This is a genomic window from Devosia oryzisoli, assembly GCF_014837245.1.
Lineage (GTDB): Bacteria > Pseudomonadota > Alphaproteobacteria > Rhizobiales > Devosiaceae > Devosia > Devosia oryzisoli.
Genome location: NZ_JACYFU010000001.1, coordinates 908,655 through 1,344,284, shown reverse-complemented (window position 1 = coordinate 1,344,284; position 435,630 = coordinate 908,655). Strand labels below are relative to the sequence as shown.

Genomic DNA, 435,630 nt, shown 5'->3' with positions numbered 1-435,630 from the left:
CTCTACGATACGCGCGTCGATCATGAGAACGGTTCAACTGTTGTGATCGCAGCCAGGCCCGAAATGCTGCACGACGTCCGAGGCGACGACTTCTGCACGGTCATGCAAAGCGTGGACGCCGAAGCGTTCAAAGGCAAGCGGATGCGGCTCGCTGGCGAGTTGCGCACGGAGGATGCTGGCACTGGCGCGACCATCTGGTTCCGGGTCGATGGTGCCAAGGGAACGCTCCTGTTCGACAATCTCGAACTGCGGCGACCCGATGGGCCATTGGTCGGAACGCAGGGTTGGAACGAGCGATCAGTTGTTTTTGACATTCCCGAGGAAGCCTTGAGCCTCCACTATGGCTTCTTCCTCAAAGGGACCGGCAAATGCTGGTCTCGCAAGTTCAGCCTAAACAAAGTCGATGGCAGCGTTCCAACCAGCAGCGGCAAGGGACTTGTTCTTCCTCGCCCGACAAACCTTGATTTCGGACAAGGAGCTGCGAACTAGCAGCCCAAGCGGCGGAACCAAATCCGCCGCTTCACTCACATGCCCGCTTGTGGGGCTAGTGTGTAACGTCTGCTTCGGCGGGACGGTCGCCAGAAGCCGACAGTCAGGAACCCACCCCCATTTGGACACTGCCTCGGCCTGAGCGGACCGTCAGCTTTTGGGAAGTCTGAAAGGCTGGCTGGAAGTCTGAAATGGGGCGCATTGCGCCGGCTCCTCATTGGCACCGTTGTTAGGTCCTGCGATCAACTGGGCCAGCCATCTTCTGCAGCGTTGGGCGGTGTTGTTGAAAATTACTTTGATACAAGCCCGCGCTCTGCGCCGGCCATTCGTTTCATTTCAGGTGTTTTTCGACGCACCGATCTTATCGAAAGTAAGTTCAGCGCCGAGATAAGCGTGGCGTGCACATCCCTGCCGGAACGGTCATGTCGTTGAACTCCGGCGTGGCGGCAGCATCTTTCACGACGGACCGCTTCGGCCCTTGCGGTGGCGTGAATGCGTACATGGCTCAGTAACCCTACGTTCGACAAATCCTTATGCTTTCGACGTCTGAGGTGGTCCCGGATTCCGAGACAGGGGCATAAGGTGGATCTTCCGACGAAAGGGACGATCCAGCATGAAGACACGCAGACGGTTTACGGCCGAGTTCAAGGCCAAGGTGGCGCTTGAGGCGATCCGCGGCGAGCGGACGATTTCTGAACTGGCGACGAAGCACCAGCTTCACCCCAACCAGATCACGCAGTGGAAACGGCAGGCAATCGAGAACCTGGCCAAGGCTTTCGAAGAGAAGGCAACGGATGCACAGGTCGGCCGGGAGGCGGAGGTGACGAAGCTGCACGCCAAGATCGGGCAGCTCGTCGTCGAGCGAGATTTTTTGGCCAAAGCCTTCGATCGCTGAGCCTGGATCGGAGGAGAATGATGATTGATCCCGATCACAACCGGCTCTCGATCCGCCGCCAATGCGAACTAGTCTCGATCTCGCGGGCCTCGTTCTATCGGCAACCGGCGGGAGAGACGCCCGAGAACCTCGAACTGATGCGCCTCATCGATGAGGCCTTCATGGAAATGCCCTGGTATGGGTCTCGGCAGATGGCGCGGCACCTGTGCCGTCAGGGCTGGTGTGTGGGCCGCAAGCGGGTCCGGCGGCTGATGCGCAAAATAGGCCTTTCGCCGATCTACCAGGCACCGAAGACCAGGGAGCCGCATCCCCAGCATCGCATCTATCCCTACCTCCTGCGGCATCTGGCGATCGAGCGGCCTGATCAGGTCTGGTGTGCCGACGTGACCTACATTCCGATGCGGCGCGGCTTCCTCTACCTCGTCGCCATCATGGACTGGTTCAGCCGCAGGGTTCTGGCCTGGCGGCTGTCGAACACGATGGATGTCGACTTCTGCGTCGCTGCTCTGGAAGAGGCAATCGCCCGGCACGGCAAGCCCGACATCTTCAACACTGATCAGGGCTCGCAGTTCACCAGCTTCGCCTTCACCGCGACATTGAAGGATGCCGGCATCCGCATCTCCATGGACGGTCGCGGACGCTGGATGGACAACGTCTTCATCGAGCGGCTATGGCGCAGTCTCAAATACGAGTGCGTCTTCCTCAACGCCTTCGAGACAGGCAGCGAGGCCCGGCTGGGCATCGGCTCCTGGATCGACTACTACAACGAGCGACGCCCCCATTCGACCTTCCGCGGCAGGACACCCGACGAGGTCTATGCTGCGGCGGAAATGACGGAGCAATTGGCGGCGTAGAAACCAACCTGATCCACCTTAGCCAAACCGCCGAACTGTCTCACCAGGCGGGACCACCTCAGTCAAGTCTTGCCTTCAGGTCCGTGCAACTGACGGCGTTCAGTAATTTTTCTACCAAGACCTATTGCTATGGCGCGCTTGCACCAGCGCAGTTACCATGTCTCCCGTTTTATAGTATTCTGAGTTTAGGTTGTTACCCATGCAAGAACAACTAAGTTTCTCGGCTTCATTGCGCGCAATGCAAGATGCTTGGAAGGCGTGCGGTGCAGTCGAACTCCCGGAGAATGCGACTTCTCTTTCCAGTGAGCGAGCCCAGCTAGATGAACTTCTATCTTCCACACTCGAATGTGTCGGAAGTGGTTTCACCGTCAAGAACCTTCGGCAGCTGATATCAAGTGTCGTACTTGAGGCGGCCCTTTCTGGCCAAGACGAGGTTGATTTGGCCAAGCTCTTGGGCGTAGTCGTGAGGCATCTTTCGGTTGATACTGAGATCCTGCCACCCGGCGGCGCTGGCTGGATTCGTGGTCTGGCAATCGCGACTCGACTGCAGGAACTATGGCCCCATGAAACCCGAAACGACCGACTTAGAAATGTTGAATTGGCTTTGAAACGCCTGGTGAGTAAGGGGCACGCCTTCAACCTCGCTGTGGGCAAGATAGACAGGACCTCCCCCGGTTTTCAAACCGCCACCGCTGAAATAATGCGCTTGTTTAACAAGCTCGGGCAATTTGATATTTTCCAATTCATCGAACAGGTTGCAAGAAGTCAACAAGGCTATGAGTTTGACCAAGTTCTGTTTGGTCGAAACCCAAGCAATGAGCCTAGGGACGCTGGTATTCCCTTCGGGTTCCTATGGCAGTTGGCTGCACGGACTGCGGTACTGCCTTCGGGCTCCAAAAATCCCGAACGAGACCGTAAGGATGCTTTTGAGCTTTCCCGAGACCTGATTGCCTTGATCGACATCGAAACCTATGGCCAATTCTGGGCCATAGCTGCGCAGGCCGCGCCAACCGATGCGTGGCTGGCCGATGCAGTGTTGCATGACCATCTCTTCTCCCTTCAGCAATGGTCTCCCTACCTAACGCCGATTATACTGCGGAGTTTCTTCGGAACCGCCCGTGATGAAGCCCTGCGCAGTGCCTATGGTTGGGGTGTCGAGGACGTTGCAATCGCTGCCGAGTTGCTGGTGGCAGGCCAAACAACGAGTCCTAGGATCATTTCCGCAGCACTTTTTGAGCGCCGGCTCCCACCTAAGACTGTTACGAATCTTCTTCGCGATCTGACACATGAATTGCCGGCGCCTAATGCCGACTATACCGACCCATTCTCCGCCGGGCGTCACGACCTGATGTTCAGGCCATTTGTCTCGAGTCTACTACCTGGCAAATACACGGTCCCATCAATGGCCACTGTGGGCCCGGCTATCTATGAGGTGGTTGCTGCCGCTGCGCGCAATACCTTTTCCAAAGATGAAATGGCTAAGCTTTCAGGCGAGGGCCTGGAAAACGCCACCCGCGCTGTTTTAGAGTTTCGCGGCATAGTGCCGACCATCGTCGCAGCGAAGTACCTCGTTCATGGCCAAGCCGGCGAATGCGATTTGGTACTGGAAGATGACGAAACCATCATTTTTATTGAGTGCAAAGCCAAAGCTATGCCACGGGGCGCCATGGCAGGAGCGGCCATGGATGCCGTCTTTGCCTATATTGAGGGAATAGCGTCATCTCAATCTCAGGCGCTGCAGCATCAAAGTCTCCTTGAGGCGCATGGCCGGATCACCTTCGAAAATGGCAAAGTGCTGGAACATCTGAGGCGCAAAATTGTCCGCCTGTCGACCACACTTTTCGACTTCGGCACGCTCCAAGATCGGTTTGTGTTCAGTCAGTTGAGCGCAACGCTGGCGAATAGCAAGTTGAGCGTCATTGGTGCGCCCAACAAGTCGGCGCAGAAGCGCGTCAACAATTCTAACGCAATATTGCAGCAGGTTGGCCAGCATCTTTCGCGGGACACAGGGTTGGGTGGAGATGTCAACGACTGGATCTGGGTGCGCTCGCTTTCGACAGCTTCCCTGTCTCTGGGGCAACTAGCAACGATATTGATCGACCACTCAACTGTTTCCTCTTTAGCGGACGTGATCCGAAAACCCGCAACCTTCGCAACCGGTAGCGTACTCAAAGAGTACCATTATCTGCGTATGCAGAGACTCGTCTAAGCGAGTGGGAAAGCTAACTACATTGAGCCATGGGCAATGAGTGCGCCCACAAGCGGGAGGGCTTGGAGTTGCGGACGACCTTGGCAGTCGACAAAGGCGACTCTTTTGAGCTGAGTATTCAATATCAGTTCGAAACCTCCGCTCCGGGGTCAGCCGATCTCGACTTTCTTCGCCGTGTAATTCATCTTGTTGGAATTGCTTCTCCGTCAATTTGTTCCCCCCAGAAAGCACCGTCCATGGAGAGAGATTTGAGCCAAAGGGGAGCATTCACCTTTATCGACCTTTTCGCGGGCATTGGTGGGCTCCGTTTGGGCTTCGAGGCAATCGGGGGCCGTTGTGTTTTCACCAGTGAGTGGAACAAGTTCTCCCGGGAGACCTACCGCGCGAATTTTGAAGATGATCATCCAATAGATGGTGACATCACCAAAATATCTGCGACAGACATCCCTGCTCATGACGTCCTGTTGGCAGGTTTTCCATGCCAGCCATTCAGTATAGCCGGGGTTTCAAAGAAGAATTCCCTGGGGCGCTCTCATGGCTTCCTTGATGAAACTCAGGGTACATTGTTCTTTGATGTGGTAAGAATCCTTAGTCATCACCGACCGAAGGCATTTTTACTCGAAAATGTGAAAAACCTTTTGTCGCACGACAAGGGGAACACGATGCGCGTCATTCTCCACGCTTTGGACGAGCTGGGGTATGCGGTTGACCATCGGGTGATAGATGCCCGCGCTTGGGTGCCGCAACATCGAGAACGGATATTCATCGCCGGTTTCCGTCGCGATCTGCCTACCAGCTTCACTTTGAACGACATTCGTATCCCGGATGCATCCCCTCGGTTGTCGTCAATTCTTCACCCGGAAGATGGCAGCGAGAGGCCGGAGCCACCCTTTACCGAAGGCGCCAAGGGCAAGGTGTCATCACGCTACACCCTTACGCCAAGACTGTGGGAATACCTCCAGAACTATGCCGCGAAGCACAAGGCTGCCGGTAATGGGTTTGGTTTCGGGCTTTTTGGCCCCGACGGCGTGGCAAGGACTTTGTCAGCCCGATATTACAAGGACGGATCGGAAATCCTCATTGCTCAACCTGGCGGCATTCCGAGACGGCTGACACCAAGGGAATGCGCTAGGCTGATGGGTTTTGACAGGCTTGGCTCAAATCGACCTTGGACGATCCCTGTCTCGGACACCCAAGCCTACCGGCAATTCGGCAACGCCGTCGCCGCGCCTGTGGCAATCTCGATCGCTGAAGCCATGGCCCCATGGATTACCAATAAGGTCTCGCTTTTGGCCGGGGCGCACAGGGTTGCCTGAGAGGCAGGCCTTCAGCCGGTCAGAGATGATGTCTAGGATCGGTCCGAAGGACACGAAGCCTGAACTTGTGGTTCGACGCGGACTTCACGCGGCCGGCATCCGCTTCAGACTTCACCGCGGTGACCTGCCAGGACGGCCGGATCTCGTTCTGCCGAAATATCGGGCCGTGATATTTGTGCACGGATGTTTCTGGCATCGCCATGATGGATGCGCAAATTTCAGGCTTCCGAAGACCAACACGGAGTTCTGGCACCACAAGATCGACCGGAACGTGGAACGGGATCGCGAAGCGATCGTGGAGCTCAGAAAGCTAGGCTGGCGCGTACTTATCGTCTGGGAATGTGAGACGAGAAAATCACCTCCGACAAACCTGATTGATAAGATCATGGGCTGGATTGCTGGAACAACGGAAGAGGAAGAAATTCCTCGACCGTTGGTATAGTCATTCGAATTTTTTTAAACGACTCGTATATCGAGGTCATAGGGGGCGCCAATGACAAAGCTGATCACTGACCAAGACATGATCAACGACCCGAATGCAGCAAGGCTGATCTACGGATTACGGGACACGGGCTATAACGTTCGTACGGCCGCCGCGGATATTATAGACAATTCAATTGCTGCCGGCGCAAACACCGTAAACATCACTATCGAACTGCTTCATGATGGACGGAAACTCGTGCACTTTGGCGACGATGGACACGGCATGAATGCAACCGAGGTCCGTAACGCTATGCGTTACGGTGCGGATCGGAGAAGGGACGCTAAGAGCCTAGGGAAATTTGGCCTCGGCCTGAAGACCGCTTCAAGTTCTGTCTGCAAGCGTTACAGCGTGTTGTCCAGGAAGGCAGCCGATGAGCCAATTTCAAAATTGACTTGGGACTTGGATCACGTTGAGCGCCAGAATGCGTGGGAGATGCTGGCGGAGCCGGTCTCGCGGGACCAGAACGAACTTTTCGACGAGCTTTGTGGTGTATCAGGGACGTTGGTCGTCTGGGAAAACTGTGACCGCCTGCTGTCAAAAGAATACACGCCAGGAGCAAAGGAACAAGCTGCCGTCAAACGCTTGGCGGAGGCACTGAGCAAGCACATCGCGCTTGTCTTCCATCGTTTTCTTGATGCCAACGACGGCCGGGAGAGGACTGTCGTAATCAACGTCAATGGTTCTCCCGTCAAACCTTGGAACCCTTTCTATCCCGAGAAGTCTGAGCAGGTGCTCGCTCCGAACAAGCAAACAGTCTTGGTAGAGCTATTCGATGGGACTGAGGAGGAAGCGCAGATGAAAGCGTGGATACTGCCTCACCGTCGTGACATGACAAAGGAAGAAGAGGCGGAATACGCGCGCATCTCAAACAGAGCGCAAGGATTTTACGTGTATCGCGAAGGGCGGCTAATTCAGGACGGAGGTTGGATGGAGGTGTTTGGCGCCCCGGAGCCACATACGTCGCTTCTTCGTATCGAGTTCGACTTCGGCCATGAGTTGGACGAGGCGTTTCGGATCGACGTAAAAAAATCACGTATCCTGTTCCATCCGGATCTGGAGGACGGCCTGAGAAAACTGCTTCAGCCGGTCTATCGCGAAGCGGGACAGCGCTATCGCCGCCAGAGCCGTGAACAGGCAAATAAGGATGGAACGGTCGACCACAGCAGCGCGAACAAAAATATCGCGGCAACCAGCAATACGGCAAAGCCACACGTGACCGGCGCCGATGTGAACTCGCAGACAGCTGAAATCAACAATAATCGCGGCCAAAAAATCCGCATCAAGGCGCCTGTCCAAAACTACGTTAGTGCGGACAGCATCCACGTGGAGGCTGTGACCAGCATAACGAACGGCCACCTCTGGGAATTCGCATACCGCAGTACGGGCAGTGCCGAGCATGTGCCTGGTGTTCTACTGAACAAGCACCACGACTTCTATCAGAAGATATATCAGCGGGCAGCTGCCAACGGCTATGCCGTGGAGGGTATGGACCTGCTTCTCTATGCCTTTGCAATGGCCGAGCAGAACAATACAGACCCTGAACTCGAGCCGGTCTTCGAGGACATACGTGAGGAGATCTCGGCCAACCTCCGCAAACTCCTGCGCAATGTTCCGGATCCAGAGCCTGCCGAGTTGGCCGACGAAGAAGACTTGTGAGGTCGGCGTGATAGCAGCTTGGCAGGATATCGTTCGAAAGGAGATTGAGGCAGGTACCGGTGCTCTGATCGGCATGTCCGTGGATCAGCGAGGCATGCGCACAGCCCTGCGAATCTGGTTTGCAGACCTGGATGAGCGTCGTGGTCCGTTTGTGGAACTGAAGCCGCACGGACTCAAGGGCTATCGTGCAACTCTTGGTTTTGGCACCTTTGCGGGGGAGATCGTACGCCAGATACAGCGCGCCGGTGAAGAGGACGTGCAGCTTGCTCAGGCTCTGGTGGATTCACTTGCTCCAGACGTTGAGCTCGACCTGTTTGGTCAGGAGCGCGGCCAATGGCGAGTGCACTCGGGCAGCTTCCGGCTCACGGCGACCTTGAGAAAGACCACTGAGTCTTCTGATGAGGCGGTTGCTCGCGTCAGCCGAGATGTGGTGGTTCCCTTGATGGCTGCCATGGCCGAGCTCATCGGCTACGACCTCGTTGAGGAGGACGAGGGAGCCTCTAGCTCAGAAGAAGGCGCAATTCTGCTTGCAACCGTTCGGCGCAGGGAGAGAAATCCTCGCAACCGCCTCTTGTGCATCCGTTTGCACGGGGAGCGGTGCCTCTGCTGCGGCATGGAGCCCCGGAAGTTATACGGAGACGCTGGCGATATTCTGGAAGTGCACCATCTGGAAGCGTTGTCGCTGTTGGCCGTGCCACGGCCATATGACCCGGGCAAGGATCTTGCCCCGCTCTGTCCGAACTGTCATCGCGCAGTACATACCCGGAGACCCGTTCCTCTCGATCTCGACGACGTGCGGACTTTCATGGAAGCTGCCCAAAATGAGCATGGACCGCTGTGACGGACTTGGGCCAACTTCCTCGCGATTTTGCTGCTTTGATTAGGGACCCACCAGATGGCATGGAGGTCTCGGAACGGGTGCTTGACCCCATTCTTGTATTGTCCAGATCCCAGAACCGGATAGTCGCTCAATTGGCCGGGCGTAGAGTCGTCCGGGGCGAGGCGCATCAACTGATTGCCCCGTCCCTAATGCATTCGTGGGTTGCGGACGGCACGATCATTCGTCCTCTGCCTCGAGATGTCGTGGATCTGGTCGCGGGCCTGCTCAGGGGTTTGGATCCAGAGGATCTGTCTTACTCTGCTGCAATAAGTCTTGTTCGCGAGGCTCCCGATGATTTGCCGGTCGAAGCTTCTCCAGAGTTGCTGCATGCCGGTCGTGTGGCCGCAGACCAACTTCCGCCCAACATTGCCGTCGACGGGCTACAGGCGGACCTTTTTCCATATCAGGCGCGCGGTGTGCAGTGGATGTGGGAAACCTTAAATCGTACGGGAGGGCTAATCCTTGCAGACGAGATGGGACTTGGGAAGACGCTCCAGATCATAGCTTTGCTGATGATGGAGCCGCCCATAAAGGACGCACCTGCATTGATCGTTTGTCCTACTAGCCTGATCGCAAACTGGGTGCGCGAGATTCAACGTTTTGCTCCGTCCCTGAGCATCATGGTTCACCGGGGTAGCCACAGAGCAGGAATTTACCGAGACCTCCAAGTCGCGCAAGTCATTATCACCACCTACGACACGATGGTGAACGACATCGGCCTGATATCTTCTCTCGAATGGTCATGGGTGATTTGCGACGAAGCGCAAGCCATCAAGAACCCCCATTCAAATCGCCGAATGGCTGTTGCGACGATTCCGCGCCGCAAGACCATCCCCATGACCGGCACGCCGGTGGAGAACAGCCTCCTTGACCTTTGGTCACTGGTTGATTTTGCGATTCCTGGAATGCTCGGCGATAGGACAGTGTTCGAAGTCGAATTCCCTGACACCGTGGAGGCCGCGCAGTCGCTGGGTCGACTGACAGATCCAATCATTCTCAAGAGACGCGTCATGGATGTGGCAGCGGATCTGCCTGAGCGTATTGATATAGACGTCCCACTTGAGCTCGAAGACGGCCTCGCCCAGCAGTATGACGCCGTTCGGGAGTCGACGCTGGCAAAATACCCTGTTGCAGGTGCGCTTGTAGCCACTCTTCAGTTACAGCTGTTTTGTGCTCACCCTTGGCTCAGAGCTCCGAAAGTAGACGGTGGGGCTTGGGATGATGCCGCCTTGGTAGATCAGGAAGGAATTCCGCTGATCACTCCCAAGCTCGAACGGCTCACCCAGCTTCTGCGCGAAGCATTCATGAACCAACGAAAAGTTCTTGTATTTTCGCTGTTCAATCGGGTCGGCGATTTGGTGAAAAAGGCGAGCGATGGGCTCGCTGGAACTTGGTGGGGGGCCATCAACGGTTCAACTCCATCCTTGGATAGGCAGCCGATCGTGGATGATTTCTCCACCCACGATGGTCCAGCGTGTTTAATTTTGAACCCGAAAGCGGCCGGGGCCGGTCTCAATATCACCGCTGCGACGGTGGTTATACACTTCACGCCAGTGTGGAACCCCGCAGTAGAGGCGCAAGCCAGCGCACGAGCGCACCGCCGTGGTCAGACCGAGCCTGTCTCGGTTTACCGTCTGTTCTATAAGGATACTGTGGAGGAGGTCATGATAGACCGGTCCGCTTGGAAATCGGACTTGGCCAACGAGACCGTGCCAGTTTCATCCCGCGATGAAGATGACTTGCGCCGTGCCCTCCAAATTTCGCCTACGAGGCCAACAAAGTGAAGAGATTTATCAAATCCTTGAGCGCCAACGATGTGGGTAGTACCGGAGCCCATATGGCAGGCATTCTGGTTCCCAAGTCAGATGGCGAGCTTCTGGCGTTTCTTCCGCAACTGGATCCTAAGCAGCTGAATCCTTCGGCCTGGATAGATTGCGTAGCCCCTGATGGTACGGAATTGAGGTTACGATTTGTCTACTACAACAACCGTCATCACACTCCCGGCGGTACGCGGAATGAGTACCGCATTACTCATCTGACAGGATTCCTTCGCGATGCCGGCGCTAAGGAAGGCGAACTGTTTGAAATCTCCCGAGAAGAAGGATCGTCTACGTACCAAATTCGGGTAATCAACGATCACCTTGAAAACGCGATCTCCGTCGATACGGAGGGTCCAGTACGCATCAAACTGACCTCAGGTTGGGCAAGGATGCACTAATCTCCACGATCAGTGGCTTCTTGACCCCGAGATACGAATCCGTGGTGTCTCGTGGTCATCAACATACCCCTCGGCCCGCGCACGATCGAGAATTGTTATGGCGAGAACACATTGACGTTCTGAAGGGAGCCGACGACCGAGTTGACTGCACGCCTTTAGGATTCCATCATCCTTCATCGAGAAGGTGCGATTGGGTGCTGTCCAAAGACGGAGGCGTCCCCAGAAATCGGCGCCCAGCTCAATGACCTTTGTTTGCGCTTCGATCCCTGAAATCATGGACTCTTCGCGCTTTCCCTCGCGTTGTGCAGCCCTTGCTTCCTCCAGATCGATCAACTGATCGATCAAAGCGGTCCCATAAGTGACCTCGGACCGCATCAGGCTGCCCCAGCAGGCCTGCTTCTTCGCCCACTCCGTGATGTTCCGGATTCCGCTCTCGGGCGTGACAATGACCTTAGTCGCTCTCTCACAGGCAATCAGAAGGCATTGAAGCATGCCTTCTGGCACATTCTGATTTGACCAAACCGTGTCAAGGTTGAGAACTTTATCCATCTTTTCAGCGTCATGGACCAACTTGGAGATTCCATATGCCACTATGTTCGCTCTATAGCCGCCAGGATACCAGTCCTGCCTAGGGACGGCCTTCTCCAAGCTCCGAAATATGATCAGCTTTGCTATTAGCCGCTTGTACCACGTCTCGTCATAGCGCGTTTCGGTCGTTGACCAGGAAGAGCCAATTTCTGCAGCAAACGCAGCAAAATTTTTCTGCGCGCCTTTGCTGACTATGTCCGGCCGCTGCCGAAAAGAGAACTCGACTTTTGCAAGATCGGTCTTGAGAAAGAGCTGCGATTTTGGTTGTTCCGTATCAAAGCGGCGCCTGTCCGATCCACCGCGCTTTGAACGTTCCACCAAGTACTGGCCTCGAGCTCGCTCATAGAACCATATGGTCTGTCGATTGGCTCCCGAAGATGGGGGCGCAAGGACGCGACGTGAGTATCCCTCTATCCGTAGATGAAAGGGATGATTGGAGAAAAAATCCGCTGCACTGACCTTGTTCTGGCTGTTGGCGAACTTGGATATGTTGGGCACCACCTCCTCGGAACGCTCTGGCCGTACAACAGTCAACTTGATCTGGACATTGACCCGATCCAAGGTGTCCGGATTTGATCGGAGAGCGGCATGCAGGGATGCAGTTGTTTGGCCGCCGTTGACGATCTGAAGGTTGCGGGCCGAGAGGATTTCCAGCCGCTCTCCGTCTTGTCGGGTCTCCAAGCTGTCGGCGGTAGCTGAGAGTCCATTGTTGTAACTGAAGAACATCCCCGGATCGTCGCGGATTGTGTCCCGAATACCGGCGTTGACGGACCGCCTGCTCGCTTGAATAAAGGACCGTACGTTAGACTCGAGGAGCCTGGCGCCCCACATTTCGTAGATTTGAGCCAGCTGTTTGCCGTTGATGACCGCCAAGTATGATGGGAACTCGGCGTCATTTGTTGATGCCGCCAACGCTGGCAGGCACGAACCAAAGTCCTGCTCAAAATTTACGACGATCTTTTCTTTGGAGCCTGTGGTCTCTACTCGATGGAAACGTGCCAAGTCCCAAATGTTGTAGGTGACAGGAATTTCGCCAATCTTTCCGGCGAGTTTTGCATCCGTTCGGGCACTGTAGATCCCGTTCGTGATGAGGATCAACTTGACCTTCGTTACCGATGGCCATCCCTCTGAAATCATCGTCGCAGTACCGAACTCTGGTGTTCCAAGGCTCAGGGTATCCCGGAAGTCCCGCCTTCTCGATGCAACGACGTAGTTTACCAAATGCCCAAAGATCTTTTTTACGTCCGCGGCATTGAGGGTCATAGGTTCGTGGTCGTTGTACAACTCGCACGCGATAACGCTCAGGATCCCTTCGGCTTCCTTTGGGTCACCGCCATGGCCGTCCAGCCTAAGGGTTTTACCCGCTGAGTTCCCTCTCCAACCACATCGATCTGCTGTTTCGAGCTCACCTTCTGTTTCCAGAGTCGCGCATAGACGTTCAAAGGCGACATCTTCCAATGGCAGATTCGATAGCCTGCTTTCTTCGCGCAGTTCAGCAAGCAGATCGCCATTGTATTCGGTCAGCTGGTCCATTGTTCCTGTGCTCGACGAATTTCACTCAGATGCCAGTTGAGAGCTTGTCCATTGGAATGACATGGTCGGCCCCGTCTGTCCTCGGTCTGCGTGGGATCTCCTCCGATCCATAAACATCAATCCAACTTCAAATGTCATAAAGATTGGATAATTTCTTACGATCTCACAGTGAGTACTGGCCAAGTCGTCTGCCTCTTCCTTCCTCTTAATGCCGCTTGGCTTGGTCCGGCCCGCAAATGCTGGACAAGAAAGGGAGGTGGCTCCGCTAGCGCTGTGGCGCACATTTAGAGGATGGGGCCCGGAGGCCGACTTGACCCCGGATTTGTTCGCTTGCGCCTACGGCGCTTGCCCCAGCTTCGATGAAGCTGGGGTGGGGGAGTGTGGGGCGGACCACTCCGGCGTCAACCTCTGGCTTGGGTCTTCTTTCTTTTGCCAAGTGGCTGCCGGAACGGCATCTCTGAAGGGATCTCCGATCCCTTCCGTCGCGGACAAGGCCGGCTTGCCGGCCGCTTCGGGGCGTTTACCCCGAAACCCCTTCGGTTGAGCGGAGTAAACATCACGATCTGCTTCTGGCTCTCGGATGAGCCAGAAGCAGAACACTTGCTGTGGGAAGGTTGGAGTGAAAACTTAGAGCAGGCGCTGATGCGGTGCCAAGCCATTGGGGGCTTTGGCCAGAAGCCAGAAGGAAAGCCAAGGATGCAGGGCCGAGATCATGTGCCGGTGGTACGCATGGAACGGATGCAGCTTGCCGGGCGAGGCCTTGAGCCTCGTCATCTTGGTGCGCAGCTCGGGAGCGAGCACTGCAGCAACTACCGGCACAGCATTGGCGGCATGTTCGATGAGCGGGATCCAGTGCTTGCCGGGGCGGGCGGCGAAGATCGCCGCAGCACAGGCGGCAACGACCTTGCCGGCAACTGCCTTCTCCCCCCCGGTGGCATTGTTCAGCCGTTCGACCGCCTGCAGCCAGCGCAGCACCAGCGGCAGCTCGTCCTGGAGGGACTGCCGCAGATCGCGCGCACCGACCAGCTTGGCAAGGGCGCTCCATTCCGCTGCCACGAGGTTGAGATCAGCCCCCGAGGCAACGGTGCTGGCGATCGTTTCCGTTAGCCCGGGCGCCTTGGCCTGAAGCTTTTCAGCCAGTGCTGCCGCATAGGCCCGCTGCCCCTCGGCATGACGCTGTCCTTCCGGCATCAGGATGACGTCAGGTTCAACCATGCGGCTGCGCCAGCGATTGTAGATCGCGAACGGATGCTGGATGCAGGGTTCCAGCGAGAGCTCCCGCAGATGGAGGACGCTGGTTTCCTCCGAGCGCTCGTAACTAGCCGCATCGACAGCAAGAATCCTTCCACCAGCCGCAAGATAAAGGTCGCGAAAACTCTGGTTGTTCAGCGAAGCCAGCTCATGGGCGCTGGTCACCCATACCAGGGTGATCCCGGCCGTCCGGTATGCAGCGTTGCGCTCGGTGATGGTCGTCAACGTCAGACGAGCGAGCTGCAGCTCCAAGGCGATCGGCTGACCCTTATAGATGGTGAAGATGTCCGGCCTGCGGTGCCCGTCACCGATCCGGATGAAGTGCTTGTCAACGACCGGTTCGGAGAAGTCTGTATCGCAGCGGATGCTATCGGCAAGGCAAGTCTTGAGGCGGCGATGCGCTTCACCTTCCTGGTTGCCACCAAACTGGCCGGCGCCCGTGTCACGCATGACGTCAGGCGTGCGCCAGCAGCACTCCGCAGGCGTGCCCCCATAGTGCTTGAAGTAAGCACCACGACCATCGCCGGTCGAGGCCGTATGGCTGACGGCAAGATAGACAGGGCTGTTGCAGTTCTCACAACGGAACAGGATGTTGCCCTCGCCGCGCCCATACGCAATGGCCCGCCGCGCGGTGGTGAGGTCAACTGCGGTGAGGCCATCCAGCACGGCCTCGACGGGCATGATCACCGGCTCGGCGCCGCGAAGGTCAATGACCTTCTTGATGGCACGACGGGTCTTGCGATTGCCTGCGATGGCAGTAGGGGAGTCAATGCCCTGTACAACGGCACTGCCGTTTTGGACAATCGCGGGAAGCGTGGTGGTCGTCTGTTGGGTAGTCATGGATGAAAGTCCTTCGATTTTTTTGATTTTTGGGAAAAATGGCGGTTAGTGGAGACGCGGGCGGCGCAGAGTTGCCTCTGCGGCGTCGAGCGCCTTGTGGAGCTTGCGCAGGCTCTTGATCTGGCCCTTTGCGCATGCGCGGGTCAGTGCAGCGATGAGCTCGGGCTCAAGATGACGCTTGCGGACCTCGGCTTCAGCCACTGCGGCCAGGTCCTTGGGCGTCAAAGCTGGGATCTGGACGACCCTGCAGCGGTCCCGAACAGTCCTGGGCACTTTGTCGATGTCATTGGCCAGCAGGATCCAGTTGAGGAAGCGCAGGTCGAGATCGATCTGCAGGAAGTGCTCCCGTACTCGTCCCGCCGTCGAAGACTCGAGAAACGGCAGCAGGGACTCGGTCGGGTTTTCCCGTGCGCCGCGGCTCATGTCGGCAAGCTTGTCGACCTCGTCGAACGCCGCGATGGGATTGCCGACCCCGTGCTGATTTAGCCCCTGAAAGATCGCACTGGGCCGGGACGACCTGAAGACGGAGTCACCGCCCGTGAGATCCACCGTGGTCATCATGGTGGAGCCATCGAGATAGATCAGCGGCAGCCCAGTAGCTTTAGCCAACGACCGGACAAGGGATGTCTTGCCTAGCCCTGGAGGCGAGACGACCAGCAAAGGCCGGAAGTGGAAGTAGTTGGCGCCATGCGCCAACGCCAGGTGCGCGCTGTCGCGCAGAGCCTGCAGAGCTGGAGCAAAGGCTGGTGCACGGGCAAAGAGCGCACTGATAACTTCATCGATGGCGTGCTCGGTTGCCGGTCCCATCAGCTTCACCGGCGTTTCGGCCTCAAGCTTGAGCTGAGCCCTCTGCGGATGCTCGGCATCGCGACCACTGCTATTGCGGATATCGTCCTTGGTCATCGGCTCGGTGAGCCGCAGATAGGTCACTGGCCCGATAGATAGAGTCACTGTCCTAGGCTTGCCCATTTCGACAGCATCAATAGCGCGATCCTGCCGGTCCACGTCTTCGATGCTTAGGCCATCGGGGTGATGCCAAACCCAAGGGTTGATCACCTCGTCATCACCATGGTCTGATATGGAAGAGGGGTGCAGGACCTCCTGCCCAAAATCCTCGAGGTCTTGGCCGATGTCGAGAGGGTCGGTGTGATCGTCGCCGTGCGGACGCGGCTTGAACATCGAGCGGGGCTTCGCTGCGTCGGCGGTACCGCCACCAGCTGCGTCCTCACGGTCGCTCTTAGAGCTAGAGCGCGGCATTTTTTCGTTTTTTGCAATTTTTGTCATGTTTGACCATCATCAGGACGCGCCAGGCCGTGGCGTCCAAAGACGCAGAAGCATGGATCGTGGGAACCTGGATGCGCAGCAGCACTGCCTCAGGCGATCGGCCGGAGATCAAACAGCATCGCTGCGCAGTGGAATGGTGCGGCTAAGTGCGCGCCGATACCGGCCAAACGCTGTGCATCGCACAAGCGCCCAGCCACCCAGTCGACCAGAGGTCGCAATGATCGGGAAGAGAAGGGTTGCTGCGAATCTTGTCGCAGCCGTAGATACGGTCAGCCATGTGGCTTCTCCTGTTGAGGCAGGTTGATGGTCACTTGGTCAGGCCGTCGGAGTTGGTGCAAACAACTCTGGCGGCCGCCCTATCGGTGCCATGAGCCCAAGTGGACTCGGCACTTACCCTGACATTGGTTTCGGGAATGTCACGCGCGATTTCGAGCCATGGTTAACTGCATGAACCTGCGGCCATCTCAAATTGCTTCTTTCACGCCATTGTGCCGGTGGTCCTTTTCTAAGCAGTGGCGGGGGGCGGATGGACGATCCCGATATAGTTGAAGCGGCCGTTGTCGAAGAACTGTCCAAGGGTCAGAGCCCAACTGACAAGCAGGGAGCGGGGACTAAGTGGTTTGGTCAACGGGGCGTGCGCTGTCAATGCCGCGATGCTAGCTTCCAAAACGCCGCAGTGGTTCGAAAATGTGGCGCAAACCCTTGCGGAGATGGTAGGTAGGAAGCGTAAACTCGGAGTGGCCAAACTCACTTAGTGGTCGCGTCAGTTGGTCAAGATCGGCCAACGTCAAATTAGTTTACGCGCTTAACGCTTCGAAGGAATTCGAATTGACTGATGACGAAGCGTTGAAGGTCCTGTTGGCACTTGGTGATCCGGCACGGTTCGAAATTCTTCGAAAGGTCGTTGAGGCATCTGGATTGTCCTTATCCGACTTGAGGTCCGGCAAAGCTGCATCCACGACCTCGCACCACATCAAGTTGCTGGTTGACGCTGGTGTCCTCCAACCTACCAGAGACGGAAAGCACATTAGATATAATGTTCGTCAAGCTACACTTGCGAGCTTAGCTGAATGGGCCAGCGCGCAGGCTGAGCTGGCGACGCTCAACCAAATTACGGAATATCTGCTCGCCAATCCCGGTTAACGCCTGGTGCTGCGCGAACGTCAACTTGGGGGCCGTTTGTAGCCTGTCGGCTTTCGGGCCGACCTAGTGGATTAACTGCCATTCGCTGGCCCTCGCGTTGTCACTCATGAGTGTCAAATGAAAGCCACTACGGGTCTACTGCGGCGCCCATACTGGCAAAGCCACGAGCCAACGCAGCTGTTCAATCAGCCTCTTCCAACTATTTCCAGACCAGCCGTCGGTAGAGGGTCGAGCGGTCGATGCCGAGAGCGCGCGCAGCGGCGGAAAGATTGCCGTTGTTCTGGTCCACCGCGCGACGCATTGCGGCTTCGGTGAGACTGCCCAAATCGTTCTGGAACAGCAGAGGTGCCGCGGTGACCTGTTCGGTGAACTGGGATAGATCGGCCAAAGTGATGGGCTGTTCTGGTTCACACAGCGCTGATAGGGCGCGCAGCGTCCCGGTCAGTTCGCGGAAATTGCCTGGCCATGGCTGGGCGGCGAGGCGGGCAAGCACCGGGGCGGGCAGCGGCGGATGGCCCGTCGCGAGCTGGGACCAGAGGCTCGAGACGACAGTGGCGCGATCGGGGAAATCACACAGGGCCGGCAGGCGAATGGTGAACTGGGCGATGCGGTAGTAGAGATCGGCGCGGAAGGTGCCTGCCTCGACCATGGCCTTGAGATCGCGATTGGTGGCGCAAACGGGCACGAAATCAGCCTTCTGCGCGGTGCCGCCGCCCAGTGGCACGACTTCCTTGTCCTGCAAGACGCGCAGGAGGCGCGACTGCAGCAAGAGCGGCATGTCGCCGATTTCATCGAGGAAGAGAATGCCGCCCTCGGCTTGTTGCACCAGGCCAATGGCGCCCTGCTTGCGGGCGCCGGTGAAGGCGCCGGGCTGGTAGCCGAAGAGTTCGGATTCGATCAGGCTCTCGGGCAGTGCAGCACAGTTGATGGCGACAAAGGGCTTGCCGGCGCGCTGGGTGAGGCCATGCAGGTAGCGGGCGAAGACTTCCTTGCCGGCACCGGTTTCCCCAGCGATGAGCAGGGGAATTTCGGCATTGACCAGGCGGATGGCCTTGGCGAGATCGGCGCGGGTTTCGGGAGTGAGAAAAGGCGCTGGCTCGCCCGACTTGGCGACGCGCGGCAGGGTGCCGGTGACGCGCAGCGGCGACTTGCGCGGCTCGGACACGGCGGCAAAGAAGCGCTCGCCATTGCGGGCGCGCAGTTCGCCGCGCTGTGTGGCGAGCGCCGCGGTTTCAAAGATTTCCTCGGCGGTGGACTGGCGCAGCGCCTTGCGGTCGAGCCCGACGAGATGGAGCGCGCGACGATTGCCGGCGATCAAACGCCCGCCATCAAAGACCAGAATGCCTTCGCGGGCGGTGCCCAGGAGATCAGCGGTACGGTGGAAGCGCACCACGGTCATGTCATCGAAGCCGCGGGCGAAGAAGCGATGTTCGATCTGCTCGACGGCGAGGCGCACCAGGCCCATGGCATGGGTGTGCTCAGCCGAGGCATGGCCGGAGAGATCGAGCACGCCAGCGAGCTTCCCGAAAGGGTCGAAAATGGGCGATGCGGCGCAATGCAGGATACCATGTGGTTCGAAGAAGTGTTCTCCCCCATGCACCTCGATGGCGCGACGTTCGGCGAGAGCCGTGCCGATGGCATTGGTGCCAGTGGCAGTTTCGGACCAGGTGACGCCGGGGCGGAGCGCCACTTCGGCGGCGCGGCCGGCGAATTCGGGGCTTCCCGTGGTATCGAGCACGAGGCCCTTGGCATCGGTGAGGATGACGACACTGTCGGTAAGCCGCGCTTCGGTGCGCAGCGACACCAGTTCAGAGCGCGAGAGGAGGCGTAAGGTCTCGTTCTGCTCATGCAAGGCGCGAAGCTCGGGTGCGGTGACCGGTTCGGCATGAATGACCGCCGAGGCATCGAGGCCCTGTTGTGCGCAGCGCTGCCAGGACCGCAATATGGGCGCAGGCACCAGGCCCTCAGGTAGATCGTGCCCAGAAAAGAAACGCTCGCGCGCGGCTACCAAGGCAGCATCGGACGCCTGTTGCATGGCTCTCTCCCTACCAGTTGTGGCAGTTTGCAACAGGTGTTGCATCGGCCATCGCGTCTGGTTGTGGCAAAGTGTTGCATCCGAATTCGCACCGCGTCCACCCCTGCTTGGTGCCACAAGAATTCCCTAACAGCTTCAACAGGTTGATATCATCTGGCACGCCGGTTGCAATGACGGTGGCATCCAAGAACAAGGGAGGATGCCATGAATAAACCTGAATTCGTCGGCCAGCGGACCAAGTCTCCATACAAGGCGAAATACGGCAATTATATCGGCGGGCAGTGGGTGGACGCGCTCGACGGCGAGACCTTCGAGAACACCTCGCCAGTCACTGGGCAGGTGATTTGCGAAGTCGCGCGCTCCAAGGCGGCGGATGTCGAGCGGGCGCTGGATGCGGCCCATAAGGCCGCGCCGGGCTGGGGCCAAACCTCGGTGGCGCAGCGCGCGGTGATGCTCAACAAGATTGCCGATCGCATGGAAGAACATCTCGACGAGATCGCGCTGGCCGAGACCTGGGACAATGGCAAGCCAATTCGTGAGACGACTGCTGCCGATATTCCGCTGGCGATCGACCACTTCCGCTATTTCGCCGGTGCCATCCGCGCCCAGGAGGGCGGCATTTCCGAACTTGACCATGACACGGTGGCTTATCATTTCCACGAGCCCCTCGGCGTCGTGGGGCAGATCATTCCGTGGAACTTCCCTATCCTGATGGCGGTCTGGAAACTGGCGCCCGCGCTAGCGGCAGGCAATGCCGTGGTGCTCAAGCCTGCCGAGCAGACGCCGGCATCAATCCTCTTTCTCATGGAATTGATCGAAGACATCCTGCCGCCCGGCGTGGTCAATATCGTCAACGGCTTTGGCCTTGAAGCCGGCAAGCCGCTGGCCAGCTCGAACCGCATCGCCAAGATCGCCTTTACCGGCGAGACCACGACGGGCCGGCTGATCATGCAATATGCCAGCCAGAACCTGATCCCGGTGACGCTGGAACTGGGTGGCAAATCGCCGAACATCTTCTTTGCCGACGTATTGGCCGAAGACGATGATTTCTTCGACAAGGCGCTCGAGGGCTTTGCCATGTTCGCGCTCAATCAGGGCGAGGTGTGTACCTGCCCGAGCCGCGCCCTGATCCAGGAAAGCGTCTATGACCGCTTCATGGAACGGGCGATCAAGCGAGTGGAAGCCATCACGCAGGGTTCTCCCTTCGAGATGAGCACGATGATCGGGGCCCAGGCCTCGTCCGAGCAACTCGAGAAAATTCTCTCCTATCTCGATATCGGCCGGCAGGAAGGCGCCACGGTGCTGACTGGCGGCGAGCGCAACAATCTGGGTGGCGAGTTGGCGGGTGGTTACTACGTCAAGCCGACGGTGTTTGCTGGCAACAACAAGATGCGCATTTTCCAGGAGGAAATCTTTGGCCCGGTGGTCTCGGTGACGACCTTCAAGACCGATGCCGAAGCCCTCGAGATCGCCAATGACACGCTTTATGGCCTGGGCGCCGGCGTGTGGACGCGTGATGCCAACCGGGCCTATCGCTTCGGCCGAGGCATCCAGGCGGGGCGCGTATGGACCAATTGCTATCACGCCTATCCTGCCCATGCCGCCTTTGGTGGTTACAAGCAGAGCGGCATCGGACGCGAAAACCACCGCATGATGCTTGACCACTACCAGCAGACCAAGAACATGCTGGTGAGCTACTCGCCCAAGAAGCTGGGCTTCTTCTAAGCCGCTCCTCCCTGAGCGGGCGCCCGGGGAGAGCTCCGGGCGCGCCAGAAATCATTCCGGCGGGAAGAGCCCTAACCCCACTCTCTCCCTGGCCACCTCCCGCTGGAATGACCGTCGAGCAAGGAACCCGCCATGACTGATCTCGTTCCGCGCGTCGTCGCCACCGACGCCGCCTTAAGTCTCATCGCCACCATCACGGCCCGCCATGGGCCGGTTATGTTTCATCAGTCCGGCGGGTGTTGTGATGGCTCGTCGCCGATGTGCTATCCTGAAGGCGAATTCATCGTCGGCGACCATGACGTCAAGATGGGTGATATCGGCAGCGCTCCCTTCTACATGTCACCCAGCCAGTTCGAATATTGGCAGCATACCCAGTTGATCATCGATGCGATTCCAGGTCGTGGCGGCATGTTCAGTCTCGATAATGGCACCGAGCGGCGGTTTCTCACGCGCTCCCGCTTGTTCACCGATGACGAGTACGCACGCCTTGGGCCAATAGCACGGCGAGGAACGCCAACACTCTTTTCCTGAAGCCTTGTCTCTTCTGCGGAGTGACTGATGCTGAAGTTTGGTCCATTGCGATTTTTTGATTTTGCATTCTCACATCAGGTGACGATCCAGGTCATGTCCGTTTTCTCGTTGATGCAATAATCCGTTGAATGACCGAAATGGGGCGCATTTCTGCTGCTGCCTTTTAAGACCCTCGATTCATTCATTATGACAGTCGCGCGCTCTGATGACGCAAGGCCGCTGACTTTAGTTAAGTTATCGATCTAATGCCTGTCCTCACTTAAAATCAGGACCTGACTGGAAGAAGTTATTACCATCTTTCCATTGCCGCCGCAGCCGTGTCAGACCGATCTCTTGATATGGATAGAGACGTCTCCGTGTAGCATTCGAACAAATCGACGAACGCCGTTCTTTAAGCGTTTCTCCTGCAAATAGGCGTTGACCAGCAGGCCAATAGCTGGCACGTTTTTAAAACGTTTGCAGAAGTTGGGGCGACGGTGGGTAACGACGGTGCATTGACGCTCAAGAAGCTGGCCGAAGAGCTCGGGATCTCTGTCGCAACTGTGTCCCGTGCGCTTGCAGGTCATGAGCAGATCGCCAAGAAAACGCGAGCCAAGGTTGCCGAAGCGGCCCAGAAGCTGGGTTATGTCCCCAATGCAGCGGCCCGCCAACTCGTGTCCGGCCGCAGCGGCTTCGTTAGCTTCATACTGCCCATTCGTGATACGCAGCTGGTCGATTCATATCTTGGCGAATTTATCACCGGGCTTGGTGAGGGCTTGGTGGATCATGGCGTTGATCTGCTTCTCGCTACAGCCCAGCAGGGCCAGTCCGAACTCTCCGTGCTCAAGCATGTGGTCGAATCGGGCCGAGCCGACGGCGTCGTCGTGCCGCGCCTCGAGATCGCCGACCAACGCGTCGCCTATCTGCTGGAACGCCGCTTTCCCTTCGTCACGCATGGACGGCTGCTAGACGGACAGGCAGACTATTCCTGGCTAGACGCCGATGGTGAACTCGCCTTCGGCGAAGCCTTCGAGCTTCTCTATAGGCTGGGGCACCGGCACTTTGCCCTGTTGACTGTCTCGGAACTACTGACATTCCGCTTTCGTCGCGAGAGAGGCTTGGCCCAGGCCGTGGCGCGGCGCGGCGACCCGGATGTGCGCCTCGATATCGTGAGCGCGCCGCGTTTTGACCGTCAGGCGCGGTCCAGGGCCATCGGCGGCATGCTAAATGCCGAGGCGCGTCCCACGGCCATCATCGCGCTGTTCGACGAACTGGCTATTTCTGTGATGGAGGAAGCCGAGGGCCTCGGGCTCACGGTTCCAACCGACCTGTCCGTGGTCGGCTACGACAATATCGTGGCCGCCGACTATACAAGGCCGGGGCTCACCACGTTCGATGCGCAGGTGCGATCGAGCGCTGCCAAGATTGCGCATATGCTTATGCGACAGATGTCGGGCGAGGCGCGGGCGGCCCAGACCGATCTCATCCAGCCCGAATTGAAACTACGCGGGAGCCATGGCCCGGCGCCGGGCGCCTGATGCCGCAACGACAGGCGGTTCCGAACCGGCGGCGGTTTCGCGCTCGCCCGGTTCGGTGGACCGCATAGGGAGAAACTATGCCGCAGATCAACTATGTCGATCATTCCGGTACCTGCACGCCGATCATGGTGCCGCTCGGGGACAGCGTCATGGAGGGCGCCGTGGCCAATGGCGTGGAAGGCATCGTTGCCGAATGCGGCGGCTCGGCCATGTGCGCGACCTGCCATGTCTATGTCGATCCTACCTTCAGCGCCCTGCTGCCCGAGATGGGGGAGGTCGAAGACACCATGCTTGATCTTGCAGCGTCCGAGCGGCACGACAACAGTCGCCTGAGCTGCCAGATCAGAGTGACCGAGGCGCTTGATGGCCTTGTCGTGCGCATGCCGGAAAGCCAGATCTGATGGGCACCCCTGTCACCGTCATCGTGGGCGCCAGCCATGCCGGGGTGCAGGTCGCTGCTTCGCTGCGCGATCTCGACTACCCCGGCGAGGTGGTGCTGATAGGCGACGAGACGCACCTGCCTTACCATCGGCCCCCGCTCTCCAAGTCGCTGCTGCATCCGCACGATGCCGAAGGCCAGGTGCTGCGACCGGCGAGCTTTTACGCGCAGAAGCGCATTGGCCTGCGCCTTTCGAGCGGTGTCGACGCGATCGAGCCGGGTGAGCGCCGAGTGCGTCTGCGTGATGGCGAAACAATCGGCTTCGACACACTAGTCCTTGCAACCGGTGCGCGGGCGCGCCGCATTCCGATCGCAGGGGCGGACCGGCCCAATGTGCTGACGCTGCGTGCCCTTGGCGATGCCGTCGCGCTTTCGCAACGCTTGGCCCAGGCGCGTGATGTGGTGGTGCTGGGCGCTGGAATGATTGGGCTTGAATTTGCGGCCGTCGCCGCCGCTGGTGGACGGAACACAACCGTGATCGATACCACCGAACGGCCATTGCTGCGCGCGGTCTCGGTGGAAATGGCAAGCTATCTTAAGGATTTGCACGAGGCGCATGGCGTGCGCTTTCTGTTCGATAACGGCATTGCCCGCATCGAGGGCAAGGGTCGAGCCGAGCGCGTCGTCACCCTTGACGGGCAGGAGATCCAAGCCGATCTGGTGCTGATTGCCGCCGGCGTCCTCCCCAATGTCGAACTGGCGGCAGAGGCAGGACTTGCCGTCGACAACGGCATCGTTGTCGATGCGAACCTGCAGACCAGTGCGCCCGGTATTTACGCGGTAGGCGATTGCGCCGCCTTCGTCGCGGCGGACGGGCGCCGGCTGCGCATCGAATCCGTGCAGAATGCAACCGATCAGGCGCGTTGCGTCGCGGCAGCGATTGTCGGCCGTCCCGAGCCCTATGCCAAGGCGCCCTGGTTCTGGAGCGATCAATATACGGCCAAGCTGCAGATCGCGGGACTTTGGACGGGTTACGATCGGGCGATCCGGCGCGACACTGCCGATGGGAGCGGCTTTGCGCTGTACCTTTTCGCCGGCGATCGGCTGGTCTGCGTCGAGGCGATCAACGCCACGGCCGATCACGTGGCGGCGCGCAAAATTCTCGGCGAGGGGATCGCGCTGACGCCGATGGACGTGCAGACGCCCGGCTTTGATCCCAAAGCCCATATGCGGCAGCGAGCCGCCTGAAATGGAGGAGAGCGCGATGATCAGTGCCCTGCGACCGATCGATTGCGACATGCATCCCGTCGTGCCTAACATTCGGGCACTCGTCCCATACCTGCCGGCCAACTGGGCCGCCTCGGTGGACGACCGGGGTATCGAAGGCTTCGACTCCATCTCCTACCCACCCAATGCGCCCCTCTCGGCACGGCCGGACTGGCGGCCGGGCGGCAAGGGCCTGCCCGTATCGCTCGATGACTATCGGCGTCATGTTCTGGATCGCTTGGACGTGCAATGGGCGATCGGCAATTGTCTTTACGGCGCGCATCTGGCCTTCAGCGAGGATCTGGGGGTGGCGCTGGCCAGCGCGGTCAACGACTGGATGGTCGATACCTGGCTCGATCCCGAACCGCGCATGCGCGCCTCGATCGTGGTGGCGCCGCAAAATCCGCAACGGGCCGCCGAGGAGATCGACCGGTGCGCCCCCGACCGGCGCTTCGTACAGGTTCTGCTGCCCGCCATGGTCGAGGCGCCGCTCGGACAGCGCCGTTACTGGCCCATCTACGAAGCGGCGCAAAAGCATGGCCTACCGGTGGGCATCCATGCCGGCAGCAGCTATCGCCATGCAGTGACGCCCGTCGGCTGGCCCACTTACTTCGTCGAAGACTATGCCAGCCAGGCCCTTGCCTTTCAGGGGCAGTTGGGCAGTCTGATCAGCGAAGGCGTGTTCAACAAGTTTCCGGCTCTCACGGTCGTGCTGCTCGAATCGGGCGTTACCTGGCTGACGCCATTCCTCTGGCGCCTCACCAAATTCTGGCGCGGTACCCGCAGCGAGGTGCCCTGGGTCACAAAGCCACCCATCGACATCGCGCGCGAGCATATCCGGCTTTCGGCACAGCCCTTCGACGCACCGGACGATGCAGCAACGGTCGCCCGCATTCTCGAACACCTGCCGGGCAAGGACATGCTGCTGTTCGCCAGCGACTATCCGCACCACCAGTTCGACGGCGACGCCGTGTTGCCGCAAGGGCTGGACCAAGAAACCATTCGCCGCATGGCTCAGGATAATCCGCGTGCCACCTATCGCCGGCTTGAGGAGGCGCTCTGATGTCCCAGACTGTGCAAGGCACGAGCAATTCAGGCGTTGTGGACTGCGACATTCATCCCGCCATCAAGTCCTTCGAGGATCTGCGCCCCTATATGAGCCGGCATTGGTGGGACTATTACACTACCTATGGGCTGCGCTCGCGCCAGGCCTTCGTCAAGGGCACGCCCTATCCCAAGATCGCTCCCAGCGCCATGCGCCGCGATGCCTGGCCGGAAACAGGCCTGCCGGGCAGCGATCTGGACATGATGCGCCGCCAGCACCTCGATGCCCACAATATCCAACTGGGCGTGCTCAATCCGCTCAATCCATCGGGTGGCGATCTCAACGTCGATTTCAGCGCAGCCCTCTGCTCGGCCACCAATGACTGGCTTGTCGACACCTGGACCAGCCGCGAAAGCCGGCTCAAGGCGTCGATCATGGTGCCCTACGAGGACGGTCAGGCCTCTGCCGCCGAAATTCACAAGCGCGCCGCCAACAAGGACTTCGTGCAGGTGCTGCTACTCAGTCGCACTACCGAGCCGCTGGGCAAGCGCCGTTACTGGCCCATTTTCGAAGCGGCCTCCGAGCATGGCCTGCCGGTGGCAAGCCATGTCTTTGGCTATAGCGGGCATCCGGCGACCAGTGGAGGCCATCCATCATTCTATCTCGAGGAGGGCGCTGCCCACCCCGCCGGCATCCAGGCTTCCATTGCCAGCTTGATCTTCGAGGGGGTTTTCGAGCGCTTTCCCAATTTCCGGTTTCTTGTCATCGAAGCAGGTTTTGCCTGGCTTCCAGCCCTGGGCTGGCGGCTGGACAAGCTGTGGCACCGCATGCGCGGCGAGGTGCCCCATGTCACACGGCCACCCTCGCAAACCATCAAGGAGCGCATCTGGATCACCACGCAGCCGATGGAAGAAGCGCCGCGCCCACACCAGGTGGTCGAAGTCATGGACCAGATCGGCTGGGACCGGCTGATGTTTGCCAGCGACTATCCGCATTGGGATTTCGACGATCCCAAATTCGGGCTGCCACCATCCCTGGCTGCAGAGCAGCGCGACAAGGTGCGCTTCGGCAATGCCCTGACGCTCTACGGGCGCTCGTGATGGCTTTCGAGATCGTCGCGCAGGTCAGCGATATTCCGGTGGGGCAGCGCAAGCTGGTCGAGGTTCGCGGCAGGGAAGTGGTCATCTTCAACCACGGGGGGCAATTTTTTGCCCTGCTCAACCGCTGCCCGCACCAGGGCGGCCGACTGTGCGACGGCAAGTTGACCGTCGCGGTCACGTCCAGCGAGCCGGGCCACTACGACTATCACGCCGACAGGCAGGTCATCCGCTGTCCCTGGCATGCCTGGGAATTCGATATCCGGACCGGCAAATCCTGGTGCGAGCCGGATCGCGTCAAGGTGCGCAGCTACCGCACCGAAGTGCTGGCTGGCACGCAACTGGTGCGCGGCGAATACACGGCCCAGACCTTTCCAGTCAAAACTGAGAACGACTACATCCTCGTGGACGCCTGACCTGCGGTCGGTTCGCCCCCCAATGCCTCAAGCCACACCGATGAAAGCGCTCGCGCCATGCTTGCCCAAATGTCTTCCGCTTCGCTCGAGAATGCCTTTGCCGTGCTGCGGGAGAACGACAGGGGTACCTATACCGTGCCCACCAAGGGGCTCTATCCGTTTCAATGGAATTGGGACTCGTGCCTGACCGCGCTGGGGCTGGCCGCGATCAGCCAGGATCGTGCCTGGACCGAGATCGAAACGCTTTTCGAGCACCAATGGCCCGATGGCATGGTGCCGCAGATCGTCTTTCACGTGCCGTCCGACACCTATTTTCCGGGGCCCGACATCTGGCAGACCAATCGTCCGACGCCAACATCGGGCATTACCCAGCCAGCGGTTGCAGGCTTTGCGGTGCGGCGCCTGTTTGATCGTGCGCAGGATCGCCACACTGATCGCGCCATGGCAGAGACGCGATCGCGCGCACTGTTGCACAAGATCGATGCCTGGCACGCGTGGTTCTACCGCAACCGCGATCCACACGGGGAAGGCCTTGTCGCGATCCTTCATCCCTGGGAGGCGGGACGGGACAATTCGGTCGATTGGGATGAGGCGCTGGCGCAAGTTCCCACGAGCGGCATAACGCCGTACAGGCGGCGCGACACCGACCACGCCAATCCCGCCCATCGCCCCACCGATGCGCAATACGATGCGTTTGTCTGGCTCGTGGAGCACTTCCGGCGGCTGGGCTGGGACAACAGTCTGCTGCATGATGCGTCCCCGTTTCGCGTGGTCGATCCGGCGTTCAACGCCATTCTCATCCGCTCCTGCGCCGATCTGGCGGCGGTGGCGGAGGCGCTTGGAGAAAAAACGCTTGCGCAGCGCAACCGGGCGTGGGCGCAGCGGTCCCTTGACGCCCTCGATGCGCTTTGGCATGTGTCCAGCCAGCGCTACCAGGGGTTTAACCGCGCCACCGGCGAACGGATCGATAGCCGCTCCATCGGGGGGCTCCTGCCAATTCTGGCCGCCATCCCGCCTGCGCGTGCCGCCGCCATTGCCGGACAGATCGCGGCAATGGGTGAACAGATGCACTTCCTCGTGCCGTCGCACGATCCGGGAGCGCCCGGATACGAGGCGCAGCGCTACTGGCGCGGGCCGATCTGGCTGATCACAAATTTTCTCATCGAAAACGGCCTGCGGCAGGCGGGACAGACCGAAGTCGCCGACCGCATTGTCCGCTCGAGCCTTGACCTGATCGAGAAATCCGGCTTCGCCGAATATTACGAGCCGCAAACCGGGGCGGCGCTGGGCGGGGGAAGATTCACCTGGACGGCTGCGATGGTGATCGAATTCCTCACCCGGCGCTAAAACCCGGTTCGATGCGGCAGCGTCCGGGCTGGCTCGGGCAATGGGCAGTTGCGGATGTCGGCCAGAAGCTCGATCATGCCCGACACTTCCCGCTCGGCGATCAAATGCCCCCTTTCGGCGCTGGCCCTCTTCGCATTGCCGACGGTGCCGGCCGGGTTGAGGTCACTCGCGATCCAGGCATAAGCGTGCTGGCCGGTGGGACGCAGATGGGTAAAACGCGCTTCGTCCCGCGCTGCGACGGATGGAAAGTCGGCAAGCCGGTCGAGCACCACGAGATCGGGGCGGAAGGCCAGCATCATCGAGGTTTCGAAATCGCCGCCATGGATACCATGGCGCCTTTCGCTATCGGGCAAAAGGCCATCGGGCGGCGCGAACTTGCTCCAGCCTGACTTGATCACCAGCATATCGGCCTGAACGCGAAGCTCGCGCGCCACGATACCGATGATCTCTTCGTTGCCGCCATGCGAATTGACGATCAGGAGCTTGCGGATGCCGGTGCGGGCAACCGAAAGGCCGATCTCGATCCAGGCGTCGATCAGGGTATGGGCGGTGTGCGTCAGCGTACCGGTGGCCCAGATATGTTCGTTGGATTTGCCAACCTGCATGATCGGCAGAACGCGCAGGTCAAGGTCTGCGGCGATGCGATCGCGTAGCAGGTCCAGGCAGCCTTGGTTGAGGATCGTATCCGTGCCGAGCGGGAGGTGTGGTCCATGCTGCTCGGTCGCCGCGACGGGCATCAGCGCAATCGTTTGCATCGGGTCGATACCTGCAAATGTATTGGCGCTGAATTCGGACCACCAGAAGGGCCGTGACATCATGTTCATTCCTGTGCCGGTCCAGCAGCCACGACTTCTATTTCCACGACGGATTCAGGACGCGAAAAGCCCGAAACCACAAGGAGCGTCGATGCTGGAAAGGGTGCGACGAAGAGTTGATTGCGCACGTCCATATAGCCAGCCAGATGTTCACGGCCGGTCACGAAAGCATTGATGCGGACGATATTTGCGAGGCTCATACCGGCTTCGGCCAGGATCGCCTCGATATTGGCAAAACAAAGCCTGGTCTGGGCGGCACAATCGGCTGGCACCTGACCTTGAGCATCAATGCCCAACTGCCCCGAGCAGAAGACGAGTCGCTGATCGGGCGGCACAAGGGCACCGTGGCTATAGGCGGAAAAGGGCGGCGCAATACGCGCCGGAGACAGGGTCTCCACGCTATGTCCCTCCATAGGTATTGCCATCCTAGACAGATTTAAAACGGTTGCAACAATGAAATTTGTGGTTTTGCGACAAAAGGACCGGGCTTAACGGGTTTTCAAGACGCTCGAACCCAAACACTCTTGGTCCCGCCGCGGTCTTGATGATCACGTTTCGGCTGAGGGGCCGGGCGCGGCAGGAGGAATGCTATGAAGAACGCAACAATTCTGGCCGCTTCGGCTGTCCTTTTTGCCGCTGGGCTAGCTGGTGCCGCGCAGGCGCAAGACAAGGTTACCTTCGGCACCAACTGGGTGGCGCAGGCCGAGCATGGCGGTTTCTATCAGGCCGTGGCCGATGGCACCTATGCCAAGTATGGGCTCGACGTCACCATCCGCCAAGGCGGCCCCCAGGCGCCCAACGGACAACTGCTGACAGCCGGCCAGATCGAGTTTTACATGGGCGGCATGTCGACCATCGACGCGGCGCGTCAGGGGCTGCCGAACGTTACGGTGGCGGCCATGTTCCAGAAGTCGCCGCAGGTGCTGCTCGCCCATCCCGATGCCGGCTTCACCGACCTTGCCAGCCTGTCCGGTGCAAGCAAGATCATCATGGGCAAGGACAGCCTGTTCGCCGGCTACTGGCCCTGGATGAAGGCCAATTTCGAGGGCTTCTCGGACGATCTTTACGAGGCCTATACCTATAATGCCGCCCCGTTCATTGCCGACGACAAGTCCGTGCAGCAGGGGTATCTGACGGCCGAGCCCTACGAGATCGAAAAGCAGACGGGCTGGGCGCCGCAGATCTTCTTGATCGCCGACTATGGCTACAAGCCCTATTCGACGACCATCGAGACGCGCCAGGACCTGATCGATCAGAACCCCGATATGGTCCAGCGCTTCGTCGATGCCAGCATCATCGGCTGGTACAATTATATCTATGGGGACAACAAGGCGGCCAACGACATGATCAAGGCCGACAACCCCGAAATGACGGATGACCAAATCACCTATGCGATCGACAAGATGAAAGAATACGGCATTCTGGTATCGGGCGATGCGGAAAGCGGTGGGATCGGCTGCATGACCGAGGCGCGCTGGACCGAGTTTTACGACAGCATGATCGAGGCAGGCGTCTACGAAGCCGGCATACAGCTCGACAAGGCCTTTACGACCCAGTTTGTCTGCAAGTCGGTCGGCAAGGATCTCGCCAGCCAGTGACGGCAATTCCGGCCACGCCCTTTAATAGGCGTGGCTGCTCCGACCGGGAATAGAGCTTGGATCAGATCGTGCAGAACGCTTCGCCATCGCAGCATAACCCAGCGTCCCGGCCCAAAAATGGGCATGAGGTTGTCGTCATGCGTGACGTCAACAAGGTCTTTTCCAACGGGACGCTGGCCCTCAAGGGCATGTCGCTCGATGTCCATGCCGGAGAGTTCATTTCGCTCCTTGGCCCCTCCGGCTGCGGCAAATCGACGGCTTTGCGCATCATTGCCGGTCTGGGGGCGCCCAGTTCGGGCACGGTTGCCTGGCCCAGTTCGCGCATCAACAGCAAGGGCCTGCCGGAAGGCGATGTCGGCTTCGTCTTCCAGGAGCCCACGCTCATGCCTTGGTCGACGGTGTTCGGCAATGTCCATCTGCCGCTCAAGCTGGCGGGCGTCTCCAAGGCCGATGCGGCCGACCGGGTGATGGAACAGTTGCGCGGTGTCGGCCTCGCCGATTTTGCCCATGCTTATCCGCGCGAGCTTTCGGGCGGCATGAAGATGCGTGTTTCGATCGCCCGAGCGCTGGTGACACAGCCCAAACTCTTGCTGATGGACGAGCCATTTGCCGCGCTGGACGAAATCACGCGCCAAAAGCTCAACGACGATGTGCTGGCGCTTTGGCATCGGACCCGCGTGACCGTCATTTTCGTCACCCATTCGGTTTTCGAATCCGCTTATCTGTCGAGCCGCATCGTGGTCATGCGCGCCCGGCCTGGACAGGTTTACACCGACCTGCCCATCAGCCAGCCCGAACAGCGCGACGGCACTTATCGCGTTTCCGAATTCTACCGCGCCAATTGTCAGACCGTTTCGGACGCCCTGCAAAGCGCCATCCAGTCGGCGGAGATCTGAAATGGCCGAAATCAGCACTGCTCTACGCGACGACCGCGGGACGGACGCAGCCACCATCATCCGGCCGCTCGGAACATCGCAGCGCGAAAAGGCCTTGCGTATTCTCGTGCCGCTGGCGGCGCTACTGGCGTTCATTTCGATATGGCAGATCCTCGTCGTGTGGCAGGGGATACCCAAATATATCCTGCCCGGACCGATCGATGCTGTCGTGGCTCTGGTCACCGATTCATCGACGCTGTGGCCTGCCCTCTGGGTCACGCTGCGCATCACATTCATGGCGCTCGGCGTGGCCCTGGTCGGCGGTGTGCTGCTTGCCATCATAATCGTGCAGTCCCGCTGGCTGGAACTGGCACTGTTTCCCTTCACCGTCATCCTGCAGGTGACGCCGATCATCGCGGTGGCGCCGCTGATCCTTATTTACGCGCCCGACACGCAATCGGCGCTGATGATCTGTGCCTTTCTCGTGGCTTTCTTCCCGATCCTCTCCAACATGGTGCAGGGTCTCAAAAGCGTCGATCACAATCTTCTCAATCTGTTCGAGCTCTACGGCGCCAAGGGCTGGCAGACTCTGCTGTTCCTCAAGATCCCCGCCTCGATGCCTTATTTCATGGCCGGGCTGCGCATTGCCGGCGGATTGTCGCTGATTGCGGCCGTGGTGGCCGAATTTGCCGCAGGATCGGCCGGGCAGGGCTCGGGCCTGGCTTTCCGGCTGCTCGAAAGCCAGTATCGGCTCAATCTTCCCCGCATGTTCGCCGCGCTCATCATGCTCTGTGGCACGGGTATCGCCATTTACGCCCTGACCTCTTTTCTCTCCTGGCTGACGCTGCACCGCTGGCACGAATCCGCCATCCGGCGCGAGAACTAGCCATGCCGCAGGCGATCAGGCCCTGGGCCGGAACGAGTGTGGTGCTGCATGATTGCAGCCTGCCGCGCGCCGCGCGCGGCCACGTTTCGGGCGAAGTGGACCGCGTCGACATCACCATCGCCAACGGCATCGTGGCGGCAATAACCTCGACGCAGTCCCCTGGCCCTGGCGCAGTCGATTGCGATGGCGGGCTCGTGCTGCCCGCGTTGGTGGATGTCCATACCCATCTCGACAAGGCGCAGATTGCCACGCGCACCGCAAATCCCGATGGCAGCTTTGCCGGCGCGCTGGGGGCGGTGGCGGCCGATCGTGCCGCGCACTGGACGGCAGCCGATCTCCGCCGGCGCATGGATTTTGCCCTGCGTAGCGCGTATGCCCATGGCACCGCTGCCATTCGCACCCATCTCGACAGCGACCCGGCCCAGCGCGACATCAGTTGGACAACATTCGAGGCGGTTCGTCAGGACTGGCTCGGCCGACTGCAGGTGCAGGCCGTCGCGTTAATCGGACCGGACCAGATGTGCGATGCCGCTTTCGTGCGGGACACGGCACGCTGGGCTGCGCGCTTCGGGGGCGTGCTGGGTGGCGCAATGGGCCGGCATGACGGCGCGAAAGCGGCTATGGCCAATATGGTCGAAGCGGCTGCCGAATTCGACCTCGCGCTCGACCTGCATCTCGATGAAACGCTCGACCCGGCCGCCGGCACGCTGCGCGCCCTTGCCGAGGTGGTGCTCGAGCGTGGGCATCAAGGCGTGGTACAGGCGGGGCATTGCTGTTCGCTCGCAGCCCAGGACAGCGCCGAGGCCCATGGTACCATCGACGTAGTGGTCGCCGCCGGGATTTCCATCGTGACCCTGCCAATGTGCAACCTCTATCTGCAGGACCGGCAGGCGGCGCAGCAGCCGCGGACCCCACGTCTGCGGGGCGTCACGCTGGTCAAGGAATTGAAGGCTGCCGGTGCCCGCGTTTCGGCCGCCTCCGACAATACGCGCGATCCCTTCTTTGCCTACGGCGATATGGACATGCTCGAGGTTTTTCGCGAACTGACGCGCATTTGCCAGATCGATCATCCGGCACAAGACGCGTGGGACTGGTTGCGCAGCATCTCCGCCCAACCGGCGGCTGTTGCCGGTTTTGCCCATACTGGCCTGGTCGAGGTCGGGCTCCCTGCCGATGTCATCGTGTTGCGTGCGCGAAGCTGGGGCGAATTGCAGGCCCGGTCACCCTACGAACGCACCGTGGTGCGCGGTGGCGCCGCCATCGAGGCGTCCCTGCCCGACTACCGCGAACTTGACGATCTGGCTGGAGTACTGCGATGAGCATCGCCCAATTTCGTGCGGCCCTTGGCGAGATTGCCGTCGAGGATCGAGCCGCTTTGGTGCAGCAGCGCAGCCGTGACCATTACTGGTACTCGCCCATTCTCAAGCAGAAGCTCGACCATGTCTGCGCTGACCTCGTGGTGTCGCCGCGTTCCATCGCGGAGGTCAAGACCGTGTTGGCAGCTGCCTATCGACATGGCATCGCCATAACGGCGCGTGGCGCGGGAACTGGCAATTACGGTCAGGCCATGCCGCTGGCGGGCGGCGTCATCCTCAACCTCATGCAGATGAATGCGGTGCTCGACATCAAACCGGACCGGGTGCGGGCGCAGGCCGGGGCGGTGATGGAAGAGATCGATCATCAGACGCGGGCGGCCGTAGGTGGCGAATTGCGCTTTCACCCGTCCACCAATCGTTCGGCCAGCATCGGCGGTTTCATTGCCGGCGGGTCTGCCGGGGTAGGGTCGATCCGCTGGGCAGGCCTGCGTGCCTTTGGCAATATACTGGGCCTCAAGGTCATCACCTGCGAGGAAACGCCGCGCGAACTCGACCTCGTGGGCAAGGACATCCTCAAGGTGGCGCATGCCTATGGCACCAACGGCATCATCGTCGAAGTCGAGATGCCGCTGACCCAGAGCCACCAGTGGATCGATGTCATGGTCGGCTTTCCCGACTGCATCGCCGCCTGTCGCTTCGCCGAGGCCGTCGGCCTGCAGGATGGCCTGCTGGTCAAGGAAGTGGGCATCTGTGCCGCGCCCATTGCGCAGGATTATTTTAATCGTCACAAGGCTTATGTGAGGCCTGGCCAGTCCATCGTCATCCTCATGGTCGCCCCGGTTGCCATCGAGGCCATGGCCGTGTTCATCGAGCACCATGCAGGCGAGCTGCTGTTGCGCGGCGACCAGCTCGACGCTGACGAAAAAAAGCGCCTGCCCCCGATCTACGAGCTGGGCTGGAACCATACAACGCTGCGCGCCATCAAAGTCGACCCCAGCATAACCTATCTGCAGACCCGTTATCCCAGCGTCGAGCATGTGCGCACCATCATCGACATTTTCGGCGATGAGTTGCCTATGCATATCGAAGTGGCCCGCCAGGACGGGCGCGTCGCGTTCGCGGGCCTGCCCCTTGTGCGCTACACGAGCGAAGAAAGGCTCGAGGAAATCATCGCCATTCACGAAGCCAACGGCTGCGCTGTGTTCAATCCGCACCGCTATACGCTTGAAGAAGGTGGCATGAAGCGCACCGACGAGGTGCAATTGCAGTTCAAGCGCCAGGCCGATCCGTCCGGCCGGCTCAATCCGGGCAAGATGATCGCCTGGGACGATCCCAACTTTGATCTGACATCGGGACGAGCCTGGCTGTTCAGCGGTCTGGCACCCGTGGAGCCGTGATGCGCTTTCACGTCGTCCATGCCCATCCGGTCGAAACCAGTTTTAACCGCGCCTTGTTCGAGGCGGTTCTTGATCAGGCGCGAAAGGGTGGGCACGAGGTTGATGCGCTCGATCTTTATGCCGAGGAGTTCGACCCGAGGCTCAGCCGGCTGGAGCGCCTCAACTACCACGACACCACGCTCAATCGCACCGATGCGGTCGATGTCTACGCAGAGCGCTTGTTGCGAGCGGAGGTGCTGATCTTTGTCCATCCGATCTGGAATTACGGTTTCCCGGCGATGCTCAAAGGCTATTTCGATCGCATCTTTCTGCCCGGCGTGTCTTTCGTCATGGACGGAAGTGGCGACCGTGGCATTCCGCGCGCCAATTTCACCCATATCAAGCACGTCATGTTCGTCACCACCTATGGTGGCAATCGATGGCGGACCTGGCTGATGGGCGATCCGCCGCGGCGAGTGGTGAAACGCTGGGGCTGGGCAACGTTTCGAACACCTAAGCCGCCGGACTATGTTGCGCTTTACGACATGAACAATGGCACACCCGAGAGCAGGGCCGCATTCGTGCAACTGGTCCGACAGAAAGTTTCTGCCATCCAGTGACACAGCGCATTCCGTTCGCACTGCCGCATAAGATTAGGGCACTACTGAAAGTGATTTAGCAACGAAGTGAAAGGGTTGCCTATCGATTCGATGTCCAGTGCTGGAAGCGACTGTTTCTTGCATTATGTACCGCGAGGGCGTTTGCTCTATTCAACTAAATGTAATGACTGCTTCTCGGCGATTCAACTCGCCGCCCAAACGACAGGTATGGGGCGCATCGGCGACGTCTAGCCAAAATCACGAGACACCTTGATTGAATTGATGGTCAGAAAGAGCACGGGCAAGGGCTTCGCAATCATCAGCTCAGAAGCCTCGCTTAGTACAGCTACGCACGCTTCCAACGCACAATCACAAGCAGGTCCGGCGCTTCTAAATTCAGCTGCTATATTCAGCGATCGCAATTCCTGAACGATATACCGTTTCTAATTCCATGTCCGGCGTGAGCACAATGAAGTCCGCGGGTAACCCTTCGGCAAGTCTGTGCGGGTCTTCGTGGCCAAGGGCACGTAAAGGCAAAGATGTAGCGCGAGCGACGGCGTCCTCAATCGCTCCCAGACCTATATCGACCCAATTTCTGACCGCGGAAAACATGGTCAGGTCAGCGCCGGCCAGCGTACCGTCAGCCAATCGCAGGGCTCCTTGACGTCGTTCGATGATGTCGTCGCCCAAGAGGAACGACGTCCAGTCCGTGCCGGCCTGCGCCATGGAGTCCGAGACCAAAAAGATGGCGCCCGGACCACGCTTGGCGGCAACAGCGGCCCGCATCGTGGCGCGGTGCACGTGAATCGTATCCGCGATAATGCCGGCCGATACGCCCGGCGCGTCGAGAACGGCCCCGACAAGGCCAGGCTCACGGTTGCCCATCTGACTCATGGCATTGAACAGATGCGTCGCCATGCTCGCGCCAGCGCGAAAGGCTGCCATGGCTTGCTCGTATGTGGCGTCGGAATGTCCCAGGCTGACGACGATGCCGGCGCGCGTCAGGCGAGCGATCGTTTCCGGCGGCACGGTTTCGGCGGCGAGGGTCACGACAATATGGTCCAGTTCCGACCGCGCTCGTTCAAGCCGCACGATATCGGCTTCCTGCATGGGGCGGATGAGACGGGAGTCATGGGCGCCGCGCCTCGAAAGGGATAAATGCGGTCCTTCGAGGTGCAATCCTAAAAAGCCGGCGAGTCCAAGCCTTGTGGCGCGCGCGCCAAGGGACAGGACATGGTCGGTGGCGGCCGGCGTGGTCGTGATCAGGGTCGGAAGGACGTGCAAAGTGCCCAGACGAGCGTGCGTGTCGACAATAGTCTTCAGTCCGACATCGGTCGTATCACCGTCCAGCAGAATGCCGCCGCCACCGTTGCACTGCAGGTCGACAAGGCCCGGGAGGATCGTGCAATCACCCAAATCGAGCGTGGGTGCAACGACGGGGCCGCTGCTGAGGCCGCTGACCCTGCCGTTCGAAACCACAAGGGTTGCCTGTTCGTGCCAGGTCCGCCCATCGAACAGACGGGCGGACCGGAAGCGACAGATGTCGTCAGCCTTCATTGGCCATGGTTTTCTTGAACTGAGCCAGATGCTTGGACTGGGCGTCGATCATCTTCTCGCGGTACTGGCCATAGATGATATCGGTGTCGTGCAAGGTGACTCCCGGAATGGTTGGTGAGGCGAAGACGGGCAGTTCGATGCCCTTTTCGGCAAGCTTTTGCGCCGTGCGCGAGACCAGCTCATGCATCATGATCATGGCCAGAACGGTCGAAGAACCCGAAACCGGCCGGCTCCAGCCGTCGATCGACACGATCGCATCTTCGACAGGCGCGCCGGTATCGATGACGATATCAGCCGCATGCGGCAGGCGCTTGCCCGAGCTATGGGTTGCCGGCTTGCTGGCATTGGACTTGGCGGTGATGGCGATGACGGTCAGGCCCCGCTCCTTGGCATAGAGCGCGGTGTCGATGCCTGAGGAATTACTACCAGAGTGACCGAAGATGACGATTGTGTCGCCCGGGTTGAGCGGCTGGTGGTCGAGGAATTTCTCGGCATATTTCTCGGTGCGTTCGAGCCAGAGCAGTTCGCGTACGCCGCCGGCACCTAGGATGTTGTGCCACATGACACGTGGGTCGGTCAGCGGATTGAAGCCGAGATACGACCCATAGCGCGGATAGGTTTCCTGCACCGGCAGCACCGAGTGTCCCGAGCCGTAAAGATGCACGAGTCCGCCTTTGGCGAGCGTTTCGCTCATGGCCTTTGAGGCGGTTTCGAAGGCGGCTTCGTTCTCGGCGCCCGCCTTTTCGGCAATGGCGGCGAGCTTGCTGATAAACATCGTGGACATGGGTCTGGCCTTTCAGAACTAGACGTAAAGGGTTGAACGGATTTCATAGCGGTCGGCGCGCATGGTCGAGACCGCAAATTCAAAGGGGCCACGCGCGTCGAAAGTGATGCGCTCGACCTCGAAGGCCGGCGTGCCGGAGGGAAGTTGCAGGTCCTCAGCATCACCGGGGGCGACCGCACCGACGCGATAGACCTCTTTGGCCCTGACCGGAGCGATGCCGGCATTGTCCTTGAGCCAGCGATAAAGCGAGCTGATTTCCGAGGCCGCCTCAAAAAGGCCTGGGGCGCGCGACGCGGGCAGATGCGTTGTCTGGATGCCGATCGGCTCTCCATTGCCCAGGCGCAGGCGGCGCAGCTGCACCACCATCTCGCCCTCCGCCATTTCCAGCGCCTCGGCGATCTCGCCCGTTGCGGCAATGGTGTGAGCCGCGAGGAGCCGCGTGCCCGGCGACAGCGCCAGGCTCTGCATCTCGTCGGTGAAGCTGGTTAGCCCGCGTACCCCCGCCACCATCGTGGCCGAACGCACGAAGGTGCCGCGCCCATGCTCGCGCCGCAGCATGCCGGCCTCTTCGAGGTTGCGCAGCGCATGCCTCAGGGTAATGCGCGAAATGCCCAGCATGTCGCAGAGGCGGTCCTCGTTGGGGATTTGCAGCCCCGCCGCCCATTCGCCTTGGTCGATGAGGTCACGCAGAGCCATTTCGGCCTGGTGCCAGAGCGGCTCCGGCCTGCGGCGATCCGGCCGCACCAGTCCCGCGGGTTCGTCGCTCATGCTGTCCTCCTCCAGTTTGCCCCAAGCGCCCCGGCATAGGCCGCGCCCACCAGCCCCGCCCGCGCGCCATGCGTGGCGGGCACCAGCTGCACGCCGCGCAGGTGGGGCGGCACGCGTCGATCAACCTCCTGCCGCAGTATCGGCAAGAGGACGTCGAACGCCTCGGCCACCCCGCCAGCAATGATGATTGCGGCGGGATCAAGCAACGCGAGGGCGGAGCCAACGGCCGTGCCGAGTGCCGCCATCGGGTGGCGCAGCGACCCAAGCGCGTTTGCGTTGCCGTCCCGTGCGGCGGCGATCAGCGCCTTGCCGCCGTCAAGACCAAGGGCACGGCCAAGGCAGTCGAGCGCGCGCCCCGCCGCCTGCCGTTCCAGCCAGCCGCTAGTGTCTTCCCCGGCATCGGCCATGTCTGCCGTCGCCCAGCCGAAGGAACAGGCGCCACCGTTGTGTCCGGCAACAATAATGCCCGATGCCAGCACGGCCGAACCAATGCCGGTGCCGATGGCCAGCAGCACCGCATCCTCGCAACCTTTTGCAGCGCCGGCCCGCACTTCGGCGAGGAGACTTAATTGAGCATCATTGCCAAGACCAATATCGACGCCGGCAAACGCCTGGGCGAGATCAAGGCCGTCGAGGAAGGGCAGGTTCGGCACCCAGCGGCAAATGCTTCCGTGCGCAAGGCCCGGAATGCCCACCCCTAGCCGTCTCGCCCCATGCGCCGCCAGAAGGCCCGAGACCAGCTCGACAAAGCCGGCCCGGTCGACCGGCGCCGTCACGTCCTCGAGCAACTGCACACGGGCGGGATCGGCGGCATCGGCTAGCCCGATGCGGCATCGGGTACCCCCCAGGTCGATGGCGAGGATGGCGCTCATCCCTTGACCCCCGTGGCGACGATGGAGTCGACGAAGAACCGCTGCAGAAATACGAAAAGCACGACCGGCGGCAGCACCGCCAGCGTCGCCCCGGCCATGACGAGGCCCGTATTCATCGCCCCGCGATTGTAACTCAGCAGCCGGCTCAGCGAGATCACGATGGGATACTGGTCGGTATTGCCCTGCAGCACGGTCAGCGGCCATAGATAGCTGTTCCAGTGGTAGACGAAGGCAAAGAGCGTCAGTGCCGCGATGGCCGGCAAAACGGTCGGCGCCACGATCTTGAACAGGATGGTGATTTCAGACGCACCATCCACCCGGGCGGCGTCGATCAGGTCGTCCGGCACACCCTTGATGTATTGGCGCATCAGGAAGATGCCGAAAGCGTTGGCAAGATTCGGCACCACGACGCCCAGAAGGCTGGCATTGAGCCCGAGATACCCCGTCATCCGGTAGAGCGGGATTAGCGTCACGATGGGCGGCAGGAACATGGTGGCGATCAGCGCCGCGAACAGCCAGTCGCGCCCCTTGAAACGATACTTGGCGAAGGCGTAGCCGGCCATGAGGCTGGTGACGACGATGGCCGTTGTGGTGATCAGTGCGATGAAGGCTGAGTTCAAAAAACTGCGTCCAAGGCTCACCACGTCCGCCACCTGCATGTAGGCATCGAGATTGGGCGATCCGGGCAGCCACACGGGCGGCACCTGCATGCTTTCCTCGGGTGTCTTGAGACTCGAAAGCACCATCCATGCGAGCGGAAAGGCCGCGATGACGGCGATGACGATGATGAGGAGCGTCAGTGCCCCTTCCTGCCAGCCGCGGGCCCGGCGCCGATAGGGCCGCTCCACGATCATCGCTCGTCCCCCCGGTCGCGCAGCACGGCGAACAGCAGCACGATGACAACGATCAGCGACAGCATCAGCGTGACCGCCATGGCCGAGCCGAGCCCGCCCTGCGCTCGTTCGATGCCGACGCGGCGGATATGATAGGTCAACACGTTAGTGGAATTGACCGGCCCGCCCTGAGTGATCAGCGCCACCGGCTCGAACACCTGCACCGCATTGATGACCGCGACCACTGCCGAGAATAAGAGCGTGTTGCGCAGCAGCGGCAAGGTGATCTTCCAGAACTGCAGCCAGGGCGAGGCGCCATCGACGCGTGCGGCTTCGTAGAGCGTTGTCGGGATCTGCGTCAGCCCGGCCACAGCCAGCACGGTGAAATAGCCCACCTGCTGCCAGACATTGAGGATTACAATGGAAACGAGCGCCGTATTGGGCGAAGAGAGCCAGGTCTGTGGCGGAATGCCGACCCAGCCCAGCATCTGATTGATCGGCCCTTCGGTCGGCGAATAGAGCTTGGACCACACCAGCGCCACAGCGATCGTCGGCACCATATAGGTAGAAAACAGGACCGTGCGCAGCACGATGCCACCCGGCGCGAAGGTCTGGTGCACCAGAAGCCCCAGTAGCACCGAAAGTGGCACGATCAGCGCCACCGACAGGACAGTGTAGAGCGCGGTATTGAAGAAGGCTGCACGGAAATCGCGGCCGATGGATGTGGGACCGAGCAGATCGGCGAAATTGGCGAGCCCGATGAAGCGAGCGGTCTCGAACCCGGTTTGCGTCGACCACTGCGTGAATGAGAGGCCAATGGTCAGCACCATCGGCACTAGCACGAAAAGGGCGATGAGCCCGGTGGCAGGCGCGAGCATGCCTATGGTCGAGCGACGATGGCGGCCAATCATGCGGGGGCTCTGCTTGGGGAAAGACAACGGGCGGGGCAGAGTGCCCCACCCGCCGCGGGAGACGCGGGATTTATTGCGCGTTGCGCGCGAGGATTTCGGTCGCGTCGGCCTGGGCATTGGCCTGAGCCTGCTCGGCCGTAAGTTGGCCGAACTGCATTGCCTCGAGCGTCTGCTGCAGCGACTCGGAAAATTCCTGCCCGCCCAGCACCACCGGGAAGGGCTTAGCGTCGCCGAGCGTCTCGGTATAGCCGAGCAGGAACGGATCGCTGGCAAGACGATCGCCGAATGCGGCGACGTCCGAGGTGCGCGACGGCAGGATACCCATCGACATCAGGATATCGCCCATGGCCGAGGCACCATTCTCGCCGGAGTCCGGTCCATTGAGCCAGGACAGGAACTTCCAGGCAGCGTCCTGTTCCTCGGCGCTGGCCTGCGCATTGACCACGGTCATCCACGAATAGGAAATCGAGCGGGCGGTATCTCCCGAAGGCCCAACTGGGATCGGCGCGGTGGCAACGTCCGCGAAGGCATCGCCCATGCCCGCCTTAAGCGCGGATTCCCACCAGTTGGCCATGATGATCATGCCGGTCTTGCCGGAGACGAAATTGTCGAGGAACGGGCCGGTCGTATTGGCATCGGCAGTGGCCATGGCCGGATCGGAATAGCCTGAGGCGACCAGCTTCTCGTAAAGCTCGAACGTCTGTTTGGCTGCTTCGCTGTCCAGCACCGGCTTGCCATCGACAATAAGGTCGCCACCATTGGAGACTAAGAGCGAGGCGAAGGGGTGCAGCACACCCGCGGCCCAGGAATTGATCAGTCCGAAACCCTGCTCGCCCTTGGACTTGTCGGTCAGCTTTTCGGCGGCAGCGAGAAACTCGTCCCAGGTCTTGGGCGGCGCGGCGATGCCAGCTTCCTCGAACAGGCGCTTGTTGTAGTTGAGCGCATAGACGTCGATCTCGTTGGGAATGCCATAGAGTGCGCCATCCACCGAAGCTGCGCTGACGACGCCAGCCGGCCAGTTTGCCGTGGTGTCGGCGGCGACATCATCTGCTGCCGCGCTGACCAGCTTGTCGCGCACGAGATCCGGTAGCCAGGCATCGTAGATGCCGGCGATCGTCGCACCGCCAGCGCCACCACCCGAGGTGCGCAGGGTGGTCAGCAGGTCCCCGAAGGGCACGGCGCGCACGGTGACGGTGTCGCCCGGATTGGCGGCCTCATACTTTTCGATGGCCGCATCGAGCAGCTTCACCGTGTCTGGACCCCAATGGGTCAGAAAAGAAATCTCAGCCGCTTGAGCCATCGACACGCTGGACATCATCAACGTGGCAACCGTGGCAAGGCGCCAACCGTAACCTAGTTTCACGACCATTCTCCCATCCTTATACCGCGGCTTCTCCACTTCGCGGACGCAGACAGACTGTTATGACGTTATAACGACTGTCAAGCGCAATTTCTACAGGTTGTCTGTCGACTTGGGAAAGGAAGGAACTGGATGGCGATCTTTTTGGACCGCGTAGCTGAGACCGGAGTGCCGCGTCAGGGGTGCAAGCCGATCAAGTGAACTAATCGAAGCGCAAAAAAGACGACTGCGTTTAGCGTCGGTTTTCGAGATGTGGCACTACGGCCCCAATCTCTGAAATGGGGCGCATCGCCGTCGGCAGCATTGCAACTATTCTGAACCAACCCCATGCCAGAAGGCGTGCACGGCAACCTCGGTTGTATAGAAGTTTTCAGGTTTGAACCTGCATCTCTGAGCTACTGCGGCAACCTCAGGATCGTTCTCAAATCTCTTGAGTAGCGCACGCAATTTTAGTTCCCTCTCATCGATAGCAGCGGCGACTGCCAAGCCAGCGTGTCGGGTCAAGATGGCAAGGTCATTGACTGCTTCAGCTACGAAGCCTGCTCGACTGCTTATATAGCTGAACGAACGCCCCTCCGGGTGCCAGCGAAGGACGGTTCGCTCGTCGTTCCAGCGATGAGCGTGACTACCTTTCGGAACGCCATAGTGCGCAACGACTGTATTGCGGAGATCTGCAATCGCAGCGTGCTTGTGCTTCAATTCCTCAGAGAACGACCTCGTCACATCAACGGGCGGGCGACCATCATGATCTGAGATAGTGGCACGGGCATACATAGCAACAGCATGAGTCATCAGCGCTGCGGCAAACCGGAACCGCGCGCTCTCGTATTTGTCGACTTCATGCAGGGTATCGATGGCTCGTTTGGCTTCCAGTAGATCAGCGTGTACCGAGAATGCGGAATGGTATCGATCAATGGCATCCGTCAAATCTTTGAATCGACGAGATTCCCTGAATGCTGAAGCCATTGCTCTCAGATCGTACGCCCACTTCTCCAATTAATTCGCTCCAGCCCGTCATTGAAGTCGGCACTTGCACCAGGTGCCTGCATTGGCAAGGTGCGCGACCAGAGCGTCACTATTGGCGCTGAACAAAAATATCCATGTCCGCTTTTGGGAATTCGTTCAAGCAAGTCGAATGGCCGCAATGGGGCGCCTTTCTGCCTGGCAGCTGTCGATCCCAATACTGCCGTTTCGGGCTGACAGCGCCGATCCCGAAAGCAGCCGCTAAGGCCTTTGCAATTGCGTGTTCCTCATGAGCGGCGTCCCAGACTTCGCGAGCAGTATCTATATTCGTCGCCGCGATGGCCAACCCGACGAGGACATCGGGCCAACCATAATTCCAGAGATTGGCGGTAACCAGCCCCGCGCCGATGATGGCGACGGCGTCAATGCCGGCTGAAAGGAAGGCCGCACAGGTCAGGCTACCGCTGTGATGACGAAAGCGGGCCAGGAGAAGAGCGCAACTGAGGTTGAATGCCAGTGCCCCAAGCCAGGTCAGCGACAGCGCAATGGGCTCCGGCGGCACCGGAGTGGTGAACTTCCCGCAGAGCGACCAAAGCAGCGCCAGCGCGGGCGAGAGCAGGACGCCTGCCAGCAGCAAGCCGATTCTGGCCCGCGCCGCAGCCTCGCATCCACCATCATGCTCGCTTGTCCAACTTCAAGTTGCTCAAGGGCGTAAATAATAGGGTATCCCCTACGTTATGACACACACGTCCAAGCATAAAGATAAGCTCCTGGCGAGGGTTCGACGCCTGAAGGGACAGATCGAAGCTGTAGAGCGGTCGCTCGAGGCAGGAGCCCCCTGTGGCGAGGTTCTCAACCTCGTTGCCTCGATCCGTGGCGCTGTGACCGGCCTGACCGGCGAGTTGATCGAACATCACATCCGCGAACACGTCTCCAATCCCGACACCGATCCGGACCGTGACCGCGCTCAAGGCGCCGCGGAACTTATGGATGTCGTGAGGACCTATCTGAAATGACCCCAGACACACGCCTCTCGAACCCCCATGACCATGTCTTTCTGGGGGACAATCATGCCCGCAACGAGCGGCGCACTTGGCTCGTGATCGCGATCACCGCGACCATGATGGTGGTGAAGATAGCAGCAGGGTTGATGTCCGGGTCAATGGCTCTGGTCGCGGATGGGGCACATGTCCACTCATGCCGCGGCGATGCTTATCGCGGCGCTGGCTTACATGTTCGCCAGCAAGAACGCCCGCAACCCCCGGTTTTCGTTCGGCACCGGAAAGCTGGGCGACCTGGCGGCCTTTGGCAGTGCCGTGGTGCTCGCCCTAATCGCGCTGCTGATCGGCTGGGAGAGCATGCTGCGCTTGTACAGTCCGGTGGCGATCAACTTCCAGCAGGCCATCTCCGTGGCCGTGATCGGTCTTGGGGTGAACCTGCTCTGCGCCTGGCTGCTGCGCGACGACCATTCGCATCACCATCACGGCCATGACCATCATCATGATCATGGACACGTTCATGATCATCACGATCATCACGGTCATGAGCATCATGATCATAGCCACGATCATCCTGAGCATCTGCCCGCGACCGACAACAATCTGCGCGCCGCCTACCTCCAGTGCTCGCAGATGCCCAGACCTCTGTGCTGGCCATTGCGGCTCTGGTCCTGGGAAGTCTCTATGGCTGGAACTGGCTGGACCCCGCATGGGGATCGTCGGTGGGCTTGTCACTGCCCGTTGGTCTTGGGGCCTGATCCGCGACGCTGGCGCCGTGCTGCTCGACTACCTGCCGCAACACGAAGACCTTCCCAGCGAGATCCGGGAGGTCATCGAAGGTAACGGCGGCGAGATCACCGACCTGCATGTTTGGCAGCTTGGACCTGGCCATCACGGCGCCATCATCGCCTTGCGTTCGTCGACCTCCGAAACAGTCGACTTCTACAAAGAGAAGCTGGCGGCCATCCATGAGCTGTCACACGTGACCATCGAGGTGCAGCCGGCCTAGAGATGCGTTCTGACAGCCGGTGCGTCTGTAGCAGCCGAAGATTCAGGCGCCACCGCTAAACAAATCGTCGAAACCTTCTGCGGGCACCAGCTCGAAACTCCTGTCGGCGTTACGCAATCCGTGCCGATCTCAGCCTGAGCGAATTTCCGATAACGCTTACGGACGAAAGCGCCATCGCGGCAGCAGCGATGGCCGGTGACAGGGTCAGTCCGAAGTACGGGTAAAGCACGCCTGCCGCCACGGGTATGCCCGCCGCGTTATAGACGAACGCCAGGAACAGGTTCTGACGGATGTTTCCCATTGTGGCGCGGGACAGCCGCCGCGCACGGGCGATGCCGACAAGGTCTCCATTGAGCAGCGTGACGCCGGCACTTTCCATGGCAACGTCGGTGCCGGTGCCCATCGCAATACCGACATCTGCGGCAGCAAGCGCCGGAGCATCGTTTACACCGTCGCCTGCCATGGCAACGATCTTGCCCTCTGATCTCAGTCGCTTGACGACGTCGCTCTTTCGTTCCGGAAGAACGTCTGCTTCGACATCGGTTATGTTCAGCTGTCTTGCGACCGCCGTGGCGGTGACAAGGTTATCGCCCGTCATCATGACCACTCGAATGTTTTCCTGGCGCAGATCGGCAAGAGCATGTGCGGTCGTTGAGCGGATCGGGTCCGCAATACCAAGGACGCCGGCCATGACGCCATCAACGGCGATGAGCACAACAGTCGCGCCTTGTGCACGAATCTCGTCGCCCCGTGCTCTCCACCCGATTGCATCGACACCTTCGGCTTCCAGATAATTGGAACTTCCGATGAGCACACGCTTGCCTGAAACCAGACCCGTCAGGCCCTTGCCCACCGGAGAATCAACGTCCGCCGGTTGCACCAGCGAAAGCCCACGCTCTTCGGCCGCCGAAACGATGGCAACACCCAGCGGATGTTCGCTGGCCCGCTCAAGGCTGGCAGCCACAGAGAGCAAGGCATTCTCATCGAAACCCGAGGCTGGCAGGACATGCGTCACCTTTGGCTTGCCTTCAGTAAGCGTACCGGTCTTGTCGACAACAATGGTGTCGACTCTTTCGAGGCGCTCCAATGCCTCGGCATTCTTTACGAGTAGGCCAAGCTGAGCGCCCTTGCCCACACCGACCATTATCGACATCGGGGTGGCCAGACCGAGCGCACAGGGACACGCAATGATCAGTACCGACACAGCGGCAATGAGAGCGGGGGCAAATCGGGGCTCCGGCCCCAGGAGCATCCAGACTGTGAAGGCCAAGGCCGCGATCAGGATAACCAGGGGAACGAACCAGCTTGAAACCTGGTCCGCAAGCCGCTGAATGGGTGCGCGAGAACGCTGGGCGGCCGCCACCATCGCGACGATGCGGGACAGCATTGTGTCTTTCCCGACGCCAGTGGCCTCCATTACAAGGCCGCCCGACTGGTTGACCGTGCCGGCAACCAGCTGTGCGTCAACGGTCTTCGTGACAGGCATGGATTCGCCCGTGACCATCGACTCGTCCACTGCGCTCCTGCCTTCGAGCACCTTGCCGTCCACTGGCACTTTTTCGCCTGGCCGCACCCGCAGACGGTCGCCGACCATGATGCTCTCGATGTCGACCTCTTCATCGCTCCCGTCCTCTCGAATGCGGCGGGCAGTTTTGGGGGCGAGGCCAAGCAGGGCTTTGATGGCGCCCGAGGTCTGCTCTCGAGCGCGAAGTTCAAGGACCTGGCCAAGAAGAGCAAGCGTTGTGATGACGGCGGCAGCCTCGAAATAGACGGCTACTCCGCCATCCATCTGGGTCATGGTCTTGGGAAATAACCATGGAAACAGCGTGGCGACGAGTGAATAGACCCAGGCAACCCCGATCCCCATGGCGATCAGGGTGAACATATTGAGGCTGCGGTTGATGACCGATGCCCAGCCGCGTTGGAAGAACGGCCATCCGGCCCAAAGGACGACCGGCGTCGCGAGTGCCAGCTGAATCCAGGTTATCGAACGACCGGGAAACAGCATGTGGAGGTCAACCAAATGGGCCGTCATCTCCAGCACGAAGACGGGAATGGTCAGCGCTGTCGCGATCCAGAAGCGCCGCCTCATATCCTGCAGTTCCGGGCTTGGACCAGTGTCCTCGGTGGGAAGTTCCGGTTCGAGTGCCATGCCGCAGATGGGGCAAGAGCCGGGACCATCCCGGCGGATCTGCGGATGCATCGGGCAGGTCCAGACGGTACCTGCCGGTGCCTCTTTCACGACGTTCTTCGACGCGTGCGGCTCCGTCTTGGCATACCGCACTGGATCCGCTGTGAATTTCGAGCGGCATGCGTCCGAGCAAAAATAGTAGGTGGACCCCTCATAGGTCGCTTTGTGCTTGGCTGTCGCGATGTCCACGGCCATGCCGCAAACAGGATCTTTCGCCGTGTCGCCTTGAACTGCAGCGGCGTCACCGCCACCGTTGTGGGTCCCGTGGTGATGGGAATGGCCATGCTCTTGCATGTTCGTACCGGACACTGCGGCCTCCTGTTTCTGAGAGGCTGCACCCTGCCACCGTAGGAAGGTCAAGAGGCGCGATAGCGCATTCTGACCCAGAGCTACGCCTTCGAAGGGCGCAGTCACCCCGTCGCAGAAGCCCCGCGACGGGGAAACGGACTTGGTGATCTTCTACCCGTATACGACCTCGGTCATCATGCCGGTCATCATATGGTAGAGGTTGTGGCAGTGGAACAGCCATCGGCCGGGATTGTCGGCGTCGAAGCTGACACTGACGCTGCCCATGGCCGGAACCACAACGGTATCTCGCATGGCGCCATTGAGGCGGCGCCCATTGAGAACCGTCACCTGGAAATGATGGCCGTGCAAATGCATGGGATGGGCCATCATGGAGTGGTTCATGATCTCGAGAGTGACGCGCTCACCCTCCGCAATCTTGAGCGGTGTTCGGTTTGGCCAGGGAGCATTGTCGAGGTTCCAAGCATAAGGGTCCATGCTGCCCATGGCCATGGTCTGCACGGTCCGGTCGGTCGGTTTTGACGGGAGCGGCGATGCGGCCGATAGCTGCTCCTCCAGCGAAAGGTCGACCGGCGCTTCCTGCTGCTCCGCTTTGGAAGAGAATTTGGGCACGTCAGCGCCGTTTGCCGCAAGGATTACGCCGGTCCGGTCCTGCAGCCCTTCGACCTGTGCGAATACCGGCACAACCGCCTTGCCCTTCATCTCAACAAGCAGGTCAAGCCGCTGGGCAGGGGCAAGCGGGAAGCGGTGCCCCCTTATGGGCTCGACGGCGTTGCCGTCTACCGCAAGCACGGTGGCTTCAACATCTTCGAGGTTGATCCAGAAGGATGTTGACGCTGCAGCATTGATCAGGCGCAACCGGACCTTCGCATTCGCTTCGGTGCGGATGATCTCCGGATCATCCAGCGTTCGGTCATTGGCCAGAAATGCGTCGTAGCGGACGTCGTTGAGATCCATGGACATCATGCTGTGGTCCATGCCGCCCATCATCATGCCACCGCCCATGGACATGCCTCCGGCAGGTTGCTGGTGCATGTCATGGCCGGCACTTTGGCCCCCGGTCAGCTCAGACAGTATTTCCTCAGGGCTCCGGAAGGCGAAATCATGCAGCAGCACCGTCACGTCCTGAACGTCTGCCGCCTCGTCCTCCGCGGTGTAGACAACCAGAGGTGCCGTCAGCAGAGCCTGCTTCTGCAGCGCATGATGCGAATGCATCCAATGGGTGCCTGCTCGGGGTGAGAAATCATACGACCGTCGCTCGCCGGGCGTCAGCGGGGAGACATATCCTGTGTCAGACACGCCATCCTGGGCGGGGTCTGGTGTCTGTCCGTGCCAGTGAACAATGGTCTCCTCGCCTATCTGGTTCTCCAGATCGACAAGGAACCGTTCGCCAGCGCGCAGGGCCAGGCCATGCCGGCCGTCATCGCCGCGGAGACGAAAAGCATCGCCCGGCCGGCCGAGCACGTCGATGACGCGACGTTCGGCGACGAGGCGCCGGGGAGTTGGTTGCTGGGACAGGGCGACCCGCGGCAGCGCTACGTTGCCGGCAAGGGCGAGGGAGGCGCCGAGGAAGGCGCGACGAGAGAGCTGGATGCTCATGATAATGCTCCGAAATCTGAAAAGGGCTTCGGCCTGAGTTGGCCGGAAGAATCTCAGATTTGGATCGGCGGCCGAAACAGCCGCGGCTGCCATGACCACAGCAAGCTGGCCTGTATTAATGGTTCGGCAAGATGGTGACGGCTCGTCGTCTGGTTTTCGACTGAGGACGGCGGCAAGGCGGTACAAGGCGAACAGGCATGGTGGCAGCAGTCATCGACAACCTGCGTTTGGGAGCTGTCGACCATCTTGTGAATTGCCCCGTCGCCGTGGGCCGTCGCTTCCATCGGGGCAGAACACGGGGCGGCCATGCTTGGTGGCGCAGCAGACGCCATGGAGCCGAGCAGTGTCAGCGCCAGGAACATTGCGAGAAAAGCTCGAGCGATGAGGTTTGTGCTCGTTAGCAGCCGAACCATGCGGTCATATAGTCTCGTTTGTGTGACAAAAGCTGGGCGTCACACGCGTGTCTGCCCGATGAACCGCATGAAAACGTCACGACGGTCGCCATCAAAGGCCAGAACCTCATATGTCTCATAGGAACTTTCGTCCGCCCCCTCCATTCCGGGCGAACCAAGCGGCATGCCGGGTACCACCAGACCAGTGATCTTCGGGCGATCCTTTAGCAGCGCCGTGATCGCCTCTGCGGGCACGTGACCTTCGATGACATAGCCATCGACCGTAGCCGTGTGACAGGAGCGCAGATCAGCCGGGACAGACAGGGCATCCTTGACCTTGTCCATCTCCTCGATGTCCTCGACGTCAACGGAAAATCCGGTCTGTTCCAGATGGAGGGCCCAGCCAGTACAGCAGCCGCACCACGGATCCTTCTTGACCGCTATCATCGGTGCCGTCTCCTGGGCGAAGGGGCCACCGATCAGAGCGGTGCCGGCCAAGGTCAAGGACCCTATGAGTAGGGTACGTCGGGAAATCAACATCGAAGTTCTCCGATTCAGTGGCGCGCAGAGCTCTATCTTGAACTGACATCAGGAGCGACCAACGACAATGCGTCGCTTCGCCCCTGCTTGATTGCCAGCTTGCTCAGGCAGCGATGGTGCTCGAGTACCCGGCCGAATTGATGGCATCGGCGATCTCCTGAGCGGAACGAGTGGTTTCCACCTGCACCTTGCGCGCGGAAATGTCTATCGACACGCCCGCCGCGGGATCCGCGCTCTTTACAGCCTTCTCGATAGTCGAGGCGCAGTGGCCGCAGGTCATATCAGCGACGGTGAAGTTGTACATGGCGTGTCCTTTCTGGTTGAGACACCAGGGAAGATGGTCCTTCCTACGGTGGGAGGGTCAAGAGCCCTGCGTAGAGTTTTTTCATCCAGCGGAGTCTTTGGCGAAAACCGCTTGACCTTACCAACGTTGGAAGCTTCAAACGGAATGGCAGTCGGAATGAAAGGGCTGCAAAATGTCTCCGGACGCTACCATCTCCAAATCCAGTTTCGAGCTCCCCATTGAAGGCATGACCTGTGCCTCCTGCGTGCTGCGGGTGGAAAAGGCGATCGCCGCTGTCCCCGGTACGATCAAGGCCAATGTCAACCTGGCGACCGAGCGGGCGAGTGTCGAAACAGATGGATCGGTGCAACCGAGCGCCATCATCGCCGCCGTAAACTCGGCCGGTTATGAAACCAGCGTCGAAAGTTTCGCACTCGAAATTGAGGGCATGACCTGCGCTTCGTGCGTCGGACGGATCGAGCGGGCTCTGTCCGCCGTACCCGGCGTCATCAGTGCCAGTGTCAATCTCGCCACCGAAAAGGCCACCATCAGTGCAACTGCTGGTCTGGTCACGCGGGCTGTGCTTGAAGCGACGGTCAAGGAGGCCGGCTATGAGGTCCGTCAGGTCGCGTCCGAAGCCGGTGCCGAGCCGGTTCCCGCCGCCGACCGCAAGGCGGTCGAGGCGCGCAAGCTCAGCTGGGCCTTCGGCCTCTCGGCCCTGTTGACTGCCCCGCTTTTCGTCATGGAAATGGGGTCGCACTTCATTCCGGCGGTGCACATGTTCATCATGAACACCATCGGCATGCAGACCAATCACTATCTGCAATTCATCCTGGCCACCGTCGTCCTGTTTGGGCCCGGCCTGCGTTTCTTCCAGAAGGGTATTCCGGCCTTGCTGCGCGGCGCCCCGGACATGAACTCGCTCGTCGTCCTCGGCACGTCGGCCGCCTGGGGCTTCTCCGTCGTCTCCACCTTCTTCGGCGGCCTGCTCCCTGCCGGCACCGCCAATGTCTATTATGAAGCGGCAGCGGTCATCGTGACGCTGATCCTTCTCGGGCGTCTCCTTGAGGCGCGCGCCAAGGGCCGCACCAGCCAGGCTATCCAGCGCCTTGTTGGTCTCCAGGCAAAGACCGCGCGCGTTGTGCGCGATGGGGCGGTGATTGAATTGCCGCTCGAGGCTGTTCGAGCCGGCGACCGCATCCAAATCCGTCCCGGTGACAAGGTCCCCGTCGATGGTATTGTGCGGTCTGGTGAATCCTATGTGGACGAATCCATGATCACCGGCGAGCCTGTTCCCGTCCGCAAGGGCGAGGGTGACGAAGTCGTCGGCGGCACGATCAACAAGACCGGCTCCTTTGAGTTCGAAGCCACCAAGGTCGGCGCGAACACGCTTCTGGCCCAGATCATCCGCATGGTCCAGGCCGCGCAGGGTTCGAAGTTGCCCATCCAGGCCTTGGTCGATCGCGTCACCGGGGTCTTCGTTCCGGTTGTCATCGGGATCGCTTTGGTCACCTTTGCAGTCTGGTTCGTCTTTGGTCCTTCGCCGCAGCTCACCTTTGCTCTGGTCAATGCCGTTGCCGTGCTGATCATCGCCTGCCCGTGTGCCATGGGCCTGGCAACACCGACTTCGATCATGGTCGGCACCGGCCGCGCCGCCGAACTGGGTATCCTGTTCCGCAAGGGCGAGGCTCTGCAGACCCTGCGTGATGTCAATGTTGTTGCTCTCGACAAGACCGGCACCCTGACCAAGGGCCGGCCTGAACTCACCGACCTGATCGTGACCGAGGGCTTTGATCGCACCGAAGTTCTGCGCCAGGTGGCGAGCCTTGAAACCCTTTCGGAGCACCCGATCGCCGAAGCGATTGTTGCCGCTGCTGTAAAGGGCGGGCTGACTCTGGCAGCGCCCCAGGGGTTTGAAGCTACGCCTGGCTACGGGATTTCCGGCATTGTAGACGGTCACAATGTTCTTGTTGGTGCCGATCGCGCACTAGCCAAGGCCGGTATTGCGGTCGACCACTTTGCCGGCAATGCCCGCCAGTTGGGTGATGAAGGCAAGAGCCCGCTCTATGCCGCCATTGACGGAACGCTGGCTGCCATCATCGCCGTCGCCGACCCGATCAAGCCAACCAGCCGCAGTGCCATTGCGGCCCTTCATGAGCAGGGCCTGAAAGTGGCGATGATTACCGGCGACAATGCTCGCACGGCCAACGCCATCGCCCGCCAGCTCGGCATTGACGAAGTGGTTGCCGAGGTGCTGCCCGAAGGCAAGGTCGACGCCATCAAGCGTCTGCGTGCCGATGGTCGCAAGCTGGCTTTTGTTGGCGACGGCATCAACGACGCGCCGGCGCTGGCCGAGGCCGATGTCGGCCTGGCCGTTGGCACCGGCACCGACATTGCCATCGAGAGTGCGGACGTCGTCCTGATGTCGGGTGATCTGCGCGGTGTCTCCATCGCTCTGTCGATCAGCCGGGCAACGATCCGCAACATCAAGCAGAACCTGTTCTGGGCCTTCGCATACAATGCTACACTGGTGCCGGTTGCTGCCGGAATCGCCTATCCCTTCACGGGGATGCTGCTCTCGCCGGCCCTTGCCGCTGGCGCCATGGCTCTGTCGAGCGTCTTCGTGCTCGCCAATGCCCTCCGCCTGCGCTCCTTTGGAGCGCAGGTTGGCGCAAGCGACAGCCGCACGTCGGCACCGCTTGAGCTGGAGTATGCAAAATGAACATCGGACACGCTGCAAAGGCCACCGGCATCTCGACCAAGATGATCCGCTACTACGAGACCATCGGTCTCATTACACCGGCACATCGCTCGGATGCAGGCTATCGCGTCTATACCGACCACGATATTCACGCCCTGCGCTTCATCAACCGGGCCAGGGATCTTGGTTTCTCAGTGGAGCAGATGCGCGATCTCCTGGCGCTCTGGCGTGATCGCAGCCGCGCCAGCGCCGACGTGAAGTCCATTGCCCTTGAACATGTCGCCAGACTCAATGAAAAAGCGCTGGCACTCCAGGCGATGAGCAGGACACTGGAACATCTGGCAGAGAATTGCCACGGCGATGACAGGCCAGATTGTCCAATTATTGAAGAGTTCTCAGTTTCTCCGGCGCCAAAAATTCTCACCAAGAGAAAGCCTAGATTTGGCGTTGCGGGAGAAATTGATCCGCATACCCATTGACGATTTAGGGCGGTGAATATTCACCGCCCTTTCTATTTGAAAATTTTGTCATTTGGGGCCTTGACTCTCCCAGCGTTGGAAGCCGGACACCGGGGTTAATCGCAATCGGCGAGAAACCTTTTTCTGGGGAACTCCAATGCAAAAGTTCACACCGGATCCGAAGAGATGGGCCGCTCTGGCATTGCTGTGTGCCGCCCAATTCATCGTCATCCTCGATACCTCCATCATCGGCGTGGCACTGCCCGCCATCCAGGCCGATCTCGGCTTTTCCGCCAGCGGTCTGAGCTGGATTTTCAACGCCTATGTCATCGCCTTTGGCGGCCTGTTGCTGCTCGGCGGACGGTTGAGCGACCTGTTCGGCGCCCGCCGTATCTTTACCACCGGCTTTGTCATCCTGACCGCCGCCTCCCTGCTGGCCGGCCTCGCCACCAGCCAGGAAATCCTGCTTGCCGGTCGCGCGCTGCAGGGCATCGGTGCGGCCTTGATTGCACCATCGGCCCTTACTATCGTCATGCGCCTCTTCGGCCACAATGGAGCCGAACTCGGCAAGGCCTTCGGCTTCTGGGGCGCTGCTGCAGCAGCCGGCGGTTCGGCCGGTGTCTTCCTTGGCGGCGTGATCACCGAGTGGATGGCCTGGGAGTGGACCTTCCTCATCAACGTGCCGCTCGGCCTGATTGTGCTGGCCGCCATCCCGGCTGTTCTGCGCAAGTCCGAACGGGCACGCGGCAAGGTTGACTGGTTCGGCGCGATCACAGTCACCGGCGCGTTGGTTTCACTGGTCTATGCCATTGTCACCATCGAGACGGCCGGCCTTGGCTCGCCGCTGATCCTGTCGCTGCTCGGCATTTCCCTGGCGCTCTTCGTGATCTTCCTGATCGCCCAGCGCGTCCGCCGCGAACCGCTGCTGCCCCTGGGCATCTTCAAGGCGCCCAACCTGGCCGCCGGCAATCTGGTCATGGCCCTCCTGGGCGCGGCCTGGATTCCGCTGTGGTTCTTCCTCAACCTCTATCTCCAGCAGATCCTTGGCCTTTCCGCGCTCGCCAGCGGCCTTGCGCTCCTGCCGATGACCGTTCTGATCATGATCGTCATGGTGGGCTTCTCCGGCAAGCTGATTGGCCGGTTCGGTCCTAAGACCAATCTCATCCTCGGCCTGTTGCTGATGGGGGCATCCCTCATCCTCTTCGCCAACCTGCCGCTGGATGGGTCCTTCGTGATCAACGTCCTGCCGGCTTCCCTGCTGGCGGCCCTGGGCATGGCCCTGGCGTATATCCCGGCAACCATGTCGGGCATGGCAGGCGCCAAGCCCGAGGAAACCGGTCTGGCTTCCGGCCTTATCAACACCACCTACCAGATTGGCTCGGCCATTGGTCTTGCCGTCATGGTGGTGATCTCCACCGCCGGCTTCGGCCATGGCAGCGCTGGCCCGGCAGAAATGCTTCAGGGCTTCCAGGCGGCGTTCCAGGGCGCAGGTGTCGTCGCAGCCGTCGCTGCTCTGGCAACACTCCTCCTCATTCGCGGCGGCGCCGTCCAGCGGGAGGTCCCGGTGGGCTAGACCCTGAGGTGGCGGGCTTGGCCCGCCACCTCCAGATCCGTGTACGAGTGCCTCTCCGTCTCGATTGCGTGCTGCCGCGCCGCGACGGAGTTTTTGCCTGCTCAATGCGGAGCAAGATACCGATCAGTCCGCGTCTTTACTGCTGAGGCACCGAGGCAGCGTCGCCGGTTTGGGGTCCGTTGACGAGTTTCTCGGCTTCCGACCTCATGTCGTCGGTGATCTCGGTAGCGGCCGCAGGCAGTGGCTGTTGACCCCGCTCTCCATTTTGCTCGATGTCTGCGATCAACATTTTCATCTGGAGGATTTCCTTCACCTGCGCCTTGATGATGTTGTCGGCAAGTTTGCGCACCCGCGGGTCGCTGATGCTCGCCTTGCGTGCATTGTTGATGGCAATGGAGTGGTGCGGGATCATCGACTGCATGAACCGCACGTCATCGATCAGGCTTTGATTTCGATTGACGAAGAGAAGCGTGAGCCCCGCTACGGCAGCAATTGCGACGACTGCGACCTTCACCGCCGTCCCCTTGTACATCGACCACATGAAGCCAAGCATGATCACCGTCATCACGCAGCCCATTACCAGAGAGGCGACCAGGCGGTTTACGCTGAACAGGGCGTGGTCGAAGCTGTAGACCAATTGATACATCAGCGGGATCATCACGATCACCGACAAAGCGATCATCCCGGCAATTCGTCCCCAACCCATACCGGTGGAATGCTGTTTATGGTCCTGTGCGGTCATGACTGCTCCTTCCGTTGCTGCAAAACAGAATTCGACGGGTGTCTGGGGATTCCGAAGCGACTTGGCGCTCTCGCGACGCTTTGCACTATCTGGCTAACTGGTGGGGCAGTGGTGCATAGGGGTATCGATGGCATGCCAATGGTTCCCGCGCTCGGCCGACCGGCCTCAGGCATAGTCGGTCCTTGCGCCGGCGCAACGAAGCCTCCCTGAGCCGCGACTATGGTGTCCGATATCGAAGAAAAGGACATCACATGTGGATTGGCGCTCGGCTGTTACCTGCCTTAGCTGTTGTTTCGGTGATGATGGTGTCGGGAGCCGCGATTGCGGCCGGCACCCACGAACATCCTCAAGAAAATGGCACGGCTGCTGCGCCGCTCGATGTCGTTCGAAGCGCCAGCGATCTGCCCGCGACGCAGCGCCGCGCACCTCGGACTATCTCGGTCGCACTTGAAACCGTGGAGGTGACCGGGGCCCTGGAGGATGGTGCCACGTACCACTACTGGACCTTCAACAAGAAGGTGCCCGGACCGTTCGTCCGAGCTCGTGTCGGGGACACGATCGAAGTCAGCCTCCACAATGCGCCTGACAGCTCCGAACCGCACAGTGTCGACTTTCACGCCGCGACTGGCCCCGGCGGCGGAGGGGTGGCAACGCACGCTGAAGCTGGCGAAACCCGCGTGTTCTCCTTCAAGGCACTCAAGGCAGGCCTCTATGTTTACCATTGTGCGGTGCCGTCGGTGGCACAGCATATTTCCAACGGCATGTATGGCCTGATCCTGATTGAGCCCGAAGGAGGGCTGCCGCCGGTCGATAGGGAATTTTATGTGATGCAGGGGGAGCTCTATACCGCCGAAGCCCACGGCGCTCGGGGGAATCTCAAGAGCAGTGCGGAGAAACTCGCCGCGGAACAGCCTGAGTACTACGTCTTCAATGGTGCCGTGGAGGCTCTCACTGGCGAGAACGCACTCCGGGCGGCAGCAGGGGAAACTGTGCGCATCTATTTTGGTGTGGGCGGCCCGAATAAGGATTCCAGCTTCCACGTGATCGGCGAAACGTTTGACCGTGCCTACCCGCTCGGATCCCTGGTCACGCAGCCAATGCTCGACGTTGCCACGGTGTCGGTTCCACCCGGCAGCGCTACCGTGGTGGATCTTATTCTAGACGTACCGGGAGAGTTCAAACTGGTAGACCATGCGCTGTCGCGCGCCGAACGGGGTCTTCTAGGTACACTGGTCGTCACGGGGGATGAGCAACCCGACATCTTCAATGCGCCGGTCCCCGGACCCACTGAGGGTGGTCCGGATCACATCCATGGCTAGCTCACCGCGGTCACGGCCTCTCTGAGGCCCCAATCATCGGCACAGAGGGTATTCGGCAGCCACCTGTGCGTCGCGTCCTCACGGCCGTGATTGACCGGCGGGATCATGTGAATAGGAACTGGCGGCAGGAGGATCGTGTCGCGGTTCGAACGTAGTACAGATCGCTGAATAAGACGAAGTCGGACATGCCGCCAGTCCTCCCCTGGCGACCGTTGAACTAAGCAACAGCCGTGCCCAAAAGGCGACATTTGCGGGAAGTGTCCTATGACCTACGCTAGATCATAGTGCGGTGCAGCGACGAGTCGCTGGACGAGACTGGAGATACTGATGCTACCATGGGTAAAGCTCGATGAGACAACCATGCCGGGTGGTGGCGTAATGACGCTCATGCAATGCGGCAGCGAATTCTCCATCATGTCCGGCGTTATCACTTTAATGAACAACCGGCAGAACCATTCAGAAGAGCAATTGGCCAGGCTATTAGCCGACCGCGTCGGCGCTCGCCCAAAAGCCCGAATTTTGATCGGCGGCCTTGGCATGGGTTTTACCTTGCGTGCTGCCCTCCAGTGCTTTGCCGCCGACAGCGAAATCGTGGTGTCCGAGTTGGTTCCCGAGGTAGTCGCCTGGGCGCGTGGTCCGCTTGCCGTTCTGCATGGCACCAGCCTCAACGATCCTCGTGTTCGCATTCACCTGGGTGACGTCGCTACCGCCATCGGTGGCGGAAAGCCATTTGATGCTATCCTGCTTGATGTAGACAATGGGCCCGACGGCCTGTTTCGTCCCGCCAATGACCGGCTGTACAATGCCGCTGGCCTTGCTGCCGCCAAATCCGCACTGACGACGGGCGGACCACCTGGCCGTCTGGTCGTCTTACCCCGATGCCAGATTCGCCAAGCGCTTGAGGCAAACCGGAATGGCGCTCGAGGAAGTAACCGTTCGCGCCCGCAGCAACGGCAAGGGCGACCGTCACACCATCTGGATTGCCGTGAGGACCAACGGGAAAAGTGTCGGGCCGGTGTAATCTGGAGAGGGAAGTAAAGCGACAGAAGTGGGGAAGGTTACCGTCGAAGCTCGTTCGCCCAGCAAATGACAGTTTCTCAGAGCAGCCGTCCGAAACCTGTCTGTCCGTAATCCACCCCAAAAACGACAGCGGTCGGCCGCGGCCGGAATGGCAGCTAACAGGAAACCGAAAGCGCGACCGGCATGACCGTTTTGGGGCGCTCAGCTGCCTCGGGCGCCCGGAAGCTCTATGTGTTAGTGGGCAGCCATAGGCGTCGTTGCTAACGGTCTCCTTGTCGTTTTCCATCTAATGCAATCAGCGAAAAGGCGAGAGTTCCAACAGAGCGCCGAACGCGTCCTCTTCGAAATGCTCCGTCTGGAGGCTATTGGCGGTCGACACACCGGGATGCGGCCTGTCCGGCGTGCGTACAGTGCGTGCCGCTTCAACCTCGACGATCGCCATGCCACCCTTGCGGCCTTGCTGCCGAGAACCGTATCGTTTTTGCGTCGCGGTGCTTGCATGGCCGAGTACCATTGCAATGGCATCTTTCGCGTCGCTCCAGAAATGCTTCAGTTGAGAGGCCAGAAAGTGCCTTGCGACATAGGCGCAAATGGGCGGCAAACCAGCCTTCTTTGACGCTGTGGCCATATTGGCGTGAAGCGTGCGTGGCTCACGCTTGACATGAAGGACACCGCCTTTGCGCGAAGCTATCCTCCAGAGCCGGCCTGCAAGGGGGGACAGCCCGACGTCATATGTCAGCTTGCGCCAGGGTTGGCCATTGGTCTCGTTGGTTTTGGCGCCATTGATGAAGATGCTCAGGTGCCGATCATCGACGACACTTACGGTAACGCCCATGGCCAGCTCCTCTGGGCGACATCCTGACAGAAGCGACACCAACACTGCAGGAAGCGCGGCCGTGATCGTGTTGTCGGCGAGACGCTGCTGCCAATCCTCAGGGAGTTTCCCGATGTTGCCGCGTTTGGATCGCCCCTTCCGGGTGAAAGCGTCCTTGGGCGGCTTCTTATCGCGTAGCATGTCGATAACCATGCGCACGCCGACCACCTCAGTCAGCTCGTCAGTAGATGCCTGCTTCAGCCCTGCGGTCATCTTCCGATGCGCACTGTGGAACTTCTGAATGATCAGCTTCCACAATGCGTGGATGGCAGCCGATCGCGTCAACACAAATTGGCCTGGGGCAGTGCACCCCACGTAGTCGACATACTCGGTAATCCTGAGTCCTGACTGGTTGATCGATTTCCAGATCCTCCCGTAGCGCTCCAGGGTGTTCGCTTTTTTAGGCTTGGCCAGATGATCTTTTGCCTCGCTCAGAATGCGCTTCAGGTCGTATGCCACCGTGACTCTCCACTACGTCTCCCCTGAGGTTAAGCGGAGTGCGTGAAAATCGGAAAAGGCGAGCCTGGAGAGTGAGAGATGGCCTCGTTGGATAAAGATGCTCTTGAGCGCTTTGACCGGCCATGGCCACCCTTCGCTGGCTTGCGCCAGCAGGGCGGCAGGGTCTGGCGACCCATGGCCAGTCAAAGCGACGGATGTTCCTTCCGGCCCCCCTTTGCCCCATAATATGGGACAGGGGGGCAAGCTCTCTTCGGTCGCCGGAAGGATCATCCGTGGCAGCAGATCAAAGGTGATCTCCTGCCTTGCCTGCTGGTCAAAACCGACGCCCCCTCGATCCATGCTGGATCAGGGGCGCAAGCTCGCTTTGCTCGTCGATTTCGACCAACAGGCCCTATTTCCGGAACCGCCGGAGCGCCTCCGGAAATAGGAAAAGAGCATCTTACCCGACTGGCTCAAGGCCATCTTACCCGACTGGGTCGAGGAAATCTTTCTGGATTGGATACGACCGTCTCGGACACATTTTGACCATCTTATCTTGGGGTAAACCGATCTTATCGTGGCAAAACCGATCTTATCGCTGCCAAACCGACCGGACGCGGATCTTGGGCGTGACCATCCAGCTCAGAGCACCTCATGCTTGTATGCCGCCGAGGTCGTCTGCCTCTCCCTTCCTCGAAATGACGCTGGGCCCGATCTGGTCCGCTAGTGCTGGACCAGAGAGTTGATGTGGCTCCGCTAGCGCTGTCGCGCACATTTAGAGGATGGGGCCCGGAGGCCGACTTGACCCCGGATTTGTCCGCTTGCGCCTACGGCGCTTGCCCCAGCTTCGATGAAGCTGGGGTGGGGGAGTGTGGGGCGGACCTCTCCGGCGTCAACCTCTGGCTCGGGTCTTCTTTCTTTTGCCAAGTGGCTGCCGGAACGGCATCTCTGAAGGGATCTCCGATCCCTTCCGTCGCGGACAAGGCCGGCTTGCCGGCCGCTTCGGGGCGTTTACCCCGAAACCCCTTCGGTTGAGCGGAGTAAACGTCACGATCTGCTTCTGGCTCTCGGATGAGCCAGAAGCAGAACACTTGCTGTGTGGGGATTAGAGCAGAAGCCTAAAGCAGGCGCTGAAACGGCGCCGTGCCGGCAGGTGCCTTCGCCAGGATACGAACGGCATACTCGTCCCACCAGGCGAACTCCTTCCGTTCGCGATGGCTGTTTGGGCCGTTACAAGCTATGCCGCAGCGCGTGCCTTCTTCCTGAATACAGCTGACTTGCGGGCCGGGATCACTTGCTTGGTCTGTACCGCAATCGCCGCAGCTTCGCTCAGGTCGGGCAGGAACTCCAGGGCTGCCAGCTTCACCGCGAGCAATGCTGGCTCTTTATATATGCGGTCTGTAGTCCCCACATTCTCATGTCCGACTATGTCCCGGGTGGTTTTGTCCTTGATCGTTTCGATGCGGTCGAGCGCCGTACAAATGTAGTGACGGAAGCTGTGAAAAGTCTTGGCTGCGTCCTTTTCAACGTGAGATGCGCCCAAGCTCAGCTTCACCGCCTTGGAAAAGTTGTAGTGGAGTTTGTCGCCCCAGGATGACTTGGTGCCCTCGGTCGGCTTGAGCTCGGGGAATAGGTTCGTCTCTCCAGCTTTCTGGAGCTTTCGGACATAACGGTCAAAACCCAGCCGGAGAAGTGCTGGATGAAGGGGCACGGTCCGGGTCGACGCGAGCGTTTTCAGCCCACGGTTGCCATTCTCTGCCACGATGAAATGCGGAACCTCAGCATCAAGGACGACCTCGGCCACTTGCATCCCTGCAATTTCTTCCCGGCGCATGCCGGAATAGGCGCTGATCAGCGGGCACCAATAGAGACCGTCCCACACAATAACATCGCCGGGCACATGCCGACGGGCAAGGGAATGACAGCCGGTCCAAATCGGATGGCCGAACAGCTTCGCGATATTCTCAGCTGTGTAACCGGGCCGCTGTTCATGGCCACGCACCATCCGTGCCAAGCGGAACTCTCCGATCAGGAGCTTTGGCAGGCCTTCCACACCCGCCAGCTGAGCTTGGCGCATCAGCTTTGTCAGGTAACTGAGGTTGCGGTTTATCGTTTGTGCGCTGAGCCCGACTTCCCGCCTGTCAAGGAAGGCCGCTTTCGCCATCATCGCCTCCGCCGTCAATCCTTCATAGACCGGCGCCTTGTGGTTTTTTGGGATGAGCTTGAGACAATCGACGTAACGCTTGATGTCGCTCTGTTTGAGGTCCTGGAAATACTCCTTGCCTGTTGCCCAGACGAACATGTTCACGACCTGTAGCTTCTGGTCGAGTGTTCCAGATGCAAGCCGCCCGTCTTGGCGTTCTTGGGCCACGGTTTCCTCGGTAAAGGTCACTATGTGAGTCTTGGCCGGTGCTTCAGCTTCAGCTGCTGCCTGGGGCTCTGTTTGCCTGTCCTGGTTCTTTGGTGCTGAGGATGGCGGGTCAGCAAGCTTGGCGATCGCCTGTTCAAGCCGTGCGGCCAAATCTTCCAAGTCTGTGAGGGTGATGTCAGCTTGAGAATATTTCTTTGCAACCGAAGCGCTGGCGGCCGCGCACGCCCGCAACGTCAGCCACCTGGCGTGGGCAACATCACCCGGAGCCATTTCCGCGTCTGGAAACAGCAGCATGAGGTCGGTTTTGATCCGCCTTGACCTGCTGTCTGACCAGTGATCCTCCCGATACGTTTTGATGGATTGGCGGGCCAATCGTAGAACTTCGTCGGCATCTGGATCATCCGTGATGAACGAGGGTTCAACTTCACCATCACGACCACGAAGTGCCAGTGTATTGAAGGCGAGGGCAGCGGCTTTGCTGGCGTTGATCTGTGATTTCCAGTCGCCCCCGCCGTCAAGTCCGACAGCATGGACAAGATCCAGCTTGGCCCGATGTTCGGCAAATTTATGCCGGATGAAGTCCTCTGACTGTTCTGGTGTCATTCCGCCCTCACGCATCACTGCAAACGCACGATCGCTTTCGATCGCAAGCAGGGAGCATAGGCGACGGGCAACCCGCTCGTCTTTCGTGCCGAGGCTAAATTCCACGGACATTTTGGCGGGACTTGGCAGGCGCCTGCGGAAGTAAAAAATGGCGCCGCGACGGATGCAGAACGGCAGGCGGGTACCCATGCTGACCTCGTTTGGAGTCGGCGTGTGTGGGACCATGTGTGGCAGTTTGTGTGAAACTTTCACACACCACACAAATTACCAAGCGAATTCAGTAGCTTACGGAGATTTTGGCTGGGGAACCTGGATTCGAACCAAGATCGACGGAGTCAGAGTCCGCTGTTCTACCATTGAACTATTCCCCAGCAGGGCCTGCTGGCCGGCCGGGCGGTGGAGCGCGGGGCTCGCTTCGTTCGGCGCGGGGTTTCCTTAGACAAAGCCGGGGCCGATTGCAAGCGCTGCGCGCGCGGGGCAGTGGAGATCGTTTTCATTGCGCTCCTGCGCCCCTTGCTCTACCTTGGTTTTCAACACGCAACGAAGATGCGTTCGGGCGCGGCCGGCTCTGGCCCTGCGACCGCGCATGAAGGAGACAGATGTGACCGACTCGATTCGGTCCGCTGCTGTATCGGCCGCAAGCGCCGATGCAGGGCTCCATGTCCCGTCCGGATCCGTCCGGGGGCAGGGGGCGGGCGCGACCGTGCCCGGCCCGGAGCCGCGGACACACAAGACGGCGCCTCCGCGGCGCCACCGCGGGCCGCTTTATGCCGCGCTCGATCTCGGCACCAACAATTGCCGGCTTCTGATCGCCCGCCCGCACGATCACGGCTTTCGCGTCCTCGATGGTTTTACCCGCATCGTCCGCCTGGGCGAGGGGGTCTCGGTCACCGGCCGCCTCTCCGATGCCGCCATGGAGCGCACCATGGAGGCGCTCCGCCAATGTCGCAACAAGCTGCGCGACCATCAGCCCGACCGGATGCGCCTGATCGCTACCGAAGCCTGCCGCGCGGCCGAAAACGGCGTCGCCTTCCTGGAGCGCGTGCGCGAGGAAATCGGCATCGATCTCGAAATCGTCGACCGGCGCACCGAGGCGGAGCTTGCCGTCACCGGCTGCGCCGACCTCATCGAGGAGACGGCCCAGGGGGCGCTGATGTTCGATATCGGTGGCGGCTCGTCCGAACTCGCCTGGCTCGATTTCCGCGGCGGTCGGCCGCGCATCCAGGGCCGCATGTCCGCCTCCATCCGCTCCTGGCAATCGCTGCCGGTGGGCGTGGTGTCGATTGCCGAAAAGTTCGGCGGCGTCGATGTCACCCCCGACGTGTTCGAGGCCATGGTGAATTACGTCGCGGAACATCTGCGTCAGTTTCGCGGGCGCGAAAAGCTGCGCCAGATGATCGGAACCCATCCGGTGCACCTGATCGGCACTTCGGGCACCGTGACGACGCTGGCGGGCCTGCATCTGGGGCTCGAGCGCTACGAGCGGCAGAAGGTCGATGGCCTGTGGATGCGGCGCGAGCAGGTGGACGACACCATGCGGGTGCTGCTCGGCATGTCCTTCGAGCGCCGCGTCGCCCATCCCTGCATCGGCAAGGATCGCGCCGATCTGGTGCTGCCCGGCTGCGCCATCTTCGAGGCGATCCGCCGTGAATGGCCCACCGAACGCGTGCGCGTCGCCGATCGCGGCCTGCGCGAGGGCATTCTGATTTCACTGATGGATGCGGACCGCGTGCATAAGCGCGGCCGCTTCGGACGGAGGCGCCCCAATGGCCAATAACAAGGCACTCGGCACCGGCGGGCGCAAGTCCGACAGGGACCTCAAGATCCGCGTCAAGACCGCCAAGGGGCGCAAGGTCGCCTCGACCAAATGGCTGGAGCGGCAGCTCAACGACCCATACGTGGCGCGCGCCCGTGCCGAGGGCTACCGCTCCCGCGCCGCCTTCAAGATCAAGGAGATCGACGAAAAGCATAAGCTCTTCAGGAAGGGCATGCGCGTCGTCGATCTGGGCGCGGCGCCTGGCGGTTGGTCGCAGGTGGCGGCCAAGGCCGTCGGCTCGACGGTGGACCACCCCCTGATCGTGGGCATCGACTATCTCGAGATGGACCCCATCCCCGGCGTCATCCTGCTCCGCAAGGATTTTACGGACGACGACGCCCCGGCGGCCCTTGTCGAGGCCATGGGCGGCCACAAGGCCGATGTGGTGATGAGCGACATGGCCTGGCCCACCACCGGCCACCGCGCCACTGATCACCTGCGCATCGTGCACCTGATCGAGATCGCCGCCGATTTCGCCATCGAGGTGCTCAAGCCCGGTGGCTCGTTCGTCGCCAAGGTGTTCCAGGGCGGCACCGAGCACGAGCTCCTGCACATGCTCAAGCGCCACTTCAACACCACCTTCCACGCCAAGCCCCCCTCCAGCCGCTCCGACTCGGCCGAGGCCTACCTCATCGCCAAGGGGTTCAAAGGCTCGCGGCCGGCCGAAGGCGAAATCACGCCGGAGGCGTAATTCCAGGCGTCGAGGCCATGAGAGCTACGCTCGAATGGCACACGCGGGGAGGCCGCAGGCGAAATTAGGCCGGAGGCGTAATTCCAGGCGTCGAGGCCACGAGCGCTACGCTCGAGTGGCGGGTGCGGGGAGGCCGCTGCCTGACGCACGACGCCCCAACAGCCCTCATCCTGAGCGCCGTCGAAGGACGAGGGCGTGGCACGGTCTAAGCTTCGCAACCCCGCCCTCAGTGCGCCGCCTGCAGCTGGTGCCCGGCATTGCGCGGCAGGCGGATGAACATCGCCGTCGAGATCAGGCACACGGCTGCCAGCACGATGAAGGCAATGTGGAAATCGCCCAGCGTCAACTCGCCGCCGCGCAGCGCCGTGCTGGCTTCCAGCATCCCGCCCCCGAGGGCGACGCCGAGCGCGATGGAGAGCTGGTTGGACACCTGTGCCATCACATTGGCCTGGCCCGCATCCTTGTCCTCGATATCGGCGAAGACGAACGCCTGGCTGCCGGTCCAGAAGGTCGATTGCCAGAACCCGACGAACACCAGGATGCCGATGATGAGCGCGATCGGCGTCGTCGGCGTATAAAGCCCCATGGCCAGCAGGCCCGCGGCCGAGACGGCCGTGGATAGCGTCAGCGAGGTGCGGAAGCCCATGACGCGGAAGATGCTGGTGGCGGCGAACTTGGCGATGATGGCCCCGACGGCGCTCGCAAAGGTGATCATCCCCGATTCGAACGGCGTATAGCCAAAGCTCAGCTGCAGCATCAGTGGAAAGAGGAACGGCGTCGCCCCTTGGCCCAACCGGAAGAAGGTGCCCGCCACCACGGCGCTGCGGAAGAACGGAAGGCGCAACAGCCGCAGGTCGAACAGCGGCTCGTCCGTCCTCAGAGCATGCCGCGCATAGGCCGCCACCAATGCAAGGCCGAGCAGGGTCGCCAGCACCCCCACGATGGGCGGCAGCGCCGGCAGGCTGATCACCGAGGTGCCGAAGGCAATGAGCGCAAAGGCCGGCCCGGCCAGGGCAAAACCCTTGAAATCGATGGCGCGGGGTGCCACCCGGGTCATCTCGGGCAGGAACCTGCTGACGAGGACGACCCCGATTACCCCGATGGGCACGTTGATGAGGAAAATCCAGTGCCAGGAGAAATAGGTGGTCAGGAACCCGCCGAACGGGGGCCCGACAATGGGCCCGATCAGCCCCGGCACGGTCAGCCAGGCCATGGCGTTGACGAGGTCGTGCCGGGGCGTCGAGCGCACCAGCACCAGGCGGGCGACGGGCGTCATCAGTGCGCCGCCCATGCCCTGAACGAACCGCGCGACCACGAAGGCCAGCAGCGAATCCGAAAAGGCGCAGGCGATCGAGCCGATCACGAACACCACCATGGCGATCCGGAAGACATTGCGCGAGCCGAACCGGTCGGCCATCCAGCTCGAAATGGGAATGAAGATCGCCAGCGCTACGAGATAGGCCGTCAGCGCCAGCTTGAGGGAGATCGGGTCGGTGCCGATATCGGCCGCGATGGCGGCCAATGAGGTGGCGATCACGGTGGAGTCCATGTTTTCCATGAACAGCGCGGTCGCCAGGATCAGCGGGACGGTCCGGGACAAATCTTCCTCCAATGGGCGCGACGAGCGCGCCTAGTCTGCATGCCGGCCCTGATGGCCGGAAACGTTGCTGCCCGCGTCGGGCGGCAGTCGCAAATACACAAGACCCGCCAACGAGCTGATGCCGCCGACGACGAAAAAGGCGATCTGGAAATTGAGCAGCGTCAGGTGGCCACCGCTGAGCGGACTGGTGAGCTCGAGGATGGCGCCGGCCACCGCAACCCCCGTGGCGACGGAAACCTGCTGCGCCACCGCCACGATCGCCGTGGCCTGGCTGGCCTCCTCGTCCGAGATGTCCGCATAGCCCAGCGCATTCGAGCCGGTGAAGAACACCGAGCGCAGCACGCCCCCGATCAGGAGCACGCTCATGATCAGCGGCACCGAGGTTTCGGCGGTGAACAACCCCTGCGCCCCGATCAGCAGCCCCCCCAAGATCGAAGCAAAGCCCAGGGCGCGCGGGAAGCCGAAGCGCGCATAGAGGCGCTGCGCCAGGAACTTGCTGAGGATCGCGCCAATTGCCGAAACAAAGGTGATGGCGCCCGACTGGAACGGCGAGAGCCCGAACCCGAGTTGGAGCATGAGCGGCAGGAGGAACGGCACCGCGCCGATGCCGATGCGGAACAGCGACCCGCCGGTAATCGAGGAGCGGAAATAGCGATGCCGCAGCAGTTTCGGGTCGAGCAGGGGGTACTTCGTGCGCTTGGCGTGCAGCATATAGAAGACGCCGGCCGTGACCCCGATTGCCAGCGTCATGTACCCGTAGAGGATCGGCAGGGCCGGCAGGCTGATCACCGAAAGGCCGAACACGCAGCCAGACACCGCAATGGCGGCGATAAAGAAGCCGACGAGGTCGACCGGTCTTGGCGTCCGCTCATCCGGCACGTTGAGGAAAATGCCGGCCAGGATGATGCCCGCGATCCCGATCGGAATGTTGATCCAGAAGATCCAGTGCCAGGTGAGATAGGTCGTGAAGAACCCGCCGATCAGCGGCCCCGTGACCGGCGCGATCAGCGCCGGCACGGTCAGCCACGCCATGGCATTGACCAGCTCGTTGCGCGGCGTCGAGCGCACCAGCAAGAGGCGCCCGACCGGCGTCATCATCGACGAGCCGACGCCCTGGAAAAAGCGCGACAGCACAAAGGTCTCGAGCGAAAAGGAGAACGAGCAGGCGAGCGAGCCGAGCATGAACACGAAGATCGCCAGCCGGAAGATGTTCTTGGCCCCGAACCGGTCCGCCATCCAGCCGCTGATGGGAATGAAGATGGCGAGCGCCACGAAATAGGCCGTCAGCGCCAGCTTGAGCGCGATCGGCTCGCTGCCGATATCGGCGGCGATCGCGGGCAGGGACGTGGCGATGACAGTCGAGTCCATCTGTTCCATGAACAGGGCGACCGCCAGGATGAGCGGAGTAACGCGGATCAAGTTGAAGAACCGGAGAGTCGTCTGAAAAGGCGGCTGGGAGACCGGCGGCCACTATGGCCTGCCTGCTGTCTCCCGACTACCCCAAAAAGCCGCTCTTGTATGGAAGTTTGATCGCCTGCTGCGGGTCCGCCATGCGCCCGCGCCCCTAGGCAAAGCCACAAGCCGATGCTATTGACCCTCGCCAACCCGATCCGGCTTCACCCGCCAGATCGTATTCCATTTCATCTCTGGTTTTACCGGAAGGCAGGAAGGGTCTGGCCTTGGCGAAGATTATTACCACCATCACTGGCGATGCCGCGCTCACCTTCGATGACGTGCTACTGCAGCCGGCGCGCTCCGACATCCTGCCTACCGAAACCGACATTTCCACCTATGTCACCAAGGACATAGCGCTCAATCTTCCCATCCTGTCCTCGGCCATGGACACGGTCACCGAGGCCAACATGGCCATCGCCATGGCGCAGGCTGGGGGCCTCGGCGTCATCCACAAGAACTTCACCGCCGCCGAACAGGCCGAGCAGGTCCGCCAGGTCAAGAGCTTCGAAAGCGGCATGGTGGTCAATCCCATCACCATCGGCCCCGATGCCACCCTGGCCGATGCGCTGGGGCTCATGCAGCAGAGCCGCATCTCGGGCATCCCGGTCGTGGAAAACGGCGGCACCGGCGGCCGCGCCACCGGCAAGCTTGTCGGCATCCTCACCAACCGCGACGTTCGCTTCGCCTCCAATCCCAATCAGCGCATCGCCGAGCTGATGACGCATGACAACCTCATCACGGTGCGCGAAGGCGTCTCCAAGGACGAAGCCAAGGTCCTCCTCCATCGCCACCGCATCGAAAAACTGCTGGTGGTCGACGAAAACTACCACTGCATCGGTCTCATCACCGTCAAGGATATCGAGAAGGCCCAGCTCCACCCCAACGCCGTCAAGGACGAGCAGGGGCGCCTGCGCGTCGCCGCCGCCTCGACCGTGGGTGACAATGGCTTCGAGCGCTCGCTGCAGCTGATCGACGCGGGCGTCGATCTCCTCGTCATCGATACCGCGCACGGCCATTCGGTCCGGGTTGCCGAGGCGGTAGAGCGCGTCAAGCGCGAGAGCAATTCCACCCGCATCGTGGCCGGCAATGTCGCCACCGCGGAGGCCACCAAGGCCCTCATCGATGCAGGCGCCGATGCGATCAAGGTCGGCATCGGGCCGGGCTCGATCTGCACCACCCGCGTCGTCGCCGGCGTCGGCGTGCCGCAGCTCGCCGCCGTCATGGCCTGCGCCGAGGAAGGGGCCAAGGCGGGCGTGCCGGTCATCGCCGATGGTGGAATCAAGTTCTCAGGCGACATGGCCAAGGCCTTGGCGGGCGGCGCTTCCTGCGTCATGGTCGGTTCGCTTCTGGCGGGTACCGACGAGGCTCCCGGTGAAGTCTATCTCTACCAGGGCCGCTCCTATAAATCCTATCGCGGCATGGGCTCGGTCGGGGCCATGGGCGCCGGCTCGGCCGATCGCTACTTCCAGCAGGACGTGCGCGACCAGATGAAGCTGGTGCCCGAGGGCATCGAGGGCCAGGTGCCTTACAAGGGTTCGGTCGGCGCCGTGCTGCACCAGCTCGCCGGCGGCCTCCGCGCCTCCATGGGCTACACCGGCGCCCACACGCTCAGGGACTTCCGCGAGAATTCGGTGTTCGTGAAGATTTCCGGCGCCGCACTCAACGAAAGCCACGTCCACGACGTCACCATCACCCGCGAAGCCCCCAACTACCGCAGCGGCCGCTAAGACTGACCCCGCTAGGGGCGGTCTCCAGTAGCGCCCGCCGCCGCCGTCCTCCCTCCCCCTGGCGGGGAGGGACCGAGGGTGGGGGGAGCCTCACGCACCCAGCCAGGGCTCGCGCCCCTATTCCGCTCCCCCCTCGGGGAGAGGTGGCGCGGCAACGCCGAGTCGGTGAGGGGGGTGCCACAGCCATCTCTCCACCGGCCCAATTTCTTCTCCCTCTCGGGGAGAAGGTGGCCCGAAGGGCCGGATGAGGGGGGCTCTGCACATACGGCACGTCCAATGGACCACCCGGTCAAGCCGGGTGGTGACGCTGTGCGTGATCGAGCACCCCAACCATCCGTGACAGCCTCGCAGCCCTCCCCAACCGTCATTGCCCGGTTTATCCGGGCAATCCACCCGTCCCCAAAATCCCCCTCACCGATCTCCGCTGCGCTCCGGCCACCTCTCCCCGAGGGAGAGGAATAAGAGGCGCATCCCACCCCGCAACACCCACCGGCCCAATTCTTCTCCCTCTCGGGGAGAAGGTGGCCCGAAGGGCCGGATGAGGGGGTGCTGCCGCGCCTGCCAGCGCCCCAGCACATGCCAAATCTCTCCCCCTTCTCCCCGCCCCAAAACCCCCTGCCATACTGCCCCCATCAGCCGGGCGTGATGGAGTTGCAACGATCAACTGCCCGGCGACTGTCGGGAGGGCTCTGCATCGTTCCGGAGCCTGGGCCGGGGTTAGAGGATCAAAAGGGCCAGCGCCGATCCTTTGGAGAACCTTGCGTCAGAAAACCCGGCGCCCGGAGGCGGTTCTCGTCTCACACATTTACCAAACTCAGAGGCGGGCGCCGCCTCCGGGCACCGTCACTCTCGAACCGGAGGCCGAGACGCCATCCGGCGATTCTGCACGCGCACAAAGACCGATTCCGCTACAAGGCCTTACGCGCACCATCCGACTCTCTTGAGGAACGCGAATGCCCCTGACCGACAAGCTGCTCCTTCTCGCCCTCATGGCGCAGGTGCTCCTCACCATCGTCATCCTCCTCTGGATGGGTCGCGAGCGTGTCCCCCGGGTCATGCGCGGCGAGATCGATGTCGAAGCCATCGCCGTCGAGCGCACCGCGTACCCGCTCCGCGCGCGGCTCCTCTCCAATAGCTTCGACAACCAGTTCCAGCTGCCGGTGCTGTTCTATGTCGCGTGCCTTCTGGCGCTGCAGACGGTCACGGTCGGCTGGCTCGAAATCGTCCTCGCCTGGGCCTTCGTCCTGCTGCGCATCGTCCACGCCGGCATCCACGTCACCACCAATCAGGTGTTCCACCGCTTTGCCGCCTACACTGCCGGCCTTGCGGTGCTTTGCCTGTTCTGGCTATGGCTGGCCTTCCGCATTCTTCTCGCTCCGGGTACCTGAACCATGCGCCTCCCAGGCCGCCTTGCCGCCGCTATCGAAATTCTGGCCGATGTCGAGCAGCGCCGGCGGCCCGTCTCGGAAGCCCTCAAGGCCTGGGGGCTCAACAACCGCTTTGCCGGGGCAGGGGACCGCGCGGCCATCGGCAATCTCGTCTACGACGCGTTGCGGCACCGTGCCTCCTTCGCCCACCTCATGGGCACCGACGATCCGCGCGCCCTCGTGCTGGCCGTTGCGGTGCGGGAGTGGGGCGAGACGCCCGCAGCGCTCAACGACGCGTTTGCGGGTGACAGCCACGCACCCGCCCCGGTGACGGATGCCGAGGCGGCCGCCCTGGCAGGCCCGCTTGAGGGCGCTCCGGCGCACGTGGCAGCCGATGTGCCCAAATGGTTGGCGCCCTCGCTCGAGCGGGCCTTTGGCGCGACCTGGGTCGAGGAACTGGCGGCCATGACCGGCCGGCCCTCGCTCGATCTTCGGACCAATCTCCTCAAATCGACGCCGGAGCGGGTCATGAAGTCGCTGGCGCGCTTCTCGCCCACGCCCACCACCATCGCGCCCTGGGGCATCACCATGCCCGCCGGTCTGCGCGACGCGCGCACGCCCAACGTCACCACGGACGAAGGCTACCAGAAGGGCTGGTTCGAGGTGCAGGATCAGGGCAGCCAGATCGTCTCGGCCCTGGCCGGTGCGCAGCCGGGCGAGCAGGTGCTCGACCTCTGCGCCGGTGCCGGCGGCAAGACGCTGGCTCTGGCCGCGGCCATGGGCAATACCGGCCAGATTTTTGCCTACGACGCCGATCGGGCCCGTCTCGCCCCCATCTACGACCGGCTGAAGCGCAACGGCGTGCGCAACGCGCAGGTGCGCGCACCCGGCGACGGCGCCCTGCACGATCTTGCCGGTCGCATGGACCGCGTCGTCATCGACGCGCCTTGCACTGGCACCGGCACCTGGCGCCGGCGCCCCGACACCAAGTGGAAGCTCACCCCCGAACTGCTCGCCCAGCGCCAGGCGGAGCAGGCGGCGCTTCTGGCGGAGGGGCTGAGCTATCTCGGGCCGCGTGGCACGCTGGTCTACATCACCTGTTCGATCCTGCCCGAGGAAAACGACGACCAGATCGCCGCCTTCCTTGCCGCTCACCCCGACGTGAAGAGCCGGCCGATCGATGCCGCCTGGCATCATGCCTTCGGCGTCGATCTCCCCGATGGCCTGCGCACGCCGGGCGGCGGCATCTGCCTCACGCCCCTGCGCACCGGCACCGACGGCTTCTATTGCCATCTCCTGGGCCGTAATCCGGGGTGAACTAGCCGCGCTGGCCCTGCGTTCAAGAGTCAATCGTTTCAGGAAAGGACATCGGCATGGCCTCCGTCACCGCAGAACGACATTCTCCCGGCCACTGGATCGCGCTCGCCGTCTTCCTTGTGCTGGTCATCGGCGTCGGCGGCCTCATCGGCACGCAGTCGACGCCCGACGGCTGGTACCAGGCGCTGACCAAGCCGCCCCTGAACCCGCCCAACTGGGTGTTCGGGCCGGTCTGGTTCACGCTCTACGTGCTGATCGCCATCGCCGGCTGGCGCATCTGGACCATCGACCCAAAATCCACCGCGATGAAGCTCTGGGGCGCCCAGATGCTTTTCAACTGGGCCTGGTCGCCGACCTGGTTCACGGCGCACCAGCCTTGGCTGGCCTTTGCCATCCTGGTCGCCATGTGGCTCAGCATTGTCGGCTTTATCCTCGCCTCGCGCCGGCATGACAGGATCGCCCCGTGGCTCTTCGTGCCTTACCTCGCGTGGGTCACCTTCGCCGGCTATCTCAATCTTTCGATAGCGCTGCTGAACTGACCGGCCAGGCCGTCGCCGCCGAACGGTGCGCCGCACATTCATTGCCGCCCTGCGTCCGCGACGCTTGCGAAAACGGCACACTCTGGGTAAAGCCCGCCCATGCAGCACCCAGACATCGCCTCCGATACCATCCTGATCGTCGATTTCGGCTCGCAGGTCACGCAATTGATAGCGCGGCGCATCCGCGAAACGGGCGTCTATTGCGAGATCCATCCGTTCCAGGCGGCGGCGGAAGCCATGCGGACGCTGCAACCCAAAGGCGTCGTCCTCTCCGGCGGCCCCGCCTCGACGCTCGATGACAACGCCCCCACCATCGACCCGGCCGTCCTCGATGCCGGCGTGCCGATCCTGGGCATCTGCTACGGCCAGCAGGCGCTCTGCATGGCGCTGGGCGGCAAGGTCGAAGCCGGACATCACCGCGAGTTCGGCCGCGCCGACGTAACCGTCCGAAAAGCCTCCGCTCTTTCGGAAGGCGTCTGGGACGTGGGCACCGACCACCAGGTGTGGATGAGCCACGGCGATCGCGTGACGCAACTGCCGGAAGGTTTCGAGGTCGTCGGCACCTCCCCCAATGCGCCCTTCGCCATGATCGCCAACGAGCAGCGCCGCATCTGGGCCGTGCAGTTCCACCCCGAAGTGGTCCACACCCCCGATGGCGCCAAGCTCTACGCCAATTTCGTGCACCGCATCTGCGGGCTCGAGGCGAGCTGGACTATGGCAGCCTACCGCCAGAAGATGGTCGAGAAAATCCGCGAGCAGGTCGGCGACGGCAATGTCATCTGCGGCCTTTCCGGAGGCGTGGATTCCTCGGTCGCGGCGGTCCTGATCCACGAGGCCATCGGCGACCAGCTGACCTGCATCTATGTCGATCATGGCCTGATGCGCCTCAACGAGAGCGAACAGGTCGTCACCATGTTCCGCGACCAGTTCAACATTCCGCTGGTCCACGTGGATGCCTCCAAGACCTTCATCGGCGAACTCGAAGGACAATCCGACCCGGAAACCAAGCGCAAGATCATCGGGCGCCTGTTCATCGAAACGTTCGAGGAAGAAGCCAAAAAACTCGGCGGTGCCGACTTCCTCGCACAGGGCACGCTCTATCCGGACGTGATCGAATCCGTCTCCTTCACCGGTGGCCCCTCCGTCACCATCAAGTCGCACCACAATGTGGGCGGCTTGCCCGAGCGGATGAACATGCAACTGGTCGAGCCGCTGCGCGAGCTCTTCAAGGACGAGGTCCGCGCCCTTGGCCGCGAGCTCGGCATCCCCGAGAGCTTTATTGGCCGCCATCCCTTCCCAGGCCCGGGCCTCGCCATTCGTTGCCCCGGCGGCATCACGCCCGAAAAACTCGACATCCTGCGTCAGGCCGACGCCATCTATCTCGACGAAATCCGCAAGTCGGGCCAGTACGACAAGATCTGGCAGGCCTTCGCCGTTCTGCTTCCGGTCCAGACTGTGGGCGTCATGGGCGATGGCCGCACCTACGAATTTGTCTGCGCCCTGCGCGCCGTGACTTCCGTCGATGGCATGACGGCGGATTTCTACCAGTTCGATATGAATTTCCTCGGCCGCACCGCCACGCGTATCATCAACGAAGTGCGCGGCATCAACCGCGTCGTCTACGACGTCACGAGCAAGCCTCCCGGCACCATCGAGTGGGAGTAAGGGAGCAGCCTCCCGCGCGGGGCTCGTGTTTGCATTCCATGGGGCGCGTGGTACACACGCCCGAAATTGAACGATCAGGCTGGCCATGTCGCAAGACAACATCTTCCGCGAAGTTGACGAGGAACTGCGCTCCGATCGGATGCGCTCCCTATGGCGCCGTTTTGCGCCACTGGTCATCGGTGCGGCCATTGCCATCGTGCTTCTCGTTGCCGTGAACGAAGGGTGGTCGTGGTATTCCAACAGCCAGTCCGCCGCCTCGTCCGACAAGCTCTACGCCGCCCTCGACTCTGCCGAGGGTGGTGATCTGACCGCTGCACAGCAGCAGCTCGATCAACTGCAGGCAGAGGGCAGCGGCGGCTATCCTGTGCTGGCCCAGTTCCGCGAGGCTGCGCTGCTGAAGAACTCCGGCGACACGGCGGGCGCCGTTGCTGCCTATGACGCACTCGCCAACGACCAGTCCAATCCCCGCCTGCGCGAACTGGCGTTGCTGCTGGCCGCGAACATCCTCGTCGATACCGGTTCGCTGCAGGATGTCGAGGCCCGCGTCGCCACCCTCGCAACCGACGACAACCCGATGCGGCGCACGGCCCGCGAACTGCTCGGACTGGCCCAGTTGAAGGCGGGCGACGTCGCGGCGGCCCAGGCGAGCTTCGAGGCCATCCTCAACGACCCGCTCGCCCAGGCACCGACGCAGAACCGCATCTCCTATTACCTCGCCGCCATGGCCAGCCGTGGCGACATCGCTCCCGAGACTGCTGCTGCGCAAACGCCTGCCGAGAGTGCCGCCGACACGGTGGACCAGATCGTCCAGGACGACGAGGCGGCCCCCGCCGCGCAGTAGCGGCCACAAACCTCGAGGAAGCGGCCATGACCGTCACCGTTGCCATTGTCGGTCGGCCCAATGTCGGCAAGTCCACGCTGTTCAATCGCCTTGTGGGGCGCAAGATCGCGCTGGTCGATGACACCCCTGGCGTCACGCGCGATCGTCGCGAGGCCGAAGGGCGTATTGCCGACCTGCGCTTCAAGATCCTCGACACCGCTGGCTACGAAGACGTCAAGGACGGTAGCCTCGAAGACCGGATGCGTCAGCAGACGGAACTGGCCATCCGCGAAGCCGATGTCATCCTGTTCATGATCGACGCCCGGGCCGGCGTCGTGCCGCTCGACGAGCGCTTCGCCCAGGTGCTGCGCAAGGCCGGCAAGCAGGTGCATCTGGTCGGCAACAAGGCGGAGAGCGGATCGGCCGAGGCCGGGCTCGTGGAAGCCTACCGCCTTGGCTTTGGCGAACCGATTCCGCTGTCTGCAGAACATGGCCTGGGCCTCTCGGAGCTTTACTCCATCGTTTCGGCGGCCATCGACAAGGCCGAACTCGCCAAGGCGGAAGACGGTGTCGAGAACAGCGACCTCGACCTCCTGCCCGAGGTGGATGTCGATATAACCCCCGACATGCTCGAAGGGGAGGGCGACGAGGCGACGCTGCGCTGGAACCCCAAGCGATATCTCAACGTCGCCATTGTCGGCCGCCCGAACGCAGGCAAGTCCACCCTCGTCAATCGTATGGTGGGCGAGGACCGCGTGCTTGTCGGGCCGGAAGCCGGCATCACGCGTGACAGCATTCTCGTGCCCTGGGAGTGGGAAGGGCGCACGATCAATCTGGTCGATACCGCTGGTATCCGCCGCCGCTCCCGCGTCCACGAAAAACTGGAAAAATTGGCCGTGGGCGACAGCTTGCGCTCGATCCAGTACGCCGAAGTCGTCGTGCTCCTGCTCGATGCGACGATCCCGTTCGAAAAGCAGGATCTGGCGCTGGCTGACCTGGTCGAGCGCGAAGGCCGCGCCATGGTCATCGCGCTCAACAAGTGGGATCTGATCGAGGACAAGAACGCGACCCTGTCCGAATTGCGGGAGGCCTGCGAGCGGCTGCTGCCCCAGGTGCGCGGCATTCCGCTGGTCACGCTCTCGGGCCTCACGGGGCGCAATATCGACCGGCTGATGGAGGCCATTTTCGCTGTCGAGCGCAGCTGGAATGCGCACGTGTCGACTTCTCGCCTCAACCGCTGGCTGGCGGGGATGATCGAGGGCCATCCGCCTCCGGCCGTTTCGGGACGGCGGCTCAAGCTGCGCTACATGACGCAGGCCAAGACCAGGCCACCGAGCTTCATCGTCTTCGCCTCGCGGCCTGATGCCTTGCCGACCTCCTATCAGCGCTACCTCGTCAATGGCCTGCGTGAGGCGTTCGACATGCCGGGTACGCCGATCCGCCTTTGGGTGCGTGGCGGCAAAAATCCATATGCCGACAAGAAATAACCGGCGCGGCAGTTCGCTGCCGCTCTATTCACGCCTCAATGCCATGCCCTATACTGGCGCGGCTTGAACACCCGCCACAGGTTGCGGCGTGCAAATCACCGACCTTAGTGCTCACAGAAATTCTCATCGTCGTCGTTCTGATTCTGGTGAACGGCGCCCTGGCAATGTCCGAACTCGCCGTCGTGTCCGCGCGCCCAACGCGCCTCAGGGTCCTGGCGGAGCAAGGTGACAGTGGCGCTGCGACAGCGCTCAAACTGGCCGAAGAGCCCGGCAAGTTTCTTTCTTCCGTCCAGATCGGCATCACGCTTGTCGGAATCCTCTCCGGCGCCTTCTCCGGCGCCACATTGGGCCTTCGGCTGACCGAGTGGATGAAGTCGGTCGGCGTCCTCCCCAACGTGGCCGACGTGGCCGGTGTGGGCATCGTCGTGGTCCTGATCACCTATGCGTCCCTGATTCTGGGCGAATTGGTGCCCAAGCAGGTGGCGCTCCGCAATCCCGAGGGTGTCGCTTCGCGCGTTGCGAGGCCCATGGCTCTCCTCGCCCTCGTCGGCACGCCCATCGTGTGGCTCCTCGATGTCTCCGGCAAACTCGTTCTGCATCTGCTCGGCCAGTCAGGAGAGACCGAGGACGCCGTCACCGAGGAAGAGGTGCGGACGATCATTGCAGAGGCGACCACGGCCGGTGTGCTCGAAACCGAAGAACACTCCATGATCTCCGGCGTCATGCGTCTGGCGGATCGGTCTGCGCGCGGCCTGATGACGCCTCGGCCCGACGTGGTGGTCATTGATGTCGAAGACGAGTACCAGGAAAATCTTCAGGTCATCCTCTCGGCTCACCACTCGCGCATCCTCGTGCAGGAGGGCGACGCGGATTCCATCCTCGGAGTCCTCATGGTGTCCGAACTGCTGCCGTCCCTTGCCAAGGGCGAACAGGCCGACTTGCGCAAACTCGTCCGGTCGGTCCCGGTCGTCATGGAGCACGCCGCTGCCCTTGACGTGATCGAAGCCATTCGCGGCGCGCCCGTGAAAATGGCGCTGGTGGTCGACGAGTATGGCCACTTCGAAGGCATCGTCACCTTTGGCGACGTGCTTGAGGTGATCACCGGCATCTACAATGAGGAGCCAGGCGACGAACCGGGAGTGGTGGAACGCGATGACGGCTCTTGGCTGGTCGCCGGTTGGCTGCCGGTTGACGACTTCAGCGACCGCTTCAAGGTCAGCGTGCCGAAGGATGCCCGCTACGAGACGCTGGCGGGCTACGTCCTCTCCTGCCTCAACCATTTGCCGGCCGTGGGAGAGTCGTTCGAGGCGGACGGGTGGCGTTTCGAGGTGGTCGACCTCGACGGTCACCGCATCGACAAGGTGCTCCTGCAGCGCATCGGCGACGCCGCCTAGGGCGTCATCCCGAACCAGGCCGTCGAGCCGATCGTCATCTTCGGCTCGAACCCGCCCTGTCTCCAGAACGCGATGCCGCCGGCATTGCTGGCGCTGGCGCCGAGATGGATGCCCGTCACCCCGGCCGCGCGGGCTTCTTCGACCCACCGGGAAAGGAGCCGCGACCCGATCTTCTGGCCGCGCGCTTCCGGCAGCAGGTTCATGTGAATATGCGCGGGAAAGGCCGCAACAAGCTCGGGCGGCGTCACGTGCGGTTCCAGGATGGCTTTTATGCGATGCTGATCGGCATCGGTCATGCCCTCTGCGTTTCGATACCGCTCCCGCAGCTGCGGCCACCACTCGTCTTCCAGCCGCCGGTTGAACGCCACGGTGTCGTATGTGCCGACGAGATATCCGACCACCCTGTCGTCCACTACCGCAACAAGGGAATGTTCCGGCTCGAGGACGGCATAGGGGGCCGAATAGAGATGGCCGATAAGCTGTGGGTCGTTGTGCAGGGCGCTCGCGTCCTTCCCCGCATCGCCCGTCACGAGGCAGATGTGGTAGAGGGCGGAAAGATCGGACGGGGCAACAGGACGCAATTCGGCCATGCTCAAAGGTCCTCGAACCGGCCCGTCGCCATGTCGAAGAGGCGCCCGTTTTCGCTGAGCGAGGGCTCGAGCAGGTCGACGATGCGCGGCGCGATCTCCTGCGGCGTGGGCAGGGTCTCCGGGTTCTCTCCCGGCATCGCCTTGGCGCGCATGGCCGTGCGCACGGCCCCCGGGTAGAAGACATTCACCCGCAGCGATGACTGGTTGGCTTCGCCTGCGTACGACTTGGCCAGGGCATCGAGCGCCGCCTTGCTGGCGGCATAGAGGCCCCAAAATGGGCGCGCCGATCGCGCGGCCGAGGAGGACATGAAGACGGCGCGGCCAGCATCGGACTTGCGCAGCAGCAGGTCGAGCGACCGCACCAGGCGGTAATTGGCCGTGAGATTGGTGGCAATGACCTTGTCGAATTCATCGGGCTTGATGTGGCTGACGGGGCTCAGCACACCGAGCTGGCCGGCATTGGCAACGAAGCCATCGAGCTTGCCCCAGCGCTCGAAGATCGCCGCCCCGAGCCGGTCGATCGCGTCACCGTCGCGCAGGTCAAGAGGCACCAAGGTGGCCGAACCGCCCTCGGCCTGCACCGCGTCGTCCAGCTCTTCCAGGCCACCCACGGTGCGGGCGACGGCGACGACGTGGGCGCCACGCCGTGCCGCTTCCATGGCTGTCGCGTAGCCAAGGCCGCGGGATGCCCCGGTGATGAGAACAACGCGATCGGCAAGGGTCTTGGTATTTGTCATCAGCCGGCAACCTTGAGCATCGACATCGGCTTCGGATCACTCGGCGTCCGGCCCTGCAGGTCCGTCAGCTGAGTGGGATAGTCGCCGGTAAAATAGTGGTCCGTGAACTGCGGGCGCTGGGGATCGCGCTTTTCTCCGCCGACGGCCTCGTAAAGACCGTCGATCGAAAGAAACTCCAGCGAGTCCGCGCCGATATAGCGGCACATGGCGTCCAGGTCCTGATACTGATTGGCCAGGAGCTTATCCGGATCAGGCGTATCGATGCCGTAATAGTCCGAATGGAAGATCATCGGACTGGCCACGCGGATGTGCACTTCGGTGGCGCCGGCTTCCCGGATCATCTGCACGATCTTCACCGACGTGGTGCCGCGCACCACCGAATCATCGACAAGCACTACGCGCTTGCCCGCGATCTCGGCGCGATTGGCCGAATGCTTGAGCTTGACGCCAAACGCGCGGATCTGCTGGGTGGGCTCGATGAAAGTCCGGCCCACATAGTGATTGCGGATGATCCCCAACTCGAAGGGGATGCCGCTCTGCTGGGCGTAACCGATCGCCGCTGGCGTACCGCCATCTGGCACCGGAACCACCACGTCAGCGACGACGGGGGCCTCCTTGGCCAGGTTGATCCCCATCTTCTTGCGCGCCGCATAGACGCTGCGGCCCGAGACCACGGAGTCCGGGCGGGCGAAGTAGACATATTCGAACAGGCACGGCCGCTCGGGCTGCGGATGCGCCGGCTTGCGCGCATCGATGCTGATCGAGCCGTCCGGCTGGACCTCGCAGATGATTACCTCGCCATTCTCGACGTCGCGCACGTACTTCGCGCCGATCATGTCGAGGGCGCAGGTCTCCGAGCAGAAAATCGGCTTGCCGTCGAGTTCGCCCATGACCAGCGGCCGGATCCCGACAGGGTCGCGGGCGGCGATCAGCTTGGTGCGGGTCATCGCCAGCATGGCGTAGCCGCCCTCCATCTGGCGGATCGCATCGATGAAGCGGTCGGCTGTGGACGAATGGCGCGACCGGGCGATGAGGTGGAGGACGACTTCCGTGTCCGAGGTTGATTGGCAGATGGCGCCCGTGGCGATGATCTGGCGCCGCAGGGTCAGCCCGTTGGTGAAATTGCCGTTGTGGGCGATGGCGATGCCACCCGCTTCCAGCTCTGCAAAAAGCGGCTGCACATTGCGCAGGGCGACTTCGCCGGTGGTCGAATACCGCGTGTGGCCAATGGAGATGTGACCTGGGAGCTTTGCCAGCAAGGCAGGGTCCGTGTAGTGGTCGCCAACGAGCCCCATCCGCTTTTCCTGATGGAACTGGCGGCCATCGAAGCTGACGATGCCCGCGGCTTCCTGCCCGCGATGCTGCAAGGCATGTAGGCCCAGTGCGGTCAGGGTGGCGGCATCCGTGTGACCCAGAATGCCAAACACGCCGCACTCTTCATGCAGCGTGTCGCCGTTGAGGTCGAGGTCTTCGTGGATGGGATTGATCACGGGGCTCTCCCTACACGTGTGATGCGTGCCGCTATACGGTGCGGCCCCCGTGGGGGCCGGATTGCTTGCCGGAGGCAATAGCGCATTGGCGGGGCAATCGCCAATGACAAGTCCGAGCAGCCAGACTGCCGCAGATGGGCACCTGCAGCGTCACTGCGCCGGCGTGCTTTCCGGAACTGGATCGGTTGGGTCGACAGTTCCCTCAGCGCCGCCATCGGCGCCTTCAAGCGGGGTGTCGGGGGCCTGTGGATCATCGGTCAGGCTGGCGCCGCCGCCGTGCAGGATGTCGGTCACCTGCTGCTCGAGCCCTTCGGGGAGCATAGAAATCAGCGTGTTGCCCATGTTCTGCAGATAAGGCAGGGACTGCGAGTTGCGCGCCCAGTCGGGCAGGTTGCTGCCCATCAGCCAGACGCCGAAGATGGTGATGACCACGGCAATCAGGATGCCGCGCAGCACGCCGAAGAGGAAGCCGAGCGTCCGGTCGATCGGCCCGATACGGCTGTCGACCACGAAATCGGCAATGCGCATCGTGAGCAGGTGAAGGATGATGAGCGCCACGATGAAGGTGACGACAACGGTCGCAATATTGGCGACCACCTCTTCGGCAATGTACTGCTGCGCAATCTCGGGGTGATAGAGATACATGTAGACGGCGATGGCGGCCGAGCCTGCCCACGTCGCCAGCGACAGCACCTCACGGGTGAGGCCCCGGGCTGTGGCGAGGATGGCCGAGATCAGCACCAGTACGCCCACACCAACATCAAACGCAGTCAGCATATGTCTTGTCCAGTTATCCTGCCGCCCCGGCCTGTTGCGCGACCATTAGCGGCTTTGCCGCGCCCTGCCAAGGCCAAGCGATCCTCCGCCGGCCGATCTCCCCGGAAACTGTTCGTTTACCAGACATCTTCTTCCCGGACAGGCATCTTGCCCTGCGCCGCTATCCGGCTGACCATCTCGGCGAGCTGACCATATTCGGTCACCTCGAGGCCCGTCGTCCTGTCCGCTGCGCTGAGACGCCCAGTGGCCACGGACTTGAAGCCGAGCTTCTGCGCCTCGCGCAGGCGCAGTGCGCCATGCACGACGGGACGTACCCCGCCAGCGAGCGAAATTTCGCCGAAGAACACGGCATCAGGGGGCAGTGCTGCACCGGTCAGGGAGGAAATCAGCGCCGCCGCCACGGCAAGATCGGCCGCCGGCTCGCTGATCTTGAGACCGCCCGCGACGTTGAGGTAGATGTCGTTGGCGCCGATCCGCACGCCGCAGCGCGTCTCCAGCACGGCCAGTACCATCGACAGGCGCGAATTGTCCCAGCCCACCACGGCGCGGCGCGGCGTTCCGAGCGGGGAGGGGGCAACGAGCGCCTGGATTTCGATCAGCAGGGGGCGGGTGCCTTCCATGCCGGCGAACACGGCAGAGCCGGCGGCGTCCTGGTCGCGCTGATCGAGGAAAAGCGCTGAGGGATTGGCCACCTGCTCCAACCCCCGTTCCGTCATCGCGAAGACGCCGATTTCGTCGGTGGCCCCATAGCGGTTCTTGACCCCCCGCAGAATGCGGAAGGTATGGCTGGAGTCGCCTTCGAAATAGAGCACCGCATCGACCATGTGCTCGACCACGCGCGGACCCGCGATCTGGCCGTCCTTGGTGACGTGGCCGACCAGCACCACGGCAGCGCCGCTTTTCTTGGCAACGCGCGTCAACGCCTGTGCGGAAGTCCTTACCTGGGTGACCGTGCCGGGGGCGCTGTCGACCCGGTCGGTCCACAGCGTCTGGATGGAGTCGATGATCACAAGGTCTGGGGGAGGGCCGTTTTCCAGCGTTGCGAGGATGATTTCGACATTGGTTTCAGCGGCAAGCATGACGTCGGCCTCGCCCAGTCCCAGGCGCTGCGCGCGCAGGCGGACCTGGGCGACGGCCTCTTCACCCGAGACGTAGATGACGCGCTTGCCGCGGCCGGCGAGTGCTGCGGCGGACTGCAGCAGCAGGGTCGACTTTCCTATCCCCGGATCGCCGCCGACGAGAAGCGTCGATCCCTTGACGAACCCGCCACCGGTGACGCGATCGAGCTCTGCAATCCCGGTGATGACGCGCGCCGCGCTCTCCGTCTCCCCCGAGAGTGGGACGAGATTGGTCGGCTTGCCATTGGATTTGGCACTCTTGGGGCCAGCACCCACACCGGAGTCGACGATCTCCTCCACCATGGTGTTCCATTCCCCGCAGGCATCGCACCGTCCTTGCCACCGGCTGGAGACGGCGCCGCATGACTGGCAGACGAATGTGGATCGGGACTTGGCCATTCAGCAGGGAGCTTTCGGTGGTGCAGAAGCTAGTCTGGCGGCACATCGCTCCGCCAATTTCCGCGTGGTGTTCCAGTTGCGCGCCGTATTGGTGCCGCAGTGCTTGTCGATCTGCCGGATGAGCCTGCCGGACTGGCTGACATCCTGCGTGAAGTCGACGATCAGATGGTTGCTCCACACATGGAAACGCTCGGGGCCGCTATACTCGGCCAACCAGTTGAAATCCGGTTGCTGCGCCGCTACGAAAAACACCGCGGTCTGCGATGGACGGGCGGCCGCGGCGTCTGCCATTGGGGCGGCGGCAACCAGTTCCTGCACCTCTTCGACAGTGCGGACAACGGGCACGACATTCTCTCCAAGCCCAAAGCTGCCGAGGACGCCGGCCATGGTCTCGCGAGCCGCCGCTGCGCCGCCTGTGAAGCCGGCGATCATATTGCCGGTATTGCCCAACGTTTCCGCCTCCAGGAAACCCGAACTCAGTGCCTTTTCCCGCCATTGCGCCATGCGCATCAGCCGGTGCGTCGCCGGCCCGATGGCGCGAAGCAGGATGACATAGGTGGGCAGCAGTTCTGACAAGCGGTTGCCCCATAGGAGACGCAACTGGTTACCTACCAAGGGAGCTCAGTCGTATCAAGAACAAAAGGAGAACTAACGGCGGGTGCGCGACACTCAGCTTGGCAGCTTGCCGTCGCCCACATAGTTGCGATTGTAGCGGCCCTTGAGGCTGGTCAGCAGTTCATAGCCGATCGTATCGCCAGCGTCGGCCTGATCATCGAGTAGGACATTGGGGCCGAGCACTTCGGCGCCTTCGCCGGGCGAGGGCAGGTTGTCGCCAAGGTCTGTGACGTCCACGATCGTCAGATCCATGGAGATGCGCCCGACGATCGGACACAACTGGCCGCGGATCATCACCTTGCCGCCGGGACGGCGATTGGTCGAAGACAATGAGCGCAGGAAACCGTCGGCATAGCCGTAGCCGAGGATGGCCAGCCTGCTGTTTCGCGACAGCACATAGGCGGCACCGTAGCCCACGCTTTCGCCCGTGCGCGCTTCGGTGACCTGCAGCACGGGGACATGCAGCGTGGCGACGGGAGCCATGGGGTTCTTGCGGCCACTGACCGCCCGCCCGCCATAAAGCGCAATGCCCGGCCGCACCATTTGGAAGTGATAGTCCCGGCCGGTCATCAAACCCGCGGAATTGGCCAGGGAGGCCGGAACGCCAGGGAACTGCGCGACGATGGAGCCGAACAGGGCGAACTGCGTGCGGTTCTTTTCGTGGCTTGGCTGATCGGCGCAGGCCAGATGGCTCATGACCATCTGCGGCGCATAGCCGAGCGGTTCGATCCGCTCCTTGACCCGCACCGCCTCGTTGAGCCGGAAGCCGAGCCGGTTCATGCCGGTGTCGAAATGGAAGGCGCTCGGGTAGGCCTCATTGCGCTCCACGCACTTGGCCAGCCACTCCTCCAGCATCGCCAATGACGAGATGACCGGCATGAGGTTTTGCCGCACGTAGAGGTTCGCCGCGCCGGGATAGAGGCCATCCAGCACGAAGATATGGGCGTCTGGCACGGCGGCGCGCACAGCCATGCCCTCGTCCGGTGTTGCGGTGAAGAAGAACCGGGCGCCTGCCGCGTGCAGGGCCTTGCTGGCCATGTCGATGCCGGTGCCATAGGCATCAGCCTTGACGACGGCAGCGGTCAAGGCGCCGGCGCTGACCTTGTCGAGCGCGCGCCAGTTGCGGGCCAGGGCCCCCAGATCGATGCTCAGTTGGCCGCCCAGGCCAGAATTCAGCGCCATGCCTATTCCATGCGTTCAGGCAGGTAATCTGCCCGAGCAAGGTTACCAAAGCGGGTAAATTGCGCCTCGAAGCTCAACTGCACGGTTCCGGTGGGGCCGTGGCGCTGCTTGGCGATGATGACTTCCGCCTTGCCGTGCACCTTTTCCATTTCCCCCTGCCAGGTGAGGTGCTCGGGCGTGCCCTCCTTGGGCTCCTTGTTCTTGAGATAGTATTCTTCGCGATAGACGAACAGAACCACGTCCGCGTCCTGCTCGATAGAACCCGATTCGCGCAGGTCCGCCAGTTGTGGATGCTTGTCGTCGCGCGACTCCACCTGTCGCGACAGCTGGGAGAGCGCGATGATCGGCACTTCGAGCTCCTTCGCCAACGCCTTGAGGGTCGTGGTGATCTCCGTCAGTTCCTGCACGCGGTTCTGGCTCGATGCCTTGGTCGAGCCGGAGAGCAGCTGCAGGTAGTCGACGATCAGGAGATCGAGCCCCTTTTGCCGCTTCAGGCGGCGGGCGCGCGCCGCCAGCTGCGCCACGCTGATGCCGCCGGTATCGTCGATATAGAGCGGCGCCCGGCTCATCATGTTGGAGACGTCCACCAGCTTGGAAAATTGGCTGTCGTGAATGCGCCCGCGCCGGATATCGGAAGAGGAAATCTCCGACTGCTCCGCCAGGATACGGGTGGCCAGCTGTTCGGAGCTCATTTCCAGGCTGAAGAACCCCACCACGCCGCCATCGACCGTCTTGTTGTGCCCATCCGGCGTCACCTCGCCGCGCCAGGCCTTGGCGACGTTGAAGGCGATGTTGGTGACGAGCGAGGTCTTGCCCATGGCCGGGCGTCCGGCAAGAACGATGAGGTCGGAGCGCTGCAATCCGCCCATCTGCCGGTCGAGGTCATGCAGCGCCGTGGCAATGCCCGAAAGACCGCCATCGCGCTGAAAGGCTTCGCCGGCCATCTGGATGGACGCGGTCAGCGCCGCACCGAAGGACTGGAACCCCCCGTCGTAGCGCCCCTTTTCGGCAAGCTGGAACAGCTCGCCCTCGACCTTTTCGATCTGCCGGACCGGCGTCATCTCGACGTCGGCATCATAGGCGGTCGACACCATCTCCTCGCCGACGAGGATCAGGTTGCGCCTGATGGCCAGGTCGTAGATCGCCTGCCCGTAGTCGGAAGCGTTGATGACGGTGGTGGCCTCGGCCGCCAGGCGCGCGAGGTACTGCGCCATGGTGACGTCCGGCAGCAGCTGCTCGGGCAGGTGGGTCTTGATGGTCGTGGGATCGGCCGATTTGCCGGCGCGGATGATCTTGCCGGTGATCTCGTAGATGTCGCGGTGGATCGGCTCGTAGAAGTGCTCGGGCTCGAGGAAGTCCGCGACGCGATAGAACGCCTCGTTGTTGATCAGGATGGCGCCCAGCAGTGCCTGTTCGGCCTCCACATTGTGCGGGGCGAGGCGAAACGACTTGTCTTCGGCGGGGTGCAGGCGGGCGATCTCGGCCATGGCTCTCTCGGAGGTGTTAACCTTTCTTAACCACGCCAGTCTGGCGTGAGTCCCAGACGATTCCGCTCAGGGTTAATACCGTGAAAGGCTGCCCTGTGAACTGTGGGGACAGCGGGGAATGCGCCGCGGAGAACTTGTTTATCCACGTGGGCCTTATCGGCCTGATTCTGCGCGAAAGTTTTAAGAAAAGCAAAAGGCCGGGCATTGCCCGGCCTTTCGACAAATTTGCAGGAGGATGACTACTCTTCGAAGCGGTCGTCGTCAGCAGCGTCGGCCTGGCCAGCGGCGAAGTCGCCGCCTTCATCAGCCTCGAAGGTGTGGACGGTGACGTCCTCACCCGAGGCCTGGCGCTCGGCTTCATCTTCCGAACGGGCAACGTTGACGGTAATGGAGACTTCCACTTCCGGATGCAGCGCGAGGGCCACGGTGTGGACGCCGACCGACTTGATCGGGTCGGCCAGGTCAACCTGGTTGCGCTGCACGGTGAAACCGGCCTTGGCCAAGGCTTCCACGATGTCGCGGGCAGCAACCGAGCCGTAGAGCTGGCCGGTCTCGCCGGCCTGGCGGATGATGATCACCGAGGTACCGTTGAGGCCTTCGGCGACACCCGCCGCAGCCTGGCGGCGCTCTTCGTTGCGCTGTTCGATGTGAGCACGCTCGCCCTCGAACCGCTTGCGGTTGGCTTGGGTCGCGCGCAGCGCCTTGCCCTGCGGCAGCAGGTAGTTGCGGGCGAAGCCGTCCTTGACGTTGACTTCGTCACCGATGGTACCGGTGCGGCCAATGCGCTCGAGCAGAATGACTTTCATTTATCTTGTCCTTTGGCTGTCCCGCCTCAAGGCGGTTAGGAGCCGCAAACCATTCGCGACCCCAGCAGTGATGATTAAAGAGCGCTGTGCTCCCACCATCGTCACCATCCGGCTTGTCCGGGTGGTCCAGGCCTCCGCGGGATGGATTGCCCGGACACGCCGGGCAATGACGGAGACTGCGGAAGCTTATTGCACCGCGTAGGGCATCAGGCCGATGAAGCGGGCGCGCTTGATGGCACGGGCCAGTTCGCGCTGCTTCTTGGCCGAAACGGCAGTGATGCGGCTCGGCACGATCTTGCCGCGCTCGGAGACGTAGCGCGACAGCAGGCGCACGTCCTTGTAGTCGATCTTGGGAGCGTTGGCGCCCGAGAACGGGCAGGTCTTGCGCCGGCGCTGGAACGGACGGCGGGCCTGGGAAGTGGTAAGGTCTTTGATAGCCATGGCTGTTCTGTCCTTGAGATCTTAGAAGCGGCGGGGACGACGGTCGCCCGAGGGGCCGCCACGATCGCCACGACCATCGCGGTCGTCACGGTCACGCTTCTGCATCATGGCCGAGGGGCCTTCTTCGAGTTCGTCCACGCGCACGGTCATGAAGCGCAGGATGTCTTCATTGATGCGCATCTGGCGCTCCATCTCGGCAACGGCCGGAGCCGGAGCTTCGATGTTGAGCAGCGTATAGTGCGCCTTGCGGTTCTTGCGGATGCGGTAGGAGAGACCCTTGAGGCCCCAGTATTCGTTCTTGGTGACCTTGCCGCCGCCCTGGGACAGCACTTCGGTCAGCTGCGCGGTCAGGTCTTCGACCTGCTGCTGGGAAACATCCTGGCGCGCCAGGAAGATGTGTTCGTAAAGGGCCATTGATGCGCCTTCCTTTCGGGTTGTTCGGGCAATGCCTGGCGCGGAGCCTCCTTGAAGCCGGAAAGGCGTCAAAGCAGTCTTGCAAAGAGCGGGAACACGGGAGGCCGGGTCCGCCGGACCCTGCTTGTGCGAAGCACAAACCCTCCGTTCAGCCCCCGGCCAAACGAATTGCTGGCGGTCACATAGGGCAAGAAGGCCTCTTTGGCAAGCCGAACGGGCCGCAGGGCGGGCGATACCTCACGCCGCCTTGCGCACTTTCAGTTGGGCTCGTCGCCGACTGCCAGGATGTTCCCCTCGGAATCCTTGAACCAGGCGCTGTGGAACCGGCCCAGGCTGGCGACGCCATCGACGGTCTTGAGGCCGGGCATGTCGTACTCCTCGAAGACGACCCCGCGTTCTCGAAGGTCCTTCACTTCCGCGGTGACATCATCAGTGGAGAAGGCCAGCAGCGTGTTGGGGGCCTTCCCGGCGTTGGGCGCAGGATAGAGAAGAAAGCTTGTTCCGGCGCCAACTCGGTAGACGCAGCCGAAACTGTCTTCGAGATGAGGCACGAGGCCGAGCTTATCCTTGTACCACGATTTTGCGCGATTCATGTCTGCAGCCGGGATGGTTGCATAGGCACGATGTTCCGTGAGCATCTTTCCCTCCTATAGAGAGCAAGCGGTGATTGTACGCCTCGTGGTGGGGCAAGTTAAGCGCCATGCCGAGCTAAGCCGATGTGACTGGAAATGGTGCAGGCTGCTTGACACCAAAGGGTCACTCCGGGCATGCGGCAACGCAACTTGCGCGTTCTCCGGGCTTGCCCGAAGGTCGCGGTCAAAACCGTGCCGTGTTTTGCGGCCACAGGAAGTCACATCTGGTGGCTCTATCGGAGGTCCTTCATGGCTCGCTATGCATTCACATTTCCCGGCCAGGGTAGCCAGGCCGTCGGCATGGGCCGCGACCTGGCCGATGCTTTCCCCGAGGCGCGCGCCGTGTTCGAGGAGGTGGATGATGCGCTGGGCCAGAAGCTCTCCGCCATCATGTTCGACGGGCCGGAGGACGAACTCCGCCTGACGGAGAACGCGCAGCCCGCCCTGATGGCCGTCAGCCTCGCCGTAGTGCGCGTTCTAGCGAGCCAGGGCGTGTCTCTGGCCGACCACGCAAGGTATGTTGCCGGTCACTCGCTGGGCGAATACTCGGCGCTCTGTGCTGCCGGCACCTTCTCCCTTGCCGATACGGCCCGCCTGCTGCGCACCCGCGGCCAGGCGATGCAGAAGGCTGTTCCGGTGGGCCATGGCGCGATGGCGGCTTTGATCGGGCTCGATCTCGATGCAGCGCGTGAAGTTGCCGAGGAAGCAGGGCAGGGCGAGGTCTGCTCGGTCGCCAATGACAACGCACCCGGCCAGGTCGTCATCTCCGGCGCGCACGCGGCCATTGAGCGGGCCCTTGATATCGCCAAGAGCAAGGGCGCCAAGCGCGCGCTACCTTTGCCTGTCAGCGCCCCGTTCCACTGTTCGCTGATGCAGCCTGCCGCGGAAGCCATGGAAGTGGCGCTGGGGGAGGTGGCGATGAAGTCCCCGGTGGTTCCGCTCGTCTCCAATGTCCTCGCCGCCCCAATTTCGGACGCAGCCGAAATTCGCAGGCGCCTGGTGGAGCAGGTGACGGGCGTTGTGCGCTGGACTGAAAGCATCACCTGGCTGGTTCAGGAAGGCGGCGTGGACACGCTGGTTGAACTGGGCTCCGGAAAGGTGCTGACCGGCCTTGCAAAACGTATCGCGCCGGATGCCAGGGCAAATGCCGTTGGCACCCCGGCGGACATTGATGCGTTGATTGCGCAGATCCAAGCCTGATCCTTCACTCGCCAACGTGAATCAATCTGCCCGCTGGAGGCTCCAAATGTTTGACCTTGCTGGAAAACGCGCTCTTGTGACGGGTGCGAGCGGCGGCATCGGCCGCGAAATCGCCAAGGCCCTGGCTGCCGCGGGCGCCACGGTTGCGCTCTCGGGCACCCGCGTCGGCGCGCTCGAAGACACGGCAGCTGCCATTGGCAAGGACTGCCCGATCCTGCCCGCCAATCTGTCCAAGCTCGACGAGGTCGACAAACTCGTTCCATCCGCCGAGGCGGCGATGGGCGGTCTCGACATTCTCGTCAACAATGCCGGCATGACGCGTGATAATATCTTCATGCGCATGAAGGACGAGGAGTGGGACGACGTCATCGCCGTCAACCTGACGGCCGCGTTCCACCTCAATCGCGCCGTGCTGCGCGGAATGATGAAGCAGCGCTGGGGGCGCATCATCGGCATTTCGTCGGTCGTCGGCGTCATGGGTAACCCGGGCCAGGGCAACTATGCCGCCTCCAAGGCCGGGCTCATCGGCATGAACAAGGCGCTGGCGCACGAAGTGGCCAGTCGTAACATCACCGTCAACTCCATTGCCCCGGGCTTCGTCGCCTCGGCCATGACTGAGGAACTCAACGACAAGCAGCGGGAGACCATCCTGGGGACGGTGCCGATGGGCCGCCTCGGCACGGCTGAGGAAGTGGCCGCCTGCGCCGTTTTCCTCGCCAGCGACGCTGCCGCCTACATCACTGGGCATACGCTCAACGTCAACGGCGGCATGGCGATGATCTGAGGCCGCAAAGCCTTGGAAAGTCTGGACAGGGTTGCTGGCTATGACCGAAGAAACATGGTACGTGCCGCCCCGGTCACTCTTGCCGGTCTGCCTTGCAGGCGCCCCACGGGCCGCTTACATTGCCGCGGTGCAAGCCAACACGGCGCTTGATGATTTGGCTGTGCGCCAATAAGAAGCGAAACGAAACCTCGATTTCTAAAAGGGAAGTCTAATATGAGCGATGTCGCTGATCGGGTCCGCAAGATCGTTGTGGAACACCTCAATGTGGATGCGGACAAGGTTACCGAGAAGGCCAGCTTCATCGACGATCTGGGTGCGGATTCGCTCGATCAGGTCGAACTGGTGATGGCATTCGAGGAAGAATTCTCCGTCGAGATTCCCGATGACGCTGCCGAGTCGATCCAGACCTTCGGAGACGCCGTCGCCTTCCTGACCAAGGCCACCAGCTAAACGTCGCGCGGCTGCCGAACATGGAATTGCGCCGAGTCGTCGTCACCGGATTGGGTCTTGTCACGCCTTTGGGCTGCGGAGTGGAGGCCACCTGGGCCAATATTCTGGCAGGAAAGAGCGGTGCCAAGCGCATCGACGACTTCGAGGTCGATGATATTGCCTGCCAGATCGCCCACCGCATTCCGCTCGGGGACTATGCCGATGGCAAGTACAACCCCGACGAGTGGATGGAGGTGAAGGAGCAGCGCAAGGTCGATCCTTTCATCGTCTACGCCATGGCGGCGGCCACGCAGGCCATCCAGGATGCCGGCGTTGAGCCAAAGACCCAGGAAGAGCAGGAACGCACCGGCGTCCTGATCGGCTCGGGCATCGGCGGCATCGGCGGCATCTACGATGCGTCCGTTACGCTTCATGAAAAGGGGCCGCGCCGTATCAGCCCCTTCTTCATTCCCGGCCGCCTTATCAACCTTGCCGGCGGCCAGGTTTCGATTCGCTTCGGCCTCAAGGGCCCTAACCATTCCGTCGTGACCGCCTGTTCCACAGGCGCGCATGCAATCGGGGACGCTGCCCGTCTCATTGCTCTGGGCGATGCCGATGTCATGGTCGCCGGCGGCACGGAAAGCTGCGTCAATCGCTTGTCGCTGGCTGGCTTCTCGGCCTCGCGGGCCCTGTCCACCGGTTTCAACGACAACCCCACTGCTGCCTCGCGGCCCTATGACAAGGACCGCGACGGCTTCGTGATGGGCGAGGGCGCCGGTATCGTGGTCCTCGAGGATTACGAGCGAGCCAAGGCCCGCGGCGCCAAGATTTATGGCGAGGTGATCGGCTATGGCCTCTCGGGCGATGCGTATCACATCACGGCACCGTCTCCCGATGGCGACGGCGGCTTCCGCGCCATGAGTGCGGCGATCAAGCGCGCCGGCATCTCGCCCGCCGACATCGACTACATCAACGCGCACGGCACCTCGACCCCGCTGGGCGACGAGATCGAACTCGGTGCGGTCACCCGCGTCTTGGGCGATGCGGCAAACGGAGCGGTCATGAGCTCCACCAAGTCCGCCGTGGGCCATCTTCTGGGCGCTGCCGGCTCGGTGGAAGCGATTTTCTGCCTGCTGGCCATGCGGGACAGCATGATCCCGCCGACCCTGAACCTCGACAATCCCTCGGTGGAAACGCAGATCAATCTCGTGCCGCACAAGGCAATCGAGCGTGAGGTCAACGTTGCGCTCTCCAACAGCTTCGGCTTTGGCGGCACCAACGCCACGCTGGTGATGCGCAAGGTCAACTGAACTATTACGATTTAGCTTGGGGCACATTGCGTTTGCGCGCGATGTGCCCCTTGTTTTTGCTGTCGCTTCGCCACAGTTTGGCGCAACTACGATGACACAAGGCCGGGAATCGATGATTTCCAGCCCTTTGCGAGTGACTTCAGTATGGCCGACCGCAGGAAACGCCGCCGCCGTTCTGGCAACGGGTTCATCGACATTCTCAACGGCCTGCTGACCTTGCTGGTCATCGGTCTTGTCGTGGTGGCCGGCGGTTTCTTCTATGTGGCCTCGCAGTACTACGGCGATGGGCCGACCACCGAGGATAAGGTGTTCCGCGTCGAGCAGGGCAATTCCCTTCGCTCTGCTGCCGAGCGGCTCGAAGAGCAGGGGTTCATCAAGAGCGCCCTCATTTTCAGCCAGTTCGGTGGCCGCGTTGAAGACAACACCGTGGTCAAGGCCGGCGATTTCACCATCCCGGCGGGCGCCAGCATGGCGGACATCCTTCGGGAACTGACGACGGGCACGCCCATCCGCTATGCCGTCACCATCCCAGAAGGCTGGACGGTGGCGCAGGCGGTGCAGCGGATCGAGGCGGATGAAAGGCTGACCGGCACCATCGAGGAGCAGCCGCAGGAGGGCTCCATCCTCCCCGGCAGCTACGATTATGTCCCGGGCGACACCCGTCAGTCGGTGCTCGACAAGATGCAGCAGGCCATGACGGAGGCGCTGGCAGAAGTGTGGGAGGGACGCGAGGAGGGCTTGCCACTGGAATCGCCAGCGCAACTCCTCATCCTTGCCTCGATCGTCGAAAAGGAAACCGGCGTTCCTGAAGAACGTCCGCAAGTCGCCGCTGTCTTTGTCAATCGCCTGCGCGAGGGCATGCGGCTGCAGTCCGACCCGACGATCATCTACGGCATCACCGAGGGCAAGAGCACGCTCGACCGCGGCCTGCGCCGCTCCGAGATCGAGGCCAAGACGCCGTACAACACCTATCAGATCGACGGGCTGCCCCCGACCCCCATCGCCAATCCGGGGATCGAGGCGCTGCAGGCCGTGGCGCATCCCGACAGCCACGACTACCTCTACTTCGTGGCCAAGGGCGCCACGCCGAAGGAAGGCCACGTGTTCGCGACCAATTATGCGGACCACCAGAAGAACGTCGCCGAATATCGGCGTATCGCCGCTGAGGCCGCGGCGGAGGCCGGTGCGGAAGCCGAGGCCGCCCGGCAAGCGCTTGAGGCGCAGGAGGCGGGGCAGGAGCCCGCGAGCGTCAACTAGCCGGTGAGAGTTGGATCGCTATCACCTTGACCTCGGCGTGGTGATGCGATCAATACCGCCACGGCTCTTCACACGGGACAGGTTTGCACGATGGACTTTCAACGCCGCGGCGTGATGCTGGTGATCGCCTCCCCGTCAGGCGCTGGCAAGTCCTCCATCTCCCGATCGCTGTTCGGCGCAGACCCCAACATCAAGCTCTCGGTGTCGGTAACCACGCGCGCGCGGCGCACCGACGAGGTGCACGGCAAGCACTACTACTTCATCGACGTGCCGGCTTTTGAAAAGATGCGCCACGACGGCGAATTGCTCGAGTCTGCCGAGGTGCATGGCAATTTCTACGGCACCCCCCGGGCGCATGTGGAAGAGCAACTCGCAGCCGGCAACGACATCCTCTTCGACATCGACTATCAGGGCACTCTGCAGCTCTACGAGAAGGCCCGTGCTGATATGGTGACGGTGTTCATCCTGCCGCCCTCCATCAAGGAGTTGCGCGCCCGACTGGAGCGACGGGCCCAGGACAGCGTTGGGACCATCGACAAGCGGCTGCGCAACGCCCGCATCGAGATGGATCACTATGGCGAGTACGACTACGTCATCGTCAATCGCGACCTCGAGGAGTCGGTTGCCCGCGTCCGGGCCATACTCGCGGCCGCCCGTCTCAAGCGCGAACGCCAGCTCAATTTGCCGAGCTTTGTCAGAGACTTGCAGAGCCAGATCGATTCACTTTGAGATGGTGTTGAACCACCACGCGAAAGAACCGGCATGACGGACGAGAGCGCGGTCTCCGCGCCGATCCGGCGCGGAACGCCGCAATTCCTCCGGGCCAATATCGCGTTCTTCCTCGCCGCCTTTTCGGTCTTTGCCTCGCTTTATTCCGTGCAGCCCCTGCTGCCGATGTTTGCGCAATATTGGGTGCGCGACGCCGGCACAGCCTCGCTGGCCCTGTCCGTCACCACCGCGACAATGGCCCTGGCCCTCATTCCCGCCAGTCTCCTGGCAGACCGGCTCGGGCGCTGGCATCTCATCGTCGGCGCTCTGCTGGTGACGGCAGCGCTGGGCTCGCTGCTGCCGGTCGTGCAAGTTTGGTGGCAGTTGCTGGTGGTGCGGACGTTGATGGGGTTCGCCCTCGCGGGCATCCCCGCCGTCACCATGGTCTATCTCTCCGAGGAAATGGACGCTGAAGCCCTCGGTTTTTCCATGGGCCTCTATATCGGGGGCACGGCCATCGGCGGTATGGCGGGGCGGGTCATCTCCGGTATTCTTTCGGATCTGTTGGGATGGCGATTGGGCACCGGCATTCTGGCCGCCATGATCGTATTGGCCGCGCTGGCCGTGGCGGTCCTCCTTCCCAAGCCGCGCATCCCCACCCGCGACACCATCCGGCTGCGCGAACTCTGGCAGCGTTGCCGCGCCAGTTTCTCCGACGCGGCGCTGCCGTGGCTCTTTGCCAGTGCATTCCTGCTAATGGGGGGCTTCGTAACCCTCTACAACTATGCGGGCTTCCGTCTCGCCCTGCCACCGTTCGCCCTCAGCCATTCGGCCATCGCGGCGATCTTCCTCGTCTATATCCTGGGCAGCGTCAGTTCGACCTGGGCCGGTGGCCTCTCGCAGCGCCTTGGCCGCCGCAAGGTCTTCTGGGCGTTGGTGGCCGTCCAGGGGCTCGGTGTGGCGATCACCGCCATCCCGTCGACGATCGTCATCATTATCGGTCTTGCCATCGCGACCATGGGCTTCTTTGCCGCGCACGGCATCGCCAGTGCCTGGGTCACTCGTCGTGCGCGGATCGGCAAGGCGCAGGCTTCGGCGCTTTACCTCGTCGCCTACTACCTCGGCGCCTCCATCCTGGGAACGCTTGGTGGGTACGCCTGGACGGCGTGGGGCTGGCCCGGCGTGCTGCTGGTCAGCGGCGGGGCCGCGCTGCTCGCTTTGCTGGTGGCGGTCCGGCTCGCCTTCATCCCGCCACTGGACGCGATCTAGCTCGGTCCGCTCGTTGCCCGCAGAGCGGGCAGGGCACGGGCCATGGCGAGGAAGGCCTCGATCGGCAGGTCCTCCGCTCGCTCGTCGCCCTTGAGACCGGCCGCAGCAAGCAGCCCCTCCACGGGGACGCCAAGAGATTTCAGCGACTGGCGCACCATCTTGCGGCGCTGTCCGAACGCCGCTTTCGTCACCTGCTCGACGAGCCGGACCGGCAGGCCGGCCTCCACGGGTTTGGGGACGATGTTGACGACGGCCGAAGTCACGTTGGGGGGCGGCACGAATGCCTGTCGGCCGACATTGAAGGCGATCCGCGCGTCGCTGCGCCATCCGGCCAGCACACCGAGACGTCCGTAAGCGTCGTCTCCCGGGCGGGCGACGATCCGCTCGGCGACCTCCCTTTGAAACATCAGCGTGAAGCTCTCGAACGCCGGCGGCCAGGGCTCGAGCGTCAGCCACCCAGTCAGCAACTGCGTCCCGATATTATAGGGCAAATTGGCCACGATGCGGGTGGGGCCGTCGACCAGAGAAGGATAATCCACGTCCATGGCATCGCCGCTGACCACAGTGAGCCGCCCCGGATAGGCCGCGGAAATCTCGGCCAGTGCGGGCAGGGCGCGAGCGTCACGCTCGATGGCGATCACCTCCCGCGCACCCTCCGCGAGGAGCGCGCGCGTCAGCCCGCCGGGGCCAGGCCCGACCTCGATGACGCGCACGCCCTCGAGCGATCCGCCCACGCGCGCTATTCGCGCCGTCAGGTTGAGGTCGAACAGGAAGTTCTGCCCCAACTCCTTCTTGGCCCGGAGGCCATGGGTGGCGATGACCTCGCGCAGTGGCGGCAGGTTGTCGATCTGGCTCATGCGAAGCTTTCGGTCATGCGGTCTGCCATGCGGATCGCCGCGGCGAAACTGGCCGAGGAGGCTTTGCCCGTTCCAGCAAGATCAAAGGCCGTGCCGTGGTCGGGGGACGTGCGCACGATGGGTAGGCCCAGAGTGATATTGACGCCCTCGTCGAACGCCACCGTCTTGATGGGGATCAGGGCCTGGTCGTGATACATGGCGAGCACAGCGTCATAGCGCGACCAGTGCGCGGGGAAAAACACCGTGTCCGCGGGGTGGGGCCCGGACGCATCGATGCCTTCCGCCTGGGCATCGGCAATGGCCGGCGCAATGATCTCCAGATCTTCCCGTCCGATCGAGCCGCCCTCACCAGCATGGGGGTTGAGACCGGTAACCGCCACGCGCGGGTGTTCGATACCGAAGCGCTGCCGCAGGTCATGGGCCATCACCCGAAGCGTGACGAGGATCAGCTTGCGGTTGATCAACCCCGGTACGGCCGAAAGGGGCACGTGGATGGTCAGCGGCACCGTCCGGAGCGCGTCGTGCGCCAGCATCATCACCGGCAGGGGAACCTTGCCGTCCCGGGCGCACAATTCCGCCAAGAATTCGGTGTGTCCGGGGTGGGAGAAGCCGGCGTGATAGAGCGCGCCCTTGTGGATCGGCGCCGTCACTACTGCGCGACAGTGTCCTGAAAGAGTGGCGTCGACCGCCTGCGTAATTGAGTTGATGACACTGCGCGCCGAAAGGGGGCTGATCTCGCCGGGATGGTCGGGGACCAGTCCTGTGACGTCGATCACGGGCATCGCTTCACGGAATATCGAGATAGCCGTCGCTGCGCTTGCCGCTGCAATCGGCGTGGCGAGCCCGAGCCTTGCTGCCCGCTTCTCGAGAAACGCGAGGTTCCCGAAAACGACAAAGGGCGGCAGCCCAAGCTCCGCCCGCCGGGCGTAGAGGTCAAGAATGATGTCGGGTCCGACGCCGGCCGGTTCGCCCATGGTAATGGCCAATGGCGCGCTCATCGGTCCCCCGGAAAAAGCTTGGGCGGCCGCAGCCGCCCAGAAATTTAGTTGTAGATGACCTTGGCCTCGGCCCGAAGCTTCTTGAGGTACTCGTCCGCCTGCTGCTTCATCGCGTCGCCACCGGCTTCCGCTTCGAGGTCGTTCTTGAGGAACGTCAGGTCCTGCGCCTGTTCCTTCTGGCACACGGCCAGCATCGAGACGCCATTGTCCACCACGCGCGGCTTGGTAATGCCACCGATATTCAGTCCCGCCAGTTCCTTGGCAATGGCCTCTGGCATCTGCGTGGCGTGCCGGCGGCCCACATCAACCACCGCAACATCCTGGTAGGCGAGGGAGAGATCGACGGCGCTGTCACAGCCGGCAAAGCTCGAGCGATAGCGGTTGGCTTGGCCGGAGCGGCCGCCCGAACCAATGAAGATCACTTCCTTGAGGATGTAGTCGAACTTCTGGAAGTCGGCGATCTGGCTGGCCGCCTTCTGGTCGAGCTCCAGATCCGAAATCTGAACCTGCGGCACCACGGCCTGCTGCGTCACACCGTTCCAGGCGATGGCCGCGCGCAGGCGATCCTGCAGCGTTTCGCTGCTCACGCCGCCTTGGCGCAACATGTCCGTGAGCCGGTCCTGGCTGACCTTTAGGTTGCGCGCGATCTGCAGATAGGCCTGGTCCACTTCCGCATTGCTGACATCGATGCCCAGCCGCTTGGCTTCCTGCATCTGCACAGCCTCGGTGACCAACTGTTCCAGTGCGCCCTTGCGGCCGCCATTGTTGCCCTCCATGCGGAACAGGCGCAGCCGCTGGTCGACCTGCACGTCCGTGATCGGCTGCCCGTTGACCGTCACGATCGTGGCAGCGAAAGCCGGAACGATCGAGGTGATGGCGAGGGCAAGGCTGAGGAGTAGGGCGCGGCCGACGCGCCGAAGTGGTGCAGGGGTCATTCTGGTGTCCGCGAAGGTTCCCAAGAGACGCCTTCAATGAGGCGTCGTCGATGCGATGTCAAATGATGGATGAATACGGCCAAAATCCGGACATATCCAGCCGCCAGAGCCTCAGATGGCCCCGTCTTCCTTGTAGAGAAGAACCGTCGTTCCGATGACGATGGCCACGATGGCCGGTCCCAGTGCCGCAAAGACCGGATGGATCACCCCGGTCGATCCTGCCCGATCCGCCATCTCGGTGATCATGAAGACGAGAAAGCCCAGGATCATGCCGTAGAGGACGGCGGCGCCCAGTTGCGAACTGCGCCGGTAGCCGGACGTAAAGGCAAAGGCGATGAACAGCGAACCGGTGAGCACCAGGGGTAGCGCCAGAAGCTTGGCCAGCCGCATCAGCGCCGCTGAGCGCACCAGCGGATCGGCAACCCCCCGGGACAGCATCTGCCCGAGCTCGAAGAACGTCATGTCATCCGGCGAAGCCAGTTTGAGGCTGATTTCGGAGGCCGTGGAGGTCGTGGGCAGCCTGTAGTCGGTCAACCTCTGCGGCGGCCGGTTCGGCGAGAGGGCGGTGGCAGTCGGAAACACCCAGGCGCCATCTTCGAGCCGCGCCTCGGGAGCCACCAGCCGCGGCACCTCGCGATTGCGGTAGTCGAATACGGTAACGTCATCGAGCTTCTCACCGCCCAGCGACATGCCCCGCGCCATCAGCACATACTGGGCCTGGTCGCCGGCCTGCTCGAGCCAGATTTCCCCCGGTGGCGTCAGCAGCGTGGCCTGGCCCGGCGGTACCGGCGCCAACTGGCGGTTGATTTGCGTGCTGATCGTTTCCGCCCCGAGGGCAATGACGAAGCTGCTGGCGATGACGGCGATCGTGGGGGCGCGAATGGCGCGCCAGATGGAAATGCCGCTGGCCTTGATGATGGTGAGTTCGTGCCTCGCCTTGAGATCGGCAAAGCCCAGGATCGCCCCCATCAGCACGGTCACCGGGAGCGTCTTGATGGTCCATCGGACGGCGCTCATGGCGACCATCACCAGCGCCATGAACAGGCCCTGTTCCTCGGCCACATGGTTGAACCGCCAAGTGTCGAGCGATTCAACCAGCGCAATCAACCCATAGACGATGAACACCGTGGCGCCGATGCGCGAGGCGAGGCGCCCAAGCACGACGCGGTCGATGCGGTTCATGCCGGCACCCCCTTGAGCGGCCGGCGGGGCCAGCTCCGCCCCGCGAGCACGCCAACCCCGATGGCCATCAGCAGGAAGGCGCCCGTGCCCGAGCCGAAGGGGCTGTAGGCGCTAACGCCGCGCTCGGCGAACGCCACCAGCATGACGATGGCCTCGAGCGGCAAGCGGATGCGCGCGCGCCGGCCGCTTGGGAATGCCCCTATGGCGAGCGCCAGTGCAACGATGCCGAGGACACGCAGCCCCTCCGCCGTCCGGTCCAGCAGGCGATTGACCGTAGCGCTATTCCAGATGCCGGTGCGCCAGGCATCGCTGATCAGCGCGATGCTGTCGCGCCCTGCGAGCCCATCGTCCGCGATAGCGGGCTGCGAAATGTTCTCCACGTTGAGATCGTAGCTGGTGAAGCGGATCTCGGAAAAGCGGCCATTGCCCTCCGTGTACTGAAGCACGCCGTTACGGAGCTGCAGGATATAGCCCTGCCCATCGCTCGACACCTTGGCCGTCTCGGCAATGTAGGTGCGCCGCGTTTGCGGATCGCGCCGGTCGTCGGCGAAGAAATCCCGAATCTCACCGCCGCCGGCACGTCCCCCGATCAACAGGACAACGCCGGGCGTGACCTGCGTGAAGCGGTTCGGCTTCAAGGCCGAGCTGACCAGATCGGCGGCGATCGCGGCCGTGAGAATGTTGAGCTGGCGGTTGGCGCGCGGCTCGATGACGTGGGCAAACAGCAGCACCACACAAACGGCAATGGCGCAGACCACGCCCGCTGCCTTCCAGAGCGCGCTCAACCCGCCGCTGATATGGACGATGTGGAGTTCGTGGCTGTTCTGCAGGGCGGCGAGCGCCCGCACCACACCGATGCCGACGCAGATATAGAAGAACGACAGGCCCAGCGGTGGAAGGGCGTAGAGGGCCTGGATGCCCAGGGTCAAGATGCTTTGGCCCTTGACCGAAACGATCTCGAACGAGCGCAGGCAGTTGACCAGCCAGAGCAGCACGCACACCACGCCGAACAGGATCAGCGCATCGATGGCGAACTGGCGCGCCAGATAGATCGTCAGCTTCTTCATGCCGTCAGAGACTGCTCCGCAAAGTTGCGCGCACCATGGGGCCATTCGCCGTGTGCTGCAATCTTGGCCGCACCTCGCCACGCCAATTAGTTGTGGTCCATGGCAGCCGCCCGCTGGCGCGTGGAAGGGGGTGAGACTAATGTGCCGCCATGGCTGAAGTGCTGTTCTATCATCTCGAAACGCGCCCGCTTGAGGCTGTTGTTCCGCAGCTCCTTGAAAAAACGCTCGAGCGCGGCTGGCGCGCCGTCATCGAGACCGGCTCGCGCGAACGAGCCGAGGCGCTCGACGGACATCTGTGGACCTACCGGGACGACAGCTTCCTGCCCCATGGACTGGCCGGCGATGACACCGACGGGCTGCAGCCCATCCTCATCACCACAGGGTCCGACAATGGCAACGGCGCGCAGGTGAGATTCTTCGTGGATGGCGCAGTGCCCGCCGATAGCGAGGGCTATCAGCGCATCGTGTTCCTGTTCTCAGGTCATGACCCCGAGGCGCTGCAAAAGGCCAGGGAGGCATGGAAGACGCTGCGAGCCGACAATGACGTCACCTACTGGCAGCAATCGCCGGACGGCCGCTGGTCCAAGCGCGGATGACGCCCGACCTTTCCAGTCCAAGCCGCCACGTCTGGTACGAAGACCTGTTCGCTATCCTTATCGGGACCAGCATTGTCGGCCTCGGGATCGCGCTTTACGCCAAGGCGATGCTGATCACCGGCAGCACCGCCGGACTGGCCCTGCTGCTGCAATACGGCACGGGAATTCCCTTTGGCTGGCTGTTCTTTGGCATCAACCTGCCGTTCTACGCGCTCGCCATCCTGCGCATGGGCTGGCGATTTGCCCTCAAGACTGCGGCCAGCGTCGCGCTGGTTTCGTGGCTGTCGGGGCAGGTGCCGCACTGGCTCGTTATCGAACACGTCCACCCGCTCTACGCGGCTCTGCTCGGCGGCACGCTGATGGGGCTGGGCATCCTCACCCTCTTCCGCCACAAGTCGAGCATCGGCGGCGTCAACATCCTTGCCCTCTTCCTGCAGGACAATTTCGGCATCAGGGCAGGGTACTTCCAACTCACGGTGGATGCCGCCATCCTGGTCGCTGCGCTCTTCATGCTGCCGCTCGACAAGGTGCTCTATTCGATCCTTGGCGCACTGGTGCTCAACATGATCATCGCCCTTAATCACCGGCCCGGGCGCTATGTCGGCTTCAGCTAGCGGCCTTGGGAGGACGACAGCTCATCGGCGTATAGAGCGATGAAGTCATCCATCAGTTCGTAGCAGAAGATGATTTCCAATTGGTCCGGATCATAGAACGCATTGGCCTCGTCGCAGCGCTGCGCGTTGAACCGTACGGGTTTGCGGACCGCGTAGCGGGTTCGCAGTTCCTCGGCGACCTCCTCGAACACGCCGCTGGCGCGAAAGGCCTCGGCGGCACTCTTCAGCTCCCGCCCGGGAGGCTGGTAGCTGATGGTGACGTTGGTCTTGCCGGCGCCCTTGGCGAGCGGCTTCAGCGTGTGGCGGAAACTCCGGTCGAGCAGCGTATAGTCCCAGGCGCAACTATCCTGCCGGTCGTGGGAGATGGCATATTGGTTGGCAATCGGCCGGAAGGCACGTTCGTCGCTGCCCACCATCAGGCAGACGATCTGGAAGGCCCGCTGCCGGTCGAGCGTATGCGCGGCCGCCAGATCCTCGTCATCGGGGGTGCTGTTGTAGGCGACGCCGGACAGGATCCAGCCATGCGCAGCGTCGGTGAGCGTCGTTTCCGAGCCTCCTGTCTTGCGCGACAGCAGCGTCCAGGTGGCCATGTTATCGGCCGCATCCTCCTCGCGCCCGAGCACGGGGACGTCCAGCTGGTGGACCAGTAGATGCATCAACTCGTGGTAAAGGACAAAGAGGCTGTTATTGGCGGCGAACCGCACAATTTCCGCGCGCTGCGTTGCGCTGAAGCCAGACAGGTCGCGCGCCTGCGCAGCCGGAGTGGACGCCAGAGCGAAAAGAGCCAGGCAGGCAAGCAGGCGTCGCATGTCGATCGTGCCCCAGTTTGCCCCGAGAGAAGACGAGCGCCTGCCCGCTGTCAATGCCTGCCGGAAGGGGTCCAGCCGGGGTCGGCCATCTCGAAGCCGGAGAAGCTGAAGCCGGGCGCGACCGTGCATCCCACCAGGGCCCAGTCTCCCAGAGGGCGCGCCGATTGCCAGGCTTTTGCCGGGACCACGATCTGCGGCCTTTGGCCCAGGTCGAGCCCGGAGCCGAGCACGCGCGCATCCACCGTCAGCCCGTCGGAGATGCACAGCTCCAAGGGCGAGCCTGCATACCAGTGCCAGACTTCCACGGCATCGATCCGATGCCAGGCGGACCGGTCATTCGCTTCGAGCAGGTAATAGATCGCGGTCGAGCGCGCGCGGCCCTTGACCTCTTCTTCATCCCGGAAAGTCTCGGCGAACCATCCCCCTTCGGGGTGGCGCTCGAGGCCCAGCGTGAAAATGACATCCCTGGCGCTCAGAGTGTTCATGCACGCTCCGCGTCTTCAAGCTCGGCGCTGAGCGCGAGCCATTGCTCTTCGGTCTGTTCGAGATCGGCGCTGAACCGCGCCTTGTCCTTGCCCAACGCAATAAGGCGATCGGGAGCGCCGTTATAGACTTTCGGATCGGCCAGCTGGACCTCGATCTTCTCGATTTCCACCTGCAAACGCCCCATCTTAGTTTCCGCATCCTTAATGGAAGCCTTGAGCGGCGCCAACTCCGCGCGCCGCGCCGCCGCCTCCTGCTTGGAGAGCTTGCGATCGTTCTTTCCGGCGCCCGACGTCTTCGGTTCCTTGCTGGAGGTGATGCTGCGCTGGTAGCTGTCGAGATCCTCGTCCAGCTCGCGGATGGTTCCGCCCTCGGCGATCCAGAGGGTGTCACAGGTGGCTTCGATCAGGTGGCGGTCGTGGCTGATGATCAGCACGGCGCCCTCATACTCGTTCAGCGCATGCACCAGGGCATCGCGGCTGTCGATGTCGAGATGGTTCGTTGGCTCGTCGAGGATCATGAGCCCCGGGCCGCCAAAGGTGATCAACCCCATCAAAAGACGCGCCCGTTCGCCACCGGAGAGGTTCTTGGCCTTGGTGTCCATGCGGCTGGTGGTCAGTCCCATCTGGTTGAGGCGGGACCGACGCTTGGCCTCGTTTTCCGTGGGCATCAACTCGGTCACGTGCTCGAGCGGCGTCTGCTCGGGCTTGAGCTTGTCCATCTGGTGCTGGGCGAAGTGGGCGATCTCGAGCTTCTTGCCGATCCGCATGGAGCCGGAGAGGGCAGGGATGTCCCCGGCGAGCAGCTTGGCAAAGGTCGACTTGCCATTGCCGTTGACGCCGACCAGGGCAATGCGGGCGTCCGGGTCCATCCGGGCGGTGATGTTGCGCAGGATGACCTTGTCGCCATAGCCCGTCGAGACGCCGTCCAGCGTGATCATCGGCGTGGGCAGTTCCACCTTCGGTTGCTGGAAGCGGAACGGCGCAGCGAATTCGTCGAACATCGCTTCGGGCGGCCGCAGCTTTTCGATCATCTTCACGCGGGCCTGCGCCTGTTTGGCCTTGGTGGCCTTGGCCTTGAAGCGGTCGACGAATTTCTGCAGATGCGCAATCTGGTCGAGCGTCTTCTCGCGGCTCTTGTTGTTGAGCTCCATCTGCATGCGGCGGGTATTTTCGAAGGTGTCGTAATTGCCCTTGTAGAAGGTCAGTTTACGGTGCTCGAGGTGCACGATGGCGTTCACCGCTTTGTTGAGCAGGTCACGGTCGTGGCTGATCATGAAGACGGTGTAGGGGTAGGTGGCCAGGTACTTCTCCAGCCACAGCGTGCCTTCGAGGTCGAGGTAGTTCGTCGGTTCGTCGAGCAGCAGCAGGTCGGGCTGGCTGAACAGCACGGCCGCCAGGGCCACGCGCATGCGCCAGCCGCCCGAAAGTTCGCGGGTCGGTCCGTTCTGCCGGTCCTGCTCGAACCCGAGGCCCTTGAGGATGGATGAGGCCCGCGCCTCTGCGGTGTGCGCGTCGATATCGGCAAGGCGCGTATAGATGTCCCCGATCCGGTGCGGGTCGGTCGCGGTCTCCGCTTCCGCCATCAAGGCGGTGCGTTCCTTGTCGGCGGAAAGCACGACCTCGAGCACCGTTTCGTCGCCCGCCGGCGCCTCCTGCGCCACGCCGCTGATGCGGGCGCGCTTGTTGACATCAATGGTGCCGCCATCGGCGCCGAGGTGACCCTGGATCAGGTGAAACAGCGTGGTCTTGCCCGTCCCGTTCTTGCCCACGAAGCCCACCTTGGCGCCGTCCGGGATGACAACGGAGGCGTCCTCGAACAGTTCGCGGCCTTCGATGCGGTAGGTGAGGTTGGATACGGTCAGCATGGCTTTCAAGACTATTGGGAGGAGCAGCAGCCCACCGGAGAACGGATCGGCTCGGGCGTTGGTGCTGCGACAATTTGTTTGCTGCTGGATAGAGTTAAGATTGGGTTGTGACAACCGCCATATCCGCGCACTTGCCATGCTCTTGCCGGAAATCGGGGCTCCAATCGCCTCTGAACGCGATTCGTGGTGCCACGGTCGGGGACCGAAATGACCTCCAGCAAGACCATCATCAGCCTTCTGGCTGCCCTGACCGTTTCTGCACCGGCTTTGTCCCAGGACGCTGGCGTGACCCTGGATGACCTGGACGCCGAGTGGTCCAGCGACACCCAGATCAGGATCGAATTCGACTACCAGGGCGGCGCCTGCGAAGAGACGGGCGAGGCCGAGGCGGGCGATGTCGTGGACGGTGTGCTGTCGGTCAGCGTGCCCACCCTGGCCACGTCCGATGTCTGCACCATGCAGGTGGTTGAAAACGAAGTGGAGGTCGCCGTCGCGGCCGATCGCTCCGTGACCGCCGTGGAGGTCTTGCTGCTCAAGCCCGACGGTTCGGTTGCGGGCACCGGCAAGGCCTCTGTTGAGCAGGACTGACGCGCGGCGGGGCCTCTGGCCCGGCCGTCTTGCGCCGGTCGCACTCTCCCGCTACAAGGCGCCACCTTCCCTTAGAACCCAAGCAGGAACCAACCGCCATGGCGATTGAACGCACCTTCTCCATCATCAAGCCCGACGCCGTCCGCCGTAACCTGATTGGCAAGATCATTGCCAAGTTCGAAGAGAACGGCCTGCGCCCCGTGGCGATGAAGAAGATCCACATGACCCGCGAACAGGCCGAAGGCTTCTACGCGGTCCACAAGGAGCGTCCGTTCTTTGGCGAACTGGTCGAGCAGATGATCGCTTCACCGGTCGTAGTCCAGGTGCTCGAAGGCGAAGGCGCCATCCTCAAGAACCGCGAGATCATGGGCGCCACCAATCCGGCCAACGCCGCCGAAGGCACCATTCGCAAGGAGTTCGCGCTGTCCGTGGGCGAGAACTCGGTGCACGGCTCGGACGCTCCCGAGACTGCTGCCCAGGAGATCAAGTACTTCTTCTCCGACGACGAAATCGTCGGCTAAGGCCTGACGCCTCGACCTTCGAGAGGGCCGCCCGAGCCGGGCGGCCTTTTTGCTTGCTGCAATCCCGTGCTATTCTGGATCACAGCGCACATTAACGACCGCCGAAACCCGGCTGATCCGGGACCCAAGCAGCAGCGAACTGGATTGCCCGGACGAGTGGGGCGACGACGATCTCTCTGGCCTTGCGGTGCGGCCTGCATCGCCCGAAAGAAACACCATGTCCCTGCCCGAAACCATCCTTCCCTCAATTGCCCGCGCCCTCGAGGCCAAGGGGTACGACAGCCTGACGCCCGTGCAGTCTGCAATCATCGAGGATGAGACCGCCGGCCGAGACCTGCTGGTTTCAGCGCAGACCGGATCGGGCAAGACCGTGGCGTTCGGCATGGCCATAGCCCCGACCCTGCTCGGAGACGCAGAGACGTTGCCGCCGCCCGGCGCTCCGCTGGCCCTCGCCATCGCGCCGACACGCGAACTGGCCCTGCAGGTGCAGCGCGAACTCGAATGGCTCTACCGCGAGACCGGCGCGCGCACCGCTTCCTGCGTCGGGGGCATGGATCCGCGCAGCGAGCGCAAGGCGCTCGACCGGGGGTGTCACATCGTGGTCGGCACGCCGGGGCGTCTGCGCGATCACATCACCCGCGGTGCGCTGGACATGTCCGCGCTGCGCGCCGTGGTTCTCGACGAGGCCGACGAGATGCTCGACCTCGGCTTCAAGGAGGACCTCGAATTCATCCTGGCCGCCGCACCCGAGGATCGTCGCACCCTGCTGTTCTCGGCCACGGTGCCCAAAGCCATTGCGCAACTGGCCAAGACCTACCAGCGCGATGCCCTGCGCATCGCCGCGACCAGCGCCGGCGAGCAGCACGCCGACATCGACTACAAGCTGATGGTCGTTCCTGCGAACGACAAGGAAAATGCCGTCATCAACACGTTGCTCTGGTACGACAACGTCAACACCATCATTTTCGCGCACACCCGCGAGTCCGTGAAGCACCTGTCGGCGCGGCTGCACAATCGCGGCTTTGGCGTGGTGACGATCTCCGGCGAGTTGAGCCAGGCCGAGCGCACCAACGCGCTGCAGGCCATGCGCGACGGGCGGGCCAGCATCTGCGTCGCCACCGACGTGGCTGCCCGTGGCATCGACCTGCCCAACCTCGATCTCGTCATCCACGCCGACATGCCGAGCAATCCCGACACGCTGCTGCACCGCTCCGGCCGGACCGGCCGGGCGGGGCGCAAGGGCACCTGCGTCATCATTGCGGCGAGCCATCGCCGGGGCGTTGCGCAGCGCATCCTGCGCAGTGCCAACCTGCAAGTCGAGATGATGACACCGCCGACGGCGGCCGAAATCGAGGAGAAGGCGAAGGAAGCGATGCTGTCGGCCGAAGCGCTGAGCATCCCGGTCTCCGAAGAGGAGGCGGATCTGGTGGCGCGCCTCCTGGAGCGGCATTCCCCCGAGGCGATCGCCGCCGCCTATCTGCGCCAGCAATTGGCGACCCGTCCGGCGCCTGAAGACATCACCGTCATGGCCGCGGAGCCGGAGCGCAAGCGCACCCGCGAGGATTTTTCCAACGGCAGTTGGTTCAAGATTTCTGTGGGACGCAAGCAGCGGGCCGAGCCGCGCTGGCTGCTGCCGCTGATCTGCAAGGCTGGTGGATTGACCAAGGGCGATGTCGGCTCGATCCGGCTTTTCCAGAACGAGAGCATCTTCGAAGTCACGGCCGACAAGGCTGCGAACTTCCTGGCCACGGTGCAGCGCAACGGGACCGGCGAACGCAACGTGCGCATCGAGGCGGCGATCCCACCCGGCGTGGAACGTCCGAGGCCAGCGGGCAAGACCCGGCCCGCTACCAGCTACGATCCGCTTCCGAGCGAGCCGGCGCCGGCCGCGGCCAAGCCGAAAAAGCCGCGCAAGGCAGAGGCCGATGACGCGCCTCCTGCGCCGCAAAAGAAGAAGGCCCCGGTCGAGGCCAAGGGACCCAAGAAGGACAAGGGCAAGCCCAACTGGTCCAAGCCGCGCGAGATTGGCGATCAGCCGGTCAAGCGCAAGAAGGCGCCCAAGGCAGAATAATCACCCGCCGCTGCTGCCAGGGCCGCGTCAGGCCGGTTCGGAATCCTTCGTTGCCGCCTTGACCGCCTCGGCCAGCGCCGCCACTTCCCCGGCGCGGCTATCCGTAGCCGTGCCGACATGGTCCAGCCACTGGCTGAAGCGCAGCAGCAGTGGCACGAAGTTGGCCACGTCTTCCTTGGGCCACTGGCTGAGGAAGTCGCCCATGATCAGGAACTTATAGGCCCTTACGGCCTCGACAACCGCCTTGCCGCCCGCCGTTAGCTCGATAATGGTCCGCCGCGCGTCGGCCTGGCTCACCGCCCGGCGCGCATAGCCCTTCTCGACCATTTCGCTGACCATGCGGCTGGCGCGCGACGGGTCGATGCTGAGCCGATCCGCGACCGTTCCCACCATCGTCTCCCCATCCCCGCCATCCGGCTCTCCAAGGGGTCCCGCGATGGCGAACAGCACATCGAGTTGCGGCAGGTCGAGGGGAATGTCGAGCGTCGCCAGTGCGGCCTGACCAAGCTCGCGACGGCTGGCGCGCCGCCGCCAGTTGAGGAACAGGCCGTCGATCGTGGAGACCGCATCAAGCGTTGCCGGTTCCAGCCCAGCCTCGCTCAGCAGGGATTTCACATCGATCGTCTCTGGCTTGGACACCGATCCAACTCCGATTACTCATTGCACAATCGTGTGCGGTTGACATATAAATGCGCGTCACAGATATATGCAGCAAGAACACATAGCACAAGAGGCGCATTTACGTCGACCGCCTCGAGACCAAAGGATCGCCCAATGCCCCCTTCCGATCAACCGGCTTCTGCGCCGCAGGAGCCGTCGGTGGCGCTGATCATCGGCGCCGTCGCCGCCACGCTTCTGCTCGCCTCGCTCGGACAAACCATCGTATCGACCGCTCTGCCCACCATCGTGGGGCAACTTGGCGGGCTCGATCATCTCACCTGGGTGGTGATCGCTTACCTTCTGAGCTCGACCGTTGTCGCACCCATCTACGGGAAACTCGGTGATCTGTTCGGCCGCAAGGTCGTCCTGCAGTCGGCAATCGTCATCTTCCTCGTTGGCGCGCTGCTCTCTGCACTGGCCTCGACCATGACCTTCCTCGTCGTCGCCCGCGCCATCCAGGGGCTCGGCGGTGGCGGCCTGATGGTCGTTGCCATGACAGTCGTGGCCGACATCATTCCCCCGCGTCAGCGCGGCAAGATCCAGGGCATTTTTGCCGCCGTCTTCGGCGTTGCGACCGTGGTGGGGCCGCTTCTGGGCGGGTTCATCGTCGAGAATCTCTCCTGGCAGTGGATCTTTCTCATCAACATCCCCGTGGGCCTTCTGGCGCTGGGCGTAATTGCTGTCGCGCTGAAGCCGCGAGAGGAGCGGGTCAAGCGCAAGGTCGATTATGCCGGCTTCGTGCTGCTGAGCGGCGCCTTGACGACCTTCGTCCTCGCGACCTCGCTCGGGGGCACCACCTATCCCTGGATGTCCATCCAGATCGTCGGCCTGCTGGTCGCCGCTGCCGTCTTCCTCGCCGCGTTTATCTGGACAGAGGCCCGCGCGGCCGAACCGGTGCTGCCGCTCCAGCTCTTCCGCAACAACACATTCCTGGTCACCAATTCGATTGGCTTTCTCGTCGGCATGGCCATGTTCGGGTCCATCACCTTCCTGCCGATGTACCTGCAACTGGCCAAGGGTGTCTCGCCCACCGACTCCGCTCTGCAGCTCTTGCCGATGATGGTTGGGCTGATCGGCGGCTCGATGGTCTCCGGCTTCATCATGACGCGCACCGGGCGCTACCGTATCCTGCCGCGGGCTTCGACCTTCGTCCTCACCATCGGCATGCTGCTCCTCGCCACGATGAGCCTCGACACGCCGTCCTGGCAGATCGCTGGCTTCATGCTTTTGGTCGGCATCGGCATCGGTCCGGTCAACAGTGTCAGCGTGACCGCGACTCAGAACGCCGTGCCGCGCGCCCTTGTCGGTGTCGCCACTGCCGGCACCACCCTGTTCCGCCAGATCGGCGGCTCCATCGGCGTCTCCGTCTTTGGGGCCATCTTCAGCAGTGGCCTGGCGGCGCGCATGGGCGATCTGCTGCCCGGTTCGGAAGGAACGGCGAGTTTCGACGCCAGCGCCGTCGCCGCCATGCCGCCGGCCCTGCGCGAGCAGGTCCTCGAGGCCTTCGCGGGCGCTCTTCATCCGGTCTTCTTCGTTGCGGCCGCCGTCGCCGCACTGGCGTTCGGGTTGACCTTCTTGCTTGAGGAGCGGCCCCTGTCGAACACCCTGCGCGAAGACCCGCCAGAAGCTGAGCTCGATGCTGCCGAACAGGGAGCGGCCTCAATCAGCGGGGTTCCCGCCACCGCGACTCGCTGATCGAAAAACCGTCGCCGGGGTGTTGCACTTTGGCGACGGGCTCCGCTTACGGGGCCTCCAGCCTGTAATTTCAACGCACTACATCGCCAGGCGGAATCAGAATGCAAGGAACTGAAGGGCCTTATCCTCCCCGCTGGCGCCCTCTGGCGCACCGCCTCGCCACTTATGGCAAAAATGTGAGTGGCCAAATCACTCAGGCTACGTAACAGTTTAGCCCATTGCTTCGCCGACGCGTCACCGGCCGACCACGGGAGAATACAGCGTGCCCTTGCGATGGCAGGAAGTGGCTTTGCCGCTCCTCATGATTTCGATCCTTCTCGTCCTCAAGCACATCCCCGCCACGATGCATCTGCCGCTGTCGCGGACGGCAGGGGTGATCGCCTTCGGCTACGCCGCGTTCCTGGCGCTCCGCCTGGTCCAGCCGGAAGAGGCGGTGATGGACGGGGGCTGGTCGCAGTTGCGTCCGTCGATGGTCGAATATTTCGCCTGCTACGGCGCCGCTGCCCTCGCCATGATCCTGCTGTTCGCGGTGATCTTCATGAGCGGCACGGCGACCTTTGCCCAGGTTGTTGCCACCTACATTGCGGTCATCCTCCTGGCAGGCGGCGCGGCTGGTATCGGGCTCTCGGGCCTCTTTACCAGGGTCCGCTGGGACCGTTCGCGCGTCGAGCATCACGACGCCTTCGGGCGCCAGACCGTGCTCGATTGGCATGAGGTGCAATCGGTGCGACCCAACTGGCGCGGCGTCACCATTGCCGGCGCCACGGGCCGGATCACCTTCTCGCAGTTCCACGGCGGCGCGGCCGAACTGGCGAGGCTTGCCACCCAGCGCGCGCAGCGCAACGCCACCCAGGCCAGCAAGGCGCTTGCCCCCTGGTCCGCATAAGCGGGGCGAATAAGACGCATCAGAACTCTGCGATTGCAGCCGGGCCGGGGCCCGGCTAGCTTCCCGGCATGAATGCACCTCTGCCCATCAAGACCGTCCGTTCGGTCTGCCCGCACGATTGCCCATCCGCCTGCGCTCTCGACGTCGACATCCTCGCCGATGGTTCGGTTGGCCGCGTCCGGGGCGCCAAGGACGATCCTTATACGGCGGGCGTTATCTGCGAAAAAGTCGCGCGGTACGCCGAGCGCATCCACCACCCGGAGCGCCTGCTTTATCCGCAGCGCCGGGTGGGCCCCAAGGGCAGCGGCCAGTGGCAGCGGATTTCCTGGGACGAGGCGCTGGATGAAATCGCCCGCCGCTTCCTCGCTATCGAACAGGAACACGGGCCTGAAGCGATCTGGCCCTATTTCTATGCCGGCACCATGGGACATGTGCATCGCGACGGCATCGAGCGCCTGCGTGCCGCCAGGGGCTATTCGCACCAGTACGAAACCATCTGTACCGGCCTTTCCTGGCCCGGCTACATTGCCGGCACGGGTCTGTTGGGCGGCGTCAATGCCGAGCAGATGGCCGAGGCCGACTGCGTCGTAATCTGGGGCACGAACGCCGTCCATACCCAGGTCAACGTCATGACCCACGCCATGCGCGCGCGCAGGCAGCGCGGCGCAAAGATCGTCGTCATCGATGTCTACCGCACCGCCACCATGGAACAGGCCGACCTTGCCCTGATGCTGCGGCCGGGCACCGACGGCGCGCTTGCCGTCGCGGTCATGCACGTCCTCCTGCGCGACGGCTTGGCGGACCGCGCCTACATGGCGCAATTCACCGACTTCTCGCCTGAATTCGAAGCGCACCTGGCCACCCGCACCCCCCAATGGGCCGCCGAGATCACCGGTATCAGCGTCGGCGAAATCGAGGCTTTCGCCCATCTCGTCGGCACAACGCCGCGCAGCTTCTTCCGCCTCGGCTATGGCTTCAGCCGCCAGCGCAATGGCTCCACCAACATGCATGCTGCCCTCTGCATCCCGGCCATGACCGGCGCCTGGCAGCATCGCGGCGGCGGCGTCCTCCATTCCAATTCCGGCACCTGGCGGCTGGACAAGTCCAGGCTCACGGGCGTGCACCTGCAAAAGGGCGCTCCGCGCATGCTCGACATGTGCGAAATCGGCCCGATCCTCACCGGCGACGCCAAGGCGCTGCAGGGGGGCGGGCCGGTGCATGCCATGATCGTGCAGAACACCAATCCGGCCTCCGTCGCCCCCGATCAGGCCAGGGTCCGGGAAGGCTTCCTGCGCGATGATCTGTTCCTCGTGGTGCACGAGCAGTTCATGACCGAAACGGCTGAACTGGCGGACATTGTCCTGCCGGCCACCATGTTCCTCGAGCACAACGACTACTACACGCGTGGCGGCCATACGCGCATCCTTTATGGGCCGGCAGTGGTCGATGCGCCCGGCGAGGCGCGCTCCAACCACGACGTCATCAACGCCATCGCGCTGCGTCTGGGGTCAGACGATCCAACCTTCCGGACGCGGGACCGCGATGTCGTCGCCGAGACGTTCGCCCGTTCCGGCCTGCCGCCACTCGAGAGTGTCGAGCAGTCCGGCTTCGTCGACCGCGAACGGCCCGATGCGGAGGCGCGCTTTGCCGGCGGCTTTGCCTGGCCCGGCCGCCGCTTTCGCTTTGCCCCCGACTGGCAGGATGTGAGCGACCGCTACGGCTATCGCTGGACGTGCGATCCGGCTCTCATGCCGCGTTTTGCCGATCACTGGGACATCTGTGAAAAGCCAGACGCAGTCCACCCCTTCAAGCTGGCCACCAGTCCCGCCCGGGGCTTTCTCAACTCAACCTTCAACCAGACGCCCGGCAGTCTCAGGCGCGAAGGCGGCCCCACGCTCTTCATGCACCCCGACGATGCCGCGCGCTGTGCTCTCGCCGATGGCGAGGCCGTGACTGTCGGTAATGGTCGCGGCAGCGTCGAATTGACCCTGCGCGTGCGCGAAGGCTTGCCCACGGGCGTTCTCGTGGCCGAGGGGCTTCACCGCAACAAGGCCCATCGCGGGGGCAGGGGCGTCAACATGCTGACCAGCGCCGAACCCGCTCCCCCGTTCGGCGGCGCGCCGTTCCACGACGCCGCCGTGTGGGTGCGGCCTTCGGAAGGCTAGGCTGCGCTACTGCATGTATGCGCCATAGAAGAAATACGCCGTCATGCCGATGCCGTAGACGATGACGCCCATGCGGATCCACTGCGTGGGGATGTATCGCGCCAGCCGCGCCGCCGCGTAGCCGCCGATGGTCACGCCCACGAGGGCAATCGAGCCGTGGTACCAGTCGATGGCGCCGTTGAGCGCAAATCGCACCACCGCGACAAGCGCCACGATGGTCGAGACGTAGAGTTTGAGCCCGTTCATGGCGTGGATGTCTGTCATGCCCGCCATGGCGAGGAAGGCGAGCAGCAGAATGCCCAGGCCCGCGTTGAAGAATCCGCCATAGACGCATACCGCCGCGAGCAGGCCCAGAAGGAGCACGGTGCCCAGCGCCTTCATGCCCCGGCCGCCGCCACCCCTCGAGCGCACCCAGATGTTGAGCTGGTTGCCGAAGATGAAGAGCGCCACGGCGAACGTCATCAGCCACGGCACCACGAGGGCAAAGAGCTCGTTCGAAACCACCAGCAGCAGTTCCGCACCCACATAGCCGAACACGGCCGAAACCAGCCCATAGAGGACAAGCCGGTCCGTATAGCCCTGCATCGATTTCCAGTAGCCGACAGCGCCGCTCGCATAGCCGGGAAGGGCGGCATAGGTATTGGAGGCATTGGCAATGACCGGCGGCACACCCGCGAACAACAGCGCGGGAAAGACGATAAACGAACCGCCCCCCGCCAGCGAGTTGAGCGCGCCGCCCAGAAGGCCGGCCACAAACAGCAGAATCTCGGTCATTGCTTCCCCCAAATCAGCTGCCTGCATACGCTTTCGCGCGCCGATCGCCCAACGTTTTTGGCTGATCGCCCCATCACGATGGGTGATGCGGCTTGACTTGGAGCACAAGCCGGATCATGAAGCGCGCGGCTGCTGGCGCCGGCCGTCCGCGGGAGTGTTCCCTTGGTGAAGCCCAGCTCTTTGAAAATGATCCTTCGGTTGTCTCCGAGGCGCATCATGGCAATGCGGACCCCATGGACAGTCGCCTCCTTTCGGAGAGCACCGACATGACTTTTTCTCTCGATACCGTATCCGCCCAGACTCTCAAGAGCGAGGCCAGGGCCCTGCGCGAACAGCGTGCCCGCGAGGGTAGGCTGCTCACCCACGGCGCCGCCCTCGAAGAGGTCGCCCGCAGCCACGGCTACCGCGACTGGAACACCGCCCGCGCCGAACTGCCCGACCGTTTCGCCGTGCCGTTCCAGGTCGGCATGCGCGTCAAGGGCCTCTATCTGGAGCAACCGTTCCGCGGCGTCCTGCTGGGCGTGCAACTGGCGGTCGACATGCGGCACTTCACGGTCGTCGTGCAGTTCGACCAGCCGGTCAATGTCACGCCCGATTTCATGTTCGCGGCCACCCGCCAGCGGGTCACGGCCACGGTCGACATGCGCGGCATCTCGCCCGCGCTACGTGGAAATGGCCAGCCCCAGATGCGTCTGCTGCGCGAATGATCTACCCCGGACGCGTCTACCAAGGCGCGTCCCCCACCTTTCGCCGGAGCGCCGGCGAGCAGCCTCCCAGACCCCCCGGCCGGTGCCTTCCACAACAATCCGCCCAAAAACCCCTTGCCATCGCGGAACGCCACCGCTAGACCCAACCCGCCGGAGAGGTGGCCGAGTGGTCGAAGGCACACCCCTGCTAAGGGTGCAGATCGGGAACGGTCTCGAGGGTTCGAATCCCTTCCTCTCCGCCACTTTCCCTTCCAAGCTGCCCGGTTTATTGGGTATTCCATCGTCTCTGGCGAAGCCGTGTGCTCCTTGGCTTGGCGACGCCACTTGGGCTCAGCAAGCAGCCGTGCCGCCTGAAGTCAGTTCGAGCAGTTCTCCGGGCTGATCGATGCTGAGGCCGCTCTGGGCAAAGTCGCGATAGGCGCTATTGTCGGTCCCAACCCATTGGAGGACTTACAGTGACTGTTCTGGACGAGGCCGCCGAGGCGCATCATGGTCAAGCCACTATCACCGCTATCAGGGCGATGCGGCTGGACTCTGGCTTCTGCCTGATCCGCATCGACACTGATTGCGGGATTTCCGGCTATGGCGAGTGTGGCGACCTGGACGGCGACCATGCCCGCGCGGTCATCGAGAGTCACGCCGCCGGCGGCGGGCGTCTGCCGCACCTGAAGCTCATCGGCAAGGACCCGCTGGCGGTGCGCGTCCATCACCACAACATGTTCACGATCTTCCCGCAGCGGCGACGGGAGATGCAGGTGCTGTCGGGCATCGACATGGCGCTCTGGGATCTTGCCGGCAAGCTCCTTGGCCAGCCGGTCTGCCAGCTGCTCGGGGGTAAGTTCCGCGACGACATCGCTCTCTACTCGCACTGCCCGCAGGGTGATTTCACCGATGCTGCCGCATGGCGAGACCGCGCTGACGAACTCAAGGAAGATTCGCACGGCTTCACCGCCTTCAAAGTCGACATTCATTCCTGCCTCGGCCTGCACATGCAGCAATACGTGCCGAGCCTCTCCCCCGGCGACGTCCGCAAGGTACGGCGCTCCTACGAACTGGCGCGCGAGCATCTGGGCGAAGAGATCGACATCATCGTCCACTGCCACAACGAACGATACGCCCTCGGCCATCGCTGTGGGCGAAGCAGTCGAACCGATCAAGCCGCTCTATTTCGAGGATCCGCTCCAGCCCGCGTTCAGCGAGAATTGGCTGGCGCTGCGGCGGCAGACCAGCCTGCCGATCATGACGGGAGAAAACATCGAACTGGTCGAGCAGGCGGTGCCGTTCCTCTCGTCGCAGGCTGTCGATTGCCTGCAGCCCGACATCGTCTGTTCGGGCGGCATCACCGGCACCCGCGCCATTGCCGATGCTTCGGCGCTTTACCGGACACCGATCACGCTGCACAACGTCAGTGGGCTCCTGCTGAACCTGGCCAGCCAGCAACTGGCAGCGTCGATCTTCAACTGCCCGCGCATCGAGTGCACGCGCGGCGCGACGAGCCTTGCCTGGTCGGCTGAGAACCCGCTCAAGATCAGCGATGGCCGCATGAAGATCAACGACGCTCCCGGCCTCGGCTTCGTTCCCGACCCCGACTGGCTCAAGGGCCACCGATACTCTGAAGAGCCCTACTGGGACTGAGAGAGGAGGCTGATCGGACCGAGCGCCTCCTCCACATCGCGCATATGCCGCGCGACGGCGGGATGTAACCCCGGTCGAGCTTTACCGACAGGGCGCTTGGCTGCCGCCTTGACCCCTATCAGGGACCGGGGGCGAAATTCTACGATCTCGAGCTGCGCCGCGCCACCAGGCGCGGGGTAACCACGAAATGCTCCGCCTGCTTGCGCCCCTTGATCCGTTCAACAAGAAGCCGTGCTGCCTGGAGACCGAGCAATTCACCGGACTGATCGATGCTCGAGAGGCCGTTCTGCGCAAAATCGCAGTAGACAGTGTTGTCGTATCCGACAATGCCAAGGTCCTCGGGGATCTTGATACCCATCTCGGTCGCGACGCTGATGACCTCCAGAGCGATGAAATCAGTCCAACAGAAGATCGCATCTGGCGGGTTGGATCCGCCGAGCATGCGCCTGGCAGCCAGTTGCACTTCCCGAAGAGTCTGCGGGGCCTGAACGACGTTGATGTTCTTGCTCAGTCCGACCTCGATCATCGCGCGGCGATAGCCCAGTTCGCGCTGTGACAGGATGGTCGAGGTGCCGCTGATCAAGCTCAGCATGGCGATGCTCTTGTAGCCGTTTGCGGCCAGGTGCTTCACCGCCAGCATGGCGCCCTGCTGGTCGTTGTTGTTCACGGTGTCGAAGCTGTGCGCCTCCGGGTCATGGTGACCGATTGTGACCAGTGGCTTGGCGGCAGCGATTTTTTCATGGTTGTTCCGATCTTCGGTCGACCCGATCAGGATGATGCCGTCCATCTGCCGGTCCATCATGGATTCCACGATTGCCATTTCGTTTGTCACCGAGGATTCGCTGATCCCGATCAGCGGCCGGTACTGGGTGCGTTCAAGAGCGTTGTTCACGCCCACCATGATGTCTGCGAAGAAGGGATTGCGCAGGTCGGGGAGGACTAGCCCGAGCGTATAGGTTTGCCCCCGCATTCCTCGTGCGGCGGCAAGGGGCCGATAGCCGAGGCGCGCCATCGAGGCGCGGACCTTGCTGCGCAAGGCATCCGAAACGCCATAGGCGTCGCGCAACACCTTGGAGACCGCGGCGACGGAGACACCCGCATCATCGGCCACTTCGCGAATGGTCACGCGACCCGTCTTCTTCTCGGCAGCCTTTTCCGTCATTGCATGTCCGCCCTGTAGTCCCTTGTGTGGTCTGTGAAATCTGCAACGGCGGTAGCCTTATCCCACGATTGCCAGCGTAGCCCGAGATTGGGGATTGCCAAACCGGAAAAGTTGTAGAACGATACACGTAGAACAGTCTACAAGATCGCCTCGGGCGACGAGCAGGGAGACCTTCTTTGAACGACGCCGCGGCTTTGAGCGCTTCGCAGATCAACACGACCCCGGCCCGGCTGAACTGGACCGCGAGCATGATCCGCCCGCAGTGCGACCAAGGCGTGGGAACTCAGGCGAGCTTTGTCCGCAAAACGTTCACCCTGACGGCTCCGAGTGGCCAAGAAGTGCTGCATATCAGCGCGCTCGGGCTGTACCGCGCCTTCATCAACGGCCAGCGCGTCGGCAGCGACCTGCTCACGCCCGGCTGGACGGTCTACGATCAACGCCTGAGCTATCAGAGCTACCCGGTGGGCGATCTGCTGCGAGCCGGCGAAAACCAGATCGACATCTGGCTCGCCGACGGCTGGATGCGTTCCCAGCTCATGTGGGGCGGGGCGCCGATCTTCAACGCCTGGGGCAAGGACATCGCCGCCATTGCCGAACTGCGGGCGGCGCCCGGGCTCGACCAAACCCTGCTGGTAACCGACGCGAGTTGGCAGAGCGGCCTTTTGCCCATTCTCAAGTCCGGCATCTATTTCGGTGAAATCTTCGACGCCCGTGTCAGCCCCGCTGTTTCGGCCGGCGCCGAGGTGCTTCCCTTCGACACTGCCATTCTGGTGCCGCACGAGACCACCCCGGTCCGAGAACTCGAGCCACTACCGGCGGTCAAGAGCTGGCGCGATGCGGAAGGCCGCACCGTCTATGACTTCGGGCAGAATGTCGGCGGAAACGTCGCACTCACCGTCCGTGGCGCTGCCGGAGCGAAAATAAGCGTCGAGCACGGCGAAGTGTTGGACCAGGATGGCCAGTTTTACAACGGGAACTACCGCACGGCCGCGGCCCGTATCGAGTACACCTTGGCCGGGAACGGCGAGGAGCACTACCGACCCTACTTCACCTTCCAGGGCTATCGCTATGTGCGCGTCAGCATTGAGGGCCAGGCCGAGATTCTCGACATGGTCTCTGTGCCGATAAGCTCGGTCACCGAGCTCAAGTCCGGCTTCAGTTCGGGCAATCCGCTGGTTGACCGGCTTTTCCTCAATACGGTCTGGTCGCAGCGCGCCAACTTCATCGAGGTCCCCACCGACTGCCCGCAGCGTGACGAGCGGTTGGGCTGGACAGGCGACGCCCAGGTTTTCGCCGGCACCGCCGCCTATCTTGGCGACGTGCAAGGTTTCTTTCGCAAGTGGATCCGCGACGTGATGGCGGATCAGCGCGAGGATGGTGCGGTGCCGCACGTGGTGCCTGACCCCACCCGGCTCAATCCAGACGATTATCCGGGGTTCTTCGGGTCAACGGGCTGGGGCGACGCCATCGCCGTGGTGCCGTGGCAGGTCTATCTCCATTACGCCGACAAGGATCTCCTGACCGAGGCGCTGCCGGCGATGGTCAAATGGGTGGATTTCGTCTGGTCCATCAGCGACGGCCCGATCGTCAAGCCACCTCGTGCCTGGGGTGCCCGCGGCTTCACGTTCGGCGACTGGCTGCAGCCGAGCGGTCCGAGTGCCAAACCTCTGCCGACCATCGGCGACGATGCCGCCGCCACCATGTACCTGTTCATCACCTCGACCCTGGTGGCGAGAATCGCCCGCATTGTCGGCGACGCGACCACGGCGGAGCGGCTGGAGCGGCTGGCCGCGGACGTGAAATCGGCCTTTGCCCGCGAATTCATCACGCCTTCGGGGCGCCTGGCCTATGACGACCAGACCTCTTATGCGCTCGCTTTCCTCCACGACCTGATCCCGCAGACACAGCGCGAGGCAGCGAAGACCTACTTCAAGAATGCCATTCTGCGCACGGATGGCCGCATCGGCACCGGCTTCATCGGCACCCCGGCACTGCTGCCCGCCCTCGTCAAGATCGGCGAGCCGAGCGTTGCCGCCCAGGTGTTTCTACAAGAGCAGGTACCCGGTTGGCTCTATCAGGTGAAGATGGGGGCCACCACCATCTGGGAGCGCTGGGACGCCATCCAACCCGATGGCTCGATCTACAATCCGCAGATGAACAGCTACAACCATTACGCCTATGGCGCGGTGTGCCAGTGGCTGCTCGAAGGCGTTGCGGGATTCCGTCCTGACCCGGAGGCCCCCGGTTTCGAACGCATCATCTTCGAGCCGGCGATTATTCCCCAGCTCTCGCCCGTCAAGGCGCATCACGACAGCCCGCGCGGGACCATTCGGGCCGCGTGGACCATCGAAGGGCAGGCAGTCCGCTACGAGATTGAAGTGCCGCAAGGCACGAACGGCGTCCTGCGCCTCAGCCCGCTCTACCGCGACGCCACCCTCGACGGCTCGGCCATCGCCGCCGGCGACGCCGATCTGCGCCCAGGACGGCATCTGATCACCTTCAACTATTCCCCATCGGCAGGGCTCGACCTGCCAAAGGTGGACATCAACGCACGCACGCCCTGAGGGCGGCCAACAGCATTGCCTGCACCCAGGCGGGCAAGATTGGGAGGAACCATGAAGCTCACGAAACGCACTCTGCTGACCGGACTTGCCGCTGGTCTGCTGTCGGCGACCGGTCTTGCCGGAACCGCCTACGCCCAGACCACCCTTACGGTGCTCGTCGACAATAGCGCCGACACGGTGAAATTCTCCGAGGCGCTGATCGCCGCCTTCGAGGCCAAGCACCCCGACATCAACCTCGAGCTCGAAACGCGTCCCGGCGGTGCGGAAGGGGATAACATCACCAAGACGCGTCTCGCCACGCAGTCGATGAACGACATCTTCCTCTACAACTCAGGCTCTCTCCTGCAGGCGCTCAATCCGGAGCGCACCATCACGCCGCTAACGGGCGAGCCGGTGCTCGATCGGGTGGCGGATTCGTTCGAGCAGGCGGTGACCTTCAATGGCCAGGTCTATGGCGTGCCGGTGCAGCCCGCCATGGGCGGCGGCATCCTCTATAACCGCAAGATCTACGAGGAACTCGGCCTCTCCATCCCCAAGACGTGGGAAGAGTTCATGGCCAACAACGAGAAGATAAAGGCGGCCGGCAAGGTCGCGGTGATCCAGACCTATCGCGACACTTGGACCAGCCAGCTCTTCGTCCTCGCCGACTTCTTCAACGTGCAGGCCCAAGTGCCCGATTTCGCTGAGCAGTATACGGCGGGTAAGGCCAAGTTCGCCACCACGCCGGCAGCGCTGCGTGGCTTCGAGCACCTTGCAGAAGTCAATGCTGCCGGCTACCTGAATGAAGACTATGGCGCTGCCACGTATGACGATGGGCTGCACATGTTGACTTCGGGCGAGGGTGCTCACTACCCGATGCTGACCTTCGCCATCGCCGCGATCACCGCCACCTACCCGGACGCGATCGACGACATCGGCTTCTTCGCCCAGCCGGGCGATAGTGCGGACAGCAACGGCCTCACCACCTGGATGCCGGCGGCCTGGTACATCTCGGCCTCCAGCCCCTACCAGGAAGAAGCCAAGATGTTCCTTGATTTTGCGGCTTCGGTGGAAGGCTGCGACGTGATCACCGAGGCAGTGGGTGCCGCCGGTCCCTACCTGATCGATGGCTGCGGCTTGCCCGAAGACGTGCCGCCGGCGGTCTCGGACATGCTTCCTTACTTCCAGGAAGGCGGGCAGAGCGCGCCGGCCCTCGAGTTCCTCTCGCCCGTCAAGGGTCCGGCCCTCGAACAGATCACCGTGGAGGTTGGCTCGGGCACGCGGTCGCCCGCCGACGGGGCCGCGCTTTATGACGAGGACGTCCGCAAGCAGGCGCAGCAGCTTGGCCTCCCGGGCTGGTAAGCACCTGCAACTGCGCGGCCCGGGGAAGTTCGCTCCCTGGGCCGCCACTTTCGGCGATGGGGCAACGGGATGACAGCATTGACCGTGACAGAGTCCGCCACCCGTAAAGGCCATCCTGCAGGTGCTCGCCGGCGCTCGCCCTACCCGGCCTGGTTCTTCCTGCCGGCGGCCATCATCTACGGAGTGCTGTTCCTCGCCCCGACCTTCGCCTCGCTCTATTTCAGCCTGACGCGCTGGACCCTGTTCAACTCCGTGTTCATCGGCCTGGAAAACTTCGTCCAGTTCTTCCGCGAGCCGTTCCTGGTGCAGGGCCTGGTCAACACCGTGATCTACGCGGTGATCACCTCGGGCCTCAAGGTCATGCTCGGCATGCTGCTGGCGCTGCTGCTCACCAGCAATATCATCGCTCGCGGTTATCTGCGCTCGGTCGTGTTCTTTCCAGTGCTCGTCTCAACGGTCGGCGTCGGCATCACCTTCACCGTGCTGATGCACCCGACCCAGGGCATGATCAACGAAGGACTGGCGCTGCTCGGCATCGACGGCCCCGGCTGGCTGACCGACCCGCGCCTTGCGCTGATCTCGGTGGCGCTCGTGGACGTGTGGAAGGGTGTGGGCCTCGCCACGGTCATTTATATTGCCGGGCTCGTCGCCATCCCGAAAGACTACTACGAGGCCGCCCGCATCGACGGCGCCACGCGCTGGCAGAACTTCTGGTACGTCACCCTGCCGCTGAGCCGGCCGGCTACGGCCACGGTCATCATCCTGAGCTTCATCGGCGGCCTGAGGACCTTTGACCTGATCTGGGCCATGACCCGCGGCGGTCCCGGCTTTGCATCCGATACCGTCGCCTCGGTGATCTACAAGCAGTACCAGGCCGGTTTCTATGGCCTGTCGACTGCCGGCAATGTTGTCCTGTTCGTGCTGATCGCCGTTCTGGTGGTGCCGCTCACCATGTTCCTCAACCGCAAGCAGGGTCACGAATGAGCAAGGCCGGCCCAATAGTCGGCGGCATCGCCGCCATCGTCATCTCGGCACTCGTGTTCCTGGTGCCGTTCGCGTTCATCATCCTGACCGCCTTCAAGGACCGCGCCCAGGCCGCCGCGCTCGATTTCACCTGGCCCGCAAGTTTCAATCTGTGGACCAACCTGGTGGAAGTGGTCACCACCCGGAACTGGATGCTGGTCACGGCCTTCATCAACTCGACCATCCTGACCGTCTCCAGCGTCACGCTGCTGGTGGTGTTCGCCGCGATGGTCGGGTTCATCCTGGCGCGCCGCAAGTCGCGCTGGAACCCGCTGGTCGAGTTCCTGATTCTGGCGGGGTTGATGATCCCGCCGGCGGTGGTTCCTACGATCTGGCTGATGCAGGGTCTCGGGCTGTTCGGCAAGCTCCACGGACTTGTCCTGATCGAGGTGGCCTACAACCTGCCGTTCTCGATCATTCTCTACCGTGCCTTCATCGCCACCATTCCGCGGGAACTGGACGAGGCAGCGATCATCGACGGAGCGCGGCCACTCGATGTCTTCTTCCGGGTGATCCTGCCGCTGCTCTGGCCGGTGACGGTGACCAATATCGTGGTGCAGTCCGTCGGCATCTTCAACGACTTCACCAACCCGCTCTATTATCTGCCGGGCAACCAGAACGCGACCGTTCAGCTGACGCTCTACAATTTCCAGTCGCAGTTCAACACGTCCTATAACCTGCTCTTCACCAACATCCTGCTGATCACCATCCCGCCATTGATCGTCTTCCTGTTCTTCAACCGGCAGATCGTGGCGGGCATGACTGCGGGCGCCGTTAAGGGATAACCACATGGCTGGCCTTGATCTGAAAGATCTGCGCAAGAACTACGGCACCGTCGAAGTCATCAAGGGTGTCGACCTCTCCATCGACCATGGCGAGTTCGTCGTGTTTGTCGGGCCGTCGGGGTGTGGCAAGTCCACGCTGCTGCGCATGATCGCCGGCCTGGAGGAAATCACGGGCGGCGAGTTGTGGATCGGTGACAGGCTCTGCAACACCGTCGAACCGCGCGACCGCGGCATCGCCATGGTGTTCCAGAACTACGCGCTCTATCCGCACATGACCGTCTACGACAATGTCGGGTTTGGGCTGAAGCTGGCGAAAACACCGAAGGCCGAGCGCGACCGCAGAATTCGCGAGGCGGCCCGCATCCTGCAGATGGAGCACCTGCTGCAGCGCAAGCCCAGCCAGTTGTCTGGTGGCCAGCGCCAGCGCGTCGCTATTGGCCGCGCCATCGTGCGGCAACCGGAAGTCTTCCTGTTCGACGAACCCTTGAGCAATCTCGACGCAGCGCTGCGCGTCGAAACGCGCATGGAAATTGCCAAGCTGCACCAGGATCTCGGTACGACCATGGTCTACGTCACGCACGACCAGGTGGAAGCCATGACGCTGGCGGACAAGATCGTCGTGCTCGATCGTGGGGTGGTGCAGCAGGTGGGCTCACCGATCGAGCTCTACCAGCGGCCCGCTAACCTTTTTGTTGCGGGCTTTATCGGTTCGCCCAAGATGAATTTGCTTCCGGCAACCGTTGATGCAGTGGAAGGGGATATCGTGCGGGTCTCCAGCAGGGATCTTGCCGCGACAGCCATCAGGGCGCGGAGCGATGGTCTCAAAAAGGGTGACAGCATCACTCTGGGCGTGCGTCCGCATGCTCTCGTGCCAAACCAGAATGGCAATGTTGTGGGGCAGGTGGCCTTGGTGGAACGGCTCGGTAACGAAACCAATGTGAGCGTTCGGCTTCCCGGTGGTACGCCGTTGATGGTTGTGCTGGATGGCGATCGCGCGCTTCGATTGGGCGAGAGCATAATTCTGGGTTTCGATCCCGCCCAGGCCCTGTTGTTCGATCAGTCAGGGGTTGCGCGCGAACCTCTGTGATCGGGACGCCGGCAAGCGGCGGCGTCCCGAGCCCAGAACTCGGGCCCCGGCCGCCATTCGAAGACCCCGCCCATCGGTTGAGGATGACCGAAAGGGGGCGTCCCCCAAGCGAGCGGCGCTCGATGGGCCCTAGTGGACCCGCTGGTCCAGTCGATCAACTGGTCGACAAGGTATTTGCCGATCGCTCCCTGATTATGTGCGCACCGCCTTTGCCAAGGGGCAGGGGCGCATCCAGATCCTGCTCAAGCACATGCTGCCCAATGCGCTGCTGCCGCTGGTCACCGTGGCCGGCATCAATCTTGGCATGTTGCTGGGCGGCACGGTCGTCACCGAGACAGTGTTCAGTTGGCCCGGCGTCGGTCGCCTGATCGTGCAGTCGGTCAGCCAGCGGGACTTCCCGGTGATCATTGCCGGCGTGTTCCTGATCTCGCTCGTCTTCGTCGTCATTAACCTGATCGTGGACATCCTCTACGGCTTCCTCGATCCACGCGTGAGGCTTGCATGATGGGCAAGATTTCCATTTCGCAGGGGGTCGCCATCAGGCTGCTCGCCATCGTCGCGGTACTGGTTGTCATCATTCCGATGCTGCCGGCTACGATCCTTATAACCAGAACCTGGGCGGCTCGCTGATTCCGCCCGGTGGCACCTCCTTCGATGGCCGTTTTTATCTGCTCGGCACCGATACACTGGGCCGCGACAGGCTTTCGCGCCTGGCTCTCGCCGGGCAGGTTTGTACCTTGATCGGCCTAGGCGCGGTGACGGTCAGCCTCGTCGTCGGCGTGACGCTGGGCCTGATCGCGGGCTATTTCCGCGGCCCTGTTGAAGTCTTCATCATGGGCCTTGCCGATCTGCAGCTCTCCATTCCGCGCGTTCTGCTGCTGATTGCCGTCACGGCCATTATCGGACCCAGCGTGGTCAATCTCGCCATCATCCTTGGTCTGACGAGCTGGGTGGCCTATGGCCGCGTGGCCCGTGGCATGACGCTGAGCCTGCGCGAGCGCGAATTCATTCTTTCCGCGCGCACACAGGGCGCTTCGGCGACGTGGAATATCCGCCAGCACCTGCTGCCCAACGTGTTGCCGCAGATGCTGATCGTCGGCTCCTATGAATTTGGCATGATCATCGTGCTCGAAGCCTCGCTGAGCTATTTGCGCAAAGTGCTGCTGGCGGGCGATCAACTCTTGAAGGGATGGGGTCCGCAAGTGCCGGTTCAGGCAGAGCGGCCGCAAGACGACACCCTGGGCGCCTTCTTTCAGTTTCTCGACCACCTCGACACGTTGCCGGATGACCTTGTGATCTTTCCCGGCCACGGCGATCCGATCCACAATTTCATGCAACAGGTCGCCAGCATCCGCAACGGCCATCGCCGGCGCCTCGAGCGCCTGCTGGACAGGATGAGCGGCGCCTTGACCGGTGCCGAGCTGGCGCCCCTGGTTTTCCCCAATCCGTCCAGCCGCCTCGCGGCCCGGTTGCCCTACTTGATGGCAGCCATGACCAACTATCTCGTCGCGCGATCACAGCTACGAGCGTGCAAGGATGCGGGCACTGTCAAATTCTGGAGAGAATGACATGACGCAAGGCGAACGAGGCAGCGGATCGCACGAGATCGTTGTTCTGGATGGTTTCCACGTTCGTCCCGCATGGTGTGCTACCATGCGGCAAGACCGTTAGCGACAAGCGTCGACGACAAGGCTTTCACCCAGTGACGACGGCCTTCCTCAAGGCGATTGCGCGCGTCACGGCGATGTCCAGGCATGGCAAACCTCACGTCACGCTTCTGTGGGCGTAATGGCCGTCTGTCCTCTAGTCACCGCAGTCTACGCCACCGCTCCGCTCGCTGGACGATCAGGCCGAAGCAACGAGAGGACTGGTCACGCGACATCTGCGTGACCGCCTTCTTTAGGACGGGCAACCGGACCCCCAGGATGTTCCCGTGACCCGCTCGGTACTGCCGGCAGTGCCAGCTCGCTGACTAGTCTGGCCCAATGCCGGAGATCCGTAGAGGCCTGGCCTCAGCCCGGAAGTTTCGGTCAAGGCCTGGCCGAAATGAGCGCGGTTGACCGCGCCCGCACCCGCATCTACGGCAATCGCGCCACGCTGGAAAAAGCCCGCAGTGCCGTCGGTGTCACGCTTGATCTCGAAGGGCTCGGTGCCGACCTGCCGATCGAAGGCGGCCCGCTCCCCGGGGGCCGGCATCAATTCCCGCTGGGCGAAAAGGGCCTCTTCGGCAGTGAGGACGACGAGCAGGTCGTCCGAGATGGCCCGCGGGCGGCGGTCGTCCGTCAGAGGAACGCCGTGATGGTCCGGGCGGCCATGTAGAGGGCAACGACGATGATCAGCCCGGCAAAGGCAATGTTCAGCTGGCCCTTCTTGCTGGCCATCAGGCCCGCCACGCGGGCGCCCACCAGCCCGCCGATCACCCCGCCACCGACGAACACGCCGGCCAGGGGCCAGTCGACCAGGCCCGAGAAGGCATAGCTGAGGGCCGTGGTGAGGCCGAATGCGGTGACCGCCACCAGCGAGGAGCCGATCGCGTTGAGGATCGGCATGCCGGTCGACGCCACCAGGCCCGGGACGATCAGGAAGCCGCCGCCGATGCCGAAAAAGCCGGAGAAGGCGCCGGTCAGCCCGCCATAGGCCAGAACCTTTGGCGCTTTTTCCCGGTTGCAGGTGGCGCCGGCCACGCCGGGATTGCCCCGCCCGCGGAACATCAGCACCCCCACGACAAGCATGAGGAGGGCAAAAAGGAACAGGAGTTTCTCCCCGTCCATGGCTTTGCCCAGGGTAGAGCCCACGAAGGCCCCCGCGATGCCGGCGACTGTGTACATCAGGGCGCAGCGCCAAATGACGTTGCCCCTGCGGGCATGGGTCACAAGGTTGGCGGCAGCGTTGGCTGCCACCGCGAAGGCGCTTGTTCCGATGGCCACATGAGCCACAGGAACCCCCACCACATACACCATGAGCGGTACGGCAAGGATGGAGCCGCCGCCGCCGAACAGCCCGAGGGTAAAGCCCACGAGGCTGCCGGAAAGCGCGCCGAGCAGATATTGCAGGGGTTCGAGAAGCATATTCGGCTTTCGTTCAGAGGGTAGCGGAATAGAGGCTGCCGGCGCGGCCGCCGGAGCGGCAATAGCCCAGGATGGGGCCATCGATCTCAGCCTTGGCCTGCTCGAAGCGGATCAACTGGCCTTCGGTGAGCTGTCCCGACACGGGGATATGGAAGGCCTTGAGCCCGACCTTCTCTGCGGCTTGTGCGATTTCGTCAAAGGACGGCTGACCGGGATCCTCGTTGTCGGGGCGGGCGCAGACGATGCCCTTATAGCCGGCCTCGGCAATGGCCTTCATGTCCTCTGGCTGGATTTGCGGGCTCTGGGCGAACCGGTCGTCGATCTTCTTGATGTTCATCTTTGTTACTCCTTGTTGGTGCTGAGCCCATTGATGGGCACTTTGAGATAGGTTTTTCCATCGTCCTCTGCGGGCGGAAGCCGCCCCGCCCGCATGTTCACCTGCAGGCTGGGAATGATCAGCTTGGGCATGGACAGGGTCCTGTCCCGCTCTTCGCGCATCTTGACGAAGGCGTCCTCGGACGTGCCATGGCCGACATGGATGTTGTGGTCCCGCTCTTCGGCGACTGTGGTTTCCCACTGGATGTCCCGTCCGTTCGGGCCATAGTCGTGGCACATGAACAGCCGCATCTCGCCGGGCAGCGTCAGTACCCGCTGGATCGACCGATAGAGGGTGCGCGCATCGCCGCCAGGAAAGTCGGCACGGGCGGACCCGCCATCGGGCATGAACAGGGTGTCGCCGACAAAGGCGGCATTGCCGATGACATGCACCATGTCTGCGGGGGTGTGCCCCGGCGTGAACAGGGTGTAGGCCGTCATGGTGCCGATCCGATAGCTGTCGCCGTCCTTGAAGAGCCGGTCGAACTGCGATCCGTCGCGCTGGAATTCAGTACCTTCGTTGAAGATCTTGCCGAACGTGTTCTGCACGACGCAGATCTGGTCGCCGATACCCAGCTTGCCGCCCAGCTTCGACTGGATATAGGGCGCAGCCGAAAGGTGGTCGGCGTGGACATGGGTCTCGATCAGCCATTCCAGCGTCCAGCCGTGGGTCTGAATGTGCTCGATGATCTTGTCGGCACCCTCATAGGCGATGGTGCCGGAGGCGTAGTCGAAGTCCATGACCGAATCGATCACGGCACATGCGTTGGAATGGGGGTCCTTGGCGATGTAGCTGATGGTATTGGTCGGCTCGTCGAAGAACGCGACCACCTCGGGCTTCACGGCCAAATCGGGTATGAATGGAAGAGCTTGGGCAGGCATTTTACATTCCTTTCCAGGTCTAGGGTCAGGCCAGGGCTGCACGGCGGGCGGATAGAGCCTTGATCCCGCGCGCGAGCCAGATCCCACCGATCATCGCGGCAACGAAGATGAACGGAGCCGGCTCGCCTGATCCCAGAGCCGGGATTGCACCGCCGGGGCAGAAGCCAGCTATGCCCCAGCCGATGCCGAACAGGGCCGAGCCGGCAACGAGCGGCACGTCCACCTCGCGCTTGGTCGGCAGGTGGAATTTGCGATCCAGGGCCGGTGCAGGCCGGCGCAGCACCAGCCGGTAGCCCACGAAGGTCACGATCAGGGCGGAGCCCATCACCAGCAGGAGGCTGGGGTCCCAGGTGCCGAAGATGTCGAAGAAGTTGAGGACTTTGGCCGGATTGGCCATGCCGGAGATGGCGATGCCGGCGCCGAAGACAAGACCGATAGCTGCGGCGGATATCGTGCGGAGGAGCATCAGAACCCCCCCAGGATGTGACGGACAGTGAAAACGGTCAGGGCCGTCGTCGCCATGAAGGTGAGGGTGGCAACGATGGACCGGGTCGAGAGTCGCGCCAGCCCGCAGACGCCGTGGCCTGAGGTGCAGCCACCGCCGTATGACACGCCAACGCCCACAAGCAGGCCGCCCAGAATGATGGCCCAGGAGGGAAGCTCTGCCTGCAGCGGCAAGGGAGTACCCGTCAGCAGCAGGATCACAACTGGAGCAGCGATGGCCCCCACCAGGAAAGCGAGACGCCACCCCCAGTCGCCTTTGGGCACAATGACGCCTTCGAGAATGCCAGTCATCCCGGCGATCCGGCCGTGCAGGGCCATGAGGGCAACGGCCGCGAGGCCAATGAGCGTGCCGCCGATGACGGCTTCAGTGGGTGTGAAAACGGTTTCCATGGTCCTATTTGTGGCTGGGCGTTACGGGCGGGACTGACCCCGGTCAAAAACGTCATTGACCCATATATTCGAATATTCTAATATGTCAACCATGCGAGCCGACGACATTTCTCCAATGCACATTACCGATCTTGAGCCGCGTGCCGAAGAGGCCGCTCAATTGCTCACCGCAATGGCCAATCCCAAGCGCCTGCTCATCCTCTGCAATCTGCTCGAGCAGGAGCGCAGCGTCAGCGAACTCACGCGGATCGTCGACCTCGAGCAGTCGCCTCTCTCGCAGCATCTTTCCAAGCTGCGGGCGCTGGGACTGGTCAAGACGCGCAGGGACGGGCAGACCATTTTCTACCGTCTGGCGTCTGATGCGGTAACGCGTTTGCTGGGCACGCTGTACGACATCTATTGCCGGCCGGGTAACGCTGCGGGCGCGTCGGCCTAGCAGCCCTGTGAAGCCGCTTGCCGGGCGTCACGCCGGCTCCAGTTCCCCCAGGATCGTCGGCACCAGTTCGGCAACGGTCGGGTGAATGTGCATGGTCTGCCGCAGGGCCGTGGCCGTTGTTCCGGCCTGGATGGCGTCGAGCAGGACATGCACCACCTCATCCCCGCCGACGCCGAAGATCGTGGCGCCCAGGATGGCATCGGTATTGGCATCCACAACCACTTTCATGAAGCCGGTCGTCTCGCCCTTTTCCGTGGCCCGCGACACGCGCGTCATCGGGCGCTTGCCCACCAGCACGGCGTGCCCCGCCGCCTGGGCGTCCGCCACGCTCATGCCCGCGCGGCCCATGGGCGGGTCGGTGTAGAGTGCATAGGCAGTCTGCCTGTCCTTGGTCGAGCGCGATGCGCCACCCAGCAGATTATCGGCCACGATTTCGTAGTCGTTGTAGCTGGTGTGGGTAAAGGCCCCACGGCCGTTGCATTCGCCCAGCGCCCAGACGCCTTCCACATCCGTCTCGAGCCGCGGATTGGTGACGATGTAGCCGTGCTTGTCCGTCGAGATGCCGGTCGCCTCAAGCCCAAGATCGTCCGTATTCGGCACCCGTCCCACCGCCACCAGCAGGTGTGTGCCGGCGATCATTTCGCCGCTCTTCAGCGTCACGCCCACGCCCTCATCGGTCTTGGCGACAGAGGCCGCCTCGGTGCCCAGCCGGAACACCACGCCCTCGCCGGCCAGAAGCTCCGTCACCACCTCCGAAGCGTCCTCGTCCTCGCGCTTGAGCAGGCGGTCCCCATGCTCGATCACGGTCACCGCGCTGCCGAAGCGGCGAAACATCTGCGCGAACTCCAGCGCAATGTAGCCGCCGCCCAGGATGATGAGATGATCGGGCGCCTGATCGAGCTCCAGGATGGAACTGTTGGTCAGGGGCGTGATCTGATCGAGACCGGGCAGGTCCGGGATGCGGGCGCGCCCGCCGACATTGATGAAGATTTTTGGCGCCGTCAGCCGCCGCTCGCCCACCGCGATCTCGTGGTCGGAGACGAACCGCGCATGGCCGAACAAGAGATCGACGCCATCGGTCCCTTCGAGCCAGGATTTGAGGCCATCGCGCGATGCCTCGACGATGTGATCCTTGCGCACGCGAACGCGCCGCATGTCGACCGAGACCAGGCCATCCACCGACACGCCATAATCGTCCGCCCTACGCGCCATGTGCGCCACATGGGCACTGGCCACCATCGCCTTGGTGGGCGTACAGCCGGTGTTCACGCAGGTGCCGCCAAGCAGATGGCGTTCGATCAGCACCACCTTCTGCCCGGCCCCTGCGAGGCGTGCGGCAAGCGCGGGACCCGCCTGGCCCCCGCCGATGATGATGGCGTCGAAGGTCTCGATCATGCGGCTCAACTCCCCGGTCTTGGTGCTTCCCCTGAACGAACGTCAGCGCGGCCATGGCGTTGCCTTCCGTGGCACGGGAGAGGGTCAAGCACAGCGCGCGGCGACGCAACACGGGAAGGTGCCTCACCGTCTATCGGCGGCACCCTCGCAGTTTGGGGCTGCGCTGAGCGTCGCCTCTTCGCCCGGTTCCTGGCCAAGGTCCATGCAGACCTCGTCCGTGCACAGGCGCCACCCGCCGCCGGTTGCCCCGGAAGCCGCGAGCCGCACCGAGGGGAGGGGCGGAAGATGGGGGGAGTAGGTCCAGCCGCCATCCACCCAGCGGGCATCCGGGGGCAGGTCGATGCCCGCCCCGGACCCTTCCACTGTCGCCGAAACCAGCTGCAGCGCGCGCTCCTCGACCTGCCAGTGCTCCTCCCAGCGTGTGTGCTCCACCGAATGGGTCCAACTCAGGCTGAAGGAGGAGACGGCAAGGGCGGTGACGCCGGCGGCGCTGGCGATGCAGAGCATCAGCCCGCCACCGCCGCCGTCTGCCGCCGGTTGCGCCACCAGTGCTGGCCGATGAAGAGGATCGCGAGCAGGTAGCCCACCTCATCGGTCCATGGCAGCGCCAGCACTAGCAGGATGCCGATGGCGAACGCCGCTATCCGCTCGACCACGGCGGCGCGAGCGAAGAGGAAGCCGACCACGGCCACGCCCCACAGTCCGATCGCCAGCACCGTCTTGAAGACGATATAGACGACCTCCACCGGATACCCGAACTGGGCGGCCATGGCGCCGCCATCCTGCAGCATCAGCGAGGGCGTGTAGACCGCCATGAACGGAACGATGAAGCCTGCCGCGGCGAGCTTGGTGGCCTGCAGCGAGATCTTCAGGCCGGACGTCTTGGCCATGGGCGCCGCGGCAAAGCAGGCCAGGGCCACCGGTGGCGTCAGGTCGGCCATGATGCCGAAGTAGAACACGAACATGTGGCTCACCAGCAGCGGCACGCCCAGTTCCAGCAGCGCGGGCCCGGCGAGCGACGAGGTGATGATGTAGTTGGGGATGGTCGGAATGCCCATGCCGAGCACGAGGCAGGTGATCATCGTCAGGACCAGCGAGAGGAACAGGTTGTTCTCTCCGATGGCGATCACGGCGCCGATGAAGGTGGAGGCAATCCCGGTGAGCGTGAGCGTGCCGATGACGATCCCGACGATTGCGCAGGCGATGCCGACCGGCAGCGCGTTGCGGGCGCCCTCGGCGAGCGAATCCCGCACGATGCCAAGCGTTTCCCGCCCCCCGCGAACGAAGATGCAGGCCACCACCAGCGCGGCGATGACCATAACGAGGAGGTTGACGCCGAACTGCAGGAAGGCGGCCGATGCCAGCCCAAGGGCAATCCAGAAGACGAACCGGAAGATGCGTGGTCCGATGGCTGCCGAGAGCGGCATGCCCAGGATCAGCACCACAACCAGCGCCAGCCCCATGGTGCCCGCAAAGATCGGCGTGTAGCCGGCAAACAGCAGATACACCAGCGCGGCCAGGGGCAGCACGAGTGGCCAGTGTTCGCGTACGGCGGCCCAGGGGTTGGGCAGTTCGTCCTTGCTGAGCCCGCTCAGCCCGGCCTTGCCGGCCTCCAGGTGCACCACCCAGAAGCACGTGCCGAAATAGAGGATGGCGGGAATGATGGCCGCGACGACGATGGCGCTATAGGGCACGTCCAGCGTCTCGGCCATGATGAAGGCCACGGCGCCCATGATGGGCGGCATGATCTGGCCGCCCATGGAGGACGTGGCCTCGACGCCGCCGGCGAAAGCCGCCCGGAAGCCGAAGCGCTTCATCAGGGGGATCGTGAACTGGCCGCTCGCGACCACGTTGGCGACACCCGACCCCGAAATGGTCCCCATCAGGGCGGAGGAAAGCGTGCAGACCTGCGCCGGTCCCCCGCGCCAGCCGCCGACCAGCCCGAGGGCAAAGTCGTTGAAGAGCGCCAGCATTCCGGCGCGCTCGAGAAATGCGGCGAAGACGACAAAGATGAAGATATAGGCGGCCGAGACATAGATCGGCGTCCCGTAGATGCCCTCGGTGCCAAAGCCGAAATGCTCGATGATCTGCGCCAGGTCATAGCCGCGATGGCCGAACGTTCCGGGCAGGTACTGACCGAATAGGCAATAGAGCAGGAACAGCCCCGAGATGATCGCCAGGGGCAATCCCATGAGGCGCCGGGCTGCCTCGAAGACCAGAACGATGACCGCACCGCCGACCACCAGGTCCATGGGCGTGAGAAAGCTGGAGCGGCGCAGGATGTCGGCATAGAACACCCAGTTATAGACGCCTGTGAGAAAGCCGATGATGCCCAGCGCCCAGAAGAAAAAGCGACCGGTCAACGTCTTGGCGACGAGGTTGCCGACCAGCCCGTAGCCCAGCAGCAGCAGGAAGCCCACATGCATGGCGCGGACGACCTGGCTCGGCAAAGTCCCATAGGCCGCCGTCCACAGCTGGAACAGCGCGAAGGCGATTGCGATGCAAAAGGCCACGCGACCCATGAGGCCGGTGCCAAAGCCCGGAGGCAGTCCTTCTACCGCTTCTTCGGCAGTTTGCGGCGCCATGGCCGCCGTCGTTGCTGACGTCATCGAGTTTCCTCCCAGAACTCTTGGAATAGCCCGGAGGGAGACCCTCCGGGCATCGGTCGGGCCTTAGAGCAGCCCGGCTTCCTTGTAGTAGCGCTCGGCGCCCGGATGCAGCGGGATCGTCAGCCCTTCGGTGGCCTTGGCCGGGTCGATCGCGCCGGCAGCGGAGTGGGCCGACTTCAGGCGGTCGAGGTTCTCGAACAGCAGCTTGGTCATCTGGTAGGCGGTCTCGTCGCTGACGCCCGCGCGGGTAACCAGGATGTTGCCGATCGCTGCGGTCGGCACGTCCTCGTCCTGCCCGTCATAGGTGCCCGCGGGGATCACGGCCGGCACATAGGGCGCACCGATCTTGTTCACCACATCGGCCGGAATGGCCACGAGGTTGATGTCCATGGTGGCCGACAGGTCCTTGATGAAGGCCACGCCCAGGCCGGACGACTGCAGCGTCGAGTCGAGCTGCCGGTTCTTCATCAACTCGGCCGATTCCGCATAGGGCAGGTACTCGAGCTTGCCGAGGTCGTCATAGCTCATGTCCGAGGCCGCGAAGATGGCCCGCGCATTGAGCTCCGTGCCCGACGCCGGAGCGCCGACCGACATGGACTTGCCCTTGAGGTCGGCGAAGGACTCGATGCCGGATTCCCCGCTGGCAACCACCTGCACGTAGTTGGGGTAGATGGCGGCGATGGCGCGCAGTTCTGTCAGCGGGGCCGGGAAACCGGCTTCCTCTACGCCTTCCCAGCCGGCCTTCACGGAATCGCCAAGGGCAAAGGCCAGTTCACCCTTTTCCTGCTGCAGCAGGTTCAGGTTTTCGACGGACGCCTTGGTGGCCTGGACCTGGGTGCGGGCGCCCTCGATGTTCTCGGCATAGATTTCCGAGAGGGCTACACCGAGCGGGTAGTAGACGCCCGAGGTGCCGCCGGTGAGGATGTTGATGTACTCCTGCGATTGTGCCGGAGCGGCACTGGCGATCAGAGCCACCCCCATCAATAGGCCGGCGATGGGACGTGTGGGAACAAACGACATGCTTTTTCCTCCCTGTGCATGTTGATCCGGAACGCGACCGAGATCGCGCACAACACCTAAGTTGCAAGCGCCATGCCACGAGCGAGATATAGCATTATCAAGGGCTTAGAGCTTCGGGCGGAATCAGTTCCGGCGGATGAGCGCCAAAGCCGCTGGACCTGTGGCGGAAATCCGCCCGCTATTGGGCGTGATCGCGCAACCCGTAGCGGACGATCTTCTCGTTGAGGGTCCGGCGCGCGATGCCGAGCTTTTCGGCCGCCTCGGCGGATACCCCGTTGGCGTCCCGCAGGGCGTCCAGGATCAATCCGGCCTCGAACCGCGCCACCAGTTCGGGCAGGGTGCTGCTGCCGTCCGGGGCGGTTGGCGCGGCCGATCCAGCCCCCAGCCCCAGAACCCGCCGCTCCGCTGCCGCTTTGAGCTCCCGCACATTGCCCGGCCAATTCTGCTCGCGATACTGCGCCAGTTCCACCGCATCGAGATGGGGGTGCGGCAGGCCGAAGCGGTGCGCCGCGGCCAAGGCGAAGCGGGTGAACAGCATTTCGATGTCCTCCTTGCGCGCGCGGAGGGGCGGGATTTGCAGGTCGACGGTCGCGAGCCGAAAATAGAGGTCGGACCGGAAGCGCCCGGCGGCGGCTTCCTCCCGCAGGTCCACCTTGCTGGCCGCGATGAACCGCACGTCGATCGGCCGCACGACGTTGGTCCCCAGCGGCTCCACCGTTCGCTCCTGGATCGCCCGAAGCACCTTGGCCTGCAGCGCCAACGGCATGGATTCGATCTCGTCGAGAAAAACGGTGCCGCCTCGCCCGTGCTCGAGCCGCCCGATCCGTTCGCCCGCCGCCCCGGTGAAGGCACCCTTGGCGTGCCCGAACAATTCGCTCTCGAACACCGTTTCGGGAATGGCAGCGCAGTTGATGGCCACGAAATGTCCCTGCGATCGGGCCCCGAAATCGTGCAGCGCCCGCGCCACGACTTCCTTGCCGGTTCCCGTTTCGCCGGTGATCAGCACGTCCACGTCGATGTCGGCCAGGTGCAACACCGAGCGCCGCAGCTGCGCGATCGCCAGGGACTGCCCGACCAGCCGGTCCTCCATGGTGGCGGCGCCATCGCCGCGCCGGAGCCGCTTCAGTTCCTGCAGCGCCCGCCGCTGGGCCACCGCCCGGTCGAGCACTGCCACGAGATGGTCCGCATCATAGGGCTTCTGCAGGAAATCATGCGCGCCCTGCCGCATCGCATCGACGGCCAGCGCAACATCGCCATGCCCCGTCAACAGGACCACCGGCAGGTCCGCGTCCACTTGCCGAAAGTGCCGCAGCACCTCGAGCCCCGAAACGACCGGCATGCGCACATCGGTGACGATACAATCGACTTCTGCCGGATCGACGGCGTCCAGCGCCCGGCATGGGTCGGTGAAGGTCGCGATGGTGAACCCGGAAACGCCCAGCCAATCCTCGGCGGCCTGGCACAATTCCGGCTCGTCGTCGACAAAGACGATGACGCCGCGCGTCATGCCGGCACCGCCACGGCCGGTGTGGCCCGGGTCTCGAAGACACCCAGGCTCACCTGTGCCACCGTGCCCCCGCCGGCCCTCGGCGAAAACTCCAGCGTGCCGCCGAATTCCTCAAGCAGCATCCGCGTAATGGAGAGTCCAAGGCCAAGGCTCTCGCCGGAATTTTTCGTGGTGAAGAACGGCTCGAACAGCCGCTCCCGCACCGCCTCCGACATGCCCGTGCCGCTATCGGCAATCTCGATCTGCAAGTGATCGTCCTTGTTCCTCGCCGTGACCACGATCGCCCCATCCGCCATGCCGGTTGTGGCCTCGACCGCATTGAGCAGCAGATTGATGAACACCTGTTCGAGCCGGACAGCGTTTCCCTTGGCCCGGGCCAGGGCAGGGGAGACATCGATCGTCAAGGCTATGCCCCGGTCCCGCGCCTGTGGCGTCACGATTTCGACGGCAGCCTCCAGCACCGCCGCAACATTGACCGCCTCGGCCGGCCCCGGCTCCCGGCGGCCCGAGAAGTTGCGCAGGTGCTTGACCGTGCGCTGCATGCGCTTGAGCAGGTTCCGGGCCGAAGCCAGCGTCCGGCGCACCTCCGCCTTTGCGTCTCTCTCCGCATGGAGGTCGGCGGCAGCCAGCGTGTTGTCCAGCGCTGAAAGCGGCTGGCTCACCTCGTGCACGATGGCCGCGGACATGCGGCCCAGCGCCGCCAGCTTGGCCGCATGGACGAGGCTCTCTTGCGTATCGCGCAATTCGGCCTCCGCCCGGCGTCGTTCCTCCACCTCATGCGCCAGCGCCCGCGTCCGCTCCGCCACGCGCTGCTCCAGCACCGCGTTCTGCTCGAGCCGCATCCGGGTGATCTGCCGCCTTTGCCGATAAAGGGCAAAAAGGGCAAAAAGCATCAGCGTCAGCAACGCCGCCACCCCGCCGGTCAGCGAGGCGACGCGCTCCACCGGTTCGAGCGGAATGGCCGAGAGCAACTGCCAGCCCTCGGGATCGAGGAGACGGCTGTCGAGCAGATAAACCTGCCCCTCATATGCCAACCGCGTCCCATCGGCGATTCTTGTGGGCAAACCCAGCGGAAGCGCCGCAGCCAGGTCGATGCCGTCATACCGGCGTTCCTGCCCGAGCCTGTCGAGCGTCTCTGCGCCGAGCGGACGCAGCGGCCGGTACATCCAGCGCGGATCCCCCGCAAGGAAGATGATGCCGTCGCTGTCGGCAAGCCCGCTGAGTTCTCCAGCCTCGGCCCAGGTTGAGGCCAGGGGAGACATGTCGACCTTGGCCACCGCCACGCCGATCGTGCGCCCACTGGCGACAATCCGGCTCGAGAGGAAATAGCCCGGTTTCCCCGTGGTGACGCCCACGGCATAGAACCGACCGCTCCCATCCTCCATCGCCTGTTGAAAATAGGGCCGGAAGCCATAGGAATGGCCCACGAAACTTCCCGGCTCGTTCCAGTTGCTCGCCGCCAGCGTCAGCCCGTCCGTGTTGAGGACGTAGAGTTCGTCCGCGCCCGACATGCCGCGCACGGCCTGCAGATAGGTGTTGGCATGCAACGCCGTTTCGCCCGCAGCCTCCTCTTCGAGCAGCCGCACGATGCGCTCGTCCTTGCCGATCACGCCGGGAAGATAGCGAAACCGCTCGATCTCGCTTTCGACCGAGCGCTGGCTGATCGTCAGCCGATCCTGCACCTGCCGCTCGGCCTCGGCCATCAGCCGCAAGGTCGACGCGTGCCAGGTGGCCGCCGCCACGGCGAACACCGTGAGCACTGCCGCCAGCGCGAGCACCACATGGTGCCGTCTGACCTTTGCCATGTCCGTTCCTCCACCAGCCTCTTTCGGGCTGTCGTAAAAACTCTGTCGCACTCGCTGCCGCGATGCAATCGCAACCATCGTCTGGCGTGGCCACAGAGGACGTGTCGGCTAAGACGGTCCGAGGCTTCCTTATGTCGTGGGATGAGCGCGAGCCAAGGCTGGAATTGCCTGCCGGGGGCACCAATATTCAGTGCGAACGAGCCCGGAGCCACTCATGAGCAATATCGTCTGCACCGCCTGCGGGGCCACCAACCGCATTCCTGAAGGCCGCGATGCGCTGTCCGGCAAGTGCGGAAAGTGCGGTGCCGCGCTCTTCCCCGTAACCGTGCCCGACGTCACGACACCGGTTTTCGACAAGCAGGTTGCGCGCTCCAGCATCCCCGTCGTGGTCGACGTCTGGGCGCCCTGGTGTGGCCCGTGCCGTGTCATGGGTCCCGAATTCGCCAAGACCGCTCAGTCGATGCAGCCGGACCTTCGCTTCCTCAAGCTCAACTCCGACGAGCAGCAGCAGGTCGCGTCCCGGCTTGGCATTCGCGGCATCCCCACAATGCTTTTGTTCAAGGATGGCAAGGAGGTGGGGCGGGTCTCCGGCGCAATGCCGGCGCCCCAGATACAGTCGTGGATCGAAGACCAGCTGCGGCGCTGATCGTCGGCTAGAGGCGACGCGCCACCTCTTCGAGCTGCGTGGTGCAAAGCCCCCAGCCTTCGTGGAAGCCCATCTTCTCGTGCGCCTGCTTGTCCTCTTCCGTCCAGTGGCGGGCAAGGGCGGTGTATCGTGTGCGCCCGTTCTCCGGCACGAAGGTCAGGATGCAGGTGAAGAAGGGCTTTTCCGATGGCGCCCAGTCACCGACATAGGCGTCGGTGAACACCAGCTTGCGGTTGGGGATCACGTCCAGGTACTGACCCCGATTGGGGTATTCGGTGCCGGTTTCATCCGCCATGACGACTGTGCAGGCGCCCCCGGGCCGCACGTCCAGCGTGGCGCGCGGCGTTGACCAGGGTTTCGGAGCGAACCACTGGACCAGCAAGTCCGGGATGGTCCAGCAGCGGTAGAGCGCTTCGGGTGAAGCATCGATCAGGCGGGTGAGAACGAGGTCGCGGGCTGTCTCGGAAGGTATGGCGGCGTCTGGCATGTTCGGGCTCCCTGAATGTGCAGTCACCAGGACGACGAAAGCCCCGAGGCCGCTTCGACATCCCCGGTGCGGTTTTTCTCCCTCAGGCCGCCGACGGCTTCAAAGATCTCAGTGCCGGCCGCAGGTGCCCGTCATGCGCCTCGAGCGCCCGCCGCGCCTCGTTCGGCGCCAGCCCGCTCACGGCAATAAGAACCGCCAGCTTCACCGAACCACCGCTCTGCTCGAGAGCCTCTCCGGCCACTGCCGCGTCGACGCCGGCTATCGCGCACACCATGCCGCGGGCCCGTTCGCGCAGCTTGTCATTGTCGGCAACGACATTGATCATATAGCCATCATGCACATGACCCAGGCGGATCGCCATCAGCGTCGACATTGTATTGAGGGCAATCTTCTGAGCCGTTCCGGCACCCATTCGCGTCGATCCGGCGATAACCTCCGCCGGCGTCCGCAGGTGGACCGCAACGTCCACCATCCCGAAGAGCCGGGCACCGGCATTGTTCGCGATGCCGATCGTTCTGGCGCCGTGGCCGCGCGCGGCCTCGGCCGCCGCCAGCGGAAAGGGCGTCTGCCCACTGGCCGTCACGGCGATAAGGCAATCCCGCTGAGACGGGACCAAAGCCTCTATCGCGGCCTTGGCCGCCCCGCCATCGTCCTCGGGGCCGCCCCGCATGTCGCTCAGGGCCGCCATGCCGCCCGCCAGCACGACTTCGATCTGCGATCGGTCGATACCATAGGTGCCCGGCAATTCGAGCGCGTCGGCCAGCGCCATCAGTCCCGAACTTCCGGCCGCCGCGTAGATCAGCCTGCCGCCTTGGCGAACGGTTTGGGCCATCAAGTCCGCCGCAGCTGCGATCGCAGCACCGGCCTCACCCACGCAACCGGCGGCCTCGGCCTGGCCAGCAGCCAGAAGGGCGACGATGTCACTATCGCTCCTCAGGTCGAGCGCATGGGCCTGCGAATGAGCCGATTCTGTTTGCTGTGCCGGCATGGCCTCGTCCAAGGTCGCGTCTGCAATGCCAAAGCCATACCACTTCTCGTTTTTCGATCAACCCGCGCAGCGGCGCCGGAGGGCCAGAGGCGCCGATCGGTCAAAAAGCGCAAGTGGTACGCTTGCCGGTAGTGCAATGGTATCTTATTGGTATTAAAGAGGCACGGGATTGATATGGAAGGAAAGGCTGTGACGGACTTCGGGGGCAACATCTTTGCCGGTGGTCCGGTTATCCTTCCACCGGGCGGACCGCTCTATCTGCAGCTCAAGCGGTGGATCGTCGAATCCATCAGTCGCGGCCTCATAAACCCAGGCGACGCGCTGCCTTCCGAGCGCGACCTGGCGTTGCGCGCAGAGGTTTCCCGGGTAACGGTTCGTAAGGCCGTGCAGCAATTGGTGCAGGACGGTGTCCTCGTGCAACGGCACGGCTCCGGCACCTTCGTTGCCCCGCCCGCCCAGCGCGTCGAACAATCGCTGTCGCAACTGACCTCCTTCACCGAGGACATGGCCCGCCGCGGCATGGCCGTGCGGGCTGAGTGGCTTGAGCGGGGGCTCTACATCCCATCGCCGGAGGAAACCGTGGTTCTGGGGCTGGGATCGGGAGAAAAGGTCGCCCGCATCAATCGCTTGCGCCTGACGGGCGACACGCCGCTGGCGATCGAGCGCGCCAGTCTGGCTGCGACAATTCTCCCCGATCCTCTCGCCATCAAGGATTCGCTCTATAAACACCTGGACAAGACCGGGAACCGGCCGGTGCGCGCCATCCAGCGTATTCGCGCCGCCAATCTGGGTGAAGAGGACGCGCTTCGCCTGCAGGTCCCGGTCGGCTCGGCCGGTCTCAGCATCGAGCGCACATCCTACCTCGCCTCCGGGCGGGTGATCGAATACACGCGCTCCATCTACCGGGGCGATACCTATGACTTTGTCGCCGAACTTCGGCTCGGCGACGGATCAACCAAAGGAGCTGCCTGATGACCCAGACCACGCACATGCGCCGCGAGGTGGAGGAAATCCCGCAGGTCGTGGCCGGTTTCCTCGACGCCTCGGCTCCCGTGCTCGACGCTGCGGCCGCGCGCCTGCGCGAGATTGATCCGGCCGTTATCGTCACCGTTGCACGCGGCTCGTCCGATCACGCATCGACGTACCTCAAATACGCCATCGAGCTGACGCTGGGCGTACCCGTGGCCTCCGTGGGCCCCTCCATCGCTTCGATCTACAACAAGCAGCTCAAGCTCCGCTCGGCCGCCGCGATCGCCATTTCGCAGTCCGGCAAGAGCCCCGATATCGTGGGCATGGCCCAGTCGGCCAGACGCAGCGGCGCAACGACGATTGCCATCACCAACACCGCAGGGTCCCCGCTCGCCGAAGCCTCCGATTTCACCATCGATCTGCACGCCGGGGTCGAGCAGAGCGTGGCGGCGACCAAGACCTTCGTCACCTCCGTGGTGGCCGGCCTGGCGCTCCTGGCGCGCTGGAGCCAGGATGCCGCCTTGCAGCGTGCCATCGGCGAACTCCCCGAGTCCCTCTCCAGGGCCGTCGCCTGCGACTGGTCCGAGATGATCGGGGCCTTGGACGGCCAGGATGCCCTCTACGTCCTCGGCCGTGGCCCGGGCTATGCCATCGCCAACGAAGCCGCGCTGAAGTTCAAGGAAACCTGCGGCATCCAGGGCGAGTCCTATAGCGCCGCCGAAGTGATGCACGGCCCCGTGTCCATCGTGACAGCCGGCTACCCGGTCCTCGGCCTGGCGGCGCGCGACGCAGCCGAGGGTTCGGTGGCTGATATGGCCCACAAGCTCGCGGGGCAGGGCGCCCGAGCCTTCCTCACGAGCGATCGGCCCGGGCCTGCGACCCGATTGCCGTTTGCGGCCACGGGGCATCCGCTCACCGACCCGCTGGCGCTGATTGTGTCCTTCTATCGTTTCGTCGAGGCGCTGGCGCTGCATCGCGGCCTCAATCCGGATGCGCCGCCCATGCTCAAGAAGGTCACCGAAACCGTATGAGCGACCTCAAGGCGATCGAGGGCGCCCGCATCTTCGACGGCCACCGATGGTACGACGAGGCCGCGCTCCTCGTCGAACTCGGCTATGTCAGCGGGGTTGTGAGCGTCGATGACGTGCCTGCCAATGCCGAACGCATCGCGGCCAAGGGTGCCATGCTGGTGCCGGGCTTCATCGATCTGCAGGTCAATGGCGGCGGTGGCGTCCTTTTCAACAACGACCCGTCGCTGCAGTCCATCCAGACGATCTGCGCCGCCCATACCCAGTTTGGCACCACTGCCCTCCTGCCGACCCTGATCACCGATACGGCCGCGGTGAATGAAGCCGCCATAGAAGCCGGCCGCGCTGCGACCGAGACGCGCGTCCCGGGCTTCCTCGGTCTTCACCTCGAAGGCCCCCACCTGGCGCTTTCCCGTAAGGGAACCCACGACCCGGGGCTCATCAGGCCGATGGACGACACTGACCTGTCCCGCATCGTCGGCGCCGCCAGCCTGCTCCCGAATCTGCTGTGCACCGTGGCCGCCGAAACCGTCACCCCGCAGCAGGTTGCGGCCCTTGCCGGCGCCGGCGCGATCGTGAGCCTCGGACACTCCGACGCAAGCTACGACCTGGCTGAAGCGGCCTTCGATGCCGGCGCCACGATGGTCACGCATCTCTTCAACGCCATGAGCCAGATGGGCAATCGCGAGCCGGGTCTCGTGGGCGCAGTGCTCGACCGGGGGGAGATCTTCGCCGGCCTTATTGCCGACGGCATTCATGTTCATCCGGCCAGCATCGGCGTCGCCCTACGCGCCAAGCGCCCGCCCGGCCGCATATTCCTTGTCACCGACGCCATGTCGCAAACCGGCACGGACCTCCGGACCCTGACGCTCAACGGCCGCACCATCACCCGGGCCGACGGCGCCCTGCGCCTCGCCGACGGCACACTGGCCGGAGCCGATCTCGACATGATCGACGCCGTCAACTTCGTCGCTGACCGGATCGGTCTGCCCTTCGAGGAAGCCCTGCGTATGGCTTCCCTCTACCCGGCCATGGCGATGAAGATAGACGACGTCTACGGCCACCTCGCATCAGGGGCTATGGCCAATTTCGTCCTCCTCGATGACCAGCGCCGGGTCTGCTCCACCTGGATCGGCGGCGAAAAGGTCTGGTCCGCCTGATCAGCCGCGGCCGATATAGGGCATCGTCGTGGCCATCACGGTCATGAACTGCACATTGGCGCTGAGCGGCAGCCCGGCCATGTAGAGAATCGCGTCCACCACATGGCGCACGTCGAAGGTTGGCTCCGGCATCATCGTGCCATTGGCCTGCAGGGAGCCGCTGTTCATCGCGCCGGTCATGTCGGTCGCCGCATTGCCGATATCGATCTGCCCGCAGGCAATGTTGAACGGGCGGCCGTCGAGCGAAATCGCCTTGGTGAGCCCGGTGATGGCGTGCTTGGACGTTGTGTAGCTGGCAGCGTGCGGCCGGGGCACGTAGGCCGAGATCGACCCGTTGTTGATGATGCGCCCACCCTGGGGCGACTGGTCCCGCATCAGTCGGAACGCTTCGCGCGCTACGTAGAAGGCACCATTGAGGTTGGTGTCCATCATGACGCGCCAGGTGTCGACGCTGATGTCCCCGAACGGCGTGGCCGGCGCAAAGCGGCCGGCATTGTTGAAGACCAGATCCAGCCGCCCCGTTTCGCTTCGCAACTGCCGAAAGAGCGCGGCGACGGCATCAGTATCGGTCACATCGCACACGACGCCATGAAGGTCATGCTCCCGCGTCATCGACTCGACAAGTTCGGCTCGGCGCCCGCAGACGACGACCGACCAGCCGGCCTGCCGCAACCCGATGGCCGACGCTTTCCCGATGCCCGAAGTGCCCCCGGTCACCAGCGCCACTTTCCGCTCGCTCATCCCATTCTCCACATTTCTGCCCCAGGCTCGACAGGACTTGGACACCGTGTGTCGCCCCGTCCCGCGAGCATACACCGCCGCAAAACGCCCGCGAATCCGGCCGTTTTAACGGCTCGGTCACAAGTCTTAACAGAGCGTTTCCAAATCTGTGCTGAATCTGCAACATCCAATCCGCAACCAGATTGTGGCAGCCCCAAAACCCCCACTGCGTGATTGCACCCGCGACTTCGATGCGTAGAGTGGGTCTTGCGAATCCATGCATGGGATCGTTTGTCGGTCGCAGCGCGACGGCAACACACTGCACCACGAATAGTGTGGTCGCGTTTCGACAAACCGCTGGGTAACCGGCACAAGAAATGACTGACTTTGGAGGTCAATTAATGAAACTCAAGAGCCTTATCCTCGGTTCTGTTGCCGCCGCTGGTCTCTCGACCGCTGGCTACGCTGCCGACCTGGGCGTCCTCACCTCGCTGGACGTCTGCGACGCTCTCGGCCTTTCCGGCCTGACCATCTCGTCCGACACCAACTGCCTGCAGATCTCGGGCGAAGTGAAGTACGAATTCAAGTGGGGCGACTATCGTGGCACCACGGCCGCCGGTGAGAATACCGCATATGTCGGTCAGGTGCCGGTTCGTGGCGTCAACGCCAACGTTGACACCATCCGTTCGAGCGATGACTTCCCGATCGTTGGTGATTCGGAACTCGACTACGAAAGCAAGGTTGAGGCCTGGCTGAAGTTTGTCGGCACTGCCGACAGCGATTTCGGTCCTGCCAAGGCAACCCTTAAGCTGAAGTCGATTGATCAGCGTCGCTACACGAACGAAGGTGATACTGCTGCTGGCGGTGCTGTCTCTCTTGTTGATGACCAGTACTTCGACATCGACGAAGCCTACGTCTCCATCGGCGATTCGACCGTGATCATGGCTGGTAAGAAGAGCTCGATCGCCAACTTCGGCGACAGCCAGCCCTTCAATTACCTGACGACCTTTGGTTACGACAAGGTTGATACTGGCGTTCTGTTCCAGAACGACGAAGATGAAGATTTCACCGGCAAGCACTCGATCCAGATCACCTCTGACCTCGGCAACGGTGTGAACGTATCGGCTGGCCTTGAGAATTTGGCTGGCACGGGCGGGACCACCGGTGCCGCTGGTGCCGGTACTCTGGTTGGCGTTGTTTCCTACACGGGTGAAAGCCTGACGGCTCACATCACTGGCCTTGCCATCGGCGTTCTGGACGGTGAAGTGGATGCCTGGGGCGTTCACGCTGGTGCAACCGGCACGTTTGACATGTTCAAGATCCGCGCTGCTGTCGGCTATGCTGATTGGGCTGCCGGTAACTACCGCGGCGTTGGCGAGAGCAATGAACTTCACGCTCTCATCAGCGGCGAAGCTGCGTTCGACATGTTCAAGGTTGCTTTGACGGGTGAATATACCCGCAACGAAGATGAGGCCACCGGCTTCGTCGACGATGGCTACGGTGTCGGCGGCTCCATTGGAGTCAACGTCACTGAAGGTGTCGAGATCAACCTTGGTGCGCGCTACTTCTCGGCCAACTTCGATACCCTCGCGGCTCCGCTCGATGACCAGAGCATGACGCAGGTTGCGGCCCGCATCATCGCTTCGCTCACTGAGACCATCAAGGTCACCGGCGAAGTCGGTGCTTACTTCAACGACGGCGACTATCCGGTCACCGACGGCCTGTACTACGGCGCTGCCGAACTGGCTTGGGCTCCGGGTGGCAACTTCACCTCTTCCGTCAAGGGCGAGCTGAACAGCGAAGGCGCATACCGCATGACCTTCAAGGCCGCCAAGGCCTTCCAGTAAGCCTCGGCTTACCTTCGATCTCGGAAAGGCCCGGCTCTGCCGGGCCTTTCTGTTTCTGGAGCTCGGCGATCTGCAGGCGCCGAGTTGGCAGATGCCTTTGTGGGCGTCGGGGTGCATCAACCGCGAGGCGTCGCCAGCCAGGGCCCGGCCATGGTGCCGGTCCGCATCTTCCGGTGACTCTGCAAATCATCTACGGTCGCGCCAGAAGCGGGCAGCAATCAGGATTCGCAATGACCAGGGACATCCTCAACTGGATGGTGCCATCAGTTCTCGTATTGATGGGAAGTGCGACCGCGGTCGGAGCACCTCCCGTCGTTTCCGAACCCGCGCCGGAACAAGGCGCGACACCGGTTTGGCAGGCGCATAGGGCTTTCCCGGCCCCGGCCGCACCTGATTCCCCGTATCAACAGCCGCTGGCAAGGCCTTCCACTGACTCGGTTTTCGTCGCGCAAGCGCAATCCTCCATTGTCACCCTCCCGGCGCCACGGGTCATGGATTACTGGGTCAGCGCCACCCGCCAGCCGAGCGGCGTGATCGTCTTTGATGGCTATGCTCCCGACGAGAAAACCCGCGACGCGCTCGATGCCCGCGACGCCGTGGACGTGAACTGGCTGAAACTCGGTTCAGGCGCTCCGGCCGAATATGCCGATGGCGTCGATTTCGGTCTGCGCCTGCTGTCGCGCCTGTCGGAGGGACGGTTCACCCTGCGCGGCAACGTGCTGACGCTGTCCGGTGTCGCCGCCGATGCCAAGGCATATGAGGAGCTTCAGAAAAGTATCGCCGACGGTGCTCCAGCCCGCCTCGTCGTGGCCATGGCTGACATAAAGGCACCGGCCGCGGCCGCTTATGAGTTCGTCGCCAGCAAGAGCAGCGACGGCAATGTTGTCTTCAGCGGCGCGCTCCCCGGTCCAACGCTGGAGCGGGACCTGCTGGCCGCTGCTGGAGCGGACACTGTGTCCACCATCGCCTATGCGTCCGGCGAGCCGACAAATTTCGGCCAGTCGGCCGAGCAGGCCGTGGGCATGCTGTCTCACCTCGCAGCGGGTGAAGTGGCTTTCCGGAACGGCGCCTGGACGATTTCAGGAGCCCCGGCTTCCGAGGAAGACAAGCGGGCGCTAGAGACCGAGTTCGGCGTACGAGGTCTCGCCCAGGCCGGTTGGCAACTGGCTCTCCAGCCGGTGGAAAGCCCGGTGGTAGCGGCGCCGGCACCCTATACCTTCGCCGCCACGCGTGCCGAAGACGGAATCATAACCTTCACCGGTAACGTTCCGGCGGCGGCCACCCAGCGTTTCCTCGAGACGCGGGGCGGGTCAGGCGCTGTGGACGAGACCACCGTCGTGCTCGATGCGCCGCCCGAATTTGCCCGGCACCTGCTCGAAGCGATGGACCTTCTGACGCTGATCGACACAGGAACCGTGAGCTTCGATGGCCAGAACTGGTCGGCTTCAGGGCAGGGGGGCGAGGCCTATTCCGAAGCTGCCGTCGCCGAGGCGCTGGGCGGTAACGCCGCCGATTGGTCGGTTTCCCTCGCCGCACCGGCCGTTGCCCGGCCACCCGCGCAGCTCCCCGTCAGCGCCCCGGATGCTGTCGTCGCTGAAGACCCGCCGGCTCCGCCTGAAGCGGCTCCGGTCGACAGCGACGCAGGCCAGGAGGAGGCTTCCCCGCCCGCAGGTGGTCCTGCAAAAGGCGCAGCAACTCCCGCGCCATCCGCTCCTCCCGCCGCTGAGCCGCCAAGCCCCTCAGACATCGCCAGCTGTCAGGCGGAGCTCAAGGCCCTCTCGGACCACAACGCCATCCTGTTCCAGTCCGGGGCCGCAGTCATCACCACCAGCGCACAATCGGAGCTCGACGCATTTGCGGCCGTGCTGCAGCGCTGTCCGGACACGGACATCTACGTCGAAGGCCATACCGACTCCGACGGCGATGCCCGCGCAAACCTGGCCCTTTCCGTTTCGCGCGCAGAGGCTGTGGTCAATGCTCTTGCCGAGCGCGGCGTGGCGTCCTCCCGGCTCTACGCCGTCGGTTATGGTGAGTCACAACCTGTTGCTGACAATACGACGGCAGCCGGCAAGGCGAAAAACCGGCGGATTGTCATCTCGGTGGCTGACCCGAAGGGCGAATGACGGCCTGTAGAGCAGGCTCAGGCAGCGCGGGCACGCCACCCGCCGTCCAGGCCGTCGGCAAATGCGAGGATGGCGTCGACCTCTTCGCGCTCGTCGAACAGGGCGGGACTGCCTTGTCCGGCTAGCGTGAGGGCCCGCGCATCGGGCCGGCGGCGCACCATGTCCTCAAAAGTCTCCCGCCGGAGTTGATCGCTCAGTTGTGTGCGCAGCAGCATCAGCGGCGCGCATGTCAGCGCGTCGAACAGAGGCCATTGAGCCACCAGAATGTCGTCGAAGTTGAAGCTGTCCAGCGCCTTGATCAGCCGCGCGTCGAACAGCGGCCGCGCGTGCCCCCGCTTGTCTATCCAGTGCGTCCGCAGTGCGAGGCGGTCGAGGCTGGCTTCATCATGCCCCGGATAATCGCCCGCCAGCATGCGGCGCTGGCTGGCCTGGATGGCCTTGGCACCCTTCAGCCCCTCCAGATGAGCCAGATTGTTTCGTAGCCGTACGATGCCGCGCGAGTCCGTCAAGGGGCCCGCATCGACCAGGATCGTGCCGGCGATGAGCAAGGGGTGTCGCGCTGCCAGCGCCATGGCGACCTGTCCACCATGCGATTGCCCCAGCAACACCATGCGGCCGATGCTCAAGGCGGCCAATACGTCCGCCACATCGCGGGCGTCCTGGACCGAGCTGTAGTCCTCTGCTCGGGGGCGATCATCCGCCCGGCCGCGCCCGGGAAGGTCGATCAGCACGAGTGGTCGAGGGGCTGGATCAGAATTGACCGCGGTCAGCAGCGCTGCAAAATCGCTCATGTTGCGGTGATACCCGGCAAGGCACACCAGCGGCAGTTTTTCGCCAGTGAGCGGGCCGGACACGTGCACTGCGGCCCGCGTTCTCCCGTCGCCGAGGGTTATAAGTCGAACCGGCAAGCCCGCAAATGCGGGATGATCGGGCGGAACGGAGCGCGAGCGGCGAAAAAGCGACATAGGGCGCATTATCCGGTGTTCCCGCTCCCGGGCAAGTGGTCATCGCACCGGTTCACTGCGCTTGTGACGACACGCAGTTAACCTTATGGTGCGCGTCGCCCGAGCCGCGTGTGTTCGGCAACAAACAACAACGACCGGCCACGACGGCCCAACGAGGAATATCGACGAAATGCTGCGAGGTTCGATTACGGCGCTCATGACTCCCATGCGAGATGGGTCAGTCGATGAGAAAGCCTTCGCCAGCTTTGTCGATTGGCAGATTGCGGAAGGCACGCACGGGCTCGTTCCCGTGGGCACGACCGGGGAAAGCCCCACGGTCAGCCACGAGGAGCACCGCCGTGTCGTCGAGATCTGCGTCGAGGTCGCCAACAAGCGCGTCCCCGTAATCGCTGGAGCGGGCTCCAACTCAACCGCCGAGGCGGTCGCCTTGGCCCGATTTGCGGAAGAGACCGGGGCCGACGCGGTGCTCTCGGTGGTGCCCTATTACAACCGTCCCAATCAGGAAGGGTTGTTCCAGCATTTTTCGGCCATCGCCGGGTCCATCGGCATTCCGGTGATCCTCTACTCTGTCCCGGGCAGAACGGTCGTCGATCTCACCATCGACACGATTGCACGGCTGCACGAGGCCCACTCCAACATCATCGGGGTGAAGGATGCGACGGCCGATATGGGCCGCGCCAGCCTGCAGCGCGCCAAGCTCGGTCCCGATTTCATTCTGCTCTCGGGCGAAGATATGACGGCGCTGGGCTTCAATGCGCATGGCGGCCACGGCTGCATTTCGGTCACGTCGAACGTTGCGCCTCGCCTCTGTGCGCAGATGCAGGATTTCTGCACGGCCGGCGACTACAGGAGCGCGCTCGAAATTCAGGACAAGCTCGTGCATCTGCACCGCAACCTGTTCCTTGAGCCCAACCCGACCGGCGTCAAATATGCGGGCAGCCGCCTAGGCCTGTGCCAGAACGAATTGCGACTGCCGCTGGTGCCGGTTTCCAAACCCACTCAGGACGCGCTGGACTTTGCATTGCAGCACGCAGGCCTTATCTAATTCGCATGGCCAGTAAGAACGACAAATCGAAGGCAGGGTGGATCAGCCATGGTCTGGTGGCGGAAAACCGCCGCGCGCGCTTCGACTACGAGATAACCGACACTCTGGAAGCCGGCATCGTGCTCTCGGGCACCGAGGTGAAGTCGCTGCGCCAGGGCAAGGCGCAGATCACTGAATCCTACGCCTCGCCCGAGCGCGGCGAATTGTGGCTCATCAACGCCCACATTCCCGAATATCTGCAGGGCAACCGCTTCAACCACGACGAAAAACGCCCGCGCAAGCTGCTGGTGAGCAAGAAGCAACTCGCCAAGCTCGATGCCGAGGTGTCTCGCGCCGGTAACACGATCGTGCCGCTCAAGCTTTTCTTCAATGACCAGGGCCGGGCCAAGCTTCTGGTCGGACTGGGCAAGGGCAAGAAGAACTACGACAAGCGGGCCACCAGCCGCGAGCGCGACTGGAACCGCGACAAGGCGCGCATCATGAAGGAAGGCGGCCGAGGGTAGGCCGTTCGCTCTGGTCCCCGGAGTTGAACGGCTCAGGTCTCGACAGGCGGGCGCTGGGCCGGCGGGCGCCCCACTGTCTTGGCCAGTTCCGCCACGTCCAGGAAGAAGTCGGCCTGGCGCCGCAGATCATCGGAAATCATTGGCGTCGTGGTGGTGAGGGTCGAAACGACGGTGACGCGCTTGCCCTTGCGCTGCAGCGCGGCGACGAGGGCGGTAAAATCGCCGTCACCGGAAAACAACACCATGTGGTCGTAGAACGGCGCCTGCTCCAGCGCGTCCACGGTCAGCTCGATGTCCATATTGCCTTTGACTTTCCGTCGCCCCATGGCGTCGGTGAATTCCTTCGCTGGCTTGGTGACAACCGTGTAGCCATTGTAGTCCAGCCAGTCGATCAGCGGACGGATCGAGGAGTACTCCTGGTCTTCGACCAGGGCCGTATAGTAGTTGGCACGAAGGAGGTACGCTTTGGCGCTGAACTCGCTGAGCAACTTCCGGTAGTCAATGTCTATCCCGATCGCCCGCGACGTCGCGTAGAGGTTTGCGCCGTCGATGAACAGGGCGATTTTTTCGCGAGGGTCTATGGGCACGGGACGAGGTCTCCAGAAGGGCATTTCCGCGCCCGGGGCGGCCATGGGCAGGGCTGAGCAGTTAAGTTCTGCTGCCGACTTTAAGTGTTTCCCTGATGTCATATTTTCGGCGGCGCGGCAAGCAGCGTCTCGATTGCGTGTCTTTACCTTGTCAAGGGGCGGGTGATCGTGTATGGCCACGGTTCATTCCCCTGATTTGTGGAGACGTTCGTGGCCCGCGTCACCGTTGAAGACTGTATTGAGAAGGTCGAAAATCGTTTCGATCTCGTCCTCATGGCCGCTCATCGCGCGCGCATGATTTCCTCTGGCGCGCAGATCACTGTGGACCGCGACAACGACAAGAATCCTGTCGTGGCCTTGCGAGAAATCGGTGATGGCACGATCTCTCCTGAAGATCTGCATGAGGACCTCATCCACTCGCTGCAGAAATACGTCGAAGTCGACGAGCCCGAAACCAGCGCGGCGCCGATGATCGAGAGCGCCGGAGACGATGACTCCATCAACTTCGACACGATCAGCGAAGATGAGCTGCTCCGCGGCATCGAGAGCCTTGCTCCCCCGGAGCGCCGCGACGACTGAGGCCCCGGAACAGGCTTGAAAATCAGGAGCGTCCGATATCCATCGGGCGCTCTTTTCATTTCTCCAGCAGCCGCTTAAGGTCGGTGCTGCGAGCGGGCGACGATTTTCATGATGCGTCAGTATGAGCTTGTCGAACGCGTTCAGGCGTACAACCCGAACGCCGACGAGCAGTTGTTGAACAAGGCTTACGTGTACGCCATGCAGAAGCATGGCTCGCAAAAGCGCGCCTCCGGCGACCCGTATTTCAACCACCCGCTCGAAGTCGCTGCGATCCTGACTGAGTTGAAGCTCGACGATGCCTCGGTAGCGGTGGGCTTGTTGCACGACACCGTGGAAGATACGGACGCCACGCGCGCCGAGATCGACCAGCTTTTTGGCTCCGAGATTGCGGCCATCGTCGACGGCCTCACCAAGATAGACAGGCTCAACCTCGTTTCGCGCGAGGAGGCGCAGGCGGAAAACCTGCGCAAGCTTCTGTTGGCCATCAGCCAGGACGTTCGCGTGCTGCTGGTCAAGCTCGCCGACCGGCTGCACAACATGCGCACGCTGCAATACGTGCCGGCCGACAAGCAGAAGCGCATTGCCCAGGAGACGATGGACATCTATGCGCCCCTGGCCGGTCGCATGGGTATGCAGGACATGCGAAACGAGCTCGAGGACTTGAGCTTTCGCATCCTCCAGCCTGACCACTACAGGGCCATCACCGCGCGTCTGGAACAGATGCAGGCGGACTACCATGGGACCATCGATACCATCACCGCGGAGCTGACGGAGCGCCTGGCGGCGAACGGCATCACCGCCCGCGTCAAGGCCCGTGTAAAGTCGCCCTATTCGATCTTCGCCAAGATCGAGCGCAAGTCCATCGCCCTTGAGCAGTTGTCGGACATGATCGGCTTCCGGGTCGTCGTGGGATCGGTGGAGGAATGCTACCGGACGGTCGGCTTGATCCACACCACCTGGAAGGTCGTGCCAGGGCGCTTCAAGGACTACATATCGGTCCCCAAGCACAACGACTACCAGTCCATCCACACCACGATCGTGGGTCCCAGCCGGCAGCGCGTCGAGTTGCAGATCCGGACCGAGGCCATGGATCGGATTGCCGAGTTCGGTATCGCTGCCCACGCCCTCTACAAGGACGGTGCCTCGGCAACGTTGGGCCGGCTCGAGAATGAATCGCAGGCCTACGGCTCGCTCCGCCAGACCATAAGTCATCTGACCTCAGGCATTTCCAGCGAAGACTTCCTGGAATACACCAAGCTCGAGCTGTTTCAGGATCAGGTCTTCTGCTTCACACCGCGTGGCCGGCTGATTGCCCTGCCGCGCGGTGCGACCCCGATCGATTTTGCCTACGCGCTTCACACCGATATCGGCGACACCTGCGTCGGCGCCAAGATCAACGGCCTTATCCTGCCGCTCGTCACCCAGCTCCGCTCGGGGGACGAGGTGGAGATTCTGCGCGACCAGAATCACCGTCCGCCCTCCAATTGGATTGGCATCGCCGCAACGGGCAAGGCCCGCGCTGCAATCCGCCGCGCGGTGCGCCAGGCCGCCAGCCAGCGTGCCTTCGCGATGGGTGAGCACGTGCTCAATATGATGCTCGAGCGCGAAGGCGTCATGCTGAGTGACAGCGAAGCCCTGGCCCTTGCCGAGGCGCTCGAGCAGGCCAGCCGACGGGACCTTCTGGTTGCCGTAGGCGAAGGCAAGATCGGCTCGGAAGCTCTGGGCAACGCATTGGCGGAGATAAAGGGCATCCGCCGCAATCGCCGCAGGATCGACCTGCCGGTCGCCGACACCGCCGATGGCTGGTTTGCCTTGCGCGCCACCGACGACTTCCGCTTCCGCGTGCCGGGCGGACAGCGTTCAGGCCCGCGCGCAAAGGAGGCCCTGGCACAGCTCGATTTCCACACGCCGGTCAACTTCAGTAACGAAGGGGTGGTGCCGGGGGATCGCCTGGTCGGCATACTGGAGCCCGAGCGGCCGCTGACGATCTATCCGATCCACTCCGACGCCCTGATCTCCATGCATGATAGTGACCTGGCCTGGGTCGACGTGCGCTGGAACCTCAAGACGGCGGAGGACAGGCTGTATCCAGCTGTCATTTCGATGGAATCGGTCAATCGTCCCGGATCGCTGGCCCAGATTTCCTCTGCCATTGCCGCCTGCGACGCCAACATCAACAATCTCGTGATGCGGATGATTTCGCCCGACTTCCACCAGATGATCTTCGAGATCGAGGTCCGCGATCTTGCGCAGCTGAACGATGTTCTGGCAACGCTCAAACGCAGTCCCGGCCTTTCCGCCGTCCAGCGCGCCGGCCTGCGCGAGGCGAGCATGATTTCGACGCTGGAATGGGACGGCAAGATCGACAGGAGGCTCGGCGATGAACAGGAATGAGGCGCTGGACGTCCACCAGTGCCCGGCAGCCGCGGCAGCCAGGGCGTGAAATGATCATTGGCCTAGGCTCCGATCTCATCCAGATCCACCGCGTACAAGAGGTGCTGGACCGCTATGGTGACCGGTTCACCAGTCGTTGCTTTACGGAGATCGAACAGAAGAAGTCTGATCGGCGGGCGCAGCGGGCCGCGTCCTACGCCAAGCGCTTCGCCGCCAAGGAGGCGTGTTCGAAGGCTTTGGGAACCGGCATCAGTTGGGGTGTCTACTGGCGTGACATGGGGGTGGTGAACCTGCCCTCCGGCAAGCCGACCATGACCTTGACCAATGGTGCGGCCAAAGCGCTCTCTCGCCTTGTGCCGGAAGGCCACGAGGCCCACATCCACCTGACCATTACCGACGACGCCGGGCTTGCGCAGGCTTTCGTGATCATCGAGGCGCTGCCCGTTGACCGGAGGGGGACAAAAGCCTAACGCTTCGGCACCTTTTTCCGGGGAAGAATATGAGTCAACCCGCCGACAAGTCCGTCAAGAAGTCCGCTGCCAGCGAGTGGTGGGATACCTTGGTGGTTATTGTGGAAGCACTGCTGATCGCGATCGTGATCCGGTTCTTCATCTATCAGCCGTTTTCCATACCCACGGCGTCCATGCAGCAGACACTGCTGATCGGCGACTATTTCGTCGCCAACAAGTTCGTCTGGGGCTACGGCAAGTACTCCTTCTCCCTTGGCCGGTACGGCGATTTCGCGCTGCTCGATTTCGCGCTGCCCATTTCCAACCGCATCATGGGGCGCGACCCCAATCGCGGGGACATCGCCGTTTTCCGTCCGGTGCCGCAGACCACCGAATACATCAAGCGCATCGTTGGCCTCCCGGGCGACCGCATCCAGATGAAGGAAGGGCGGCTCTATATCAACGGCACCATGATCGAGCGCGAAGCCCTCGGAACCGCACAGGACACGGACAGCACCGGAGATACGCGGCAAGTCACCGTCTATCGCGAAACCTTCCCCGAAGGGTCCACCCATCTCATTCAGGAAATCAGTGACAGCATGCCACTCGATAATACACCTGAATATGTCGTGCCGGCCGGCCATTATTTCATGATGGGCGACAACCGCGACCGCTCGGCCGATAGCCGCGTGTTGAGCCAGGTGGGATATGTCCCCTCGGTCAATCTCATCGCCAAGGCGGAAGCGCGCTTCTTCTCCATCCGCGACAACATTCCGCCCTGGCAACTCTGGCAGTGGCCGGCCAATGTTCGCTGGGACCGCATGTTCCAATCGGTCTACAACAACGCGCCCTACGACACGACGCCGATCCAGTGACGCGCCGCGGCAAGTCCTACGACGATCTTCAGCAGCGCCTGGGATATCGCTTTGGCGACCTGGGCCTCCTGGAGCGCGCGTTGACGCATTCCAGCGCCGTGTCGCCCAGCCGGCGCATCGAGCATTCCTATCAGCGGCTCGAATTTCTGGGCGATCGCGTGCTCGGACTCGTGGTCGCCGACATGCTCTATCAGCGCTTTCCGCAATCGAACGAAGGCGAACTGAGCCGCACGCTGAACTCGCTGGTGCGCAAGGAAACCTGCGCCGACATTGCCCGCCAGTTGAGCCTGGGTCGAGACCTCAATCTGGGCGACAGTGAAGCCCGCTCGGGAGGCGCCGAGAAGGACGCCATCCTCGGCGACGTGACTGAGGCGATCATCGGCGCCATTTATCTCGATGGCGGGGCCAAAGTGGCGCACGAATTTGTCGAGCGGCTGTTCTCGGAGTTTCTCTCCGATGGGCAAACCAAGCGCGCCGATGCCAAGACCACCTTGCAGGAATGGGCGCAGGCCCGCGGGCTTGAGCCTCCGTCCTACGTACAGGTGGAGCGGACGGGGCCTGACCATGCTCCGGAATTCACGATCGCCATTGACCTTAAGGGCTTCGAGCGCGTTTCTGCCGTTGGGACCTCAAAGAAGCTGGCGGAGCACAAGGCCGCTGAACTCTTTCTCATCCAGCAAAAGGTCTGGAAGGAGCGCAAGTGAACGATCCTGCTGAACTCGCCCAAACAGCGTGCGGCTTCATCGCCTTGGTCGGTGCGCCCAACGCCGGAAAATCGACGCTCCTCAATTCCCTTGTCGGCACCAAGGTGTCGATCGTCACCCACAAGGCGCAGACCACGCGCAGCCAGGTGCGCGGCGTGCTGACCCTCGATCAGACCCAGTTGGTCTTCGTCGACACGCCGGGCGTTTTTGCGCCCAAGCGCCGTCTCGAGCGCGCCATGGTCGACAATGCGTGGGGTGGGGCAGGGGACGCGGACATCGTCGCGTTCATTGTCGACGCGGAAAAGGGCCTCAAGCCCGAGATCGAGCTGCTCGTCGAAGGCCTTCGGAACATCCGCCAGCCCAAGGTCCTGATCCTCAACAAGATCGATCGCGTCAAGCGCGAGACCCTTCTGGCCCTCTCGCAGGACCTTAATGAGCGCCTGCGGTTCGAATCCACCTTCATGCTGTCCGCCCTCAAGGGCGACGGCGTTTCCGACTTCATAGATTGGTGCGTCAGGCACGTCCCGCCCGGCCCCTGGCATTTTCCGGAAGACCACCTCACGGATCTCACCATGGCGATCACCGCCGCCGAGGTCACGCGCGAAAAGCTGTTCCTGCGCGTGCACGAGGAAATCCCCTACAACGCCACGGTCGAGACCGAGAGCTTCAAGATCCAGAAGGACGGCTCCTACAAGATCGATCAGGTGGTCTACGTCACGCGCGACAGCCATAAGAAGATCGTCCTTGGTGCCGGCGGACAGACCATCAAGGCGATCGGCGCGGAAGCCCGCAAGGAACTGATGGAGATGTACGAGGTGCCCATTCACCTGTTCCTCTTCGTCAAGGTGCGCGAGAAGTGGGCCGACGACCCGGAGCGCTACCGCGAGATGGGCCTGGAATTCCCGCACGGCAAAGGATGAGTCGTGGCTGCGTGGCTTGACGCTGCAAAGACCTGGGCCCGAGCGATCAAACGGGACGTCCTTGCGGTGTGGGTGGCGGCGAGAGACGCTCGCACGCCTTGGGGCGCCAGAATCGTGGCGCTTTGTGTGGCCGCCTATGCCCTTTCCCCCATCGACCTTATTCCCGATTTCATTCCCGTCCTGGGCTACCTGGACGATCTGCTGATCGTCCCGCTTGGTATTCTGGCTGTCGTCAAGCTCGTCCCGCCCACATTGATCGCCGAGTTCCGGACGCATGCAGCCACGATTGCGGAAAAACCGCAGAGCCGCGCCGGTCTTGCCGCTGTCATAGCAGTATGGCTAGGTCTCACAGCCCTGCTGGCCGCCTGGCTCTGGACGTTCATCTAGCCATGGAATGGACCGGCGAGGCGCTCCTGATCGGCGTTCGCCGCCACGGCGAAACCAGCCTCATCGCCGAGGCCATGGTTGTCGGCCGCGGTCGGTATCTGGGGCTTGTCCGGGGTGGCCGCTCCAGCAAGCTCGCCCCCACGCTGCAGGCTGGCAACACGGTGCAGCTCACCTGGCGCGCGCGGCTCGAAGACCATCTGGGCGTCTTCACCGTGGAACCTCTTCGCGCCCGCGCCGCCGAGCTTATTGCCGACCGGACCCGCCTCTATCTCGCGCAGACGGTGTGCGAGCACTTGCGGCTGCTGCCCGAGCGTGATCCGCACGACCGTCTCCTCGGCATGGCGCTCGATCTCATCGACCACCCCCCCGATGGTGCTGCCTTGGTCCGTTTCGAGTTGGCCCTGCTCGACGAGTTGGGCTTCGGCCTTGACCTCACGAGCTGCGCTGCAACCGGTACGACGACCGACCTCACCTATGTCTCGCCCAAGTCCGGCCGCGCCGTATCCCGTGCCGCTGGCGAGCCTTACAAGGAGCGTCTGTTGCGGCTCCCCAGCTTCCTGAGCGCCCGCGGCAACGCCTCCCCTGGAGACCTGCGCGACGCCTTCCGGCTTACCGGCTATTTCCTCGACGCCCACATCTGGTCCCCCCGCCGGCTGGATCCACCACCGACACGGGACGCTTTGGTCGAGCAACTGGTGCACGTCTAGCCATCGACCGGTTACCTCGTCCTCCCGTCTGGCGAAACCGGGGCAAAACCCGCGGAAGTCCTGCACTTTTGTGCCCAACTGGGTTAGTTTGCTCCCGATTCGTTCTCATCTCTAATCAGAGCTGCCAATGTCCGATGCCGATACCCTTCCGCCTGCCGACGACCAGCGCGTCGTCGACCTCAAGCAGGCGCTGGAGGAGCGGTACCTCAGCTACGCCCTCTCGACGATCACCCAGCGCGCACTGCCCGATGCCCGGGATGGCCTCAAGCCCGTCCATCGCCGTATCCTCCACGCCATGCGCCTGCTGCGGCTCGACCCGAACCAGGGGTACAAGAAGTCCGCGCGCATCGTCGGCGATGTGATCGGTAAGTTCCACCCGCACGGCGACCAGTCGATTTACGACGCGCTAGTGCGCCTGGCGCAGGATTTCGCGCTGCGCTATCCGCTGGTGGACGGCCAGGGCAATTTCGGCAACATCGACGGCGATAGTCCAGCCGCCATGCGCTACACTGAATCGCGCATGACCGATGTGGCAACGCGGCTGCTCGAAGGCATCACCGAGGATGCCATCGACTTCAAGCCGACCTATGACGGCGAAGACGAAGAGCCCGTGGTGCTCCCCTCGAACTTCCCCAACCTGCTTGCCAACGGCTCAACCGGCATCGCCGTGGGCATGGCAACGTCGGTCCCCCCGCACAACCTGGTCGAACTCTGCAACGCGGCGCTCAAGCTCATCCACCACCCTGACGCGACCACGAACGACCTGGTCCATGCCGATCCGTCGGCGCCGCCCAGCATGGACGATCTCGTCCGGGGCCCGGATTTCCCGACTGGTGGGCAGATGGTCGAAAGCCGAGCGTCCATCGTCAATTCTTACGAGACCGGACGCGGCGCGTTCCGCGTGCGCGCCATTTGGCACAAGGAAGACAAGGGCAGGGGCGTCTACCAGATCGTCGTGACGCAGATCCCCTATGGCGTCCAGAAAGCCCGGCTGGTCGAGAAGATAGCCGAGCTGCTGCTGGCCAAGAAGCTCCCGCTCCTCAAGGATGTGCGCGACGAGAGCGCCGACGACATACGCCTCGTGCTCGAACCGCGCGCCGGAACGGTCGATGCGGTCATCCTAATGGAGCAGCTTTTCAAGCTCACCGAACTTGAAGTGCGCTTCCCGCTGAACCTCAACGTTCTGGACCGCGGCACGACACCCCGCGTCATGAGCCTTGCTGATGCGCTCCGCGCCTGGCTCGATCACCGCAAGGTGGTGCTGGTGCGGCGCTCGCAGCACCGGCTGGAGCAGATCGCCAATCGTCTCGAGGTGCTGGAAGGCTACATTGTCGCCTACCTCAACCTCGACGAGGTGATCCGTATCATTCGTGAAGAGGATGATGCGAAGGCCAGCCTGATCGCGACCTTCAACCTGACCGACAATCAAGCCGAAGCCATCCTCAACATGCGCCTGCGTTCCTTGCGCAAGCTCGAGGAAATGGAACTGCGCCAGGAACACAAGGCGCTGACGGAAGAAAAGGGTAAGCTGGAGGCCCTGCTTGCGTCGGACAAGCGGCAATGGGGCGAGATTTCCAAGCAGGTCGAGGCCCTGAAGAAGGCCTATCCGCTGTTCGATGCCGACGGCAACACGCCGCACGCCCTAGGCGCTCGCCGCACCATCCTGGGTGCTGCGCCCAATGCCGACGCCGCGGAGATCACCGAAGCCTTCATCGAGCGCGAGCCGATCACCGTGATCCTGTCCGAGAAAGGCTGGATCCGCGCGCCCAAGGGGCACAACGCGCCCGTCGACGACAAAGCGTTCAAGACCGGCGACCGCCTAAAGATCAGCCTGAACTGCGAGACGACGGACAAGCTTCTGATGCTGACCACCGGTGGCAAGGTCTACACCCTTGGCGCCGACAAGCTGCCGGGAGGTCGTGGTCAGGGCGAGCCCGTGCGCATCATGGTCGACATGGACGAAGGGCAGGATATCGTCGAGCTTTTCGTCTATCGGCCGGGCAAGAAGCGCATCATCGCCTCCTCCAACGGCTATGGCTTTGTGGTCGGCGAGGATGATCTCATCGCCAATACCCGCAAGGGCAAGCAGATCCTGAACGTCTCCTCTCCCGCCGAAGCGCGGCTCATCGTGCCGTGCGATGGCGACCGCGTGGCGGTGATCGGGCAGAACCGCAAGCTGCTGGTGTTTCCCCTGAGCCAGTTGGCAGCGATGGCGCGCGGCAAGGGCGTTCGCCTGCAGCGCTACAAGGACGGCGGCATCTCGGATCTCAAGACCTTCTATGCCGCCGACGGTCTCACCTGGGTGGATAGCTCCGGCCGCACCTACACAAAGCCAACCGAGGAACTGGTGGATTGGTCGGGCGACCGCGCTACGGCAGGACGTCAGCCGCCCACGGGCTTCCCACGCAACAACAAGTTCGTCGGCTGAACTGCGACCTGAAACAACCCGCTCAACCGATTCCAAGGACTCGACAAAATGATTCGCCACTGCGTCTTCGTCCGCTTCCGTCCTGACGTCGCAGAAGAAGAGCGCCAGGCGATTTACGCAGACCTGTCAGCGCTGAAAGACGTGCTGGATGGCTATCTCGCCATCAGCTTCGGCCAGAACGTTTCGCCCGAGGGCAGGGACCAGGGATTTGGAGACGGCTTCATCATCGACTTCGTCGACGAGGCCGCACGCGATGCTTATCTCGTCCATCCTGCGCACAAAGCAGCCGGCGGACGCCTCGTTTCTGCTCTGGACGGCGGACGCGACGGTCTGATTGTGTTCGATATCGTGGTGTAGTCCCTAAGGCGTCAGGCGCGTCCAGCCCAGTGGGCCTCGCTGTACCTGTAGCGGTTGGAATTGCGCCTTGTAAGCCATCTTTGGGGAATCCTTCACCCAATAGCCCAGGTAGACGTAGTCGAGTTGCGCCTGGCGCACCTGCGCAATGTGGTCGAGAATCAGGAAGGTCCCCAAGCTCCGCTGGCTCATCTGCGGATCGTAGAAACTGTAGACCATGGAGAGCCCGTCGGGCATCACGTCGGTCAGCGCCACGGCAACGAGCGGCTGCTCCGGGTGCTCGCGGAGTCGATACTCCACCAGCGTGGATTGCACAGGTGTATCCTCGACCATGTATTCATAGTCATGGAAGTCCATCTGGGTCATGCCGCCGCCGACATGCCGGGCATCGAGGTAACGCTTGAAGAGCTCGAACTGCTCCTCCGTTGCCTCTGTCGGCCGCACCTCGCTTGAGAGGTCGGCGTTGTTGCGCAGAACGCGGCGAAACCGCTTGTTGGTCTCGAATTGTCCGGCAACGATCCGCACCGATTGGCAGGCAGCACACCCCTCGCAGGCCGGCCGGTAAATGAGATTCTGGCTGCGGCGGAAACCGTTGTCACTGAGCAGATGATGCAGCGCTGACGCCCGGCGGCCGCTCAGATGGGTAAAGAGCTTCCGCTCCATCCGCCCCTCCAGATAGGGACAGGGCATGGCTGCTGTGAGGAAGAGCTGCGTTGTTTCCGGCGTTTGGTCGGTCATTCAAGACCCATCTACACATGAAGTCCCAGTCTATCCCTCGGATAGACGGGGATCAACGCCTCAATAGCCCTCTCGCTCCATCGTGCGCATGCGCTGCCAATGGCGCGCCATGGGCGAGCGGCGCACCATCAATGTCCCGAGCAGAAGGTCGTGGATCATCTGGCGTCGCGGCGTGAACAGCACGAAGAGAAATGCGACGGGCCAACTGATCCAGATGGTCACCCAGAAGACCAGCGCATGCACGATGGCCAGCCACCCGTCGAGCACCTGCCCGCGTGCAGGCGTCAGCACGATGTCCATCATCTGCATGCCGACCGTGGCCCGGCGTGCGGAGCCCAGGGTGAGGGCGTAGTAGAGCACGATGGAGCCCGGCACGAGGAACACCAGCGATGCCCAAGCCAGCCCGAAGGTGAGAAATCCCAGTATTGTACCGGCGAGCGCAACTGCCAGCACGATGGTACCCATGATCACGACATCGATGAGATAGGCGACTACCCGCCGCGTCAGCAGGCCTTCGAAGAGCTCTGGTGCAGAAGCGGGGTCAGGCAGGGCAGGGCGCTCGGCAAATGCATGTGTCATGTCCCCAACATTGTCACGCCTTGGCGTCACCGCAAGAGGCTTTGCAAGGGAAATCGATCATTCCGTCGCGAAGCTGCCCGCCATCGTCTGCGCTGGTGCCAGCGACAGCATGTGACGCGCGGCAAGAGCGGCCAGTGCTGCTGCGACAAACCCGGTGAGGAACAACGGCACGATGGATGCAAGAACCTCGCTGTTCGAGCTAGCCACTGCATAGCCGGCGCCGTTCGCCGCCACGCCGGCAAGCGCTGCTCCGATCGCGTTCCCCGCCGATTGAGTGGTGGGGATAAGGGTGGTGGTCCGGTTTCGATCTTGCTCAGGCGCCGCTTCCATCAGCAACAGGCTGAGATAGCCGCTCGAAATGCCAAAGCCGGCTCCGATCGCGACCTGCGCGGCAAGCAGCAGGACCGGCTGTCCCAGTTCCAGCCCGGCCAGCACGCCAAGCAGCCCGATCCCGATCAGCACGGGCCCCGTGCGGATCAGGATTTTGCGTGTTTCGCGGCGGCGCACATTGGCCACCGTCACGGATGAGAGGCTCCAGGCCACCGCCATCACGGCCCCGACAGCCCCGGCCAGCGTCGGGCCGTAACCCCACAATTGCTGCAGTAGCAGCACCAGGTAGACGCCGCTCGTGGCCCCGGCGATGGGCATGAGCAGCACGACCCAGAAGCCAGCGCCCAAAGCAGTCCTCGCGCCGAACGCGCCGGTGGGCAACAGCGGCGCATCGCTGCGCCTGTCCAATGCGACTGTGCCGCCCAGCAGAACCACGGCCCCGAAAAGAAGCAGTGCGGCCTGAACCGCCGGTGCGATGGCCGCTAGCGCAACCAGCAGGATGCCACCGCCGATCGTGAGCAGCCGCAGCCCGGGGAAGCGTGAGGTATCTTCCGTCGCCACCCGCTTCGGAACGACCATCAACACCATGACGGCGAAGATGATGATCAGCGGCACGTTGACCAGGAAGGCTGCCCGCCATGATACGAATTCGGTGAGGGCTCCGGCCGCTGCCGGACCCCCGAAGGCTGCGACGGCCCAGATCACCGCCTGCATGCCGAACACCTTCGGCACGAGCCTGTTGGGGAATAACTCGGGGATCAGCGAGAAGCAGAGGGCCGCCACTACGCCTTCTCCGAGCCCCTGCACCGCGCGTCCGATGAGCACGTGCGTCATCGATCCACCGCTCGCTGCTACCAACGTGCCGACCAGGAAAATGCCGCCAAACAGAAGTAGGGACCCGCGCGACCCGAGACGGGCCTTCGCCATCGCCGCCGCCGAACCGCCCATGATGGCAAAGACGAGATAGAGCGTCGTCGCCCAGGAGATCACCTCGACCCCATTCAACTCCTTGACCGCCGAAGGGAGGGCGGTCGTCGACAGGAAGGCGTTGAAGGCGAAAAGCGATACCCCGAGGCAGAGGATTACCGTTGCCGCTAGGTAGCGGGGTCCGAAGATTTCGCGCCAGCGCCCTTCCACGAGGTCCGACATTTATCGATCCCATTAAACAAGACGCTACTTGCTATATTCCGCGTCAGCATCTGGCAACTCACATTCTGCGCGAACCTCACCGCCTTGGGAAACGTTGCCCCGCTATCAGCGGCAGCGAGAGGAACCTGATGAGCAAGACTGCAACCATCTATCGCATGGTCATGCCAGAGCATGTCTGCCCTTGGGGACTGAAATCGGTCGACCTGCTGAGGCGCAAGGGTTTTGAGATCGACGATCACTGGCTGAAAACGCGCGAGGAGACCGATGCCTTCAAGCGCGAACACGACGTCGACACGACGCCACAGACCTTTATCAATGGCGTCCGAATCGGCGGCTATGACGATCTGCGTCGCCATTTCGGCCTGCATGTGCACGACCCCGACGCAACCAGCTACCGCCCGGTCATCACCGTGTTCGTTGTTGCCGCTCTGCTGGCCATCGCGGTCACCTGGGCAACTTTGGCAGCCTTTCTCACGCTCCGGACAGTGGAGTGGTTCATTGCCTTCAGCATGTGCCTGCTTGCGATGCTCAAGCTGCAGGACGTGGAGACCTTCTCCACCATGTTCCTCAACTACGACCTTCTGGCGCGGCGCTTCGTTCCCTATAGCTACGTCTATCCGTATGCCGAGCTCGGTGCGGGCGTGCTGATGGTGGCCGGGGCACTCAACGTCGTGTCGATCCCGATTGCGCTGTTCATCGGCGTCGTGGGCGCCGCATCGGTCTTCAAGGCCGTTTATATCGACAAACGCGAACTCAAATGCGCCTGTGTCGGCGGCTCCAGCAAGACGCCGCTCGGCTTCGTCTCACTGACCGAAAACCTGATGATGGTGGCAATGGCACTCTGGATGGTCTTTCGCCACGGCCTGGTGTAGCCGGGGCCTATCGCCCTAGCTTGCGTGCCATCTCCAGCGCGAAATACGTCAGGATCCCATTCGCCCCGGCGCGCTTGAACGCCCAGAGGCTCTCCAGCACGGCCGCATCGCGGTTGATCGCGCCAGCGGCGCCCGCCATCTCGATCATCGCGTACTCGCCACTGACCTGGTAGGCATAGATCGGAACGTTGAACGCGTCCTTGGCCCGGCGGATAATGTCCAGGTAGGGCAGGCCCGGCTTGATCATGATGCTGTCCGCGCCTTCGATCAGGTCCTGCTCGATTTCGCGCAAGGCCTCATCCGAATTGGCAAAATCCATCTGATAGGTTCGCTTGTCCCCCGTCAGCCGGCTGCCCGAACCCACGGCTTCCCGGAAGGGGCCGTAAAAACACGATGCATACTTGGCAGCGTAGGACATGATCTGCACGCGCTCGAACCCCTCGGCATCGAGCGCCGCGCGGATCGCCGCCACGCGCCCGTCCATCATGTCTGAAGGCGCAATGATGTCCGCACCGGCACGAGCCTGCACCAGGGCCGATTTGATCATCGCCGTGACGGTCTCGTCGTTGAGAATTTCCCCATCCCGCACCAGTCCGTCCTGCCCATTGGCGGAATATTCGTCCAACGCCACGTCGGCGATGAGCCCGATTTCCGGCACCGCGCTCTTGATGGCATCAAGCGCACGGCACATCAGATTGTTGGGGTTGTAGGCCTCCTCGGCATCGATCGAGCGCAGGTGATCTGGCGTGTTGGGAAATAGTGCAAGGGCCGGAATGCCGGCGTCCCGGGCGGCCCTTGCGGCTTCAACCAGAAGATCGATCGAAAGCCGCTCAACGCCAGGCATCGTCCTGACTGCCGTCTTCTCATTCTGCCCCTCGATCACGAAGAGCGGCCAGATGAGGTCGCGCGGCAGTAACTCTGTCTCGCGCACCATCGCCCGGCTCCATTCGGCCTGCCGCACGCGCCGCAGGCGCTTGCCACCGAGAAAGGACATATCGTGGTTGATCCAGCTCTGGGACATGGGGTTTCCTGACTGTCGGGTAAGCGAGCCGCGTGGGGCGTGGATGAGATCGGCGGGACCTGAGCGGCCATGTCGGCGGGCGGCGAGGCGAAGCAGGAACCAAGGCATCGGGTTGGGCCGGACCATATCAGCGCCAGTTCAGCCCTCCAAGCCACCGCTTGTCGCAGGGCGGGCGAGGGGATATCACAGCGCACATGCTCTTTCTGGCCCCCAATTCTGCGCTCTACATCCGCGTGGTCGCTCTGCTGTCCCTGCTTTTGGGGCTGAACGACGCGTCGCGGCTGCTCGGCGTCAACCTTGGGCCTGTCAGCCCCCTGACCACAATGGGGCTCACCGCCTTTGTCTACCTGACCATCTTCTGTCTGGCGCGTCTCATTGCGGCCGTTGGGCTCTGGATCAAAGCCAGTTGGGGAGCCGTCGTCCTGATCGGCGCCACCATCCTGGAGCTGGCCCTCTACATTTCCGGCAGCCCGGATGTTCGCATGACGGCGGTGGGGTTTGCTGTCCGGCTGGTGTTGCTCGGTGCAATCGTCTTGATTTTCGGCCTCTCGGTCCGAGTCAGGCGTGCCGAGGCCGACTAGACCAGAGCTTGGCAGGTCGCCTTCGCTGATGGCGGTTCAGGATTGGGAAAGGTTACAAGTTTCTCACCTGCGGTTACCAATCATAAAGCCAAATTCCCATGTATTTGCAGTAAGATAGTTTTAAGCGTGTGGCTTAGGGCGATCTTAGGTGGGCAGCCGTAGTTTGGCCTCATGAGATGCGAAAAATCGCACGCTAGGCAAAACAGTGAGGCACAAATGGCAATCAAGTCGAATGCGGCAGAGGCGCTGGCTCCGGAACGCAGCGAAGGTCTGAAGCCCCTCTATCTCGAAGCCGTCGCCCGCGTTGAACGTCTCCACCGTCGTCTGCTCGATCTGATCAAGGACGAGTTCGACCGCATGGGCTGGGACGATATCAACCCGGTCCAGGCTCTGCTGATGTTCAATATCGGCGATGCCGAACTGACCGCCGGCGAACTGCGCAGCCGCGGCTACTATCTCGGCTCCAACGTGTCCTACAATCTCAAGAAGCTCGTGGAGACGGGGTATATCTTTCAGGAGCGCTCCCGCACAGACCGCCGCTCCGTTCGTATCCGCCTGACCCCCAAGGGTGAGGAAGTCGCCGAGGTGATCGACGAGCTCTACGATCGTCATCTTAAGTCGATCGACAAGGTCGGCGGCCTGGGTGACGAAGAGTTCGACGGCCTCAACAAGGCCCTTGCTCGCCTCGAGCGCTTCTGGGTCGACCAGATCCTGTACAAGCTCTGAGCCTGGAGACCTGCACGCCGTGCCACGGCGTCAGGATGCGATGGTGGCATGTGTTGCCTCCATGCCACTGTTGCACAAGAACGCCGGCTGCAAAGCCGGCGTTTCTTATTTGCGCCTCAAAGCAGGCGCTTCCGGTGTTATGTGGTTAACAACCATTTCCCGTTATTCATTCATCGGGTCTCGGACGATTTCACAAGCCAGTTATCGGCGTTGTGGGTTTCTGGGCAGCGATGGTAATCGCCATTCTGACTGATCGGGCACACTATTGGGTGACTCAATGCGGCTGACTCGTCGAATTTTCCTTCAATCCGTTGCTCTGGCGGGTGCCTCCGCCGCACTTCCTGCCGCACGGGCGCAGGAATCCTTGACGGACATGTTCACGCGCAATCGCGTGCTGCGTGACGCTGACCAGGGTGAAAACACGGCCCTGGCGCAATCGTTGATCGAGACGAACGAGCCCATCCTCTCCTATGACACGTTACACAACCTTGAGTTGGCCATAGCCCAATACGAGCCGTTCGTGGCAGCTGGCGGTTGGGAAGAAATTCCCCAGGAAGCCTACAAACTGACCTTGGGCAATTCCGGCCCTGCGGTGGTGCAGCTCAAGCGCCGGCTCATTTCCTCGGGCGACATGCCGTTGACCGAGCGCGTTAATGACGTCTTTGACGAAGTGACCGACCGCGGCGTCCGCACATTCCAGGCGCGCCATGGTCTCGTCATCAACGGCCAGGTCGATGAAGCCACGTGGTATGCCATGAACGTGCCCGCGGAGACGCGCCTGCAGCAACTCTATCTGAACTACACGCGCGTGCAGAACATGGCGCCCAACCTCAGCGATCGGTACGTTGTGGTGAACATTCCTGCCGCGACCATCGAGGCTGTGGGCGGCGGAATGGTGGAGCAGCGCCACATCGCTGTGGTGGGCCGCGTCGACCGCGCCACACCCATCATGGCGAGCAAGATCAGCCAGATCAACTTCAACCCCTATTGGCACGTCCCCAAGTCTCTGGTCGAGCGTGACCTGACCAAGTACATGCAGCAGGACCCCGAGTACCTCGCCAAGCAGAACATTCACATCTACGACGGCAACGGGAACGAGATCAGCCCGTCTTCGATCGACTGGACTAACCTGGGCAACGCGGTGAACTACATGTACCGCCAGGAGCCCGGCGCGGAAAATTCGATGGGCCACTGCAAGATCAACTTCTACAACCCCTACGACTGCTATCTGCACGACACGCCGGCCAAGGCCCTGTTCGGTGAGAACGCCCGCTTCCATTCCTCGGGCTGCGTGCGCGTCGAGGGGGTGAACGAACTGGTGGCGTGGTTGCTGCGTGACAATGGCGGCTGGGATCAGGCCCGCGTCGACAGCACCTTCGCTTCGCTCGAGCGCCTGGATGTCGAGTGCGAGGCGCGCGTCCCGCTCCACACCACCTACATTACGGCCTGGGCCAACAAGCAGGGCACGGTCAGCTTCCGCGACGACGTCTATGAATTCGACAAGCAGGGCAAGGTAACCTTCGACGCCTGATGCCTGTCAGCATCTCGCTGCACATGGCAGCGCGGAAATAAAGCAACGGAGCGCCGCCATGCAGCGCTCCGTTGCTTGTTGTCTGGTCCACCGCATATCAAGCTGCTAGCGTGACGCAATGCGGTGCGGGGATCGGTCATGACCGATAGGGGTGTGCTTTTCGAGTTTGTCCAGCTGGGCAACCAGATGCGCGTCGCCGCCATCGATGAAGCGACAGCCATCGAAGTCGTCGTCATCGCACCGCTGCGGGCGTCCAGAGCTGATATGCAGCGCCTGGCTCTCGCCAAGCTGCGGCGAAAAATCGAAGAAAAGGGGCCCGCAGGCCCCCAACCTCAAAGCGGAAAATACGCCTGAGCTAGAGGCGGCAGCGATGGCGCACACCATCATAGCCGAGGAAGGTGTCGCTGCGTTCGTCGTACGAACGATACCGGTCGTAGCAGGCGGCGACATGAGCGTCGTACCCGCCGACATAGCCGATGACGCGGTCGTGGTTCCGCGAGCTGTTGGCCAGAGCGCTCCCCAGAATGGCGCCGAACGTGAACCCAAAGAAGCCCGACGCAATGCTATCGAGGCCACTCTGGTGCCGGTGATAGAACCGATTGTAGTCGGAGTGACCCCACCGGCCGTCGCGCCAGTCGCGACAATCGCGCTCATAGGAATGGCGGTCGCAATAGGTGGTGATGACGCGGTCGCGCTGGCCAATGTAAACCTGCGCCTGCGCAGGTACCGCGCTGCTGACTGCCAGGAGTCCGACGATAAGGCTAGAGGCGATGGCCTTGAGAGATGTCTTCATTTCAATCCTCCATTGCCGCCCCCGCGACAGGAACATTCTGTCCCTCCCGTAAAATGAGCTCCGACGGCGAAAGTTGCGGGACATAGCTGCGATGTGATGTGCACGGTTGGCGCGGCGCGCGGCTTTATGCTAGAGGCTGCGGCGGACCCATCCTCCCGACACCAGATGTGGGATTTTCCCCGGAGTACGCCCCATGAGCGCAGCGACGTCCCTTCCGCTCTTTCCGCATTTCTTCTCGGCCTCCGTCGGCGAGACCGATCCGGAACTGGCAAAGGCCATTCAGGACGAGCTCGGTCGCCAGCAGGGCGAGATCGAGCTGATCGCCTCGGAGAACATCGTTTCGCAGGCGGTACTGGAAGCGCAGGGTTCGGTGCTCACCAACAAATATGCCGAAGGCTATCCGGGCAAGCGCTACTATGGCGGCTGCCAGTATGTCGACGTCGCCGAGACGCTGGCCATCGAGCGCGCCAAGCAACTGTTCGGGGTCGGCTTCGCCAACGTCCAACCCAATTCCGGCTCCCAAGCCAACCAGGGCGTCTACCAGGCGCTGATCCAGCCCGGCGACACCATCCTGGGCATGTCCCTCGATGCGGGCGGCCACCTCACGCATGGGGCGAAGCCCAACCAGTCCGGCAAGTGGTTCAATGCGATCCAGTACGGTCTGCGCAAGCAGGACGGGCGGGTTGACATGGATCAGGTCCGCCAACTCGCGCGCGAGCACAAGCCCAAGATGATCGTCGCAGGCTTCTCGGCCTATTCGCGCATCATGGACTGGGCCGAGTTCCGCCAGATCGCCGATGAAGTGGGTGCAATTCTGTTCGTCGACATGGCGCACGTAGCCGGCCTCGTCGCTGGCGGCGTCTATCCCAGCCCGTTCCCGCACGCCCATGTGGCCACCACCACCACCCACAAGACCCTGCGCGGTCCCCGCGGCGGCCTCATCCTGACGGACGACGAGGCCATCGCCAAGAAGATCAACTCGGCCATTTTCCCCGGCATCCAGGGGGGCCCACTGATGCACGTCATCGCCGCCAAGGCGGTGGCCTTCAAGGAAGCGCTCTCGCCCGAATTCAAGTCATACGCACGCCAGGTCGTCGCCAACGCCAAGGTGCTGGCCGAAACGCTGGTCAAGGGCGGGGTCGATATCGTCTCCGGCGGCACCGACAACCACCTGATGTTGGTCGATCTGCGTCCCAAGGGCCTGACCGGCAAGGCCACCGAGACCGCCCTCGGCCGCGCCCACATCACCTGCAACAAGAACGCCGTGCCCTTCGATCCCGAAAAGCCCGCCATCACCTCCGGCGTCCGTCTCGGCACACCAGCAGGTACGACGCGTGGCTTTGCCGAAGCCGAGTTCCAGCACATCGGCGAGATGATCATCGAGGTTCTCGATGGCCTCAAGACCAATGGTGACGACAACAACGGGGCCGTCGAGGCCGAAGTGCGGGCAAAGGTAAAGACGCTGACCGACCGCTTCCCCATCTACGGCTGAGGACATCCCGTTATGCGCTGCCCCTATTGCGGCAATGACGATACGCAGGTGAAGGATAGCCGCCCGACCGAGGATTCGGGGGCTATCCGACGCCGCCGCGTCTGTAACGCCTGCGGCGGCCGTTTCACGACGTTCGAGCGTGTGCAGCTACGCGATCTGACGGTGGTCAAGAAGACAGGCCGCAAGGTCCCCTTTGATCGGGAAAAGCTGGCGCGCTCGGTCAACACTGCCCTGCGCAAGCGGTCTGTCGACCCCGAACGCGTCGAGCGAATGATCTCGGGAATCGTGCGGCAGCTTGAGAGCCTGGGTGACCTCGAGGTTACCTCGGACCAGATTGGCGAGTATGTTATGGAGGGCCTCAAGGGCCTCGACGACGTGGCGTTCGTGCGCTTCGCCAGCGTCTACAAGAACTTTTCCAACGCCGACGACTTCCGCTCCTTCCTGGCCGAATTGGGTTTGGAGGATCGCGCCGATGCCGGGGCGGAATGATACCTGATCCGGTCTCTTCCGGACCGTGATTCACACCGCGGCAGGGCAGGGATGTCAAACGCCTCGCCGCCGCCAGACGAACGAACAGCAGATGACCGACCAGCCGAAACCAGTTTCCAGCGCCTCGCGCCCTGCCAATCAGCGTGGTGCGGCCCGCCTCGCCGCCGTACAGGCGCTCTACCAGATGGACGTGGGTCGCACGACGCTGGAAGAGACGCTGGCCCAGTTTGGGGCCTTCCATCTCGGCCGTGAGGTGGAGGGGGAGCAGTATCTTCCCGCCGACGCCGATTTCTTCCGTCAGATCGTCAGCGGCGTAGCCAAGCATCAGCTTCAGATCGACCCGGCGGTGGACAAGGCACTGGTGGAAGGCTGGCCTATCGAGCGCGTGGACGCGACTTTGCGCGCCATCCTTCGCGCCGCGGCTTTCGAGCTTCTGCGCCGACGCGACATTCCGGCGCGTGTGGTGATTGCCGAATATGTCGACGTCGCACATGCGTTCTACGAGGACGACGCGATCGGTCTGGTCAACGCGGCGCTCGATTCGATCGCCCGTGCCGCGGGCGTGGATTTCGAAAAGAAGAACTGACCGGCATCGAGCCTGTCGCCGCCGGCGTCCTTCGACACATGGCAAAAAGCCCCGGTCTGCGCCGGGGCTTTTTTTACAGTTCGCTGCGGGTGTCTCAGAAGGACTGCAGGATCGAGTCGATAAACGTCTTGTCTTCGCCGAACGATGGAGTCCGACGGCTCTCGATGGTGACGACCTTGCCGTCCGCCAAAGAATAGACGGCCTTGTCGATGACCTTCTTGTTCTTGTCGAAATAGACGGCGAGCACCGTGCGCTCCTTGACGTTGGTAAGTCCGAACGCCGTCTGCTCCACCTTAGTCTCGATGTAGTACCAGGCGCTTTGATCGCCAAAGCTATTGGTGGACTGGGGCGAACCCAGCACCAGCGTGACCAGTTGCTGGCTCTGGCCGGGGCGAATCTGTGCAAGCGCCGAAGCCGGAATTTCGTATCCCTGGGTGCGCTTGGTGATCAGCGACGTGCTGCTGGTGCAACCGGCAAGCGCCACCGCGAGGACGGCTGCGGCAACGGAAGCTTGGGCGATACGCAAGGGCATGAATTTGACTTTCCCGATGGCTCTCGACTATAGGCGTGACAACAAGGCGCGTGCCTATTGATCGCCGGAATGTTTAGCTGCCAAGGCAGCGGTCTGGCAAGCTGGCTTTGGTTCTGGCCCCACGCCGCGCATGACCCACCGTTCCTGAGCGCAACCCGATGATCCTGTCCCTGTTTCGCAAGAACACTGCCACAGAGCCGGTTTACGCCGTCTATAATTCCATTGTGGCGCAATCCCGGCGGCCGGTATTCTATACCGACTACGGCATTCCCGACACCGTGACGGGGCGCTTCGACATGATCAGCCTCCATATGGCGCTGCTGTTTCGCCGGCTACGCCATGGATCGGCGGAGGACAAGGCCTTCAGCCAGGCTGTGTTCGATCTCTTCTTCAAGGATATGGACAGGTCCCTGCGCGAGATGGGTGTGACCGATCTGGGCGTGCCCAAGAAGATCCAGAAGATGGGCAATATCTTCTTCGGCTTGCTGGCGGCCCTGAACGCCGCAATGGATCAGAACGATCCGGACGGGCTCGCTGGTGTTCTGGCGCGCAACATTTACGATGGAGAGCTAGGCGACGGTGTGCGGGCTCTCGCCAACTACACCATAGCACGCGACACCGACCTCGCCGGGCAGACCATCCCCGATATCACCTCCGGAAAGATCATTTTCGAGACCGCTGCATGACCTCATCGTCCCCTCCCATCTTCGATGCCATTGTGCGGATCGACAAGCTGCCAGCGTCCGGCCGATCGCTGGATGTCGATGCCGACGAAGGTGAACGGGCGGCGATTGCCGAAGCGATGGGCATCGTTGCGGTGCAAATGTTCAGGGCACACCTTTCCATCGTGCCGTTTCGTGGAGGGCTGCGGGCAGAGGGGGGGCTCAAGGCACGGGTCACCCAGAAGTCGGTAGTAAGCTTTGAACCGGTGGATCAGGAGATCGCGGAGGACATCGACCGCGTCTTCCTGCCAGCGCCGCGCCAGGACAAGGTGCCGGCTCCCAACGCTGAAGTGTTCGTCGACCTCGACGACGAAGACTTTCCCGATCACATCCACGGACCGGAAGTGGACCTTAGCGCTCTGTTGCTTGAGACGCTGGCCCTTGCACTCGACCCCTATCCACGCAGAGAAGGTGAAACTCTGGAGTCATCAGGGCTTGCACCGAAGGAGAAGCCAAGCGGACCCTTTGCTGACCTGGCGCGCCTCAAGGGCACCAACGACGACGAAAAATAAAGCCCCGCGGGCCGGGGTTGCACCCACCCGATGATGGGATAAAGTTGCGTGCCTGCTCCGGCAGGCCGAAAAACGGGCACAAATGACCGATTCTATAACGATTTCCGTGGACGCCATGGGCGGTGATAACGCGCCGCGCGCCGTGATCCACGGGGCCCACCTGGCCCTCAAGGAGCGCAAGAACACGCGCTTCATCTTTCACGGTATCAAGAGCCAGATCGATCCGCTGCTCGAGGAATTTCCGGACCTGAAGCCGGCGTCGGAAGTGCGCCATTGCGAAACCGTCATCGCCATGGATGAAAAGCCCAGCCAGGCGCTTCGCAAGGGCAAGGGCGTGTCGTCCATGTGGATGGCTATCCAGTCGGTGAAGGACGGCGAGGCCGACGTCGCCATTTCCGGGGGCAACACCGGCGCGCTCATGGCCATGGCAACCTTCTGCCTGCGTCCCATGGAAGGGATTTCCCGGCCGGGCATTGCCGCCATCTGGCCGACTTTGCGCTCCGACATCATCGTGCTCGACATGGGAGCCACAATTGGCGCCGACGCGCGCCAACTGGTGGACTACGCCATCCTTGGCTCCGCATTGGCGCGATCACTGTTCGACACGGATAACCCAACGGTGGGCCTGCTCAATGTCGGCACCGAGGAGGTCAAGGGCCTCGAATCGATCAAGGAGGCCGGCAAGATCCTCTCCGAAGCCAGCGGCGCCGGCTTCACCTACCACGGCTTTGTCGAAGGCGATGATATCGGCAAAGGGACGGTAGACGTCGTGGTCACTGAGGGCTTTGTCGGCAACATCGCGCTCAAGACGGCCGAAGGCACGGCCCGCCAGGTCGCGTCCTATCTACGCAGCGCGCTAATGGCCAACTGGGTCAGCCGGCTGGGGGCCTTGTTGGCCTCATCTGCGCTCAATGCGCTGCGCCGCAAGATGGACCCGCGCACCGTCAATGGCGGCGTCTTCATGGGCCTCAACGGCATCGTCATCAAGTCCCATGGCGGCTCCGACGAAATTGGCTACAAGAGCGCCCTCGGCCTCGCCTATGAGATGGCGCGCAGTCGTCTCATGGACAAGATCGGCGACACCATGCAGCGCTTCCCCATTCACAAGCCTGCTCAAGAGCAGCCCACCCAATCCGAGGTTTAGTCCGCGTGAGCAGAATTCGGTCCATCATTCGCGGCGTCGGCAGCTATCTCCCGGCGAAGATTCTCACCAATCAGGACCTCGCCAAGATCGTCGACACCTCGGACGAATGGATCCAGCAGCGCGTAGGCATCAAGGAGCGCCACATCGCAGCCGAGGGGGAGTTCACCTCCGACCTCGCCGTAGCGGCCGCCCGCCAAGCGCTGGACAATGCCGGTCTCGAGATCGCCGACATTGATCTCATCATCGTTGCCACCACCACCCCGGACTTCACCTTCCCGTCCGCTGCGACCCTGGTGCAGATGAAGCTTGGCATGCACCACGGCTTCGCCTTCGACATTCAGGCGGTGTGCTCCGGCTTCGTCTATGCCGTCACCACCGCCGACAGCTACATCAAGAACAATCTGGCGCGCCGCGTGCTGGTCATTGGCGCCGAGACGTTCTCGCGCCTGCTCGACTGGACCGACCGCACCACCTGCGTTCTTTTCGGAGACGGTGCCGGGGCTGTCGTCCTCGAGCGGGCTGATCTGGCCGAAGGGGAACCGGACCGCGGGGTTCTCGCCTCCGCCCTGCGTTCGGACGGACGCCATTGGGACAAGCTCTACGTCGACGGCGGTCCCTCGACGACCGGAACGACCGGCCACGTGCACATGCAGGGGCCTGAAGTCTTCCGCCATGCCGTGGGCAAGATCACCGACGTCGTCTACGCGACACTGGAGCAGACAGGCTTCACCGTTGCCGACCTCGACTGGTTCGTGCCGCACCAGGCCAACCGGCGGATCATCGATGGGGCAGGGGCCAAGCTCGGCCTGCCGCCCGAAAAGGTTGTCGTCACAGTCGACCGCCACGCCAACACATCGGCCGCCTCGGTTCCCCTGGCTTTGAGCGCCGCGGTTGCCGACGGCCGCATCAAGACGGGCGACCTGGTCATGCTCGAGGCCATGGGTGGCGGCTTTACCTGGGGCGCATCCTTGATTCGCTGGTAGCGGCGCACGCCGCATTGACCTTAAGCGTTTGGGAGCGCTAGTGTCTTTCCGGGTGGAGGTGCCCGCAGCGGACCCACGGCCCAAAGGGGCCGCATCGCTGACAATAAAGGGAAGAATTCCCAGGGCAGGGCCACGCGAGTGCGCCACGCCTCACATGCAAGAGCAATCTGCCGCCGACGGTCTGGCGGCGAATAGGGCCAAGGCAATTGGGGGTCTGAATGGCGCAGAAGACGATAACGCGGGCCGATCTGGCTGAGGCGGTGTATGGCTCCGTGGGGCTGTCGCGAACCGAGTCGGCCGAATTGGTCGAGCGGGTGCTCGAGTTGATCACCGATGCCCTGGTCACCGGCTCCAACGTCAAGCTGTCCTCTTTCGGCTCCTTCCAGGTTCGCTCGAAAAACGAGCGTATCGGACGCAATCCCAAGACCGGCGAGGAGGTGCCGATCCTCCCGCGACAGGTTCTTGTGTTCAAACCATCCAACGTGTTGAAGTCCAAGATCAACAAGTCTATGGTCGGCTCTGGTAAATAAGGGTTTCTTGCCCGGGGGACTTTAGGTTTGGACAAGTCGCCAGACGCCTTCCGAACCATCTCAGAGGCCGCTGAAGAGCTCGACCTGCCCCAGCATGTCCTGCGCTTCTGGGAAACCCGATTCTCTACCATTAAGCCGCTGAAACGTGGCGGCGGCCGCCGCTATTACCGGCCCGAGGACGTGATGCTGCTGCGCGGCATCCGCCATCTCCTCTACGATCAGGGCTTCACCATCAAGGGTGTGCAGCGCATCATCAAGGAGCAGGGGCCGCGCTATGTCATCGCCGTTGGCGAAGGCAAGGGGCTCGACGAAATCCTGCCCATGATCGAGCAGGCCGAGAATGCCGGCGACGAGGCCGAACTGGAAGAGGCCGAGATGACCGCCAGCCCCGCGCTCGACGAAGAGGACCGGCACCGGCTCTCGGAAGTCCTTCGCGAACTGCTCGAGTGCAAGCGCATCCTCGAACGCGCCCGCGAACACTGAGCCTTCGGACGCAACGAGTGCCATTTCGTCGCTCCGCCCGGATGGAATTCCCGTTCCACCCGGTGCGCAAATCGTCTACTTATTCCGCCATCAATTCGGCCGGTACCCCGGCCTTTTTCGGTGGAGTTTATCGCTATGACAGTCCGTTTTGGCCTCCTGGGCGCTGGCCGCATCGGCAAGGTGCACGCCAAGGCCGTCACCGCTAATCCCTTGGCCCGTCTCGTGGCCGTTGCCGATGCCTTCGAGAAGGCCGCGACTGACCTCGCCGGGCAGTATGGCGCCGAAGTGCGCTCCATCGACGCCATCGAGAAGGCCGATGATATCGACGCGGTGGTCATCTGCACGCCCACCGATACCCATGCCGACCTGATCGAGCGCTTCGCCCGTGCCGGTAAGGCGATCTTCTGCGAAAAGCCGATCGATCTCGATGTCGAGCGCGTCAAGGCCTGCCTCAAGGTGGTCGACGCCGAGGGCGCGACGCTCATGGTCGGCTTCAACCGCCGCTTCGATCCGCACTTCCAGGCCGTCAAGCAGGCTATCGACGAAGATCGCATCGGCGAAGTCGAGATGGTGACCATCGTCTCGCGCGATCCCGGCGCCCCGCCCGTCGACTACATCAAGCGCTCGGGCGGCATTTTCCGCGACATGACCATCCACGATTTCGACATGGCCCGCTATCTCCTGGGCGAAGAGATCGACACCGTCACCGCCCAGGCCTCCGTCCTCGTGGACGAGGCCATCGGCACCGCCGGCGACTACGACAGCGCCTCGGTCATGCTCTCCACCGCCTCGGGCAAGCACGCGACCATCTCCAACTCGCGCCGCGCTACCTATGGCTACGACCAGCGCATCGAGGTCCACGGCTCCGAAGGCGCCGTCGCTGCCGAGAACCAGCGCCCGGTCTCCATCGAAATCGCCAACGGCTCGGGCTACACCCGTCCGCCGCTGCACGACTTCTTCATGACCCGCTACACCGAGGCATATGCCCGCGAAATCTGCGCTTTCGTCGATTGCGTTGAATCAAAATCTGCGGCCACCCCAAGCGGCGCCGATGGCCTCGTCGCACTCGCACTGGCCGAAGCCGCGCTGAAATCCGTCAAGGAGGGCAGGGCAGTCAAGGTGAGCGAGATCACCGGCGCCCTAGCCGACAAATCCGTCTTCCAAGGCCGCTAAGCCTCGCCACACCCACGGTGTCATCCCCGCGAAAGCGGGGACCTCCGTTTGCGACAGCAATAGAGATTCCCGCTTTCGCGGGAATGACACTGAGAGGGAAAAGGCACCGAAAGCGCAAAAGCCCCAAGTGCGGCCCACAGCCTACTTCAGCATCCACTCATGTTCGGGCGCATTGTGGAACTTCCACACCCGCTTCGGCCCCGCCATGACGTTGAGGTAATAGAGATCATACCCCGCCGTTGTCGCCACCGGATGATAGCCGCGCGGCACCAGCGTCACGTCTCCATCCTCCACCGCCATCGCCTCATCGAGGCTCCGGTCGTCCGTATAGACGCGCTGGAACGCGAAACCCTGCGGCGGGTTCACGCGGTGGTAGTACGTCTCTTCCAACTGGCTTTCATGCGGCAGGTTGTCCTGATCATGCTTGTGCGGCGGGTAGGACGAGGTGTTGCCCTGCGGGGTGATCACTTCCACCACCAGCAGCGCGTTGGCCGACTGATCGTCTTCAGGCATGATGTTGTAGACGTGCCGCACATTGGCACCCTTGCCGCGCGACAGTCGCGGATGCGTCCCCGGCGGGATGACCTTGGCGCTAAAGTCGCCGCCGCCCGGCGCAGAGCACACCGCCAGTTCGAGATCGGTCGTCGCGTCCACCGCCCAGTCGCGACCCGCCGGCACATAGAGCGCCCAGGGCGCGCCCTCGAATGGGCTCATGCGCTCGCCGAGTTCACCGAAATCCTCGCCATCGACGGCAAAGCGCCCCTTGCCGCCGACCAGCACCAGGCAGATTTCGCGCTCCCCGGTCTGCCCGCCGCTGGCTTCGCCGGCTTTAAGCTTGTGCAACTCGAAGCCCACATGCGTCCAGCCCGCCGATTGCGGGGTGACATCATGAATCTTGCCCGTCTGGTCCGTCGCTTTGACGAGGAGGGGGGACTTGCTCATTGATCGGCTCCTCTTTGGGAAATGCGTAGAAGAAATTGTAGAGCGCATAGGCCAGCGCCGCGCCTACCAGCACGATCCAAAACGTTTCCCTGGTCCAGATGGCTTCCCAGGCCAGCCAGATCACCAGGAACACCACCAGGGCAATCCGCCGCCACAGCGGTCGAAACCAATTGACGTCGTTCTGCTTCAGCGCCATCGGCCTTTTCCATCTCTCGTGTCTGCAGTCGCCGGCGCCATGGCCGGGCGTGTCCCGGCAATCCATCTCGCCCCAAGGCTTCGTGGCCACTGCCACCCGGACGCGCCGGGTAATGAGGGGTCAAGCCGTCACTGCTCTTGAGACGTGTCTAGCACGTCCGGCGGAAAACTCACCCCTTCGGAAACCCCTGCGTCTCAACCGTATATCCTGCTGCGTTCATCACGCGCATCAATTCGGCATGGCCCACTTGCGCCATTTTGAGCGGCGGGTTTTTCTTCGGGTCCTGTTCGGCTTCCACCACGAACCAGCCCTCGTAGCCATGGTCTGCCAGCCGCTGCACGATGGCGCCGAAGTCGAGCGACCCATCCCCCGGCACCGTAAAGGCCCCGAGCGCCACGGCATCGAGGAAACTCTGCTTGGTCCGATCGAGCCCGTCGACAACCGCCTGCCGGATGTCCTTGACGTGCACGTGGTTGATCCGCGCGTGATGCTTGTCGATGGCTCGCAGCACGTCGCCGCCGGCAAACGCCAGGTGCCCCGCATCGAGCAGGAGCGGGATGCCCGCGCCCGATGCCGCCATGAAGGCGTCTAGTTCCGCCTCGGTCTCCACTACCGCCGCCATATGGTGATGATAGCTCAGCGGCATGCCCTGCTCGGCGCACCACTCGCCGAATTCGGTGACCTTCCTGGCATAAGCCTTCATCTCGTCGTCCGAGAGCTTCGGCTTTCGCGCCAGCGGCACCTCGCGCTTGCCCTGGATCGACCGGCCCACCTCGCCATAGACGATGCACGGCGCATCGACAGCCTTGAAGAGCTCGATCATCGGGGCAATACGGTCCTTGTTGGCAGCAAGCTCCTCATCCACCAGCGTGCCGGAAAACCAGCCGCCGCACAGCGTCACGTCGGCCGCCCGCAGGATCGGCAGCATCACCTCCGGATCGTCGGGAAAGCGCCGTCCCTTTTCCATGCCGGTGAACCCGGCCGAGCGCGACTGCCGCAGGCACTCTTCGAGCGAGACGTCGTCGCTCAGTTCCACCAGATCGTCGTTCCACCACGCGATGGGCGACATGCCAAGCTTGGCCTTCATTGCTCTCTCCCGGCGCCAACGCGCCTATCTTTCTCATTCACGCGGGGCATCATCGTCACGGCTCACCGAGAACATTTTGCAGGGCGTCATTCAGCCCCCACGGTGTCATTCCCATTTCCACAGTTTCATTCCCGCGAAAGCGGGAAACCCTGTTCCGGCAGTCGATCTCACAACGCAGCCGCGTCCCCGCATGGACCACCGGGACAAGCCCGGTGGTGACGCCAGCGTCAAGCCCAGTCCTACCCCGCCCGCTGCGCCTTCAGCGCTTTCACATAGGCCTCGCGCGCCGCGTTCACCTGTGGCCGCTCACTGACTTCCGGCACCGCCACGTCCCACCAGTGCCCACCGGCTTCTGTGGTGATCAGCGGGTCGGTATCGATCACGAACACATGCACCCCCGCCGCGCCTTCGCTTTCGGCCAGTGCCGTCTCGAGTTCGCTCACCGAAGCCACCTTCTTCGCCGTTGCGCCCATCGCCGCAGCGTGCGCTGCAAAGTCCACATTGGGCAGGTTCACGTGGTAGGTGTCGCGGAAGAGATTGTTGAAATTGGCTCCCCCGGTCGCCATCTGCAGCCGGTTGATGCAGCCATAGCCCGCATTGTCGAGCACCACGATGGTGAGGCGCAGGCCCATCATCGCAGCCGAGACGATCTCCGAGTTCATCATGAGATACGAGCCGTCGCCGACCATGACGACCACGTCCTCATCGGGCCTGGCCAGTGCAACACCCACCCCACCGGCGATCTCGTAGCCCATGGTCGAAAAGCCGTAGTCGAGGTGATAGCTGCCGGGCCCATCGGCGCGCCAGAGCTTGTGCAATTCACCCGGCAGGCCGCCCGAAGCGCACACCAGCGTTGCCTTGGTTCGGCCGCGCTGCACCGCACCGATGACTTGGCCATCCGAGGGCAGTTCGACATTGGATGCGGCGCGCGCCTCATCGGCCTCACCGATCCAGATGTCCTTTGCAGTCAAAGCCTTGTCGGTCCAGGCGGAATCAACCTGCCAACCCGTCAGGGCCGCATCCAGCGCTTCCAGCCCGACGCGCGCATCGGCCACCAGCGGCAGCGCATTGTGCTTCATGGCGTCGAACACCTGCACATTGAGGCCGACGATCTTGAGGTCTGGGTTCTGGAACAGCGCCCAGGATCCGGTGGTAAAGTCCTGCAGCCGCGTTCCCACGGCCAACACCACGTCGGCCTCTTCCGCCAGCAGGTTCGAGGCCGATGATCCGGTGACGCCTACGCTGCCCATGTTGAGCCGATGGGCATGGGGCAGGGAGCTTTTCCCCGCCTGGGTTTCCATCACCGGTATGCCGTGCGCCTGGGAAAATTCGGAAAGCGCCTCGCTGGCTTCCGAATAGAGCACGCCGCCACCGGCGATGATGACGGGCTTCTTGGCTAGTTTGATCGCGGCTGCGGCCTCGGCGAACTCGTCCGCATCGGGCATAATCCGGCGCGGCACCCACACTTTTTGGGCAAAGAAGCTCTCGGGGTAGTCGTAGGCCTCGGCCTGCACGTCCTGGCAGAGCGACAGGGTCACCGGGCCGCACTCGGCCGGGTCGGTCAAAACCTGCATGGCGCGGCGCAGGGCCGGGATGATCTGCTCGGGCCGCGTAATACGGTCGAAATAGCGGCTGACGGGACGGAAGCAGTCGTTAGCCGAAACGGTGCCATCGCCAAAGCTTTCCACCTGCTGCAGCACAGGGTCGGGCAGCCGGTTGGCAAACACGTCGCCGGGCAGCAGCAGCACCGGAATGCGGTTCACATGCGCCAGGGCGGCCGCAGTCACCATATTGAGCGCCCCCGGTCCGATGGAGGTGGTGCACGCCATGAACCGCCGCCGGAAACTGGCCTTGGCGTAGCCGATGGCCGCATGGGCCATGCTCTGCTCGTTTTGCCCACGATAGGTCGGCAGTGTGTCCTTGACGCCATGCAGCGCCTCGCCGATCCCGGCCACGTTGCCATGCCCGAAAATGGCCCAGAACCCGCCGAAGATCGGAACGGTCTCGCCGTCGATCACCGTCATCTGCGCCGTCATGAACCGCGCCACGGCCTGCGCCATCGTCAATCGAACAGTCTTCTGGCTCATTGCCGCGTCCTCATCGAAACCAACATTTCCCACTCAGTGGGCCTTCGCCCTAGTGCACCGGCAATTCGCATCGGTCGCACCAGCAATCAGGTCTTCAAATCCAGTTCCTTCACCCCCCACCCCAGCCTCCCCGCAAGGGGGAGGGAGTCCTATCGGCGTGTCGGCCACCTTCAGCGCCCCAACTCCGATGCGACTCCTCCCCCTCGACGGGGGAGGCCGGGTGGGGGTGCGCCTCAGGCTCGATACCTGCCTTGTTACCCCGAACCCCAAGCATCACCGTGCCCAAGGGCCCACCGCGCCCTCAGCTCTCTTCCCAAACCTTCACCAGCGCGCCAAACCGCTCGGCCATCTGCGCCACCGCTTCGTCATCGCTCATCCGCCCGTCCAGCCAGGCCCGCGCGGCATCGCCGAAGATCGTCCGCCCCACCGCAAAGCCCTTCACCGACTTTGCCGTCTTGGCGATAGCAAAGCCCGTCTCCAGCTCCGCCTGTGGCGCATCGAGCCCCAGCAGCACCACGCCCCTGCAGTACGGATCGTGCTCTACGATCGCGGCATCAATCTGTCCCCACGCCGCCGCACTCGGCTGCGCCTCCAGCTTCCACCAGTCGGGCTTGATCCCCGTGGCATAGATTTCGCGCATCGCCCGGGCCACCGTATCGTCGCCCACCGCCCCATTCTTGCTGGCGATGATCTCGATCAGCAGCTCGCGCCCGACCTTGCGCGCCGCATCGAACGCGGCGCCGAGCTTTGCGATCTGCGTTTTTCGCAGATCGTCCGCATCGTCGGGATGGAAGAAGCACAGCACCTTGATGCAATGGTCCACCGGCCATTCGACCAGCCGCGACCCCAGATCCTGCGAAAACTCGAACTGCAAGGGCCGCGAGCCGGGCAATTCGATCGGCTTGCCGATCCAGAAATCCTTGAGCGCGCTGGCGGCATAGAGCGCGTCGCGCCCATACTTGTCGTCCAGCAGCATGCCGAAGCCGTCGCGCCCATCCGCCACCTGGGCCGCCGCCTTGACGGCAAGCACCTTGAAGTCGGCAATGCGGGCCAGCTTCTGCGCATCGCCGCTGGCCATGTCTTCGAGCTGGCTGCGATGATCAATAGCCAGCGCCATCAATCTGGGAATCACGCGCCGCCGCGTCGTCGCCCAATGCACATGGTTGATCGCCGCGTCCTTGCGCAGCGCCCGCTCCTTGCTGCCGTTTTCGAGGAAGTAGGTCAGCTCGGTCCAGGTCGGAATTTCCGGCGCGCAGAGCAGGCGCGACACCGCGAAGGCGCCACAGGCATTGGCCCAGGTGGCGCTCGTGGTGTGCGGTTCCCCGCGCAGCCAGCCGCGCAGGAACCCGCTCATGAATGCGTCACCCGCGCCCAGCACATTGTAGACCTCGATGGGAAAGCCCTTGCCCACGATCCCGTCTTCAAGATCGTCCGGGATCGGGCCGTCATAGACGATGCAGCCCATCGGTCCGCGTTTGAGCACGATGACGGCAGGCGAGAGCGACCGGATCGTCCTCAGCGCCGCATGGATATCGTCGCCGCCCGCAGCGATCAGCACTTCTTCCTCGGTGCCCACGATAAGGTCGCACTCGGGCAGAACGGTCTTCAGGTGCGCCGAAACCTCGTCCGAAGCAATATAGCGGCTATCGCCCGCGTCGTGGCCCGCCAGGCCCCAGAGGTTCGGCCGGTAATCGATGTCGAACACCACCTTGCCGCCGTTTTCCTTGGCAAGCCGCATTGCCTTGCGCTGCGCCTTGTCCGAGTTCGGCTTGGCAAAATGCGTTCCGGTGACCAACACGGCCTGCGCCGTGCGGATGAAATCGGGGTCGATGTCTTCTTCGTCGAGAGCCGAGTCGGCGCAGTTGTCGCGGTAGAAGATCAGCGGAAATGATTTGTCGTTCTCGACCGACAGCAGCACTAACGCCGTCAATCGCGTCGGATCGGTGGCGACGCCGCGCGTCTCGACGCCTTCGCGCTCGAGCTGCTCGCGGATGAACCGCCCCATCTGCTCGTTGCCCACACGGGTGATCAGCGCCGATTTGAGGCCCAGTCGCGCAGTGCCGACTGCAATATTGGTGGGGCATCCGCCGACCGACTTGGCAAAGCTGCCGACATCCTCGAGCCGGGTCCCGATCTGCTGGCCGTAAAGATCCACCGAGGCCCGGCCGATGGTGATGACGTCCAGCGAACGTGTCGTCTGCGCGCTCAAAGCAGTCTCCTTGTGCTGGCACCTATGAAACATAGGTTCCGGGAGGGTGCAATATGGAACGAAAATTCTATCAGTGGAATGTCAGCCGCGCCGCCGCTTCTCCGCCACGGAGACCGTCAGGCCCATGGCGAGCGCCATGCTGGCCGAGAGCGAGCGAAAGCCCGCATGGTCGGCCTCGGCCAACTCGAACCACACCTTCGAGCACTCCACCAGCGGCGAAAACGCCGAGTCGGTCAGCGACACCACCGGCACGCCATTGCCCGCCAGGAGCCGCGCCTGGTTTGCGCTTTCGGCGGCATAAGGCGAAAAGCTCACTGCAAAGGCTGCGTCGCGCGGCGTTGCCAGCGCCAGCACGTCCTCCTCGATTCCCGCGACGGTCGCCACCAATTGGCACCGCACCCGCAATTTCCCGAAGGCGTAGGCCATGTATGTGGTGATCGGAAACGACCGTCGACGCGCGATGAGATAGATGGTCTCCGCCCCCGCGAGCAGCGTCACCGCCTGCTCGAACGTTCGTGCGTCGATCTGCGCGCTCAGCGTATCGAGGCTGCCATGCGCCGCCGCCACGAAGCTGTTGAGGATGGTGCCGCTTTCGGTCAGCGTCGCGCCTCCCTCCTCGAGCTTGCGCAGCCGTTCCTCATAGCTGGAATTGCGCTCCCGCAGCCGGGCGCGAAACACCTGCTGCAGCCCGGAAAAGCCGTCGAACCCGAAACCCTGGGCGAAGCGCACCAGCGTTGAAGGCTGCACCTGCGCCGCGACGGCAATGCTCGCGGCGGTACCGAAGGCGATGTCGTCGGGGTGGTCGAGGGCAAAGGTTGCCACCTGCATCAGGCGCTTGGGCAACTGCGCGCGCCGCTCGAGAATTTGCGCGCGCAGTGCTTCGAAATCGGCCGGTGCGTCCATTGCCCTTCTCCCGCGGCGCCCGATGGAAGGCGCATTCCAGAAATGGAACGGCAGGTTTAGCGCAGCGCCCCGGGGCTGAAAAGCCGATCGCCGGCGAAAGCGTCAGGCCGTTGCCATCCGCCGCACCCGACCCCGTCCTTCCACCCAGAAGATGAACGTCGAGGCCGCCACGATCATCGCCGCCCCCGGCCAGAACCACACCGAAGGCACCTGGCCCAGCGCGATCCATCCCACCATCCCGCTCAGCGGCACCTTGAGATCGCCGAACGGCTGCAGATACGCCGCGTCGGCCTTGCGGTAGGCGAAGGCCAGCAGGTACTGCGCCGCGGCGGTGAGCGCGCCGAGCAGCACCAGCAGCACCAGCCCCATCCCGCCCGGCAGCGCGAATGGAAAACCCGTCGCGAGGCCCGCCGGCAAAAGGCTCGGCGCCAGCCAGCCCAAGGCGTTCACCAGCAACAGGATGGCCAAATGGTTCGGTGTCACCAGCACCAGGAGGGACAGCGTCATCGTTTCCGCCGTTTCTTCCCGCGCCAGATATTTGGTCAGCACGTCAGTGGTCGCCCATAGCGCCGCCGCCAACACGGGCACCGCGGTGTGCCAGGTCAGCCCCTCCACGCCCACGCCCGATACGATAATGGCGCCCACGAACCCGACAAGGGCTGCCAGCAGGCGCGCACCCGACACGCGCTCCCCCAGGAACATCGTCGACCCCAGGATGATGAACAGCGGCCCCGTCGCGAGCAGCGTCACCATCTGCCAGATCGGCACGCCGGCCGCAAAGCCATAGACGAACACGTGCACGCCCAGCGCCGACACAAAGGCGCGGATTTCGTGCACCAGCGGGTGGCGCGTGCGCAGGTTCGCCAGCCCGATGCGCAGGATCATCGGCAGCGCCAGCACCGAAGCGATGACGTATTGCCAGAAGGCCATGCCGGTGGAACTCATGCCGAATTGCCACGGCAACACCGATTGCAGCGTGTTCGTGCCGGCAAAGGCCAGGCTCGCCGCCAGCATGAAGAAGGCGCCGGTGGTGGCGTTTGAGGTCGTCGAGGAAATCTGGTTCATCTGTCGTCCTTTCCGTAACCAGTTTCCTCAGGGTTACGGGGAGACGACCGGCCGAAAAGGCACCCGCAAATATAGGCGGGTGCACGCCGGCCAGGGCGTGCTCATCCCGTTCTCTTTCATCCGGACTCTAACCGTCGGCTCCGGAATTGCACCGGATCTGCTGACCCCTCGCCAGGCGAGGGCGCTCGCGGGCTTGGCATCGCTGCCTTTACCGCCGGTGGGGAATTTCACCCCGCCCTGAGAACATGTGACAGGTGTCCTGCCACGCGCTCAAAATAGGCCACGGGACTTGTCGGTGCAAGTAAGCACAGGTGTATAACCGCCGCCCGTCGGAACACCGCTGTGCCGGTACCGTTGCAAGGCGTTGCTGCCAGTGCGGTATTTCGGCACAGCGACCAACTGCGTCCTCCCGGCACCATTCCATCCGGCGCTAAGACTTCTGGCGCGGCCTGGTCTATAGTTTGATCGGGTTTTAGCCAGCGGCGCAGGAAACAGGGAAGGCACCAGAGATGGACTTCGGGCAGACGGCTGAACTCTTGGCGCGTATCCAGTTCGCCTTCACCGTGTCCTTTCACTTCATCTTCCCCGCCTTTTCCATCGGCACGGCGAGCTATCTCGCGGTGCTGAACGCGCTCTGGCTCTGGAAGCGCGATCCGGCCTATCTCAAGCTCTTCGAATACTGGAAGACGATCTTTGCCGTCACCTTCGGCATGGGCGTCGTCTCCGGCATCGTTATGAGCTACCAGTTCGGCACCAACTGGGCCGTGTTCTCCGACAAGGCCGGCGCCGTTGTCGGGCCCCTCATGGGCTACGAAGTGCTGACCGCCTTCTTCCTCGAAGCCGGTTTCCTCGGCATTGCCCTGTTTGGGCGCAAGCGGGTGGGCGATGGCCTGCACATGGTCGCGGTGGCCATGGTGGCCATCGGCACGCTGATCTCGGCGACCTGGATCACCTCCGCCAATAGCTGGATGCAGACGCCCGCCGGCTTCTCGATCAACGACGATGGCATCTTCATCCCGGAGGATTGGTGGGCCATCATCTTCAATCCCTCCTTCCCCTACCGCGTGACGCACACGGTCCTCGCGGCCTTCCTCACCACGGCCTTTGCCGTCGGTGCCGTGGGAGCGTGGCACCTGTTGAAGGACCGCAGCAATCGCCAGGCGCGCATAATGTTCTCCATGGCGATGTGGATGGCGGCGATCGTCACCCCCATCCAGATATTCGTGGGTGACCAGCACGGTCTCAATACGCTCGAGCACCAGCCGGCCAAGATTGCCGCCATGGAGGGCCATTTCGAGAGCCACCCCGATGGCGCCCCGCTGATCCTGTTCGGCATTCCCAACGAGGCCGCCGAGCGCATGGACTACGCGCTGGAGATTCCCAAGCTCAGTTCCCTCATCCTCAAGCACGATCTCAACGCGCCGCTGCAGGGTCTCAAGGATTTTCCGCCCGACGCCCGGCCGCCGGTGCTGATCCCGTTCTTCGCTTTCCGCGTCATGGTGGGCCTCGGCTTCCTGATGCTGGGCATCGGCCTGTGGTCGCTCTGGGCCCGCTGGCGCAAATCGCTCTACACCAATGGCTGGCTGCATCGCGCGGCCCTGGCCATGGGCCCCTCGGGCTTCGTCGCCGTGCTCGCCGGCTGGTACACCACGGAGGTCGGCCGACAGCCCTACACCGTCTATGGCTTTCTCCGCACCTCCGAGAGCCTCTCGCCGGTCGACGCCCCGGCGGTGGGAACATCGCTCGTGGCCTTCGTCGTGGTCTATTTCCTGGTGTTCGGGGCAGGGGTCTTCTACCTCTTCCGCCTGTTCCGCCGGCCGCCCATCCTCGATGAGGATCACGAACTCGATCGCGGTCCACATCGTGCCGCTGGCATCAATCCCGGCCCGGCGCAGGAAGACACCATCCGAGCGGGAGGAGAGACCGATGCCGTTTGATCTTCCGACTGTCTGGGCCGGCATCATCGCCTTTGCCGTTCTTGCCTATGTCATCCTCGATGGCTTCGACCTTGGGGTCGGCATCCTGTTCCCACTGTTCCCCAAGCGGCATGACCGTGACGTGATGACCAACTCCATCGCCCCCGTCTGGGACGGCAACGAGACCTGGCTGGTCCTGGGCGGTGGCGGCCTCATGGCCGTGTTCCCGGTCGTCTACGCCACCGTTCTGCCCGCGCTCTACATGCCCATCATCGTCATGCTGCTCGGCCTTGTGTTCCGCGGGGTTGCCTTCGAATTTCGCTGGCGCACCCAGCGCGGGTCGATCTGGTGGGACGTCGGCTTCTTCGTGGGGTCGACGCTGGCCGCGCTGATGCAGGGGATCGCGCTCGGTGCCCTGGTCCAGGGCATCCGGATTGCCGACCGTTCATACGCCGGCGGCTGGTGGGATTGGCTGAGCCCGTTCTCGATCCTCACCGGGCTGGCAGTGACGGTCGGCTATGCGCTGCTCGGCGCCACCTGGCTCAACCTCAAGACTTCCGGGGAAATCCAGGCTCGCGCCCGTCGCATAGCCATGGTTGCCGGCGGCGCCACCCTGGTGCTGATCGGGGTGGTCTCCCTCTGGAGCCCGTTCATCAACGAAATCTATTTTGAGCGCTGGTTCCGCTGGCCGACGGCCTTCTTCTCGGCCTTCGTCCCCACGCTTCTTGCGGCGTGCGCCTTTGCCCTCTGGCACGGACTGACGACCGACAAGCACCTGCAGCCATTCCTTGCCGCCCTGGGCCTGTTCGTCCTCTCCTTCGCCGGGCTGGGGATCAGCTTCTATCCCTACATGGTCCCCGGCGCCTTGACGATCGCGGAGTCCGCCGCGCCCGAAAGCTCGCTTGCCTTCCTGCTCGTCGGGGCCGCCGTGCTGGTGCCGACCATCCTCGCCTACACCGGCTATGCCTATTGGGTGTTCCGCGGCAAGATCGACCCGGAGGAGGGCTATCACTGATGGCCGATCATCCCCGCGTCCGGCAGATAGGCTGGTTCGTCGCCCTCTGGGTCGGCGGCGTCGCTGCTGTCACGATCGTCGGCCTGGTCATCCGGCTATTCCTCGCGCCCTGAGCGCTGCTCGATCTCCCGTTGCCCGGGTCGATTCTCCACGCGGCGGGAATGACCTCATGGTGAGCCTGTCGAACCATGCGGTCTTTCCAGCGCCGCCGCATGAGCGTGGTCCGACACCAGCCTATCGCCAGCCCATCATGCCCAGCGCGGCTTCCGTTACCGGATGCGTCGCGAACCGTTCTCCCATCAACCGGTGCGTTGCCGCGTCCGGGTGAAGATTGTCGGGGAGCGGCAAAGTGACTTCATCCTCCGGGCCATAGAGCGAAAGCCCGTCGAGATAGAGCAGTCGGCCGTCTCCACGCACGGCGACGATGTGTTCCAGTTCCTCGCGCACCTGGCGCAGCGCGAGTTTGCCGCGCGCAGTCGATGCTGGGTCGCCCGCCGCCACGAACCGCACTTCGCCGCGCGCGAACGCCTCGAAATCCGGTGCCGCGGGGCCGGGCGTCTCTTCATGGATCGGGCAATAGATGGGCGAGACCAGCACGATGGGCGTCGTGGCGTGTCCGTCGCGGATCGTATCGAGAAAGCCATGCACGGCAGTCCGAAAACTGCGCCGGCTCATCATGTCGCCGTTCACCACGTTGATCCCGAGCTTGAGGCTGATGAGGTCGGCCGGCATGTCCCGGATCATCCGCGCCATGAAGGGATCCACCATGGCGCTGCCGCCCAGCCCCAGATTGGTCAGGTGCAGCCCGGCGCGCGCCGCCGCCACCGCCGGCCAGATGCCGGTGGGATGGGCCGCGTTCGAGCCGTGGCTGATGGAACTCCCATGATGCAGCCATCGCCTCGCCACGGGCGCCGCCACCGGATGCGGGGGCGCATCCGCAGCAAGGCCGAGAACTTCTACCTGCTCGTTGTGCGGCAGCCAGAGCTCCACCCGCTTCGCCCCCCGTGGCAGGTCGAAGACCAGCGTATCGGCCGGGCCATCCTCCAGTCGGGACGTGCCGTTCATCATGTCGATGACAAGCGTCCGGCCACCGCCGAGGCTGGCCTGCCCAGCCAATTCGCCGTTGACCAGCAGATCGTACACCCCTGGCGCGGTCGGCGGGGCGCCGACATAGCTGCGTCGCGTGGCGATGGCCTCCAAGGCGATCGTCGTCGCCTCGGTGTCGAACGCCAGCCGAACGCCGGCTGGCTGGCTCTCCACGAGATTCAGCTGCGGATCAGCCGCCTGCCGCCGCGCCCATTCCGGCACGCGATGCACGACCAGCCCGGCCGCTGTACGCTCGAAATGCGACGCGCCATGAACAAGCGCCGTGGCGACGGGCTTGGACGCCCAGGATAATCTTGTCATCACGAAAAACTCTCAGATCAGGAGGCCGTCGGCCAATGGCGCAGCATGGCATCCAGGGCCGACAGGCCCTGTTGCCACGAGAGCCCGGGGTCAGGGCCGCTGTGCCCGAAACTGCCGCTCCGCTCCAGCGTCGCAAAGCCAAGGAATACGCTCCCCAGCAGGCGAACCGCATGGACCTCCTCGGCCTCCGGCAGGTCGTAGCCACGCAGCATCGCCCGCGTCATCTGCGCCACCCGCACGCCACCGCTGCGCGCGGCCAGCTCCGGAGGCAGATCCATTCGCGCCGCCGTGAACAGTCCGGGATGAGCATGGGCGAAGTCACGGTGAGCATTGCCCAGTGCAACTAGGGCATCCCGCCCGGACCGTCCGGCCACCGCCTCGGCAGCGCGATCAGCCAGGCGGTCGAGCGCCACGAGGGCGATCCCCACGCGAAGAGCTTCAGAATTTTCCAGGTGCGAATAAAGGCTCGCAACCTGCACCCCGAACTGTCGCGCCAACGCCGACAGGGTGACTTGCTCGAAAGCCACCGCGTCCGCCAATTCAGCCCCGGCCGCGATAAGCCGCTCTCGAGTCAGACCTGCTCGCATCACAAAACCTAATATCTTTAGGTTTTTGCCTACAAGCAGAAGGCGTGTATGGCAAGTTGTAAAATGTGAAGGCCCCGGATTTTCACCAGGGCCTTCGCATTCTCGCGTCTTACGTCATTGCCAGCGTTAGCAGTCTGCTAGCCGTTCTCGAGCCACGACACCTGTTGGGGCGTGAGCTTTATGTCGAACGCCTTGAGACTGTCTTCCAGTTCCTCCAGCCGCCGTGGACCGATCAGCGGCACGCTGGGGAAGGGCTGGGCAAGCACATAGGCCAGCGCAATATGGATCGGGGAATGCCCGAGTTCCTTGCCAAGCTGGATTGCCCGGTCGCGACGACCGAAATTTTGCTCATTATACCAACACCTTACGAGTTCCTCGTTCTCCGTCTTGTCGCGCCCGGCCCGATCGGTAAAGAAGCCCCGCGCCTGGCTCGACCACGAGAAATTGGTCACCTGCCGATCGATCAGCCACTGCTTGAAGTCCGGCGTCGCCGCGGTCACGCAACCCGCCCAGATCGGCTCCAGCATCTCGGCCAGCGCAAAGTTGTTGCTTAGCGCCATCGGTTTGGTCTTGCCGGCGCGCTCGGCATAGGCGATCGCCTCGTCCATGCGCTCCTTGGTCCAGTTCGATCCCCCGAACGGACCGCGTATGCGCCCCGCTTTGACTTCGGCATCCATGGCATCCACGAACTCGCCAACGGGAACGTCGGTATTGTCGCGGTGCATGAAGTAGATGTCGACATAGTCGGTTTGCAACCGGTCGAGAGACTGCGTCAGCTGCTTGCCGATCACATCCGGGTAGACCAGGGGCGAATGCGCGCCCTTGCCGATCAGGACAGCCTGCTCACGCACGCCCCGGCTCTTCTGCCACTGGCCGAAGAGCTTCTCGGTGTAGCCGGCGCCATAGACGAAAGCGGTGTCAAAGATGTTGCCCCCGCGCTCCCAGAACGCATCGAGCAGGATGGCGCCCGAGGCGAAGGTTCTGAAATCTTCAAAGCCGAGGGCCACCGCTGAAGCCTGCTTGCCCAGCCCTGGAATGGAGCGCTTGGGAATGACGCCCTCGTTCGGCCCGAGGGTCCGGTTGTCCAGGGTCTTGGTCCGGTTCTGGTAGGTTTCGACGGAGAACTCGATACCGGCGTCGCGCCGCCAGGCATCCAGCACCCGGGCATTGCCCTTGCTGTCCGCCCAGGTCATGCCCGGCGCGGAAAACTCGCTGCGGCCCTCGATGATGGCCAGGGACGCAGCCTCGGCCTCGAAGGAATAAACGTGCGCCGTCTCGTTGACGCTGACCGTTTCCGTCTTGCCGCCCTTGACGATGTCGATCTTGCCGAGCCCCTGGTCACGGTTGCCCCCGGCAAACCAGAAGTCCGGAACTTCAATGCGTCCCTCCGAGCCATGGATCCGCAGCACGTTGTCCAGATTGGCCATGACGGCGCAAGACACCTCGGCGATCAGACCGTTCTCGAACGTCAGAATGGCCGCGGCGCAGTCATCCGTGCCTTCAGCGTTGAGGCGCGCTGTGCCCGAGACCTTGACCGGATCAGCGAATGGCTTGCCGCTGATGACGCCGGCAACGAGCCGGGCCATAGAAACCGGATAGCCACCAACGTCCATGATACCGCCGCCCGCCAGGGCGGAAGCAAAAAGCCGATGTTGCGGCTGGAACCTGCCCATGTTGAAGCCGAAGCTCGACTGGATCATCCGCACCTCGCCGATGGCGCCGGAGTTGATCAGGTCGATCAGCTGGGCCGTCTGCGGGTGCAGCCGATACATGAACGCTTCACCAGCGAAGGTTCCGGCTTTTTTGTGGGCATGGAACACGGCGTCTTCCTCATGCTCGGAAAGCGCCAGCGGCTTTTCAACCAGCACGTGTTTGCCGGCCTCGGCCGCCTTGATGGCCCACTCGGCGTGCAAGGTGTGCGGCACCGCGATGTAGACGGCGTCGACGTCTTTGTCGGCGAGGAGGCTCTCGTACCCGTCCAGTATCCGGGCGCCGGGAAACTCCTCCGCAAGCCCGGGCTTTCCCGGATTGCGGGTCGCGATGGCGACCAGTTCCCCATGCTCGGCCTGTTTCACGCCATCGCGAAACGCTTTGGCGATGCTACCGGGGCCAATGATGCCCCAGCGGATTTTTTGAGACATGACGTAGTCCTTGTTGGTCGAAGCTGAATGTCGCCAAGGAGCCGCCGGCTCCTCAGGGTGATTGGAAGATGATGAGGCGGTGTTAGCGAATGCGCTGGCCTGCCTGGTCGAAGAGGTATGTCCGCGAGGGATCGACGGAGACGGTTATCCGCTCCTGATCGCCCTGATCGCGGCTCTCTTCTCGTTCGATGATGATGGGTTCGCCTGCCGCGCGCGCATACACATAGCTGGTGGAGCCAAGATGCTCGGCAACGTCCACCTCCAGCGTCATATCGGCGGCGCCTTCACCCGGCAGCCCGAAGTGCTCCGGCCGAATTCCCAGAGTCACCAGATCGCCAACAGCACCGCCGGCCAGCGGCAGGCTGAGCCGGACGCCCTCGTGATGCACCAGTTCGATGACCGCCGTCCCTGCGTCCTTCTGCACGATCCGCGCTGGCAGGAAATTCATCTTGGGCGAACCGATGAAGCCGGCGACGAACTGGTTCGCAGGGTTGTCGTAAAGCTCGAGCGGCTTGCCCACCTGCTCGATCACCCCGTCCCGCAGCACCACGATCTTGTCGGCCAGGGTCATGGCCTCGACCTGGTCGTGGGTCACATAGATGATGGTCGCCTGCAATTCCTTGTGCAGCCGCGCGATCTCGATGCGCATGTGCACGCGCAATTCGGCATCGAGGTTGGAGAGCGGCTCGTCGAAGAGGAAGACTTCCGGTTGCCGCACGATCGCCCGCCCGATGGCTACGCGCTGGCGCTGGCCGCCGGAGAGCTCCTTGGGGAATCGGTCCAGCAAAGGGTCAAGCGCGAGAATGCGGGCGGCTTCGAGCACCTGCCGCTCAATCTGCTCCTTGGGGACCTTCGCGAACCGCAGCGCAAAACCCATGTTCTCGCGCACTGTCATGTGCGGATAAAGTGCATAGGACTGGAACACCATCGCAATGCCGCGCTTGGAGGGGTCGACGCCATTCATGCGCTTGCCGCCAATGTCCAGTTCGCCCGCAGTGATTTCTTCCAGTCCTGCGATCATGCGGAGCAGGGTGGATTTTCCGCAGCCGGAAGGTCCGACGAAAACAACGAACTCTTTGGACTCGATGTCGAGGTCCACGCCCTTGATGACTTCCACTGCGCCGTAGGACTTGCGCACACCGCTTAGCTTGAGGCTGCTCATGTTGCTTGACCTTATTTGACCGCGCCCAGCATGCCTTCGACGAAGCGGCGCTGGAGCACGAAGAAAATGACGAGTGTGGGAAGCGTGGCCAGGACGGTTCCGAACAGGAGCATCCCGTAGTCTGGCGTATAGGCAGAGGTGAGGGCCGACAGGATGAGCGTGATGGTCTTGTTGTCGGCCGTCTGCAGCACGATCAGCGGCCAGAGGTAGTTATTCCAGTTGGCCATGAAGACGATGATCGTGGCAGCGGCATAGGTGGACCGCATGACAGGCAGATACACGTAGAGGAAGATTTGCCACTCGCTGAGCCCGTCGATGCGGGCTGCATCCCGAAGCTCGCGCGGAAACGCCTTCGTCGCCTGCCGGAAGTAGAAGATGATGAAGATCGACGCCACCGTCGGGGCGATCACCGCCACGTAGGTGTTCACCAGCTTGGCCTGGGAGAACATCACGAAGAGGGGCACCATCATCGCCGCGAAGGGGATGGACAGCAGCAGCAGCAGCAGGGCGAAGATGCGCTCCCGGAAGCGCGACCGGAACATCTCGAAGCCGTAGCCGGCCAGGGACGAGATGATCAGCGTCAGTACCGTGCCGACGATGGCGATGAAGGCCGAGTTGAAGAAGATGCGCGGTGCGTCGACCTGCGTGAAGAAGGTCGCTGCATTGGTCAGCAAGGCGCCGCCAATGCTGGTCTTGCCGCGAATGATGTCGGCCGACGTGTTCGTCGCGCCGATAATCATCCAGAAGAAGGGAAACACCGACACGAAGGCCGCAATGCTGAGGAGCACATAGACGAGCGCACGCCGGAAAACTGCCCAGGTCATGCGCGCCTCCGGTCACGAGCAACAAGGAACTGTAGGAAGCTCAGCACGGCGACCACCAGCACGATCACCCAAGAGACAGTGGCCGAGTAGCCGAAACTCGGCATGAACTTGAACGTGAGGTTATAGATGTAAAGCGAGAGCGTAACTGTGGAATCAGAAGGGCCACCCGTTCCCGCGGTGAAGTTGTAGACCTCGTCGAACAGTTGCAGCGTGCCGATGGTGGAAACCACGGTTGTGAACAGGATGACAGGCTTCAGCATGGGAATGGTCAGGTAGCGAAAGCGCGCCCAGGCCGGTACGCCATCGATCCGTGCTGCCTCGTAGATGGAGCGGTCGATGTTCTGGAGGGCGGCCAGGTAGAAGATCATGTTGTAGCCGGTCCAGCGCCAGGTGATGGCGATGATAATGGCCACCTTCGCCCAGAACGGATCGCCGAACCACGAGATCGGCCCGCTGATGAGGTGCAACGCCATCAGGGTCTGGTTGATGATGCCATCGGTGGCGAACATCGACTTGAAGACAGTGGAGTATGCAATCAGCGAGGTGACGCAGGGCACGAAAATCGCGGTCCGGAACAGCCCGCGGAACCTGAGAGTGGCATCGTTCAGCGCCACCGCGAACAGCAGCGCGAGCACGATCATGATCGGCACCTGCACGATGAAGAACGTGAAGGTGTTGCCGAGCGCCCGGAGAAACACCGGGTCCTTGGTGAGGCGGATGATGTTGGCGAAGCCGCCAAAACTGAGGTTCATGCCTTTGCCGACCTGGAAGCTCATCCAGAGCGACCAGACGATCGGATAGATCATGAAAAGTCCGAGCAGCACGAGGGCAGGGGCGACGAATGCCCAGCCGTTTATCTGCTCTTTGCGCTCCAGACGCGCCTGTGCCAAATGCCACCCTCCCCAGTGTTGCAATGTCAAGGCCAGTAGGGTCCGGGCGCTATTGCGCCCGGATGGAGGGAGCGGTTTGCCCGCTCCCCGCCCGATTACTGCATCTGCTGCTGAGCCTGGTCGCTGACCGCCTGGAGAGCCGCGTCGATGTCGCCGCCCTGGATGATGCCTGGCAGCTGCGACGCCACGGCCGCGTCAACTTCAGCCGTGAAGGTGCCGTAGTCGACGCTGGGGATCTGTCCCAGCCAGGTGGAGAAGTTCTGCCACACGGGCTGACCGCCGAAGAACTCGTCCGTTGCCTTGTAGGCCTCGCCTTCCCGCGCCGACAGCAGCGATCCCACGGCGCCGCGCTTGATCAGGATGTCCTGGTAGAAATCCTCGTTGCCGGCCCACACGGTCTTGAAGAAGTCGATGGCTTCCTCCTTGTTGTCCGAGGAGGACAGCAGGTACCAACTCGAGCCGCCTTGGTTGGAGGCGTTGACGGAGCCTTCGAGGTCCATGCGCGGGATGGGCGCGACGCCCCACTTGCCGGATTGGTCGGCATTGGCCTTGATTGTCGCCGTGATCCAGACACCGACGGGCACCATGGCAACTTCGCCAGAGGTGAAGGCGCCTGTGTATTCAGCCCAACCGGATACCGGCTTGACGAGGTCCGCCTGGTAGAACTTGGCGTAGGTCTCGAGCGCCTTCTTGAGGGCGGCGTTGTCGGTGATGTTGAGGCTGCCATCCTCGTTGAAGTACCACTCGCCGGCCGACTGCATCATCATGCGGATAAGGCCGGTGTCATTGAGGTCGAGGTCGAGAAGCTGGTGCCCGGTCTTCTCCTTGATGGTCTGGCCGATCTCGATCAATCGGTCCCAGGTGATGTTCTCGAGATCTTCCGGCGTAAAGCCGGCTTCTTCGAGGTAGTCGGAACGGTAGAAGAGCCCGGTTACGCCAGAGTCGAACGGAATGGAGTAAGATTTTCCGTCAAAGGTCGCGGCGGCTACCTTGTAGGGCGCGAAGACGGACATATCGACCGAATCCGAAAGCGGCTCGAACGCGCCGGGGAAGGACTGCAGGTATTTCTGGGCAACGTCATCCTGGATAAGGACGATGTCGGGCAGCCCCTCGGTGCTGCCGGCCAGCAATTGCGTCTGCAGCTTGGCCCGGATGTCGTCCTGGCTCGCGGTGTCGTCGACGTTGAAGGTCGTGTCCGGGTGATCTTTGGTATAGATTTCACCGGCCTCGCGCATGGTGTCGCCGTTGAAGGCCTTGTCCCAAACCCAGACCGAAATCTCGCCGGCCGATGCGGCGGCAACGCTCACCAGGCTGATGCCAGCAAGCGCCACGCCCAGCAGGCGATTATGCCGCGAAACAATGCGGTTCATGAAGTTCCTCCCTTTTCATTTGCTCTTCCTCTGAGCGCTCCCTAAGCTATCTGACCAGTTAGGGCCGTCACTCTCATTGGGCATGTGAAATTGGCGGAAAGTAAGATGGCACCACGCGCCTATTATGAGCCGGCAGCCAACGGTGTTGAGCGCTTGCCGACGGAACTGTCGATGTTCCACGCCACCCCGCTGGTCATGCGGGCCCCGCATTGGCACGCCCAGGTTGAGGTCAACTACATCGTTCGCGGCTGGGCGCATTATCGCATGAGTGGGCACGAGGCAACGTTTCAGGCCGGCGATCTCGCCCTTTTCTGGGGCGGGCTGCCGCACTGGCTCGACGACTGCTCGGAAGATCTGCTCTACACCGGCGGGCATCTTCCCCTGGTGCATTTTTTCCGTTTGCGTCTGCCCTCGGAACTGCAAGCGCGGCTCATGCAGGGCGCGACCCTCCTGTCGCGGGCGACGGACGCCTCTGACCCGGTCAATTTCGCGCGATGGAACGAGTACGCTCGGGCCGGAGACGCGATGAAAGCGAATCTGGCGGTGGATGAACTGCTTCTGCGTCTCGAGCGGATCCGCTTTGATCCGTTCTTGCTGCTGCCAGACCCAGGGCTCGTGCGGGATAGTGCAGAGTTCGACCACCACACCTCACCAGTCGTGGTCCGCATCTGCGAATACATCGCTGACAATTTTCGCGAGGATATCGATTCGACCGACATCGCGGTGGCCGCGGGCGTCCATCCCAAATACGCGATGACGGTCTTTAAGAAGTTCACCGGGATGACGCTGAACGACTACGTCAACCTCATGCGTCTCTCTTACGCGCAGGCTCTTCTCATGCGCGAGGACTCGAACGTTCTGCAAGTCGCGATGGATAGTGGCTTCGGTTCTCTCTCGGCTTTCAACAAGTCATTTCGTAAGGTCGCTGGGACCTCACCAAGCGATTTCAGGCGTGAAGTGCGCTGCAGGCCGGCCGTCACGCCTCCGGCCCGGGCGCCGGAAGCGGTGCAACGTATCTGATATGTTTCTGTGAAGTCAGACCCGGCCGTGACCAAGCCACGCCAGCGCGATGGCGAACGCTGCGCCCATGATCCAAACGGCGCCGGCGAGCATCGCGAAGCCCTCGATGAATTCCAGACCGGTCTTTTCGCCATAGCGCATGATTTGCCTCCTTGATGGTGGCTGAGGAATGCAAAAGCCCTTGAAATGGTTGCAGAAACCACCAAATTGTTCGTCCCGCCTGCTGCCACGCCTCTACGGCCTCGGTACAAGGCGGAACGGAAGGTGAGTACTGTGGCCTATGTGCTTGTATTTTTGGGTGCCGGCCTTGGTGGCGCGTTGCGCCACGGCACCAACGTTTTGACCGCCCGGATGTGGGGACTGAACTTCCCCTTCGGCACCTTGACGGTCAACCTCGTCGGCTCCTTCGCGATGGCCGTGCTAATGGAGCTTTTCGCGGCACGCGCGGGCTTGCCTCAGTCAACGCGCCTGTTTCTCACAACCGGCGTCCTCGGAGGCTTTACGACGTTTTCCACCTTCACGCTCGATGCGATGGGCATGATCGAGCGTCAGGAATGGCTGATGGCCATTTTTTACCTGACGCTCTCGGTGGCCGGCGGCATCGCTGCCTTCATTGCCGGTGTGGCCCTTACTCGGATGCTGCTGGGTGCCCAGTGAGCCAGGAGGCAGCGTGGCTGCCCCCTTGCAGATTGATCAGTCGTCCTCTACAAAGACTTCCTGGCGCTTCCTGCGGATGTTGGGCAGCACGGCGATCAGTACGGCCGCCAGGGCCAGCGCCAGAAGCGCCGCCGAGATCGGACGCTCCACGAACACCATGGGGTCGCCCCGCGAGATGATCATCGCGCGCCGCAAATGCTCTTCCAGCAGTGGCCCCAGCACAAAACCGAGGAGCAGCGGGGCCGGCTCGCATCCGAAGCGGATCAGCAGGTAGCCCACGAGGCCGAAGAAGGCGATGGCGTAGATGTCAAAGATGTTCTGGTTGATCGACAACGTGCCGATACAGGCGAACAGCACGATCGCGGGGAACAGGACGCGGTAGGGGATGGACAGCATCTTTACCCACAACCCGACCAGCGGCAGGTTCAGGATAACCAGGAGCAGGTTGCCGACCCACATGGACGCGATGATGCCCCAGAACAGTGCCGGCTGTTCGTTGATGACGTTGGGGCCAGGGGTGATGCCCTGGAGGATGAAGGCTCCAATCATCAGCGCCATGACCGGGTGCGCCGGGATACCGAGCGTCATCAGCGGAATGAAGGACGTCTGCGCTGCGGCATTGTTCGCAGACTCAGGTCCGGCAACGCCCTCGATCGCGCCCTTGCCGAACTGCTCCGGATGCTTGGAGAGACGCTTTTCTGCGGAATAGGACGCGAAGGCGGAGAGGATGTGGCCGCCGCCCGGAAGAATGCCCAGAAGCGATCCGATCACCGTGCCTCGAAGCACCGGAGCGGCGATGCGGCGGAAGTCGTCCCGCGTCAGCCACAGGTTCTTGACTGCCTTGACGCCCACCTCGCGTTCCCGCTCATTCTCCAGATTGCGCAGGATTTCGGCGATGCCGAACACGCCGACCGCCAGGGCAACGAAATTGAGACCACCAAACAGTTCGCGCAGCCCGAACGTGAACCGAGGCGTCCCGGTATAGATATCCTGCCCCACCATGCCGAGCAGCAGGCCCAGCACGATCATCGCCAGGGCCTTGAGGATCGATCCGTGCGCAAGCGCAATGGACACAAGCAGGCCCAGGACGATGAGGGAGAAGTATTCAGGCGATCCGAAGCTCAGGGCGGCCCGCGCCAATGGCGGGGCAAACGCGGCCAGCAGGAAGGTCGCCACGGAGCCGGCGAAGAAGGAGCCGAGGGCCGCAGCCGCAAGGGCCGGGCCGGCGCGACCCTGGCGGGCCATCTGGTAGCCATCGATGGCTGTCACTGCCGCCGACGACTCGCCCGGCAAATTGATCAGGATGGCGGTGGTCGAGCCGCCATATTGCGCGCCATAGTAGATGCCCGCGAGCATGATCAGCGCTGTCTCTGGGTTCAGGCTGAACGTTATTGGCAGAAGCATGGCGATCGTGGCCGTCGGCCCGATCCCCGGCAGCACACCCACCAATGTCCCAAGGAGAACGCCTACGAAACAGTAGAAGACGTTGAACGGATCGAGGGCAACGGAAAAGCCGAGGCCAAGAGAGGAGAAAAGGTCCATTGCGCGTGCCTCAGAGCGGGAGCCAGGGGCCGAAGAGCGGCACGATCATGCCGAGGCCGACAACGAAAATTGCGTAGCAGAGGACGCACAGGCCGACGGAGACCGCGAGCGCCGAAAGAGGATTATTGCGGGCGCTGGAGAGCGCTGTGACGAAGCCGGAGATCAGAACGACGGGGATGAAGCCAAGCCCGCGGATTGTCGCTGCGAAGAACACGATTGTGCCCAACACCATTACCAGTCCACGCCACGGCCATGGCACTGCTTCTTCGGTGTCGGCGTGGGCGAAGCCCTTGGCGGCGACAGCGAGCCCCAACACGATGAGGATGCCGCCCAGGACAATAGGCATGAAGCCTGGGCCCATCCTGAAGGGCGTCCCGAACTCGTATTTCGTAGCTTCCAAGACGAAGTAGGCGCCGAAGGCGACGAAGATCGCTCCCGAAGCCACATCATTCCGCGATACTGAAAAGGCCATCGCATTCCTCCCCCTGTTTTCCCGCAAGACCCCCGGCGTCAGCGACGCCGGGGGTCTGCCAACGATCGGCTGGCCTTACTGAGCCGAAACGCCGGCCGCCTTGATCACCTCACCCCAGAGGCCGATCTGCCCCTCGAGTTTCTGCGCCAACGCTTCCGGGGTGGCCTGGTCTGCTGGGACAGGATAGGTGCCGAGTTCAGCGAAGCTGTTCCCCACATTTTCATCGGCCAGTGCCGTCTGAAGCGATTTCGTCAGGCGCTCAATAATGGCCTTGTCGGTGCCCGCCGGCGCGTAGAGGCCGTGCCAGATGGCCAGGTTGAAGTTCTCCAGCCCGCCTTCGGCCAGCGTCGGAACGTCGGGGAGCACGGCAATGCGCTCTGGCGTGGTCACGGCGTATGCCTTGATCTCGCCGGCCTTGATCTGGCTGGTGGTGTTGGTGGTCTGGTCGCACATCATGTCGATCTGGCCCCCGAGGAGGTCCGTCATCGCCGGTCCGGTACCCTGGTAGGGGACTTCGGTCATCTTGACGTCGAGGGCGTCCATGAAGAGAAGGCCGCAAAGCTGGCTGGCAGCGCCGATGCCGGCGTTGGCGTAGGTGACGTTCTCGCCGTTTTCCTTGACGTAGGCGATGAGGTCTTCCAGCGTCTCCGGCTGGAAATCCTTGCGCGCCACGATGGTCATCGGCACTTCCGTGACCAGGCCGATCGGCTCGAAGTCCTTCATCGGATCGAACGGCAGGCTGGCATAAAGGGCAGGGGCGGTCGACATGCCGATGTGGTGCAACAGCAGGGTGTAGCCATCCGGGTTTGCGGCAGCAACTTGGCCCGCGCCAAGCGTCCCGCCGGCGCCGCCGACGTTCTGCACCACCACCTGCTGACCGAGATCCTCGCTCATGGCAGCGGCAACCAGCCGGGTGACAGTGTCGGTAGGACCACCGGCGGAGAACGGAACCACGATGGTGATCGGCTGAGTGGGATAATCCTGCGCGAAGGCAGAAACGGAGGTGAACGCGCTTCCGGCGGCAAGTACCGCAAGCATAAGGGTCGAGAATTTTTTCACTATTATGTCCTCCCAGGAAAGGGCTCCGGTTTGTCCGGGCTGCACAAGAAGGCTTGCAAGCGGCGTGCCAACCGAAAAATGCAATGCTGCTATGCGTCTTCGGGGTCGTATGTTAATCCTTTTGGCAAAAAATTGCTCATGGAGTGGCTGTGTCAGGCGGAAACTTGCCAATCTTTGGCCGTAGTCTCCCACAGCTGAGGCCGCGCCACGCCGCTGTCGGCCTGGTGGCTCTGCTCCTCGTGCTGGTGGTCAGCTGGGCGTCCTTCGAAGTCAGCTTGACCGGCACGATCAAGGATGCCGGCGCGCAGGCACAACGCCGCCTGGCCTTGTTCGATCGCACGCTGGAAACCATCATTGAGCGCTTTCACTACCTCCCGGTGGCCGTCTCGCAGGCACGCGAAGCGCGGCAGGCGTTGGAGCAGCCTTCGGATGTCCTGGCCATCGACGCTGCGAATGGCTTCTTGAGCAAGTTGAACGAGACGGCCGGCGCGAGCGAAATCTTCCTGATGGACCTTGAGGGGCGGGTGGTGGCCGCGAGCAATTGGTGGGCGCTGCCCAGCATTATCGGGACCGACTATTCCTTCCGGCCCTATTTTGCCGAAGCCATGCAACGGGGGCGTGCCCAATACTACGCCTTCGGCATCTCGACCGCCGTTCCTGGCTACTTCATTTCGGAGCGCGTTGACGGGCCGGCCGGCCCCTTGGGCGTTGCGGTTACTAAGATCAATCTAGGAGAGATCGAAGCCACGTGGTGGCGGTCGGGCGAGCTGATCGGCATCGCCGATGTCAACGACGTGGTGATCCTCTCCACCCGGCCGGACTGGCGGTATCGGCCGCTACAGACCATCCCCTCAACGCGCCTGAACTCGATCGCCACCCAGCAGCGCTATGGCGAGATCGGCATCGACAACACCGGCATCATCGTCGACCGCTGGTCTTCACGGGGCGCCGAAATGTCGCTGCTCAAAGGCGGTGATCCCGAAACCTCGGGATATTTCCTCGTGGAGACCCTGCGGTTGCCCAAGCATGCATGGCGGCTCCTATCGTTCACACCGCTGGCGCCGCTCTACTCGAGCGCGCTCATTATGGCTCTCGTGGGTGGCCTTGCGTCCGCGGCTGCTGTCCTCATCGCTGTACTCTTCCTGCAGCGCCGAAGGCTGCTCGCGCAGCGCCTGGCCGAGCATGATCGGCTCGAGCAGCGCGTGGCCGAGCGTACCGAAGACCTTCATGCCATGAACGAACAACTGCGTGCTGAAATCGCAGAACGCGTACGTGCCGAAAAAGCTGAACGAACGGCCCGCGACTCTCTGGTGCAAGCGGCCAAGTTGGCCAGCCTCGGCCAGGCTCTCGCCGGGGTAGCCCATGAGGTGAGCCAGCCCGTTGCGGCTCTCGCCACCCATCTTGCGAGCGCCAGCCTGATGGCGCGCACGCGTCAGGACAATGAAATGGTGAGCATCCTGGGCACCATGAACCGGGTTGTGGATCGGCTTTCGGCCCTGACCGGGCATCTTAAGACGTTTGCCCGCAAGGAGACACGGAGCGGCGGACGGGCCGACTTGGCCACCGTCATTGCCAATGCCTTGGATCTGACGGACCACAAATTGCGGGCCTTCGGCATAGACGTGGACTATCGAAGGCCGCACACGAAGATGATGGCCGACGTGAACCCGGTGCACCTCGAGCAGGTCCTGATCAATCTCTTCGCCAACGCCGCGGATGCCATGGAGCATCGCCCGGTCCGGGTCCTCTCCATCAGGGTCGAGCACCGGGAAGACGCGGCCGAGATTTCAGTGGCCGACACGGGTGAGGGCATGGAGGCGGCAGAGTTGAACAACATTTTCGACCCTTTCTATTCCACCAAGGAAGCGGGCCGGGGCCTTGGGCTCGGACTGTCCATATCCTACGGCCTGATGCGCGATGCTGGCGGAGCGATCATCGCTCAGAGCCGGCTCGGCCGCGGTAGCGTCTTCACCGTGCGCCTTCCCTTGAGTGAGACCATTGAAGTGGCCGGAGTGACTGCATGACTCGTCCAAAGGTGCTGATCGTCGACGACGAGGAAATGATGCGGACGGCGCTCGAGCAGTGGCTCAGCCTGTCCGGCTTTGATCCGCATGTAGCAGCCTCGGCCGATCTGGCCCTGCAGATGGTGGACGATGTTCGGCCGGACGTCATCCTGAGCGACGTCCGGATGCCTGGCCTTGATGGAATGGCCTTTCTTCGCGCCGTTCGCGAACGCCGGCTGCCTGCTGAAGTGATCCTGATCACCGGACATGGGGACGTTGCGATGGCTGTGGAGGCCATGCGGGCCGGTGCCTTCGACTTCCTCCAGAAACCCTACGTACCCGACCAGTTGGTCGAAACACTGCGACGGGCTGCCGAACAGGTGGCCCTGCGGCGCGAAGTGGCGTCCCTGCGCCGGCAACTCGATGGTGGCGACAATGAACTGGCGGGTCGGCTGGTGGGTGCCTCGCCGGCCATGGAAGCGCTTCGTCGCGCCGTTCGGGAACTGGCCGACATCCCCGCCGACGCCATCATCTACGGCGAAACCGGCACAGGAAAGGAAGTCGTTGCACGGTGCCTGCACGACTTCTCCCCGCGCGCCAAGGCGGCCTTCGTGGCCGTCAACTGCGCCGCCATTCCCGCAGAACTCATCGAGAGCGAGTTGTTCGGCCACGAAGCCGGAGCCTTCACCGGTGCCTCCTCGCGCCGCGTCGGCAAGTTCGAGCATGCGAACGGCGGAACGCTGTTGCTCGACGAGATAGAGTCCATGCCGCTCCTCGCGCAGGCAAAGGTCCTCCGTGTCATCCAGGAGCGCATGGTGGAACGCGTGGGCTCCAATACTGCCATTCCGCTCGACGTCCGAATTATCGCCGCCTCGAAGGTCGATCTCGCGCAGGAAAGCGCGGCCGGCCGCTTCCGGGCCGACCTCTACTATCGGCTGAACCTTGCGACACTGCATCTGGTCCCTGTGAGAGACCGGGCAGACGATTGCGTGCTGTTGTTCCAGCACTTTCTCAGCCAGGCGTCTGAGCGCTTCAAGAGAACGGCCCCGGCGCTCCATCCCGCCGATCTCGACGCCCTCAGGTCGCACTCCTGGCCGGGAAACGTCCGGGAGGTGAAGGCGGCCGCAGAGCGCTTTGCGCTTGGTCTGGATGCACCTGGCCGGTCTCTTGAGAACGTTCTCCACACTGGCAGTGCGCCGGCCGCATCGTCCGGAAGTCTGGCTGACCAGGTCGCCGACTTCGAGCGCCGTCTCATCGAGAAGGAACTGGCCCGGCACCAAGGGTCCATTGCCGCCGTCGTTGATTCCCTCAAAGTCCCACGGCGAACGTTGAGTGAGAAGATGACCCGTCTGGGCGTGCGCCGCTGATCACCCCGCAGCCACGCCCAGCAGGGCGAGCATGAGAAAAGTCGCAAACAGCACGAAGTGCGTCATGCCCTCGATGGCATTCGTCTCGCCATCGTTGAGGTTGATCGCCGCGACGATCAGCGTGATCGCCACCAGCATGGTCTGAATGGGCGTCATCGCCATGACGATCGGCTGTCCGGTAATCAGCGCGATGGCTTCGATCACAGGGACGGTGAGGATCACCGTCGACAAGGATGCCCCGAGAGCGATGTTAATGACCACCTGCATCCGGTTGGCCAGGGCAGCGCGCAAGGCAGTGAGAATTTCCGGTGCAGCTGACATTGCGGCGACCACGAGCGCGGCCAGCGCCACAGGCACGCCAACCGCCTCAAGCCCATCCGTGAGAAACAGCGACATCACTTCAGCCAAGAGACCGATCATCACTATTCCCGCCACCAGTATGATGATGGACGGCACCAGCGGCTCGTCCTTCAGCGAGCGGCGGCCGCGGGTCTTCTTTTCGGGGTAGCTGTAGTTGAAGAAGTAACTGTGCGGCCCGATCTGGTTGCGCAGAAAGACCCAGTAGAGCGTTGCCATCGCGCCGATGGTGAAGAGCGAGTAGAACTGCCATCTGTCGCGCGGCACGAACTCAGGAACGACCATGGAGATGCCCATGGCCGTGAGGATCATCGCGACATAGGTCTTGCTGGAGTCGTCATTGTAGGGCTGCTCTCCATGCTTCCAGCCGCCAAGGAGGGCGGAGAGGCCAATAATGCCGTTCATGTCGAGCATCACGGCGGAAAAGATTGTGTCCCTCGCCAGGGTCGGCGAGTTGCTCCCGGTCATCAGGATAACAAGGATGATCACCTCCACCAGAACGGCCGAGATTGTGAGGATCATCGTGCCGTACGGATCACCGACCTTGGCCGCCAACACTTCCGCGTGGTGGGCCACCCGGACCGACACCGCGATGATTGCCGCAATCAGCGCTGCCGCGGCCGCAAGTTCGGCCAGCGCCCCCCAGCCCACTATGGCGTGTTCCAGCAGGAACGCCGCACCGCCGATCCCCAGCGCAAGGACCAGCAGGGCCTCTCCGCTGAACGCTTCAAGCGGAGAGCTTTTCGAATCCATCGTCGCGCCTCTGAGTATGGGAAGGGTGTTCTACGCGAACGCGGGCAAGGCCATGCCGTTCCGGCCGGCCTTCACCCTTCCGCAAACTGCGCTTTGCTTCTCCCCGTAAGTCATTGTACGCAGGAAGCCGCAGGCTTGGAGTATAGTGGAATGCCGATCGTCCCCGTAATTCTGGCCGGCGGCCAGGGAACACGCCTCTGGCCAATGTCGCGGACGGCGCGGCCAAAACAGTTCTTGCCGCTGACGGGGCCGACCAGTCTCTATCAGCAGACATTGAAGCGCGTGTCTGACACCGAACGATATGGCCCCGCTGTCATTCTGACCAACGCGGAATATCGGTTCATCGTGGCCGAGCAGGCGCTGGAGATTGCCGCTCCGCTGGCCGGTGTCTTGCTCGAACCCGTTGCCCGCAACACGGCGGCGGCAATCGCCGCTGCGGCGGCCTATGTCGCAACCCATGTGGATCCCGATGCTGTCCTGCACATCCTGCCATCGGACCACGATGTCGTGGTCGACGCCGACTACTGGGCCGCAATCGACGCGGCCTCGAGGGCAGCCTCGAGCGGTCGTCTCGTCACCTTCGGCATTCGACCCACTCGCCCCGAAACGGGCTACGGCTACATCCAGACAGGAGACAACCTGGGCGAGGGCGTGTACTCTGTGGCCCGCTTCACCGAAAAGCCGGACCTCGAGACCGCACAGCGGATGCTGGACAGCGGCGACTATGCCTGGAACTCGGGCATGTTCATGATGAAGGCCTCGACCTTCCTGGAGGAGGCGAAAAGGTTGGCGCCACAGACCTTGGATGCTGCCCGCAAAGGTGTGGAGGCCGCGCGTTCCGATCTCGATTTCGTGCGGCTCGACGAAGCCAGTTTCGCAGCGGCGCCAGACATTTCGGTTGACTACGCCATCTTCGAGAAGACCTCCCGCGCAGCCGTCATGCCTGTATCCTTCACATGGTCCGATCTGGGGGCGTGGGATGCCGTCTGGGATGTGTCCGAGAAGGACGCTGCCGGCAACGTCGGCGTCGGTCCTGTCACCTTCTCCGACTCCGAGCGCTCGCTTGTCGTCTCGGAGGGTGCTCACGTTGCTCTTGAAGGGCTGAGCGATATCGCCGTCATTGCCAGCGAAGATGCCATCTTCGTGGGCCGGCTCAGCGATGCGCAAAAAGTCGGGCCGCTCGTCAAACGCCTCAAGACCGAGGCGCACACCCGCGCGCTCACCGAAATTCACAAGACCGCGTACCGTCCCTGGGGCGGCTACTCCTCCGTCCTTAGCGGCGAGCGCTTTCAGGTGAAGCGGTTATTCGTAAAGCCAGGCAAGAAATTGAGCCTGCAAAAGCACCACCATCGCTCGGAACACTGGATTGTCGTGCGCGGCACCGCCGAGGTGACGATAGACGGCACGGTGCAGATGGTGATGGAAAACCAGTCGGTCTACCTGCCATTGGGCTGCACGCACCGGTTGGCCAACCCCGGCAAGATCCTCCTTGAGCTGATCGAGGTCCAGACCGGCTCGTACCTGGGCGAGGACGACATCATCCGCATCGAAGACGAGTTTGGCCGCGCCTAGTCCGGGAGCCACAATGAGCAGCCTCAAATTTGGCACGAGCGGCCTACGTGGCCTCGTCACTGATCTGACGCCCGACGCCTGCCGCAGCTACACCGCTGCCTTCGTGCATCATCTGCGCGCGGCCAAGGCCCTCCAGCCAGGGCAGACAATTCTGGTGGGGCGGGACTTGCGCAGCTCGAGCGGGCGCATCGCTCAGGACGTCCTGGGTGCCATCCGCGGGCAGGGGTTCTCTGCGGTCGATTGTGGGGAACTGCCCACGCCCGCCCTGGCTCTCCACGCCATGCGGGTGGGGTCGCCCGCCGTCATGGTGACGGGCAGTCACATCCCCGATGACCGCAACGGGTTGAAGTTCTATCGCGCCGATGGGGAAATCGATAAGGCGGACGAACAAGGAATCCTCGCGGCGCTGGCAACCGCCATGGAGGCGCCAGCCGCAGCCTCCACAGCAAGAACGACTGACGAAGCGCTTGGCGCCTATACCCGCCGCTATCTCGCCCTGGGATCGGACCTTCTCTCCGGTCTGACCATCGGCGTCTATCAGCACTCATCGATTGCCCGGGACCTGCTGGTTTCCTTGCTCCAGGGCCTTGGCGCCTCAGTCCTTGCCTACGGCCGCTCCGATACTTTCGTCCCGGTCGACACCGAGGCGCTGCGGCCAGAGGACGTCTCGCTGGCCAGAGACTGGGCCGCAGCCCATGACGTGGACGCCATCGTTTCCACGGACGGTGATGCCGATCGCCCGCTGATCGCCGACGCGGCAGGCCGCTTCATCCGAGGCGATCTGGTGGGGACGCTCACGGCCCAATGGCTGGAGGCAGACCAGGTCGTAACGCCGGTCACATCGACGTCCTCAATCGAGAGATCGGGACTTTTCTGCAAAGTGATACGGACCCGCGTCGGTTCGCCTTACGTCATCGCAGGCATGGCCGAAGCCGATGGCCACGTCGTGGTTGGCTTCGAGGCCAATGGCGGCGTTCTGATGGGTGGTGCGAGCCCCCGCCGCCAACTGGAGGCCTTGCCGACACGCGACGCCGCTCTTCCCATTATCGCTGTTCTTGCTTTAGCCAAGGAAAAGGGGCTGCCCCTATCCGAGCTCGTGGCAACCTTGCCGGCCCGGTTCACGGCCAGTGATCGCCTCAAGGAAACGCCCGCTACCGCCACCACGCCTTTTCTTGAACGGCTGACGCAGCCACAGGCGGCCGGGGAATTCCTTCAAGACATCGGACCGCTTCAAGCGGTCGACGTGAAGGACGGGGTTCGGCTGACCTTGACCAGCGGCGAAACCATCCACTTCCGCGCCTCTGGAAACGCACCCGAATTGCGCTGCTATACCGAGGCGGACACGGATAGACGGGCCGACCAACTGCTTCGCTGGGGCCTCGAAAAGGCGAAAGCGCTGCTCGTCTGATTTCCCGGTCACGGTCGACTCCTTTGGGTTCAGGACGTCAACGCGCGTTCCGGCCGATATGGGGGAGGGGCGTATCAGCCCGTCAACTTTACCAGCGCGTAGCCGTTGCGGGCGATTTCGCCCTCGATCTCGCGAGAGGATGCACTAAGTAGCTTGTCCTCTGGCCAAGCAATCGCAAGATGCCGCCATCCCGCGCACTAAGATGTTCCGGGAACCCCGACTCTGGCCCGTATGGCAACACCAGAAGGGACGGTGCGTCGTCGGGCTTCATCTCTGAGATGAAGACGTTGACCTGCACTTGTTCCGCCCCAGGCCATTGAGACGTGACGTGCGTTGGGAGGCAAGTGCCCGAAGCGACGGCGAAGAGAACGGCCGGGGAAGCTGTTCGAAGCAAAGGACCCGGCTGTTTGCCGGGCCCTGTTAACGTCGTAGGTCTTTGACTAGTCCTTCTTGAGCTGGCCGGGAGCGCTGTCCTTGGCGTCACCGTCCTGCTGACCGGGTGCAAAGTCCTTGGCGTCGCCGTCCTGCTGGCCCGGTGCGAACTCGCGGGCGCTGTTTTCCGCGCCCTTGCCACTCTGGTCGCCGACCCCGTCATCATTGGCTGCAATGAGCACCAGCACATCCTGGGTTGCTGTCACGGCAACGCAGGTCGGCTGAAGATCCCCTACGGCAAGGCCACAAGCCTCGGCAGCGGCGTCCGACGACAGCGAGACGGTGCCAGGAACGTCATCGAGGTCGATGTTCAGTTCGCTGGCAATGTCGGCACTGATGGCGGAAAGGTCGACAACGACAGTGTCCTGCGCCAGCGCGGCGCCAGAGGTCAGGAAGGTTGCGGTCAAAGCCAGTGCAGCAAGTTTCTTCATGGAGGTTCTCCGCTTTTGCATGCCCCCGCATCCACAACAGTCTGGCAGCGGCAAAGTTCCTGCTAACCACTTGATAAACAAAATGAAATTTACGTGTTGCTACGTGTCACGTTCTGTTCAGCTTCCCTTTGCCGTCGCGGCCTTATCAGCAGCAAGACGACGAGGCGACCGCCCAGATCAGCAGCCGGGATGAACTGGTTGGGTAGTCAGGACAGCTTATGCTCGCTCTCCCGTAACGCCTCTATCACCCTGTCAGCCATCGACACACAGCGGGCACCGTCGAAGGGGAACAGCGCTGCAAACGATCCCTTGGCTTGCTGCTCGATGGCTATGCGCAAGAGCCGCCTGGCGCGGAACAGGCGGCTCCGAACCGTATCCGGTTTGATGGCCAGTTGGACTGCGGTCTCCTCTACGCTGAGCCCCTCCACATCGCGCAAGACCAGCACGAGGCGATAAGCATCGGGAAGCTCATCGATGGCGCCCTCCAGAAGCCCGCGGATTTCGTGACGTGCCATTTCTTGTTCCGGATCAGCGGCAGCTGCCGAAAGAAATATGATCTCTCCCCCAGCTTGCTCCTGTTGCAGTTCAATGTGTTCAACGCCCACGGTGGGCCGCCTCGTGCGCGCCCGGCCGAGGGCCTCGTTGAGGGCTATGCGAGTTATCCAGGTGGAGAACGCGGCATCGCCTCGAAAGCCATCGAGATGGGTGAAGGCTTTCACGTAGCTCGCCTGCACCACATCTTCCGCCTCACTGTCGCTTCGCAGTATGGCTCGTGCTGTCCGGAACAGTCGCTGGTTGTGTCGCTGGATCAGAGTGCGGACAGCGGCTTCCACCCGGTGCCGGGCTAGGTCGACAAGCGCCTCGTCATCGAGGCTGCTGACGTCCCGTTCCTGGTCTATCGCCAACACAGCCATCTCTAGCTCCTCTGCTTGACGGGAAAGGGCAGGCGCCGGGCTCGGCGCCTGACGGGTTCAGGGTAGGACCACCAGAGTTCCGGTCATGCCCGGGTGGAACTTGCAGACAAAGTCCCACTCGCCGGCTTCGTTTAGCGGCATGACGACGTCCTGTTTGGCCGGCAGATCAACATCGAACGACTTGTCCGTTGCCGTTGCACTATGACGGAAAATATCAGCGTTCTTCCAGGTGATTGTGTCGCCCACGTGCAGCTCCGACGGGAGTGGGCCGAACGTCATCTTGTTGACCAGAACGGTGTAATCAGCCGCCATAACCTGCCCGCCGAATAGGGCAAGCAGCATAACTGGGGTCGCAAGGCAGAGCCGGTTGCGCATCGCCTAATCCACCATCTCTGAAAGATGCTCAGCGTGGGCCTGATGCTCGGAAAACAGCGCCAGGCCCGTTTCGAGCAGTTGCTTGAGTTCTCCATTCTGAGCCGCGGGGATCAAGCTCGTGCGCAGCGCCTCGTTGACGGTCTCATGGTACGCGACCTCGTTTTCCACGTAGGCAGCGTCGAACGCGTCACCGTTGAGGGCGTCGAGCTCTGCCAGCTTGGCCTTCGCCGCATCCGACAAGGCTTGGCTGGTGCTGTTGTCCTGGGGGGTAACACCGAGCTTGCCGACAAGCGCAAGGGCCTGATCGTTGACCGCCTTGTGGTCCCGCGCCATCTGCTCGGCGAATTCGATCACCTCCGGATTCTGACTCTTCGCCAAGGCTTGTTCGGCGGCATCGATGTCGATCTGCCCAGCCGTGTAGGCGATGTGAGCGATCTGCTCATCGGTAAGGGCCGCGTCCTGCGCGGTTGCGGCGGTGGCCAGCCCCAGGACAGCAAAGAGCGCGAGCGTGGTGTGTCTGATCATTTGTGGTCTCCAGCGAGTAAGAAACGGACCAGCTAGGTTTCGCCAGCCCGTCTGCTCATTGGATTGCGCGACCGGACAAATGTTCCCGGAAAAGATGCGGCGTCTTCAGAGACGCCTCGCCAGGACCAGCGGGGTAAGACGGTTTTGCTCTCCTCGCCCATAGGTTACCCGCCCATGACGAGAAAAATTCGGTCGCTTCCAAGAGCCAACGGCCCGATACTCAATGGGTCGGCGAGCAAAAAACCTGCCCGATCAGTTCATCTGCCTGATCTGATAGGAACTGGCGAGCATGCTGCAGATGGGGCACCAAGATTTGGTCATCACGACCTCATCCAGGCGCGCAAAGGGAGTGGCAATGTCCGCCAGCTTGACGAGGTCGAGTTCATAGTCGTGTTCGTTCGGGCAGGTGGCGTGGACCGTGACGCCAAAGTTTAACGCTTCGCGCAGTGTCGAACTCAGATCTGCCATTTTGCCGCCCCGTTTTAAACTGTTCGGTTACGAGACTGCGAGCGGCGCGGATCATCTCCATTCAAGAGGCTGACCAGTCTGCAGCGCCATTACCGGGTAGGATGCCCTATTCGAAGGCCGGCCCCCCCGTTTACCCCTGTGCTATTGCTTGGCGCGGTTGATTACCGGGCGCACAGCGGGCGGCGGTGGAAGCAGGTCGCGAATGTCGACGAAGGGAAAGACGGGCTCGAACCGGAACGCCTCGGCATGCTCGCCCTCGGGCGCGTTCGCCTGGCTGGCGCGAAAAGCCGAGAGTTGCAGGGCCGAGCCGACGAACCGTTCCGGGTTCTGCGAAACATGCAGCCGGATCGCGTTCGCCTTGGCCCGGATGTGTGCACTGATGTCGACGTAGTGGGTCGGTGTCGGCCCGACACCGCGCAGGGCGTCGCATTGGAGCACGGGCGCACTGAACGAGGCCGCGATGCGAACCGCCTCGCTCAGGGCGCGATGGTCGCCATGATAGTCGTTGGCGGGATGGGTGATCATCAGATCAGGCGCGGTGGCCTCGATCGCCGCCTTGAGGGCGCTGACCAGGCTCGCGTCGGCGACGAGTTCGCCGTCCGGCAGGCCGAGGAAGTGCACGCTCGCGCCAAGAAGCCCCGCGGCAGCCTGCGCTTCCGCCTTGCGCGTGGCGCTGAGGAGGGCAGGGTCTGCCTTGCCGCCCTTGGCGCCATCGGTGGCGATGACGTAGTCGAGACGGTCGCCCCGCGCCGCGCAGGCGGCGAGCGTGCCGAACATGTAGATCTCGATGTCGTCTGGGTGCGCGCCGATGGCGAGGACGTTCATGCCGATTATTCCGCCAGGAACTCGAGGACCATTGCCGCCGTCCAGGTGAAGCGGCCGCCGCCGCAGGGTTCGGCGGTGATCGGATCATAATACTCCGCAAAGCCCGACTGCGTAATCAACTCCAGGCTGGAGCGCCGGATATGGTCGGCCACGGTCGTTTCGCCGCTGGCGAGCAGGCCGTCGGCAATCATGTAGTTGGTGACGAGCCAGGCCGGCCCGCGCCAGTAGCGCTTTGCCTCGAACCGCGGATCGTTCGGATCCTGGCTGGGCACGATGAACTTCACCTTTTCCGACCATCGTTCGATGGTACGGGCAATGGCCTCCGCCCGGTGCGGTGGAATCTTGGCCAATGCCGGCAGCAGGCCACCGATCGAGGCGCTGTCGATGAGCGTCCCGGTGGTCCGTTCCTTGCAGAGATAGAGCCCGTCCTCCTCGCTCCAGAGCCTATCGAGCGCGACAAGCTGCGACAATGCCCAGGAAAAGGGCGATACGTGCGGTGCCGGTGGCCAAGACAATGCGGCGCATAAGATCGGCGACGCGCTCCGATGTCGGCTCGCTAAAGAGCACACCGGAGCTACTGCGCTCGAAAAGTTTGCGGGCGGCAGCGAGCTCGGGAAAGCAATCGATGGTGCGGCTGATGAAATCCTCTGTGAACTGCATGACCCGGCTGCGCAGTGGGACGTTGGTTTCGTCCGCGACTTCGCTGACCCAGTTATGCGGCAGGTTTGGACCGACGAGCACCAGATTGCCCGGGGCGAACTGGCCGATGAAATCGCCGATGAAATAGCGGCCCGTGGTGGCGCAGGCCAGATGCAGTTCATACTCGGGGTGGAAGTGCCAGCGCACCGTGTGAAACGGATAGCCGTGTTCCCAGGCCTTGAAAGATTCCGTCTCGCCAATACGGACGAGTTCGAGATCCGGTTGCACCATAATCCTCCCGCCAAGAGCCTCGCATGGGGCCGTCGCTTTGGCATGGGCCGGGTTTCTCCCGATCTCCACACTCGTAAGCTAGTGCCGAACCTTCACGGTGCGCTACCACGCAATTGTCTTCTACCTGATACTTTTTTGTCGATCATATTTCTCTGTCGGCAGGAATTTATCAGGTCTGAAGTACGTGTGTCAGCACGAGGTGTCGTCCTTGGCGCCGAAGTCCGTCCGCTGACGCACGAAGGGGGCACAGGTGGCCTCTCACCCCAGTAAGACGCTTGTCCGCACCCCGGTCAGCTGCGCTTAGATAAACCGTCCGCGGAGGCACGATCGTCTGGAATGGGGCGCGGGAAAATCATGACAGATTTCATTTTGACCTCCTCGCACCTTCAGCCTTCAGGAGCGTGGAGGCCCCTGGGGTGACGGTATGGACTTGCGCCGCCAAGGTCGAACGCCCGGATGGGTTAGTCGAGGTGCAGTTTACATCGTCGCTTGTCGACGACTTGTTTCCGACTGCTGCGTTCTCGCAGCCGGCGTCACGGCCGTCCGCCTCATCAAGGGGGGTCTCTGTAGCCATCAGTGCGCTTGCTGTTTCGACCCCTGCGGCACCAGCTCGAGGCTGTCGGCGAGCGCCTGGAGTGAAACCGGCTTCGAGATCGTGCCCAGGACGACGTCACCTGCATCGGCGGCGATATGATCCTGCCCTGTCAGAAAAAGACACGGCACCTTCCGATCCTTCAGCCAGCGTGCCGCATCCGGTCCTGTTCGACCGTCAGCCAAGTCGATGTCGATGAGCGCCACATCCATTGCGTAGCTGTCGAATTGTGACTTGAGGGCCGTAAAGCTGTCCAGAGAACCGGCGAAGGTGTGCCCGAGATCCTCCACCAACTGCTCGACGTGGAACGCGATCAGTGGATTGTCTTCCAGATAGAATATTCGCATCAGGCCCTGCGCACTCCGTGTGCGAGACGAACGCCACACGGCGTCTCTAGTTCAAGTCAGTTGAGAAATGTTTCCCCTGGCAGAAAAGCCAAAGCCCTCGGCCGCGTATTGGAACGTCGGCGGGTTGCCGAAGAGCATGCTCAGCGCCGAGCGAAGATATCGCGTTCCATAACCGAGACGGCTTGGTTCTCTGGCGGGTGGACCGCCGCGTTCTGTCCATTCGAGTGACAGGTCGCCACTTGTCTCGTCGACGGACCAGATCAGGTCGACTTTGCCTTCAGGCACTGACAACGCGCCGTATTTGATCGCGTTGGTGGCCAGTTCATGCAGACAAAGCGCAATCGTCGTCGCGGCCTCGCGGTTGAGCAGTACGTCCGACCCAGACGCCAGAATACGATCGGACCCTTCCTGCCGGTAGGGTCCGAAGATCAAGGCAGCTACTGCGGCCATCGAGACCTGCTCCCCATCGGCGTCAAATACCGTGGAATGGACGCCGGCCAGTGCCGTCAGGCGGCCCCGGAAATCCTGTTTCAGGCCGTCCAGCGAGGCCGACTGCCTGGCGGTCATCTCGAAGATCGAAGTGACGCTGGCCAGGATATTCTTGACCCGGTGGTTCAGTTCGCGCCGAAGCTCGACCTCGCGCTCCATGTTCTCGAACAGATCCTGCTGCCGGCGCCGTGCGAGCAGGCCTGACTGGACCCCGCTGATCAATTCTGCCGGTTTGACGGGCCGGTGGTAGAACAGGTGCCGTGCCCGTGGCCAGAGCCGGTTGAGGTGAACCCTCACGGTTTCGGTCGGCGCGTTCTTGTCGAGCAGGACCACAACGGGCAGTTCCGACCAACTCGGCTGGGCCTCGAGGTGCGCAGCCACGGTCTGGAGCACATCGGGCTTTAGCGCTTCATGGGTGGCAACCAGCACACCGGGAATGCCTTGGAGCTTGTTCCCCAAGCTGTGCACGTCGGTCGCGATTTCGGCGTCGATGTCGTGGGCCAGTAGCAGCTGGCGCACATAGTCCGCGTCCCGCCGGTAAGGTGCCAGGATCAGCACCTTCTGCAGTTTGCCAAAGCTGAACAGCGGCTCGCTCACGCCTCGGGTATCGGGTTGTACGGGACCACCTTCACGCCTGAGCTGTCGATCAGCAGTTCGTGCACGTCGAGGTCATGGGGCCCGTGACGCTTTTTGACCACGGTGATGTTGCGCCGCAGCCGCCCATCATGCTCGGAGATCCGGAGCAACAGGACCGTGTCTCCCAGGAAGCTGACATCGACGTCGATGCCGACGTTCTGGCCGAGCAATCCATGCTGGGCGACGATCAGCATCGTGAGGACACCCGACCGAGCCAGGTATTTCAGGAGCGACTGGATGTCCCGCACGGCCTTGTCGCGGTGCGGCACCGAGTTGAGATAGCCCGTGAAACTGTCGATGACGACGACCCGGCTATCCTCGGCGGTGACGATCTGCTGCACGATCTGCGCGAACTCGCCGGGCGAAATATCATTGGGGTTGAAGTCGCGAATGGTCAGCCTGCCCGAGTCGTAGAACTCGCGCATGTTGAGCCCGAGGCCCTCGGAACGCCGGAAGAAGGTTTCGAGCCGCTCTTCGAACAGGAACAACGCCACGTGCTCGCCGCGATTCAGTGCTGCGGTGGCGTAGAGCGAGGCCATGGTCGATTTTCCCGTGCCGGCCTGGCCGATTACGAGTGTCGTCGTTCCCGACTCCTGCCCGCCACCGAAGAGGTCGTCGAGCGTGCTCAGGCCCGATTTGATGAGCTCCGGCTTGTGGTTCTGGGTTGCGTGGTCCGGCACGATTCGCGGGAATACCACGACACCGTCGCCACTGCGGATCGCCATGTCATGATAGCCGTCAGCGATAGCGACGCCGCGCATCTTGCTGACTTCCATCCTTCGGCGCACCGGCCCGTACTCTTCCAGCGACTTGTCAAAACGAATGACGCCGTGAGCGATGCCTTCCACTTCCTCGGCGTTGACCCCCTCGCTGGTCTGCGTATCGAGGAGCAAGGCTACGACGTTCCGCTTTGCCAGGAACGCCTTGAACCCGATGAGCTCGCGCCGAAACCGGGGCGTGTCGCCCGTCAGCAGGCGAATTTCGAGCAGGGAATCGTAGACCAGCCGGGACGGCTTGTACTCATCGATGGCGCGCTCGATGGCGAGCCGGGTTTCGTCCAACCGCAGTTCGGCCGTCTGGAAGATGGTCTGATCGGCGGCACCGTTCACATCGTCCGATGCCGAAAGCTCCTCGACACGTATCCCGTCCATGGACCAGCCATGGGAGACCGCAATGGAGGCCAACTCCGCTTCGGTCTGCGACAGCGATACATAGATGCAGCGCTCACCCTGGTCGAGGCCGGCCCGCAGGAACTGCAGTGCCGCCGTGGTCTTGCCCGATCCTGGCGCCCCTTGCAGCATGTAGAAATTTTTCGGTGGCAGTCCGCCGCGCAGGATTTCGTCCAAACCTTGAACACCGGTGCTCACCGGCTGGGGTTTCTTCGCTTTTGCCATCGACCGTCCGAATTGTGGTGCGCGCAACCAGGATGGTCACGATGAGATATATGACAAGCTAAACTTCCGGCGGCGATATCGCGACCTAAATCGTAGCGCACCGGAAAATAAGTTTTGCGCTTTGAGATGCCGGTGACCCGGTCAATCGGGCGCATTGTTATGTGCCGGCGACAGCGCGACGGTACCTTCTTTGGCGATCGTGTCGGGGTAATGCGCGGTTCACCGTGTCCTCCGGCTCAATGGCAGGGACCACCTTCGCTACGCCGCCTTTCGCTGGCAGATCTCCTAATCATAGCGGATCAGTCGACGGTTCGTCGGGTCGGGGTGTGCCGACAGGAACTGCCTCTCCTTGTGGGAGCCGCGCCGACATGGCCTCGATGTTGTGGATTGGAACCTTCAGCCATCTCTGAAGATGACCGGAACATCGGTGGCATTTTCGTGGGACTTCTTGGTCGCACCAGGAATCACATCATTTAAAAAAATCTCATTCTGTTCACCGGCTCCTGCAAAATGAGGGTTGCACCAAAACCCCTGTTTCTCTATGTCTCCGCGCAGTCGGGGCGTAGCGCAGCCTGGTAGCGCATTTGTCTGGGGGACAAAGGGTCGTCGGTTCAAATCCGGCCGCTCCGACCATTTCAAACTTCCGGCGGCCTGGCCGCCACAGCGGGCCGAACAACGCGCTGGAGGGGCCATGCCGTTGCACGAGAGCGATCTTGCGCCCGCCCTCGGACTGTGGCCGGGCCTTGCCGGCGCTAAGCTGACGCTCATCAATCACTCCGAAAATGAAACCTTCCTGGTGGCGCGTCCCGAAGGGAAGAAGTCCACGCTGCGCGTCCACCGCCCGTCGTACCAGAGCACCGCAAACATCCAGAGCGAACTCGCCTGGCTCGATGCCCTGCGCAAGGATACGGACGTGCCGGTGCCCAGGGCCATCCCTGGCATCGACGGGCAGGCGCTGCAGCACTTCGTGACGCCTGGCGGCGAGTTGCGCCATGCCGTGCTTTTCGAGTTCCTGGAGGGAAGTGAGCCTGCACTGGACGGTGACGTCAAGTGGCTCTTCAATGTTCTGGGAGGCTACGCCGCGCGGCTGCATCGCCAGGTTGAAACCTGGCACAAGCCATCCGGTTTCGAGCGGCAGGCCTGGTCTGCGGCCACCATCCTCGACGTGGACGGGCTTTGGGGAGACTGGCGTATCGCCCCCGGCGTGACCCGGCAGGTCCGGCTCGTGCTGGATCGCCTGGATGCGGCGCTTTGGCGGCGGCTTACGGAGTACGGGCAGGGCGCCGACCGTTACGGTCTCATCCACGCCGATATGCGGCTTGGCAATCTTCTCGTGGATGGCGAACGCGTCAGTCTTATCGATTTCGACGACAGCGGCTTTTGCTGGTTCGCCTACGACTTTGCTGCCGCAGTATCTTTCCACGAGACGCACAAGTCCATGCCTGGCCTGAGGGCCTCCTGGCTGGACGGCTACCGAAAGGTCCGTCCCTTCTCCGCGGAGGATGAAGCGGCCATCGACTCGATGGTCATGCTTCGGCGGATGGCGCTTTTGGCCTGGATCGGCTCGCATGCCGAAACGCAACTCGCGCAGACGCACATGGAGGGCTTTGCGGAAGGAACCGCGATGCTGGCCGAACAATATCTGCGCGGCTCGCTCTGGCGGTAAACCGCTAGACCAGCAGGCGTTTTCCCGCCGCGTGGCTCTCGTATTGACCCATGGCCGACGAAACGCCCCAGATCAGACCGATCAGCAGGTAGAGGTGTCGCCAGTGATCGGTATCGATGATCGCCGACTCGCCCGCCAGCATGGCGAAGGTCGAGATCAGCGGAATGGCCAGTAGCCGGTAGGGCGAGGGCCGCGCGAGAGCGGCGAAGCCCTTCCAAAGCGTGACGGCAATCAACAGGTAGAAAAGAAATCCGCCGCCCCAGCCGTAGACGTGCAGGACCGTGACGTAGACGTTGTGCGGCTCCTCCACGATGCGCAGGTTACGAAACTCCGCTGGCCCGATGCCCCAGGGATGATCGAGCGCCAGCTCGAAGGCGTATCCCTGCCGCCCGAAGCGGCCCGTAGCGCCTGAATCATAGTCCTGTGAGGCCGCACGCACCTCGAAGAGGTGGTTGACGGCAGGGATGGAGAGCAATCCGGCCAGGGCCACGACGAGCAACAGCGCGCCCGCCAGCGACATCATGAGGATGCGCACCTTCTCACGTGCATTGGCTTCGAGGAAGAAGACCAGCGCCAGCACCATTCCCGAGGACAGCGCGAAGTGGCCCCATGCCGCCCGGGAGAAACTCACGAAGACACCGACAAAGATGACCATGTAGAATAGCCCGCCCCAGATCACCTGCCGGCGATCGCCGAGGAGAATGCGCTGCAGCGCAAACATGGCCGGCAGGATGAGGAACGGTCCGAAGACGTTCGGGTCCTTGAAGGTGGCGCGGGCCCGGCCGTAGAGCAGGAAAAGATCGGATGCGGGGACGAGCCGAAGGTAAGCGAGCGTCCCCAGTATCGATGCGAACAGCGCGGCGGCTGTGTAGGCGGAGACGATGAGCTTCATGCGCCGGCCAGGTGCTTCGGCGACGAAGTTGGCCACGAAATATGAAGTGACCAGAAGAAAGATCGTCACGAGGCTGAAGGTGAGCGCGGAGGTGACGCTGGAGTAGCGCACCTGGAAACAGGCAATCAGCGCGAAGGGCGTGAAGAGAAAGATGATCGCCAGCAGGCCCACCGTCGACCGGTAGAGGCCGAGGCCGGCCAGGAGGGCGACCGGAAGAACCAGGACGAACGCCAGTTCATACGGCGAAGGTTCGACGAAGACGATCGCGCCCGAGAAGATCCAGATGGCCACCAGGACGTCGAGGGAACGCCGCGCGAAGCGGCCGAGCAGGGCCCGCCCGAGTTGAGCCCGCTCCGAAAGCGGCGCCGCTGCGACGGCAGTGGCGCTCAATAGGCGTTCTCGCTCTTCGAAATTAGCGAGATCGGCGTCATCAGCACGATGTAGAGGTCGAACAGGATCGACCAATGCTCGATGTAGTAGAGGTCGTGGTTGACGCGCTGCATGATCTTGTCGACCGTGTCGGTCTCGCCGCGCCAGCCCTTGATCTGTGCCCACCCCGTCATGCCGGGCTTCACCCGGTGACGTGCAAAATAGCCCTCGACAGCTTCGTAGTAGAGCAGGTTCTCCGCCTTGGCCTGGGTGGCGTGAGGCCGCGGTCCGACGATGGACAGCTCTCCCTTGAGCACGTTGAAGAGCTGCGGCAACTCGTCGATCGAGGTCTTGCGGATGAAACGACCCACCCGGGTCACGCGAGGATCGCCCTTGGTCACGAGGCGCGACGCGGTCTGGTCCAGCATGTCCGTGCGCATGGATCGGAACTTGTAGACGCGGATCATCTCATTGTTGAAGCCGTGCCGGTTCTGCACGAAGAAGACCGGGCCCTTGCTCTCGAGCTTGATCGCGATGGCTGTAACGACCATCACCGGCGAGAGCAGGATGAGGGCCAGGAGGGCGACGACCTTGTCGAACACCCACTTGAACGTCAGGTTCCAGTCCGAGATCGGCCGGTCGGCCATATCCAGAACCGGCACTTCGCCGACATAGGAGTAGGCGCGGTTCGTGAACTTGAGCTTGCTCATATGCGTGGCGAGCCGGATGTCCACCGGCAGCACCCAGAGCTGGGTGAGCATGTCGAGGACGCGCTTTTCCGCCGACAGCGGCATGGACACCAGCACGAGGTCGACCTGGGTGCGGCGAGCGAACTCGATGAGGTCCGCGACCTTCCCGAGCTTGGGATAGCCCGCCACGGAGTCGGGCGATCGGTCATCGATCCGGTCGTCGAAGAGGCCGAGCAGGTTGATGTCGTTCCCGGCGCCGGAGCGGATCTGGTCGATCAGCACCTCCGCGTCTTGTCCGCCACCGACGATAACCGTGCGCCGCTTGAGCCGGCCATTGTTGCTCCAGTGCTGAATGAGGGCCCTGAGAGCGAGCCGGAAGCCCAGCAGCAGCGCCGTCCCAGAGACGAACCAGGTAAAGAGCCAGACGCGAGAGAGCTGGTCCCCCGCCTTGAAAAAGAAAATAGCGGCCGTGAGCACCGCCATGGACGCTCCCCAGGCAGCGATGACACGGCCAGCCTGATTCAACAGCGTCCGGTAGGCCGCGATGCGGTGGGTCCGGGCAGCATTGAGCAGGATATTGGCGAGAAGCACCGTGCCCAGCACCACCGGGCCATAGAAGGCTTCCTGTCCGGAAGGGACGTAGAGCAGGTGAATGGTGTACCCCAGGGCAACCAGCAGCAGCGCTTCAACGATCTGCGCCACGCCGGAAATGATCGCGCCCGAGTAGGTGCGCTCGATCGGAGCGTTGACGATGGCGTCGGCAAAGGAAGAAAGGCCGCGATGGTCTTCGACTGCCTCGCCACGGAGAGCGTGATCTTCGATCGCTTTTTGGGGATCGACGCGGAACATGATGATCCTGCCAACGGGGTGCTAATCCCGCTATTGTCGACCGCGGCTCTTTAAAACTCCGTGAAATAGCGCGGCCGTATTCATTCCACCGACTGGTAGAGCCTCAAGATCGCGTCTGCCATTCGATCTACCGAAAAGTGCGCCTTGATGTGCGCGAGCCGCTCCCGCATTTCGGCATCCGCCCGCTCGGGAGCATCCAGCGTCTCCTGCATCGCTCGGGAAAGCGCTGCCGGGTCGTCCGGAGGGATCAGCGCGTTGGCTGTCGGTCCGAAGATTTCCGGAATTCCGCCAACCCGCGTGGCAATGACCGGACGCTGCGCCGCGGCAGCCTCGAGCACGACATAGGGCAGGGATTCGGCCAGTGACGGAACGATGACCGCTCGCCCCGCAGCGAAGACCTCGCGCGCTGGCCTCGAGCCCAACAGCGAAACCCGCTGAGAAAGGTCGAGTTGCCCGATCCTCTGCTCGAGCTGCAGCCGGTCCGGCCCATCGCCGGCCATTACCAGGCGCGTTGGCGCCCCATCTTTTCGCCTGAGACCCGGCATGGCTTCGACAAGCGTGAAAATGCCCTTGAGCGCCCGCAGCTCGCCCACGAAAGCGAAATCGGCTGCGTCTGGCGCAAGATCGACCGGATCGAATTCCGCCGGTGCGAGGCCGTTGAAGATGACGTCGACGGGGCAGGTGGGTTGGCCGATCAGCGCGGAATAGGTTCGCCGGGCATAGTCGCTTTCGAAGATGATCCCATCGGTTCTCGCCATCATCCACCTCTCGAGCCGGTGGAAGACCCGCCCGGAAGCCGAATGGGCCGGGAAGTGCAGCACGCCCCCGTGCGGCGTGTAGAAGGTCGCGACCCTTCTTCCGCCCAAGCCTGCCAGTCGGGCATGGAAGCCGCCCTTCGCGCCGTGCCCATGTACGATGTCTATCCGGAGGCTCCGGATCAGCCGCTTGACGGCCAGGGGCGTAGTCACGTCTGCCTTGCCGAACACCCGCGGCATCGGGAAGCGATGGATGCCCAAAGCGGCAGAGGGCTCGAGGGCCCGCAGGCGGTCTTCGGTCTGCGCATCATTGGCGAGGGTGTCGACCACGAGGCCGACGTCATGGCCCCTTTCCGCCAGGGCGCGAGTCAAGTCCGCAACATGACGAAACAGGCCCCCGACAGGAGCCCGCATGACCTGAAGTACTCGCAGCGGCCGGCCGGCCATTGGCTAGAACCACCGCTCCTCGACCACGATGGTGTCGCCGGGGTAGATGGGATAGTCGAGGTCGACACTGCCCTTCGCCATGGCCTTGCCCTGGCGCCGGTAGACGATGGCGTGGCCACGGTCGGCCGTGTCGGAAAAACCCCCGGCCGTACTGATGGCCGCGCGCACCGTCATGCCGTAGACATAGGGGAACTGCCCCGAATTGCCGACCTCGCCCTGGATGAAGAAGGGGCGGTACTGGTCTATCTCGACCGCGACGTCCGGGTTGCGCATGAAGCCATTGGAGAGGGCGGCGGCGAGCCGGGCCGCTGCGCGCTCGGTCGTGTCACCGCGCACCACCACTGGCCCGACCAGCGGAAACGCGATCGCCCCGTTGTCATCGATGCGGTACGTCTTGCTCAGTTCCGCGTCCCCGTAGACGCTGACCCGCACCACATCGCCCGTATCGAGCTGATAAGGCCCCTTGGTCTCTACAAGGTACGTCGCTGGGCGCGTTGTGGCGCATGCCGCCAGCGGCATGGTGAGGCTAAGGCAAAGGACGGGCAACAGCCAGCGCATGGCACTCTCGCGCGGTTGGAATGCGGTTGGAATCTGGGGCGCAGTGTGCCGATGGCATGGTTAAGAATTCGCTTATGGCCGCGGCCGCGGCCTGCGTCCTGCAACGCCCATTAACCGAATTTTGACCACGAGGAGGCGAATATCCCTCTCGTGTTTCTGGGGGCCTGCCATGACTTACGAGTCGCCGACATTGCGCGATGCGCGGATAGATGTGCCGTCGCTGGTCGGAGCGGTCCTGGCGAAACTACCGCGCATCGTGCTGGTCACCCTGGCGCTCCTGACCATCACCTTTGTCGTTCTGATGTTTCAGCCCCGCCTCTACGAGTCGTCTGCATCCATTCTGGTGGAGCCCCGCGCCAGCGCCTACCTTCGGCCCAGCGTCGCCCAGTCATCCGCCCCATCCGCGGCCGATGCCGGCGTGGTCTCGAGCCAGATCGAGTTGATCAAGTCGCGCGACACGCTGATGCGCGTCATCGACCGGCTCGACCTGCAGTCCAAGCCGGAATTCAACGGGACCGATGCCGGCTTCTCGCCGCTGTCTCTGCTGACCCAGATGATGGGGCGCCGCGCCGCGTCGCCAAGCGTCGATGAGGTCGCCCTCAACACACTTTACGATCGCCTGACCGTGATTCAGGAGCGCGATTCTCGCATCATCTCCGTGCTGGTGCGCTCGAGCGATCCGCAACTTGCCGCCGATATTGCCAACGCCATCGCCAACGCGCACGTCGCCCGGCGGGCACAGCTGACCCTCGCCGATACGGCCGAGGCGTCGGGCTGGCTCGGCGAGGAAATCGCCCGGCTGCGGTCTGCGGTAAACGATGCTGAATCCGCTGTCGCCCAGTTCAAGGTCGATAACGACCTCTACATGGGTCAGAACAACACGACGCTCATCGACCAGCAGTTGTCGACGATCGCGCAGCAGATCAACGCGGCGCAGGAGCGCAAGAACACGGCCCAGTCCCGCGCCACACTGATCCGGGGGTTGCTCGATCGGGCGCAGCCGGTGGAGGGCGTTCCCGACGTCCGTGACTCGGCGGTCGTCCAGCAGTTGAGCGAGCAGAAGGCGCGGCTGCAGGCTGAGAAGGCGCAGCTTTCCGCAACCCTCCTGCCCAATCACCCGACGATCCGCGCCATGACGGCGCAGATCGGCGAGTTGGACAACCAAATCCAGGCCGAAGGCCGTCGCGTCGCCTCTGCGCTCGATGCGGAGGCCCAGATCGAAGAGGGGATCATCGCGTCGCTGCAGGACGACATGGTGCGCACCAAAGTCGATGCGTCCACGGCGACCCGTGACGGGGTAACCCTGGACGCGCTGCAGCGCGAGGCCAAGGCGCAGCGCGACCTGCTTGAAAGCTACCTTGCCCGCTACAACGAGGCGTCATCCACCGTGAACGTCAACTCGGCGCTGCCCGACGTGCGCGTGGTTTCCGTGGCGGCGCCTGCCGTTTCGCCGGCCTCGCCCAAGACATCGCTGATCATGATGGCCGTGGGGCTGTTCGGCCTCGCCGTGCAGATCGGTGCGACGATCTTCGGCGAGCTGATGTCCGGCCGCGCCATCATCGAGACCGTGCGCGAACAGGAGCGGGTGACAGAATTCGACGCTCCGGCCGACGAAGAGGTCGAGCCGGCCGAGGTGCTCGATCAGAACCTGCAGGATATTCCTGACCAGGACGAAGGCGTCTACGAGGAAGAAGTTGTCGCGTACGCCGATGTGCATTCCCTTGCAAACGAGTATGTGGACGCGGCTTCCGCCTACGAGCCTGACGTGGCGCAAGCTGATCCAACCGACGAGACAGCGGACGATGACCACAGCGAGTGGACCCACGTTCCGGCAGAAGCCGAACTGCAGACGACGGAAGAGCGCCTGTCATTTATCTCTCAATTCGAGCCAGCAGCGACGACCGAGCCCGAGGACGACGCTGTCGTCGAACCGGCCGAGGATCTGACAGCCGCGCGAGCCGAACTGGCGCGCGTGCGCGAGTTCATCAAAGCCCGCCTCGGACATTCGAACGGTATACAGGACGCACCGCACATAGCCGAACTTGCCGCGACTGGCGCGCCGATGTCACCGAAAGCCGCTTCGCCGATCCCCAAGTCGGGCATGGTGCGCTATTCGGATCTCGCCGCAGACCTCGTGCTGGGCCGCACCCATCTTTTGCTGCTCGCCGATCACGGAGATGGCCTCCCCAGCCAACACCTGGCAGACAATCTGGTCGGCGATGCGCTCGCGAAGGGCCTCAGTGTCGCCTTGGTAGACGCGGGTACGGGGCGGATCAGCGAGACGGCCGGCCTCACCGATCTCAGCTCCGGCGACGCGAGCTTCGGCGATGTGGTTCAGAAGTCATCCGACAACAGCTATGCCGAAGTCCCGTGGGGCTTTGGCGAGAGCATCGACCGCAATTCGGCCAAGCCGGCAACCCTGGTCGAGGCGCTGGGCGACATCTACGAGGTTGTCGTGGTGCTGACTGGCAAGCTAGGGCGCAACTCCATGCTGGCGCCGTTCCTCGACCTGGGCGGTCGCGTGGTGATGGTGGCAGGCGAGGGCGCCGACATGGAAGCGGCCGCTTCCGCTCGGCAGCGTCTGATGGAAGCTGGCGTGCCGCTTGTCGAGATCGCGGCCAGCGCCGATGCGATGGCGGCCTGATCGCGCATGTCGCTCAAATATACGGCGATCCGCGCCGCCTTCGAACTTTTATGGCTGAGCGGCGCCCCGCGGATCGCCCGACACCTATCGCAGGCAAGGGGCGTCATCTTCACGCTTCATCGGGTGCTACCGGACGCGCCCGCGCCATTCTCGCCAAACGCCATCCTGCAGATAACGCCGGATTTTCTCGACTACTGCCTCGAGCGCCTGCCACAGACCGGCATCGATATCGTCTCCCTCGACGAGGCGCTGGAGAGGCTGGCGACCGCCCGCAAAGGACGACCCTTCGTTGTGTTGACCTTCGACGACGGCTACCGCGACAATCTCCAACATGCTTTGCCGGTCCTTCACAGGCACGCAGCGCCGTTCACCCTCTACGTCCCGACCGCATATCCGGAGGGGCGGGGGCAGCTCTGGTGGCAGGCGATAGAGGACATCATCTCGCGCCACGACGAGATCGCCTTTGCCGGCGAAGATGGTCCCGAACGCATCGAGGCTCGGACGGCACGACAAAAGGCAACCGCCTTCGATCGGCTCTATTGGCGCATGCGCAAGATGCCCGAGCCTGAGCGGCTTGACCTGCTGGCAGAGTTCACGCGGCGCTACCGCTACGACCTTTCTGCGCAATGCCGCGACCTGATCATGGGATGGGGCGAACTCTCGGAAATCGCAGCGAACCCGCTGTGCACGATCGGTGCGCACACAGTGCACCATTACGAGCTCGCCAAGCTTTCCCCGGATGAGGCCGCACTGGAAATGGTGCAATCGGCCGATATCCTTGAGAAGAAGTTTGGCCGCCGGCCGGTCCATTTCTCCTATCCGCTCGGCGGCCCGCTCTCCTGCGGTCCGCGCGAGTTCGCGCTGGCGCAAGACCTAGGGTTTCGGACAGCCGTCACCACGCGCCCGGGAGGTCTCTACCCGTATCACCTTCAAGCCCTGACGGCGCTGCCGCGCGTTTCCCTCAACGGTTACTTTCAGAACCGCCGGTATGTCGATGTATTTGCAAGCGGAGGTGTGTTCTCCGCCCTGGGCAAACTCACCGGCTAGGCGCGTCCGGCCGGGCCATCCACTTGACGAGCATCATGGCGGGAAACACCCAGCCGATCCCGGCCACCAGGAAATAGGGGATCAGCACGTACCACGGCAGGTCGGGCGGAAACGCCAGGTAGATGGACGTCGCGATGCTGGCCCAGACGACGATCGAAACGATCGTCAAAACGGCTCCGATCAACTTGCGGTGACGCTGTTTCATGTGCGGCATTGCGGCTGTTGCGACAAATCTCGTGCGGGCTTACCACTCCCGCACCTCAACCGATACCGGGATTATCGTTGTGACCACCTTGCAAGATGCCGCACCCGGCCGTGTGCGGATTGCCGGAGACCGGCTGCGCCCCGTGCGCATCTGGCTCTACGCGATGGCGTCGTTCGTCTTGCTCATGGTGGTTGTGGGCGGCATCACGCGCCTCACCGAATCCGGTCTGTCCATAACCAGCTGGAAGCCGATCTCCGGCATCATCCCGCCGCTCAATGCCGCGCAATGGCAGGCCGAGTTCGACGCGTACAAAGAGATCCCGCAGTTTGCCGCCGTCCACTCATGGATGTCGCTCGAAGATTTCAAGGGCATTTTCTTCTGGGAATGGTTTCATCGCCTCCTCGGCCGTCTGCTGGGCGTCGTGTTCCTTGTCCCCTTTCTTGTCTTTCTTGTGCAGAAGCGTCTGCCTCGTGAACTGACCTGGCCCCTCTTTGGACTGTTCTTGCTTGGGGGTTTCCAGGGGTTGCTGGGGTGGTGGATGGTGTCGTCAGGCCTTTCCGTGCTGACCTCTGTCTCCCAATACCGCCTGGCGGCACATCTGACGGCGGCCTCGCTTCTCCTGATTGCCCTGGTTTATGTGGCACGGTCTCTGGAGCCGGGGCGGGTGATCGGGCGTGTCTCCCGGGGCCAGATGTCGAGGGCGGTCCTGCTGCTTATTTTCGTCATCTTTCAGATTGGGGCAGGGGCGTTCGTTGCCGGATTGGACGCAGGGATGGGCTACAACACGTGGCCGCTGATGGACGGGGCGCTCATCCCCAACGGACTCTACGTGATGGAGCCCGCCTGGCGGAACGTGTTCGAGAACGGCATGACGGTGCAGTTCAACCACAGGGTCATCGCCTATGCCATCACCGCCTATGCCTGCTGGATGATCTGGCGACGGTCGAAAGACGGCGGGTTCGGTGGCGTCCATGCCTGGCTGCCGCGCCTGGGGTTTATCATAGTCCTGCAGGTGTGCCTGGGCATCGCGACGCTTCTGTTCCACGTGCCCATCTCCCTGGCCGTTGGTCATCAGGCGCTGGCCTTCATGCTGGCCGGGCTCGTCACGGCCTACATTGCGGACATGCGACGGGTGCGGTAATATAATACCGCATCTGTAAGTGGCTGTTTTTCCATCATATTTTTAGGGGGCTTGACGCCTCCAGGAATCCCTCATATTCACCCGCTCGAAAGCTCCGGGCTGACTCTGTTGCGGGCCGGAAAATCCAGTTTTCCAGGGATTTCGATTATGAGCACTTACTCGGCAAAACCGAGCGAGATCGAAAAGAAGTGGATCCTCATCGACGCCGAAGGGCTTGTCGTGGGTCGCCTTGCTTCGATCATTGCTTCCCGCCTGCGCGGCAAGCACAAGCCTACCTTCACGCCGCACATGGACATGGGCGACAACATCGTTGTCATCAATGCCGATAAGGTGCGCCTGACCGGTCGCAAGCTGGATCAGCACCGCTTCTACTGGCACACCGGCTATCCCGGCGGCATCAAGGACCGCACCGCGCGCGAACTTCTGGAAGGTCGCTTCCCGAACCGCGTGCTCGAGAACGCCGTTCGCCGCATGATGCCGGGTGGTCCGCTGACCCGCGCCCAGCTCAAGAACCTGCGCGTCTATGCCGGTTCCGAGCATCCCCATGAAGCGCAGAACCCGACCAAGCTCGACGTCGCTGCGATGAACTCCAAGAACGTCCGGGTGAAGTAATATGGCTGAAACCATCAACTCCCTCGAAGACCTCGGCACCACCACTGTCGCCGCCTCCGCCAACACGGCGCCGGTGCATGTTCAGAAGCTGGACTCGCTGGGTCGCGCCTATGCCACCGGCAAGCGCAAGAACGCAGTTGCTCGCGTCTGGATCAAGCCGGGCAAGGGCAAGCTGACCATCAACGGCCGTGAGTTCGAGCGTTATTTCGCTCGTCCGGTGCTGCGCCTGATCGTGCAGCAGCCGATCGTCGCGACCGAGCGCACGGACCAGTACGACGTCAACGTCACCGTTGCCGGCGGCGGTCTTTCCGGCCAGGCCGGTGCGGTGCGTCATGGCATCTCCAAGGCGCTGAACTATTTCGAGCCCGAGCTGCGCTCCATCCTCAAGAAGGGTGGCTTCCTGACCCGCGACAGCCGCGTCGTCGAGCGCAAGAAGTACGGTAAGGCCAAGGCCCGCCGCTCCTTCCAGTTCTCCAAGCGCTAGGCGCTGGGTTCATCTTCCGAATGTGCAGGGGGCCGGGAAACCGGCCCTCGTTGCTTTTCTGCCCCCGGGCGAGCTGGACATCCCGGCGCTTGACGGAGGCGTTGCTGCGTTGTTTGCCTGCGCGTCATGGCGTTGATCACGAAGTTCCATCTCCTGATTCTGGCTGTCACCATTGCCACGGCCGGTGTCATCATTTTCCGTGTACCGGCCGACTTTGCATTCCCCGCCCACTGGCAGGGCAGTGGCGCCGATTGGCTATGGCCGCGAAATCCGGCAATTGCCGTCGCTCCCCTTGTTGAGCTGCTGCTGATTGGCGGCTTCTGGATGCTCGGGCGCGCACTGACCCCGGGTCACCTCGCCCGCGTACGGCACGTTCTCGATCCCGCCCTGACGCTCGCTCTTGCAATTGCCTTCGCTTGCCAGCTGGCGCTGCTCCTTGTCGGGGTTGGAGCAGACATCGACCTGTTCCGGATTACGGCAGGCGTCCTTGCTGCAGTGTTCCTGATCACCGGCATCGTGCTTTTTGAAGCCGAACGGCACACCTATGCAGGCTTGCGGCTGCCTTGGCCTATTCCGGGCGACCGGGCGTGGCGGAGGGTACACAGGTCGGCGGGCGGGACCGGCGTCATTATCGCCGTCGCCCTGGCGGTAGTTGTTTGGCTCGACCCTGGCCCTGGCATCACCGTCCTGGCGATGGTCGCGTCGTTGGTGCTGCTCCCCACACTCTCCGCCTTGTACACACTGCTCCTCGGCCGCCTGCCTGAATAAACAGTTCCTCCGCCCGCCCTTTATGGAGTTGGAAAATTCTTCCCGCGGCCCGCTGTGGCAACTTCATGCGCTGCGGTCTGGCGCCGGCGAGGGTAGTGTTGGGCGAAATCAAGGCAATTGGCACAATGATTGTGCAGATGCCGCTTCCGGAAAGGTCGATCATGTCTCCCACCACGGTTTCTGCGGCGGCCCCGCGGGCACCACAGCCCTTCTACCGTAACTTCGGTGGCCAGGTACTGGCGGCCATGGTGGTCGGCCTTCTGCTTGGCTACGTGGCACGCATCATGGGTCCCGACGCTGCGGGCAATCCCAACTGGTTGACGCAAACCCTCGCGACGGTGGGATCCTCCTTCGTATCCCTGCTGCGTGCACTGGTGCCGGTGCTCGTCTTCACTGCTATCGTCTCGTCGATTGCAAACCTGCGGCAGCTGAACAACGCCGCCAGGCTCGTCTGGCAAACGCTGTTGTGGTTCGCCATCACCGCGCTGGTCTCTGTCGTCATCGGTATTGCCCTCGGTCTGATTATCCAGCCCGGCCTCAATACGGCCGTGGCCGAAACGGCTGCGCGCGCGCCGTCCTCGACCGGCTCCTGGCTCGACTTCCTCAAGGGCCTGATCCCGTCCAATATCCTGGGCCTGCAGGCCTCGACCCGCGTCGGCGACAGCGGCGCTACGACGAGCCTCAATTTCAACGTGCTGCAGATCCTCGTGATCTCCATCGTCGTGGGCGTCGCGGCGCTGCGCGTTGGTCCGGCTGCCGACACCTTCCTGGAATTCACCCGCTCCTTCCTCAAGGTCATCCATAAGGTCTTGTGGTGGGTGATCCGCCTAACGCCCATCGGCACGATTGGGCTCTTGGGCAACGCCGTCGCCGTTTATGGCTGGGATGCCCTCGCGCAGCTCGGATGGTTCGCAGCGGCGGTCTATATTGGTCTGGTATTGGTACTATTCTGTCTCTATCCGATCTTGTTGCAGGCCAACGGACTCAACCCGATCCGCTACTTCCAGAGCGCTTGGCCGGCGATTCAGCTCGGCTTCGTATCCCGTTCCTCCGTCGGCACCATGCCGGTAACGGAGCGTGTGACGGAGAAGAACCTGGGTGTGCCTCGCGAGTATGCGGCGTTCGCGGTGCCTCTCGGCGCCACCACCAAGATGGACGGTTGTGCCGCCATCTATCCGGCCATCGCCGCGATCTTTGTGGCGCAGTTTTTCGGCGTGGAGCTTGGCATCCAGCATTATCTGCTGATCGTCTTCGTATCCGTGATTGGCTCGGCCGCCACCGCGGGCCTGACGGGCGCAACGGTGATGCTGACGCTGACGCTCTCCACGCTGGGCCTGCCCCTCGAAGGCGTCGGCCTGCTTCTGGCGGTCGATCCGATCCTCGACATGGGCCGCACGGCGGTTAACGTGGCCGGGCAGGCGTTGATCCCGACCATCGTCGCCAAGCGTCAGGGCATCCTCAACCAGGCCATTTACGACAACGGTGGCAAGACCATCGAGGCGCTCGACGCCGAGGCGGTGCCCGCATAGTAGTCCGGCCATCAGGGCTGAAAGGGGAGGCCGCGGCCTCCCCTTTTTTGTTTCAGTCCCACGCCACCCGCAGGCGCTCAAGTCCGTGAAAGTGATAGACGTTGGCGTAGCGTGGCGGCTCGACGATCCTTAGGCGGGGCAGCCTTGCGAAGAGCACGCGCATCGCCTCCTGTAGCTCGATGCGGGCCAGGGGCGCGCCGATGCAGAAGTGGATTCCTGCCCCGAAGCTGACATTGGCCGCATCGGTGCGGAATGGATCGAACCGCTCCGCATGCACAAACCGCCTCGGATCGCGGTTGGCGGCACCGAGCATCAGGCCGACCACGTCTCCCTTGCGCAACCGGATGCCATTGTATTCCAGGTCCATCAGCGCGTAGCGGGTAAAAAGATGCAGCGGCGCGTCAAACCGCAGGCATTCCTCCACTGTGGCTTCCGTCTGGCCCTCACTGGCAAAGAGGGACTGCGGGTCGAGGCCGCTTTCCAGAATGGCTTTCACGCCATTGCCCGTGGTGTGCACGGTCGCTTCGTGTCCCGCATTGAGCAAGAGAATGGCCGTGGACAACACCTCGTCATCGCTCAGCACATCTCCGGCCCGATCACTGGTGAGCATGTGACTGAGCAGGTCTTGCTGCGGCTGCCGGCGGCGCTCCGCGATCACTTCGCGCAGATAGGCGGTAAAATCCGCAGCAGCCCGGTTGGCGTCCAGTTCCGTCTCATGGCTGACATTGTACATGTACATCGTCACCATGCGATTGGACCAATTGAGCAACTGCGGTGCCATCTCTGCAGGCAGGCCGATCATTTCCGCAATAACGATAGCGGGGATGGGCGCAGCGAAACTCTTGATGAGGTCGACACTGCCGTCATGCTCGAAGCTGTCGATCATCTGGTTGGCCAATTGCCGTATGCGCGGGCGCAGTTGCTCCACTTGCCTCGACACAAAGGCCCGGTTTACTAGTGTCCGCAAACGCGTATGTGCGGGCGGCTCAAGATTCAGCAGCGAGTGCTGCTCGGTCAGGTCGAAATCGGCCACGTGTGGCTTGGGCTGCGGCAGGCCGATTTCCTCGCGCGAGGCGACATGCAGGATGTGGCGCCCGAACCGTTTGTCGCGCAACAATTCGCTGACCGATCGAAAGTCGGCGAAGCACCAGTGTCCATACTCTTCCCAGAAGAAGCCGGGCTCGTCAGCATGCCGCTCGGCGTAGAAGCCATACGGGTCCTGAAAGAACTGCGGGTCCTGCGGAGACGCACTGGCCCTGAGCCGTGGGAGAACATCGGTGACGGGACGGACCTGAAGAATGGCGGCCATGATGAGCAAACCGGTTGGAAGATCGCCGACAATAGGGCCCTTGATACGACCTGCCTATGGTCTGCTGCTTGCTCGTGCTGAAAAATCCGTTAGGGAGAGAGCCACCGGTTTTAAGGAGTGCACGGCTTGAGCGACATCAGCGTCCCCGAGGCCATCGACGCCATCTACGCGTCCATCCGCAACGACAATGAGGATCTGGACGCCCATATCGCCGCCCTCAAGGCAGCCATGGCACGCGAAGGTGTCAAGGAAGCCAATTTCGAGACGGCCAAGCTCGCCCAGCCCAACCGCCAGGGCCGTAAGCTGATGCAGGCCTATTTCCGCAAGAAGGGCGTCGCCATCAGCTTCACCTGAGAAGCGCGATATTCACCTTGAGACGACACGCTCGGCTGCTGCCCTTGCGGGATGCCTCATTGCCGCCTATCTGTCGCTTTACCGCCAACCACGGCGGCGTCGCTGCATCGGCCGGTCGCGCCGATCGATATTTGAGACATTCTTGCCTTGCTGAGTGCGCGTTCGGGCAGGGGATGTTGACCAATCAACGTTAAAGAGCTTGCCCGGACCGCGACGCGGGCACAAGCCAAGGGGCTTTCTATGCGGGATCCGCACGATCTTTACATGAATACGCTCGTTCCCATGGTGGTCGAGCAGTCGAACCGCGGCGAACGCGCCTTCGACATCTACTCGCGCCTCCTGCGCGAGCGCATCATTTTCGTGACCGGTGTGGTCGAGGACAACATGGCCTCGCTCATCGTGGCGCAGTTGCTTTTCCTCGAATCGGAAAACCCGAAAAAGGAAATCGCCATGTACATCAACTCGCCCGGTGGCGTGGTGACGGCTGGCCTTTCCATTTACGACACCATGCAGTTCATCCGTCCGGCCGTCGCCACGATGGTGATGGGCCAGGCCGCCTCGATGGGGTCGCTGCTGCTGGCCGCCGGTGAAGCGGGCATGCGCTCGAGCCTGCCCAACTCGCGCGTCATGGTCCACCAGCCGTCCGGCGGCTTTCAGGGTCAGGTCACCGATATCCTGATCCATGCCAAGGAAGTCGAGGGTCTGAAGCGGCGCCTCAATCAGATCTATGAAAAGCACACCGGCCGCACCTACGAGGAGATCGAGAACGCCCTCGAGCGCGATCGTTTCCTCTCGCCTGAAGAGGCGAAGGCCTTCGGCCTTATCGACAACGTCATGGAGAAGCGCGCGATTCCCGAGGTTCCCAGCTGACCCGCCGCGCGTTAAGCACAATGACGCTGCGCCGTGGACTGTGATCCCGGTGCAATTGCGCGCAGCCGGAACGGCCCTTAAGGTCGTTTCGGCTTAGACTTTGTTTATGTCTTGAGCGTTACGGTTTGCGTTAACGCTTGAATTTGGGGGCGTCCGGCCCCCGGGAGTGACTGGATGTCCAAAGAGACAAACAACGGCGAAACCTCCAAGAACACGCTGTACTGCTCGTTCTGCGGCAAGTCCCAGCACGAAGTTCGCAAGCTGATCGCCGGTCCGACTGTGTTCATCTGCGATGAATGCGTCGAGCTGTGCATGGACATCATCCGCGAAGAGAACAAGACCTCGATGGTCAAGTCCTCCGACGGCGTGCCCACTCCGGCCGAGATTTGCAAGGTGCTGGACGACTACGTCATCGGCCAGGGCCGGGCCAAGCGGGTGCTCTCCGTGGCCGTGCACAACCACTACAAGCGCCTGCACCACGCCGCCAAGAACCAGGACGTGGAACTCTCCAAGTCCAACATCATGCTGATCGGCCCGACCGGCTCGGGGAAGACGCTGCTTGCCCAGACGCTGGCGCGCATCATCGACGTGCCGTTCACCATGGCCGACGCCACTACCCTGACCGAAGCCGGCTACGTGGGTGAAGACGTCGAGAACATCATTCTCAAGCTGCTTCAGGCCGCGGACTACAACGTCGAGAAGGCCCAGCGCGGCATCGTCTACATCGACGAAGTGGACAAGATTTCCCGCAAGTCGGACAATCCGTCGATCACCCGCGACGTGTCGGGCGAGGGTGTGCAGCAGGCGCTCCTCAAGATCATGGAAGGCACCGTGGCTTCGGTACCCCCGCAGGGTGGTCGCAAGCATCCGCAGCAGGAGTTCCTGCAGGTGGATACGACCAATATCCTCTTCATCTGCGGCGGCGCTTTCGCCGGGCTGGAGCGCATCATCGCCGCCCGTGGTGAAGGCTCGGGCATCGGTTTTGCCGCCACAGTCAAGGATCCGGCGGACCGTCGCGTGGGTGAAGTGCTTGCCGAGGTGGAGCCGGAAGATCTGGTCAAGTTCGGACTGATCCCCGAATTCATCGGCCGTTTGCCGGTTCTCGCGACGCTTGAGGATTTGGATGTCCCGGCGCTAATCGAAATCCTGACCTCGCCCAAGAACGCTCTGGTGCGCCAGTACCAGCGCCTGTTCCAGATGGAAGATGTCGAACTGACCTTCCACGAGGACGCTCTCAAGGCGATTGCCGAGAAGGCCATCGAACGCAAGACCGGTGCTCGTGGCCTGCGCTCCATCATGGAAGGCATCCTGCTCGATACCATGTACGACCTGCCCTCGCTCGAAGGTGTCGAAGAGGTCGTGATCAGCGAAGACGTGGTGCGGGGCAAGGACGTTCGTCCGCTCTACATCTACGCAGAACGCAAGAAAGAAGAAGCACCGGCTTCCGCCTGATTGCCGGAGCCTCGTAATCCCATGCATCCGCTGCGCCGCTGGCTCAATAGAGCCGGCGGCGTTTTACTGCTGATCCTGGCAATTCTGGTGCTGCTGGCGGCATTCGAACGCGCCACCGTCGACATGTATTCGGATACCCCCGCTGTGGCGCACGCGGGTGGACGCATCGGTGGACGCAACTACACTAATTCGATCGGGGCGTTCTCATCCGCTTACCAGCGAGGTCATCGGCTGATCGAGGTCGATTTTGAGATGACGGCAGACGGTGTTGCCGTATGCGGTCACGACTGGTCGGGGTTCGAGGGGGTGCCTTCTCTTGCGGCCTTCAGCACTGCCCGTGCAAAAATCGACCATCCACCGTGCACGATCCCTGAACTTCTCGACTGGCTCCATCAGCATCCCGACGCTGTCCTGATGTCCGATGCCAAAAGTCACGTTTTGGAGATCAACAAAATCCTGCATGCTGCGCTCGGCGAGCGTCTGCTCGCGCAAGCATACAGCGTCGCAGAAGCGCGATCGCTGCAGGAGCTTGGTGTCCGAAATCTTGTTCTCACGCTCTATCGGTCGGGCAGCAGGGGCGAGCGCATGGCGGGAGTCGAGGAATTGGCCAGCTCAGGCATTGCAGTCAAGGCGCTGACCATGCCCATCCTCGACGCGCTTACCGGCTCGGCACTCTATGCCAAGACGAGGCTGGACGTGCCTATTTACACCCACACCGTCAACGACTGTTGGTCCGTATTTCTGGTGGGAGCCTTCGGCGTTGACGCCGTCTACACGGACGACCTTATCCCCGGGGACTGCCCCCTCACGCCTCTGTCGTGAATTCCATCGGGCCAGGTTCCTCGCCCATGATCGACCGGCCGAACAGGCTTGCCGCGAGGTCCACGAGCAGGGTGGCGCTCTGCCCGCCGTGATCCAGGAAGGGGTTGAGTTCCACGACGTCCAGTGATCCGACGCTGCCGCTGTCGTGCAGCATTTCCATTATCAGGTGCGCTTCGCGATAGCTGAGGCCTCCGGGCACCAGCGTTCCGCCGCCCGGCGCGATGGAGGGATCCATGGCATCGAGGTCGAGGCTAACATGCATGTGTGCACCCGCGGTTTTCACGCGCTCAAGGAGTTTCTGCATGAGCGCGACAACCCCTAGTTGGTCTATCTTGCGCATGTCCACCACATCGACGCCCCGTGATTGCAGGAGCTTGCGTTCGTCACGATCGATGGAACGGGCCCCGAAGATCGTGACATTGCGCGGGTCTATTCGGCCGAGCCACGGGCCGGCAAAGCTGTCGTCGAAGCCAGGCTCCCCGCACAGAAGGGCCAGTGGCATGCCATGAAGATTTCCCGTGGGGGACGTCAATGGCGTGTTGTAATCGGCATGTGCGTCGATCCACATCACGTGTACCGGCCTCTCATCCCCGCAATGACGCGCCACGGCGGAAACACTGCCCATGGCGATGGAATGGTCGCCACCGAGGAAGACGGGGAGGCAGCCTTCTGATAGAATGGTCATTCCAGCTTCACTCGTGCGCGCGGCCAGGTCCAGCACGTCCGCCTTGCGTTGCTCCGGCGCCCGCCCGCTCGACGGGTGAGTGGAGACATCCGGCCGTGGTCTTCGCAGATCCCCATGGTCGGCAACCCTGTGGCCAAGATCGATCAGCGCTTCGACAAGTCCGGCAACGCGCAGCGACTCCGGACCCATGCCGCATCCCCGAACGGAGGCTCCTGAAGCGGTTGCTATGCCGATAAGATCGATCCGGCGGGGACGGGCGGAAACGCTCATGGACACTCCGGGCATTCTGCTTCGGCGAACATCGGGAAATGCGGAACGTGAACAGGCCAGCATGCAAGGCACACGGATGTTTCCGCTAATCCGGGAACATCTCCTGTGCGTAGCAGGCCTAACGTTCACAAAAGCGAAAAGGTTGGCTTGCGGGAAGGGGGCAGCACCCTATTTATTAACGGGAATCGCCCAGCCTTTTAGCCTGGGCAGTCGCAATACGGGCGCGCCGCCCCTTCCTCTCCCTTGGCGTGCCCTGGAAAGGAATACTGATGTCGGACGTCAATCCAACCGGCGAAACGAGCCGGGACCGGGTTTACCCGGTTCTTCCCCTGCGCGACATCGTCGTCTTCCCTGGCATGATCGTTCCCCTCTTCGTGGGGCGCGAGAAGTCCGTGAAGGCCCTCGAAGAAGTCATGCGGGACGACAAGCACATTCTGGTCGTGACGCAGAAGAATGCGCAGGATGATGATCCGGCGCCTGACCAGATCTACCCGACCGGGACCATCGCGACCGTGCTGCAGTTGCTCAAGCTGCCCGACGGCACCGTCAAGGTTTTGGTCGAAGGCCTGCATCGCGCCACGATCGACAACTACCTGCAGACCGAAGAGTACTTCGAAGCCGAAGCGTCCGCTCTGCCCGAACCCGAAGAAGACGCTACCGAGATCGAAGCTCTGGCTCGCTCCGCGCAGTCTGAGTTCGAGAACTACGTCAAGCTCAACAAGAAGATCTCCGCCGAGGTGGTCGCCGCGGTCGGGCAGATCGAAAACTCCAGCAAGTTGGCCGATACGATCGCCAGCCACCTGGTCATCAAGATCCCCGAAAAGGAGGATCTGCTGTCCACGGTTTCCGTCGTCGAGCGCTTCCAGAAGGTACTCGGCCTGATGGAAGGCGAAATCGGTGTGCTGCAGGTGGAAAAGCGCATCCGCTCCCGCGTCAAGCGTCAGATGGAGAAGACGCAGCGCGAGTACTACCTCAACGAGCAGATGAAGGCGATCCAGCGCGAGCTGGGTGATGGTGAGGACGGTACCAACGAGATCACCGAACTCGAAGAGCGTATCGCCAAGACCAAGCTCTCGAAGGAAGCCAAGGCCAAGGCCGAAGGCGAGATCAAGAAGCTCAAGGGCATGAGCCCGATGTCGGCAGAAGCCACCGTGGTGCGCAATTATCTCGACACCCTGCTCGGCCTGCCCTGGGGCAAGAAGAGCAAGGTCAAGCGCGACCTGATCCTGGCGGAAAAGGTCCTCAACGAGGATCACTACGGCCTTGAGAAGGTCAAGGAGCGCATCCTTGAGTATCTGGCCGTGCAGGCCCGCACGGGCACGCTCAAGGGGCCGATTCTCTGCCTTGTTGGTCCTCCGGGCGTCGGCAAGACCTCGCTGGGCAAGTCCATTGCCAAGGCCACCGGACGTGAATTCGTTCGCATGGCTCTTGGTGGCGTGCGCGACGAGGCCGAGATCCGCGGTCACCGCCGGACCTATATCGGCTCCATGCCTGGCAAGATCATCCAGTCGCTCAAGAAGGTGGGCAAGTCCAACCCGCTCTTCCTGCTCGACGAGATCGACAAGATGGGCCAGGACTTCCGCGGCGATCCGTCTTCGGCCCTGCTCGAAGTGCTCGATCCGGAGCAGAACAATACGTTCAACGACCACTACCTCGAAGTCGACTATGACCTCTCGGACGTGATGTTCGTGACGACGTCGAACACGCTCAACATTCCTGGCCCGCTGATGGACCGCATGGAGATCATTCGCCTCTCGGGGTACACCGAGGAGGAGAAGCATGCGATCGCCAAGCAGCACCTCATCCCAGAGACCGCCAAGGAGAACGGGCTCGCGCATGGCGAATTCGTGCTGAGCGACGAAATGCTCATGAAGGTGATCCGCGGCTATACGCGGGAAGCCGGCGTGCGCAATCTCAAGCGCGAGATCTCCAAGCTGATGCGTAAGGCGATCACCGACATCGTGCGGACCAAGGCGAAGTCGATCACCATCGACGAAGAAGCGCTGGCCAAGTATCTCGGCCCGTCGATCTTTAAGCATGGCGAGATCGAAGCCGAAGCCCAGGTTGGTCTCGTGACGGGCCTGGCCTGGACATCCGTTGGCGGTGAGCTTCTGACGATCGAAGGCGTGATGACCCCCGGCAAGGGTCGCATGTCCGTCACCGGCAACATCAAGGAAGTGATGAAGGAGTCGCTGACCGCGGCCACCGCCTATGTGAAGTCCCGCTGCATTGACTTCGGCATCAAGCCGCCGATGTTCGACAAGCGTGATATCCACGTTCACCTGCCTGAAGGCGCCACCCCCAAGGATGGCCCGTCGGCTGGTATCGGTCTTGCAACGGCGATTGTGTCGGTGATGACCGGCATTCCGGTGCGCAACGACGTCGCGATGACCGGCGAGATCACGCTGCGGGGCAGGGTGCTGCCCATCGGCGGCCTCAAGGAGAAGCTACTTGCGGCGCTGCGCGGCGGCATCAAGACCGTGCTGATCCCTGAGGAGAACGTTCGCGATCTCCAGGAAATCCCGGACATCGTCAAGGAAGGCATGGAAATCGTGCCGGTGAGCCGGATGGACCAGGTTATCGAGCGGGCGCTGGTGCGCAAGCCCGAGCCCATCGAGTGGGACTTCGACGCCGAGCCCGCCGTGCCTGCTGCTGTCGACCCCGTAGAAGATTCGACGGCCAGCGTGACGCACTAGCCCCACGCGCAAGACGATAACGAAATGGCGGCCCCAGGGCCGCCATTTTTGTTTCAGCGCGATGGTGACGGAAGAGGGGGTGTCCTGGATATGTCGACGAGCAGCATGCACGAACACCCCCACCAGCGCCTCACTCCCCTCGATGGGGAGCGACCGAGGGTGGGGTGGAGTGGGGAGCCGCTGCGCAGTGGATCACGTGCGACCGCAGTCGCGACCTGACGTCATGACTTCAGTTGGCGCTGTAAAAGCGCCGGGCACCCGCCTTGGCGCCATCGATCGTGGTTTCGATGAAGGCCACCGCCGTCTCGAGCCCCCGTTCGTCCGACAATGCCTTGCCGATTGACTTGGCATTGGCGGCCATGTTGGGATTGCTTGTGAGCTGGTGCAGGGCGCTTGCGAGCTTTTCCGGGGTCAGGGCGCGCAGCCGGACCGGGGCAGGGCCGCAACCCAGGGCGCGCACACGCCGACCCCAATAGCGCTGGTCATAAGCCTGCGGCACCGTGAAAGTGGGCTTGCCGGCCCGGAGGCCGGCAGCAGTTGTGCCGGCACCACCATGGTGGATGACTGCCGAGACCAGCGGGAACAGCTTGTCATGTGGCGCCTCGGTCACTGCGAACACGGTGTCAGGTAGATCGGCCGGATTGATGCCGCCCCAGCCGCGCGAAACGATGGCGCGACCACCCCATTGTTCCAGCGCAGAGCGCAGGATTTGCGTGTTGCGGTCCGCTCCGAATGGCATGGAGCCAAAGCCGATATAGACCGGCGGAGGGCCCGCATCAAGAAACGCCTGCAGCTCCGGCGGTGGCGTCCAGCCGCTATTGTCGTCCAGATGCCAGAACCCGGTGACAACCGCGGTCTGCGGCCAATCTCGCGGGCGCGGTGAGACGATCGCCGAAAAATTGTAAAGGGTCGGGATGGTATTGCCGTAACTGTCCTTGAAGAGGCCTCCGCGCTTGCGCGCCGGCAGGCCCATCAGGTTTTTGCGCAGCCGGTCGCGCGGCATGTCGTAATAAGCCTGCTGCAGGTTCATTGCGATATAGCTGAGCTTGTTGAACGTCGGCCCCAGGTCGGGCACCTCGTAGGCGCACACCGGAAACTCTCGCGTTGGGTTCAACGGCTGCATTGCGGTCATGACGACCGGGATGTCCAGCGCTTCCGCGATGTCGATGCCGAAGCTCGTGTTGATGTTCACCACGATGGCATCGGCACCCTGCGACATCGCCCAGGCATTTCGTGCCGCCCGCTCCACCAGCGCCTGGCCCTCGCGCAGCAATTGCGGGAAGTGGTGCAGCTTCATGCCACTGATGGCGTTGTCGAACCGCGACTCTTGGAGCCAGTCCTGAATACGGGTGCCCAGGCTGTGGAATTCGACATCGTAGGAGCGAACCAGGTCTTCGAAGTCCGAGTTGGTGCCCAGCACCACGTCATGTCCGTGGTTCTGCAATTCCTTGGCGAGGGCGAGATAGGGACGAACATCGCCAGAGGTACCAATCGTGGCGATCGCGACGCGTTTTCTCATGCACCTACCCGAGATTTCCTGCCCGTGGCCCGCACCAGCACCGAATAGATGTAAAGGTGCGATGGCATTTACAAGGTCTGCCAGAGGTCATAAAAAGGCGTGGACGACGTCGTGACGTGGTATCAGAAGTCAAATCTCAAGGGCAAGAGACATGCTGTCTCCGTTCACTGTTGCATGGTTTGAAGCTCAGCTCGCCGGCATCACCGTGGCAGCCGCAGCGGCAAGGGCCCGATAGCTCTTCCCGCGCGGCCATGTCCTGGCCGGGAAGAGCCGAAAACCTCGCTTCTCCGCCGCCAGCGCGGCTTAACCCGTTCCGAACCATAATTCTGCGATAATCGGCCTCTCCAGTGAGCCAGACCCAGCGCGTCGCAGCCCTTTGCCGGTCCGCCAAGGACCTGAGGATGAAAATGACCGAAGACTTCCACAGCATTCGCCGCCTGCCGCCCTATGTGTTCGAACACATCAACCCGATCAAAGCACGGGCGCGGGCCAACGGCGTGGACATCATCGACCTGGGCATGGGCAACCCCGATCTGCCGACGCCCGAGCACATCGTCAACAAGCTCAAGGAGACGGTGCTGGACCCCCGCACGCACCGCTACTCCACCTCGCGCGGCATCCCTGGTCTTCGAAAGGCTCAGGCCAGCTACTATGGCCGCCGCTTCGGCGTGAAATTGAACCCCGATACGCAGGTTGTAGCGACATTAGGCTCCAAGGAGGGCTTCGCCAACATGGCGCAGGCAATCACGGCGCCCGGCGATGTGGTGTTGGTGCCCAATCCGACCTATCCGATCCACTCGTTCGGCTTCATCATGTCGGGCGGCGTGGTGCGGTCGATGCCTGCCGATCCGAACGAGGATTTCCTGCGTTCGCTCGATCGGGCTGTGCGGCATTCGATTCCCAAGCCGATCGCGCTGGTTCTCAACTACCCGGCCAACCCCACGGCCTACACTGCCGATCTCGATTTCTACGCCGAGGTCGTCAAGTACTGTAAGGCCAACGGCATCTTCATTCTGTCCGACCTGGCCTATGCCGAAATCTTCTTCGACGACGCCCCGCCGCCTTCCATCCTCCAGGTTCCAGGCGCTATGGACGTCGCCGTCGAGTTTACTTCGATGTCCAAGACCTACTCGATGCCCGGCTGGCGCGTCGGATTTGCGGTCGGCAACGAACGGCTGATTGCTGCATTGGCGCGCGTCAAGTCTTACCTCGACTATGGTGCGTTCACGCCCATTCAGGTTGCAGCAGTGGCCGCTCTCAACGGATCAGACGAGGTGATCCAGGAGGTTCGGGATATCTACAAGTACCGCCGTGATGTCATGGTCGAAAGCTTCGGCCGCTCCGGCTGGACCATCCCCGTCCCCAAGGCAACCATGTTTGCCTGGGCGCCGATCCCGCCGCAGTTCGCTCACCTGGGGTCTCTTGAGTTTGCCAAGCTGCTGATCCAGGAAACGGGTGTCGCTGTGGCTCCGGGCGTCGGCTTCGGCGAGTATGGCGACCAGTACGTGCGGCTGGCGTTCGTCGAAAACGAGCAGCGCATCCGTCAGGCTGCCCGCAACGTCAAGAAGCTGTTGGGCGCGAAGGCCGGACAGGGCAACGTCGTGCCGCTCAAGGCCTGATTGCCGCGGGACCACACCAGCGCTTGTATCGCTGTCCACTCGGGAATTGCGGTCGCTTAAACAAGCGTCCGCATCCTTGGTCGCTTCGATGCTCAAGGCGAAGCGGCCGGCAGACCTGGAAAGTTCTGAAGGTCCGCGCTTAGGGCCACCGTCTCCTATTGACGGCTAGGCAAATTCCTATGCACATGTCGCCTCATCATGAGCGATATCCAGTCCTTCCGCCAAGCCGTCGAATCCTTCATTGCCAGCCGAGGCTGGACACCGACCCGCTTTGGCCGGATCGTCGCCGGTGATCCGCTGTTTGTCTTCGATCTCCGGGATGGCCGTGAACCCCGGTCAGAGACCCGCGCCCGCATTCTGAAGGCGATGGGTGAATTCGGTGAAACCGAGCAGTTGGCGCCGCTCCGGATCGGCGTGGCCGGCTTGGGCAATGTGGGCGCGACGCTGGTCCGCATCCTGCAAAAGGATGCTCCGGAGCTGACGAAGAAGCTTGGTCGTCAGCTTGAGGTCGTAGCGGTGGCAGCGCGATCGCGCTCAAGGGACCGCGGCATTGATATCTCGGGCTTGGCCTGGTTCGATGATCCGGTAGCGCTGGCGAAATGGGACGGTATCGATCTCTTCGTGGAACTGATCGGCGGGGAAGACGGCCCGGCCTTGGCGGCAGTCAAGGCCGCCCTGGAAATGGGGCGGCCGGTGGTGACGGCCAACAAGGCGCTTCTAGCCAAGCATGGGTTGACCTTGGCGCGTATGGCTGAAGAGTCCGGCGCTCAATTGGGTTTCGAAGCGGCCGTGGCCGGCGGCATACCCGTCATCAAGACCTTGCGCGAAGGACTAGGTTCCGCCCGTATCGCTAGGGTGTTCGGCATCATGAACGGCACCTGCAACTATATCCTCACCCGGATGGGCAATGAGGGCATTTCCTTTGGGGATTGCCTCAAGGACGCTCAGGCTTTGGGCTATGCCGAAGCCGATCCCACCTTCGATGTTGAAGGCTTCGACACAGCGCACAAGCTCGCCATCCTTGCGACCCTTTGCTTCGGCTACGAAATCGCAACCGATCGCATGCGGGTGGAAGGCATTTCCACGATCAGCCAGCATGACATCCAGGTTGCCGCCGAACTCGGGTACAAGATCAAGCTTCTGGGCATTGCCGAGCGCACCGAGAACGGGATCGAGCAGCGTGTGCATCCGACCTTTGTCCCCAAAGGCAGCGCCATCGCCGGGGTAGATGGAGTGATGAACGCGGTCGCCCTAGAGACTGATCACGTGCATGAACTCCTGCTTGCGGGACCGGGCGCCGGGGGTCCCCCGACAGCGTCGTCCGTCCTGTCAGACATCCTGGATATCGCGCGAGGCACGCGCGTCCCGCCGCTGGGCGTCCCGAGCGAGGAGCTTCTACCCTATCATGAAGCGCCTGCCCGCGCGCATGAGGGCGGATATTACATCCGCCTCAGTGCCAAGGACGTGCCCGGCGCCCTTGCTGCCATCGCGACGCGTATGGGCGAAAAGGCCATTTCCATTGATTCTGTCATCCAGCGGTCGGATTTAGGTGCGAAAGCGGTGGCGCCGGATGGATCGCCGACCCGCACCGTGGTGATGATCACGCAGCGCACTCTGGAATCGGCGGTGCGGGACGCGCTAGGGCAGATTGCGGCGGACGGCTTCATTGTCGGAGAGCCGCAACTGATCCGTATCGAAACGCTGTAGCCCCATTGGGGTGCAGCCCGCGAGGGACCATGAGGCTCAGCAAGATCGAGACGGAGAAGACACCGGCTAATCTGCATCGCACGTTGACGCTTGAGATGGTGCGCGTGACCGAAAGCGCGGCCATCGCCGCCGCGCAGTGGCGCGGCAAGGGCAACGAACAGGCCGCGGATGGCGCTGCAGTTCAGATGATGATGCGCGAACTGGCCCGCGTCGGCATCAATGGCCGTATCGTCATTGGTGAAGGCGAAGAATTCGAGTGCGATGACCTCTTTGTCGGTCAGAGCGTTGGCACGGGGCAGGGGCCTGAGGTCGATATCGCCGTCGACCCCCTCGAAGGCGTAACCCTTTGCGCCAAGAACCAGCCTGACTCGATCGTCGTACTGGCCATGGCCGAACGCGGCCGCCTCCTGAATGTCGCTCGCAACGTCTACATGCACAAGATCGCCATCGGGGCCGAGTACTCGGCCGAGACCGTCCATGTCGAATGGTCCGCGACAGAAAACGTGCAGGCCTTGGCCAAGGCGAAAGGCGTTCCGCTATCCGAGATCACCGCCATTGTCCTCGACAGGCCGCGGCACGCTGGCCTGATCGAGGAATTGCGGACAGCGGGCGTGGCGGTGAAACTCCTGAGCGACGGCGACATCGCAGGCGTCATTCACGCCGTGAACACCGCGGATACCGGCGTCGACATCTATCTTGGTTCGGGCGGCGCGCCTGAAGGTGTGCTCGCTGCGGCCGCGTTGCGCTGCATCGGTGGGCACATGCAGGGCAAGCTGATCCTCGATACGCCGGCCAAGCGATCGCGCGCGCAGGAGATGGGGATCACTGACCCCAATCGCATATATGCTCTCTCCGATCTCGCCTCGGGCGACGTCCTGTTCGCGGCGACGGGGGTGACCGACGGAACCCTGCTAGAGGGCGTGAAACTCCGCCGGACGACCGTGGAAACCAGCACCATCGTCATGCGCTCGTGGAGCCAGACCGTGCGCTGGATTCGCGCCCGTCACGCTCGATAACGCTGGCAGGGGCTTCCTTGATCTGGCCAAATCTCATAACGCTGGCTCATGCCTGAACAGCCGCGCCCGTTCCTCGACGTCAGCCGCTCCGCAACCGGGCGGTCCTGGACCGATCGTCTCGACGGAGCGGCCGCACGCAACGCGACAGCGATCAGCCAACGCTCGGGTGTGCCGGACATTCTTGCACGGATCATGGCGGGTCGAGGGGTCACGCTGGAGGATGCGGCAACCTGGCTGGAGCCGACGATCCGCACGCTCATGCCCGACCCGTCGACACTCACAGATATGGACAAGCTGTCGGAGCGACTCGCTAAAGGCATCGCCGACAGTGAGCAGGTCGCCCTGTTTGGTGACTATGACGTCGACGGTGCCTGCTCCTGCGCCCTTATGGTCCGTTTCCTGCGCCATTTTGGCATTGAACCGGAAGTCTATATCCCCGACCGAATCTTCGAAGGATATGGACCGAACGTGGGCGCCATGGACAAGCTGATCGACAACGGCGCCAGCCTCGTCATCACGCTCGATTGCGGCACCACCAGTGACGGTCCGATCGCCCACGCTCGGGCGCGAGGCGTCGATGTTCTGGTGATCGACCACCACCTGTCAGACCATGACCTGCCTCCAGCCTCCGCGCTGGTCAATCCCAACCGACCCGACGACATTTCCGGTCTCGGCTATCTGTGCGCTGCAGGGGTCACCTTCATGGTACTCGTGGCCGTTAATCGAGCGCTCAGGTTGCGCGGCGACACCGGACTGCCAGACCTCATGGCTCTTCTTGATCTCGTGGCTCTCGCCACTGTCTGCGATGTGGTTCCCCTTGCAGGCCTCAATCGTGCCTTCGTGGTTCGGGGACTCGAGGTGGCGCGTCAGGGCAGGAAACCAGGCCTTTCGGCGCTGAGCTTGGCCGCGCGCATCAATGGCCCCATCAATCCTTACCACCTCGGCTTTCTGATAGGCCCCCGTATCAACGCCGGCGGGCGCATCGGCGACGCGGCCCTCGGAACCCGACTTCTCACGCTCGATGATGAGCACCAGGCCATGGTGATCGCCGCCCAACTGGATGAGCTCAACGGGGAGCGCCAGCGCATCGAGGTCGAGGCGGTGGAGGAGGCCTGCGCCGTGGCGGAAGCTGAGATCGGCGGTGGGGAGGGGCCTCCGGTGCTGGTGCTCGCCTCTGCAAATTGGCATCCAGGCATTGTTGGTCTCGTCGCTGCCCGGCTCAAGGAGCGGTTCGAGCGTCCCAGCTTTGCCATTGCGCTTCACCCAGACGGCACGGGCACTGGCTCGGGTCGCTCGATTCCGGGCGTTGACCTTGGACGCGCCGTCATAGAGGCCGTCGAGGCCGGGCTAATACCCAAGGGCGGCGGGCATGCAATGGCCGCGGGCGCGAGTCTGAAGCCCGGAGACCTGGGCGCCTTCCGTGCCTTCCTTTGGGAGGCCTTGGCCGACCAGGTAACGGCAGCTCGCGCCGTTACGGCTCTCAAGATAGACGCAGCCATTACGGCGCGCGGTGCGAATGTGGAGCTTCTCCATCAAATCGAGAAGGCCGGTCCGTACGGCTCGGGCAATGCCACCCCTGTTTTCGCTTTCCCAATGCACCGCGCTCGATTCCCTCAGATCGTAGGCAAGAACCATATCAGCTTCAGCCTGGCGTCGGACGACGGGGCGCGTATCAAGGCAATTGCCTTCAGGGCCGCCGGAACGCCCTTAGGGGACGTGCTGATGCGCGAAGCCGATCAGCCACTGCACTTTGCCGGCGGCCTCAGCTTGGATCATTACCAAGGGAGAGAGCAGGTGCAATTTCGCCTCTCCGACCTCGCCCGTCCCTCTCGCTGACGGCGAAAAGCGGCGAAACATCAACCTGATCTGTTCCGTACCTGGCCTCGTACAAGCCTAAATCAAGCGGAGTACGACCATACCATGACAGCCTCCAGCATCGCCGTTATCGGTTCAGGAATTTCTGGACTTTCGGCAGCATGGCTTTTGTCGAAGACGCACAAGGTTACTCTGTTCGAAAAGGCTGGCCGCGTCGGCGGTCACACCAACACGGTGACAGTCGATATGCCCGACGGCCGGGTGCCGGTGGACACGGGCTTTATCGTCTACAACGAGAAGAACTACCCCAACCTTACCGCTTTCTTTGAGCATCTCGGCGTGGAGACGACGCCTTCCTGCATGAGCTTCGCGGTATCTGTGGATGAAGGCCGCATGGAGTATTCCGGCCGCCATCTGGCTGGGCTCTTCGGCCAGCGCCGCAACATCGTCAGGCTCGAGCACTGGACCCTGGTCAAGGACATCATGCGGTTTTTCCGCGAGGCGGAACGGCAGATCGACTCCTGTTCGCCGGAGGTATCGATCGGCGATTTCCTTGCGCAGCAGGGGTACTCGCGCGCCTTCATCGAAGATCACATCCTTCCGATGTCCGCAGCCATCTGGTCGACGCCCTCGCGAGGGATGTTGGACTTCCCGGCTCGGACGTTCATCAAGTTCTTCTCCAACCACTCACTGCTTCAGGTCGGCGGTCGTCCCGTGTGGCGGACCGTAAGGGGTGGAGCGCGCAACTATGTGGATGCCGTCCTGCGAGACGGCGCCATGACCGTTGTGACTGATGCCAATCTGACGGCGGTGCATCGGCACGCGCAGGGCGTAGAGGTGTATCAGGAAGATGGTTCGCGCCAGCATTTCGACCAGGTGATCCTGGCCTGCCACGCAGATCAGGCATTGCGGCTTCTGGGCGACGCCTCCGAAAGCGAAAGAAACGTACTATCCGCATTCCGCTTCACGCCCAATCGTGCTGTCCTGCATAGCGATCATCGCTTTATGCCGCGACGAAAGCATCTTTGGTCGTCTTGGAACTATCTCAGGCGGGGTGCGGGCGACGCCGGGCTGAGCCTGACCTACTGGATGAACCGCTTGCAGCCGTTGCCGTCCCGGCAACATCTTTTCGTCACGCTCAACCCGCACCGGCAGATCGATCCCGCCAAAGTGCACGCCTCCGTTGATTACGAGCACCCGCTATTTGATGCTCGAGCTATCGCCGCCCAGAGTGAGTTGTGGCAGATTCAGGGGACCAACCGCACCTGGTTCGCCGGTGCCTGGATGGGCTATGGATTTCATGAAGATGGGCTCCAGGCCGGGTTGGAGGTGGCGGAAAGACTTGGGCCGATTGAGCGGCCCTGGTCCGTTGTCGATGCGCGCGGTCGCATCGCGCATAATTGGATGGAGGGAGAACAGCACCTGTGGGCCGCGGAGTAGAAGCGCAATCTGTCGGTGCGTTTTATGTCGGGGAGGTCGTACACAAGCGAGTGCGACCCAAACGGCACGCGCTGCGCTACCGCGTGTTTTCAATGTTGGTGGATGTCGACCAACTTGATTCGCTACATGAGCAATTGCGGCTCTTCTCCTTGAACCGGTTCAATCTTGTTTCGCTGTATGTGAAGGATTTTGGACCGCGGGACGGTTCCAGTATCGGCGCGTTCATTCGCCGGAAAGCGCGGGCAGCGGGCATCTCCGACGTCACCCGTGTGCGGATGTTGGCCTATCCGCGCATCTTCGGCTTCGCGTTCAACCCGATTACCGTCTATTTTTGCGAGGACGCGGACGGGGTGGTCCGGTTTCTCGTCCATGAGGTGTCCAACACGTTTGGCGAGCATCACTTCTACTGCGCGCCTGTATCGCCCGATAGCGATCAGACATTGCGCCATGCGAGCCCGAAAGCCTTCTATGTCTCCCCCTTCAATACTCTCGAAGGCGAGTACCGGTTCTCCATCCGTCCGCCGGCAGAGGAAGTCTTTTTGGGCATCACATTGAGCACAGGCGAAGGTGGTCTGCTCTCCGCCTATTTCCGGGGTCAGAAGCGCGGGCTCACCGATCACACTCTCGTCAAGCTGCTGCTTGCATATCCCTTTTTGACCGCTAAAGTAGTGGCGGGCATCCACTGGGAGGCGTTACTGCTCTGGTTGAAGGGGGTGCCGCCAACCTTGAAACTTCGGCGAGGCCCCAAGGTCAGTCGCCATCTACCCCGATAGTTGGACCAGTTGGCTCTATGACAAAGACTGCCGTAGATCAGACCCACGCAGGTGTGTCTTCTTGGACGCGTTTGGCGTCGTGGCTCGTTGACCGCATCGGCAGCGCCCTGGTCGGCAACCCACCGCACGGCGCGGTAACGGTCGTCCTGCCCAACGGCCGCACGCGGACAATCGGCAACCCCACCACCGGGGAGCACGCCGTGCTACGTCTCAACAATTTCAAGGTTCTCAATGAGGCGATGCAACGCGGTACCGTTGGCTTCGCCTCTGCCTACATGAACGGCGACATCGAGGTTGATGATCTGACGGCGTTGTTCCGTTTCTTTCTGCAGAATCGAGAAACGTTGCAGCGAGCCAATCTCGGCTTCTTTCGTCGCGCTGCCTCTGATCTTCACTACCATCTGTCCCGCCGCAACACCCTGGAGGGCTCGAAGAAGAACATTGCCGAGCACTATGATCTGGGCAATGACTTCTATGGTCAGTGGCTGGACCCATCCATGACGTATTCATCGGCGGTGTTCACCTCCGGGGACCAGAGTCTGGAAGAGGCACAGCGGGCGAAGTATCGCCGTGTTGCGGATATGGCTGGCATCACCGAAGGGTCATCAGTCCTGGAAATTGGCTGCGGATGGGGCGGCTTTGCCGAAACCGTGGCTCGTGAGTATAAGGCCAATCTGCGCGGTATCACGCTTTCGGCAGAGCAACTGAAGTTTGGCCTGGAGCGCCTTAAGCGGCAAGGCCTCGATCAGTACGCGAAGCTGGTGTTTGAAGATTATCGCCACACCCAGGGTCAGTTCGACCATATCGGGTCCATCGAGATGATCGAAGCAGTCGGCGAGGACAATTGGCCCAGCTATTTTCAGACACTGCACGACCGCCTCAAGCCCGGTGGCACCGCGGCTATCCAGGCCATAACCATCGACGAGTCCGACTTCGACGGATATCGCAGCGGCCCCGATTTCATCCAGCGCTACATTTTCCCCGGCGGGATGCTGCTCACCAAGACCGTGATGCGGGAGTTCGGTGAGAAAAATGGCCTGGTATTGGAGAACGTGGAAACCTTCCGTCTCAGCTACGCCAAAACGCTGAAACTCTGGCGCGAACGGTTCCTCGAGCGGTGGCCCATGATTGCGCCGCTCGGCTACGATGAACACTTCAAGCGCAAGTGGATCTACTACCTGAGCTATTGCGAAGCAGGCTTCACGGAGGGCTCGATTGACGTCGGGATCTACCAATACCGGCGGCCTGCCTGACGGTAGATACCTTGGGCTAGAAGCTAATTTTCCTGCTTCGGCAGCATCTTCGACGTAAGCCAGAAGAAAATCGGGTAAGGCAACGCCCGTACCGTTTTCATCAACCAGACCATGCGCTTCGGAAACGCGATCTCAAACCGGTCGGATTCCGTGAGCCCATCCACGATGCGATGGGCAGCGTCGTCCGTTTCCATGAGGAACGGCATGGGAAAGTCGTTCTTCGCTGTGAGTTCGGACTTTACAAAACCCGGGGCGATCATGCGAACCACGATGCCGCGCGGCGCCACTTCCGTCCGCATCGTCTCAAGCAGGTTGATCAACGCCGCTTTGGTCGACGAGTAGGCGGCTGAACGAGGCAACCCGAAGTAGCCCGCCACCGATGCGACGACGGCAAAATGGCCACTGCCCTGTTTCTCCATCTGTGGCTGGACGGCATTGGCGCAGCGAATGACGCCAAGATAGTTGGTGTCGACCACGGTCCGGAACTGCCCCAGGTCGTAGTTCCCGACTGTCATGGGCTCCCACGCGGCGGCACTGAACAGGAACAGGTCGATCCGCCGCAACTCGCTGACGATCCGCTGGCTGGTTGCGTTGACCGCCTTCTCATCCGTGACGTCCATCGGGAACGGGTGGATTGACGAATGTTTTCCCGCGACTTCCTGCAGCTTCTCCATCCGGCGTCCGGAGATCGCAACTGTCCAACCCCGGTCAGCGAGAAGCCTGGCCACTGCGGCGCCGATGCCTGAACCGCCGCCGATGATCCAGGCAACACCAGGCTGCATGTTCAGATTCCGAAGAGAGGCTGCAGGGCCTGCATAAGCCGGCCGCGGAAGCTGAGCTTCGCGTCCACCGCAACGAGGCAAATGCAATCAGGGCCTGGTTCGGCGATCGGCTGGTGCTCCACATCCTCGTCGTGATCGGCGATATCGCCGCGCGCAAATACGCCGAACCGGTCGCGATAGGCGCCCTGCAGGATCAGCGTCAGTTCTTGGCCTCCGTGACTGTGCTCAGGAACCCGGCGACCGCCGGCCACGCGCAGCAACATAAGCCTCGACCTGCCGTCGCGACCCCTCGCCAGATCAGCCGTGGCTACCCCAGGTCCGTTCCATTTCCATTTCACCCCCTCCAGTCCCTGGGGCAGATAAGGTCGCAGAGGCGTGGGAATGTCGGCATTCTCAGCCATCGCCGGAAGCGCGGGCTCCTCGGACGCACCGTCAAGCGCTGCGAGCAGGCGATCCGTCGCCGCCGCGGACATGGCCGCATCCGGCTCATCCTCAAGCAGCGCACCGCCGATCGTCTCCATGTGCCGGACTGTGATCCTCCCGGCTTCGGACATGGCGAGATGCGTGGCGATAACGGTAGCAAACGGTTCTTCGAGCGTTCCGGCAGTGAACGCCATCAGCGTCGAGATGTCAGGGTGGTGATTGATCGTCATTGCAAATCCTCCAGCATCGGCCGGAGTCGTTCATAGGCCAGTCTGAGGCGTGATTTTACAGTGCCGAGGGGGATGCCGATCGTCTCGGCAATTTCGGCGTGAGGCATGTCGTGCAGATAATTCAGCCGCACCACTTCCTGCTGCTCGGGCGACAATGACTTCAACGCAGCCGTAACGCGCTGGATCACCTCTTTCTGCTCCACCACAACGGCTCCTGACGGAACGTCGCTCTCCAGCATCACCGTCTCCAGATCCTCGTAAGGCCGGTTCGACTGACGGCGTACCTGATCGATTCGCAGGTTGCGCGCGATGGTGAAGATCCAGGTGCTCACGGCCCCGCGCTCCGGTGAATAAAGATGCGCCTTGCGCCACACCGAAAGGAAGGTTTCCTGCACCAGATCCTCGGCCAGGGAGTCATTGGCGCCCAGCTTGAGCATCATTGACTTAACCTTGGGCCCGAGTTGGCCGAACAGGGCGGCAAGTGCCATTCGGTCCCGAGCTTGGGCTACGCGGGCCAACAAGGTTGTCGCGTCATCCATTTGGTGGGGCGCGCCGCGCCCTGAAGAAGAGTCTGCCATGACAATCGAATACATTGTCGGCTCCATATCTAACAGAGGTTATACGGAGCAAAGGTGGCGCCCAGATCACCCGAATTTCCATGAGGTGCTCGAACCGCGGTTGCAGGAAGTTCCGAGCGTCCGCACTGCCCGGCGCTCTGCAGCACAACATGAAGGATTTCAGTGTGAAGGTGGTACGCCCAAGGGGAATCGAACCCCTGTTTACGCCGTGAGAGGGCGTCGTCCTGACCGCTAGACGATGGGCGCACAGTCAAAAGGCACTTCAGTGTACCGGTCTCCACCTTGCCCAGCAAGAGGAGTGGTACGCCCTAGGGGAATCGAACCCCTCTCTGCACCGTGAAAGGGTGCCGTCCTAACCGATAGACGAAGGGCGCCTGAGCGCGATGGGCGTCGTATAGTTTGGCTTGCCGGGATGTGCAACCCCGTTCGGCCGCATGCCGTGCACTTTTTCAACAGCCTGAGAAGGTCACTGGCCGTCTGTAGCCCCGCGGTCGATCGCGGACGTCCACGTGTATGAACTGGCGACCGGGATAGCAGCCTAACCCGCCGACCCCATCATTGTTCATCGCATAGGCAATGAGCCGCTCCTTCGGCACGCCGGGGATGTAGATATCCGACGCCATGCACTTGGTATGAAAGGAATTGTCCGCGCCGCCCGCCGCGGCGTTGTGCAGGCCGTCTCGATAGCCCGAATTCATGACGACCTTCTTGCCGAAGTGCCCCTCGATATCCCAGATCAGGAACCGCAGCTTGGGCGACAGGCAAAAAGCGTTGACCGACTTCGAGCTCACGAACGTGCCCCAGTCGGTGCGCAGTCCAGAGTAGCCAGTTCCACTACTGCTTGCGAACATGGCCATTGGCACGCAAGCGGTGAGTGAAAGCCCCGTAAAGGCGAGGGCGGTGATCGAGCGGAGGAGAGGCATGCGACTGGTCCCGTGGCTACTGTGGCTATGGCGCAACAGGCAATGGGTGGGTGAAGACAGTCGCTAAAATTAGAGGAGTCTCGCTAACCTCCTGCTAATTGGCACGGTTAGCGAAACCCTAAGCTTCAGGCTGGGTTACCAGCTTCCGGTGTTCGGCATGGACGCCCACGGCTCCTGAGGGGGCAGCGTCCCGTCCTGGATGAGCTCGACCGAGATTCCGTCGGGGGAGCGGACGAAGGCCATGTGACCGTCTCGCGGTGGACGGTTGATGGTGACGCCCATGTCCTGCAGGTGCTGGCATAGCTTGTAGATGTCGTCCACCCGATAGGCCAGATGTCCGAAATTTCGGCCCCCACTGTAGGGTTCCGGGTCCCAGTTGAACGTCAGCTCCACCTCTCCGCCCTGATCGCCCGGGGCGCGAAGGAAGATCAGGGTATAGCGCCCTTTTTCGTTTTCGCTGCGGCGCACTTCCTCGAGGCCCAGCCCTTCGCAGTAGAAGCGGAGGCTTTCCTCGACATTGGTGACGCGGACCATGGTGTGCAGATATTTCATGCTTTCCTCCTGTGGTGCGGCATGGCTAACAGTCCCTTCGCGCAAGAGCAACGCGGCGGCTTTGCGGCGGGGCAACTATTTCTGAACATCTTCTTAACTTTTGCCGTTGAATCGGCCAGACTGATTTTGTCTTGTGGAGTACCCGCGGCGGCGGGCGAGTGTGAAAAGGCGTTGGGATCATGGGGGTCAAGGTCAACGGCGAGGACGAATCCGGCGCAGCTTTGCGCACGGATGAGGATCAAAATGGCGCCGCTAATGGGTCTCGCGTTTCGGAACTCGACACAATCGAGGTCTCTGGGACCATCAAGTGGTTCGACGCCGGTAAGGGCTTTGGCTTTATCATTCCCGACAATGGAATGGCCGACGTGCTACTCCACGTAACCTGTTTGCGGCGCGACGGCTATCAGACTGCCTATGAGGGCGCCCGGATAGTTGTCGAGGCCTTGAACCGTCCGGGGGGGCTGCAGGCGTTTCGTATCGTCTCCATGGACGAATCGACTGCGCGTCATCCCTCGCAGATGCCGGCTCCGCGGACCCATGTCAGTGTCGAGCCAACGTCGGGAATGGTTCGGCTGGAAGTGAAGTGGTTCAACCGCATACGTGGCTTCGGGTTCTTGTCTGCTGGCGAGGGGACGCCGGATGTTTTCGTCCACATGGAAACGCTCCGCCGGTTCGGTATTACGGAGTTGCGGCCGGGGCAGTACGTTCTCGTGCGCTACGGCCAGGGTCCAAAGGGTTTGATGGTCGCTGAAATTCGTCCCGATGGATGGGGCGAAGCTCCCTCGTCGCACTAGGGAGACCGCAGTCTTGTTCCTTCGTCTATGCTCGAGTGTCCGATCCGGTAGGCTTCCGCGCTCAGTGGCCGCCCTCGGCGTTGCCATGTTGGCCAGTTTGCCGCTTGCGGCGTGCAGCGACGAATCCCGTCTTGTGGTTCATACCGCTACCGGCGACCACACGTTCACGGTTGAAGTTGTGGACACGCCTGAGGGCCGCGCAAAGGGCCTGATGTATCGACAAGAGCTGGCAGAGGATGCCGGAATGCTGTTTGACTTCAAGCAGGAGCGACCGGTTTCATTCTGGATGCAGAACACGTTCATTCCGCTTGATATGGTGTTCATCGGCGCCGATGGCGTGGTGCGCAACGTCCACGTTAATGCCCGCCCTCGGGACCCGACTTCGATTCCGTCCGACGGCCCGGTCCAGTTCGTCTTGGAAATCAACGGCGGCCGGTCGAAGGAGATCGGCCTTGTCGCGGGTGACAGGATCGAGCACGAGCGCATTTCGAACGAAAAATAGTCTAGAGGCGGGTCAGCACCATGCAGTCCATCACGGCGCAGAGGTGAAGGCTGGCGCCCGCCACCACGAACACGTGCCAGAGCGCATTCTGGAACTTCAGCTTTTCCCACAGATGGAAGACGATACCGGTCGAGTAGGTAACGCCGCCGGCGACGAGCAGCCACAGCGTTGACGCCGGTAGAGCAGACGCCAATGCGTGGAACACCAGTACTCCACTCCAGCCGATCGCCAGATACAGCACTATCGCCAAGCGACCAAATCGCTCCGGCACGATCAGTTTAAGCGCAACGCCTACTAGCGACGCTCCCCAAACAAATGTGCCAAGGGTCCATGTCGTCGGGGTGCCGCCCAACACAGCGAGGAACGGCGTGTAGGTTCCAGCAATGAAGAGAAATATAGCCGCTTGATCGAAGCGCGCGAGCAAGTGCCGCATCGGTGTTCGCGGCCACAAATTGTAGGCGAGCGACGCTGAAAGAACGGCCAACAGCGTCAGAACGTAAATTAGCAGCGCCGGAAAAGCGTGGGGTGCAGTTTCGAGCAAGGCCAGCGCCAGAAGGGCAGAGCCTGCAGCCAGCGCGATCACAAGCCCAACGACGTGCACCGCGCCGTCCACGATCAACTCGGCGGAGCTGTATAGCCGTCGGTCGGCGTTGGCTTGGCGAATGTGCAAAGCGTCGTCAACGCTAGTCATGCTGTCTCCTCTTAGCCGCAAGGATGCGCTTTGAAGGTAACTGCTTTGCCGCCCGAAAAGTGCCATCTTAGGGCAGCGTAAACAGCTGCCGAAAATACCTGGTGAACAATAGCTTGTAGGGGCCAAGGCTCGCTTGACGGGTAACGTTGGCGTTACTCTAAGTCAGGGCATGACTCGCAAGGCAACACCCCCGCTCGCCATCTATTCAGCACTGTCTGATGCAACGCGCTGCCGCATTCTGGAGATCCTGTCGTCGGGACCCGTGCCTGTACATAGTCTCGCCGATGCTTTCGCTATCAGCCGTCCCGCCATCTCGCGTCACCTGCGGGTCCTCAAGACCGCCGGTCTGGTTGCTGAGGTGAAGAAGGGCCGGGAGAACCTATACACTTTCCGCACTGGACGGTTGGACCAGGCGACGGACTGGATCAGTTCCTTTGCCTCGAAGCAGGCAGTTCAAAGCAAATTGGAACCACCGCCGCCCAAGGCCAAGTCGACAGCAAAGAGCAAGCTCGAGAATAAGGTGAAGAGTGGGGGTGGCAAGACGTCGGGGCTTGCTTCTCATCGTCCGGCGCCATCCGCCAATCAGATGGGCTTTGATTTCTAGGGCTGCAACTAGGGTAGGGAGCCCAGCAGGGGTAACTCTGCTTCCTCAGAAAGCGGACGAAACGCTGCGTTGACGGCCCTTTCGAAGTCGCCGGGCGTCAACATGATCTGGGCCGGGTGTAGACGAGCTTCTACCGCCGCCAGCGCAGCGCGCGCGCCGAGGGCGAACGGACGGATGGTAACGCCCAAGGCAGCCGAAGCAGCCTGTACGGCGCGAATGTCCTTGCGCTGATCGCCGATGTACCAGATTTCGTCGTTCCGGCGCGGCATCCGCCGGATCTGGTTGACGGCTGCCAAGATCGAATCGGGCCAAGGCTTGCCCCGTACTACGTCTTCCCGGAACACACAGGTGGCGAAGAACTTCTGGAGATCGAACGCCTCGAGCACCTCATGGCCGTAACCGCGCCCTAGGCCGTTGCTGACGACGCCCATTGCCACACCATTGTCCCGCAGGCGCTCAAGGACGTTTTGCATGGTCGCGCAGGGCACCAGAATGTCCTCCACCGATTTGCGTCGAACGCGGTGGATCGCGCGGTGCACTAGCAGCTTTGGCGCCTTTTTTTCGGCCGTCAGACACTGCCGCCTCGCCAAACGGAAGCGGGCGGCTAGCCGGCCGGTGCGGTGCGAGCAGTCATCAAGAAACTCCAGTGCCTGCAAGACGCGCGGGTTCACGTGATGCACCAACGTTCCATCGAGGTCGAAGAGAACGATGGTGGGTCGTGTCGCTAGTTCAGCCAGTGGACTTGCCCCCCAATGGTAGGGGCGCAGGGTGACTCATTTTCTGCGTCGAGACAACCCGTAGCGACTGACATGTGCTGGAGGTACGAGCCCGTGCGGTGAATCTGCCGGAGCAAGGCGGAAGAGAAACTGGCGATCCCGACAGGATTCGAACCTGTGACCAACAGCTTAGAAGGCTGCTGCTCTATCCAGCTGAGCTACGGGACCGCTGGCCCTTCCTTTACCGCATTTTGTCGCAAAGAAAATGCCCGAGGTCTAAATGGCGCTTTGGACCGCGCTTGAGAGGGCGGAGGAGAGCCTCGCGGTGCTGCCGCGCACGATGAGTTCAGAGCTCAGCACGATCCGGAGGGGCGTCGTCGCACGGTGCTCCCCTTCTATCAGATCAATCAGAGTCTCGGCAGCCATTCGACCCAGCGTCTCTCGCGGCTGCCGGATTGTAGTGAGCGGCGGCCAGTAGTGCGGCGCAACCTCCAGATCGTCGAACCCGACGACGGAGATATCCTGTGGGCAGGCAAGGCCGTGTTGCCGCAGACCTGAAAGAAGCCCAATTGCCGATTCGTCATTGGCCGCGAATATGGCCGTGGGCCGGTGCTCCAGTGCCATGAATCGCGCGGCCGCCGCGAAGCCGCTTTCCATTTCGAAATTGCCCCGGAAAAGCCAGTTGGGATTAACCGGGAGATGGGCGGCGGAGAGTGCGCGGGTGAAACCTGTGAGCCGGTCCTGCGCGGCCGAGTTGTGCTCGGGGCCCATGATGTGCCCAATGTCGAGGTGGCCCAGATCGATGAGGTGCCGGGTGGCCCGCTCTGCCGACACGGCGTTGTCGGTGAGAACTTTATGGTAGTTGAGGTGCGGAACCTCCTCGCAGGCCAGAACAACGGGGATGGAGACCGGTCCGTCAGTGAGAAGGCGCAAATGATTGGGGTTAACTGACCCATCCAGCAGGAGGAGACCATCGGCACGGTTGGATAGCAGCAGGTCCTGCAATCGCCAGACGGTTTCGTGTCCAAAGTAGAGATTGGCTACCAGAATGCCGTATCCGCGACGCGCCGCCTCTCGCTCCACGGCGTCAAGTATCGAGGAGAAAAAGGGATTGCGGATATCAGGAAGCGCAACAAGCACTGTTCGCGCCACGCGTTGACGCAGCGAACGGGCGGCCTGGTTCATCGTGTAACCGGTTACATCGACCGCTTTGGAAACGCGCGCTCGAGTATTCTCGCTGACCCGCTGTGGCTGCGACAGTGCACGGCTCACCGTCGCCGTAGACACTCCTGCCTCACGCGCAACATCCTGAATAGTCGGCAATTTTTGCCCTGGTGCCACAGCTGCCAGCGCCTCCCCTCGCCGTCAGTTCAGCAAAGCGCCCAAATCAACCTTGACAGGCCCGCAGGACGTGTATGAAACTCCTTAAATCGATTGCAGAACTTTGCCAAGCTGGTAATGCAATCGATTACATGCCGTCGGCTCCCTCGCCGGACAAGACATCCAGAAGGGAGATTGACGGTTCGTTGGGGTGTATAAGCCCCTCGTGTTCGTTGGGAGGACAACCTATGAAGAAGTTCGCAGTGGTTGCCGCGATGGCAACCGCTCTCCTTGGCTCCACATCCGTTTTCGCAGCCGACCTTGAAGTCACCCATTGGTGGACGTCGGCCGGTGAAGCTGCTGCCGTGGCCGAATTTGCTCGCGTGTTCGAAGAAGAAACCGGCAACCACTGGGTGGATAGTGCCCTGGCCGGCTCCGGTACCGGCGCCAACCCCGTCATCATCAGCCGCATCATCGGCGGCGACCCGATGGGTGCCACGCAGATGAACACCGGCCGTGACGCCGAGGAACTCATCCAGGCGGGCCTGATCCGCGACCTGACCCCGATCGCCGACGAACTGGGCGTAAAGGATTTCTACGTCGACGCGTCGCTGCTCGACCCTTGCACGTATGACGGCAAGATCTACTGCTTCCCGGTGAATATCCACTCGTGGGACTGGCTGTGGCTATCCACCAAGGCCTACGAAAAAATCGGCCAGCCCGTTCCCAAGGATTGGAACGAGTACGTCGCCTCCTGGCCTGCGCTGCAGGAAGCCGGCATCTTGCCGTTCGGCCTCGCCACCGGCTGGCCGTTCTCGGGCATTCCGGGCGTCCTGATGGCCGGTATCGGCGGCTCGGACCTCGTACTCGCGATCAATCGTGACAAGGACGCTGAGGCCGTTCGTGGTCCCGAGTTCCGCAAGGTTGCCGAAGCGCTCGACTCGCTCCGCCAGGTGGTTTCGCCCGAGACCATGGTCCCGACCTTCGGTGACGTTGGCACGCAGTTGCTCGAAGGCACCGCTGCCGGCAACATTCACGGCGACTGGCTGCAGGCCGACCTCCAGGTGGCTGGCGGCGTTCCCGGCGAAGATTACGAATGTCTGCCCGCTCTCGGTCTCGGCGATCAGCTGAGCGGTGGCGGCGACTCGTTCTACTTCCCCGTCCTCCCGGAAGGCACGGACCAGGCTGTGATCGACGCCCAGACAGCACTGGCCAAGACCGTGATATCGCCGGAGGCTCAGCTCGCCTTTAACCTCAAGAAGGGCTCGATGCCGATCCGCACCGACATCGACCTGTCGGGTGCCAACGCCTGCATGAAAAAGGCGCTGACCTTCCTCGACAAGGGCCTGCTGCCCTCCGGTGACTTCGCCCTCTCCAGCGACACCCAGCAGCAGCTCCAGGACCTCAACACCGAGTTCCTCGACGACGACAGCATCACCGTCGACGACTACATCGAGCGCTATGCCTCGATCATCGAGTCGGCTGACTGATTGCAGGCTGCCTGGATGGGGCTAAGGCCCCGTCTCTGAAACGCGGTGGTCGGCCTTGAACGACAAGGTCGACCACTATCTTATGGAGAGACATGATGGCGGACACTGCCGTTGCCACGAGGGAGGGCGCCGCGGACACCGGCAGGCCGGGCTTCCTCAAAAGAACCTTGCTTCACAATCTGCCCGCCAAGATCGCGGCCATCCCCATGATGGCAGCCGTGCTGGTCGTCTTTGTCGGCTGCACGATCTGGACCGTTTATTACTCGTTCACCAATTCGCGCCTGCTGCCGACCGGCAAGTTCGTCGGCTTCGACCAGTACGAGCGCCTGTTCTCGACCTCCCGCTGGAACGTGTCGGTGACCAACCTCATCACCTACGGGGTGATGTCGCTGGTGTTCACGCTCGGCATCGGGTTCCTGCTTGCCGTGCTGATGGACCAGAAGATCCGGCTCGAGAGCGCCTTCCGCACCATCATGCTCTATCCGTTCGCCCTCTCGTTCATCGTGACGGGGCTAGTCTGGCAGTGGATCATGAACCCCACGCTGGGCCTGCAGGGCACGATGCGCAACCTGGGCTGGACCAATTTTACCTTCGACTGGATCGCCAATCCGCGCATGGTGCTGTTTGCGCTGCTGATCGCCGGCCTCTGGCAGGGCGTCGGCTTCTGCATGGTGCTGATGCTCGCGGGCCTGCGTGGCGTGGACGAGGAAATCTGGAAGGCGGCACGGGTTGACGGCATTCCCACCTGGCGCACCTATATTTCCATCGTGCTTCCGATGATGCGCGGCGTGCTGGTGACTGCCGTGGTACTGATCGGGTCCGGCATCGTGCGCCTCTATGACCTCGTGGTCGCGCTGACCAATGGCGGCCCGGGCATCTCCTCGGAAGTGCCAGCCAAGTACGTCTACAACTACATGTTCTCCGGCGGCAATATCGGGCAGGGCCTCGCCGCCGCCACCATGATGCTGGTCACCGTGCTGATCATCATGATCCCGTGGGCTTATCTCGAATTCGGTGGAAAGGGTCGCCGCGCATGAGCCAGACAGCAACCATGACCGGCACTGCGCCCGCCACTGCCACCACCGAGCCCAGCGGTCCGCGCCCCAAGCCGTTCTTCACGCCCAAGCGGATCATCATCTACACCACGCTGGTGTTCTTCTCCCTCTACTTCCTGTTTCCGCTCTACGTGATGGTGGTAACGTCCTTCAAGACGATGCCGGAAATCCGCTTCGGCAACATCTTCGCTCTGCCTTCGCAGGTGACATTCGACGCCTGGATCAAAGCCTGGACCAGCGCCTGCACGGGCCTGACCTGCGAAGGGCTCGCACCCGGGTTTTGGAATTCGGTCAAGATCACCATCCCGAGCACGATCATCTCGATCTTCATTGCGGCGGTGAACGGCTACGCACTGGTCAACTGGCGCTTCAAGGGCTCGGAAGTGTTCTTCGCCATCCTGATCTTCGGCTCGTTCGTGCCCTATCAGGTGTTTCTCTACCCGCTGGTGATCATCACCCGCGAACTGGGCATCTTCGGCACGCTGCAGGCAGTCATCGTCGTGCACACCATCTTCGGCATGCCGCTCCTGACGCTGATCTTCCGCAACTACTTCGCCTCGCTCCCGGTCGAGCTGTTCAAGGCCGCGCGTGTCGATGGGGCAGGGTTCTGGCGCATCTTCTTCGAGATCATGCTGCCCATGTCGCTGCCGATCTTCGTGGTGGCGCTGATCCTGCAGGTGACGGGCATCTGGAACGACTTCCTGTTCGGCGTCGTCTTCGCCGGCACGCAAAACTACCCGATGACCGTGCAACTCAACAACATCGTCAACTCCGCGCAGGGGACGCCCGAGTACAACGTCAACATGGCCGCAACCGTGCTGACGGGCCTCGTGCCCCTCATCATCTACTTTGTCTCCGGCAAGCTGTTTGTCCGCGGCGTCGCCGCCGGCGCCGTGAAGGGATAATCCAATGCAACAAAGCGTTTCCATTCGCGACCTGTCGCTCAACTTCGGCAACGTCAAGGTGCTCGAGCGGCTCAACCTGGACATCGCGCAGGGCGAATTCATCGTCCTGCTCGGTCCCTCGGGCTGCGGCAAGTCCACGCTTCTCAACTGCATTGCCGGCCTGCTCGACGTGTCGGCCGGGCAGATCTTCATCAACGGCAAGAACGTCACCTGGATGGAGCCCAAGGACCGCGGCATCGGCATGGTGTTCCAGTCCTATGCGCTCTACCCGCAGATGTCGGTGGAAAAGAACCTCTCCTTCGGCCTGCGCGTCTCGGGCATGAAGAAGGACGAGATCGACCGCCGGGTGAAACGGGCCTCCGAGATTCTGCAGATCGAACCACTGCTGCAGCGCAAGCCGGCCAACCTGTCGGGCGGCCAGCGCCAGCGCGTGGCCATCGGCCGGGCCCTGGTGCGGGACGTGGACGTGTTCCTGTTCGACGAGCCCCTGTCCAACCTTGACGCCAAGCTCAGGTCCGACCTGCGCGTCGAAATCAAGCGGCTGCACCAGCGTCTCAAGAACACCATGATCTACGTGACACACGACCAGATCGAGGCGCTGACGCTGGCAGACCGGATCGCCATCATGAAGAATGGCGTGATCCAGCAGCTGGCGGATCCGCACACCATCTACAATAAACCGACCAACCTCTACGTGGCTGGCTTCATCGGTTCGCCGGCGATGAACTTCATCGAAGGCGATCTCCGCGATGGCGCCTTCGTCGCCAAGGATGGAACCAGCATCCCTGTCGGCTCCTATGCGTATCTCAACGGCGCCGGCTCCGGCCCGGCGGTGCTAGGGATTCGCCCGGAGCACATCTTCGTCGGTGAGGCCGCGCAGGGAATGCCGTACCAGGCCGATGTCGAAATCGAGATCGTCGAGCCCATGGGTTCGGAGACCCTGGCGTGGACCACCATCGCGGGCAAGCCGGTCACCTTCCGGTGCAGCAGCGATATCGACATCCACGCCGGCGACAAGATGCGCGTCGGTTTCGACGTGGCGCGTGGCTCGCTGTTCGACGCCAAGAGCGAGAACCGGCTCTAGCGCACCAGGGCGGTTTCCACCACGGTCACCGCCACACCTTCTCACCCCCGGTCCTGGCCCGGGGGGCTTCCTTCGGCGCAGCCGACGCACCGGCCTCCGATGCGTTATCCGCCAACCGCCTGACACATTACTTCTGTGGCAGTTGATATGTCCGTGCGCGGCGACTGTCTGCAAAGAGGACGGTAGCGTCCGGGCAACCCAGAATTCCAACAATTTCCAGAGGCCAATGATGGACTTTTCGTATCAGATGTACAGCGCGCGCAACGAGGCGTCGCTGGATCAAACCCTCAAGACCTTGGCGAGCCTCGGCTACAAGCAGGTCGAAGGCTGGGGTGGCCAGTTTGCCGACCCCTCCGCGCTGGCCCAGAGCCTCAAGAGCGCCGGGCTGACCATGCCGACGGCGCACATGGGCTATGCCCAGCTCGAAGACACCGACGCGGCGCTGCGCATCGTCGACCAGGTCGGCATCCAGACCGTGTACTGCCCCGCGCCGCCGTCCGAGGACTTCCGCACCGGCGGCGGCGACTGGGCTGGTTTTGCCCAGGGCCTGGCCAAGATCGCCGCCGCCTTCAAGGCCGCCGGCAAGGGCTTTGGCTACCACAATCACCACTGGGAATTCGGCAAGGACGCCAGCGGCAAGACGCCGATCGAGATCATCCTCGATGCCTCGCCCGACCTGCAGTGGGAAATGGACCTGGCCTGGGTCGTCAAGGCCGGCGAGGATCCCATTGCCTGGATGAGCAAGCTGGGCAGCCGCATCACTGCCGTTCACGTCAAGGACATTGCCGCCGCCGGGCAGAACGCCGACGAAGACGGCTGGGCCGATGTGGGCCACGGTACGCTCGACTGGAAGACGCTGCTGGCCGATGCCAAGAGCAAGACACAGGCGCAATATTTCGTGCTCGAGCACGACAAGCCGAGTGACGCGATCCGCTTTGCTCGCCGCTCCATGGAAACTCTGAACGGTTACGGGGTCTGATCCAGATGGCCAAGACTTATGGCGTCGGCATCATGGGTGCCGGCAATATCTCCGCGGCGTACCTGCGCCTCGCGCCCCTGTTCAAGGGGCTCGAGGTTCGCGCGGTGGCCGACATCGTGCCCGCGGCCGCGCAGAAGCGCTCCGAGGAATTCGGCGTCGCGGCCCAGACGCCCGACGAGCTGCTCAAGAACAGCGAGATCGACGTGATCGTGAACCTCACGATCCCGGCCACGCACTACAAGGTGTCGTCGGACATCATCTCGGCGGGCAAGCACGCCTATTCCGAAAAGCCGTTCGTGCTTTCTGTGGAGGAAGGGCTGGCCCTCAAGAAGGCGGCGGACGAGCGCGGCCTCAAGGTGGGGTCGGCCCCCGACACCTTCCTCGGCGGTGCCCATCAGCAGGCGCGCGACATCATTGACAGCGGCAAGCTCGGCACCATCATGAGCGGCACCACGCACGTGATGAGCCGTGGTATGGAGCACTGGCACCCCAATCCGGACTTCTTCTTCCAGCCCGGCGGCGGCCCGATCCTCGACCTTGGTCCCTACTACATCACCGACCTCGTGCACCTGCTCGGCCCGGTGAAGCGCCTTTCGGCCTTCACCAACATGGCGCGCGCGGAACGCGAAGTGACGGCCGAAGGGCCCTACAAGGGCACGATGATCAAGGTCGGCACGCCCACCACGATCCATGGTGTGCTGGAATTCCACAACGGCGCCATCGTCACCATCGGCGCCAGTTGGGACGTGGCGGCGCACGGCCACCACAACATCGAGCTCTATGGCACCGACGGCTCCATCTTTGTACCCGATCCGAACTTCTTTGGCGGCGACCTGGTCACCGCCGGTCTCGATGGCACGCGCACTCCTGTCACGCCGTGGAGCCATCCCTTCGGCAAGGCGAACCAGGATCTCGACAAGGCCACTCCGCGGGCCAACTATCGCTGCGCCGGCCTGGCCGACATGATGCAGTCCATTGAGCGCGGGCAGACCGCGCGGTGCGGGCTCGATGTTGCGCTGCATGTCGTCGAGGTGATGACCGGATTGCTCAAGGCGGGCGAGACCGGCCAGGTGCTGACGCTGCAGACCACCTGCGAGCGCCCGCGTGCGCTTGGGCCCGAGGAAGCACAGGCCCTGCTGCGGGCTTGATGGGCGTACCTCATTGACAGGTGCCATGCACCGGTCAACATTGGCATCCAACATGGCCGGGCGGCGAAATTCTCGCCGCCCGTCATTCTTGCGGAAGACCAAATCCGCTCACAGGCAGGAGTGGCTTCGGGCCGCTGGGTTCGAAGCGCAAAGAGGAGAGACTTTATGGCGACCACGCTCAAGGGCCCGGGGATATTTCTGGCGCAGTTCGCCGGAGACGCCGCACCGTTCGATACGCTCGACAACATCTGCCGCTGGGCCGCCGGCCTCGGCTACAAGGGCGTTCAGATCCCCACCTGGGTATCGAGCTTCATCGACCTCGAGAAGGCGGCCAACTCCAAGACCTATGCCGACGAGATCAAGGGGATTGTCGGCAGCCACGGTCTCGAGATCACGGAGCTGTCCACGCATCTGCAGGGTCAGTTGGTGGCCGTTCATCCCGCCTACGACACGGCCTTTGATGGCTTCGCTCCGGCGCACCTGCACGGCAACCCCAAGGCGCGCCAGGAGTGGGCGGTCCAGACGCTGAAGAACGCTGCAAAGGCCTCGCAGAACCTCGGGCTCAAGGCACATGCCACCTTCTCGGGCGCGCTTGCGTGGCCGTACGTCTATCCGTGGCCGCAGCGCCCGGCCGGTCTCGTTGAAGAAGCGTTCGATGAGCTAGCCCGCCGCTGGACGCCAATCCTCAATGCATTCGATGAGGCCGGCGTCGACGTCTGCTATGAAATCCATCCCGGCGAAGACCTGCACGACGGCATCTCCTACGAGATGTTCCTCGAGCGCGTGAACAATCATCCGCGCGCCAACCTGCTCTATGATCCGAGCCACTTCGTGCTGCAGCAGCTCGATTACCTGGACTACATCGACATTTACAAGGATCGGATAAAGGCCTTCCATGTGAAGGACGCCGAGTTCAACCCGACAGGCCGGCAGGGCGTCTATGGCGGCTTCCAGTCCTGGGTCAACCGGGCCGGCCGGTTCCGCTCCATCGGCGATGGCCAGGTCGATTTCCCGGCGATCTTTGCCAAGATGGCTGCCAATGACTTCCAGGGCTGGGCCGTGCTGGAATGGGAATGCGCGCTCAAGCACCCGGAAGACGGGGCCCGTGAGGGTGCCGAGCTCATCGAGAGCTATATCATCCGGGTCACCGAGAAGGCCTTCGACGACTTCGCCAGTGGCGGCACCGACCAGGCGGCCAATCGCAAGATGCTGGGCCTGTCGTAAAGGCCCAATTTTCCAGTGCCGTCGTCACCACCCGGCTTGTCCGGGTGGTCCATGGATTGCCCGGACAAGCCGGGCAATGACGATGGGCAGAGAAATCCGCAAGGGAGAGAAAAATGGCTGAAAACGGCGCAAAGCGCATTCGTCTGGGGATGGTTGGCGGTGGCAGCGGGGCGTTTATCGGCTACGTCCACCGCATCGCCTCGCGCATCGATGGCGACTATGACCTGATTGCCGGCGCGCTCTCGTCACGCCCGGAAGTCGCGCAGGAATCGGGTCGCAATCTCGGCCTCGCCGAAGACCGCATCTATACGTCCTACGAGGAGATGGCGCGCGCCGAGGCGGCGCGGCCCGATGGGATCGAGGCGGTGTCGATCGTGACGCCGAACCACATGCACTTCGGCCCGGCCAAGGCGTTTCTCGAAGCGGGCATCCACGTCATCTGCGACAAGCCGATCACGTCCAACCTCGAGGATGCGCGCAAGCTGGCGCAGATCCAGCCCAAGAACGGGGCAAAATTCCTTCTCACCCACAATTACACTGGCTATCCGCTGATCCGGCAGGCCCGTGAATTGGTCGCCTCCGGCGCCCTGGGCAAGATCCGGGTGGTCCAGGCCGAATACGCGCAGGATTGGCTGACCGAGCCCGCGGGCGACGACAACAAGCAGGCGGCCTGGCGCACCGATCCGGCGCGCTCCGGCGCCGGCGGCTGCATCGGCGATATCGGCACGCACGCCTACAATCTTGCCCGCTTCGTCACCGGCCTCAAGACCGAGGCCGTCTCGGCCGACCTGACGGCCTTCGTGCCGGGCCGGCAGCTCGACGACAATGTCCACATCATGTTGCGCTTCGAAGGCGGGGCGAAGGGCATGCTGTGGGCCAGCCAGGTGGCCGTGGGCAAGGAAAACGGCCTGCAGTTGCGCGTCTACGGCGACAAGGCCGGCATCGAGTGGAGCCAGGAAAACCCGAACTACATGTGGTTCACCGAGTTCGGCAAGCCGCGCCAGTTGCTGACGCGAGGCGGATCGATTTCAGTGCCGGCAGCGGCGTCCATGAACGTGCGCATTCCCTCCGGCCACCCCGAGGGCTATCTCGAAGCCTTCGCGACGCTCTACAGCCAGTTCGCTGCCGTCATCCGGGGCGAGGGGGCGGACTACGAGGGCCTGCTGCCGACAATGGCCGATGGTATCGAGGGCATGCAATTCATCACCGCCTCGGTCAAATCGAGCGCCAACGATAGCCGCTGGACACGCTTCGACGAGGTCTAGTCAAAAAGGCCGCCCCCGAGGCGGCCTCATTGCACGCGTTCGCTCGTGTAACCGCGCTTCTCAAGAAGGTGGACGACACTGATGTCGTCCACCAGGTGGCCGGCGCCGACCACGATCAGCGCCTCCTCGTCCCGGGCGAGCATGGTGCTGATCTGGCCGGCCCAGGCCCGGTTCCGGTCATCCACCAGCCGTTGCTTCAAATCGTCACCATAGCCGCCGACTTCGGCCATGAAGAGCTCCCCCAGCGTGTGTGTGCCGGCCAGCCAGGCATCCACCAGCCCGTCCATGCTTTCGGCCGTGTCGTCGATTTCTCCCAGCATCGAGCGCAGCATCTCGACGCCGGCAGTGTCATCGGGTCCCGCCAGGATACCGATCTGGTCTTGCGCTGTTTCGAAAAAGCCCTGACGCTCCGGCGACACTTCCTGCTGCAACTGGACATCAACGCCCGATGCCAGATCGAAGCCGGACCCGGCTGTCGCAGCGGCCGACAGCGTGACCGCAGCGAACCAGGGCCGCATCGCCAGAAGGCTGGCCATTGGCAAGTCGTAACGCGCTGCCAGTTTCCGCACCGACTTGGAGAGGTCCGCAGGCAGGCGATCGGTCAGCAGGATTCCATCGGTCGCCATGCCTGCGCCGAGCGTGGCCGCGAGGATGGCCGGTTGGGCCTCCGGTGCAACAGAGGTCTCGAAGTAGACTTTCTCCGCCTCCGCAAGGATATGGTCGAATGCCGGGGTGCGCCATTCCGTATTCGGCGGCAGGACGTGAACCGAGCCGAAGAGCCAGACCGCGCTGTTGCCATCGCTGACCTTCCACAGGGCAGGGGCGCCTTCGGCGGCGGTGACGCCGCAGAGCAGCGGCAGGGAAAGGGCGAATGCACCGCGCACCGACATCGAAAGCTCCTTGCTGGCCTCGGGCCTAGGCCCCTGAAATGCAAAACGCCGCAATCTCTTGCGGCGTCCACTTCGTGTAGCGATCAAACGGCGTTCAATGCGTCCAGGGCGTTTTCCGGTCCGACCGAAAATTATCCGGATAGCTCACGCGCTTGACGCTGGGTTCGTGCACGGGCTGAACGCTGTAGGGGATGCCGTTGCGCGTCGCGTAGGCCTCCGCTTCCTCCAATGTGGGGAACGAAAGCCGCACCTGCTGCTGCGTGTCTTCGCTGGTGGTGTAGCCCATGAGCGGGTCGATGCCCCGCGCATCGGTCTGTTCGAACACCAGCAGCCACTGCTTGGTCTTGCCCTTGCCCGATTGCATTGCGTTGCGGGCGGGGCGGTAGATACGGGCCGTCATGCACAGTCCTCAACATAGGCAGGGCGATGGTCGGAGTACAAAGATTCGAACTTTGGACCCCCGGTTCCCAAAACCGGTGCTCTACCAGGCTGAGCTACACTCCGAGATCGCATCGTTCAGTTAGCGCGTCCGGGGCGATAGGGCAAGTGTAACCAATCACGTGGAGATGGATTGACGGCGGTGTCGCGCGCCGCCAGAAAACACCCATGTCCGACCTCACCAAAGCCTGGCCGCTGGGGCTGCACCGCAAGAACTGGCCTGACTATCTCGCCTGGCTCATCCTGGCGCTGTTCGTCCTGCTTTTTTTTGACGTTTATGTCTCGCGCTCGCTCCAGGCCTGGCCGGACATCTGGAAGCAGCCATTCGCCTTCGTCACCGATTTCGGCCTTTCCGACTGGGTGCTGATCCCGAGCCTGATCCTGGTCGTGCTGTGCGCCATCGCCGGCCGGCTGCTTGCCCCCGGCCCGTGGCGCCGCGCCAACCATGAACTTCTGCTGGTCTCCAGCTTCATCTTTCTGGGGGTCGGCGTGCCGGGTCTGGCATCGAACCTGCTCAAACGGCTGCTCGGTCGCGGTCGGCCCGCCGAGTTCGATGATTTCGGTGCCTTCAGCTTCCAGCACTTCCTCAACGATTCGACGTTCCAGAGCTTCCCATCCGGCCACTCGACCACGGCAATGGCCTTCTGTTTCGTGGTCGGCTTCCTTGCACCGCGCTTTTTCCGGCTGGTGCTGATCATTGCAATCATGACCGGTGTTTCGCGGGTGGTGATCGGCATGCACTATCCGACGGACGTGGTGGCCGGCTTCGCCCTGGGCATGGTCGGCGCTTACGCAGTGCGCAACTTTTTTGCCGCCCGACGCTGGCTTTTTGCCAGACTGCCGGACGGGCGGGTGCGATTCCGGGGGGTGCCCCACCTTCGCCGGGTCTTCAGCCGATTTCAGCGCGCCGCGCGATAGCGGTCCAAGCCTGCGGAGAGGTCGGCCTTGAGGTCTTCGAGGTCCTCGAAACCGATGTGGACACGGAACAGGTTGCCATCCTCGTGCCATGGCACCGCCGTACGGGCCCTGGTGATCTTCACCGGCAGCAGCAGGCTCTCGTAGCCGCCCCACGAATAGCCCATGCTGAACAGCGTGAGGTGATCGACCAGCGCGGCCACCGCGTCGCGCGGGGCGGGCTCGAGAATGAAGCCGAACAGGCTTCCGGAGCCGGTAAAATCGCGTTTCCACAGCGCGTGGTCAGGATGATCGGGCAGGGCGGGGTGGAGGACCTTCACCACGCCAGGCTGCTGTTGCAGCCAGCGGGCGATGTCCAACGCCCGGGCTTGATGTTCCTTCATGCGAATGGCCAGCGTACGCAATCCCCGCGCCACGAGAAAGGCGTCGTCGCCAGAGGTGAAAAAGCCGAGCAGCGAACGGACGTGCTCGACATCGGCCCAGGCTGCCCCTGTGGTGGAGATGGTGCCGGCGAAGGCGTCTGAATGGCCGACGAACATTTTGGTGCCCGCGTGCACGACGATGTCGGCGCCCAGCTTGAGTGGCTGGCAGAAGAGCGGGCTGGCCCAGCTGTTGTCGACGATGAGGCGGGCGCCTCCCGCATGGGCTGCGGCGGCCAGCGCAGGGATGTCCTGGACTTCGAAGGTGAGGGACCCTGGGCTCTCGGCCAGCACCGCCCGGGTGTTGGACTGCATCAGTTCACTGAGGCCACTCCGGATGCGCGGATCGAAATAGCGCGTGGTCACGCCCATGCGTGTCAGGTAGCCATCGGCGAACTTGCGACCCGGCTCATAGGCACTGTCACTGATCAGCAGGTCATCGCCCGCCTTGAGACAGGACATCAGCGCTACGGTGATGGCGGCGAGTCCCGATGGCACAAGGCGCGTCCGATGCGCGCCTTCCAGTGCGGTGATCACGGCCTCCACGCTCTCGGTCGTGGGGTTGCCGGCGCGGCCATAGAGGAAACGCTGTGACTGCGCCTCGATGTCAGCCAGCGTTTTGAAGAGCACGGTCGACCCTCGGTAGACCGGCGTGTTGACGAAGCCGAACTGCTCCTCCGGGGCGCGCCCGAGATGGGTCAGGATGGTTTCTACGGCGGCATCGGAGCGGGAGGCTGTCATTTTCCGGCTTTGCTCAAAAACGGGTCACACGGCAATTTTGGCTAAAAAAGAGACAGCTTTGCTGTCCCAATGTTCCTTCTGCCCTTGACGCAAGGGTGAATAGAGGTTTGCATGCTTAGCAGCATCGAACCGCCGAACAAAGGTGGAGGTGCTGTCGGGGGCCGTGGGTGCAGTTTCGCGGGCCTCGAGACACAGGGTCAGGAAACAATAAAGGCAATACTCAATGCAAAAAGCGCTCGTTTCGATCGCAATCGCGGCCTCGCTGGGCCTCGGCGCGACCGCTGCTCACGCGGCTATTCTCGATGACGTCAAGGCAAAGGGCTATGTTCAGTGCGGCGTGACTGGCGGCGTGGCCGGCTTCTCCGCCCCCGATTCCAACAACGTCTGGACCGGCATCGAAGTGGATTATTGCCGCGCGCTTGCTGCCGCGATCTTCGATGATGCCGATGCTGTCCGCTTCACGTCGCTGACCAGCCAGGAGCGCTTCACCGCCCTGTCCTCGGGCGAGATCGACGTCCTCTCCCGCACCACCACCTGGACCATGAGCCGCGACACGCAGCTGGGGATCAGCTTTGTCGGCACCATGTTCTATGACGGCCAGGGCTTCATGGTCCGCAAGGCCGACGGCATCGAATCGGCGCTCGACCTGAGCGGCGCGGCCATCTGCATCGAATCCGGCACCACCACGGAATTGAACGCGGCCGACTACTTCGCGGCCAACAACATGGAATTCAATTCCGTGGTGTTCGTGGACCAGGACGAAGTGGTGAAGGCCTATGAAGACGGCCGCTGCGACGTCTACACTACCGACTCCTCGGCCCTGGCCGCCGAACGCTCCAAGTTCGCCAACCCGGACGAGCACATCATCCTGCCCGAAATCATCTCCAAGGAGCCGCTCGGCCCCGTGGTCCGCGCCGGTGATACGCAGTGGTTCAACATCGGTCGCTGGACCTATTTTGCGCTGCTCGAAGCAGAAGAGCTGGGCGTGACCCAGAGCAATGTCGATGAGATGCTGGGCTCGGACAATCCTGCGATCAAGCGTCTGCTCGGCGTGGAAGGCGAGTTCGGAACGCCGCTCGGGCTGACCAACGACTGGGCCTATCGTATCATCAAGCACGTCGGCAACTACGGCGAATCCTATGATCGCAACGTCGGCCCGGATACCCCAATCGGGCTGGAGCGCGGCCTCAATGCGCTCTGGACCAAGGGCGGCATCCAGTACGCTCCGCCGATCCGCTAAGTCTTAAGTCTGTTCCGGCGCTCCTTGTGGGCGCCGGACGCTTTTGATCCCTCGCCTGATCGTACCCTTCCTCCGAGGGGCGCGGCCAAGCGCGGCCATGGGGCAGCACGCATATGACAACACTCGATACGGGGCGCAATGACGCCCCCCGGGTCTCCTTTTTCAACGATCCGGTGATCCGCGGGATCATCTACCAGGTCGTTGTCGCGGTGATCCTGGTGACGTTCATCGCCTGGATCATCCAGAATACGGCCGCCAACCTAGCCGCCCAGAACAAGACCACGGGTTTTGATTTCCTGTGGCGGACCGCTGGTTTCGACATCGGCTTCTCCCTGTTGCCCTGGTCACGGGCGTCGTTCTACTGGGAAGCCTTTCTGGTCGGCATTCTCAATACGCTTCTTGTCGCCGTCATCGGAATCTTCTTTTCGACCATCCTTGGCTTCACCCTGGGTATTGCAAGGCTGAGCTCGAACTTCATCGTGTCTTCGCTGGCCACGGTCTACATCGAGACCATCCGGAATATCCCGCTGCTGCTGCAATTGTTCTTCTGGTATTTTGCGGTGCTCAAGGCGATGCCGGCGGTGCGCGACAGTTTCACGCTGCCCTTCGACTCCTTCATCAACCAGCGTGGCATCTACGTGCCGAGGCCAATCCCAGATGCGCAATTCGGCTGGGTATGGGTCGGGCTCCTCCTCGCCATAATCGGCGTCTTTGCGTTACGCCACTGGGCCCGCAAGCGCCTGGAAGCGACCGGCCAGCGGTTCCCCGTCTTTCTGACGTCAGTCGCACTGCTGTTCGGCGTGACCGCTGCGGTCTGGCTCATCAGTGGCGCCAGCGTTACCTTCGATGTGCCCGAATTGCAGCGCTTTAATTTCCGGGGTGGGGTACAACTGCCGCCTGAATTCGTGGCGCTGGCCTTTGGCCTGACGATCTACACCGCGTCCTTCATCGCCGAAACCGTCCGCGCCGGCATTCTCTCGGTTAATCGCGGGCAGACCGAAGCGGCGCAGTCTCTCGGCCTCAAGGACAGCGACCGGCTGCGGCTCGTCATCGTTCCGCAGGCCATGCGCGTCATTGTCCCGCCGCTGACCAGCCAGTACCTCAACCTCACCAAGAACTCCTCCCTCGGCGCGGCCATCGGTTACGCGGAACTGGTCAACGTGTTCTCCGGCACCGCCCTCAATCAGACCGGTCGCGCCATCGAATGCATCGCCATGACCATGGCGGTCTACCTGACGCTGTCCCTGCTGACCTCGGCGATCATGAACTGGTACAATGCCCGCGTCCGGCTGGTGGAACGGTAGGAGCCGAACATGACAGATATTGGTTTCGTTCGGTCCCATCTCGAGGAAAGCCGCCCCGCCCCGCACCGCACGAGCGGTCCGCTGGCGTGGATGCAAAAGAACCTGTTCGCATCCCCCCTCGATACCGGTCTCACCATCCTGGGCTTGCTGTTCCTCCTCTGGGTGGTGCCGCCGCTGTTCAATTTCTTCATCGGCCACGCCGTCTTTCCCGGCGGGACGGTGGAGGATTGCCGGGCCCTCAACGCCGGCGCGTGCTGGGCCTACATTTATTCGGAGATCGAGTTCTTCATCTACGGGTTCTACGACATTGACCAGTTGTGGCGGCCCAACCTGGTCTTCCTCTTGGGCGCCCTGCTGCTGATCCCGCTCGCCATTCCCAAGGCGCCGTACAAGGGCCTCAACGCGGTCCTGTTCCTCGTGGTCTACCCGATCGTGAGCTATTACCTGCTCGCGGGCGGTGTCTTCGGGCTGCGGGTCATCACCACGGAAAAATGGGGCGGCCTGCTGGTCACGCTGATCCTCTCGGTCATCGGCATCACGCTGTCGTTCCCGCTGGGTGTGATCCTTGCACTCGGACGGCAATCACAGATGCCGGTCATCAAGACGCTGTGCGTGGCGTTCATCGAACTCATCCGGGCCGTGCCGCTGATCACGATCCTCTTCATGGCCTCGATCATGCTGCCGCTGTTCATGCCGCAGGGCACGACGGTGGACAAGTTCCTGCGGGCGCTCGTCGGCGTCACGCTTTTCACCTCGGCCTATATGGCCGAAGTGGTGCGCGGCGGCCTGCAGGCCATTCCGCGGGGCCAGTACGAGGCGGCGGCGGCACTGGGCCTCAATTACTGGCAGCGGATGTTCTTCATCATCCTTCCCCAGGCACTCAAGCACGTCATCCCCGGTATCGTGAACAGTGCCATCGCGCTCTTCAAGGATACATCGCTCGTCTACATCGTCGGCATGAAGGACTTGCTCGAAGCAGTCAAAACCAAGAACGATTCCGCGCTCGAATGGCAGTCGTCCAACACGTCCACCACCGGCTACATCTTTGCGGCCATGGTGTTCTGGGCGTTCTGCTTCGGCATGTCCCGATATTCCATCTTCATGGAACGCCGTCTCAATACCGGCCATAAGAGGTAGCCACCATGTCCCAAGTGATGCAGACCGCCGAAGAGCGGCGGATTGACACCAGCAACATGAAGGTGTCGGACACCGATGTCGCCATCGAGGTCATCGGCATGCACAAGTGGTACGGCGATTTCCACGTGCTGCGCGACATCAACCTCAAGGTGATGCAGGGAGAGCGCATCGTCATTGCCGGGCCTTCGGGGTCGGGCAAGTCGACGCTGATCCGCTGCATCAATCGCCTGGAGGAACACCAGGAAGGCCAGATCATCGTCAACGGCACCGAGTTGACGGCCGACCTCAAACGCATCGACGAGGTGCGACGCGAGGTCGGGATGGTGTTCCAGCACTTTAACCTCTTTCCACACCTGACCATCCTGCAGAACCTGACCCTGGCTCCCATCTGGGTCCGCGGCATCCCCAAGAAGGACGCAGAGGCGACGGCCATGCATTACCTCGAGCGCGTCAAGATCCCGGAACAGGCGAACAAGTTCCCCGGTCAGCTCTCGGGTGGCCAACAGCAGCGCGTGGCGATTGCCCGCTCGCTCTGCATGCAGCCCAAGATCATGCTGTTTGATGAGCCCACCTCGGCACTGGACCCCGAGATGGTCAAGGAAGTGCTCGAGGTGATGATCAGTCTCGCCGAGGAGGGCATGACGATGATCTGCGTGACCCACGAAATGGGTTTTGCGCGCCAGGTCGCGAATCGGGTGATCTTCATGGATCAGGGTCAGATCATCGAGCAGAACGAGCCCGAGGAATTCTTCTCCAACCCGCAGCACGAGCGGACCAAGCTGTTCCTCAGCCAGATCCTGCACTGACTTCATTTATCAGGGGGGCAGGCTTGCATCGGCTTGACCCCCCGAGGCACCCTGCCAATATGCGGCCCCGAACGAAGCGGGATGCCGGTGCATTGAATCACTTGTTCAAAATCGTTCTGGGAATTGTGCTTTCCCTAACCGTCCTGATGGCGTCGTCCTCTGCTCAGACACTGGATGCTGTCAAGGCGCGAGGCTTTCTGGTGTGCGGGTCGAGTACCAGCCTGGCCGGATTTGCCCAGCAGGATGTTGACGGCCGGTGGTCCGGCTTCGACGTCGACATTTGCCGCGGGCTGGCCGCCGCCATCTTCGGCAACCCCGATCTCATAGAGTTTCGCTCGTACCGCGGAGAGGCGCGATTTGCGCCGCTGCAAACGGGTGCGGTAGATGTCCTTGTGCGCAACGGTGCCTGGACCGCTGCGCGGGACATGCGTTACGGGTCGCGCTACGTGACCGCCAGTTTTTTCGATGGTCAGGCTTTTCTGGTGCCGCAGTCGCTGAGCGTCGTTTCCGCCTATGAACTCGATGATGTCAGTATCTGCGTGGTTGACGGGTCCGGGGAATTGCAGGCGTTGGACGACTTCTTTTTCGCCAATCAGACCAGTTTTCGACCCGTTGTCTACGAGGATGTGGCGGACCTCGCCGTTGCCTATCGTGCCGGCTTTTGCCAGGTGGTATCGGCGTCCGGAAGGGTGCTCCAGGCGCTGCGCCGGGAACTGCCCGACCCGTCGCAACAGCGCATTCTCCCGGAGCGTATCTCCAAAGAGATTCTTGGTCCCGTGGTTCGCGAGGGCGACGACGAATGGTTCAACATCGTGCGCTGGACCATTTTCTCTCTGATCACCGCCGAGGAAGTGGGTGTCACCAGTCTCAACATCGATTCCCTGGCGGCGACTCGGTCACCCATAGTTCGCCGTCTGCTCGGAGTGGAAGGTGACTTTGGGAAAGCATTGGGTTTACGGGCGACTTTCATGAGCGACGCGATCCGGGCAGTCGGAAACTACGCGGAGCTTTACGACCGGCACTTCGGCCCACAGACGGGTGCGGCGATGCTGCGGGGACAAAATGCGCTGTGGAGCAATGGTGGATTGCTCTACGCGCCGCCCATCAACTAGGCGAAGAGCAGGCTGACGCGGCGGTTCTGCTTGCCCTTCTTCTCGATTTTCCCCAGGGCGAGGGGGCCGATCTCGCCGGTGCGCGCCACGTGCGTGCCACCGCATGGTTGCAGGTCCACCTCGCCGATGCGGACCAGTCGTACCCGTCCCTGACCCATCGGGGGCTTCACCTTCATGGTCTTGATCAGGTCGGCATTAGCGAGCATCTCGTCATCGCTGATCCACTCCGATGTTACCGGACTGTCACCGTTGACCATCGCATTGAGCTGCAGTTCGAGATTCTGGAGGTCATCGGGCACCTCCGGCATGTCGAAATCGAGTCGGCCCTTGTCCTCTCCGATAGAGCCGCCCGTCACCGGAAAGGGGAAAACCACCGACAGCAGATGCAGAGCCGTGTGCATGCGCATGAGGCGATGGCGCCGGTGCCAGTCGATTTTGGCGGTCACCACGTCGCCGACTTTTGGTTGCGGTTGGCCCTCTTCAGGCACATGAAGAATCTGCGTCTTGTCCCCGTCCGGATGCACCGCAGTCGCCACTGCGATGGCAGTTCCGTCCGGCAGAACCAGACGACCAGTGTCGCCTGGCTGGCCACCGGAAGTCGCATAGAAAATTGTTCGATCCAGAACAATGGCGCCCCTATCCGCGATGCCGGTGATGGTTGCGTTGATCTCGCGCCGATAGGCGTCCTCACGAAAAACGAATTCGGTCATTGGCAGAGCCTTACAGCACGGGCGACAGCAAGCGCGCCGCCTGGGTTGCAACATAGAGGGGGAGGGGGCGGCTTTCCACTTCCGCCATGCCGACCTGACGGCAGGCCTTGAAATCTTCCAGCAGCATGGCTTCCACGGCCGAAATCGTCTTCGGATCCGGAAACCACAGGGTGATTTCGAAATTGATGGCGAAGGAGCGATTGTCGAAGTTCACACTGCCCACTGTCGCCATGGTGTCGTCCACCAGCACCACCTTCTGGTGCAAAAATCCATCGGTGTAGCGATAGACCGCGATGTCGTGCTGCACCATTGCATCGGCGTGCGCCATGCTGGCCAGCCACACGATCTTGTGGTCAGGGTTGTCGGGCAGCATGATGCGCACATCCACCCCGCGCAACCGAGCAGCAAAGAGAGCCGTGCGGATGTCGACATCGGGCACGAAATAGGGGCTGACGATCCAAAGACGCTCGCGAGCTCGTCCGATGAGATCGGTGAAGGCGATGGCGCATTCCTCTAGCTTGTCCGCCGGCCCGCTGCCCATAACCAATGCCGACTCCTCGCCCGGCGTCTCAAGTTCCTTGGGCGGGCGGGGCGGGAGGCGCTCCCCGGTGGCCCATTCCCAGTCCTCCCGGAACAAAAGGGCGCAACCCAAGGCAGCAGGTCCTGAAAGCCGGACGTGGGTATCTCGCCAGTGACCAAGCCGGGGGTCTTCGCCAAGATATTCCACACCTACATTGTGGCCGCCGACCCACGCATGCTTGCCGTCCGCGACAACGATCTTGCGGTGGTTGCGGTAGTTGATGCGCGTGGGGCCGTAGAAGCGCAGGAACTTGTGGCGGCGATTGAAGCTTGAAACCTTGATGCCAGCTTCCCGGAGTTCCTTGCGGAAGCGCTTGGGCATGCCGGTGCTGCCGATATCGTCGTAGAGCAGGCAGATATCGACGCCCGCCTTTGCCTTGGCAATGAGCCTTTCCGCCAGTTCCTGTCCGAGACGGTCGTCGCGCACGATGTAGAACTGGACGAGTAGATACTCTTCTGCCGCGTCGATCCCCGCGAAAATGGAATCGAAAGTTGCCTGCCCATCGACCAGCAGCTCGATTTCGTTTCCCTTCAGGAAGGGCAGTTCCGAGACGTGCACCTGAACCGGCCAGAGCGCATCCTTCTCGCGATCCACAAGAGCCAGGTCTTTTGCGCGGAGGGGGCGGTCAGCGCGGCCGTTTTGTGTTCGGTCGCGCGCATAGTCATCAAAGAGTTTCCAGCCAAAGACCAGGTAGAGGAACACGGTGGGAAATGGCAGGAGCGCCAGCGACAAGAGCCAGGCGATGGAACCCTGCGAGGTCCGCGAGTTCAAAATCTCGCGGACAGCGCATACTGCCGCGAGAAGATAAAGCAGCCCTGTTATGAGAGCGAGAATGTGCAGGTCCGCAACAATAAGCCCGATGATCTCGTTCAGTCTCAGCACTTTGGTCCTCGCGCGGCGCCCGCACTCTAGCAGTCAGCACTGTCACGGCAAGCCAAGGCGGTTGGCTCTGTGACCGCCTGGCGTGAAAGTACCGCAATGGGGCAATTGTTCCGCAGACACTGGTGCTGCTCGGCGGACTTTCGAGCACGCTACTCGCTAGACCGCTACCGGCTCGATAACGTCGGAAATGTCAAGCGGGTGACGGTCGACCAGCCAAGGCGGCACGGGCAGGTCCCTGCTGGCTAGGAAGGCGGGATTATAGATTTTGCTGGCATAGCGGTTGCCGTAATCGCAGAGGATCGTAACGATGGTGTGCCCGGGACCGAGATCGCGGGCCATCCGAACGGCGCCGGCAATATTGATGGCGCTTGATCCGCCCAGGCAAAGGCCTTCGTGCTGCAGCAAGTCAAAGATGTAAGGCAGGGCTTCCGCATCAGGAATCTGATACGGCATGTCCACGGCCAGCCCCTCCAGATTGGCCGTTATTCGGCCCTGCCCGATGCCTTCGGTGATGGAGTCGCCTGAGGATTTCAACGTGCCGTGTGCGTAGTAGTCGAATAGGGCCGCGCCCTCGGGATCGGCTAGGCCGATCTTGATGTCAGGGTTGCGTTCCCGCAGTGCTTCAGCAACTCCGGCCAGTGTGCCGCCGGACCCCGCTGCACAAATGAACCCATCAATGCGTCCGTTGGTGTCGTGCCAGATTTCGGGCCCAGTAGTTTCCACATGCGCCCGCTTGTTTGACACGTTGTCGAACTGGTTGGCCCAGATGGCGCCTTCAGGCAGCTCGCGCGCGAGCTTCTCCGCTAGGCGTCCAGAAATTTTGATGTAGTTGTTGGGGTCCTTGTAGGGCTTTGCCGGAACCTCGATCAGTTCCGCTCCGTAAAGGCGAAGAGCGTCCTTCTTTTCCTGGCTCTGGGTTTCGGGAATGACGATCACTGACTTGAAGCCCAGGGAATTGGCGACGAGCGTGAGCCCAATCCCGGTATTGCCTGCCGTGCCTTCCACGATGGTGCCGCCCGGCTTGAGAGCGCCAGAGGCTACGGCGTCGTGAACGATGAACAGGGCCGCTCGGTCCTTGACCGACTGACCGGGATTGAGAAATTCTGCCTTGCCCCAGATTTCGCAGCCGGTAAGGGCGGATACGCGGTTGAGCCGAATAAGCGGCGTGTTGCCGATGGCGGAAATGAGGTCTTTGTGCTTGGCCATTTGCTCGCGCCTGCATTGATGAAGGCGCACCGTACGAGTCGCCCCGGGGGAGGGCAAGAGCTAGTCGCTTGCACGGCAACGCATTTTACCCAAGTGCCTGTGGGCGCAAAGGCCGGCGCCGAGAGCCGCCGGCAGCGCAACGACATTTCACCCACTTGGTTGCCACGTTGGGTCCAGGGGCGGGCCACCTGGCGGAACCGTGCCCGCAGCGGCCGCGGTATCTTAGGACAAGTTTGATTGTGCAGCGAGCGCGCGTTCCCGACTCGCCTTAAGGTCCACGATCGGCGTGGGATAGTCCAATCCCAGCGTTATACCGGCCTGTGCCAGCACTTCTGGCGGGGCTGCGGCAGGGTCGTGCAGGTGCTTGTTGGGCAACGCCGCCAGCTCTGGCACCCAGCGACGCACATAGCTGCCATCAGCGTCGAAACGCCCGCCTTGTGTGACGGGATTGAAGATGCGGAAATAGGGTGAGGCGTCCAGCCCGGTACCCGCGACCCACTGCCAGCTTGCCGAGTTGTTGGCGACATCGCTGTCGACCAGACAGTCCCAGAACCAAGCCTCGCCCTCGCGCCAGTCGAGCAGCATATTCTTCGATAGCAGCGATGCGACCAACATGCGCACCCTGTTGTGCATGTAACCGGTCTCCCACAGCTCTCGCATGCCTGCATCGACAATGGGAATGCCTGTTTGACCTCGCTGCCAGGCCTGCAGATCGCGCGCGCTGTTCCGCCAGGCCATCCTTCCGTATTTTGGCTGCATAGGCACCTTGGCGATGTCCTCGCGATGGTAAAGCTGGTGATAGCTGAAATCACGCCAGGCTAGTTCCGAGAGGAACTTCTCAACAGCGTTGGCAAGGCCCGGGTGCGCATGAGAACGCGCTTTGGCCGCTTGCCAAACCTGACGCGCGGAAATCTCGCCAAACCGCAAGTGAGGCGAAAGACGCGAGGTGACGTCGCGGGCGGGAAAGTCGCGACCGGTCGGGTAGTCGTCGAGGCTTTCGTCCAGGAAGTCGTGCAGCCGGTCGATTGCGGCCGCTTCGCCAATGGCCCAGTGTTGCGCGAACTTCTTCGCCCAACGCGGCTGGGTGTAGCGGTCAAAGAGCCCCGACGGTCTCGCGCTCCCACCCCCGCTCGGCGCCTTTAGGAGCGCGGCAATGTCCTTGGTCTTTAGAGTGCTCCAGAATGGCGTGAACACCGAATAGGGATGACCCTCTTTGGTGGCAATCAACCACGGCTCCACCAGCACGTTTCCCGGGTGCGAGTGGACCTTTACCTGCCTGTGGCCGAGACGCGTTTTGATGGTGGCATCGATCTCGCGTTCGCTGGGCGCGTAGCGGCGGTTCCAGTGGACTGATCGGGCGCCGGTATCCCGCAATACCTCATCGAGGGTGTCGGCAGCAGCACCGTGCTCCACGACGAGAGGAATGCCCTTCTCGGCTAGCCGATGTCCGAGGTCCTCCAGGCTGTGGTGCAGCCACCAACGCGCTGCACCCCCAGGGGCACGCAGGCTTGGATCCGTCTCGTGAATGTAGAGTGCGGTAACGGACTCCGATTCGGCAACGGCGGCGGCAAGTGCTGGATTGTCGGCGATGCGCAGATCGTTGCGCAGCCAGACTAGGGCTGTTGTCTTCGTCACGGCAGTCTCCCCGGCGTCAATCACCTACGCTCGGGGGACAGCTACGGTTCAGACTATTCCATCAACTCGGCCAGTTGCTCGAGCGCGGCGTTCCAGGCTTCCATCGAGAATATCCGGGTTTGCGCATCGGCATGGGGCAGTCCTCGCTCGACGAGAACAATCGTGGTGCGGTCGGCATCCACGGCCTTGAAGGTCAGATCGAGCACGAAGATCAACTCGTCGTCCTTGCTCTCTCCCTTGTGGATCCACGACATGACCAGCCGCTCGTCCTCAACAAACTGCAGAATCTCGCCGCTGACCTCATGGTCAGTTTCGTCATCATCCTCGGCGAAAGTGACATAGCGATACTGGCCACCCTCAAAGCGGTCGAACTCCGCTTCGTCGGCCTGCCACTGTTCGATCAGAGCAGGATCGGTGAAGGCGGAGAAGACGTCGCTGACATTGGCGTCGATGGTGCGCGTCAGCGTGATCTGGCTTTCGCCATCAGCGGTGATGTCGCTGCTCATTTGAAAGCCTTTCAGTGCCGGCGCGTTCGCATCGGAAGCGAAGCTTGCAAACATTCAACGGCAATGTGAGGAGAAGATGGCTCCGCGAGCTGGACTCGAACCAGCGACCATTCGATTAACAGTCGAACGCTCTACCAACTGAGCTATCGCGGAACACGCATCGGAGCCCTCTTGCGAGGGCGAGGTCCGTGTACCCAAACCCATCCGCTTTGCCAACCCCAAATGTCGCGTCCTGTGCATAAAAGTCAGCGGCCAGAAAGCTGCGCTTGGCGCTGCAGGTCTATCAGATCGTCTACGGTATTGAGATTGGCGAAGGGATTTCGCGGTTGTTCATCCCAGGCGACGGAGGCGGCCCCGAGAGCCTCGAGCAGGCGCCGTGGACGATCGGGCAGGGGCCGGCGCCGCAGCGCGCCGAGACGGTAGGCTGCATTGGTCGGATACCACTGGTCGCGCCATCCAGCCGCCGCTGCCTCGCTCGAAGATTGGAACAGCGGGACCAGAAGGCGCGCGCCGTAATCGGCGGGGAGAAAGGGCGTGTCCACGGCAACTGTCAGAACAATATCATCATCAGGCCGATCCGACAGGACTTCCAAGGCAGCCGCGATCCCCGCCATCGGTCCTCCGAAAGCGAGGTTGTCGTTGATCGTGCTCAAGGCTGGGGCGCGGGGGGCGGGATGACGCACGGCGAGCAAGACTTCAGCATGCGCTGCCAGCCGCCCGGCCACCCGATCCACAAGCCGTTTGCCCCCCACGCGCAGTTCGGCCTTGCGCACCCCGCCAAGCCGCTCGCCTGCGCCGCCAGCAAGGATCAGCGCGAAGACAGTCACTGGCGGAAGGGTGGTCTGAGGAGGAGCAGCAGCAGGATGCCTCCCAGCAGACCCCAGAACGGAGCACCCACACCGATAATGGTGATGCCCGACGCCGTGGCCACAAATGTGAGGATGGCAGGCAGGCGAACCTGCTCATCCTCTAGAGACCCGGCCAGTGAGGAGGCGAGGCTCGAGAACAAGGCCAGCCCCGCCACCGCCTGGATGAGCAGCGGTGGCGATGCCGCGATGAAGGCGGCCGCAACACTTGCTGCAAGTCCAAGCACCAGGTAGGTCGCGCCGGCCGCCATCGGCGCAGGCCAGCGGCGCCCCGGCAGGGGATGTGCTTCGGGCCCGGCACAGATGGCTGCCGTAATCGCCGCAAGATTGCTGGTCATGCCGCCGAAGAGGCCGGTGATCACGCTGACAAGGCCCGTCATCAGGAACAGGGGTGGCGGCGACACGCTGAAGCCATTCGCCCGCATAACGGCAAGGCCAGGCAGATTCTGCGAGGCCATCGTGACGATGTAGAGTGGTAGGGCGATACGCACGGTGGCGTCCCAAGTGAACGCAGGAACCACGAATCGCAACTGCGGCCACGCGCCGTCGAAGGTCGCAGAAGGCAAGTGTGTCGTTGCAACGAGAATGGCGCCTGTCACAACGACAGCGATGGGAACCGCATATCTGCGGGCAAAACGCAGCCCGAGCATCCACGCGAAGAGCACCGGCACAGCCAAAGCCGGTAGTTCTCCCACCGCCTTGATGGGCGCGAGGCAGAGCGTGAGCAGCATTCCGGCCAGCATGGCGTTGGCCAGCGGTGCCGGGATGGCTGCGACGGCGCGTGCCAACGGCTTGAGGATACCGGTGAGCACAATGAGCCCGCCGCAAACGATGAAAGCGCCGACAACGGCCGGAAAACCGCCTGCCGGTTCGCCCACCGTCAGAAGAAAGGCACCACCAGGAGTCGACCACGCAAAGCTTATGGGCACGCTTGCGCGCCAGGCGACGACTAAGTTCAGAAGACCGATGCCCAGGCAAACAGCGAAGAGCCCGGAGCCAGCCTCGCCCGCGGTCGCCCCGACAGCGGCAAGTGCGGCCAACATGAGTGTAAAGGTGCTGGCATAGCCCACGATCGCCGCCAGCACCCCCGCCATGATGGGCTGAACCAGATCGTCTCGTGGACGAGTAGGCGGCGCTTCTGCGTCTACGGACATGGCGACTCCCTGGAACTGCTCTGGGTGCACAGTCATCTTCGGGAATGGCGCAAACGACGGCGATAGTGGGAGAACTGGAGGCCGCGTCCGGAATCGAACCGGAGTACACGGATTTGCAATCCGCTGCGTAACCACTCCGCCACGCGGCCCCTGGACCGCCTTTTCAGGGGTTTGCCCCAGACTGTCAAGACAGCCGATGCGAGCGTTTCTCGATGTATAGGACAAACTGGTTCACAACAGACGCAAGGGAAGGGAACACAACTCCTCGCGGGGCGGTTGAGGTCAGATTAGGCAGTTGAGGATGACGCCATGGCCAACCATGATCAAAAATCAAAGCCGGCCCCGCTCGAAACGAATGAGGGCGACCAGCAGGACGACAATCTGGACGATCGCGGGCGCCGCCCGGATGGCTCAGAACAGGATCAGCCTGTCGATCCGGCACCGGAGAGGAAATCCGGGTCCCACGAATAATGGGGGGCCTGTCGCGTCCTCTTCACGACAAAGCTGCTCGGCCTGACACATCGGCTTGCCAACGCCGAGCGCGGGGGATATTCACGTCCAGCATATAATAAGTATGGCCGGACGTTTTGATGGCGGATTTTTCAGCCGCGCGACGCGCTATGGTGGATAGCCAACTGCGCACAACCGGCGTGACCGAGCGCCGCCTTCTGGCAGCAATGGGCAGCACGGCACGAGAGGATTTCGTTCCCCCAGCACGGCGCGCGATCGCCTACATCGACGATCATCACGTACTTTCCGACTCGCTCGAAAACACCCGCTTCCTGGCGGCCCCCAGCGTATTCGGGCGCCTCGTGCAGATGGCAGCCATCAAATCCGACGACCGGGTGCTCGATGTGGGCGCAGGAACGGGCTACTCAACTGCCATTCTAGCCCAGCTCGGGGCGCACGTGACGGCTGTGGAAAGCGATCCGGACCTTGCCGAGGCAGCGAGGGCGGCGCTGCAGGCGGCGGAATTCCATAATGCCGTGGTGGTCACCAGCCTCGAAAAGGTAAATCAAAAAAGCTTTGACGTCATCGTGGTAGAGGGTGCGCTGTTTGCTGCGCCTGATGACCTTCTCGCGCGCCTCAATGTCGGTGGGCGGCTCGTGGCCATGATTCGGCAGCGAAGGGTCGGCTGTGCAACGATCTATACCAGAGACCAGGATGCCGTTACGTCTCGGTCAGAATTCAATGCTAACCTTCCGCCTCTGGAAAAGCCGCCGACTTCCGAGGATTTTGTCTTTTAGGTGTCGCAGTGTTGCACCACGGTAACGCGTTGTATTCTTAGTTGGCGTATTTTCGTATTAGTTGCCAGGGCGGCCGTAACCCCAACGACCGGGCTAGTGAATGTGGGTTTGGAGACGAGTCGATGAAATTTCGTGGACCGATAGCAGTCAGTCTGCTGGCCATTGGGGTCTCGCTCGGCTTGGGGGGCGCGGTACAGGCACAATCCATTACCCAAGCGCTCACTGCCGCTTACGACTATGCTCCTGATCTTCAATCGGCTCTGCTCAATGCCAAGGCCACAGCTGAAAACATCGCGCAGGCCAAATCGGGCAAGCTCCCCACCATCGGCGCCTCGATCAGCGGCTCACAGAATCTCAGTCTGAACAATGGTGACTGGACCAGTAGCCAGAGCCTGACAACGGGCCTCTCCTACAACCAGACGATCTTCGACAATGGCCAAACCGATGCTCAGATCGAAGCTGCGCGGGCCGGGGCGGAGGCCGCTGAATACCAGATCCGCAACACCGAGCAGAACGTGCTGCTCGAAGTGGTGCAGGCCTACATGAATGTTCTGAGCGGGCGCCAACTCGTGGCCTTGCGCCAGGAAAATATCAACTTCTACCAAGCGCAACTGCAGTCTGCGCGTGACAGGCTGGAGGTGGGCGAAGGCACCCGAATCGACGTGGCTCAGGCCGAGGCGCGCCTGGCGCAGGGACAGGCAAGCTATCGGTCGGCGGTGGGCGGCCTCGAAACTAGCGTGGCGACGTTCCAGCGCTATGTCGGCGCCAAGCCTGGATCGTTGAGTACAACACACAATTTCAACCGTCTGATCCCGCGTTCACTCGATGCGGCAATCTCTGAAGCGGAGACCGGCCATCCCGCGATTCTCGCCGCCAAGGCGGCGATCAGGGCGGCTCAGGCCGGCAGCGATGTCGCCGAGGCATCTTTTGGGCCGACGGCAAAGATGACCGGGCAGATCGGGACGAGCTGGACTGGTCCGAACGGGGGACCGAGAGACGGTATCACCGGTTCGCTCGGGTTCAATATCACGGTGCCGATCTACGCAGGGGGAGCGATCGGCTCAAGTATCCGTAAGGCCAATCTGCAGCAGATCAAGTCGGAAGTGGATGCCATGTCCGCCTACGACCAAATCCGTGCGGCGGTGATCTCGGCCTGGGCCGGCATTCAGAGTGCGGACGCGCAGATATCGGCGGCCCAGTCGGCGGTGAACGCCGGCACCACAGTGCTAAACGGCGTAATCCAGGAACGGGACCTTGGCACGCAGACCACGCTCGATGTCCTCAACTCGCAGGCTGAGCTCACGACCGCCAGGGAAGGCCTCATCAACGCCAGCAGCGGCAAGGTGATCGCCACTTTCTCGCTGCTCGCCGCCATGGGTCGACTCACGGCGCAGGATTTGGGGTTGCCGGTGGAGATCAAGACGGCGGTTCCCTATACGCAGGCCGTCGAAGATGTGTGGGCCGAACTGCGCACCATCGAAGACTGAGCAATCAATCCCCGCTCCATCTGTTGTGGCCGGGCTCGTCCCGGCCACAACTTTTGGTGGAAGACTGCCACTTCCGGTGTGGGGGCGATTCCTAAAGTCAGCTCTTGCCGCTAAGGTATTGATAACGAATCAGGCGGGGCCGACTGCGGAGCCTTGCTGTTATCGGGCGCGTGAGTAAGAGGCACTGATGAACAAGCCGGCACCCAAAGAACCCTCCATGGACGAAATCTTGTCGTCCATCCGGCAGATCATCGCGGATGACGACGCCGCCGGCGTGCCCCGCCGGCCAACCATCCAGGCGGCACCGCCGCCGATGCAGGCGGCCCCGGCCAAGCCGTTGAGCGAGCAGGAAGAGCGCGATCTGTCCGAAATGCTCGATGAGATCCAGCCGCTAGCGCTTTCGCCCTCGCAGATCGTCGACGACGAGAGCGGGCAGGACGAGGATGGCCTGAGCTTCGACTCTCTCCTGGCGGACACGTCGAATAGTTCGGGCGCATCTGCCTCCAGTGGTCCGCGTCTGGTAGAGGCCGATGACGTAGCCTTTGCCGCGACCGATGATCTCCCACAGTTCGACCCCGCGCCGGCGCGCGCTTCGGAACCCGCGTCCGATCCGGAGCCGGTTTTTGGCCGCATCCCGCAACAGGAGGCGCGGCCCGAGCCGGAAGTGGGGCCGGCAATGGCCGCCTCTCCCTTGCCCGATCCGCATCTGACGAGCGACATCGCAAACGAGCTTTTGGAACCTGCGACGAAGGCCGCGGTCCGGAGTTCCATCGGCAAGCTCAACGCCTTGGGAATCGGTAATCCTGGCCTCACCATTGAGGCGATGATGCGCGACATGCTTCGTCCTATGCTGAAAGAGTGGCTCGACGAGAACCTTCCATCGGTGGTGGAACGCATGGTCGAGCGCGAAATTTCCCGCATTTCCCGCGGCGAATAATCAGCCTGCTCCATCAACCTGTGCGGCAGTTGACCCTGCGGCCGGCATTTGCTTGAAGTCTTATCACCTCTTCCGGCCCGCCAGGCACAGCTTGGCGGGTCTATGCTGTTGCGAGTGACCCGATGCTAGAAAAGACCTACGACCCCGCCGCCGTCGAAAGCCGCATCTATGATGCCTGGCTGGAGGCAAACGCCTTCGCGGCCGGGGCAGGGGCCAAGCCGGGCGCGGAAACCTTCACCATCGTCATTCCGCCGCCCAACGTCACCGGTTCGCTCCACATCGGGCACGCGCTCAACAACACCATCCAGGACATCCTGGTCCGGTTCAACCGCATGCTGAAAAAGGATGTTCTCTGGCAGCCGGGCACCGACCATGCCGGTATCGCTACCCAAATGATCGTGGAACGGCAGCTTGCGGAAAAGCAGTTGGACCGGCGGAGCATGGGCCGTGAGGCCTTTATCGAGCGGGTCTGGGAGTGGAAGGCCGAGAGCGGCGGAACCATCATGAACCAGCTCAAGCGCCTCGGCGCTTCGGCCGATTTTTCTCGCGAGAAGTTCACCATGGGCGAGCGCGGCCAGCCGGACGACCAGATGGTCCGCGCGGTCACCAAGGTGTTCGTGGAACTGCACAGGCGCGGGCTCATCTACCGCGCCAAGCGCCTTGTGAACTGGCACCCGGGTCTCGAAACCGCGATCTCCGACCTCGAGGTGGAGAACATCGAGGTCAAGGGCCATATGTGGCACCTGCGCTATCCGCTGGCCGACGGCGTCACCTACCAGTTTCCGCTCAAGGACGAGGACGGGACAGTCACCGGCAGTGAGACGCGCGACTATGTGGTTGTCGCCACCACGCGACCCGAAACCATGCTGGGTGACGTGGCGGTGGCTGTGCACCCCGACGATGAGCGCTATGCGTCCCTGGTCGGCAAGTTCATCGAGTTGCCACTGGTAGGCCGTCGCATTCCGATCGTGGCGGACGACTATGCTGATCCGACCCTTGGTACCGGTGCCGTCAAGATTACACCCGCACACGACTTCAACGATTTCGAGGTTGGAGCCCGAGCGAGTCTTGAACCGATCAACGTCTTCACGACACGTGGTGCGATCATCGACGCCGATTTTGTTCCCGAACCGTATCGCGGCCTCGACCGTTTCGAGGCGCGCAAAGCCATCGTCGCCGATCTCGCCGCGCTGGCCGAGGAGAACCCGGCGCGCGGGCTCAGCCATATCGAAGACAAGAAAATCATGGTGCCGCACGACGAGAAGTCCAAGCTCGTCGTCATCGAGCCGTTCCTGACCGACCAGTGGTGGGTCAAGGCCGACATTCTGGCCCAACCGGCTTTGGCCGCCGTACGCGAAGGCCGAACTAAGTTCGTTCCCCAGCAATACGAGAATACCTATTTCGCCTGGCTCGAGAACATCAAGCCCTGGTGCATTTCTCGCCAGCTCTGGTGGGGACACCAGATCCCGGCCTGGTATGGCCCGGACAATGAAGCTTTTGTCGCTTACGACGAAGCCGAGGCTAAGGCTGCGGCCGAAAAGCATTATGGCAAGCCTGTCGCGCTGACGCGCGACCCTGACGTGCTCGACACCTGGTTTTCATCGGCGCTTTGGCCGTTCTCGACGCTGGGTTGGCCTGACGAGACGCCGGAACTCAAGCGCTACTACCCGACCGATGTTCTGGTCACTGGCTTTGACATCATCTTTTTCTGGGTCGCCCGCATGATGATGATGGGCCTTGAGTTCCTCAAGGAGGAGCCGTTCCACACGGTCTACATGCACGCCTTGGTCCGCGACGAGAAGGGCCAGAAGATGAGCAAGACCAAGGGGAACGTGATCGATCCGCTCAAACTGGTGGATGAATACGGCGCCGATGCCACGCGCTTCACGCTCGCGGCCATGGCGGCGCAGGGGCGCGATCTCAAGCTCGCCATTTCGCGCGTCGAGGGCTACCGCAACTTCGTCACGAAACTCTGGAATGCGGCGCGCTTCCTGGAGATGAACGAGTGCCGGCGGGTCGAGGGGTACGACCCGCGCGCCAACACCCTGCCGCTCAACCGCTGGATCGTCGGCGCTACGGCGCGGGCGCTGCAGGCGGTGCGGGCGGGGATCGAGGACTACAAGTTCAACGAGGCGGCCAACAGCGCCTATGACTTCGTCTGGGGCACGTTCTGCGACTGGTATGTCGAGTTCGCCAAGCCCGTCTTCATGGGTGAGGATGAGGCGGCCAAGGCGGAAACCCGGGCCACCGCGGCCTGGGCGCTCGACCAGATCCTCGTCATGCTGCATCCGATGATGCCGTTCGTGACGGAGGAACTGTGGGCCGAGACCGGCAAATCCGGCCCGGCACGCGAGGGCATGCTGATCCTCAGCGAATGGCCGGACCTGGCGGGGCTCGAGGATAGCGCCGCCGATGCCGAGCTGGCCTGGCTGATCGATGTCATCTCCAACGTGCGCTCCGTGCGCGCCGAAATGAACGTGCCGGCGGGCGCCAAGCTGCAACTGGTGGTGACCGGGGCCGGGGACGAGACGCTTGGCCGGCTGGTTGCCGGTACGGCGCTCATCACGCGGCTGGCCCGCCTTGAAGAAATTTCTCCGCGCAACGACGTGCCGGGCGAATCGGCGCAGTTCGTGGTGGGCGACGCCACCTTCGCGCTGCCGCTGGCGGGGGTGATCGACATCGGGGCGGAGCGGACTCGTCTCGAGAAGGAAATCGGCAAGCTCGACGGGGAAATCCTCCAGGTGGACAAGAAGCTCTCCAACGAGCAGTTCGTCGCCAAGGCACCCGAGGAGGTCATCGAGGAGCAGAAGGCGCGGCGGGACGCGGCAATCGAGCGCCGTGCCCGCATCCGGGATGCGCTCGATCGCCTGAAGTAAGACCGGCGACGGGAAGCGCGACGGATCGCGCTCCCGTTTGCGGTCGCCCTAGATGCGACCCTGCAGCCGATGCAGGCTGGCGTAGACGCCCTCCTGCGCCATGAGCAGGTCGTGCGGACCCTCCTCGACGATGCCCGCTTCGGTAAGCACGAGGATGCGGTCCGCGTGCCGTACCGTCGAGAGGCGATGCGCAATAACAATAGTGGTCCGCCCTTGCGCCAACGTCAGCAAGGCCTGCTGTATGGCCCGCTCGCTCTCATTGTCGAGGGCGCTGGTCGCTTCGTCGAAGATCAGGATGGATGGTGCCTTTAGAAAGGCTCGGGCAATCGTCAGTCGCTGTTTCTGGCCGCCGGACAGTCGGACGCCGCGCTGGCCGATTTCAGTGTCGTAGCCCTGCGGCAGGCTCATGATGAAGTCATGGGCGTTGGCGGCGCGTGCAGCTGCGACAAGGTCCTTTTGGTTCGCCCCGGGCCGGCCATAGCGGAGGTTGTCCGCAACGGAGCCGGCGAACAGATATACGTCCTGTTGCACCACCCCAATCGCCTGTCGCAGCGATGCCAGCGTGACGTCGCGTATGTCCTTGCCATCGATCGTAATCCGGCCGCTACTGAGTTCATAGAAGCGGGGTAGCAGACTGCAGAGGGTGGATTTACCGACGCCCGACGGCCCCACCAGCGCGATGAACTCGCCAGCATCGATCTTGAGCGACAAGCCACCGAGCACCATGGGGCCGGCTTGGCCGTAGCGGAATGAAACATCCTCGAACGACACGTCGCCGGCGATGGCCCCCAAGGCTTTGGCGCTTGGACGATCGCCGATATCGGGTTGTTCCTCAAGAAGTTCCATGGCGCGAACGAAGCCGGTGTAGCCCTCCTGCCACAGACGGATAAAGTTATCGAGCCGCTTGAGCGGATCGACGAGTACACCGGCGGCCAGAAGAAGCGTCAGGACATCCGCCACTCCTATTTCGCCCCCGATAACCCGGAGAGCGCCGGTAGCGATGACGGTGACGGTGACCAACTGGGCGAACGCGTCCATCCCCGACCACAGCATCGCCTCGCTCCGATAGCCTCGCGACCGGCTACGAAGGAAGCTGCGGTTCTCGACGTCGAACCTGCGCTGCTCTTCGGCCTCGGTGCCGAATGACTGAACCACCCGAATGCCACTCAGCGTGTCTTCCACGCGCTCGTTGACGGCGGCGATACGCTCCTTGCTGGAGCGCATCGCCAGCTTCATGTGCCGGTTGAAGATGAAGGCGTAACCGATGGCTAACGGGATCATCGTGCTTATTGCCCACCCGGTAGGAGCGTCGAGCGCAAAGATGACTGCGAGTGCGCCGACGAACTTTAGGAGGCCGATAGTGGCGTCCTCCGGGCCGTGGTGAAACAACTCGCCCAGCCACAGTGAGTCCGTCGTGATGCGGCTCATCAACTGACCCGTCCGCTGCCGATCATAGAAGGCGAACGACAGCTTCTGACAATGCTCGAACAGCTCGCGGCGCACCTGCGCCTCAATCCGGGCGCCCATGACATGGCCACGATAGTCGACGAAGTAGGTCGCCAGGGCCTGCACTAACACCACTGCGAGCAAGATACTGCCCCACCCGACCAATTGCGGCATGGCCTGGGAGGCGGGGAGGGTAGGCAAGTGCGCAAGGACGAAATTAGCGAGCAAGGGTAACGCGACCGCAGTAGCCGCTACCAGCGCCGCGCAACACAGATCGGCCGCCAGCAAACGGAGATGAGGCCGATAATAGCTGATGAATTTGCGCCACCGTTGCGGTTGGCGCTTCAAGGAGGAGAGTGGAGCAGGGAAGCTAGCGTCGCGGCGGCGGCTCCCCATAAGAGCACGAAGAAACATGGAAAAGAGTGTCCCGTTGCAGACCAAGAGCTTGGTAGTTCAACAGGATCGCTCTCATCTCAAACCTCCGGTTCGAATTGGACACTACTATGGTTGGGCCGCTTCAGCAGAGCAAGAGCGACCAGCGATGACGCCGGCTCATCGCCCTCTCTGTGACGATTCAGCAACAACGAATACGATTCATTTCATTCACCCTTCGGGGCAAGATTTTGGCGATGTTTCCCGCCACAATCTACCGCTACATCCCTCGCCGCGGCCACACTTACAGGTGCTGCTGCGAAACTCTCATTAACAGCGGCAGGACGCCGTGGTGACTATCTGCAGGACGGCAGCTTTGGCTCGAGCCTTGTTACATCGAAACTGGAGCAGCGCAGCTGTGCGCGCGCTTGTGATGGCGTCGGCTGGAATCCTGACACAATGCGGATTTACGCATTCTTTACGTTTCGCTTGGCAAGGGGCGACCCTTTCGTCAGGCTCACAAGCTGGCACGGTCGTGTCGAGTACTATCAGAGCGCCGTTCGGGCAGCCTCGAGTTGAGTACGCTCACCGACTGGTGGGCGAAAGGAGTAACATGCGGATATCAAGGGGTATGACCCTGGCTTCCGCTTTCGCTGGCCTGTCTCTGGCGCTGTGCGCGGTCGCCACGCCGTCCTATGCACAGACAGCCGCCGACGCGGCCCAGGATCTGGCCAAGATGCTCGATGGCGGCGGCACCATCGTTTCCAATGACGCCTATCTTTCCGCACTCGAAAACGACGCTGCGGCCGGCCGGCCGATGGCCCTTTGGCAGCTTGGCACGATGTACGAGAACGGTGAGGGGGTCGAAAAGAACCCGGCGAAGGCGTTCGGGTACTTTGCGCAGATCGCCAACCAGCACGCCGATACGCCACCGCGTGGCGTGGAAGCGGACATCGTCGCGCGCTCGTTCGTCAAGTTGGGCGAGGATTATTTCCGCCTTGGCGACCCGGCCGCGGGTGTTCCCCAGAATGCTGACCAATATCATCGCATGCTGCTGCACGCAGCGACCTATTTCGGCGATGCCGAGGCCCAATACCGTGTTGGCCTGCTGTACCAGAGCAAGGATGGTTTGGGCATCAGCCCGGTACTGAGCGCACGGTGGCTGCAGTCGGCAGCGCACAAAGGCCACTGTCTGGCTCAGGCCCAGCTAGGCGACCTCCTGTTCAATGGGATGGAGAATTATCCAGCGCGCCCCGCCGAAGGTCTCATGTGGCTCAACATTGCCCACGCAACATGTGCCAACAGTTCAGAACAGGGGCAGGCGGACGAACTGCTCAATCGGGCGATGTCTGTTGCATCACCCGAAGATCGGGCCCAGGCCGTAGCCATGGCTACCGGTGGCAAGCCGGAGCCGGATCAGTTCTGAGCGTGCGAAAGGAGCAGGCGTCCTGCACCAGCGTCATCGCCTGCAGGCACCTTGCTTCTTGTCTAGAAGCTGAAGCTGAATATGCCCTCGACCGGCACGTGATCGCTCGGTTTGTCCCAGCCGCGAACATCCTTGTGCACGGTCACATCGTCCAGCCTGTCCGCAGCCTGGGGCGACAGCATCAGGTGATCAATGCGAATACCGGCATTGCGACGCCATGCCCCGGCCTGGAAGTCCCAGAACGTGAACTGCTGTTCGCCAGAGACAGCACGCAGGGCGTCGGTCATTCCCAGGTTCTGCAACACGCGGAACCGTGACAGGCTCTCCGGACGATAGAGAGCATCACCCCACCAGTCCTCAGGATTGCGCGCATCGATCGGTGCAGGGATCAGGTTGAAATCGCCCATCAGGATGAAGGGTTCTTCCAGTTCCAGCCGCTGCTCTACGAACCGGTTCAGGCGGTCCATCCAGTTGAGTTTGTACGGGAATTTCTCCGAGTCTACAGGGTTGCCGTTGGGGAGATAGATGTTGCACACACGTACAATACCGCCTTCGGTTGAAAACACCCCTTCAATCAGGCGGGCCTGCTCGTCCGCGTCGTCGCCCGGCAGGCCACGGTGCACCTCGTCGAACCGCTGCTTGGACAGAAGCGCAACGCCGTTCCAGCTCTTCTGGCCATGCGTTTCAAGGTTGTAGCCCAGCGCCTCGATCTCGGCCCGCGGGAACCCTTCATCAACTGTCTTGATCTCCTGGAGCCCCACGATGTCGGGCTTTTCTTCTTCCAGCCAGCGCAGGAGCAGTTCAAGCCGCGCCTTGATGCCGTTGATGTTCCAGGTGGCGATGCGGACAGCCATGGGGGCTCCTTCAGGTGAGATCGGCGTAGACGGCGCGGCGCAACTTGCGGGGGTACTCGAGTTCGCCACCATAGAAGGCGGTATTGCTCAGAGAAAGCATGGCGATCTCATTGACCGGGTCCAGCGACCAGATGTGGCCGTATATGCCGCCCCAGTTGTTGGTACCGGCTGGCCAGGGATGACCGGCTTTTTGCGGATCCGTCGTATAGCTTCCGAGAAAGCTGAACGCCTGACCTGGTTCCCGCTCAAACCCCATCTGATTCTGCATGGCAGTTCGTGCCGTCTCCGGTTTTAGAACCGGGTGACCGCCCTGCAACAGCATTTGGAGAAACCGGATGAAGTCGCTGGCGCTGGTGACAGTACCGCCGCCGCCTGATTGGAAAGCGCGGGTGTTGAAGATGCGGTTCGGTGAGAAACGCGTGACGCCGCCCCACGGGTTGGGCAATGCCGTCGGCTCCGCCATGCGTTCGGGCGAAGGATCGCCATCGCCATAGGGAACGGCCAATCTGGCGCGGTCGCTGACGGCAAAGCCCGTGGCGCTCATGGCGAGAGGCCCGGTGACGTAATGTTCCAAGGCTTCGCCCAGAGATGCGCCGTGAACCGCGGCCACCACTCCGCCGAGAACATCGATGGCCATGGAGTATGCCCAGGACGTACCCGGAACGTAGGCGAGCGGCTGCTCGGCAATAAGATGCAGTACTTCGTCCAGGCCCATCGCCGTATCGGTCAGGCCGGCCGAAATACGCGGATCGGCGGCAGAGTAGTCATAAGTCAGGCCCGCCGTATGGGTCAGCAGATGCTTGAGGGTAATCGTCGGCCGGGTGCCGTCGGGAAGGCGCGGCCGAAAATAAGGCAGGTGCTTGGTGACGGGATCATCAACTGTGACAAGCCCACGATCCTGCATCGCGAGAATGATCGAAGCGACCATGGGCTTGGTCAGTGAAGCAGCGCGGAAGATGGTGTCTTCACGGACAGGGATGTCCGCCTCACGGTCGGCAAACCCGCCGACGCGCAAGAGCACCACTTCATTTCGTCTGGCGACGGCAACCACTGTACCGACCAGCTTACCGCTTTCGAGAGCGGCGTCGACGACGGCGTGGGTTCTAGAAAAATCGGCCACAACAATCTCCTCCGGCACACTTGCGCCGGTTGGGCTCAATCGTGGCAAGGCGCAGGGTGGTTAGACGGCGAAACTGGTTCCGCATCCGCACGAGGCAACGGCATTGGGGTTCTTGATTTGGAAGCTCTGGCCGATCAGATCGTCCACGAAGTCGATCTCGGCGCCTCCCATGAACTCGAGGCTGAGCGAGTCGATCAGAACCGTAGCGTCGCCCTTGTTCAGAACGAGATCGTCGGGAGTGGGACTCTGTTGAACAAGATTGTACTCGTATTGGAAGCCCGAACAACCACCCCCAGCCACGGAGATGCGCAAAACCGTTCCCGCCGGTTCCTTCGATACGATGCGCGCGACCCGCTTGGCTGCACGATCCGTAAGGGTGACTGTGGGGGCAGGGGCAAGGGCGGCGTCGGTCATGGCTGTTTCCGTGAAGGTCGTGATGTCATAACGCTGGGCCTAAGATAGGCGTCGCCGCCTCCATTGCAAAGGCCCAGACACGAGCATGATGGAAACCGCCCCCTATGCCAGCAAGCCCGGAGATTCCCTCGGGCGGCTTTTCGGCACTGGACCAAGCCCCACGCGCTCCGAGTTCCAGAGGGACCGGGACCGCATCATTCACTCAACGGCCTTCCGCCGACTGCAGCACAAGACGCAAGTATTCCTGTCTCATGAGGGGCGGCATTTCCGAAACCGGCTGACGCACACGCTCGAAGTCAGCCAGATCGCGCGCTCCATCGCCCGGTCGTTGCGTCTCGATGAGGATTTGGCCGAAGCGGTAGCCCTAAGCCACGACCTGGGTCATACGCCTTTTGGTCACGCGGGCGAGCGCGCACTTCACCGCGCCATGGCGCCTTTTGGCGGCTTTGATCACAATGTGCAGGCGTTGCGGGTAGTGACATTGCTTGAAAATCGCTACGCCGAGCACGACGGCCTGAACCTCACTTGGGAGACGCTGGAGGGTATACTCAAGCACAACGGGCCGCTTCTCAGCGCGAGCGGGCAACCGACCGGCCGCTACGCCACAGAGGGTTTGCCCACTGGCCTCGACGCTATTCCGGCCCGCGCCGACCTTCGGCTGTCCAGCTTTGCCAGTCTCGAAGCCCAGGCGGCGGCCGTCGCGGACGACATTGCGTACAATGCGCACGATATCGATGATGCTCTGCGGGCCGGTCTCCTGACGCTGGAGGATTTCCTGGATGTCCCTATGGCCGGACCTATCGTCGCCGAGGTGCTGGAAGGATATCCGGGACTGGCTCCCAAACGTCAGACACACGAGGTCCAGCGGCGCCTGATCACGCGCTCGGTCGAGGATGTGATCGGAACAAGCGAGGCGAACATCGGTAAATCGGGTGTTCAATCGGCTGAAGATGTCCGGCGAGCCGGGCAGCCACTTGTTGGCTTCTCCCCGACGATGGCAGCGGACGAGCAGGGCCTTAAGCGGTTTCTGTTTTCCCGTGTGTACCGCCATCCCGAAGTGATGCAGCCAGTGCGAGAAAGCGAGGCCGTCGTGGAGCAGCTGTTCGCACATTACATGCAGACCGCCGACTTGCCCGGGCGCTGGGGCGAGGCGGCGCGTAACGCGTCCGCAGAGGTGGGACGCGCTCGCGTCGTTGCCGACTTCATCGCCGGCATGACTGATCCTTACGCTCTTGACGAATATCAGCGGCTGTTTGACGCTCGACCCGATTTCCGTTAACCGGACGCCAGCTTTTCCAGCAGGATTGTCATGGATATCTTTGCCCTTTTCACCACACGGGTCACTGAGGCTCTGCGCGCCGAATTTCCGGAACTGGACCCGGATTTGCTGACGCGCGTGGTGGTGGAGCCGCCACGTGACCCGGCCCATGGCGATCTATCGACCAATGCCGCAATGGTGGTTGCCAAGCCGTTGGGGAAAAGCCCACGCGATGTCGCGGCGGTGCTTTCGGCACGGTTCAGGGATGTTCCGGACGTCGAGGCGGTTGAAGTCGCGGGGCCTGGTTTTCTGAACTTCCGGCTCTCGAGCGCGATCTGGCACCAGGTACTCAAAGCCGTCGGCGCACAGGGTTCTGCCTATGGGCGCTCTGACCTTGGCAGGGGCGAGCGGGTGAACGTCGAGTACGTGTCAGCCAACCCGACAGGGCCGATGCATGTGGGACACACCCGCGGCGCCGTCTTCGGCGATGCACTGGCGTCCCTGATGTCGTGGTCCGGATACGATGTGACACGCGAGTACTACATCAACGATGCCGGCGGGCAGATCACGATACTCGCCCAGTCCACCCTTCTGCGGTATCGGGAATCCCTGGGCGAAAGCATTGAGATTCCCGCGGGTCTCTACCCGGGCGATTATCTGGTGCCGGTGGCCGAGGCCCTGAAGGCAGAGTATGGCGACAGCCTTCTGGACAAGCCGGACGATGTAGTGCTGCCGCTGGTGAAGGACCGGGTGCTGGCGGCCATGCTTGAGCTCATCAAGGCCGATCTTGCCAAGCTCAACATACACCATGAGGTCTTTTTCTCGGAGCGCACGCTGCACGGTCCCGGTGGCGACATAGAAGAGACGCTCCAGTGGCTGCGGCAGCAGGGCATGGTCTACGAGGGCCGGTTGGATCCGCCCAAGGGCAAGACCCCGGAAGATTGGGAAGATCGGCAGCAGACCCTGTTCCGCGCCACCGATTATGGCGATGACACCGACCGGGCGCTCGTGAAGTCGGATGGTTCCTACACCTATTTTGCCGCTGATATCGCCTATCACCGCAACAAGTATCTGCGCGGCTTCAAGCACATGGTCAACGTGCTCGGCGCCGATCACTCTGGCTACGTCAAACGCCTGCAAGCCGCGGTCAAGGCGGTTTCGCATGGCGAGGCCGACATCGATGTGCGCATTTGCCAACTCGTCCGCCTCCTTAAGAACGGCGAGCCGTTCAAGATGTCTAAACGGTCGGGGGACTTGGTGACCTTGGCCGATGTGGTGGAAGAAGTGGGCGTGGACGCCACGCGCTTCATGCTTCTGTTCCGGCGCAACGACGCCCCCATGGATTTCGACTTCGCCTTGGTCAAGGAGCAGACGCGGGATAATCCCGTGTTCTATGTCCAATACGCCCATGCGCGTACTCATTCCATTTTCCGCACGGCGCAGCGCGACATGCCAGGGCTCGATGTTACGGTGGCGGCGCTGGCCGGCGCCGACATCGGTCTCCTGCAAAGTGAGGCTGATCTCGAACTCATCCGGCTTCTCGGCTCATGGCCGCGTACGGTTGCTGCGGCAACCGTGGCGCACGAACCGCACCGCGTTGCCTTCTACGTGCACGAGCTGGCGGCGGCGTTCCACGCATTCTGGGCCAAAGGCAAGGATGATACGTCTTTACGGTTTGTTAACGCCGATGACCCGAACCTGACCCTGGCTCGACTCGCTCTTGTTGATGCCGTACGACAAGTCATCGGCAATGGCCTGGGGATCTTGGGCGTGACGGCGCCCGAGGAGCTTTCATAATTCGGGCGCATTGGTGTGAAAATTCGCTGCTGAGTTTTTGTGCAAACTTGCAGTATACTAGGGGCGCTGTCCGATGACGTCAGCGAAACCGCAGCCCATGGCCGGACAATCAGAAGCACCGGACGATCTTATTGCCGAACTCGCCAGGCTCATGGCAGGCGAGGCGCGCGACGAAAAGCCCTCCCGACCCAGCGTTCGCATCCCCGGCCAGGATACGCTGCAGCCAATTTCTGAAGTTCCGGCCCCCACGGTGCGTATCCCGGGTCCCAGTTCCCAGGCTCACGCTGGCGAGACGCGGCCATTCCGGTTCGATTTCGAGCTCGGTTCTGAGCGGCAGGCCGCAAGCGCCGCCTCAGAGCGCGCTCCTACTGAGACACCCACGGAGCCGCCGGCTCAACAGCCTCCTTCCGAAACCGACAGTATCGCCGACTTGATCGCCGCGGAACTGGCCAATAGCAGCGCTTCGTTGGCCCCGTCTGACCCAGAGCAGAATGAGCGCGCAGGGGGCTCCCCTCCGCGCGACGAAGCTCACGGAGAAGATACCTTCGACGAGCCGCCGGTGTTCGAGGCGCCAGAGCCAGAGCCGGTGCTGATCCCAACGCGTGCGGCATTCGAGCCCGTTGTGGCCGCACGGCCCACCGTAGAGCCCATTCGCGCTGAAGAACAACGCGCGCCCACCCCTCCAGAGGGCGGGCAGATACTCCGTCATGAGCCGGCGGTAGAGACGCCTGTTTCGCCGCCGGTCCAGCCGTCGCGGCCGACAGGTGCTAAGAACGCCCTGGACGACATCGAGCGTCTTGTGGGCCCGGCGGTGCGGTTGGAACCGGCACCGACGGCGTCGGTTGAAGCCGTTCCGGTGCAGGCATCGCCAGCGCCCAGTTCGGCTCTCCGCAGCCTCGCGACGCCGACGGCTCCGTCAGAGGAGCCGAGGATTCCACCGCGCTCCGCGCGTCCAGTTTCAGACCGACCTCAGGAAGCCTCTATCGAGGAAGCCATCATTGCTGCTGCAGCGGCCAGCGGGGCGGCGGTCGAATTCGTTGATCCCGATGAAGCCGATATCTATTCGGCGCAGGCGCCGCGCCCGCGCCGAGGCTTCGCCGGCCTTGGTCGCGGATTTGTCGGTCCACTAGTTGCCGTAACGCTTCTTGTCGTCGCTGGCCTTGGCCTCTACTGGGTGCTTGGCAAGAGTGGTGGAGCATCCGGTCCCGCACCGCTGATCGTTGCCAGTACCGAGCCGGTCAAGGACGCCCCAGAGCCGGTTACCGAGGAAGACGCCGCACCGCAGTCGGTCGTGTTCAACGAAATATCGGGCGTGGACACGGGAGCCGAAGAGCAGATCGTTTCGCGCGACCAGGCTGACGAGGCAGATGTCACCCAGACGGCTGCGTTTGATCCGGCTCAGGAGGGCTTGGTCAACCGCAAGGTCCGCACCGTGACCGTGCGTCCTGACGGTACGATCGTCAGCGGTGACGAGGGCCTCGCGGGCAATTCCATGCTGCCGGTCGATCGACCCAACGTGCCCAGCGTGCCCGGCGCCGATTTTACCACTCCGGAGATGGTCGCGAATGCCGATGCGACGGCTGCCGCTCCCGCCGCTGGCGCAACTCCGGCCACCCCCGACGCACCGGCGAATGGCACGGCAACCTCCTCGCTGACTGCCGCTCCGGCCACCGACGCTCAGGCTGCTGCAATGCCGCAGGGCGCACCTGTCGTGCCCGGCAGCACGGTTCCTGCCGTGGACACCACAGGTGCGACCATCGTCGGGCGGACGGCGCCAGTGCCGCTTCAGAAGCCCTCCGACTATGACCAATTGGTTGCAGCGCTCCAGCAGCGTCAGGCGACTGCTCCGCAGCAGACAACGCCAATCGGCCAGGGCACATTGCCTCCGCCGCCTGCGTCTGTCGCCGCTCCGAGCAACGCGCCGGCGACTCAATCCGTCGCCCAGGGCGACAATTCGGCGCCCGCCTACGTCCAGCTTTCTTCGCAACGGTCCGAAGAGGCCGCCCGCGAGTCGGCCGCCAACATTGCGCGCCGCTATGGCGTGCTCTTCGGCGGCCAGAATTTGGAAGTGCAGCGTGTGGATCTGGGCGAGCGCGGCGTATTCTACCGTGTGCGCGTGCCGGCCAGCTCGTTGGAGACGGCCAACAACATCTGCGTCAACGTGAAGGCCGCCGGGGGCGACTGCTTTACCATGTAGCGGCTATCGCAACCGCGGCTTCGCTTGACGCGCTCGTGAGGCGCGCAGAAGGTTGAGCACCGCGCCGGGGTGGATGATGCGCCGATGACCGCGACCGAACAGGATTGGCCGAAGCCGCAAGCCGCTGAACATGAGGAGGTTCTCCTCGTGGACGTGGGCGGTTACGAAGGGCCGCTCGATCTGCTGCTGGATCTGGCGCGGCGGCACAAGGTGGATTTATCCGCAGTCTCGGTTCTGGCCCTTGCCGAGCAATATCTAAAGTTCATCGAAGGCCCGCGGCACAGCCGGATCGAGGTGGCGGCGGACTATCTGGTCATGGCGGCTTGGCTCGCTTACCTCAAGAGCCGCCTGATGGTGCCCGATGCGCAGTCGGACGACGAGCCTAGCGGCGAGGCGCTGGCGGCCATGCTGCAGTTCCGCCTGGCGCGGCTGGAAGCGATGCGTGTAGCGGCCAGGCGACTGACCTCACGGCTCCGCCTTGGAGTGGAAGTGTTCGCGCGCGGCATGCCCGAAGAGGTGAGCGTGGCGCGCCGGCCAATCTGGGAGGCGGGATACTACGATCTCCTCAAGGCCTATTCAGGCGTGCGCGAGCGCGGCATTGCGCTGGATTACACGCCGCGGGTCCGCTCTGTGTGGTCACTTCAGGATGCACGCGAGCTGCTTGAACGGCTGATCGGGGAGAGCGTCGAGTGGACCGCCATTGATGCCTACCTTGTGCAGTACCTGACGATACCGGAAGATCGGTCGAGCGTGCGCGCGTCCACTTTTGCGTCCAGCCTGGAACTGGTGCGACAGGGGAAGATCGACATGCGTCAGGCCGAAACCTTCGGGCCGCTTTTCGTGCGGCGGCGCCGGGACCCTTCCACGTGATAGCGGGGGACGAGGATCCGAATTGCGAGGTTCGGACGCGACAACTGCGAATTCTCGAGGCGATGCTGTTCGCATCCTCCGAACCGCTATCGGCAGCCGATCTGGCTGATGCTGTGGGGCAGGGCGCCGCCCTGCCGCGGCTCCTGGAGGAACTGCAACGCCAGTACGCGTCCAGAGGCGTGAACTTGGTGCGCCGCGGCGACCGCTGGGCATTCCGCACGGCAGATGATCTGGCCTTCATCCTGCGGCGCGAAGAGAGCGAAAGCCGCCCTCTGTCGCGCGCGGCTCTGGAGACCCTGTCCATCATTGCCTACCACCAGCCGGCAACGAGGGCGGAAATCGAGGACGTGCGTGGCGTTGCGACGGGAAAGGGAACGCTCGACATCCTGATGGAAGCAGGTTGGATCCGCATGCGGGGCCGCCGCCGGTCCCCTGGCCGGCCCGTCACGTATGGCACGACGGACGCTTTTCTGGATCATTTCGGGCTGGAGAACCTGGCTGACCTGCCGGGCCTTGAGGACCTGAAGGGATCGGGCCTTCTCTCATCCAACATCCCCGCCTCGCTGCAGATTCCTCTTCCGCTGACGGCGGTGCAACAGCGGGAGGAAGACCCGCTCGATCCGGACGACGATGGTCAAGACAAGGAGTAGCGCGGATTTGCCGCGCCGTTTCAAGGGGCCCACATTGCGTTGGGCAAAAGGAACACGTTCTTGTGTTTGAACGCGATTAAACCTATTTCTCGGACTATGTTCGCGTGTAACGCGTATCGAGAGTTCTAGGGAGACCAATATGCACGCGCCATCCATTTGGGGCATCCTCGTAGTTGCCGTCGTCGTAGTCCTGCTGTTCGGCCGTGGAAAGATTTCCGGCATGATGGGGGAAGTTGCCTCTGGCATCAAAGCCTTCCAGAAGGGCATGCGGGACGATGATCGGCCGAACGACCGGATCCAGACCAATACCACGACGGCCGAGGTCGATGCCCGCGAAGTTGACCGCAGCAAGGACGCCTGATCGTTCTTCTGCCGTACTGATCGACTGGGCGGCTGGGCCGCCTTTCGGAGACTATCCTCATGCTTGGCCTCGGCTGGACGGAGATGCTGGTGATCGGCGTCGTGGCGCTGATTTTCATCGGGCCGAAGGATTTGCCCGTCGTCATGGGCCGCATCGGCAAGGTGCTGGGACAGATCAAGCGCATGGGCAACGAGTTCCAGCGCGAGATCAACCGCACCACCGGCCTCGACGAAGTGCGCAATCTGCGCGAGTCGATCACTTCGCCGCTGCAGAAGACGGCCGAGGAAATCCGGCGCGAATTCAACACCATGACGCCCACAGGCCAGAAGCCAAGCGGCGCGCTGAAACCCGCCGATCCCAAGATCGAAAGCGTGGTTGACGAAATTCGCGACAAGGCCGGCATGACCCCGCCGGCGCCGCTTAAGACCAACGATCAGATTGCCGCGGAGGCCGGCTTCAAGCCGAGCCGTCCGGTGGCCGAGCCGCAGGCTGAACCCATCAAGCAGGGTGCTGCGATCGAAACGGCGCCAGTTGCTCCGCTCACCAAGCCCGCCAGGGCCCGCAAGACGGCCGCGGTGCCCAAGGATGCGCCCTCGGCTCCGGTCAAGGCCGCAAAGCGCCCGAAGATCGCGCCGGACACCGCGGTCGATATCGACGCCGCGGCCAAGCCCGTCCGCAAGCGGACCAGGGCTGCTGCCGTCATCGCCGATGAACCGCCCGTAGCGGCCAAGTCGCGGGCGAGCCGCAAGAAGCCTGCCGACCCCGCCGGGAACCTCTGAACATGGCTGACGTCAAGCAGATCGAAGACAAGACCACGACCGAGCCCGAGGATGAACTGGCGGGCAGCGAGGCGCCTCTGCTCGAACACCTGATCGAGCTGCGCAAGCGGCTGATCAACATCGCCATCGCCATCGTCGTACTGATGGTAGTGTGTTTCCTGTTCGCCGGGCAGATTTTCGACCTGCTGCTCAACCCCTACCGCTCGATCTACACCGATCCGGGCCAGATGGAGTTGATCTATACGGCGCCGCAGGAGTTTTTCTTCACCCAGCTCAACCTGGCGTTCTTCGGCGCCATCTTCCTCGGTTTCCCGTATCTGGCCACGCAGATCTATCTGTTCGTCGCGCCGGGTCTCTACAAGCATGAGCGCAAGGCACTGGTGCCGTATCTTGTGGCCACGCCGATCTTCTTCCTCCTCGGCGCAGCGATGGTTTATTTCGCCGTGCTGCCGATGGCGATGCACTTCTTCGCCGGCATGCAGACCAGCGAGATCAAGCTCTTGGCCAAGGTGTCGGAGTATCTCAGCCTCGCCATGACGCTGATCCTGGCGTTCGGCATCTGCTTCCAGCTGCCGGTCGTGCTGACGCTTCTGGCGCAGATCGACCTGATCGGTTCGAAAACGCTCAAGCATGGCCGGCGCTACGCCATCGTCGGCATTCTGGTGGCTGCCGCGCTGATCACCCCGCCCGATCCGATCTCCCAGATCGGTCTTGCCATGCCCATGTATGCCCTCTACGAACTCTCCATCCTGTCGGTCCGGATGGTTGAACGGCGCCGGGCCAAGGCGGCGGCCGCAGAGGCATCTGCCGAATCCTGACGGGAGTTTCCGCTCTGTCCCTGACGCCATGCCTGGCGCGGGGCAGGGCCGAGTGTGTTTTCACCAAGGGGCGGGCGAGACCCGTTTAGCGCAATGTTCGATATCAAGTGGATCCGAGACAATCCTGCCGCCTTCGACAAGGCCATGGAAAGCCGCGGTTCCTCCCAGCGCGCTGCTGCGCTGCTCGATATCGACGACCGGCGCCGGACCATCATCGTGCGGCTCAATGAGGCGCAGGAGAAGCGCAACGCCCTGTCCAAACAGATCGGCCAGGCCAAGGCCCAGAAGGACGAAGCCAAGGCGCAGGCGCTGATGAGCGAAGTCGCGACCCTGAAGGATTTCATCCCGGCAGGCGAGGCGGATGAACGCGCCGTGGAAAAGGAGCTGCGCGACGCGCTGGCGGCCATTCCCAACATGGCGCTGGACGACGTGCCCTTTGGCGAAGACGAAAGCGACAACGTCGAATATTTCGGCCCCAACGGGACGCCGGAGACGGCGGCGCCGCGGCGGCCGCCCAGGCCAGCCTTCGGCTTTGCGCCGAAAGAGCACTTCGAGATCGGTGTGGCCGAAAAGGACATGGATTTCGAGATCGCAGCCAAGCTATCGGGTAGCCGGTTCGTCGTCCTCAAGGGACAGCTGGCGCGCCTCGAGCGGGCGCTGGGCCAGTTCATGCTGGACCTGCACACTCAGGAGCACGGCTATCTCGAGGTCCGGCCGCCCGTGCTGGTGCGCGACGACGCGCTGTTCGGCACGGGTCAGTTGCCCAAGTTCGAGGACGACCTGTTCTTCACGCCGCATGGCGAGGGTCGCCTGGCGCTGATCCCGACGGCCGAGGTTCCGCTCACCAACCTTGTGCGCGAAACCATTCTCACCGAGGAGGCGCTGCCGCTGCGTTTCACAGCCCTTACGTCCTGCTTCCGCTCCGAAGCCGGGTCGGCAGGGCGGGACACGCGGGGCATGCTGCGCCAGCACCAGTTCGACAAGGTCGAGCTGGTGTCGATCACCACGCCCGAGGAATCGATCAACGAGCATGAGCGCATGCTCGCCTGCGCCGAGACGGTGCTGCAACGCCTGGGCCTGCACTACCGGGTGATGACGCTGTGCACCGGCGACATGGGCTTTGGCGCGCGCAAGACCTACGACATCGAAGTGTGGCTGCCGGGGCAGGACACCTATCGGGAAATTTCCTCGGTTTCGGTGTGCGGCGATTTCCAGGCCCGGCGCATGGAGGCCCGCTATCGCCCAGCCGGCGAGAAGCAGCCGCCGCGCTATGTCCACACGCTCAATGGATCGGGTACGGCCGTGGGTCGGTGCCTCATCGCGGTGCTGGAAAATTACCAGCAGGAAGATGGCTCGGTTCTCGTTCCCGAAGCGCTGCAGCCCTATATGGGCGGGCTCGGTGTGATTGGCGGTCGCTGAAATGGGCCTGCGCATTCTCCTGACCAATGACGATGGAGTGGATGCGCCTGGTCTGGCTGTGCTGAGCGCAATTGCGCGGCAATTGAGCGATGACGTCTGGATTGTGGCGCCGGATGGCAACCAGTCGGGCGCAGGCCACCGGTTCAGCTTTGGGCGCGAGTTGGAAGTCGAGAAGCGCGACGACCGGCACTTTGCCGTGGTGGGCGGGTCGCCCGCTGATTGCGTCGTCACCGGTATGACGCACCTTCTCGGCGATCGGCCGGCCGATCTGGTTCTCTCCGGCGTCAATGCCGGCCAGAACCTGGGTGATATCGTCAATTGCTCCGGCACGGCGGCCGGTGCCAGGGAAGGCGCCCTGCAGGGGGCCATCGGCATCGCCCTCAGCCAGTCCATGGACTACGACGTCTCGCGCGTGGTCGACTGGGCGAACGCCGAGCAGTTCGGGGCCGCTGTCGTGGAAGCCCTGCTGGCAGCACACGCGGCGGACGACGTGTTCTACAACGTTAATTTTCCCTACTGCGCGCCGGAGAACGTTTCGGGGATCGCCGCCGTGGCGCATCAGCGCTTCTCGCGCTCGCCGATCCGCTATTACGCGAGCGACAATCCCGGCCGCTTCTTCATGGCCATTCCGGAGACGCCTGAGCCCCTTGATCCGAAGGCCGATTTTGAAACCCTCCGGCAAGGCAATGCCATCACGGTAACGCCGTTCGCCCTCCAGCAGACGCACGAGACGGCCCTTTCCCGGCTGTCTGCTCTGGCGCTCAAGGGGAGCGGCGCCTCTTAACCTTACCCAATCGAGAATCCTGCAAGCGTGAATTCGCTCAAATCGCATCGGCCTTAAACTCGTCTTTACCTTACCCGCCTAATCTCACCCTCAGTGTTGAGTACCTGCGTACGAGTAAGCCGATGAGTATTCGCGTGTCCCTCCGGGCTCACAAAAGCGCAGTCGCGATGGCCGGTCTTATCGTGGCTGCCGTCGGACTGTCGGGTTGTTCCAGCCTTGGCGGCAGAGCCTTTGGCGACCCCACTACGACGAGTGCCGTCGGTCGATCGTCTCCCGCAACTCTGAACCAGGCCATGCCTGCCAGTCTAGGCGCTCCGCCAACTGTGCAGGTTGCCGAGCAGCAGTTCCTGCCGCCAGCCAATGTCGGCAGCAGTTGGGGTGGCGCTCCTGCGCAATCCATGACCACTGCCCCCACAGCCTGGAGTCAGCCTGGCCCGGGTGTCACCTCGCCGATTGGCATGGGTGCAGGTGCGCCCGCCGTCCAGTCCCAAGACCTTCCTGTATTGAGTTCGTCGTCTTCCATGGGAGCCACGCAGACCATGCCCGCAATGCCCGCACAGCAAACCCTTCCGTCCGCGCCACCTGTCGCTCCAGCGGCGGTGGCGCTCGGCTCCACGCCAGGCAGCTCAGCTCTTCCGAGCAACAGCGCCGTGCCAGTGCAGGCCGCGCCTGCCAATACCAACGGCTACACGCACACTATCGCCAATGGCGAGTCGCTCTACACCATCGCTCGCAAGTACGATGTGACCACACAGGCGATCGTTCTGGCGAATAACCTGGGCTCGCCGGACAAGATCTTCGTGGGCCAGAAGATCGTCATCCCAGGTCGCTCCGACCTGATCAGAACTCCGCAACCGGCAACGCAGGTCGCCAGTGCAACGCCGCAGGCCATGCCTACCCCGGCCGCCAAGCCCGTCGCCACCGATGCCGGCAACGCTCTCACCGCTTCAGTCGCCCCAACGGCTCCAGCTGCGCCGCCAAAGGCTGAACAGGCCGCTCCGGTGCAGCAGGCCAGCGTTCAGCCTGCGGCCGAGCCGGCCATGTCGGGCAGCGACAAATTCCGCTGGCCTGTCAGCGGTCGCGTGATCACCGACTTCACCGCCTCGCGCGGCACCGGCATCAATATCGACGTTCCGGAAGGGTCCTCGGTCAAGGCTGCCGAAAATGGCACGGTGATCTATGTGGGCTCGGGCGTCGAGGGCTACGGCAACCTCATCCTGATCCGCCACCCCAACGGATACGTGTCGGCTTACGCCCACCTCAAGTCGATGAGCGTGGCCAAGGGTGCCGTGGTCAGCCGCGGCGACAGCATCGGTGCCGTGGGCCAGACCGGCTCAGTCACCAAGCCGCAGCTTCACTTCGAACTCCGCAAGGGCGCGACCCCGGTCGATCCGGTGCCGATGCTCGCCAGCTAGAACGTCTCGCCTCCAGAGCGAAGATGGGCCGGCGTGGTGCACCGGCCCTTTTTCTTTGCCCGGCGTCGGCTAGACCGCCTTGCCTTCCTCGCCCGCCAGTGTGCGAACGAGCTGGATGGCCACACGACCGGAGCGGGCCCCACGCGTCGCTGCCCATTCGATGGCGCGGGCCCGTAGGCGGTCGGGGTCGATGGACAGCCCGTAGTAGTCCGCATAGCCGGCCACCATGGCGAGATAGGTATCCTGGTCGGAATGGTGGAAACCCAGCCAGAGCCCGAAGCGGTCGGAGAGGGAGACCTTCTCCTCCACCGCCTCGCCCGGATTGATGGCCGTCGAGCGTTCGTTTTCGATCATGTCGCGCGGCATCAGGTGGCGCCTGTTGGATGTCGCGTAGAACAGCACATTGTCGGGCCGTCCTTCGATGCCGCCATCGAGGATGGTCTTGAGGGACTTGTAGCTCGTCTCGCCGCTATCGAAACTGAGGTCGTCGCAGAAGACGATGAACCGCGCCTGTTCCCGGGAGATGATCCGCATGAGGGCAGGGAGGGTCTCGATGTCCTCGCGCGCGATCTCGATCAGGATCAGCCGCCCGAAGCCCGGCCTGCCGATAATGTTGGCATGGACGGCCTTGACCAGCGAACTCTTGCCCATGCCGCGTGCGCCCCAAAGCAGGGCATTGTTGGCGCCGTGCCCGCGAGCGAACTGCTCGGTGTTGGCCAGGAGGATATCGCGCACCGAATCGATCCCGCGCAGCATCTTGAGCGGCACGCGGCTCACCGTCGGCACGGGCAGCAGGGTCTGGGTTTCGCCCTGCCAGTGAAAGGCATCGGCTGCGTCCAGGGGTGCCCTTTCGCCAGCGTCCTGAGCGGCGCTCATTGCGGCAGCAATTCGCTCCAGAGAGTCGGCAATCCGGGCCAGATAGTCTTTGCTCTTCACCTGCGGTGTCCTTTGTCGTCGGCGCGGCATTCTGTACCCCGATTGGCTTTGCAATCACGAGGGGCCAACTGTATAGTCCGCGCGATTTTGGCCGGGGTGCAAGTGCAACGATCCCCGTTAGCGTCCAGTGTGCCCGAGTGGCGGCTTCCGGCGGCGCGACCTGTTTCCAAGCGACAAGAAGAATCGACAAGGAGTTCACCTGATGTTTGTAACGCCCGCATACGCGCAGTCTTCCGCTGCAGCGCCCGCTCCCGGCGGCTTCGCCGAGATCGCCATGCAGCTGCTGCCGATTGCGCTGCTGGTGCTCATCTTCTGGTTCCTGATCTTCCGTCCGCAGCAGAAGCGCCTCAAGGCGCAGCAGGCCATGCTCTCGTCCATCCGTCGCGGTGACACGATCGTGACGACCGGCGGCATCGTGGGCAAGGTCACCAAGGCCGTCGATGGCGAGGATCTCGAAGTCGAGATTTCGCAGGGCGTGAAGGTGAAGATCGTTCGCGGCATGGTGGCCGACGTGCGCTCCAAGTCCGAACCGGTGAACGACAACAAGCCGGCCTAACCATCTCTGCGCCGGCGCTCGAAAGAGCGCTGGCGCTTTGTTTTTCTGGAATTCGTCCATGCAGCATTCGCCGATCCGCGCAATCATCATCCTACTCGTTGCGGTGCTGGGCATCGTGATCGCGATGCCCAACTTCCTGCCCAAGGATGTCCAGGCGTCCCTGCCGGGTTGGCTGCCCAAGCCGGGCCTCGTACTGGGCCTCGACCTGCAGGGCGGATCGCACCTGCTGCTCGAGGTGGATCGCAGCGGCATCGTCGAACAGCGGCTGAGCGACCTGCGACGCGACGCGCGCAATGTGCTGGCAAACCAGAATGGCATCGGCAACCTGATCACGACCGATCCGGCCACCAACTCCATCTATATCGAACTGACGGACCCGAGCCAGAAGCCGCAGGCGGAAACCGCGCTGCGCGGCCTCCAGAACACCCTGAGCAACGTGATGTTCGGCGGTACGGGCGTCGAGGAATTGGCCTTTGGTGAAACGGCCGACGGCAAGCTGTCCGTCACGCTGACGCCGGAGGGCATCACGCAGCGCATGAGCTCGCTGGTCGCCCAGTCGCTGGAGGTGATCCGCAGCCGCATTGACGAACTGGGCACGACCGAGCCGTCGATTCAGCGCCAGGGCGATACCCGTGTACTGGTCCAGGTGCCGGGCTTCGGCGACTCTCAGCGGCTCAAGAATATCATTTCCCAGACGGCCCGGCTGACCTTCCACATGGTCTATCCTGGCATGTCTGCCGAGCAGGCCGAGGCGCAGGGCTTGCCGGCGGGCACCATGGTGCTGCCGACCCAGGATGGCACCAAGGAACTGGTTTACGAAGACGTCGCCCTCGGCGGCGAGTCGCTGGTGGACGCGCAGCCGTCCTACGATCAGCAGCGCGGCATACCAGTGGTGAGCTTCAAGTTCGACACTCGCGGTGCCATCACCTTCGGCGAAATCACCTCGCAGAACGTTGGCAAGCGTTTCGCCATCGTGCTGGACGACACCGTGATCACCGCGCCCGTGATCCAGCAGCCGATCACCGGCGGTACCGGCCAGATCAGCGGCAACTTCACCACCGCGTCCGCCAACGACCTGGCGGTGCTGTTGCGCGCCGGCGCCCTGCCGGCTAGCCTCGACGTGGTGGAGGAGCGCACCGTCGACGCCAGCCTCGGCGCCGATTCCATCCGCGCCGGCCTCACCGCCGGTGTCGTCGCCGCCGTGCTGGTGGTCGGCTTCATGGTCATCGCCTATGGCGTCTGGGGCGTCTTCGCCAACGTCTCGCTGGTGCTGAACGTCATCCTGATCTTTGCCGCCCTGTCGTTGATGGGGGCGACGCTGACCTTGCCGGGCATCGCCGGTATCGTGCTCACCATCGGCATGGCCGTGGACGCCAACGTGCTCATCTACGAGCGCATGCGAGAAGAGCAGCGATCCGGAAAGTCGCCGCTGCAAGCCATTACCGCCGGCTTCGAGCGGGCGTGGGGCACCATTGTCGACTCGCACCTGACGCAGCTGGTGGCCGCCGTCGTGCTCTATTTCATGGGCTCAGGCCCGGTGCAGGGCTTTGCCGTGACCCTCGGCCTCGGCATCCTGACCTCGCTCTTTACCTCCTATACGGTGACCTCCTACCAGGTCGGCCTGTGGTATCGCCGCGTGCGTCCCAAGACCCTCAAGATCCAGCACTTCCGCTTCATCCCCGACGGGACGAAGATCCCCTTCATGAAGATCTCGCGCTACGTCATCGCGCTCTCGATCATCATGTCGGTGATTTCCGTGGGCGCCGCGTACTTCAAGGGTTTCAACCTCGGCATCGATTTTGTCGGCGGAACGGCCATCGAGGTGCAGCACACTGAGGGCCCGGCCGATGTGGGCCGTGTGCGCGAGTTGCTCGACGGGCTCGAACTCGGCGAAGTACAGGTCCAGGGTTTTGGCACGCCCGAGGACGTTTTGGTGCGCGTGCAGGCGCAGGAGGGCGGACAGGACGCCGACCAGGCAGCCGTCACTAAGATCCGCGATGCGCTCGCGGGAGACCAGTATGAAATCCGCCGCACCGAGGCGGTGAGCGGCACGGTTTCGGGTGAGCTGGCGTGGAAGGGGACGATCGCCGTCATCATCGCGCTCGCCTGTATCTTGGTCTACATCTGGTTCCGGTTCGAATGGCAATTCGCGCTGGCCGCTGTGACCACGACCTCGCACGACATCATCATGACCATCGGGCTCTTCTCGCTGACAGGGCTCGAGTTCAACCTCAGTTCGATCGCGGCGGTTCTGACCCTTGTCGGCCTCTCGCTCAACGAAACCGTGGTGGTGTCGGACCGAATACGCGAGAATCTGCGCAAACACCGGAAGATGCCTTTGCCCGAGTTGATCGACCTCTCCATCAACCAGACCATCGTGCGCACCTCGCTCACGCAGTTCACCGTGCTGCTGGCTCTGGTGCCGCTGGTTCTGTTCGGTGGCGAGGTGTTGCGCAGCTTCACGATCGCCATGACCTTCGGGTCGCTGGTGGGCATGTACTCGTCCGTGATCGTGAACGGCCCGATCCTCATCAACTTCGGCCTCAAGCAGAAGTCTGATGATCCGACGACGCCGGCCAACAAGGAAAAGTCCACGGATGGCGCAACCGTCTGAGCGCGAGCGGGGCGCAGCGGGAATCTACCCCCGGCGCGTCGGCATAGACGCCTACGGCAATGGCGGGTTTCGCTTCGGCGACACCTCGCACCGCGGTTCGCTGTTGTGCGTTCCGGGCGGCATGCTGGCCTGGCCGGTGGAGTCGGCGGCCGATCTCACGATGGAAAGCCTGAAGCCGGTTTTCGACGCCGCCGACGAGATCGACGTGCTGCTGATCGGCCTGGGCAACGACATCGTCGCCATGGACCCTGCCATCCGGCAAGCCCTGCGTGACCGCCAGGTGATCGTCGAGGCCGTGCAGACGGGTGGCGCCGTCCGCACCTACAATGTTCTGCTGGCGGAAGAACGGGCCGTGGCAGCAGCCCTGATCGCGGTCGAGAATGCCCGCTGAGAGCTTTGACCACGCGGCGCGCACCCTGCGCGAGCTTGATCGGGACCGGTACCTGTCAACGCTGGTGCTTCCGGTCGACAAGCGGCCCGGCATAACCGCGCTTTATGCGTTCAACGCCGAGGTCGCGGCCATCCGCGAGCGCGTGTCCAATCCGGCGCCGGGCGAAATCCGCCTGCAGTGGTGGAATGATGCGTTGGAGGGCAAGGACCACGGATCTGTCCGCCAGAACCCTGTCGCCGATGCGCTTCTGCAGACGCTCGATATCTATGGGCTGCCCATAGGCACGCTACAGCGCCTGCTGGGCGCGCGGCGGTTCGACCTTTACGACGACCCGATGCCCGACCTCGAGAGTTTTGAAGGCTATGCGGGCGAGACAGCGTCCACCTTGCTGCAGCTTTCGGCGATGATCCTCAACGAAGGGGCGCCGGTCGAGCCGGGCGATGCGGCGGGACACCTCGGCGTGGCGCAGGCCATGGCGGGCCATTTGCGCGCGCTCGGTGCGGTTTCGGCGCAGGGCCGGATCATGCTGCCGCTCTCCGTGCTCTCGGCCAATGGCGTCGCCGAGGCGGAGCTGTTTTCCGGACAGGACAGCGAAGGCGTGCATGCGGCGCTCAGCCAGGTGGCTGAACTCGCTGAAGATCATCTGGCGCAGGCGCGTACGTCCGTGGCGGCGTTACCTGTGCATCTGCGTCCGGCTTTCGCGCTGCTGCCGGTCATCGCGGCCCAGTTGCGGCTGTGGCGCGAGAAGTCTTCCGGACCCTACGGCATGCCGCCGGACCTGCCCGATTGGCGCAAGATCGGGCGCATGGCGTGGTGGGCGCTTTCAGGGCGCTGATGGCGCCTTGGCGATGGCTACGAAGTCACCCACCAGCCGACCGGCAATTACCGCATTGGACAGCAGCCGCGCGTGCACGGTGATGCGTGCCCGGCCGCGCCGGCTAAGGGTGGCGAGAAAGCCGGGCCAGTGTTCTTCATCGATCGCCGCCGCGGCGCTGGCCGGCCCTGAGACGGGGGCGAGATAGTCCATCTCCGTGCGCTGGATGACGAGGTCGACCTCGGCTCCTTCCGCCTGCAACCGCAGGAACAGCGCGCTCCAGCCCGCCAGCAGGCACAGGGTAGCGGCACTGCCGCCAAAGAACGTGCCGTGGACATTGATGTTCGGGAGGAGCGGCGCCTCGAGAACGACGCCGTCCACGCCCGCCTCCGTCACGGCCACATCCATGGCCGCGGCAAGCGGAATATTGTGGCGCAGGTAGTGGGTGAGCGCCGCCGGCGTCATGCCCAGCCCTGGAGATCGGCCAGGGCACGGCTCGTGATCGCCCGGCGTTTTGCCATGGTCTTTTCAGGGCCGCGCCAGCGCTTCACGCCCTCCGGCTTGGTGATGGTGACTTCGGGAAAAAGCCCGAAATTGACGTTCATCGGCTGGAAGCTGCGGGCGCCGCTATAGCTCTCGGCCTCGATATGGCCGCCGGTGATATGATCGACCAGCGCCCCGAGCGCCGTGGTGCGGGGCGGCATGGACATGGGTCTCTTGAGGGCATCGGCCGCCGTCAGCCGTCCCGTGATCAGTCCCACGGCGGCACTCTCGACATAGCCTTCGACGCCCGTCACCTGCCCGGCAAAGCGGATGCGCGGGTCGGCCTTGAGGGTCAGATCGGGCGCAAGAACCCTTGGGGAATTGATGAAGGTATTGCGGTGCAGGCCGCCGAGCCGCGCAAACTGCGCATGCTCCAGCCCCGGGATCATTCGGAAGATTTCCGTCTGCACGCCGTAGCGCATCTTGGTCTGGAAGCCGACCATGTTCCAGAGCGTTCCCAGGGCGTTGTCCTGCCGCAGTTGCACGATGGCGTAGGGCTTCACCGTGGGATTGCGCGGATTGGTGAGCCCAACCGGCTTCATTGGGCCATGTCGCAGGGTCTCTGGGCCGCGTTCCGCCATCACCTCGATCGGCAGGCAGCCGTCGAAATAGGGCACCTTCTCCCAATCCTTGAATTCGTGCAGGGGCGCCGATTTCAGCGCCTCGACGAATGCGTAGTATTGGTCGCGGTCCATCGGCAGGTTCAGGTAGTCCGCGCCCGTACCGCCAGGTCCCGCCTTATCGTAGCGCGATTGCTTCCAGGCAATCTCGTGATCGATGCTGTCATAGTGCACGATGGGTGCGATGGCGTCGAAGAAGGCCAGCGAATCCTCGCCCGTCCGTTCCAGAATCGCATCGGCCAGGGCAGGGGATGTCAGCGGGCCGGTGGCGATGATGACGTGCTGCCAATCCTCGGGGGGCCACCCCGCGATTTCCTCACGGACAACAGTGATGTTGGGGTGGCCGGAGATCGCCGCAGTCACGGCCGCTGCGAACCCCTCGCGGTCCACGGCCAAGGCGCCACCCGCCGGGAGCTTGTGCGCATCTGCCGCCCGCATGATCAGTGAGCCGCATCGCCGCATTTCTTCGTGCAGCAGGCCCACCGCATTCTGCTCGTGATCGTCGGAGCGGAAGCTGTTGGAGCAGACCAGCTCGGCGAAGTCGGTGGTGCTGTGCGCGTCGGTGGTCTTGGTGCCGCGCATCTCGTGGAGCACGACCTCAAGGCCCGTCTCGGCAGCCTGCCAGGCCGCTTCCGAACCGGCGAGACCGCCGCCGATGATGTGTATGGTGTTCTTGGACATGGCGAGCGAGATAGCAAGCCCGCCATGTCTGGGCAATCAATGTTTAGGCCGCGCGCCGATCGTGACGGCCTTCGCTGATCTCCTCGGCGATCTTGTCGCAGAAGGCGTCGAGGTCGCCGGGATTGCGGCTGGTCACCAGCCCCTGGTCGACGACGACCGGGCTGTCTTCCCACTTGCCGCCGGCGTTGATGACGTCGGTCTTGATCGAGTTGTAGCTCGTGACCTTGCGATCCTTGACGATGCCGGCCTCGATGAGCAGCCACGGCGCGTGGCAGACCGCGGCAACGACCTTCTTCTGCGTCCAGAATGCCTTGATGAGGTCGAGCGCCTTCTGCTCCACGCGCAGGAGGTCGGGATTGATCTGGCCGCCAGGCAGGACGATCGCATCGTAGTCATCGGCCGAAACGGCATCGAGCGTCTTGTCGACCTTGACGCTACGACCCCAGTCCTTCTTGTCCCAACCCTTGATCTCGCCAGCTTCCAGGGAAACGACGTCGACCTTCGCACCGGCTTCGCGGAGCTTGTTCAGCGGCACCTCGAGCTCGGACTGTTCGAACCCATTGGTCGCGAGAATGGCAATGGATTTGTTCGCAAGATTCTGCATTTTGCGCTCCTTTTGGTGAGTTCGGCCAACGGAGCGCGTAGACCTTCGTTCCGGTGGGGGCGATCACAACCGGTAAAGCGGAGCACAGATAGCAAAACACCCGCTTCTCAGAGAGAGGCGGGTGTTCGGTTTGAAGTAAAAGGGGGGTTGGTCTTAGAGCGAGCTGGCATGATCACGAGCAACGCGGCTGATGTCGGTGCGCGAAATGCCCAGATCGTTGAGCTGACGGTTGTCGAGAGCGGCAAGCTCACGAACGGTCTGCTGGTAAGCGGCCCACTTCTTGAAGGTTTTACGGATGTCCATCGGAAATCTCCTTTCGTTTACGATGACAGATATAGGGAGGGCCATCGCGAGTGAGCAGATAGAGATTGGTCAATTGAACCATGCGTCGGGTGCATGACAACGTGACCGACTGCTTTGCGCGTTGTTAGTCTTTCTACAAAGCGAAAGCCGCCGATCTGCCGATCGGCGGCCAAGTCACTTGGGGAGGACGTGGGAACGCTCAGCGGTCGAACAGCGACCGGGTCATCTTGGAGAAGTCGGGGCCCGAAATGCCCAGCATGTCGGCGTCACGCGTGGTAGGAACGTCCATCTCCCGAAGCGTCTGCTTAATGTCGACGAGGCGCCTGATGCGCCAGACGGCTCTAACAAACATCGGACTTGCTCCCTGAGGTATCGCATCAGGATGGAAACTTGGGCTGATCCGGTGGAGAAGGAAAGCGGCCGGCGCTCACATCCCTCATGCGGTCAACGCATGGCGCGCTGAATGAACTGTGGCAATTGATATTGGCATCGTTTAGCGACGCGAGCGGACCCCGTCGCAGCGCGCGCGACAGGATCGTCTCCGGTCGATGGGCTGGAGTGCCGTGGTCACGACACGGTAGCTACTCCGCAGCCCGCGTCGCGAAGTGCGGCCGGCGCTCCATCACTTCCTTGAGGAAGGTCCCGGTGTGAGACCGCGAGTTGGCCGCCACCTCTTCCGGGGTGCCAATGGCGACGATCTCGCCCCCGCCATCGCCACCTTCAGGGCCCAAATCCACGACCCAGTCAGCAGTCTTGATGACCTCGAGGTTGTGCTCGATCACCACCACCGTATTGCCGCCGTCGACCAGCTCGTGCAGCACCTCGAGCAACTTGGCCACATCGTGGAAGTGCAGGCCGGTGGTGGGCTCATCGAGCATATAGAGCGTGCGGCCGGTGGCGCGCTTGCTGAGTTCCTTGGACAGCTTGACGCGCTGCGCTTCGCCGCCCGACAGCGTGGTGGCCGGCTGGCCGATCTTGACGTAGCCCAGGCCCACGCGCTGCAGGGTGGCAAACTTGTCGCGGATGACGGGGACGGCGGAGAAGAATTCGACGCCCTCATCGATTGTCATGTCCAGGATGTCCGAAATCGACTTGCCCTTGAACTGCACCTCCAGCGTCTCGCGATTGTAGCGCTTGCCCTTGCAGACGTCGCAGGTGACGTAGACGTCGGGCAGGAAGTGCATCTCGATCTTGAGGACGCCATCGCCTTCGCACTTCTCGCAGCGTCCGCCCTTGACGTTGAAGCTGAAACGGCCCGGCCCGTACCCACGGGCCTTGGCTTCCGGCAGCCCGGCGAACCACTCGCGCAGCGGCGTGAAGGCGCCCGTGTAAGTGGCCGGGTTTGAACGCGGCGTGCGTCCGATCGGTGACTGGTCGATGTCGATGACCTTGTCGAGGAACTCCAGACCTGTGAGGGCCTCGTGCGGCGCGGGTACCACACGGGCGCCGTTCAGCCGGCGCGCGATCGCCTGGTACATGGTGTCGATCATCAGCGTTGACTTGCCGCCGCCAGACACGCCGGTGATGGCCACGAAGGTGCCCAGGGGAATGTCGACCGAGACGTTCTTGAGGTTATTGCCGGTCGCGCCCTTGATCGTGAGTGTCTTGCCCGTCTTGCCCTCACGCCGGGTGGCAGGCATGGGAATGCCCATGCGACCAGAGAGGTACTTGCCCGTCAGCGAGTCCGGGTGGGCCAGGATATCGTCCGGCGTCCCTTCGGCTACAATATTGCCGCCGTTCACGCCGGCACCGGGGCCGATGTCGAGAACATAATCGGCCGTCAGAATCGCGTCCTCGTCGTGTTCGACAACGATGACGGTGTTGCCCAGGTCCCGCAACCGCTGCAGGGTTTCGAGCAGGCGGGCATTGTCGCGCTGGTGCAGGCCGATGGAGGGCTCGTCCAGCACGTAGAGCACACCGGTGAGGCCCGAGCCGATCTGGCTGGCGAGGCGGATGCGCTGCGATTCACCGCCCGACAGCGTGCCGGAATTGCGCGACATGGTGAGGTATTCCAGCCCCACGTCGTTGAGGAAGGCCAGCCGCTCGCGGATTTCCTTGAGGATGCGCTCGCCGATCTGCGACTGCGTCGGGGTCAGCTTGGCCGACAGATCGATGAACCACTGCGAGGCGTTGCGGATCGACATATCGGTGACTTGACCGATGTGCAGGCCATCGATCTTGACGGCCAGCGCCTCCGGCTTCAGGCGATAGCCACCGCAGGCAATGCAGGGCTTGGCCGACATGTACTTCTCGATCTCTTCGCGCATGCCAGCGCTTTCGGTTTCCCGGTAGCGGCGCTCGAGATTGCCGATGACGCCTTCGAAGACCTTGCTGGTCTTGTACTGGCGCAGGCCGTCATCATAGACGAAATCGATCTTGGTCTTGTCGGTGCCGTAGAGCACGGCGTGCTGCACATCGAAGGGCAACTCGTTCCAGGCCGTGCCCGTGGAAGCGCCGAAGTGCTTCACCACTGCCGAAAGGGTCTGCTGGTAGTAGGGGGCGCTGGTCTTGGACCAGGGCAGAATGGCGCCATCGCGCAGAGACATCGTCGCGTCTGGCACGATCTGGTCCGGGTCGATCTTCTGCTCGGTGCCAAGGCCATCGCAGACCGGGCAGGCGCCAAACGGGTTGTTGAACGAAAACAGGCGCGGCTCGATCTCGGCAATGGTGAAGCCGGACACAGGGCAGGCGAATTTTTCCGAGAAGGTGATCTGGCGCGGCGTTCCGTCCTCGGTTGTCTCGTCGGCAAGTTCGATGAGCGCGATGCCCTCGGCGAGCTTGAGCGCGGTTTCGAAACTCTCGGCCAGGCGGCCGGAAATATCGGGAGCCACGACGACGCGGTCCACCACCACTTCGATATCGTGCTTGTATTTCTTGTCGAGGGCAGGGGCGTCCTCGATTTCGTGATATTCGCCGTCGATCTTGACGCGCTGGAAGCCCTTGCGCATCAGGTCGGCCAGTTCCTTCTTGAATTCGCCCTTGCGGCCGCGCGCGATCGGCGCAAGCAGGTAGAGCCGGGTGCCTTCGGGCAATTCCAGGGTGCGGTCGACCATCTGGCTGACCGTCTGGCTCTCGATCGGTAGCCCCGTGGCCGGCGAATAGGGAATGCCGACGCGGGCATAGAGCAGGCGCAGATAGTCATAGATTTCCGTCACCGTGCCGACGGTCGAGCGCGGGTTGCGGGACGTGGTCTTTTGCTCGATGGAAATGGCCGGTGACAGTCCCTCGATGTGCTCGACATCGGGCTTCTGCATCATCTCGAGGAACTGGCGGGCGTAGGCCGACAGGGACTCCACGTAGCGCCGTTGGCCCTCGGCATAGATGGTGTCGAATGCCAGCGACGACTTGCCCGAGCCCGAAAGCCCCGTCATCACGATCAGGCTGTCGCGCGGCAGGCGCACATCGATGCCCTTGAGATTGTGCTCGCGGGCGCCCCGCACGACGATCTCACGGGAATGGCTGTGCGGCTGGGTCATCTTGCGGTCCATGCTGGCGTCCGGCGCAAATGCACCGTCGGTCGAAGTCTCTTTCGGAGGAAGGTCAACAGATAGGACTGAGACCATCCCAGTGCAAGCAGTCCGGGCGCAGACCGGCCCTGCATCGCGCATCCTCTCCAGTAACGGCGGGAGCGGATGCCGGTTCACGTGAACATATGCGGAACGTGCAAGAGTCGGTCAAGCCGCGAGGCGTTCGCCCGGCTGCTTTCGGCGAGCACTCCTGACAATCCGTGTCAGCAGCGGCCGATTGACTCTTGTGGAGCACGGGAACATAAAGAGAACAGGTAGCCGGGTCAGTCCCCAACGAACGGTAGATAACCGACGATTTCGGAAGCAGCCGGGACGCAATGCCGATAAGGTGGCCCCGAAGGTGGTGCGGCGAACGTCCGGGTTCGAGGCGCCGTGCCACCGAGCAAGAAAGCGTCCCGCGACCGGGCAGACCGGGACTGAATTTGGAAGGATGAGACGATGGCCGGAAGCGTGAACAAGGTCATTCTGGTTGGCAATCTGGGCAACGATCCCGAAGTGCGCAACCTGCCCAGTGGCGGCAAGGTGGTGAACCTGTCGGTGGCCACCTCCGAGCGCTGGAAAGACCGCAACACCGGCGAGCAGCGCGAAAAGACCGAGTGGCACCGCGTGGTGATCTTCTCAGAGGGCCTGGCGCGCGTCGCCGAGCAGTACCTGCGCAAGGGCTCCAAGGTTTATATCGAAGGCCAGTTGCAGACCCGCAAGTGGCAGGACCAGTCCGGCCAGGACAAGTACTCCACCGAAGTGGTGCTGCAGGGCTTCAACTCGAACCTGACGCTGCTCGACGGGCGCGGCGACAATGCCGATGCTGGTGGCGGCTATGGCAGCGGTGGCGGCGAAGGCGGGTTCCGCGGCGTGCGGGACAACAGTGGTGGCGGCGGGCGCCGGCCGTCCGCCAACGCCCCGGCCTTCGAGCCGGGCGGCATGGACGACGACATCCCGTTCTGAGATGGAAAGCCCCGGCATGCCGGGGTTTTTTTTCTGGCCTTAGCGGGCCGGCCGGAGCATCCGCATCAGTGTCCCGTCCTTGCGGATGAACTGGTTGTAGAGGGCTCCCAGGATGTGGAGCGAGACCAGAACGATCAGGATTGGCTTGGAAAGAGCATGGATGTCGCCGATCTCGGCAATGCCGTAGTAGGCGATAAGACCGCTTATCGGAACGGCAATGAGGACGATGTAGAGCAACCAATGCACTGTGGCGGCGGCGGTGTTGAGCAGCGCGTTGTCGCGACCCGCGTGCTCCGGTGTTCCCATGGAAAAGCGCATTAAAAGGCGCACAAACATGACCAATAAGATACCAATACCAAGCCAATAATGGACCGCTGCAAGCGCGGACGTTGTAGCTGATACGACCTCATGCTCTTCGGCCGCTTCCACCATCTCGGACATGCGTTCGGCGACCAGCAACTGCACGGCGACCATCGCCACGATGAGCCAATGAACGCCAATCTGCAGTCCTGAATATCCGTCTTTACGAGATGCCATGGTTATCCTCCTGTGGGCCTAGGCGAGCGACTGTCATCTAGCAGGACAATCCTGACAGCAGGCTGAAGCCCATCAGGCCGCCTCGTAGCGGCGCCAGGTGGACCGGCCACCGGATTTGGCGGCGTAAAGCGCGGTGTCCGCATTGCGATAAAGCGCGTCGGCCGACTGCCCCCGGTGGCGCGCGAGACCCACCGATGCCCCCACTACCCGCACCTGATCGCCGAGTTGGAAAGGAGGCCGCAGCGCCTCGACGATCTCCTGCGCCAGCGCTTCGGGGTCGGTGGTCGTGCCTGAGGTCAGGACTGCGAACTCGTCGCCGCCGATGCGCGCCACCAGAGCATCCGGGGGACAAGCCTTGCGCAACCGCCGGGCCGTTTCCACAAGGCAGGCATCCCCCTGCGCGTGGCCAAGCGTATCGTTGATCTGCTTGAAGTTATCCAGGTCGACCAGCAGCAGGGCGCGCATCGAGGGGGCGCCGCCGCAGCGCTCCACCGCATCAAGCCTTTGCTGGAACAGGCCGCGATTGGCCAGTCCGGTCATGGCATCGGTCTCGGCCAGCCGCCTTGTGTGCTCCGCGAGGTTCTTCTCGGCCGTGATGTCCTGCTTCATGCCGAAGATGCCGACGGCAGTGTTGCCGCGGCTCTCCACTGCTGCGGTAATGCGCATCCAGCGGTGGTTGCCCTTTGCGGTGATGATCTGCGCATCCAGCGCGAAATCACTCCTCGTCGCGATGGCCTGCTCCCTCAGGACCTGCATCTGCAAGCGAGATTCCGGCAGGTAGAGATCGAGCGCCAACGAGCGGCTGACAGGGATGCCGCGCGGCAATTCGAACAGATCGTATACACCCTCGGACCACGTCAGGCGCTCGTCCGGCAGGCGGCAGGCCCAAATGCCGATGCGCGCCGTTCGCGAGGCCCGCTCGAAAAGGCGGGTCCGGTAGCGATCGGCTGCCAGTATCCGATCCAGCGCCACCTGCGCCGTCAATTGCTCGAGCCGGGCCAAGATGGTGGCAGCTTCGGCAGCGGCGCGCGGGCGGTCGTCCCAGAGCGAGAGCCAATAGGCGTCTCCGGCCCAAAGGGCCGCAATGGGCGCAGCGGAAAAGAACGGGATGCCGTCCAGGTCCGTTCGGACGATGCCGTGGCCAACAGGCTTTCCGAGCCCTACGGTCGGTGGGACAGATGAGCCAAAGCTCTCAATCCAGCCCCCTCGCTCGGAAACCAGACCGGCGCCGATGACTCCAAAGTGCGCCGCAAGGCGCGCCAGCGCCGCCTTATCCATGAACACCGGATGAGCGCTCTGCACAGTACTAGTCACGAATAACCCCGACCCTTCGGGGGTTAATATAGGTGGACGTGCTTAAGAGATTGTTCTTGCAGTGAAAGGTTATCGACTAAACGGCACTTCGGCGTACAGGCTGTCTCCGGACTCGACGTAAACGACTTCGAAAGCCACGGCGATCGCTTCGGGCTCGAGATGGATCTGCGCCGTGATGTTGAGATCCTTGCCCTCTTCATCCTGGTCTCGCTCGCGCAGATTGAACACCAGGGCGCTGCCGCGCTTCTGGCCAACGGCAATGCCGCTGAAGGTGGCGTTAGAGGTCATCGCCGCCTCGTAGCGGCGCGAAGCCTCGATGTAGGCCATCGTGCCGGCCACGGATAGCGTGGTCCCGGCAAGGACGCAGCGGCCGGAGTAGTTGACCTTGTCGCCGTTTCCCGGGGTCACCGACAAGCGGCACACGACGCTTTCGGTTGTCGCGCCCACCAGCGTGCCTCGTCCCCGCCACTCGCCCAAATAGGACCGGATCAGCTCGATATCGGCCGGGGCGGCGACGGCCGGGATAGTGGCGCCGGCGATGGGCAGGACAGCGAGCGCCGCAGCGCGCAACAGAGCACCGGGTTTGGTCATGGCACGGGGCCTCCAGTTCGGCTCTTCGGGCCCCCGAAAAAGCGCGGCTTCAATGGCGTCCGTATGCCGGAATCGCGTGGTCAAATCTATCGTCGGCAGCGACTCGTTCGCAAGCGCCGGATGGCCCCTCACGAGAGTGTCAGAGAGGGGACGCTGCGGTGGTGTGTGTGTCGGCCGTGGGATCGTCGGGCGTGGGTTCTTCGTCGGCCATCCGCACCCCGATCCGGCCCAGCGGATGAAAGAACCGCCCCCCCGCCGCGAGCATGGCCGGCAGGATGAACAAATCCCCGATCAGGGCAAATCCCAAGGTGGAAACGAATAGCGCGCCGAACAGCGCGACCTGCGGCAGATCGGAGAAAAGGACGATGGCAACCCCGGAGCAGAGGATCAGCGTGGTTGCGACGATGGCTCCGCCGATGCGATTGAGCGTGTGCCGAACCGCTTCCATGTGTTCGAGACCTTCGTCGCGGCGGGAATGGAGATAGTGCGACAGGAAGTGCACCGTGTCGTCTACCGCGATGCCGAAGGCGATGGTGAGCGCGATCACCGTGGTCAGCTGCAAGCCGGCGCCGGTGAAATAGAGCCACGCTTCGGTACCGAGGACGGGAAACAGATTGGGCACGGCAGAGGCGAGCGCCACCCTGAACGACTGGAATGCGAAGCCGATCAGCGCCAGGTTGACGAGGACCGACGCCGTCAGATCCAGTTGAAGGCCGCGCACGATGTTATCGGTGGCAAAGGTGGTGAGGATCCGGAAGCCGCCGATCTCCGCATCGGCGATGCCTGCCGCATTGAACTCGGCCTGCAGGTCGATCACCAACTGCTTGAGCACGTCCGAATCGATGATCGTCGGCATGAAGCCCGTCACCAGCGCCTGTCGCCCGTCATCGGTGATGAACCGGCGCTTCATGAACGGCCCGACCGACTCAAACACCTCCTGCCGGGAAAAGCCGGCATCCGTATAGTTGGTCATGCTCGCGGCGGAGATCACCTTGTTGACCCCCAGGTGCTCCTCAAGGATGCGGTGGACGGTCTGGATCTTGTCGAAATCCTCGGGCGCCACGTTGGGGTCGCCGTGCGTGAGGGGAACCTTGACATAGAGCGGGGCGACGCCGCCAACACCCTGGTCGATGTCCGCGGCCGTGCTCAGGGCCGTTGAGTCCTTGGCGATGAAGTCCTCGAACGAGAAATGCGGCTGGATCAGCGCATAGGGGACAAACAGGACAATCGTGACAACGATAGCCAGGATCGACAACGGGCGCCCGTAGCGGCTGGCGAGGAACCAGCTCAGCGGCAGCGGCGCGGTAAGCACAAGGCTGGTCCGTTGGGGGGCCTTGAAACCGAAGCGGATGACGAGCTTGAGCAGCAGGGGGGTGAACGTCATCAGGCACACGAACAGCAGGAACGACCCCGCCGCACCCGCCACGGAAAACTCCCGGATGCCCTGGCCGGGGGTCAGGGAGAGCGAGGCAAAACTCACCAGGGTGGTGAGCATGGTGAGTGCCGTGGCTGGCCCGACAAGCTTGACCGTCGCATCCACGGCCTTGTTTGGCTCCATGCCATCGCGCCAGAAGGCCAGCCAGTTGAAGACGAAGAACATCGACTCGGCGAACGAGATCACCAGAACCAGCGTCGTCACGATGATGGTGAGGAACGAGAAGCTGCCGAAGACAAGCGTCACGAGGCCCATGACCCAGACGACCGAGAGGAACGGTGTCGCTGCCACGATGAGCGCGCCGGGAAGCGACCGGAGAACGATCAGCGCGATGAGGGCGCCGAGGCAGAACCCCCAGGTCGTGAACTTGATCTGGTCGCTGACGGCAGCGTTGAGCATTTCCGAGGTCCAGACCGGCGGCCCGGTCAGCTCGATGGCGAGGTCCTGGTTCTGGTAGGGGGCCAGCGTCTCGCGCACACTGGCAAGCATGGCCTTCGACCCATCCTGCCTGACCATCTCCTGGTTCGGAAACAGGATGATCACAATGCCGGTGAGGTCCGGAGTGATGAGATTGCGCATGAGCGGGTCGTTCTGCTGCAAATCCATCAGCGTCATGGCCACCTCGTCGGTGGTCGTGAGATCCTCCGGCACCGCCGGCACCGAGCCGCCCTCCGGCGTCGGCCTGCGCAGTGTGAAGGGCGACATGGTGCCGACGGCGTAGTCGCTGAGCTCAAGGTCGAAGGCGAGTGAACGCACCTGCTCGATGACGTCCGGGTCTGCCAGGCGCGGCGCGCTCACCAGCACATAGACGTCGTTCTCGAACGTGCCGAAGGTATCCGCCAGATGCTCATAGGCATCGTAATGTTCGCCGGAATGGGCGTAGACCCGCAGAAGGTCGCCGTCGACGCCGAGCCGCGGCATCTGGGCGGCGAAAAGAGCCGTAATAACCAGCACACCCAGGGCGATCAGCCGGGGATAGCGCAGCGTGCCGAGGCCGATACATTCGAGGCCAAACCCGATGGAGCGCTTGAAGGTGATGCGGTCCAAGACGCCCTTCAACAAAGACCTGAGCGACACCGCGATCCGACTCCCCTGACAGGCGACAGCTCAGCGATTTCTATGAGGTGTCGGCCGAGGCGTCCAGCACCGGCCGACAGGTTCCCATCAGCGCGCGGCGAAAGCGGCGCGGTGATCGGCGAGGACATCGGCGAAAGCCTTCGGCTTCTGCCCCGAATAGTGTTCAACGACATCGGTCACGACGCCATGGTGGCCCGTTACGGCGTCTCGCTGGAAAGCCAGGAGCGCTGCAGCCATGCCTTCGGGGACGCCGCCAGCCACCATGCCCGCCTTGAGCGCGGATGGCTCCACCGCAATGACCGAAACCGGGCGTCCGGAGAGCGCGGACAGCACCTTTGCCCGTTCAGCATTGGTTACGGGAGCAGGGCCCGTCACATCTTCGACAGTGCTGGTTTCCGCGCTGAGCAGGGCTCCGGCCGCGGCGCGGGCGGCGTCAGTGCGCGCTACATAGCTCGTGCCGCGGTCTCCAATCAGGCCAAAGAGCTGACCGGAGGCAATGGCCTGCGGTCCATCCATGAGCGTGTTTTCGGCATACATGTGATTGCGCAGGATGGTGAAGCCGAGGCCGGATGCAAAGATGGCTGCTTCGGTCCAGAAATGTTCCGGGTTGAGGCCAGCATCGGGGTTTGGACGAGCAGCGGGTGCCGAAGTGTAGACGATATGCTTGACGCCAGCTGTCTTGGCTGCCTCCACGGCGGCAGTCTGTTGGGCGATGCGTTTGCCGATGCCATCGGTGGAGACGAGCAGCAGCCTTTCAACCCCGGCGAAGGCTGCAGGGAGCGACGCCGGATCGTCGAAATCCACCTGCCGCACGTCCAGGCCTTTCGCAGCCAGGTCAGCCAGTTTGGCCGGATTACGCGTGCCGGCGATGATTTGCGTTGCGCCGCGGGCGAGAAGGGCTTCGACGGCCGCTCGGCCAAACTGGCCGGAGGCGCCGGTGACGAGAAGGGGGGCGTTGGCAAAAGTGCTCATGGGGAACTCCGGGCTGAGCTTCGATCCTCTTGCTCGCACTGCATGTGGAGAGTAAGTATCGAAAAGTGAGCACCTATCTAGTCACCCTTTTCGAGCCTGAAAAGGAGGCACTTGGTGGGGCGCAGATTACCTGGAGGTAAGCACATGACCGGCTTTGCTGCTGATCCGGCAGTTTATATTGAGCGATGGGCAGCGGCCGCGTCGGACGGCCTGCAGGGCAATTGCCCGGTCCGCAACGTGCTCGACAAGGTCGGGGACAAGTGGAGCATGCTGCTGGTGATGACACTGGCCACAGGCCCCCGGCGGTTCAACCAGCTGCACCGCGAAGTGCCCGACATTTCGCAGAAGATGCTGACGCAGACCCTGCGGGATTTGCAGCGCGACGGCCTCGTGGCGCGGCGGGTGTTCGACACCAAGCCCCCCTCGGTGGAATATCGGCTCACCGAACTCGGAGCCTCGCTGATCGTGCCGTTCGGCTATCTCATCCAGTGGGCGAACGACAACTTCCCGACGATCGAGACCGCGCGCACCTCATTCGACGCCACTTCATAAGTGGTGCCAGCACGACGGGTCGAGGCGTCTACAGCCAGCCTTTGCGCTTGAAATAGAGGTAGGGCAGGAGGGCCGACACCACCATCAGGCCGATCGCGAACGGGTACCCGAAGGACCAGTCGAGCTCAGGCATGAGGTGGAAGTTCATGCCGTAGATGGAGGCCACGAGGGTCGGCGGCAGAAAGACCACTGCGGCGACCGAAAAGATCTTGATGATCTGGTTTTGCTCGAGATTGATGACGCCGAGCGTGGCGTCGAGCAGGAAACCGAGCCTGGCCGAAAGCGCCCTTGCGTGTTCGGCCAGCTGTCCCGCATCGCGCTGGATCAGGCGGGCCTGCTCACGACTGCCTCCCTCCTGGCCCGCGGCGCTGTAATAGGCGATGAGGCGGGTGATGCTGACCAGCGAATCCTGCAGCATGGTCAGAAGCTCGGCCTTGTGGCCGATGGCTTCCACCAGCGTTTCGAGCGTGCGCGTCTTCTTGTTGGCCTTCTCCTTGCCCCGCTTGAAGATTTCGCGGGAAATGCCATCCGTCTCGTTGCCCACCCGCTCGAGGGCGTCGGCGGTGCGGTCGATCAGCGCTTCGAGCAGGCCAAGCATGACCTCCTCACCGCTCCCAAGCGGCACGCCGCGACCCTTGCGCGCGCGCAACAGGTAGGCGTGGAACGGCTTGGGATTGGCATAGCGGACGGTGACCAGCGTGTGGTTCTTGAGGATGAACGTGACCGGGGTCTTGGCCGGATTATCCGTATCGAGCCCCGCCAAGGCCGTCATGGTCATGAAGAGCGCGTCGTCTTCGGCGTAGAGGCGGGAGGAGAGCTCGATTTCCTCCGCCTCGGCCCGGGTCGGAATCTCGATTTCAAGGGCATCCTCGACCGACGTCACCTCGTCGGGCGTCGCCCCATTGAGGTCCGCCCAAAGCACCTCCGAGGGCGTGGCGAGGGAACAGTCGGCAAGGCAGTGCTGGGAACGCCGGTAGGCCTGGAGCATAGGCAAGTCTTTCCAATCGGTACGACCGGAAAGTCCGCCCGAGGGGCGAGATCAGCCGGCCGGTCTTGGGTCGAAGCAACTTCGACTGTCGGGGTTCATGATCTTTCTCGCATGGGAAATTGGCGCGGGCGCCGAGATGCTCTCTGCGCCTCGCCTCGCGCGAAGTCAACTCGAACAACTACAGCGGCAGACAGGGCTGACGGTATTTGCGGGGCTGCAGTCCGATGCTGCCGAAGAGGCGCTCGCCGGTCCGCTGATCGCCTGCGCGACGCGCAAGCTTGATCTCCACAGGGGGAGCGGGGTGAAATTGGTAATTGCGCTCGGAATCGCCTATATAATGGACAAGAAAACCAACGTAGAATCACCCCGTGACAGATACGCCTGACGTGAGCGGCGACAGCCCGCGCTCCGACATCGCCCCGATCTACATCACCGACGAGATGCGCAAGAGCTATCTCGATTACGCCATGAGCGTGATCGTCAGCCGTGCGCTCCCGGACGTACGGGACGGCCTCAAGCCGGTGCACCGCCGCATCCTGTTCTCGATGAGCGAGAATGGCTACGAGTACAACAAGCCGTTCCGCAAGTCGGCCCGCGTGGTCGGCGACGTGATCGGTAAGTATCACCCGCACGGCGACAGCGCGGTCTACATGGCGCTGGTGCGCATGGCGCAGACCTTCTCGATGGGCGAGATGCTGGTGGAAGGGCAGGGGAATTTTGGCTCTGTCGACGGCGATATGCCTGCGGCCATGCGATACACCGAAGTGCGCATGCAGCGGATTACCAACTCCCTGCTCGATGATCTCGACAAGGACACGGTCGATTTCCGCGAGAACTATGACGGCTCCGAGAAGGAGCCGACGGTGTTGCCGGCACGCTTCCCCAACATGCTGGTCAATGGCGGCGGCGGCATCGCGGTGGGCATGGCCACCAACGTGCCGACGCACAATCTGAGCGAAACCATCGGCGCCTGCCTGCTGTTGCTCGACAATCCCGATGCGACCACCGAAGAGCTGATGGAGGTCCTGCCGGGCCCCGATTTCCCGACCGGCGGCATCATCCTCGGCCGTGCCGGCATTCGCCAGGCCTATGAGACAGGCAGGGGGTCTGTCGTGGTGCGCGGGCGCTCCTCCATCGAGGAGGTGCGCAAGGAGCGCGAGGCTATCGTCATCACCGAGATCCCCTATCAGGTGAACAAGGCCTCGATGGTGGAAAAGATTGCCGAACTGGTGCGCGACAAGCGGATCGAAGGCATCGCCGACCTGCGCGACGAATCCAGCCGCGAGGGCATGCGGGTCGTCGTTGAGGTCAAGCGCGACGCACTGCCCGATGTGGTGCTCAACCAGCTCTACCGCTTCACGCCGCTGCAAAGCTCGTTCGGCTGCAATTTCGTCGCGCTCAACGGCGGCAAGCCGGAGCTGATGAACCTCAAGCAGATCCTGTCCGCATTCCTCGCCTTCCGCGAGGAGGTGGTGACGCGGCGCGCCCGGTTCCTGCTCAACAAGGCGCGTGACCGCGCCCATATCCTGGTGGGTCTCGCCGTGGCCGTGGCCAACATCGACGAGGTCATCGCGCTGATCCGCACCGCGCCCGATCCGGCAACGGCGCGCGAACAGCTCATGACGCGCCGCTGGCCGGCCGCCGACGTGGCGCCGCTCATCAGGCTCATCGACGATCCGCGCCACCGCATTAACGACGACGGCACGTTCAACCTGTCCGAGGAACAGGCGCGCGCCATTCTCGAGCTGCGCCTGGCGCGCCTGACGGCTCTCGGTCGCGACGAGATCGGCGACGAACTCAACGGTTTGGGCAGCGAGATCGAGGACTATCTCGACATTCTGCGCTCGCGCGAACGGGTCCGCACGATCATCCGCGAAGAACTCGAAGCCATTCGCGAGCAATTCGGCCGTCCGCGTCAGACCGAAATCTCCGACTCGGTCGGCGATTTTGACGACGAGGACCTGATTGCCCGCGAGGACATGGTCGTGACCGTGAGCCACGCCGGCTACATCAAGCGCGTGCCGCTTTCGACCTACCGGGCGCAGAATCGCGGCGGCAAGGGCCGCTCGGGGATGACGACGCGCGAAGAGGATTTCGTCGCGCGGCTCTTCGTGGCCAACACGCATACGCCGGTGCTGTTCTTCACCAGCCGCGGCATCGCCTACAAGCTCAAGGTGTGGCGACTGCCGCTCGCGGCGGCCAACGCTCGTGGCAAGGCGCTGATCAACATCCTGCCGCTCGAGCAGGGTGAGCGCATCACCTCCATCATGCCGCTGCCGGAGGACGAAACCTCCTGGGGCAATCTCGACATCATGTTCGCGACGACACGCGGCACGGTGCGGCGCAATTCGCTGGCCGATTTCGTCGAGGTGCGCCAGAACGGCAAGATCGCCATGAAGCTCGATGAGGGCGACGCCATCGTCGGGGTGGATACCTGCACGGTCAACAATGACGTGCTGCTGACGACGGCGCTGGGGCAGGCGATCCGTTTCCGCGCCGATGACGTTCGCCTGTTCAAGGGCCGCGACTCTATGGGCGTGCGCGGTATCCAGCTTGCCAAGGACGACACGGTCATCTCGATGGCGGTGATCAACCATTCCGACGCCACGGCTGAAGAGCGTGCCGCCTATCTCAAGATGAGCCGGGCCATGCGCGGCGAAGCCGACGATGGCGCCACCGATGAGGCCGAAGTGGTGGATGGCGATCTGCCCCTCCCACAGGAGCGTTACGCCGAAATGGGGGCGCTGGAGCAGTTTATCCTCACCATTTCCGAGAACGGTTATGGCAAGCGGACCTCGAGCCACGAATACCGGATCACCGGTCGCGGCGGCAAAGGCATCGTCGCCATGGCGGTCAACAAGCGCAACGGCAATCTCGTCGCGTCCTTCCCGGTGGAGGACGAGGACCAGATCATGCTCATCAGCAATGGCGGCCAGACCATCCGCCTGCCGGTCGGTGGCGACAAGCCCATCCGGATCGTGGGCCGCAGCTCGCAGGGCGTGATCGTCTTCGACACGGCCGAAGGCGAGAAGGTGGTGTCGGTCGAGCGGATCAGCGAGCCGGAGGCCGAGGAGATCGAGGCCGAGGTGAGCGGGGAACAGGTGACGCCCCCCGCCAGCGAAGGCGACGCGCCTCCTGCCGGTGACGGTGGCCAGGATGGCGCGAGTGACGAGGACGGTGGCGGTGACGCCCAGGAATAGAGAAAGGGGCGCCTAGCGCCCCTTTTTCAACCTAAGCCTCGCAGGCGCAGCGATCAGGCCTGACCGCCGCCTTCTTCCTCTTCGAAGGTAACCGCCACGTCGCCATTGGCGGAGAGGCGGACCTTGTTGCCTTCCACATCGGCCACAAGCCCCAGCGAAATGTAATGGTGGTGCCCCACGTGATGGCCCTCGCCGCTGTCCTTCTTGGTCAGCTTGATGCGATCGCCTTCGACGTGATCGACAGTACCGACATGGACCCCATCGGCGCCGATGACCTCGGCGTGTTCCTTGATCTGGTCTTTGATAGCCATGTTCAATCTCCTGTTGAGTTCGGGCACAACGCACCAGACCCCAATTTGGTGCATCTGCGAACTCAGGCCTGAGCTTGCCAATGGGCGCGGCCGCGTGACAGAAACGCGATAAGAGAGTGGGAGGGGTGATGAGCGGGTTGGTGGGCTTTTATCCGGGATCGTTCGATCCTTTGACCAATGGGCACCTGGACGTCATCGAGCGTGCCTGCAAGCTGGTGGACCTGCTGGTGGTCGCGGTGGGCATCAGCGCGACCAAGAAGAACCCGCTCTTCAGCCACGAGGACCGCATCGCCATTCTGGAGCAGGTACTGCCCGCGATCGGCCGACGGACGCAGACCGAATTCCGCATTGTCGACTTTTCCGGCCTCATGGTGAACGCGGCGCGCGAGAACGGGGCGCGGTTGATCATTCGGGGGCTACGCGACACCACCGATTACAATTACGAGATGCAGATGGTGGGGATGAACGCGCAGATGGCGCCCGACCTGCAGACGGTCTTCCTGCCCTCGAGCCCGCCCGTGCGGCATATCTCGGCCACATTGGTGCGCCAGATCGCTGAGATGGGCGGAGACATCTCCGCTTTCGTTCCTCCAATCGTCCTCAAGGCTCTGGGTTCAAAATGATGTTCATCTCCCGCCGCACCTTCTCTGCCCTCGCACTGGGCGCAACGCTGATCGCGGCAGCGCCGGCTTTCGCGCAGGAGGGAACGCCGCATCTCGAGCTGACGCTGGAGGACGGCACGGTGGACATCGAACTGCTGCCCTCCATTGCGCCCAAGCATGTGGAGCGGGTGATCGAGCTGACCGAGGCGGGCGCCTATGACGGCGTCGTCTTCCACCGCGTCATCGACGGCTTCATGGCCCAGACCGGCGACGTCAAGTTCGGCAAGGAAGGGGCCGCGGATTTCAACCTGCAGATGGCGGGTACGGGCGGGTCGGACATGCCGGACGTCGAGGCCGAGTTCAATTCCGAGAGCTTCGTGCGCGGCGCCGTCGGCGCGGCCCGGTCGCAGGACCCGAACTCGTTCAATTCGCAGTTCTTCATCGTGACGGCGGATTCCACCTTCCTTGACGGGCAGTACACCGTGTTCGGCAAGGTAGTCTCGGGCATGGACTATGTTGACGCTCTGGAGAAGGGTCCCAAGGAGCAAAACGGCGCTGTGGCCAACCCGGACAAGATCGTCAAGGCCACCATTGAATACAAGTAATCGGGCATAGGCGGCACGTGGCGGCGCAGGGGCTGGTCCTTGCGCCGCCTAGCCGTTCCGCCTACACCCGCCGCACAAATCTTAGAGAAAGAGGACGTCCATGGCTTACGCCGATCCGGAAAACACGCTCGTCATCGAAACCACCAAGGGCAAGGTCGTGATCGAGATGCGACCCGACGTGGCGCCCAACCACGTCGAGCACATCAAGAAGCTCGCCCGGGAAGGCGCCTATGACGGCGTGGTGTTCCACCGCGTGATCGACGGCTTCATGGCCCAGACCGGCGACGTGAAGTTCGGCAACTCCGAATCGTCGAACTTCAACCCGTCGCGGACCGGTACTGGCGGCTCGGACTATCCGAACCTCAAGCAGGAATTCAACGCCGAGCCGCACGTGCGCGGGACGGCTTCCATGGCCCGCTCGCAGAGCCCGGACAGCGCCAACTCGCAGTTCTTCATCTGCTTTGCCGATGCGCCGTTCCTCAACCGTCAGTACACCGTCTGGGGCAAGGTCATCGAAGGCATGGAAAATGTCGACCAGATCAAGCGCGGCGAGCCGGTGATCAATCCGGACAAGATGGTGTCGGTCAAGGTTGCGGCCGACATTGCGGAATAGGCTTGTGCTGGCGGTCCTGGCCGCCAGCATATCCACCCCGGGTTTGGCGACGCAGGGACTGTCCTGTGCCTCGGCCGAGGGCACGGCCCGGATCGGTATGACCATCGGAACGGCCGGTGGTCTTGCCATCGTCGGGGCGACGCTCCGTGCGGGGGAGAACGCTTGGGTTACCGACCCTGCCTACGGCGAGGGCGCGATCTTCACCATTGGCCAGCATTATGCTGACGAGACAGAGCTCAAGGCCGACTTCTTCGACGAAGACATCAACGAGAAGCTCGCCGAGTTGCGGTTGGTCAGGGCGCAGGAGGGCGACGACGTGGCTCAGGCCGGTACTCTGCGGGTCATTGGCGTCGGAGCCTGGACCGTCTCCTGCGAGGAGCAGTAGGGACTGGCCGATAGGCTGCATGTTCACGCCGATGCAAACCCATGCTAACGAGCGCTCATGCGTGTCTCCGAATTCGACTTCCACCTTCCCGAAAAACTCATTGCCCTGCACCCGGCCGAGCCGCGCGACAGCGCGCGGCTTCTCGTCGTGCGCCCCGGCAGGCCGTTCGAGGATCGGCACATTCCCGACCTCCTGAGCCTGCTCAAGCCGGGCGACGTGCTGGTCGTCAACGATACCCGCGTGCTGCCGGCAGAACTCAAGGGCACGCGCATCCGCGGCGAGAACCGGTCGACGGTGTCGTTCAACCTCCACAAGCGGGTGGACCTCAACACCTGGCGCGCCTTTGCACGGCCAGCCAAGCGCCTGCATGTGCTGGACGAATTGGAACTGGGCAATGGCGACGCCGAACCGCTGCGCGCACGGGTCGCCGGCAAGGGCGAGACTGGCGAGGTGACGCTCGAGTTCGAACTGGGCGGGGCGCAGCTCGACGAGGCGATCAAGTCGCACGGCGCCATGCCGCTGCCGCCCTATATCGGCGCCAAGCGCGGGGTGGAGGAGCGCGACAAGGTCGATTACCAGACCGTCTATGCTGCCGAAGACGGCGCGGTGGCCGCTCCGACGGCCGGGCTGCACTTCACCGAAAGGCTGCTGCAGCAGATTTCCGACATGGGGGTCGCCATCGAGCGCGTGACGCTGCATGTGGGGGCGGGGACCTTCCTGCCGATGAAGGCCGAGGATACCGAAGACCACGTGATGCACTCAGAGTGGGGCGAAATCGACCAGGCGACGGTGGAACGGATCAAGGCTCGGCAAGCGGCTGGGGGGCGTGTCGTTGCTGTTGGGACCACCAGCATGCGGCTGCTCGAGACGGCGTCGCGTGCCACCGGGGAGTTGAGGCCCTTCATCGGTGATACGGATATTTTCATTACGCCGGGCTTCCGCTTCCGCACCGTGGACCTGCTGATGACCAACTTCCACCTGCCCAAATCGACGCTCTTCATGCTCGTCAGCGCCTTTTGTGGGCTCGACGTGATGAAGCGGGCCTATGCGCACGCGATCGAGACCGGTTACCGGTTCTATTCCTACGGCGATTCCTCGCTGCTCTATCGGGTGGCGCAGGACGAGACGGACGGGTGAGCGCGGCCAGCGCACCGATCACGCGCTACACGCGCCGCATCGCCGCCAAGCTGGAGCAGGCGGCGCAGACCGAGCAGTCGCACCTGACCCTGTCGGGACTGGTTCAGATGATGGGGCCGACGGCGCACCGGCTGCTGCTGCTCGTGGTGTCGCTGTTCAACATGGTGCCTGGACCGCCCGGCTATGGCGGCACCATTGCCTTCACGACCATGCTGATCGCCGTTGCCATGCTGATGGGGCGACCAATTCGATTGCCGCCGATCATCGGCAAGCGCAAACTGCCGCTCGACGTGCTGGTCAAGGCCAGCCGGCAGGTCGTCAAGGTGGCGGCGATCCTGGCGCGGTTCTCCAAGCCACGCATGCGCTGGCTGACCAGCGCCCTGGCCAGTATTCCCTACGGCGTGCTGGTGATCGCCGTGAGTTGCGTCATGGCGTTGCCCATCCCGTTCATCAACGCCATCCCCAATGTCGGGCTCTGCGTCATCGCCTTTTCGATGCTGAACCGCGACGGGGTGGGGGTGATCGTGGGCCTGGTGCTGACGGCACTGGGACTGGCGGTGGATGCCGCTATCATCCTCGGCGCCCTGCACCTGGGCATGGCGGCCATGAACGCGATGGGCTGACGCCCACTTCCGTCAACCGTCGCAACGGGCTAGAAGCTGCCGCCATGAAGCAAGTCACCTTTTCCGTTCTGGCCACCGATGGCATGGGCCGCCGTGGCCGTATCGACACGCCGCGCGGCGAGATCAACACCCCCGCCTTCATGCCGGTGGGCACGGCGGGCACCGTCAAGGCCATGTACCCCGAGCAGGTGCGCGAGACCGGCGCGGAAATCCTCCTGGGCAACACGTATCACCTGATGCTCCGCCCGGGCGCAGAGCGGGTCGCCTCGCTCGGCGGGCTGCATGATTTCATGGACTGGCAGCGCCCGATCCTGACCGACAGTGGCGGCTTCCAGGTGATGTCGCTGGCCAAGCTGAGGAAGCTCACCGAGAAGGGCGTGACCTTCAAGTCGCACATCGACGGCTCCGCCTATGAGCTGACGCCGGAGCGCTCCATCGAAATCCAGACGCTGCTCGACAGCGACATCATCATGCAGCTCGACGAGTGCCTCGCTTTGCCGGCCGAGCGCAAGGAGATGGAGCGGGCCATGGAGCTGTCCCTGCGCTGGGCCGATCGCTCCAAGACGGCGTTCAACAACCAGCAGAACCGGGCCCTGTTCGGGATCGTGCAGGGTGGCGATGATCCCGAACTGCGGGCGCGCTCGGCGGCCGGGCTGAAATCGATCGGCTTCGACGGCTATTCCATCGGCGGCCTGGCGGTCGGAGAACCGCAGGAGGTGATGTTCCGTGTCCTCTCCGAGATTACCCCGGAACTGCCGCAAGACCGGCCGCGCTATCTGATGGGCGTGGGCAAGCCGGACGACATCCTGGGCGGCATCGAGCGCGGGGTGGACATGTTCGACTGCGTCCACCCGACGCGGGCCGGGCGCCATGGCCACGCCTATACGCGGTTTGGCGTCATCAACCTGAAGAACGCCCGGCACAAGGACGACCCTCGTCCGCTCGACGAGGCTTCGCCCAATCCCAACTGCCGGCGCTGGAGCCGGGCCTATCTTCATCATCTGGTGAGGACGGAAGAGATTTTGGGCGCCATGGTCCTTTCCCAGATCAACCTGCACTATTATCAAGAGCTGACAGCGGGGACGCGGCAGGCGATCGAGGCCGGCCGGCTGACCGATTTTGCCGCCGAAACCCGCGCGGCCTGGGCCGCCGGCGACCTGCCGACGCTCTAACCATTTACCAGGAGTTCCGTTTCATGGCTAAATCCGGGCGCAAGGCTGGCTTCGAGACGCTGGGCAAGCTCAGAAAGAAGATGGAAGACCGGCCGCTGCGGCTGCTGTTCGCCGAGGATCCGAACCGTTTCCAGCGCTTTTCGGCAACCGGGGCGGGCATCCTGCTCGATTATTCCAAGAACCGGATCGACGAAGACGTGATGGCGGCGCTGCTCGACCTGGCACGGGCCTCGGGCGTCGAGGAACGGCGCACGGCGATGTGCGAGGGTGAGCATATCAACATCACCGAAAATCGCGCCGTGATGCACATGGCGCTGCGCTATCAGGGCGACAGGCCCGTGATGGTGGACGGCAAGGATGTGATGCCGGACGTGCGCAAGGTGCTCGCCGACATCAAGGCCTATACCGACGCCGTGCGTTCAGGCGACATCCGCGGCCATGGCGGCGAGCAGATCACGGACGTGGTCAATATCGGCATCGGCGGCTCCGACCTGGGGCCGGCCATGGTGACGCTAGCGTTGGCGCCCTATACGCGGCCCGACCTGCGCGCGCATTATGTGTCCAACGTCGATGGGGCGCATATCCACGACACGCTCAAGGGACTCGATCCGAAAAAGACCCTGTTCATCGTTGCCTCCAAGACGTTTACGACCGACGAGACGATGACCAACGCGCACTCGGCCCGCGAATGGATCGCCGATACGCTGGGCGAGGAGGCCGTGCCCAACCACTTCGCCGCCGTCTCGACCAATCTCGAGGCCTGCGCCAAGTTCGGCATCCGGCAGGATCGCATTTTCGGGTTCTGGGACTGGGTCGGCGGGCGCTACTCTGTCTGGTCGGCCATCGGGCTGCCGGTGGCGATGGCCGTCGGCTACGACAACTTCGCCAAGTTCCTGGCTGGCGCCGACGCCATGGATCGGCACTTCCTCGAGACGCCGCTGGAAAAGAACCTGCCGGTGCTGATGGGCGTCATCGGCGTCTGGTATCGCAACGCCTGGGGCTTTTCGACCCATGCGGTGCTGCCCTATGACCAGCGCCTGAGCCGCTTTCCGGCCTATCTGCAGCAGCAGGACATGGAATCGAACGGCAAATCGGTGACGCTCAACGGCAAGGCCGTCGGGTGGTCCACCGGCCCCATCGTCTGGGGCGAACCCGGCACCAACGGCCAGCACGCGTTCTACCAGTTGATCCACCAGGGGACCGACGTCATTCCCTGCGACTTCCTGATCGCCGCCCAGCCGCACGAACACCTGCCGCCGCATCACGACAAGCTGGTGGCCAATGTTCTGGCTCAGTCCGAAGCGCTGATGCTGGGCAAGACCGAAGAAGAGGTGGTCGAGGAACTCAAGGCGCAGGGCCTGTCGAAGGCCGAGATCAAGGAGCTGACGCCGCACAAGGTGTTCCCGGGCAACCGTCCGTCCAACACGCTATTCTATCCGCAGCTGACACCCGAAGTGCTCGGCTCTCTGGTGGCGCTCTACGAGCACAAGGTGTTCGTGCAGGGCACCATCTGGAACATCAACTCGTTCGATCAGTGGGGTGTGGAACTGGGCAAGCAACTGGCCAAGGCGCTACTGCCCAAGGTGCAGGGCAAGGCGAGTGGAGAAGGGCACGACAGCTCGACGCAGGGACTGCTCAAATACTACCGCGCCAACAAGGCCGAGACGCATGACGATCACCACTGACGAGCAGCTCGAGCGGCTCAAGGCCATCGGGCGCGTCTGCGCCATCGCCCGCGAGGCCATGGCCGCGGCCATGCGGCCGGGCATGACGACGCTCGAGCTTGATGAGATCGGCGGAAAGATTCTGGCCGAGCATGGCGCCCGCTCCGCCCCGATTCTCACCTACGATTTTCCGGGGGTGACCTGTATCTCGGTCAACGAGGAGATCGCGCACGGAATTCCTGGGGATCGCGTGCTGCACGAGGGTGATCTCGTCAACATCGACGTCTCGGCGGAATTGGATGGTGTTTTTGCCGATTGCGGCGCGTCCTATGTGCTGGGCAAGGGCGACCCGCGGCTTGAAACGCTGTGTCGTGACGGCAAGAAGGCGATGTGGGCAGGCATCCGGGCCGTGAAAGCGGGGGCGCCGCTGGCCGATATCGGGACCGCCATCGGCAAGGTGGCCAAGAAGGGCGGCTATACCCTGATCCGCAACCTCGCCAGCCACGGCGTGGGTGACAGCCTGCACGATGAGCCGGGCGAAATTCCCACCTGGCCCGACCGCTCGGAACGCCGGCGCATCGGTAATGGGCTGGTCTTCACCATCGAGCCGTTCCTGTCGATGGGCGGCCAGATGGCCGAGCAGAAGTCGGATGACGACGAGTGGACGCTGACCGCCGAGCCGCTGGCGCCTTGCGTGCAGTATGAGCACACCGTCGTCGCCACGCCGCGCGGCGCGCTGGTGGTGACGCTGGCCGCCTAGTCTAGAGCCAGACCAGCAGCACCGGCCCGAGGACGATGAGGCCAAGGCCGATCACGAACCGGAGGTTGCCGAAGCGGCGCAGCGCCGGGACGCTCAGCATGCTCGACAGCACGAGGTAGGCAACGAGCGCGATGATCGCCGGCGCCAGTGGGCTGAGCGCAATCGGTACCTTTTCCGTCAATTGGAGGTAGATCATGTGGCCGCCGGCAAAGCCGAGCAGGGCAGTGATCACCACGGCGACGGCCTTGGCGGCGATCAGCAAGGCCATGTCCAAGGTCGTGCTGGTGAGGAGCAGCGCGATCCCCGATGCCGTGACATGCGTGGCGGCCAGGGTGGTGAAGAGCCCGCTATTGGCCAGCAGCGGCACCATTTCCGGCGGAGCGGAGAGCGGCAAGGAGCCGATCATGGGGAGGTTTCCACCATACTCGGCCAGCAACAGGATGCCGTAAAGCATTGCCAGGGTGCTGATCGCGAAGATGATCAGCACGGCAACGAGCACCTTAAGCAGGTCCATGGTGTCCTGGGACAAGGGGCTTCTCCTGGTGGCATCGCTGGCGCGACTATTACGGCGCGAAGCCGATTCTCAAAGCTGCCGATTGCGCAACGAGGTTCTGGTCATGGGCAAATCGCGGCGGCGGCCAAAGCGGATGCGGACAGGACGCCGGAACTCTTCCGAGAGCTCACCGGCATCGGCACGGTTGTCCAATTCGGCATAGGGATCAGGATCGTCGCTGGGCGGCTGCATGATGATTTCAACGCCGGGCGACGGCCATGAAGGGAGTGGTACGCCGGGCGGGGGTCGAACCCGCGACCATTCGATTAAAAGTCGAATGCTCTACCACTGAGCTACCGGCGCACATTGTGAACGCCATTTGGCGTCGCGGCGGAAAATAGCGGGACTTCCCCGCGTGTCAACCGCCTTCGCCGCTCTCCACGCCGGCGCTCGGGAGCTCGGTGCCCTGGTAGGGCATGGGCTGGCAGGCGATGGACACTTTTGCGAGCCGGTCGCACAGCGCCTGCGCCTCCTCTGCATCGCCAATGGGCCCGGCGATGAGATGCGTGCCCGAGCCGTCGGACGCATCGCCCAGCCGCGGCGCCATGCCGATGAGGAGAGGGCCGAACTTGGCTGTCAGCTCGTCCCAATAATCGGCAGCGTCCTCCGTGCCCACTGCCTCGCCCAGAGCGACGCCGAAGCCGGATGCGGGATCACCAATGCCATCCACGGGAGCGGGCAGGGGCTGGCTGGGGGTGGTGCCGGGCATGGGCGTGCGCCTGACGACGACGCTGCCGCCTTCCGCATCGAAGCGGTCGCCGCTTTCGGTCGTACCGATCGAGGCGGTGAGACTGCTCCGATCGATGGCGGCATCGTCTGGCAGCGCCTCGACCAGCTTGGGGACGGTCACCTCGAGGGCGCCGACCCGGCGCCGCGTTTCGGTTGCCGCCTGTTCGCCGATGGAAAAGCGAGACAGCAACTGGTCGTTGTCGTTGCGCAGCTTGCGCGACTCGTCGCGCAGGTCGGCCACCTGCAGGCGCAGCGCCTCAAGGGTTGGTCCTGAAAGTCGCGGCTGGTGCAGCGCCGCAACGATCCGCTGGGGCAGGAGGGCCGAGACATTGGCGCCGAAGACGGCCAGCGCGCCGCAGACAAGCGCGACAATGCCCCAGAGGGTGACATCCGATTGCCGGAATTGTTCCGATGCTTTAGCCAAGCCGACGTCCCCCGCGGCCCGCGAATCGGCGTCCCGCTGGACACCAGAGTGCGGCCTTTGTTATCGCTTCGCCAACTCTTGGCTGCAATATTGTTGTGAAAAGCTGCGCTTCGGCTGGCGGGTGGAGATCATATGACGGAGCTGCTTTCGATCATCCTGGCAGCAGGCGAGGGGACCCGCATGAAGTCGGCGATGCCCAAGGTGCTGCACCCGGTTGGCGGGCTGCCGATCGTCGCCCATGTTGCGCGCGCTGCGCGGCAAGCCGGCTCCTCCAGGATCGCTCTCGTAACGGGCCCCAGGCATCAGGCGATCAGGGATCGGCTCTCCGCCATCGATCCGCAGATCGTGCATTTCGAGCAGTCGGAGGCGCGTGGAACGGGGCATGCCGCTTCGATGGCGCGGGACCTTTTCGCCTCGGCCAATGGATATGTGGCCGTCGTTTACGGCGATCATCCCCTGCTGCGCGGCAGCAATTTCCGGGCAGTGCTCGATCGGCTCGATGCCGGACTGGATGTTGCGGTGCTGGGGTTCGAGCCGGCGGACCCGACCGGGTATGGCCGCTTCATTACCGATGGCGAACGGCTGCTGGCCATCCGCGAGCACAAGGATGCGACGGAAGAGGAGCGCGAGATCGGCCTCTGCAACGCCTGCATCCTCGCTTTCCGCGCCGAGGTGTTTCGCGATCTCATCGACAAGATCGACACCAACAACGCCCAGGGCGAGTATTATTTGACGGACCTGGTCGGCCTCGCCAACGCCGCCGGCAAGAAGGTGGGTTATGGCGTCGCTCCGGAGGTTGACGTGATGGGTGTCAACGACCGCAGCCAGCTGGCACGGGCGGAAGCGCTGTTCCAGGAGGTGCGGCGCGAGGACGCGATGAAGGCCGGCGTCACCCTGCGCGACCCCAAGAGCGTCTGGTTTTCGTGGGACACCGAGATCGGCCGCGACGTGACGATCTACCCCAACGTGGTGTTCGGGCCCGGCGTGAAAATCGGGGACAATGTCGAAATCCGCGCCTTCTGCGACCTGGAAGAGGTGTCCATAGGCGAAGGGGCCAGCATCGGGCCGTTTGCCCGTGTCCGCGGGGGCGCGGACCTTGGGCCGGGCGTCCATCTGGGCAACTTCGTCGAAGTGAAGAACTCCAGGATCGGCAGCGGCACCAAGGCGGGGCATCTGAGCTATCTGGGTGATGCCGAAATCGGCAGCAACACCAATATCGGCGCCGGCACTATCACCTGCAATTATGACGGCGTGAACAAGGACAAGACGGTGATCGGCGACCGGGTGTTCATCGGCTCCAATGCGTCGCTGGTGGCGCCCGTCACCGTCGGCGATGGCGCCTATACCGCCTCGGGAAGCGTCATCACCGACGATGTGCCGGCCGACGCTTTGGCGTTTGGCCGCGCCCGTCAGGAAACCAAGCCGGGCTACGCGCCGAAATTGCGCGAGAAGGCCCTCGCCAAGAAAGCCTCCAAGGGGAAATAGCATGTGCGGCATCGTTGGAATTGTCGGTGACGCGCCAGTGGCGGGCCGTCTGGTGGATGCGCTGAAGCGCCTAGAGTACCGCGGCTACGACAGCGCGGGCGTGGCGACGCTGGAAAGCGGCGACATTGCGCGGCGACGGGCCGAGGGCAAGCTGAACAATCTGGCGCAGAAGCTCTCGTTCGAGCCGCTGGAGGGCCATATCGGCATCGGCCACACCCGCTGGGCCACGCACGGCGCTCCAACGGAGCAGAACGCCCACCCGCACGCTACCGACAAAGTGGCCGTCGTCCACAACGGCATTATCGAGAATTTCCGTGAGCTGCTGGCCGACCTGGCGCGGGACGGATACGTGCCGGTTTCCCAGACCGATACCGAGTCCGTTGCGCTGTGGGCGACGCGGGAAGTCGACCGGGGCGCGGACCCTGAGCAGGCCGTGGCGCGCACGCTCAAGCGGCTCAAGGGCGCGTTTGCGCTCGCCTTCATGTTCAAGGGCCATGAAGGCCTGCTGATCGCCGCCCGGCACGGCGCGCCTCTAGCGGTCGGTTTCGGAACGACGGAGATGTATCTGGGGTCCGACGCGATGGCGTTGGCGCCGTTCACGGCGCGCCTGACGTATCTGGAGGACGGCGACTGGGCCGTCGTCACGCCGCGCGGTGTCACGATCCGCGACGGTCGGGACGTGCTGGTCGAGCGTGAGCAGATGCTGTCGCAGGCGTCGGCGCTGCTGGTTGACAAGGGCAACCACCGCCATTTCATGGCCAAGGAAATCTACGAGCAGCCGGAGACCATTTCGCACACGCTCAGCCACTATGTGGACATGGGAGCGGAAAAGGTCGCCATCCGCGAAACGCTGCCGTTCAATTTCGCCGACCTCACGCGGCTGACCATGAGCGCCTGCGGCACGGCCTTTTATGCCGGCGCCGTGGCAAAGTACTGGTTCGAGCGCTACGCGCGCCTTCCGGTCGATCTCGATGTGGCCTCGGAGTTCCGCTATCGCGAGCCACCGATGCAGAAGGGCGGGCTTTCGCTGTTTATTTCGCAGTCTGGGGAGACGGCGGATACCTTGGCTGCGCTGCGCTACTGCGCGGGGCAGGGCCAGCACGTCGCGAGCCTCGTCAATACGCTGGAATCGACGATTGCCCGCGAATCCGGGGTGGTCTTCCCGATCCTGTGCGGCCCCGAAATCGGCGTCGCCTCGACCAAGGCGCTGACGGCGCAACTGACCGCGCTGGCGAGCCTGGCGATCGCCGCCGGCCGCGCCCGGGGCTCGATCGACGAGGCAACGGAGGCGGAGCTGGTTCGGGCGCTCACCGCCCTGCCTTCGGCCGTGTCCGAAGCACTGGCGGCCGAAGACCAGATCCGGGACATTTCCAAGCGCCTCTCGAAGGCCAAGGATGTGCTCTATCTCGGCCGTGGACCGATGTTCCCTGTGGCGATGGAGGGGGCATTGAAGCTAAAAGAAATCAGCTACATACACGCAGAAGGTTATGCGGCAGGTGAGCTCAAGCATGGGCCGATTGCGCTTGTCGACGAGGCCATGCCGGTCATCGTCGTGGCGCCCTCGGACGAGCTGGTCGACAAGACGCTCTCCAACATGCAGGAAGTGGCGGCGCGTGGCGGCAAGATCATTCTTGTGACCGACGCCGAGGGCGCGCGCACCGTGGGGCATGGCGTGGCCGACATCATCGAAATTCCGCACGTCCACAGCTTCGTGGCGCCGATCCTGGCGACCATCCCTGTGCAGTTGATTGCGTACCACACCGCCGTCTTCATGGGCACGGACGTGGATCAGCCGCGCAATTTGGCGAAGTCGGTGACGGTGGAGTAGGGCCGGAAGCGGGCGACCTCAACCGGCCCGAATGAGCGGGATGGCGAGGTCCTTCCTGAACAGATAGAGCAGCGTCCGCGCCGCTTCGCCCTCGCTTCCGGTGAGGCCCGGATTGCGCTTGAGGAGGGCCTTGGCGTCGTCGTGGGCAAAGTCGAGCAGGTGCCGGTGCACGTCCGGTACGGCCAGACGATAGCCGGGCATGCCTGATTGGCGAGTCCCGAGCAGGTCGCCCTGACCGCGCAATTCCAGATCCCGCTCCGCAATGACGAAGCCGTCCTCGGTGGACTTGATGGTGTCGAGACGCGCCCTGGCCGTTTCGCTGAGCGGATCCTTGTAGAGCAACAGGCACGCCGAACGCTGCGAGCCGCGTCCGACGCGGCCGCGCAACTGATGCAGCTGGGCCAACCCGAAGCGCTCCGCGTGTTCGATGATCATGATGCTGGCATTGGGGACATCGACGCCCACTTCGATGACGGTCGTTGCGACCAGCAGCTTGATCTCGTTGGCGGCAAAGCGCTGCATCACGTCCTGCTTGGCCGCGGCCGACATGCGGCCGTGCACCAGTGCGACCTGAGTGCCGAAGATTTTTGCCAGTTCGGCGAACCGGTCCTCTGCGGACATGACTTCCAGCGTCTCGCTCTCCTCCACGAGGGGACAGACCCAGTAGGCCTGCGCCCCCTCGGCCAGGCGCGTCTGCAACCGGGAAACAACGCGATCGTACTCGGCAATGGAGGTGACGGCGGTATCGATCGGCTGTCGGCCGCGCGGCTTTTCGCGCAGCACGCTGACCGCCATATCCCCGAAATGGGTAAGGACGAGGGTGCGGGGAATCGGGGTCGCCGTCATCACCAAAAGGTCGGTGTGCTTGCCTTTGTCCGAGAGCGCCAGGCGCTGGTGGACGCCGAAACGGTGCTGCTCGTCCACGACGGTAAGACCGAGGTCGTTGAATTCGACGCCCGATTGAAAGAGGGCGTGCGTGCCGACGGCAATCGCGATGCTGCCGTTTGCGAGGCCGGCCAGAATGGCCTTGCGTTCGGCCGCAGGCATTTTCCCCGTCAGAAGGGAACAGCCGAGGCCCGCGGCTTCGCAGAGGGGCTTGAGCGTGCGGTAGTGCTGCGCCGCAAGGAGTTCGGTGGGCGCCATCAGAGTGGACTGGGCGCCACTCTCGGCCATGGCGGCCATGGCCATCAGAGCCACCACGGTCTTTCCCGACCCCACATCGCCCTGCAGCAGCCGCGACATGCGGTCGGGCGCGGCGAGGTCGGCGCGGATTTCGGCAATGGCCTGCTCCTGTCCCCCGGTCAGCGCAAAGGGGAGGGCACTGCGAACCTGGTTTGTGATTTCTCCGGTGAAGCTGCGCGATCGGCCTCTGGCGGAAACCATGGTCGAGCGAAGAAGCTGAAGCGTGATCTGCCCGGCGAGATACTCGTCATAGGCGAGCCGCTGGCGGGCAGGCGCCAAGAGTTCACCCTCCTCGGGGGTTCGCGGGGTATGGACGGCCTTGAGGGCATCGGGAAAGGTCGGCCACTTGCGCAGGGCAAGGGTGTCCCGCTCGATCCATTCGGGGAGGGCAGGGATCGCGTCGACCGCCTGCCGCACCAGTTTCGAAAGGGCTTTCGAGGACAGCCCCTGCGTGAGCGGGTAGAGCGGCTCGACGAGCGGGAGGGTGGTGAAGTCCGCGGGCTCCACCACATAGTCTGGATGCGTGATCTGTTTTTCGCCGTTAAAGAAGGCGATCTGGCCCGATACATAGCGCTCTTCGCCGACGGGCAAGGCCTTTTCCACCCAACCGCCCTGCGCCCGGAAATAAACGAGCTGGATCTCTCCGGTCTCGTCATGCGCAAAGACGCGATGCGGAATGTGGGGCTTGCCGCGTGGTGGAGGCTGGTGCCGGTCGATGTGGAGGCGCAGCGTGACCGTCTGGTTCAGGTACGCCTCGGCTATGCCGACCTGACGGCGCCGGTCGACGATGCCGGAGGGCATGTGCATGAGCAGATCGAGCACCACCGCTTCCTGCCCCTGCGGCGCCCCGAAGTAGCGGTTGAGCAGGGCAGCCAGCTTGTCGCCCACGCCCTTGAGGGAGTGGATCGACCGGAACAATGGGGAAAGCGCGTCGGACCGCGGCACAAATTTTCCTTTCGAGCCGTTAGATTATCGGCGCGACTTGATATCGGACAATCGTCCAAGGGTGTGGAAGATAAAATTGTGGGTGTCGCTGACCCTTTCCCGCCGATCTGATGCGGACTAGGGTCCGACACCGGAGAAGGTGATGGATCGCATTTACGATTGGCTGCTGGCAGCGGGGTACCCGCGGGAGGGTGTCGACTGGATCCGCCGGCACCGGCTGCTCGTGCTGGTCGCGCTCGCCATCCTTGCCTGGCTGCCCGTGGTCCTCATTGTCTGGCTGTTCTTGCGGCTGCTCGGCTGAGCCGTGTTTGGTGCTGACATTGCCGGCACTCCCGCGTAAACAAGCGTCCAAATCGAGAACAATACGCATCATGGGTGTCATATGACCTCCGGTGAAGACATCGCCATTCGCCGCAAGCGGCTGCGCTATCGCGCCTGGCACCGTGGCACCAAGGAGATGGACCTGATCCTGGGGCCATTTGCCGACGCGCATGTGGACCAGTTCGATGATGCGCAACTCGACCGTCTCGAGGCGCTGATGGACGAGGAAGATCCGCCGCTGCTCACATGGGTGATGCGGCAGGAGGAACCTCCGGCCCACGTCGATCGTCTCTTTCTCGAAGCCCTGATCGCTGACCATCAGGCGCGGATTTCCTCATGAACGATCTCTCCTCCTTCGAACCGGCTGCCCGCACCATCGGCAATGTGCCCGATGGCATGCAGCCGCTCGTCCTGGCGCGCCTTGTCGAACAGCGCCTCAAGGACGCGCCCGACGATGCCGCCTCCGTCGTGTTCGTTGCGCGCGACGGGCGCCGCCTGCAGCGCATGGCTGAAATCCTGCAGATCATGTTGCCCGGTCACGCCGTGCTCACGCTGCCGGCCTGGGACTGCCTGCCCTATGACCGCGTTTCGCCCAATACCGTGACCATCGCGTCGCGGATGAGTACGCTGGCGGCGCTGGTCAGTGGCCAGCAGAAGGGCGTGGTGGTCCTGACGGCCGTCAACGCGCTGATCCAGAAACTGCCGCCCCGGGACGTTGTCTCCACCATGTCGTTCTCGGCAGTGGTCGGGCGCATCGTCGACAGCGAAAAGCTGATCGGCTGGGCGTCGAACAACGGTTATCTGCGGGTTCCGACGGTGCGGGAAAGCGGCGAATATGCCGTTCGCGGTGGCCTTATCGACCTATTCCCCGCGGGCGCGGAGTCCCCGCTGCGGTTCGACTTCTTCGGCAGCCAGCTCGAATCGATCCGCACATTCGATCCGGAAAGCCAGCGGACGACGGGAACGCTCAAGCGCGTCGACCTGACCCCGATCAGCGAGGTCGTCCTCAACGAGGAAACCATCCGGCGGTTTCGCCAGAATTACACGGCGACGTTCGGCGGCAATACCGTAGACGACACCCTCTATGCCTCCATCAGCGGTGGCGCGCGCTATTCCGGCACCGAGCACTGGTTGCCGTTTTTCTACGAACATCTGGATCGCCTCGCCGACTATACGGGCGATGCGCCCTTCGTCTTCGACGACCAGGTGAGCGAGGCCTACGCCGAACGGGCCGCCCAGATCCGGGACTACTACGAGGCACGGGAGGCCGCGCGGCTGGCTCCGGCAGTGGCTGGCGGCGGAGCGCCGTACAAGCCCGTCAATCCCGATCTTCTTTATGATCTCGATGTCGACCCGAAGCGGCTGGCCGGGGCGAGCGTGATCCGGCTTTCGCCGTTCCTCTCGCCCGACGAGCGGGCACAGGAGGATGCCGCGGGGCGTATCGCTCCCAGCTTTGCGGCGGAACGGCAGGCCTCGGACGTCAACCTGTTCCAGTCCGTGGTGGATCGCCTGCTCGATGAGCGGCGCAAGGGGCGCCGGAGCGTGGTGGCCTGCTGGAGCGAGGGCACGCGCGACCGCATGGCGCAGGTGCTCAAGGACCACGGCCTGACCAATCCGCGCCTCGCAGAAAACTGGCAGGACGCCGCGACGACCAGTGCAGCCACGACCTCGCTGGTGGTGCTGCCGCTCGAAAGCGGCTTCGAGACCAAGGACCTGCTCGTGCTGTCCGAGCAGGACATTCTTGGCGAACGCATTCTGCGCCCGCAGCGCAAGAAGAAGGCGCAGAACGCGCTGACCGAGGCGGCAAGCCTCAACGCTGGTGATCTGGTGGTCCATGTCGACCACGGCATCGGCCGCTTCCTGGGGCTCAAGGTCATCGAGGCCGGCGGCGCGCCGCACGAATGCGTCGAGCTGCAATATGCCGGTGACACCAAGCTCTACCTGCCGGTTGAAAACATCGAGCTCCTCACCCGGTACGGAGCCGACGAGGGCGATACCGTCCTCGATAAGCTCGGCGGCGTGGCCTGGCAGGCCAAGAAGGGCCGGCTCAAGAAGCGCATCCGCGAAATGGCGGAGCAGCTCATCAAGATCGCGGCGCAGCGCCAGCTCACCAAGGCGGACGTCATCGACATCAATTCGGGCGCCTATGACGAGTTCGCCGCGCGCTTCCCCTATGAAGAGACCGAGGACCAACTGACGGCCATCGAGGCGGTGTTCGACGACCTCACCTCGGGCAGGGTCATGGATCGTCTGGTCTGCGGCGACGTCGGCTTCGGCAAGACCGAAGTCGCGCTGCGCGCCGCTTTCGCCGTCGCCCTCTCGGGCAAGCAGGTCGCGGTCGTCGTGCCGACGACGCTGCTGGCGCGGCAGCACTTCAAGACCTTCGAAGAGCGCTTCAAGGGCCTGCCGGTGCGGGTTCGCCACGCTTCCCGGATGGTCAGCGCCAGCGAGTTGAAGGCCACCAAGGCGGGCCTCGCCGATGGCCAGGTCGACATTGTGGTGGGCACACATGCGCTCTTGTCCAAGACCATCAAGTTCAACGATCTGGGTCTGCTCATCATCGACGAGGAGCAGCACTTCGGCGTGGGGCACAAGGAGCGGCTCAAGGAGCTCAAGGCCAATGTCCATGTGCTGACGTTGACGGCAACGCCCATCCCGCGGACGCTACAGCTGGCCCTCACCGGCGTGCGGGACCTGAGCCTTCTCGCGACGCCGCCAGTCGATCGCCTGGCGATCCGGACGTTCATCTCGCCCTTCGACGCGCTCTCCATCCGCGAGGCGCTGCTGCGTGAAAAGTACCGCGGCGGGCAGAGCTTCTACGTCGTGCCGCGGATCAAGGACCAGCCCGACATTGCCGAGTTCCTGCGCCAACAGGTGCCGGAGGTGTCGTTCGTGGTGGCCAACGGCCAGATGCCCCCGGGCGAGCTCGACGACATCATGAACGCCTTCTACGACAACAAGTACGACGTGCTGCTGGCGACCACCATCGTCGAATCCGGGCTCGACATTCCCAATGCGAACACGCTGATCGTGCATCGCGCGGACAATTTCGGACTGGCGCAGCTCTATCAGATCCGCGGGCGTATCGGGCGGGCCAAGGCGCGCGCCTACGCCCTGTTCACCGTGCCACCAGACAAGAAGCTGACCGACACGGCTGAGCGCCGGCTGGGCGTGTTGCAGTCGCTCGAGAGCCTGGGGGCGGGGTTCCAGCTCGCCAGCCACGACCTCGACATTCGCGGCGCCGGCAATTTGCTGGGCGACGAACAGTCGGGCCACATCCGGGAGGTGGGTTACGAACTCTATCAGGCGATGCTCGAAGAGGCCGTGGCCAACCTCAGGTCCGGGGACGAGGAATACGAGGATCGCAACGAGTGGAGCCCGCAAATCTCGCTGGGCATGCCGGTGATGATTCCGGAGCACTACGTACCGGACCTGCAAGTGCGTATGCAGCTTTACCGCAAGCTGGGTGATCTCGATGACATGCGAGACATCGACGCGGCGGGTGCCGAGCTCATCGACCGGTTTGGTCCGCTGCCCGAGGAAGTTGAGGCCTTGCTCAAGGTGATCCTGGTCAAGGCGCTCTGCCGGCAAGCCAATGTGGAGAAGGTCGACGCCGGCCCCAAGGGAGCCGTGGTCACGTTGAGAAACAACGAGTTTCCCAATCCTGCGGGGCTGGTGCAGCTCGTATCGGACCTAGGCAACCAGGTGCGGCTTAAGCCCGATCAGAAACTCGTGTTCGTGCGCAACTGGCCGACCCCCGAGCAGCGCCTGAAGGGCACCGCCGCAATCCTCTCAAAGCTCGCAAAACTGGCGCAGGCGCAGGGTTGACGGGCGCGCGGTAACGCTGTGCCGGATAATCTTTTGGCAAGGGACATCGGTCATGTTATTGCCCGATTTGCGCCCTTGAAGGGCACTTCAGTTGAAGCGGTGGCCTGCGCGCCGCCGGGACCGCCAAGAAAGGCAAGGACGTTCTATGACTTTCAGGAAACCCATCGTCGCCGGATTCGCACTGGCTGCGCTCATGCTGTCCCCGCTCGCCACCTTTGCGCAGGACAGCCAAGCGCCGGCCGATGCTCCGGCTGCGGAGGCTCCGGCATCCGACGCCGCTGCTGCGCCGGCCGCTGGGCCCGCTTCGCAGAACTGGCTCAAGGTTTGCGATCCGCTCGAGAACGGGCAGAAGGCCTGTATCATGCGCCAGGTCGTCCTCGCGAACGGCCAGTTCCTTGGCTCGTTCCTGCTGCGTGACGACCCGGGCCAGGAGTCGCGTCTTCTGGCGGTGGCCGCCGTGCCGCTCGGGGTGCTGCTGCCGTTCGGGCTCACCTGGCAGATTGACGGCGCCAAGCCGATCCGCGTGCCCTACATGCTGTGCGACCCCACCTCGTGCGCGACCCAGCTCGTCATCAACGAGCAGTATGTGAACTCGCTCAAGAAGGGCAGCAAGCTCAAGCTGACGGCTAAGAACCGGCAGAACCAGGACCTGACCATCGAGATCAACCTGGCCGGCTTCACGGCCGCCTACGACAGCGACGAGGCGCTGACCTTCGACCAGTTCAACCAGCAGACCTCCGGCGAGAATGCTCTCGAGCAGGTGCTGCAGGATCGCGCTGAGCAGCTTCGGCAGCAGTTGAGCGAGGACGGGTCGGCTCCCGCCAGCGCGACCGACGCGGCGCCCGCTGAAGCGGCTCCTGCCGCGCCTGCCCAGTAGGCGGCGCACGAAAAAACCGTTCAGAAGGCGCGGCCCAGGCCGCGCCTTTTTTGTTTCAGGAGCGTCGCGCGCCCATGCCGAGTTGGAATGCGGCGCGCCGCAATGGCGGTGCGGATTTCAGCGCCCATAGCCCCGACGCGCGCACCAGCTGCGCGGGCACCATGTCGGCCAGCAGCGAGCGGAAAAGACCCTCCACCATCGCCCCGGTGCTCGCCAGATCGCCCATACGTCGCGCACTGTAGTCGAGGATGACCTTCTCGGCCCAATCGTGCTGTTCCCGGTCGACCGCCTCCAGGGCACTCACCAAGCCGGCGACATCACGAAGGCCCAGGTTCAGGCCCTGCGCACCGATGGGCGGGAAGGCGTGGGCAGCTTCGCCGACCAATGCGACGCCGTCACGCCCGGCCGTGGTCACGGAGAGGACGCTGAGCGGGAAGACAAAGCTCGGCGAGACGACCTCGATGGTGCCGAAGAGACGCTGCGACTTGGCGAGGATGGCGGAACGGAGGTGCTCGGGGCCCCCGGCCTGTGCAGCCCGCAGCACCGACTCTTCATCGATCCAGACCAGGTTCGCCCGATCGTCGCCGGCCGCCACAAGCGTGAACGGCCCGTGCGGATAGTGGAACTCGATGGAAGTCGTGCCGATGGGCCGTGCAAGCCTGAGGTCACACACCAGAGCGGCTTCGGTGAACGGGTGCTCACGCGGCACAATGCCCGCGGCGCCGCGCAGCATCGACTTTTTCCCGTCTGCGGCCACGATGAGCGGCGCCTTGAGCTCCTCGCCGTTGTCGAGCGTCAAGATACCCATGCCCTCGTCGCGGCGGAAGGATGCAGCGGTATGGGGCTGCGTTTCCAGTGTCTCTTTGGGGCCGGACGCCGAGAAGGCCTCCAGCAGGCGAGCATTGGGGAAATTCCATCCGAAGGCAAATAGGCCCGCCTCTGCCGCGTCGAAGAGCGTTTCCGGCGCGCGGATCAGGCGGGAGGTGGCGTCGATAATCCGGATTCTTGTCAGGGGATGGCCGATCTCGGCTGGCGCGGCGATGAGGCCCGCGCGCTGCAGGAAATCCACCGACGGCATCATCAGGGCGGAGGTGCGGCGGTCCGGTGGGGCAGGGGGCGCCAGGTGGAGGGTCTGCAGCCCCAGGCGGGCGATTGCGACGGCAGCCGCCGTGCCGGCAAGGCCACCCCCCACAACGATGACGTCAGCGTCACAGGTCATGTTTCTGGCCCTTCCCATTCCTTGTAGCGCGCGTTTCGGCCGACGGTCCGTGCGTCGGGGCGGCCGCTCTCGCCGGGCAAGACGTACCACCGCCTGCACCACGCGCCAATGCGGCGAACCGGACCAAATGCCCGAGCCGGTGTCGACAAGGGGCCGCCTCAGCACTACTGCTGCCATACGCCCGCGTCGCGCCCATCAAGACAAGGAATGGCAAAAATGTCGAAAGTCGTCGTCGTCAATCGCATCGGAGGCCCGGAGGTTCTTTCTGTCGAGGATCGGAGAATCGGCGAGCCCGGTCCGGGTGAAGCGCGCATCCGGCAGACGGCGATTGGCCTCAACTTCATCGACACCTATCAGCGTTCCGGCCTTTACCCCATGCAGGTGCCGTTCGTGGCGGGCAACGAGGCCGCCGGGGTGGTCGAGGCGGTGGGCGAAGGCGTCGAGGAAGTAAAGGTCGGCGATCGCGTCTGCTACCAGGGGGTTGCGGGCGCCTATGCCGAGCAGCGGCTGATTGCGGCGGCCAAATTGGTTCCCATTCCCGACGGCGTGGACGACAGGACCGCCGCGGCAGTTCTTCTCAAGGGGCTGACGGCTTTCTACCTGCTGTTCAAGACCTGGCCGGTGCAGAAGGGCGAGACGATCCTGTGGCACGCCGCTGCCGGCGGCACGGGACTGATCGGGACGCAATGGGCCAAGGCGCTCGGCGCCACGGTCATCGCCACCGCCGGGGGCCCGGAGAAGGTGGCCCTCGCGAGGCAACATGGCTGCGATCAAGTGATCGACTACCGGGCCGAAGGCTTTGCCCCGCGCGTTCGCGAACTCACCGGGGGGCGGGGCGTCGACGTGGTCTATGACGGCGTCGGCAAGGACACGTTCGAAGGCTCACTCGACTGTCTCCGCCCGCGGGGACTGCTGGTCAGCTTCGGCAATGCTTCAGGCGTTGTGTCCATTCCCGATCTTGGTTTGCTTGCCCGCAAGGGATCGCTCTATGTCACCCGGCCCACCGGCAATCACTATTTCGGGCAGCGGGCAGACCTTCTGGAGGGCGCGCGGGCGCTCTTTGGCGCGGTGGCCTCGGGGGCCATCCGCGTGGAGGCCGAGCGCACCTATCCCCTCGACGAGGTCGCGACGGCGCATCGAGCCCTCGAGGCGCGGGAAACCACGGGCTCGGTGATCCTGCTGCCCTGACCCACTGGACAGTGCGCGCAGCCCCCGCTAAACGCACACGGACGGGCAGGTGGCAGAGCGGTTGATTGCTCCGGTCTTGAAAACCGGCGAAGGTGCAAGCCTTCCGGGGGTTCGAATCCCTCCCTGCCCGCCAACCACCTGTGGCAAAAAGCGTCTCCATTATCTGCGCGCGGTTCGGACCGTTCAGCCCAGGAAACTCTGATTGAAGGGGCGGAGCGCCTGATAGAGGTCGCGGTAGTGGTGGTGCCGCTCGTCGAAAAGGCGGCGGCGCTGGTCGTCGGGTTCGAAAGTTTTCTCGAAGCGGACGAGTTCGCGCACGGCTGTCGGGAGTGATGGGAACGCGCCGCTGCCCACCCCGGCGATGATCGCGGCACCCAGCGCTGCGGCTGCGGGAATGCTGGTGCGGGTCAGCGGTTTGCCCAGCACATCGGCGCGGATCTGACACCACGCATCCGATCGGGCACCGCCACCGCCAATGTTGATTGTTTCGGGTACGATCCCCGCCGAGTGCTCCAGCGCCTCGAACGCCCAGCGCACCGAATGGGCAACGCCCTCCATCACCGACAGCGTCAATTGCTCGGGCCCGGAATTGGCGTCGAGCCTTGCAAACACCCCGCGCGACGCCGCATCCCAGATCGGCGCCCGCTCCCCGGCCAGATGCGGCAGGAAGAAGGGCGTCGACGCGTCCAGCGCCGTTCGAGACGCCTGATCGATCAACTCCGCCGGCGACCTGCCGAGCAAAGTGCTCAGCCACGTCAGCGAAGCGCCGCCCGATTGTGTCGGCGCGGCGTGCATGCGGATGCCATCATAGGAAGGGAACAGGATAACCCCTGGCGTGGGAATGACGGTGCTGGAAACGATTCCCGGGATTTCGCTGGTGCCCGATTGATACATGGCGTCGCCATCCGCGACGACGCCGCACCCGAACATCCCCGCCCAGGCATCCATGGCCCCGACCATCACCGGAGTTCCGGCGAAAGGCGTGCCCGAAGCCATCTGCCCCACCGTGTGGTGGAAGGGGTGCAGCGGTGGCAGTCTTTGCTCCGCGCCCGGAACCAGTTGGAGCAGCGCCGAGACATATTTGCCGCTGCTGTCCACCAGCCCGACGGCCGCAATGGCATCGCTCGCCACGGCGCCCGTCAGTCTCAAGGCCACGAAATCCTTGGGCAGCAGGACATGCCGCGTCGCCCGCCAATTGTCCGGATCCGTTCGCGCAACGTAGGCCATGCGCGAGAGGGCGTGGCTGGCATCGATCGGCACCGGGCCGCCGAACCATCTGATTTTCTGTTCTGCCGTCACCTGCCGGTCGAGCCGTGCCGCATCTTCTGCTGCGCGCGTGTCCTGCCACGTGATCGCCGGCCGGAGCGCTTGCCCCTGCGCGTCGACGAAGACGTGGGAATTGACCTGCGACGTCAGCCCGATCCCGATCACCCGCGCTGGGTCGATCACGCCGGAAAAATGGGCGAGCGCGCCGGATACGCCATCAAGCCAATCCTGGGGCCTCTGCTCGGCCATTCCCGGCGCGGTGCGCAAGGTGGGATGGGGATGCTCGAAGCTGGTCAATTGCCGGCCCGTCGCATCGATCAGCGTTGCCTTCGTTGCGGTTGTGCCGATGTCGATTCCGATCAGGCAGAAATCCATGGTCTCCGTTCCCCAAAATCCCGCTTGCTGTCCGGCAGACGCTCCTTATAGTGCCTTGAAGCACAAGGAAAACAACCGCTGGCTGCCCTGCTGGCGGAGATAGCAGGAGGGCTCATCCGTGTCGCTCAATAAATCCGCCCTGGCCTTGGCCGGCGTTCTTCTTGCCACCACCGCTTTGGGTACGGGCGCTGCTTTCGCCCAGGCCAAGGTCGCGATCGTCACGCCGTATATGGCCCAGCCTGGTACCCAGTTCTATGTCGAGGCCTTCCAGGGGGTTGCGGACGAGAACGACTGGGACGTCAATGTCATCGATACGGCCGGTGACGTCGCCGCCGTGATCAGCCGCATCGAAGATCTCGTCGTTCAGAACGTTGACGCCATCGTCATCAATGTCGACCCCACCCAGGTCACGGCAGGACTGCAGGCCGCCAAGGACACCGGGATCCCGGTCTTCGGCATGGATGCCGGCGCCGATCCGCTGCTGGTCACAAACGTGACCTCCAATGGCTATGCCATGGCCGCCGAAACCGCGACCTATGTTGCCGACCGCATCAAGGGCGAAGGCAATGTGGTGATGTTCGTGTTTGACGCCTTCCCGCCCGTGCAGGTGCGTGGCGTCATCGCCGATGCGGTGTTCGGCAACTATCCGGACATCAAGGTGCTCGACCGCGTGACGCCGGACGTGTCCGATGGCGGCATTGCCGACAGCCGCGCCAAGATGGAAGCGATTCTGGCCGCCAATCCCGAGCCTGGCAGCATCAAGGCCGTCTGGGCGGCCTGGGACCAGCCCGCCCTCGGTGCGCTGCAGGCCATCGAGGATGCCGGGCGCTCGGGCGAAGGTATTGTCATCACCGGCATCGACGCCAATCCCCAGGCCCGGGAAGCCATCGCCGCCGGCGGCAATTTCGAAGCTTCCGTCGCCCAGGATTTCTCGGGCATCGGCGCTGCGACGGCCGATGCCGTGGCCCGCGTTCTGGCCGGCGAGGAAATCCTGCAGTCGGTCACCTATGTGCCGACCAAGCTGATTACCGCGGCCAACGCCAACGAGTGATTGGCAACTTGCCGAAAGCACTTTAGGGGAGGGGCCTGATATGGCACCTCCCACCCCGCTTCTTGCCGCCACGTCCGTCACCAAGGCCTATGCCGGCGTCCCCGCGCTGAGCGGGGTCAATCTTGTCGTCGCGCCCGGCGAAATCCACGCGCTGATGGGCGAAAACGGCGCCGGCAAATCGACGCTGATCAAGATTCTGGCCGGCGTCGTTGCCCCCGATACGGCCGATATCGCCATCGACGGCGTTCCCGTGAAGATCGACTCGACCAAGGCCGCCTATCGCCTGGGCCTCCGATTCATCCACCAGGAATTCAACGTCGTCCCGACGCTGTCTGTGGCCGAAAACATCTTCATGGGACGCCGCTATCCACGCCGCGCCGGCTTTTTCGTGGATTGGGCTGCGCTCAATCGCGAAGCCCAGCGGGCGCTCGACCGTCTTGGGATCGACCATATCGATCCGCGTCAAAATCTGGGCATGCTCGGTCTGGGCGACCAGATGCTCGTGCGCATCTCCGCCGCGCTCCTCGACGATGCCAAGCTCTATGTCATGGACGAGCCGACTGCCGCGCTCAGTGCCGATGAGAGTCAGCGCCTGTTCCGCGTTCTGCGCGAAATCCGCGCCTCTGGCAGTTCTGTGCTCTATGTTTCGCATCGCCTCGACGAGGTCATGGCGCTTTGCGACAAGGCGACCGTCCTCCGCGATGGCCGCTCCATCGATAGTGGCGTGCTGAGCACTATCACCCACGACGACCTCGTCGCCCTGATGATTGGCCGCAAGGTCGAGGAGGCCTATCCTAAAGCCGCCGCCGCTCCGCGTGACACTACGGTCTTTTCCGCCAATGGTCTCGTCACTCCCGGCATCAAGCCCATCAGCTTCTCCCTCCGCGAGGGAGAAGTTCTCGGCGTTGCCGGCCTTTCCGGCTCGGGGCAGGGCGAACTCATCCGCGCCATCTTCGGCGATGCCAAACTAACTGGTGGCAGCATGCGCCTGGGCACCGCGCCTTATGCCCCGTCCTCGCCCGCCGCCGCCTGGCAAAGCGGCGTCGCCTACGTCCCGCGCGAACGCCGCGCCCAGGGCCTCGTCATGCGCCGGCCAATTTACGAAAACATCACGCTCGCCCACCTCAGGCGCCAGAGCCGGGCCGGCACCTGGCTGACGCCCGCTCGCGAAAAACGCTTCGCCGCCGACCTCGGCGCCACCGTGCGCCTCAAGGCCGTGGGTCCGGCACAGGATGTCATCGAACTCAGCGGTGGCAACCAGCAGAAAATTGTCTTCGCCAAGGCCGTTGCCGGCAATCCCCGCCTCCTGCTCCTCGAAGAACCCACGCGCGGCGTGGATGTGGGCGCCAAGTTCGACATCTATTCCATTATCCGCGAACGCACCGCCAAGGGCGCGGCCGTCATCCTCGTCTCTTCCGACCTGCCTGAACTGATCGGCATCAGCGACCGCATCGCCGTCATGCGCGGTGGCGAAATCACCACCATCGTCGAGGCCGCAGGCCTGCGGGAAGACGATCTCGTCAATCTCTGCTACGGCCGGCCCACCGGCATGGTTGCCTAGAACATGCAGCACTTCATCCGCCGCTACGGGACCCTGATCGGGTTCGTCGCCATCCTCGTTTTCTTCTCGGTCATGCTGCCCGGAACCTTTCCGACGGCGCGCAACTGGCTCAACATTACCCAGCAGACTTCCATGCTGATGGTCGTCGCCGCCGGCATGACCGTGGTCATGGTCATGGGGGATTTCGACCTCTCCGTTGGCTCCGCCGCGAGCCTGGCGGGCATCGTTGCCGCCATGATGATGTCTGCCGGTCAACCCGTCTGGGCTGCCGTTTCCGTGGCCCTGATCGCGGGCCTGCTCGGCGGCGCCTTTAACGGCGCCATGGTGAGCCTCGTCGGCATCCTGCCCTTCATTGCCACGCTCGCGACCATGACGATGTTCTCCGGCCTTGCCTTCGTCGTCAGCGGTGGCAAGACGATTTCCGGCCGCGCCATCCCCGAAGAATTCGGCAATTTTGCCCGGTCCGGCATTCCGCTCGGCGAGTGGGGCGGCGTGGCCGTCAGCCTGCCGAACCTCTCGATCATCGCGATAGCCGTGATCGTCGCCGTCTGGGTCCTCCTCGAACAGACGACCTTCGGCCGCCGCCTCTACGCCATCGGCGGCAATATGGAAGCGGCGCATTTGAGCGGCATCGCCGTCAAACGCCTTCGTCTCATCGCCTTTTCCCTGACCGGGCTTGCGGCGGCCGGCGCCGGGCTCATGTATGCAAGCCGCGTCGCTTCGGCCAATCCGGTGCAGGGCAGCGGCCTCATGCTCAATGCCATAGCGGCTGTCTTTCTCGGCACCACAATGAGCCGCCACGGAGAGCCGCGCATTCTTGCCACCGTGGTCGGCGTCATCGTCCTTGGCGTCCTCGACAACGGCCTCACCCAGATGAGCGTCGACAGCTATATCCGCCAGGTCTTGGTCGGCGCCCTCATCCTCATCGCCGTCGGCGCCGGTTCGATTGGCCAGAAGCGTCCCTAGGCGCGATGGAGGCCGGGGAGTCGTTGGGACTCACTGATGAGCCGAGGGGGCAGCACTGCGGCTGAAGTCAACGGGCCTCCCCCGCCAGTTTGCGAAGCACGGCTGTCAGTTGCGGCGCGAGAAGGCGAATCTCTTTCAGGTGCGCCTCGCTGAGGCGGGAGAGGGCATCTTCTGCCTTTTGCGTTAGCACAAGGGTGTGCCTCCGACCATCAGTTGGGTCCGGTTGGCGCTGCACCAGGTCGCTATCAGCAAGGCGCGCGACCAACTCCGTCGCCGTATGCGGCGCAACGATCAGCCTCTCGGCCAACCACCCCACCGTGGCCGGTGCGCTGCCTCGCCCCTTTATGGCCAGCAGGGCCTGGTGTTGCTGCGCAGGCAAGCCGACTGAACGGGCAGCACCCTCGCTGAAGTGAATGAAGCTGCGCAAGGCATGCCGAAACTCGGCCAGCGCTGCGTATTCCTCGAAGGTTGGCGTTTCCGTTGCCTCAAACTTGTCGGTTGCCAAGACCACCTCCTGAACGGCAATTGATTTATGTCGTGTCACGATATATCTAGCCGGGCGTTCTGCGCCAGTGACCGAACAGGATAACGCCGATGACGATCTTCCCCAGCCGAACAGGTGATGACAAGGCCGATGGGCAGCCCAAGCCACATCTTCTGGGAGACTTCACGGCCGATTGGCGCCTGGTTCTGCTGCTGCTGATGGCGATCCTGATCGGTTCGGCCGCAGCGTTCGGGTCGATTGTTCTTGTCGACCTGATTGCTCTCGTCACCAACCTCGTGTGGCTTCAGCAGATCAGTCTTGCGCCGGTTTCGATGCGGACCATCCAGCCAAGCCTGTGGATGGTGGCTGCGCCTGCTCTTGGGGGCCTTGTCATCGGCTTCATGGCCCGCTTCGGATCGGAAAAGATCAGGGGGCACGGAATCCCCGAGGCGATCGAGGCCATTTTGATCGGCGGAAGCCGAATGTCGCCCAAGGTTGCGGTGCTCAAACCGCTGTCCTCTGCCATCTCGATCGGGACAGGCGGTCCGTTCGGCGCAGAAGGCCCGATCATCATGACCGGCGGCGCCATGGGCTCCTTGTTTGCGCAGCTTTTTCACCTCAGCGCCGCAGAACGCAAGACCTTGCTGGTCGCCGGCGCGGCCGCGGGCATGACAGCCATTTTCGGCACGCCGCTGGCGGCGGTGCTGCTTGCCGTCGAACTCCTGCTTTTCGAATGGAAGCCGCGCAGCTTTATCCCTGTCGCAGGCGCGTGTGCGGCCTCCGCTGCATGGCGCCCGCTATTGTTCGGGGAGTCCCCGCTGTTTCCAGCAGATCTTGCCTTCGGGCTCCCGTGGTGGGGGTTGATCTGTTGCGCGGTGGTCGGGGTTGCCGTTGGGCTCCAGTCTGGTGTGCTGACAGCGCTGCTCTATCGTGTCGAGGACTGGTTCGAGCGCCTGCCCATTCACTGGATGTGGTGGCCTGCGCTGGGTGGTCTGGTTGTGGGTTTGGGCGGCCTGGTTGAACCGCGCGCGCTGGGGGTGGGGTATGAGGTCATCTCCGATCTCCTCGGCGGCGATCTCACCGTGGCTGCTGTCGTGACCATTCTGGCGGTCAAGAGCATCATATGGATCGTTGCCTTGTCCTCGGGCACATCAGGCGGTGTCCTGGCCCCGCTGCTGATCCTGGGCGGAGCCTTCGGTTGGGTGCTCGGGCTGGCCTTGCCGGGAGAACCGGGAACCTGGGCGTTGATCGGCATGGCGGCCATGATGGGCGGAACCATGCGGGCCCCCCTGACCGGGACGTTGTTTGCGGTCGAGTTGACAGGAGACTACCAGTTGCTCCTGCCCGTTTTCGTGGGCACCGTGACCGCCTATGCCGTGACCGTTCTGCTCCTGCGCCGCTCGATCCTGACCGAGAAGATCGCCCGACGTGGTCAGCACATCACCCGCGAGTACGGCACCGATCCGTTCGAACTGACGCGGGCTGCAGACATCATGGTGAAAGACGTGACGACACTGCCCTCGACCATGACGGGTCGCAGTGCGCTGGCCTTCTTTGAGGAGTCCCCGCAGACTTTCCGCGCCTATCCGATCGTCGGGCCGCGGGGAGAACTCGTCGGCATGGTCCAGCGGGCAGACGCCTTTCGATGGCGCTCGGACGGCACCGACCTTGACCAATCGCTGTTCGATCTGGCTTCGGACGCCTCGCTGCCCAAAGTGACGCCTGCGGCGACGGTTGGACGGGTAGCGGATCTAATGCTGCAGCGAGACGCCGCCCGCATTCCGGTGGTGGATGAAAAGACGGGAAAACTGGTGGGGCTGGTGGCCCGGAAGGACCTGCTGCGCCTGCGCGGGGCCGCAGTTGCTGCGGAGTCCGAGCGGCAGGCTTTCCTGCGGTCCTCTAGGGAGCGCCCGAGCGCTTCTGCCGCGACCTGAGACAGGTCAGGGGGTGGTCCCAATCCAGACGTTCTTTCGAAAGCACGGCTTGGCCTTTTCCCTGTATGAGGACTACCATCCCAAACGGCTTGAGGGGAGGCGCGAGTCCTCAAACCTGCTGCCGGCGAAGGGAGGCAATATGCGAACCGAACTCCAGATCAGGAGTGAAGCTGTTTGTGACCTTTTGGGCTGCCGGATACCTCTGGTGCTTGCCGGCATGGGTGGGGTGGCGCGTTCCGAACTCGTTGCAGCCGTGACGGCGGCGGGAGGATTCGGGTTTCTCGGAATGGTCCGCGAACCCGTCGATCTCATCGAGCGCGAAGTTCGCCGTGTCCGCGATGCCGGCCACATGGCGTTTGGGGTCAACCTCATCCCGGCGGCAACAGAGCCGACCCTGCTTGCTCGCCAACTGGACGCCCTGATCGATCTCGAGGTGCCGGTGGTGGAACTGTTTTGGGACATCGACACCCACGTTGTGGATCGCCTTCGCAACGCCGGCGTCGTGGTGGTCTATCAGGTGGGATCGGCGGGCGAGGCTCGTGCCGCCGAGCGGGCAGGGGCCCAGGCCATCGTCGCGCAGGGCGTGGAGGCGGGAGGCCACGTGCGTGGCGTGACGCCGCTTCGCGAGCTTCTGCCCGCCGTAGTCAGTGCGGTTTCAGTGCCGGTACTTGCAGCCGGCGGATTGTCGAGCGGTGCGGACATGGCCATTGCCATGGCCATGGGTGCGAAAGGGGTGGTGCTCGGTACGGCGCTGATGGCGACAGAGGAGGCCTTTGCGCACCCCTATCACCAGCAGCGGCTAGTGGAGGCGGCAGCGGAAGATACGGTGCTGACGGGGAGCTTCCACATCAACTGGCCGCCCAATGCTCCCGTGCGCGTCCTGCGCAGCCCGCTTACCGCGACCACCGCCTCGTCTGCCGAGTTGCAGCAGATTGGCGAAGAAGAGGGCCGGCCAATCTATCGCTTCAGTACCGACTCACCGCTCAAATCCATGACAGGCGATTTCGCCTCGATGGCGCTTTATGCGGGCACCGGGGTGGGAGCGATCGGTTCCGTAGTATCGGCCGCAGAGCGCATCGCCCAGATCCTCGAGCAGGCCGACAGGCTGATGCCTGATTTCCCGACGCTCCCGATCACCACCTCCTCCTCGGTCTGCATGGCCGGCGAGTTTACCGGAGCCTATATGGGGCATGCCGAGGCAGAGGAGATCAGCGATTGCCTCCGCGACATCGCACACGAACTGACGGCGATCCTGCGGGCCAGTCTTGCCCGCCGAGCCGACGAGGGCACGCTGGCGAAGCCGCCCTTTGACCGAGATGCGGCGACACTTGCCGGATGGGTCCTGGTGATGGACCAGCTGTGCGCCGAGAGCGACGTCGCGATTGGGAACATCGCCACGTCATCGCAGACCAAAGAGAATTCGGATCAGGAGTTGTCCCGGCGTCGTACCCTAGTGCGGGACAGGCTGGCGAATCTGCTGCCGCGGATGCCGGAGAATCGGACGCGCGCGGTGCTTTCGGCGCTGGGTCGCTTTGTCGCGAGCATGCCTTTTCCGAATTCCGATCCGTCCGGAGGGTCGGGTTCAGCCGTCCTGTGAGCGCCGGCTTAGGCAGGACTGGGACGGCGCGCTGCCTCGGCTATAACCAGCCGTAGTCGAGCACCGTCAGGGTCCGCACTAGGCCCTCGTCGAGCCACTCGATGCTGGCGTTCCGCTTCATGCCGATGAGGGCCGCTCCGATGGCGCCCAGGATCGGCACGTTCCCTCGCTCGAATTTTGGCCGGTTGGGATAGCAGAGCCTTCCCATGCGGGGGCGCGCCTCGTCATCGATCTGGAAAAGAACCCGCTGGCCCATGGAAACGCCCGCCGGGTCCCACGGATCGCATAGTTGTGCCCGCTGCAGTTCGCGCTCCAGATAGGCCGAGACATAGGGGAGACTGTCGATGGATCGCTCCGCCAGCAGCATAATCCGGTTATAGTCGTCCGAATTGATCAGAATTTCAGGCAGAGGCAATGAGGGAAAGACGGCGGGAACCATGACGTATCCGATGCCCAATAAATGGACCATGTGAACAAGCGGTGCGCAAATTGAGGCAGCAGAATTGACCTAAATTCGCGCGCATGCAAAGGATATGATGCATTGTTATGCGACACGCACACGAGATACTCAAGGGATCATCATGGCCGACGATACGCTGCTCGATCGCGCACTCACCCGTTTGGAGGAAGCGGCAAGCCACCTTCAGATCGACCAGGACGTCATCGAGAAACTCAAGTACCCGCGTGAAACGACCAAGACACGGCTGCTGATCCGCATGGACGACGGGTCGCGCAAGTCTTTTCTCGCGTGGCGATGCCGGTATGACGATACGCGCGGACCTACCAAAGGCGGCATTCGTTTTCACCCCGACTCGACCATTGAGGAGGTCGAGACACTGGCGTTCTGGATGACCTGCAAGTGCGCCGTGATGAACCTGCCTTATGGCGGTGGCAAGGGTGCCGTTCGCGTCGACCCCCATGGCCTTTCCAAGACCGAACTGGAACGGCTGTCGCGTGCCTATGTCCAGGCATTCGCCAACACCATCGGTCCGGATCGGGATATCCCGGCACCCGACGTCTATACCAATGCCATGATCATGGGTTGGATGGCCGACGAATACAACCAGATCACGGGACAGGTCTCTCCGGCGGTGATCACGGGCAAACCCATAGCGTTGGGCGGTTCGCTTGGCCGGAACGATGCCACGGCCCGTGGCGGCTTCTACCTGGTGCGGCATCTTGCGGCCGAACTGGGCCTCGACAATGATCATACCGTGGCCATCCAGGGTTTCGGCAATGCGGGCCAGTTTTATGCCCGGCTGACCGCCGAGGACGGAAACACTGTGGTTGCCGTGTCCGACTCTGCCGGTGCGATCTACCGTGCCGGTGGCCTCGATGTGGAAAAGCTCATCGCTGGCAAGAACGCGGGGCGCCATGTGGCTGATATGGCGGCAGAGCAGGGGGCCGACATCATTGCGGCCGAGGACCTGATCGGGATCGAGGCGGATCTGTTGGTGCCCGCCGCCCTCGAAGACATGATTACCAAGGAGAACGCCGGTTCGATCAAGGCGAAAGTCGTGCTGGAACTGGCCAATGGCCCCATCACGCCGGATGCCGATAAGATCCTCAACGATGCAGGTGTCATTGTTCTGCCCGACATTCTGGCCAATGCCGGTGGCGTGACCGTGTCTTACTTCGAATGGGTCCAGAACCGCCAAGGCTACTATTGGGACCTCGAGGAAATACACGCCAAGCTTCTCAAGATCGTGGAGCGGGAAGGAAAGGCGATCTGGGATATCGCCAAGGAGCGTAACGTGTCCGTCCGCTCCGCAGCCTATATCCATGCGCTGGGCCGGCTTTCGACGGCCATCGAGGCGCATGGCACGCAGCCGTTCTTCGCCGGCTGAAAAGAGGAGGAGGCGGTTGTCCTGGCACCCGCCTCCTCGACCGATCACTTTCGCTCCCGCGGCTGAAACGCTCCATTCGGCGCGAGGAGTGCCTCGGCGATGGAATCAAGCTCGCTCCGCTTCATGCCGATGTCTGACAGCAGGCTGTCGTTGAGTCCCGCAAGGGCGGTGCGGGCTCTGCCTTGCAGCCACTTCGCCATCCGGCGGCCAAGGCGCTGCGAGAAGTTGGGCCGATCGGACGCGGGGGCCGTTCCTGCACAGGCAAGGTCAGCTGCATCCTTGCCGGCCGCCGACGCAAACGACACGTCCTCAAGGGTAACGCGTCGTGTCCGGCCGCTCTCGTCGGTGAATGGAAGCGTTTGCGACGGAGCAAGCCCCAGAAGCGCCAATCCGAGGGGTTCGGAGCAGGAGATGACTTTCGAACTGTCGCCCCCCTGCCAGGCCAGATGGCGCTCCAGGCTGACCCCACCATCCACCCTGAAGCGCACACGCTTACCGCTCGACGCGGTGTGGGACGGAATGTCGGTGGGCAGCATGACGATGGCAGAGGTCAACTTCCTGCGAACAAGACCGGCCATTTCGTGCCGGGAGCTGGTGAGCGTGGTCTTCAGCGCGTGAAGACGGGAGTAGTCATGGGTCGAAAGAGTGGTGACCAGGGAGTGGTCTATGATCATCTGATGAACCTGCATAATGAACCGCCACGTGCAGAAGCACAGGCGCGGACGTCCTCGGGCGATCGGAAATGGCGGGCGTGCCCGCCACCGATCAGCTGGGCAGCGGATGCCGGTTTCTTGGCCGGGTCCCGGGATTGGCCACCTGAACCACCTCGACCTGATTTGCTGCACCATCGAGCGTGATCCAGGACAGAACCTGACCTGGCCGCAGTCCGAGCAGGGCGGCGCCGTGCATCGACGTTACCGGCAGCCGGAAGGCATCGTCGCGCGGATGATCATGCGGCAGGACCAGCTTGACGGTCCGCTCGCGGCCATCGGTGGACCTGTAGCGGACGATGCTGTTGAGGCGCACCACGTCGGCAGGCAAAGCCGTGTCCTTCACGACTATGGCCCGATCGAGTTCGTAGAGGAGGAAATCGACCTCATGAGCGTGGTGATTGACATCGGTCAATGCCGCAGCTGTCAGGCGATGATGCTCGTTCTCCGCCACCATGATCGGCGGCGACTGCGACCAGTCCGCCAAGGCGATCGTCGTCATTGCTTGGTTCCCTTCTCGACAAGGACGGAACTGCCAAGGGCACCCCGATCAAAGACACTGAAGAGGTGCTGTGGCGTTGCCCTGGTGCTGTTGTAGTCCCTGAGGCACCATGGACATCGGCGTGCAACGCGTGGGCGCGGCCCCGAACAGGACCGGCAATATCTCAGAACCTTCATGATACACCCCCTATAGCTGAGAGGACTTGGCGAACGCCTCCAGCAAGTGCTGGCGGTCTTCGAGCGACAGCAGCTTGATGGTCATGGTTTCGGTCTTGATCGGGGTCTGCATGGGCAGGCTGTAGCTCAGCGCAGGCACGTGGGCCTCGGCCCACTGGCGGAACCGGCGCAGCTTGTTGGGACCGCTGACGGGCAGGGTAACGGAGTACTTGAAGGTCATCTTTGCCTCATAGAGACAGACGCCGCCGGCACATGCCCGAGCATATGCGTGCGAACGTTGCGTGAAATGGGGAATGAGCTAGAGCGGCCTGGCGCTGCTCTTACCTTGGGCAGGTAGCAGCACCAGGCAATCAGCCTGCTTGGCGATGACCGGTAACTTGCAGGCGCTGGATGAAAATCTGCGGGCTCATGGCGGCAATCATGGCCATATATCCGGCTTTGTCAAATAGCGTACGGTCGCATGTCGGTCGAGGCTCGAAACCCCCTGACGGCGCCTTGGGCGCAGGTGCGACCAAAGGGGCAGCGAGATCGCGGAAGGCGCTGTCCTATGCTTCGACCGGGGGATAAAGAACGCCACCGTCGCGGCAGACAGCGCCGGGCGTCAGAGTGGCCGGCGGGACGTTGCCCTCTCCCATAATGTGAAAGACTTCAAACCCCCGCGCCAACAGATTGTCTGCTATGATCCGCCGGTGGCAGCGCCACCACACCGCTTCTGCGCACATCATGGCGGTGCGCCCCGTCTCGCCCACCTCGATCAGCTCGTCCAGTCCGGACCTGAACTTCGCCGTCTGCGCATAGTCCGCGTAGTTCCGAAAGCTCTGGTTGCGCCAGAGCGCATTGGCCGAGCTTTCAACCTGCTTCTGTCGTCCCCGCAACCCACCAAGCTGGGCAATGTGCCGGTAAGTGATCTGATAGGGAGCAAGATTGCCCTCCATCGCGTCCAGGTTGAATTGTGGATTGGTCCTGGAGCGTGGTACGGTGCGGACGTCGACAAGGTGCCGGATCTCCGATTGCTGCAGAAGCGCTGCGAACTCTTCGATCGTTCGGGTGGAGTGACCTATGGTGAAAAACGGGTTCATCGGACCATGTGGCATCAGGCAGCCGCGAAAGGCAAATGCGGGATGGACTGCAGGGCCGATGTAAACTGACAGGGACGACGATGGCGTCACATCATCTCCCTCCGGCCAAAGCCTTCAGGTGATCTGGTCGTCATTGCGCTATATCAAAGTTCGCAGTGCTGACGCGGGGTATCTGTAATGAGTCTGGGCCAGGAAACGTGCTGCCCGCACGATTGCCAGGGCCAGTTCACGCATGAAGGACGATTTTCGGCGGCCCTATGAATGAAGTCTTGTCTCCCAGTGCGTCACCGTCCGAGGTTTTGGTAAGCCGGGTGCGATCCATAGTCGAGGCGGCGGCATTGGACGCTCCGTGCCGCCAGCGGGTGAAAGATGCGTTGGAGCGCTTCGTCGCGCTGGAGCAGCAGCGAGAAATCCGACATCACCTACTTTCATCGCGTCGCCACCGAGCCGCCATTGTCTCGCTCATGGACCTGCTGGGGGAACTCGAGGAGACGAACTGGCATGAGGCCGACCGCAGCGTCTTCACCGAATTTGCCGCCTTGTTCGAGGACATAGCCCAGCATGCGCTGCGCGGTGCCTCGGACTTGCGGCTCCTTGCAGAGGGAGTGACCACGGAATGAGTGCGTCCAAGACGTCTACGAACAAGGAGAGTGCCGTGAGCATCGGCGAGAATACCAAGAAGGCCTGGCCGGCCATCTGGCGCGGAATGAAATGCCGCTGTCCGCGCTGTGGCAAAGGCTGGCTGTTCCACCACTACAGCGAACAGGTGGACCAGTGTTCCAGTTGTGGAGAGCCGCTGGCGGACTACAAGGTAGGGCTTTTTCTGCCTCTGATCGTCATCACCGTGATGATCCATATCCTGGCGTTCGTAATGCTCGAAATGGAGTTGAACGGTCACGGCAACCCGCTCGTCTATCTTTATGTCCTGGTTCCCTTGTCCGCCATCGTACCCCTGGCCATCCTGCCCTCGAGCAAAGGCGCTATCATCGGGCTAATGTGGTCGATGGGCTGGAGCGACGAGCAGGACCGCTGACCCTCCGACGCAGCCAAAGGCGTCCATTAAATGGTGGCAGACTATGGTCCATGGACCTGATCGCTAGAGACTGGACATCAAGGCGCCGGCCTTGAGTTCGTCCCTGAGGCGAAGAAGCCGTCGCTGCTGCTCCAGGCCTTGGGCATTGACCAGGGCTTGCAGGCTGATCGCCAGTTCACTGCTCAATTCCACGAAGTCTGCCGCAACGTTCACCGGAAACAGCTGAAAAGCACAGTCGACGAAAATATCGGACAGCTGTTCGATGTGCTCGGGAGAGAGGGTGCGCGCGAGTTTGGCCAGCCAGTTGATGTCTACCGGCGTTCCCCCTTCGGCGAGGAGCGTGGATTTCATCAGGCAGGTGAAGGCTGTCTCCGCATGCGCCCACCTGTTGCCGATCAAGAGAACCAGGGCGCCGCTGAGCGTCTTGTCCCTGCGCACCCGGTCGCTGAAAAATTCAGCGAACTCTTCCAGCTGGTCCTCGTCGAAGAACCGGATCGGTGCGGACAACAGAAAAGACATTGGAGAACCCGGACTGGTAGGTATATCGCCAGAATACCGGGCGCGCACGACTTGTCCTTGCGATAGCGCAAGCAGCCGCGCTTGATCCTCGCCTACTGACGCGTCACCGGTATCCGAAGCCCATGACGTAATCGCGCATTATCTGCTCTTCACTGGACGTCTCGTTGAGCAGAGCCTGCAACGCATCGCCGGCCGTGAGAAGTCCAGCGGGATGCCTTTGTACGTCCACGACCGGCACGTTTTTCACGGCCCGCGCCCGCATTATTTCCCAGACCGAGGTTACGCTGTCCCCAGGACCGCAGGTTAGCACGTCGGTTGTCATCACCGTTGCGACGGCGCAGGTGCAACTTGACCCCTGGCAGGAACTGATGCGTTCCACCACGTCCGTCTTGCTGACCACGCCCACAAGTTGATGTTCGGCGTTGCAGACCACGACCAGGTCCAGTCCGGACTTGAGCACCTTTGCAGCTTCAATCAATGGAGCGTCACTCGAAATCGTGACAAGCTTCTGTCGGGTCGCTGCAGCAAGAGCCTCTACGTTCATCTCGCTTCCTTCAGACCAAGTCTTCGTGCGCGCTGAACAGGATCGTCAGCATGATCACGGAGTCGTCAATTCCTCTTAACCAGTGAGGTGTGCCTCCCTCCAGATACAACCACTGGCCGGCCCCGATCTCGACTTCCTGGTTCTCGAAGCCAATCACGGTCCGGCCACTGAGGCACTGCAGGGTGACAGCGCCATCCACACGATGGGACGGAATCTCGACACCGGCCAAGACGACCAGGCGCACCGCTTCGAAGGTTCCGGATTTCACGATGGCGGCGGTCTTGCCCAAGGTCCGTTCTGCAGGCAACAGGTCAACAACTTCACCGGGGGAAGCGTGCCTTAAAGCCATGTGATCCTCCTGTGTCGGCTCCTGCAATGGACCGCCCAGTTTCTTTCCTAGCGTCAGCAGGTTGGCTTTTCAGCATAGCCGCAGCGTGCGCCTCTGAACACCCACGGCGTCAGGTCGGCCGTCGGTCTCGGGGGGTGCGTTGCCTCGACGTGGGAAAGGCAGGTCTATAACGGCCGGATTCGCCCCGAGCTGGTCGTGTCTGCGCCCAGAGAATGGGTGTCGTTCGGGCCGGGCATGGCCGATTTGCTACTGTGGGGGCGAAGGGCGCCCAAGACGCCGAACATGAGCAGCGCGATGAGGCTGAGGCTGCCCGCTGTCCAGCGAAGGTCGGGGGCAAGCAGGTCAAAGAGGGCGCGGGCCGCTACCGATAGCTGGAGGAAAGCGAGAGCCCAATACATCAACGGCCGGTAGGTGAGCCTCAATCCGCCCACGGCCGGCAGGATGATGAGGGCGTGTCCCATGATCATCGACAGGGCAAAGCCGATGCCGACGGCGTGGATGACCACATCGAGCATCTCGGGGAACTTGATCTGGGCTATCATGGCCACACCCGCCACGGCGAGCCAGAACTGCCCGCAGAGGATAGCAGCCGCCATGAACCCGACCTGGCCACCAGCGCGAACGCGCCTGCGGGCAATGTCATTTTTCGCGAGCCAACCGGCCATCGCCAGCAGGGCCAAGGCCATCGTCATCCCGGAATCGACGTCCCTGATCCACGGAAGTGCGCCGATGAGCAGGGCGGTCGAAATCAGCATGAAAAGCGCGCTGCTGTTGCGGCTGACCCCGGTGAAGCGGCTTAGTTCCAGCCGTTCGCCCGAGACGGTGAGGACCAGGAAGGCGAGCCAGAAGGGCATAGAAAGCAGCGGATCCCCCGTACGCGGCAGAAGTGCCGTCCCGCTCAGCAGGGCAGCGGCCGCGAGCAGCAGGGCCAGGTTGAATGCCGTGGGCTGCAGCTGCACCACCCGCGCCGACATCGCCACGAAAACCGCAGCGGAGAGAACGAGAAGCAGAAACCCGACGGGTAGGCCAGCCAGCAACAGAAAGGTTCCAAGCCCCGAAAGGATCGGCGCGGCGAACCAGATCGACGTCTTTAGCGCGACAGCCCGCTCGAGCGGCACCAGAGTGCCGAAGACACCCTGCATCATCACCAGGCCGTGCAGGTCCACGGCCGGCGGCAAGTCGGGAAGCGGGACGCCGAACCTTAGCAGCCCGCCATAAAGTCCCACCACCGCCGTAAGGGCGGTGGCGGCGAGGAGCGTGCGCGACAGGAGCTTGCGCGGCATCATCAGGCGGCTGTGCGCGTGACCCTGACCTGCCACACCTCGGGGCCCTGTTGCTCATAGACCCAGTCGAAGGTGCCTGGATACTCGGCGCTGAACTGGTACCAGAGTGGCTTGGGATCATGATCGTTGACGATCAGGAAGGCGTCACCCTCGGTAAGGTTCTCGAAAGCGGTGAAGATCATCGGGTGGCGCATACGCGGCGCAATGAGGCGGACGTCAATGATCGTGTCGGTAGACTGGCAGTCGCTGCACAAGGTCAGTATCCTCTGGCTGGACGGCCGAGCGCCTTGCGCCCGGCGTCGGTTATGAAATCCGGGTTCCATGGAGGATCCCAGACCAGTTCGACGTCCACTTGGGCGGCGTTGGGGAAGCAGGCTTCCACCCGCATACGCGCGTCATCCAAAACCATTTCACCCATGGGGCAAGCCCTGCTAGTGAGGGTCATCTGGACTTCGACGTGCCCGTCGGTGATGCGAGCCAGGTACACCAGCCCTAAATCGACGACGTTGACGCCGATCTCCGGGTCGAGCACGGCTCTGAGGCATTCTGCCAAATCAGGATCGATATCCATTCCGCCTCCGGGTGCGTTCGCCGCTCGAGTGAACGCTTCTTCATGAACCCGGAAACACGGTGGCTCTTTGCTGGGGCGCAAACAGACGCGCCAATTCCCGATGGCCAGCAGAAATAGCGACGCACGATTCGCGCCGGTCATTTCCGTCACAAGCATGGTTTCTGGAGGATGTCTTTCCCTCTAGGATGCCGTCGCCAGCCGATGGGCTGGGGTCGCCATGCGGGCGGCAAGCTGCTAAGGGGCGCGCCGCTGGAGGGGCTGCGATCGGGAACGCAGTCCCACATCATAGAGAAGGCACCACATGAACATCACGGATCTGATCGGGCCCGCCGACGTGTACCTTAATGTCGAACTGGGCAACAAAAAGGAGGTTCTGCGGTTCCTCTCAGACCGCGTGAGCGAAAAGTGCCGGTCTCAATCCAGCGAATGCCGCAATGCCCTTGCGGCTCGCGAGAAGCTCGGCTCAACGGCCATCGGGGCAGGCATTGCCTTTCCGCATGCCCAACTGGACGGACTGGATCGAGCATTGGCCATCTTCGTTCGACCGGCTCACCCAGTGCCATACGCCGCTGCCGATGAAGGTCCCGTGGACCTGATCTTGATGTTGCTGTCCCCGAGCGGTGCCACAAGGGAGCATCTGGATGGACTTTCCAGCTTTGCTCGGGCATTGCGGTCGCAGGGCGTCGTCCAGAAGCTTCGCGAGGCGCAAACCGAGGACGACGTGATCGCAGCCTTGCAGGACAGAACCTAAGCAAGAACCGTGAGGAGGACGGCAGCTGGTCGACTGGATTTACCTCGTTATCCTGATCAGTTCGGGGCTGCTCGTAGCCTCGATCTTCACCAGCCTGGCGGCGTTCCGCTTTGGCGCTCCCTTGCTGCTGGTGTTCCTTTTCGTGGGCCTGGCGGCCGGTGAAGACGGGCTGGGGCTCCAGTTCAGCGATGCGGGCTCGGCCTATTTCATCGGCAGCCTCGCACTTGCCGTCATCCTGTTCGACTCCGGCTTCGGGACGACGATGCGGTCATTCCGGCAGGCCGCGGGCCCGGCAATGACCCTTGCAACGGTGGGTGTCCTGCTGACGGCCGCCCTGGTCGGCGTGGCGGCGCACATTCTTCTCGGTCTGGGCGTGCTGCAGTCTCTCTTGCTCGGTGCGATCGTGGGCTCGACCGATGCCGCGGCGGTGTTCTTCCTGCTGCGCATAGGGCAGATTACCGTCAGGGAGCGCGTCCGATCCACCCTCGAGATCGAGTCCGGGTCCAACGACCCGATGGCAATCTTTCTGACAGTGGTGTTGGTGGAGTCCATCGCTGCGGGCATCAGTTCCCCCGATGCCAGCGTACTCATCGGCTTTGTTCAGCAGATGGGGCTGGGCGTCGTCTTCGGGCTTGGCGGCGGGCTGCTGATAGCCATCACCGTCAACCGCATCAATCTGGAGGGAGCGCTTTATCCCGTCATGGTTCTGGGGGGTGCCCTGTTCCTGTTTGCCTTGACCGGCCTATTGGGAGGGAGTGGCTTCCTTGCGGTCTACGTAGCTGGCCTGGTTGCAGGCAATCGCCGCCTGCGTGCCGCCAATGAGTTGCGCCGGTTCCAGGGGGGCATGACCTGGCTGGCGCAGATCGTCATGTTCGTGATGCTGGGGCTATATGCTGCGCCGTCCGAGTTCCTAGCGGCCGCCCCCGGGGCGTTGTTGCTGGCTTTTGTGTTGATCTTCGTTGCTCGGCCGATCGCCGTGTGGCTTTGCCTGTTGCCGTTTGGTTTCCGCGCCCGGGAGCAGGTCTTCCTGGGGTGGGTCGGCTTGCGCGGCGCCGTCTCCATCCTGCTGGCCATTCTCCCGGTCATCGCAGAACTGCCCAATGGGCAGCTCTATTTCAACACGGTGTTCATCGTCGTGCTCGTTTCCCTGGTCCTCCAGGGATGGACGATCCGCCCGATGGCGCGTTGGCTGAAGCTCATCGTGCCGCCCACGATCGGGCCGCTCAATCGCGTGGAATTGGAGCTGCCGGGCACAGCCCACCACGAACTGGTCGTCTATAGGGTCACCGATGGCAGCCCCGTCGCACGCGGAGCACGTTTGCCCAGATGGGCGCGACCGTCTCTCATCATCAGAGACGGGCAGTCCATGAAGTACCAGCAGGTGCGCCAGCTCAAGCCAGGGGATAACGTCTATGTCTTCACCGCTCCACGGTTTGTTCGCTTGCTCGACCGCCTGTTTGCCGGTCCCACGGCAGTTGCTCAAGACGACCGCGATTTCTTCGGCGTGTTCGACGTGGATCCGACGCAGCCGGTTCACACGCTTGCGGCCTTGTACGGCCTGACCCTGCCTGACGGCATAGCGAAAATGACCATCGCCAACTTCATCGCCTCCAAAGTCGGTGGCAGCGCCGAGGTCGGTGACCGGGTCGCGCTTGAAACGGTCGAACTGGTCGTGCGCGAGGTGGATGAAGAGGGCAGGACCTCTGCCGCCGGGCTCGCCATCGTGGAAGAACCCGGTACCGCGGCTCCGCGCCGGATCGGCGCGGGACTGCTCGACGTCTACCGGCGCGCCAAACGCTAAGAGCGCCTACCCCTGACGGCAGTGCTGGACACCATCGTGACCGCCCGGGCATAGACCGTGGCCGTCCGAGGCCAGCACGCGGCCCTGGCACGAGCCGTGAACTGCCAACCCGCTTCTGACGATACACAGCCCACTTGACTCAAAAACGCTGTACGGCGTAAATGACACCGATGTCATGACACCGATGTCATAACGGTTGGGCATCGCGGCGTGAAGGCTGGCCATAGCGCGGGAGGCGCGTAGTCTGGCGGCGATTCACCCGGAGGAGGAAGTCGTGGCCACAATCTATGATGTCGCAAAGATCGCAGGCGTTTCGCCCAAGACCGTCAGCCGCGTGATGAACGGCGACGCGCCGGTTAACGCGAAAACGCGCGAGGCGGTCGAGAGTGCGATTGCGGCTCTCAACTATGTCCCCTCCAGCGCCGCGCGCACCATGCGCTCGCAGCGGTCGGGCCTGATCGGCATGATCACCGGCGCCATCAGTTCGAGCCACCAGTTCGAAGATGCGGGCCTGCCGGAAATCTACCTCGTCCAGGGCGCCCAGCGGGTGATTGCACATAGCAACCGCACACTGCTCATTGCCGATAGCGGAGGGCATGCCGACGGCGTACCTGCACTCCTGCAGACCTTTCGCGAGCACCAGGTTGAGGGGGTGCTTTTTGTCGCCGAATATCATCGCGAGGTCCGGCTGACCGAAGGCTGGAAAGACCGCCCGATGGTTCTGGTCAACTGCTTCGACAGGCAGGGGACCCCCTGTGTCCTGCCGGACGACGAGGGTGCGCAGTTCGCGCTTGTCGACGGGTTGATCAAGCGTGGCCATAGCCGGATCGGCTACCTGACATTGCCTGAGCAGTATGTCGCCTGCACCCTTCGGGTCGACGGCTACAGGCGCGCTCATCGCGAAAACGGCGTGCCCGTGGATGACCAACTCCTCCAGGTGGGCGCGCTGCCCAGCGCGACCAATGAATTCGACCTGCTCTGGGATGCGCTCGATCGCGTGCTGCGGGCCGAACCCACGGTGATCTGCTGCGCCAACGACAAGATGGCGATGCGTGTCTACGGGCTCCTGCGCGAGCGCGGCGTCTCGATCCCGCAGCAGATGTCGGTGGCCGGCTACGACGACTACCGGATGATCGCCGAACACCTTCACCCCGGATTGACCAGCGCCGAACTGCCTTACGCGGCCATGGGCGCGCGTGCGGCGGACAAGCTGCTGCGCCTGATTTCGGGCACCACCAAACCAAATGAGCCGGAATGTGAACTGGTGTCCGGCCCCGTCGCATGGCGCGAAAGCGTCCGAACCCGTGACGCAAACGTCACGTCACTTCATCAACGGAGGAGAGAACCTTGAAGCATATGACCCTATTGGCAGGCGCCCTGGCCCTCAGCACCGCTCTGACGGGCGGTGCCCTGGCCCAGACAGAACTGAGCCTGTGGTATCACGGCGCCGGGAACGCTGTGGAACGCGAAATTCTCGTCGGCATCATCGACGATTTCAACTCGTCCCAGTCGGACTGGAAGGTGGTGCTCGAAGAGTTCCCACAGGCTGCCTACAATGACTCCGTCGTTGCTGCCGCGGTCGCCGGAAATCTGCCCGACATCATCGACGTCGACGGCCCTGTGATGCCCAACTGGGCATGGGCCGGCTATATGCAGCCGCTGCAACTCTCGGAAGGCGCCCTCGACGGCTTCCTGCCCGGCGCCATCGGCAAGTACAATGACGAGGTCTACTCGGTTGGCCTCTGGGACGCGGCGATCGCGATGTACGCTCGCAAGTCGGTGCTCGAGAAGCACGACATCCGCATTCCCACCCTCGATCAACCCTGGACCAAGGAAGAGTTCGACGAAATCCTGGTCAAGCTCAAGGATTCTGGGGAGTTCGACTACGCTCTCGATCTCGGCATGGCCGACCAGAGCGAATGGTACCCCTACGCCTTCGGTCCGTTCCTCTGGAGCTTCGGCGGCGACATGGTGGATCGCTCGAGCTACACGACCGCTGAAGGCGCTCTGAACGGAGACGCGGCCCTCGAGTTCGGCGACTGGTGGCAGAGCCTGTTCACGCGCGACCTCGTGCCGGGCACCAGCCAGGACATGGCGGACCGCGAGACCGGCTTCATCGACGGCAAATACGCGCTGCAGTGGAACGGCAACTGGTTTGGCATCAAGACGCTCGAGGCCGTTGGCGACGACCTGCTCTTCCTTCCTGCACCTGACTTCGGCAACGGCCCCAAGATCGGCGCGGCATCCTGGCAGTTCGGCGTTTCGGCCACCAGCGACCATCCGGATGGCGCAAGTGCCTTCATCGGGTTCGCCATCCAGGACAAGTACCTGGCGGCCTTCTCGGACGGCATTGGTCTGATCCCCGCGACCGCAGAAGCGGCCGCGATGACCAAATCCTACGCTCCGGGTGGTCCGCTGGAGGTGTTCTTTGGCCTTTCTGAAGCCCAGGCCATGCTGCGTCCGGTAACGCCCGGTTACGTGGTGGAGGCGCTCGAGTTCCGCAAGGCGCTGTCCGACATCGCCAATGGCGCGGACGTCGCCGATGCGCTCGACGCAGCGACGGACGCGATCAACGCCGACATCGCCCGCAACAACAACTACGCCCCGGCCAACTAAGCCGGACGCGTCCCCGCCTCGCTCGTCCTCCCGGCGAGGCGGTTGGCTCCGGGAACCCGAGACCGACGATGTCCAACAAGCAGAAATCCCTTCAATCCCATCCGCTCGCGGGTTGGCTGATGACGGCACCGGCGCTGATCCTGATCGTGCTGTTTCTGGTTGGTCCGTTCATCCTGGCCTTCGGGTTCTCCTTCACGAACCAGCGCCTGATCTCGCCCAATCCCACCCAGTTCGTGGGCCTGAGCAATTTCGAACAGTTGCTTGGGGTAGGGGTGTTGACGCTCGATCCGGAGCGAGACGATGCAGGCCAGGTTGTTTTGGATGCCGAGGGGCAGCCGAGCTACCCGCGCCTGCGGGATTACACGCGCAACAATCCCGACTACCCGCAGTATGACGGCATGCGCGAATGGTTCAGCTTCAGCACGGGAGATGCCCGCACCTATGTGCTGGCGCGGGATACCGTGTTCATGAAGGCGCTCACGAACACCCTGTTGTTCGTGATTATCGTCGCGCCAGTGCAATCTGGGCTGGCGCTGCTGCTGGCGCTGATGATCAACCAGAAACTGCGCGGCATCAACGTCTTCCGCACCATCTACTTCATGCCCGTGGTGGTTTCGATCGTGGTGGTGTCGCTGCTCTGGCGGTTTATCTATGACGGCCGAAACGGACTGCTGAACAATCTCCTCGAATTCCTGACCTTCGGCCATTTCCAGCCCATCGACTGGCTGGGCAACCCCGATACTGCGCTGTTCGCCATCATCGGCATGTCAATCTGGCAGGCCGTGGGCTTCCACATGGTGATCTGGCTCTCGGGGCTGCAGACCATACCGCTCACGCTCTACGAGGCCGCCGACATCGAAGGCGCGACGCCGTGGCAAAAATTCCGCTTCGTCACCTGGCCGGGGCTGCGCAACACGGCGGTCCTGATCCTCGTCGTCATCACCATGCAGGCCTTCGCGCTCTTCTCGCAGATCGACGTGATGACCAATGGCGGGCCGCTCGACTCCACGCAGACCCTGGTGTTCCAGGCAGTCGTTCGTGGCTACGAGCAACAGAACATCGCAGGCGGTTCGGCCATCTCGGTGATCCTCTTCCTGCTGGTGCTCTCCATCTCCCTCATCCAGCGATATCTCACCCGGGAGCGCACATAATGGCTGCCGTCGCCCCGACCAATCAGCGCCTCAAGACCAGCCTGCGCTACCTGCTGCTGGTGCTCGTGGGGGCCGTGTTCATCTTCCCGATCATCTTCATGGTGGTCAGTTCGCTCAAACCCGACGGCCAGTTGTTGCGCGACACCGCCTCGATCCGGGCTTTTTTGCCGGTGGGCGACATTTCGCTCGACAACTATTTCGCTGCCTTCAAGCGCGCGCCGGTCGGGCTCTTCGTCTTCAACTCGCTGCTGGTGACCGGTATCACCGTCATCGGCTCACTGTTCCTCTGCTCGATGGCTGCCTTCGCCTTCGCGTTCCTTGAATTCAAGGGCAAGGAGATCGTGCTTTCGCTGATTATCGCGACCCTGATCATCCCCTTCGAGACCATCGCCGTACCCATGCTGATGGTGGTCAATTCACTGCCCAGCATAGGGCCGGATGGCCTCACCTGGGGGTGGCTGAACAGCTACCAGGTGCAGATCGTGCCGTTCCTGGCCGATGCGCTGACGATCTTTCTTTTCGTGCAGTATTTCCGCGATCTGCCCAAGGAACTGATCGAAGCCGCACGCCTTGATGGCGCCCGCTGGTTCCAGGTCTATTCGCTGGTCATCGTGCCCATTTCCGGCCCGGTCTTTGCGACGGCCGCGATCCTCAAGTTCCTGGCGATGTACAACCAGTATCTCTGGCCGCTGATGGTGACGCAGTCCGAGCAGTTCCGTCCCGTCATGGTCGGCCTGCAATATTTCTTCCAGCTCAACACCGCCTGGGGCGAGGTGATGGCTTATCTCTCCCTGATCACCCTGCCGGTGCTCGCCTTCTACCTGTTTCTCCAGCGCGCCTTCATTGCCTCGATCGCCTCTACCGGCATCAAGGGCTGACCGCCAACCCCGACGAAAGACACGACTTTGGTTCTTGCACTCAAAGACAAGTGGATCTGGGACTTCTGGATCTATCGCGACGGCGACGACTATCACGCCTATTTTCTGCAGGCCGACAATACCCTGGCGCATCCCGACATGCGGCACCGCAACGTGACGCAGGGGCACGCGGTCTCGAAGGATCTCATCAATTGGACGCATCTGGGGACGACGTTCAAGCCGGCCGACCCGGTGGCATGGGATGACTGGACCACGTGGACCGGCTCCACCCTGCGCGATGACACCGGCCTCTGGCACCTGTTTTATACCGGCACCGAGCACGCCGAAGAGGGCATGAAACAGCGCATCGGCCACGCCACCTCGACCGATGGCCACAACTGGACCCGTGTCGGCAACGGGTTAGCGCTCGACATTTCCGGGCCCGACTACGAGGAGTACACGCCGGGACACTGGCACGACCGGGCCTTTCGCGACCCGTGGGTGATGAAGGACCCGGAGGGCGATGGCTGGATCATGTACATGGTGGCGCGCCGCCCCGGCACGACCGAGCCCAATGCCGGTGGCACGGTCGGATTTGCCACCTCGCCCGACCTCTACACCTGGACGCTGCGGCCGCCCGTCTATGCCGGCGGCATGTTCGGGCAGATGGAAGTGCCGCAGGTCTTCGAAGTGAACGGCAAGTGGTACATGCTGTTCTGCACCGATGGCTCGCACTGGTCGGAAGCCTATAAGGCACTCAATCCTGAAAAGCCGGTTCGCGGCACGCACTATCTGATGGCGGACAATCCGCGCGGGCCATGGGAAGTGGCGCCGGGCCCGTTCTTCGACGGCGCACAGGGCAGCCGCTATGCCGGCAAGATCGTCGAGACCGACAACGGTTTGGTCTTCATGGCCTTCCGGCACGACGCCGCCGATGGCTCGTTCATTGGCGAGGTCTCGGACCCCATTCCCGTTCGGGTCGATGAACAGGGCCTGCTGCACACCGAACTCGACAAGCTTCCCCCCGGCGCCAAAGTCTAGCGCAGGGTCGCAAGGAGATTATCCAATGGCCGGATTGAGCCTTTCCAATCTCAAGAAAACCTATGGCAAGGTCGAGGTCATCAAGGACGTCGATCTAGAAATCGGCCACGGAGAGTTCGTGGTTTTCGTCGGGCCATCCGGCTGCGGCAAGTCTACCCTGCTGCGCATGATCGCTGGCCTCGAGGACATCACGGGCGGTGAGTTGCGGATCGGCGACAAGATCGTCAACCAGGTGCAGCCTCGGGACCGCGGCGTCGCCATGGTCTTCCAGTCCTACGCGCTCTATCCGCACATGACGGTCTACGACAATGTCGGGTTCGGGCTGCGGCTCAACAAGACGCCCAAGGACGTGCGCGACAGGAAGATCCGGGAAGCCGCGCAAATCCTGCAGATGGAGCACTTGCTCGATCGCAAGCCGGCTCAACTCTCGGGCGGCCAGCGCCAGCGCGTCGCCATCGGCCGAGCGATCGTCCGCCAGCCCGAAGTGTTTCTGTTCGACGAACCCTTGTCGAACCTTGATGCGGCCTTGCGCATGGACATGCGCATGGAAATCTCGAAGCTCCACCAGGAACTGGGGGCAACGATGATCTATGTCACCCACGACCAGGTGGAAGCCATGACGCTTGCCGACAAGATCGTGGTGCTCAACGCCGGGGTGGTGCAGCAGGTGGGCTCCCCGCTCGAACTTTACAATCGCCCAGCCAACCTCTTTGTCGCAGGATTTATCGGTTCACCGAAAATGAACATGGTCGAAGTCTCTGTGGAAACCGCGGGGGCCAATGCTATCGATATATCCGGGCCGGCCATCGGCCGGCTCAGCCTTGCCACGGAGGCATCGGGCATTGTGCTGGGGGACAAGATGACGCTGGGCATCCGTCCCCATGATTTTCAGCAGGTGCCGGAAGGGCCGTTCAAGGGCACAGTGACCCTTGTAGAACATCTTGGCAACGAGACTATGGTCAGCCTCAAGCTTGCCAACGGCGAAGCGATGATCGCGGCGCTGGATGGGGACACGACGTGTGCCATCGGCGAGACGGTCAGCCTCGATTTCAATCGGGACAAGGTCCATCTCTTCGACAGCGGCGGACAGCGCCGGGGTTAGTCTCACACCGGATTGGGTGCCTCAGAGGGCAGCGGCCACGCCCGTGCGCCGGAAGTCCGCAGCGGCGGTAAGGCCGTCTTGGTCGCGCCAGCACATCTGGAACGAGCCCATGTTCCAGTCCCAGGCCGGCATCGGGTGAAGATGCAGGCCCAGTGCGGTCAACCCGAGAACGGCCTCAGGCGCCAGCCGGTTTTCGATGGTGAGGCCGTAATCGTCCTCGAGCGGCAGCATGCGCGGCGCATCCGAGGCGGCCGGAGGCGTCATGCCGAAATCGAGGATGTTGACCAGCATCTGCGCTACGGTGGCGTAGACATTGCCCGGCGTACCGAGCGCCAGCCAGGGCTGTCCGTCGCGAAGGACGAATGTGTTGCCCAGAATATTGCGCATGCGCGCTCCGGGCGTGCGCCAGGTTGAAAAATGCGCCGACATTGCTGTCTGCTCATGCGAGCCCATCATGGCGACGCCGCCCACAGCCATGCCCGGAATGCCGCCCGACTGGACGGTGTTCATCATCTGGATCCAGTTGCCCTGCGCGTCCACCACCGAGATCTCGCAACTGCCCACGGGGGCCTTGGTGCGGGCGCTGTTCCAGCCCGAACCCGCAAAGCGGGAGGCGCCGATGGTGAGCCGCACATGCTCGGTGAGGTCGACCTTGGGTCGGCTCGCCGCGATTAGGTTCGCCAGCGAGCGCTGATAGCCAGCATCCATGAGGACGTCGCCGGCGGGACCGAAATAGAGGGGGTCATGGAGGAAGCCGCAGGCCTGTTCGGCGAGGCGCAGCGCGTGGGCCATTGTGAACACGTAATCGGCGCCGAAAGGCTCCATGCTCTGGATGCCCGATGCCTCGAGTACACCGAGCACGAGGCTGCAAAACGCCCCTTGGCGTTCGGGGGCCGACAGGGTGACCACCTCATGCCCGCGATGGGCGAACCGCTCCGGCTGCTGCCAGCGGGGTGGGTTTGCGGTGAGGTGATCGAGCCGCACGGGCCAGCCGAGCGCGTTGCCGGCGGCCACGAAATCTTTGGCCCATTGGCCAGAGGTGAATTCCTCGGGCCCGTTCTGCGCCACCCGCCTCAGCGTTTCGGCAAGGAGCGGATTGCGCATGAGGCTGCCTACCGGCGGCAGGAACCCCTTCGGCATGAAGACGGCGCGGGCTTCTTCGAAGAAGCTGTAGAACGGCGCGGCAAAGACATTGACGCCATATTCGAATGAGGACACCGGGTGCCCGCGCTCCGCCCACTCAATGGCAGGGGCACAAAGCCGCTCCCAGGAGAGCGTGCCGAACTTGTCGTGCAGCGCGCCGAGCGCCGGCATGAAGCCGGGGATCGCCGCCTGCGGCCCGGGCGCCCCTTCGCGGGCCCAGCCGCCAACGCCGTTGATGGGGCGGAAAGGCGAGAGGTCGTGCGGCAAGGTGCCCAGTCCGTTGAGCTGGTGCGCCGTGGCGTGCGTGCCATCCCAAAAAAGGCAGGACACCATGCCCGCATGGCTGGTCAGGTGCGGCTCCACCACGGCCTGCACCATCGCCCCGGCGATGGCGGCATCGGCAGCGTTGCCATCTTCGCGCAGCACATCGAGCACCACTTCGGTGACGATCGGGTTACCGGTGCTGGCAACGGCGCGGCCTTTGGCTAGCGGCTTGGGGCCCTGGTCGACGATGTAGCGTTCGCGCTCTTCGGGGCTCGCGTAGTCCATCTATTCGCGCGGCTCCATGGCGTCGCGCAGACCGTCGCCGAGGAAATTGACGGCCAGCACGGTGCAGAGGATGAGGAGGCCCGGCGGGATGGCCAGCCACGGCGCCACCGAGAGCCAGGAACTGGCGCTGTTGAGCAGATTACCCCAGGTCGGCACCGGCGGCTGGATTCCGAAACCGAGGAAAGACAGCGCCGATTCGAGCATGATGGCACTTCCCACCGCAAGCGTGGCCGACACGGTGATCGGGCCGATGGCATTGGGCAGGATGTGGCGGAACATCAGCCGTGGTCCGCCGGCGCCCAGGGCACGCGCGGCCTCGACGAACTCGCGTTCGCGCAGGGCGAGGAACTGGCTGCGTACGAGGCGCGCCGTGCCCATCCAGATCAGGAGGCCGACAATGGCCACGAGCAGCGGCGGGCTTGGGCGGAACAGGCCCGACAGCAGCAGCACCAGGGGCAGTGTGGGGATGGAGAGCATGACATCGGTGAACCGCATCAGCAGCAGGTCCACCCAGCCCCGATAAAACCCTGAGAGCGCCCCCACCAGCGTACCCGCGAATGTGGCGATCACGGCACCGGCGAGGCCAACGGCCAGCGACACGCGTCCGCCATAGATGAGCCGGGTCATGGCATCACGCCCCAGTTCGTCCGTGCCCAGCCAATGCTGTGCGTTCATCGGGCCGGGAGCGCCGATGAGGGTGAAGTCCTGCCCGTCGAAGGTATAAGGCGAAAGGTATGGTCCGATAATGATGACGAGCGCGAGCAGCATCAGGAAGCCGAGACTGATGACGGCTGGACGGTGCTTGAGGAAGCGCTTGACGACGCGGCGCCCGTAGGACTGCGGCTTGGTGTGCGCCAGGGGGAGGGTGGTGTCAGCCATAGCGGATCCTCGGGTCGAGCGCGGCATAGGCAAAGTCAGCGACGATGTTGGCGATGATGATGCCGAGCGAACCCATCATCATCAGGCCCATCAGCATGGGATAGTCGCGGCCATCCATGCTTTCCATGAAGAGCCGGCCGATGCCGGGCCAGGCGAACACCGTCTCGGTGATGACCGCGCCGGAGATGACCGTGCCGAAATCGACCGCGATGACGGTGACGGCGGGGATCATGGCATTGCGCAGGGCATGCAGCAGCAGCACGCCGCGCTCCGAGCGCCCCTTGGCATAGGCAGTGCGGATGTAGTCCTGGTTGAGCACGTCGACCATGCCCGACCGTATGAACCGGCTCCAGCTGGCCACGGTGGCGAGCGACAGCACGGCGGCCGGCATCACGATGTGGGAAAGCCGGTCGGCAAAGTCGCCGCCACCGATGGATTTGTAGCCCGCCGAGGGCAGCCACCCCATCTGCACCGAAAAGAACAGCTGCAGCAGCAGCGCCATCCAGAAGACGGGGATGGAAATGCCGGCGAACGAGGCCAGTGTTACGGTGGTGTCGAGCTTGGAGCCGCGACGGGAGGCGCTGATGATCCCAAGGGGAATGGCGATAGCGAGTGACAGCAACAGCGCCAGGCCACCCAGCTCCAGCGTCGGGCCGAGGCGCAGCACGATTTCGGTCAGCACCGGCCGTCCGGTGCGGATCGAATAGCCCCAGTCGCCGACGAGGATCGACTTGAGCCACAGGAAATACTGGACCGGCACCGGCTGGTCGAGCCCATAGGCCTTGGCGATCTGGTCGAGCGCCTCGCGGCTCACCGCGGGATTTTCCAGATACATATCCAGCGGCCCGCCGGGCGCGAGATGGATGATGGTGAACAGGATCAGCGAAATGCCCAGCAGCAATGGAATGGCGCCGAGCAGCCGGCGGATGACGTAACCAAGGCTCATGCCGCCTCCTCTGGTAGATTTGGTGCACCCCTGCGGGGCATCCGGTTATCAAAAGCGAGCGTCATTCCGGCGAAAGCCAGGCGGGGGAGATCCGACTTTCGCGGGAATGACGCCAGGACCACGTCCGGTCCGGTGGCTGCCCGGCCGAAGCCGGGCAGCGGGATCGCGGGCCTTAGCCTTCCATGTACCACTCGGCGGTGTGCACGAAATTGGTCATGTTGGTCGGGTTGGGTACGAAGTTCTTGAGCTTGGTCGTCTTGGCGATCAGCGCGACGTTGGTCGTCAGCGAGATCGTCGGCAGGTCTTCCGCCAGGATCTTCTGGAACTCCTTGGCCGCTTCCATGCGCACGTCGGTTTCGAGGGAATTCTCGAACTTGTCGAACGCCGCATCCAGCTCGGGGTTGGAGTAGGACTGGCCGTTGTTCGGGCCGCCCGTGCCCCAGAACACCGAGTAGACCGGGTCGGCCGAGGTGATCCAGCGACCATAGATCAGGTCGTAGCCGCCATTGTAGCGGGCTTCGCGATAGGCGACGCCGGTCTGGTTGTTGGCGGTCGCCTCGATGCCAATGGCCTTGAGCTGAGCGATAATCACCTGCTGGGCCAGTTCGTCGTCGGCACGGCCGGCCTGCACCATGAAGTCGTAGGAGAGGCGGTTGCCGTCCTTTTCACGGATGCCGTCGGCGCCGGCCTTGTAGCCAGCCTCGTCGAGCAGTGCCTTGGCGCCCTCGACGTCATAGGCGATCTCGGGGGTCTCTGGATCGTACCATTCGAACACCGGCACCACCGGCGACTTGATCGGCTCAGGGAAACCGCCCTGGGCGCGGATCAGCACCGAGCGATCGATGCCCATGGCGATGGCCTTGCGCACGGTGAGATCGGACAGGGTCGGGTTCTTGAAGTTGAAGTCGAGGTGCTGCCAGGAGAGCAGGGGCCCCTTGATGAGCTCGATGCCATCGATGCCTTCGACCTGGCTGGCCTGGCTGTAGGGCGTCGAGACGACCATGTTGACTTCACCCGAGCGCAGCTGGGTGATCAGCGTGTTGGTGTCGGGGATCATCTTGAAGATGATCGAGTCCAGGTACGGAAGCTGGTCGCCATTCTCGGCCTTGTCCCAATAGTCCTCGTTCCTCTCGGTGACGACGTACTGGCCGCGCACGAACTCGGTGACCTTGAACGGCCCGGTGCCGACGGGCATCTCGTTGTAGCTCGAGGTGTTGAGATCGGTGCCCTCGAGCAGGTGCTTGGGCATGATGCCGAAGGTGAAGAGGGTGGAGGCGAAAGTGGGGAGGATGGTGTTGTAGTTGACCACGACCGTCAGGTCATCGGGCGTATCGATGCTCTCGACTTCTTCGGTGCCGTCCTTGGATTCGGCGATGAAGTTCGGGTCCTTCACGGCTTCCCAGGTGTACTTCACGTCGGCCGAGGTGAAGGGTTCGCCGTCGTGCCACTTGACGCCGTCGCGCAGCTTGTAGGTGATCTTCATGGTCTTGCCGTCTTCGGCAACGACGATACCGCCGTTTTCGATGGTCGGCACTTCGGTGGCCAGCACCGGCACGTACTTAGCGTCGGCGCCGGGGGCCAGCAGGCCCTCGACCACGGTCGCCTGGGCATCGCCGAGGAAGCCGGTCGAATAGACGTTCATGGTATCGATCTCATAGGTGAGACCAACGGTCAGGGTGCCGCCCGGCGACTGGGCATAGGCGGGAAAGGTGCGGAACGCAGCCAGGGCGGCGCCGCCGGCCAGCATGCCCTGAAGGGCCGCGCGTCGGGTCATTCTGATGGTCATGGGTCTTCCTTCTTCCTGTTTGCCCTTCCGGGCGTTCACTCCAGATGCCGGTTTCCCGGTCTTCTTTAGTATCCAAGCTGCCGGTCAACGAGATGGGGGATCGGCTCCCCCTTCTCGAAGCGGCGAATATTGGCGGCCATTTCAGCGACCGCGATGTGGGCATGGGTGGGCGCCGCGACATGGGGCGACACCAGTACCTTAGGATGGCTCCAGAAGGGGTCTTCGGCCGGGAGCGGCTCGGTGCGGAAAACATCGAGGGCCGCCCCGCTCAACTGGCCGCTGTCGAGCCGCGACAGCAGGTCCGCGTCCACCACCTGGCCGCCACGGGCGCCGTTGATGAAGAAGCCGCCCGGCGCCATGGCATCGAACACCGAAGCGTCGATGACATTGGCTGTCTCGTCTGTCAGCGGCAGGAGATTGACCAGGATTTCGGCGTCGCGCACCGCGTCGATCAACTGGTCCTGCCCGGCAAAGCTGGTGGCGCCCTCGATGGTACGGCCGGACCGGCTCCACACGCGCGTATTGAACCCGAACCGGACGAAATGCCGGGCCGCCATGCCGCCCAGGGCCCCCGCGCCAAGCACGGTCACGGTACGCTCGCGCGCCAGCTTTTCCTTGAGCGGGCTCCACTCGCGGCGCGCCTGCAGGCCTCGATAGGCGGCAAGGTTGCGGTGCCAGGCCAGTGCGTGTGCCAGGACCCAGTCCGACATGCCTTCGGCAAGACCGTCGTCGACAAGACGCACGATGGGGATGTCGTCCGGCACTTCTCCGCTGGCGAGCAGGTGCTCGATGCCAGCATTGAGGCTGAGGACGAGCTTCAGCCCGGGCACCGCGGCGATGACACCCGGGGTCGGCCGTCCCACCACGATAAAGGGAACATCAGCATCGCCCGGAGCGGGCTGCTGCGTGAAGACGTCGAAGTCGGGAAGCTCCTTGCGGAACATCTCGGCCATCTGTTCAGGATTGCCGCGCGAGGCGATGAATAACCGTTTCATGACAGGGAGCATGGTGCGTCCGAACGACGGATCGCAATGCCCGAAAAAATCCGTTTTGTGTGCATTTCAACTCATACGTAGGCAGGATGGCTGGCGCGCGCAAAAATGCATCGTAATGCCGAATAAATCAGCATTTCCGCAGCTCTGGTTTCTACAATGTAGTCGGCAAGGACTTGTTGCCCAAAACACGATCTATTCCATCAGGTTGAGCTCGGCCTGACGAATGCAGGCCACCGCGTGCCGGGGTCCCACGGTCTCCAGCGCTGGCTCGACCTGCGCACAGGCCTCGATTGCGAAGGGACAGCGCGTGCGGAACACGCATCCCGAGGGAGGGTTGATCGGGCTTGGCAGATCGCCCTTGAGCATGATCCGGTCGCGCTTGGCCCGAGGATTGGGTACCGGCGCCGCATCGAGCAGGGATCGCGTATAGGGATGGCGCGGCTGCGTATAAAGGTCCGCAGCGGTGGCCGTCTCCATCACGTGGCCCAGATACATCACGACCACGCGGTCGCACAGGAACTCGATCACCGAGAGATCGTGGCCGATGAACAGAATGGAGAGACCCAGTTCCTGCCGCAGGTCCTGCAGCAGATTGATGATCTGCGCCTGGATCGAGACATCGAGCGCCGACACGGGCTCGTCGGCCACGATGAAGTCGGGATTGACCGCGAGCGCTCGGGCGATGCCGATGCGCTGGCGCTGGCCGCCGGAAAACTCATGCGGGAACCGCGCCGCCGCCGTGCGCGGCAGGCCTACTTTCTCGAGGAGGTCGCCGACCCGCTCGTCGCGGTCGGCCCGCGTGCCGATGCTGTGCAGGTGCAGGGCTTCGCCAATGATCTGGCCCACGCTCATGCGCGGGTTGAGGCTGGCATAAGGGTCCTGGAATATAATCTGCATGCGCGAGCGCAGGGCCTTGAGATCTCTGGGCGGCAGGCCCACCACCTCGGTGCCGTCGAACCGGACGGAGCCCTCCGTAGGTTCGATGAGCCGCAAGAGCGCGCGTCCGAGTGTGGTCTTGCCCGAGCCGGACTCCCCGACCAGCCCCACCACCTCGCCGCGCGCGATGTCCAGGGAAACGCCGTCCACCGCCTTGAGCGTCACGCCGTCCTTGAAAAGGCTCCGCCCGATGGGGAAGTGGACCTTGAGGTCGCTGACCTGAACCAGGGTTTCAGCCATCGAGCTCACTCCAGCGGATACAGCGTGTTGCATGGCCCGGCTCGACGGGCAGCATGGGCGGCACGGCGGCGCGGCACGCTTCAATGGCCCAGGCGCACCGTGGGTTGAAATCACATCCCGCAGGCGGGTTGCGCGGGTCCACCACATTGCCCGGGATCGCCCGCAGGCGCGCCACCTCGCCCGCTGCGCGCGCAGCGTGGTCCACCGTCGGCAGGCTTGCTAGCAGGCCCCGTGTGTACGGATGGCTGGGACGGTCGAAGAGATCCTGCACCGCGGCGGTTTCAACAATGCGTCCGCCATACATCACCGCCACCTTGTCGGCGATTTCGGCCACCACGCCCAGATTGTGCGTGATGAACAGTATCCCCATGCCGATCTCGCGTTGCAGCCGGCGCATGAGCTCGAGGATCTGCAACTGCACGGTGACGTCCAGCGCCGTGGTCGGCTCGTCGGCAATCAGCAGGGCCGGGTTGCAGGCGAGGGCCATGGCGATCATCACTCGCTGCCGCATGCCGCCCGACATCTGGTGCGGATAGACCTGCGCCCGGCGCTCGGGCTCGGGAATATCGACCAGCGACAGCATCTCCACCGCCCGTGCCCAGGCTTGGCGATGACTGAGGCCCTGGTGCAGTTCGGCCGCCTCGGCGATCTGCGCCCCCACCTTCTGGGTGGGATTGAGGCTGGTCATTGGTTCCTGGAAGATCATCGAGATCTCGTTGCCGCGAATGCGGCGCATCGCCGTCTCCGGCTCCTGCACGAGGTCGCGCACCTGCCCATCGCGTCCGCGAAAGAGAATGGTCCCGTCCGTGATCGACCCCACGCCCTTGGCGAGCAGACGCATCACCGACAGGCTGGTCACCGACTTGCCCGAGCCGCTTTCGCCGACGACGGCGACCGTCTGGCCGGACTCGATGTCGAGATCGACGCCCTTGACGGCGCGCACGATGCCGCTCTCGGTCCGAAATTCGGTCACGAGATTGCGGATCGACAGCAGGGGCGCTGTGGTCGTTTCCGTCATGGGCGCAGCAGTCCGGCGCGGGTCATCTCGTCTTCCACCCAGGCGAGTGGAACATGGCCGTAGCTCAGGAGCCTGTCGTGGAAGGCGCGAGTCTCCCCGGTCCAGCGCTGGCGCAGGGCCTTGATGCCTTCGACGCCAAGCCAATACATCAGGCGCGAGCCGGGCAGCATCGAGTTGCGGACCACTTCACCCTCCACGCGCACCGGCGCAAAGCCGGCTTCACGATAGAAGTCCATGGCCTGTTGCTGCGTCCAGTCACCGATATGCAGCTTGATATCGACCAGGACGCTGGCCGCGTTCCGCCGCTCAAATTGCTTGAGGAGGAGGATTTCCTCGGGCGTGTAGAATCCCGGAGCCTCAATGAGAAGGTCTTCCACATAGCAGGCCCAGCCTTCGATCAGCGTGCCGGAGCCCAGAAAGGCGAGGCCTAGCGCGCAGTCCGTACCGGCGATGCGCGCGAGGCGCGATTGGGCGGCGCGAGCACGGGTGTTCTGCGTGTGGTGGCCAATGCTGCCATGGTGCACGGAGTGGATGGTCTTGACCATGGCCGTGTTATTGCCGCGCAGGAACGCCTGTTCGTCTTCGCCCGGCGGCGTGACCCAATAGACGCTGCCGGCGCCGGGGTTGAGGCCGGGGGGAGAACGGTAGAACAGGAAATAGAGCGGCTGGCTGATCTTTCGGAAGCAGGGGGCCATCCACCGATAGTCGAGGTCGTACTCTTGCGCCGGCGTCACGAGATCGGCGCCTTGCGCGATGGCCTGGATGTCCCAGTCCATATAGCTGTCGAACACAGCCCCGACGGTGTCGGGATGGATGTCGGAGAGACCGGCGAGAATCTCGTCGGCCGTGCGGTTGGGGTCGATGGCGCGTGCCATCTCCGCCATCTCCTCACCCATGCGATTGTAAGCGGTTTGGGCCATCTCCACCGCTTCGCGTGGCGACATCGGCAAGCCGTGGAGTTCGGCCATCACCTGGCCAAGATAGGCCTCGCCGCACGCAGGGTCTGCATCGGGTTGTCCATCGAGCGCCGACGCAAACGCCTCAAAGGCGTTGGCGGCCCGCCGGGCCGGCTCCGCCCAATCGTCGGCAAATTCCTCGTGCAGGCTGATGTCGGTGCGCAGGAAGCCGGCCATGGCAGTGGCTTCTTTCTGGGCCCGTTTCACCCAGCCCTGTGGTACTGGAACGCCCTGCAACCGCTCGGTCGCAGAGTCGAGAAAGCCCGGAAGGCCGGTGAGCCGGCCGATCAGCGCGTCGTGGCGGATCGGCATTGACTGCGGCAGGAGCAGCGAAATGATCGAAAACGCCGCCTCGCCCGAATACCAGGCGGGGTTGTGCAGGCGGGGCCGGGTTTCGGCGGCCAGCCGCTGCATATGCAACTCGGCCAGCATCATGCGGCGGTCGAGCCGGTCGCCCAGCTCATCCGGCTCCTCAGTGTTTTCCAGCCGCGCCAGCAGGGTGTCTATGCCCTCGATCTCTTCCGACAGCGTCTCGGGACCGGCTGGCGGCAGCAGAGCATCGTGGTGCCTTTCGCCCATGAAGCTCGCGTCGACCGGGCGGAAGTGCCAATGGTGGGCGAGGAAGTCGTCGACAATGGACGGGTCGTAAGCGCCCGTCATGCCGTCTTCCCCGGCAGATCGACCCAACGACGCTCGAAATGCGCCTGGATGATCGCATCGACGATCTCCTGGCTCTTGGCGCCATCGTAGAAGGTGCATTCCTGCGGCCGGTCTTCGAGGATTTCGTCGACGAAGTGGCGCACGAGGTTGCGGTAGTAAAGCTCGGGCCACGGGGTATTGAGGGTCGTGCCGGGCGGCAGCGCATCGGCGCCGACGTCATAGGGAATGAATTCGACAGCCTCGGCCTTGGCGATCTTGAGCGTCTCGGCAGTACCGAACTCCGAGATCAGCCGCGCCACCGCGGCTCCCTTGGAGCCATAGACGCGGATTTCCACGCCCGGATAATTGCCCACCGCGACATAGGAGGTCTGGAGCAGGCCCTGCGCCCCACTCGCGTATTCGACCAGCGCCACGGCGCCGTCTTCCACCTTGATCTTTTGAAGGCCGACTTCCCCGCGCACGATGCGCTCGGGAATGAAGTTCTTCATGGTCGAAGCGACCGATCCGAACTCGCCGCCCAGCCAGCGCATAAGGTCGATGAGGTGGGAACCGTAGCCGACGATGGACGCGGGGATGAGAGAATTGCGATCGACCCCCGGCGTGATCTGGCGCAGCGGTTCCTGCGGATCGAGCCACTGCGAGTTCTGTTCGAAGCCGTGGATGTGGAACACCTCGCCCAGCGTGCCGTCGTCGATCCACTTCTTGATCTGCCGGATGGCCGGCGAATAGCGGAAGGTGAAACCGAGCTTGGTGCGGACACCCTTGGCATCGGCCTTGGCGGCGGCATCGAAGGCGGGTGCCGCTTCGGTGTGCAACGGCTTTTCGGAGAGCACATGCTTGCCACCGGCAATGGCGGCCAGGCTCAGCGGCAGATGGGTGTGTGTCGGCGTACAGACGTCGACCATCTGTACGTCAGGGTCGGCGATCAGCTGTTCGGGGTCGGTATAGACCTTGCGCGCCCCATACTTTTCGCCCATCGCGCGGGCGCGGACCGGGTCGACGTCGCAGACGGCGATCAGGTCGACGCGTTCATGCGCCTTGTAGCCGGGAAGGTGGGCCTTGTCGGCCCAGGTGTGCGCGCCGATCAGGCCGACGCCGAGTTTGCTCGAAGTGCTCATCAGGGGAGGGTCTTTCCGATGGAGGCGGCATAGGCCTCCAACTCGTCATAATTGTGGAAGCCAAGCTCGCGCTTGCCGTCCTCGATCTCGTAGATCATGCCGACCATCTTTTCGTTGAGGCGGGTATCGGCGCCGTGGGCCTTGCCGAACTCGATGAGCTTGCCGGCGAAGGCGCGGGTTTCGGATCGGCGCTTGCGATAGACGATGTCCCACCAGATGCCCGAACCCTTCTTCTTGAAGTTGTGTGTCGGCTTGTTGTCCTGGTCCTTCTTGAGGAGCCAGATGGCGTGGTTCACGTTGTCGATTAGCTTCTTGGTGTCCGCCGCTGTTTTGACTCGGTAATTGGCCGGGTCGAAGAAATCGAAGGCCTGTACCTCGATGCCGTTGGCGTCTGCGATTTCGAGCGCTTCCTTGACGACGGCGCCGGCAAGCCGGGCATAGCGTTCTTCGCCCAAGGTGGTGCGAATGGGGGCATCCGCCAGCGCCGAGAACACCACCTGGGCGGAGTAGACTTCCTTCGCCCAGATCTGGCCCCAGATATTGTCCGAATACTGTACCTCAGTCAGCGCAGACAGAGCGTCGCCAATCTCCTTGAGGCGTGGCGTCATCTCGCCGTTCATCTCGCCCAGTTGGATCGGCCCTTCGTGCACGAATTCGATATAGCCCGGATCGACCAGTGCACCGCCGTAGTTGGGAATCGAGCCAACCACCATGCGATCGCCCGGCAGCCCTGCCTTGGTGAGAAGGTCGACCATGTCCGGCTCGTTGAAGCCGTTCTGATAGGACACCACGATGCTCTCGGGCGTGAGCAGCGGCACGATCTGCTGCAGGGCCTCGAGCGTGTGCTGCGACTTGGTCGCGATGAGCACGACGCCGAGATCCCCGCTGAGTTGGTCAGGCGTTGCCGCCTTGACCGGGATGGTCAGGTCGCCGCGAACGCCATCGATGATCATGCCCTTGTCGTTGAGCGCGTCGACATGCTCCTTCCAGCGATCCACCAGAAGCACGTCGTGGCCGGCCTTGGTCATGTAGCCGCCAGCCAGGCCGCCGATGGCGCCGGCTCCGATGATGGTGAACTTCATGCCGGCATCCTTTCAGCAACGGTTTGCGGGAACATATCGAGGCTTTTCGGGCTGTTGGAGTGGAAATAGAGCGCTTCGAGGAATTCGGGCCACTGCTCCTTGGTCACCCGTTCACGCACCTTGCGCACCGCCTCGTTGCCGGCCCAGTAGGAAAGAATGAACGGGCCACGGAACGGGTGCGCAGCCATGCGCAGACGGCCCTGAACCCAGGCTTCCTGGCCCATCGCGACGGAGCGGAGATAATCAGCTACCTCCTCACGCGGCTGACCCTCGACCATCAGCATCCAAGCTGCGGTGTTCTGGGCGGCCGAGCGGACGCGGCGCAGCTCGACATGGATTTCGTCGTCATCGTCTTCGATGAAGTCAATCAGATGCGCGCCCTGGTCACCAATGCCTTCCTGCACGCAGCCGGTGATGGCGTCGGTGGTGATCAGCAGCGCGTCGGCCGGCGCCTTGCCATTGTCGACCGCCCATTTGGTGGACAGCAACTGCGTGGAGTGACCGGGGTAGACTTCGTGGCAGACGAGGTGCTTGAGCGCGGCGCGGGTGAAGCTCAAATCGACATTGAGGTCCATCTTGCCTTCGTTGAATGAGCAGCGCGCGGTGTAGTACATGTCGCGCACCGGGTTCAGCACCATGTCGTAATCGCCGGTGTCGAAGATCAGCTTATCGGTGCGCGCCTTGGCCTCGGCCATGAGTTCGCGGAACACGGTTTCGATCTTTTCGGTGGGTATGGCGCGCGCCTGTTCCCATGCCGTAACGCGCTCGCCGAGCGAACCATTGACGAAGCCTGACTTGCGCAGCAGCGCATCGACTCGGGAGCGGGCATCCTCGATCATCGCCGCATCTTCGCGGCCTCCCGGAGCGCCGACGAGATCGGTCACCTTTTCTTCGAAGGAGGGCGTCCCGCCGCCGAGCATCTTGGCCACAACCTTGAGCGAACGAAGCATTCCTTCAAGGAATGTCTTGCGCGGCCCGGCCGCGAGGGCACTGACCGACGTCGAGAGCTGCGAGAGGTCGTCCTTCATGCCCTGCACGTCGGCATAGGACTTGGCCGGAACACTATCGCCGCCGAGATAGATCGGGACCAGGCCGTCGCCGCCAAGCGGCGTGCCCTGGTTTCCATGTTGGCGTTCGAAGGCATCCATGCCCAGAGTGATCGCGGTCAGTTCGCGGCCGATTTCGAAAGAGTTCACGGAGGTTCGTCCTTGGCTGGTCAATGGTCGAAAAGGCCTTCGGGATTCTTGAAGGATTTGAATTCCATGGCGTTGCCGGCGGGGTCCTTGAGAAAGAACGTGCCCTGTTCGCCCGGCTGGCCCTCGAAGCGGATCTTTGGCTCCATAACGAAGGCCCAACCCGCTGCGCGGATGCGCTCGATCAGGCTGTTCCACTGGTCCCACGGCAGCACGGCTCCGAAGTGGTGCAGCGGCACCTGGTCGTCGCCGACCTTGGACGTGGCTTTCGGCTTGGGATCGGTGTTGATGTGCGCCGAAATCTGGTGCCCGAAAAAGTCGAAGTCGATCCAGTTGTCGGCTTCGCGGCCCACGGAGCAACCGATGACGCCGCCATAGAACCGACGAGCGGCCTCCTTGTCGTCGATTGCGAACGCCAGGTGAAACGGGATCATGGAAAGCGGCCCTTGGATGTGGATCAGCGATTGCCGGTCCCTTGCCGGCACGAGCGAAAAGCTAACCTCTTGGCCTTGCCTCGCAACCGGCATAAAGATTGCCCTTCCATGACTTCAAGGAATATCGCGCCGTGCGTAGCCGCCTCTTGCCCTCCCTCAACGCCATCCGCACTTTCGAGGCCGTGGCGCGCTACAACAGCTTTACCCGCGCGGCCGAAGAGCTCAACGTAACGCAAAGTGCCGCCAGCAGACTCGTGCGCAGCCTGGAGGAATACCTGCAGGTGCCGCTGTTCACCCGCCAGAGCCGCCGCATCGAACTCACCGACCAGGGGCGCTACTACAACGAACTGGTGCGCACGTCGCTCGAACAGATCGAGGCGGGGACACTTGAGCTGATCTCATCCAAGGATGGGATGGGCACGCTCTCGATCGGCATGCTGCCCACCTTCGGCACCAAGTGGCTTATTCCTCGCCTGTCCTCGTTCCAGGGGCGGTACCCGAACATTGCGTTCAACATCATCTCGAGCGACGGCGAGCTCAATTTCACGCAGGAGCGCATCGACGTCGCCATCCGGTTCGGCCACGGCAACTGGCCCGATTCGATCATCGATCCCCTGATGGGCGAGGACATCATGGTGGTGTGCAGCCCCCGGCTGCTCAAGGGTGACAACCCGCTGACTTCGCACGAGGCGCTGCATTACCACCGGCTGATCCGCCACTCGACCCGTCCGGGAAGCTGGGACCACTGGTTTCGCTCGGTGGGCATCAACCCCGGCTCCTATCTCTGGGGGCCGTCCTTCGAGCACTTCTTCATGATCATCCAGGCCGCCATCGCGGGTATTGGCGTGGCGCTTCTACCCAGTTTCCTGATCGAGGAGGAGCTCAAGAAAGGGGACCTGGTTGCACCCTTCACCGATAGCGTGGCCGGGCCCGGCGCCTACTATCTGATTACGTCGGCCGCAAAGGCCCAACTGCCTCGGGTGAAGCTCTTTCGTGAGTGGCTACTGGAGACAATCGGCTAGATAGTCACGTCCGGCATTTGGATTGGTCGACTACCGCGTTGTCGGGAGAAGGCCGGTGCCGGTTGGACGGCATCCAAGGATCGCATTGCGTCTGTCGGTCCTTGGGGGTACGCCTTTGTTGATGCGATCGGATGGGGGGATGGAATGGACGGGTTGAGTATCGGCTTGATCGGGGTCGGCGTCCTTGCCCTCCTGGTCCTATTTGCCGGCGCCAAGACCGTGCCCCAAGGCTACACCTACACCGTGGAGCGCTTCGGCAAATACACCCGGACGCTGTCACCCGGATTGAACCTCATCGTTCCATTCATCGACGGGATCGGGCACCGGATCAATATGATGGAGCAGGTTCTTGATGTGCCGCATCAAGAGGTCATCACCCGAGACAACGCCACGGTCACCGTGAACGGCGTCACATTCTATCAGATCTTCGATGGAGCGGCCGCTGCTTACGAAGTGTCGGGGCTGCAGAACGCCATCCTCAATCTCACAATGACGAACATCCGGACGGTCATGGGCTCTATGGACCTGGACGAACTACTCAGCCATCGGGATGAAATCAACGTGCGCCTACTCAAGGTCGTCGACGCGGCGGTCGCGCCCTGGGGCCTCAAGATTACGCGGATCGAGATCAAGGACATCGACCCGCCCAAGGACCTGGTCGAGGCCATGGGCCGGCAGATGAAGGCGGAACGCGAAAAGCGGGCGGCTATCCTCGAGGCCGAAGGCCGGCGCCAGAGCGCAATTCTGCAGGCGGAGGGCGCAAAGCAGGCGCAGGTACTTGAAGCCGAGGGCCGCCGCGAGGCCGCCTTTCGCGATGCCGAAGCGCGGGAACGGGCCGCGGAAGCCGAGGCGAAGGCCACGGCCATGGTCTCCAACGCCATCGCCAGCGGCGATGTGCAGGCCATCAACTACTTCGTGGCCAACAACTACATCAGGGCGCTGGAAAGCCTGGCGAAGTCGCCCAACCAGAAGGTGCTGATGATGCCGGTCGATACCTCAACAATCCTGGGTTCCATCGCCGGCATCGCGGAAATTGCGCGGGAGGCATTTGGCGAAGCGCCGGGGCGGAGCAGTTCTGGCCGACCGCCTTCCACAAAGGCGTGAGGAGGCGCGAAGATCGTGCTGCTTGACGTTCTATTGGGTTATGGCGGCTGGTTGTGGATCATCGCGGGCCTCGTGCTGCTTGGGCTGGAGCTGGCCGTGCCTGGGGGATTCCTGCTCTGGATGGGTGTGGCGGGCCTGCTGACGGGACTTATCGCACTGCGGTACCCCCTGGCCTGGCCGATCCAATGGCTCATGTTCGGCGGCTTCTCGCTGGGGGCTATCCTGCTGTGGACGAAGGTCTATCGGCCACGAGTTGCTGCTGATCGGCTGGGCCGGCGGTTGGAGTCGCTGGTGGGCAAGGAAGCGGTGCTCGAGACGGCGACAGGGGCGGATTACGGCCGCATTTTGCTTGGCGACACGGTTTGGCTGGTCTCAGGCCCAGAACTGCCAGCAGGCACGCGGGTCAAGATCATCGGGGCGGACGGTGCTGTCTTGAAGGTGACCGCGGTCGAGTGATGACGTGGGGACTTTCCGAAGCCTCGAATAGTGGACCGCACGGGCGTTGTCATGTTTACGGGTATCAACTAGCGCGCTAGGGTCGATTCGCCTTTGACCCGGAACAGCACCATTGCCAGATCAACTCGCTTTACGCGCGGTCAGCAACGACAGTGACTTCCGGGCGCTCGTCGACATCGCGCCGGTCATCATCTGGGTGGCAACTCCAGACGGCGAGTGTACCTTCCTCAGCCGATCGTGGCGGGAATTCACGGGGCAAGCTGATGGCGAGGGTTTGGGCAACGGCTGGTTGGCCGCGATCCATCCCGCAGATCATACGACCGTGCGGGAGGCCTTCGTCAATGCTCGCGCTCGGGCGTCCCGATATCAGGTAGAGTACCGGATCAGGACCGTCGCCGGCGATTACCAATGGGTGCTCGATTCCGCTGCGCCCATCGTCGGGCCAAGTGGCGTGCTGCAAGGCTATATCGGCTCGATCGTCGACAACCAGGCCCGCAAATCGGCTGACGTCGAGCGCAGGAAGGCGGAGCGGCGGCTGAAAGTCGCGCTCGAAGCATCGGCGATCGGAACCTGGGAGTGGGAGCTGCCCGGGAATATTTTCCACTTCTCCGATCAGGCATTGCGTATTTTCGGGCTGGCCGAAAGCAGCGATGCGGTGGCCTTCGAGCGTTTGCGCCGCCTGATTCATCCCGACGACCTACCCGAAGTTGTCCGGCTGTCGGCGGCGGCGCTTGATCCGAAGGTGCGCCTGCGGGAACCATACCGGTACCGCATTACACGCGAAAACGACGGCGAAACCCGATGGATCGAGGCGCAGGGTGAAACCGTCTTCGATGAAGGGGCCGATGCCCCGCCTTCGGCCTATATCGGCACGTTTCAGGATATCACGGAGGAAGTGGCGCAGGCCCAGTCGTTGCGCGACTCCGCGGCGAGACTTGAACTCGCTCTCAACGCCGCTCAGTTGGCCGTGTGGGAACTGGACATTGCAAACGACCGTCTTGCTCCCTCTCCGGCGCTCAATCGGCTCTACGGCTTTCCTGAGGACGCTCAGCCGACATCGGATGAATTCCGCTCCCGCTATGCGCCCGGTGAACAGGAAAGACTTGAGCAACTGGGGCAGGAGGCCAGGGCGCGCGGAGAAACCAGCATCCGCGCGGAGGTGAAACACATCTTGCCCGACGGAAGCGTCCGCTGGCTTCTCATCCAGGCGCAGGCGGCGGAGCCGACGCTTGATGGGGGGCCTCGCGTGATCGGTGTGGCTATGGATATCACCCAGAGCAAGCTTCACGGGGAGAAACTGGCCGTCGTTGCCCGGGAGATGGAGCACCGCGTGAAGAACACGCTCACCCTGGTGCAGGCGCTCGTTGAGCAGTCGTTCCGCCACCCTCGCTCTACGGAGGAAGGAAAGGCCATCTTCTTTGAGCGGCTCTCCGCCTATGCGCGGGCCATGGATCTGTTGGCCAGGGACGCGGGGCAGGGCGCAGAACTCTCGAACCTGACATCGGTGGCCCTCGCGCCTTTCCAGGAGCGGGGACTCCAGCAGATCAGGATATCGGGGCCGCAGGTCCATCTTGAGCCGCGGCTGGCGGCGGCTATGGTGCTCGGGCTTCATGAACTAGCGACCAATGCCATGAAGTACGGAGCCCTCAGCGTTCCGGATGGCAGGGTGGACCTGAGTTGGTCCGGCGCAGACGACAAGCTCGATCTTGTCTGGACGGAAAGCGGGGGGCCGACGGTCAAGGTCCCCGACCGCAAGGGGTTTGGCTCGAGACTCCTGGGCGGAGTCCTGCTCCAGGGGCAGGCGGGGGCTGCAGAGCTGAAGTTTGAGCCGAGCGGCGTCCGGTTCCACCTCTCCTGCTCCCTGCAATCGCCTGGCTGACCATTTTCGGGCGGCCGGTGCCCGCGTGCGATCGCGATTGGCCTTTTGTCTCCATCCGCGAAGACCGCGTTCTCGTACTCCGGTTGCGACCGCGAGGATCGTGTGTCAGTCGGCCGGCTGTGCGGCAGCGGCGAGGCGTTGGGCGGGTTTGTAGGGAAAGATGAGAGTAAAGGTCGAGCCTTTGCCCTGCTCGCTTTCCACGTCGAGCCGGCCGCTGTGGAGCTTGACGATCTGCGACACGAAGTTGAGGCCGATGCCGGTTCCGGGGATGCCCTCGGCCGTACGGGCGCGGAAGAAGCGCTCGCTGATGAAGTCGATCTCGTCCGCGGGAATGCCGACGCCCAAATCCTCCACGCTGATGACCAGATCGCTTCCCCGCAGCCAGCCGCGGATGGTCACCGGGGCATCTGCGGGCGAATACTTGAGAGCATTCGAGACGAGATTCTGCAGCGCATGCTCGAGCAGCGTGACGTCGGCCATGGCCCACCGCGGGAGCCGCTCAAGGCTACGCCTGATGCGGCTCTGATCGTCTTCTGGCTGGTTATCGCAGATCGAAGCGATCAGCACGTGAAGATCGCAGGGGCGGGAATGGAAGGTGATTTCACCTTGTTCGAGCCGTGCCGCATTGAGCGTGCTTTCCATGAGGCGGGTCAGGCGCTGGCAGGCGTTCCGGATCTTGGTGACGCGGGTCGTCATCTCATCCACGCTCATCGCGGCCCCGCGGCGCAGCATGCGCTGCGAACTGGCATCGATGATCGACAGCGGCGTACGGAACTGGTGCGAGACGACGGAAGTGAAGGCGCGATGGAGGCGGGAGACTTCCTTTTCGTGCGCCAGCGCCGCCTCCGCCTGCGCAATGCTTCGATAGCCGCGAACCACGATGATCGCGACAACGACACCGGCGGCCAGGGTGGCGAGAAGATATCCCAGTATTTCGAGCAGGATTTGGCGCCGGTTGTTGCGCACGATTTCCTGCCGCTCGCGACCATCCAGCATCCCCGCATTGGCGAAATCGCGCATGATATGGGAGATGGTCTGCGCGTCGTAGTGAAGCGATGACACCGCGGCCGTGTCATTCGCCTGCAACGTGGCCAAGGGCTGGCGTTGCCGCTCAACCAGGGAGCGGACGACCGCGATCTCGTCCTGATACCCCATGCTTGTCACCCGCTCCGTCATGGAGCCTTCTTCGAAAAGCCGGATGCGGCTATCGAGCAGGTCGAAACGGAGGGCAACTTCGTCGCGCGAGACGCGGTCGGCCTCGAACATGAGCACGGTGTCCGCGAGGCGCATGGCCTCATACTGACCCTGGCTGGAGAACCAGATTACACCCTCGGCGGGCTCACCAGCCAATCGGCTTTCGTTCACGGCCAGCCGGATGACGGCGGCCAAAAGGACGACGAAGAGGATGGTAAGCGCAAGAGCGGCCGCCATGAATGGCCGCGTCAACCACGGCCGGTCTTTCATTGCACGCGCAGCGCCTTGAGTTGCCAGACCCAGCGTTCATTGACGCGGCGATCCTGCAAAGCAGGCTCATCGTCGCGGGGGTAGACGATCCAGATCGGCCCCTTGTCGCTGACCTGCATCTGCTCACCGTCCATCTCCGTGGCGAGGAGCACGTCGTAGTCCTGGAAATCGGACATGGGGATTTCGACGGTGTAGTCGTTGAGAGCAGACGCCAGGACAACCGTCCCCTCGGCGCCGACCTTCTCAAAAACGGTGCGGGCCAAAACGCCCGAAAAGACATGTGGCCCGTCCGTCCATGGCGTGGTCGTCGTTACTTTTGTCGTGCCCAGGCCCAGGAACATGTCACGATCGAACGCGGCGACGCCCTCGCCATTGGTCACGGCGATGTTGCCTTCTACCGTCAGAATGGCGGGCCCCTGAGGTGGCGCAAGCGCTTCCTGGCCCCAGACGGGAGGAGCCGAGAGCATGAGGGTGGCGGCCAGGGCCAACGCACTATGCGTGGTCGCGCGCCGATGACGGCGCGACGTCGAACTATTCCAAGACATGCCCAGTGCCTCATGAATATCGGGAACTGCCCAATTTATACGCTCGACCGGGAAGTTCTGCATCAGGATTCTCTGCCTTTCGGCAAAGACTCCTGGTTTCCGGACCTGCTTGCCGCAAGAAAGTGCAGGTCTTGGACCGAGACCCCATAAACGGGTGGGGAATGGTCCCGCCGGTTTGTCTATTCCGCCCTCCATGCAGCGCACCAAAGCGCAGTTGAATGGAGCAGAACAATGAACGTCCATATCCAGGCGAACGCCGACAAACGTGCCCGCGACCTTTCCTCGGCCATCCAGGCCCTGGCTGCCAACTTCACCGGCCGTGTCGTGACTGCCGATGCCGCGGACTACGACGCCGTGCGCGGCATTGCCCACAGCAACTGGGACGAGCGCCCCCTGTTGGTGGCCCGCGTGGCCAACGCTGCCGACGTGGCCGATGTGATCGGCTTTGCCCGTCGCCACGACCTTGAGATCGCCGTGCGCAGCGGTGGTCATTCGGTGTGTGGTCATAGCACCTGTGAGGGCGGCGTGGTCATTGATCTGCGGGATATGCAGGGGCTCGACATTGATCTTCACGCCATGACCGTCTGGGCGGGTACCGGCCTGACCGCGGGGCAGGTGACCCAGGCCCTGGACCAGCACGGCGTGGTCGTGGGGTTCGGGGACTCCGCAACGGTCGGCATTGGCGGGATCACCCTCGGCGGCGGCGTCGGCTATCTGACGCGAAAGCTCGGCCTCACCATCGACTCGCTCATTGCTGCAGAAATCGTCACCGCGACCGGAAGCATCCTGCGGGTGGATGAAGCCAATCACGCCGATCTCTTCTGGGCCATTCGCGGCGGCGGCGGCAATTTTGGCGTGGTGACGCGCTTTCAGTATCGTCTCAACGCGCTGCCCCACTTCACGGGCGGACCCCTGGTGCTGCCGGCGACGCCTGAAGTGCTGGCGGGTTTCGTGGCTGCTGCCAAGGCTGCGCCGGAGGAACTGACAACCATCCTGATGGCCATGCCGGCGCCGCCGATGCCATTCCTGCCGCCAGAGATCGTGGGCCAGACAGTTCTGATCGGGATGATGGCCTATGCCGGTCCGGTGGCAGAAGCCCAGGCAGCGCTGGCGCCCTTCCGCGCCCTCGCCACGCCCATCGCGGACCTGGTGGGGCCTGGCCCCTACAGCATGATGTATCTTCCCGAAGATCCGTCGTTCAAGCCCACCCTTTCTGTCCGGACGCTCTTCAAGAACGGCATCGACGTGGGCGAAGCGGCCAGAATTTTGCAGCACCTCGACGCCTGCGACGCGCCGATGCGAATGGCGCAGCTGCGTGTGCTCGGAGGCGCCGCGGCCCGGGTGTCCGCCGACGCAACGGCCTATGCGCATCGCGATGCCGAGATGCTCATCGGTTTCCTGGCAATGGACGGCAGCGCTGAAGCCGCCGCCCGGCACGATGGATGGGCCGGGGCGGGGGTAGCGGCGCTCGGCGGAGCAAGGCGCGGCACCTATGTCAACTTCCTGGGTCACGAAGGCGAGGACATGCTTCGCAAGACCTACCCCGAAAAGACGTGGGCGCGGTTGCGGGCCATCAAGCAGCGTTACGACGCGGGCAATGTCTTCCGCCGCAACCAGAACATTTCGCCCGCGGCCTAGCCGCCAAAGGCGGCTTCGTTCGAGACGCCGGAGCAACACCTTCGGCGTCCCGTCCACACTCACCACTTTGTGCCCGCGGCTCCGCAAAAGGCGAAGCAGCGGGCCTGATCGGAACCAAAGATGACGCGTCGCACACTTCTGCTGTCGAGCCTTTACATGCTCGCACTCACCCTCCTGGCCTTGCCCTATGGCATCGCCGCCTGATCTGGAAGAGAACGCAAATGCACCGCCTGCCTGCCATAATCGACTTCGATGCTTCTGCATTTCCCGAGTTGCAGGACATCTTTCATGACATCGACATGGGTATCGCGGCCATTGTGGCCGCAGATCCCACTCTCCAGCCGCGGAAAGCGCATGCACGACCCAAGCGCCGGGCGAAAGCTCCCGTTGCCGCCCCCCGTCGCCGCTCCGGGCGCCGGGCCGCTGCCGCCTGAGGCGGCTAGACGGGACCGAGGGCGACGGGGCTGGCGATGAAGAGGCTGATGAGATCGGCCTGCCGGTCCGTCTCCGTCTTGCGGAACAGGTTCTTGAGCGTGTAGCTCACGGTGTTTCGGGAAAGACCGAATTCTTCGGCGATTTCGTCCACGCGAAGGCCACGCACCAGCGCCAGCGCCAGCCGGGTTTCCGCCGGCGAGAGACCATAGAGTTGCGCCACTACTTGCGCAGCGTCGCTCGATCGCCATTCCGGATCGCTGACAAAAACGCCGACCACAGGCTCCGCGCCCTTTGGTGGCCCCTTGCCGAGAGGACAGGCAATGGCCACCAGAGGGCGTTTGCCGCTGCTGCGCCTCAGGGCGACCGCCTCGCTGCCCTGCCTCTGCCCGTCGCTGAGCCGGGCGATGGCACCGTCGATGATGTCGCGGAGCGCCTGTGTCTGCTGCGGCGTTTCTCCGCGCAACAGGCTTTCCCGGGAAAGGCTGATGCCGTCAGCCTCCTTGACCAGATCCTCTGCGCGGCGATTGCGGAACAGCACCTTGCGGTCGCCGTCGAGCAGGAAGACGCCGACGGCGATGCGGTTGAGCGCTTCATCTGCGCCCAGCAGAGCTGCCCGCACGCCTTGTTCGCTCGCGGGATCGGGAGAAGGCGTGTGTCCCTTGATGCGCGCCACCTGATCGAGCCGTGCCGCTATAGTGATCAGCATCAGGTCGAAATCGATCGGCTTGGTGAGATAGTCGTCGACGCCGGCTTCCTTGCCCGCGATGATGTCTTCCCGGCCGGCCAACGCCGTCAGAAACACGAACGGCAGGTCGCCCAGCGCCGGCTCCTGGCGGACGCGACGCAATAATTCCAGCCCGCTCATGCGCGGCATGGTGATGTCGCAAAGAACAAGATCGAAACGGCGCTCGCGCAGGGCCTCCAGGGCCTGCTGCCCATCCTTGGCCTCGTCGACCTGATAGCCAGCCGCCTCCAGCTCCTCGCAGATGTCTGTGCGAAGATCTTCTTCGTCTTCAACGCAAAGAATACTGGCGCCCCTCAGCACTTTACCCGTATCTCCCAAACGAGCAAGTCCGCGTAATATCGGGCCATATTGCTTCGCCGGCCAAATAACGTCCAGCGGACGCGAAAGATATTTTTGCGGATAACCGCCAGACCCATCCGTTTGGGTGGGGACATCGCGTGGCAGCGGCACCTGCCGCTCGGCGGCACACTCCGCGACCCACTTGTTTGGGTGGCGACGGCAGACGCGGTACCGTGGTCTTGGAGCATGGTCCAAAGCCGAAGAGGTCATGCCGTGCACAGTTCCTATCGAGATCTTCCGTTCAGCACTTACGGTCTGGTCGGGCTGGTTGTGGTGAGCAACGAACTGACCGACCTGACGACGGCCCTGAAGCTGGGGCTGGTGATGATCGCCCTGCTGGGGATCGTTCAGTTAGCTTTCTTGCTCTACGGCATGGCGAGGGGAAAATCTTCTGGTTCAGACCCCGCGCAAATGGGTGGGGCGAGGGAGCTTCAATCTGGGCGAAGATAGCCAGGTCAGCGCCCCAATCGCTGTTTTTCGACCTCCAAACTCTTGCCGCCCCGCTGTCCCGCCGGGCGGCTTTTTCTTGAGCAATTCGAGTTCGTTGCATCGATTCAGCGGTCCCGCCCAAACGGGTGGGGCGGCCACGCGGAGAGGCCTTTAGAAGCCGGGCATCAACCAAGAGGAGATCACAATGATCAACGTTTTCGATGCCTGGCGCGAACGTCGTGCTATCCGCAAGACCCATCAGCAGCTCCACGGCCTGAGCGACCAAATCCTCGCCGATATCGGCCTGACGCGGGCCGATATCCCGATGGTAGGCCGCAACGGCTTCGTCCGCAGGACCGAGCTGTGAAAGCAGGGCGCGATGTATATTCGCAAGGATAGACGCCGCGCGCTGAAGCGCTCCGCATTGATGGTCCTGGCGCTGGTCGTACTAACGCCGCGCCTCGACCTGCCGGATACACGGCACATCGCGGCGCTGATGCATGCGGCGCCATTGGACCAGTCGGGCGAGGGGTGATCCTCGCCCGGACGGTATCTGATTTCGAAAGGGTCGACCTAATACACAGGCCCCAAAAGAGTTCCGAGCGTCACTTTGGGAGCACAACCGACAGCAGCGTGTTCGGGAACCGCCGCGCCAGAGTGACCGCGAAGAACGGCTCGCTCAGCCCCTCGAGACGGGCCGCCTCGACCAGGATGCCGGCATCCAGCTCATCGCGGACCACGATCGGCGGAATGATGGCAAGGCCGGCGTCGGCGCGGGCAAGAAGGCGGATCATTGCCATGTCGTCCACTTCTGCGGCCAGCGTGGGCGTCACGCCCAATCGCGCTACCAGCGCATCGAACGCAGCGCGCAATCCGGTTTCCCGGGTTGGCAGGACCAGGGGCTGGGAAGACAAAAGATCCGGTAAGGGGCGCTGCGGATTGCCAAGACGTTCGGGCGTGCCGATAAGGCTGATGGGCTGTTCATCGATGCGGTGAACTAGCCAGGGGCTCGCGGCATCACGGGCCGGCGCCAGATTGGTCAGGACAACGTCCAGCGCCAGGCTTTCAAGCCCGCGAAGAAGCTCGATCTGCGAACCCGAGCGCAAGATCACTTCGACGTCTTGAAGGCCGATCAAGGGCTGCAGGAACTGCATTTGAAAGTTGCGCGACAGCGTCGCAAGGGCGCCCACCCTGAGAGCGCGGCGAGCACGCCCCGTTTCTCGCATCGTCTCGCTGAGGTCATCGACCGTGCGGAAGATTGCTTCGGCGTAATCAAGCGCAATTCGTCCCGCCTCCGTCAGAACCAGGCCCCGGCCGCGCCGCTCAAACAGATCCTGCCCCAGGGAGGCCTCGAGCGTGCGCAACTGGGTGGACAAGGCCGACTGGGACAGGTTCAGCCTCTGGGCAGCCCCGGTGAGAGTGCCATCCAGCGCGACGGCCCTGAACAGCCGCAGATGGTGGAGGTTGAGCTGGGCCATCGTTCTGTTTGTTAGAATTGAATGACCTATTATATGTATTTTTCTGAAAGTACTTCAACGGCTAATTCAGCTCCGTCTTCAACCTGTCGGAGCTGTGTCGTGACAAGCCTGCCGCTAACCGCGTTCGCCCCTGCCGTTCTCCTGCTTGCAGCGTTCTTCTTTCTGCTGCGCCAGGGACCTCGACCGGGCCGGCTCCTGCTCCTTGCAAACATGGCTGCAGCGGCGGGGCTGGCGCTGGGGCTGGCGGGGGTGGTTCAGCTCCTGCTCGCCGGACAGCAGGTGCTGTCGCTGGGCGGTGTGGCCATCCTTCGCCTCAATCCGGTGAGCGCTACGATGATCCTGCTCGTCTCGTTCGTGGGCTGGGTCGTGGTGCGCTACTCAAGCCGCTACCTCGACGGCGAGCAGCGGGAAGGGCGGTTCCATGGCCTGATCCTTGCGGCGGTTGCGTCGGTGCTCGTCACCGTTCAGGCCGCGAACCTGCCGGTTCTGATCCTGGGCTTCGTCATGATCGGCCTGCTGCTGCGGCAACTGCTGCTTTTTTATCCTGAACGGGCCGAGGCGCGCCGGGCTGCTACGAAGTTCACCGGCGTGTGGGCTGCAGGAGATGTGTCGCTGGTCCTTGCATCCGCCATTCTCTGGATCACCCAGGGGACGCTCAATTTCGTGGCTCTTGGCGCCACCAGCGAACTCACCCCGGTCGCACAACTGGGAATTGGGCTGCTCGTGCTTGCGTCTGTGCTGAAGACCGCTGCGTTGCCGACCCATGGCTGGGTGACGGAGGTCATGGAGGCCCCGACGCCGGTTTCGGCTCTCTTGCACGCAGGGATTATCAACTCGGGCGGCGTGATGCTGATCATGCTCGCCGGACTGGTGCAGCAGAGCCCCGGCGCCATGGGCGTCCTGGTGGCGATCGGTGGCCTAACTGCGCTGTTCGGCGCCCTGGTGATGCTCACGCAGAGCGCCGTCAAGACCGCGCTCGCCTGGTCGACCATCGCGCAGATGGGTTTTATGCTGCTGCAGTGCGGGCTTGGCCTGTGGCCCCTGGCATTGCTGCACATCGTGGCCCATTCGCTTTACAAGGCGCACGCTTTCCTGTCGTCAGGCAAGGCAGTGCGCGAGGTCAACGCCATCCGCAAACCGGGGCCCGTGGCCGTCCCCAGCATTGCGGCTGTTACGCGCTCCTTTGTGCTGGGACTGGTTCTGTTCGCTGGGGTGGCAGCCATCTTCTCGGTGCTGGGTGGGCACAAATCGCCGCAAGCCCTGGCGCTCGGGACCATTCTCGTGTTCGGCGTGTCCTACCTCATCGCGCAGGGCCTTGCCGATGCGGCACCTGCCGCGCTGACCCGGCGCACGGTGGGCGCGTCGCTGGCAACGACAATTGCCTACTTCGCCTTCCAATGGGTGGCGCAGGCCCTGTGGGGTTCCTCCCTGCCAGCGGTGCCGACGGCCGGACCGCTAGAGTGGGCGCTCATCGTTCTGGCCGTGTCTTCCTTCGGTCTCGTGGCCTTCGCTCAGGCATTGTTCCCGCTCTGGGCGCACCATCCCACGACGGCTGGGCTGCGGGTGCACGTGGCGAACGGCTTTTATCTCAACGCGCTCCTGGACCGCTTCCTCGGCGGGTTTCAGCTGGCTCATAAACAGTAACTGGAGAACGGCTATGCTTCTCGAGCAAACCCAATTGGCTCCCTCGCTGGCCGAGGAAATTCTCGGTGCCGCCAGAACTGCGGCCCGCGCCATTCCCCCCGCGTTCCCGCTGGACGCGACGGTTGCGGTCAATCCGTTTCTTGGCCAGACCGATCAGGACTTGGCGACGGCATCGGCTCGCCTGGCTCGGCTCGCCGGAGCAGCGCTCACGCGGCCCAGGGCAGAGTTGGCCTCGATGGTGGAAGCCGGCGAAATTGCCGAGGAGGACCTGGAGGCGGCTTTGCTGGCTTGCTCGGCGCCGGGCAGGCCCGCGGACCTCGTTGCGCTTAGGGCGCAACTGCGAAAGCCGGCTCCGGCGGTCGAGGCTTTGCCAACGATTGCCGATCTGGCCGCGGCCGCAACGGGGACGGATTGGCCGGCAATTTTTTCGCGCAGCTTCGGGCTATGGGCGTCCGGTTTCTTTGATCGCGGACAGGCGCTCTGGACGCCGCGGCCGGACCAAACCGCTTTCGCCGCCTGGCGGGAGTGGGCGATCAACGATTTGACGCCGGCGATTGCCGGACTTAGGGGCTTCTCCGTCCACGTCGCCAGTACGCCGGACACGGCGGAGCGCGCTATCCTGCGGGCAACCAGTCGGCTTGGACTGACTGCGGCGGCGGCTGAGACGGCTTTCCATCAACTGCTGCTGAGCCTGGGCGGGTGGTCGATGCACGCGCGCTGGCAACTGTGGCAGGCGGAGCTGGAGGGCCGTTCCGACACGACCCTGACGGATCTCCTGGCCATACGGCTGGTCTGGGACGAGGCGCTCCTTGCGCATTGTCCCTCCATCGGCAGGGATTGGCGCGCCTCGGTGGCTGCCCATGCGGCGCCTGTCGTGCCGACCGCTGACCATGTCCTGGATTGCCTGCTTCAGGATGCGGCGGAGCGGGCGCACCAGCGCATGCTGGCGAACAAGTTGACCGGTCCCGCCGAGGCGTCAGGACGGCCGAAACTGCAGGCGGCCTTCTGCATCGACGTTCGCTCCGAAGTGCTGCGCAGGGCGCTGGAGGGCCAGGGTGAAGGCATCGAGACGCTTGGCTTTGCGGGCTTCTTTGGGTTGCCGGTGGCCCACCGTCCAGCCGGAACGGACGAGGTGCAGGCCCATCTGCCGGCCCTCCTGTCGCCGTCAATGACGTCGACAAGCCACGGCAAAGGGGATGAGGAGTTTGCTCTTCGGATCGCCGCGCGAACCAAAAGGGCCTGGGGCCGGTTCCGGCAGGCGGCGGTGTCATCGTTCGCTTTCGTGGAAGCGGCTGGTCTCTCCTATGGCGGCAAGCTTATCGGGGACAGCCTGGTCCGGACGCGGAAGGCGCCGGGGCAGAGCCCTCTGCCGCGCATTGAAGGTGTAATGAGCGCCGACGCCAAGGCAGCAACGGCCGCAAAAATCCTGCGGGCCATGAGCCTGACGGAGAGGTACGCGCCGCTCGTGCTCCTCATCGGTCATGGTGCCCAGATGACCAACAACCCGCATGAGAGCGCCTATCAATGCGGCGCGTGCTGCGGACAGACGGGTGAAGTCTCTGCGCGGCTGGTGGCGGCGATGCTCAATGACCCCGAAACCCGCGCTGGCCTGCCGGGGCTTGGGTTGGTGCTGCCTGACGATACGCTGTTCGTTGCGGGCCTCCACGATACCGTGACCGACACAGTGACCCTGTTCCCGGAAGCCGTCGGCCCAAAAGAAGCAGAAAAGCTGGACCAGGCTGAGGGGTGGTTGGGCGAGGCCGGCCGCATGGCGCGGGCAGAGCGTGCGCAGCGGCTTCCGGGGGCCAAGGCCGACGCCCTGGGCCGCCGGGCGGCAGACTGGGCTGAGGTGCGGCCGGAGTGGGGCCTTGCGGGCTGCGCCGCCTTCATCGCGGCACCGGGCCAGGTGACTGCAGGCCGCGACCTTGCCGGTCGGGCCTTCCTGCACAGCTACGACTGGACGCAGGACGATGGGTTCGGCACGCTCGATCTCATCCTCACTGCGCCCGTGGTCGTCGGCAGCTGGATCAGCCTTCAGTATTACGGATCCACCGTAGCCCCGGAGCTGTTCGGGGGCGGAAACAAGCTGATCCACAACGTGCTCGGAGGGATAGGTGTCGTCGAGGGCAATGGGGGCCGGTTGCGGGCGGGCCTGCCTTGGCAGGCGGTGCACGATGGAGAGCGGCTGATCCACCAGCCGCTTCGGCTGTCGGTGATGATCGAGGCGCCCATCGAAGCGATCAGCGCGGTGCTCAAGAAGCACGAGGGTGTCAGGCAATTGTTCGACAATGGCTGGATGCATCTCCTGGCCCTGTCGGAGGGGCGGGTGGTTGCCCGGTACCGCTCCGGCCTCGCCTGGGAACCCTGGAACGGGGAGGCGAGACGGCCAGCGGACGCAAAAGCTGCGGCCTAGGAGGTGCGGAGGCGGTGGTGTTTCTCCTATCATCGAACGGGGGAACACCATCACGGGCGGCACGTTATGGCTTCAACAGCCTGGGGACCTATCGAGATGACTGCACGTGCCGTCTGGTCAGGTGCGATCAAGATCGCAGAGATCGTATGTCCGGTTAAGATGTATACGGCCGCTACCACGTCCGGCCGCATCTCGCTGCACCTGGTCAACCGTAAGACCGGCCACCGCCTCAAACGCCTCTATGTCGACGAGAAGACCGACAAGCCAGTCGAGCGTGAGGATCAGGTCAAGGGCTATGAGACGAGCGAAGGGCACTATGTGGTGCTGGAGCCCGAAGAGATCAGCGCCGCCGTGCCGCAAAGCGATAAGGTATTGAGGGTCGACAACTTCATCACCTGCAGCCAGATCGACACCAGCTATTTCGACAAGCCCTATTACCTGCTGCCGGCCTCGGACGCGAACGACGAGGCGTTCATTCTCGTGCGGGAGGCGCTGCGCAAGCAGAAGGCGGCGGCCATCGCTCATACCGTTCTCTTCCGCCGGCTACGGCCGGTGTTGATCCGGGCGCATGAGCGCGGCCTCATCGCCACGACCTTGAATTTTGACTACGAGGTCCGCTCGTCGAAGGAAGTCTTCGACGACATCCCCAAGCGCAAGATCGACCCGGAAATGCTGCAGCTAGCCAAGCATATCCTGCACACCAAGGCGGGGTCGTTCGAGCCCGACAAGTTCGTTGACCGCTACGAGGATGCGCTGGCCGAGATGGTGAAGGCCAAGATCGAGGGTCGGAAGATTGTGCCGCTCAAGCGCCCGAAACCGACGCCCAAGAACGACCTTTTGGAGGCCCTGCGCCTCAGTGCAGCCGGCGAGGACGCTGCACCCAAGGCGACGAGAAGCAAGTCGGCGGCCAAGACGAGCAAGTCGGCGAAGAACGCGACGCCGGAGCGGCGGAAGGCCAGCTAGCGCCGCCGCGATTTTCCGGTTTCTTTCTCGGGGGTGGCTTCGAGGCTTTTCTTGAGGGCAGCCATGAGATCGATCACGTTGCTGCCGCCCGTGTCGACCGGCTCGGCTTCAGCGGGCTTCGGCTTGCCCTTGTGGGTCTTCTTGGACTTGATGATGTCCAGCAGTCGATCCTGAACCGGGTCCTTTACGAACGCTTCGCTCCATTTCGTGGTGCGATCCTTGATCAACTGCTCGATCATACTGAGCATCTTCTTGTCGACCGGCGCTTCCTCGACTTCTTTCCAGTACTCGTTTTCGTCACGAACCTCGTCGCCGAAGCGAAGGGTCCAAAGCACTATGCCGTTCTCCCACGGCTGCAGCATCACAGCCCTTTCCCGGCCGCCGAGAACGAGGCTGGCCAACCCCACGACATGCTCATTGGCCATGGCTTCGCGAATGATAATGAAGGCCTCTTCGCTCACCTCCGCATCAGGGACGACGAAGTAGGGGCTGTCGAGGAAGGTCCAGTCCACTGAATCGGCGGGAGCGAATTGAGCGATGTCGACGGTCCTGGTGCTCTCCAACTGGACGGCGTCGAGGTCTTCCTCCTCGAGCACGACGTAGTCATCCTCGCCTTTTTCGTAGGCGCGGGCCTGGTCGTCCTTTTCGACGGTCTTGCCTGAAACGCTGTCGACGTAGCGCGTGTAAATGCGTTCGCCGGTTTTCCGGTTGAGCGTGTGAAACTTCACCTTCTCGCCTTCGGTGGTGGCGGGCGTGAGCGTGATGGGGCAGGTCACCAGCGAGAGTTTGAGAAATCCCTTCCAGTAGGGGCGCGCCATCGCTCATCTCCATTTTGCGGAGAAAACGCGGCAGCCGGGCGCCTGTTCCACCGGCAACGCGCTCGCCCGCCTACCGACGGGCGCCTGCGGGCGAAGCGCGGCTACTGCAGGAGGGGGAGGATGATCTGGACCCGCAGCCCCTCGGGCCGGAAGTCCATATCGACCTCGGAGCCGGCCATGCCGCCGAGTAGTCGTTGCATCAGGATCGATCCAAAGCCCTGGTGCTCCGGCGCCTTTTCGATCCTGGGTCCGCCCGTCTCATCCCAGCTCATGTGCAGATGCGGAGCGTCCTCCGTCTGCTCCAGTCGCCAGTGAACGACCAAACGTCCCCCGGAGGTGGAGAGGGCGCCATACTTGGCCGCATTGGTGGCCAGCTCGTGAACCGCAAGGCTCATCGTGGTTGCCAGTTGCGGTTGCAGATATACCCGCGGCCCGTCGATCTCGATGCCGCTGGCGCTGCCTTGGTAGGCGGTCAATTCACCATCGAGAATGTCGCGCAGCAGGAGGCCGCCGAACTGATCATCTGTCAAAAGCGAATGGCTCCGCGCCAGTGCATCGATACGCTTGACGATCGACTCCTGGAAGCTTTCGAACGAACTGGCATGGCGAAGGCTGAAGGATATGACCGACTGGACCGTTGCAAGGCTGTTTTTGACCCGGTGGTGCAGTTCACGCACCACAAGCCTGTGATGCTCCTCGGCCCGCTTGCGGTCCGTCACATCCTGGACGACGCCGATGCCGATGCTTCCACCGTCCTTGGCGAACCAGTCGCAGACGACGGCCAGGTCGCGAACGATGCCGTTCGGGAGGCGCACACGGAAATCGCCTTGCACCCGTTCGTTGTTCCGATAGGCGGAGAGGAACTTGTGATCCACGTCCTGCCTGTCTTCCTCCACGATGGTATCGTAGAGATCCTTTGTGGAAATCGAGCTAACCGTCGCCATGCCCAGAATGGCGCAGCTTCGTTCATCAAGAACGACCTGGCCCGCCTCGACATCCCACTCGAAGGCCCCGATTTCCGCAACGGCCATCGCCGAGGCCAGCCGCCGATGGGCTTCCTCTTCCGAACGCTCCGCGCGATGCCGCGCATCGATCTCCTGCCGCTCGGCCAGCGCTCGCCGAATGCACGAGGCAAGCCGACCGAGCCTGGACTTAAGCACGTAGTCCGTCGCTCCGTTCTTGAGGCTCTCGATCGCGACTTCTTCGCCGAGCGTCGCCGAGACAAAGATGAAAGGGGTGTCGGGCGCCAATTCCCTGGCGATCTCGAGTGCGCTGAGGCCGTCGAAGGCAGGTAATCTATAGTCTGCAAGGATGAGGTCGAAGCGGCTCTGCTCAAGTCGATCCTGAAAGTCAGCACGTGTCCAGACCCTGTCGGTCCTGAACATCAGGCCTGACAGTTCGAGGTTGGTCGTGATCAGGTCACTGTCGAGATCACTGTCCTCAAGGTGCAGGATGCTGATCGGCTGGGCCAATTGGTTCAAGCTTGCGTCACTTTCATGGGCGTCGACTTCGGCCGGAACGGATGCGGTTCGTTCAGGATAGCCCAGAACATGCCGATCTCCTGGATAGCCTTGAAGAACTCCTTGAAGTCTACCGGCTTCACAACGAAGGCGTTGACCCCGAGCTGGTAGCTGCGGACCAGATCGCTTTCTTCTTTGGAGGCAGTCAGCATGACAATGGGCACGTGTTTGAGGTCCGGATCGCTTTTGACCCGCTCCAGCACCTGCAGCCCGTCGATCTTGGGCAACTTGAGATCGAGCAGCACGACCGCCGGATCGCTGTGATTGCGGTTTCGGTGGGCCCCCGTTGAGAACAGCCAGTCTAGCGCCTCTGCGCCGTCTCGCGCCACAATGACCTCGTTGGCAAGCTGGCTGCGATCGAGGGCAGCAAGCGTGAGCTCCAGGTCCTTGGGATTGTCCTCGACGAGAAGAATAGGATTGATGTCGGTCATGATGCCCCCGCAACGTCTTTTGGCAGTGCAAAGTAGAAGACGGCGCCTTTGCCAACAAGGCCCTCGGCCCATACGCGCCCACCGTGTCGTTCGACAATGCGTTTGACATTGGCCAGGCCTATACCACTGCCTTCGTAATCCTCTATCCGGTGCAGCCTCTGGAAGACGCCGAAGAGTTTGTCGACATAAGCCATGTCAAACCCTACGCCATCATCCCGCACGCTGAAAACAGTGTCTTCGCCATCTGTCGTGCTTGTGACTTCTATCGTGGTCGGGTCTGTGCCGCGACTGTACTTGATCGAATTGGCCAGCAGATTTTGCCAGACAGAGCGCATGAAGGTGGGATCAGCCATTGCTGGCGCGAGATCATCGATCTTCCAGTTGATCTGCCGGTCTTCCATTTCATGCTGGAGGGTGCGCAAGGCGTCGGCGACGACCTTGTTCATGTCCACCTTGATCTTTGTAAGCTGAGCCCGGCCCACCTGGGAAAACCCCAGCAGATCGTCAACGAGGCGCCCGGCCGAGTGCGCAGATTCGATGATTGTTTCAATGTAGCGCGCCGGGCGCGGATCCTCTTCGGCGGGAAGGATTTCCTTGAGCAGTTCCGCAAAGCCCACGATGTGGCGGAACGGCGCCCGAAGGTCGTGGCTGATGGAGTAGGAGAAGGCCTCGAGCTCCTTGTTGGACCGGCGCAACTCCTCGGTAATGGCTGCCATCTCCTCGGCCTTGCGCATCACGATCCCCACGATGGCGCTGCGCAAGCTGCCGGCGGCCTCGACTTGCGCTGTGGTCCAGGGAATCGCTTGATGGCGCACCGTCTCGCGCCACAGATCGAAGGATTTGCGCGGGTTGAGGGAGCCGGTTGCCGGGTTCTCCGATTTACGGGGGTCGCCTCCCCAGCGCACCGTGCGCACCACCTCTGGGCGGAACCACATGATGTAGCTGGGGTAGAGCTGCGAGATTGAAACGGCGAGCATGCCGGCGGCAGCTTCGGCATCGATCCCAGCCCCCGCGACATCCAGGCTGGCCTGGTTCGTGACGAAGACGTCGTCGTGTACGGAGTTGGCGACCAGCCAATTGGAGATCGTCTCGATTTCCTCCCGCGGTGGAACCTTGCCGATCGTCGAAATCTGATCGTCCCAGACGATCGCCGCTCCCTCTGCGTCCGTCAGCCCGAGCAGGTCCTCATATTGGGAAAGCAATCCATCGATGAAGTTGGGTTCGGCGGCCATACGGGCGAGCAGCCGGCTCTGGATGCGGTGCTTTTCGACCCGTTGCGCGGCTGCCTCGCTCCGCGATTTCGCGCCGATCTGCATCGTTAGAACCTGAGCGACGAAGTCGCACGCGGTCCGGACATGGGCGGGAACCCGAGTGGGCGTAGCGCTGTGGCAGGAAATAAGTCCCCACAGCCGGCCGTCGTCAAGGATCGAAATTGACATGGAGGCAGGGGTGCCCATGTTCTTCATGTACTGAAGGTGCACGGGCGACACGCTGCGCAGGATCGCAAAGCTCAGATCGGTCGGCGCACCCGCTTCTGGATCCATGGCAGGCACGATGGGAACCGGCTGATAATCGGCGTCCGGGATCAGCCGGAGCCGGTTCAGCCGATAAAGCTCGCGCGCCTGCGCAGGGATGTCGCTCGAGGGGAAACGAAGGTCGAGGTAGGAGGGCAGGGCGTCATTGCGCGACTCCGCCCGAACCGTGCCGTTCCAGTGCTCATCGAACTGATAGATGAGAACACGATCAAACCCGGTGATCTTCCGGATTTCTGCGGCCGCAACGCTTGTGATTGCCGCTATGTTCGGAAGCTGCCCGAGGGTCTGGATGAAGTTACGAACATTGGGATAGAGCGTATCGAGCGACCCAGCACCGGCGTGAATCTCGAATTCGACGATGAGGCGGTCGGTTGGCGAGCGGTGCGCCAGGACGTCAAACTGCTCGCTGCCGAAGCTGACCTGCCGGGCCAAGGTTTGGGCAGATGGGCCCAGCGTTTCTGCCGCGATGGCATCTGTCAGGAGCTGAAAAAGCTCCGGAAATTTGTCTTTGAAACCGGCACCGAGCAATTCGGTGGGATCGAGCTTGAGCAGTTGCACAGCATTCTGCGTGACCTGAACGATCCGGAAGGCTGCGTCGAGCACCACCAGGACGCCGTGTGGCTGAATCGAACCGGGAATATGTATGGGTTCGCGGGCACACTCTGCCTCGGCCTGTGAGGAAACGGGATCTAAAGCTAAGCTCGACAAGGGCAGCTCCGGTACGGACGGGCAGCAGCAATTTAGCCCTGAAGTCCCCTACCGTCACCCCTGCGCGGACGCGAAAGTCGATTCCAGGCGATCAGCAGGGGAATCAAAGACGTAGGCGTTCTGCCTGTTGAAGCCCAAGCTGATGGCGTCGCCCCGCTGGTGCCTTACATTGCCCGGCACCTGCGCGAGGAGCGTTTGCCATCGGGCAAGAAGACATGCAGGAAGACTCCGCTGCTCAGAGTGTGCGTTGGAAGCGCTCGGGGAACGGCCGAAGGCTCCAATTTCAGCGTGGTAGGGGAATGCTTGTCCTGACAGGCATTGTCCCAGCAGACGCGGGGTGCTAGGTCGCTGCCATTCGCGACCAAAGAAGGGCCAAGCCGTGAGCCGCAAGGACTTTGACGCATCGCGCATGCGCCGCGCCAAGCGAATTGCAGCGCGGCATGGGCTGACTATTCTGACGTCCGAAAAGATAAGGGTGCTGGGGCAGCCGGGCGGCCATGCGCTGCGCGAAGACGAGACGTTCAAGGTTGTCTACGGGGACCAACCCAAGCCATTCTCGGCCTCCCTCGAGGACATCGAGAACTACCTCGAAGCTCTCGAGGCCGGCGAAGGTTAAGTGCTGCTGCCGCATTGAGCAACCCGCAACCTCTCGTGAACTCACCCATTCCGTTATTTAAAGTGTAACGGGAATCGCCGCACACTGTTTTTGTAGGCTCACTGTGGAGGCGCGTTATTGTGTTTACCCTGATCAACGCTGACGCCGACGAAGACGACGCCGAAATCACCGATCCCCAGGAAATAGCGGAGCTGTTTGCTGCCATTGCGGCGGTGGCCATTGAGGCCATCGGAGCAGGGCAGACGCGGACGCTGTTCGAAGCGGTGGTGGAGCAGGAGGGCCGTGATCCCAATTGATGTGCATGGCCTTTTTGCTCTCATTTCGCTGACAGGTCTCGCCGCCTGACTTAGGTGATGCTCCAAGCCTTGACGGGACAGTCATGGTCGAGGACCACTGTGCCAGCATCGACGAGGAGCCAGCCATGGATGTGCGAGCGCGATATCCCCAGCGCGTGGACATTCTGCCGCTTGGCGATACCACACTGCTTGTGCGGTTCGCCAAGGGGCTGGACGATGAAGCCAACCTGAGGACCATCAGACTGGCCAAGGTGCTCGTGGACGATTTGGCGGACGGGATCGTCGAAGTCGTGCCCAGCCTCGTTTCGCTGCTGGTGCGGTATGACCCATCGGTCACCGATCCGTTCCGCCTCTCCGGAGAAATTCAACTGCGATTGGGGCGGGCCGGGGAAGCCGTTTGCTCAGAAGAGCACCTTCTGCATGTTCGTTTCGGGGGAGAGGACGGCCCCGACCTGGAGGACGTTGCACACACTCTCGGCGTGTCGCCCGAGGAGTTTATCTTGAGCCAAACGACGGCTCGCCTGCGGGTGCTCGCCACGGGTTTTGCGCCTGGTTTTGTCTATTGCGGCTTTCACGAGGCCTGGCTGCATGTCCCGCGCCGGACGATTGTGCGCCCGGAGGTGCCTGCGGGGAGCGTTCTGTTTGCTGCAGGGCAGACGGCCATTGCGGCGACCGAAGTTCCCACCGGGTGGCACGTGATCGGACGCACCGACTTCCGCAACTTTCAGCCATCGCAGGACCCGCCGACACTGCTGCGGCCAGGCGATTCGATCCGCTTCGGAGCCATCGATTGACCGCTCGGGTGCTGTTCGAGCGGGCTGGGCCGCTCACAACCATCCAGGATGCCGGTCGTTTCGGATATCTTGGGGCAGGGATCAGCGCATCCGGCCCGATGGACCAGCGGGCCTACCGCCGCGCGGGCGTTTGGGCGGGAGCAACAGGGGGCGGCGGTCTCGAGTTCACCCAGGCCGGCCTAGACTTGGTGGTGGCCGAAGGGGCATGTGATGCTGGATGGGATGGCGGAGACTTCGTCCTTGCCGTCAATGACCGACTGCTTGATTGGCCGGGTTCTGCGCACTTGCAGGAGGGCGACCGGCTCAGCATCAGGCCGGGCGCTCACGGCAATTATGGCTATCTTCGCTTTGGAGGCAGGATCGACGTGCCCGAGGCGCTGGGAAGCCAATCCACCAGCACAAGAGCACGACTCGGCGGCCTGGAGGGCAGGGCTTTACGAACTGGCGACGTGCTGACCGTTTCTGGTGAGGGCAAAGGGCGACGGCCGGCTAGCGTGGTTCCGATGGAGGCGGGAGATGTCCGGTTCATCTGGGGTATCCACGCGGACTTCTTTGCCGGCGACCTTCGAGTGCGCTTCAACGGTGCACCCTTCCGGATCACCAGGACGCTCGACCGGATGGGTGTGCGGCTGCAGGATGAATCGAAAGTCTTCGAAGGAGCCAGCATCCTCTCTCTGGTCTCGGAGCCAGTACTGCCGGGGGATATTCAGATCCTCGGGGACGGAACGCCCATCGTGCTGATGCGCGACCACCAGCCCACCGGTGGTTACCCCCGCATCGGCACGATCATCGCCGCCGATCTTGATCGCTTCGCGCAGATGCGGCCCGGCACTCCCGTTGTTTTTGCGCCGGTAACCGTGGACCATGCGCACCAATTGCTTCGGAGAGCGGCACCATGACCAGCATCGACCTCAACGCCGACCTTGGCGAGGGAATGGGCTCGGACGAAGACCTCCTGGCCATCGTCTCGAGCGCATCGATCGCCTGCGGCGGACACGCTGGCGATGCGGCCACCATCCGGCGCGTGTTGAAGATTTGTGCGGCCCGCGGTGTGCGCGCCGGGGCGCATCCGGGCTATGCCGACCGCAAGCGTTTCGGGCGTTTCCGTCTCGTGCTGCCGCTCGATGACCTCCTGGCTCAGTTGCGCAGCCAGCTTCTGCTCGCCCGGCATGTTGCCGATGAAGTGGGCGTGCCGCTCGAGTTCGTGAAGCTGCATGGGGCCCTGGCCAACCAGACGGCCGAGGAACTGGCTCTCGCGGTCGGCGTGTTTGCCAGCATCCAGGCGATGGACCCGAAAATGGCGGTGCTGGCGCTGGACAATAGCCAGCAGGTGCGGGCGGCCCGGGCGGTCGGTCTGCCACTCATCCGGGAAGCTTATGCCGACCGGGCTTATACCCCCGACGGGCTGCTCGTCCCGCGCAACGTCGAAGGAGCGGTCATCGAAGACGCGGACGCTGTCATCGAGCGTTGCCTGCGGCTGGCCCATCGGCACGAGATCGTCGCCATAGACGGCACGGTGCTGCGTTCAGAGGCGCGATCAATCTGCCTGCACGGCGATACGCCCGGCGCGGTCGGTCTGGCCCGGGAAATCCGGGATGCGTTGGAAGGGGACGGAGTGACCATCGCACCTGCCGCCCCAGAAGTTGACGAACCCTGGGACCTTCGGATGGGAGAGGATGAAATCGGCGATATGCCTTTAAGTCCGAAAGACCCAGGGTAGGGAAGCAGCCGAACAAGGCTGCGTTGTCTCAGATGGCCAGGTACTCGTGGCGCAGGTCCGTGTTTTCCAGCACTTCGCGGGCTGAACCGGAGAAGACGACCTCTCCGGTGTCGAGAATGACGGCCCGATCGGCAAGTTTGAGGGCGGCCACCGCATTCTGTTCGACGATAATCGTCGTGATGCCCATCGGCTTGATCGAGTGCAGGATGCGCTCGATTTCGTGGACGATGACCGGTGCCAGACCTTCATAGGGTTCGTCGAGCAGCAGCAGCTTGATGTCACGCGCCAGTGCTCGAGCGATCGCCAGCATCTGCTGTTCGCCGCCGGAGAGCGTCACCCCTTCCTGTTTTCGCCGTTCTGCAAGTCGCGGGAAACTCTCGTAGATGCGCTCGAGGGTCCAGCCGTTCCCCGGGGATACCTTTGCCAATGTCAGGTTTTCCTCCACCGTCAGGCCGGCAATGATGCGGCGATCTTCAGGGACAAGCTGAACGCCGGCGCGCGCGGCTTGGAAGGCCCGCATGCGGTGTAGGGGCGCCCCGTCGAGCCAGATCTCGCCGTGCCGCATCTGCGGATTGTCGAGACGGGCGATGGCGCGGAGGGTCGAGGTCTTCCCGGCGCCGTTCCGGCCGAGCAGAGCAAGAATCTCGCCCTTGCGAATATCGAGAGACACGCCCTGCACGATATAGCTCTCGCCGTAGTAGGCGTGAACATCCCGCACCGAGAAGAACGGGCGGCTGGCGTCGACGCCCACCGCCGCATCGCCCACCCGAACGCCATTTTCCACAGCGATTGCGTTCATCAGTGAGTGCCTCCGAGATAGGCTTCCTGGACCGCCGGATTGCCCCGCACGTCGTCGGGAGAACCGTCGGCGATGATGCGCCCCTGCGCCAGAACGGAAATCTTGTCTGCCAGCGAAAACACGACGTGCATGTCGTGCTCGATGATGACCTTCGTCATGCCGCGCTGCTTGATCTTCTGCAGGAGCTCGATAGTGGTGTTGGTGTCGTGCCGGCTCATGCCGGCCGTCGGTTCGTCGAGCAACAGGAGGCGAGGGTGCTGAATCAGGCACATCGCCAGCTCCATGCGCCGTTTGTCACCGCGGCTGAGGCTGCTGGCCAGCATGTCGACGTGGCCCGACATGCCGACGTCTTCGAGCATATGCAGCGCCTCGTCCCGGATAGTGGTCTCGGCATTGAGGTTCTTGAGCATGTTGAGCCGGAAGGCGCCATCACGCTTGGCAAGCGCCGGGATCATCACGTTGTGCAGCACCGACAGGTCACCAAAAATCTCGGGCGTCTGGAACACGCGGGCAATGCCGAGCTGATTGATCTGGTACGGTTTGCGTCCTGTGAGGACGGCACCATCGAAGACGACCTGTCCGCTGGTGGGCGCCAGCTTGCCAATGATGACGTTGAGCAGCGTCGACTTGCCCGCGCCGTTGGGACCGATAATGGCGTGCGTCGTGCCTTCTTCGACCTGCAGGTCGATGTCGGCCAGAGCATGGAGACCGCCAAAACGCTTGTGGACGTCGGCAACGTGCAGGACGATGTTGGGTTGAGCCATTGTCGATGTCCTATTCGGCCGGGCGGGGGTGGGGACGAGCCTGGTTTGCGGGGCGGCCGCTGCGTCGTGAAGGCCGGAATTGATCGGCGATCCGCCGCACGCCCTCCATCACGCCGCCGGGCAGGAAAATCACGATCAGCACGAAGACCAGACCGAGCGTGAGGAACCAGCCATCGCCAACGAACTTGCTGGTGATCTGCACCATCGCATCGGAGACGCCGTCGGGAAGGAAGCTCCAGAAGCGGGCAAGGATGACGTCGTTTATGGCCGAGAAGATGTTCTCGAAGTACTTGATGAGCCAAGCCCCGATCACCGGACCCAGAAGGGTTCCTGCGCCGCCCAGAATGGTCATCAGCACAACTTCGCCGGAGGCGGTCCACTGCATGCGCTCCGCGCCGACCAGCGGATCCACGATTGCCAGCATACCGCCGGCCAGCCCGGCATACATGCCCGAGATCACGAAGGCCGCGAGCGTGTAGGGTCGGGTGTTGAAGCCTGTGTAGTGCATGCGCGTCTGGTTTGACTTGATGCCCTTGAGCATCATGCCGAAAGGAGACCCGCTGATCCGCTGCGCGAGGAAAAAGGCGACGATCAGCAAGGCGGCGCAGAAATAGAAGGCTTCGAAGCCCTGCAGGGGCATGCCCAGAAGCGTGGGCGACGGTAGGCCCGGGCCTGCCTCGAAGAGGGCATTGTCCAATACGCGGGGGTCGCGCAAGGTGAGCTGGAGGCCGGTTTCCCCGTTGGTGATGGGAGTGAGCACGGAATAGGCCAGGTTGTAACTCATCTGGGCGAAGGCGAGGGTGAGGATCGAGAAGTAGATGCCCGAGCGCCGAAGACTGAGAAAGCCGATCAGAAGAGCAAAGAGGGCCGATATGACAACGGCAAAGAGCAGGGCGGGAAGCGCGTCCATGCTCAGAAGTTTGAACGACCAGACCGCTGCATAGGAGCCGACGCCGAAAAAGGCGGCGTGGCCGAAGCTGAGATAGCCAGTCAGGCCGAACAGGATGTTGAAGCCGATGGCAAAGATCGCAAAGATCGCGAACCGGTTCAGCAGGTCTGGGTATCCGGCGCCGAAGGGAGCCAGCCAGAGCGGCATGGTCAGAACGGCTATCGTGAAACCGATGAGAAGAAGCAGGTCGTTGCGGGACATGAAGGTGGACATGTCAGGCCTCCATGACGCCGCGCCGGCCCATCAGGCCGCGGGGGCGGACCAACAGGATCAGGACAGCGACAAGGTAGATGATGATCTGGTCGATGCCCGGTATGATGGCCTTGATCTCGTTCATCGACGCGAAAGACTGAAGGATGCCCAGGAGGAAGCCGGCCGCAACGGCGCCGGGTAACGACCCCATGCCGCCGACGACGACGACCACGAATGACAGGACCAGGAAGTCCATGCCCATGTGATAGTTGGGCGGCAGGATGGGCGTATACATCACCCCGGCCATGCCAGCGACGACGGCCGCCAAGCCGAACATGATGGTAAAGCGGCGGTCGATATTGATACCGAGCAGGCCAACCGTTTCGCGGTCAGCCATGCCCGCCCGCACTACCATGCCAAAGGTCGTGAACTGGAGGAAGGCAAAGACCCCGCCAATAAGGATAGCCGAGAAAAGGAAATAGATCAGACGCCAGAGTGGGTAGGTAATGACATTGGCCTGCATGCCCAGCCAGGCGCCGATATCGGCCGCGCCGCGCAATTCGACAGGCATGGGTTGGGGCAAGGGGTTGGGACCGAAGATGGACTTGATCACTTCCTGCGCCACGATGGCGAGACCGAACGTGACCAGGATCTGCTCGGCGTGAGGGCGCTTGTAGAAGTGCTTGATGATGCCGCGCTCGAGGGCAATGCCCACCAGCAGCATTATGGGGATCGTCAGGAGCAACGACACCGGAACCGAGTAATTCACCAGAACGGCGCCGAAATCACCGAGCCATGCCTGCATGAGCGGCTCGCGGACCTCGAGCGGCGTACCCCAGGGGGACAGCTTCTCTGGATCAAGGGTGACGGTCTCGAGGGTGAGGAGCATGCGCATCGCAACGGCGCAAAAGGCGCCGAGCATGAACAGCGCACCGTGCGCAAAATTGACCACCCCAAGGGTGCCAAACACCAAGGTCAGTCCCAACGCTATCAGCGCGTATGCAGCGCCTTTGTCGAGACCGTTGAGGAACTGCAGAAAGATGACATCGAACATAAAGTGCTCCGGCGTCCGTTACGCCACTGGCCCCGTTGCGGGCCTGCCGGATCCACTCAGGGATCCGGCAGGCTCAATGCGTTGAGCCAAGGGCTCAGCCGACGGGTCGTTAACAGACCGGTGCGGGTTCGGCCGGGCCAAGTTCCCCGCCGAAGATCGCAGGGTCATAGGTGACCGTCTCCCGATCGACTTCCTTGACCACATTGAGGACGTCGAATTCGCTGGTCGGGCTTTCATTACCCTGCACGACGAGAACGGACTTGATGCACTGGTGGTCTTCTGCCCGGTAGAGCGTCGGGCCATTGCCCATGCCTTCGAACTCGTGCCCTTCAAGGGCCTTGATGACCTCTGGCGGGTAGAAGGTGCCTGCGCGCTCAACGGCGTCGGCATAGAGCAGGGTCTGCACATATGCCGTGTGGGCGGCCTGCGACGGCGGTGACCCATAGGCCGCACCGAACGACTTGGTGAAGGCGATCGAGCCAGGGTCCTGCAGGTTCCAGTGCCAGTTGGACGTGCCGTAAATGCCCTTGACGCTCTCGCCGGCACCCTTGGCCATCAGTTCCGAGATCAGCGGCGTAACAATCTGGAAGTCCTTGCCGTTCGCCTGGCGATCCCGCATGCCGAACTGCACGGCCTGGGTGAGCGAGTTCACCATGTCGAGGCCATAGTGGTTCAGGATCAACACGTCCGCGCCTGAGTTGAGCACAGGCGTAAGGTACTGGGAGTAGTCAGTCGTGCCCAGTGGCGTGCGGACCGCAGCCACTGTTTCCCAACCCAGCGCCTCGGTTGCGTTCTTGATGGACTCTTCCTGCGTCCAGCCCCAGGTGTAGTCAGCCGTGAGGTGATAGGCGCGGCGATCAGTGCCGTATTGCTCGCCCAGGATCGGTCCGAGCGCCACGCCGGACTGGTAGGCGTTGAAGAAGTGGCGGAAGCCGTAGCGCTTCTTGTCCTTGCCGGTGGTGTCGTTGGAATGGGTAAGGCCCGCCATGAAGATGACGCCCATTTCCTGGCAGAGGCCCTGAACGGCAATGGCTTCGCCCGAGGACGAACCGCCCGTGATCATGATGGCGCCGTCGCGCTCAATCATTCGGGTCGCGCCGGCGCGGGCCACGTCCGACTTGGTCTGGCTGTCCGACGAAACGTAGCCCACCTTCTTGCCGAGGATACCGTTGCCCTTGAGTGCGGTCGGCGCAAGGACCGCGATCAGGCCGCCGTCGCCTTCACCGTTGAGGTGGGCGATGGCCAGTTCATAGGCCTTCTGCTCATCCGCGCCTTCTTCTGCATAGGTGCCAGTCAAGGGCAGGTTGAGGCCAAGAGTGACGGTATCGCCCGTCGGGTTGTTGCAGAACTCCTGCGCCCAGGCGCCCTTGCTGAAAACCAATGGCGCGACGCCAGTGCCGATGATGCCGGCCATACCGGTCTGCAACACCTTGCGCCGCGTGAGGCCACGCGAAATCTTTGTCATAGAGACTCCTCCTTTGCGCGGGGCCACTGGTGCATTGCCAGCCACTCACCGCTGCCAAATAGTCGACACAATTGAAAACCGACGCAATAGTCCGTTGTTCTGCCGCATAATTTCTGTCAACACTTGCATTGAAAACGGCAGAGGCCGGTAAATTCGTTGACAGACGGGGAGGTGCGAGTGCGAGCGCCGATCGGTTTTCGCATCAGCAACAGGCGGAAAGTGCTGCGGATTTCGCAGGCGGCACTCGCGCGTATGGTCGGCATCTCCGCCAGCTATCTCAACCTGATCGAAAACAACAAGCGGGACATCGGTGGCGCGCTGCTGCAGCGGGTGGCTCAGAATCTGGGCATAGACGTCGGCGAACTCACCGGTGAGGCCGAGCAGAAACTGCTGCAGGACCTCGAGGAGGCGTATGCCGATCCGTTGGTCGAGTCGCTGGACTTTCAGCCCGACGAACGACGGCATCTGGTGGCGCAATATCCGGCGAGTGCGGCCGCGCTGGCCCGCCTCCATCGCGCCTACGCCAGCGCAACTGCGAATGCTGACGCCTATGCGGATCGGTTGCGCTCGGACCCGCTTCTTGGCCAGTTGTTGCACCAGATACTGTCGGGTGTGACCGCCGTCCGGTCGAGCGCGGAAATTCTGGAGGACGTGCCCGACCTCGCGGACGAGGAGCAGCGGCAGTTCATCGGCGCCATCACCCGGGAAACGCGTGGTCTGACCGACGTCATTCGCACGCTGATCGGCCAGTTCGAGGTGTCCAGCAAGGCGCGGCGCAGCGGCTCTACCGCTCGCGAGATCGACGACTTCATCATCGAAAGCGCCAACTATTTTCCGGCGCTTGAGGAGGCAGCCTCACGCTTACGCAACACGATCTTGTCCTGTGGTCCGTTCGGCATCGCCTCGCTTGAGGTCGCCTTGGGCGAAGGGTTCGGCGTCACCACAGTGGTGGGGGAGCGGCCCCAGGGGGCAGACCCGCATTATGCAGGGCAGTATCAGTTTCTCCCTGACACCCGCATCCTTTGGTTCAGTGGCGCCACCACCAACGCCACTCGCCAGTTCCAGCTTGCGCGTCTCTTCGCAGAATTGTCGGTTCCCGAACTCATTGCACAACAGCTCCAAGGGCAGGGCTTCACCGCCACTGCTGAACGGTTGGCACTGCGGGCGCTCGGAACTTACCTGGCCGGCGCGATTGTGCTGCCATACGATGCGTTTTTGGAAGATGCGGAACGCTCAGGCTACGACCTGGACTTTCTGCGACAGCGTTTTTCGGCAAGCTATGAACAGGTCGCGCATCGGCTTGTCACGCTGAGACGGCCGGGAAGAGAAGGCGTCCCCTTCGGCTTCCTCCGCTCCGACCCTGCCGGACGGCTGACCAAGCACTTTCCGCTGCCAGGCCTGCTACTGCCGAACTCAGGGCATGCCTGCCCACTCTGGGCCATCTACGCCGCGTTCCGGACGCCAGACATGGTGACGCGACAGGTGGTGCGGTTCTCGGACGGGTCCAGATATCTGTTTATTGCACGGACCGTGAACCGGCGCAGCGCCGGGTTCAGCGATCTGCCACTGACCTCCTCGATCATGCTCGCGTGCAACGTGTTGCACGCAGACAGAACCATCTATGCCCGGGGTCTGGATCTCAACGACACCACGCTCGACGTTCCGGTGGGCCCCAGTTGCCGGCTTTGCCCCCGCACGGACTGCCCGAGCCGTCAGGAGGAGGCACTTGCGCCGGTTGCCGGACAGCCGACCATGCGTGCGCCACTCGTGCCGACGGGTTTCTCGCTTGGCGAACAAGAATGATTAGGATTTACTCATATGGCGGTGGGGAGACCGCTCGACCTTGAGGGGGGTGCCTTGGCGATCGATGTGCTGATCGCGGAGGATGAGCCGAGCATTCTGGAATCGCTCGACTTCATTCTTCGACGCGCTGGCTGGAGTGTGCAGTCTGTTTCCGATGGGGAGGCGGCGCTGCACGGCGTGCGAACGCTTGAGCCGCGCGTCCTTGTTCTCGATGTCATGCTGCCACGACGCAGTGGCTTCGACGTGCTGAAAGTGCTGCGGAATGATCCTGAAACGCGGGATCTGCCGATCCTGATCCTGACCGCCAAGGGGCAGCAGCAGGATAGGCAGACCGCCGAAGACCTGGGCGCCAATGCTTTCGTCACCAAGCCATACGCGAACGCCGACGTTGTGGGTGCGGTGCGCCAGTTGCTGACCGACCATGCCGGAACCTCGTAAGCTCGAGAGCGGCGTCTTCGTCTTCACGATGCTGGGCGCGCTGCTGCTCGTACCGCCGCTGGTGATCATCTTCAACCAGCCCATCGTCCATTTCGGAGTGCCGCAGGTGGTGCTCTATCTGTTCGGCGTGTGGCTGGCGCTGATCGTCGGCACTGCGCTGCTGACGCGCTTTCTGCCCCGTGATGCACGTGGCGATAGCGAGGATAGGCGCTGATGCTGTCGGCCGATGTCGTCATCGCGACCGGCGTCGCCTATGTCGGCGTGCTGTTCGTGATCGCCTATCTCGGAGATCGCCAGACGCGCAACAATGCCGGGTCGTTCCTTCGCTCCCCGGCAATCTACACCCTCTCGATCTCCGTCTACTGCACCAGTTGGACCTTCTACGGTGCGGTGGGCAACGCTGCGCGAAACGGCCTTGAATTCCTGACGATCTATCTCGGCCCGACGATCGTCTTCGTCGGCTGGTGGTTCTTGCTGCGCAAGCTGGTCTATGTCAGCCGCTCCCAGGCCATCACCTCGATCGCAGACCTCCTGTCGTCCCGGTTCGGCAAGTCGAGCCGCCTGGCAGTGCTGGTCACGCTGATCGCGGTGATCGGGATCACGCCCTACATCGCGCTCCAGCTCAAGGCGATCACGTCCTCGATTCAAGCCGTCGCTGCTTCGGGAGAGGGGGCGCGAGGGAGCCTCGCGGGTGTCGACGATGGCGCGCTGGCGCTCGGGGTGGCCGCCGGCATGGCGCTCTTCACGATTTTCTTCGGCACGCGCAACGTCGATGCCAATGAGCAGCACCATGGGGTAGTGGCGGCCATTGCCTTCGAGGCGGTGGTAAAGCTTGCAGCGCTGCTGGCCGTCGGCATCTTCGTGACCTTCGGCCTTGGCGGTGGTTTCGAGGCGATTTACCAGAAGGCGGCAGCGGCCGGGGTGGAGGTGCACGCGCAGGGGAATTTCGGTCCCCGGTGGATCGCCATGATCATTCTTTCGGCCGCGGCCATCGTGTGCCTGCCGCGGCAGTTCCAGATCACCGTGGTGGAAAGCGCGGGGCCGGATCACCTGAGAACGGCAGGGTGGGCATTTCCCGCCTACCTCCTGCTGATGAGCGTGTTCACCATGCCGATTGCGCTCTACGGGATGAGCACGATGCCGCCCGGGTCAAACCCGGACATGTTCGTTTTGACGCTGCCGCTCTCGGCCGGCCAATCGGCGCTGGCGTTGCTGGCATTCATCGGCGGATTTTCATCGGCCACCTCCATGATCATCGTGGCGTCGATCGCGCTCTCGATCATGGTTTCCAACCACATCATCATGCCGATCATCCTGCGCTCCAGTGGCCCCGGAACCCGCAATGGGCAGGGGCTCACGCGTCTCCTGCTGATGAGCCGGCGCCTGTCGATTATGCTGATCCTATCGCTCGGTTTCCTCTATTTCCGGCTGACTGGCGAAACCGATGCGCTGGCGCCAATCGGCCTCATCTCGTTCGCAGGCGTGGCGCAGTTCCTGCCACCAATGCTGGCGGGCCTTTACTGGCGCGACGCCACGCTGAAGGGCGTCGCTGCCGGTATTCTTGTCGGATTCGCGGTGTGGGCCTGGACGATGCTCCTGCCCAGTTTCGAAACTGTCAGTTCCACGGTGGCGCGGATCATGGCGAACGGTCCCTGGGGCATCCGCTTTCTCCGCCCCGAGCACATGTTCGGGCTCAATGACCTTGATCCGCTGGTGCACTCCGTTTTCTGGAGCCTGCTTCTCAACTCGGCTTTTCTGGTTATCGGATCGCTCTTCACGACGCAGTCGCCCCTCGAGCGCATCCAGGCGACCCTCTTTGTCGACATCTTCAGGCGCCGCGAGCCGCTGAGGCGCAGTTTCGTGCAAGGCGGTGCGACGGCGAACGACCTCTACTTCGTCGCCGAGCGGGTGCTTGGGGCTAACCGGGCCACGTCGCTGTTTGAGGCAGCGGCGCGCGAACAAGGGGGTGATGCCGCCGGGCTGGAGCTGACGTCGGACCTCATTGGCCGGCTTGAGCGGGAACTTGCCGGATCCATAGGCGCTGCGTCGGCGCACGTGATGGTTTCAAAGGTCGTCGCTGGCGCGGACGTTTCACTTGAAGAAATGATGCAGATGGCCGGCGAAACGCAGCAGGTCATCGAATATTCTCAGGAGTTGGAAAAAACGTCGGAGGCTCTGCGCCTGACGGCTCTCAAGCTGGAGGCCGCGAACGCGCAATTGCGGGAACTCGACAGCCAGAAGGACGAGTTCCTGAGCCAGGTCAGCCACGAGGTCCGGACCCCGATGACCTCCATCCGCTCATTTTCCGAGATCCTCTCGGATCCCGGGAGCCTCGATGAAAGACAGCGGCAGCACTTTGCCTCGACTATCCACCAGGAAAGCCTGCGCCTCACCAAGCTGCTCGACGAGATTCTCGATCTCGGGACGCTGGAACGGGGCGAGAGGCCCTGGCAGAGTGCCCCGATCGATGCGGAGGCCGTTCTCGATCGGGCTCTTGCCGTGTGCGACGTGCTGTTCAGGCAGAAACAGATGAAGCTGGAGTTTGGGGAGCGGGCGCGCCCAACGGTTGTGGAGGGCGATGCGGACCGGCTGAGCCAGGTGTTCATCAACCTTCTTTCCAACGCGGTGAAGTACAATGACGCCGCCGAGCCCGTGTTGCGCATCTCTTCGTTCACAAGGGCCGGGTCCTATGTGGTGGACATCGCGGACAATGGGCCCGGCATCGCCAAGGCAGATCGGGCGCTGATTTTCGAGAAGTTCGCTCGCGGCCGCCAGGGCCTGGCCGGGCAAGGGGGGGCTGGGCTCGGTTTGGCCATCAGCCGCCAGATCGTGACGGCAATGGGCGGTACGCTGGACCTTGTGCCGGGACCTTTGCGCGGAGCCTGTTTCCGCCTGCGCCTCCCGGTGGTGCGGCGGGTCTCCTAGTGCCCCCCTTCATCGGGGATGTTGAGAAGGTGGCCGCAGGCTTTGCAATGAACGGCGTCGGGCTCATGCCGGGAGAGGCCGCACTGGGGGCAGGGGAAGGTGACCTTGGCAGGCCGAAAGACCAATTGGGCCAGGCGCACGAACAACGAGATGCCGATGATCATGATGACGATCGACACAAGCTTTCCGAAGGGA

409 protein-coding genes, 11 tRNA genes, 5 pseudogenes and 1 riboswitch (1 of these 426 cut by a window edge) are annotated in these 435,630 nt (G+C 62.8%); of the genes and pseudogenes, 230 read left to right on the top strand and 195 right to left on the bottom strand.

Annotation, left to right across the window (positions count from 1 at the left end; all coding sequences use genetic code 11):
- The 9 genes and pseudogenes from IC608_RS06685 to IC608_RS06645 all read left to right on the top strand — a co-directional run.
- A pseudogene (locus IC608_RS06685) lies at positions 1–489 on the top strand (glyoxalase superfamily protein); the annotation flags it as partial.
- Between the two features lie 613 nt (positions 490–1,102).
- Positions 1,103–2,238, top strand: a protein-coding gene (locus tag IC608_RS06680; RefSeq protein ID WP_191773701.1) for an IS3 family transposase whose coding sequence is annotated in 2 segments (ribosomal slippage) — positions 1,103–1,355 and positions 1,355–2,238 — 1,137 coding nt in all. Because the reading frame shifts where the segments join, the coding sequence is not laid out codon by codon here.
- Positions 2,239–2,437: 199 nt separating this feature from the next.
- Positions 2,438–4,447 carry a hypothetical protein gene (locus IC608_RS06675; RefSeq protein ID WP_191773699.1) on the top strand — a complete coding sequence of 670 codons (2,010 nt, stop codon included), beginning with the start codon at positions 2,438–2,440 and terminating at the stop codon, positions 4,445–4,447.
- 80 nt (positions 4,448–4,527) lie between these two features.
- Positions 4,528–5,763, top strand: coding sequence for a DNA (cytosine-5-)-methyltransferase (gene dcm / locus IC608_RS06670; protein WP_282567934.1), 1,236 nt, complete (start codon positions 4,528–4,530; stop codon positions 5,761–5,763).
- Positions 5,764–5,788: 25 nt separating this feature from the next.
- The gene (locus IC608_RS06665; RefSeq protein WP_282567933.1) at positions 5,789–6,205 is read left to right on the top strand and encodes a very short patch repair endonuclease; all 417 of its coding nucleotides are present in this window, start codon (positions 5,789–5,791) and stop codon (positions 6,203–6,205) included.
- A 51-nt stretch (positions 6,206–6,256) separates the two neighbouring features.
- A complete protein-coding gene (locus IC608_RS06660; RefSeq protein ID WP_191773697.1) occupies positions 6,257–7,903 on the top strand; it encodes an ATP-binding protein in 1,647 nt (548 codons plus the stop codon).
- Entirely contained in the window at positions 7,854–8,744 is an 891-nt protein-coding gene (locus IC608_RS06655; RefSeq protein WP_210316218.1) for an HNH endonuclease, read from the top strand. Before IC608_RS06660 ends, IC608_RS06655 begins: the two co-directional genes overlap by 50 nt.
- Before the next feature lie 242 nt (positions 8,745–8,986).
- The gene (locus IC608_RS06650; RefSeq protein WP_210316217.1) at positions 8,987–10,567 is read left to right on the top strand and encodes a DEAD/DEAH box helicase; all 1,581 of its coding nucleotides are present in this window, start codon (positions 8,987–8,989) and stop codon (positions 10,565–10,567) included.
- A gap of 53 nt (positions 10,568–10,620) precedes the next feature.
- Positions 10,621–11,001 (top strand): EcoRII N-terminal effector-binding domain-containing protein, encoded by a 381-nt coding sequence (locus IC608_RS06645; protein WP_248306177.1) that lies wholly within the window; start codon positions 10,621–10,623, stop codon positions 10,999–11,001.
- A gap of 9 nt (positions 11,002–11,010) precedes the next feature.
- Here IC608_RS06645 and IC608_RS06640 read toward each other — a convergent pair whose 3' ends face one another.
- The 3 genes from IC608_RS06640 to IC608_RS06630 form a co-directional block, all read right to left on the bottom strand.
- Positions 11,011–13,122 carry an AIPR family protein gene (locus tag IC608_RS06640; protein ID WP_191773694.1) on the bottom strand — a complete coding sequence of 704 codons (2,112 nt, stop codon included), beginning with the start codon at positions 13,120–13,122 and terminating at the stop codon, positions 11,011–11,013.
- Positions 13,123–13,749: 627 nt separating this feature from the next.
- Complete coding sequence (locus IC608_RS06635) at positions 13,750–15,213, bottom strand: competence protein CoiA family protein (RefSeq protein ID WP_191773693.1); 1,464 nt, start codon at positions 15,211–15,213, stop codon at positions 13,750–13,752.
- A gap of 45 nt (positions 15,214–15,258) precedes the next feature.
- Complete coding sequence (locus IC608_RS06630) at positions 15,259–16,392, bottom strand: AAA family ATPase (RefSeq protein ID WP_191773692.1); 1,134 nt, start codon at positions 16,390–16,392, stop codon at positions 15,259–15,261.
- Between the two features lie 933 nt (positions 16,393–17,325).
- Here IC608_RS06630 and IC608_RS06625 point away from each other — a divergent pair.
- Positions 17,326–17,640: an ArsR/SmtB family transcription factor gene (locus IC608_RS06625; RefSeq protein ID WP_191773691.1), complete on the top strand. Its 315-nt coding sequence runs from the start codon at positions 17,326–17,328 to the stop codon at positions 17,638–17,640.
- A gap of 199 nt (positions 17,641–17,839) precedes the next feature.
- Here IC608_RS06625 and IC608_RS06620 read toward each other — a convergent pair whose 3' ends face one another.
- On the bottom strand, positions 17,840–19,675 hold the full coding sequence (locus IC608_RS06620) for a sigma-54-dependent Fis family transcriptional regulator (protein WP_191773690.1): 1,836 nt from the start codon (positions 19,673–19,675) through the stop codon (positions 17,840–17,842).
- Between the two features lie 204 nt (positions 19,676–19,879).
- Here IC608_RS06620 and adh point away from each other — a divergent pair, with 204 nt between their 5' ends.
- From adh to IC608_RS06575, 9 genes are all read left to right on the top strand, one after another.
- Positions 19,880–21,400, top strand: coding sequence for an aldehyde dehydrogenase (adh, locus tag IC608_RS06615; protein WP_191773689.1), 1,521 nt, complete (start codon positions 19,880–19,882; stop codon positions 21,398–21,400).
- A gap of 132 nt (positions 21,401–21,532) precedes the next feature.
- Positions 21,533–21,931, top strand: a complete 399-nt coding sequence (locus tag IC608_RS06610) for a DUF779 domain-containing protein (RefSeq protein WP_090597856.1) — start codon at positions 21,533–21,535, stop codon at positions 21,929–21,931.
- A 494-nt stretch (positions 21,932–22,425) separates the two neighbouring features.
- On the top strand, positions 22,426–23,448 hold the full coding sequence (locus IC608_RS06605) for a LacI family DNA-binding transcriptional regulator (RefSeq protein WP_210316216.1): 1,023 nt from the start codon (positions 22,426–22,428) through the stop codon (positions 23,446–23,448).
- A gap of 77 nt (positions 23,449–23,525) precedes the next feature.
- Complete coding sequence (locus tag IC608_RS06600; protein ID WP_191773685.1) at positions 23,526–23,849, top strand: 2Fe-2S iron-sulfur cluster-binding protein; 324 nt, start codon at positions 23,526–23,528, stop codon at positions 23,847–23,849.
- Positions 23,849–25,075, top strand: a complete 1,227-nt coding sequence (locus tag IC608_RS06595; protein WP_191773683.1) for an NAD(P)/FAD-dependent oxidoreductase — start codon at positions 23,849–23,851, stop codon at positions 25,073–25,075. Before IC608_RS06600 ends, IC608_RS06595 begins: the two co-directional genes overlap by 1 nt.
- Positions 25,076–25,091: 16 nt before the next feature.
- Complete coding sequence (locus IC608_RS06590) at positions 25,092–26,156, top strand: amidohydrolase family protein (protein ID WP_191773681.1); 1,065 nt, start codon at positions 25,092–25,094, stop codon at positions 26,154–26,156.
- Complete coding sequence (locus IC608_RS06585; protein ID WP_191773679.1) at positions 26,156–27,238, top strand: amidohydrolase family protein; 1,083 nt, start codon at positions 26,156–26,158, stop codon at positions 27,236–27,238. The genes IC608_RS06590 and IC608_RS06585 overlap by 1 nt, the downstream gene beginning before the upstream one ends.
- The gene (locus tag IC608_RS06580; RefSeq protein WP_191773678.1) at positions 27,238–27,651 is read left to right on the top strand and encodes a Rieske (2Fe-2S) protein; all 414 of its coding nucleotides are present in this window, start codon (positions 27,238–27,240) and stop codon (positions 27,649–27,651) included. The genes IC608_RS06585 and IC608_RS06580 overlap by 1 nt, the downstream gene beginning before the upstream one ends.
- A gap of 57 nt (positions 27,652–27,708) precedes the next feature.
- Positions 27,709–28,998 carry an MGH1-like glycoside hydrolase domain-containing protein gene (locus tag IC608_RS06575; protein ID WP_248306176.1) on the top strand — a complete coding sequence of 430 codons (1,290 nt, stop codon included), beginning with the start codon at positions 27,709–27,711 and terminating at the stop codon, positions 28,996–28,998.
- On the opposite strand, the gene IC608_RS06570 is transcribed toward IC608_RS06575, so the two are convergent.
- Both IC608_RS06570 and IC608_RS06565 read right to left on the bottom strand, forming a co-directional pair.
- Positions 28,995–29,816: a creatininase family protein gene (locus tag IC608_RS06570; protein ID WP_345890847.1), complete on the bottom strand. Its 822-nt coding sequence runs from the start codon at positions 29,814–29,816 to the stop codon at positions 28,995–28,997. The two genes, IC608_RS06575 and IC608_RS06570, sit on opposite strands and share 4 nt — an antisense overlap.
- A 2-nt stretch (positions 29,817–29,818) precedes the next feature.
- Entirely contained in the window at positions 29,819–30,226 is a 408-nt protein-coding gene (locus IC608_RS06565) for a RidA family protein (protein WP_191773674.1), read from the bottom strand.
- A gap of 177 nt (positions 30,227–30,403) precedes the next feature.
- Between IC608_RS06565 and IC608_RS06560 the strand changes: the two genes are divergently transcribed.
- The 6 genes from IC608_RS06560 to IC608_RS06535 all read left to right on the top strand — a co-directional run bounded on the left by IC608_RS06560 (position 30,404) and on the right by IC608_RS06535 (position 36,484).
- Entirely contained in the window at positions 30,404–31,411 is a 1,008-nt protein-coding gene (locus tag IC608_RS06560) for an ABC transporter substrate-binding protein (RefSeq protein WP_191773672.1), read from the top strand.
- Between the two features lie 137 nt (positions 31,412–31,548).
- A complete protein-coding gene (locus IC608_RS06555) occupies positions 31,549–32,307 on the top strand; it encodes an ABC transporter ATP-binding protein (protein ID WP_191773670.1) in 759 nt (252 codons plus the stop codon).
- 1 nt (position 32,308) lies between these two features.
- Entirely contained in the window at positions 32,309–33,172 is an 864-nt protein-coding gene (locus tag IC608_RS06550) for an ABC transporter permease (protein ID WP_191773668.1), read from the top strand.
- A gap of 2 nt (positions 33,173–33,174) precedes the next feature.
- Positions 33,175–34,491: a cytosine deaminase gene (locus IC608_RS06545; protein WP_191773666.1), complete on the top strand. Its 1,317-nt coding sequence runs from the start codon at positions 33,175–33,177 to the stop codon at positions 34,489–34,491.
- On the top strand, positions 34,488–35,885 hold the full coding sequence (locus tag IC608_RS06540) for an FAD-binding oxidoreductase (protein WP_191773664.1): 1,398 nt from the start codon (positions 34,488–34,490) through the stop codon (positions 35,883–35,885). Before IC608_RS06545 ends, IC608_RS06540 begins: the two co-directional genes overlap by 4 nt.
- On the top strand, positions 35,885–36,484 hold the full coding sequence (locus tag IC608_RS06535; RefSeq protein ID WP_191773662.1) for an NAD(P)H-dependent oxidoreductase: 600 nt from the start codon (positions 35,885–35,887) through the stop codon (positions 36,482–36,484). Before IC608_RS06540 ends, IC608_RS06535 begins: the two co-directional genes overlap by 1 nt.
- 375 nt (positions 36,485–36,859) lie before the next feature.
- On the opposite strand, the gene nagA (IC608_RS06530) is transcribed toward IC608_RS06535, so the two are convergent.
- The 9 genes and pseudogenes from nagA (IC608_RS06530) to IC608_RS06490 all read right to left on the bottom strand — a co-directional run.
- The gene (nagA, locus tag IC608_RS06530) at positions 36,860–37,942 is read right to left on the bottom strand and encodes an N-acetylglucosamine-6-phosphate deacetylase (protein WP_345890846.1); all 1,083 of its coding nucleotides are present in this window, start codon (positions 37,940–37,942) and stop codon (positions 36,860–36,862) included.
- A gap of 67 nt (positions 37,943–38,009) precedes the next feature.
- Positions 38,010–38,804, bottom strand: a complete 795-nt coding sequence (locus tag IC608_RS06525; protein WP_191773659.1) for a sugar isomerase domain-containing protein — start codon at positions 38,802–38,804, stop codon at positions 38,010–38,012.
- An 18-nt stretch (positions 38,805–38,822) separates the two neighbouring features.
- Positions 38,823–39,572, bottom strand: coding sequence for a GntR family transcriptional regulator (locus tag IC608_RS06520; RefSeq protein WP_191773658.1), 750 nt, complete (start codon positions 39,570–39,572; stop codon positions 38,823–38,825).
- The gene (locus IC608_RS06515; protein WP_191773656.1) at positions 39,569–40,444 is read right to left on the bottom strand and encodes an ROK family protein; all 876 of its coding nucleotides are present in this window, start codon (positions 40,442–40,444) and stop codon (positions 39,569–39,571) included. Before IC608_RS06515 ends, IC608_RS06520 begins: the two co-directional genes overlap by 4 nt.
- Positions 40,441–41,298 (bottom strand): carbohydrate ABC transporter permease, encoded by an 858-nt coding sequence (locus IC608_RS06510; protein ID WP_191773654.1) that lies wholly within the window; start codon positions 41,296–41,298, stop codon positions 40,441–40,443. The genes IC608_RS06515 and IC608_RS06510 overlap by 4 nt, the downstream gene beginning before the upstream one ends.
- Complete coding sequence (locus tag IC608_RS06505) at positions 41,295–42,155, bottom strand: carbohydrate ABC transporter permease (protein ID WP_345890845.1); 861 nt, start codon at positions 42,153–42,155, stop codon at positions 41,295–41,297. The genes IC608_RS06510 and IC608_RS06505 overlap by 4 nt, the downstream gene beginning before the upstream one ends.
- Before the next feature lie 103 nt (positions 42,156–42,258).
- Positions 42,259–43,557, bottom strand: a complete 1,299-nt coding sequence (locus IC608_RS06500; RefSeq protein ID WP_248306175.1) for an ABC transporter substrate-binding protein — start codon at positions 43,555–43,557, stop codon at positions 42,259–42,261.
- Positions 43,558–43,857: 300 nt separating this feature from the next.
- A complete protein-coding gene (locus IC608_RS06495; RefSeq protein ID WP_191773651.1) occupies positions 43,858–44,514 on the bottom strand; it encodes a hypothetical protein in 657 nt (218 codons plus the stop codon).
- Between the two features lie 265 nt (positions 44,515–44,779).
- A pseudogene (locus IC608_RS06490) lies at positions 44,780–45,181 on the bottom strand (cation transporter); the annotation flags it as partial.
- Positions 45,182–45,248: 67 nt separating this feature from the next.
- Between IC608_RS06490 and IC608_RS06485 the strand changes: the two are divergent.
- Both IC608_RS06485 and dmeF read left to right on the top strand, forming a co-directional pair.
- Positions 45,249–45,527, top strand: a complete 279-nt coding sequence (locus tag IC608_RS06485) for a metal/formaldehyde-sensitive transcriptional repressor (protein WP_191773647.1) — start codon at positions 45,249–45,251, stop codon at positions 45,525–45,527.
- A pseudogene (gene dmeF, locus IC608_RS06480) lies at positions 45,524–46,518 on the top strand (CDF family Co(II)/Ni(II) efflux transporter DmeF). The gene IC608_RS06485 and the pseudogene dmeF overlap by 4 nt, the downstream one beginning before the upstream one ends.
- Positions 46,519–46,627: 109 nt before the next feature.
- Here dmeF and IC608_RS06475 read toward each other — a convergent pair.
- Together IC608_RS06475 and IC608_RS06470 are read right to left on the bottom strand one after the other, a co-directional pair.
- Complete coding sequence (locus tag IC608_RS06475) at positions 46,628–49,003, bottom strand: heavy metal translocating P-type ATPase (RefSeq protein ID WP_191773832.1); 2,376 nt, start codon at positions 49,001–49,003, stop codon at positions 46,628–46,630.
- A 165-nt stretch (positions 49,004–49,168) separates the two neighbouring features.
- Positions 49,169–50,359 (bottom strand): multicopper oxidase family protein, encoded by a 1,191-nt coding sequence (locus IC608_RS06470; protein ID WP_345890856.1) that lies wholly within the window; start codon positions 50,357–50,359, stop codon positions 49,169–49,171.
- Here IC608_RS06470 and IC608_RS18435 point away from each other — a divergent pair.
- Positions 50,351–50,752 carry a hypothetical protein gene (locus IC608_RS18435; protein ID WP_345890857.1) on the top strand — a complete coding sequence of 134 codons (402 nt, stop codon included), beginning with the start codon at positions 50,351–50,353 and terminating at the stop codon, positions 50,750–50,752. The two genes, IC608_RS06470 and IC608_RS18435, sit on opposite strands and share 9 nt — an antisense overlap.
- Before the next feature lie 314 nt (positions 50,753–51,066).
- Here the strand turns inward: IC608_RS18435 and IC608_RS06465 are convergent, their stop codons facing one another.
- A complete protein-coding gene (locus tag IC608_RS06465) occupies positions 51,067–51,504 on the bottom strand; it encodes a DUF411 domain-containing protein (protein WP_248306174.1) in 438 nt (145 codons plus the stop codon).
- 145 nt (positions 51,505–51,649) lie between these two features.
- Positions 51,650–51,850, bottom strand: a complete 201-nt coding sequence (locus tag IC608_RS06460) for a heavy-metal-associated domain-containing protein (RefSeq protein WP_191773641.1) — start codon at positions 51,848–51,850, stop codon at positions 51,650–51,652.
- Positions 51,851–52,022: 172 nt separating this feature from the next.
- Here IC608_RS06460 and IC608_RS06455 point away from each other — a divergent pair, with 172 nt between their 5' ends.
- The 3 genes from IC608_RS06455 to IC608_RS06445 all read left to right on the top strand — a co-directional run bounded on the left by IC608_RS06455 (position 52,023) and on the right by IC608_RS06445 (position 56,561).
- On the top strand, positions 52,023–54,551 hold the full coding sequence (locus IC608_RS06455) for a heavy metal translocating P-type ATPase (RefSeq protein WP_191773639.1): 2,529 nt from the start codon (positions 52,023–52,025) through the stop codon (positions 54,549–54,551).
- On the top strand, positions 54,548–55,009 hold the full coding sequence (gene cueR, locus IC608_RS06450; protein ID WP_191773637.1) for a Cu(I)-responsive transcriptional regulator: 462 nt from the start codon (positions 54,548–54,550) through the stop codon (positions 55,007–55,009). Before IC608_RS06455 ends, cueR begins: the two co-directional genes overlap by 4 nt.
- Before the next feature lie 136 nt (positions 55,010–55,145).
- Positions 55,146–56,561, top strand: a complete 1,416-nt coding sequence (locus tag IC608_RS06445; RefSeq protein WP_191773635.1) for an MFS transporter — start codon at positions 55,146–55,148, stop codon at positions 56,559–56,561.
- A 136-nt stretch (positions 56,562–56,697) separates the two neighbouring features.
- Here IC608_RS06445 and IC608_RS06440 read toward each other — a convergent pair whose 3' ends face one another.
- A complete protein-coding gene (locus IC608_RS06440; RefSeq protein ID WP_191773633.1) occupies positions 56,698–57,303 on the bottom strand; it encodes a DUF305 domain-containing protein in 606 nt (201 codons plus the stop codon).
- 251 nt (positions 57,304–57,554) lie between these two features.
- On the opposite strand from IC608_RS06440, the gene nirK reads away from it, so the two are divergent.
- Both nirK and IC608_RS06430 read left to right on the top strand, forming a co-directional pair.
- Positions 57,555–58,622 (top strand): copper-containing nitrite reductase, encoded by a 1,068-nt coding sequence (nirK, locus tag IC608_RS06435; protein WP_191773631.1) that lies wholly within the window; start codon positions 57,555–57,557, stop codon positions 58,620–58,622.
- A 327-nt stretch (positions 58,623–58,949) separates the two neighbouring features.
- Positions 58,950–59,643: pseudogene (locus IC608_RS06430) on the top strand (hypothetical protein).
- 294 nt (positions 59,644–59,937) lie between these two features.
- Here IC608_RS06430 and IC608_RS06425 read toward each other — a convergent pair.
- The 3 genes from IC608_RS06425 to IC608_RS06415 all read right to left on the bottom strand — a co-directional run bounded on the left by IC608_RS06425 (position 59,938) and on the right by IC608_RS06415 (position 64,299).
- Positions 59,938–60,975, bottom strand: a complete 1,038-nt coding sequence (locus tag IC608_RS06425) for a site-specific integrase (RefSeq protein ID WP_191773629.1) — start codon at positions 60,973–60,975, stop codon at positions 59,938–59,940.
- 1,216 nt (positions 60,976–62,191) lie between these two features.
- Positions 62,192–64,117, bottom strand: coding sequence for a site-specific integrase (locus IC608_RS06420; protein WP_191773627.1), 1,926 nt, complete (start codon positions 64,115–64,117; stop codon positions 62,192–62,194).
- 108 nt (positions 64,118–64,225) lie between these two features.
- Positions 64,226–64,299, bottom strand: a tRNA-Gln gene (locus IC608_RS06415).
- Positions 64,300–64,529: 230 nt separating this feature from the next.
- Here IC608_RS06415 and IC608_RS06410 point away from each other — a divergent pair.
- On the top strand, positions 64,530–65,705 hold the full coding sequence (locus tag IC608_RS06410; RefSeq protein WP_345890844.1) for a Ppx/GppA phosphatase family protein: 1,176 nt from the start codon (positions 64,530–64,532) through the stop codon (positions 65,703–65,705).
- Positions 65,695–66,435: an RlmE family RNA methyltransferase gene (locus IC608_RS06405; RefSeq protein ID WP_191773623.1), complete on the top strand. Its 741-nt coding sequence runs from the start codon at positions 65,695–65,697 to the stop codon at positions 66,433–66,435. Before IC608_RS06410 ends, IC608_RS06405 begins: the two co-directional genes overlap by 11 nt.
- 226 nt (positions 66,436–66,661) lie before the next feature.
- Here the strand turns inward: IC608_RS06405 and IC608_RS06400 are convergent, their stop codons facing one another.
- Both IC608_RS06400 and IC608_RS06395 read right to left on the bottom strand, forming a co-directional pair.
- Positions 66,662–68,035, bottom strand: a complete 1,374-nt coding sequence (locus IC608_RS06400) for an MFS transporter (protein ID WP_191773621.1) — start codon at positions 68,033–68,035, stop codon at positions 66,662–66,664.
- Positions 68,036–68,065: 30 nt separating this feature from the next.
- Positions 68,066–69,454: an MFS transporter gene (locus tag IC608_RS06395; RefSeq protein WP_191773619.1), complete on the bottom strand. Its 1,389-nt coding sequence runs from the start codon at positions 69,452–69,454 to the stop codon at positions 68,066–68,068.
- 260 nt (positions 69,455–69,714) lie between these two features.
- Here IC608_RS06395 and guaB point away from each other — a divergent pair, with 260 nt between their 5' ends.
- The 8 genes from guaB (at position 69,715) to IC608_RS06355 (ending at position 79,806) form a co-directional block, all read left to right on the top strand.
- On the top strand, positions 69,715–71,217 hold the full coding sequence (guaB, locus tag IC608_RS06390; protein ID WP_191773618.1) for an IMP dehydrogenase: 1,503 nt from the start codon (positions 69,715–69,717) through the stop codon (positions 71,215–71,217).
- A 953-nt stretch (positions 71,218–72,170) separates the two neighbouring features.
- Positions 72,171–72,605: an MAPEG family protein gene (locus tag IC608_RS06385; protein WP_191773616.1), complete on the top strand. Its 435-nt coding sequence runs from the start codon at positions 72,171–72,173 to the stop codon at positions 72,603–72,605.
- 3 nt (positions 72,606–72,608) lie between these two features.
- Positions 72,609–73,901: an RsmB/NOP family class I SAM-dependent RNA methyltransferase gene (locus IC608_RS06380; protein WP_191773614.1), complete on the top strand. Its 1,293-nt coding sequence runs from the start codon at positions 72,609–72,611 to the stop codon at positions 73,899–73,901.
- Positions 73,902–73,957: 56 nt separating this feature from the next.
- Positions 73,958–74,440, top strand: a complete 483-nt coding sequence (locus tag IC608_RS06375) for a TspO/MBR family protein (RefSeq protein WP_191773612.1) — start codon at positions 73,958–73,960, stop codon at positions 74,438–74,440.
- Positions 74,441–74,539: 99 nt separating this feature from the next.
- Entirely contained in the window at positions 74,540–76,105 is a 1,566-nt protein-coding gene (guaA, locus tag IC608_RS06370) for a glutamine-hydrolyzing GMP synthase (RefSeq protein WP_191773610.1), read from the top strand.
- A gap of 85 nt (positions 76,106–76,190) precedes the next feature.
- A complete protein-coding gene (locus IC608_RS06365) occupies positions 76,191–76,946 on the top strand; it encodes a tetratricopeptide repeat protein (protein ID WP_191773608.1) in 756 nt (251 codons plus the stop codon).
- Positions 76,947–76,972: 26 nt separating this feature from the next.
- Entirely contained in the window at positions 76,973–78,412 is a 1,440-nt protein-coding gene (gene der, locus IC608_RS06360) for a ribosome biogenesis GTPase Der (RefSeq protein WP_191773606.1), read from the top strand.
- A gap of 107 nt (positions 78,413–78,519) precedes the next feature.
- A complete protein-coding gene (locus IC608_RS06355) occupies positions 78,520–79,806 on the top strand; it encodes a hemolysin family protein (protein WP_345890843.1) in 1,287 nt (428 codons plus the stop codon).
- Here the strand turns inward: IC608_RS06355 and IC608_RS06350 are convergent.
- From IC608_RS06350 to IC608_RS06295, 12 genes are all read right to left on the bottom strand, one after another.
- The gene (locus IC608_RS06350) at positions 79,803–80,396 is read right to left on the bottom strand and encodes a GNAT family N-acetyltransferase (RefSeq protein ID WP_191773603.1); all 594 of its coding nucleotides are present in this window, start codon (positions 80,394–80,396) and stop codon (positions 79,803–79,805) included. The genes IC608_RS06355 and IC608_RS06350 overlap by 4 nt on opposite strands.
- Before the next feature lie 2 nt (positions 80,397–80,398).
- Positions 80,399–81,133, bottom strand: coding sequence for an SDR family NAD(P)-dependent oxidoreductase (locus IC608_RS06345; RefSeq protein WP_191773601.1), 735 nt, complete (start codon positions 81,131–81,133; stop codon positions 80,399–80,401).
- Entirely contained in the window at positions 81,133–82,623 is a 1,491-nt protein-coding gene (purF, locus tag IC608_RS06340; protein WP_191773599.1) for an amidophosphoribosyltransferase, read from the bottom strand. The genes IC608_RS06345 and purF overlap by 1 nt, the downstream gene beginning before the upstream one ends.
- 150 nt (positions 82,624–82,773) lie before the next feature.
- The gene (locus tag IC608_RS06335) at positions 82,774–83,400 is read right to left on the bottom strand and encodes a CvpA family protein (RefSeq protein WP_191773597.1); all 627 of its coding nucleotides are present in this window, start codon (positions 83,398–83,400) and stop codon (positions 82,774–82,776) included.
- Positions 83,401–83,516: 116 nt separating this feature from the next.
- A complete protein-coding gene (gene radA / locus IC608_RS06330) occupies positions 83,517–84,917 on the bottom strand; it encodes a DNA repair protein RadA (protein WP_191773595.1) in 1,401 nt (466 codons plus the stop codon).
- Positions 84,918–85,493, bottom strand: a complete 576-nt coding sequence (locus tag IC608_RS06325; protein WP_191773593.1) for a DUF1697 domain-containing protein — start codon at positions 85,491–85,493, stop codon at positions 84,918–84,920. It lies immediately after the preceding gene.
- A 93-nt stretch (positions 85,494–85,586) separates the two neighbouring features.
- Positions 85,587–86,714: an alanine racemase gene (gene alr, locus IC608_RS06320; RefSeq protein WP_191773591.1), complete on the bottom strand. Its 1,128-nt coding sequence runs from the start codon at positions 86,712–86,714 to the stop codon at positions 85,587–85,589.
- Between the two features lie 2 nt (positions 86,715–86,716).
- A complete protein-coding gene (locus tag IC608_RS06315) occupies positions 86,717–88,201 on the bottom strand; it encodes a replicative DNA helicase (protein WP_191773590.1) in 1,485 nt (494 codons plus the stop codon).
- Positions 88,202–88,440: 239 nt separating this feature from the next.
- Positions 88,441–89,007 carry a 50S ribosomal protein L9 gene (gene rplI / locus IC608_RS06310; RefSeq protein WP_191773588.1) on the bottom strand — a complete coding sequence of 189 codons (567 nt, stop codon included), beginning with the start codon at positions 89,005–89,007 and terminating at the stop codon, positions 88,441–88,443.
- Positions 89,008–89,193: 186 nt separating this feature from the next.
- Positions 89,194–89,448: a 30S ribosomal protein S18 gene (gene rpsR / locus IC608_RS06305; protein ID WP_191773586.1), complete on the bottom strand. Its 255-nt coding sequence runs from the start codon at positions 89,446–89,448 to the stop codon at positions 89,194–89,196.
- A 21-nt stretch (positions 89,449–89,469) separates the two neighbouring features.
- Positions 89,470–89,862 (bottom strand): 30S ribosomal protein S6, encoded by a 393-nt coding sequence (gene rpsF, locus IC608_RS06300; protein WP_191773584.1) that lies wholly within the window; start codon positions 89,860–89,862, stop codon positions 89,470–89,472.
- A 257-nt stretch (positions 89,863–90,119) separates the two neighbouring features.
- Entirely contained in the window at positions 90,120–90,500 is a 381-nt protein-coding gene (locus tag IC608_RS06295) for a VOC family protein (protein WP_191773582.1), read from the bottom strand.
- A gap of 243 nt (positions 90,501–90,743) precedes the next feature.
- Between IC608_RS06295 and fabD the strand changes: the two genes are divergently transcribed.
- The 7 genes from fabD (at position 90,744) to IC608_RS06260 (ending at position 97,451) form a co-directional block, all read left to right on the top strand.
- Positions 90,744–91,694 (top strand): ACP S-malonyltransferase, encoded by a 951-nt coding sequence (fabD, locus tag IC608_RS06290; protein ID WP_191773580.1) that lies wholly within the window; start codon positions 90,744–90,746, stop codon positions 91,692–91,694.
- Between the two features lie 46 nt (positions 91,695–91,740).
- Entirely contained in the window at positions 91,741–92,478 is a 738-nt protein-coding gene (gene fabG, locus IC608_RS06285; RefSeq protein ID WP_191773578.1) for a 3-oxoacyl-[acyl-carrier-protein] reductase, read from the top strand.
- A gap of 213 nt (positions 92,479–92,691) precedes the next feature.
- Positions 92,692–92,928, top strand: coding sequence for an acyl carrier protein (locus tag IC608_RS06280; protein WP_191773577.1), 237 nt, complete (start codon positions 92,692–92,694; stop codon positions 92,926–92,928).
- 26 nt (positions 92,929–92,954) lie between these two features.
- Entirely contained in the window at positions 92,955–94,217 is a 1,263-nt protein-coding gene (gene fabF / locus IC608_RS06275; protein WP_191773830.1) for a beta-ketoacyl-ACP synthase II, read from the top strand.
- Between the two features lie 144 nt (positions 94,218–94,361).
- Positions 94,362–95,474, top strand: coding sequence for an endolytic transglycosylase MltG (gene mltG, locus IC608_RS06270; RefSeq protein WP_191773575.1), 1,113 nt, complete (start codon positions 94,362–94,364; stop codon positions 95,472–95,474).
- Positions 95,475–95,564: 90 nt separating this feature from the next.
- Positions 95,565–96,203 (top strand): guanylate kinase, encoded by a 639-nt coding sequence (gmk, locus tag IC608_RS06265; RefSeq protein WP_191773573.1) that lies wholly within the window; start codon positions 95,565–95,567, stop codon positions 96,201–96,203.
- 33 nt (positions 96,204–96,236) lie between these two features.
- Positions 96,237–97,451: an MFS transporter gene (locus tag IC608_RS06260; RefSeq protein WP_191773571.1), complete on the top strand. Its 1,215-nt coding sequence runs from the start codon at positions 96,237–96,239 to the stop codon at positions 97,449–97,451.
- Here the strand turns inward: IC608_RS06260 and rsmA are convergent.
- From rsmA to IC608_RS06235, 5 genes are all read right to left on the bottom strand, one after another.
- Positions 97,448–98,308, bottom strand: a complete 861-nt coding sequence (gene rsmA, locus IC608_RS06255) for a 16S rRNA (adenine(1518)-N(6)/adenine(1519)-N(6))-dimethyltransferase RsmA (protein WP_191773569.1) — start codon at positions 98,306–98,308, stop codon at positions 97,448–97,450. The two genes, IC608_RS06260 and rsmA, sit on opposite strands and share 4 nt — an antisense overlap.
- Positions 98,305–99,306, bottom strand: coding sequence for a 4-hydroxythreonine-4-phosphate dehydrogenase PdxA (pdxA, locus tag IC608_RS06250; protein ID WP_191773568.1), 1,002 nt, complete (start codon positions 99,304–99,306; stop codon positions 98,305–98,307). Before pdxA ends, rsmA begins: the two co-directional genes overlap by 4 nt.
- Before the next feature lie 44 nt (positions 99,307–99,350).
- Positions 99,351–100,241: a peptidylprolyl isomerase gene (locus IC608_RS06245; RefSeq protein WP_191773566.1), complete on the bottom strand. Its 891-nt coding sequence runs from the start codon at positions 100,239–100,241 to the stop codon at positions 99,351–99,353.
- A 111-nt stretch (positions 100,242–100,352) separates the two neighbouring features.
- Positions 100,353–101,423 (bottom strand): LptF/LptG family permease, encoded by a 1,071-nt coding sequence (locus tag IC608_RS06240; RefSeq protein ID WP_191773564.1) that lies wholly within the window; start codon positions 101,421–101,423, stop codon positions 100,353–100,355.
- Positions 101,420–102,490 carry an LptF/LptG family permease gene (locus IC608_RS06235; RefSeq protein ID WP_191773562.1) on the bottom strand — a complete coding sequence of 357 codons (1,071 nt, stop codon included), beginning with the start codon at positions 102,488–102,490 and terminating at the stop codon, positions 101,420–101,422. Before IC608_RS06235 ends, IC608_RS06240 begins: the two co-directional genes overlap by 4 nt.
- Before the next feature lie 149 nt (positions 102,491–102,639).
- Here IC608_RS06235 and IC608_RS06230 point away from each other — a divergent pair, with 149 nt between their 5' ends.
- Positions 102,640–103,086, top strand: a complete 447-nt coding sequence (locus IC608_RS06230; RefSeq protein ID WP_191773560.1) for a DNA polymerase III subunit chi — start codon at positions 102,640–102,642, stop codon at positions 103,084–103,086.
- Positions 103,083–103,700: a DUF6198 family protein gene (locus tag IC608_RS06225; protein WP_191773558.1), complete on the top strand. Its 618-nt coding sequence runs from the start codon at positions 103,083–103,085 to the stop codon at positions 103,698–103,700. The genes IC608_RS06230 and IC608_RS06225 overlap by 4 nt, the downstream gene beginning before the upstream one ends.
- Here IC608_RS06225 and IC608_RS06220 read toward each other — a convergent pair.
- From IC608_RS06220 to IC608_RS06210, 3 genes are read right to left on the bottom strand one after another with little or no spacing between them, the layout of a single operon-like run.
- Positions 103,697–104,509 carry a DUF4344 domain-containing metallopeptidase gene (locus tag IC608_RS06220; RefSeq protein WP_191773556.1) on the bottom strand — a complete coding sequence of 271 codons (813 nt, stop codon included), beginning with the start codon at positions 104,507–104,509 and terminating at the stop codon, positions 103,697–103,699. The genes IC608_RS06225 and IC608_RS06220 overlap by 4 nt on opposite strands.
- A 50-nt stretch (positions 104,510–104,559) precedes the next feature.
- On the bottom strand, positions 104,560–104,994 hold the full coding sequence (locus tag IC608_RS06215) for a cupin domain-containing protein (protein WP_191773554.1): 435 nt from the start codon (positions 104,992–104,994) through the stop codon (positions 104,560–104,562).
- Positions 104,991–106,859 carry an ABC-F family ATP-binding cassette domain-containing protein gene (locus IC608_RS06210; protein WP_191773552.1) on the bottom strand — a complete coding sequence of 623 codons (1,869 nt, stop codon included), beginning with the start codon at positions 106,857–106,859 and terminating at the stop codon, positions 104,991–104,993. Before IC608_RS06210 ends, IC608_RS06215 begins: the two co-directional genes overlap by 4 nt.
- 207 nt (positions 106,860–107,066) lie before the next feature.
- Here IC608_RS06210 and IC608_RS06205 point away from each other — a divergent pair, with 207 nt between their 5' ends.
- The 3 genes from IC608_RS06205 (at position 107,067) to IC608_RS06195 (ending at position 110,039) form a co-directional block, all read left to right on the top strand.
- A complete protein-coding gene (locus tag IC608_RS06205; protein WP_191773550.1) occupies positions 107,067–107,447 on the top strand; it encodes a hypothetical protein in 381 nt (126 codons plus the stop codon).
- 98 nt (positions 107,448–107,545) lie between these two features.
- Positions 107,546–107,968, top strand: coding sequence for a nucleoside-diphosphate kinase (ndk, locus tag IC608_RS06200; protein WP_191773548.1), 423 nt, complete (start codon positions 107,546–107,548; stop codon positions 107,966–107,968).
- A 217-nt stretch (positions 107,969–108,185) separates the two neighbouring features.
- Positions 108,186–110,039: a DEAD/DEAH box helicase gene (locus tag IC608_RS06195; RefSeq protein ID WP_191773546.1), complete on the top strand. Its 1,854-nt coding sequence runs from the start codon at positions 108,186–108,188 to the stop codon at positions 110,037–110,039.
- Between the two features lie 27 nt (positions 110,040–110,066).
- On the opposite strand, the gene IC608_RS06190 is transcribed toward IC608_RS06195, so the two are convergent.
- On the bottom strand, positions 110,067–110,678 hold the full coding sequence (locus IC608_RS06190; RefSeq protein ID WP_210316214.1) for a MarR family winged helix-turn-helix transcriptional regulator: 612 nt from the start codon (positions 110,676–110,678) through the stop codon (positions 110,067–110,069).
- A 135-nt stretch (positions 110,679–110,813) separates the two neighbouring features.
- On the opposite strand from IC608_RS06190, the gene IC608_RS06185 reads away from it, so the two are divergent.
- The 3 genes from IC608_RS06185 (at position 110,814) to IC608_RS06175 (ending at position 115,445) form a co-directional block, all read left to right on the top strand.
- Positions 110,814–112,394: an MDR family MFS transporter gene (locus IC608_RS06185; protein WP_191773545.1), complete on the top strand. Its 1,581-nt coding sequence runs from the start codon at positions 110,814–110,816 to the stop codon at positions 112,392–112,394.
- 262 nt (positions 112,395–112,656) lie between these two features.
- A complete protein-coding gene (locus tag IC608_RS06180; RefSeq protein WP_191773543.1) occupies positions 112,657–113,280 on the top strand; it encodes a hypothetical protein in 624 nt (207 codons plus the stop codon).
- A 68-nt stretch (positions 113,281–113,348) separates the two neighbouring features.
- The gene (locus tag IC608_RS06175) at positions 113,349–115,445 is read left to right on the top strand and encodes a molybdopterin-containing oxidoreductase family protein (protein ID WP_191773541.1); all 2,097 of its coding nucleotides are present in this window, start codon (positions 113,349–113,351) and stop codon (positions 115,443–115,445) included.
- Positions 115,446–115,451: 6 nt separating this feature from the next.
- Here IC608_RS06175 and IC608_RS06170 read toward each other — a convergent pair whose 3' ends face one another.
- Positions 115,452–116,219 (bottom strand): sulfite exporter TauE/SafE family protein, encoded by a 768-nt coding sequence (locus tag IC608_RS06170; RefSeq protein ID WP_191773539.1) that lies wholly within the window; start codon positions 116,217–116,219, stop codon positions 115,452–115,454.
- Positions 116,220–116,485: 266 nt separating this feature from the next.
- Between IC608_RS06170 and IC608_RS06165 the strand changes: the two genes are divergently transcribed.
- The 4 genes and pseudogenes from IC608_RS06165 (at position 116,486) to IC608_RS06150 (ending at position 118,561) form a co-directional block, all read left to right on the top strand.
- On the top strand, positions 116,486–116,926 hold the full coding sequence (locus IC608_RS06165) for a glyoxalase superfamily protein (RefSeq protein WP_191773536.1): 441 nt from the start codon (positions 116,486–116,488) through the stop codon (positions 116,924–116,926).
- Positions 116,927–117,078: 152 nt separating this feature from the next.
- A tRNA-Ser gene (locus tag IC608_RS06160) sits at positions 117,079–117,168 on the top strand.
- Positions 117,169–117,447: 279 nt separating this feature from the next.
- Positions 117,448–117,699, top strand: a pseudogene (locus tag IC608_RS18550) (hypothetical protein); the annotation flags it as partial.
- Between the two features lie 358 nt (positions 117,700–118,057).
- Entirely contained in the window at positions 118,058–118,561 is a 504-nt protein-coding gene (locus tag IC608_RS06150) for an enolase C-terminal domain-like protein (protein ID WP_191773535.1), read from the top strand.
- A gap of 139 nt (positions 118,562–118,700) precedes the next feature.
- Here IC608_RS06150 and IC608_RS06145 read toward each other — a convergent pair whose 3' ends face one another.
- Positions 118,701–119,723, bottom strand: a complete 1,023-nt coding sequence (locus tag IC608_RS06145) for a LacI family DNA-binding transcriptional regulator (protein ID WP_191773533.1) — start codon at positions 119,721–119,723, stop codon at positions 118,701–118,703.
- A gap of 248 nt (positions 119,724–119,971) precedes the next feature.
- Here IC608_RS06145 and IC608_RS06140 point away from each other — a divergent pair, with 248 nt between their 5' ends.
- The 8 genes from IC608_RS06140 (at position 119,972) to IC608_RS06105 (ending at position 128,842) form a co-directional block, all read left to right on the top strand.
- On the top strand, positions 119,972–122,287 hold the full coding sequence (locus tag IC608_RS06140; protein ID WP_191773826.1) for an alpha-L-rhamnosidase: 2,316 nt from the start codon (positions 119,972–119,974) through the stop codon (positions 122,285–122,287).
- A gap of 51 nt (positions 122,288–122,338) precedes the next feature.
- Positions 122,339–123,628, top strand: coding sequence for an ABC transporter substrate-binding protein (locus IC608_RS06135; RefSeq protein WP_191773531.1), 1,290 nt, complete (start codon positions 122,339–122,341; stop codon positions 123,626–123,628).
- Between the two features lie 69 nt (positions 123,629–123,697).
- Positions 123,698–124,612 carry a carbohydrate ABC transporter permease gene (locus IC608_RS06130; protein WP_191773529.1) on the top strand — a complete coding sequence of 305 codons (915 nt, stop codon included), beginning with the start codon at positions 123,698–123,700 and terminating at the stop codon, positions 124,610–124,612.
- Positions 124,609–125,436: a carbohydrate ABC transporter permease gene (locus IC608_RS06125; protein ID WP_191773527.1), complete on the top strand. Its 828-nt coding sequence runs from the start codon at positions 124,609–124,611 to the stop codon at positions 125,434–125,436. Before IC608_RS06130 ends, IC608_RS06125 begins: the two co-directional genes overlap by 4 nt.
- A 4-nt stretch (positions 125,437–125,440) precedes the next feature.
- The gene (locus IC608_RS06120; protein ID WP_191773525.1) at positions 125,441–126,523 is read left to right on the top strand and encodes an ABC transporter ATP-binding protein; all 1,083 of its coding nucleotides are present in this window, start codon (positions 125,441–125,443) and stop codon (positions 126,521–126,523) included.
- 196 nt (positions 126,524–126,719) lie between these two features.
- The gene (locus IC608_RS06115) at positions 126,720–127,028 is read left to right on the top strand and encodes an ABC transporter permease (protein WP_345890842.1); all 309 of its coding nucleotides are present in this window, start codon (positions 126,720–126,722) and stop codon (positions 127,026–127,028) included.
- A complete protein-coding gene (locus IC608_RS06110) occupies positions 127,021–128,091 on the top strand; it encodes an ABC transporter permease subunit (protein WP_191773523.1) in 1,071 nt (356 codons plus the stop codon). The genes IC608_RS06115 and IC608_RS06110 overlap by 8 nt, the downstream gene beginning before the upstream one ends.
- A gap of 478 nt (positions 128,092–128,569) precedes the next feature.
- Positions 128,570–128,842: a hypothetical protein gene (locus tag IC608_RS06105; RefSeq protein ID WP_191773521.1), complete on the top strand. Its 273-nt coding sequence runs from the start codon at positions 128,570–128,572 to the stop codon at positions 128,840–128,842.
- Here IC608_RS06105 and IC608_RS06100 read toward each other — a convergent pair.
- The 5 genes from IC608_RS06100 to IC608_RS06080 are packed head-to-tail and all read right to left on the bottom strand — an operon-like array spanning position 128,806 to position 131,742.
- The gene (locus IC608_RS06100; RefSeq protein ID WP_191773519.1) at positions 128,806–129,591 is read right to left on the bottom strand and encodes a sulfite exporter TauE/SafE family protein; all 786 of its coding nucleotides are present in this window, start codon (positions 129,589–129,591) and stop codon (positions 128,806–128,808) included. The genes IC608_RS06105 and IC608_RS06100 overlap by 37 nt on opposite strands.
- A 13-nt stretch (positions 129,592–129,604) precedes the next feature.
- Positions 129,605–129,928, bottom strand: coding sequence for a protein tyrosine phosphatase family protein (locus IC608_RS06095; RefSeq protein WP_191773517.1), 324 nt, complete (start codon positions 129,926–129,928; stop codon positions 129,605–129,607).
- A 5-nt stretch (positions 129,929–129,933) separates the two neighbouring features.
- Positions 129,934–130,848: an MBL fold metallo-hydrolase gene (locus IC608_RS06090; protein WP_191773515.1), complete on the bottom strand. Its 915-nt coding sequence runs from the start codon at positions 130,846–130,848 to the stop codon at positions 129,934–129,936.
- Between the two features lie 25 nt (positions 130,849–130,873).
- Complete coding sequence (locus IC608_RS06085) at positions 130,874–131,314, bottom strand: DUF6691 family protein (protein WP_191773513.1); 441 nt, start codon at positions 131,312–131,314, stop codon at positions 130,874–130,876.
- Complete coding sequence (locus IC608_RS06080) at positions 131,314–131,742, bottom strand: YeeE/YedE family protein (protein ID WP_191773512.1); 429 nt, start codon at positions 131,740–131,742, stop codon at positions 131,314–131,316. Before IC608_RS06080 ends, IC608_RS06085 begins: the two co-directional genes overlap by 1 nt.
- A 115-nt stretch (positions 131,743–131,857) precedes the next feature.
- Between IC608_RS06080 and IC608_RS06075 the strand changes: the two genes are divergently transcribed.
- Positions 131,858–132,178: an ArsR/SmtB family transcription factor gene (locus IC608_RS06075; RefSeq protein WP_248306172.1), complete on the top strand. Its 321-nt coding sequence runs from the start codon at positions 131,858–131,860 to the stop codon at positions 132,176–132,178.
- A gap of 27 nt (positions 132,179–132,205) precedes the next feature.
- Here IC608_RS06075 and IC608_RS06070 read toward each other — a convergent pair whose 3' ends face one another.
- The 6 genes from IC608_RS06070 to IC608_RS06045 all read right to left on the bottom strand — a co-directional run bounded on the left by IC608_RS06070 (position 132,206) and on the right by IC608_RS06045 (position 140,514).
- Positions 132,206–133,573 carry an FAD-containing oxidoreductase gene (locus IC608_RS06070; protein WP_191773508.1) on the bottom strand — a complete coding sequence of 456 codons (1,368 nt, stop codon included), beginning with the start codon at positions 133,571–133,573 and terminating at the stop codon, positions 132,206–132,208.
- A 123-nt stretch (positions 133,574–133,696) separates the two neighbouring features.
- Positions 133,697–134,119: a DUF1850 domain-containing protein gene (locus tag IC608_RS06065; protein ID WP_345890841.1), complete on the bottom strand. Its 423-nt coding sequence runs from the start codon at positions 134,117–134,119 to the stop codon at positions 133,697–133,699.
- A complete protein-coding gene (locus IC608_RS06060) occupies positions 134,080–136,182 on the bottom strand; it encodes a TRAP transporter permease (protein ID WP_191773506.1) in 2,103 nt (700 codons plus the stop codon). The genes IC608_RS06065 and IC608_RS06060 overlap by 40 nt, the downstream gene beginning before the upstream one ends.
- 63 nt (positions 136,183–136,245) lie before the next feature.
- Positions 136,246–137,202 (bottom strand): TAXI family TRAP transporter solute-binding subunit, encoded by a 957-nt coding sequence (locus tag IC608_RS06055; protein WP_191773504.1) that lies wholly within the window; start codon positions 137,200–137,202, stop codon positions 136,246–136,248.
- Positions 137,203–137,380: 178 nt separating this feature from the next.
- Positions 137,381–138,709 (bottom strand): sigma-54-dependent transcriptional regulator, encoded by a 1,329-nt coding sequence (locus tag IC608_RS06050; protein ID WP_191773502.1) that lies wholly within the window; start codon positions 138,707–138,709, stop codon positions 137,381–137,383.
- Positions 138,706–140,514: a sensor histidine kinase gene (locus tag IC608_RS06045; RefSeq protein WP_191773501.1), complete on the bottom strand. Its 1,809-nt coding sequence runs from the start codon at positions 140,512–140,514 to the stop codon at positions 138,706–138,708. The genes IC608_RS06050 and IC608_RS06045 overlap by 4 nt, the downstream gene beginning before the upstream one ends.
- A gap of 214 nt (positions 140,515–140,728) precedes the next feature.
- Between IC608_RS06045 and trxC the strand changes: the two genes are divergently transcribed.
- Positions 140,729–141,160 (top strand): thioredoxin TrxC, encoded by a 432-nt coding sequence (gene trxC, locus IC608_RS06040; protein ID WP_191773500.1) that lies wholly within the window; start codon positions 140,729–140,731, stop codon positions 141,158–141,160.
- A 7-nt stretch (positions 141,161–141,167) separates the two neighbouring features.
- Here trxC and IC608_RS06035 read toward each other — a convergent pair whose 3' ends face one another.
- Positions 141,168–141,647 carry an SRPBCC family protein gene (locus IC608_RS06035; RefSeq protein ID WP_191773499.1) on the bottom strand — a complete coding sequence of 160 codons (480 nt, stop codon included), beginning with the start codon at positions 141,645–141,647 and terminating at the stop codon, positions 141,168–141,170.
- A gap of 82 nt (positions 141,648–141,729) precedes the next feature.
- On the bottom strand, positions 141,730–142,635 hold the full coding sequence (locus IC608_RS06030; protein WP_191773498.1) for an N-acetylmuramic acid 6-phosphate etherase: 906 nt from the start codon (positions 142,633–142,635) through the stop codon (positions 141,730–141,732).
- Positions 142,636–142,824: 189 nt separating this feature from the next.
- Here IC608_RS06030 and IC608_RS06025 point away from each other — a divergent pair, with 189 nt between their 5' ends.
- Genes IC608_RS06025 through nagA (IC608_RS06015) form a run of 3 tightly spaced genes read left to right on the top strand, consistent with a single transcriptional unit; the run spans position 142,825 to position 145,792 of the window.
- The gene (locus IC608_RS06025; protein WP_345890840.1) at positions 142,825–143,607 is read left to right on the top strand and encodes a GntR family transcriptional regulator; all 783 of its coding nucleotides are present in this window, start codon (positions 142,825–142,827) and stop codon (positions 143,605–143,607) included.
- Positions 143,607–144,635 (top strand): SIS domain-containing protein, encoded by a 1,029-nt coding sequence (locus tag IC608_RS06020; RefSeq protein WP_191773496.1) that lies wholly within the window; start codon positions 143,607–143,609, stop codon positions 144,633–144,635. Before IC608_RS06025 ends, IC608_RS06020 begins: the two co-directional genes overlap by 1 nt.
- On the top strand, positions 144,632–145,792 hold the full coding sequence (gene nagA, locus IC608_RS06015) for an N-acetylglucosamine-6-phosphate deacetylase (protein WP_191773495.1): 1,161 nt from the start codon (positions 144,632–144,634) through the stop codon (positions 145,790–145,792). Before IC608_RS06020 ends, nagA (IC608_RS06015) begins: the two co-directional genes overlap by 4 nt.
- Here the strand turns inward: nagA (IC608_RS06015) and IC608_RS06010 are convergent, their stop codons facing one another.
- Entirely contained in the window at positions 145,793–146,533 is a 741-nt protein-coding gene (locus tag IC608_RS06010) for an SDR family oxidoreductase (RefSeq protein ID WP_191773494.1), read from the bottom strand.
- A 380-nt stretch (positions 146,534–146,913) separates the two neighbouring features.
- Here IC608_RS06010 and IC608_RS06005 point away from each other — a divergent pair, with 380 nt between their 5' ends.
- On the top strand, positions 146,914–148,359 hold the full coding sequence (locus IC608_RS06005; protein WP_191773493.1) for a hypothetical protein: 1,446 nt from the start codon (positions 146,914–146,916) through the stop codon (positions 148,357–148,359).
- Between the two features lie 491 nt (positions 148,360–148,850).
- The gene (locus tag IC608_RS06000) at positions 148,851–150,482 is read left to right on the top strand and encodes an OmpA family protein (RefSeq protein ID WP_191773491.1); all 1,632 of its coding nucleotides are present in this window, start codon (positions 148,851–148,853) and stop codon (positions 150,480–150,482) included.
- A gap of 17 nt (positions 150,483–150,499) precedes the next feature.
- Here IC608_RS06000 and IC608_RS05995 read toward each other — a convergent pair whose 3' ends face one another.
- Entirely contained in the window at positions 150,500–151,336 is an 837-nt protein-coding gene (locus IC608_RS05995) for an alpha/beta fold hydrolase (RefSeq protein ID WP_191773489.1), read from the bottom strand.
- A 280-nt stretch (positions 151,337–151,616) separates the two neighbouring features.
- Here IC608_RS05995 and dapA point away from each other — a divergent pair, with 280 nt between their 5' ends.
- Positions 151,617–152,492 carry a 4-hydroxy-tetrahydrodipicolinate synthase gene (gene dapA / locus IC608_RS05990; protein WP_191773487.1) on the top strand — a complete coding sequence of 292 codons (876 nt, stop codon included), beginning with the start codon at positions 151,617–151,619 and terminating at the stop codon, positions 152,490–152,492.
- A 5-nt stretch (positions 152,493–152,497) separates the two neighbouring features.
- Positions 152,498–152,995, top strand: a complete 498-nt coding sequence (gene smpB / locus IC608_RS05985) for an SsrA-binding protein SmpB (RefSeq protein WP_191773485.1) — start codon at positions 152,498–152,500, stop codon at positions 152,993–152,995.
- Between the two features lie 32 nt (positions 152,996–153,027).
- Here smpB and IC608_RS05980 read toward each other — a convergent pair whose 3' ends face one another.
- Entirely contained in the window at positions 153,028–153,576 is a 549-nt protein-coding gene (locus IC608_RS05980; protein ID WP_345890855.1) for a LabA-like NYN domain-containing protein, read from the bottom strand.
- 216 nt (positions 153,577–153,792) lie between these two features.
- Here IC608_RS05980 and rpoZ point away from each other — a divergent pair, with 216 nt between their 5' ends.
- The 10 genes from rpoZ to IC608_RS05930 all read left to right on the top strand — a co-directional run bounded on the left by rpoZ (position 153,793) and on the right by IC608_RS05930 (position 163,382).
- Entirely contained in the window at positions 153,793–154,161 is a 369-nt protein-coding gene (rpoZ, locus tag IC608_RS05975; RefSeq protein ID WP_191773481.1) for a DNA-directed RNA polymerase subunit omega, read from the top strand.
- A 108-nt stretch (positions 154,162–154,269) separates the two neighbouring features.
- Entirely contained in the window at positions 154,270–156,555 is a 2,286-nt protein-coding gene (locus IC608_RS05970; protein WP_191773479.1) for a RelA/SpoT family protein, read from the top strand.
- Positions 156,556–156,605: 50 nt separating this feature from the next.
- Positions 156,606–157,025 (top strand): holo-ACP synthase, encoded by a 420-nt coding sequence (gene acpS / locus IC608_RS05965; protein WP_191773477.1) that lies wholly within the window; start codon positions 156,606–156,608, stop codon positions 157,023–157,025.
- Between the two features lie 29 nt (positions 157,026–157,054).
- A complete protein-coding gene (gene lepB / locus IC608_RS05960) occupies positions 157,055–157,879 on the top strand; it encodes a signal peptidase I (RefSeq protein ID WP_191773475.1) in 825 nt (274 codons plus the stop codon).
- On the top strand, positions 157,876–158,583 hold the full coding sequence (gene rnc, locus IC608_RS05955; RefSeq protein WP_191773473.1) for a ribonuclease III: 708 nt from the start codon (positions 157,876–157,878) through the stop codon (positions 158,581–158,583). The genes lepB and rnc overlap by 4 nt, the downstream gene beginning before the upstream one ends.
- A complete protein-coding gene (gene era / locus IC608_RS05950) occupies positions 158,580–159,503 on the top strand; it encodes a GTPase Era (protein WP_191773472.1) in 924 nt (307 codons plus the stop codon). Before rnc ends, era begins: the two co-directional genes overlap by 4 nt.
- Before the next feature lie 3 nt (positions 159,504–159,506).
- Positions 159,507–159,890, top strand: coding sequence for a DUF1232 domain-containing protein (locus tag IC608_RS05945; RefSeq protein WP_191773470.1), 384 nt, complete (start codon positions 159,507–159,509; stop codon positions 159,888–159,890).
- A 2-nt stretch (positions 159,891–159,892) separates the two neighbouring features.
- Complete coding sequence (gene recO / locus IC608_RS05940) at positions 159,893–160,597, top strand: DNA repair protein RecO (RefSeq protein WP_191773468.1); 705 nt, start codon at positions 159,893–159,895, stop codon at positions 160,595–160,597.
- A 127-nt stretch (positions 160,598–160,724) separates the two neighbouring features.
- Entirely contained in the window at positions 160,725–163,025 is a 2,301-nt protein-coding gene (gene parC, locus IC608_RS05935) for a DNA topoisomerase IV subunit A (RefSeq protein WP_191773466.1), read from the top strand.
- Positions 163,026–163,073: 48 nt separating this feature from the next.
- Positions 163,074–163,382 carry a Dabb family protein gene (locus IC608_RS05930; protein ID WP_191773464.1) on the top strand — a complete coding sequence of 103 codons (309 nt, stop codon included), beginning with the start codon at positions 163,074–163,076 and terminating at the stop codon, positions 163,380–163,382.
- Between the two features lie 3 nt (positions 163,383–163,385).
- Here IC608_RS05930 and IC608_RS05925 read toward each other — a convergent pair whose 3' ends face one another.
- Genes IC608_RS05925 through IC608_RS05915 form a run of 3 tightly spaced genes read right to left on the bottom strand, consistent with a single transcriptional unit; the run spans position 163,386 to position 166,175 of the window.
- Positions 163,386–164,117, bottom strand: a complete 732-nt coding sequence (locus IC608_RS05925) for an arginyltransferase (protein WP_191773463.1) — start codon at positions 164,115–164,117, stop codon at positions 163,386–163,388.
- Positions 164,118–164,177: 60 nt separating this feature from the next.
- Positions 164,178–164,696, bottom strand: coding sequence for an RDD family protein (locus tag IC608_RS05920; RefSeq protein WP_191773461.1), 519 nt, complete (start codon positions 164,694–164,696; stop codon positions 164,178–164,180).
- A gap of 57 nt (positions 164,697–164,753) precedes the next feature.
- Positions 164,754–166,175: an MFS transporter gene (locus IC608_RS05915; protein ID WP_191773459.1), complete on the bottom strand. Its 1,422-nt coding sequence runs from the start codon at positions 166,173–166,175 to the stop codon at positions 164,754–164,756.
- A 128-nt stretch (positions 166,176–166,303) separates the two neighbouring features.
- Here IC608_RS05915 and IC608_RS05910 point away from each other — a divergent pair, with 128 nt between their 5' ends.
- Positions 166,304–167,047, top strand: a complete 744-nt coding sequence (locus IC608_RS05910) for a glutaredoxin family protein (protein ID WP_210316213.1) — start codon at positions 166,304–166,306, stop codon at positions 167,045–167,047.
- A gap of 7 nt (positions 167,048–167,054) precedes the next feature.
- On the opposite strand, the gene hemB is transcribed toward IC608_RS05910, so the two are convergent.
- Complete coding sequence (gene hemB / locus IC608_RS05905; RefSeq protein WP_210316212.1) at positions 167,055–168,068, bottom strand: porphobilinogen synthase; 1,014 nt, start codon at positions 168,066–168,068, stop codon at positions 167,055–167,057.
- A 194-nt stretch (positions 168,069–168,262) separates the two neighbouring features.
- Between hemB and IC608_RS05900 the strand changes: the two genes are divergently transcribed.
- The 4 genes from IC608_RS05900 to IC608_RS05885 all read left to right on the top strand — a co-directional run bounded on the left by IC608_RS05900 (position 168,263) and on the right by IC608_RS05885 (position 171,260).
- The gene (locus tag IC608_RS05900; RefSeq protein WP_191773457.1) at positions 168,263–168,649 is read left to right on the top strand and encodes a DUF6163 family protein; all 387 of its coding nucleotides are present in this window, start codon (positions 168,263–168,265) and stop codon (positions 168,647–168,649) included.
- A gap of 216 nt (positions 168,650–168,865) precedes the next feature.
- On the top strand, positions 168,866–169,375 hold the full coding sequence (ldtR, locus tag IC608_RS05895; RefSeq protein WP_191773455.1) for a transcriptional regulator LdtR: 510 nt from the start codon (positions 168,866–168,868) through the stop codon (positions 169,373–169,375).
- Between the two features lie 373 nt (positions 169,376–169,748).
- Entirely contained in the window at positions 169,749–170,906 is a 1,158-nt protein-coding gene (locus IC608_RS05890) for a L,D-transpeptidase family protein (RefSeq protein WP_191773453.1), read from the top strand.
- 138 nt (positions 170,907–171,044) lie between these two features.
- Positions 171,045–171,260: a DUF6898 family protein gene (locus IC608_RS05885; RefSeq protein ID WP_191773451.1), complete on the top strand. Its 216-nt coding sequence runs from the start codon at positions 171,045–171,047 to the stop codon at positions 171,258–171,260.
- A gap of 1 nt (position 171,261) precedes the next feature.
- On the opposite strand, the gene IC608_RS18040 is transcribed toward IC608_RS05885, so the two are convergent.
- Positions 171,262–171,699: a BA14K family protein gene (locus IC608_RS18040; RefSeq protein WP_248306171.1), complete on the bottom strand. Its 438-nt coding sequence runs from the start codon at positions 171,697–171,699 to the stop codon at positions 171,262–171,264.
- Between the two features lie 193 nt (positions 171,700–171,892).
- Between IC608_RS18040 and glyA the strand changes: the two genes are divergently transcribed.
- From glyA to nusB, 3 genes are all read left to right on the top strand, one after another.
- Positions 171,893–173,191 (top strand): serine hydroxymethyltransferase, encoded by a 1,299-nt coding sequence (gene glyA / locus IC608_RS05875; RefSeq protein ID WP_191773449.1) that lies wholly within the window; start codon positions 171,893–171,895, stop codon positions 173,189–173,191.
- Positions 173,192–173,203: 12 nt separating this feature from the next.
- On the top strand, positions 173,204–173,680 hold the full coding sequence (gene nrdR / locus IC608_RS05870; RefSeq protein ID WP_191773447.1) for a transcriptional regulator NrdR: 477 nt from the start codon (positions 173,204–173,206) through the stop codon (positions 173,678–173,680).
- A gap of 91 nt (positions 173,681–173,771) precedes the next feature.
- Entirely contained in the window at positions 173,772–174,266 is a 495-nt protein-coding gene (nusB, locus tag IC608_RS05865) for a transcription antitermination factor NusB (RefSeq protein ID WP_191773445.1), read from the top strand.
- Positions 174,267–174,360: 94 nt separating this feature from the next.
- On the opposite strand, the gene IC608_RS05860 is transcribed toward nusB, so the two are convergent.
- Positions 174,361–174,798 carry an outer membrane protein assembly factor BamE gene (locus tag IC608_RS05860; RefSeq protein WP_191773443.1) on the bottom strand — a complete coding sequence of 146 codons (438 nt, stop codon included), beginning with the start codon at positions 174,796–174,798 and terminating at the stop codon, positions 174,361–174,363.
- 158 nt (positions 174,799–174,956) lie between these two features.
- On the opposite strand from IC608_RS05860, the gene IC608_RS05855 reads away from it, so the two are divergent.
- The 7 genes from IC608_RS05855 (at position 174,957) to iolG (ending at position 180,345) form a co-directional block, all read left to right on the top strand.
- Positions 174,957–175,484 (top strand): ubiquinol-cytochrome C chaperone family protein, encoded by a 528-nt coding sequence (locus IC608_RS05855; protein ID WP_191773441.1) that lies wholly within the window; start codon positions 174,957–174,959, stop codon positions 175,482–175,484.
- Positions 175,481–176,032 carry a YceD family protein gene (locus IC608_RS05850; RefSeq protein ID WP_191773439.1) on the top strand — a complete coding sequence of 184 codons (552 nt, stop codon included), beginning with the start codon at positions 175,481–175,483 and terminating at the stop codon, positions 176,030–176,032. The genes IC608_RS05855 and IC608_RS05850 overlap by 4 nt, the downstream gene beginning before the upstream one ends.
- 82 nt (positions 176,033–176,114) lie before the next feature.
- The gene (plsX, locus tag IC608_RS05845) at positions 176,115–177,176 is read left to right on the top strand and encodes a phosphate acyltransferase PlsX (protein WP_191773438.1); all 1,062 of its coding nucleotides are present in this window, start codon (positions 176,115–176,117) and stop codon (positions 177,174–177,176) included.
- Between the two features lie 5 nt (positions 177,177–177,181).
- The gene (locus IC608_RS05840) at positions 177,182–178,159 is read left to right on the top strand and encodes a beta-ketoacyl-ACP synthase 3 (RefSeq protein WP_191773436.1); all 978 of its coding nucleotides are present in this window, start codon (positions 177,182–177,184) and stop codon (positions 178,157–178,159) included.
- Positions 178,160–178,377: 218 nt separating this feature from the next.
- Positions 178,378–178,689: an integration host factor subunit alpha gene (locus tag IC608_RS05835; RefSeq protein ID WP_191773434.1), complete on the top strand. Its 312-nt coding sequence runs from the start codon at positions 178,378–178,380 to the stop codon at positions 178,687–178,689.
- 27 nt (positions 178,690–178,716) lie between these two features.
- The gene (locus IC608_RS05830; protein WP_191773432.1) at positions 178,717–179,172 is read left to right on the top strand and encodes a MerR family transcriptional regulator; all 456 of its coding nucleotides are present in this window, start codon (positions 178,717–178,719) and stop codon (positions 179,170–179,172) included.
- Positions 179,173–179,307: 135 nt separating this feature from the next.
- Positions 179,308–180,345: an inositol 2-dehydrogenase gene (gene iolG, locus IC608_RS05825; RefSeq protein WP_191773430.1), complete on the top strand. Its 1,038-nt coding sequence runs from the start codon at positions 179,308–179,310 to the stop codon at positions 180,343–180,345.
- Between the two features lie 141 nt (positions 180,346–180,486).
- Here iolG and iolB read toward each other — a convergent pair whose 3' ends face one another.
- The 7 genes from iolB to IC608_RS05790 form a co-directional block, all read right to left on the bottom strand.
- Positions 180,487–181,287, bottom strand: a complete 801-nt coding sequence (iolB, locus tag IC608_RS05820) for a 5-deoxy-glucuronate isomerase (protein WP_191773428.1) — start codon at positions 181,285–181,287, stop codon at positions 180,487–180,489.
- Complete coding sequence (locus IC608_RS05815; RefSeq protein ID WP_191773427.1) at positions 181,232–181,483, bottom strand: hypothetical protein; 252 nt, start codon at positions 181,481–181,483, stop codon at positions 181,232–181,234. Before IC608_RS05815 ends, iolB begins: the two co-directional genes overlap by 56 nt.
- Before the next feature lie 169 nt (positions 181,484–181,652).
- A complete protein-coding gene (iolE, locus tag IC608_RS05810) occupies positions 181,653–182,570 on the bottom strand; it encodes a myo-inosose-2 dehydratase (protein ID WP_191773426.1) in 918 nt (305 codons plus the stop codon).
- 239 nt (positions 182,571–182,809) lie between these two features.
- On the bottom strand, positions 182,810–184,657 hold the full coding sequence (iolD, locus tag IC608_RS05805) for a 3D-(3,5/4)-trihydroxycyclohexane-1,2-dione acylhydrolase (decyclizing) (protein ID WP_191773425.1): 1,848 nt from the start codon (positions 184,655–184,657) through the stop codon (positions 182,810–182,812).
- Positions 184,658–184,958: 301 nt separating this feature from the next.
- Positions 184,959–186,899 (bottom strand): bifunctional 5-dehydro-2-deoxygluconokinase/5-dehydro-2-deoxyphosphogluconate aldolase, encoded by a 1,941-nt coding sequence (locus IC608_RS05800; RefSeq protein ID WP_191773424.1) that lies wholly within the window; start codon positions 186,897–186,899, stop codon positions 184,959–184,961.
- Between the two features lie 48 nt (positions 186,900–186,947).
- Positions 186,948–187,769 (bottom strand): MurR/RpiR family transcriptional regulator, encoded by an 822-nt coding sequence (locus IC608_RS05795; protein WP_191773423.1) that lies wholly within the window; start codon positions 187,767–187,769, stop codon positions 186,948–186,950.
- 102 nt (positions 187,770–187,871) lie between these two features.
- Positions 187,872–188,834, bottom strand: a complete 963-nt coding sequence (locus IC608_RS05790) for a DMT family transporter (RefSeq protein WP_191773421.1) — start codon at positions 188,832–188,834, stop codon at positions 187,872–187,874.
- 104 nt (positions 188,835–188,938) lie between these two features.
- Positions 188,939–189,083, bottom strand: a riboswitch (FMN riboswitch).
- A 260-nt stretch (positions 189,084–189,343) separates the two neighbouring features.
- Here IC608_RS05790 and IC608_RS05785 point away from each other — a divergent pair.
- Genes IC608_RS05785 through IC608_RS05775 form a run of 3 tightly spaced genes read left to right on the top strand, consistent with a single transcriptional unit; the run spans position 189,344 to position 191,878 of the window.
- A complete protein-coding gene (locus IC608_RS05785) occupies positions 189,344–190,771 on the top strand; it encodes a cytochrome ubiquinol oxidase subunit I (RefSeq protein ID WP_191773419.1) in 1,428 nt (475 codons plus the stop codon).
- Entirely contained in the window at positions 190,761–191,765 is a 1,005-nt protein-coding gene (gene cydB / locus IC608_RS05780; protein WP_191773417.1) for a cytochrome d ubiquinol oxidase subunit II, read from the top strand. The genes IC608_RS05785 and cydB overlap by 11 nt, the downstream gene beginning before the upstream one ends.
- Positions 191,765–191,878 carry a DUF2474 family protein gene (locus IC608_RS05775; RefSeq protein ID WP_191773415.1) on the top strand — a complete coding sequence of 38 codons (114 nt, stop codon included), beginning with the start codon at positions 191,765–191,767 and terminating at the stop codon, positions 191,876–191,878. The genes cydB and IC608_RS05775 overlap by 1 nt, the downstream gene beginning before the upstream one ends.
- 121 nt (positions 191,879–191,999) lie before the next feature.
- On the opposite strand, the gene IC608_RS05770 is transcribed toward IC608_RS05775, so the two are convergent.
- The 7 genes from IC608_RS05770 to IC608_RS05740 all read right to left on the bottom strand — a co-directional run bounded on the left by IC608_RS05770 (position 192,000) and on the right by IC608_RS05740 (position 200,146).
- The gene (locus IC608_RS05770) at positions 192,000–193,172 is read right to left on the bottom strand and encodes an SGNH/GDSL hydrolase family protein (RefSeq protein WP_191773413.1); all 1,173 of its coding nucleotides are present in this window, start codon (positions 193,170–193,172) and stop codon (positions 192,000–192,002) included.
- Positions 193,173–193,189: 17 nt separating this feature from the next.
- Positions 193,190–193,699 (bottom strand): TetR-like C-terminal domain-containing protein, encoded by a 510-nt coding sequence (locus IC608_RS05765; RefSeq protein WP_211200067.1) that lies wholly within the window; start codon positions 193,697–193,699, stop codon positions 193,190–193,192.
- Positions 193,700–193,896: 197 nt separating this feature from the next.
- Positions 193,897–195,900 (bottom strand): aldo/keto reductase, encoded by a 2,004-nt coding sequence (locus tag IC608_RS05760; RefSeq protein WP_191773409.1) that lies wholly within the window; start codon positions 195,898–195,900, stop codon positions 193,897–193,899.
- A gap of 82 nt (positions 195,901–195,982) precedes the next feature.
- On the bottom strand, positions 195,983–197,062 hold the full coding sequence (locus tag IC608_RS05755; protein WP_191773408.1) for an ABC transporter ATP-binding protein: 1,080 nt from the start codon (positions 197,060–197,062) through the stop codon (positions 195,983–195,985).
- Positions 197,063–197,073: 11 nt separating this feature from the next.
- Complete coding sequence (locus tag IC608_RS05750) at positions 197,074–197,886, bottom strand: carbohydrate ABC transporter permease (RefSeq protein ID WP_191773407.1); 813 nt, start codon at positions 197,884–197,886, stop codon at positions 197,074–197,076.
- Positions 197,883–198,776, bottom strand: coding sequence for a carbohydrate ABC transporter permease (locus IC608_RS05745; protein ID WP_248306170.1), 894 nt, complete (start codon positions 198,774–198,776; stop codon positions 197,883–197,885). The genes IC608_RS05750 and IC608_RS05745 overlap by 4 nt, the downstream gene beginning before the upstream one ends.
- Before the next feature lie 95 nt (positions 198,777–198,871).
- Positions 198,872–200,146 carry an ABC transporter substrate-binding protein gene (locus IC608_RS05740; RefSeq protein WP_191773406.1) on the bottom strand — a complete coding sequence of 425 codons (1,275 nt, stop codon included), beginning with the start codon at positions 200,144–200,146 and terminating at the stop codon, positions 198,872–198,874.
- A gap of 105 nt (positions 200,147–200,251) precedes the next feature.
- On the opposite strand from IC608_RS05740, the gene IC608_RS05735 reads away from it, so the two are divergent.
- Positions 200,252–201,166, top strand: coding sequence for a helix-turn-helix domain-containing protein (locus IC608_RS05735; protein ID WP_191773405.1), 915 nt, complete (start codon positions 200,252–200,254; stop codon positions 201,164–201,166).
- A gap of 15 nt (positions 201,167–201,181) precedes the next feature.
- Here the strand turns inward: IC608_RS05735 and IC608_RS18300 are convergent, their stop codons facing one another.
- Positions 201,182–201,307 carry a hypothetical protein gene (locus tag IC608_RS18300; RefSeq protein ID WP_282567931.1) on the bottom strand — a complete coding sequence of 42 codons (126 nt, stop codon included), beginning with the start codon at positions 201,305–201,307 and terminating at the stop codon, positions 201,182–201,184.
- A gap of 132 nt (positions 201,308–201,439) precedes the next feature.
- On the opposite strand from IC608_RS18300, the gene crcB reads away from it, so the two are divergent.
- A complete protein-coding gene (gene crcB / locus IC608_RS05730) occupies positions 201,440–201,823 on the top strand; it encodes a fluoride efflux transporter CrcB (protein WP_345890854.1) in 384 nt (127 codons plus the stop codon).
- Between the two features lie 36 nt (positions 201,824–201,859).
- On the opposite strand, the gene IC608_RS05725 is transcribed toward crcB, so the two are convergent.
- From IC608_RS05725 to IC608_RS05715, 3 genes are all read right to left on the bottom strand, one after another.
- Entirely contained in the window at positions 201,860–203,365 is a 1,506-nt protein-coding gene (locus IC608_RS05725; protein WP_191773403.1) for a tripartite tricarboxylate transporter permease, read from the bottom strand.
- Between the two features lie 10 nt (positions 203,366–203,375).
- A complete protein-coding gene (locus IC608_RS05720) occupies positions 203,376–203,837 on the bottom strand; it encodes a tripartite tricarboxylate transporter TctB family protein (protein ID WP_191773402.1) in 462 nt (153 codons plus the stop codon).
- Between the two features lie 75 nt (positions 203,838–203,912).
- A complete protein-coding gene (locus IC608_RS05715; protein WP_191773815.1) occupies positions 203,913–204,875 on the bottom strand; it encodes a tripartite tricarboxylate transporter substrate-binding protein in 963 nt (320 codons plus the stop codon).
- A gap of 245 nt (positions 204,876–205,120) precedes the next feature.
- On the opposite strand from IC608_RS05715, the gene IC608_RS05710 reads away from it, so the two are divergent.
- Both IC608_RS05710 and IC608_RS05705 read left to right on the top strand, forming a co-directional pair.
- Positions 205,121–206,920 carry an ATP-binding protein gene (locus IC608_RS05710; RefSeq protein ID WP_191773401.1) on the top strand — a complete coding sequence of 600 codons (1,800 nt, stop codon included), beginning with the start codon at positions 205,121–205,123 and terminating at the stop codon, positions 206,918–206,920.
- Complete coding sequence (locus IC608_RS05705) at positions 206,917–208,266, top strand: sigma-54-dependent transcriptional regulator (RefSeq protein WP_191773400.1); 1,350 nt, start codon at positions 206,917–206,919, stop codon at positions 208,264–208,266. Before IC608_RS05710 ends, IC608_RS05705 begins: the two co-directional genes overlap by 4 nt.
- Here the strand turns inward: IC608_RS05705 and IC608_RS05700 are convergent, their stop codons facing one another.
- Positions 208,267–209,376: a calcium:cation antiporter gene (locus IC608_RS05700; RefSeq protein WP_191773398.1), complete on the bottom strand. Its 1,110-nt coding sequence runs from the start codon at positions 209,374–209,376 to the stop codon at positions 208,267–208,269. It lies immediately after the preceding gene.
- A 150-nt stretch (positions 209,377–209,526) separates the two neighbouring features.
- On the opposite strand from IC608_RS05700, the gene IC608_RS05695 reads away from it, so the two are divergent.
- Both IC608_RS05695 and IC608_RS05690 read left to right on the top strand, forming a co-directional pair.
- Entirely contained in the window at positions 209,527–210,948 is a 1,422-nt protein-coding gene (locus IC608_RS05695; protein ID WP_191773396.1) for a mannose-1-phosphate guanylyltransferase/mannose-6-phosphate isomerase, read from the top strand.
- A 13-nt stretch (positions 210,949–210,961) separates the two neighbouring features.
- Positions 210,962–212,356: a phosphomannomutase gene (locus IC608_RS05690; RefSeq protein ID WP_191773394.1), complete on the top strand. Its 1,395-nt coding sequence runs from the start codon at positions 210,962–210,964 to the stop codon at positions 212,354–212,356.
- 440 nt (positions 212,357–212,796) lie between these two features.
- On the opposite strand, the gene IC608_RS05685 is transcribed toward IC608_RS05690, so the two are convergent.
- The 11 genes from IC608_RS05685 to IC608_RS05635 form a co-directional block, all read right to left on the bottom strand.
- The gene (locus IC608_RS05685) at positions 212,797–213,219 is read right to left on the bottom strand and encodes a hypothetical protein (protein WP_191773392.1); all 423 of its coding nucleotides are present in this window, start codon (positions 213,217–213,219) and stop codon (positions 212,797–212,799) included.
- Between the two features lie 206 nt (positions 213,220–213,425).
- Entirely contained in the window at positions 213,426–214,133 is a 708-nt protein-coding gene (locus IC608_RS05680) for an RNA polymerase sigma factor (RefSeq protein WP_191773390.1), read from the bottom strand.
- Between the two features lie 57 nt (positions 214,134–214,190).
- Positions 214,191–214,508, bottom strand: coding sequence for a cupredoxin domain-containing protein (locus IC608_RS05675; RefSeq protein ID WP_191773388.1), 318 nt, complete (start codon positions 214,506–214,508; stop codon positions 214,191–214,193).
- 3 nt (positions 214,509–214,511) lie between these two features.
- Positions 214,512–215,033, bottom strand: coding sequence for a DUF4142 domain-containing protein (locus IC608_RS05670; protein WP_191773386.1), 522 nt, complete (start codon positions 215,031–215,033; stop codon positions 214,512–214,514).
- Between the two features lie 252 nt (positions 215,034–215,285).
- Positions 215,286–215,501 carry a hypothetical protein gene (locus tag IC608_RS05665; protein ID WP_191773384.1) on the bottom strand — a complete coding sequence of 72 codons (216 nt, stop codon included), beginning with the start codon at positions 215,499–215,501 and terminating at the stop codon, positions 215,286–215,288.
- A 141-nt stretch (positions 215,502–215,642) separates the two neighbouring features.
- Positions 215,643–216,326, bottom strand: a complete 684-nt coding sequence (locus IC608_RS05660) for a PIG-L deacetylase family protein (RefSeq protein WP_191773382.1) — start codon at positions 216,324–216,326, stop codon at positions 215,643–215,645.
- Positions 216,327–216,331: 5 nt separating this feature from the next.
- Entirely contained in the window at positions 216,332–216,796 is a 465-nt protein-coding gene (locus IC608_RS05655; protein ID WP_191773380.1) for an MGH1-like glycoside hydrolase domain-containing protein, read from the bottom strand.
- Entirely contained in the window at positions 216,771–217,253 is a 483-nt protein-coding gene (locus IC608_RS05650) for an AraC family ligand binding domain-containing protein (protein WP_191773378.1), read from the bottom strand. The genes IC608_RS05655 and IC608_RS05650 overlap by 26 nt, the downstream gene beginning before the upstream one ends.
- A gap of 576 nt (positions 217,254–217,829) precedes the next feature.
- Positions 217,830–218,195 carry a response regulator gene (locus tag IC608_RS05645; protein ID WP_191773375.1) on the bottom strand — a complete coding sequence of 122 codons (366 nt, stop codon included), beginning with the start codon at positions 218,193–218,195 and terminating at the stop codon, positions 217,830–217,832.
- A gap of 51 nt (positions 218,196–218,246) precedes the next feature.
- Positions 218,247–219,281: a sensor histidine kinase gene (locus IC608_RS05640; protein ID WP_345890839.1), complete on the bottom strand. Its 1,035-nt coding sequence runs from the start codon at positions 219,279–219,281 to the stop codon at positions 218,247–218,249.
- Positions 219,278–220,714: an ATPase domain-containing protein gene (locus IC608_RS05635; protein WP_191773373.1), complete on the bottom strand. Its 1,437-nt coding sequence runs from the start codon at positions 220,712–220,714 to the stop codon at positions 219,278–219,280. The genes IC608_RS05640 and IC608_RS05635 overlap by 4 nt, the downstream gene beginning before the upstream one ends.
- 556 nt (positions 220,715–221,270) lie before the next feature.
- On the opposite strand from IC608_RS05635, the gene IC608_RS05630 reads away from it, so the two are divergent.
- Positions 221,271–221,347 (top strand) — tRNA-Pro (locus tag IC608_RS05630).
- Positions 221,348–221,405: 58 nt separating this feature from the next.
- On the top strand, positions 221,406–222,380 hold the full coding sequence (locus IC608_RS05625; protein WP_191773372.1) for a phosphotransferase enzyme family protein: 975 nt from the start codon (positions 221,406–221,408) through the stop codon (positions 222,378–222,380).
- 4 nt (positions 222,381–222,384) lie between these two features.
- Here the strand turns inward: IC608_RS05625 and IC608_RS05620 are convergent, their stop codons facing one another.
- The 4 genes from IC608_RS05620 to IC608_RS05605 all read right to left on the bottom strand — a co-directional run bounded on the left by IC608_RS05620 (position 222,385) and on the right by IC608_RS05605 (position 226,939).
- The gene (locus tag IC608_RS05620) at positions 222,385–223,662 is read right to left on the bottom strand and encodes an O-antigen ligase family protein (protein ID WP_191773370.1); all 1,278 of its coding nucleotides are present in this window, start codon (positions 223,660–223,662) and stop codon (positions 222,385–222,387) included.
- Positions 223,659–225,179, bottom strand: a complete 1,521-nt coding sequence (locus tag IC608_RS05615) for an undecaprenyl-phosphate glucose phosphotransferase (protein WP_191773368.1) — start codon at positions 225,177–225,179, stop codon at positions 223,659–223,661. The genes IC608_RS05620 and IC608_RS05615 overlap by 4 nt, the downstream gene beginning before the upstream one ends.
- An 80-nt stretch (positions 225,180–225,259) precedes the next feature.
- Entirely contained in the window at positions 225,260–226,348 is a 1,089-nt protein-coding gene (locus IC608_RS05610; protein ID WP_282567930.1) for a glycosyltransferase family 4 protein, read from the bottom strand.
- A 36-nt stretch (positions 226,349–226,384) separates the two neighbouring features.
- Positions 226,385–226,939, bottom strand: a complete 555-nt coding sequence (locus tag IC608_RS05605) for a polysaccharide biosynthesis/export family protein (RefSeq protein ID WP_191773365.1) — start codon at positions 226,937–226,939, stop codon at positions 226,385–226,387.
- A 169-nt stretch (positions 226,940–227,108) separates the two neighbouring features.
- Between IC608_RS05605 and IC608_RS05600 the strand changes: the two genes are divergently transcribed.
- Together IC608_RS05600 and IC608_RS05595 are read left to right on the top strand one after the other, a co-directional pair.
- Positions 227,109–229,583, top strand: coding sequence for a GumC family protein (locus tag IC608_RS05600; RefSeq protein ID WP_191773363.1), 2,475 nt, complete (start codon positions 227,109–227,111; stop codon positions 229,581–229,583).
- A 6-nt stretch (positions 229,584–229,589) separates the two neighbouring features.
- Entirely contained in the window at positions 229,590–230,630 is a 1,041-nt protein-coding gene (locus tag IC608_RS05595; RefSeq protein WP_191773361.1) for a polysaccharide deacetylase family protein, read from the top strand.
- Here IC608_RS05595 and IC608_RS05590 read toward each other — a convergent pair.
- The gene (locus IC608_RS05590) at positions 230,620–230,835 is read right to left on the bottom strand and encodes a DUF2842 domain-containing protein (protein ID WP_282567929.1); all 216 of its coding nucleotides are present in this window, start codon (positions 230,833–230,835) and stop codon (positions 230,620–230,622) included. The two genes, IC608_RS05595 and IC608_RS05590, sit on opposite strands and share 11 nt — an antisense overlap.
- Positions 230,836–230,914: 79 nt before the next feature.
- On the opposite strand from IC608_RS05590, the gene IC608_RS05585 reads away from it, so the two are divergent.
- The 5 genes from IC608_RS05585 (at position 230,915) to IC608_RS05565 (ending at position 235,369) form a co-directional block, all read left to right on the top strand.
- A complete protein-coding gene (locus tag IC608_RS05585) occupies positions 230,915–231,976 on the top strand; it encodes a COX15/CtaA family protein (RefSeq protein WP_345890838.1) in 1,062 nt (353 codons plus the stop codon).
- 147 nt (positions 231,977–232,123) lie between these two features.
- Positions 232,124–232,588: a 50S ribosomal protein L13 gene (rplM, locus tag IC608_RS05580; protein ID WP_191773355.1), complete on the top strand. Its 465-nt coding sequence runs from the start codon at positions 232,124–232,126 to the stop codon at positions 232,586–232,588.
- Position 232,589: 1 nt separating this feature from the next.
- Positions 232,590–233,072, top strand: coding sequence for a 30S ribosomal protein S9 (rpsI, locus tag IC608_RS05575; RefSeq protein WP_191773353.1), 483 nt, complete (start codon positions 232,590–232,592; stop codon positions 233,070–233,072).
- A 126-nt stretch (positions 233,073–233,198) separates the two neighbouring features.
- Entirely contained in the window at positions 233,199–233,840 is a 642-nt protein-coding gene (locus IC608_RS05570) for an SdpI family protein (protein ID WP_191773351.1), read from the top strand.
- Positions 233,841–234,001: 161 nt separating this feature from the next.
- Positions 234,002–235,369, top strand: a complete 1,368-nt coding sequence (locus IC608_RS05565; RefSeq protein ID WP_191773349.1) for a dicarboxylate/amino acid:cation symporter — start codon at positions 234,002–234,004, stop codon at positions 235,367–235,369.
- A 52-nt stretch (positions 235,370–235,421) separates the two neighbouring features.
- Here the strand turns inward: IC608_RS05565 and IC608_RS05560 are convergent, their stop codons facing one another.
- Positions 235,422–236,678, bottom strand: coding sequence for a cytochrome P450 (locus IC608_RS05560; protein ID WP_191773347.1), 1,257 nt, complete (start codon positions 236,676–236,678; stop codon positions 235,422–235,424).
- A 126-nt stretch (positions 236,679–236,804) separates the two neighbouring features.
- Here IC608_RS05560 and IC608_RS05555 point away from each other — a divergent pair, with 126 nt between their 5' ends.
- From IC608_RS05555 to IC608_RS05540, 4 genes are all read left to right on the top strand, one after another.
- Positions 236,805–237,032 (top strand): hypothetical protein, encoded by a 228-nt coding sequence (locus IC608_RS05555; protein ID WP_191773345.1) that lies wholly within the window; start codon positions 236,805–236,807, stop codon positions 237,030–237,032.
- 240 nt (positions 237,033–237,272) lie between these two features.
- Positions 237,273–237,902: an ATP-dependent Clp protease proteolytic subunit gene (locus tag IC608_RS05550; RefSeq protein WP_191773344.1), complete on the top strand. Its 630-nt coding sequence runs from the start codon at positions 237,273–237,275 to the stop codon at positions 237,900–237,902.
- 174 nt (positions 237,903–238,076) lie between these two features.
- Positions 238,077–239,354, top strand: coding sequence for an ATP-dependent Clp protease ATP-binding subunit ClpX (clpX, locus tag IC608_RS05545; protein WP_191773343.1), 1,278 nt, complete (start codon positions 238,077–238,079; stop codon positions 239,352–239,354).
- A 21-nt stretch (positions 239,355–239,375) separates the two neighbouring features.
- Positions 239,376–240,176 (top strand): glycerophosphodiester phosphodiesterase family protein, encoded by an 801-nt coding sequence (locus IC608_RS05540; protein ID WP_191773342.1) that lies wholly within the window; start codon positions 239,376–239,378, stop codon positions 240,174–240,176.
- On the opposite strand, the gene rocF is transcribed toward IC608_RS05540, so the two are convergent.
- Positions 240,160–241,131, bottom strand: coding sequence for an arginase (gene rocF / locus IC608_RS05535; protein ID WP_210316209.1), 972 nt, complete (start codon positions 241,129–241,131; stop codon positions 240,160–240,162). The genes IC608_RS05540 and rocF overlap by 17 nt on opposite strands.
- A 269-nt stretch (positions 241,132–241,400) precedes the next feature.
- Here rocF and lon point away from each other — a divergent pair, with 269 nt between their 5' ends.
- Entirely contained in the window at positions 241,401–243,827 is a 2,427-nt protein-coding gene (gene lon / locus IC608_RS05530) for an endopeptidase La (protein WP_191773340.1), read from the top strand.
- A gap of 229 nt (positions 243,828–244,056) precedes the next feature.
- On the opposite strand, the gene IC608_RS05525 is transcribed toward lon, so the two are convergent.
- Positions 244,057–245,346 (bottom strand): glycosyltransferase, encoded by a 1,290-nt coding sequence (locus tag IC608_RS05525; RefSeq protein WP_191773339.1) that lies wholly within the window; start codon positions 245,344–245,346, stop codon positions 244,057–244,059.
- A 407-nt stretch (positions 245,347–245,753) separates the two neighbouring features.
- Here IC608_RS05525 and IC608_RS05520 point away from each other — a divergent pair, with 407 nt between their 5' ends.
- The 7 genes from IC608_RS05520 (at position 245,754) to IC608_RS05490 (ending at position 254,969) form a co-directional block, all read left to right on the top strand.
- Positions 245,754–246,965, top strand: a complete 1,212-nt coding sequence (locus IC608_RS05520; protein WP_191773812.1) for an LL-diaminopimelate aminotransferase — start codon at positions 245,754–245,756, stop codon at positions 246,963–246,965.
- 366 nt (positions 246,966–247,331) lie between these two features.
- The gene (locus IC608_RS05515) at positions 247,332–248,672 is read left to right on the top strand and encodes a homoserine dehydrogenase (RefSeq protein WP_248306246.1); all 1,341 of its coding nucleotides are present in this window, start codon (positions 247,332–247,334) and stop codon (positions 248,670–248,672) included.
- Between the two features lie 29 nt (positions 248,673–248,701).
- Positions 248,702–249,688, top strand: coding sequence for a class II fructose-bisphosphatase (glpX, locus tag IC608_RS05510; RefSeq protein WP_191773337.1), 987 nt, complete (start codon positions 248,702–248,704; stop codon positions 249,686–249,688).
- Between the two features lie 48 nt (positions 249,689–249,736).
- The gene (recJ, locus tag IC608_RS05505; RefSeq protein ID WP_191773335.1) at positions 249,737–251,524 is read left to right on the top strand and encodes a single-stranded-DNA-specific exonuclease RecJ; all 1,788 of its coding nucleotides are present in this window, start codon (positions 249,737–249,739) and stop codon (positions 251,522–251,524) included.
- An 84-nt stretch (positions 251,525–251,608) separates the two neighbouring features.
- On the top strand, positions 251,609–252,943 hold the full coding sequence (locus tag IC608_RS05500; protein WP_191773333.1) for an NAD(P)/FAD-dependent oxidoreductase: 1,335 nt from the start codon (positions 251,609–251,611) through the stop codon (positions 252,941–252,943).
- Positions 252,928–253,716: a DUF1365 family protein gene (locus IC608_RS05495; protein ID WP_191773332.1), complete on the top strand. Its 789-nt coding sequence runs from the start codon at positions 252,928–252,930 to the stop codon at positions 253,714–253,716. Before IC608_RS05500 ends, IC608_RS05495 begins: the two co-directional genes overlap by 16 nt.
- 17 nt (positions 253,717–253,733) lie before the next feature.
- Positions 253,734–254,969 (top strand): SAM-dependent methyltransferase, encoded by a 1,236-nt coding sequence (locus IC608_RS05490; protein ID WP_191773331.1) that lies wholly within the window; start codon positions 253,734–253,736, stop codon positions 254,967–254,969.
- 23 nt (positions 254,970–254,992) lie between these two features.
- Here IC608_RS05490 and IC608_RS05485 read toward each other — a convergent pair whose 3' ends face one another.
- The 7 genes from IC608_RS05485 to IC608_RS05455 form a co-directional block, all read right to left on the bottom strand.
- Positions 254,993–255,751 (bottom strand): SDR family NAD(P)-dependent oxidoreductase, encoded by a 759-nt coding sequence (locus IC608_RS05485; protein WP_191773330.1) that lies wholly within the window; start codon positions 255,749–255,751, stop codon positions 254,993–254,995.
- A 2-nt stretch (positions 255,752–255,753) separates the two neighbouring features.
- Positions 255,754–256,404 (bottom strand): ChrR family anti-sigma-E factor, encoded by a 651-nt coding sequence (locus IC608_RS05480; RefSeq protein ID WP_191773329.1) that lies wholly within the window; start codon positions 256,402–256,404, stop codon positions 255,754–255,756.
- The gene (locus IC608_RS05475) at positions 256,401–256,997 is read right to left on the bottom strand and encodes a sigma-70 family RNA polymerase sigma factor (protein ID WP_191773328.1); all 597 of its coding nucleotides are present in this window, start codon (positions 256,995–256,997) and stop codon (positions 256,401–256,403) included. Before IC608_RS05475 ends, IC608_RS05480 begins: the two co-directional genes overlap by 4 nt.
- Before the next feature lie 156 nt (positions 256,998–257,153).
- Positions 257,154–257,228 (bottom strand) — tRNA-Glu (locus tag IC608_RS05470).
- 53 nt (positions 257,229–257,281) lie between these two features.
- Positions 257,282–257,356 (bottom strand) — tRNA-Glu (locus tag IC608_RS05465).
- 75 nt (positions 257,357–257,431) lie between these two features.
- On the bottom strand, positions 257,432–257,905 hold the full coding sequence (locus IC608_RS05460) for a YcbK family protein (protein ID WP_191773326.1): 474 nt from the start codon (positions 257,903–257,905) through the stop codon (positions 257,432–257,434).
- A 135-nt stretch (positions 257,906–258,040) separates the two neighbouring features.
- Positions 258,041–258,457, bottom strand: coding sequence for a VOC family protein (locus IC608_RS05455; RefSeq protein ID WP_191773324.1), 417 nt, complete (start codon positions 258,455–258,457; stop codon positions 258,041–258,043).
- A gap of 179 nt (positions 258,458–258,636) precedes the next feature.
- Between IC608_RS05455 and IC608_RS05450 the strand changes: the two genes are divergently transcribed.
- Together IC608_RS05450 and IC608_RS05445 are read left to right on the top strand one after the other, a co-directional pair.
- Complete coding sequence (locus IC608_RS05450) at positions 258,637–259,251, top strand: cold-shock protein (RefSeq protein WP_191773322.1); 615 nt, start codon at positions 258,637–258,639, stop codon at positions 259,249–259,251.
- Positions 259,252–259,315: 64 nt separating this feature from the next.
- Entirely contained in the window at positions 259,316–259,753 is a 438-nt protein-coding gene (locus IC608_RS05445) for a DUF192 domain-containing protein (RefSeq protein WP_345890837.1), read from the top strand.
- A 1-nt stretch (position 259,754) separates the two neighbouring features.
- Here IC608_RS05445 and trhA read toward each other — a convergent pair whose 3' ends face one another.
- Positions 259,755–260,444: a PAQR family membrane homeostasis protein TrhA gene (gene trhA, locus IC608_RS05440; protein WP_191773320.1), complete on the bottom strand. Its 690-nt coding sequence runs from the start codon at positions 260,442–260,444 to the stop codon at positions 259,755–259,757.
- 169 nt (positions 260,445–260,613) lie between these two features.
- On the opposite strand from trhA, the gene IC608_RS05435 reads away from it, so the two are divergent.
- Positions 260,614–261,048 carry an ArsR/SmtB family transcription factor gene (locus IC608_RS05435; protein ID WP_191773318.1) on the top strand — a complete coding sequence of 145 codons (435 nt, stop codon included), beginning with the start codon at positions 260,614–260,616 and terminating at the stop codon, positions 261,046–261,048.
- An 8-nt stretch (positions 261,049–261,056) separates the two neighbouring features.
- Here IC608_RS05435 and IC608_RS05430 read toward each other — a convergent pair whose 3' ends face one another.
- The 3 genes from IC608_RS05430 to IC608_RS05420 all read right to left on the bottom strand — a co-directional run bounded on the left by IC608_RS05430 (position 261,057) and on the right by IC608_RS05420 (position 263,105).
- On the bottom strand, positions 261,057–261,758 hold the full coding sequence (locus IC608_RS05430) for an HAD family hydrolase (RefSeq protein ID WP_345890853.1): 702 nt from the start codon (positions 261,756–261,758) through the stop codon (positions 261,057–261,059).
- Between the two features lie 157 nt (positions 261,759–261,915).
- Positions 261,916–261,992 (bottom strand) — tRNA-Arg (locus IC608_RS05425).
- 48 nt (positions 261,993–262,040) lie between these two features.
- Complete coding sequence (locus tag IC608_RS05420; protein ID WP_345890836.1) at positions 262,041–263,105, bottom strand: LacI family DNA-binding transcriptional regulator; 1,065 nt, start codon at positions 263,103–263,105, stop codon at positions 262,041–262,043.
- Positions 263,106–263,332: 227 nt separating this feature from the next.
- On the opposite strand from IC608_RS05420, the gene IC608_RS05415 reads away from it, so the two are divergent.
- The 8 genes from IC608_RS05415 (at position 263,333) to IC608_RS05380 (ending at position 272,234) form a co-directional block, all read left to right on the top strand.
- A complete protein-coding gene (locus IC608_RS05415) occupies positions 263,333–264,574 on the top strand; it encodes an ABC transporter substrate-binding protein (RefSeq protein WP_191773312.1) in 1,242 nt (413 codons plus the stop codon).
- A 95-nt stretch (positions 264,575–264,669) separates the two neighbouring features.
- Entirely contained in the window at positions 264,670–265,611 is a 942-nt protein-coding gene (locus IC608_RS05410; RefSeq protein WP_191773310.1) for a carbohydrate ABC transporter permease, read from the top strand.
- Entirely contained in the window at positions 265,608–266,534 is a 927-nt protein-coding gene (locus IC608_RS05405; protein ID WP_191773308.1) for a carbohydrate ABC transporter permease, read from the top strand. Before IC608_RS05410 ends, IC608_RS05405 begins: the two co-directional genes overlap by 4 nt.
- A gap of 4 nt (positions 266,535–266,538) precedes the next feature.
- Positions 266,539–267,618: an ABC transporter ATP-binding protein gene (locus tag IC608_RS05400; protein WP_191773306.1), complete on the top strand. Its 1,080-nt coding sequence runs from the start codon at positions 266,539–266,541 to the stop codon at positions 267,616–267,618.
- Positions 267,619–267,847: 229 nt separating this feature from the next.
- Positions 267,848–268,597 (top strand): sugar phosphate isomerase/epimerase family protein, encoded by a 750-nt coding sequence (locus IC608_RS05395; RefSeq protein WP_191773304.1) that lies wholly within the window; start codon positions 267,848–267,850, stop codon positions 268,595–268,597.
- A gap of 5 nt (positions 268,598–268,602) precedes the next feature.
- A complete protein-coding gene (locus IC608_RS05390) occupies positions 268,603–269,745 on the top strand; it encodes a Gfo/Idh/MocA family protein (RefSeq protein ID WP_191773302.1) in 1,143 nt (380 codons plus the stop codon).
- Between the two features lie 165 nt (positions 269,746–269,910).
- Complete coding sequence (locus tag IC608_RS05385; RefSeq protein WP_191773300.1) at positions 269,911–270,969, top strand: sugar phosphate isomerase/epimerase family protein; 1,059 nt, start codon at positions 269,911–269,913, stop codon at positions 270,967–270,969.
- A gap of 113 nt (positions 270,970–271,082) precedes the next feature.
- Positions 271,083–272,234 (top strand): Gfo/Idh/MocA family protein, encoded by a 1,152-nt coding sequence (locus tag IC608_RS05380; RefSeq protein WP_191773298.1) that lies wholly within the window; start codon positions 271,083–271,085, stop codon positions 272,232–272,234.
- A 26-nt stretch (positions 272,235–272,260) separates the two neighbouring features.
- On the opposite strand, the gene IC608_RS05375 is transcribed toward IC608_RS05380, so the two are convergent.
- The 3 genes from IC608_RS05375 to IC608_RS05365 form a co-directional block, all read right to left on the bottom strand.
- A complete protein-coding gene (locus IC608_RS05375; protein WP_191773296.1) occupies positions 272,261–273,124 on the bottom strand; it encodes a TraB/GumN family protein in 864 nt (287 codons plus the stop codon).
- 94 nt (positions 273,125–273,218) lie between these two features.
- A complete protein-coding gene (locus IC608_RS05370; protein ID WP_191773294.1) occupies positions 273,219–273,524 on the bottom strand; it encodes an ETC complex I subunit in 306 nt (101 codons plus the stop codon).
- A 27-nt stretch (positions 273,525–273,551) separates the two neighbouring features.
- Positions 273,552–273,628: transfer RNA gene (locus IC608_RS05365), tRNA-Pro, on the bottom strand.
- 102 nt (positions 273,629–273,730) lie between these two features.
- On the opposite strand from IC608_RS05365, the gene IC608_RS05360 reads away from it, so the two are divergent.
- The gene (locus IC608_RS05360) at positions 273,731–274,480 is read left to right on the top strand and encodes a phosphatase PAP2 family protein (RefSeq protein ID WP_191773293.1); all 750 of its coding nucleotides are present in this window, start codon (positions 273,731–273,733) and stop codon (positions 274,478–274,480) included.
- Here the strand turns inward: IC608_RS05360 and metC are convergent.
- Entirely contained in the window at positions 274,462–275,637 is a 1,176-nt protein-coding gene (gene metC, locus IC608_RS05355; RefSeq protein WP_191773291.1) for a cystathionine beta-lyase, read from the bottom strand. The genes IC608_RS05360 and metC overlap by 19 nt on opposite strands.
- A 223-nt stretch (positions 275,638–275,860) precedes the next feature.
- Between metC and IC608_RS05350 the strand changes: the two genes are divergently transcribed.
- From IC608_RS05350 to IC608_RS05330, 5 genes are all read left to right on the top strand, one after another.
- Positions 275,861–276,877 (top strand): amino acid ABC transporter substrate-binding protein, encoded by a 1,017-nt coding sequence (locus IC608_RS05350; RefSeq protein ID WP_191773289.1) that lies wholly within the window; start codon positions 275,861–275,863, stop codon positions 276,875–276,877.
- A 113-nt stretch (positions 276,878–276,990) separates the two neighbouring features.
- Entirely contained in the window at positions 276,991–278,181 is a 1,191-nt protein-coding gene (locus IC608_RS05345) for an amino acid ABC transporter permease (RefSeq protein WP_191773288.1), read from the top strand.
- Positions 278,182–278,190: 9 nt separating this feature from the next.
- Positions 278,191–279,318, top strand: a complete 1,128-nt coding sequence (locus IC608_RS05340) for an amino acid ABC transporter permease (RefSeq protein ID WP_191773287.1) — start codon at positions 278,191–278,193, stop codon at positions 279,316–279,318.
- A gap of 5 nt (positions 279,319–279,323) precedes the next feature.
- Positions 279,324–280,124 carry an amino acid ABC transporter ATP-binding protein gene (locus IC608_RS05335; protein ID WP_210316207.1) on the top strand — a complete coding sequence of 267 codons (801 nt, stop codon included), beginning with the start codon at positions 279,324–279,326 and terminating at the stop codon, positions 280,122–280,124.
- A gap of 23 nt (positions 280,125–280,147) precedes the next feature.
- The gene (locus tag IC608_RS05330; RefSeq protein ID WP_210316206.1) at positions 280,148–281,236 is read left to right on the top strand and encodes a transporter substrate-binding domain-containing protein; all 1,089 of its coding nucleotides are present in this window, start codon (positions 280,148–280,150) and stop codon (positions 281,234–281,236) included.
- Here the strand turns inward: IC608_RS05330 and IC608_RS05325 are convergent.
- From IC608_RS05325 to IC608_RS05285, 9 genes are all read right to left on the bottom strand, one after another.
- A complete protein-coding gene (locus tag IC608_RS05325; RefSeq protein WP_191773285.1) occupies positions 281,233–281,946 on the bottom strand; it encodes an alanyl-tRNA editing protein in 714 nt (237 codons plus the stop codon). The two genes, IC608_RS05330 and IC608_RS05325, sit on opposite strands and share 4 nt — an antisense overlap.
- A gap of 10 nt (positions 281,947–281,956) precedes the next feature.
- Positions 281,957–283,408 (bottom strand): cardiolipin synthase, encoded by a 1,452-nt coding sequence (cls, locus tag IC608_RS05320; protein WP_345890835.1) that lies wholly within the window; start codon positions 283,406–283,408, stop codon positions 281,957–281,959.
- A 156-nt stretch (positions 283,409–283,564) separates the two neighbouring features.
- Positions 283,565–284,614, bottom strand: coding sequence for a cysteine synthase A (locus IC608_RS05315; protein WP_191773284.1), 1,050 nt, complete (start codon positions 284,612–284,614; stop codon positions 283,565–283,567).
- A 222-nt stretch (positions 284,615–284,836) separates the two neighbouring features.
- Positions 284,837–286,249, bottom strand: coding sequence for an FAD-binding domain-containing protein (locus tag IC608_RS05310; RefSeq protein ID WP_191773283.1), 1,413 nt, complete (start codon positions 286,247–286,249; stop codon positions 284,837–284,839).
- A 53-nt stretch (positions 286,250–286,302) separates the two neighbouring features.
- Positions 286,303–286,755 (bottom strand): SRPBCC family protein, encoded by a 453-nt coding sequence (locus IC608_RS05305; protein ID WP_191773282.1) that lies wholly within the window; start codon positions 286,753–286,755, stop codon positions 286,303–286,305.
- A gap of 77 nt (positions 286,756–286,832) precedes the next feature.
- Positions 286,833–286,908, bottom strand: a tRNA-Asn gene (locus tag IC608_RS05300).
- 92 nt (positions 286,909–287,000) lie between these two features.
- Positions 287,001–287,582 carry an NTP transferase domain-containing protein gene (gene mobA, locus IC608_RS05295; protein WP_191773281.1) on the bottom strand — a complete coding sequence of 194 codons (582 nt, stop codon included), beginning with the start codon at positions 287,580–287,582 and terminating at the stop codon, positions 287,001–287,003.
- Positions 287,579–288,775, bottom strand: a complete 1,197-nt coding sequence (locus IC608_RS05290) for a benzoate/H(+) symporter BenE family transporter (protein ID WP_248306167.1) — start codon at positions 288,773–288,775, stop codon at positions 287,579–287,581. The genes mobA and IC608_RS05290 overlap by 4 nt, the downstream gene beginning before the upstream one ends.
- Before the next feature lie 75 nt (positions 288,776–288,850).
- Positions 288,851–288,924, bottom strand: a tRNA-Cys gene (locus tag IC608_RS05285).
- A gap of 160 nt (positions 288,925–289,084) precedes the next feature.
- Here IC608_RS05285 and IC608_RS05280 point away from each other — a divergent pair.
- The 5 genes from IC608_RS05280 (at position 289,085) to IC608_RS05260 (ending at position 295,322) form a co-directional block, all read left to right on the top strand.
- Positions 289,085–289,246: a hypothetical protein gene (locus tag IC608_RS05280; protein WP_191773279.1), complete on the top strand. Its 162-nt coding sequence runs from the start codon at positions 289,085–289,087 to the stop codon at positions 289,244–289,246.
- Between the two features lie 119 nt (positions 289,247–289,365).
- Positions 289,366–290,022, top strand: a complete 657-nt coding sequence (locus IC608_RS05275) for a protein-L-isoaspartate O-methyltransferase family protein (protein WP_345890852.1) — start codon at positions 289,366–289,368, stop codon at positions 290,020–290,022.
- A gap of 122 nt (positions 290,023–290,144) precedes the next feature.
- Positions 290,145–291,509 (top strand): TolC family outer membrane protein, encoded by a 1,365-nt coding sequence (locus tag IC608_RS05270; protein WP_191773275.1) that lies wholly within the window; start codon positions 290,145–290,147, stop codon positions 291,507–291,509.
- 187 nt (positions 291,510–291,696) lie between these two features.
- A complete protein-coding gene (locus tag IC608_RS05265) occupies positions 291,697–292,446 on the top strand; it encodes a DUF2497 domain-containing protein (protein WP_191773273.1) in 750 nt (249 codons plus the stop codon).
- Positions 292,447–292,568: 122 nt separating this feature from the next.
- Positions 292,569–295,322, top strand: coding sequence for a valine--tRNA ligase (locus tag IC608_RS05260; protein WP_191773271.1), 2,754 nt, complete (start codon positions 292,569–292,571; stop codon positions 295,320–295,322).
- Positions 295,323–295,370: 48 nt separating this feature from the next.
- On the opposite strand, the gene IC608_RS05255 is transcribed toward IC608_RS05260, so the two are convergent.
- A complete protein-coding gene (locus IC608_RS05255; RefSeq protein ID WP_191773270.1) occupies positions 295,371–297,182 on the bottom strand; it encodes an ABC transporter ATP-binding protein in 1,812 nt (603 codons plus the stop codon).
- A 589-nt stretch (positions 297,183–297,771) separates the two neighbouring features.
- Between IC608_RS05255 and IC608_RS05250 the strand changes: the two genes are divergently transcribed.
- Entirely contained in the window at positions 297,772–298,566 is a 795-nt protein-coding gene (locus IC608_RS05250) for a tetratricopeptide repeat protein (RefSeq protein WP_191773268.1), read from the top strand.
- Between the two features lie 62 nt (positions 298,567–298,628).
- Here the strand turns inward: IC608_RS05250 and xth are convergent, their stop codons facing one another.
- From xth to IC608_RS05235, 3 genes are read right to left on the bottom strand one after another with little or no spacing between them, the layout of a single operon-like run.
- Positions 298,629–299,420 carry an exodeoxyribonuclease III gene (gene xth, locus IC608_RS05245; protein WP_191773266.1) on the bottom strand — a complete coding sequence of 264 codons (792 nt, stop codon included), beginning with the start codon at positions 299,418–299,420 and terminating at the stop codon, positions 298,629–298,631.
- Positions 299,421–299,430: 10 nt separating this feature from the next.
- Entirely contained in the window at positions 299,431–300,540 is a 1,110-nt protein-coding gene (locus IC608_RS05240) for a serine hydrolase (RefSeq protein WP_191773264.1), read from the bottom strand.
- A gap of 60 nt (positions 300,541–300,600) precedes the next feature.
- Positions 300,601–300,954: a HesB/IscA family protein gene (locus IC608_RS05235; protein WP_191773262.1), complete on the bottom strand. Its 354-nt coding sequence runs from the start codon at positions 300,952–300,954 to the stop codon at positions 300,601–300,603.
- 85 nt (positions 300,955–301,039) lie between these two features.
- Here IC608_RS05235 and IC608_RS05230 point away from each other — a divergent pair, with 85 nt between their 5' ends.
- The 11 genes from IC608_RS05230 (at position 301,040) to IC608_RS05180 (ending at position 313,302) form a co-directional block, all read left to right on the top strand.
- Entirely contained in the window at positions 301,040–302,233 is a 1,194-nt protein-coding gene (locus tag IC608_RS05230) for a deoxyguanosinetriphosphate triphosphohydrolase (RefSeq protein WP_191773260.1), read from the top strand.
- 30 nt (positions 302,234–302,263) lie between these two features.
- A complete protein-coding gene (gene argS, locus IC608_RS05225) occupies positions 302,264–304,009 on the top strand; it encodes an arginine--tRNA ligase (RefSeq protein ID WP_191773258.1) in 1,746 nt (581 codons plus the stop codon).
- Positions 304,010–304,106: 97 nt separating this feature from the next.
- On the top strand, positions 304,107–306,206 hold the full coding sequence (locus IC608_RS05220; RefSeq protein ID WP_191773256.1) for an SPOR domain-containing protein: 2,100 nt from the start codon (positions 304,107–304,109) through the stop codon (positions 306,204–306,206).
- Between the two features lie 84 nt (positions 306,207–306,290).
- On the top strand, positions 306,291–307,076 hold the full coding sequence (locus IC608_RS05215) for a segregation and condensation protein A (protein ID WP_191773254.1): 786 nt from the start codon (positions 306,291–306,293) through the stop codon (positions 307,074–307,076).
- Complete coding sequence (scpB, locus tag IC608_RS05210) at positions 307,073–307,726, top strand: SMC-Scp complex subunit ScpB (RefSeq protein ID WP_345890834.1); 654 nt, start codon at positions 307,073–307,075, stop codon at positions 307,724–307,726. The genes IC608_RS05215 and scpB overlap by 4 nt, the downstream gene beginning before the upstream one ends.
- A 139-nt stretch (positions 307,727–307,865) precedes the next feature.
- Positions 307,866–308,087: a twin-arginine translocase TatA/TatE family subunit gene (gene tatA / locus IC608_RS05205; RefSeq protein WP_191773250.1), complete on the top strand. Its 222-nt coding sequence runs from the start codon at positions 307,866–307,868 to the stop codon at positions 308,085–308,087.
- A gap of 59 nt (positions 308,088–308,146) precedes the next feature.
- Positions 308,147–308,866, top strand: coding sequence for a Sec-independent protein translocase protein TatB (gene tatB, locus IC608_RS05200; RefSeq protein ID WP_191773248.1), 720 nt, complete (start codon positions 308,147–308,149; stop codon positions 308,864–308,866).
- Between the two features lie 2 nt (positions 308,867–308,868).
- On the top strand, positions 308,869–309,684 hold the full coding sequence (gene tatC / locus IC608_RS05195; protein ID WP_191773246.1) for a twin-arginine translocase subunit TatC: 816 nt from the start codon (positions 308,869–308,871) through the stop codon (positions 309,682–309,684).
- 93 nt (positions 309,685–309,777) lie between these two features.
- Entirely contained in the window at positions 309,778–311,103 is a 1,326-nt protein-coding gene (gene serS, locus IC608_RS05190; RefSeq protein WP_191773245.1) for a serine--tRNA ligase, read from the top strand.
- A gap of 1 nt (position 311,104) precedes the next feature.
- Positions 311,105–311,887, top strand: coding sequence for a 5'/3'-nucleotidase SurE (gene surE / locus IC608_RS05185; protein WP_210316204.1), 783 nt, complete (start codon positions 311,105–311,107; stop codon positions 311,885–311,887).
- A 650-nt stretch (positions 311,888–312,537) separates the two neighbouring features.
- Entirely contained in the window at positions 312,538–313,302 is a 765-nt protein-coding gene (locus IC608_RS05180) for a peptidoglycan DD-metalloendopeptidase family protein (protein WP_191773237.1), read from the top strand.
- 69 nt (positions 313,303–313,371) lie between these two features.
- Here IC608_RS05180 and IC608_RS05175 read toward each other — a convergent pair whose 3' ends face one another.
- A complete protein-coding gene (locus tag IC608_RS05175) occupies positions 313,372–314,268 on the bottom strand; it encodes an ATP-binding protein (protein ID WP_191773236.1) in 897 nt (298 codons plus the stop codon).
- Between the two features lie 172 nt (positions 314,269–314,440).
- Here IC608_RS05175 and yajC point away from each other — a divergent pair, with 172 nt between their 5' ends.
- The 4 genes from yajC to IC608_RS05155 are packed head-to-tail and all read left to right on the top strand — an operon-like array spanning position 314,441 to position 318,634.
- Entirely contained in the window at positions 314,441–314,794 is a 354-nt protein-coding gene (gene yajC, locus IC608_RS05170) for a preprotein translocase subunit YajC (RefSeq protein WP_191773235.1), read from the top strand.
- A gap of 58 nt (positions 314,795–314,852) precedes the next feature.
- Positions 314,853–317,408 (top strand): protein translocase subunit SecD, encoded by a 2,556-nt coding sequence (gene secD / locus IC608_RS05165; protein WP_191773234.1) that lies wholly within the window; start codon positions 314,853–314,855, stop codon positions 317,406–317,408.
- A complete protein-coding gene (locus tag IC608_RS05160) occupies positions 317,392–317,799 on the top strand; it encodes an Mth938-like domain-containing protein (protein ID WP_191773233.1) in 408 nt (135 codons plus the stop codon). Before secD ends, IC608_RS05160 begins: the two co-directional genes overlap by 17 nt.
- Positions 317,789–318,634, top strand: a complete 846-nt coding sequence (locus IC608_RS05155; RefSeq protein ID WP_191773231.1) for a phytoene/squalene synthase family protein — start codon at positions 317,789–317,791, stop codon at positions 318,632–318,634. The genes IC608_RS05160 and IC608_RS05155 overlap by 11 nt, the downstream gene beginning before the upstream one ends.
- Here the strand turns inward: IC608_RS05155 and IC608_RS05150 are convergent.
- The 6 genes from IC608_RS05150 to uvrA all read right to left on the bottom strand — a co-directional run bounded on the left by IC608_RS05150 (position 318,623) and on the right by uvrA (position 324,852).
- A complete protein-coding gene (locus IC608_RS05150) occupies positions 318,623–319,078 on the bottom strand; it encodes a YiiD C-terminal domain-containing protein (protein WP_191773230.1) in 456 nt (151 codons plus the stop codon). The two genes, IC608_RS05155 and IC608_RS05150, sit on opposite strands and share 12 nt — an antisense overlap.
- A complete protein-coding gene (gene trmFO / locus IC608_RS05145) occupies positions 319,075–320,457 on the bottom strand; it encodes a methylenetetrahydrofolate--tRNA-(uracil(54)-C(5))-methyltransferase (FADH(2)-oxidizing) TrmFO (RefSeq protein WP_191773228.1) in 1,383 nt (460 codons plus the stop codon). Before trmFO ends, IC608_RS05150 begins: the two co-directional genes overlap by 4 nt.
- Positions 320,458–320,500: 43 nt before the next feature.
- Positions 320,501–321,061 (bottom strand): type 1 glutamine amidotransferase domain-containing protein, encoded by a 561-nt coding sequence (locus IC608_RS05140; protein ID WP_191773226.1) that lies wholly within the window; start codon positions 321,059–321,061, stop codon positions 320,501–320,503.
- Between the two features lie 153 nt (positions 321,062–321,214).
- On the bottom strand, positions 321,215–321,364 hold the full coding sequence (locus IC608_RS05135) for a DUF1127 domain-containing protein (RefSeq protein ID WP_191773224.1): 150 nt from the start codon (positions 321,362–321,364) through the stop codon (positions 321,215–321,217).
- A 199-nt stretch (positions 321,365–321,563) separates the two neighbouring features.
- Positions 321,564–321,716 (bottom strand): hypothetical protein, encoded by a 153-nt coding sequence (locus IC608_RS05130; RefSeq protein WP_191773222.1) that lies wholly within the window; start codon positions 321,714–321,716, stop codon positions 321,564–321,566.
- Positions 321,717–321,945: 229 nt separating this feature from the next.
- Positions 321,946–324,852, bottom strand: a complete 2,907-nt coding sequence (gene uvrA, locus IC608_RS05125) for an excinuclease ABC subunit UvrA (RefSeq protein WP_191773220.1) — start codon at positions 324,850–324,852, stop codon at positions 321,946–321,948.
- 477 nt (positions 324,853–325,329) lie between these two features.
- On the opposite strand from uvrA, the gene ssb reads away from it, so the two are divergent.
- Complete coding sequence (ssb, locus tag IC608_RS05120) at positions 325,330–325,836, top strand: single-stranded DNA-binding protein (protein ID WP_191773218.1); 507 nt, start codon at positions 325,330–325,332, stop codon at positions 325,834–325,836.
- A 39-nt stretch (positions 325,837–325,875) separates the two neighbouring features.
- Here the strand turns inward: ssb and IC608_RS05115 are convergent, their stop codons facing one another.
- The 5 genes from IC608_RS05115 to IC608_RS05095 form a co-directional block, all read right to left on the bottom strand.
- Positions 325,876–326,373 carry a cytochrome b gene (locus tag IC608_RS05115; RefSeq protein ID WP_191773216.1) on the bottom strand — a complete coding sequence of 166 codons (498 nt, stop codon included), beginning with the start codon at positions 326,371–326,373 and terminating at the stop codon, positions 325,876–325,878.
- A gap of 72 nt (positions 326,374–326,445) precedes the next feature.
- Positions 326,446–327,687: a diguanylate cyclase domain-containing protein gene (locus IC608_RS18430; protein ID WP_345890833.1), complete on the bottom strand. Its 1,242-nt coding sequence runs from the start codon at positions 327,685–327,687 to the stop codon at positions 326,446–326,448.
- A gap of 69 nt (positions 327,688–327,756) precedes the next feature.
- Positions 327,757–328,278: a hypothetical protein gene (locus tag IC608_RS05105; RefSeq protein WP_191773215.1), complete on the bottom strand. Its 522-nt coding sequence runs from the start codon at positions 328,276–328,278 to the stop codon at positions 327,757–327,759.
- Between the two features lie 139 nt (positions 328,279–328,417).
- On the bottom strand, positions 328,418–330,760 hold the full coding sequence (locus tag IC608_RS05100; protein ID WP_191773214.1) for an efflux RND transporter permease subunit: 2,343 nt from the start codon (positions 330,758–330,760) through the stop codon (positions 328,418–328,420).
- Between the two features lie 117 nt (positions 330,761–330,877).
- Positions 330,878–331,762 (bottom strand): SDR family oxidoreductase, encoded by an 885-nt coding sequence (locus IC608_RS05095; RefSeq protein WP_191773213.1) that lies wholly within the window; start codon positions 331,760–331,762, stop codon positions 330,878–330,880.
- A 144-nt stretch (positions 331,763–331,906) separates the two neighbouring features.
- Here IC608_RS05095 and IC608_RS05090 point away from each other — a divergent pair, with 144 nt between their 5' ends.
- Complete coding sequence (locus IC608_RS05090; protein ID WP_191773212.1) at positions 331,907–332,314, top strand: winged helix-turn-helix transcriptional regulator; 408 nt, start codon at positions 331,907–331,909, stop codon at positions 332,312–332,314.
- Positions 332,315–332,342: 28 nt separating this feature from the next.
- Here the strand turns inward: IC608_RS05090 and IC608_RS05085 are convergent, their stop codons facing one another.
- On the bottom strand, positions 332,343–333,302 hold the full coding sequence (locus IC608_RS05085) for a magnesium transporter CorA family protein (RefSeq protein WP_191773211.1): 960 nt from the start codon (positions 333,300–333,302) through the stop codon (positions 332,343–332,345).
- Between the two features lie 97 nt (positions 333,303–333,399).
- On the opposite strand from IC608_RS05085, the gene IC608_RS05080 reads away from it, so the two are divergent.
- Together IC608_RS05080 and gyrA are read left to right on the top strand one after the other, a co-directional pair.
- Complete coding sequence (locus IC608_RS05080) at positions 333,400–333,687, top strand: hypothetical protein (RefSeq protein WP_191773209.1); 288 nt, start codon at positions 333,400–333,402, stop codon at positions 333,685–333,687.
- The gene (gyrA, locus tag IC608_RS05075; RefSeq protein ID WP_345890832.1) at positions 333,671–336,502 is read left to right on the top strand and encodes a DNA gyrase subunit A; all 2,832 of its coding nucleotides are present in this window, start codon (positions 333,671–333,673) and stop codon (positions 336,500–336,502) included. The genes IC608_RS05080 and gyrA overlap by 17 nt, the downstream gene beginning before the upstream one ends.
- Positions 336,503–336,555: 53 nt before the next feature.
- Here gyrA and IC608_RS05070 read toward each other — a convergent pair whose 3' ends face one another.
- Positions 336,556–336,813 (bottom strand): DUF2171 domain-containing protein, encoded by a 258-nt coding sequence (locus IC608_RS05070; RefSeq protein WP_191773208.1) that lies wholly within the window; start codon positions 336,811–336,813, stop codon positions 336,556–336,558.
- A gap of 128 nt (positions 336,814–336,941) precedes the next feature.
- On the opposite strand from IC608_RS05070, the gene coaD reads away from it, so the two are divergent.
- The 9 genes from coaD to map all read left to right on the top strand — a co-directional run bounded on the left by coaD (position 336,942) and on the right by map (position 344,374).
- Positions 336,942–337,436 carry a pantetheine-phosphate adenylyltransferase gene (gene coaD, locus IC608_RS05065; protein WP_191773207.1) on the top strand — a complete coding sequence of 165 codons (495 nt, stop codon included), beginning with the start codon at positions 336,942–336,944 and terminating at the stop codon, positions 337,434–337,436.
- Positions 337,433–338,020 carry a peptidylprolyl isomerase gene (locus IC608_RS05060; protein WP_191773206.1) on the top strand — a complete coding sequence of 196 codons (588 nt, stop codon included), beginning with the start codon at positions 337,433–337,435 and terminating at the stop codon, positions 338,018–338,020. Before coaD ends, IC608_RS05060 begins: the two co-directional genes overlap by 4 nt.
- A gap of 100 nt (positions 338,021–338,120) precedes the next feature.
- Positions 338,121–338,633, top strand: a complete 513-nt coding sequence (locus IC608_RS05055) for a peptidylprolyl isomerase (RefSeq protein ID WP_191773205.1) — start codon at positions 338,121–338,123, stop codon at positions 338,631–338,633.
- A 4-nt stretch (positions 338,634–338,637) separates the two neighbouring features.
- Positions 338,638–339,018, top strand: a complete 381-nt coding sequence (locus IC608_RS05050; RefSeq protein WP_191773204.1) for a hypothetical protein — start codon at positions 338,638–338,640, stop codon at positions 339,016–339,018.
- Between the two features lie 57 nt (positions 339,019–339,075).
- Positions 339,076–340,155, top strand: a complete 1,080-nt coding sequence (gene queA / locus IC608_RS05045) for a tRNA preQ1(34) S-adenosylmethionine ribosyltransferase-isomerase QueA (protein WP_191773203.1) — start codon at positions 339,076–339,078, stop codon at positions 340,153–340,155.
- A complete protein-coding gene (locus tag IC608_RS05040; RefSeq protein ID WP_191773202.1) occupies positions 340,152–340,778 on the top strand; it encodes an exopolysaccharide biosynthesis protein in 627 nt (208 codons plus the stop codon). Before queA ends, IC608_RS05040 begins: the two co-directional genes overlap by 4 nt.
- 44 nt (positions 340,779–340,822) lie before the next feature.
- Positions 340,823–341,950: a tRNA guanosine(34) transglycosylase Tgt gene (gene tgt / locus IC608_RS05035; RefSeq protein ID WP_191773201.1), complete on the top strand. Its 1,128-nt coding sequence runs from the start codon at positions 340,823–340,825 to the stop codon at positions 341,948–341,950.
- A gap of 23 nt (positions 341,951–341,973) precedes the next feature.
- Entirely contained in the window at positions 341,974–343,635 is a 1,662-nt protein-coding gene (gene pgi / locus IC608_RS05030) for a glucose-6-phosphate isomerase (protein WP_191773200.1), read from the top strand.
- On the top strand, positions 343,619–344,374 hold the full coding sequence (gene map / locus IC608_RS05025; RefSeq protein ID WP_191773197.1) for a type I methionyl aminopeptidase: 756 nt from the start codon (positions 343,619–343,621) through the stop codon (positions 344,372–344,374). The genes pgi and map overlap by 17 nt, the downstream gene beginning before the upstream one ends.
- Position 344,375: 1 nt before the next feature.
- Here the strand turns inward: map and IC608_RS05020 are convergent, their stop codons facing one another.
- The 4 genes from IC608_RS05020 to IC608_RS05005 form a co-directional block, all read right to left on the bottom strand.
- The gene (locus IC608_RS05020; protein ID WP_191773194.1) at positions 344,376–344,903 is read right to left on the bottom strand and encodes a hypothetical protein; all 528 of its coding nucleotides are present in this window, start codon (positions 344,901–344,903) and stop codon (positions 344,376–344,378) included.
- Between the two features lie 54 nt (positions 344,904–344,957).
- Positions 344,958–345,119, bottom strand: coding sequence for a hypothetical protein (locus IC608_RS05015; RefSeq protein ID WP_191773191.1), 162 nt, complete (start codon positions 345,117–345,119; stop codon positions 344,958–344,960).
- Positions 345,120–345,155: 36 nt separating this feature from the next.
- Positions 345,156–345,230, bottom strand: a tRNA-Lys gene (locus tag IC608_RS05010).
- 55 nt (positions 345,231–345,285) lie between these two features.
- Positions 345,286–346,080, bottom strand: a complete 795-nt coding sequence (locus tag IC608_RS05005; protein WP_191773189.1) for an SPOR domain-containing protein — start codon at positions 346,078–346,080, stop codon at positions 345,286–345,288.
- A gap of 132 nt (positions 346,081–346,212) precedes the next feature.
- On the opposite strand from IC608_RS05005, the gene glmU reads away from it, so the two are divergent.
- Positions 346,213–347,565 (top strand): bifunctional UDP-N-acetylglucosamine diphosphorylase/glucosamine-1-phosphate N-acetyltransferase GlmU, encoded by a 1,353-nt coding sequence (glmU, locus tag IC608_RS05000; RefSeq protein WP_191773186.1) that lies wholly within the window; start codon positions 346,213–346,215, stop codon positions 347,563–347,565.
- A 1-nt stretch (position 347,566) separates the two neighbouring features.
- Positions 347,567–349,393 (top strand): glutamine--fructose-6-phosphate transaminase (isomerizing), encoded by a 1,827-nt coding sequence (glmS, locus tag IC608_RS04995; protein WP_191773183.1) that lies wholly within the window; start codon positions 347,567–347,569, stop codon positions 349,391–349,393.
- A gap of 18 nt (positions 349,394–349,411) precedes the next feature.
- Here the strand turns inward: glmS and recG are convergent, their stop codons facing one another.
- A complete protein-coding gene (recG, locus tag IC608_RS04990; protein ID WP_191773181.1) occupies positions 349,412–351,520 on the bottom strand; it encodes an ATP-dependent DNA helicase RecG in 2,109 nt (702 codons plus the stop codon).
- Between the two features lie 142 nt (positions 351,521–351,662).
- Here recG and IC608_RS04985 point away from each other — a divergent pair, with 142 nt between their 5' ends.
- The 4 genes from IC608_RS04985 (at position 351,663) to IC608_RS04970 (ending at position 356,546) form a co-directional block, all read left to right on the top strand.
- The gene (locus tag IC608_RS04985; protein WP_191773178.1) at positions 351,663–351,821 is read left to right on the top strand and encodes a hypothetical protein; all 159 of its coding nucleotides are present in this window, start codon (positions 351,663–351,665) and stop codon (positions 351,819–351,821) included.
- A gap of 81 nt (positions 351,822–351,902) precedes the next feature.
- Positions 351,903–352,181: an FAD assembly factor SdhE gene (locus IC608_RS04980; protein ID WP_191773174.1), complete on the top strand. Its 279-nt coding sequence runs from the start codon at positions 351,903–351,905 to the stop codon at positions 352,179–352,181.
- A complete protein-coding gene (gene mfd, locus IC608_RS04975) occupies positions 352,178–355,669 on the top strand; it encodes a transcription-repair coupling factor (RefSeq protein WP_191773171.1) in 3,492 nt (1,163 codons plus the stop codon). Before IC608_RS04980 ends, mfd begins: the two co-directional genes overlap by 4 nt.
- A gap of 145 nt (positions 355,670–355,814) precedes the next feature.
- On the top strand, positions 355,815–356,546 hold the full coding sequence (locus tag IC608_RS04970; RefSeq protein WP_191773169.1) for an invasion associated locus B family protein: 732 nt from the start codon (positions 355,815–355,817) through the stop codon (positions 356,544–356,546).
- A 55-nt stretch (positions 356,547–356,601) separates the two neighbouring features.
- Here IC608_RS04970 and IC608_RS04965 read toward each other — a convergent pair whose 3' ends face one another.
- The gene (locus IC608_RS04965; RefSeq protein ID WP_191773166.1) at positions 356,602–357,765 is read right to left on the bottom strand and encodes an FAD-dependent monooxygenase; all 1,164 of its coding nucleotides are present in this window, start codon (positions 357,763–357,765) and stop codon (positions 356,602–356,604) included.
- Positions 357,766–357,981: 216 nt separating this feature from the next.
- Between IC608_RS04965 and IC608_RS04960 the strand changes: the two genes are divergently transcribed.
- Together IC608_RS04960 and IC608_RS04955 are read left to right on the top strand one after the other, a co-directional pair.
- Entirely contained in the window at positions 357,982–358,953 is a 972-nt protein-coding gene (locus IC608_RS04960) for a quinone oxidoreductase family protein (protein WP_191773164.1), read from the top strand.
- A 43-nt stretch (positions 358,954–358,996) separates the two neighbouring features.
- A tRNA-Ser gene (locus tag IC608_RS04955) sits at positions 358,997–359,086 on the top strand.
- 50 nt (positions 359,087–359,136) lie between these two features.
- On the opposite strand, the gene IC608_RS04950 is transcribed toward IC608_RS04955, so the two are convergent.
- Positions 359,137–360,594 carry a xylulokinase gene (locus IC608_RS04950; protein WP_191773161.1) on the bottom strand — a complete coding sequence of 486 codons (1,458 nt, stop codon included), beginning with the start codon at positions 360,592–360,594 and terminating at the stop codon, positions 359,137–359,139.
- 118 nt (positions 360,595–360,712) lie between these two features.
- On the opposite strand from IC608_RS04950, the gene IC608_RS04945 reads away from it, so the two are divergent.
- The 3 genes from IC608_RS04945 to IC608_RS04935 are packed head-to-tail and all read left to right on the top strand — an operon-like array spanning position 360,713 to position 364,172.
- Positions 360,713–361,645 (top strand): substrate-binding domain-containing protein, encoded by a 933-nt coding sequence (locus IC608_RS04945; protein ID WP_210316203.1) that lies wholly within the window; start codon positions 360,713–360,715, stop codon positions 361,643–361,645.
- Positions 361,646–361,685: 40 nt separating this feature from the next.
- Positions 361,686–363,206: a sugar ABC transporter ATP-binding protein gene (locus IC608_RS04940; protein ID WP_191773159.1), complete on the top strand. Its 1,521-nt coding sequence runs from the start codon at positions 361,686–361,688 to the stop codon at positions 363,204–363,206.
- A 3-nt stretch (positions 363,207–363,209) separates the two neighbouring features.
- Complete coding sequence (locus tag IC608_RS04935; protein ID WP_191773157.1) at positions 363,210–364,172, top strand: ABC transporter permease; 963 nt, start codon at positions 363,210–363,212, stop codon at positions 364,170–364,172.
- A gap of 67 nt (positions 364,173–364,239) precedes the next feature.
- Here the strand turns inward: IC608_RS04935 and IC608_RS04930 are convergent, their stop codons facing one another.
- Positions 364,240–364,677, bottom strand: coding sequence for a MarR family winged helix-turn-helix transcriptional regulator (locus IC608_RS04930; RefSeq protein ID WP_191773155.1), 438 nt, complete (start codon positions 364,675–364,677; stop codon positions 364,240–364,242).
- Between the two features lie 89 nt (positions 364,678–364,766).
- Here IC608_RS04930 and IC608_RS04925 point away from each other — a divergent pair, with 89 nt between their 5' ends.
- Together IC608_RS04925 and IC608_RS04920 are read left to right on the top strand one after the other, a co-directional pair.
- Positions 364,767–366,590 (top strand): chloride channel protein, encoded by a 1,824-nt coding sequence (locus tag IC608_RS04925; protein ID WP_191773153.1) that lies wholly within the window; start codon positions 364,767–364,769, stop codon positions 366,588–366,590.
- 13 nt (positions 366,591–366,603) lie between these two features.
- Complete coding sequence (locus IC608_RS04920) at positions 366,604–368,187, top strand: NAD(P)H-dependent flavin oxidoreductase (protein ID WP_345890831.1); 1,584 nt, start codon at positions 366,604–366,606, stop codon at positions 368,185–368,187.
- A gap of 40 nt (positions 368,188–368,227) precedes the next feature.
- On the opposite strand, the gene IC608_RS04915 is transcribed toward IC608_RS04920, so the two are convergent.
- Positions 368,228–368,626, bottom strand: a complete 399-nt coding sequence (locus IC608_RS04915) for a GreA/GreB family elongation factor (protein WP_191773148.1) — start codon at positions 368,624–368,626, stop codon at positions 368,228–368,230.
- Between the two features lie 94 nt (positions 368,627–368,720).
- Here IC608_RS04915 and IC608_RS04910 point away from each other — a divergent pair, with 94 nt between their 5' ends.
- Positions 368,721–370,034, top strand: a complete 1,314-nt coding sequence (locus tag IC608_RS04910) for a Glu/Leu/Phe/Val family dehydrogenase (RefSeq protein WP_428054460.1) — start codon at positions 368,721–368,723, stop codon at positions 370,032–370,034.
- 44 nt (positions 370,035–370,078) lie between these two features.
- Here IC608_RS04910 and IC608_RS04905 read toward each other — a convergent pair whose 3' ends face one another.
- From IC608_RS04905 to IC608_RS04890, 4 genes are all read right to left on the bottom strand, one after another.
- Positions 370,079–370,708, bottom strand: coding sequence for a DUF1127 domain-containing protein (locus IC608_RS04905; protein ID WP_191773144.1), 630 nt, complete (start codon positions 370,706–370,708; stop codon positions 370,079–370,081).
- Between the two features lie 91 nt (positions 370,709–370,799).
- On the bottom strand, positions 370,800–371,246 hold the full coding sequence (locus IC608_RS04900) for a GreA/GreB family elongation factor (protein WP_191773143.1): 447 nt from the start codon (positions 371,244–371,246) through the stop codon (positions 370,800–370,802).
- A 186-nt stretch (positions 371,247–371,432) separates the two neighbouring features.
- A complete protein-coding gene (locus IC608_RS04895; RefSeq protein WP_191773142.1) occupies positions 371,433–371,642 on the bottom strand; it encodes a hypothetical protein in 210 nt (69 codons plus the stop codon).
- A 325-nt stretch (positions 371,643–371,967) separates the two neighbouring features.
- Positions 371,968–372,501, bottom strand: a complete 534-nt coding sequence (locus tag IC608_RS04890) for a DUF488 domain-containing protein (RefSeq protein ID WP_191773798.1) — start codon at positions 372,499–372,501, stop codon at positions 371,968–371,970.
- 311 nt (positions 372,502–372,812) lie between these two features.
- On the opposite strand from IC608_RS04890, the gene IC608_RS04885 reads away from it, so the two are divergent.
- Positions 372,813–373,121, top strand: coding sequence for a hypothetical protein (locus IC608_RS04885; RefSeq protein WP_191773141.1), 309 nt, complete (start codon positions 372,813–372,815; stop codon positions 373,119–373,121).
- A gap of 35 nt (positions 373,122–373,156) precedes the next feature.
- Positions 373,157–373,534 (top strand): DUF983 domain-containing protein, encoded by a 378-nt coding sequence (locus IC608_RS04880; protein WP_191773140.1) that lies wholly within the window; start codon positions 373,157–373,159, stop codon positions 373,532–373,534.
- Between the two features lie 63 nt (positions 373,535–373,597).
- Here IC608_RS04880 and IC608_RS04875 read toward each other — a convergent pair whose 3' ends face one another.
- The 6 genes from IC608_RS04875 to IC608_RS04850 form a co-directional block, all read right to left on the bottom strand.
- The gene (locus IC608_RS04875; protein ID WP_191773139.1) at positions 373,598–374,101 is read right to left on the bottom strand and encodes a hypothetical protein; all 504 of its coding nucleotides are present in this window, start codon (positions 374,099–374,101) and stop codon (positions 373,598–373,600) included.
- A gap of 55 nt (positions 374,102–374,156) precedes the next feature.
- Entirely contained in the window at positions 374,157–374,597 is a 441-nt protein-coding gene (locus IC608_RS04870) for a CBS domain-containing protein (protein ID WP_191773137.1), read from the bottom strand.
- Between the two features lie 10 nt (positions 374,598–374,607).
- Positions 374,608–374,886, bottom strand: a complete 279-nt coding sequence (locus tag IC608_RS04865) for a cupin domain-containing protein (protein ID WP_248306166.1) — start codon at positions 374,884–374,886, stop codon at positions 374,608–374,610.
- A 224-nt stretch (positions 374,887–375,110) separates the two neighbouring features.
- A complete protein-coding gene (locus IC608_RS04860; RefSeq protein WP_210316202.1) occupies positions 375,111–376,232 on the bottom strand; it encodes a hypothetical protein in 1,122 nt (373 codons plus the stop codon).
- Positions 376,232–376,483, bottom strand: a complete 252-nt coding sequence (locus IC608_RS04855; RefSeq protein ID WP_248306165.1) for a DUF2249 domain-containing protein — start codon at positions 376,481–376,483, stop codon at positions 376,232–376,234. Before IC608_RS04855 ends, IC608_RS04860 begins: the two co-directional genes overlap by 1 nt.
- A 2-nt stretch (positions 376,484–376,485) precedes the next feature.
- Positions 376,486–376,800: a metal-sulfur cluster assembly factor gene (locus tag IC608_RS04850; protein WP_191773128.1), complete on the bottom strand. Its 315-nt coding sequence runs from the start codon at positions 376,798–376,800 to the stop codon at positions 376,486–376,488.
- 301 nt (positions 376,801–377,101) lie between these two features.
- Between IC608_RS04850 and IC608_RS04845 the strand changes: the two genes are divergently transcribed.
- The 8 genes from IC608_RS04845 to IC608_RS04810 all read left to right on the top strand — a co-directional run bounded on the left by IC608_RS04845 (position 377,102) and on the right by IC608_RS04810 (position 386,119).
- A complete protein-coding gene (locus IC608_RS04845; protein ID WP_191773125.1) occupies positions 377,102–377,551 on the top strand; it encodes a PTS sugar transporter subunit IIA in 450 nt (149 codons plus the stop codon).
- Positions 377,552–377,576: 25 nt separating this feature from the next.
- Entirely contained in the window at positions 377,577–379,352 is a 1,776-nt protein-coding gene (locus tag IC608_RS04840; RefSeq protein WP_191773796.1) for a potassium/proton antiporter, read from the top strand.
- A gap of 274 nt (positions 379,353–379,626) precedes the next feature.
- Positions 379,627–380,703 (top strand): substrate-binding domain-containing protein, encoded by a 1,077-nt coding sequence (locus IC608_RS04835; protein WP_191773122.1) that lies wholly within the window; start codon positions 379,627–379,629, stop codon positions 380,701–380,703.
- A gap of 5 nt (positions 380,704–380,708) precedes the next feature.
- Positions 380,709–381,968: an ABC transporter substrate-binding protein gene (locus IC608_RS04830; protein ID WP_191773794.1), complete on the top strand. Its 1,260-nt coding sequence runs from the start codon at positions 380,709–380,711 to the stop codon at positions 381,966–381,968.
- Positions 381,969–382,036: 68 nt separating this feature from the next.
- Positions 382,037–383,119: a carbohydrate ABC transporter permease gene (locus IC608_RS04825; RefSeq protein ID WP_210316200.1), complete on the top strand. Its 1,083-nt coding sequence runs from the start codon at positions 382,037–382,039 to the stop codon at positions 383,117–383,119.
- Positions 383,119–383,997, top strand: a complete 879-nt coding sequence (locus tag IC608_RS04820) for a carbohydrate ABC transporter permease (protein ID WP_191773120.1) — start codon at positions 383,119–383,121, stop codon at positions 383,995–383,997. The genes IC608_RS04825 and IC608_RS04820 overlap by 1 nt, the downstream gene beginning before the upstream one ends.
- A 27-nt stretch (positions 383,998–384,024) precedes the next feature.
- Positions 384,025–385,017, top strand: a complete 993-nt coding sequence (locus IC608_RS04815; protein WP_191773117.1) for a glycoside hydrolase family protein — start codon at positions 384,025–384,027, stop codon at positions 385,015–385,017.
- A gap of 25 nt (positions 385,018–385,042) precedes the next feature.
- On the top strand, positions 385,043–386,119 hold the full coding sequence (locus IC608_RS04810) for an ABC transporter ATP-binding protein (RefSeq protein ID WP_191773113.1): 1,077 nt from the start codon (positions 385,043–385,045) through the stop codon (positions 386,117–386,119).
- Positions 386,120–386,140: 21 nt separating this feature from the next.
- Here IC608_RS04810 and IC608_RS04805 read toward each other — a convergent pair whose 3' ends face one another.
- The 12 genes from IC608_RS04805 to IC608_RS04750 all read right to left on the bottom strand — a co-directional run bounded on the left by IC608_RS04805 (position 386,141) and on the right by IC608_RS04750 (position 400,054).
- Positions 386,141–387,811: a gamma-glutamyltransferase gene (locus IC608_RS04805; protein ID WP_191773110.1), complete on the bottom strand. Its 1,671-nt coding sequence runs from the start codon at positions 387,809–387,811 to the stop codon at positions 386,141–386,143.
- Entirely contained in the window at positions 387,812–388,690 is an 879-nt protein-coding gene (locus IC608_RS04800) for an ABC transporter permease (RefSeq protein ID WP_191773108.1), read from the bottom strand.
- Positions 388,683–389,636 carry an ABC transporter permease gene (locus IC608_RS04795; protein WP_191773105.1) on the bottom strand — a complete coding sequence of 318 codons (954 nt, stop codon included), beginning with the start codon at positions 389,634–389,636 and terminating at the stop codon, positions 388,683–388,685. The genes IC608_RS04800 and IC608_RS04795 overlap by 8 nt, the downstream gene beginning before the upstream one ends.
- A 172-nt stretch (positions 389,637–389,808) precedes the next feature.
- Entirely contained in the window at positions 389,809–391,422 is a 1,614-nt protein-coding gene (locus tag IC608_RS04790) for an ABC transporter substrate-binding protein (protein WP_191773103.1), read from the bottom strand.
- Positions 391,423–391,487: 65 nt separating this feature from the next.
- Positions 391,488–392,417, bottom strand: coding sequence for a 2-hydroxyacid dehydrogenase (locus IC608_RS04785; protein ID WP_191773101.1), 930 nt, complete (start codon positions 392,415–392,417; stop codon positions 391,488–391,490).
- A 192-nt stretch (positions 392,418–392,609) separates the two neighbouring features.
- The gene (locus IC608_RS04780; RefSeq protein WP_191773097.1) at positions 392,610–393,593 is read right to left on the bottom strand and encodes an ABC transporter ATP-binding protein; all 984 of its coding nucleotides are present in this window, start codon (positions 393,591–393,593) and stop codon (positions 392,610–392,612) included.
- A complete protein-coding gene (locus IC608_RS04775) occupies positions 393,586–394,611 on the bottom strand; it encodes an ABC transporter ATP-binding protein (protein WP_191773094.1) in 1,026 nt (341 codons plus the stop codon). The genes IC608_RS04780 and IC608_RS04775 overlap by 8 nt, the downstream gene beginning before the upstream one ends.
- Positions 394,608–396,227, bottom strand: a complete 1,620-nt coding sequence (locus IC608_RS04770; RefSeq protein WP_191773091.1) for a DUF885 family protein — start codon at positions 396,225–396,227, stop codon at positions 394,608–394,610. Before IC608_RS04770 ends, IC608_RS04775 begins: the two co-directional genes overlap by 4 nt.
- A complete protein-coding gene (locus tag IC608_RS04765) occupies positions 396,224–397,345 on the bottom strand; it encodes a Gfo/Idh/MocA family protein (protein WP_191773089.1) in 1,122 nt (373 codons plus the stop codon). The genes IC608_RS04770 and IC608_RS04765 overlap by 4 nt, the downstream gene beginning before the upstream one ends.
- Positions 397,345–398,427: a ketopantoate reductase family protein gene (locus IC608_RS04760; RefSeq protein WP_191773086.1), complete on the bottom strand. Its 1,083-nt coding sequence runs from the start codon at positions 398,425–398,427 to the stop codon at positions 397,345–397,347. Before IC608_RS04760 ends, IC608_RS04765 begins: the two co-directional genes overlap by 1 nt.
- Positions 398,424–399,623, bottom strand: coding sequence for a hypothetical protein (locus IC608_RS04755; RefSeq protein ID WP_210316198.1), 1,200 nt, complete (start codon positions 399,621–399,623; stop codon positions 398,424–398,426). The genes IC608_RS04760 and IC608_RS04755 overlap by 4 nt, the downstream gene beginning before the upstream one ends.
- A gap of 20 nt (positions 399,624–399,643) precedes the next feature.
- Positions 399,644–400,054: a VOC family protein gene (locus IC608_RS04750; protein WP_191773080.1), complete on the bottom strand. Its 411-nt coding sequence runs from the start codon at positions 400,052–400,054 to the stop codon at positions 399,644–399,646.
- A 98-nt stretch (positions 400,055–400,152) separates the two neighbouring features.
- On the opposite strand from IC608_RS04750, the gene gcvA reads away from it, so the two are divergent.
- The 4 genes from gcvA to IC608_RS04730 all read left to right on the top strand — a co-directional run bounded on the left by gcvA (position 400,153) and on the right by IC608_RS04730 (position 404,515).
- Positions 400,153–401,076, top strand: a complete 924-nt coding sequence (gene gcvA, locus IC608_RS04745) for a transcriptional regulator GcvA (RefSeq protein WP_210316197.1) — start codon at positions 400,153–400,155, stop codon at positions 401,074–401,076.
- A gap of 144 nt (positions 401,077–401,220) precedes the next feature.
- Complete coding sequence (locus IC608_RS04740; protein ID WP_191773074.1) at positions 401,221–402,180, top strand: SPFH domain-containing protein; 960 nt, start codon at positions 401,221–401,223, stop codon at positions 402,178–402,180.
- Positions 402,181–402,195: 15 nt separating this feature from the next.
- Positions 402,196–402,636, top strand: a complete 441-nt coding sequence (locus IC608_RS04735) for an NfeD family protein (protein WP_191773071.1) — start codon at positions 402,196–402,198, stop codon at positions 402,634–402,636.
- 112 nt (positions 402,637–402,748) lie between these two features.
- Positions 402,749–404,515, top strand: coding sequence for a PAS domain-containing protein (locus tag IC608_RS04730; RefSeq protein ID WP_191773068.1), 1,767 nt, complete (start codon positions 402,749–402,751; stop codon positions 404,513–404,515).
- A 105-nt stretch (positions 404,516–404,620) separates the two neighbouring features.
- On the opposite strand, the gene IC608_RS04725 is transcribed toward IC608_RS04730, so the two are convergent.
- Together IC608_RS04725 and IC608_RS04720 are read right to left on the bottom strand one after the other, a co-directional pair.
- Positions 404,621–405,946 (bottom strand): sensor histidine kinase, encoded by a 1,326-nt coding sequence (locus tag IC608_RS04725; protein WP_210316196.1) that lies wholly within the window; start codon positions 405,944–405,946, stop codon positions 404,621–404,623.
- A gap of 29 nt (positions 405,947–405,975) precedes the next feature.
- On the bottom strand, positions 405,976–406,524 hold the full coding sequence (locus IC608_RS04720) for a putative pterin-binding protein (RefSeq protein ID WP_191773062.1): 549 nt from the start codon (positions 406,522–406,524) through the stop codon (positions 405,976–405,978).
- A 231-nt stretch (positions 406,525–406,755) separates the two neighbouring features.
- Here IC608_RS04720 and IC608_RS04715 point away from each other — a divergent pair, with 231 nt between their 5' ends.
- Both IC608_RS04715 and IC608_RS04710 read left to right on the top strand, forming a co-directional pair.
- Positions 406,756–408,162 (top strand): FAD-binding oxidoreductase, encoded by a 1,407-nt coding sequence (locus IC608_RS04715; RefSeq protein ID WP_191773059.1) that lies wholly within the window; start codon positions 406,756–406,758, stop codon positions 408,160–408,162.
- Between the two features lie 221 nt (positions 408,163–408,383).
- Positions 408,384–408,596, top strand: coding sequence for a hypothetical protein (locus IC608_RS04710; protein WP_191773056.1), 213 nt, complete (start codon positions 408,384–408,386; stop codon positions 408,594–408,596).
- A gap of 5 nt (positions 408,597–408,601) precedes the next feature.
- On the opposite strand, the gene IC608_RS04705 is transcribed toward IC608_RS04710, so the two are convergent.
- Positions 408,602–409,642, bottom strand: coding sequence for a response regulator (locus tag IC608_RS04705; RefSeq protein ID WP_191773053.1), 1,041 nt, complete (start codon positions 409,640–409,642; stop codon positions 408,602–408,604).
- Positions 409,643–409,894: 252 nt separating this feature from the next.
- Here IC608_RS04705 and IC608_RS04700 point away from each other — a divergent pair, with 252 nt between their 5' ends.
- The 3 genes from IC608_RS04700 to IC608_RS04690 all read left to right on the top strand — a co-directional run bounded on the left by IC608_RS04700 (position 409,895) and on the right by IC608_RS04690 (position 410,645).
- Complete coding sequence (locus IC608_RS04700; protein ID WP_191773050.1) at positions 409,895–410,131, top strand: hypothetical protein; 237 nt, start codon at positions 409,895–409,897, stop codon at positions 410,129–410,131.
- A gap of 184 nt (positions 410,132–410,315) precedes the next feature.
- Positions 410,316–410,477, top strand: coding sequence for a DUF1127 domain-containing protein (locus IC608_RS04695; protein WP_191773047.1), 162 nt, complete (start codon positions 410,316–410,318; stop codon positions 410,475–410,477).
- Positions 410,478–410,489: 12 nt separating this feature from the next.
- Positions 410,490–410,645, top strand: coding sequence for a twin-arginine translocation signal domain-containing protein (locus IC608_RS04690; RefSeq protein ID WP_191773043.1), 156 nt, complete (start codon positions 410,490–410,492; stop codon positions 410,643–410,645).
- A 70-nt stretch (positions 410,646–410,715) separates the two neighbouring features.
- Here the strand turns inward: IC608_RS04690 and IC608_RS04685 are convergent, their stop codons facing one another.
- Positions 410,716–411,588 carry a LysR family transcriptional regulator gene (locus IC608_RS04685; RefSeq protein WP_191773040.1) on the bottom strand — a complete coding sequence of 291 codons (873 nt, stop codon included), beginning with the start codon at positions 411,586–411,588 and terminating at the stop codon, positions 410,716–410,718.
- A 99-nt stretch (positions 411,589–411,687) separates the two neighbouring features.
- Between IC608_RS04685 and IC608_RS04680 the strand changes: the two genes are divergently transcribed.
- From IC608_RS04680 to ku (IC608_RS04670), 3 genes are all read left to right on the top strand, one after another.
- The gene (locus IC608_RS04680; protein WP_345890830.1) at positions 411,688–413,232 is read left to right on the top strand and encodes a proton-conducting transporter transmembrane domain-containing protein; all 1,545 of its coding nucleotides are present in this window, start codon (positions 411,688–411,690) and stop codon (positions 413,230–413,232) included.
- Positions 413,233–413,245: 13 nt separating this feature from the next.
- Positions 413,246–415,645, top strand: coding sequence for a YbcC family protein (locus IC608_RS04675; protein ID WP_191773035.1), 2,400 nt, complete (start codon positions 413,246–413,248; stop codon positions 415,643–415,645).
- A gap of 96 nt (positions 415,646–415,741) precedes the next feature.
- Positions 415,742–416,608: a non-homologous end joining protein Ku gene (gene ku, locus IC608_RS04670; RefSeq protein ID WP_191773032.1), complete on the top strand. Its 867-nt coding sequence runs from the start codon at positions 415,742–415,744 to the stop codon at positions 416,606–416,608.
- Here the strand turns inward: ku (IC608_RS04670) and ku (IC608_RS04665) are convergent.
- From ku (IC608_RS04665) to IC608_RS04650, 4 genes are all read right to left on the bottom strand, one after another.
- Positions 416,605–417,426 carry a non-homologous end joining protein Ku gene (ku, locus tag IC608_RS04665; RefSeq protein ID WP_191773029.1) on the bottom strand — a complete coding sequence of 274 codons (822 nt, stop codon included), beginning with the start codon at positions 417,424–417,426 and terminating at the stop codon, positions 416,605–416,607. The genes ku (IC608_RS04670) and ku (IC608_RS04665) overlap by 4 nt on opposite strands.
- Before the next feature lie 101 nt (positions 417,427–417,527).
- Positions 417,528–418,907: a sensor histidine kinase gene (locus tag IC608_RS04660; RefSeq protein ID WP_191773026.1), complete on the bottom strand. Its 1,380-nt coding sequence runs from the start codon at positions 418,905–418,907 to the stop codon at positions 417,528–417,530.
- Positions 418,904–419,377: a response regulator gene (locus IC608_RS04655; RefSeq protein WP_191773024.1), complete on the bottom strand. Its 474-nt coding sequence runs from the start codon at positions 419,375–419,377 to the stop codon at positions 418,904–418,906. The genes IC608_RS04660 and IC608_RS04655 overlap by 4 nt, the downstream gene beginning before the upstream one ends.
- A complete protein-coding gene (locus IC608_RS04650; protein ID WP_191773022.1) occupies positions 419,374–421,620 on the bottom strand; it encodes an ATP-binding protein in 2,247 nt (748 codons plus the stop codon). Before IC608_RS04650 ends, IC608_RS04655 begins: the two co-directional genes overlap by 4 nt.
- Positions 421,621–421,999: 379 nt before the next feature.
- Between IC608_RS04650 and IC608_RS04645 the strand changes: the two genes are divergently transcribed.
- The 5 genes from IC608_RS04645 (at position 422,000) to IC608_RS04625 (ending at position 425,046) form a co-directional block, all read left to right on the top strand.
- On the top strand, positions 422,000–422,236 hold the full coding sequence (locus tag IC608_RS04645; protein ID WP_191773020.1) for a hypothetical protein: 237 nt from the start codon (positions 422,000–422,002) through the stop codon (positions 422,234–422,236).
- Between the two features lie 119 nt (positions 422,237–422,355).
- Positions 422,356–422,532: a hypothetical protein gene (locus tag IC608_RS04640; protein WP_191773019.1), complete on the top strand. Its 177-nt coding sequence runs from the start codon at positions 422,356–422,358 to the stop codon at positions 422,530–422,532.
- 83 nt (positions 422,533–422,615) lie between these two features.
- Positions 422,616–423,326 carry a 5-oxoprolinase subunit B family protein gene (locus tag IC608_RS04635; protein WP_191773018.1) on the top strand — a complete coding sequence of 237 codons (711 nt, stop codon included), beginning with the start codon at positions 422,616–422,618 and terminating at the stop codon, positions 423,324–423,326.
- Positions 423,221–424,225, top strand: a complete 1,005-nt coding sequence (locus IC608_RS04630; protein ID WP_345890829.1) for a 5-oxoprolinase subunit C family protein — start codon at positions 423,221–423,223, stop codon at positions 424,223–424,225. The genes IC608_RS04635 and IC608_RS04630 overlap by 106 nt, the downstream gene beginning before the upstream one ends.
- Positions 424,222–425,046 carry a LamB/YcsF family protein gene (locus tag IC608_RS04625; RefSeq protein ID WP_191773015.1) on the top strand — a complete coding sequence of 275 codons (825 nt, stop codon included), beginning with the start codon at positions 424,222–424,224 and terminating at the stop codon, positions 425,044–425,046. Before IC608_RS04630 ends, IC608_RS04625 begins: the two co-directional genes overlap by 4 nt.
- Positions 425,047–425,074: 28 nt before the next feature.
- On the opposite strand, the gene IC608_RS04620 is transcribed toward IC608_RS04625, so the two are convergent.
- The 5 genes from IC608_RS04620 to IC608_RS04600 all read right to left on the bottom strand — a co-directional run bounded on the left by IC608_RS04620 (position 425,075) and on the right by IC608_RS04600 (position 430,269).
- Positions 425,075–425,845: an ABC transporter ATP-binding protein gene (locus IC608_RS04620; RefSeq protein WP_191773014.1), complete on the bottom strand. Its 771-nt coding sequence runs from the start codon at positions 425,843–425,845 to the stop codon at positions 425,075–425,077.
- Positions 425,845–426,609, bottom strand: coding sequence for an ABC transporter ATP-binding protein (locus IC608_RS04615; protein WP_191773012.1), 765 nt, complete (start codon positions 426,607–426,609; stop codon positions 425,845–425,847). The genes IC608_RS04620 and IC608_RS04615 overlap by 1 nt, the downstream gene beginning before the upstream one ends.
- Positions 426,610–426,619: 10 nt before the next feature.
- Positions 426,620–427,771 (bottom strand): branched-chain amino acid ABC transporter permease, encoded by a 1,152-nt coding sequence (locus tag IC608_RS04610; RefSeq protein ID WP_191773010.1) that lies wholly within the window; start codon positions 427,769–427,771, stop codon positions 426,620–426,622.
- 1 nt (position 427,772) lies between these two features.
- A complete protein-coding gene (locus IC608_RS04605; RefSeq protein WP_191773008.1) occupies positions 427,773–428,804 on the bottom strand; it encodes a branched-chain amino acid ABC transporter permease in 1,032 nt (343 codons plus the stop codon).
- Positions 428,805–428,913: 109 nt separating this feature from the next.
- Positions 428,914–430,269 carry a substrate-binding protein gene (locus tag IC608_RS04600; protein ID WP_191773006.1) on the bottom strand — a complete coding sequence of 452 codons (1,356 nt, stop codon included), beginning with the start codon at positions 430,267–430,269 and terminating at the stop codon, positions 428,914–428,916.
- A gap of 177 nt (positions 430,270–430,446) precedes the next feature.
- Here IC608_RS04600 and IC608_RS04595 point away from each other — a divergent pair, with 177 nt between their 5' ends.
- Genes IC608_RS04595 through IC608_RS04580 form a run of 4 tightly spaced genes read left to right on the top strand, consistent with a single transcriptional unit; the run spans position 430,447 to position 435,435 of the window.
- Positions 430,447–432,072 carry a short-chain fatty acyl-CoA regulator family protein gene (locus tag IC608_RS04595; protein WP_210316194.1) on the top strand — a complete coding sequence of 542 codons (1,626 nt, stop codon included), beginning with the start codon at positions 430,447–430,449 and terminating at the stop codon, positions 432,070–432,072.
- 15 nt (positions 432,073–432,087) lie between these two features.
- Positions 432,088–432,510, top strand: coding sequence for a response regulator transcription factor (locus tag IC608_RS04590; RefSeq protein ID WP_248306164.1), 423 nt, complete (start codon positions 432,088–432,090; stop codon positions 432,508–432,510).
- Positions 432,494–432,724 carry a hypothetical protein gene (locus IC608_RS04585; protein ID WP_191773001.1) on the top strand — a complete coding sequence of 77 codons (231 nt, stop codon included), beginning with the start codon at positions 432,494–432,496 and terminating at the stop codon, positions 432,722–432,724. The genes IC608_RS04590 and IC608_RS04585 overlap by 17 nt, the downstream gene beginning before the upstream one ends.
- Positions 432,724–435,435: a sensor histidine kinase gene (locus IC608_RS04580; protein WP_191773000.1), complete on the top strand. Its 2,712-nt coding sequence runs from the start codon at positions 432,724–432,726 to the stop codon at positions 435,433–435,435. The genes IC608_RS04585 and IC608_RS04580 overlap by 1 nt, the downstream gene beginning before the upstream one ends.
- Here IC608_RS04580 and IC608_RS04575 read toward each other — a convergent pair.
- Positions 435,432–435,630, bottom strand: the 3' portion of a protein-coding gene (locus IC608_RS04575; protein ID WP_191772998.1) for an ion channel. 617 nt of this gene lie beyond the right edge of the window; only the last 199 of its 816 coding nucleotides appear in the window; its start codon lies beyond the right edge, outside the window; its stop codon occupies positions 435,432–435,434. The genes IC608_RS04580 and IC608_RS04575 overlap by 4 nt on opposite strands.

What these genes read in the sequence shown, in the direction of transcription:
- uvrA (WP_191773220.1), bottom strand. Translation starts at nt 324,852, where the DNA reads ATGGACCGCAAGATGACCCAGCCGCACAGCCATTCCCGTGAGATCGTC.
- rocF (WP_210316209.1), bottom strand. Translation starts at nt 241,131, where the DNA reads ATGAGCGTTTCCGCCCGTCCCCGCCGGATCGATCTTATCGGCATAGCA.
- nirK (WP_191773631.1), top strand. Translation starts at nt 57,555, where the DNA reads ATGTGGATTGGCGCTCGGCTGTTACCTGCCTTAGCTGTTGTTTCGGTG.
- IC608_RS06545 (WP_191773666.1), top strand. Translation starts at nt 33,175, where the DNA reads ATGCCGCAGGCGATCAGGCCCTGGGCCGGAACGAGTGTGGTGCTGCAT.
- IC608_RS05735 (WP_191773405.1), top strand. Translation starts at nt 200,252, where the DNA reads ATGGCACCACGCGCCTATTATGAGCCGGCAGCCAACGGTGTTGAGCGC.
- IC608_RS06600 (WP_191773685.1), top strand. Translation starts at nt 23,526, where the DNA reads ATGCCGCAGATCAACTATGTCGATCATTCCGGTACCTGCACGCCGATC.
- IC608_RS06565 (WP_191773674.1), bottom strand. Translation starts at nt 30,226, where the DNA reads ATGGAGGGACATAGCGTGGAGACCCTGTCTCCGGCGCGTATTGCGCCG.
- IC608_RS05415 (WP_191773312.1), top strand. Translation starts at nt 263,333, where the DNA reads ATGAAGAAGTTCGCAGTGGTTGCCGCGATGGCAACCGCTCTCCTTGGC.
- IC608_RS05090 (WP_191773212.1), top strand. Translation starts at nt 331,907, where the DNA reads ATGACCGGCTTTGCTGCTGATCCGGCAGTTTATATTGAGCGATGGGCA.
- IC608_RS04810 (WP_191773113.1), top strand. Translation starts at nt 385,043, where the DNA reads ATGGCCGGATTGAGCCTTTCCAATCTCAAGAAAACCTATGGCAAGGTC.
- IC608_RS06485 (WP_191773647.1), top strand. Translation starts at nt 45,249, where the DNA reads ATGACACACACGTCCAAGCATAAAGATAAGCTCCTGGCGAGGGTTCGA.
- IC608_RS06585 (WP_191773679.1), top strand. Translation starts at nt 26,156, where the DNA reads ATGTCCCAGACTGTGCAAGGCACGAGCAATTCAGGCGTTGTGGACTGC.
- IC608_RS06590 (WP_191773681.1), top strand. Translation starts at nt 25,092, where the DNA reads ATGATCAGTGCCCTGCGACCGATCGATTGCGACATGCATCCCGTCGTG.
- IC608_RS06175 (WP_191773541.1), top strand. Translation starts at nt 113,349, where the DNA reads ATGAATGCACCTCTGCCCATCAAGACCGTCCGTTCGGTCTGCCCGCAC.
- IC608_RS06380 (WP_191773614.1), top strand. Translation starts at nt 72,609, where the DNA reads ATGCGCCTCCCAGGCCGCCTTGCCGCCGCTATCGAAATTCTGGCCGAT.
- IC608_RS05230 (WP_191773260.1), top strand. Translation starts at nt 301,040, where the DNA reads ATGATGGAAACCGCCCCCTATGCCAGCAAGCCCGGAGATTCCCTCGGG.
- IC608_RS04950 (WP_191773161.1), bottom strand. Translation starts at nt 360,594, where the DNA reads ATGGATTTCTGCCTGATCGGAATCGACATCGGCACAACCGCAACGAAG.
- glmU (WP_191773186.1), top strand. Translation starts at nt 346,213, where the DNA reads ATGACGGAGCTGCTTTCGATCATCCTGGCAGCAGGCGAGGGGACCCGC.
- nrdR (WP_191773447.1), top strand. Translation starts at nt 173,204, where the DNA reads ATGCGCTGCCCCTATTGCGGCAATGACGATACGCAGGTGAAGGATAGC.
- gmk (WP_191773573.1), top strand. Translation starts at nt 95,565, where the DNA reads ATGGACTTTCAACGCCGCGGCGTGATGCTGGTGATCGCCTCCCCGTCA.
- IC608_RS04795 (WP_191773105.1), bottom strand. Translation starts at nt 389,636, where the DNA reads ATGAGCCTTGGTTACGTCATCCGCCGGCTGCTCGGCGCCATTCCATTG.
- IC608_RS06165 (WP_191773536.1), top strand. Translation starts at nt 116,486, where the DNA reads ATGACTTTTTCTCTCGATACCGTATCCGCCCAGACTCTCAAGAGCGAG.
- IC608_RS06525 (WP_191773659.1), bottom strand. Translation starts at nt 38,804, where the DNA reads ATGTCCACGATGTTTATCAGCAAGCTCGCCGCCATTGCCGAAAAGGCG.
- IC608_RS04710 (WP_191773056.1), top strand. Translation starts at nt 408,384, where the DNA reads ATGCACCGCCTGCCTGCCATAATCGACTTCGATGCTTCTGCATTTCCC.
- IC608_RS05345 (WP_191773288.1), top strand. Translation starts at nt 276,991, where the DNA reads ATGACAACACTCGATACGGGGCGCAATGACGCCCCCCGGGTCTCCTTT.
- IC608_RS04850 (WP_191773128.1), bottom strand. Translation starts at nt 376,800, where the DNA reads ATGGATATCGATCCTGATTTGGCAGAATGCCTCAGAGCCGTGCTCGAC.
- rplM (WP_191773355.1), top strand. Translation starts at nt 232,124, where the DNA reads ATGAGCACTTACTCGGCAAAACCGAGCGAGATCGAAAAGAAGTGGATC.
- IC608_RS06105 (WP_191773521.1), top strand. Translation starts at nt 128,570, where the DNA reads ATGAGCGCGGTTGACCGCGCCCGCACCCGCATCTACGGCAATCGCGCC.
- IC608_RS05500 (WP_191773333.1), top strand. Translation starts at nt 251,609, where the DNA reads ATGACAGCCTCCAGCATCGCCGTTATCGGTTCAGGAATTTCTGGACTT.
- IC608_RS05725 (WP_191773403.1), bottom strand. Translation starts at nt 203,365, where the DNA reads ATGGACCTTTTCTCCTCTCTTGGCCTCGGCTTTTCCGTTGCCCTCGAT.
- IC608_RS05520 (WP_191773812.1), top strand. Translation starts at nt 245,754, where the DNA reads ATGACCGAAGACTTCCACAGCATTCGCCGCCTGCCGCCCTATGTGTTC.
- IC608_RS05800 (WP_191773424.1), bottom strand. Translation starts at nt 186,899, where the DNA reads ATGTTTCATAGGTGCCAGCACAAGGAGACTGCTTTGAGCGCGCAGACG.
- IC608_RS06055 (WP_191773504.1), bottom strand. Translation starts at nt 137,202, where the DNA reads ATGTCGTTTGTTCCCACACGTCCCATCGCCGGCCTATTGATGGGGGTG.
- IC608_RS05455 (WP_191773324.1), bottom strand. Translation starts at nt 258,457, where the DNA reads ATGAAATATCTGCACACCATGGTCCGCGTCACCAATGTCGAGGAAAGC.
- IC608_RS05600 (WP_191773363.1), top strand. Translation starts at nt 227,109, where the DNA reads ATGACTTACGAGTCGCCGACATTGCGCGATGCGCGGATAGATGTGCCG.
- IC608_RS04805 (WP_191773110.1), bottom strand. Translation starts at nt 387,811, where the DNA reads ATGGACTACGCGAGCCCCGAAGAGCGCGAACGCTACATCGTCGACCAG.
- IC608_RS06185 (WP_191773545.1), top strand. Translation starts at nt 110,814, where the DNA reads ATGCCCCCTTCCGATCAACCGGCTTCTGCGCCGCAGGAGCCGTCGGTG.
- IC608_RS05370 (WP_191773294.1), bottom strand. Translation starts at nt 273,524, where the DNA reads ATGACGGCCCGTATCTACCGCCCCGCCCGCAACGCAATGCAATCGGGC.
- IC608_RS04605 (WP_191773008.1), bottom strand. Translation starts at nt 428,804, where the DNA reads ATGTTCGATGTCATCTTTCTGCAGTTCCTCAACGGTCTCGACAAAGGC.
- recO (WP_191773468.1), top strand. Translation starts at nt 159,893, where the DNA reads ATGGAATGGACCGGCGAGGCGCTCCTGATCGGCGTTCGCCGCCACGGC.
- IC608_RS06460 (WP_191773641.1), bottom strand. Translation starts at nt 51,850, where the DNA reads ATGTACAACTTCACCGTCGCTGATATGACCTGCGGCCACTGCGCCTCG.
- IC608_RS05270 (WP_191773275.1), top strand. Translation starts at nt 290,145, where the DNA reads ATGAAATTTCGTGGACCGATAGCAGTCAGTCTGCTGGCCATTGGGGTC.
- IC608_RS06090 (WP_191773515.1), bottom strand. Translation starts at nt 130,848, where the DNA reads ATGCCTGCCCAAGCTCTTCCATTCATACCCGATTTGGCCGTGAAGCCC.
- IC608_RS06075 (WP_248306172.1), top strand. Translation starts at nt 131,858, where the DNA reads ATGCACATTACCGATCTTGAGCCGCGTGCCGAAGAGGCCGCTCAATTG.
- IC608_RS05220 (WP_191773256.1), top strand. Translation starts at nt 304,107, where the DNA reads ATGGCCGGACAATCAGAAGCACCGGACGATCTTATTGCCGAACTCGCC.
- IC608_RS06195 (WP_191773546.1), top strand. Translation starts at nt 108,186, where the DNA reads ATGTCCCTGCCCGAAACCATCCTTCCCTCAATTGCCCGCGCCCTCGAG.
- IC608_RS06095 (WP_191773517.1), bottom strand. Translation starts at nt 129,928, where the DNA reads ATGAACATCAAGAAGATCGACGACCGGTTCGCCCAGAGCCCGCAAATC.
- trhA (WP_191773320.1), bottom strand. Translation starts at nt 260,444, where the DNA reads ATGACTAGCGTTGACGACGCTTTGCACATTCGCCAAGCCAACGCCGAC.
- ldtR (WP_191773455.1), top strand. Translation starts at nt 168,866, where the DNA reads ATGGCAATCAAGTCGAATGCGGCAGAGGCGCTGGCTCCGGAACGCAGC.
- IC608_RS05540 (WP_191773342.1), top strand. Translation starts at nt 239,376, where the DNA reads ATGCATCCGCTGCGCCGCTGGCTCAATAGAGCCGGCGGCGTTTTACTG.
- IC608_RS06515 (WP_191773656.1), bottom strand. Translation starts at nt 40,444, where the DNA reads ATGAGCGCCATCCTCGCCATCGACCTGGGGGGTACCCGATGCCGCATC.
- IC608_RS05930 (WP_191773464.1), top strand. Translation starts at nt 163,074, where the DNA reads ATGATTCGCCACTGCGTCTTCGTCCGCTTCCGTCCTGACGTCGCAGAA.
- IC608_RS06135 (WP_191773531.1), top strand. Translation starts at nt 122,339, where the DNA reads ATGAAGCTCACGAAACGCACTCTGCTGACCGGACTTGCCGCTGGTCTG.
- der (WP_191773606.1), top strand. Translation starts at nt 76,973, where the DNA reads ATGACCGTCACCGTTGCCATTGTCGGTCGGCCCAATGTCGGCAAGTCC.
- IC608_RS05660 (WP_191773382.1), bottom strand. Translation starts at nt 216,326, where the DNA reads ATGAACGTCCTCGCCATCGGCGCGCACCCAGACGACATCGAGATCTAC.
- IC608_RS05855 (WP_191773441.1), top strand. Translation starts at nt 174,957, where the DNA reads ATGATCCTGTCCCTGTTTCGCAAGAACACTGCCACAGAGCCGGTTTAC.
- IC608_RS05815 (WP_191773427.1), bottom strand. Translation starts at nt 181,483, where the DNA reads ATGGCGCTGAAGCAGAACGACGTCAATTGGTTTCGACCGCTGTGGCGG.
- IC608_RS06535 (WP_191773662.1), top strand. Translation starts at nt 35,885, where the DNA reads ATGCGCTTTCACGTCGTCCATGCCCATCCGGTCGAAACCAGTTTTAAC.
- IC608_RS05375 (WP_191773296.1), bottom strand. Translation starts at nt 273,124, where the DNA reads ATGTCGGTGCGCGGTGCATTCGCCCTTTCCCTGCCGCTGCTCTGCGGC.
- IC608_RS05485 (WP_191773330.1), bottom strand. Translation starts at nt 255,751, where the DNA reads ATGCAGCCTGGTGTTGCCTGGATCATCGGCGGCGGTTCAGGCATCGGC.
- IC608_RS06440 (WP_191773633.1), bottom strand. Translation starts at nt 57,303, where the DNA reads ATGACCGCACAGGACCATAAACAGCATTCCACCGGTATGGGTTGGGGA.
- IC608_RS04800 (WP_191773108.1), bottom strand. Translation starts at nt 388,690, where the DNA reads ATGGCTGACACCACCCTCCCCCTGGCGCACACCAAGCCGCAGTCCTAC.
- pdxA (WP_191773568.1), bottom strand. Translation starts at nt 99,306, where the DNA reads ATGAGCGCGCCATTGGCCATTACCATGGGCGAACCGGCCGGCGTCGGA.
- IC608_RS06630 (WP_191773692.1), bottom strand. Translation starts at nt 16,392, where the DNA reads ATGTTCAAGCCGCGTCCGCACGGCGACGATCACACCGACCCTCTCGAC.
- IC608_RS05175 (WP_191773236.1), bottom strand. Translation starts at nt 314,268, where the DNA reads ATGCCGCGCCGACGACAAAGGACACCGCAGGTGAAGAGCAAAGACTAT.
- IC608_RS04790 (WP_191773103.1), bottom strand. Translation starts at nt 391,422, where the DNA reads ATGACCATCAGAATGACCCGACGCGCGGCCCTTCAGGGCATGCTGGCC.
- IC608_RS05675 (WP_191773388.1), bottom strand. Translation starts at nt 214,508, where the DNA reads ATGCGCAACCGGCTCTGCCTTGCGACCCCAGTTATGCTGCTTGCCCTA.
- IC608_RS06170 (WP_191773539.1), bottom strand. Translation starts at nt 116,219, where the DNA reads ATGACCGAGATTCTGCTGTTTGTGGCCGGCCTTCTGGGCGGCGCGCTC.
- IC608_RS06635 (WP_191773693.1), bottom strand. Translation starts at nt 15,213, where the DNA reads ATGACTACCCAACAGACGACCACCACGCTTCCCGCGATTGTCCAAAAC.
- glmS (WP_191773183.1), top strand. Translation starts at nt 347,567, where the DNA reads ATGTGCGGCATCGTTGGAATTGTCGGTGACGCGCCAGTGGCGGGCCGT.
- IC608_RS06560 (WP_191773672.1), top strand. Translation starts at nt 30,404, where the DNA reads ATGAAGAACGCAACAATTCTGGCCGCTTCGGCTGTCCTTTTTGCCGCT.
- IC608_RS05700 (WP_191773398.1), bottom strand. Translation starts at nt 209,376, where the DNA reads ATGGATTCGAAAAGCTCTCCGCTTGAAGCGTTCAGCGGAGAGGCCCTG.
- IC608_RS04725 (WP_210316196.1), bottom strand. Translation starts at nt 405,946, where the DNA reads ATGGCGGCCGCTCTTGCGCTTACCATCCTCTTCGTCGTCCTTTTGGCC.
- IC608_RS05410 (WP_191773310.1), top strand. Translation starts at nt 264,670, where the DNA reads ATGGCGGACACTGCCGTTGCCACGAGGGAGGGCGCCGCGGACACCGGC.
- ku (WP_191773032.1), top strand. Translation starts at nt 415,742, where the DNA reads ATGACTGCACGTGCCGTCTGGTCAGGTGCGATCAAGATCGCAGAGATC.
- IC608_RS04925 (WP_191773153.1), top strand. Translation starts at nt 364,767, where the DNA reads ATGACGATCTTCCCCAGCCGAACAGGTGATGACAAGGCCGATGGGCAG.
- IC608_RS05910 (WP_210316213.1), top strand. Translation starts at nt 166,304, where the DNA reads ATGAGCAAGACTGCAACCATCTATCGCATGGTCATGCCAGAGCATGTC.
- IC608_RS04905 (WP_191773144.1), bottom strand. Translation starts at nt 370,708, where the DNA reads ATGATCATAGACCACTCCCTGGTCACCACTCTTTCGACCCATGACTAC.
- secD (WP_191773234.1), top strand. Translation starts at nt 314,853, where the DNA reads ATGCAGCATTCGCCGATCCGCGCAATCATCATCCTACTCGTTGCGGTG.
- IC608_RS04770 (WP_191773091.1), bottom strand. Translation starts at nt 396,227, where the DNA reads ATGACGGGCGCTTACGACCCGTCCATTGTCGACGACTTCCTCGCCCAC.
- IC608_RS04940 (WP_191773159.1), top strand. Translation starts at nt 361,686, where the DNA reads ATGGCACCTCCCACCCCGCTTCTTGCCGCCACGTCCGTCACCAAGGCC.
- lepB (WP_191773475.1), top strand. Translation starts at nt 157,055, where the DNA reads ATGAGTCAACCCGCCGACAAGTCCGTCAAGAAGTCCGCTGCCAGCGAG.
- IC608_RS06035 (WP_191773499.1), bottom strand. Translation starts at nt 141,647, where the DNA reads ATGCCAGACGCCGCCATACCTTCCGAGACAGCCCGCGACCTCGTTCTC.
- IC608_RS05325 (WP_191773285.1), bottom strand. Translation starts at nt 281,946, where the DNA reads ATGACCGAATTCGTTTTTCGTGAGGACGCCTATCGGCGCGAGATCAAC.
- serS (WP_191773245.1), top strand. Translation starts at nt 309,778, where the DNA reads ATGTTCGATATCAAGTGGATCCGAGACAATCCTGCCGCCTTCGACAAG.
- rsmA (WP_191773569.1), bottom strand. Translation starts at nt 98,308, where the DNA reads ATGAGCCAGATCGACAACCTGCCGCCACTGCGCGAGGTCATCGCCACC.
- IC608_RS06000 (WP_191773491.1), top strand. Translation starts at nt 148,851, where the DNA reads ATGGATTACTGGGTCAGCGCCACCCGCCAGCCGAGCGGCGTGATCGTC.
- guaA (WP_191773610.1), top strand. Translation starts at nt 74,540, where the DNA reads ATGCAGCACCCAGACATCGCCTCCGATACCATCCTGATCGTCGATTTC.
- IC608_RS05755 (WP_191773408.1), bottom strand. Translation starts at nt 197,062, where the DNA reads ATGAGCAGCCTCAAGCTAAGCGGTGTGCGCAAGTCCTACGGCGCAGTG.
- rpsF (WP_191773584.1), bottom strand. Translation starts at nt 89,862, where the DNA reads ATGGCCCTTTACGAACACATCTTCCTGGCGCGCCAGGATGTTTCCCAG.
- rplI (WP_191773588.1), bottom strand. Translation starts at nt 89,007, where the DNA reads ATGAAAGTCATTCTGCTCGAGCGCATTGGCCGCACCGGTACCATCGGT.
- IC608_RS04845 (WP_191773125.1), top strand. Translation starts at nt 377,102, where the DNA reads ATGAACATCACGGATCTGATCGGGCCCGCCGACGTGTACCTTAATGTC.
- IC608_RS05085 (WP_191773211.1), bottom strand. Translation starts at nt 333,302, where the DNA reads ATGCTCCAGGCCTACCGGCGTTCCCAGCACTGCCTTGCCGACTGTTCC.
- nagA (WP_191773495.1), top strand. Translation starts at nt 144,632, where the DNA reads ATGAGCGACCTCAAGGCGATCGAGGGCGCCCGCATCTTCGACGGCCAC.
- IC608_RS05215 (WP_191773254.1), top strand. Translation starts at nt 306,291, where the DNA reads ATGACCGCGACCGAACAGGATTGGCCGAAGCCGCAAGCCGCTGAACAT.
- ssb (WP_191773218.1), top strand. Translation starts at nt 325,330, where the DNA reads ATGGCCGGAAGCGTGAACAAGGTCATTCTGGTTGGCAATCTGGGCAAC.
- IC608_RS06140 (WP_191773826.1), top strand. Translation starts at nt 119,972, where the DNA reads ATGATCCGCCCGCAGTGCGACCAAGGCGTGGGAACTCAGGCGAGCTTT.
- IC608_RS04610 (WP_191773010.1), bottom strand. Translation starts at nt 427,771, where the DNA reads ATGTCCACCTTCATGTCCCGCAACGACCTGCTTCTTCTCATCGGTTTC.
- IC608_RS05695 (WP_191773396.1), top strand. Translation starts at nt 209,527, where the DNA reads ATGCCGATCGTCCCCGTAATTCTGGCCGGCGGCCAGGGAACACGCCTC.
- IC608_RS05925 (WP_191773463.1), bottom strand. Translation starts at nt 164,117, where the DNA reads ATGACCGACCAAACGCCGGAAACAACGCAGCTCTTCCTCACAGCAGCC.
- IC608_RS05860 (WP_191773443.1), bottom strand. Translation starts at nt 174,798, where the DNA reads ATGCCCTTGCGTATCGCCCAAGCTTCCGTTGCCGCAGCCGTCCTCGCG.
- IC608_RS06240 (WP_191773564.1), bottom strand. Translation starts at nt 101,423, where the DNA reads ATGAACCGCATCGACCGCGTCGTGCTTGGGCGCCTCGCCTCGCGCATC.
- IC608_RS06070 (WP_191773508.1), bottom strand. Translation starts at nt 133,573, where the DNA reads ATGATCGAGACCTTCGACGCCATCATCATCGGCGGGGGCCAGGCGGGT.
- IC608_RS04825 (WP_210316200.1), top strand. Translation starts at nt 382,037, where the DNA reads ATGTCCAACAAGCAGAAATCCCTTCAATCCCATCCGCTCGCGGGTTGG.
- IC608_RS04600 (WP_191773006.1), bottom strand. Translation starts at nt 430,269, where the DNA reads ATGACAAAGATTTCGCGTGGCCTCACGCGGCGCAAGGTGTTGCAGACC.
- iolD (WP_191773425.1), bottom strand. Translation starts at nt 184,657, where the DNA reads ATGAGCCAGAAGACTGTTCGATTGACGATGGCGCAGGCCGTGGCGCGG.
- IC608_RS06365 (WP_191773608.1), top strand. Translation starts at nt 76,191, where the DNA reads ATGTCGCAAGACAACATCTTCCGCGAAGTTGACGAGGAACTGCGCTCC.
- IC608_RS06210 (WP_191773552.1), bottom strand. Translation starts at nt 106,859, where the DNA reads ATGCTGACCGTATCCAACCTCACCTACCGCATCGAAGGCCGCGAACTG.
- IC608_RS04625 (WP_191773015.1), top strand. Translation starts at nt 424,222, where the DNA reads ATGACCAGCATCGACCTCAACGCCGACCTTGGCGAGGGAATGGGCTCG.
- IC608_RS05015 (WP_191773191.1), bottom strand. Translation starts at nt 345,119, where the DNA reads ATGCAGCCGCCCAGCGACGATCCTGATCCCTATGCCGAATTGGACAAC.
- IC608_RS05625 (WP_191773372.1), top strand. Translation starts at nt 221,406, where the DNA reads ATGCCGTTGCACGAGAGCGATCTTGCGCCCGCCCTCGGACTGTGGCCG.
- IC608_RS05480 (WP_191773329.1), bottom strand. Translation starts at nt 256,404, where the DNA reads ATGACGATCAATCACCACCCTGACATCTCGACGCTGATGGCGTTCACT.
- IC608_RS05250 (WP_191773268.1), top strand. Translation starts at nt 297,772, where the DNA reads ATGACCCTGGCTTCCGCTTTCGCTGGCCTGTCTCTGGCGCTGTGCGCG.
- IC608_RS06645 (WP_248306177.1), top strand. Translation starts at nt 10,621, where the DNA reads ATGGCAGGCATTCTGGTTCCCAAGTCAGATGGCGAGCTTCTGGCGTTT.
- IC608_RS05255 (WP_191773270.1), bottom strand. Translation starts at nt 297,182, where the DNA reads ATGTTTCTTCGTGCTCTTATGGGGAGCCGCCGCCGCGACGCTAGCTTC.
- IC608_RS05785 (WP_191773419.1), top strand. Translation starts at nt 189,344, where the DNA reads ATGGACTTCGGGCAGACGGCTGAACTCTTGGCGCGTATCCAGTTCGCC.
- IC608_RS06125 (WP_191773527.1), top strand. Translation starts at nt 124,609, where the DNA reads ATGAGCAAGGCCGGCCCAATAGTCGGCGGCATCGCCGCCATCGTCATC.
- clpX (WP_191773343.1), top strand. Translation starts at nt 238,077, where the DNA reads ATGTCCAAAGAGACAAACAACGGCGAAACCTCCAAGAACACGCTGTAC.
- IC608_RS06475 (WP_191773832.1), bottom strand. Translation starts at nt 49,003, where the DNA reads ATGCAAGAGCATGGCCATTCCCATCACCACGGGACCCACAACGGTGGC.
- IC608_RS04760 (WP_191773086.1), bottom strand. Translation starts at nt 398,427, where the DNA reads ATGAAGTTCACCATCATCGGAGCCGGCGCCATCGGCGGCCTGGCTGGC.
- IC608_RS06405 (WP_191773623.1), top strand. Translation starts at nt 65,695, where the DNA reads ATGGCCAATAACAAGGCACTCGGCACCGGCGGGCGCAAGTCCGACAGG.
- IC608_RS04935 (WP_191773157.1), top strand. Translation starts at nt 363,210, where the DNA reads ATGCAGCACTTCATCCGCCGCTACGGGACCCTGATCGGGTTCGTCGCC.
- tatA (WP_191773250.1), top strand. Translation starts at nt 307,866, where the DNA reads ATGCACGCGCCATCCATTTGGGGCATCCTCGTAGTTGCCGTCGTCGTA.
- IC608_RS06570 (WP_345890847.1), bottom strand. Translation starts at nt 29,816, where the DNA reads ATGATGTCACGGCCCTTCTGGTGGTCCGAATTCAGCGCCAATACATTT.
- IC608_RS05335 (WP_210316207.1), top strand. Translation starts at nt 279,324, where the DNA reads ATGTCCCAAGTGATGCAGACCGCCGAAGAGCGGCGGATTGACACCAGC.
- IC608_RS05140 (WP_191773226.1), bottom strand. Translation starts at nt 321,061, where the DNA reads ATGCAGAATCTTGCGAACAAATCCATTGCCATTCTCGCGACCAATGGG.
- IC608_RS05160 (WP_191773233.1), top strand. Translation starts at nt 317,392, where the DNA reads ATGGCGCAACCGTCTGAGCGCGAGCGGGGCGCAGCGGGAATCTACCCC.
- rpsI (WP_191773353.1), top strand. Translation starts at nt 232,590, where the DNA reads ATGGCTGAAACCATCAACTCCCTCGAAGACCTCGGCACCACCACTGTC.
- IC608_RS05770 (WP_191773413.1), bottom strand. Translation starts at nt 193,172, where the DNA reads ATGACAAGATTATCCTGGGCGTCCAAGCCCGTCGCCACGGCGCTTGTT.
- IC608_RS06295 (WP_191773582.1), bottom strand. Translation starts at nt 90,500, where the DNA reads ATGCTCACGGAACATCGTGCCTATGCAACCATCCCGGCTGCAGACATG.
- rpsR (WP_191773586.1), bottom strand. Translation starts at nt 89,448, where the DNA reads ATGGCTATCAAAGACCTTACCACTTCCCAGGCCCGCCGTCCGTTCCAG.
- IC608_RS05515 (WP_248306246.1), top strand. Translation starts at nt 247,332, where the DNA reads ATGGGTGAATTCGGTGAAACCGAGCAGTTGGCGCCGCTCCGGATCGGC.
- IC608_RS05550 (WP_191773344.1), top strand. Translation starts at nt 237,273, where the DNA reads ATGCGGGATCCGCACGATCTTTACATGAATACGCTCGTTCCCATGGTG.
- ku (WP_191773029.1), bottom strand. Translation starts at nt 417,426, where the DNA reads ATGGCGCGCCCCTACTGGAAGGGATTTCTCAAACTCTCGCTGGTGACC.
- IC608_RS05565 (WP_191773349.1), top strand. Translation starts at nt 234,002, where the DNA reads ATGTCTCCCACCACGGTTTCTGCGGCGGCCCCGCGGGCACCACAGCCC.
- cueR (WP_191773637.1), top strand. Translation starts at nt 54,548, where the DNA reads ATGAACATCGGACACGCTGCAAAGGCCACCGGCATCTCGACCAAGATG.
- IC608_RS06375 (WP_191773612.1), top strand. Translation starts at nt 73,958, where the DNA reads ATGGCCTCCGTCACCGCAGAACGACATTCTCCCGGCCACTGGATCGCG.
- IC608_RS05260 (WP_191773271.1), top strand. Translation starts at nt 292,569, where the DNA reads ATGCTAGAAAAGACCTACGACCCCGCCGCCGTCGAAAGCCGCATCTAT.
- IC608_RS04910 (WP_428054460.1), top strand. Translation starts at nt 368,721, where the DNA reads ATGATGCATTGTTATGCGACACGCACACGAGATACTCAAGGGATCATC.
- IC608_RS04635 (WP_191773018.1), top strand. Translation starts at nt 422,616, where the DNA reads ATGGTCGAGGACCACTGTGCCAGCATCGACGAGGAGCCAGCCATGGAT.
- IC608_RS04830 (WP_191773794.1), top strand. Translation starts at nt 380,709, where the DNA reads ATGACCCTATTGGCAGGCGCCCTGGCCCTCAGCACCGCTCTGACGGGC.
- IC608_RS04690 (WP_191773043.1), top strand. Translation starts at nt 410,490, where the DNA reads ATGTATATTCGCAAGGATAGACGCCGCGCGCTGAAGCGCTCCGCATTG.
- IC608_RS05795 (WP_191773423.1), bottom strand. Translation starts at nt 187,769, where the DNA reads ATGGACGCACCGGCCGATTTCGAAGCACTGCGCGCGCAAATTCTCGAG.
- IC608_RS05720 (WP_191773402.1), bottom strand. Translation starts at nt 203,837, where the DNA reads ATGGCCTTTTCAGTATCGCGGAATGATGTGGCTTCGGGAGCGATCTTC.
- IC608_RS18300 (WP_282567931.1), bottom strand. Translation starts at nt 201,307, where the DNA reads ATGCGCTATGGCGAAAAGACCGGTCTGGAATTCATCGAGGGCTTCGCG.
- IC608_RS06595 (WP_191773683.1), top strand. Translation starts at nt 23,849, where the DNA reads ATGGGCACCCCTGTCACCGTCATCGTGGGCGCCAGCCATGCCGGGGTG.
- IC608_RS05590 (WP_282567929.1), bottom strand. Translation starts at nt 230,835, where the DNA reads ATGAAACAGCGTCACCGCAAGTTGATCGGAGCCGTTTTGACGATCGTT.
- IC608_RS05275 (WP_345890852.1), top strand. Translation starts at nt 289,366, where the DNA reads ATGGCGGATTTTTCAGCCGCGCGACGCGCTATGGTGGATAGCCAACTG.
- IC608_RS06495 (WP_191773651.1), bottom strand. Translation starts at nt 44,514, where the DNA reads ATGGCTTCAGCATTCAGGGAATCTCGTCGATTCAAAGATTTGACGGAT.
- trmFO (WP_191773228.1), bottom strand. Translation starts at nt 320,457, where the DNA reads ATGTCCAAGAACACCATACACATCATCGGCGGCGGTCTCGCCGGTTCG.
- iolG (WP_191773430.1), top strand. Translation starts at nt 179,308, where the DNA reads ATGACAGTCCGTTTTGGCCTCCTGGGCGCTGGCCGCATCGGCAAGGTG.
- IC608_RS05525 (WP_191773339.1), bottom strand. Translation starts at nt 245,346, where the DNA reads ATGAGAAAACGCGTCGCGATCGCCACGATTGGTACCTCTGGCGATGTT.
- IC608_RS05460 (WP_191773326.1), bottom strand. Translation starts at nt 257,905, where the DNA reads ATGCCTCTCCTCCGCTCGATCACCGCCCTCGCCTTTACGGGGCTTTCA.
- IC608_RS05635 (WP_191773373.1), bottom strand. Translation starts at nt 220,714, where the DNA reads ATGGCAAAAGCGAAGAAACCCCAGCCGGTGAGCACCGGTGTTCAAGGT.
- IC608_RS05890 (WP_191773453.1), top strand. Translation starts at nt 169,749, where the DNA reads ATGTTCACGCGCAATCGCGTGCTGCGTGACGCTGACCAGGGTGAAAAC.
- IC608_RS04655 (WP_191773024.1), bottom strand. Translation starts at nt 419,377, where the DNA reads ATGACCGACATCAATCCTATTCTTCTCGTCGAGGACAATCCCAAGGAC.
- IC608_RS05645 (WP_191773375.1), bottom strand. Translation starts at nt 218,195, where the DNA reads ATGCGAATATTCTATCTGGAAGACAATCCACTGATCGCGTTCCACGTC.
- tatB (WP_191773248.1), top strand. Translation starts at nt 308,147, where the DNA reads ATGCTTGGCCTCGGCTGGACGGAGATGCTGGTGATCGGCGTCGTGGCG.
- IC608_RS06005 (WP_191773493.1), top strand. Translation starts at nt 146,914, where the DNA reads ATGAAACTCAAGAGCCTTATCCTCGGTTCTGTTGCCGCCGCTGGTCTC.
- IC608_RS04900 (WP_191773143.1), bottom strand. Translation starts at nt 371,246, where the DNA reads ATGACGACGATCGCCTTGGCGGACTGGTCGCAGTCGCCGCCGATCATG.
- argS (WP_191773258.1), top strand. Translation starts at nt 302,264, where the DNA reads ATGGATATCTTTGCCCTTTTCACCACACGGGTCACTGAGGCTCTGCGC.
- IC608_RS06660 (WP_191773697.1), top strand. Translation starts at nt 6,257, where the DNA reads ATGACAAAGCTGATCACTGACCAAGACATGATCAACGACCCGAATGCA.
- IC608_RS06230 (WP_191773560.1), top strand. Translation starts at nt 102,640, where the DNA reads ATGGCTGAAGTGCTGTTCTATCATCTCGAAACGCGCCCGCTTGAGGCT.
- plsX (WP_191773438.1), top strand. Translation starts at nt 176,115, where the DNA reads ATGACCGATTCTATAACGATTTCCGTGGACGCCATGGGCGGTGATAAC.
- adh (WP_191773689.1), top strand. Translation starts at nt 19,880, where the DNA reads ATGAATAAACCTGAATTCGTCGGCCAGCGGACCAAGTCTCCATACAAG.
- iolE (WP_191773426.1), bottom strand. Translation starts at nt 182,570, where the DNA reads ATGAAGGCCAAGCTTGGCATGTCGCCCATCGCGTGGTGGAACGACGAT.
- IC608_RS04860 (WP_210316202.1), bottom strand. Translation starts at nt 376,232, where the DNA reads ATGATGCCGCGCAAGCTCCTGTCGCGCACGCTCCTCGCCGCCACCGCC.
- IC608_RS06675 (WP_191773699.1), top strand. Translation starts at nt 2,438, where the DNA reads ATGCAAGAACAACTAAGTTTCTCGGCTTCATTGCGCGCAATGCAAGAT.
- IC608_RS06050 (WP_191773502.1), bottom strand. Translation starts at nt 138,709, where the DNA reads ATGACGCGCGGCGTCATCGTCTTTGTCGACGACGAGCCGGAATTGTGC.
- surE (WP_210316204.1), top strand. Translation starts at nt 311,105, where the DNA reads ATGGGCCTGCGCATTCTCCTGACCAATGACGATGGAGTGGATGCGCCT.
- IC608_RS04895 (WP_191773142.1), bottom strand. Translation starts at nt 371,642, where the DNA reads ATGACCTTCAAGTACTCCGTTACCCTGCCCGTCAGCGGTCCCAACAAG.
- IC608_RS05560 (WP_191773347.1), bottom strand. Translation starts at nt 236,678, where the DNA reads ATGGCCGCCATTCTTCAGGTCCGTCCCGTCACCGATGTTCTCCCACGG.
- IC608_RS04775 (WP_191773094.1), bottom strand. Translation starts at nt 394,611, where the DNA reads ATGACGGAAACGACCACAGCGCCCCTGCTGTCGATCCGCAATCTCGTG.
- IC608_RS05775 (WP_191773415.1), top strand. Translation starts at nt 191,765, where the DNA reads ATGGCCGATCATCCCCGCGTCCGGCAGATAGGCTGGTTCGTCGCCCTC.
- IC608_RS05385 (WP_191773300.1), top strand. Translation starts at nt 269,911, where the DNA reads ATGGCGACCACGCTCAAGGGCCCGGGGATATTTCTGGCGCAGTTCGCC.
- smpB (WP_191773485.1), top strand. Translation starts at nt 152,498, where the DNA reads ATGGCCAGTAAGAACGACAAATCGAAGGCAGGGTGGATCAGCCATGGT.
- IC608_RS06540 (WP_191773664.1), top strand. Translation starts at nt 34,488, where the DNA reads ATGAGCATCGCCCAATTTCGTGCGGCCCTTGGCGAGATTGCCGTCGAG.
- glyA (WP_191773449.1), top strand. Translation starts at nt 171,893, where the DNA reads ATGAGCGCAGCGACGTCCCTTCCGCTCTTTCCGCATTTCTTCTCGGCC.
- IC608_RS04820 (WP_191773120.1), top strand. Translation starts at nt 383,119, where the DNA reads ATGGCTGCCGTCGCCCCGACCAATCAGCGCCTCAAGACCAGCCTGCGC.
- IC608_RS05475 (WP_191773328.1), bottom strand. Translation starts at nt 256,997, where the DNA reads ATGTATTCGATTGTCATGGCAGACTCTTCTTCAGGGCGCGGCGCGCCC.
- IC608_RS06640 (WP_191773694.1), bottom strand. Translation starts at nt 13,122, where the DNA reads ATGGACCAGCTGACCGAATACAATGGCGATCTGCTTGCTGAACTGCGC.
- IC608_RS06620 (WP_191773690.1), bottom strand. Translation starts at nt 19,675, where the DNA reads ATGCAACAGGCGTCCGATGCTGCCTTGGTAGCCGCGCGCGAGCGTTTC.
- pgi (WP_191773200.1), top strand. Translation starts at nt 341,974, where the DNA reads ATGGCTAAATCCGGGCGCAAGGCTGGCTTCGAGACGCTGGGCAAGCTC.
- IC608_RS06500 (WP_248306175.1), bottom strand. Translation starts at nt 43,557, where the DNA reads ATGGTCGTGAAACTAGGTTACGGTTGGCGCCTTGCCACGGTTGCCACG.
- mfd (WP_191773171.1), top strand. Translation starts at nt 352,178, where the DNA reads ATGAACGATCTCTCCTCCTTCGAACCGGCTGCCCGCACCATCGGCAAT.
- IC608_RS05155 (WP_191773231.1), top strand. Translation starts at nt 317,789, where the DNA reads ATGCCCGCTGAGAGCTTTGACCACGCGGCGCGCACCCTGCGCGAGCTT.
- IC608_RS06580 (WP_191773678.1), top strand. Translation starts at nt 27,238, where the DNA reads ATGGCTTTCGAGATCGTCGCGCAGGTCAGCGATATTCCGGTGGGGCAG.
- IC608_RS06045 (WP_191773501.1), bottom strand. Translation starts at nt 140,514, where the DNA reads ATGGCAAAGGTCAGACGGCACCATGTGGTGCTCGCGCTGGCGGCAGTG.
- IC608_RS04985 (WP_191773178.1), top strand. Translation starts at nt 351,663, where the DNA reads ATGGATCGCATTTACGATTGGCTGCTGGCAGCGGGGTACCCGCGGGAG.
- IC608_RS06520 (WP_191773658.1), bottom strand. Translation starts at nt 39,572, where the DNA reads ATGAGCGACGAACCCGCGGGACTGGTGCGGCCGGATCGCCGCAGGCCG.
- IC608_RS05885 (WP_191773451.1), top strand. Translation starts at nt 171,045, where the DNA reads ATGACCGATAGGGGTGTGCTTTTCGAGTTTGTCCAGCTGGGCAACCAG.
- yajC (WP_191773235.1), top strand. Translation starts at nt 314,441, where the DNA reads ATGTTTGTAACGCCCGCATACGCGCAGTCTTCCGCTGCAGCGCCCGCT.
- IC608_RS05915 (WP_191773459.1), bottom strand. Translation starts at nt 166,175, where the DNA reads ATGTCGGACCTCGTGGAAGGGCGCTGGCGCGAAATCTTCGGACCCCGC.
- IC608_RS05265 (WP_191773273.1), top strand. Translation starts at nt 291,697, where the DNA reads ATGAACAAGCCGGCACCCAAAGAACCCTCCATGGACGAAATCTTGTCG.
- acpS (WP_191773477.1), top strand. Translation starts at nt 156,606, where the DNA reads ATGATCATTGGCCTAGGCTCCGATCTCATCCAGATCCACCGCGTACAA.
- IC608_RS04765 (WP_191773089.1), bottom strand. Translation starts at nt 397,345, where the DNA reads ATGAGCACTTCGAGCAAACTCGGCGTCGGCCTGATCGGCGCGCACACC.
- IC608_RS05900 (WP_191773457.1), top strand. Translation starts at nt 168,263, where the DNA reads ATGCTCTTTCTGGCCCCCAATTCTGCGCTCTACATCCGCGTGGTCGCT.
- IC608_RS05055 (WP_191773205.1), top strand. Translation starts at nt 338,121, where the DNA reads ATGGCTTACGCCGATCCGGAAAACACGCTCGTCATCGAAACCACCAAG.
- tgt (WP_191773201.1), top strand. Translation starts at nt 340,823, where the DNA reads ATGAAGCAAGTCACCTTTTCCGTTCTGGCCACCGATGGCATGGGCCGC.
- IC608_RS06550 (WP_191773668.1), top strand. Translation starts at nt 32,309, where the DNA reads ATGGCCGAAATCAGCACTGCTCTACGCGACGACCGCGGGACGGACGCA.
- IC608_RS06085 (WP_191773513.1), bottom strand. Translation starts at nt 131,314, where the DNA reads ATGCTCCTCCGCACGATATCCGCCGCAGCTATCGGTCTTGTCTTCGGC.
- IC608_RS06245 (WP_191773566.1), bottom strand. Translation starts at nt 100,241, where the DNA reads ATGACCCCTGCACCACTTCGGCGCGTCGGCCGCGCCCTACTCCTCAGC.
- IC608_RS06060 (WP_191773506.1), bottom strand. Translation starts at nt 136,182, where the DNA reads ATGACGTCAGCAACGACGGCGGCCATGGCGCCGCAAACTGCCGAAGAA.
- IC608_RS06205 (WP_191773550.1), top strand. Translation starts at nt 107,067, where the DNA reads ATGACCTCCAGCAAGACCATCATCAGCCTTCTGGCTGCCCTGACCGTT.
- IC608_RS05760 (WP_191773409.1), bottom strand. Translation starts at nt 195,900, where the DNA reads ATGTCTCAAAAAATCCGCTGGGGCATCATTGGCCCCGGTAGCATCGCC.
- IC608_RS05390 (WP_191773302.1), top strand. Translation starts at nt 268,603, where the DNA reads ATGGCCAAGACTTATGGCGTCGGCATCATGGGTGCCGGCAATATCTCC.
- IC608_RS05315 (WP_191773284.1), bottom strand. Translation starts at nt 284,614, where the DNA reads ATGGCCAAGCACAAAGACCTCATTTCCGCCATCGGCAACACGCCGCTT.
- IC608_RS05670 (WP_191773386.1), bottom strand. Translation starts at nt 215,033, where the DNA reads ATGATCAGACACACCACGCTCGCGCTCTTTGCTGTCCTGGGGCTGGCC.
- IC608_RS04715 (WP_191773059.1), top strand. Translation starts at nt 406,756, where the DNA reads ATGAACGTCCATATCCAGGCGAACGCCGACAAACGTGCCCGCGACCTT.
- IC608_RS06280 (WP_191773577.1), top strand. Translation starts at nt 92,692, where the DNA reads ATGAGCGATGTCGCTGATCGGGTCCGCAAGATCGTTGTGGAACACCTC.
- IC608_RS05305 (WP_191773282.1), bottom strand. Translation starts at nt 286,755, where the DNA reads ATGAGCAGCGACATCACCGCTGATGGCGAAAGCCAGATCACGCTGACG.
- IC608_RS06665 (WP_282567933.1), top strand. Translation starts at nt 5,789, where the DNA reads ATGATGTCTAGGATCGGTCCGAAGGACACGAAGCCTGAACTTGTGGTT.
- IC608_RS06335 (WP_191773597.1), bottom strand. Translation starts at nt 83,400, where the DNA reads ATGCTGACTGCGTTTGATGTTGGTGTGGGCGTACTGGTGCTGATCTCG.
- IC608_RS04965 (WP_191773166.1), bottom strand. Translation starts at nt 357,765, where the DNA reads ATGACCTGTGACGCTGACGTCATCGTTGTGGGGGGTGGCCTTGCCGGC.
- IC608_RS05970 (WP_191773479.1), top strand. Translation starts at nt 154,270, where the DNA reads ATGATGCGTCAGTATGAGCTTGTCGAACGCGTTCAGGCGTACAACCCG.
- IC608_RS05680 (WP_191773390.1), bottom strand. Translation starts at nt 214,133, where the DNA reads ATGGCTGTGTTGGCGATAGACCAGGAACGGGACGTCAGCAGCCTCGAT.
- mltG (WP_191773575.1), top strand. Translation starts at nt 94,362, where the DNA reads ATGGCCGACCGCAGGAAACGCCGCCGCCGTTCTGGCAACGGGTTCATC.
- IC608_RS05395 (WP_191773304.1), top strand. Translation starts at nt 267,848, where the DNA reads ATGGACTTTTCGTATCAGATGTACAGCGCGCGCAACGAGGCGTCGCTG.
- IC608_RS04685 (WP_191773040.1), bottom strand. Translation starts at nt 411,588, where the DNA reads ATGGCCCAGCTCAACCTCCACCATCTGCGGCTGTTCAGGGCCGTCGCG.
- cydB (WP_191773417.1), top strand. Translation starts at nt 190,761, where the DNA reads ATGCCGTTTGATCTTCCGACTGTCTGGGCCGGCATCATCGCCTTTGCC.
- IC608_RS04960 (WP_191773164.1), top strand. Translation starts at nt 357,982, where the DNA reads ATGTCGAAAGTCGTCGTCGTCAATCGCATCGGAGGCCCGGAGGTTCTT.
- IC608_RS05435 (WP_191773318.1), top strand. Translation starts at nt 260,614, where the DNA reads ATGACTCGCAAGGCAACACCCCCGCTCGCCATCTATTCAGCACTGTCT.
- IC608_RS06100 (WP_191773519.1), bottom strand. Translation starts at nt 129,591, where the DNA reads ATGCTTCTCGAACCCCTGCAATATCTGCTCGGCGCGCTTTCCGGCAGC.
- IC608_RS05595 (WP_191773361.1), top strand. Translation starts at nt 229,590, where the DNA reads ATGTCGCTCAAATATACGGCGATCCGCGCCGCCTTCGAACTTTTATGG.
- radA (WP_191773595.1), bottom strand. Translation starts at nt 84,917, where the DNA reads ATGGCCAAGTCCCGATCCACATTCGTCTGCCAGTCATGCGGCGCCGTC.
- lon (WP_191773340.1), top strand. Translation starts at nt 241,401, where the DNA reads ATGTCGGACGTCAATCCAACCGGCGAAACGAGCCGGGACCGGGTTTAC.
- IC608_RS04970 (WP_191773169.1), top strand. Translation starts at nt 355,815, where the DNA reads ATGACTTTCAGGAAACCCATCGTCGCCGGATTCGCACTGGCTGCGCTC.
- coaD (WP_191773207.1), top strand. Translation starts at nt 336,942, where the DNA reads ATGAGCGGGTTGGTGGGCTTTTATCCGGGATCGTTCGATCCTTTGACC.
- IC608_RS05920 (WP_191773461.1), bottom strand. Translation starts at nt 164,696, where the DNA reads ATGACACATGCATTTGCCGAGCGCCCTGCCCTGCCTGACCCCGCTTCT.
- IC608_RS04695 (WP_191773047.1), top strand. Translation starts at nt 410,316, where the DNA reads ATGATCAACGTTTTCGATGCCTGGCGCGAACGTCGTGCTATCCGCAAG.
- IC608_RS05280 (WP_191773279.1), top strand. Translation starts at nt 289,085, where the DNA reads ATGGCCAACCATGATCAAAAATCAAAGCCGGCCCCGCTCGAAACGAAT.
- IC608_RS04580 (WP_191773000.1), top strand. Translation starts at nt 432,724, where the DNA reads ATGCTGTCGGCCGATGTCGTCATCGCGACCGGCGTCGCCTATGTCGGC.
- IC608_RS06445 (WP_191773635.1), top strand. Translation starts at nt 55,146, where the DNA reads ATGCAAAAGTTCACACCGGATCCGAAGAGATGGGCCGCTCTGGCATTG.
- IC608_RS05605 (WP_191773365.1), bottom strand. Translation starts at nt 226,939, where the DNA reads ATGCGCTGGCTGTTGCCCGTCCTTTGCCTTAGCCTCACCATGCCGCTG.
- IC608_RS05340 (WP_191773287.1), top strand. Translation starts at nt 278,191, where the DNA reads ATGACAGATATTGGTTTCGTTCGGTCCCATCTCGAGGAAAGCCGCCCC.
- metC (WP_191773291.1), bottom strand. Translation starts at nt 275,637, where the DNA reads ATGACAGCCTCCCGCTCCGATGCCGCCGTAGAAACCATCCTGACCCAT.
- IC608_RS05690 (WP_191773394.1), top strand. Translation starts at nt 210,962, where the DNA reads ATGAGCAGCCTCAAATTTGGCACGAGCGGCCTACGTGGCCTCGTCACT.
- nusB (WP_191773445.1), top strand. Translation starts at nt 173,772, where the DNA reads ATGACCGACCAGCCGAAACCAGTTTCCAGCGCCTCGCGCCCTGCCAAT.
- IC608_RS04980 (WP_191773174.1), top strand. Translation starts at nt 351,903, where the DNA reads ATGACCTCCGGTGAAGACATCGCCATTCGCCGCAAGCGGCTGCGCTAT.
- IC608_RS05615 (WP_191773368.1), bottom strand. Translation starts at nt 225,179, where the DNA reads ATGTTCCGCGTCGATCCCCAAAAAGCGATCGAAGATCACGCTCTCCGT.
- IC608_RS05750 (WP_191773407.1), bottom strand. Translation starts at nt 197,886, where the DNA reads ATGACCTGGGCAGTTTTCCGGCGTGCGCTCGTCTATGTGCTCCTCAGC.
- IC608_RS06575 (WP_248306176.1), top strand. Translation starts at nt 27,709, where the DNA reads ATGCTTGCCCAAATGTCTTCCGCTTCGCTCGAGAATGCCTTTGCCGTG.
- IC608_RS06235 (WP_191773562.1), bottom strand. Translation starts at nt 102,490, where the DNA reads ATGAAGAAGCTGACGATCTATCTGGCGCGCCAGTTCGCCATCGATGCG.
- IC608_RS05235 (WP_191773262.1), bottom strand. Translation starts at nt 300,954, where the DNA reads ATGACCGACGCCGCCCTTGCCCCTGCCCCCACAGTCACCCTTACGGAT.
- glpX (WP_191773337.1), top strand. Translation starts at nt 248,702, where the DNA reads ATGAGGCTCAGCAAGATCGAGACGGAGAAGACACCGGCTAATCTGCAT.
- IC608_RS05290 (WP_248306167.1), bottom strand. Translation starts at nt 288,775, where the DNA reads ATGTCCGTAGACGCAGAAGCGCCGCCTACTCGTCCACGAGACGATCTG.
- IC608_RS05570 (WP_191773351.1), top strand. Translation starts at nt 233,199, where the DNA reads ATGGCGTTGATCACGAAGTTCCATCTCCTGATTCTGGCTGTCACCATT.
- IC608_RS06220 (WP_191773556.1), bottom strand. Translation starts at nt 104,509, where the DNA reads ATGCGACGCCTGCTTGCCTGCCTGGCTCTTTTCGCTCTGGCGTCCACT.
- xth (WP_191773266.1), bottom strand. Translation starts at nt 299,420, where the DNA reads ATGGCTGTCCGCATCGCCACCTGGAACATCAACGGCATCAAGGCGCGG.
- parC (WP_191773466.1), top strand. Translation starts at nt 160,725, where the DNA reads ATGTCCGATGCCGATACCCTTCCGCCTGCCGACGACCAGCGCGTCGTC.
- IC608_RS06080 (WP_191773512.1), bottom strand. Translation starts at nt 131,742, where the DNA reads ATGGAAACCGTTTTCACACCCACTGAAGCCGTCATCGGCGGCACGCTC.
- IC608_RS05060 (WP_191773206.1), top strand. Translation starts at nt 337,433, where the DNA reads ATGATGTTCATCTCCCGCCGCACCTTCTCTGCCCTCGCACTGGGCGCA.
- fabD (WP_191773580.1), top strand. Translation starts at nt 90,744, where the DNA reads ATGGCTCGCTATGCATTCACATTTCCCGGCCAGGGTAGCCAGGCCGTC.
- IC608_RS06145 (WP_191773533.1), bottom strand. Translation starts at nt 119,723, where the DNA reads ATGACGGAAAAGGCTGCCGAGAAGAAGACGGGTCGCGTGACCATTCGC.
- IC608_RS05350 (WP_191773289.1), top strand. Translation starts at nt 275,861, where the DNA reads ATGCAAAAAGCGCTCGTTTCGATCGCAATCGCGGCCTCGCTGGGCCTC.
- fabG (WP_191773578.1), top strand. Translation starts at nt 91,741, where the DNA reads ATGTTTGACCTTGCTGGAAAACGCGCTCTTGTGACGGGTGCGAGCGGC.
- IC608_RS05610 (WP_282567930.1), bottom strand. Translation starts at nt 226,348, where the DNA reads ATGCGGGCTCCTGTCGGGGGCCTGTTTCGTCATGTTGCGGACTTGACT.
- IC608_RS05740 (WP_191773406.1), bottom strand. Translation starts at nt 200,146, where the DNA reads ATGAACCGCATTGTTTCGCGGCATAATCGCCTGCTGGGCGTGGCGCTT.
- IC608_RS05450 (WP_191773322.1), top strand. Translation starts at nt 258,637, where the DNA reads ATGGGGGTCAAGGTCAACGGCGAGGACGAATCCGGCGCAGCTTTGCGC.
- IC608_RS04915 (WP_191773148.1), bottom strand. Translation starts at nt 368,626, where the DNA reads ATGGTTCCCGCCGTCTTTCCCTCATTGCCTCTGCCTGAAATTCTGATC.
- IC608_RS06655 (WP_210316218.1), top strand. Translation starts at nt 7,854, where the DNA reads ATGTTCCGGATCCAGAGCCTGCCGAGTTGGCCGACGAAGAAGACTTGT.
- IC608_RS05405 (WP_191773308.1), top strand. Translation starts at nt 265,608, where the DNA reads ATGAGCCAGACAGCAACCATGACCGGCACTGCGCCCGCCACTGCCACC.
- recJ (WP_191773335.1), top strand. Translation starts at nt 249,737, where the DNA reads ATGCCTGAACAGCCGCGCCCGTTCCTCGACGTCAGCCGCTCCGCAACC.
- IC608_RS04620 (WP_191773014.1), bottom strand. Translation starts at nt 425,845, where the DNA reads ATGAACGCAATCGCTGTGGAAAATGGCGTTCGGGTGGGCGATGCGGCG.
- IC608_RS06385 (WP_191773616.1), top strand. Translation starts at nt 72,171, where the DNA reads ATGCCCCTGACCGACAAGCTGCTCCTTCTCGCCCTCATGGCGCAGGTG.
- IC608_RS05080 (WP_191773209.1), top strand. Translation starts at nt 333,400, where the DNA reads ATGATCTTTCTCGCATGGGAAATTGGCGCGGGCGCCGAGATGCTCTCT.
- IC608_RS05490 (WP_191773331.1), top strand. Translation starts at nt 253,734, where the DNA reads ATGACAAAGACTGCCGTAGATCAGACCCACGCAGGTGTGTCTTCTTGG.
- IC608_RS06120 (WP_191773525.1), top strand. Translation starts at nt 125,441, where the DNA reads ATGGCTGGCCTTGATCTGAAAGATCTGCGCAAGAACTACGGCACCGTC.
- tatC (WP_191773246.1), top strand. Translation starts at nt 308,869, where the DNA reads ATGGCTGACGTCAAGCAGATCGAAGACAAGACCACGACCGAGCCCGAG.
- IC608_RS06225 (WP_191773558.1), top strand. Translation starts at nt 103,083, where the DNA reads ATGACGCCCGACCTTTCCAGTCCAAGCCGCCACGTCTGGTACGAAGAC.
- IC608_RS05105 (WP_191773215.1), bottom strand. Translation starts at nt 328,278, where the DNA reads ATGACCAAACCCGGTGCTCTGTTGCGCGCTGCGGCGCTCGCTGTCCTG.
- IC608_RS06030 (WP_191773498.1), bottom strand. Translation starts at nt 142,635, where the DNA reads ATGCCGGCACAGCAAACAGAATCGGCTCATTCGCAGGCCCATGCGCTC.
- IC608_RS06610 (WP_090597856.1), top strand. Translation starts at nt 21,533, where the DNA reads ATGACTGATCTCGTTCCGCGCGTCGTCGCCACCGACGCCGCCTTAAGT.
- IC608_RS05130 (WP_191773222.1), bottom strand. Translation starts at nt 321,716, where the DNA reads ATGTTTGTTAGAGCCGTCTGGCGCATCAGGCGCCTCGTCGACATTAAG.
- IC608_RS04615 (WP_191773012.1), bottom strand. Translation starts at nt 426,609, where the DNA reads ATGGCTCAACCCAACATCGTCCTGCACGTTGCCGACGTCCACAAGCGT.
- dapA (WP_191773487.1), top strand. Translation starts at nt 151,617, where the DNA reads ATGCTGCGAGGTTCGATTACGGCGCTCATGACTCCCATGCGAGATGGG.
- hemB (WP_210316212.1), bottom strand. Translation starts at nt 168,068, where the DNA reads ATGTCCCAGAGCTGGATCAACCACGATATGTCCTTTCTCGGTGGCAAG.
- IC608_RS05360 (WP_191773293.1), top strand. Translation starts at nt 273,731, where the DNA reads ATGTCCGACCTCACCAAAGCCTGGCCGCTGGGGCTGCACCGCAAGAAC.
- IC608_RS06505 (WP_345890845.1), bottom strand. Translation starts at nt 42,155, where the DNA reads ATGCTCGCGCCTGCCACCGGGCTCATCGCCCTTTTCGTGCTAGTGCCG.
- IC608_RS04780 (WP_191773097.1), bottom strand. Translation starts at nt 393,593, where the DNA reads ATGGCTGAAACCCTGGTTCAGGTCAGCGACCTCAAGGTCCACTTCCCC.
- IC608_RS06510 (WP_191773654.1), bottom strand. Translation starts at nt 41,298, where the DNA reads ATGATCGTGGAGCGGCCCTATCGGCGCCGGGCCCGCGGCTGGCAGGAA.
- IC608_RS06555 (WP_191773670.1), top strand. Translation starts at nt 31,549, where the DNA reads ATGCGTGACGTCAACAAGGTCTTTTCCAACGGGACGCTGGCCCTCAAG.
- IC608_RS05380 (WP_191773298.1), top strand. Translation starts at nt 271,083, where the DNA reads ATGGCTGAAAACGGCGCAAAGCGCATTCGTCTGGGGATGGTTGGCGGT.
- IC608_RS04720 (WP_191773062.1), bottom strand. Translation starts at nt 406,524, where the DNA reads ATGTCTTGGAATAGTTCGACGTCGCGCCGTCATCGGCGCGCGACCACG.
- IC608_RS05400 (WP_191773306.1), top strand. Translation starts at nt 266,539, where the DNA reads ATGCAACAAAGCGTTTCCATTCGCGACCTGTCGCTCAACTTCGGCAAC.
- IC608_RS06215 (WP_191773554.1), bottom strand. Translation starts at nt 104,994, where the DNA reads ATGAACACTCTGAGCGCCAGGGATGTCATTTTCACGCTGGGCCTCGAG.
- IC608_RS05685 (WP_191773392.1), bottom strand. Translation starts at nt 213,219, where the DNA reads ATGAAGAAACTTGCTGCACTGGCTTTGACCGCAACCTTCCTGACCTCT.
- IC608_RS05150 (WP_191773230.1), bottom strand. Translation starts at nt 319,078, where the DNA reads ATGACGCCGGCGGCGCTCACCCACTACCTGCGCCACAATATTCCGCTT.
- IC608_RS05135 (WP_191773224.1), bottom strand. Translation starts at nt 321,364, where the DNA reads ATGGACATCCGTAAAACCTTCAAGAAGTGGGCCGCTTACCAGCAGACC.
- trxC (WP_191773500.1), top strand. Translation starts at nt 140,729, where the DNA reads ATGAGCAATATCGTCTGCACCGCCTGCGGGGCCACCAACCGCATTCCT.
- iolB (WP_191773428.1), bottom strand. Translation starts at nt 181,287, where the DNA reads ATGAGCAAGTCCCCCCTCCTCGTCAAAGCGACGGACCAGACGGGCAAG.
- IC608_RS04675 (WP_191773035.1), top strand. Translation starts at nt 413,246, where the DNA reads ATGCTTCTCGAGCAAACCCAATTGGCTCCCTCGCTGGCCGAGGAAATT.
- IC608_RS06260 (WP_191773571.1), top strand. Translation starts at nt 96,237, where the DNA reads ATGACGGACGAGAGCGCGGTCTCCGCGCCGATCCGGCGCGGAACGCCG.
- IC608_RS06420 (WP_191773627.1), bottom strand. Translation starts at nt 64,117, where the DNA reads ATGGGTACCCGCCTGCCGTTCTGCATCCGTCGCGGCGCCATTTTTTAC.
- IC608_RS06345 (WP_191773601.1), bottom strand. Translation starts at nt 81,133, where the DNA reads ATGACAAATACCAAGACCCTTGCCGATCGCGTTGTTCTCATCACCGGG.
- IC608_RS06315 (WP_191773590.1), bottom strand. Translation starts at nt 88,201, where the DNA reads ATGGCCGAGATCGCCCGCCTGCACCCCGCCGAAGACAAGTCGTTTCGC.
- IC608_RS05665 (WP_191773384.1), bottom strand. Translation starts at nt 215,501, where the DNA reads ATGGCAGATCTGAGTTCGACACTGCGCGAAGCGTTAAACTTTGGCGTC.
- queA (WP_191773203.1), top strand. Translation starts at nt 339,076, where the DNA reads ATGCGTGTCTCCGAATTCGACTTCCACCTTCCCGAAAAACTCATTGCC.
- IC608_RS05850 (WP_191773439.1), top strand. Translation starts at nt 175,481, where the DNA reads ATGACCTCATCGTCCCCTCCCATCTTCGATGCCATTGTGCGGATCGAC.
- IC608_RS04785 (WP_191773101.1), bottom strand. Translation starts at nt 392,417, where the DNA reads ATGAAACGGTTATTCATCGCCTCGCGCGGCAATCCTGAACAGATGGCC.
- IC608_RS05070 (WP_191773208.1), bottom strand. Translation starts at nt 336,813, where the DNA reads ATGGCTATCAAAGACCAGATCAAGGAACACGCCGAGGTCATCGGCGCC.
- ndk (WP_191773548.1), top strand. Translation starts at nt 107,546, where the DNA reads ATGGCGATTGAACGCACCTTCTCCATCATCAAGCCCGACGCCGTCCGC.
- IC608_RS05705 (WP_191773400.1), top strand. Translation starts at nt 206,917, where the DNA reads ATGACTCGTCCAAAGGTGCTGATCGTCGACGACGAGGAAATGATGCGG.
- IC608_RS06350 (WP_191773603.1), bottom strand. Translation starts at nt 80,396, where the DNA reads ATGGCCGAATTGCGTCCTGTTGCCCCGTCCGATCTTTCCGCCCTCTAC.
- IC608_RS05835 (WP_191773434.1), top strand. Translation starts at nt 178,378, where the DNA reads ATGGCGCAGAAGACGATAACGCGGGCCGATCTGGCTGAGGCGGTGTAT.
- IC608_RS06455 (WP_191773639.1), top strand. Translation starts at nt 52,023, where the DNA reads ATGTCTCCGGACGCTACCATCTCCAAATCCAGTTTCGAGCTCCCCATT.
- alr (WP_191773591.1), bottom strand. Translation starts at nt 86,714, where the DNA reads ATGGCGCTGAATTCTGGCCTGGGCGGCCAACTGAGCATCGATCTGGGG.
- IC608_RS06020 (WP_191773496.1), top strand. Translation starts at nt 143,607, where the DNA reads ATGACCCAGACCACGCACATGCGCCGCGAGGTGGAGGAAATCCCGCAG.
- IC608_RS05715 (WP_191773815.1), bottom strand. Translation starts at nt 204,875, where the DNA reads ATGCTTGCGGTACTTGCCGCCGGAAGCGCGTTCACCTCCGTTTCTGCC.
- IC608_RS05115 (WP_191773216.1), bottom strand. Translation starts at nt 326,373, where the DNA reads ATGGCATCTCGTAAAGACGGATATTCAGGACTGCAGATTGGCGTTCAT.
- map (WP_191773197.1), top strand. Translation starts at nt 343,619, where the DNA reads ATGACGATCACCACTGACGAGCAGCTCGAGCGGCTCAAGGCCATCGGG.
- IC608_RS04590 (WP_248306164.1), top strand. Translation starts at nt 432,088, where the DNA reads ATGGCGGTGGGGAGACCGCTCGACCTTGAGGGGGGTGCCTTGGCGATC.
- IC608_RS18040 (WP_248306171.1), bottom strand. Translation starts at nt 171,699, where the DNA reads ATGAAGACATCTCTCAAGGCCATCGCCTCTAGCCTTATCGTCGGACTC.
- IC608_RS04740 (WP_191773074.1), top strand. Translation starts at nt 401,221, where the DNA reads ATGGACGGGTTGAGTATCGGCTTGATCGGGGTCGGCGTCCTTGCCCTC.
- IC608_RS04890 (WP_191773798.1), bottom strand. Translation starts at nt 372,501, where the DNA reads ATGAACCCGTTTTTCACCATAGGTCACTCCACCCGAACGATCGAAGAG.
- IC608_RS06130 (WP_191773529.1), top strand. Translation starts at nt 123,698, where the DNA reads ATGACAGCATTGACCGTGACAGAGTCCGCCACCCGTAAAGGCCATCCT.
- IC608_RS05095 (WP_191773213.1), bottom strand. Translation starts at nt 331,762, where the DNA reads ATGAGCACTTTTGCCAACGCCCCCCTTCTCGTCACCGGCGCCTCCGGC.
- IC608_RS05790 (WP_191773421.1), bottom strand. Translation starts at nt 188,834, where the DNA reads ATGAACCAGATTTCCTCGACGACCTCAAACGCCACCACCGGCGCCTTC.
- IC608_RS04870 (WP_191773137.1), bottom strand. Translation starts at nt 374,597, where the DNA reads ATGAACGTAGAGGCTCTTGCTGCAGCGACCCGACAGAAGCTTGTCACG.
- IC608_RS04750 (WP_191773080.1), bottom strand. Translation starts at nt 400,054, where the DNA reads ATGATCCCGTTTCACCTGGCGTTCGCAATCGACGACAAGGAGGCCGCT.
- IC608_RS06010 (WP_191773494.1), bottom strand. Translation starts at nt 146,533, where the DNA reads ATGAGCGAGCGGAAAGTGGCGCTGGTGACCGGGGGCACTTCGGGCATC.
- IC608_RS04585 (WP_191773001.1), top strand. Translation starts at nt 432,494, where the DNA reads ATGCCGGAACCTCGTAAGCTCGAGAGCGGCGTCTTCGTCTTCACGATG.